Below are 334,201 nucleotides of genomic sequence, written 5' to 3'. Positions count from 1 at the left end.
CCGAACTCAGCAGTGAAACGATGCATCGCCGATGGTAGTGTGGGGTTTCCCCATGTGAGAGTAGGTCATCGTCAAGATTAAATTCCGAAACCCCTATCTGCGTATGCAGGTAGGGGTTTTGTTTTGTCTGGCGAAAGTTTTTGCCGCTGATCATCCCAGATTTGTAGCCCTCTGATAGTTCCAAATTCTGTTTTTGATGACCCTAGCCGACCTAATTCGCATTCATCTCAGCATATTTTGACGACTTGTATTCACCGACAGATTTAGCGATTAGGAGCACATTAAGTCTTTGCGACGGACTTTTCGGTCATACCGTGCAACTGCACCCATTCAAAGAAGGCTCGCCTTGGAGCTGCCGCACCCCGGCGAAGGCAGAGCTCAAAATGGGGCAGCGGCTGCTCAAGCTGCCCCCCAGGCGGAGCATTTCATAAAATCATGAAGTTTATGAGCCCGTTCCAACGTATCTCTTTGCGATATTCGTAACCCCAAAGGCCTTGTGACAATCATTATTGTTTCGTCTCAGTTGATGGTTTAAAAGCATTTCGAGACCACCAGCTCAATGACTCGGGGGCGGTTGGCGTTGCCTCCTAAGTTATCTTGTTGCTGTGTGTGGAGGAGAAGCTTTGTGACAAGCGCGCTAGCGACTGTTGAAATCCTTTGACTTTGGAAACATCTCCTCGGGTTCTGTGGGTTATGACGCCAAAGGCGTAAGGAAATAAGCCATCCAGCCACTCACGTGGGTGGATCTCTACACTGTTCTCTAGTGTCGATACGACCCAATTTGGTAGCCAAGATACATCTCGGTCCGAGAAGTTGACTTCGCCTGCGATCAGCAACGCCAAGGTGGTGCGCAGTGGCGACCTTTCCGTGAACAATCGCTCTTGCAGTGCCTGGCAAGCATCCGGGTTATCCAGTAACACGAGAAGATCGTTGGGCTTGTTTAGCTTCAGCGATGGTGGAAGCAATGCTGACAAGGTTGGTAAAGACTCTCCCCATCGTTTTCTTACTTCCAAATCAATCCCGGCGAAGTCCAGTGCCGGCGGCACGAGCGGTGCCTGACGGATAATCGCGGGTATTAGATAGCGCAGGCGAAGGTTCATGATGTCCATAAAGAGCTGGTCACTGGCGCATAAAAACTCCCTGGTAGGGGTTGTGCCCAGTGTGATTGTTGGCGGTGGGCCGATAATGAATGTCGCATTGCGTCGGTGGGGGAGGTAATGAATGTCGCCCCAGCTTTCGTTCAGGCAATGAGAGAGCCAAGCCTGAGGCGTTGGGCCGTTGAACGGGTCCAAATTCATAGGGACGCCAAAACCGTTGAACACTACATGACCGAGGGGGGTAAGTCGGCTCTTCAATAGTTGGTGGAACCCATTATCGAACACGATCGGGGCATAACCGTTCTGGGTATAAAGGTCGACAATAATGACGTCATATGTGTCAGGTGTTACAACTAGGAAGTGCGCGGCATCTGCTACCACACTGTCGAAGTCTATACTTGCTGGAAGTCGTTTCCGGTTGTGGAGGCTGCGCAGGAGTGCTGTCTCGTCCAGATCAACGGCCAGCAGACTGGCCACTCTAGTGCTGGCTCCGATCGGCGCCAGCGCCACACCATCGGAAAGGCCCAGCATCAAAACCGAAATACGATCCTTTGACGGATCCCCCAAGAAACCTGTACAGCCCATGTCGTCATAATATTGTCCGCAAAAAATCTGTTCATGTCGGACAGATTCAGGTCGATCCTTGAGGTCGGACATCATAAAAGGCAACTCCGTTTGTAAAAGGTGGGGCGCGGCCGCGTATTTCATTGCGCAAACGCTTCAGGGTATTTGTTGAGGTATGCATCATTGAGTTGCGTATCCTGGGAACGCATGAAAATTTTGAAATCGGGAACTAGAAAGACCAAGAGAGACAACATCACGACCATGGCGCCCAGAAGCGTGATTGTCATTGCGACTCCCAGACAGGCGATCAAGGTGTTCATCGCAAAACTACCCAAGGGACTAGCCGCGGCAGATAGAAATGAAACCGTGGCAAATATCCGGTTGCGGTGGAGCTTTGGTGTCGCCAGCAACCTTACTGCTGAGGTGGGGATGTTGATCAACATCAAGCCGACACCACCACAGAAGAAGGCAATAGGTATGAAGAGTGAGGATGAAATTGTGCCAACCGCCAGGAGGTTGCATCCCAATAATGCAAAGCCGGCAGACACACACATGTCACGGGGTACCCGGTTGGTGGATAACCAGTCGATGATTTTGTAACTCCCCACCAAAATGCCCAGCCCGAAGCAAGAATCCAATAGTCCGATGTAAGTGACGGGGTACTGGATGACATCCTTTACGTAAAGCGGAATTAAGATGGTGAAGAACGGAAACAGGGCAAAGTTGATTAGCATTGCGATGATGGCTAGATAAAATTCAACCTTCACTCCATAAACCACTTTGAAGCCGGAATAGATCATGGTGAAGCCGCCGGCACCTGATGCCTTTTCGCCTTGGTCATGGGCACCGATGCTGGTCGGAATGGTCGCAATCAGCACCCCTGCAATCAGAATCGCGAAAAAATCGGCGGCAAAGGCGAACGTAATACCAAACCCGTAAATCAAACTGCTGGCTAGCGCTGGTCCCAGCAGAATTGAAAAGGACGACATCACGCTTTTGGTCCGAAAGGCCGTCGATACCTTATCGTCAGCTGCAAACAAAGGAATGATTGACGCTTGGAGAGGATCGCGCACGCCAACAATTGCACTGCTGATCATCATTAGTGCGCCCACTGTCCAGGGATTGAACAATCCCGTAGATGACAGCACTACCATTAAAAACGCAGTCATCAAGCTGATCCACGACGCCAGCTTGATGATTAGGATTTTGTTGTATTTGTCTCCCAGCCATCCCAGTAGGGGTTTGGCTAACACCTCTGTCGCGATGGAACAGGCAATCATGTTGGCAAAATAGATCGCAGAGCCTGTTTCCTGTAAGGCCCACCAGGCCACCGCGAGTTGATTGCACCGTCCCCCCAGAACCATCAGCAAAAAGCTGAATTGTACTTTCAGCAAACGCCGGTCGGTGCCGGGAAAGCCCCACGTATTACCTGAAAAAAGTGCACTCATTGACGTTCCTTTAATACGGATAAGATGACTGCGTAATCAGGGGCGTTCAAGAAACGAAGGGATAATGTTCATCAGGGTAAATCGCTCGATATCGCTCGATACCGCCCTCAAGGCTATAGAGTTCTGCATCTTGGTCGAGGCTGCGAAGTGTCAGCAGGGCCGCTTTGCTCCTGACGCCGGATTTGCAATAAAAAACGATACGGCGGGTGGTATCGAGTTCTTCCTGGCGCTTGATGATGTCTTTGAGCGGAATTAGTTTGCCGCCCAGAGAATCTTGCTGGTGTTCACTGATGTCGCGTACATCAACCAATTGAAATGGCGCTTTCGTAGCTATCCACTCATGCAGTGTTTTGGGCGACAGCCAATCAGTTTCGTGCCATGTAGACGTCGTCGTAGCACCAAGCGTTCTAGCAATGAGGGGGGCGCGTTTTTTTTTGTTGATGCTCAACAGGCGGAAAGTATTGTCGAGGCAATCGATAGACAACAATTGTCCGCTCAAAGGCTCCCCGGCACGGAGAATGAGCTTTAGTACTTCATTAGCCTGAAAGCAACCGAGCAATCCAGGTATGACGCCGAGAACGCCGGCTTCCGAGCAGTTTTGTGTCAAGTGCGGTGGCGGCGGTGTTTCAAATAGATCCCGGAAACACGGTCCTCTTTGATTGGTGTGCCGGTCGTAATAATTAAACACCGACACCTGCCCCTCGAACTGACTAATAGAGGCATAGACCATCGGTTTTTCGCAATCAATACAGGCATCACTGATGAGGTATTTGGCCTCGAAGTTATCAGTGGCGTCGACGATGATGTCGTACTCCGCCAGCAACGATAGGACATTATCCGGGTTTAGCATGGTGGCAACGGCATTGACCACCATATCCGGATTTAACAGGTTGATGCGGCGCTTAGCTGCCAGAACTTTTAGGTCGCCTATATCGGTATTCGCATAGAGAATTTGTCGGTGCAGATTGCTCACGTCGACGGTGTCGTTATCAATGATACCGATCGTCCCGACACCGGCACCTGCTAGGTATAGGAGTACTGGGCAGCCAAGCCCACCTGCGCCAACCACTAGCACCTTACTGTCTTTGAGGCGTTGCTGCCCTTGGGCTCCGACTTCGTTGAGGATAATTTGGCGTGTGTAACGAGAGGTATCCGTCTTCATGTGGCATTGCATGTCAGCCACCTGCCACTGCGTTGATCAGAATCAATTGCGCGTTACTCTCCAGAGGACGACTGCGGTCGTGCTCACTGGTCACAGGCTTGCCGTCGATGAATAGCCCCACGAACGGCAACGGGTGCAGGTCCTCAGTAAAGACTGGCCCAACCAGGCCTGGGAAACGTGCGATCAGATTATTTAGTACATCGCTGACACACGAGCCCTCTGTAGTGTATGTTTTATGTTGCTTGGTGTAGCACATGAATTGCCGGGGAAAGTGTACGACTGCCATGGGTTACCTTCGAACAGTGTTAGTTGTAAGGTTGCAAGAGAACTCATCCAGCCTAGAGGTAATCAGTTTTCCGATTTCCGACAGTTCGGCTGAAGCCTTGAGAGTGACCAGACTTCTGAGGAAATACTGGTTTAAGTAGTCGAGTCGTTCGGGACGAGCTCTCACGGAACCGGTGGCTAGCAAGCGTTGATGGTAGTTCAGTGCGCTGACCGCGAACAGGCAAGCCAGCAAGACACCTCTAGGGTTTTTACCCCCGGTCCCCGATGGCAGTATGTAGTTATTCGAACTGTCTTTGAGTTGGAAATCGTAAATCTCGGCGATCAAACTGGACCAAATATGGGATAGTTCATGCACGAGCAACTCTTCAAGGTCCGTAATGCTGGTAAATGCGGCTTCCCCTAAAAATATTTGCTGTGGCAGCACGGGATTAGTCAGACTAACTTGTTGATTCAACATTTTATGTATGTTGACCGGTATATCCAATAAAGCTTCCCATTCCGGCAGCAAGGCTTTTAGATTTGCTTTAGCTTCAGCCAACATGAATCTCTCAGCGTTACTAAGCGTTTGGTTAGGCGGAAATTCGGGGGCGCCTGCGACGTGCCGGTTATACAACGCAGTGGCAAAGTCTGGCTGTAGATAAGTGGTTAAATGTAAATTTTCTCTATAAATATTTTTACGTACGACAGCGACGAAAGTTAAAAGTTTTTTACTATTGAAGTCGGAATGCACAAAAGGAAGACCGTTTATTTCATTTAATATCTCTGATGGCGTCATTTACTTTTACGTCCTCGTCCATGGCTGCATTATCAGAAAATTTGTCACGTCCAGAGTTTTTACTCTATATGTAGAGAAGTGAGCTATAGCGTTGTCTATTTGTTTTTCGTCAATAAGGAGTGCCAATAACATTTTTTTCAAGCAATTTAGTGTTCTATATCCGTACCACATATTTTTTAGAAGGTTAAGTATGTGTTGCTCTTGTGCTCGCGTAATTACTTGTTCTGACGTCCACTGTCTTAAAAACTGCCTGATATGAATAAGTGGTTCGCTTAGTGACAAATAAGGCTCTTGGGCTTGATGTATCAGCGTCACTTCGTCGTCGGACAGTTCCGGGTCACTCGCGAATTGCCGATATACTTCACCAAAGCCTTTCATTCCCAGCGTATCCATTTCACATGCACGAATGGCGCCCATGGACGACAATCCCCAAATATGCCAACCCGCATTCAAGGCGCCTAGAATTTCGGAATGACCGACGGCAGGATGTGTATGGAACACGCCATCGATAATGGCGAGGTTCGATGGTGGCGAATGCGCCACTAGGTGTTCTATATCGCCCCGTTTGATGGGTGGACATAACACCAGTCCGCTAGCGCGAAGTAATTTTTTGTCGACTCCTTGTAGGGAGGGACCCGCATACAGTGTGCATATTTCAAGCGCTTTGTTTGACATAAGCAAGCAACCTCGGGCCGACCCTTTTTAAGCCGGGTTCAAAGGTTTCAAGACCCGGAATAATGATTCTGACCACAGTGATGTCGTCAGTCGTTTTGCTAAGCAAGACCCTCAACACAGTACAAAGGCCTATATGTTGCAAACGCTCAATGAGCAATTCCCAGACCGACTCGATCGTGGAGATCGCCACTTCCTCGCAGTTGATGGAGGAATAATTGATCATCTCGTTCCGGGAGGTGGCTTCGGCACGCAAGCGTGATACAGCCTGTAACTCGATTGAACGGCCTTTTTTTTCGAAGTATTTAACGCGCTCGATGATGTCGTCTCGGCCTCCGTGGATGTGGCTTAAGCGGCTTTGAGCCGCCTCGCAGATAGCTCGGATCAAGGCAATTTCTTTTATAGGGTGCAAACCTGACCCAGTGGCCACAGAAATAGGTGCGTGGGAGGACTCTTCCATAATAAAGGCCTGGAAATAGGCTAGGCCGAAACAGTTCTCTGTATAACGAACCGACAAGCTTAAGCCCGCATTGTTTATTTTATTGATCAGTGCGTCGGTTTCCGCGCTAAAATGATCAAGATTCACTAGGCAGGAACGATCATTCAAAAAGTCAAAGGATTGAACGTCTCGCTCCATAAGTTCGCAAACAGCATGTACGGATGCTTCTACCAAGTCATTGCCTGATGCTAAACCACTGGAGCTTTCCCCGAAGAGTCGTTGCCCGGGGTTTTCGGGATAGGGAATGAACACTAACTCAGCGGGTGCAAGCACTTTTCGCTTTCGCAGTACATCATCAACTTCAACGGCCATGATGAGTGAGTCCGCGTCGGCGGAAAAACCATACAACATGCAAAATTGAGTGAAGTCTATTCGCCCATCATAGCTTTCAATAAGTTTCGCCGGTGTGGTCTTTAATAGCTTCAATTGCGCGGTATTAAATTGCGCAAGGCTAAACTCGATAGCCTCCATGTATGCGCCTATCTTGGCCTCTGCCGAACGTATCCCTTTGCCAGCATTTACGCACAGCGAGCCCTTTAATGCATCTGGCCTAATACTAGCAAAGACAGGAATTCCTATACGGTCCAGCCAAGTCGTGTCAGTCACTCGAGTAATACCTAACTGTGGGGCTATATTATCGACGACAATTTTTAATGTTTCTTCAGCACTGCGGCGACGAAGGCTCGAACTAAGCCTCTGCATAAAGCACCTCACTTTGAGTGATGAGATTTAACAGGCATCATGATTGGCGCAATAGAAAAATGGGAGGGAATAGTTTCCCTCCCATTTTTATTAGGCTGCGACTTTCATTTCTTCAGGTAGCGCCAGTGTGTTGTTGTTCGACTGATGCGCCACAAAACCTGCATGCATCAGACTTTCCTCATTAAGAATGACGGAAAATTTCTCCGCGGTTTCTACATCTAATTGGAGTTCGAAGGTTACATCATTAGCTTTGGAATCCATTTTTCGTAGTCCTTTTTTATTGGGATAAGAGAGTCTGTTGCGCAACGCCTATAATTTCTTGCAGAGGGTGAAGTGAATGTCAAACATAAATTTTATACATCGATTGCGCGCTTCTTGGTGGTGCTGTTTTCTTACAGGAGGAGCCTACGTTTGTTTCGGAAATTTCCTATAACTAATCGACGGGTGAGAGATCTATAGTTGCTTTTAGTTGTCGGTAAAAAATTCGGTTTTTGTATAAGTTATTGATTAAATACAGATGGATTGTGTGTAGTTTCCAAGTGATGCCACAGTTAATTGCGTTTAGTTTGTTTGTAGTTCTGATCCGTTCACGAGACACCCGATGTGACCAAGTCGACTCCAAATTCGTTGTAATCACCAAAAAATAATTTTCCCCTCTCGACATACTCGACTTCCAATTTCACTGAATTTTCCGAATCTGAGGGACATAATTGTTGATGTCGGACCTGATTTTTTCTGAGGACCGCTCGGCTTTGCCAAGAAAATCTCGTGATGTGAAATTCGATCGTCGACTCTTTGATACGTTTTTACTGGGTAACGAGACCGCGGGCATCTCTTCATCCAAGGTTAGGAGCAATCCGACTTTTGTAATGATTGGTTTCCCGCTATACATTTACCTACTGAGGTGCAACTTCTTGGGTATCAAGGTCAACTTGCAAAGATCAACTGACGTTGCGATGTTCTGGATTTAAAACGGAGGAGTACCCATGGACCGCTTCCAGGAAATGCAGGTCTTCGCTGCCGTTGCCCAGGAGCAGGGATTTTCCGCGGCGGCGCGGCGTCTGGGTATGTCCGCCGCCAGCGCCACACGGGCGGTGGCGGCGCTCGAGAGGCGCATAGGCACTCCGTTGCTGACTCGCACCACACGCAGTGTGCATTTGAGTGAGGCGGGTCAGCGCTATCTCGAAGACTGTCGGAGAATTCTCGCCGAAGTGCAGGAAGCCGAAGATTCAGCGGCAGGCAGCCATGCCCAACCCCGTGGACAGCTGACAATTACGGCGCCGGTGTTGTTTGGTGAGTTGTTCGTTACACCGGTGATGGTGAGTTTTCTGACGCAATTCCCGGACGTCACCATCAATGCGCTGCTGGTTGATCGAATCGTCAGCGTGGTCGAGGAGGGGGTTGATGTGGCCGTGCGCATCGGTGAGCTGCCAGACAGCAATCAGCATGCGATTCGGGTGGGGCATGTGCGCAGGGTGATTGTTGCGTCGCCGAAGTTTCTGGCGATCCATGGTCGACCAACTCATCCGCAAGATCTGGCTCAGGCGCCGATCATTGCGACGTCCTCGATTGGTCAACAGCGAAGTTGGCCATTTCTTGACGGTGGCGAGCCACTGGGTGTCCGTGCTGAACCGCGCCTGGTGGTGACGGCTAACCAGGCCGCCATCACCGCAGCAGCGCTCGGTCTGGGGTTCACCCGGGTCCTGTCTTATCAGGTGGCGAGCAAGATCGCGGCCGGCGAGTTGGAAATCATTCTGAGCGAATTCGAATTGCCGCCACTACCGATCCATGTGGTGTATCAGGGCGGGAGAAAGGCTGCGGCGCGGGTTCGCAGTTTTGTCGACATCATGGTGAAGGCGCTCAGGGAACATCCGGCCTTGCAGGGCTGACCGGTTATTTCACTGGTTGAAATAATGGATTGCGTTTGCTGGTTATTCAGTTGTTTTCGAGACTGGTAGAAGATGGTCGCCATCGGTGCTGATCGCTCCCGAACAGCGCCACTCACCCGCGGAGTCGACCATGCAGGCCATTAAACTCTACAACTTCCCACGTTCCGGCCACGCTCATCGTGTGGAACTTATGCTCTCACTGCTGCAACTGCCAACCGAGCTGATCTTCGTCGACCTGGCCAAGGGCGAGCATAAAAAACCGGAGTTCCTGGCACTGAATGCTTTTGGTCAGGTGCCGGTGTTGGATGATCAAGGCGTGGTGCTGGCAGATTCCAATGCGATCCTGGTGTATCTGGCACAAAAATATGGCAACGGTCGCTGGCTGCCGGCCGATCCGGTTGGCGCGGCGCAAGTGCAACGCTGGTTGTCCGTCGCTGCAGGTCCCATTGCTTTCGGCCCCGCCCGGGCAAGGCTGATCACGGTGTTTGGTGCGCCTTACAACGCCGAAGAAGTGATCCCTTACGCCCATACCGTGCTCAAGGTGATCGACAAGGAGTTGGCCAAGACGCCTTACCTCGTTGGCAACGAACCGACCATCGCCGACGTGGCCGCTTACAGCTACATCGCTCATGCGCCTGAAGGCAATGTGTCACTGGACGATTACGCCAACATTCGCGCCTGGCTGGCCCGAGTCGAGGCCTTGCCCGGTTTTGTCGGCATGCCGCGTACCGTAGCGGGCCTGCAGAAAACTGCCTGATGCTTGTGGCCCGGCTTTTCCGGGCCTTTCACGCTGCGCCATCGGTGCAGGGGAGAGCCGTAATGGATCGTTCACCGTGGCATGCCGGCGAGAAACAGTTGCAGACTCATGTAGGCGTTCACGAGCGAATGGAGGTGCTGGGTCGTAGGGTCATTCGCAGCGAGATGCCGGACCAGCATCGCACTTTCTATCAGCAACTGCCGTTCATGTTGTTTGGGGCGGTCGATGCGAACGGTCATCCTTGGGCCAGTGTGCTGGAAGGTGAGCCGGGCTTCGCGCACTCGCCCGAACCGGGACTCCTGCAATTAAGCAGCCTGCCAGCAGCCGATGACCCGGCACAATTGAGCGATGGCGCGGCAATCGGTCTGCTGGGGATCGAACTGCACACCCGGCGTCGCAACCGCATCAATGGGCGGATCGGTGGCCTGTCGGCCAGCGGGTTCGCTGTGACGGTGGATCAGTCCTACGGTAATTGCCCTCAGTACATTCAATTGCGCCAGTTTCGCACGGTGCCACTGGCGGACCCGGCGACGCGCATCGCCCAACATCTCACCGAGTTGGATGACGCCGCCAAAGCCGTGATTGCCGAGGCAGACACCTTCTTTGTCGCCAGCTATGTGGATGTCGAAGGCGAACGGTCGGTGGATGTTTCCCATCGTGGTGGACAGGCCGGTTTTGTCCAGGTGGAAGGGAATCGGCTGACCATTCCGGATTTTTCCGGCAACCTTTTTTTCAACACGCTGGGCAACCTGCTGGTTAATCCAAGGGCGGGTTTGTTGTTCATCGATTTTAGTTCGGGTGACCTGCTGCAACTGAGCGGCCACACCGAAATCATCCTTGAAGGACCGCAGGTCGAGGCATTTCAGGGTGCTGAACGCCTTTGGATGTTCCACGTGGAACACGTAGTGCGTCGTCCTGCTGCCCTTGCGCTGCGTTGGCGATTCGATGGTATGTCGCCCACCAGTTTGCTGACCGGCACCTGGCCGCAAGCCAAGGCCCGTTTGCAGGCAAAGGCATTGGGTGATCAGTGGCGCCCGCTGCGAGTGGCGCGGATCGAAGCGGAAAGCCGCAACATTCGCTCGATTTACCTGGAGCCCGCCGACGGCGCCGGTTTGCCCTTGTTTCAGGCCGGACAGCATTTGCCGCTGCGCTTCAACATTGACGGCGAGGTACACATTCGCACGTACAGCTTGTCGAGCGCGCCGTCCGACGATTTTTTCCGCATCAGTGTGAAGCGTGACGGACGAGTGTCATTGCACCTGCATGAGCAGATTCATGTAGGGGATCTGTTGGAAGCGCGCGCACCCCAAGGGCATTTCACCGTGGCGCCCAATGAGCGTCGGCCACTGGTGCTGTTGGCCGCCGGAGTCGGCATCACGCCACTGCTGTCGATGTTGCGTGAGGTGGTTTATCAAGGATTGCGTACACGCCGCATCCGGCCGACCTTGTTTTTGCAGAGTTCGCGCACGTTAGCTGATCAAGTCTTTCGTCCCGAGTTAAATCGTTTACTCGACGATGTCGGGGACGCGGTCAGGGTGGTACGCCTGCTCAGCCAACCGGAGCCGGAGGCGCGGGAGGGGGAGGACTTTGATTTGACCGGGCGTATCGATGTGGAACTGCTCAAAAACCTGATTGAGGCTGAGGACTACGATCAGCTGGATTTTGTCCTCTGCGGTCCGGGCAGTTTTACTCAAGCGCTGTACGACAGCCTGCGAGAGCTGGATATTCGTGATGCACGGATTCACGCCGAAACCTTCGGCCCATCGACATTGCGTCGCAGTCCCGACCCGGATGCGGTGGTCATGGAGCAACCACCGGCCGCGATTACCTCGGTGCCGGTCGTGTTCGAGCGTTCGGCCAAAGAGGCGCGCTGGCAACCCGATGGAGGCACTCTGCTGGAGCTGGCGGAAAGCCGTGGCCTGCACCCCGAATTCAGTTGCCGCGGCGGTTCCTGCGGGACCTGCAAAACGCGTCTTATCAGTGGCCAGGTGAATTATCCTCAGCCACCCGCGGAGATACCGGACGAAGGACATATACTGATTTGCTGTGCGATTCCGGCTCAGGGAGCACAGCCTTTGGTGCTGGATTTGTAGCAACCTTGTGCGGCTGCTGGGCGGAACCGGTTTTACCTCAAGGAGCTTTATGTATTTGTTCGTGCGTCTGTCGGCGTTGTGTATTGCTTTGGCGTTCCTTAATGGCTGCGGACGACAGGACGCGCCGCCACTCGATCAGCAACTCTACGTCTGGCAACGGCAATGGACGCCGGCCCATGAAGCGGCCCTGAAAGACAGTCGCGCCGACTTTTCCACCTTGCGCGTGTTGGCGTTGCAGGCCTTTCCCCAGGCAGGCTGGAGTCGTGCGCGGATTGATCCGGCGCTGCTCAAGGCGGACGGTCGGCCACTGATTGCGGTCATTCGCCTCGATGGCCAGCTCAAGGCGCTGAATCAAGACGACGTCACAACTCAGATTACGCAGGTGATCAGCGAGTGGCAGGCACAAGGGCTGACGCTTGCCGGCGTTGAAATCGACCACGACGCCGGTAGCGCTCGGCTACCGGCCTATCGCGAATTTCTGGTGCACTTGCGCGCGGCCCTGCCGGCTTCTGTTGCGCTGAGCATCACCGCATTGCCGGCCTGGCTCGACAGTTCCGAATTACCAGCGTTGTTATCCACAGTCGACAGCAGCGTGTTGCAGGTTCATGCGGTGAGCGATCCCCATCGTGGCCTGTTTGATCCGGATATAGCGCGGCAGTGGGCGAAGTCCTGGAGTCGCGTCACCCCTAAACCCTTCTATCTGGCACTGCCTGCTTATGGTGTGGCGCTGTTGCCGAGCACCAGCGGTGCGCCAATCGTCGAGAGCGAAGTACGCATCGAACGGGGTGGCGAACGCCGCGAATTGCTGGCCGATCCGCAGCAATTGAGTCAGCTCGGCGCCCAATTGCATGCCGATCCGCCGCCGCATCTGGCCGGCCTGATCTGGTTTCGCCTGCCGCTGGCCAATGACCGTCGGGCGTGGAGCCTGACCACCCTGCGCGCCGTCGCGCGTGGTGATGCCCTTGACAGTCGGCTGGTGCTGAACCTCTCGGCGCAACAAGGCCTCTATGACATCGGCATCCGTAACGAGGGTAACCTCGACAGCGCCTGGCCCGAGCGTTTGACGCTGGCGGTGCAAGGCTGCGAGGGTGCCGATGCGCTGGCCGGGTATGCATTGCAACAAACCCCGGATCTGCTTACCTTCACCCGCCTGCGTGATGGTCGGATAGCGGCCGGTGAGCAGCGTGCTATCGGTTGGGCACGCTGCGCAAAAATTGATCAAGGAGAGTCGCATGTTCACCCGTAACTGGCCGCGCCATCTGCTGTGCCTCAGCCTCAGTCTGCCGCTGGGTTCAGCACTGGCATGCGGGCCTGACTTTCCCGCGCGCCTGCTGGACAACCGCGGCCAGTCGCTGGCGGAGTTGCCGGAAGGCAGCTTCCGGTTTGAGATCAATCGGCTTGGGCACACAATTGCGGGCCTGAAGAACATCACTGAAGTCGCCTATGGTCTGGACGCCACCGACTATGCAGAACAACGCAGTCAGGCGGAGCAATCCGGTTTGACCGCCGAGCAGCAAGCGATGGTGAAACAACTTCGTGGCCTGACCGACGCCCATCAGGTGGAAGCACAAGGCGCGAGTCTGCCTCCCGAACTCAGGCTGTATGTGGCCGGAGCCGTGGCCTTTGCTGCCGATGACCATGGTCTGGCGGCAGAATACTTCCAGAAGGTTCTCGCGTTGCCCGCTGATCAACGAGCACTGCGCAGTACCTGGGCGGCGTATTCGTTGGGCCGGGCGTTGTTCGCCATGAGCTCGGAAGTGGGCGCGGGTCCTGACCTGTTGGCAAGGTCCGCAAAGGCGTTCGAGCAAACCCGGCAACTGAGCATCGACGGCTTCAGTGACCCGCTGGAACTAGGCGTTGCCAGTCTCGGTGAAGAGGCCAGGGTGGCGCGCACCGCTGGCGACTGGGACAGCGCCATTGAACTCTACGCCACGCAAAACCGTCACGGTTCGACGGTGGGCTACAGCTCATTGAAGTTGTTGATGACTGAGCTGGCGTCGATGCCCGAGGCGCAACTGGCTGAAAGGCTCAAGAGTCAGCCGGTACAGCAACTGGTCACTGCGTCATTGATCAGCCGACTGGGCTGGTCATTCGGTGATCAACCATCGAACGAAGGAAAATTGATCAAGCTTCTGCAAAGCAGCACCCGGGGCAGTCTCGACAATGCCGATCGCCTGGCTGCGGTGAATTATCAACAGGGCGATTACGACAACGCCAAGGCCTTCCTCGAACACGCCGGTGAGGGCGGTCTGGCCTGGTGGTTGCGTGCCAAGCTGGCGGTGCGCGAGGGCGATAAAAATGCAGCGGCCGCCGCGTATGCGAAAGCAGCCCAGGCCTTCCCGCAGGACGAATCCTGGGGGGAGCGACGGACGCAGGACTGGGCTTTCGAATCCTTGCAACCCAAGTGTCGGGTCGAAGGCGAAAGCGCGATTCTGGCCCTGCAACGAGGGGACTACCTGCAAGCGTTCGATCAGCTTTATCGCAGCAATGACATTTACTGGCTCGACGCCGCGACGATCGCCGAGCGTGTGCTGACCGTCGATGAACTCAAGCATTACGTCGACACTCAGGTGCCGGCACCGCCACCGTTGACCCAGCAGGATCGCGAAAGCTACGTACCGCTGCCGGTGGCGGCGAAACTGCGCAATTTGCTTGGGCGGCGTTTGTTGCGCGAAGGGCACTATGAAGAGGCGTCGGCGTATTTCGATAACGACGGCTTGCGCAACAAAGCCAGGTTGTATGGCCAGCAACGTGTGACGGCCGATTCGGCATGGTGGCCGACACGTCGCGCTGCCGCATTGTTCAATGCCGCCTGGACGGCGCGCGAGTGGGGGATGGATATTCTCGGCTACGAAATGGCCCCGGATTACGCCACCTTCGGCGGCAACTTCAGCCTTGAGGAGAGTGAACTGAAGGTCGGGCCGCTGGTGGCCGAGGACGAGGTGAAACGTCAGCAGGCCAGCGCCGCCCAACCCGATCAGCGTTACCACTACCGGTTTGTCGCCACGGCATTGGCCAGTCGCGCCGCCGACAATTTGCCCCACACCAGCCAGGCGTTTGCCGCCGTGCTGTGCGAAGCGGCCGGGTGGAACAGCAGTCTTGAAGAGCAGAGTGCGCTCTATCAGCGTTATGTCAAAGAAGGCCCGTATGTGGAGTGGGCGGCGGATTTCGGTCATCAATGCCCGTATCCTGACTTCCAGAACGCCGACAAACGCTACGTCACTCAGGTCACTGACGCGGCTCGCTCAGCGCTGCGGCCATACAGGACAGCGTTGCAGTGGGTCAGTGTGCTGGCCGTAACCGCAGCGGCGCTGATGCTGATCATTCGTCGCCGCCGCAAGGTTCAGTGAGGCTCAAGCCTGCTGAACAAAGGTCAGCCGCACGGCGAAACCGATCAACAGGCTGCCGAACAACCATTGCTGCAGACGTTGGGCCGATGGGCTGCGTTGCAACCATCGGCCCAATGCGGCACCGGCCAGGGCGTAAGCACTGTCGAACAGCAGACCGACGGCCACCAGCACCACACCCAGAGTGGCGAATTGCGCGAGCACCGGGCCTGCGTGCGGGTCAATGAACTGCGGCAGCAGTACCGAGCAGAACAGCAGGGCTTTGGGGTTGAGCAGGTTAGTCAGCAAACCGCGCTGGATCGCTTGCTGATAGCGGGGCTTCTCGCCGGTTGCATTCGAACCGTTCAGGCTTGGCAGCAGGGTGGTGCGCAAGCACTGAATGCCGATCCATAACAGATACGCGGCGCCGACCAGACGCACCACTTCGAAGGTCCAGGGCGCAGCCTTGAACAGTGCCGCCAACCCCAACGCCGCCAACGCCACATGGCAACCCCGGGCAATGGCCAATCCCACAGCAGTGGCCAGCGCCGCGCCTTTGCCCTGGCGGGCGCCGGTCTGCAATAGCAGGATCATGTCGGGACCTGGCAACAGGTAAACCACTGCCAGCGCCATGAAAAACAGCCAGAGTCCTGCCATGTTGCACCCCATTCGTTGTCGATTCGGTACGGCCAGTCTAGGGCGAAGGGGCAGGGCAGGTGCTTGCGTAGTTTGCTTCTAAAACGGGCTGTCTTGGCATAACCTGCCATTAAACTACCGTTGAACTCTCTGGATCTGCCAAATCATGAAACTCGATGCCTACGACCGCAAGATTCTCGCCGCGCTTCAACGGGACGGTCGCCTGAGCAACGTGCAACTGGCTGACGAGATCGGCCTGTCTGCGTCGCCTTGCTTACGGCGAGTGCGGATGCTCGAAGAGGCTGGGGTCATTCGTGGCTATCAAGCCAATCTTGATCGCGATGAAGTAGGGCTTGGGTTGACTGTGTTCGTCGGGGTCAAGGTCGAGCGCCATAACGATGCACAAGCCGAAGCTTTTCGCCGGGCCGTAACGGCGTTGCCCGAAGTGATTTCGGCGTTTCTGGTGTCAGGGGAATCGGACTTTCTGTTGCAGGTGGTGGTGCCGGACCTGCGTGGCTATGACCGGTTTCTCACGGGGAGTTTGCTCAAGTTGCCGGGCGTGAGTGATATTCGCAGCAACTTTGCGATTCATACGGTGAAGGCGCCAGGAGCGTTGCCGCTAGAGCATTTGCCGCTTTAGATCGAGTCGACTGCATCGCGGGCACGCTCTCTCCCACAGGAAATCATTGAGCCACTGTGGGAGCGAGCCTGCTCGCGATGCAGTCACTGCAAATCTTCAGCCTTACATCTGAGTGGCCATCCCCTCCACATTCATTGCCGCCTGGCGCAAAGCCTCGGAGCGGGTCGGGTGCGGATGACAGGTCAGGGCGATGTCTTCGGCCGAGGCGCTGAACTCCATCGCCACGCAATACTCGCCAATCATTTCACTGACACTCGGCCCGACAAGGTGAACACCGAGGATTTCATCCGTTCGCTCATCGGCCAGAACCTTGGCGAAGCCTTCGGTTTCGTGATTGATTTTCGCCCGACTGTTGGCGGTAAAGGGGAATTTACCGACCTTGTATGCCCGGCCTTCGGCCTTCAGTTGCTCTTCGGTCCTGCCGACGCTGGCCAGTTCGGGTTTGGTGTAGATCACGTTGGGAATCAACTCATAGTTGACCTCGCCGGCCTTGCCGACGATCTGCTCGACGCAGGCCATGGCTTCGTCTTCGGCTTTGTGCGCGAGCATCGGCCCGGACGTCACGTCGCCAATGACCCAAATCCCGGCGGCTTCGGTGCGGTGGCCCTTGTTGGCGAGCATGCCGCGTTTGTCCGTGGCAAGGCCGACGTTCTCCAGCCCCAGCCCTTGCGTGTAAGGTCGGCGTCCGATAGCTACCAGTACGTAATCGGCTTCGAGCGTTTCGGCTGTGCCGCCCGCGGCAGGTTCAACACTCAGTTGTACGCCACTATCGGACGTTGTCGCGCGGGTCACTTTCGAGCTCAACCTGAAGCTGATGCCTTGCTTGCTCAACGAGCGCTGCAGGGTTTTTCCCGCTTCGCCGTCCACACCGGGACAGATTCGGTCGAGGAACTCGACCACGGTCACCTGAGCGCCCAAACGCCGCCACACCGATCCCAGCTCCAGGCCGATCACGCCGGCGCCGATCACCACCAGGTGCTTGGGCACTTCTGCCAGTGACAGCGCGCCGGTGGAGTCGAGGATGCGCTTGTTATCGATGTCCACGCCGGGCAGGGGAGTGGGCTCGGAACCGGTGGCGATGATGATGTCCTTGGCGCTCAATTCGGTCTTGCCACCTGCGTTGTCCGTCACCGTGACTTTGCCCGGCCCGTCGATGTGGCCCCAACCCTTGATCCAGTCGACCTTGTTTTTGCGAAAGAGAAACTCGATGCCCTTGGTCAACCCGGTGACGCTTTCATCCTTCTGTTTCATCATCTGGGCGAGATTGAGCGTGGGTTTGACCTCGATGCCCAGGTTGGCGAATTCCGCTCCCATGGCCGCGTCGTAAAGTTCGGAGGCGTGCAGCAATGCCTTGGACGGCATGCAGCCGACGTTCAGGCAGGTACCGCCGAGGGTGGCGCGTCCTTCTACGCAAGCGGCTTTCAAACCCAGTTGCCCTGCGCGGATGGCTGCGTTGTAGCCGCCGGGGCCACCGCCGAGTATCACGACGTCATAAGTGCTCATGGAATGACTCCTGGATCGAAAGAGGTCGGGAGGGGTAAAGGTAGTTGTATAAAAAATTACGCACATAATATGTGCGTTTTGACGAGTTTCGGTCAAGGCTTCAGCCAAGGGACAGGTTGAGCGTTTTTAGATAGCGCAATTAAGTACGAATATTTCACCATTTTCGTTATATCGTAACGAATTGCGATAAAACAGAGCTGAACACTGGGGTGGTATGCAAGTCGATCTCGATGTGGAGGAGGCGCAGATAGCCGGGCTGCCGCGCTTTCAACAGGCGGTTTTTCAAGGGCGGCGATTGCGTCAGTTCGCTATTGGCTTCGGCGCGTTGGCGGCGATGGGGCTGGTGCTGGGTTTCTTTGTGGGGCTGTTTGCGTCGCAATCTCTTTGGCCGGCGTTGCTGTTCAATCAAAGCGCTGCGTTGCTCGTATTGGTTGCTGGTTTGCAATCGGCCTGGTGGGTGACGCAATGGCGAGCGCGGGCGCTGAATCCGGTCATGCCGGCGGTTGTAGTTGAAGAAATCGAATCTCCGGTTGGCTGGTACGAACGGCTGCTGGAGCGCATAGGCAAGCGCTGGTTCACCACCCTCAAGCAGATCGGTGCACCGACACTGTGGCTCGGCGGTTGGGCATTGTTGGCGCTGCTTTGCATCGAACAGGTCTGGAACCTTGGCCTGCCACCCGCCGCGTTGGGCTTGTCGGCCACGGTCGGCGCGGCGCTGGCGTTGTTGCTGGCTTTCGGTTTGCTGGTGCTGGAGCGTCAACTGGCCCAGGAAAATCCTGCGCAGTGGCCAGAAGCCGGGGCATTGTCGCAACTGGCACGCGTCACAATCATCAGCCTGGTGCTCGGTGCGTTGTGCCTGTTGTTCGGCAATGAAACCTCGATCTGGCCAGTGCGTCTGGCGGTACTGATCGGCCTCCTGCCGGGGCTGGTCGCGGTGGAGTTGTTGTTGCGCGCCGTGCTGTCATTGTTCAGTCCCCGTCGCGAACAACTTGAACCGGTACTGCTGGCGCGCAGTTTTGTCGCCGACATGCTGCGCTGGCCACCACAGCCGTTGCTGGCGTTGCAGCACGAATTGCACAACCGCTTCGGCATCGACCTGCGGCAGATCTGGGCTTTTACTTACATGCGTCGGGCATTTTTGCCGGTGCTGGCCGTTGTTGTACTCGTGGGTTGGTTACTCACCGGCATCCATGAAATACCGCTGCAAGGGCGGGGCATTTACGAGCGTTTCGGCAAACCGGTGACGGTGTTCGGTCCCGGTTTGCACGCCGGTTTACCCTGGCCGCTGGGTCGGGTGTTGAGTGTCGAGAACGGCGTGGTTCACGAGTTGGCCACCAGCGTTGGCGAAACCTCGGCCCCCGTGCAGGTCGACCCTGCCGAAGGTCCGGCGCCGATCACGGCCAATCGGTTGTGGGACGCGAGCCATGTGAACGACAAATCCCAGGTGATCGCCAGCAGCCGTGCCGACAAGCAAAGCTTTCAGATCGTCAACATGGACGTGCGCTTCGTCTATCGCATCGGCCTGACCGATCAGGCGGCACTGGCGGCAACCTACAACAGCGCGGATGTGCCGACACTGATTCGCAACACCGCCAGCAGGATTCTGGTCCACGACTTCGCCTCGCGAACCCTCGACGGTTTGCTCGGCGAAGACCGGGTAGGGCTTGCCGAAGAAATCGGCCGCGCAGTGCAGGGGGATCTGCAGAAACTCGACAGCGGTGTGGAAATTCTCGCCACGGTGGTCGAAGCGATTCACCCACCGGCCGGGGCCGCCAATGCCTATCACGGTGTGCAAGCGGCGCAGATTGGTGTGCAGGCGTTGATCGCCCGCGAACGCGGAGCGGCCGCCGAGGCGACCAACCAGGCGCAGTTGCAGGCCAGCATCGCCCGCGATCAAGCAACGGCCAGCGCCCGAGAAATCAATGCGGTTGCGCAAGCAGCCGACCTCAAATTCACCGCCGAGAGAAAAGCTTACACCAGTGCCGGTCAGGCCTTTGTGTTGGAGCAATACCTCAGTCAACTTTCCCAGGGCCTGGCCAATGCCAGGTTGCTGGTGCTCGATCATCGTCTGGGTGGCAGCAACAATGCGCCGACCATCGACCTGCGTACATTCACGTTGCCGGCTGATCCTGCGCCGTCGCGTCAAACCGCTCAGCCAGGAGCTGCCAATTGAGCCAGTCTCACACTCACGATCACGATGATCACGCCGGCCACGATCACGGCCATGGCGGGCATCATCACCACGGTCACCATCATCATCACCATCATGGCGATCCTCAGGAAGCCGGCCCGTTTCCCTGGCGGCGCATGGGGTGGGCGGTTTTGCTGGTGGCGTTCGCGGTGGCAGCGGCGAGCCTGGTACAGGTGCGTTCGGGGGAAGCCACGGTCATTACTCGTTTCGGCAATCCGTCGCGGGTCTTGCTGGAGCCAGGGCTTGGCTGGCGTTGGCCTTCGCCGTTCGAAGCGGCGATCCCGGTCGATCTGCGGCTACGCACCACATCCAGCGGTTTGCAGGACGTGGGTACGCGGGACGGTTTGCGCATCATCGTTCAAGCGTATGTGGCCTGGCAGGTGCAGGGTGACCCGGACAATGTGCAGCGCTTCATGCGCGCTGTGCAAAATCAGCCGGATGAAGCGGCGCGGCAGATTCGCACTTTTGTCGGCTCTGCGCTGGAAACCACAGCCAGCAGTTTCGATCTGGCCAACCTGGTAAACACCGATGCCAGTCAGGTGCACATCGCCGATTTCGAAGCGCAGTTGCGCCAGCAAATCGATCAGCAGTTGCTCGCCACTTATGGCGTGCGCGTATTGCAAGTCGGCATCGAGCGTCTGACCTTGCCATCGGTCACCCTCACCGCGACGGTCGATCGCATGCGTGCCGAGCGTGAAACCATTGCCACCGAACGTACCGCCATCGGCAAGCGTGAAGCCGCGCAAATTCGTTCCGCCGCCGAGCGTGATGCGCGAATCGTGCAGGCCGATGCCACGGTGAAAGCTGCGGGTATCGAAGCGCAATCGCGCGTCGAAGCCGCGGAAATTTATGGACGCGCCTACGCCGGTTCGCCGCAGCTGTACAGCTTGCTTCGTTCACTCGACACCCTGGGCACTGTGGTCACGCCGGGAACCAAGCTGATTCTGCGCACCGATGCAGCGCCATTTCGGGTATTGGTTGACGGTCCGCCAAACCTCGATAACAAATCCGGATCGCAACCATGAGTTGGGTTCCACGTGGAACAAATGAGTTGAGTAGTCCCTGGATTCAGGCCGGGCGCTTGGCATTTCTCGCGTTATACGCAGTGACGGTATTGGCCGCCTTGGCGTGGGCATTCTCCAATGTACGGCAGATTGATCCGCAGGACCGTGCGGTGGTTTTGCATTTCGGTGCACTGAATCGCATTCAGAATGCCGGGTTGTTGTTGGCTTGGCCGCGACCGTTTGAACAGGTCATTTTGTTGCCGGCGGCGGATCGAGTGATTGAGCGTCGGGTGGAAAATCTGCTGCGCGGTGGTGCCGCCATACAAGCCGATCGAGTCGCCAGTTTTGCCACGCCGATCAGTGATGCGCTGGCGGGTTCCGGCTATTTGCTGACCGGCGATGCCGGGGTGGTGCAACTCGATGTTCGTGTTTTCTACAAAGTCACTGACCCTTATGCTTTCGTGGTGCAAGGCGAACACGTGCTGCCGGCACTGGATCGGCTCGTCACCCGTAGCGCTGTGGCTCTGACGGCGGCACGAGATCTGGACACCATTCTGGTTGCACGACCGGAGTTGATTGGCGCTGATAGTCAGGCCGCCGAAAGACGTGAGCGCTTGCGTGGCGACCTGGTGCAAGGCATCAATCAACGCTTGGCCGAATTGACCACAACCGGGCAGGGCCTGGGGATTGAAGTGGCGCGGGTCGATGTGCAATCGAGTTTGCCCGGCCCGGCGGTGAACGCCTTTAATGCCGTGCTGACGGCTAGCCAGCAAGCCGACAAAGCCGTGGCCAACGCGCGCACCGACGCCGAGAAACTGACCCAGGGCGCCAACGAACAAGCCGACCGTGCGCTGCAAGTTGCCCATGCCCAGGCCAGCGAACGGTTGGCCAAAGCCTCGGCTGATACCGCCACGGTGTTGAGCCTGGCCAAGGCACAACAACAGGGCACCGACCCACAAATGTTGCTGCGGATCTACCGCGAGCGGATGCCGAAAATTCTCGGCCAGGCTGGCTCGGTGACCACGGTTGATCCCAAAGACGATTCCCGCCTGATCATTCAGGGAGCTGCCCAATGACTGCGCAAACTGCCGCTGCACCGAGCATGTTGTCCTCGGCCGAACAACGCAGCGCCGCCCGCCAATTGACCCTGGCCATGCTCGCACTCGGCTTGCTCGCGCTGGGTCTTGTCTGGCGCTGGTTATCGCCCGAGCAGACCGGTGTCAGCCAATTGTTGCTCGGTTTTGCTTCCGTGCTGGTGGCCGTGCCGGTTATGCGTTCGGCCTGGTACAGCCTGCGTTACCCGAGTCTTCACGGCATTACCGATCAGTTGATCGCCCTGGCCATGCTCGGTGCCTGGGCGACCGGCGATCTGCTGACGGCCGCCTTGCTGCCGATCATCATGATCTTTGGCCACGTACTGGAAGAGCGCAGTGTGATCGGTTCGCAAGAAGCCATTCACGCCCTCGGCAAGCTGACGCGCAGCCATGCACGAAAGATTCAGGCCGACGGGTCCATCGTCGAAGTCGACAACGGCACGCTCAAGGCAGGTGATCGGGTGGAGGTGCGCGCTGGCGATCGAGTACCGGCGGATGGGCGGGTGCTGTCCGGCCAGGCGAGTCTCGACACCGCGTCCATCACCGGCGAGTCGGTGCCGATAGAGGCGGGCGTCGGTATGCCGGTGTTCGGTGGCGCAATCAACCTCGACGGCCTGCTGCGCATTGAAGTAACCCGTACCGGCCACGAGTCGACCCTCGGCAAAGTCATCGCTCTGATGCAAAACGCCGAACGTTCCAAGCCACCGATCACACGGCTGCTGGAGCGTTACGCCGGCAGCTACATGGTGCTGGTGTTGTTGCTGGCGTCAGTGACCTGGTTCATCACCAACAATGCCCAGGCGATGCTCGCCGTACTGGTGGCAGCCTGTCCGTGTGCGCTGGTGTTGTCGGCACCGGCGACAGCGATCGCGGGGGTGGCGGTGGCGGCGCGACACGGCATTCTGATTCGCAGCTCGGCGTTTCTTGAGGAGCTGGCAGACCTGACTTCGCTGGTGGTCGACAAGACCGGGACCCTGACCTTTGGCACCTTGCGCCTGCAATCCATCGACAGCCCGCTGGAGGATCGAAGCCATGTCCTGAAACTCGCCGCCAGCCTCGGTTCGGCCAGCAGCCACCCGGTGAGCCGGGCGCTGGCGGGGCTGGTGACGCAGGAGCATTTTCTGTTGCTCACGGATATTCATGAACGTCAGGGGTTAGGGGTGGTGGCCATGACGGAGCAGGGTGAAGCGGCGCTCGGAAGACCGGAATTGTTCGCCCAGTTGGATATTCCCGTTTCAGCCGTGCCCGACCACGACGGGCCGATTGCCGGGCTGGCACTCAATGGTGAATTCCTCGCCTGGCTGCTGCTGGCCGACAGTGTGAAACCCGAAGCGCGGTTTGCCCTGAACGAGTTGCGCGACCTTGGATTGGGCCGGCAACTGTTGCTCACCGGTGACCGACAAAGTGTCGCGCATACGTTGGCGCGGGACGTGGGTATCAGCGATGTCGAAGCGCAGGCGTTGCCCGAGGACAAACTCAACCGTGTGTTGAAAGAAATCGGTAATGGTTTTCGGCCTATGGTGGTGGGGGACGGCATCAACGATTCGTTGGCCCTAAAGGCCGGTGTGGTCGGCGTGGCCATGGGCGCGGGTGGCGCGGATATCGCCCTGGCTTCGGCCGACATCGTGTTGATCGGCAGCGACTTGCGCCGCCTGGGGACCTGTGTGCGCTTGAGTCGCCAGTGCCGGCAAACCTTGCAGGTCAATGTGATCATTGGTCTGGGCTGGACCCTGGCCATCGTGGCCTTCGCCGCGTTCGGCTGGCTTGGCGCGGCCGGGGCAATGATTGCAGCGTTGCTGCACAACCTCAGCACGTTATTGGTATTGGGTAATGCCGGGCGGTTGCTGCGGTTTCAGGAGCCACTACTGAAACTCAAGGACGATCCTTTGTAGGAGCGAGCTCTGCTCGCGATGGTCGTTAATGATTACGCGTGTTTTCTGGCTATACGCGGCGCTCTGGAGTTCTTCGCGAGCAAGCTCGCTCCTACAAAGGGATGGGTAGAAGGTTTACAGAACTGTGCGTCGAATCTGTAGTCATTTAGGGTAAGAGCGATCATTTCTGTGAATTCACGGCGATTTTCCGGTGCGATAACTTCATGGAAATCCGCTATTAAATCGGTAGGAAGCTATTTTTCAAGGATGGTCTAACCTCTCAGCAGACGTCTGAAACAAGGGGGATTATCCATGCTCGCGCAACTTCCACCGGCCTTACAGAATCTGCAGTTACCGCTACGCCTGCGACTCTGGGACGGCCATGAATTCAATCTGGGGCCGACGCCCAGCGTCACGATTGTGGTCAAGGACCCGAAAATGGTTACCCAGCTCACCAAACCCAGCCTCAATGCGCTCGGGGCGGCGTTTGTCGAAGGAAAACTTGAGCTGGAAGGTTCCATCAGCGACGTGATCCGCGTCTGCGATGAATGGAGCCAGGCACTGGTGGACGAAGACGACGGTGGTGAGACGATCCGCACCGCGCATGACAAGGAAACAGACGCCAAAGCGATCTCGTATCACTACGACCTTTCCAACGCCTTCTATCAGCTATGGCTCGACAGCGACATGGCTTATTCCTGCGCTTATTTCGAGACCGGCAGCGAAACCCTGGAGCAGGCCCAGCAAGCCAAGTTCCGTCATCTATGCCGCAAGTTGCGCCTGCAACCTGGCGAGTATTTGCTGGATGTTGGCTGCGGTTGGGGCGGGTTGGCGCGGTATGCGGCCCGTGAGTTCGGCGCGAAGGTATTTGGCATTACCCTCAGTAAAGAGCAGCTTGCCCTGGCGAGGGAACGGGTGAAGGAAGAAGGTCTGGAAGACATGATCGAGCTGCAGTTGCTCGACTACCGTGACCTGCCTCAGGATGGTCGTTTCGATAAGGTTGTGAGTGTCGGCATGTTCGAACACGTCGGTCATGCAAACTTGGCCGAGTACTGCAAAACCCTGTTCGGTGCGGTGAAAGAGGGCGGCCTGGTGATGAACCACGGGATCACCGCCAAGTACACCGATGGCCGTCCGGTGGGGCGCGGTGCGGGTGAATTCATCGAGACGTATGTGTTCCCCAACGGCGAGTTGCCGCACCTGTCCATGATCTCTGCCGAGATCAGCGAAGCAGGGCTTGAAATCGTCGATGTCGAGAGCCTGCGCCTGCACTATGCTCGCACTCTGGATCACTGGAGCGAGCGCCTGGAAGACAACCTCGAGACCGCCGCGAAACTGGTGCCGGAACAAGCGTTGCGGATCTGGCGCCTGTACCTGGCGGGCTGCGCCTATGCGTTCGCCAGGGGCTGGATCAACCTGCACCAGATCCTGGCGGTCAAGGCGCACCCCGATGGCAGCCATGAACTGCCGTGGACACGGGACGACATTTACAACCCTTAAAGTATCGGCGAAATGAGCCGGGCGATCCGCATGCCAAGCTGTCGCAGGCGTGCGGTTTCCCGGCCTTCTTCTTTAGCGATTTCGTGAGCCTGGGCGAAGTCATCGTTGAGCATCTGCTCCACCTTGCCGGCAAACACGCTGTCGACGGTCAGCAACATCACTTCGAAATTCAACCGGAACGAACGGTTGTCCATGTTGGCACTGCCAATAGCGCTGATTTCGGTGTCGATCAATACCACCTTCTGATGCAGGAAACCGGGCTCGTAGCGGAACACCCGCACGCCCGCGCGCACCGCTTCAAAGGCATACAGGCTCGAGGCCGCGTAGACGATACGATGATCGGGCCGTGATGGCAGGAGAATCCGTACATCGACACCCCGCAACACCGCCAGGCGCAAGGCGGCGAAAACCGCCTCATCAGGAATGAAGTACGGGCTGGTGATCCAGACCCGCTCGGTCGCCGCGTGGATGGCTTCGACAAAGAACAGCGAGCAGGTCTCGTAGGAGTCCGCCGGTCCGCTGGCGAGCATTTGGCACAGTACGCCGTCGTCCGGATACACCTGCGGCAGAATCATGGGGGGCAACTTACGGGCCGCCCAGAACCAGTCTTCGGCGAAGGATTCCTGCATGCAGGCCACCACTGGCCCGCGTACTTGCACATGGGTATCGCGCCAGGGCGCCAGGGGCGGTTTCTCGCCCATGTATTCGTCGCCTACATTGTGCCCACCGACAAAGCCGAGAATGCCATCGACCACCACGATCTTGCGATGGTTGCGGAAATTGACCTGAAAGCGGTTGAGCCAACCGCTACGGGTTGCGAAAGCCTTGACCTCGACGCCGCCATCGCGCAACGCCTGCACGTACTGGTGGGGCAGAGAGTGGCTGCCGATCCGGTCATACAGCAGATAGACCGCCACGCCTTCGGCGGCTTTCTCCAGCAGCAGGTTATGCAGGCGCTGGCCCAGACGGTCGTCATGAATGATGAAAAACTGGATCAGCACCGCTTCTTTGGCCTGGCGGATGGCGTTGAAGATCGCATCGAAGGTGGCGCGGCCATTGATCAGCAATTTCACTTCGTTGTTTGCCAGGCAGGGCATGCGACCCAGTTTCGGCATTGCCCGCAGCGATGCATAGGCACTGGAAGCGCGGGCGGTGAGCGCTTCTTCGACCCAGGGCCGCCAGTTCAGCTCGGAGATGGCCTTGCGCATTTCTTCGTTCGCCTGGCGTCGCGCCTTGATGTAACCGTCGAAGGTGCTCCGACCGAATACCAGATAGGGGATGAGTGTCAGGTAGGGCATGAAGACCAGTGACAAGGCCCAGGCGATCGAGCCTTGGGCGGTTCGAACGGTCAATACGGCATGGATCGCTGCGATCGTACCCAAGGAGTGCAGCAATGCGACGGTGTAGCCAAAGATATGGGGGCCAAAATAATCCATGGGGGGCAGCCTTGCTCCTGAAGATTCAATGCCTAACAGACCATGTTCCGGGCAGAATGTCGCTATTTAATTGGCCCATGAACCGAAGCCGGTGGCTGACGTCTAACGGCCACTACTGATCAGGAGTTACACGATGAATGTTCGTCTGCTGGGTTTGGCCATTACGTTGGGTTTGGCACTTCCTGTGGCCGCTCAGGCGCAGATGCTGCAACCAGGTTTGTGGGAATTGACCACCAGCAACATGAAGGTCGATGACCAGAATATGCCGGATCTGCAACTGATCCTCGGGCAGCTACAAAGCCAGATGACCCCTGAACAGCGTGCGCAGCTGGAAAAACAGGGCATCACCATGGGTGGCAAAGGGATTCGCGCGTGCCTGACGCCGGAGCAGGTCAAGACCGACGACATCCCGCTGACTGACCCGCAATCCGGCTGCAAGCAGCAAATTACCGACCGAACCGGCAACCAGTGGAAATTCCGCTTCAGTTGCCCGAAAGCGCAGGGTGCGGGGGTGGCCACCTTCCTCAGTGACCGTGAGTTCACCACCAAGGTCAACGGCACGTTCAATGCCACTGGCATTCAGCAAAAGGGTAGCCTCGAGAGTCGCGCCGTGTGGCTGGGGCAGGATTGCGGTACCGTTAAGCCAAGAGCTTAAAAGCTTCGCGGGCAAGCCTCGCTCCTATGGATTGCTATAGTCCTGCAGGAGCGGAGCCGGCCCGCGAAGGCTTCTGTTCAGACACCCGCCATCCAGGACTGACCCAACCACTCACACATCGCCTCAACCCCCATCCTGCCGAAATCTTCCCCGCTGCGACCGCGAACACTGACAAAGTCGCCAGCCTGTTCCTTCTCTCCGACTACCACCAGGTACGGCACTGTCTGGCTGTGATGGCGAATCTTGCAGTGGACTTTCTCGTTTCGCAGATCAGCAAGGGCTCGCACGCCACTGCGGCGCAGGCGCTCAGTGACCGCGTGTGCATAGCTTGTCTGACGATCATCCATGCTCACGACCACTACGAGGGGCGGCAGGCGCCACTGCTGCAGCTCCTGGTGGCTGGACCAGCATGTGCCGTAGATGCGTTGCTGCAAGGTCCCGCTGACGTGATCGAGGGCAAATGCCTGCAATACCCTGGTGGTGGGAACATGCGGACCCGTCGTCAAATATTCGGTGTCACCGAGGCGGTACAGTGACAGAGACTCGGATGGTGCCGATGGAGAGGGCGTCGAGCTGCGACGGATCGAATGGTTGGTGGCCGCCAGCGATTGCATCCGTGCTTCGATCAGTGGCAGGTCTGTCGTCGTCAGAGGGCGCTCGACAGCAAACTCGCAATAGAACCCGTCACCCAATGCCGAGCCCGTTCGCAATTGGGCATGGGCATGGAGTTGCTTGACCGCCATCGCCAGCATCAGCGAGCAGGAGCGACGGAGGATCTCCAGCCCGTCGGGTTCCTGCGGCGTCACGATGCTGATCCGGGCATTGGTCCTGATCATGAATTCACAGTCCACCAGTTCGCCATCCACCCGACCCGCTACCGCTGCGTTGGCCAGCCCGGGGCCAATACTCGCGGCAACTTCATGTACGGACAGCGGCTGGTCGTACTCACGCAATGAACCATCGGGCAGGGTGATCTGGATCATGGTTATTGTTCTCGGGTGCTTCGATCACACACGCTAGCGCATCAACATTAGAGGCAAACCCAGGTCGTTGTCATGTAGACCTTTGTCGTGCCGCATCCGGGGGATCGGCACGGCGACGTCGGTGGCCGTAACGCCCGACAACGGATCATGCGGCCTCCCAGTTCCAGCGACTTTCGGCGACGGCGTCATGGGCGTGGAGGCTTTCGGCATGAACGACACGTATGTGAAAACCGTTGATGCCGTGGGAGCGTTTCAGGGCCAGGTTCAAGCGTCGTGCGGCGTCTTCGCAGAACATCAGGTTCTGGCCATTGGCCAATGCGAAGGCTTGTTCGTCAGCGCGTTTCACCGCCGTTTGCACCGCAGTACCGAGGGCGGCTTCGGCGTCATTGATCAGAGCGATCAGCGGCAGGGCATCCAGATAGTCATCCAGGCTCAGGCGTAACTGCGCGGTGCTGCGCTGACTGTGCGGTGTCGCAACGATGCCTCTGGAGGAGCCGAGCCAGGCCAACACGTCGGCGTGCTGGAGAGTTCTGTTGGCGAAATCATCGACAAATTGCTGTTGGATCAGTTGTCGTGAAAGCGCCGCTGAACAGGGGCACGTAGAGGAATAAGACATCTCTGTTTTTAGTTCCACGTGGAACATCGCGTTTTTCAAACTGGCCTCGATGCTGACGGGATAGGTTTTCCAGCCGGCCAAGGGACTGATCATTGCGGGTCTTTTCAGCAGAAAATCCGTGTGAATGTTCAGGTACGCGTTGTTTGACAGCCCCTCATGGCTGCTCAGGAAACTCAACAGAACTCGCCGGAGCAGATCGGGCGAAAGGGGCTGCTGCTCGAGTAATTCCAACGCCAGATAGAGTCGCGACATATGAATACCGCGTGCCTCGCCGTTATCGAGACTTACCCCGGCGTCGACTGTTGCAGTCAGTCGTGTGCTGTCAAACAAAACAGGAAGAGCAATGCCGCACATGCCAACCCACTCCAGTGGCAAGGCTTGGCTTGAGGCCTGCGAGGCAACATCCGGCAGAGTCAGCGCATTCATGAGCAGGTCCATCGAGGGAGTTGATTTAAGATGTTATACTATAACAATAAAATCAACGACGCTTTTTTCTTGAGCAGGCTTTAATCAGCCAGGGTGCGGTCCTTCTTTAGTTGATCTGGCCAGCGGGGTTAACAGCCGGCAATCCGGTTACAGGTAAATTTGCCGCTACTGCCACCGGAGCTGGAAAACCGATTGATCGTGGTCCAGCCAACGCGCCGGTTGTAACCGACCCACGCTTCACCGTCAGAGGCGATTCCGGTGAAAAACGTCAGTTGGCCATAGCGGCTGTTGGTCTGTGCCCAGAAACGCTTTCCAGCTGCTTCGAAGCCTCGCAAATACATCGTGCTGCCCGCGGTATTGACGCTGTAGGCATTGCCTTCGCCATCCACGCAGGCCAGCAGGTTGGCGCTGCGGGTGCAATTGGCCAGAGTCGGGATCTGCGCGCTGGCATCCACTGCAACCAGCAGTGAAACGCCCAGTAGCACGAATTTCAGGGGATAACGCATAGCATTTCTCACCAACAGGAGACGGCTTCCAGCATCGTTCCCTTTGTCGTTGTGGGCAACAGGGAGTGGCGTGGTTGTATTGTTATACTATAACATCTAATCAAGCCCGACGATTTGACCGGGCACCCTGTGAGGAATATCTGATGCCCAATCGTCTCCCCGTTACCGTTCTGTCGGGCTTTTTAGGGGCTGGAAAGAGTACACTTTTGAATTACGTACTACGTAATAGAAGTAATCTGCGGGTCGCTGTCATCGTCAACGATATGAGTGAAATCAACATCGACGGCAGCGAAGTCCAACGCGATGTCAGCCTCAATCGTGCAGAAGAAAAACTCGTGGAAATGAGCAACGGCTGCATTTGCTGCACCCTGCGCGAAGATCTGCTGGAGGAGGTGAGTCAGCTCGCCCGGGACGGTCGTTTTGATTATCTATTGATCGAATCCACGGGTATTTCCGAGCCACTGCCCGTGGCGGAAACCTTCACTTTCCGCGATGAAAACGGCCAGAGCCTCAGCGACATCGCCAGGCTCGACACCCTGGTGACGGTGGTCGATGGCGTGAATTTCCTGCTCGATTATCAGGCCGCCGAAAGCCTTGCTTCCCGAGGCGAAACCCTGGGCGAAGAGGATGAGCGCTCAATTACCGATCTGTTGATCGAGCAGATCGAATTCGCCGACGTGATCCTGATCAGCAAAATCGATTTGATCAGCAGCCGTGAACGCCAGGAGCTGATGGCAATCCTCGAACGACTCAATGCACAGGCTGAAATCATCCCGATGGTCATGGGTGAGGTGCCACTGGAGAAAATTCTCAATACCGGCCGCTTCAACTTCGAGAAAGCTGCGCAGGCGCCGGGATGGTTGCAGGAGCTGCGCGGCGAACACATACCGGAAACCGAGGAGTACGGCATTGCTTCCGGCGCCTATCGCGCGCGTCGTCCCTTTCATCCTCAGCGCTTCTTCAGCTTCATCGACCGCCCTTGGCTCAATGGCAAGTTGCTGCGTTCCAAAGGCTTTTTCTGGCTGGCGAGCAAACACATGGACGCCGGTAGCTGGTCCCAGGCCGGTGGGTTGATGCGGCATGGGTATGCCGGGCGCTGGTGGCGTTTTGTGCCGAAGAATCAGTGGCCGCAAGACGAAGAAAGCACCGCCTTCATCATGAAAAACTGGGCCGCCGTCACCGGTGACTGCCGTCAAGAACTGGTGTTCATCGGCCAGAACATCGATTTTGCGCAACTCACTGCCGAGCTCGACGATTGCTTGCTGACCGATGATGAAATGGCGATGGGTGAAGAGGGCTGGCAATGGCTGCCGGATCCGTTCGGCCCGTGGTTTGATGAGGCCGCCTGACACATCACTGGCTGACTTTGCGGTTCAAGGCTTGAGCCAGGTTCCCTGGCTCTGGGCTTCGCAAAACGGCTTCAGATACGCCGTATCCGTGGCTACGCCATAATAGTGAATATCTTGCCGGTAAGGCATATTGGCAACCTGGGCGTTGCTGCACACGCCGAATGCCCCGCCGGGGCATTGATCGACGTATTGCACCTCGACTTTCTGCCCGGCCAGGTTTGGCTGGCAGAAACCATCGGCGAACAATTTTTCCGGGATGTTGCGATTCTGCTGACAGACTTTCACGTCAAGCCGCTCCGCCTGGCTATGGACGACGCAGGCTTGGGCCAGCGCCTCGCCGCAAACAAGCGCTAGCAGTAACGACAATCCCATCCACCGCATCTTTATCTCCTCAGAAATCCTCGATCATGTTGCAGAACATTCCCACCCATGTCATTGCCGGTCCGTTGGGGGCGGGCAAGACCAGCCTGATCAAGCACCTGCTGGCGCAACGCCCGGACGGTGAGCGCTGGGCGGTATTGATCAACGAGTTCGGCCAAATCGGCCTGGACGCTGCGCTGCTCACCCGCGATGCCGATGGTATCGCACTGGGGGAAGTGGCCGGGGGGTGTTTGTGTTGCGTCAACGGCGCGCCGTTTCAGATCGGGCTTGGCCGATTGCTGCGCAAGGCGCGGCCGGACCGCCTGTTCATCGAGCCGTCCGGGCTGGGGCATCCGGTGCAGTTGCTCAGGCAATTGAGTGAAGCGCCCTGGCAAGGTGTACTAAGCGTACTGCCTTGTGTACTGGTGCTGGACGCTCAGGCGCTCGCGGCCGGCAAGACGCTGCCGCAGGCACAACAGGAAGCATTGAATGGTGCCGGACTGCTGTTGCTGAACAAATCGGAAAACCTCAAGGAGGCCGATCGCCAGCGCCTCGCCATGCAGCTACCGGAGCGTCCGTTGTATTGGACGCAACAAGCGACGCTACCATTGAGCGAATTACCCGGTTTGGCCGCGCGGGGCGTGGCGGGTGTGGATAACCTGGTCGTGCCCAAGGGACTGGCACAGGTCCCGGCAATCTGGACTGATCCGACACAGCCGATCTGCTTGAGTCAGGAACAGCAGGGCGGCTGGAGCATTGGCTGGCGCTGGCATCCGAGCCAGGTATTCGATGCGACGCTTGTTGCCCGATGGCTTGGAAGTCTTGCCTGGCTGCGGGCGAAACTGGTTATCCACAGTGTCGATGGGTGGATATCGGCGAATGCAGTGGATAACTCGAGGGTTGAATGGCAGCCGAGTGAGTGGCGGCAGGATTCGCGGCTTGAACTGATTTTCAGTGAGCCGCAGGAGGTTGATTCACTGCGTAACGGTTTGGCGGGATGCAGGGTTCAGTCGAGTTAGCGGGTTTGCGTGTTGATGCTGAAGGCCTCTTCGCAAGCAAGCCCGCTCCCACAGTGGATCCCCTGTGAACACAAAATGTGTGCCCGACAGGGGTTAAGTGCGGGAGCGGGCTTACCCACGAATGGATTTAACGGATGACCTCCATTGTCATGGCCGCCACTTGTTATGTTCCTGCCGCCAATGGCTCAGCTCGATCACATTGGCGCTTGGCTTGACCACATCGGCGACGGGAGGTGTTTCGTCGAACGGCATCGGGTAGGGCGCCAGCTCGATCTGCGCACTGTGGGGGCCGAACTGGGTGATGGTGCCGTTATGCCGGGTTTCGCCGGTCACGGTGAATTCGAAGTCATACACACGGGCCAGGCGCCGCCGACCGCTGGCATCCTTGATGAATGCGATTTTTTTCAGCGCCACGTTACCATCCAGCAGCTCGATTCCGAGGTTGCTGCAATGCTGCTTGACCCGCTCCAGCGCACGTTCACGCAATCCGTGGTTGTGCCACAGCCAGGCGCCAGCAGTGGCCAGCAGCATCAGCACGAATATATTTCCAAGGGTCAGCATCGACAGGGCGCTCCAACTAGAGAGTGTCAGCTTAACTGCGTCGCCGGTCTGTCGTACAGGCTGTGTTTAGTCGCATACTGCGCTGCTTGAATTTCAATCGTTTTACGGAAACTCACCGCATGAAACGTACGCCCCATTTGCTCGCTATCCAGTCCCACGTGGTGTTTGGTCACGCTGGCAACAGTGCCGCAGTTTTCCCGATGCAGCGGGTCGGTGTGAATGTCTGGCCGCTCAACACCGTGCAGTTCTCCAACCATACCCAATACGGCCAATGGGCCGGCGACGTGCTGGCCCCGCACCAGATTCCTGACCTGGTGGAAGGCATCGCGGCCATTGGCGAGCTGGGCAATTGCGATGCGGTGTTGTCGGGCTACCTCGGTAGCGCGGCCCAGGGTCGTGCCATCCTCACGGGTGTGGCGCGGATCAAGTCGATGAACCCCAAGGCGTTGTACCTGTGTGACCCGGTAATGGGCCATCCGGAAAAGGGCTGCAGCGTACCGGCGGAAGTCAGCGATTTCCTGCTGGAGGAGGCCGCCGCGGTGGCCGACTTCATGTGCCCGAATCAATTGGAGCTCGACAGTTTCTCCGGGCGCAAGCCACAGTCACTGTTCGATTGCCTGGCAATGGCGCGGGCGCTCTTGGCGCGCGGGCCAAAAGCGGTGCTAGTCAAACATCTGGACTACCCGGGTAAAACACCGGACGTCTTCGAAATGCTGCTGGTGACAGCCGAAGGCAGCTGGCATCTGCAACGTCCACTGCTGGCGTTTCCGCGTCAGCCGGTGGGCGTTGGTGACCTGACTTCTGGATTGTTTCTCGCGCGCGTGCTGCTGGGGGACAGCCTGGTGGCCGCTTTTGAATTCGCGGCGTCGGCGGTGCATGAGGTGTTGCTGGAAACCCAGGCCTGCGCCAGCTACGAGCTGGAACTGGTGCGGGCGCAGGACCGGATTGCCCATCCGCGGGTGCGGTTCGAAGCGACCTCGATCAGCCTCTAAAAGCTTCGCGGGCAAGCCTCGCTCCTGCAATGTTGAGTCGTTCGCATGTCTGGTGTGCGACCCGCTAATGCAGGAGCGAGGCTTGCCCGCGAAAGCGATCTAACGATCGAACGCGTCAGGCATCGCCCTTGATTTCCTGATACCGCTTTTCCAGCTCCTGGCGAATCTGACGACGCTGCTGGGCCTGGATGTAGCGGCGTTTGCTTTCGCTGTTGTCCGGTTGCAGAGGTGGCACCGGGGCGGGTTTACGCTGGTCATCCACCGCGACCATGGTGAAGAAGCAACTATTGGTGTGGCGCACCGAGCGCTCACGGATGTTCTCGGTCACCACCTTGATGCCCACCTCCATCGAGGTATTCCCGGTGTAGTTGACCGAAGCCAGAAAGGTCACCAGTTCGCCGACATGGATCGGCTCACGGAAAATCACCTGGTCTACCGACAGGGTCACCACGTAGCGGCCGGCATAGCGGCTGGCGCAGGCGTAGGCGACTTCGTCGAGGTACTTGAGCAGGGTACCGCCGTGAACATTGCCAGAGAAGTTGGCCATGTCGGGGGTCATCAATACCGTCATCGACAGCTGGGCGTTTCCGGGTTCCATAGCATTCTCACGGATCAAGGCAAGGTTTGAGGGACGCACCTCTGCGGGTGCCCGCGTGGTTTTTTCAAACCAACAGTTATCGGGACGCCAGGCGGGGAGCCGCCGTCACGCCGGATCGATCTGTTTCCATATATTGCACCGCCTTTCTGCTGGAAGTCGCGGTGTTACCCTGCAAAAGCCCATCCCAAAGGGAAAACTCCTGCGCGGAAAGCGGATTTTTTACTCTGTTCGAACGGACGTTTTCCGCGTCTGCGATTGTGCGAAGCCACCCAAGGAGCGACATACCATGCATGCCATCAGTTTTATTCAGGATCTGGCAGTGATCATGTTGGTCGCAGGTGTGGTGACCGTGCTTTTCCACCGCTTCAAACAGCCGGTGGTGCTGGGCTACATCGTCGCCGGCTTTATCATCGGCCCGCACACCCCGCCGTTCGGCCTGATTCACGACGAAGAGACCATCAAGACCCTGGCGGAGCTCGGGGTGATTTTCCTGATGTTCTGCCTGGGCCTGGAGTTCAGCCTGCGCAAACTGTTCAAGGTCGGCGCCACGGCGTTTATCGCGGCGTTCCTGGAAATCGTGCTGATGATCTGGATCGGCTACGAAATCGGCCGCTGGTTCGACTGGAACACCATGGACTCGCTGTTCCTCGGCGCGATCCTGGCGATTTCCTCGACCACCATCATCGTCAAGGCACTCAACGATCTGAAGATGAAGAACCAGCGCTTTGCCCAGCTGATTTTTGGTGTGTTGATCGTTGAAGACATCCTGGGCATCGGCATCATCGCCTTGCTGTCGAGCATTGCGGTCAGTGGCACGGTCAGCTCAGGCGAAGTGTTTTCCACCGTCGGCAAGCTCTCGCTGTTCATGATCGTCGCGCTGGTGATCGGCATTTTGCTGGTGCCGCGATTGCTGGCCTATGTGGCCAGGTTCGAAAGCAACGAAATGTTGCTGATTACGGTGCTGGGGCTCTGTTTTGGCTTCTGTCTGCTGGTGGTCAAGCTCGAATACAGTATGGTGCTCGGCGCATTCCTGATTGGCGCCATCATGGCCGAATCCCGGCAGTTGCTTAAGATCGAGCGCCTGATCGAGCCGGTTCGCGATTTGTTCAGCGCCATTTTCTTCGTGGCGATCGGCTTGATGCTCGACCCGATGATCCTGTTGCAATACGCCTGGCCAATCGCAGTGATCACGGTAGCGGTGGTGCTCGGCAAGATGTTGTCTTGCGGTCTCGGTGCCTTTATCGCCGGCAATGATGGACGCACCTCGCTGCGCGTCGGGATGGGGCTTTCGCAGATTGGCGAATTTTCCTTCATCATCGCCTCGCTGGGCATGACCCTGCAGGTTACCAGTAACTTCCTTTACCCGGTGGCCGTGGCGGTTTCGGTGCTCACCACGTTGCTGACACCCTATTTGATCCGCGCGGCGGACCCATTGTCGATCAAGTTGGCTGCGGTGATGCCGCAGCGACTGGGCCGGGTGTTGGGGATGTATGGCGAATGGCTGCGCAGCATCCAGCCGCAGGGCGAAGGCGCATTGCTGGCCTCGATGATTCGACGGATTTTGCTGCAAGTAGGGGTCAACCTGGCATTGGTGATCGCCATCTTCTTCGCGGGTGCTTACTTCGCCGAACGCTTGTCCGCTTACCTGCAAGGCTGGATCAGTGACCCGAGTTGGCAGAAAGCCTTGATCTGGGGCGCGGCGCTGTTGCTCTCGCTTCCGTTCTTGATTGCTGCGTATCGCAAGCTCAAGGCGCTGTCGATGCTGCTGGCGGAAATGGGGGTCAAGCCGCAGATGGCCGGGCGCCACACGCAACGAGTGCGCCGGGTGATCTCCGAAGTGATCCCGATCCTCTCGCTGCTGGTGATTTTCCTGCTATTGGCAGCCTTGTCGGCCAGTATTCTGCCGACCAACAAGTTGCTGGTGCTGATCGCCGTGGTGGCGGCCGCCGTGGCTGCGCTGTTGTGGCGCTGGTTTATCCGCGTCCACACGCGCATGCAGGTGGCGTTGCTGGATACCCTGGACAATCACAAGGATTCGCCAGGGCACTGACCCGGTGGGTCGTCAGTTGACTCAGCTTTCCAGCCAGACGTCCCGCGCCCAGTGCCACACCGACTCCCAGGTTTCTTCGGTGACCAGTTCTTCCTCGGCGGACCACAACACCACGGTGCCGTCTTCTTCGACGCAATAGTAGTTGTCACCGTCCTGGCAGATCGGGATCAGGCTGCGGTCGACACCGGCGTCCCAGGCGTTGGCGGCAACGTCCGGCAGGTAGGTGTGGGATTGCGGGTCGGTAACTGTCACCGGCTCCAGACTGCCGTAGACCACGTCGCTGACGGTCAGCAAAAACTCTCTGAAGACGAAGGGGATGTCGATGAACAGTTGCTCTTCGATTTCGACCAGCAGATCTTCGTCGGGCAACTCCAAGGGGACCGGTACCGGTTCGTTGGCTTCACGCAGTTGTTCGATGATTTCTTCCACGTCCGGGATCCTCTTGCTTGAATGGCGCGGTTTATATGGGGCGGTTTATACAGTAGCTTGCTATAGATGCAACCGCGAAATAGAAAACCCCGGCAAGCCGGGGTTTTTTATAACGAATCGTGCGTGGAGGGTGATTAGCCGTTCTGGCGGATACCTGCCACCAGCCAAGGCTGGTTTTCGCCCTGGGCACGTTCCATGTTCCAGCTTTCACTGAACACTTCGCCCTGGTCGAAACGCGAGGTTTTCGACACGCCGCTGAAGGTCAGGGTGGCGATGGTCTTGTCGGCGCGATCATCCACACCGTCCAGCTGCACATTGAGGTTATCAATGTAGGTGGACTGGAAGCCGTCGCCCAGATCGGCACGTTCGCGCTTGAGGAATTCCAGCATTTGCGGAGTGACGAACTCGGCAATCTTGTCCATTTCGTTGGCGTCCCAGTGTTGTTGCAGGGACTGGAAGTGATTGCGTGCCGCTTCGACGAAGTTACTTTCGTTGAACCAGGCTGGCGCATTGATCACCGGACGGGCGGCAACGGGTGCAGCCGAACCGCCGAAAATCGAACCGCCGGCAGGCTTTTGTTCGAACGCTTCACGCTGCATCGGTGCGTGGCCAGCCGGGGCATATTGCTCCTGATGCTTGCGACGACGGGCGGCGATGAAGCGGAAGATCAGGAACGCGATGACGGCCATGATCAGGATGTCGAAGATCTGCATGCCCTGGAAGCCGCCACCCATGAACATGGATGCCAGCAGGCCACCGGCGGCGATGCCGGCCAGAGGGCCGAGCCAGCGCGAAGCACCGCCGGCCTTGGCAGCGGCGCCAGCGGCACCGGCAGCACCAGCGGTCGCCGCAGCGCCGCCCATGCCTGGAGAAGATGGAGCCATCTGGCTGGTCTGGTGAGTCGGCGCAGCGCCTGCGCTTTTGCCACCACCGAAGCGCTTGGCGGCATTGACGTCGAGACTCATCGTCAGGCCGATGCACAACGCCATGGCGATGCTAAGAAAACGTTTCATAAAGGGAATTCCCATTTGTGGAAGGCACGCGCGCCATGTTGCACAGCTGAAGTGTTACTGGCTAGCGGCAGAGTGTTTCGGGCTTTTGCCTGACAGGTTCGGTTCAGCTTCGGTCAGCGCAATAAGGCTTGTTCACTTTGGTCTGTAGGATAAGTGGGTAAGTTCTGTAGGAGGGATACCTAGCGTCGCAGCGCCAGCATCACCACCCCGGCCGTGATCAGACCGATCCCGCCCCATTGGCGCAGGTCGAGTTTTTCACCCAGCAGGAACACGCCGAGCATAGCCACCAGTACCACGCTGAGTTTATCCACTGGAGCGACCAGGGACGCAGGGCCGACTTTAAGGGCGCGGAAGTAGCAAATCCACGATGCGCCGGTGGCCAGCCCAGATAACAGCAGGAACAGATAGCTTTTGGCAGAGATCGATCCTAATGCTTGATATTGGCCCGTGGCGTACAAAATCAAGGCCAGGCTGACCAGGACCACTACCGTTCGCAGCAGGGTGGCGAAATCCGAATTGACGTTTTCGACACCAATCTTCGCGAAAATAGCGGTCAACGCCGCGAATGCAGCTGACAACAGGGCCCAGAATGTCCAGGAAGAGAAAAAGCCCGAGCCCATGATTTTTCCTTAATTAAGACGAACCTGTGGGAGCGAGCTTGCTCGCGATAGCCACGCCACGGTTTCCAGATAGACCGGGGCGCTTTCATTCGCGAGCAGGCTCGCTCCCACAGAAGCACCCCTGTTAGATCGCTTCCAGCTTCGCATACCCCAGCATCAACCACTTGCTGCCTTCGCTGAAGTTCACCTGAACCCGCGCCTGTGCGCCGGCGCCTTCGAAGTTCAGGATCACACCCTCGCCAAACACCGAATGCCGTACCGCCTGACCGAGACTGAAACCGGTCTGCGGGATTTCGCTGCCGCTGAATAGGTTGCTGCCACTCATCGACTGGTTGCCACCGAACGGACGACTGACGCTGTTGGAAAGCCGCACTTCCTGGATCAGACCTTTCGGCACTTCGCGTACGAAGCGCGACACCTTGTTGTAGGTCTCGCTGCCGTACAGGCGTCGGGTTTCAGCATAGGTCATCACCAGGTTTTGCATGGCACGGGTGACGCCGACATAAGCCAGACGACGCTCTTCCTCAAGGCGTCCGGGTTCTTCCAGGCTCATCTTGTGCGGGAACAGGCCTTCTTCCATGCCCACCAGGAACACATAAGGGAATTCCAGGCCTTTGGCGCTGTGCAGGGTCATCAGCTGAATGCTGTCTTCGTGTTCGTCGGCCTGGGTATCCCCAGCCTCCAGCGACGCGTGACCGAGGAACGCCGCCAATGGCGTCAAGTCCTCGTCTTCTTCAGTGTTTTCGAAGTTGCGCGCGGCGCTGACCAGTTCCTCAAGGTTTTCTACCCGGGCCTGGCCTTTCTCGCCTTTTTCCGCTTGGTGGTAGGCAATAAGCCCTGACTGCTCGATGACCGTCTGGGTCATCAGGTGCAGCGGCATTTCCATGCACTTGGCCGCGAGGTTCTCGATCAGTTCGATGAATGCGCCGAGTGCACCGGCCGCGCGACCGGTCAGGCCCTTGTTGGCCACCAGTTGGCGCATCGCTTCCCACATCGACACATCGCTGTGGCGCGCATGGTCGCGAATCGCCTCAACGGTTTTTTCGCCGATGCCGCGGGCGGGTACGTTGATCACCCGTTCCAGCGCGGCATCGTTGCCACGGCCTTCAAGCAAACGCATATAAGCCATGGCGTTCTTGATTTCTGCCCGTTCGAAGAAGCGCTGACCGCCATAGATGCGGTACGGAATGCGCTCACGCAACAAGGCTTCTTCCAAAACGCGCGATTGGGCGTTGGAGCGATACAGAATCGCAATATCGCTACGAGCCAGGCCGGTTTTCAGCGCGCTTTCGATAGTTTCGACAACGTAGCGGGCTTCGTCGTGTTCGTTGAACGCAGCGTACAGGTTGATCGCTTCGCCTTCGCCGCCATCGGTCCACAGCTCCTTGCCCAAGCGCCCGGTGTTGTTGGCGATCAAGGCGTTGGCGGCCTTGAGGATGCCCGCGGTGGAGCGATAGTTCTGCTCCAGGCGAATGGTTTCGGCATCCGGGAAGTCTTCGGAATACTGGTAGATGTTCTCGATTTTTGCGCCACGCCAGCCGTAGATCGACTGATCGTCATCGCCCACCACCATCAGGCTGTCGCCACCCTTGGCCAGCAGGCGTAACCACGCGTACTGCACGGCGTTGGTGTCCTGGAACTCGTCCACCAGAATGTGCCGGAAACGTTTCTGATAATGCGCCAGTAGTCCTGGATGATCGCGCCACAGGTCGAGGGCGCGTAGCAGCAATTCGGAGAAATCGATGACGCCGGCGCGCAGGCAGGCGGCCTCGTAGGCTTCATAGATGCTGCGCATGGTCGCCAGAAACAGATCGCCGCTGGCTTGAATGTGTTGCGGGCGCAGACCTTCGTCTTTCTGCCCGTTGATGAACCACTGGGCCTGGCGGGCCGGCCAGCGTTGTTCGTCCAGGCCCAGCTCGCGGATCACCCGCTTGACCAGCCGTTGCTGGTCATCGCTGTCGAGAATCTGGAAGGTCTGGCTCAGCCCGGCTTCCTGCCAGTGCGCCCGCAACAAGCGGTGCGCCAGGCCGTGGAAGGTGCCGACCCACATGCCGGCCGGGTTGATACCCATCAGCTGCTCGATGCGATGGCGCATTTCGGCAGCCGCCTTGTTGGTGAACGTCACCGACAGGATGGAGTGGGGCGACGCGTTTTCGACCTGGATCAACCAGGCGATACGGTGCACCAGCACTCGGGTTTTACCGGAACCAGCTCCGGCCAGGACCAACTGACGACCCACGGAGGCTGCTACAGCCTGGCGTTGGGCATCGTTGAGGGAGTTCAGCAGAAGGGAGAGATCATCGCGCATCGGGGCATTCTAGGGGGCCGCGCCACACCGGGCAAACCCCCCTTTGCTTTAGCCGATGAAAGATGCGCGCGGGACGACCGGTCAGTCATCGTCTGCAAGCGTTGGCCGCTCTAGTCTGGCGGCTGTAAGGTCGAGTCGGGTGCCCCATGCTTTTGCCTGTTTTTTGATCTGAAGCAGTTTGGTCCGGGCACTGGCTTGTGTATGCTCCGTCGACGTTTCGGGCTCATGCTCACCATTATAAGAACAAGAACATCGCCTATGACCCTCAGCTCCGACCTGTCGGGCCCCACTGTGGAGCCCCGGGTTATCCGTAAGCAATACGCCATGGAAATGGCGGTCGAACGCACACGCCTGCTGTATCAGGGCTCATTGCTGCCCACACTGTTCATGCTGATCAACGGTCTGGTCTGCGCCGGCTTGCTATGGAGTCCGCAGCGCTACTTCCTGGTCACCGTCTGGCTGGTCTGGCTGCTGTCGCTGGTGGCGTTGCGAGTGATACAGGTTGCAGCCTTCGATTCGGCGATTCCCAACCGTCAGGCCCATCCGATCTGGCGGCGCATGTTTTTGCTGGGCTCTGGCCTCACCGGCCTGACGCTGGCCGGCGCCGGTATCGCCCTGGTTCCCGCCGACAATTTCATTCAGCAAGCCTGGGTTTTCGGTCTGATCGGCGCGGCGGCACTGTCGGCCAGCGTGGCCTACGCCGTCAGCCTGCCGGGGTTTCTGTCGTTCACTTTGCCCTGTCTGTTGCCGGCCATTGCCTACATGTTCTGGGGGGAGGAACAGGGGTGGGGCTGGTTTGGCCTGATCCTGCTGGGTGCATTGAGTGTGGTCGCCTGGCAGGTCAATCGGCTGATCGACAGTGGCTTGTTGCGACGTTTCCAGAATCAGGCGCTGATCGAGCATCTGCAGCAGGCGCAAAACCGCAGCGATCAGCTCAATAAAGAGCTGGCCAGGGAAATCGACCAGCGCCGGCGTGCCGAAGACGAGTTACGTGAAATCCAGGTCGATCTGGAAAGCCGCGTCGCCCAGCGCAGCCTGGAGCTGGACGCCGCCAACCACGCGCTGAGCAAGAGCGAGGCGCGTTTGGCGCTGGCCTTGAAGGCCAGTGAGCTGGGGCTGTGGGACTGGAACCTGCAAACCGACGAAGTCCATCACACACACATTCAGGAGCTATTCGGCCTGGAGCCGGAATACGTGACCGCGATGTTGCGCCACCTCAAGCCACGCCTGCATCCCGAGGATCTTCCTGCCCTTCGAAGGGCACTGGTCGAGCACTTGAAGGGCCGCACCGAGGATTACCAGATCGAGTACCGCGTGCGACACGCTGCCGGTCACTGGGTCTGGATCGAGGACCGCGGACGGGCGGTCGAGCGTGCCGAAAACGGCCGGGTGATACGCATGGTCGGCACTCGCCGCGACATCAGCGTGAGCAAGGCACTTGAAGAGCAGCAGCAATTGGCGGCGATGGTGTTCGAGGCGGCCAGTGAAGGCATTGTGATTCTTGATCCTAATTACGCCTTGATCGCAATCAATCAGGCCTTCAGCCGCGTGACCGGTTATGAGATCGAGGACATGCTCGGTCGCAACGTCGTTGAATTGCCATGCAGCCGCGACGCTCGCCGTCATTACGCCGCGATTCACCAAGCGCTGGAACAGCACGGCAGCTGGCAGGGCGAACTGGTGGAAACCCGCAAGAACGGCGAGATGTACCCGCAATGGCTGCAGCTGAATACCGTACGAGATACACGGGGGCATGTGAGCCATATTGTCGGTTTCTTCGCGGATCTTTCGGCTCGCCGTGAATCCGAAGAGCGCATGCGCTACTTGACCCATTACGACGAACTCACCGGCCTGGCCAACCGCTCCATGTTCCGCGAACGGCTCAGCGAGGCGCATCAACGGGTGCGCCAGGGTGGCTATCGCAGCCTGGCGTTGCTGCACATCAATCTGGATCGCTTCAAGCAGCTCAACGACAGCCTGGGTCATGAAGTCGCCGATCAGTTGCTGCAGAAGATGGCCCGGCGCCTGGTAAACGCGTTGCCGGAAGCAGACACCATCGCACGCTTGTCCGGCGACGAGTTTGCCGTGCTGTTCAATTCCTACGGCAACCTGTCGAGCCTGGCGCGAGTGGCGACACGCTTGGCGAACAAGTTGCGGTTGCCGGTGACCGTCGAGGGGCACGAATTGGTGGTCAGTGCGTCGATGGGCATCAGTCTGTTGCCGGACAGCGCCCGGGAAATTTCCGCGTTGGTCAGCCAGTCGAACATGGCCATGCAACACGCCAAGCACCTGGGTGGTAACAACTTTCAGTTCTACACCGACAGCCTGCAAGCCAGCACGCTGGAGCGCTTGCAGCTGGAAAACCAACTGCGTAAAGCCGTTGAGGAGAAGCAGTTGAAGGTGTTTTACCAGCCGAAACTGTGCCTGACCACGGGCAAGCTGAATGCCGCCGAGGCCTTGGTACGTTGGGATCACCCGACCATGGGCCGCGTGCCGCCGGGAGACTTTATCGGCCTGGCCGAAGAAACCGGGCTGATCGGCCCCATCGGCGAATTCGTGCTGCGCCAGGCTTGCTGGCAAGCCTGTGAGTGGCAACGGTTGGGACTTGAGCCGATTCGGGTATCCGTTAATTTGTCGGTGCATCAGTTGCGCCAGGGCAAGCTGGTCAGTCTGGTGCGGCAGGTGTTGGAAGAGACCGGTCTGGCACCGCATTACCTGGAGCTGGAACTCACCGAAAGCCAGTTGCTGGACAGCGTCGAGCACATCATTGCGACCTTCCAGCAACTGCGCGATCTGGGCGTGAAACTGGCCATCGACGATTTCGGCACCGGCTATTCATCCCTGAGCTATCTCAAGCGCATTCCGGTGGATTACGTGAAGATCGATCAGGCGTTCATTCGCGGCCTGGGAGAGGGCACAGAGGATGCGGCGATTACCCGAGCAATCATTGCCATGGCACACGGATTGTCGTTGAAGGTAGTGGCTGAAGGAGTGGAGCGGCGCGAGCAGCTTGAATTCCTCAAGAATGAGCACTGCGATGAAGTGCAAGGGTATCTCATCAGTCGGCCGATAGAGGCGGATGGGCTGGCGGCGCTGCTAAGCGAGCAATGCATAAATTGAAGTGTTGGCTTCCCGTCGGGTTTTTCATGGAAGCCTGACGGGAAGTCACAAGGCACATGGTTTTTAATATGTGATCAGAATTTTATTGATGTGGTGAATTAGATTTCCTTCATAGAATATGCTAACGCCTGTAATGTTATGGTTGCCCATGGCTTTATATTCAATTGGCAAGTCACTTACGATATGCAGCGTATCTTCGTTTAAAAGGTCAATTTCAAGATCAAGACGAAGATCATAATTGCTGACTTGCCTTAGGCTGCGCACCAATTTTACTCTTGGGCCGGATATCGCTCCAGTGACGCGTAAATACGCGTTAGGTTCCCGTGTAGCGATTTGTGCTGTCCAGTCTTTGGTTGTGATGCTCATGATGTACAAAACCTTTAATTAGTTATTGATGCTTCCTGCCGAATCAATCTATCTGCGCTTAAGTTGCGCGGAAAGGTTAAGAAACGTTTCCGTAACTTTAATGTGATGATCATATTATGCGCCAAGCGCTTGGGCTGGCAGGCCTGCTGTGAGAACAATGTATGGGGCAACAGCTCGTCTCGCCGACCGTATTGAAGGTCGGCGGGAAGTTTGAAAGCTGATGTTGTTCTTAATGTGTAATCAGAACTTTATCGATGCGGTGAAGAAGTTCGCCATTGTAGAAAATGCTGACGCTGGGAACATTGGCGTCCCCCATGACTTTGTATTCAACACACTTATCGGTTTCAACTTGCAATGAAGCCTCGCTGGAGGTTTCAAGTTTAAGCTCCAGGCGTACATTGAAGGACTTGTCCTGAAGTTTCATGTATTCAAGTTTTGGGGTGATGCCGGTATGGGCAACGGTAACGGTGCCATTCACGCAAAAGGAAGGATTGCCCGGCATGCGGTCGATTTGCGCGGTCCAGTTTTTTGTTTTGAGGGTCATAGCATGTAACTCCTGTAATTAGTGAGTGTTGCTTCGTGCTGGGTCAATATATCCATCTCATATAAGGTGCGGATAATATTTTGAGTGTTAGTTTGTAAGGCTGTATGTTCAAGTAGAAGTAAATAGAATAGTTATGCTTGGAGAGTTAGTGGATATCTGTGAGGCTCTGAGCGCTTTGAAACAGAGGAGTGATGGTGGGATGGTGCCTCGGCACGAGAGCTACATGAGGTGCGGGCACCTGAAATCGAGGGATCTGGTTACGCATTGAGCAGGCAAAAAGCCGATTCATGTAGTATAACTACAAGCGTGCTACATCCCCGGCACCTGCCAATAACAAAGAGTCCATCCCTTTGAATCTGCTGCAACACATCGCCCAGTCTCGTCACCTGTTACGCAAGTCGGAGCTCAAGGTCGCCGATCACGTGCTGCTTGACCCCGCGGCCGTGATGCACAGCTCCATGGCCGACCTGGCCCATAGCGTCGGTATCAGCGAACCGACCATCGTGCGTTTTTGCCGCGCCATCGGTTGTTCCGGGTTCCAGGACCTGAAGTTGAAGCTGGCCCAGAGTCTGGCGGCAGGCGCAAGTTTCGGGCAGTTCGCGATCCATGAAGATGATTCGGTCGCCGACTACAGCCTGAAAATTTTCGACACCACCTTGCACACCCTGATGGAGGTTCGCGAGAAGCTCGATCCGGTGGAGTTGCAGCGCGCGGTAACGTTGATGTCCCAGGCCCAGCGCGTGGAGTTCTACGGTTTCGGGGCCTCGGGCGCGGTAGCAGCGGATGCGCAGCATAAGTTCTTCCGTTTGCTGCTGACCGCGGCGGCGTATTCCGACCCGCACATGCAGGCGATGTCGGCGGTGACCCTGAAGCCGACCGATGTGGCGATCTGCATTTCCCAGTCCGGGCGCTCCAAGGATCTGTTGATTACCGCCAACCTGGTGCGTGAAAGCGGCGCTTCGTTGATTACCCTGTGCCCAAGCCAGACGCCGTTGGCCGAGTTGTCTACCGTCAACCTGGCGATCGACGTGCATGAGGACACCGAAATTTATACGCCGCTGACCTCGCGGATCGCCCACCTGGTGGTGATCGATGTACTGGCGATGGGCGTGGCCATGGCGCGTGGACCGAGCCTGGTCAATCACCTCAAGAGTGTGAAGCGCAGCCTTCGCAGCTTGCGGTTGTCGCCCAAGTCGGTGAAAGCGCTGGACGACTGACGTCGTCCTCAGGTCGTTCCGACCTGAATCGCGAGCAGGCTCGCTCCCACAGGAAATCACGACCAACTGTAGGAGCGAGCCTGCTCGCGAAGGCATCATTCAATTCATCGCAACATTCATCAGCCTGTAACCCCCGAGCCGCCAAACCGTCATCCCTCGCGCCTATCTTGAAGCTCCCGTACTCGCCTTGGGAGACTCGAAATGGCCCAGCCCTACGAAGAACGCAACAGCGCCGTCAGAACCCGTCGTCAGCAGGAAGACCAGCGCCGTATGGAATTTCGCCGCGCTATCGAAGATCGCTGCGAACGCCGTCAGCTTCTTGCCGAAATCGGCGATTTTCCAGAAGAGTTCGAACTCAATTACTGGCAGGCAGCCTCGATGACTTCCCGTCGAAACGCTCAACCAGCCCGCTGATCTGCACCCGCTCGCTGCGCACAAACGCAAGGAATGCGTGAGCCACCGGTGACAGCCGTTTAGCCTTGGCCTGCACCAGGCACCAGCTGCGGTACAGCGGCAGTTCTTCGACCGGCAACTCGATCAGCCCGCCGGTCGCCAGCTCCAGGTTCAGGGCGTGGCGCGTCAACAGCGCAACGCCCAGGCCCGCCAGCACACATTCGCGCTGGGCTTCGGCTGACGACACTTCCTGAGTCTGGTTGAAGTGCACCCGCTTCTCCTTGAAATACTCTTCGCAAGCCAGGCGCGTACCGGAGCCGGGTTCGCGCAGCAGTAGCGTGTAGGGTTCAAGGTCTTGCAGGCGCAGCGGTCCCATATGGCACAGCGGATGATCGGGTGGCGCGACGGCGACAATCGGGTTGTTGAGGAATGGCAGGAACTCCAGGCCCATGTCTTGCGGCACCATGGACATGATCACCAGGTCATCCCGGTTGTCGGAGAGGCGCCGAATCACCTGCCCGCGATTGACCACCGTCAGTTGCAGGTTCACTTCCGGATGCTGGCGCTTGAACGCGGCAAACAGGTGGGGGACGAAGTACTTGGCACTGGACTCCACCGCCAGTTTCAACTGGCCCTGAAGTGAGCCCTGCATGTCGGAAAGCTGCATGTCGAGGTTTTCCAGGCGTCCGAAAATATCCCGGCTGGCGCGTTGCAGTGCTTCGGCCGCTTCCGTCATGTAGAGTTTTTTGCCGACGTAGTCGAACAAGGGTTGGCCAATCAGCTCTTCCAGTTGACGAATCTGTAGGCTGACGGCCGGTTGTGTGAGCGACATTTCGTCGGCTGCACGGCTGTAGGACCTCAAATCACAGACTTCATTGAAGATCTGCAGTTGACGCAATGTCATACGCATCAATGACTTACGCATTTTATGAGCACTCTCGCCACAGGCTGATGCGACAACTATAAGTCTTTACTTATGCGTGACCCAATTATTATTCATTTTTGTTAATCCCTTGCGGGCGCTAGTGTGGCTCTGCGACCAAATTGAAACATTTGGTCACGCGTCGACCTGGTCTAGCAGGTCGTGGGTACCACCGGCTCAAGGGAATTTCCAAGTGATAACAAAGATCCTGATCGCCAACCGTGGTGAGATTGCCGTACGAATCGTACGTGCCTGCGCCGAAATGGGCATTCGCTCGGTCGCGATCTATTCCGACGCCGACCGTCATGCCCTGCACGTGAAGCGTGCGGACGAGGCCCACAGCATTGGTGCCGAACCACTGGCCGGTTACCTGAACCCGCGCAAGCTGGTGAACCTGGCGGTGGAAACCGGTTGTGATGCCTTGCACCCCGGTTATGGTTTCCTCTCGGAGAACGCGGAACTGGCGGACATCTGCGCCGAGCGCGGTATCAAATTCATCGGTCCATCGGCTGAAGTCATTCGCCGCATGGGCGACAAGACCGAAGCGCGCCGCAGCATGATCAAGGCGGGCGTACCGGTTACTCCAGGCACCGAAGGCAACGTCTCGGGCATCGAAGAAGCCCTGACCGAAGGCGATCGCATCGGTTACCCGGTGATGCTCAAAGCCACTTCCGGTGGCGGCGGTCGCGGCATTCGTCGCTGCAACAGCCGTGAAGAACTTGAACAGGCTTTCCCGCGGGTGATCTCCGAAGCCACCAAGGCCTTCGGTTCCGCGGAAGTGTTCCTGGAAAAATGCATCGTCAATCCCAAGCACATCGAAGCGCAGATTCTTGGCGACAGCTTTGGCAACGTGGTGCACCTGTTCGAGCGTGACTGCTCGATCCAGCGCCGTAACCAGAAGCTGATCGAGATTGCCCCGAGCCCGCAGCTGACCCCGGAACAGCGCGCCTACATCGGCGACCTGTCGGTGCGAGCGGCCAAAGCCGTGGGTTACGAGAACGCCGGCACCGTGGAGTTCCTGCTCGCCGAGGGCGAGGTGTACTTCATGGAGATGAACACCCGGGTGCAGGTGGAACACACCATCACCGAAGAAATCACCGGCATCGACATTGTCCGCGAGCAGATCCGCATCGCCTCCGGTTTGCCGCTCTCGGTGAAACAGGAAGACATCCAGCACCGCGGTTTCGCGCTGCAATTCCGGATCAACGCCGAAGACCCGAAAAACAACTTTCTGCCGAGCTTCGGCAAGATCACCCGTTACTACGCACCCGGTGGTCCCGGCGTACGTACCGACACGGCGATCTACACCGGTTACACCATTCCGCCGTTCTACGATTCCATGTGCCTGAAACTGGTGGTGTGGGCGCTGACCTGGGAAGAGGCGATGGACCGTGGTTTGCGAGCCCTGGATGACATGCGTCTGCAAGGGGTCAAGACCACCGCCGCCTACTATCAGGAAATCCTGCGCAACCCGGAATTCCGTAGCGGCCAGTTCAACACCAGCTTCGTTGAAAGCCACCCTGAACTGACCAACTACTCGATCAAGCGCAAACCCGAAGAGCTGGCCCTGGCCATCGCCGCCGCCATCGCCGCCCACGCAGGCCTGTGAGGAATAGAACAATGAGCAAGAAGATTCATGTAACCGACACCATCCTGCGCGACGCCCACCAATCGCTGCTCGCGACCCGCATGCGCACCGAAGACATGCTGCCGATCTGCGACAAGCTCGACAAAGTCGGCTACTGGTCGCTGGAGTGCTGGGGCGGCGCGACGTTCGACGCCTGCGTACGCTTCCTGAAAGAAGACCCGTGGGAGCGCCTGCGCCAACTGCGCGCTGCGCTGCCTAATACCCGTCTGCAAATGCTGCTGCGCGGCCAGAACCTGCTGGGCTACCGCCATTACAGCGACGACGTGGTCAAGGCTTTCGTCGCCAAGGCTGCCGTCAACGGTATCGACGTGTTCCGCATTTTCGACGCCATGAACGACGTGCGTAACCTGCGCGTGGCCATCGAAGCGGTGAAAGCGGCGGGCAAGCACGCTCAAGGCACCATCGCCTACACCACCAGCCCGGTGCACACCATTGATGCATTCGTGGCCCAGGCCAAGCAAATGGAAGCCATGGGTTGCGACTCGGTGGCGATCAAGGACATGGCCGGTCTGCTGACCCCGTACGCCACTGGCGAACTGGTCCGGGCATTGAAAGCCGAGCAGTCGCTGCCCGTGTTTATCCACTCCCACGACACCGCTGGTCTGGCCGCGATGTGCCAACTCAAGGCCATCGAAAACGGTGCCGACCACATCGACACCGCCATCTCCAGCTTCGCATCGGGCACCAGCCACCCAGGCACCGAGTCGATGGTCGCGGCCCTTAAAGGCACCGAGTTCGACACCGGCCTGAACCTGGAACTGCTGCAGGAAATCGGCCTGTACTTCTACGCCGTGCGCAAGAAGTACCACCAGTTCGAAAGCGAGTTCACCGCAGTCGACACCCGCGTACAGGTCAACCAGGTTCCGGGCGGCATGATTTCCAACCTGGCCAACCAGCTCAAGGAGCAGGGCGCTCTGAACCGCATGGGCGAAGTGCTGGCCGAAATCCCTCGCGTTCGCGAAGACCTTGGCTTCCCGCCGCTGGTGACCCCGACCTCGCAGATCGTCGGTACCCAGGCGTTCTTCAACGTGCTGGCCGGCGAGCGCTACAAGACCATCACTAACGAAGTGAAGTTGTACCTGCAAGGCGGCTACGGCAAGGCGCCGGGTACTGTGAACGAGCAGCTGCGTCGCCAGGCCATTGGCAGCGAAGAAGTGATCGACGTCCGTCCGGCCGACCTGCTCAAGCCGGAAATGGCCAAGCTGCGCGCCGACGTGGGTGCCTTGGCCAAATCTGAAGAGGATGTGCTGACCTACGCCATGTTCCCGGACATCGGTCGCAAATTCCTCGAAGAACGCGCTGCGGGCACTCTGACACCGGAAGTGTTGTTGCCGATTCCTGAAGCCGGCGGTGTCGCCTCGGCAGGCGGCGAAGGCGTGCCGACCGAGTTCGTCATCGACGTTCACGGCGAAACCTACCGCGTCGACATCACCGGTGTCGGCGTCAAGTCTGAAGGCAAGCGCCACTTCTACCTATCCATCGACGGCATGCCGGAAGAAGTGGTGTTCGAACCGCTCAATGAATTCGTCAGCGGTGGCAGCAGCAAGCGCAAGCAGGCGACTGCACCGGGCCACGTCAGCACCACCATGCCGGGCAACATCGTCGATGTGCTGGTCAAGGAAGGCGATTCCGTCAAGGCGGGCCAGGCCGTGCTGATCACCGAAGCGATGAAGATGGAAACCGAAGTCCAGGCCGCCATCGCCGGTAAGGTCACCGCCATCCACGTAGCCAAGGGCGACCGGGTGAATCCGGGCGAAATCCTGATCGAGATCGAAGGCTGAGATAACAGCCTCGATACAACGCTTTAAACCTCGGGGGGGCATGTGCTCCCCTTTTTTTTGCTCCGAAAAAACGCCGAACCCATGTGGGAGCGAGCCTGCTCGCGATGACGGAGTGTCAGCCGATGCAGTTGGTGAATGGAATACCGCTTCGCGAGCTGGCTCGCTCACAAGGTTTCGGGGGAAGCACAGATTGTGTGAACACCAAAAAACCTGTGGGAGCGAGGCTTGCCCGCGAAAGCGTACGTCCAGGCGCTGCTGATCAGCTACGGCACTCCGCCAGCGTTTTCACCTGCCCCGACCCCGTCTGGTTCTCATCACTCAACCACTTCTCAAACCCCGCACCAATCGCCGGCCATTCCGAATCCAGAATCGAATACCACGCCGTATCCCGGTTCTGGCCCTTGACCACCATGTGCTGGCGGAACACGCCTTCGAAACTGAAGCCCAGACGTTCAGCCGCGTATTTGGAACGGGCGTTGCCGTTGTTGCACTTCCATTCCAGGCGACGGTAGCCGAGGGCGAAGGATTCCTTGGCCAGCAGGTAAATCGCCTCGGTGCTTTTCGGTGAGCGCTGCATCGGGGCGCCGAAGGTGACGTGGCCGATTTCGATGCGGCCCTGGGCCGGGACGATGGACATCAGGCTGAGGATGCCTTGCACGTCGCCAGTGACGCGGTCGATCACGCTGAAGAAGTAGGGGTCGCTGTTGGCGGCGTGGTTGTTCAGCCAGTCATTGAAGGCACTGCGTTCCGGAAACGGGCCGTATGGCAAGTAATCCCAGAGCTTCGGGTCGGCACCGGGGCCTTGCAAGGCTTTGAACAAGCCGTCGCCATGGCGCGCCGGGTCGAGTTTTTCCAGGCGGATGAAACGCCCTTCGAGGGTTTGAACCGTTGGCGCCGGAACACCTTTCCAGTCCGCGAGTGAAGTCGACATGTTGTTCTCCTTGAACCTTAGATGGCCTTGCGAAACTGGATGAAACCGGGACGTTCGGCGATGCGCTCGTAGAGCTGGATCGCGGTGGCGTTGGTTTCGTGGGTCAGCCAGTGGACCTTGTTGCAACCGTCAGCCTTGGCGGTGCTGTAGACGAATTCGATCAGCTTGCGGCCGACGCCGTTGCCGCGGGTTTCGGGCGCCACCAGCAAGTCTTGCAGGTAGCAGGAATTTTCGATGGCCCAGTTCGAACGATGGTAGATGAAATGCACCATGCCCACTGCATTGCCGTCGGCCCAGGCCAGCGCGGCGTGAGTCGGCTCGTGCGGGTCGAGCATGCGCTGCCAGGTACTGTCCGTCACAGCCTCGGGCAGTTCGGTGTTGTAGAAGCGCAGGTAAGCCTGCCACAGCGGCAGCCAGGCGGCGTGGTCGTCGGCGCTGACCGGGCGAATATCGATCTGACTCATGTTCATTCCTTAACGCATCAATTGGGCGAGGGCCTGGTCTTGCGCATCGGTGCTGGCGGCCAGCCCCTCGCGCACGCCAGCAATGTCGGCGGTACTGCGGTTCTGGCTGAGCTTGCGCTTGCCCTCCAGGCGTTCGATTGGCACGGCAAAACCGACGATGGCCTTGAGCATGCCGTCGATGTAGTCGGCGGGGGCATCGGCGACCTTCCAGGGCTGGGCACGGCCGCTCTCATGGCGATCGGTCAGGGTGCTGACGATGTCGAGCAGCCGTCCGCCATCGCTGAATGTTTCGGCACGGCCATAGGCGTGTACCGCGACGTAGTTCCAGGTCGGGACGACTTTGCCGTGCTCGGCTTTGCTCGGGTAAAAGCCCGGGCTGACGTAGGCATCGGCCCCGGAAAAAATCAGCAAGGCTTCGGCGCCGTCGCGCAAGTCTTTCCACTGCGGATTGGCCTTGGCCAGATGCCCGTACAGCGTGCCGTTCGGACCTTGTTCGCGATGAAGCAGCACGGGCACATGGCTGGCTTGCAAACCGTGTTCGCCGTGGGTGACCAAGATGGCGAGACGGGTGGCGAGGATCAGTTCGTGCAACTGGGACAACTCATCGATGGCAAAAGCGCGGGGCGTGTACATGGCGAGATTTTCCTTGGCGAATGCCTCCATCGTAGGCAGGCTATTGGTCTGTTGTAAGAGCCATTGACGACCAATTTCATAGGTCCATTGTCATGTCGGATTCGCCCACTCTGTCGATGCCATTCAACCCGGCCGGTATCGAGCTCGACCGCCGCAAAGGCTTGAGCCGCCAGCTTTATCAAGCATTACGCATGCGCGTACTCGATGGGCGACTTGCCAGCGGCACACGTTTGCCAGCCAGCCGGGATCTGGCGGCGGCGCTGACGATCTCCCGCAATAGTGTGGTGCGAGCCTACGATCAGCTCTATGCCGAAGGCTTCATTGAAGGGCGGGTCGGCGATGGCACTTATGTAGCGCAGTTACCTCAGGCAAAAAAAATATCCACAAAAGTATCCACAGGCTTTTCAACAGGCTTACCCACAACCTTATCCACAAAATCGGCTGACTTACCTGGTGTTTCATCCAGTAAAGTTATCCACAGCGGTGCGCTGCAGCGGTTGGAAAACAACCATTTGCCCCGCCCGCCGAGTGGGCCGCCGAGGGCTTTTCGAGTAGGCGTTCCGGCTTTCGACCTGTTTCCCTTTGACGTCTGGGCCAAGCTGAATGCGGCTTTCTGGCGCAAACCGGATTTACAGCAACTGTGCTACGGCGACCCTGCCGGCGATGCGCGTTTACGCAGTCTGATTGCTGCTTATTTGCGCAGCTCACGGGGCATGCAGTGCTCGGCTGAACAAATTGTGATCACCAGTGGTGCGCAGCAGGGGATTAGCCTTTGTGCACAGTTACTGGTGGAGCCAGGCGATGGCGTAGGCGTCGAAAATCCCGGATATCGTGCTGCCGGGCACGCGTTTGCTGTTGCTGGCGGGCGTTTGCATGGGGTGCCGGTAGATGCAGAAGGCATGGACTGCGCGGCGCTGGCCGCTTGCGGTGATTGCCGCGTGGCCTACGTCACACCGTCTCATCAATATCCAACCGGGGTGGTCATGAGCCTGGCCCGACGCCTGGAACTGTTGGCCTGGGCCGGACGTACCCAGGGTTGGATCGTCGAGGACGACTACGACGGCGAGTATCGTTACACCGGCGCGCCCTTGGCACCGTTGGCGGCACTCGATCAACAGGGGCGGGTGCTGTATGTCGGCACTTTCGGCAAAGTCGCTTTTCCGGCATTGCGCCTGGGGTATCTGGTATTGCCGCCGGGGCTGGTGGACGCGTTTTCGCAACGTCGGGCGGTGGATGTCCGGCATTCAGAAGTGAGCACCCAGGCGGTCATGGCCGAGTTCATGGCCGCCGGGCACTTTCAGCGGCACATCCGGCGGATGCGCCGGGCCGCCCTCAGCCGTCGCAATACGCTGCTCAGTGGCTGGCCGCAGGGGGTGGTCGGCGTCGGCAGCTTGCCTGCGGTCTCGGCCGGATTGCACCTGACAGTTGCGGTGGACAGTCAGGCCCGCGAGCAACAATTGATCGAGCAAGCTGCCCAGGTGGACGTTGAAATCAACGGCCTGAGCAGTTACTGGCTGCCGGACTCGACAGTTCCAATCGATCAGCGTGCCGGGCTGGTGCTGGGTTTCGCCGCGGTGCCAGAGCCGGCGATCGAGCTGGCACTGGCACGCTTGCGGGAAGTCTGGCGGGTGTGAGCGCCCCGCGGTTTACGTAAAGAAAAGCGGCGCGGCCAGCGTACGGCTGATTTCACTGCGATAAATGGCAACGAGTTCCTGATTGCTCTTGTCGCGAAAATCGAATGATCCACCCAATCGTCGTTGTTCGACTGTCTTCAAATGTGCGGCTGTGAATGAGTCTGCCGGATCGGTGACATTAGCGTAGTGAAAATGGGCATACCACAGCACCTTGCGGGTTTTGTGGTCGAGCACTTCGTACTCGTCCAGATAGTCCTTGGTCGGCCCCTTGAGTCGGCGTCGTGCAGCGGTTTTCGAGATGACGACTTCACCTTTGCCCTTGAGCCATTCGATTCGGGCCGCTGTTGGCGGCTGCTGCTTGATCAACTGTATGCGGGTGCTGATGCCTTTCTTATAAAGCGCGGCTGCTGCTGTTTCCAGATCTTTGCTCAAGAGGCTGGCCGCACCCTCGTCGGTAAGGTTGCTCGCGGTCAACGCGCTATCAATTGCATCCATGGCTTCGCGCAGACGTGCGGCATGCTGGTGGTAGATCTCTTCAATCTCGATCGGAATACGGGGTGCACGGCTGACGTGGGCTTCAGTGCGCCTCTGGAAAGCTGCCACACCATCGAGCAGTCCCTGGCCGGTTTCAATGCTTTTGGTCAGATCAGGTTTTGCCTGGGTGGGAGGTTCTTGGCGGGTGACTCTTTCAAGCCAGACCCCTGGCGTTTTTTCGTGAAATGTTGCGATGACCTTGCCGGTCAGCGGCGATTTCACATCGACCAGATCGGTTTGTTGCCCCTTGGTGTCCTTTCTTGCTTCGCCAACGAGCGTGCCCTTGTACCGTGTCTTGATAATCTTTCTGGTCGGGGGCGCCGACGGTCTGGACGGGCCGGGCAGCGGTTCGACAAGTCGCTGCTCACGCAGCAAATTCGCCAACTGGTTAACTGTATCCTTGTAGAACCCGGCAATACGGACGCGTACCTGCTCAACACGCTCTGTCACGATGTGCTCGGGGTATTCGCTGACGAGATCAAGAAAACGCTGGTCAATGACCGTGAACTGTTCCGCCAGGTTGCTCATCGTCTCAATCCGCTCACCGAGATCATTCAGGCTTTCGTCAGTGCTCAGGTCCAGGGCGCTCTGGATATTCAAGGCGGCATCCTCGACCAGATTTACCAGGGCGAGTCGGGCATCCGCCAGGGTTTCTGCAGGGCCTGCCTTGAGACATAACTCCTGACCCAAAGTGATTTGCAGCAGTTTGAGGTCATCGAGCGCAAAGGGCGGGAGCTTTGCCTTGTAGACGCGACTGACTTCGACAGCCTCCCTGCCGAGCAAGCCGAGCTCCTCGAAGCGCGTACGGGCGAGTTCGACCTTGTCGATCATGCCCTGGGTCAGATCGGTCATCCTTTCAAAAGGCCCGGCACGCTCGGCGGGCTGCGCTGGCGATTCTTCATCGAGCAATGCCAGGGTCGTGGTCAGGCTGTTGCGAAATTCCGACGATTGTTCGTCTAGCCAGGATTGCATCAGGAACAGCTGCAACGACAACCGGTCGAGCATCGCGGTGCGGTAATTGGGCACAGGCTCCAGTGTGTTCAGCGCCTTGAGTTCCTGAATGTGGACGCCATAATCCTGAACCTGCTGATCCAGCGTATCGAGGAATGTCTGGCGTGCACTGGCGCGGTCTTCGGGGGAGGCTTCGAGCATGGCTTTGCGGGCATCTTTGAGCTGTGTCCGCTTGACCTGCAACGTGGTGTCGAAGGCAGCGAGCGCCGCTTTCTTCTGAGTCAGCTGTGCCCGGTTTTCCTGTTGCAGTTTTTTTCGCCGGTTGCGCAGGCCGCCACCCCGCAAACGCAATCGCAGGTCGATAAACCACTGGCCGCTGGCGTTGTGAGTCAGTAGCGGTCCGGTGCGCGGGGATTGCTGACGCGTGTCGATGATCTGTACCTGTTCTTCGTCATTGAGCATCACTTCGAACCAGCGCTCTCCCACCGTCGCGTACCATTTTTGCCCGTGAGCATAGAGGTGCCGGTGTGGGCCTGTACTTTGCGGATTACCAAGCCCTTCCGGTTTACGGATTTGAAGACTGTCGAGATGCGAACCAAGTCCTGGACGCGAACGGTTCAGGGCGCCGATGGCATTGAGTGAAGTTTCATGGGCCGCAGGAAGCAATGTGCCGCTGATATCCGGCAATTGCAGCACCTTGATCTCCTGAGGGACTGGCTTTGCGGGTAGCGGGCGTGGGCGTTCGGACGGCGTTTTCGATTCCCGTGGCGGTCTGTTGCCGGTGGCCGCCCGGTGGGCGAGCACCATGCCCAGGGCCAGCAGGATGTCAGCCAGTGCCGTCCAGTCGATGCTGGCAGGATCCTTGTTGGCGCTGTCACTCAACTCCTGCAAGTCTTCCATGATTTGCCAGATCCAGGCCGCAGTGCCCACGCTCCGTCCCAGAAACGGCAACGCCGCGTTGAAAATCATCCAGCCACCCTGTTTGAGAGACGCCCAGCGCGCCTCGGCATTGGACACCGATTGGCGATCTGCCTGGGTGATCATGGCTTGCACATTGGCCTTGAACAGCGTTGCCATCACGTCCTTATCGATCACCCGTGTCCCGAGCGAGACAGCCCCGGACAGGTCGATTGCGGCCGTTGGATCGACCAGCAATTGCGGCACCGTCCATACCGAAGGCAGTTTTGCAGGAAAGACGTACTGGGAGTAGTTGAAGCGGACTCCGTCTGGTAACCAGGCCAATACCGACTCCCTGATTGCCCGGGAATGTTTGATCGCATACAGCAAATTGGTTGGGCTGGGGAATTGAATCAATGGCGGGTCGAGTAACGGTCGATAGAGCAGGCAAGGGCCTTTGTCTGCCTGGCGTGGACCGATGACGAACATGTTGACGACCTCGTCGGGCGTGGTGTTCTTGCGGGTAAACGCCAGCGGGCGAATTTCGATGTCTTGCCCATCTACCTGTCGATCCGTTGCGTGAGCGGCGATCGCTGCGATGACATAGCGGTAGCCTTGCTCATCCAGTTGCGCTTCGCCGCGTATCTTGTGTTGCAGCGCCAGCAACGGCAGTTCCACGGAGAGTTGACGGGTGTAGAGCTGTTGCAGTTCGAGGGCCCGGGTTGCGTCGTCGACCAGTTTTTGTTTCAGCATCGCCGGATAGGTCGCACCGATATCGACGGTGTTCACCAGCTTTTCCATGTAACTCACACTCATCCAGTCGGGCACCGGGGTGCCGTCCTGATAGCACACCGTCTTGTTGCCCAACGGCAGTCCCGAGAGGTTCTGCAGCGCGAGCTCGGTGAGCGATAGCGTCAGGGTTTCAGTATTGCCCGGTAACACGAAGGTGCCCCAGACCACCAGGTTGGTGATGCTGATCTCGATGTTGTCGACCTTCACGTCGCCCGCTTGTGGGTGGTCTTTGAGTATCTGTTTAGCAAGTGCGTCCAGCGCGAATGCGTGGATATCGGGGACTTCGCCCTGAAATGTCTTCCCGGCGTTTTGATGCTGTATCACCACCAGATCCAGCAAGTGTCGGCTGTAGCAGGTCTGGTCGGCGGCGGTTGCCTTGTCCAGCCAGGGTGGCAGCAAGGGGCGCAAGCTATCGAATCGGGATTGCAGTCGAGGAGGGGGTTCTGAGGGATTGCCGACCGTTCCAACGTATGGGTAGAAGTCTGTTTCGGCCGAGGACGGGAAAAAACTGATCGAACCGATGACGTCCGCTTCCAACGCGATGAGCGTGCAGGCCTGTTGGTCGAAGAAGTTGCCTTCGGGTTCGTAAAGCCGCCAGTTCAACGTCCCCTGGCCAGCGTTTTTTGCATAGGCGTCCCCCAGTGCCAGGCCCAAGGCGTCAAGCGAGTCGAAACTCTGGAAACCCCTGCTCAGCGAATAGGTGACGATCAGAGTACGTTCTGCCAGGGATCCCATCAGCACGGCCATGTCGAGCACATTGAGGTGTTTACGGTCTGCACCATCGCCTTGATCGACATCGATCAGGCAGGCTCGGGTCTTGTATGGGTCGGTGGGATGTCGCTGCAATTTGTCGGGGGAGGTGAATACAGCGAGGGCCATGGCTCGTTGATCTGCGTCCAGGTCAACCGAATCGTTGAGGTTCCACAGGCTGCGCAAGGCGTCAGATAACTGATACCAGCGCGGCTGAGCGGGAGGGATGGACTCGTTCCAGTAGTCGATCTGTTGTTCCCGATAGGCCACGAACAGCAGTGGCGCGAGTTCATTGATCAGGGTTCCGAGCGTATCGACTTTCACCGGCAGTTGAACCGGCCTTTCGATTTCCGGGTGCAGGGTCAGGAAGTGTTCGCCATCCATCCAGGTCACGTGGGTGCCGGACAGACCGAGGCGCACCAATACATCGGTGAGTGATTCGTATTGGCTCGGGCCGGGGATGACACGTTCATTTTCGACTTGCCAGGTGGGGGTCACCAGGATGGACAGTTGTGGATCGAGGTCCAGGCTGGGGTACAGGGTTTTGAGCGCCGGGCGCAGTACCTTCGAAGCGACATCCTGCAATGAAGGGCCGGTCACCAATTGGGTCAGCACATCCACGGCGCTGGGCGAGGAAGTTTCAGGCATGGGCAAATCCTTGTCTGACAGTGGGCGCACGAAAGGCACGCCGGATCAGGGCAAGGTAGAAAGCGGGGCATCGCGCGAGGCGGTAGATAAATATTGCGGACAAAAAAAGACCCGCGAATGCGGGTCTTGAATTGTAGGAGCGAGCTCCTACAGGGGTGGCAGCTTCAAGTCCCGGACTTGATCTTGGTCCAGGCCCGGGTCCGCGCGCGTTCGGCATCCCGCGGCAGCGGTTGCAGGGTATAGAGCGTGCCCATCGCCGTTTCGGTCGGGTACAGGTTCGGGTTGTTGCGGATCGCCGGGTCGACCAGCTCTGTCGCATCCTTGTTCGGGTTCGGATAGCCAACGAAGTCACTGACCGGCGCAATCACTTGCGGTTGCAGCAAATAGTTGATGAAGGTGTAGGCGTCTTCCGGGTTCTTCGCGCCTTTTGGAATCGAGAGCATATCGAACCAGATCGGCGCGCCTTCCTTGGGCAGGCGCATGTCGACGACCACACCATTCTTGGCTTCCTTGGCGCGGTTGGCGGCCTGGGAGAAGCTGCCGGAATAGCCGACCGCAACGCAGATATCGCCGTTGGCGATGTCAGCCATGTACTTGGAGGAGTGGAAGTAGGTGACGTGCGGGCGGATCTTCATCAACAGCGCTTCTGCCTTGTCGTAGTCCGCAGGCTTCTTGCTGTTGGGGTCCAGGCCAAGGTGTTGCAAGGCCAGTGGCAGGATCTCCGACGGCGAGTCGAGCAGGGCGACGCCGCACTGCTTGAGCTTGCTGATGTTCTCTTCCTTGAAGATCAGATCCCAGCTATCCACCGGAGCATCGGCACCCAGCGCGGCTTTGACCTTGTCCGGGTTGAAGCCGATCAGGATGGTGCCGTACATGTAGGGCACGGCGAATTTGTTACCCGGGTCGTTGGCCTCGATCAGCTTCATCAGCTTGGGGTCGAGGTGATTCCAGTTTGGCAACTTGCTGCGGTCCAACGGCTGGAACACCCCGGCTTCGATCTGCTTGGCCAGGAACACGTTGGATGGCACTACCACGTCGTAGCCGGAGTTGCCGGTCAGCAGCTTGGCTTCGAGGGCTTCGTTGGTGTCGAAAATGTCGTAGACCAGTTTGGTCTGGGTGTTTTGTGCCTTGAAGTCTTCCAGGGCCTTGGGGGTGATGTAGTCGAACCAGTTGTAGACGCGCAAGGTTCGCTCTTCGGCATGGACGGCGCCACTAAGCACGGTCGCGCAAAGCGCTGGCGCGATAAAACGCTTGAGTCTGTTCATTGTTGTTATTTCCCCTGGGCGCTTTCAAAACCTTCGAGAACGTTCACGGCATTGATGCCGATTTCTTCAACCGCGTAACCGCCTTCCATCACGAACAGCGTCGGTTTGCCGAGGGCCGCAATGCGCTTGCCCATGGCCAGGTAATCCGGGCTGTCGAGTTTGAATTGCGAGATCGGATCGTCCTTGAAGGTGTCTACGCCCAGGGATACGACGATGATGTCGGCTCCGTAGCTTTCGATCTCTTTGCAGGCCTGTTCCAGCGCTGCACTCCAGATGTCCCAGCCTGAGCCTGCGGCCAACGGATAGTTGAAATTGAAGCCTTCGCCGGCGCCTTCGCCCAACTCGTCTTCATAGCCGAGGAAGAACGGGAACTCGGCTTCCGGGTGACCGTGGATCGAGGTGAACAGCACATCACTGCGCTCGTAGAAAATCGACTGCGTGCCGTTGCCGTGATGGTAGTCGACGTCGAGTATCGCGACCTTTTTGTGGCCTTGATCGAGGAACGCCTGGGCGGCGATGGCGGCGTTGTTGAGGTAGCAGTAACCCCCCATCAAATCGCCGGCGGCATGGTGTCCCGGTGGACGGCACAGGGCGAAGGCACTGCGGGCGCCACGCTGGATTTCCGCTTGCGCGGTCAACGCCACCTGCGCCGCGCTGTACGCCGCCTGCCAGGTGCCGGCGGTAATCGGCGCGCCGCCGTCGAAGCTGTAATAACCGAGTTCACCATGCAGGCTGGTGGGCTTGATGCGGCGCAAGGTGCGGGCTGGCCATGTGTAAGGCAGCAAGTCACCGTCGGTGTTGAACTCGGTCCAGCGGGCCCAGGCGCCCTTGAAGAACTCGAGGTAGTCGCGGCTGTGAATGCGCGCAATCGGGTCGAGGCCAAAGTCCTTCGGACCTTCTACCGGCCCGAGGTTCTGGTGTTGCACCCGTGCCAGTACGTGGTCGGCGCGGGACGGCATTTCGAAGCAAGGCTTGAGTTGCCCGTCGATCAATTCGCAACGGCCGTGGTGCAGGTGGTGATCATCTGAATAAATCGTCAGCATTTCTTGTTCTCCGCAGGCTGATTCGGTTTGAACACAGTCTTGCGGCGCAGACGGTTTTGGAGAACGGCAGGAAAGGCCAAAAGGGGATCGATATGGCCAAAACATTTGACCGAAATTCGCCCCCTGTGGGAGCAAAGCTTGCTCGCGATGGCATCGCCGCGTTTTAACAGAAACACCGCGATGCCCGCATCGCGAGCAAGCTTTGCTCCCACAAGGATGGGCGCGTGCTACGGGCGGAACTGGCTGGGCGCCACGCCGCTCCAGCGCACGAACGCATGGCGGAAACTCGCGGTTTCGCTGAAGCCCAGCGCTTCGGCAATTCGGTAGATCGGCAGTTGATCCTCACAAAGCATCTGCTTGGCCTGCTCAAAGCGCAGTTCGTCGAGTAACTCCTGATAGCTGCAACCCAGGTCCTTGAGGTGGCGGCGCAGGGTGCGCGCCGAGCAGTTCATCTGCTCGGCCAGGCCCTCCAGCCCTGGTGCGGCATTCAATTGCGCGCTGAGCAACTGACGAATCCGCCCCAGCCATGCCTGGCGTCCGGTGAATTCAGTGTTCTGCTTGCGACAGCGTTCGGCCGTGGCCTGATGGGTGATGACATCGGCCAGTGGCAGGAGTTGATCGAGCCAGCGCTTGTCGAAGGCGAATGCGTTGTCCTGCGCGCCGAAATGCAGCGGGCAGTCGAAGTGCTCGGCATAGGTCGCCTGATAATCAGGGGCGGCATGCTCGAAGCGTGCGGCCAGCAGCGGCAGCGGATGCCCCAGCAGGTCGTCGCAGATGACTTTCAGCGAGACCAGACAGAACTCGGCATTGAACACCGCCAGTGCCGGGCTCTCCCGGTAATCGGCGGCGACGAACCAGATGCGCTCGCCGTCGTCCTCCAGGCTCAGCTCGAAAAGTGTTCCCAGCAGCGCCGGATAACGCATTGCCAGGCGTAACGCGTCACCGAAGGTGGCACAGGTGAGCAACGCGTAACCGAGAATGCCGTAGCAGGAAACGTGCATGCGCCGCCCCAGCTCCAGGCCGATATCGCGCTTGAGGGCGACGGCGTTGGCGCACACCTGCATTTCCTGGTTGGTGGTGATGCGTGTGTCGGCCCGGTTGAGATCCGCCGTGCTGATGCCACTGCCGGCCAACAAGGCTTCACTGGACAGGCCTTTGTCCTTGAACGCGTTGAGCACCAGGGAAACGGCGTTGAGGGTGGTGAGGTGGGAGTGGAGCATGGGGACTTCCAGCCTTGGGATGGCTGGAACACAGCAAGTTACATGCCGACGCCCTTGTAGGAGCCGGCTTGCTGGCGAAGAACGATAACGCGGTGTACCTGATACACCGCGCCGCCCAAATCGCCAGCAAGCCGGCTCCTACAGGTTCAGATGAGTTCACCGCAGAGGTCGAGTTCGATCAATCGCCGAACCTCGGTGATTTCGAGTCCGGCCCCCAACAGCCCATGCAGCTTGCCGAACGCCGCCTCACGCGTCATGCCGCCACCGGACAACACGCCCACGCCGCGCAACCGGCTACCGGCCTCGTACACATCCAACTCCACACCACCTTCATGGCATTGGGTCACGGCAACCACCACTACGCCCTTGTCCCGCGCCCGTTCCAGGCTGGCAAGGAATTGCGGGTTATCACTCGGCCCGGTGCCGCTGCCATAGCACTCCAGCACCAGCCCCTGAATACCGCTGTCGAGCAGGCCATCCAGGATCTCGGCACGGATGCCGGGGAACAGCGGCAGCACCGCGACATTCGCCAGTTGTTTGCTCTGGTTGTAGTTCAGCGCAGCAGGCAAAGAGGCGGCCTTCACGCCACCGCCCTGACGCTCCAGGCGCTTGAACGGATGCCGTCCGAAACTGCGGACCTTCGCGCAGCGGGTCGGGTCCAGCCGTTCGCCGTGGAAGTACAAATGCACGCCCGGTGCCAGGCCCTGGCCCAAGGCAGCCAGCGCGCCGCCGAGGTTTTCCCAGGCATCGCTGTCGGTCACGCCTGCCGGCAGCATCGAGCCGGTGAAGCACACGCGGGCATGCAGCCCGAGCAGTTGAAAGCTCATGGCGGCGGCGCTGTAGGCCAGGGTGTCGGTGCCATGCAGGATCAGCACGCTGTCGCAGCCCTGAACGTCGACGGCGTCGACGACTGCTTCACGCAGTTGCTGCCAGTACATCGGGGTCATGTTGGCGCTGTCGATCAGCGGTGTCATTTCGCGGAAACGCCACTGCGGCACCACCAGATCAGGCTGGCTGTGCAGGTAGTCGCGCATACGCGCTTCGAAACCGGACGCCGGGGCCAGGCCATTGGCGCTGGCTTGCATGCCGATGGTGCCACCGGTGTAGAGCACCATGACGTGCTGGGCGGCGGGGTAGGTCGAGGAATTCATGGAGGTTCTCCGAGAACAATGACTTCCCTTGTGGGAGCGAGCCTGCTCGCGAATGCGGTTAATCATTCAACATTGATGTCGACTGATACACCGCTTTCGCGAGCAGGCTCGCTCCCACAGGGGATGGCGCACTTTAACCGATCAGCGTTGCGCTGCGGGTACGCCTTGCGGCTGAGCTTCAGCCTTGGCGGCGGCCGGCGGGTTGGCCGGCCAGGCTTTCAAGTCCAGATCCAGATCCGGGAACTTGCTCGAATCGAACACCGGGGTCGTGATGCCGGCGGCGCGCTGGTCATCGTAGTCACGCATCACGCGCAGGCCCACCTTGAACAGCATCGCCAGGGCCACCAGGTTGACGAAGGCCAGGCAGGTCATGGTGATGTCGGCGAAGGCGAACACGGTCGAAAGGTCCTGCATCGAACCCCATACCACCAGCGCCAGCACCAGGCCGCGGAAAACCATCAGCAGGGCGCGGTTGCGGCTGAGAAACTGCAAGCTATTCTCGCCCAGGTAGTAGTTGTAGAGGATACAGGTGAAGACGAACAGCGACAGAGCGACGCTGACGAACATGCGGCCCCAGTCACCGACCACGGCGGCTAGCGAGTTCTGGGTAAGGACGATGCCGTCACCCTCGAAGCCCGGGGTGTAGAAGCCCGACAGAAGGATCAGCAGCGCGGTGCAGGTGCAGATAACGAAGGTGTCGAGGAACACGCTGAAGGCCTGGACCACTCCTTGGGCGCCCGGGTGCTTCACGGCGGCCACTGCGGCCACGTTCGGCGCACTGCCCAGGCCCGCTTCGTTGGCGAACACTCCACGCTTCACGCCCATGACGATGGCGCTGCCGAGCAGGCCGCCGAAGGCCGGGTCGAGGCCGAAGGCGCTCTTGAAGATGGTTTCCAGCATGGCTGGCACATGTTCGATCTGGGTACCGATCACGTATAGGGTCACGCCGATATAGGCCAGGGTCTTGACCGGTACCAGCAGGTCGGACACCGAGGCGATGCGCTTGATGCCGCCGATGAAGGTGATGGCCAGGAGCACCGCCAGGACGATACCGGTGTGGCGTGGGTCGAAGGCAAAGGCGTTCTGCAGCGAGTGGGTCACGGTGTAGGACTGCAGGCCAATGAAGGCGAAGCCGTAGGTGACCAGCAGCAGGATGGAGAACACCACCGCCATGCCTTTCAGCTTCAGACCGTGCTGGATGTAGTAGGCCGGGCCACCTCGGTACAGGCCGTCGCCATCGGCGCGCTTGTAGACTTGGGCCAGGGAGCATTCGAAGAAGCTGCTGGACATGCCGACCAGCGCGGTGACCCACATCCAGAACACCGCTCCGGGCCCGCCGAGGGTCACGGCGATACCGACACCGGCGATGTTGCCCGCACCGACGCGGCCGGCGAGGCTGAGCATCAGGGCCTGGAATGAACTGAGTTGCCCGGCGCTGCTTTTGAGGCTGTCGCGGAACACCGCGAACATATGGAAGAAGTGACGCAATTGAACGAAACGCGAGCGGATCGTGAAGTAGCTACCGAGCCCGACAATGAGCACGATCAGTACTTTTCCTGAGAGGAAGTCGTTAATGACTTCGAGCATGGATTATTCCTCGCTGTTTTTTGTGTAGGCAAATGCTGCCGGGCAGTCACATCGAGTTACACCAGTGGGCGCATGGCACAACAGGCGGGTCGAAGTTCGTCCCGGTTTCATATCGCGGGTTTGTTATTAGTTCGGGTTTCGCATGGGTTGTGGCCTCGCTACCGACGACCGCTCACGCGAAGAGGGGCGGCACTATACCGATGACAGTACCGTCCGTCTGCACGATTGTGGTGCATTCAATGAAGCGAGTTGCTGCTCTTGTGGGAGCAATAAGGGTAAAAAAAAGGGCCTGGAGAGTGATCTCCAAGCCCTCAAAAGGTGAGAGGTGTCTAGTCCCTCGACCTGGTGAGCGGTGCTACGAGTAACGCGTCGGGTCAGGCTTTAAGCGGAACCAGGCGCGGGGCAATCATGTTTTCCGGGCGCAGGATGTCGGCGAGCATGGCGTCGTCGAGCAAGCCTTCTTCGCGCACCAGTTCCAGCACGCCGCGGCCGCTTTCAAGAGCAATGCGGGCGATACGGGTGGCGTTTTCATAGCCGATGTACGGGTTCAGCGCGGTCACCAGGCCGATCGAGTGCTCGACCAGTTCACGGCAGCGTTCTTCGTTGGCGGTGATGCCGGTGATGCAGTGCTCGCGCAGCATGTCCATGGCGCGTTGCAGCAGGCGGATCGAGTCGAAGATCTTGAAGGCGATCAGCGGCTCCATCACGTTCAGTTGCAGCTGGCCGCCTTCGGCCGCGATGGTCAGGGCCAAGTCGTTGCCGATGATCTGGAACGCCACCTGGTTCACGGCTTCCGGGATAACCGGGTTGACCTTGCCTGGCATGATCGAGCTGCCTGGCTGACGCGCCGGCAGGTTGATTTCGTTGATGCCGGTGCGTGGGCCGCTGGACAGCAGGCGCAGGTCGTTGCAGATCTTCGACAGCTTGACCGCGGTGCGCTTGAGCATGCCGGAGAACAGTACGAAGGCGCCCATGTCGGAAGTGGCTTCGATCAAGTCGGCTGCCGGTACCAGCGGATGACCGCTGATGGTGGCCAGGCGCTGAACGGCCAGGTGCTGGTAACGCGGGTCGGCGTTGATGCCGGTGCCGATGGCGGTGCCGCCCAGGTTCACTTCGGTCAGCAGCTCTGGCGCCAGTGTCTTGAGGCGCGCCAGGTCTTCGCCCAGGGTGGTGGCGAAGGCACGGAATTCCTGGCCCAGGGTCATTGGCACGGCGTCTTGCAGTTGGGTACGACCCATCTTCAGGACGTGGCTGAATTCTTCACCCTTGGCGGCGAACGACTGGATCAGGCTATCGAGGCTGGCCAGCAGCGCGTCGTGGCCCAACAGCAGACCCAGGCGGATGGCCGTCGGGTAGGCGTCGTTGGTCGACTGCGCCATGTTCACGTCGTTGTTCGGGTGCAGGTATTGGTATTCGCCTTTCTGGTGACCCATGGCCTCCAGCGCGATGTTGGCGATGACTTCGTTGGCATTCATGTTGGTCGAAGTGCCAGCGCCGCCTTGAATCATGTCCACCACGAACTCATCGTGGAAATCGCCGCGGATCAGACGGGCACAGGCTTCGCTGATGGCAGCGTGCTTGGCTTCGCTCAGGTGACCCAGCTCGCGGTTGGCGTCAGCGGCGGCTTGTTTGACCATCGCCAGGCCGACAACCAGCTTCGGGTAATGCGAAATCGGAACACCGGAGAGGCGGAAGTTGTTCACCGCTCGCAGGGTCTGGATGCCGTAATACGCTTGAGCCGGTACTTCGAGTACGCCAAGCAGGTCTTTTTCTGTGCGGAATGATGCAGCGGAGGACATGATAGAAATCATCTCGATATGGACCCGGTCTGTGCCGGAACACTGCAAATGCTAGGCTCGTGGAGAATTTTGGGCCAATGCTGTTAAACACTGGCCTATGCATATTCGGCATAATGCCCGTGTGACGCCGCGTTCGCGGCGAGCGTGTGACCTAAATTGGTGCGTGTCCGGGAGGACGTGATGAATCTGGAAAGTAAATGGCTGGAGGACTTCAGTGCCCTGGCCGCCACCCGCAGCTTCTCCCAGGCAGCGGAACGGCGCTTCGTGACCCAGCCGGCCTTCAGTCGGCGGATCCGCAGCCTGGAAGCCGCATTGGGCCTCACGCTGGTCAATCGCTCGCGCACCCCGATCGAGCTGACGGCGGCGGGGCAGTTGTTTCTGGTTACCGCGCGCACCGTGGTCGAACAGCTGGGTGAAGTGCTGCGTCATCTTCATCATCTGGAAGGCGGGCAGGGCGAAGTGATGCAGGTAGCCGCCGCACACTCGTTGGCACTGGGATTCTTCCCGCGCTGGATTGCGCAGTTGCGCAACGAAGGCCTGAACATCGCCACGCGACTGGTGGCGACCAACGTCGGTGACGCGGTGCATGCACTGCGTGAAGGGGGGTGCGACCTGATGCTGGCGTTTTACGATCCGGATGCAGCGATGCAGATGGACCCGGAAATTTTCCCGTCATTGCACCTTGGTCATACCGAGATGTTGCCGGTATGCGCCGCCGACGCCGACGGCAAGCCGCTGTTCGATCTGGAGGGCGAGGGCAGCGTGCCGTTGCTGGCCTATAGCGCCGGAGCCTTTCTCGGCCGTTCCGTGAACATGCTGCTGCGTCAACGTGCATTGCGCTTTACCACCATCTACGAAACCGCGATGGCCGACAGCCTCAAGAGCATGGCGCTGGAAGGGCTCGGCATTGCCTGGGTGCCTCAGCTCAGTGTCCGCGCTGAATTGGCTCGGGGTGAACTGGTAGTGTGCGGCGGTCCGCAATGGCATGTGCCGCTGGAGATTCGTCTGTACCGCTGCGCGTTGGTGCGCAAGGCGAATGTGCGGTTGTTGTGGCGTAAACTCGAAGGGGGCGCGGCGCAAGGTACTGTGGGTTCGAGTTCTTGAACAAAAAAGGGCGCCTGTGGGAGCTGGCTTGCCAGCGATGGCGTCGGCACTCCATACCTTTATGTCGAATATGCCGGCCCCTTCGCGGGCAAGCCCGCTCCCACAGGGATTTGTGGCGTAGCTGGCTGACCTTCAGGTCAATAAAACCGGTGCTTTGCGCCGTATGACAGATGGTCGCAATGGGGGCTGTTTATTGGCTTCATTGCGGTATACTGCGCGGCCTTCGGTCGGTTCATCCGGCCATAATTCGTACAATCAAGCCACGCACAATGCGTGGCTTGTTGTTTTTTGACGCGCCTGCGGGCGCCCAGAGAGAAGAGGCACGACGATGAGTGCACTGGTTGGCGTGATCATGGGCTCCAAGTCCGATTGGTCCACCCTTAGCCACACCGCCGATATGCTGGAAAAGCTCGGCATCCCCTACGAGGTGAAAGTGGTCTCTGCCCACCGCACCCCGGACCTGCTGTTCCAGTACGCTGAAGAAGCCGAGGCGCGTGGCATCGAGGTGATCATCGCCGGTGCCGGTGGCGCTGCCCACTTGCCTGGCATGTGTGCGGCCAAGACCCACTTGCCAGTACTGGGCGTGCCGGTGCAGTCGGCCATGCTCTCGGGCGTCGACTCGCTGCTCTCCATCGTGCAGATGCCGGCCGGCATTCCGGTCGCCACACTGGCCATCGGCAAGGCCGGCGCGATCAACGCAGCGCTGCTGTCGGCGAGTATCCTTGGCGCCAAGCACCCGCAGTTCCATGCAGTGCTGAAAACCTTCCGTGCTGAGCAGACAGACAGCGTCCTGGAAAATCCAGACCCACGCATCGCCTGAGGTTGTTGACGATGAAGATCGGTGTAATCGGTGGCGGCCAGTTGGGTCGCATGTTGGCGCTGGCGGGGACTCCGCTGGGCATGAACTTCGCTTTCCTGGACCCGGCGCCAGACGCTTGCGCCGCTGCATTGGGCGAACACTTGCGCGCCGATTACGGCGATCAGGATCACCTGCGTCAGCTGGCCGATGAAGTCGATCTGGTGACTTTCGAGTTCGAAAGCGTTCCGGCTGAAACCGTGGCGTTCCTCTCGCAATTCGTGCCGGTCTATCCGAGTGCCGAAGCGCTGCGTATCGCCCGCGATCGCTGGTACGAGAAGAGCATGTTCAAGGACCTGGGCATCCCGACCCCGGCGTTCGCCGACATTCAGTCCCAGGCTGACCTGGACGCCGCCGTGGCTTCCATCGGTCTGCCAGCCGTGCTCAAGACCCGTACCCTGGGTTACGACGGCAAGGGCCAGAAAGTGCTGCGCACCGCTGAAGACGTGGTCGGCACGTTCGCCGAGCTGGGCAGCGTGGCGTGCCTGCTGGAAGGCTTCGTGCCGTTCACCGGCGAAGTCTCGCTGATCGCCGTGCGTGCACGCGATGGTGAAACGAAGTTCTACCCACTGGTCCACAACACCCACGACAGCGGCATCCTCAAGCTGTCCGTGGCCAGCACCGACCATCCGCTGCAAGCCCTGGCCGAAGACTACTCCAGCCGTGTGCTCAAGCAGCTGGACTACGTCGGCGTGATGGCGTTCGAGTTCTTCGAAGTCGACGGTGGCCTCAAGGCCAACGAAATCGCCCCGCGTGTGCACAACTCCGGGCACTGGACCACCGAAGGTGCCGAGTGCAGCCAGTTCGAAAACCACCTGCGGGCGGTGGCCGGTCTGCCGTTGGGTTCGACCGCCAAGGTCGGCGAAAGCGCGATGGTCAACTTCATCGGTAAAGTGCCTGAGACCGAGAAAGTCCTGGCCATCGCCGATTGCCATCTGCATCACTATGGCAAGGCGTTCAAAGTCGGCCGCAAGGTCGGTCACGCCAACCTGCGTTGTGCAGACCGCGAGACGCTGGCCGCGCAGATCCTCAAGGTCGAAGCGCTCATTGCCGAGTAAATAGTTTCATGTGGCAGCGGCGGAACCAATGCGGGACCGCCGTTCTCTCATGGCAGGATGCGAAAGTCTGACTAGGCTTTCGCATAGCCACTTCATTCAGAGGGAAATGCCATGGGAATTATCGGAACCATCTTTATCGGCTTGATCGTCGGCCTGCTGGCGCGGTTCCTGAAACCGGGCGATGACAGCATGGGTTGGATCATGACCATCCTGCTCGGTATCGGCGGTTCGTTGGCGGCCACTTACGGCGGCCAGGCCCTGGGCATTTACCAGGCGGGCCAAGGGGCCGGCTTCATCGGTGCGCTGGTCGGCGCCGTGGTATTGCTGGTGATCTACGGCCTGATCAAAAAGAACTGACTCAAGCGACGAAGTCCTCTCGGCTGCGCAGTCCGGGAGGACTAGAATGCTCGGCGATCAATCGTCCTTCCTTTACCGAGCACTTCCATGCGCCGTTTTCTTTTACCGCTTCTTTTCCTGGGCGCGGGCCTTGCCCACGCTGGCGAACTGCCGGAAACCGACTGGCTCGAACTGATGCCAAAGTCGGACCAAAAGGCCCTCGAGGCCATGCCCGAGATCGACCACAACTCCCCCGAAGCCAATGGCACCTTTACCGATAAAGGCGGCATGAAGCAGAGCAAAGGCCTGCCGGCGGTGATGTATTCGACCAAGACCGTGCCATCGATGAACGACAAGAACATCCGCCTGGGCGGTTATCCGGTGCCATTGGAAACCGATGCAAAGGGCCACAGCACGTTGTTCTTCCTCGTGCCGTATCCAGGCGCCTGCATCCACGTGCCGCCACCGCCACCGAATCAACTGGTGCTGGTACGTTATCCCAAGGGCTTGAAGCTCAATGATATCTACACGCCGCTGTGGGTCACCGGCACGCTGAAGATCGAGAAGGTCAGCAACGACCTGGCGGACGCGGCGTATGCGCTGGATGCGGCGAAGGTGCGGGTGGTCAAGGAATCGGATTTGTAGGCATTCAAAACTGTGGGAGCGAGCCTGCTCGCGAAGAGGCCATAACATCCAACATCAATGTTGACTGTCAGGCCGCCTTCGCGAGCAGGCTCGCTCCCACTTTGGTTTTGTGGTGTTACAGAGGTTTGCTGGCGATGCTCACGCCCAGGGTGTGGCTGGCACCCGGCGCCAACACCACCACATCCTCCATCACATTCGCCGTTTCAATGCACAGCATGCGCTGCCAGCCATCGTCGGCCATGTCACTGAATGCCGCGGCGCGGTCGATCCAAGGGTTCCAGATCACCGCCGAGCGCGAACCACTGCTGGTCAGCTCGATCCGCCGTTCCCATGTCGGATCGACGATGCTCAGTTTCGCCGGAGGATCGAGGTAGATGCGGTCAGTCTCGCCGGTAAAGCGCAGGTCGCCGGACTGGGTCACGGTTTTCCAGTCGTCCAGCGTCTCGATGTAATTCAAGCCATCCACGCCTTCGACATGCACGTTGCGCACATCGCTGACGGCGAAGTAGCTGTGCAGCGCCTGGCTGATAGTGACTGAATCGGTGCCCTGGTTGTGGCTGGTCAGGCTGATGTGCAGTTGCTCATCCAGACGAATGCTCAACTTCAAGTCCACCTGATGCGGCCAGCCTGGCAGGCCACCTTCGGGGTAGGGCAGGAGGAATTCGACCTTCAGGCTTTCGCCCTCGGCTTCAATGCCGCCCAGTTCCCAGTCCATCGCCCGCACCAGCCCATGGGCGCTGGGCGGCTCGTTGCCGACGCGCATCGCCTGCACGCTCTGCGGGTTGCGCGCGAAGTTGCCGAACCACGGCCAGCACACCGGTACACCGGCACGGATGCTTTTGCCGGTCTTGAACACTGCCTCATCGTTGAGCCAGATCACTGGCGGTTCGCCGGCCAATTGATAACTGAGGATGTGCGCGCCTTGCTGGGCCACCAGCAATTCGGCCTGACCATGGCGGATGCGCCAGCAGTTCAGTTCATCCAGTTTCACGGCTTCAACGTTGGGCGTGTTCATGGGACAGCTCTCGATCAGTAACAGGACTGCAATGGACCGTAAAACGGTCGCCGGGTTTAACGAGGCTCTTTAACGGGCGCGAGGCGGCACCGAGCGAGTGCGGCCACTGCCATCGATGGCCACGAACACGAACACCGCTTCGGTGACCTTGCGCCATTCGCTCGACAGCGGATCATCGCTCCAGACCTCGACCATCATCTTGATCGAACTGCGGCCGATTTCCTGTGCCTGGGTATAGAAGGAGAGCTGAGCGCCCACCGCCACCGGCACCAGGAATGCCATGCGGTCGATCGCAACCGTGGCCACGCGCCCACCGGCTACCTTGCTGGCCATGGCGGTGCCCGCCAAATCCATCTGCGCCACCAGCCAGCCGCCGAAAATATCGCCAAAGCCGTTGGTTTCGCGGGGAAGTGCGGTGATTTGCAGGGCCAGGTCGCCTTGCGGGATCGGATCTTCTTGTTCGAGCTCTATCATGCCGGGGGTGCCTCTGACCCGTGACTCTTCGTATATATAGCGGGTGAATAGCCGTCTCGGAAAAACGATTCAGCCCCGAACATACTACGTTCGTCACGTTTTTCGTAAGGCGCCTAAAGGGAAACTCTGCGAAATCGCCTATGAACCTGACAGGCGTTTTCGCACAGCAACCCTTGCAAGCTATTGCACAATTGCGAGTATATCGGTCGGTAGACTCCGATACGACCGTCCGGTTCTCATTTTGACTGTCAAATACGCGCCTCTATGTGCTTTTTCGAACAATTTGCTATCGTGCCGGACCTGCCCGAGCCCTTGCCAGCGTTGTTGGGGCGGCAGACCTGACTATAAGAGAAGCCCTTGCCATGACCACAGCGCCCTCGAGTATCGCGCAGCCTTCCCAACCTGCACGTCCGCTGACCCGCCACGACTACAAGACGCTATCGCTGTCGGCCCTGGGCGGCGCCCTTGAGTTTTACGACTTCATCATTTTCGTGTTTTTCGCCACGGTGGTGGGCAAGTTGTTCTTCCCGGCGGACATGCCCGAATGGCTGCGCTTGATGCAGACCTTCGGCATCTTTGCCGCCGGATACCTGGCGCGGCCACTGGGCGGCATCGTGATGGCGCACTTCGGCGACCTGCTGGGGCGCAAGAAGATGTTCACCCTGAGCATTTTCATGATGGCGGTGCCGACCCTGATCATGGGCCTGCTCCCGACTTATGCGCAGATCGGCATGTGGGCGCCGATCCTGTTGCTGCTGATGCGGGTGATCCAGGGTGCCGCGATCGGCGGTGAAGTGCCGGGCGCCTGGGTCTTCGTCTCCGAACACGTGCCGCAACGGTATATCGGCTATGCCTGCGGCACCCTGACCAGCGGCCTGACGGCGGGTATCTTGCTGGGTTCTCTGGTCGCCACGGCGATCAACAGCCTCTACACCCCGGTGGAAGTGGCGGATTACGCCTGGCGGATCCCGTTCCTGCTGGGCGGTGTGTTCGGCCTGTTTTCGGTGTACCTGCGCCGCTGGCTGCACGAAACGCCGGTGTTCGCCGAACTGCAACTGCGCAAGGCCCTGGCCGAAGAGGTGCCGCTGCGTGCTGTGCTGCGTGACCATCGTGGCGCGATTGCCATTTCCATGCTGCTGACCTGGCTGCTGTCCGCCGCCATTGTGGTACTGATTCTGATGACCCCGACCGTGTTGCAGACGGTCTACCATTTCTCGCCCACCACTGCACTGCAGTCCAACAGCGTGGCCATTGTGCTGCTGAGCTTTGGCTGCATCATTTCCGGTGCCCTGGCGGATCGCTTTGGGGCGGGGCGTGTCTTCGTGTTTGGCTGTGCCGCGTTGCTGGCCAGTTCCTGGACCTTCTACCACAGCCTGGCCGAGCATCCGGACTGGCTGTTCCCGATGTACGCCCTGACCGGCCTGCTGGTGGGCACCATAGGCGCGGTGCCGTACGTGATGGTCAAGGCATTCCCGCCGGTGGTGCGTTTCAGCGGCCTGTCATTCTCCTACAACGTCGCCTACGCGATTTTCGGTGGCCTGACGCCGATGATCGTCAGCCTGCTGCTCAAGGAAAGCCCGATGGGGCCTGCTTATTATGTGGCGGTGCTGTGCGGGGTCGGGATTTTGGTGGGTGCTTATCTCTGGAAGAAGGGGCGCTAGTTCCGGCCTCTTCGCCAGCAAGCCGGCTCCTACAAGGGTTGTGTAACGATAACGATCATCTGTAGGAGCCGGCTTGCTGGCGATGAACGATAACGCGGTAATACGTTGAAACACGGAATACTGGCCTTTCATCCAATTGTCATATTTCAGCCATAGAGTGTTCACACGGCCTGCTGATACTTGGCCCCGAATAACACACCCTATCTGCTAGGAGTAAGGCATGAAACTGAAGCGTTTGATGGCGGCAATGACTTTTGTCGCTGCTGGCGTTGCGACTGCCAACGCGGTTGCCGCTGTTGACCCTGCTATCCCGAGCTACACCAAGACCACTGGTGTGTCGGGCAACCTGTCCAGCGTCGGTTCCGATACCCTGGCCAACCTCATGACCCTCTGGGCTGAGAACTACAAAAAAGAATACCCGAACGTAAACATCCAGATTCAGGCCGCTGGCTCCGCCACTGCGCCACCTGCGCTGACTGAAGGCACCTCCAACCTGGGCCCGATGAGCCGCAAGATGAAGGACACCGAACTGGCTGCCTTCGAGCAGAAGTACGGCTACAAGCCAACCGCAATCCCGGTTGCCGTGGACGCCCTGGCTGTCTTCGTACACAAGGACAACCCGATCCAGCACCTGACCATGGAACAAGTCGACGCGATCTTCTCGTCCACTCGTCTGTGCGGCGCTAAAACCGAAGTGAAAACCTGGGGCGACCTGGGTGTGACCGGCGACCTGGCCAGCAAGCCGGTTCAACTGTTCGGTCGTAACTCGGTATCCGGCACCTACGGCTACTTCAAAGAAGAAGCCCTGTGCAAAGGCGACTACAAGCCAAACGTCAACGAACAACCAGGTTCGGCTTCGGTCGTGCAGTCGATCAGCTCCTCGCTGAACGGCATCGGTTACTCGGGCATCGGCTACAAAACCGCTAGCGTGAAAACCGTTGCCCTGTCGAAGAAAGGCAGCACCGAGTTCATCGAAGACACCGAAGAAAACGCCCTGAACGGCAAGTACCCGCTGTCCCGTTTCCTGTACGTATACGTCAACAAAGCCCCGAACAAGCCTCTGGCCCCGCTGGAAGCCGAGTTCGTGAAACTGGTTCTGTCCAAACAGGGCCAGGAAGTTGTGGTGAAAGACGGCTACATCCCACTGCCAGCCAAGGTTGCTGCAAAAGCACTGGCTGACCTGGGTCTGGCGGAAGGCGGCGCTGAAGTCGCAAAAAAGTAACAAATTGAGTCCGGGGGGCAACCCCGGCGGACTCACCTTGGGGGCGGCAGGAGCTGCCCCCATCCACTTCTGATTCCTTTATCCACTGCTGGTTACGCCGGCGGCGGATTTGTTGCGTCACTGCACTGTCATCTTTCTGTCATACAGGATCGCTAGGGTGTGCGAATGAATGATCTGGCCAATTCCAACATGACTACTAATCCCCCCAAGCGAATTGATTTCAATACGCCTGAGCTGCAACGCAAGCGCCGCATTCGTGCGCTCAAAGATCGCCTGACCCGCTGGTACGTCCTCGTTGGCGGCCTTGCTGTGCTGGGTGCGATCACGCTGATCTTCTTCTTCCTTGCCTATGTCGTCGCGCCCCTGTTCCAGGGTGCCAGCCTGACCGCCAAGGACGCCATCACGCCAGCCTGGATGCAAGACGCCGGCAAGCCGCTGATGATCTCCCTAGAAGAGCAAAACCAGGTCGCCATGCGCGTTTCCGACAAGGGCCTGGCGTTGTTCTTCGACATCGACAGTGGCGCTGAACTCAAGCGCGTCGATCTGCCGCTACCGGCCGGCACCACCGTAACGTCCATCGGCGAGGACCAGCCAGGTCACCCATTGGTGGCGGTGGGCTTGTCCAACGGTCAGGCCCTGGTGTTCCGTCACACCTATAAAGTCAGCTATCCGGACGGCAAGAAAACCATCTCTCCCGCCATTGAATACCCTTACGGCGAGACCCCGATTGCGCTGAACGAAGCCGGTGGTGCGCTGGAACACGTCAGCCTCAACGCCAACGATTCGACCCTGATGCTGGTCGGTGCCACCGGTTCGCAACTCAATGTTTTGTCGCTGACCAGCGAAGAAAACATGATGACCGGCGAAGTCACCAACGAGCAGAAGCGTATCGACCTGCCGCAAATGAACGAGCCGGTGAAGAACATCTTCGTCGACCCGCGCCAGCAGTGGCTTTACGTGGTTAACGGTCGCGCCCAGGCCGATGTTTTCAGCCTGCGCGACAAGAGCCTTAACGGTCGCTACAAACTGCTGGAAGACGGTGAAGCCCAAGTCACCGCCAGTACCCAGCTTGTGGGTGGTATCTCGCTGATCATCGGCGACTCCAAAGGTGGCCTGGCCCAATGGTTCATGGCTCGCGATCACGATGGCGAGCAGCGCCTGAAGCAGATTCGCACCTTCCAGATGGGCACTACGCCGATCGTTGAAATCACCGCCGAAGAACGTCGCAAAGGCTTCGTTGCCCTCGATGCATCCGGCAAGCTCGGCGTGTTCCACAGCACCGCGCACCGCACCTTGCTGGTGGATCAGGTGGTCGAAGGCCAGGGCCTGTTCGGCCTGTCGCCACGGGCCAACCGCGTGATCGTGGAAGCCGGCGGCAAGCTGCAACCCTTGCTGCTGGACAACCCGCACCCGGAAGTGTCGTGGAGCGCGTTGTGGAGCAAGGTCTGGTACGAGAACTACGACGAGCCTAAATACGTCTGGCAATCGACCGCCGCCAACACCGACTTCGAACCGAAACTGAGCCTGTCTCCGCTGACCTTCGGCACCCTGAAAGCCGCGTTCTACGCCATGCTGCTGGCCGCGCCACTGGCCGTCGCCGCTGCGATCTACACCGCGTACTTCATGGCCCCTGGCATGCGCCGCAAGGTCAAGCCGGTGATCGAACTGATGGAAGCGATGCCGACGGTGATCCTCGGTTTCTTCGCCGGTCTGTTCCTGGCCCCGTATGTGGAAGGACATCTGCCGGGCATCTTCAGCCTGCTGATGCTGTTACCGATCGGCATTCTTGTCGCCGGTTTCACCTTCAGCCGCCTGCCTGAGTCCGTTCGCCTGAAAGTGCCCGATGGCTGGGAAAGCGCGATTCTGATCCCGGTGATCCTCTTCGTTGGCTGGCTGTCGCTGTACATGAGCCCGTACATGGAGAACTGGTTCTTCGGCGGCGACATGCGCATGTGGATCTCCCACGACCTGGGCATCACCTACGACCAGCGCAACGCACTGGTGGTCGGTCTGGCCATGGGCTTTGCGGTGATCCCGAACATCTATTCCATCGCCGAAGACGCCGTGTTCAGCGTGCCACGTGGCCTGACCCTCGGTTCCCTGGCCCTCGGCGCCACGCCATGGCAGACCATGACCCGTGTGGTGATCCTCACCGCCAGCCCGGGCATCTTCTCGGCGCTGATGATCGGCATGGGCCGTGCGGTCGGTGAAACCATGATCGTGCTGATGGCCACCGGCAACACCCCGGTCATGGAAATGAACCTGTTCGAAGGTCTGCGCACCCTGGCCGCCAACGTCGCGGTGGAAATGCCGGAGTCGGAAGTCGGCGGCAGCCACTACCGCGTGCTGTTCCTCTCGGCGCTGGTACTGCTGTTGTTCACCTTCATCATGAACACCCTCGCGGAACTGATTCGTCAGCGTCTGCGCAAGAAATACTCGTCGCTTTAAGAAAGGTAGAAGTCTGTGAAACAGAACTCCCTGAATGGATGGTTCAAGAGCGGCGCCCCAGGCGTCTGGATCAGCGGTGGCGCGGTGTCCATCGCGGTCATCATGACGATTGGCCTGCTGGCAGTGATTGCCGTGCGCGGCCTGGGTCACTTCTGGCCGGCGGATTTGATGCACGCCAGCTATGACGTGCCGGGCCAGGCCAATCAGCTGGTCATCGGCGAAGTGGTACAGAAGGAAGAAGTGCCGCGTGCGCGTCTGAAAAGCGCTGGCTTGCCGGTGCCGGACGAAGGTCCGGAGTTCATGACCCGCGAGCTGATCAAGGTCGGCAACCGTGACCTGAACGGCAACGACTTCACCTGGACCGTTGGCGAGTGGCTGACCAACCAGAAAACCCCGGTCGAACTGATGGCGCTGGAGCGTCGCGAGTGGGGCAATTTCTACGGCTACCTGGTCAACGTCAAACAGGACGGCAAGGTCATTGCCGAAGGCGAAGCGGCATGGCCTGAACTGCAAGCGCGGATCAACCGCGTGAACCAGCTGGCTACCCAACTCAAGACCCTGGAAAAGTCCGACATCGGTGCGATCAACGCCGGTCTTGAACGTATCCGTCTGCATGGTCGCAAGCTGGAACTGGAAGGCAAGCTCGACCCGGCCGCACAAGCGGACATGGAATCCGAGCGTGCCGAACTCAATGCCCGCTATCAGGACATCGAGGCACGTCTGGGTGATCTGCACGCGCAGTTCAACCGCGACAGCCTGACCGCCCGTGATGCCAACGGCAAAGAAATCGAAATCAGCCTCGGTAAAGTGGTTCACGCCTATCAGCCGAACGCCATGGGCACCTTCACCAAGCTCGGTTTCTACTTCAGCAAGGTCTGGGAATTCCTGAGTGACGACCCGCGTGAAGCGAACACCGAAGGCGGGATTTTCCCGGCGATCTTCGGCACCGTGATGATGACCCTGATCATGGCAATGATCGTGACCCCGTTCGGTGTGTTGGCGGCGGTGTACCTGCGTGAATACGCCAAGCAGAACACCCTGACCCGCGTGATCCGCATCGCGGTGAACAACCTGGCGGGCGTTCCGGCCATCGTGTACGGCGTGTTCGGTCTGGGCTTCTTCGTCTATGTGCTGGGTGGCTCGCTCGACCGTCTGTTCTTCCCTGAAGCCTTGCCGGCGCCGACCTTCGGTACGCCAGGCCTGCTGTGGGCTTCGTTGACTCTGGCGCTGCTGGCAGTGCCGGTGGTGATCGTGGCCACCGAAGAAGGCCTGGCGCGAATTCCTCGCACCGTGCGTGAAGGCTCGTTGGCCCTCGGCGCGACCAAGGCTGAAACCTTGTGGAAGATCGTGCTGCCGATGGCCAGCCCGGCGATGATGACCGGCATGATCCTCGCCGTGGCCCGCGCCGCCGGTGAAGTGGCGCCGCTGATGCTGGTGGGTGTCGTGAAGCTGGCGCCGTCGCTGCCGGTGGACGGCAACTACCCGTACCTGCACCTGGACCAGAAGATCATGCACCTGGGCTTCCACATTTATGACGTCGGCTTCCAGAGCCCGAACGTCGAAGCCGCGCGGCCGCTGGTGTACGCCACGGCGCTGCTGCTGGTGCTGGTGATCGCGACATTGAACCTGTCAGCCGTCTATATCCGTAACCACCTGCGCGAGAAGTACAAGGCGCTGGATAGCTAAGACAAACCCTGTGGGAGCTGGCTTGCCAGCGATGGCATCACCGCGGTGCTACTGGCAGACCGAGTCGCCTGCATCGCTGGCAAGCCAGCTCCCACAAGGGTCGGCGCAAGCCACAGATTTTGAGTAACCCATTGGCCAAGCCAGTGGTTAAACAAACCGAATTTGTTAGCACAGGGAGCCTCCCATGCAGCACGAAGCACATACCCACGGCATCAATATGTCGGCCCTGGGTCGCGACAAACAGAGCCTGAACCTCGAGCAGGAAACCGTGGCCATTGAAGTGCCGGGCCTGAGCCTGTTCTACGGCGAGAAACAAGCGCTCTACGACGTCAGCATGAATATCCCGAAACAGCGCGTGACCGCCTTCATCGGTCCGTCCGGCTGCGGCAAATCCACGCTGCTGCGGACCTTCAACCGCATGAACGACCTGGTGGATGGCTGCCGCGTCGAAGGCGCGATCAACCTGTATGGCAACAACATCTATCGCAAGGGCGAAGACGTGGCCGAGCTGCGTCGTCGCGTCGGCATGGTGTTCCAGAAGCCTAACCCGTTCCCGAAAACCATCTACGAAAACGTGGTCTACGGCCTGCGCATCCAGGGCATCAACAAAAAGCGCGTGCTCGACGAAGCCGTTGAGTGGGCGTTGAAAGGCGCGGCGTTGTGGGACGAAGTCAAAGACCGTCTGCACGAATCGGCACTGGGCCTGTCCGGTGGTCAGCAGCAACGTCTGGTGATTGCCCGTACCATCGCCGTGGAGCCGGAAGTGCTGCTGCTCGACGAGCCGTGCTCGGCACTCGATCCGATCTCGACGCTGAAAGTCGAAGAGCTGATCTACGAACTGAAATCCAAATTCACCATCGTGATCGTGACCCACAACATGCAGCAGGCCGCGCGGGTTTCCGACTACACGGCGTTCATGTACATGGGCAAACTGGTGGAGTTCGGCGACACCGACACCCTGTTCACCAATCCGGCGAAGAAGCAGACCGAAGACTACATCACGGGTCGTTACGGCTAGAAACAGCTGCAAGCCGCAAGCTTAAAGCGGCAAGTAAGAGCAGTTCGAGTACGACACAAAACAGCTTGCAGCTTGTAGCTTGCAGCTCACAGCTATCGCGGAGCAAAAGATGATTTCGAAGGAAGGCTTAACCCACCACATCTCCCAGCAGTTCAACGCTGAGCTTGAGGAAGTGCGCAGCCACCTCCTGGCCATGGGCGGGCTGGTCGAGAAGCAGGTCAACGACGCAGTGACCGCACTGATCGAGGCTGATTCCGGCCTGGCCCAGCAGGTGCGCGAGATCGACGACCAGATCAACCAGATGGAACGCAACATCGACGAAGAATGCCTGCGCATTCTGGCCCGTCGCCAGCCGGCGGCGTCCGACTTGCGCCTGATCATCAGCATCTCCAAATCGGTGATCGACCTGGAGCGCATCGGTGACGAAGCGACCAAGATCGCCCGTCGCGCCATCCAGTTGTGCGAAGAAGGCGAAGCGCCGCGTGGTTACGTGGAAGTGCGCCACATCGGCGACCAGGTGCGCAACATGGTGCGTGATGCCCTGGACGCGTTTGCCCGTTTCGACGCCGATCTGGCGCTGTCGGTGGCGCAGTACGACAAGATCATCGACCGCGAATACAAGACCGCCCTGCGTGAGCTGGCGACCTACATGATGGAAGACCCGCGCTCTATCTCGCGGGTCTTGAGCATCATCTGGGTGCTGCGTTCGCTGGAGCGCATCGGCGACCACGCGCGCAATATCTCGGAGCTGGTGATTTACCTGGTGCGCGGTACTGACGTGCGTCACCTGGGCCTCAAGCGCATGAAGGAAGAAGTTGAAGGAACAAGCGGTGAAACCGCTAATGTTCCGGGCAAAGTTGACGATAAGTAAGATTGCCCCAGAGAAGCGCCCGGCCCTTTGGCCGGGCGTTTTCGTTTGCGGCTTACGAATTCGAAAAGCAGCACCCGCGAACGAAAAGTCCCGGCGTGACTGAAGGTTTTTGGCAAAGTGCCATCAGTAAGACGGTATGCTAGCCGGGATTTTTTAAAGGGGTTATGGATGAGTAAGGTCAGTGTGTTGGTCGTGGACGATGCCTCGTTCATTCGTGACCTGGTGAAAAAATGCCTGCGTAACTATTTCCCGGGCATGCGGATCGAAGACGCAGTCAACGGCAGAAAGGCCCAGGCCCTGCTGGCACGGGAAGCGTTCGACCTGGTCCTGTGCGACTGGGAAATGCCGGAAATGTCCGGGCTGGAGCTGCTGACCTGGTGCCGCGAGCAAGACAGCCTCAAGGGCATGCCGTTCGTCATGGTGACCAGCCGCGGCGACAAAGAGAACGTCGTCCAGGCGATCCAGGCCGGGGTCTCCGGCTACGTCAGCAAGCCATTCACCAACGAGCAACTGATCACCAAGGTCAAGCAGGCGCTGCACAAGGTCGGCAAGCTCGACGCCTTGATAAACACGGCCAGCACCAAAACCGTTCCGGCGTTCGCCAACGATTCGTTGAATGCGTTGACCGGAGGCAAGGCGCCCGTGGTGGCGCCGACTGTCGCTGCGCCCGCTGCCCCAGCCCGTGGTGGCTTGCTCAACAGCCCACCGGTCAAGGCGCCGGTAGCTGCGGCGGCAGCCGGGGGAGGGCGTGGCCAGGGTCAGCTGCGCTTGCCGAACGGCATTCAGCAATGCGTGATCAAGGCCCTGAGCCTCAAGGAAGCGCTGCTGGTGGTGAAGCGTAACGACACCCTGCCGCAAGTGCTCGACAGCGCGGTACTCGACCTTGAACAGGGCGACAACGCCGAAACCGCCCGCCTCAACGGCTACCTGCATGCCATCGTCGCCCACGAGCCGAAGCCCGACAGCGAATGGCTGCAACTGACCTTCCGCTTCGTCGATCAGGATGCGCAGAAGCTTGATTACATTTCGCGATTGATTGCACGCGGGACAGCGCAGAAGCACTTCATTCCTGGCGCTTGATTACGTATCGCCTGTCAGTCCGCCTTCGCGAGCAGGCCCGCTCCCACATTGGAATGCGTTTCAACGGTAGGAGCGAGCCTGCTCGCGACGAGATCATCATCTACACCACACATCACCCTGACCCACCCATCTTGAAACATCTGTCGACTACGCAGGTCAATTCCCACTGCTAGGCTCCTTCCCAGGCCTTACTCGACAGAACCCTGCCCATGCTCCCGCGCCTGCTGTTCTCCTGTGGTCTTTTCATGGCCTCCACCTCGGCCGTGGCCATGACTATCTACACGTCCACCGATGCCAATGGCGTGGTCTCCTACAGTGATCGCCCCACCCAGGGCTCGCAGGTGTTCGTTTTTCGCGATCGCATGGTCGAACACCTGGAGCGCCAGGTGTACCTCGACATCAAGCAGCTCAAAGGCATGGACAGCGTGTTTGTACGCAACGACCTGTATGCGCCGGTAGAGATCGAATTGAGTTTCACCGGGCTGAACAATGTCAGCGGCGCGCCGAGTCGGCCGATCCGCCGGGTCATGCCGGCACGCAGCAGTATTCGCCTGGCGCTGCTCAAGGCCTCGAAGCCCGGAAAGCCGCTGGTGTATACCCCAAGGTTCGAATACTCCCTGGGCGACCCGTCAGGGACCGCCATGGCCTATCGCTACCCGCTGCCCTGGCGAGGCGGCCCGTTTCGTCTGAGTCAGGGGGCCAATGGCCAATACAGCCACTACGGGCCGAAAAACCGTTATGCGATGGACATCGCCATGCCGGAAGGCACGCCGATCATCGCGGCCCGTGGCGGGATCGTGGTGAAAACCGAAAACAGCCAGACCGGCCGCGGCACCGACCCGTCGGGCAACTTCGTGCGGGTGCTGCACGATGACGGGACCATGGGCGTTTACCTGCACCTGAAAAAAGGCTCGGTCTGCGTTCGTGAGGGACAGCGGGTGGGGGTGGGCAGTGCGCTGGCGCTGTCGGGCAATACCGGCAACAGCAGCGGGCCGCATCTGCACTTCGTGGTGCAGCGCAATACCGGGATGGGACTGGTATCGATTCCGTACCGGTTCAATCAACCGGTGGGGGCATTGCCCAACTTTGCGTTGGGCAAGCAATAGGCCGAAGCACTGCGATTCACTGTGGCGAGGGAGCTTGCTCCCGTTCGGCTGCGCAGCAGTCGTAAAACCAGACAACCAGTTCTTTCAGACAATCCACTATCGCAGTATTTGGGGCCGCTTCGCAGCCCAGCGGGAGCAAGCTCCCTCGCCACCAAAGCCTTCCGGCTCCTGATCAATTGAGCATCAACACCTTGGCCAGCACAATCTTCGGTCCTTTCATCTTCTTGATGATGATCCGCAGGCCTTCGACTTCCAGCACCTCTTCCTCTTCCGGCACGCGCTTCAAGCTTTCATAGACCAGCCCGGCGAGTGTTTCGGCTTCGACGTGATCCAGGTCGATACCCAGCAACCTCTCGACCTTGAACAGCGGAGTATCGCCGCGCACCAGCAGTTTGCCCGGCTGATACGCGAGAATCCCGCGCTCGGCCTTGTGGTGTTCGTCCTGGATATCACCAACCAGGGCCTCCAGCACGTCTTCCATGGTCAGGAAGCCGATCACCTTGCCGTCGGCCTCTTCGACCAGGGCAAAGTGCGCGCCGCCCTGACGGAACTGTTCCAGCAGGCTGGACAGCTGCATGTGCTTGGTCACCCGCTCCAGCGGGTGCAGAAGCTCGGTCAGATTGAACTTGGACGGCAGCATCTCCAGCAACGACAGCTGCAGCAGCAGGTCCTTGATGTGCAGCAGGCCGATAAAGCTGCCGGTTTCCTCGTCGTACACCGGGAAGCGGCTGTACTTGTGGCGGCGGAACAGGCTGAACACATCTTCCAGCTTGTCCGTGCTGTTGAGGTAGACCAGGTCTTCGCGTGAGTTGGCCCAGTCGACCACTTCCAGCTCGCCCATTTCCACCGCAGATGCCAGCACGCGCATATCCTGGTCGCTGGGGTCACTGGCGCGACTGGAGTGGAGGATCAGCTTGAGCTCGTCGCGGCTGTAATGGTGCTCGTGGTGCGGGCCGGGTTCACCCTGGCCTGCGATGCGCAGGATCTGGTTGGCGCTGGCGTTGAGCAGGTAGATGGCCGGGTACATGGCCCAGTAGAACAGGTACAAGGGCACCGCTGTCCACAGCGACAGCAGCTCGGGTTTGCGGATGGCCCAGGATTTGGGCGCCAGTTCGCCGACCACGATGTGCAGGTACGAAATGATGAAGAACGCGGTGAAGAACGAAATCGCCTTGACCACTTCGTTGGAATCTACGCCCACGGCACTCAGCACAGGGGCCAGAAGGTGCGCGAACGCCGGTTCGCCGACCCAGCCCAGGCCCAGGGAGGCGAGGGTGATACCCAATTGGCACGCCGACAGGTAAGCATCGAGCTGACTGTGTACGGTGCGCAGGATGTGCCCGCGCCAGCCGTGCTGTTCAGCGATGGCTTCGACCCGGGTCGAGCGCAGTTTGACCATGGCAAATTCCGCCGCAACGAAAAAGCCGTTGAGCAAAACCAGGATCAGAGCGAAAAGAATCATGCCGAAGTCGGCGAATATTGTTGCGAGGGTCAAGCCAGGGGAAGGGTCCATGATGGAGTTTTGCGGGTTCCGTGTATTCGAATGGAAAGAAAAAAGTGCACCTGAAAAAGCAGACGCAAGTCAGCCAATGTAGCGGCTGACTGTGCGATTGCCTAGTGGCGCGTGCTGGCCGGTATCAGTCAGCAGTGCTGATAACCCGGGATTTACTGACCTGGGCAGGGGCGAAGTGGCAGGTAAACGTACTGCCGTGGCCCGGTACGCTGCTGATCTCCATGCGCGCGCGATGGCGCAACAGCACGTGTTTGACGATCGCCAGGCCCAGCCCGGTGCCGCCGGTGTTGGAATTGCGGCTTGAGTCGACGCGATAGAAGCGTTCAGTCAGGCGCGGGAGGTGTTTGGCGTCGATGCCGATCCCGGAATCCTGCACGCTCAGGTGCGCGCCTTGCTCATCACCCCACCAGCGAATGCGGATGTTGCCTTCGGCCTGGGTGTATTTCACCGCGTTGAACACCAGATTGGAAAACGCACTGCGTAATTCCGCTTCGCTGCCCTTGAGCAAAATCGTCGGATCGGCTTCAAGGGTAATTTGCTGGTTTTTCTGCCCGGACAACTGCTGCGCATCGCTCTTGATCGATTGCAGCAAGCCATCGATGGCCACCGGCTGGTTGTCCGACGGGTAATCGGTGGCTTCCAGCTTGGCCAGCAACAGCAAGTCGTTGAGCAAGGTTTGCATGCGCCCGCCCTGTTGCTGCATTTGCTGCAGGGCGCGGCTCCAGCGCGGGTTCACGTCCTCGACGTTGTCGAGCAGGGTTTCCAGGTAGCCGCAAATCACCGTCAGCGGCGTGCGCAGTTCATGGGACACGTTGGCGATGAAGTCTTTGCGCATTTGCTCCAGCTGATGGATGCGCGTCACGTCACGCACCAGCATCAAATGCTCATTGTTGCCGTAGCGGGTGATGTACAGCTGAATGCGCATCCGGTCGTTGGTCGGCGAGGGAATTTCCAACGGTTCGGCGTAACTGTCTTGCTCGAAGTATTCCTTGAAGCGCGGATGACGCACCAAGTTGGTCACCGGTTGACCGCTGTCTTGTGGGGTCTTGAGGCCCAGCAGGGTTTCAGCGGCGCGGTTCCACCATTCCAGGTTGCCATCGCTGTCGAGCATGACCACGGCATCTTTCAATGCCGCGGTGGATTCCTGAACGCGGTCGATCACCGCTTGCAAGCGTCCGCGCACCCGTTGGTCACGACGTTGCAGGTGGTAGATGCTGTCGAACACCTCGCCCCACAGGCCGTAGCCATCGGGCGGCGCTTCATCGGGCGTATGCAGGCGCAGCCACTCATGCAGGCGCAGCAGTTGCTTGAGGGTCCAGGCCAGGTAAAGACCCAACCCCGCAGCGAGGCTCCAGCCGTAGTAGCCGGTGATCAAACCGATCACCAGGCAGGCGGTGACCAGCAGCAGCATGTGGCGAATCAGGGTGCCATGCCAGTTTTGGTTCACTTGAGCGCGCGTCCTTGTCTACTTCTAAAGCGGGGAAAAGTCCGGATCACGCCTTCGTAGAAAAGCGATAACCGGTGCCGCGCACGGTTTGTACCAGGTTTTCGTAGGCATCGCCGAGGGCTTTGCGCAGGCGCCGGATGTGCACGTCGACCGTGCGTTCCTCAACGTAGACGTTGCCGCCCCAGACCTGATCCAGCAGCTGGCCACGGGTGTAGGCGCGTTCCTGGTGGGTCATGAAAAATTGCAGCAGTCGGTATTCGGTCGGTCCCATTTCCGCGGGCTTGCCATCGATGGTCACGCGGTGGCCGATCGGGTCGAGCAGCAGGCCGCCGACTTCAATCGGCGCCTCGCCATCAGTCGGGCCGGCGCGGCGCAGCACGGCCTTCAGGCGAGCGACCAGTTCGCGGGGGGAAAAGGGTTTGGTGATGTAGTCGTCGGCACCCACTTCCAGGCCCTGGATCTTGTTGTCCTCTTCACCCTTGGCGGTGAGCATGATGATCGGGATATCCCCGGTCAGCTCATCGCGCTTGAGGCGGCGGGCCAGCTCGATGCCGGAAGTGCCGGGCAGCATCCAGTCGAGCAGGATCAGGTCCGGTTTGCGGTCGACGATAATGGCGTGGGCCTGCTGGGAGTTCTCCGCCTCCAGGCAGTCGTAGCCGGCCATTTCCAACGCAACGGCGATCATTTCGCGAATGGGCGCTTCGTCGTCGACGATCAGAATGCTCCTGCCAACCATGCCTTAATCCTCTTGTCATTTAACTGTCTTGCGCCGCATTAGATAACGGAATTATTGCAGTCGTGTGACAGTATTTTAGCCGCCCGGCGATTGTCACGAACCTGAACTAAGCTCTAATTCTCCGAATCCTGACAACCACAAAGGAAGGTTTCCATGAAACACATTGCTCAATCCTGGAAGGCTCTGCTCGTTACAGCTGCACTAACGCTGCCGGCAATGGCCTTCGCCGCCGAGCCGGCGATGATGAAAGACGGGATGATGGTCGATCACAAAGGCATGACGGTGTACACGTACGACAAGGACTCGGGCGGCAAGTCGACGTGCAACGGCGAGTGCGCTGAATACTGGCCGCCAATGATGGCGCCGGCGGGTGCCAAGCCCGAAGGCAAGTGGAGCACGATCAAGCGTGACGACGGTAAGATGCAGTGGGCCTATGACGGCAAGCCGCTTTACACCTTCATGAAGGACAAAAAACCCGGTGACATGGCAGGCGACAACATGAAGGACGTCTGGCACGTCGTGCACGAGCATAAATAAGCGATTCGCCTGCGCCGTAATCAGATCGCAGCCTGCGCTGGCTCCATCCCCTGTTGGAGCGAGCGCAGGCTGCGATCTTTTTCAACGGTCAACGCAGCGCGTAATCCAGCACAATCCCAACGAAAATCGCCAACCCGGCCCAGTGGTTGTGCAAGAACGCCTTGAAACAGCGCATGCGGTCCTTGCCTCGGGTGTACCAGAATTCCCAGGCGAAACAGCCCGCCGCCACCGCCAGGCCTAGATGGAACCAGCCACCGAGCTCGAATTTCGAGCCGGCCAGCCACAGGCAGCCCAACGCCAACCCTTGCAGGGCCAGGATGATCGCCCGGTCTGCTTCGCCAAACAGAATCGCCGTGGATTTCACGCCGATCTTCAAGTCGTCGTCACGGTCAGTCATGGCGTAATACGTGTCATAACCCACCGTCCACAGCAGGTTGGCGATCCACAGCAACCAGGCCGCAGCCGGCAGTTCGCCGGTTTCGGCGGTGAACGCCATCGGCATCCCCCAGGAGAACGCTGCACCCAGCACCACTTGCGGGTAATAGGTGTAGCGCTTCATGAACGGATAACTGAACGCCAGCGCCAGGCCACCGAACGACAGCCAGACCGTTGCTGCGTTGGTGCACAGCACCAGCAGGAAACTCACGCCCATCAGCAACGCAAAGAACACCAGCGCCTCTTTGGAGCTGATCTTGCCGCTCGGCAGCGGCCGCTGTTCGGTGCGCTTCACATGGCCGTCGACCTTGCGGTCCGCCCAATCGTTGATCACACAACCGCCCGCGCGGGTCAGCACCACGCCGAGGACGAAAATCACGATATTGGCCAGCGACGGCGAGCCCTTGCCGGCAATCCACAGCGCCCACAACGTCGGCCACAGCAGCAGATAAATGCCGATCGGCTTGTCCATACGCGTCAGTTGAATGAAATCCCAGGCCCGTGGGTTCAAGCGGTTCAAGGACTTGAGCAGGCTCTGGTACATCAGCAGTTCTCCGGGTGGGCGCGGGCAGCGCTCCACAGGGTCGGCAGGAAAATTTCGGCTACCAGCACGCTCAAGGTGCCACGGTCGAAGCGCGAGCGGCGGCCCCACAGCTCAGGGGCCTGAACTTCCGTCGGCAGCCACGCTTGAGGATAGTGGCAAACCTCGATGGCGCGGCGCTGGAACGCGTGGTCGCAAAACAGCAGTTCCCCCAGGGAGCGGCTGCCCAGTTCGTCCATGTGCAAGCCGTCGCCCTGCAATGCACTGCGCGATGCGACGCTGCGGGCAAACACCCACGCCTGGCCATGCCCGCGCAAATACACCTCGCGCACCCAGCCTTCACTGCCTTCGGCCAGGTCCAGCGCGGCGCATTCATCGGTGCGCAAGGTCTGCCAGCCTTCGAACAGCGGCGTGACGCTGAAGCCGTCATTCGACAGACGGGTCAGGCGTCGGGTCAGCGAGCCTTCGTCGAACAACCAATCGAGGGTAGACGGGTCGGGGAGGGGCGTCAGCAAGCTTTGAGAGCGCCAGAGAGGGGCCGAACGAGGGGGATTTGTGTGTTGCACAATGAGTCATTATTGGCAGCAAAGGAGGCGGCGAGCTTAACATGTCAGCTCATAAATTTGAGTGATCTGGCCGCCCGTTGCGCCGAACAGGCTTGCAACTGCCCGGCCCCATCAGTACAAAACGCACTGAGCCGGACGGCAGCGCTGTAACCATCGACCGTTCGCGCCAGTAGAAGCCTGAACCCTGAGGAAGTACCTAAATGAAAAAGTGGCAATGTGTGGTCTGCGGCCTGATCTACAACGAAGCCGAGGGCTGGCCGGATGACGGCATTGCACCGGGCACCCCGTGGCAAGACGTGCCGGAAGACTGGCTGTGCCCGGACTGCGGTGTGGGCAAGATGGATTTTGAAATGATCGAAATCGCTGCTTAAAAAACTGAGGAGTAAGGAATGAACGCACCTGTCGTAATCGTCGGCACCGGCCTGGCTGGCTACAACCTGGCCCGGGAGTTTCGCAAACTCGATACTGAAACCCCGCTGCTGTTGATTACCGCCGATGACGGGCGCTCCTACTCCAAGCCGATGCTCTCCACGGGTTTCGGTAAAAACAAAGACGCCGACGGCCTGAGCATGGCCGAACCGGGCGCGATGGCTGAGCAGTTGAAGGCCGAAGTGCGCACCCACACCCGCATCAGCGGTATCGACCCCGGCCACAAGCGCCTGTGGATCGGTGAAGAAGCGGTGTATTACCGCGACCTGATCCTGGCCTGGGGCGCAGAAACCGTGCGGGTGCCCATCGAAGGTGACGCGGCGGACTGCGTATTCCCCATCAACGACCTGGAAGACTACGCACGTTTTCGCGCCGCAGCGGCCGGCAAGCGTCGGGTTCTGTTGCTGGGTGCCGGCCTGATCGGCTGCGAATTCGCCAACGACCTGACGCTGGGCGGCTATGAAGTGCAACTGGTTGCACCGTGCGAGCAAGTCATGCCGACCCTGCTGCACCCGGCGGCGGCCGCTGCGGTTCAGGCCGGGCTGGAAAGCCTCGGCGCACGCTTCCACCTCGGGCCGGTGCTCAATCGCCTGCAACGCGTCGCCGATGGCCTGGAAGCGCACCTGTCCGACGGCCAGGTCATTCTTTGCGACGTGGTGGTCTCGGCCATTGGCCTGCGCCCGCGCATCGATCTGGCCGCTGCCGCCGGTTTGCAGATCAATCGTGGTGTGATGGTCGATCGTCACCTGAAAACGTCCCACGCCAACATCTACGCACTGGGCGACTGCGCCGAGGTCGATGGCCTGAACCTGCTGTACGTGATGCCCCTGATGAGCTGCGCGAGAGCGCTGGCCCAGACCCTGGCCGGCAACCCGACGGCGGTCACCTATGGCCCGATGCCCATCACCGTCAAAACACCGGTGTGCCCGCTGGTGGTCTCCCCGCCGCCACGGGGTTCCGAAGGCGTCTGGACGGTCGAAGGGCAGGGCGCCGACATCAAGGTCTTATGCCGCGATGCCAGCGGTAAACTGCTCGGTTATGCCCTTACAGGCACGGCCGTGATGGAAAAACTGGCCCTGAACAAAGAGCTTCCGGCACTGCTGGCGTAAATACCGGTCGTTCTGTCGGAATCACCCCCATGTTGACGTTATAAAGGCCGCGCCGATACTGGCGCGGCTCTTCGGTGCGTGCCATCCTCACTCCCGTCTGCCGCAGAGTAGAGCACCTGCGGCGCTTTGGGCGCTGCTCCATAGAGAGCAGCACGGACATAACAACAAAAAACCGTCAAAGGGGCTTCACTAACATGCGCAAACCAGATCTCGCCGCAGCAATTGCTGAAAAAGCAGACCTCACCAAAGAACAGGCCAACCGCGTCCTGAACGCCGTTCTCGAAGAAATCACCGGCGCCCTGCACCGCAAAGACAGCGTCACGCTGGTAGGCTTCGGCACCTTCCTGCAACGCCACCGCGGCGCCCGCACCGGCAAAAACCCGCAGACCGGTGAGCCTGTCAAAATCAAGGCCAGCAACACCGTTGCGTTCAAGCCAGGCAAATCGTTGAAAGACAGCGTTAATCCGTAATACTTATCCCCAACCCGCGTAGCGGGGGAGTGGGAAAAAGAATGGGCACGCCAACCAGGGTTGGGTGCCCATTTTTTGTGCCTGAAATACTGGTCGTTCATGTGCTCCCGCTGTGCGCCGGGTACCGGTAATGTTGGCACTCCTTACCAACTTCCAAAGGGGATGCCGAATTTATCTACATAGGCTTGGGATTCAGGTGAAAGAGGCAAGGCATATCGCCCCTCATTTTTACCCTGAGAGGGTCCTTGTTTGTTGATGGTGCCCACTACCCGGGTAATCTCAACAGCACTCAGGCAGGCACCACCAAGCCAAACCTTGGCAATGCCGCCCGGCGCCAGGCCAATGCCCATGTTGTCGCGGGACTCGGTAATCCACTTGCCGTCTGCTTCGCAAAAGGCCTTCTCCGGTTTGCGCATGATCTCCCGTGCCGATTCGGAGATGACGATATAGGCCTCATAGGTTTGTGGTTCGGCCAAGGATTGCCAGCGCACGTAGACCAGTCTAGGCAAATCGGCACCAGTGACATACCTGCCTTTACCGCTACCATTGCTGCTGACCCATCCTCGGGCAATACCTCGATTGTTTGAGGGATTCGGAACAGAGGCGATACCGCCTCCCGCCCCACGAAACACTCGCTCCCGGACATCCACAACGTCCGCGGTTTCGATCCAGACCTCCATGTAGGCCGGTGCGGAAAAAGCCAGGAACCAAGGCAAGTCATTGCTCGTATGAGCGAAGCTTTGTGTGCAGCCAGCCAACAGTAATCCTGAAAACAGGCCTGCGCATCTTTTGATAAGGCAGGCAACGTTATTCATTTGGATGCACCACTCGTTGATTTTTTTCGGCAGGCCGATTGATAAAAACGACGCTCATCTCACTGCTGTTCAAGTCTTTGGCCGCGTTCCAGTTAGCGGAAAGGTGGATATAGCGGGTGCGTAACAAAACCGTTTCTTCGCTCGTAAGTCCCTCGACGGATGATTCTCCCAATGCGTATGCCTGGAGTTTCTTGTGGATAGGCTCCAGCTCTTCGGGCAACCGTAGAGCCGGGACATTTGGGATAAGCTTGAACGGAACATCATGTCTGATCGCCAGCTCGCGCATGATGCGCAAATATACCAACGAGAGTTCGCCCTGTACGGAACGTTCAATGGCTGCAGCCGCAATAACCTTTTTTTGGGGAGCGGTGTTGGACTTTCGCTCTTCGATTGTTTGGGGTACGGGTTTTTCCCAGAGCGTCACTCTCAGCTCGGTGGTAGAGCCGTCGAATCCGATCACGCCTTTGTTGTACAAAGCGCGCACTTCCTTTTCGGCGGTAAAGTAAGCGGCGCTACGGGTCGCCTCCGTGCTTAGGCTGACTTGGCTAGTAACGGGTTTACCCAGCAGAAGCTTTTCCTTGGCTCGTGGCAGGTAGCCACCACCGAGGTCCGAGTGCGCGCCCGGTAAGACCAAATCCAGGCTACCCAGGCTGTTGAGGGCGAAGTTTTCACGGAATTCGTCACGGGCAACCAGATGCACCACCTTTTTGGCGCAGTCATCGGGCAGTTTGAGATTGATGAAAGGGTTTCTGCTGTTGGCACCCGTGAAATCGAACAGCCATGGGTTGGCGATTGAGGCGACGGTATCGAACAGGCCGATGAAGTTAATGCTGACTTCCGATTTGAGTCGCCAGTTGAAACTGCTGGACAGGACTGGAGAGCCGGCTGGCAGAGCTTTGGCCAGAATGCTGTGTCGGCCCTTGAGCACTTCATTCGCGAAGTGCCTCGCCGCAGCTGCTCCTCGGCTGAATCCGAAAATATCGAATTCAATTCGCTTGATGATCAGTTCCGGGTTACGGGCTCTTAGCTGACGTATTTGCTCTCCAATGAGCGTCGGGCTCTGCTCAACGCGAGCGGCCACACCTGTTTCACTGTCATGTCGGATCGCAAGGTCGAGGTCAATGCCAACGACTACCTGCATGTCGCTGGCGACCGCCATACAAGAACAGATGGAACGTCGGTCGTCGAAGCCGGTGAGCACGTGCACATCAAGGCAGGTACACACCTAGTGATCGATGGGGGTGAGAGCCTTTGTATCAAGGTCGGCGGTCAGCACATCGTGCTCAACGCCGAGGGTATTTTCAGCAGTACCAAGATTGATCTCGGCGGTGCTCCGATGCCGGGTACGGTTGCGCATACATTACTGAAGGGGACAGCGGCGGGCGTGTTGGTATCCGTCGCGCCTGCTCCTGCTCCTGCTCCTGCTCCTGCGGAAGAAGATCAAGCGTCGGATGAACTGGAGGAAGAGGAAGAAGAAATCGAGATAGAAGGTATCACGCTGCGAATCGGCGTTTTTTTCGATGGCACGGGGAACAACAAAGCCAATAGCGAAACTGTAGCAGCCTGCTACGCCCCGGATGCTGACCTGGCTGAAGCCGCCGAGGAAATACAGAAGCATTGCGCAGCCTATGGGTACGACGGCAATGGAAGTTCGCCGGATAATAGTTATGGGAATGATGTGAGCAATATTGTGAGGCTGCACAGTCTCTACGATGACCAAACAGACGCAACCATCTTGCCAGACGCAACAATGACTTCAATCGCCGTCTATGTGGAGGGCATCGGGACCACAAGCGGTGGTGAAGACTCGCTCTACTCGCAAGCAACTGGACTTGGCGAGGTGCTCTTCAGCCTCCAGCACCGTAATACTGTTGCCCTTGATGGTGACTCGACGCTCATTGCCCACTTCAAGCCGACTGTCGTGTCCGATCTTCTGCTCCATATCCCGTTGCGCCCGCAGGTGGATCAACTCCTGTCCGGCGCGGTCTTCGAGGGAGAGTTCGTTGTAGCCGCCGGTGTGCGGTGAGCTGTGGCTGCGCAGTACGGTTTTGGTTTTATTGGCGGGCAAAGGGTAGGGCACCGGCGTGCGCTTGTTCGGCAGGCATCCGGTGATCAACGGATAGTCTGGATTGCCTTCCAGGTAGGTGACGACCACTTCCATGCCGATGCGCGGAATGGTCACCGCGCCGAAATCCTGGCCCGCCCAGCCGGTGGAAACCCGTAGCCAGCAACTACTGTGTTCGTTGTTGAGTTCGGCGCGGTCCCAATGGAACTCGACTTTCACCCGACCATACTCATCGCAGTAGATCTCATCATCGGCAGGCCCGGTGACACGGGCGGTCTGGCAAACCAGCGGTGTTCGTTGCCTATGCAGCGGTGGTCGATAAAACACGTCCCAGGGGATGGCGCTGAAGCTGTTGCGGTAACCCTGGGTAAATCCGTCCTCAGGCTCGGTGGTACCTGTGAATGCCTCTTCCAAGGCCTGAGGCTGTTTACCCGTGTGGGTCACACTGAGCAGCAGCCATAGATCGTTCCAGGATTTACGTGGGTGTTGCGTCAGACCGAAAAGATGGCCGCTGCGCAGGTTCGGTTGGTCGCTTTTGCCTTCGGCTAATTGGTAGTCGGCGCGGTGCCGTTCCAATGCCTGCCGGGCGAGCTGTTTACCGTGTTTTTCGCTCTCGCTGAACAGCGGATAACGATAGTCCTCAAGCGAAGGATTGAGTGAGCTGCTGTAGCGACTCTCCAGCAAATGGCTCGGGCATTTCAGGTCGTATTCCCGGTGTGTGGTACTGCTGGTACGCGTGTTGAAACGCAGGGAGAAATGACTGACGACCGGATGCTCCGCCACCATGCCGGAGTCATCCAGAAACGGGGTTTCGCTCAATTTTTGGAAAAAAGATTGGTCGTCGGTAAACACCAGCAGATGACCTTCGCGGGAATGCTGGTGATGCCACGCGATGCCGTCCTCGGCGCATAGGCGCCGGACGAACTCAAAATCATTTTCCCCGTACTGGGTGCAATAGTCGCGTTTGGCGCTGGTTCGCACATGAAAGCGATAAGTGTCTGCCTGGATGCCATGCCGCTTGAGCACCTGAGCGATGATTTGCGGGACCGTCAGGTCCTGAAAAATCCGCTGATCTCGGCTGAACTGCAAGTAGTGGAGCGCCGGCACCAGATGAACGCGATAGCGGCTCAGGCGCTGGCCGACCTCATGGGCGCCCACCCCTTCGATATGGCCATGCAACCCTTCGCCATCAAGTCCGAACCGCAGAAAGGCCGGTTGGCCAAGCAGGCCTTCCAGATCGATATCGCGGTACTCGCTGACCAGCTCGACGACAATCGAGTACAACGAACTGATGGTCTCAGTGCCTTCAAAGGCCAGCACTTTGAAGTCGTTGTGAACGGAAGGGATTTCGAGCGTGAAATGGGCTGCATTGGCCGGAGCGAACATACGCTTATCCTTTTGCTTTTCCGTGGCTCGTCCTTGAGCCGAATGAGAAAACGAAATGTGAGGCGCTTGCTGAGTCGGGATTGAAACTGTGTTAAATGCTGAAACACGCTAACAAGGCGTTGGTGGTATTTATGTAGGAAAGCTCTCTTATCTTCGCCAGAAAGTTCTCATATTTCTTAATGTTGCATAAGGGCAAGTCGGGCATGGCTTAAGCCTAGTGCTTTAATTTCAAGTGTTGTTGCTAAACTAATTAATGATGTGTCGTGAGACATCGTTGGAAATATACGACGGTAAATATTCCTACAATAAATTGTCATTAGTACGACAGTTTTTAGCTGGAAGCTTTCATTCGCGTGAATTTTCGGAAGCGTCCTACATTTTTCTTTTTTTATTTTTGCCATGCTTTGTGTCGGCTTCGATTACAGGGGGCCGGAGTCATTGAAGCTCAGATTGCCGATGACCATAACTATTGAAAAGGCCATGGATGTCTTACTCAAGCAAACTTTCCGCTCATTACCTTGAACTCGCTAAAGTCTCTGTTTCCAATGAGAGTTTCGCGGGCGAGGATGTTCGCTTTTCGAATGAATATGAAGCGCTGGAATGCGAGCTGGGCAAAGCCCAATCCATACACGAATGCAGTCAGATCGACTGGCCTAAAGTTCGCGAGAGCTGCGAGAACTTGCTGCGGACCAAGTCCAAGGATTTACGGGTCAGTGCCTGGCTGACATGGGCCTTGTACCAGTGTGAATCCTTCCAGGGACTGTTGGCCGGTCTCGGAATGCTGCATCACTTGTGTGAATGTCGCTGGGCCGACATTTACCCGAACAAACCCCGTACCCGCGCTGCCGCTATCAACTGGCTGGTATCGCGTCTTGAGCAGGTGCTCACTGAAGACGTCGCGATCAAAGAGCAACTGCAACTGTTCCGTCGCCTGGTGGAGCATCTGGAAGGGCTCGACGCCATTTGCGCGGAACACCTCAGTGACGACGCGCCTTTGTTGCTACCGATTTCCCGTCGCCTGAAAAACCTCGTGCAGAGAGCCGTCGATCATCAACCGACGCCAGGTGTCGTGGAGTCTGCTGTAGCGACAACGCGGCATTCTTTTCTGCCAGTTCCGTTCAGAAACCGAAAAGTTTTGGCATCAGTGCCGAAGGCAAGGTTTTAGAGCTGAACTACAAGCTCGGCACTCAACTGCCTTACATGATGATCGTCAATCGGCTGGCCCACTATTTGAAAGTACTGCAGCGCGAACAACTGGGTTCATGGAAGGAACGTACGGACCTCGAGCAGGAACTCAACAAGTGGATTCGGTTATCAACCATTGTGTGCGCTGGTGCAGTTCACCCTGCGAGATCCACTCGATTACGACATTTGTCTGGTCCTGCGTCGGGAAGAAATCCGCGAGCTGTACATCGGTGAGAAGAACCATTGCCTTCTGGGTTGTTCGAGGGAGCCTTGTGTGGTCCCGCGCGGGATAACCTGACCGGTGTAGTGATCCGTCAATGAGTGAGCCTGTACCAGTGCCCGAAAAGCTGCCGAGCAGCGATGAGGACGCTGCCGATCTGACCTATTTCGCTTTCGCCAAGCCAGCTGACGCATTCCGTGATGTCATGTCGTTCCAGGCTCGCGTCATTGAGTTGCAGGATGTGTTAGTGGGGCGTTATCGGATCGAGCGGTTGCTCGGTGCTGGTGGAATGGGCGTGGTGTACCGCGCACGGGATCTGTTGCACGAACAGTTCGGTGACCGTGAAACTTATGTCGCGCTGAAAATGCTCGGTGAAGAACTCGCCAACTCCCAGGATGCCGGTGCCTTGCTCTACAGCGAGTTCGCCCTTACCCGGCGCTTACGTCATCCGAACGTGGTGCGCTTGCACACCTTTGAAGTGGATACGCGTTGCCGACAAGCCTTCATCACCATGGAGCTGATGAGTGGCCTGACCCTGGACAAGGTGCTCTGCGACCAGCCTCTGGGGTTACCGTGGCCAGCGCTGCGGGATGTTGCGCTTCCATTGCTTGACGCATTGGTCCATGCCCACAGCCGTGGTGTTCTGCACGGCGATTTGAAACCAAGCAACGTGATGTGCGGTGAAGAGGGCGTTCGACTGTTTGATTTCGGTCTTGGCCAAGCCGAGGAGTGCATCATGCCGGGACTGCCAAAGCTGAGTCGCCGCCGCTTCAATGCCTGGACCCCAGGCTATGCCGCCCCCGAATTGCTTGAAGGCCAACCGCTGACCGCCGCAGCGGACATCTATGCGGTGGGCTGTGTGTTGTATGAATTGGCGTGTGGCAAACACCCGTTCCGCCGTTGGCTCTCAACCCGTGCACGGGATGAGCAAATGGACCGTGAATTGCGCGCGCCACGGCATTTGCCGAAGCATTGTTGGCCCGCGTTAAGAGCGGCCCTGAGTTTTGACGAGGCGCAACGCACTATCACGGCTCAGGAGCTGTATGACGCAATCAACACGCAGCCGTCGTGGCTGCGGCGCTGGTTAGCCCTTAATCAAGCCAGATGAACAGTGGGGGCCGTGAAAATTATGACTTGGTAGTCATCATGCAGGTAATAGGGTTGATCTTCTTCTAACGCAACTCGTCGGTGGCGTTCCTGCTTTAAGTCGCTAAACTGCGCCAGCCGTTCATTTTTCTTTTGAGGCTTGCGCATGAAATTTCGTTTTCTGCTGTGGATGCTGGGCTTGTTGATGGGCAAGGCCAGTCGGACCAACCCTGCGTTTCAGCAGCAGTTGGGTGACAAGGAGTTGGTGTTTCAGCTGCAGACCCTGGACGGGAAAGTGGCTCGGCATTTCCGGGTGAAGGATCAGCGCATCACCAGCCAGGCCGGGGTGCATGCCGAGCCTGCGTTTGCGATTGCCTTTAAAGATGCCGCGTATGGCTTTGCCACGATGCAGGCGAAGAACAAGCAATTGGCGTTCATGACGGGGATTCAGGACAAGTCGATTCAGATCAAGGGCAACCCGGCGTTGGTGATCTGGTTTCAGGGGTTGACCAAATATTTGAAGCCAAAGAAAGCCAAACCCAAGGTTTAAGGACTGTCAGTAAGTCCGGGTTGAATTCTTCGCGAGCAGGCTCGCTCCCACAGGGAATACCTAACCTCTGTGGGAGCGAGCCTGCTCGCGAAGCTTTTTAGGGTTGGCTGAATTGCGAGGCCAGTTCGCGCAGCAGCACTTCGGCTTCGAGGACTTTGCTGACGACGTCTTCCGCTTTGGCGCGGGTCAGGCCGAGGCGGTCGAGCAGGGCGTCGGGGATGTCTTCGTCCGGGCCGGAGCCGATGCCGCGGCTGCGCAGCAGGCGCACGGACAGGCACACCAGGTTCGGGTATTCGGCGTAGTCGCCGTCGTAGGCCGGGTCGTGCTGGAAGCGCAGTGCGGTGGCCAGTTCATCGGGCATGTCCCAGAAGCGCATCAGCCAGGCGCCGATCTGCTCGCGGCTGATGCCCAGCAGGTGTTGCTCGATGTAGCTGTGGCACAGGTGCGGGTTGACCTCCAGGTGGCGGCAGATCAGCGAGAAGTGCGGCGGGAACACGTGGGCCAGCAGCAGGTAGCCGAAGTTGTGCAGCAGGCCGGCCAGGTAGGTCAGGCCGGCTTCCGGGCGCTGGGTGCGCGGCATGGCGCGGGTCAGGCCTTCGATGACGGCGGCGGTGTAGATCGATTGCTGCCAGTAAGGCGTGCTGTGTTGCGGGTGGTCCTTGGGCAGGCTCAGGGTTTTGCCCAGGGCCAGGCCCAGCGCCAGGTTGATCACCAGGTCGAAACCCAGCACCCGCACAATGGCGTCTTCCACTGAACGGATCTTGCCCGGCGAGGCGTAGTACGGCGACGCGGCCCAGCTCACCACTTGCGCGGCCAGCGCCGGGTCGGTTTCGACCACGCCGGTGATGTCGTCGATGGTGGCGTTGGGGTCCACGCGCAGCTTGATGATCTTTTGTGCGGTTTCGGCCAGCGGCGGTATTTCGATGGTCGCTTCCAGGCGTTGCTGGATGCGCCGCGCGGTGAACGCTTGAACGGCCTGGGTGATTTCCTCGCGGTCATCGTCGGGGCGGTCGAGGTTGGGGCGGATGCTGCTCAGGGCTTCGCCGAAGTTGGCGGCGCTGGCCTTGTTGAGCATGGACTTGAAGGCTTCGCTGGTGATTTCCAGCAGCACGCCCGGCTCGCCCGAATTGACCAGCACCGTCGGCTCGCGCAGCAGGCTTTCTTCATACAGGCACGGCGAGCTGGTGAGGGTGGGCAGACCCGGCAGCAAACTCAGGCTGTGCTTGCCGAGCATCTTGACCAGGCGCTCGGTCGGCACGGCGGTGAGGCGACGGCCAGTGAGTTCGGTGAGGCGGTTGAGGTCGAGCAACTGATTCTGCGGGAACAGCACCATCAGCGCGCCGACGGCATCATCGAGCAGCACGGCCTGGACCTTGCGCGCCGGGTTCAAGCCGTGATGGTCGAGGACTTCTTCAAAGGCAATGCCCAGTTTGCCCAGCAGCAGCCGAATAACCGACGGAGCGTGCGGGGAGGCGGGTGCGAGGGCAACTTCGGTCATGGTCTGTATCCGGACTAAAACAATTGCAGGAGTATACCCAGCTTGCTCAAACCCATCCTCCAGAAACTGCGACGGTGCTCACACTTGGCCGTATTGCTGCCCGTGACGCAGCCAGCGGTCGAGTAGCGGGCTGACGTGGTCCGGCCAGCGTTCCAGCAAGGCTTGTGCGGCGTCGCGAACCGCGGGCAGCAGGTCGGCATCGCGCATCAGGTCGGCGACCTTGAATTGAAGCAGGCCGGTCTGCCGCGTACCGAGCATTTCGCCGGGGCCGCGCAGTTCGAGGTCTTTTTCGGCAATGACGAAACCGTCGTTGGTCTCGCGCATGATTCCCAGCCGTTGCCGGCCGATCTGCGACAGCGGCGGGTGATAGAGCAGCACGCAATGGCTGACCGCGCTGCCCCGACCGACGCGGCCGCGCAACTGGTGCAGTTGCGCCAGCCCCAGGCGTTCCGGGTTCTCGATGATCATCAGGCTGGCGTTGGGCACGTCCACACCAACCTCGATCACCGTGGTCGCCACCAACAGTTGCAAGTTGCCGGCCTTGAACTCGGCCATCACCGCGGCTTTCTCGGCGGGCTTCATGCGTCCGTGAATCAGTCCCACTTTCAACTCGCCGAGGGCGGCGGTCAGGTCTTCATAGGTGGTTTCGGCGGCCTGGCACGTCAGCTCTTCCGACTCTTCAATCAGGGTGCACACCCAATAGGCCTGGCGCCCTTCGGCGCAGGCGCTGCGCACCCGCTCGATGACTTCGACGCGTCGGCTGTCGGTGATCAGCACGGTGTTGACCGGGGTTCGGCCGGGCGGCAATTCGTCGAGGATCGAGGTGTCGAGATCGGCGTAGGCGCTCATGGCCAGCGTGCGCGGGATCGGTGTGGCGGTCATGATCAGCTGATGCGGACACATCCGCCCGCCGACGCCTTTCTGCCGCAAGGCCAGCCGCTGTTGCACGCCGAAGCGGTGTTGTTCGTCGATGATCGCCAGCGCCAGGTTCTTGAACTGCACTTCGTCCTGGAACAGCGCATGGGTGCCGACCACCATCGGTGTGCCATTGGCGATCTGCTCCAGCGCGGCCACGCGGTTTTTGCCCTTGAGCTTGCCGGCCAGCCACGCGACCTCTATGCCCAGCGGTTCGAGCCAGCGCTTGAAGGTGATGAAGTGCTGCTCGGCGAGAATCTCGGTGGGCGCCATTAGCGCCACTTGATAACCCGCCTCCAGGGCCTGTAGCGCGGCGAGGGCGGCGACTACGGTTTTGCCCGCGCCGACGTCGCCCTGAATCAGCCGCAGCATGGGCTCGTGCTGACTGAGATCGTAGGCGATTTCGTTGCCGACCCGTTGCTGTGCACCCGTGGGGTTGAACCCGAGGTTGGCCAAATATCTGGCCGGCAGTTGCGTAGCTTTCGGCATGGCCGGCGCGCGCAGCGAACGCATGCTTTCGCGCAGGCGTTGCTGGGACAGTTGATGGGTCAGCAGTTCTTCGAACGCCAAACGGTGCTGTGCCCAGTGATGCCCGAGGGCCAGCTCATCGACGTCGGCATCGGCCGGCGGGTTGTGCAGGTAGCGGATCGCATCGGCCAGCGGCGCCAGTTGGTAGTCGCGGGCCAGTTCGTTCGGCAGCCAGTCGGGCAGGCTGGAGGGACCGAGCAAGGTCAGGGTTTGCATGCACAGCTGGCGCAGGCGCTGTTGTGTCAGGCCCTCGGTGAGCGGGTACACCGGAGTCAGGGTTTCATCCACGGGCGGCGGTTCGTCGCCGGTAATGGCGCGGTATTCCGGGTGGTAGATTTCCAGTCCTGACGCACCGGGCCGTGCTTCGCCGTAGCAGCGAATCCGCGTGCCGCGCTTGAGGCCTTCTTTCTGCGCATTGCTGAAATGGTAGAAGCGCAGGCTGAGCCCGCCGGTGCCGTCCTGCAGGCGCACCACCAGGCTGCGGCGCCGGCCCATGACCACGTCGGCACCGCTGACGGTGCCTTCGATCACGGCATCCTGGCCTGGGCGCAGGGCGCCGATCGGGACCACGCGGGTGCGGTCCTGATAGCGCAGCGGCAGGTGAAACAGCACGTCCTGGAGATTTTCCAGGCCGACCTTGGCCAGCTTCTCGGCCATGGCTTCGCCGACACCCTTGAGTGCCGTCACGGACACTTGCGACAACTCGGTCATGACGCTTGCTTAGCCCGCCACCACCTGCGCGGACGGCTTGGCCACCGAGCACAGGCGAATGGAGTCAGCGAGGATTTCGATTGCCTTGGGCCGCGGGAAACTCGCGCGCCAGGCGATGGCCACGGTGCGATAGGGCGTGGGTGCCGACAGCGGCCGGACTTCGATCACGCCGGGCGCATAGTGATGGCTGTCGACCGCCGACAGCGGCAGGATCGAAATGCCGAGGCCGGACGCGACCATGTGACGGATGGTTTCCAGTGAGCTGGATTCCACCGTGGTGTGCTTGGCGCCGTCGTTGCCTTTGGTCAGGGTCGGGCAGGCTTCCAGCACTTGATCGCGGAAGCAGTGGCCTTCGCCGAGCAGCAGCAGGCTCTTGTCGTTGAGCAGGTTGGCGTCGATGGATTCTTTTTGCGTCCACGGGTGCTGGGCCGGCATCAGGACGTAGAACGGCTCGTCGTAGAGTTGCAGGGTCAGCACATCGGCTTCGTTGAAGGGCAGGGCGATGATGATCGCGTCGAGTTCGCCGTTGCGCAGCTTGTCGCGCAGCACATGGGTAAAGTTTTCTTCGATGTACAACGGCATCTGCGGGGCGACCCGGTGCAGTTGCGGAATCAGGTGTGGAAACAGGTACGGGCCGACGGTGTAGATCGCGCCGACTTTCAGCGGCGCGGTCAGCTGGTTCTTACCGGCCTGGGCCAGTTCGCGAATGCCCTGGGCCTGCTCCAGGACTTTTTGCGCCTGGGCCACAATGCCTTCGCCGACCGGAGTCAGGCGCACGGCGCTTTTGCTGCGCTCGAAAATCAGCACACCGAGTTCGTCTTCAAGCTTTTTCACGCCCACCGACAGGGTTGGCTGGCTGACGTGGCAACGCTCGGCCGCGTGGCCGAAGTGCTGCTCTTGGGCGAGGGTAACGATGTAGCGTAATTCTGTGAGGGTCATAGCAAAGCGTCCATGAAGATGCGAGCCAAGCATACCGGCTGCAATCGATAGACGCACGTTATCAGAAGGTATGTGTCGGGTGACACCGGGCAATGTGGGTTTGCCGCTGGCAGATATGCGAAAGGCACCTTTCGGTGCCTTTTGGGTGGTGCGAGAACCTATGTGGGAGCGAGCCTGCTCGCGATTTGGCCATAACATTCAACATCTTCGTCGGCTGTCATACCGCTATCGCGAGCAGGCTCGCTCCCACAGGGTCCTGTGTTCTGCTTAACGCCGGTGTTTGTCTATCGAGTAGACAAAGGGTGCAACGATTTCGATGGAGCCGTTGGTGAGCATGTGCGCCGGTGGTTTTGGCAGCGGCTGGGCGCGGCGGATCATATCGAGGGTGGCCCGGTCCAGATCGGCAGTGCCTGAGGCACCCACCAGCTCGAATGACAAGACGTTACCATCGGCATCCACCACGAAACGCAGGCGGTTCATGCCTTCCTTGCCCCGTGCCTGTGCACTGGCCGGGTACTTTTTGTACTTCTGCAAGTGCGCGAGCAGGGTGCCTTCCCAGCTGGCCTTGGCGGCTACTTGAGCAGCAGAGGGGCCAGGCGCAGGCGCGGCGGATTTCTCGGTCGGCGCGGGCGTCGGCGGCGCTTCGCTCGGCTTGGCCTCGGACGGTTTCTCCTTCGGCGGCTCCGGCTTTTTCTCCACAGGCTTGGGCGGTTGAGGCTTTGGCTTGGGCTTGACCGGTTTCGGAACGGCGATCTCGGCCTTCGGCGCTTCGGCGAGTTTCGGTATCGGCAGTTCTTCAACCGGAGTCGGCGGCTGCGGTGGGGTGACGACCTTCGGCGGTGCCGGGGGTGGCGGGGCTGGAACCGGTGCCAGCTCGACCATCATTGCCTGGGGCGGCAATTGGATGGGCGGACGGGCCGTCCAGTTCACGGCCAGCGCGATGGCCAGTGCGTGAACGCCCAGCACCACGGCCAGGCTACCGCTGTAACGCGTCAGCTTATGGCGCGTCGTGATCATTTCTTGGCTGCCGACTCGAGACCGACCAGACCCACCTTCAGGTAACCGGCCGAGCGCAGGTTGTCCATCACGCTCATCAGGTCGCCGTAATCCACGCCTTTATCGGCCTGGAAGAAGATCGTCGTGTCTTTCTTGCCCTGGGTCTTGGCGTCGAGCGTGGCGCCGAGTGCTTCGGCCTTCACTTCGTCTTCGCCCAGGAACAGGCGTTGGTCAGCCTTGACGCTGAGGAACACCGGCTTCTCTGGCCGCGGCGCCGGTTTGGCGGTGGACGCAGGCAGGTCGACCTTGATGTCCACGGTGGCCAGCGGAGCCGCCACCATGAAGATGATCAACAGCACCAGCATCACGTCGATGAACGGCGTGACGTTGATTTCATGGTTTTCGGACAGATCGTCGTCTGCCCCTTCTTTCAAATGCAGGCCCATGGCCGATTACCCCACTTTCACCATGTGCGGTTGCGAGCTGCGCTCAGGCTGGTGATCGAGGTCGCGGCTGACCAGCAGCAGGACTTGGGCCGACGCGTCGGACACCTGCGCCTTGTAACCGGCGATGGAGCGGGCAAACACGTTGTAGATCACCACCGCAGGAATCGCCGCGACCAGACCCAGTGCGGTCGCCAGCAAGGCTTCAGCGATGCCGGGGGCCACGACAGCGAGGTTGGTGGTCTGGGTTTTGGCGATGCCGATGAAGCTGTTCATGATGCCCCACACGGTACCGAACAGGCCGACGAACGGCGCGGTGGAACCGATGGTGGCAAGCACGCCAGTGCCGCTGCTCATGTTGCGACCGCAGGCGGCCACCAGGCGCTCAAGGCGGAAGCTGACGCGTTCCTTGATGCCTTCTTTCTCGCGGCTGTTGACCGAGAGGCGCATCTCTTCGAGAGCGTCGTGCACGAGCAAGTTGGCGAGAGTGCCTTCCTTCGCCGCGGTGACGCTGGCTTCTTTAAGGGAGGCCGACTTTTTCAGGTTGGCGATTTCACCGCGCAGGCGACGCTTGGCGCCCATCAGCTCGAAGCCTTTGGCAATCCAGATGGTCCAGGTGATGATCGATGCGATCGCCAGGCCGATCATCACGATTTTCACGATAATGTCGGCATTCTTGTACATGCCCCACGGCGAAAGGTCGTGAGCCATGCCCAGGCTGTTATCGGCTTCGAGGACTTCAGGAACGTCTTCGCCGAGGCCTTCCTGAGCAGATGCTGCCTGGGCCGGTGCAGTCGCTGCCGGAACGGCATGGTCAGCTGCGACCGGTGCGGTGGCGGCCGGGGTGGCGGGTGCTTGGGCGTCAGCGAACGCCGCGGTGGGTGCCAGCATCAAGCTGAGCAACACGGCGGCTACCGCGCTCCAGGCGCGAGGTCGTTTGGTTGGCGAAGCGGAGAGTTGATTACGTGTCATGCTGGGCCGGACCTGAGAGAAAAAAACGATTGCTGTTCTTCCAGGCCTCGAAGCCCGAGAACAAAAGTGGGGCGCATTATTGCAAGTAATTCTTGTTAACAAAAGTAATAGAGTCTCTTTTTTTCCTGTATTGCTAGCCGCTCGTCCATTGCCAGCGCTAGTCTGTCCGTTTCCAAGAGGAGTTTTCTGATGTCCGCGCCTTCTGTTTTGATCGCCGGTTGTGGTGATGTCGGCAGTCGCCTGGCCACGCAATTGTTGGCTGCGGGGTGGGAGGTTCATGGCCTGCGGCGCGATGTTTCGCGCCTGCCCGAAGGCGTGATTGGCGTGGCTGGCGACTTGTTCAGCAAAGACTGTCCAGAGACCTGGCCAATCGGTGCCGTGGATTACCTGGTGTATTGCGCGGCCGCCTCCGATCATGACGAAGCCGGTTACCGCGCCGCCTACATCCAGGGCCTGCAGCATGTGCTGGAGTGGCTGGACGACTATGGGCAGGTGCCTGACCGCCTGCTGTTCGTTTCCAGCAGCAGTGTTTACGGTCAGCAGGAGGGGGAGTGGGTCGACGAGACTTCGCCGGCCGTGGCGGCGGGTTATTCAGGGCGTGTGATGCTCGAAGCCGAACAGATTGCCCTGAAGAGCGGCATCCCGGCGAGCGTCGTGCGGTTGACCGGTATCTACGGGCCCGGTCGAGAGTGGCTGTTGACTCAGGTGCGCCAGGGTTACCGCGTGGTGGTCGATCCACCGTTGTACGCCAACCGGATTCATGCCGACGACGCTGCCGGCTTGATGGCGTGCCTGCTTGAGGCGGATCGGCGTGGCGTGGCGCTGGACGACATCTATATTGGTGTCGATGACGCGCCGGCAGCACTGGCGGATGTGGTTGGCTGGTTGCGCGAATATCTGGGTGTGACCGAATGGGCGGACGATGCCAGCGTGCGCCGCACGGGGAGTAAGCGTTGCAGCAATGCGCGGGCAAAGGCGTTAGGTTGGGTGCCCAAGTACCCGAGCTTCCGCGAAGGCTATGCGGCGATCCTTGAAGGACGCTGCTGACTCCCAATCACCCATAACAACTGTGGGAGCGAGCCTGCTCGCGAAGAGGCCGTAACATTCAACAAATTTGTCGTGTGTTACACCGCTTTCGCGAGCAGGCTCGCTCCCACATGGGATCTTCTTTGCAGTTAGATCCGGATTACTGCTTTTCCAGCAACCACTTGCGATCACCCGGTGTGAACTGAGGCTGTTCGTCCGCCAGCGCCGTATTCACGGTCTGGAAAATTTCCAGCGCCTTACCTTTGCGGGTAAAGATCCAGGCGTTGCCTTGCCCATTGAGTTGCAGCCACATGTTGTCATTGCCACCGCTCATCGAGGCGCAGTCACCCGCCAGACACAGGGCATAACGGTCGGTGCCTGGCAAACCGCTCACCTGGCCATCGGCCTGGAACTGCACGGTATTGCCCTCGCCGGGGCCGCTGATGACTTTCCAGCTACCGCCCATGTAGGCCGAGTACAGCGCACGTTCGAAACTGGCGCCGATCGGCGCGCCATCCGGTACCGGGATCAATGCGCGATCGAAGACCTGGGCGGGCTCGTTTTCACTCGCGGCCTGGTTCAATTGTTTGCCAGCGCGTTTGAGCTCACTGCCGGAACTGCCGTAAAAGTCGATTTTCCAGGCGCCGGACTCTTCGCCCAGCAACTTGCCGTCGACATTTTCAAAACCATTGGTGTAACGGGCCTGACCGGCCTTGGTGTTGACGTCCCATTCCAGGTTCGGACCATAGGCCTGGAGTGCTTCACGCAGGGGGACGCCCTTGGAGGCAGCATCGATCGCCACCTGATTGATCCAGGTGCCGCTGATATCTCGGTCGGCAGGGTTGCTGGCACAACCGCCCAAAAGCAGGGCGAGCAGCGAGAGAGCAAGCGCTTTGCGCATGGTGGAATCCTTTCAAGCTTTCTTTACAGCAGAGCAGTCGGCGCAGCCCTAGGCTGCGCCGGACACATTACTCGATGACCAGGATGGCATCCATTTCAACCTGCGAACCCTTTGGCAGGGCCGCTACGCCGATGGCGGCGCGGGCTGGGTAAGGCTGGTCGAAGTACTTGCCCATGATCTCGTTGACCTTGGCGAAGTGGCTCAGGTCGGTGAGGAAGATGTTCAGCTTGACGATGTCCTTGAACGAACCGCCGGCGGCTTCAGCCACGGCTTTGAGGTTCTCGAAGACCTGGACGGTCTGGGCTTCGAAGCCTTCGACCAGTTCCATGGTTTTTGGGTCCAGAGGAATTTGACCCGACATGTAAACGGTGTTGCCAGCCTTGATCGCCTGGGAGTAGGTGCCGATGGCGGCCGGGGCCTTGTCGCTGGTGATAACAGTCTTGGTCATGGATGACTCCTTGTAATTGATGGGGGCTACGCGCGCATGCGGGTGATACGGATCACCCCGGTCAGGGCGCGCAGTTTCTTGATCACGCGGGCCAGGTGCACGCGGTCGTGCACGCTGACCACCAGTTGGACCACGCTGATGCGACCATCGCGTTCGTCCATGCTGATTTTTTCGATATTGCCGTCGGCCGCATTGACGCTGCTGGCCAGCAGGGCAATCAGGCCGCGCTGGTGTTCCAGCTCGACGCGCAGTTCGACATTGAATTCGCCGGTGACATCCTTGGCCCATGAGAGCTGGATGCATTTTTCCGGGTTGTGGCGGATTTCGCTGATGTTGCGGCAGTTGTCCAGGTGCACGACCATGCCTTTGCCCGCGGACAGGTGGCCGACAATCGGGTCGCCCGGGATCGGCGTGCAGCACTTGGCGTAGCTGAGTACCAAGCCTTCGGTGCCGCGAATCGCCAGCGGTCCTTCCGGGCTCGGCAGCTGTTCGCCTTCGCCCAGCAACCGGCGCGCCACCACATAGGCCATGCGATTGCCCAGGCCGATGTCTTCCAGCAAGTCTTCGATCAGTTCCAGGCGGTACTCGGTGAGCATGGCCTTGACGCGCTCGAGTGGAATTTTTTCCAGCGAGCTGTCGAAACCGTTGAGGACTTTGTTCAGCAGGCGTTCGCCCAGGCTGATGGACTCGGAGCGGCGTTGCAGTTTCAACGCGTGGCGAATGTGCGTCCGGGCCTTGCCGGTGACCACGAAGTTGAGCCAGGCGGGGTTCGGCCGTGCGCCAGGGGCGCTGACGATCTCGACCGTGGAACCGCTTTGCAGTGGCTCGGACAGCGGCGCGAGACGACGATTGATCCGGCAGGCAATGCAGCTGTTGCCCACGTCGGTGTGCACCGCGTAAGCGAAGTCAACCGCCGTGGAGCCTTTGGGCAGCTCCATGATCCGGCCCTTGGGCGTGAACACATAGACCTCGTCCGGGAACAGGTCGATCTTCACGCTTTCGATGAATTCCAGCGAGTTGCCGGCGCGTTGCTGCATCTCCAGCACGCCTTTGACCCATTGGCGGGCGCGGGCGTGGGTGCCTTTTGGCTGCTCGTCGCCGCTGGATTTGTACAGCCAGTGGGCGGCGATGCCGTTGTTGGCCATCTCTTCCATTTCACGGGTTCGGATCTGGATCTCGATCGGAACACCGTGCATGCCGAACAGCGTGGTGTGCAGCGACTGATAGCCGTTGGCCTTGGGGATCGCGATGTAATCCTTGAAGCGACCCGGCAACGGTTTGTACAAATTGTGAACAGCACCCAGCACGCGGTAGCAGGTATCGACCTTGTCGACGATGATCCGGAACGCGTAGACGTCCATGATCTCGTTGAAGGCCCGACGCTTGCCGCGCATTTTCTTGTAGATGCCGTAGAGGTGTTTCTGACGACCGCTGACCTCGCCCTGGATGCCATCGATGGCCAGGCAGTGGCTGAGGGATTCTTCGATCTTGTTGACGATTTCCTTGCGATTACCCCGGGCGCGTTTGACGGCCTGGTAGATTCGCGCGGAACGCATCGGGTGCATGGCCTTGAAGCCGAGGTCTTCGAATTCTATGCGAATGGCGTGCATGCCCAGCCGGTTGGCAATGGGTGCATAGATTTCCAGGGTTTCCTTGGCGATGCGTCGGCGTTTTTCGCCGGACAGCACTTCCAGCGTGCGCATGTTGTGCAGGCGGTCAGCCAGCTTGACCAGGATCACGCGAATGTCGCGGGCCATGGCCATGGCCATTTTCTGGAAGTTTTCAGCCTGGGCTTCGGCCTTGGTCTCGAAGTTCATCTGGGTCAGTTTGCTGACCCCGTCGACCAGTTCGGCCACGGTTTCGCCGAACTGCGCTTGCAGCGCTTCCTTGGCAATACCGGTGTCTTCGATCACGTCATGCAGCATGGCTGCCATCAGGCTCTGATGGTCCATATGCATGTCGGCAAGAATATTCGCCACGGCGAGTGGGTGCGTGACGTACGCCTCACCGCTACGGCGGCGTTGACCGTCGTGGGCTTGTTCGGCGTAGAAATACGCTCGGCGGACCAGGTTGACCTGGTCTTTGCCGAGGTAGGTCGATAAGCGATCGGCGAGGGCGTCTATGCTCGGCATGATGTCTCCTGCCACAAGCTTTGTTCCCGCGCCGTGCCACGTCGACCAGGCATAGGCTTAGACGGCCTCGTTGGACTCGTCCTCGAATGCAGCAAAAAGCGGTTCATCTTCAACGATTTCAGCTTCGGCGATAGCTGCGTAGTCGATCAGGCCTTCAGCGATTTCGCGCAGGGCGACGACGGTAGGCTTGTCGTTTTCCCATGCTACTTTCGGCTCTTTGCCGCCGGTGGCCAGTTGACGGGCACGCTTGGTAGAGAGCATGACCAGCTCAAAGCGGTTATCCACGTGTTCTAGGCAGTCTTCAACGGTTACGCGGGCCATGGTCTTCCTCGTAGCAAATGCAATATGCGCGCTGCCCGGATGGGCGAGCGGACTCAACAGTTTAAAAAATCACCAGCGATTAGGGAAGCGCTGATTTTTTGACCAAGCCCTTCAACGCGCTGCAAGTGCCAATGTAAAGCCCTTGCAACGGTTTTGGGAAGAGCTGATTAACCGAGCAATTCAGCCAGCAATTTGCCGAAACGCACCTGTTGGCGTTTCTGTTGCAGCTGATTGGCGCGGAAAATCGCCTTCAGGTCGTGCAGGGCGTGGGCGAAGTCATCGTTGATGATCAGGTAGTCGTAGTCGACGTAGTGGCTCATTTCGCTGACGGCTTCACGCATGCGGCCGTCGATGATCTCGTCACTGTCCTGGCCGCGGTTGGTCAGGCGTTGGTGCAAAGCCTGGAGCGACGGCGGCAGAATGAAGATCGAGCGTGCCTGCGGCATCAGCTTGCGCACTTGCTCGGCGCCTTGCCAGTCGATTTCAAGGATCAGGTCGTGACCTTCGTCCAGTGTCTGCTGCAGGCGGCTTTGCGAGGTGCCGTAAAAGTTGCCAAAGACTTCGGCGCGTTCGAGGAAGTCGCCGTGCTCGCCCATCTTCACGAACTCTTCGCGGGTCACGAAGTGATAGTTCACGCCGTCCACTTCACCGGGGCGCATGGCGCGGGTGGTGTGGGAGACTGAAACGCGGATTTCCGGATCGGCGTCGGTCAGGGCCTTGACCAGGCTGCTCTTGCCCGCGCCCGATGGCGCGGAAATGATGTACAGGGTGCCGGTGCTGTGGGTCATGTCGGGTATGCCTTACTCAATATTCTGCACTTGTTCGCGCATTTGCTCGATCAACACCTTGAGGTTGACCGCCGCTTGTGTGCTGCGCGGGTCGAAGGCTTTGGAGCCCAGTGTGTTGGCTTCGCGATTGAGTTCCTGCATCAGGAAGTCCAGGCGCCGACCGGCAGCGCCGCCGGACTTGAGCACCCGGCGTACTTCGATGATGTGAGTGCTCAGGCGATCCAGTTCTTCGGCGACGTCGCTTTTTTGCGCGAGCATGACCATTTCCTGCTCCAGGCGCTGCGGATCCATCTCGGCCTTCATGTCGGCAAAGCGATCGAGCACTTTCTGGCGCTGGGTGGCGAGCATCTGCGGAACCAGTTCGCGCAGGGTCACCACGTCTTCTTCAATCGACGTCAGACGATCGTCGATCAACCGCGCCAGCTCCGCGCCTTCGCGCTCGCGACCGGCCTTGAGCTCCTTCAGGCCCTGGTTGAACAGCGCCAGCGCTTCGGCGTTCAAGGCTTGCGGATCAGTCGCGTCGCCCACCAGTACGCCGGGCCAGGCCAGGACTTCGAGCGGGTTCAGCGCTGCCGGATTTTTGATCAGGCTGGCGACAGTCTCGGCGGCGGCGACCAGTTGCGCGGCGCGTGCCTGGTCCACTTGCAGCGGTTTGCCGGTGTTTTCTTCGGTGAAACGCAGGGTGCATTCAAGCTTGCCCCGGGACACGCCCTGGCGCAGCGCCTCGCGCACAGCGCCTTCGAGGTCGCGAAAGGACTCCGGCAAACGCAGGTGGGGTTCCAGGTAGCGGCTGTTGACCGAGCGCAGTTCCCAGCTCAGGGTGCCCTGGACGCCGGCTTTTTCGACGCGGGCGAAGGCGGTCATGCTGTGCACCATGGAGGTACCTCGCAATGCAGATCGGCCCGGAAGGACATTCCGGCAACCCGATATCAATGAATTTAAGCCGACTGGCAGCAAAGGCGCAGGATTGTAGCGCAGTGGCGTGGATGCGCCCAAACACACGGTGTGACAAAGGGCTGCAGACCGTCGGCGACGGGCTGTTCAGAGCCCTCGGTCGTCGGAGGATTTTTTTAGAAGTGCCCAGGCGCGGCTGGCAGCTCTATAATGCTCCGCAGTTTTCCGTCCCCGTACAGGTATCCCTTATGAAACGTCCAAGTGGTCGCGCTGCCGATCAGCTCCGCTCGATCCGCATTACCCGCAACTACACCAAACACGCCGAGGGATCTGTACTGGTCGAGTTCGGTGATACCAAGGTCATCTGCACCGTCAGCGTCGAAAACGGCGTGCCGCGCTTCCTCAAGGGGCAGGGGCAGGGTTGGTTGACCGCTGAGTACGGCATGCTCCCGCGTGCCACCGGCGAGCGTAACCAGCGCGAAGCGAGCCGCGGCAAGCAGGGCGGTCGTACCCTGGAAATCCAGCGCCTGATCGGCCGTTCCCTGCGCGCTGCGCTGGACATGTCCAAGCTGGGCGACGTCACCCTGTACGTCGATTGCGACGTGATCCAGGCCGACGGCGGCACTCGTACCGCGTCCATCACCGGTGCCATGGTTGCCCTGGTCGATGCCCTGAAAGTGATCAAGAAGCGCGGCGGCCTGAAAGGTGGCGACCCGCTGAAACAAATGATCGGTGCCGTTTCGGTCGGCATGTACCAGGGGGAGCCGGTACTCGACCTTGACTACCTGGAAGACTCGGCTGCCGAGACTGACCTGAACGTGGTAATGACCAGCACTGGCGGCTTCATCGAAGTCCAGGGTACTGCAGAAGGCGCACCGTTCCAGCCTGAAGAGCTGAACGCCATGCTGGAACTGGCGAAGAAAGGCATGAACGAAATCTTCGATCTGCAAAAGGCTGCACTGGCTGACTGATCGGATCGCCACGGACAAGGAGGACGCCATGAGTGACGAGCAACAGCTGCTTCCCGCCCCAAGCAAAGAGGTTCGGCAGTGGGCGATGTTTTGTCACTTGTCCGCCTTGCTGGGGATCTGGATTCCGTTCGGCACGCTGATCGGCCCGTTGATTCTGTGGCAGATGAAGCGCGAGATGGACCCGTTCATCGATGCCCAGGGCAAGGAAGCGCTGAACTTCCAGATCACCGTCGCGATCGCCTCGGCTATCTGCTTCCTGCTGATGGTGGTGATTATCGGGTTCTTCCTGTTTGGCTTGATTGCCATCGGTGCGCTGGTGCTGACCATCATTGCTGGCGTAAAGGCCAATGAAGGTTTCCCTTACCGGTATCCATTCACCTGGCGACTGATCAAATAGTGACCACGGTCCTGTAGGAGCAAAGCTTGCTCGCGATCCAGGCGCCGCGGTTCATCAGATACACCGCGTCATCGTTCATCGCGAGCAAGCTTTGCTCCTACAGAAAACAGGCGCGCACAAAAAAGCCGACATCGCTGTCGGCTTTTTTGTATCTGACGCTTAGATGGTCAGCGTCCAGTCGTAGTCCACGATCAGTGGCGCGTGTTGCGAGAACCGCGGCTGACGTGGCAAGCGTGCGCTGCGTACGAAGCGGCGCAGGCCCGGAGTCAGCAGCTGATAGTCGAAGCGCCAGCCCAGGTTGAGCATTTCGGCCTGTTCGTTGTCCGGCCACCAGCTGTACTGATCGCCTTCGCGGCTGACTTCACGCAGGGCATCGACGTAACCCATGTTGCCGACAATCTCGTCCATCCAGGCGCGTTCAGGCGCCAGGAAGCCCGGGGATTGCTGGCTGTCGCGCCAGTTCTTGATATCCAGCTTCTGTTGCGCCACGTACAGCGAGCCACAATAAATGTACTCGCGGCGTTTGCGCCGTTGCTTGTCCAGGTACTTGGCGAAGTCGTCCATGAGCTTGAACTTCTGGTTCAAGTCTTCATCGCCGTTCATACCCGATGGAAGCAACAGGGTTGCAATACTGACTTTGTCGAAATCGGCTTGCAGGTAGCGCCCGTAGCGGTCGGCCGTCTCGAAACCGAGACCGCTGATGACAGCCTTCGGTTGCAACCGCGAATACAAAGCCACGCCGCCTTGGGCAGGGACTTCAGCATCGCAGGCATAAAGGAAGTAGCCATCCAGTTGGAAGGCTGGGTCATCCAGTTCAAAGGCGGAGGCACGGGTGTCCTGCAGGCAGATGACGTCGGCATTCTGTGCTTGCAGCCAACTGAGCAAACCTCGCTCGACTGCAGCCTGAATACCATTGACGTTCACACTGATGATCCGCATAAATGGCCCCAAAAATCGCGTGCGTGTATGATACACGGCGTCAAGCTAATTAGCTAAATCCGTGGTATTTGGGGTTTTTTTCATGCAAGCGTATCAGCGCGATTTCATTCGTTTTGCCATCGATCGCGGCGTTTTGCGCTTCGGTGAGTTCACCCTGAAGTCCGGGCGCACCAGTCCTTACTTCTTCAATGCGGGCCTGTTCAACTCGGGTTCGGCCCTGGCGCAGCTGGGGCGTTTCTACGCCGCAGCCATTGCCGAGAGCGGCATTCCCTTCGATGTTCTGTTCGGTCCGGCCTACAAGGGCATTCCCTTGGCGGCGACCACTGCGGTGGCACTGGCCGAACATCACAACCGTGACCTGCCATGGTGCTTCAACCGCAAGGAAGCCAAGGCCCACGGCGAAGGCGGAAGTCTGGTTGGCGCCCCGCTGACTGGCGACGTTTTGATCATCGACGACGTGATCACCGCCGGCACCGCCATCCGTGAAGTGATGCAGATCATCGCTTCCCAGGACGGCGCCAAGGCTGCCGGCGTGTTGATTGCGCTGAACCGTCAGGAGCGCGGCAACGGTGAGTTGTCGGCGATCCAGGAAGTGGAGCGCGACTTCGGTATTCCGGTGATCAGCATTGTTTCGTTGAACCAGGTGCTGGAATTCCTGGCTGACGATCCGCAGCTCAAGCAGCATTTGCCTGCCGTGGAAGCCTACCGCGCCCAATTCGGCGTTTAGCCGCGGACCTGTGGGAGCAAGGCTTGCCCGCGATTGATGCGCCCGCGGTGTGTCAGTGGCACCGCGTTATCGTTCATCGCGGGCAAGCCTTGCTCCCACAAGGAACAGCGAACACAAAAAGACCCCGCTCAGCCAGGCTGAGCGGGGTCTTTTTATTTGCGCTATCGCTTACGGACGCTTGCGATTGCTGATCAGGGTGCCCACGCCGGTATCGGTGAAGATTTCCAGCAGGATCGCATTCGGCACGCGGCCGTCGATGATCAGCGAGCTGCCCACGCCGCCCTGGACCGCTTCCAGCGCGCAACGGATCTTCGGCAGCATGCCGCCGTAGATGGTGCCGTCGGCGATCAGATCGTCGACCTGTTGCGTGCTCAGGCCGGTCAGGACCTTGCCCGACTTGTCCATCAGGCCGGCGATGTTGGTGAGTAACATCAGCTTCTCGGCTTTCAGCGCCTCGGCCACTTTGCCGGCTACCAGGTCAGCGTTGATGTTGTACGACTCGCCGTTTTCGCCAACGCCGATTGGAGCGATCACCGGAATGAAATCGCCTTTGACCAGCAGGTTCAGCAGGTCGGTGTTGATCCCGACCACTTCGCCGACGTGACCGATGTCGATGATTTCCGGCTGGGTCATCTCCGGGGTCTGGCGGGTGACGGTGAGTTTCTTGGCGCGAATCAGCTCGGCGTCTTTACCGGTCAGGCCGATGGCGCTGCCGCCATGACGGTTGATCAGGTTGACGATGTCCTTGTTGACCTGACCGCCGAGGACCATTTCCACCACGTCCATGGTCGCGGCGTCGGTGACGCGCATGCCGTCGACAAAGTGGCTCTCGATCGACAGGCGCTTGAGCAAGTCACCGATTTGCGGGCCGCCGCCATGAACCACGACCGGGTTGATGCCGACGGCTTTCATCAGCACGATGTCGCGGGCGAAGCCGGTTTTCAGCTCCTCGCTTTCCATCGCGTTGCCGCCGTATTTGATCACCAGCGTCTTGCCGACATAGCGGCGAATGTAAGGCAGCGCTTCGGACAGGACCTTGGCGGTGTTGGCGGCGGCTTCGCGTTCGAGGGTCATTCAGGGCTCCGGGTGAATCAGAACGGTAGTTGGAGATCAGGTGCAACACGCTTCAACTGGACACGGAAGACGTCCTTGATGCGTTGCAATTCAGCCTCGTCATCGGCCTCGAAGCGCAGCACCAGCACCGGTGTGGTGTTGGAGGCGCGAACCAGGCCCCAGCCTTTGGCATAGTCGACTCGCACGCCGTCAATGGTGGTCAGGTCGGCGCCTGTGCCCCACTGTGCGTCGTGCAGTGCATCAATGATGCTGAATTTGCTCTCTTCGGTCACATGGATATTGATTTCCGGCGTAGAAATATCGTTCGGGAAGGTGGCGAACAGCTCTTCCGCGGTGGATTTTTCCTTGCTGAGGATCTCGAGCAACCGCGCGGCGCTGTAAATGCCGTCGTCGAAACCGAACCAGCGCTCCTTGAAAAAGATGTGCCCGCTCATTTCGCCGGCCAACAGGGCGCCGGATTGTTTCATTTTCTTTTTGATCAACGAGTGACCGGTCTTCCACATTAGCGAGCGGCCGCCGTACTCCTTGATGAGCGGGATCAGGCGGCGGGTGCATTTGACGTCGAAGATGATCTCGGCGCCAGGGTTGCGCGCCACGACGTCGCGGGCGAACAGCATCAGCAGGCGGTCCGGGTAGACGATGCTGCCGGTATTGGTCACCACGCCGACGCGGTCACCGTCGCCGTCGAAGGCCAGGCCGATGTCAGCCTTGGTTTCCTTGACCTTGTTGATCAGGTCCACGAGGTTTTCGGGCTTGCCCGGGTCCGGGTGGTGGTTCGGGAAGTTGCCATCGACTTCGCAGAACAGCGGGATGACTTCGCAGTTCAGCGCTTCGATCAGTTGCGGGGCGATCACGCCGGCCGCGCCGTTGCCGCAGTCGACGACGACTTTCAGGCGGCGGGCCAGTTTGATGTCCTGGACGATTTCGGTGTTATAGCGGTCGAGGATCTCGACCTTGGTGATGCTGCCCTTGCCGCTGCTCAGGTCGTTGTTCTTGAGTCGGTCGTGCAGGGCCTGGATCTGCTCGTTGGCCAGGGTGTCGCCGGCAATGACGATTTTGAAGCCGTTGTAGTTCGACGGGTTGTGGCTGCCGGTGAGCATCACGCCGGATTTGCCGGCGAGCACGTTGGCGGCGTAGTAGAGCGCCGGAGTCGGGACCAGGCCGACGTCACTGACGTGGCAGCCGCTGTCGGCGATGCCTTTGATCAGTTGGGCGACCAGTTCCGGGCCGGACAAGCGGCCATCGCGACCAACAGACACGTTCGGTTCGCCTTGGGCCAGGCTTTGCGAGCCGACGGCGCGGCCGATCCAGTAAGCGGTTTCAGCGTTCAGGAATTCCGGCACGGTGCCGCGAATGTCATAGGCGCGGAAGATGCTGTCGGGGAACTTGGGTGCGATTTTGGCCGGGGTGTTCATCTGTGGAAATGCTCCATCTCGAAAGTGGCTGGACAGGACGCCGAGTCATTCGACGGCAGGTTCAAACTGAAAGGTATGACGGCGTTTTCCACAGAGAGTTCGTGGTGTGAAAGGGCCATGACGCCCCAGAGGGCAAGGGTTTGGCCGCTTAGCGCCTTGATTTTCGGTGCTGAGCCTTGCAGATGACAATTTGAATTTTGTGGCGAGGGCGCAGGCTCCCCCGCCACGAAAGAGCGTGATCGGTTCAACGGGTACCGGTATGGCCGAAACCGCCAGTGCCGCGCTCGGTTTCAACAAACTCTTCAACCATTTCGAAATGAGCCTGTACCACCGGCACCAGCACCAGTTGCGCCAGGCGTTCGCCGACCGGCATGGTGAATTCGGTCTGGCCACGGTTCCAGCACGAAACCATCAGCGGGCCCTGGTAATCCGAGTCGATCAGACCGACCAGGTTACCCAGCACGATACCGTGCTTATGGCCCATTCCCGAACGCGGCAGAATCAGCGCCGCCAGGTTCGGATCACCGATGTAGACCGACAGGCCGGTAGGGATCAGCACGGTTTCACCCGGCTTGATCACGGTGTCCTGCTCCAGCATGGCGCGCAGGTCGAGGCCGGCGGAGCCCGGTGTGGCGTATTGCGGCAGCGGGAATTCGGTACCGATGCGGGGGTCGAGGATCTTGGCTTGCAAAGCGTGCATGTAAATTAAACCTGGTTCAGACGTTCGGCGATAAAAGTGATCAGCTGGCGAGCAATCTTGCTCTTGCTGGTCTGGGCGAAAAGTGTGGCGTGTAGCTGGCGGTCGATCACGCTGCAGGCGTTTTCTTCGCTGTTGAAGCCAATGCTCGGGTTGGCAACGTCGTTGGCGACGATCAAATCGAGATTCTTGTCTTTCAACTTGCGGGCGGCGTAGTCGAGCAGGTGTTCGGTTTCGGCGGCGAAACCAACACTGAACGGGCGGTCAGGGCGCGTGGCGATGCTGGCCAGGATGTCCGGGTTGCGCACCATTTGTAGCAACAAGCCGTCGCCGTTCGTAGGATCTTTCTTGAGTTTCTGTGGCGCGACGACTTCCGGGCGGTAATCGGCGACCGCAGCGGAGGCGATGAACAGGTCGCAAGGGATCGCAGCTTCGCAGGCGGCCAGCATGTCGCGGGCACTGACCACATCGATACGGGTGACGCGATCCGGGGTCGGCAGGTGCACCGGGCCGGTGATCAGGGTCACGCGGGCGCCGGCTTCAACCGCCGCTTCGGCCAGGGCAAAGCCCATTTTTCCGGAGCTGTGGTTGGTGATGTAGCGCACCGGATCGATGTTTTCCTGGGTCGGGCCGGCGGTGATCAGCACGTGTTTGCCGGTCAGCGCCTGGCGCTGGAAGCAGTCCGCGGCGAGTTGGGCCAGATCGGTGGCTTCGAGCATGCGGCCCAGGCCGACATCGCCGCAGGCCTGGCTGCCTGAGGCCGGTCCGAAGACTTTCAGGTCGCGGCTTTCAAGGGTTTGCAGGTTGGCTTGGGTCGCCGGGTCGCGCCACATGGCCTGGTTCATCGCCGGGGCAACGGCGACCACCGCGTCGGTGGCCAGCACCAGCGTGGTCAGCAGATCGTCGGCAATGCCTTGGGCCAGCCGGGCAATCAGGTCGGCGGTGGCGGGGGCGATCAGCACCAGGTCAGCCCATTTGGCCAGCTCGATATGGCCCATGGCTGCCTCGGCCGCCGGGTCCAGCAAATCCAGATGCACAGGGTGCCCGGACAGGGCCTGCATGGTCAGCGGGGTGATGAACTCGGCGCCGCCACGGGTCATGACCACGCGCACTTCGGCGCCCTGGTCCATCAGGCGGCGAACCAGATCGGCGCTCTTGTAGGCAGCAATGCCGCCGCCGACGCCCAGAACAATGCGTTTCCGATACAGCCGCTGCATAGGCCTGCCTTTCAATTCGTGAGTGACATACGTAGCGAAACCCCCTCCCCAGGGTGAATTCGCCCGCAAAAAAGATGGGCTACGATATCACAGCGACCGCTACGGAACAGCGGCGCCCACAGACAGGGAGGTGCTATGAGTATTCGCGATTGGCCGGCGGCGGAGCGGCCGCGGGAAAAGCTTCTTGAGCAGGGACCGGCAAGCCTTTCGGATGCCGAGTTGCTGGCAATTTTTTTACGAACCGGTGTATCCGGCAAAAGCGCGGTGGACCTGGCGCGGCATCTGCTGGGCCGGTTTGGCAGCCTGCGGTCGCTGTTGGAGGCAGATCTCACGGCGTTCAGCACGCAGTTGGGGCTGGGGCCGGCAAAATTCGCACAGTTGCAGGCGGTGCTGGAAATGAGTCGGCGACATCTGGCCGAGCGATTGCGCCATAAACCAGCGCTCGAGAACCCACATGCGGTACGTGAATACCTCAAGGCGATGTTGCGTCATGAGCCACATGAGGTGTTCGGTTGTCTGTTTCTGGATTCGAAACACCAGGTGTTGACCTTTGAGGCGCTATTTCGTGGCTCCATCGACAACACCAGCGTTCATCCACGAGAAGTGGTCAAGCGCGCACTGGCTCACAATGCCGCCGCCCTGATTCTGTGCCACAACCACCCGTCGGGTAACTCCACCCCTAGTCAGGCCGATCGCTCGCTGACCAAGCGCTTGCAAAAGGCTTTGGAACTGATCGATGTGCGGGTGCTTGACCATTTCATCATCGGCGACGGCGATCCGCTTTCAATGGCGGAGTATGGGTGGATGTAGCTCTGGCGGGGAATGCAAAACCCTGTGGGAACGGGCAAGCCCGCTCCCACAGGGACGTGTGTCGTTGCGGACTACTTGATGTTGACCTTCGAGTAATCCTGACGCCCGAACGGGCTGACCGAGTAACCCTCGACATCCTTGCGCGTCAGGGCAAAGGCAGTCGGGTGGGCCAGGGGCAGCCACAGCGCCTGTTGCTGGATTTGCGTCTGGGCCTGTTCGTAGAGCTTGGTGCGCACACCTTGCTCGCCGGTGGTCTTGCCGGCGCTGATGAGTTTGTCCAGGTCCGGGTTGCAGTAGCGCGCGAAGTTGGTGCCGGACTTGACCGCGGCGCAGGAAAACTGTGGCGTGAGGAAGTTGTCCGGGTCGCCGTTGTCACCAGCCCAGCCCATGAACAGCAGGTCATGTTCACCGGCCTTGGCGCGGCGAATCAGTTCGCCCCATTCGATCACGCGGATCTCGGCTTGAATGCCGATCTCCGCGAGGTCGGACTGCAGCAGTTGGGCGCCAAGGCTCGGGTTGGGGTTCAGCAGGCTGCCCGAGGGGCGAGTCCAGATCGTGGTCTGAAAACCGTCCTTGAGCCCGGCCTTGGCCATCAATGCCTTGGCTTTCTCCACGTCATGGGGGTAGCCCGGCAGGTTTTTGGCGTAGCTCCAGGTATTGGGCGGGTAGGGGCCGTTGGCAGGCTCGGCGGTGTCTTCGAACACGGCTTTGACATAATTGGCCTTGTCGAAGGCGAGGTTGATTGCCTGGCGCACTTCAGGCTTGTCCAGCGGTGGATGCTGACTGTTGATGCCGACGAATGCGGTCATGAACGCGTCAGTCTTTTCCACTTTCAGGGTCGGTTCCTTGAGTGCTGCCTGTACGTCCAGCGGCTTGGGCGACAGGGCAATCTGGCATTCATTGCGACGCAATTTCTGCAAGCGCACGTTGGCGTCCGGGGTGATGGCGAAGATCAGCGGGTCTACCGAAGGCTTGCCACGGAAGTAATCCGGGTTGGCCTTGTAGCGAATGGAGGCGTCTTTCTGGAAACGCGTGAAAACGAACGGGCCGCTGCCAATTGGCTGGCTGTTGAGCTTCTCCGGGGTGCCTGCCTTGAGCAATGTATCGGCGTACTCGGCCGAGTAGATCGAGGCGAATCCCATGCTCAGGGTCGCGAGGAAGGTCGAATCCGGATGATCCAGAGTGAAGCGCACGGTCAGCGGGTCGAGGGCGTCGATTTTGTTGATCAGCGCTGGCAATTGCATTGATTGCGCATGGGGGAAGCCACTTTGGGCGACCTTGTGCCATGGATTGGCCGGGTCGAGCATGCGGTCGAAGCTGAATTTCACGTCTTCGGCTGTCAACTCACGCGTCGGGCTGAAGTACTCGGTGCGGTGGAATTTGACCTGCGGGTGCAGCTTGAACACATAGGTCAAGCCGTCGGGGCTGACTTCCCAGCTGTCGGCGAGGCTGGCGACCACTTTGCCGCTGGCCGTATCGAAGTCCACCAGGCGGTTCATCAGCACATCGGCCGAGGCGTTGGTGGTGGTCAGCGAGTTGTATTGCACCACGTCGAAACCTTCGGGGCTGGCCTCGGTGCAGACGCTCAAAGCGGCCGCCATAGCCTGTGGGCTCAGCAGAATTGGGGCGAGCAACAGCGGTAAGGCAGCGAGGCGCATGGTCGGATTCCTTTACAGATCGAAGGCCCATCTGCAAGTGCAGTCTGGAAAAAGCCTACCCTAGTGGGCTCTTTTGCAAATGACTATCCCCTTTTTCATTTTGAGCGGACTATAGGCGATTGATTTTGCTGTGCCCGGGTGGGAAACGCCGGGTTGGCGTGTCGAGCGGATTCTCTGCGACGAGCGGTCGAAATCGGCAATAGCCTTTATCCAAAGCGCTCGGAGCCTGAAAAATTGGGTTTTTATCAACTCAAGGCACAGCGAATGTTGTTGCTCTCTAGTCTTTCTGGTATAAAGCAGCGCTCTTTTCTAGGGGCCCGGTTCCTTCACTGTAGGTGTAGCCGGTAAGACCCTTAAAGAAACGCGGCGCCTGGCGCCAAATGACTGAGAGATTAAGCGGCCAACCCATGCCGGGTTGGGCATGTGGTTTTAGAGGGCTGAGGCATGTCTAGAGTCTGTCAAGTTACCGGTAAGGGTCCGGTGACTGGGAATAACATTTCCCACGCAAACAACAAAACCCGTCGTCGTTTCCTGCCGAACCTGCAGCATCACCGCTTCTGGGTTGAAGAAGAGAAACGTTTTGTGCGTCTGCGCGTATCTGCCAAAGGCATGCGCATCATCGACAAGCGTGGCATCAGTGTCGTGCTGGCCGAACTTCGTCGCGATGGCAAGGTTTAAGGGAGCTAATCATGCGTGAATTGATTCGTTTGATTTCGAGCGCCGGTACTGGTCACTTCTACACTACCGACAAGAACAAGCGTACTACTCCGGACAAAATCGAGATCAAGAAATATGATCCGGTTGTTCGCAAGCACGTGATCTACAAGGAAGGCAAAATCAAGTAATTGATTTTTCCCGACTTACGAAAAAGGCCCGTATCGCGAGATACGGGCCTTTTTTGTTGCCTGTGGGTTACGCAGCGCCTGTCAGGGCCCCTTCGCGAGCAGGCTCGCTCCCACAATGTCCGTGTTCACACCAATCAACTGTGGGAGCGGGCTTGCTTGCGAAGGGGTCGGCTCTAACAACACAAATCTTCAGGCTTTCTGCTCAAACGCCACATAGATCTTGCGGCAAGGCTCCAGCACCTCCCAGGTGCCACGGAAACCAGCCGGTATGACAAAACGATCGCCGGCGCGCACAGTCTTGGCGTTACCATCGAGGTCGCGCAATACGGAAACACCCTGCACGATTTCGCAGTATTCGTGCTCGGTGAAATTCACCGTCCAGTGGCCAACGGCCCCTTCCCATACGCCGGCGTTCAATTGGCCACACGGGCTGTTGTAGTGGTTGTAAACCACTTGCTCAGGATCGCCCTTGAGTACTCTGGCCGGGTCCGGGCGATAGCGCTCGGCTGCGGTGGTGGCCTGGCTGAAGTCGACGATCTTCTGGATGCTCATTGTTGTATTCCCCCGTGAATGCGACGCGAGTGGTTGGTTTGGGCAAAGTCTATGTTTATTAAAATGAACATCGCAAGGCCGTTTGCCGGCGTTATGTCAAATATATTGAAACTTCACCTGTCGCTGGTTTAGGGTGGGGGTTGCCTTAGGCCGAAAAGCAGGCTGGCCGGGCAGAATTCCTGACAGCGCCCGCGAAGAACGCGGGTGTCGTATTCAATAAGAGGAGGACACTCGAATGACCACCCTGACTCGTGCCGATTGGGAACAAAAGGCTCGCGATCTGAAGATCGAAGGCCGCGCCTACATCAATGGTGAATACACCGATGCCGTCTCGGGCGAGACCTTCGAGTGCATCAGCCCGGTCGATGGCCGTCTGCTGGGCAAGATTGCCAGCTGTGACGCCGCCGATGCCCAGCGCGCCGTGGAAAACGCTCGCGCCACCTTCAATTCCGGCGTCTGGTCGCGCTTGGCGCCGACCAAACGCAAATCCACCATGATCCGCTTCGCTGGCCTGCTCAAACAGCACGCCGAAGAGCTGGCCCTGCTTGAAACCCTGGACATGGGCAAGCCGATCAGCGATTCCCTGTACATCGACGTTCCCGGCGCGGCGCAAGCCCTGAGCTGGAGCGGCGAAGCCATCGACAAGATCTACGACGAAGTCGCTGCTACCCCGCACGATCAACTGGGTCTGGTGACCCGTGAGCCGGTCGGCGTGGTTGGCGCCATCGTCCCATGGAACTTCCCGTTGATGATGGCTTGCTGGAAACTTGGCCCGGCGCTGTCGACCGGTAACTCGGTGATCCTCAAGCCATCCGAAAAATCCCCGCTGACCGCCATCCGTATCGCTGAACTGGCTGTCCAGGCCGGCATCCCGAAAGGTGTGCTGAACGTGTTACCAGGCTACGGTCACACCGTCGGCAAGGCCCTGGCCCTGCACAACGACGTCGACACCCTGGTGTTCACCGGTTCAACCAAGATCGCCAAGCAACTGCTGATCTACTCCGGTGAGTCGAACATGAAACGCGTCTGGCTGGAAGCCGGCGGCAAGAGCCCGAACATCGTGTTCGCCGATGCGCCGGACCTTCAAGCGGCTGCCGAAGCAGCGGCCGGCGCCATCGCGTTCAACCAGGGCGAAGTCTGCACCGCCGGTTCGCGCCTGCTGGTGGAACGCTCTATCAAGGACAAATTCCTGCCGCTGGTAGTCGAGGCTCTGAAAGCCTGGAAGCCAGGCAATCCGCTGGACCCAGCGACCAATGTCGGCGCGCTGGTGGATACCCAGCAGATGAATACCGTGCTGTCCTACATCGAGTCCGGTCACGCCGATGGCGCCAAACTGGTGGCCGGTGGCAAGCGTACCCTCCAGGAAACCGGTGGCACCTACGTTGAGCCGACGATTTTCGATGGCGTGAGCAACGCGATGAAAATCGCCCAGGAAGAAATTTTTGGCCCGGTTCTGTCGGTCATCGAATTCGATACCGCCGAAGAAGCCATCGCCATCGCCAACGACACGCCTTACGGTTTGGCCGCGGCAGTGTGGACCACTGACATCTCCAAGGCTCACCTGACCGCCAGGGCGCTGCGTGCCGGTAGCGTCTGGGTCAACCAGTACGATGGCGGCGACATGACGGCACCGTTCGGTGGCTTCAAGCAGTCCGGCAACGGTCGTGACAAGTCGCTGCACGCGTTCGACAAATACACCGAGCTGAAGGCGACCTGGATCAAGTTGTAATGTGAAGCGAGCCCCGGCGATGCCGGGGCTCAGCGCAAATCCCCTGTGGGAGCGAGCCTGCTCGCGATTGCGGTATGACAGTCGACGTCAATGTTGAATGTTGCTCCGTCATCGCGGGCAGGCTCGCTCCCACAGTGTTTTGTGTGTGTAGAAAATAAATATCCACAGGAGCGTGGAACATGCGTTGGGCGACGTATTTCGCCGTGTTGGCGTCTGTCTTGAGTGTCGGCCTGGCCCTGGGGGTCAGCATGCCGCTGGTGTCGTTTCGCCTGGAAAGCTGGGGTTACGGTTCGTTTGCCATCGGCGTGATGGCGGCGATGCCGGCCATTGGCGTTCTGCTGGGGGCGAAGATCTCCAGTCATCTGGCGGCGCGTCTCGGCACCGCCAATCTGATGCGTCTGTGTCTGTGGGGCGGGGCCGTGTCGATCGGTTTGCTGGCACTGCTGCCGAGCTACCCGATCTGGCTGGTGTTGCGCTTGATGATCGGGGTGGTTCTGACCCTTGTCTTCATCCTCGGTGAAAGCTGGATCAATCAACTGGTGGTCGAAGAATGGCGCGGACGGTTGGTGGCGTTATACGGCAGCAGCTACGCGTTGAGTCAGTTGGCCGGGCCGATTTTATTGGGGGTGCTGGGCACTGATCACGATTACGGCTTCTGGGTCGGCGTCGGATTGTTGGTGGCGGCACCGCTCCTGCTGCTGGGGCGCAGTGGTGCGCCCAGCAGTGAAGCCTGCAGCGTGACCTTTGGCGACCTGCTGACCTTTTGCCGTGGCCTGCCGGCGATCGCCTGGGCGGTGTCGCTGTTTGCGGCGTTCGAGGCGATGATCCTGACGTTGTTGCCGGTGTATTGCCTGCGTCAGGGTTTTACGACGGAAATCGCCCTGGCGATGGTCAGCACCGTGGTGGTGGGCGATGCCTTGCTGCAATTGCCGATCGGTGCGCTGGCGGATCGCATGTCGCGTCGTGCCTTGTTCACTGGTTGCGCAATGGTCCTGCTGGTGTCGAGCCTGGCGATCCCGTTGCTGATCGACACGCTGCTGATCTGGCCGCTGTGGGTGCTGTTCGGTGCCAGTGCCGGCGGATTGTTTACCTTGTCCCTGATCCTGATCGGCGAGCGCTATCGCGACGATGCACTGGTACGTGCCAATGCGCACATTGCGCAGCTGTGGGGGATCGGTTGCCTGCTCGGGCCGTTGATTGCCGGTGCCGGCAGCCAATGGATCAGCGGGCATGCGTTGCCGTTACTGATGGCGGCGGGGGCGCTTGGCCTGGTGATTCTGCTGTCGCGCCAGGGGGCGTTCGGTAGGGTTGTCGAACCGGCCTAGAGCATCCGCTCAAGCCCGACGGTATTACTGAGCCAGGCATTGAAGCGCCGCCACCAACTGCCCGGTTCCCTGGTCAGGGTGTGCATTTTGCCGTCATCTTCGGTGACCCAGACGATGTGGTCATTTTCCAGTCGTACCTGATAACTCAGGGGCGGCGCCATGCCCTCCAGCGCCAGCTCGCGGACACGTTTCGCAAGTTCCGGGTTGTCCACCAGCACACCGACTTCGGTGTTCCACAGTGCCGAGCGCGGATCGAAGTTGAACGAGCCGATGAAGGCTTTCTGCTGGTCGAAAATGATCGCCTTGCTATGCAGGCTGGAATCGGAATCGCCATAGGTGCTGCTGGAAAACAGGCGAGGTGCGCTTCCGCTTGCATCGCCGGGTTGGCGACGCAATTCGAAGAGTTCCACCCCGTGCTCCAGTAATGCCTTGCGATACGGTGCATAACCGCCATGTACGGCCGGTACGTCAGTGGCTTCCAGTGAATTGGTCAGCAGCCGTACCGAGACCCCTGCGTCGGCGCGGCCGGTCAGGTACACCAACCCCGGTTGTCCGGGTACGAAGTAGGCCGAAACCATGATCAGCTCTTTGTTGACGCCCTTGAGTTCGGGCGCCAATTGGGTGGTCAACAGCAACTGCGGGTCGGGGTCGCCCTTGGCCAGTATCTTGCTCGGTGCATCCCAAAGCGCCTGGTTCCACGCCCAGACCAGTTCCTTGCGCCAGATGTCCAGGCGCGGTTCGGTTTTGAAGGTCATCAGTTGCTGATAGAGCGCGTGATTCTGCTGGCGATATTGCGCCAGGGACTCTTCCAGCCGGGTCCGGGAGTTTTGCAGGTCTTTAACGGTCGGTTGGCTGGATACGAACGCATCGATCGGTTTGCTCAGGGCGCTGTTCCAGTATTGGTCGAAACTGTGTCCCAGCTGTTCGGCGACCGGGCCGACGCCGAGTATGTCGATGTCAGTGAAGTTCAGTTTGGGCTCGGCATCGAAGTACTCGTCCCCCAGATTGCGTCCGCCGACAATGGCCATGCTGTTGTCGGCCAGCCACAACTTGTTGTGCATGCGCCGGTGTTGCCGCGACAGGTTGAACAGGCGACCCATGGTGCGTGTGACGCCGGTGCTGCGACCCAGATGCAGGGGGTTGAACACACGAATCTGAATTTGTGGGTGCGCTGCCAGGGTGGCGATGGTGACGTCCAGGCCATCGCTGGTGGTGTCGTCGAGCAATATGCGCACGCGCACGCCACGGTCGGCAGCCTTGAGCAGTTCCTCCAGCAGCATGCGCGTGCTGATGCCGTCATGGACGATGTAGTACTGCAAGTCGAGGCTGCTTTGGGCGTTGCGAATCAGCTCGGCGCGGGCGGTGAAGGCTTCGGTGCTGTCGGATAGCAGGCGAAAACCCGATTTTCCTTCGTGGGGCGCCGCCTGGGCCTGGACCGAACGGCCGAATGCCGAGGTGCTTGCCGGCAACGCCTGACTCGGCTCGCGTTGCACATCGAGGCTGGTGCAGCCGCCGAGAAACGAAGCGAGTAACACAAGAGCTAGCAGCGGCTGTCTGACTCTCACGTGGGATCGTTCCGATTGGCGGCAGATGTTGGCATATGGACGTTGATCTCCGCAGAAAGGTCAGTCGGTCAGCCCATCGGTTTGCGCCAGCAGTTTGATGGCGGCGGTGCCGACCTTGCGCACGGCGTCTTCAATCTGTGCCGTTGGTTTGGCAGCGTAGTTCATGCGCAGGCAATTGCGGTACTTGCCAGAGGCAGAAAAGATGCTGCCGACGGCAATCTGTACGCCTTGATCATGCAAGTCACGATTCAGTTTCAAGGTGTCAAAGCCTTCCGGCAGTTCAACCCACAGCATGAAGCTGCCTTGTGGACGGCTGGCGCGGGTACCGGCGGGGAAGTAGCGGGTGACCCAATCGATCATGACATCGCGATTACGCTGGTATTGAGTGCGCATCCGCCGCAAATGCGGTTCGAAGTGACCGCTCTTGAGGAATTCGGCGATGGCAATCTGGGGCTGCGGCGCGGTGGAGCCGGTGCTGATGTATTTCATGTGCAGCACCCGTTCCAGATAACGTCCGGGCGCAACCCAGCCGATACGCAGGCCGGGGGCGAGGGTCTTGGAAAATGAACTGCACAGCAGGACGCGGCCGTCCTCGTCGAAGGATTTGATCGTGCGTGGGCGCGGATAGGTGTAGGCAAGTTCGCCATACACATCGTCTTCGATGATCGCCACGTCGAAACGCTGTGCGAGCGTCAACAACGCGCGTTTTCGCGACTCCGGCATGATGTAGCCCAGTGGGTTGTTGCAATTGGGGGTCAACTGTATGGCTTTGATCGGCCATTGCTCCAGGGCCAGTTCCAGTGCGTCCAGACTGATCCCGGTGAGCGGGTCGGTGGGGATTTCCAGGGCTTTCATGCCCAGGCCCTTGAGGGTTTGCATGGCGCCATGAAAGCTCGGCGAATCCACGGCCACGATATCGCCTGGCTCGCAGATCGAACGAATGCTGGTGGACAACGCCTCGTGGCAGCCGGTCGTCACCACCAGGTCGCCGGGGCTCAGCTGGCAGCCGGAATCGAGCATCAGCCGAGCGATCTGTTCGCGCAGTTCAAGGTTGCCGTGAATGTTGTCGTAATACAGACCGGGCATGTCCTGCCGGCGACTGAGCTTCGCCAGGCCACGCAGCAGAGGTTTCAAGGTCGGGGTGGTGATGTCCGGCATGCCGCGACCCAGTTGCACCACATCCTTGCGCGGCACCGCGCGGATCAGTTCCAGCACCTGATCCCATTGGGAAATGTCCACGGGCCGCTGAGCGGGGCGGCCCACCGCCGGCAATTCCGGCAACTCGCGACTGACCGGCACGAAATACCCGGATTTAGGCCTTGGCGTAGCCAGGCCGCTGTCTTCCAGCATGCGGTAAGCCTGCTGCACGGTGCTCAGGCTGACGCCATGTTCGACGCTCAGCGCCCGCACCGACGGCAACCGGTCACCCGGGCGATAGAAGCCCTGCTCGATACGCGTGCCGAGCAGTTCGGCGAGGTTGACGTAAAGGGTCATGGTGCAGTCTCGATGTGGGTGATTCGGTTGACCAGTACAGATGGGGCAAAAATTCAAGATTCAGAGCTTGGATTGTCAAATCTGTATGGAAATAATACAGCTGTGTTGAATCTGTAATGGTTTTCGTCGTCCACGCATCATGAAAGCTCTGGCTACCCAAGTAAACAGGAGCAATCAAAATGAACGGCTTGAGCGATGTGCGGCTGACGTTACACAGTCAGGAACTGGCGAAAGGGCAAGACAACGGTGCGCGCGGGGCGACGATGCGCAATGCACCGCGTGGCTTGAGTCGCTGGGATCTGTTCTGGCATCGTCTGCACACGCGCAGGGCATTGCTAAGCCTCACGCCAGAGCAGCTCAAGGATGTCGGCTTGAGCCGTGAGCAGGCGCGGGAGGAGGGGCTGAAGCCTTTCTGGCGGATCTGATTTTTGCGGTGTGATTTAGATCCATTCGCTGGCAAGCCAGCTCCTACGGGGTTCGCGCGGTCCTTGTAGGAGCTGGCTTGCCAGCGAAAGCGCCCTTAAAAAGCGACACAACGACATCAGGCCCACTCTTTGAACCGATGCCACAACATCCCCAGCGCCAACAACGGCGAGCGCAAATGCCTGCCACCCGGGAAGGTAATGTGTGGCACCTTCGCAAACAGGTCAAAGCCTCCACTCTGTTGTCCGCTGATCGCCTCAGCCAACAGCTTGCCCGCCAGGTGCGTGGCGTTTACGCCATGCCCGGAATAAGCCTGGGCGTAATACACATTCGGCTGGTCTTTGAGCCGACCGATCTGCGGCAGGCGATTGGCGCCGATGCCGATCATGCCGCCCCATTGATAATCGATCTTCACGTCGCCTAATTGCGGAAAAACATCCAGCATCTTCGGCCGCATATAGGCCGCGATGTCTTTAGGGTCCCGTCCCGAATAATGGCAGGCGCCGCCGAACAGCAAGCGGCGGTCGGCCGAGAGCCGATAATAGTCCAGCGCCACCCGTTGATCGCAGACCGCCATGTTTTGCGGCAATAGTGAATGCGCCAGTTCTTCGCTCAAGGGCTCGGTGGCGATGATGTAGCTGCCGGCGGGCAGGACCTTGCCGCTGAGTTCGGGGTTGAGTTCATTGAGGTAGGCATTGCAGCCCAGCACCAACGTCTTGGCGCGGACCGTGCCTTGGGCGGTATGCACCTTGATTTCGGGTCCGTAATCGATGCGGATGACAGCCGACTGCTCGAACAATTTCACGCCCAGTTGTTGCGCGGCGGCAGCTTCGCCCAGCGCCAGGTTCAGCGGGTGCAAATGCCCGGAGCCCATGTCGATCAGGCCGCCCACATAGCGGTCGGAGCCCACCACGGTGTGCATTTCGTGAGCTTGCAGCAGGCGGGTTTCGTAGCGATAACCGAGGCTGCGCAGTTCTTCGGCGTCTTCGGCAAAACCTTCCAGGTCGCGGGGCTTGTTGGCCAGGTCGCAGTAACCCCAGGTCAGGTCGCAGGGGATCTGAAAACGGTCGACCCGCTGTCGGACGATTTCCACGGCTTCCAAACCCATGAGTTTCATCTGACGCACGCCGTCGGCACCGATGATGTTTGCGAACTGATCTAGGCCGTGGCCGACCCCGCGAATCAGCTGCCCGCCGTTGCGCCCGCTGGCGCCCCAGCCGATCTTGCGGGCTTCGAGCAACACCACGCTGAGGCCGCGTTCAGCCAATTCCAGCGCCGTGTTCAATCCCGAGAAACCACCACCGACCACGCACACGTCGGCCAGTACTTCGCCTGTGAGCGCCGGATAATCCGGCTGCGGCAGGCTGCTGGCGGCGTAGTAGGAGGCAGCGTGCTGGGCACCGGCATTCATGGGCGTCATCCTGATACGTGTGTTTAGAAAACTTGACGGAGGATAAGCCGGACCTTCGCAAGCGGGCAACATTGGTCGGTTGCCGCTGTCTGGATCGCGGCTTTTGCCTCAGAATCACGCCCTATCCCGTTATCGGTCAGCGCCACGATGAGCTGCAACAGCCAGAAAATCCGCACACTGCGCCAGCAGATTCCCTCCTTCGAATGCGTGCCCGGCTGCCATGACTGCTGTGGCCCGGTGACCACTTCGCCGGAAGAAATGTCGCGCCTGCCGCGCAAGACCCGGGCCGAGCAGGAGGCGGCGATGGACGAACTCAATTGCGTGCACCTGGGGCCGAATGGCTGCACGGTGTATGACGAGCGGCCGTTGATCTGCAGACTGTTTGGCACCACCCAGACCTTGCCATGCCCCAATGGGCGGCGGCCCGTGGAGTTGATTCATCCGCGGGTGGAGAAGCAGGTGTTCGAGTACATGGCTTCGAACAGGCAGGTTCTTGTTTAAAAATCAGACCGAGTTGCCTGCCTTCGCGAGCAGGCTCGCTCCCACAATGGAATCGTGTCGTGCACAGAGTTTGTTGCCACTGAAGATCAACTGTGGGAGCGAGCCTGCTCGCGAAGACGGCCGAACAGGCACCACAAATCTTCAATCCGGAATCGGCAAACTCAAACTCTCCTTCACCTCTTCCATCACGATATAGCTCTTGGATTCGCGCACATGGGGCAGCTTGAGCAGGATGTCGCCCAGCAATTTGCGGTACGAGGCCATCTCGGAAATCCGCGCCTTCACCAGATAGTCGAAATCCCCTGACACCAGATGGCATTCCAGCACATGAGGCAGTTTCAGCACTGCACGTCGGAACTCCTCGAAAGTATCGCCGGATTTGTAGTCCAGGCTGATCTCGACGAACACCAGCAGACTACCCTTGAGGTGCTGCGGATTGAGCCGCGCGTTGTAGCCCATGATGATCCCTTCGCGCTCCAGGCGTCGCACCCGCTCCGTGCAGGGTGTAGTCGAGAGCCCGACCTTTTCCCCAAGCTCCGTAAAAGAGATGCGCCCGTCCGCTTGCAGGATCCGCAGGATGCTGCGGTCGATCTTGTCCAGCTCACGTTTGGTTTGAGTGTTGGTACGCATAGGGGATGCGCCTCCGTGAAAAGGGTTTTTGCCGAGAATTGTCGCCAAATATAGGCGCTTATATAGTGAAAATCACTGCCTAATCTTTTTTACACTGCGCACATCTAAAGCTCTGTACTACACACGTCAGCGGTCAGCCGCGATGAGGGATATGAAAATGCGCGTTATGGTCTTGGGTAGCGGCGTCATCGGTACCACCAGTGCTTATTATCTGGCCCGTGCCGGGTTTGAAGTGGTGGTGGTCGACCGGCAGCCTGCTGCTGCCATGGAGACCAGTTTCGCCAACGCCGGCCAGGTGTCGCCGGGTTATGCCTCGCCGTGGGCCGCGCCAGGTGTGCCGCTCAAAGCCATCAAGTGGCTGTTGCAGCGTCACGCGCCACTGGCGATCAAGGCCACCGCCGATATCGACCAGTACCTGTGGATGGCACAGATGCTGCGCAACTGCACCGCCAGCCGTTACGCGGTGAACAAGGAGCGCATGGTCCGTCTGTCCGAGTACAGCCGTGACTGCCTCGACGAATTGCGCGCCGAAACCGGCATCGCCTACGAAGGCCGCAGCCTCGGGACTACCCAATTGTTCCGCACCCAGGCTCAGCTCGACGGTGCCGCGAAAGACATCGCCGTGTTGAAAGAGTCCGGCGTGCCGTTCGAACTGCTCGACCGCGAAGGTATCGCCCGCGTTGAACCGGCCCTGGCCAGCGTCACTGACATCCTCGCCGGTGCCCTGCGCCTGCCGAACGACCAGACCGGCGACTGCCAGATGTTCACCACCAAGCTTGCCGAGATGGCAGCGAACCTGGGTGTGCAATTCCGTTTCGGCCAGGACATCCAGCGCCTCGACTTCGCCGGCGACCGCATCAACGGTGTGTGGATCGATGGCAAGCTGGAAACCGCTGACCGCTACGTGCTTGCACTCGGCAGTTATTCGCCACAATTGCTCAAACCGCTGGGCATCAAGGCACCGGTGTATCCGCTCAAGGGTTACTCCCTGACCGTGCCGATCACCAACCCGGCGATGGCCCCGACCTCGACCATTCTCGACGAGACCTACAAGGTCGCGATCACCCGTTTCGACAACCGCATCCGCGTCGGTGGCATGGCGGAGATCGCCGGTTTTGACCTGTCGCTGAACCCGCGTCGGCGCGAAACCCTGGAGATGATCGTCAACGACCTTTATCCTCAGGGCGGCGATCTGGCCCAGGCCAGTTTCTGGACCGGTCTGCGTCCGACCACGCCGGACGGTACGCCGATTGTCGGCGCTACCCCGTTCAAGAACCTGTTCTTGAACACCGGCCACGGTACGCTCGGCTGGACCATGGCTTGCGGCTCGGGTCGCTTGCTGGCAGATCTGATGGCGAAGAAAAAGCCGCAGATCAGCGCCGAAGGCCTCGATATTTCCCGCTATGGCAGCAAACTGCCGGAGCCTGCAAAACATGGCAGCCCAGCGCCGGCTCATCAGTGAGTTCACGGTAGTCGCGCTGCGGTAATCAACAACGCAAAATCCCTCTCCCGGTGCTACTGGCGGTTATCGCCGCCCGCAGCGCCGGTTTTTCTTCCCAACGACCGACCAGAAGTCTGCCGCCATGCGTCCTGCCCGTGCCCTGATCGACCTTCAAGCCCTGCGCCACAACTACCAGATTGCCCGTGAAGTCACGGGTGCCAAAGCCCTCGCGGTGATCAAGGCCGATGCCTATGGTCATGGCGCGGTGCGTTGCGCCCAGGCGCTCGAAGCCGAAGCGGACGGGTTTGCCGTGGCCTGCATCGAGGAAGCCCTGGAGCTGCGTGCCGCCGGCATTCGCGCGCCGGTGTTGCTGCTGGAAGGTTTTTTCGAAGCCGATGAACTGCCGCTGATCGTCGAGCATGACTTCTGGTGCGTGGTGCATTCGTTGTGGCAGCTCGAAGCCATCGAGAAAGCGGCACTGAGCAAACCGATCACGGTCTGGCTCAAGCTCGATTCGGGCATGCACCGGGTGGGTCTGCATCCGAAGGATTATCAGCCGGCCTATCAACGGCTGCTGGCCAGCGGCAAGGTGGCGAGGATTGTGCTGATGAGCCACTTCGCCCGTGCCGACGAATTGAACTGCCAGGCCAGTGCCGAGCAGGTCGCGGTGTTTGAAGCGGCGCGTCAGGGGTTGTCAGCCGAAGTCAGCCTGCGTAATTCGCCGGCGGTGCTCGGTTGGCCGCAAATTCCGAGTGACTGGGTGCGTCCGGGCATCATGCTCTACGGCGCCACGCCGTTCGAGGAAGCCAATGCCGTGGCCTCGCGCTTGCAACCGGTGATGACCCTCGAATCAAAAGTGATCAGCGTGCGTGAACTGCCGGCCGGCGAGCCGATCGGCTACGGTGCCAGATTCATCACCCAAAAGCCGATGCGCGTTGGCGTGGTGGCCATGGGTTACGCCGACGGTTATCCACGGCTGGCGCCAACCGGTACGCCGGTGCTGGTGGCCGGGCAACGCAGCCAGTTGATCGGCCGGGTGTCGATGGACATGCTGTGCGTCGACCTGACTGATATTCCGCAAGCCGGCCTGGGCTCGACCGTGGAGTTGTGGGGCAAAAACATCCTGGCCAGCGACGTGGCCATCGCGGGGGGCACTATTCCTTACCAGATTTTCTGCAACCTGCGCCGGGTGCCAATGCTCTATTCCGGTAGCTGACGCCGGGCGCTACGAACCGGAAGTCGCCTCACTGAACAGGATTCAGGTCGAGGTGTTGTAAATACTGAACGCTGTCGCCATGATAACGATCAATATTTCAACAACCCTGATTCCTGGAGGCGCAAGCTTTGGACGTCGGTGAACGACTGCAATCGATCCGTAAGCTCAAAGGGCTTTCCCAGCGTGAACTCGCCAAGCGCGCGGGCGTGACCAACAGCACCATTTCGATGATCGAAAAGAACAGCGTCAGCCCCTCGATCAGTTCGCTGCGCAAAGTGCTGGGCGGAATTCCCATGTCCATGGTCGAGTTCTTTTCCGAAGAGATCCTGCAGGAAAAGCCGACTCAGATCGTCTACAAGGCCAACGAGCTGATCGACATTTCCGATGGTGCCGTGACCATGAAACTGGTCGGTCGGGCGCACCCGAGCCGGGCTATCGCGTTCCTCAATGAAATCTACCCGCCAGGCGCCGATACCGGTGACGAGATGCTCACCCACGAAGGCGAGGAAACCGGAATTCTGGTGGAAGGTCGGCTGGAATTGGTGGTCGGGCTTGAAACATTTGTGCTCGAAGCCGGCGATAGCTACTACTTTGAAAGTACCAAGCCACACCGTTTCCGTAATCCGTTCGATGCGCCGGCGCGACTAATCAGCGCAGCTACACCCGCGAACTTTTAAGAGAAGAGGCGCCCTGCCAGCATGGCGGAGGCACCCAAGCTGTTTTTCCGTTGCGCAACAAGACCCCTTCGACTTTGGGGTTGTTTCAGTGTCGCGGGCTTACCGCTATACTTGCGCCCGCCTGCGAACCGTGGCCGTAGGCGTGACTAGCCACCATTGAGGGTGAACGCGTGAACCTAATTATGAAAATGCTGGCCGTACCAGCAACCGTACTGGCCCTCTGGGCTGTCAGCGCTCAAGCTGCGACCAACGACGCAATCGCTAAACGCCTTGAGCCAGTCGGCCAGGTCTGCGTTCAGGGTCAAGAGTGCAAGGGCATGGAAGTGGCCTCTGCTGCCGGCGGCGGTGGTGGTGCCAAGACGCCTGACGAAGTCATTGCAAAACATTGCAACGCTTGCCATGGCACCGGCCTGTTGGGCGCGCCGAAGATAGGTGATGCTGCCGCCTGGGGCGAGCGCGCCAAGAAAGAAGGCGGTGTTGACGGTCTGCTCGCGAAGGCGATCACCGGCCTCAATTCGATGCCGCCAAAAGGCACCTGCGCCGATTGCGCAGACGCCGAGCTCAAAGGTGCGATCCAGAAGATGTCGGGTCTGAAATAGCCTTCATCTGCAGCAAAAAAGCCGCTTGCGAGCGGCTTTTTTGTGCCTGCGATTCCGATAAAGGTCGCTGATCCCTGTAGGAGCGAGCCCGCTCGCGATGGTCGTCAACGATGACACGGCAAGCCTGGCACCTCGCGGAGCATTCAGGTGCTTCGCGAGCACGCTCGCTCCTACAAGGTTTTTTGTGGCGGCCGAAGCAAAGACCCGGCAAGCTCGGTCCAACCTGCTTCATGGAATGCATGGGAGGATCGGATGGTGCAGCTGTGTTCTATCGAGCAAGCGGTCGATGAAGTGCTGGCACGTTTGCCGGCGCATATTCACATGGGCCTGCCCCTGGGCCTGGGCAAGCCCAACCCTTTCGTCAATGCGCTGTACCGGCGCATCGCGCAGCTGACACAGCGGCAGCTGACGATCTATACCGCGCTGTGCCTGGGTCGCCCTCCGTTGGGTGACGGATTGCAAAAACGCTTCCTCGAACCCTTTATCGCAAGGGTCTTCGGTGATTATCCGGAGCTGGATTTCCTCGCCGACCTGCATCGCGACAACCTGCCGGGCAATATTCATGTTCAGCAATTCTTCATGCAGCCCGGCAGTCTGCTCAATAGCGCTGCGGCGCAGCAGGACTATGTCAGTAGCAATTACAGCCATGCCGCCCGGGACATCAACGCTGCGGGCTTGAATCTGGTGGCGCAAAGGGTGGCCAGTCATGGCGAGCATCCCGACCGCTTGAGCCTGAGCTGCAACCCGGACATCACCCTTGACCTGTTGCCGATGATTGCCAAGCGTCGGGCCGCGGGGGAGACGATCCTGATGGTTGGCCAGGTGCACGCCGATTTGCCCTACATGCCCGGTGACGCCGAAGTCGGCATCGATACCTTTGACCTGCTGATCGACGAGAAAGACAGCACCACGCTGTTCTCCACGCCGAACATGCCGGTGGGTTTCCAGGACCATTTCATCGGTCTGCACGCCAGTACATTGGTGCGCGATGGCGGTACTTTGCAGATCGGTATCGGCGCCATGGGCGATGCGCTGACGGCGGCGTTGCTGGCGCGCCAGGCGGATAACGAGGGGTACAAGGCGTTGCTCGCGGACATAAACCTCAGCCAATGGGCGCAACTGATCGAACGTGAAGGCGGCCTCGAACCCTTTGCCAGGGGCCTGTACGGTTGCAGCGAAATGTTCGTCAACGGCCTGCTGGTATTGGCCGATGCCGGGATTGTGCGGCGCAAGGTCTACCCGGACGTACAGACTCAACAACAGGCCAATGCCGGCACTCTCGATGAAGCGGCGCAGAATGACGGCATCTGCGTTCACGGCGGCTTCTTCCTCGGGCCACGCAGTTTCTACGAGCGCTTACGCGGCCTGCCGCAGGATAAGCGGCTCGAATTCAACATGACCCGCATCAGCTACATCAACGAACTCTATGGCCAGGAAGAGCTCAAGCGCTTGCAGCGTCTCGATGCGCGATTTATCAACACCGCGTTCACCATGACCCTGCTTGGCGCCGGTGTGGCGGATCAGCTCGAAGATGGGCGGGTGCTCAGCGGTGTCGGCGGGCAGTACAACTTTGTTGCCCAGGGCCATGCGCTGGAGGGCGCGCGTTCTATCCTGCTTCTGCGCAGCTGGCGTGAATCGGGTGGCGAGGTCAGTTCCAACATCGTCTGGGAGTATGGCCACTGCACGATCCCGCGGCATCTGCGGGACATCGTGGTCACCGAATATGGCATTGCCGATCTGCGCGGCAAGACGGATGCGGCGGTGATTGAAGCGCTGCTGAATATCAGCGATTCACGCTTTCAGCAGGGTTTGATCGAGCAGGCGCAAAAGGTTGGCAAGTTGCCCGGGGATTTTCGTCTCGATCCGCGTTTCATCGACAATCATCCGCAAAGGTTGCAGGCGATTCAGGCGCGGCATGCGCAGTTGCTTGCGGAGTATCCGCTGGGTTGTGATTTCACCGGGGTGGAGTGCGATCTGCTGCGGGCGCTTAACTGGCTGAAGAGCAAATTCAAACTGAGCGAGGTACTGGAGTTGGGCAAGGCTGCGCTGGATGCGCCGCAGGCTTCGGAATTTCCCGAGCATCTGGAGCGGATGCAGCTGACCAGCCCCGATGGCCTGAAAGAAGACCTGTTCCAGCGGTTGCTGCTCACCGGCCTCAAGGCCACCGCCCCATAACCACGAACGACGATCCCTTGTAGGAGCTGGCTTGCCAGCGAAGGGGCCATAACATTCAACATCTCTGCTGGCAGTCAGGCCGCTTTCGCTGGCAAGCCAGCTCCTACAAGGATTTGCGGCGTTATTCGATGAAGGTCACGACGCCACCGGCCAGGGACTGAACCCGAGCCAACGACTCAACGCGATACCCTTGAGCATCCAGTTCCGCACGACCACCCTGGAACGACTTCTCGATCACGATACCCAAACCAGCCACGGTGGCGCCGGCCTGCTTGATGATCGAGATCAGCGCCTGGGACGCCTTACCGTTGGCCAGGAAGTCATCGATGATCAACACGCGGTCGCTGCTGGTCAAATGGCGCGGGGAGATCGCCACGGTGCTTTCGGTCTGCTTGGTGAACGAGTAAACGGTGGCCGACAGCAGGTTTTCGGTCAGGGTCAGGGACTGGTGCTTGCGGGCGAAAATCACCGGCACGCCGAGGTTCAGACCGGTCATGATCGCCGGGGCAATGCCCGAAGCTTCGATGGTGACAATCTTGGTAATGCCCGAGTCCTTGAACAGCGTGGCGAATTCGTCGCCGATCAGCTTCATCAGGGCCGGGTCGATCTGGTGGTTCAGAAAGGCGTCGACTTTCAGGACCTGATCGGAAAGCACGATGCCTTCTTCGCGGATTTTCTTGTGCAGTGCTTCCATGAAGCTGTCCTCTAATGGCGCTTGTGGCGCCGAAGGTCTAAGTAAAAGTGGTCAATTCTAACGCTTTAACATCGCGCGTATATCCGCCAATGCGTTGTTGCCGCGAACGGCTTTGACTTCGGTCGGGGTGTCGTCGTTGCCTTCCCAGGCCAGGTCGTCCGGCGGCAGTTCATCGAGGAAGCGGCTCGGTGCGCAGTCGATGATCTCGCCGTATTGCTTGCGTTTGGCGGCGAAGGTAAAGGCCAGGGTCTGACGCGCGCGGGTAATCCCGACGTAGGCCAGGCGGCGTTCCTCTTCGATGGTGTCGGCTTCGATACTGGAACGGTGCGGAAGGATTTCCTCTTCCATGCCCATGATGAACACGTAGGGAAACTCCAGGCCCTTGGAGGCGTGCAAGGTCATCATCTGCACGCCTTCGGCACCGTCTTCCTCTTCCTGCTGACGCTCCAGCATGTCGCGCAGCACCAGTTTGCCAATGGCGTCCTCGACGGTCATTTCGCCTTCTTCGTCCTTCTCGAGCGTGTTTTTCAACGCCTCGATCAGGAACCAGACGTTACCCATGCGGTAGTCGGCGGCCTTGTCGCTGGAGCTGTTGGTGCGCAGCCAGTTCTCGTAGTCGATGTCCATGACCATGCTGCGCAGGGCGGAGATCGGGTCTTCGCCGGCGCATTGCTCGCGGACCCTGTCCATGAAGCGCTTGAAGCGCGACAGGCGATCGGTGAAACGTGAGTCCAGATGTTCGCCCAGGCCGATTTCATCGGTGGCGGCGTACATCGAGATCTTGCGCTCAGTGGCGTAGTTGCCCAGCTTCTCCAGCGTGGTCGAACCGATTTCCCGGCGTGGAACATTGATCACCCGCAGGAAGGCATTGTCGTCGTCCGGGTTCACGATGAGGCGGAAGTAGGCCATCAGGTCTTTTACTTCCTGGCGTCCGAAAAAGCTGTTGCCGCCGGACAGGCGATAAGGCACCTGGTGGTGCTGCAATTTCAGCTCGATCAGCTTGGCCTGGTAGTTACCGCGGTAGAGGATCGCGAAATCACTGTACGGGCGGTCGGTGCGCAGGTGCAGGCTGAGGATCTCCATGGCCACGCGCTCGGCTTCGGCGTCTTCGTTGCGGCAGCGGATGACACGGATCTCGTCGCCGTGGCCCATTTCACTCCACAGCTGCTTTTCGAATTCGTGCGGGTTGTTCGAGATCAGCACGTTGGCGCAACGCAGGATGCGGCTGGTGGAGCGGTAGTTCTGCTCCAGCATCACCACTTTCAAGGACGGGTAGTCTTCCTTGAGCAGCATCAGGTTTTCCGGACGCGCGCCGCGCCAGGCATAGATCGACTGGTCGTCGTCTCCTACCACGGTGAACTGGTTGCGTTTGCCGATGAGCATTTTCACCAGCAGGTATTGGCTGGCGTTGGTGTCCTGATATTCGTCCACCAGCAGGTAACGCACTTTGTTCTGCCACTTTTCCAGAATATCGGCGTGCTCTTCGAACAGCTTCACCGGCAGCAGGATCAGGTCGTCGAAGTCCACCGCGTTGAACGCCTTGAGCGTGCGCTGATAGTGGGTGTAGACGATCGCGGCGGTCTGTTCCTTGGGGTTGCGTGCGTTTTCCAGGGCCTGGGCCGGCAGGATCAGGTCGTTTTTCCAGGCGCCGATCATGTTCTTGATCTCGTCGACGCCGTCGTCGCCCGAGTATTCCTTCTGCATGATGTCGGTCATCAGGGCCTTGACGTCGGTCTCGTCGAAGATCGAAAAGCCCGGTTTGTAGCCCAGCCGCACGTGTTCCTTGCGGATGATGTTCAGGCCCAGGTTGTGGAAGGTACAGACCGTCAAGCCGCGACCTTCACCGGCGCGCAGCAGGGTGCCAACCCGTTCCTTCATCTCGCGCGCGGCCTTGTTGGTGAAGGTCATGGCGACGATGTACTGGGCGCGGATGCCGCAGTTCTGGATCAGGTGGGCAATCTTGCGCGTGATCACGCTGGTCTTGCCGGAGCCTGCACCGGCGAGCACCAAAAGAGGGCCGCCGACGTAGCTCACGGCTTCTTGCTGCCGGGGATTGAGTCGGGACATAGGTAAATTCAGGAGTCAGTCACGAAATGGGCCGGCATTTTAACAGGCTCAGCAATTTGTGCTGCTCTCTCCGACTTGTGACGTACAACGCGATCTCTAATTGCCGGTTTTGTTACTTTCACGCAGGATGCGCAACGGAATTGCGGCTAATGTTCGTATTTCCGGATACAGAGGCCTCGTTTGATAACTGATGTCATTGGTCATTGGTTATCGGCACGGCATAATGCCCGTCGCCTACATCTTTGCAGAGTCTAGGGAGCTAGCTTGTCTACGCCTGTCGAACCCTTGCGTTTGCTGCTATTGGCCGAAGAGCCAGCGTGGGCAGCGTTGTTGCGCGAGTGTCTGGCTCCGATGGGGAGCTCGGCCGTGCTCATCAGCGCGCCGAGTTGGGAGTCGGTCAGCAGTCTGTTCGATGACAACCGCAGCGCGGTGTTGTTGACGATCCCGGCTCTCCAGCCGGCGCCAGGCCGTTGCTGTCTGCCGACGGTGTTGCTGCTCGAACATGAGCCGCTGACCCCGCCTGACGGTGTAAGCGACTGGCTGGTGCGCGATCATCTCGATCCCGGCATGTTGCGTCGTTGCTTGCGTCATGTGCGTGAGCGCGGCGTGCTGGAAACCACGCTGCAGCGCCTGGCCGAGCAAGACCCGCTGACCGGCATCGCCAACCGCCAGGGTTTCCAGACCTTGCTGACGGCGCGCCTGGCTGAAAACGAAGGCCGTGGCCTGGCGTTGGGGCACCTTGATCTCGACAACTTCCGCCACGCCAACGATGCCCTTGGCCATCAGGCCGGCGATCGTTTGATCCTGCAAGTGGTGGCGCGTCTCAAGAGCCAGCTGGAGGTCGGCGATCAACTGGCGCGGCTGGGCAGCGATGAATTCGCCCTGCTGATCGACACCCGTCGCGCCCCCCAGCGCGCCGAATGGATGGCCGAACGCATCACCGAAGCCCTGGCCGAGCCCTATTGGGTCGATGGCGAAAGCCTGTTGATCGGCTCCAGCCTGGGCATTGCCCACGCCCGCGCCCAGGCCGGCGCCGACCCGTTGATGTGGCATGCACACATCGCCATGCAGCAAGCCAAGAGTACCCAGGGCTGCACCTTTCACATCTTCAATGAACGCATCAACCGTAATGCCCGCAGTATCGCCGACCTCGAAACCGAGCTGCGCCGGGCGTTGCGCCGTGATGAGCTGGAACTGCATTACCAGCCACGGCTGAATCTCGAGGACGGGCAGATCGTCGGCCTCGAAGCCCTGGTGCGCTGGCGCCATGCCGAGCGTGGTTTGCTGCCACCGAGCGAATTCGTGCCGCTGGCCGAGCAAAGCGGTTTGATCGTGCCGCTGGGTTACTGGGTGATTTCCCGGGCCTTGCGCGACATGCAAGCCTTGCGTGAACGCGGTTTGCCGCCGCTGCACATGGCGATCAATCTGTCGTTCCGCCAGTTCCAGGACAGTCAGTTGCTCTCGACCCTGAGCCGGCTGATTGCCGAGCGTGGCGTCGAGGCGCAATGGCTGGAATTCGAACTGACGGAAACTGCGGTCATGCGCCGCAGTGATCTGGTCAAGCAAACCATGGACGCCCTCGGGCGCCTGGGCGTGCGTTTCTCCCTCGACGACTTCGGCACCGGGTTCTCATCGTTCGTACACCTCAACAGCTTGCCGATCACCTTGCTGAAGATCGACAAGAGCTTTGTCGGCGGTATGGAGCAGCGCGAAGAGAACCGCAAACTGGTTCACGCGATGATCAACCTCGCGCACAACCTCAATCTCGAAGTCGTTGCCGAAGGCGTGGAAACGGCGGAGCAGCTGGATCTGTTGCGCGGGTTTGCCTGTGATCAGGTGCAGGGATATTTGATCAGCAAACCGTTGGCATTGCCTGATTTGGTGGAATACCTGACCTTTGGCAGTAGCCAGCAGCCGCCGCTGGAAGGGGTAATTTGACACGAGCCCCCTGTAGGAGCTGGCTTGCCAGCGAAAGCGGTTTGTCATTCAACACATCTGTCGTCTGACCCATCGCCATCGCTGGCAAGCCAGCTCCCACGGGTTTTCATTTGGCCTGGATGGCGTCGAAATGCTGCGGGGATGGCTCCCGCCGAATCATCCGCTTCATCTTCCACTCAAACGCCAGTGTCAGGCTCACCGCCGAGCACGCCAGTCCCAGTGCCAGCCCCCACCAGACACCGGTTGGGCCCCAGTGCAAGTGGAACGCCATCCACCACGCGGCGGGCGCGCCAATCAACCAATAGCAACCCAGGCCGACCAGGAACGTAGTCTTGGCATCCTTGAGCCCACGAATGCAGCCCATGGCGATGGTTTGCGTGCCATCGAACAGCTCGAACCACGCCGCCACCGCCAGCAGGCTCACGGCGAGGTTGATGACCTCGCGGAACGCCGGGTCGTTGTGGTCCAGGAACAGACCGATCAACTGATTCGGCAGCAGCCAGAACACCATCGCAAAGCACAGCATCGCGGCCGCGCCGAACGCGATACCGACCCGTCCGGCCAGTCGCGCGTCCAGCAGTTGCCCGGCGCCGTAGTGTTGGCCGATGCGCATGGTGATCGCGTAGGAAATCCCCGCCGGGACCATGAACGCCACCGAAACGATTTGCAGGGCGATCTGGTGCGCCGCCAGCTGCGTACTGCCCATGGTGCCCATGCACAGTGCCGCGAATGCAAACAGCCCGACTTCCACTGCGTAGGTGCCGCCAATCGGCAAGCCCAGGCGCCATAGCTCCTTCAGGTATTGCCGGTTGAGCCGCAGCAGGCCCTGACGCAGCGGGTAGGCGTCATAAGCCGGATGCCGGCGGATGTGCCACGCCAGGGCCAGCGCCATGAGGTTGGCCACAATCGCCGTGACCAGGCCGATGCCCATCAAGCCCAGTTTCGGCAGGCCAAACATGCCGGTGATCAACGCGTAGTTGAGCAGGAAGTTGGCCACCGTGCCGCCCAGGCTGATGACCATCACCGGTGTCGCGCGGCCAATGGCGCTGGTGAAGCCACGCAGGGCCATGAAGCTCAGGTAGCCGGGCAGGGCGAAGGGCAAGAACACCAGGAACTGCCCAGCCGCCTGGACGTTGCTTTCGGTCTGGCCGAACAGCAGCAAGACCGGTTTGAGGTTCCACAGCAGCAGCCCGCCGCCCAGCGCCATCAGCCACGCCAGCCACACCCCGGCTTGGGTCAGTCGGGTCGCACCGAGGATATCGCCTGCACCCTGACGGATCGCCACCAGGGTGCCGACTGCCGCAATCACGCCGATGCAGAAAATCGACACGAATGAATAACTCGCCGCGCCGAGCCCGCCACCGGCCAGCGCCTCGGGACTCAGGCGCGCCATCATCAAGGTGTCGGTGAGGACCATCAGCATGTGCGCCAACTGCGAGGCGATCAACGGCCCCGACAGCCGCAGGATGGCCCAGAGTTCAGTACGTGCTGGATGCTGCATGGTCATCACGCTCGATTGTCAGAGTGAACAGGAAAGCATCGATTCTCGGCGCTCCGCGGGGTTTGCACAAAGGGATAAAAAGGATGGATGGCATGATTCAAACTCATGCTGGGCAGTTTCTGCTAGGGTGGCCGAATCCCGGTGTAGGAGCTTTCCCAATGTCGCGTCGTCTTCCTCCCTTGTATGCCCTGCGCGCATTCGAAGCGGCGGCGCGACACAGTTCGTTCACCCGTGCCGCCGAAGAGTTGTCGATCACACAAAGTGCGGTCAGTCGGCATATTCGTACGCTCGAAGATCATTTTGCTTGCCGCTTGTTTCACCGCAGTGGCCGCCACCTGCAGCTGACCGAGTCGGCCCGGCTGTTGTTGCCGGGCATCCGCGAGGGTTTCACTGCCCTGGAGCGCGCCTGCAATACCTTGCGCGCCGAAGACGACATTCTGCGCATGAAAGCTCCGTCGACCCTGACCATGCGATGGTTGCTGGCGCGGCTGAGTCGTTTCCGCCATTTGCAGCCGGGCAATGAGGTGCAACTGACCAGCGCCTGGATGGATGTCGATTCGGTGGACTTCAACGATGAGCCATTCGATTGTGCGGTGTTGCTGAGCAACGGGCATTTCCCGCCGGACTGGGAGGCGAGTTACCTGTTTCCCGAGGAGTTGATCCCGGTGGGCGCGCCAAATCTGCCGAACGATCCACCCTGGGATGCCACGCGCCTGGCCAACACCGAACTGCTGCACCCGACGCCGGACCGGCGCGACTGGCGCAATTGGCTGGAGCGCATGGGCCTGGCCGATCAGGTGTCGCTCAAGGGCGGGCAGGTGTTCGACACGCTGGAGCTGGGCATGATCGCTGCGGCCAGGGGTTACGGCGTGTCCATGGGGGATTTGCTGATGGTGGCGGAAGATGTTGCCCAGGGACGTTTGAGCCTGCCGTGGCCGACGGCGGTGGCCAGCGGTGAGAAATACTACCTTGTGTGGCCGAAAACACGTCCGGGCGGTGAACGCATGCGCCGGCTCAGCGACTTTTTGCAAGGTGAAGTACGGGCCATGGAATTGCCGGATGTCGTGCATTTGAGTTGATGCGATGATGGCGCCGCAGAGGCTGGCGGCGGTCTTGCGTTCCGAGGTAGAACGCTTTCATCCAGGCGCGGCTGAAATCGCTTTCGCGAGCAGGCTCGCTCCTACAGGATTGGCGTCGATATGATATTGCATGAGCGACGCGGAACCTGTGGGAGCGAGCCTGCTCGCGATTGGGGGCAACACGGTCCCGGCACTATTGCGTCGCCGGCCGGTACTGCAACGCTTCCGCCAGATGCTCCCGGCTGATCGCATCAACCTTCTCAAGGTCCGCCAGCGTACGCGCCACCTTGAGCAATCGATGAGCTGATCTGAGCGACAACGTCAGACGCTCACAGGCTGTTTCCAGCCAGGTTTCATCGACTGTGGATAAGTTGCAGTGACGGCGCAGCCCTGGCAGATCAAGAAACGCGTTCGCGCATCCCTGGCGCTTGTGCTGTCGCTCGCGGGCCTCGGCAACCTGCGCCGCAGCCGATGCCGTGTCTTCTCCAGGTTTTGCCGCCGGATTCAGCGCCGTGGCTTCCCGGGCGACGGTCAGGTGCAGGTCGATGCGATCGAGCAACGGACCTGACAGCTTGTTGCGGTAGCGCTGCACCATATCCGGCGTGCAGGAGCAGCGTCCGCTCGGCTCGCCAAGATATCCACAGGGGCAGGGGTTCATGGCCGCGACCAATTGAAAGCGCGCCGGAAATCGCACGCGATCCTTGGCCCGTGAGATCACGATATGCCCGGACTCCAGCGGCTCGCGCAGCACCTCCAATACCTTGCGATCAAATTCCGGGAGTTCGTCCAGAAACAGCACACCGTGGTGGGCGAGAGTAATTTCGCCAGGCTGGGGTTTGGAGCCTCCACCCACCAGCGCGGGCCCGGATGCCGAGTGATGCGGCTGGCGAAACGGCCGCTGCGGCCAATGGCTCAGCGGCACGCAACTGGTGACCGATTGAATCGCCGCCACTTCCAGTGCTTCATTTTCGGCCAGCGGCGGCAGCAATCCCGGCAGGCGGCTGGCCAACAGCGTTTTCCCCGTTCCGGGTGGCCCGCTAAACAGCAGGTTGTGAGCGCCTGCGGCAGCAATCAGCAAGGCACGCTTGGCCGAGAGTTGACCCTGTACCTCATTCAAGTCGGGATAAGGTTTGCTGGCGTACAGCAAGCCATTGGAAACATAAGGCTCGATCGGTGTATGCCCATTGAAATGCGCGACGGCCTCAAGCAAATGGTCCACCGCAATCACCTTCAACCCCGACGCCAGGCACGCTTCCTCGGCGTTCGCTCGTGGCACCATCAACCAGCGCCCGGCCTTGCGCGCCGCCAGCGCCGCCGGCAACACCCCTCGAACCGCTCGCACCGCGCCCGATAACGCCAACTCCCCAAGACACTCCACATCATCGAGCGTCAATGTCGGCACCTGCACACTGGCCGAGAGAATGCCCAGGGCAATCGCCAGATCGAACCGCCCGCCATCCTTGGGCAAATCCGCCGGCGCCAGATTCAACGTGATCCGCCGCGCCGGAAATTGCAGCCCCGAATTGATGATCGCACTGCGCACCCGATCCTTGCTTTCCTTAACCGCCGCCTCAGGCAGGCCGACCATGGTCAGCGACGGCAAACCATTGGCGAGATGGACTTCGACGGTGACAGCGGGGGCATCCACGCCAATCTGGGCGCGGCTGTGGACGATGGAGAGGGACATGGTCGTTCCTTGCGTTGTAGAGGGCCGCTTCCTGCGGTTTTTGAAGGGTAGTTGGGGGAGGAGATTTCGGAGGTGTGGGTGAAGAGGCAAATTTTCACTGGATGTTGCTTGTATGAAGCAGGCTGATGGCGAGACACAAAAAAACCGCCATTCAGACGGTTTCTTTCACGACAAAATAGTCAATTTCTTCCACCTGCCAACCACCCCCGGGCTCAAGTTCTTTACCACGCGCGATGCCGACTTCAATAAGGCGCAGTTGATTGGCCGATAGGTTTCCAGCCAGGTGACGTGCTTCGGCGTGGAATTCAACAATTTGTAGCAGCTTCGCCTTTCGCTTTTTTGGGCTCATAAACACCTCGTCTATCGAATACCAAGAAGAAAAGCTTAAAGGAGCGGGTGTGAGCTGATAAGCCGGGACAAAGAACTGCTTTTTGTAGGACCGTGCCGAGATAGTTGAAGGACGCCAGTGAAAGGATTCGGATGGTCTTGCCTGATTATGGTTGCTGCTTATGATCGCAGCTCTATGCAGCCTTAGGAGGTGAAAATGAACCGGAATGGAATGCGGCCGATTCATCCTGGTGAAGTTCTCAGCGAAGAGTTTCTGAAGCTATTGGGGATTACAGTCGCGGATTTGGCTCGCTCGCTGAACGAGCCTGAGGCTCAAGTAAGCGAAGTTGTGAGCAAGCAGAGGGGTGTCAGTGCGGGCCTGGCGAAGAAGCTATCCATCCACCTGAACACCACGCCCGAGTTCTGGCTGAATCTGCAATCGAGCTACGATTTGCGCTCAGCCCAAATTGAGCGTGGTTGAATGTCACGGGCTTAAAGCGATTGCAGCATCCGTGAAGCTCGCTTCCACCACGGCGCGTTCATGCCACGTTGGGGTGGTTCGTGATCAATCAGCATCTGCGGAACATCCTGCAACCGGATCCATGGCTGGTTATTCCAATGCAGCAGACTCAACGACATTTGCGGCCAATTGAGCAGGCTTAATTGTGGGCGTTCGGTTGTGGTGAGGTGTTGGGTGTCTCGCAGGGTTGGGACGACTTCGTGAGTGAGCCATTCGCGTAGAGCCCGGTATTCGGGGCAGTAGTGGTAGACGAGGAGGGCGTAGACGCCGGATTCGCTGATTAGCAGGGTGTTTTCGATTTGACCGTGTGTTGCCATCGGAGCGGTTTGGTATTGATCGGGGTCGAGTTTTCGGAGTTGGCGGTCGTTGAGGTAGAGGCGTAGTAGTCGCCCGAGGTCGCGGGCGCTGAACCAGGGTTGGTTTTCTATTAGCAGGGCGTGGAGGTGGAATTTGTGGCGGGTGAAGACGTGCGGAATCAGGTAAGCATCATCTCGATTCATTGATACAGCTCCTTTTGCCTAAGGGCTGCCGGTAATTGTCGCCAAACAATTGGGTGGCAGCTGTACGCGGGTTGGCGAACCGGAGCAAAAGGAACCCGGCAGACCCGGAGGTCTCCCACGCACAACCGCCATGACTTGCGTCGATGGTCGTCATGCTCCTTAAGCTTCCAGGTCGCCAAACCCGGCGCTGAACATTCAGCTGAGGGTGAGCTTAGGAAGCGGAGCATTGCGGCGCAATCGGACGGCGGATGAGAACCTTGTAGGACGTTGCCGGGATCTTTGCGGGCTGTGAGATAAAAAGATCGCAGCCTGCGGCAGCTCCTACAGGTGAAGCTGAAGGTCGTTCCGACCTTCAATCGCGAGCAGGCTCGCTCCCACAGTGGATTGGGTTTCTACAGTGGGCTTTGCGTGTTACTCGGTTGGTGGGCTCAGCTTCGCTTCCATCTCCGCGACTTTTGCTTCGAGGCTTTCGAGGCGGGCGCGGGTGCGTGCCAGTACGACCATCTGGCTGTCGAATTCTTCGCGGCTCACCAGGTCCAGTTTGCTGAAGGCGCTTTGCAGCAGGGCCTTGAACTGGCTTTCGATTTCGGCTTTCGGCAGCGGGGTGTCGCCGCTGAAGAGTCGGGAGGCGGTGCCGGTCAGGGCGTCGAGGAAGTCTTTGGGCGCGAGCATGGGGAAAGGTCCTGGTGACAATGGCGGGCAGTGTATCACGCAGTGTCTACAGTCAATTCCGTGGGTAAGGGGTGCACGCTTTTCGCGCATGCGGATGGACGGCGCTGCACCGTTGTTGTGCGTAACGTGCCGGGTGTTGTGGCGAAGTGGCAGGCATCAACCGGCAACGGCTTGAAAACTATGAATTTTGTGGAGATGGCAAGCTTTCTGCTTAGACCCTGGTGACCCATGCACTGATGCAGTCACCGTGACGAATGCAGTGCGCCAGGCGAAACGCGGGGAGCGTTTGGCAAGGAGCGGTTAGCGGCGTCGGGCGGGCGGGTAAGGCCGACGATGCGTTACAAAGCCAGGCACTGCGCTTAGACTTGAGACGGGTTTGTTTTCCTGGGGCAAGTCCACCAATTCGGGAGAGAGTTTTCATGAAGCTAGTCACTGCCATCATCAAGCCGTTCAAGTTGGACGATGTGCGCGAGTCGTTGTCCGAGATCGGCGTGCAGGGCATTACCGTCACTGAAGTCAAAGGCTTCGGTCGGCAGAAGGGTCATACCGAGCTGTATCGCGGCGCGGAGTACGTGGTCGATTTCCTGCCAAAGGTGAAGATTGATGTCGCCATTGACGACAAGGATCTTGACCGGGTTATCGAGGCGATAACCAAGGCCGCCAACACCGGCAAGATCGGTGACGGCAAGATCTTCGTGGTCAATCTGGAACAGGCGATTCGCATCCGTACCGGCGAAACCGATACCGACGCGATCTAAGCCGCCACAAACCCAACGCCCCAGGAGAAAACAAAATGACTCTGCGTAAATTCGCAGGGCTAGGAGCCCTGTTGTCCCTCGTAATGCCCGGCCTGGCTTTGGCGGCAGATCCGGTGGCGCCTCCAGTCCTCAATTCCGGCGATACCGCCTGGATGCTGACCTCAACTGCCCTTGTACTGTTCATGACTATTCCTGGCCTCGCGCTGTTCTACGGCGGCATGGTTCGGTCCAAAAACATTCTTTCCGTGATGATGCAGTGCTTCGCCATTACCGGTCTGATCACCATCCTGTGGTTCATTTATGGCTACAGCATGGCGTTCGATACCACGGGGATGGAAGCCAACGTCGTCAACCTCAACTCCTTCGTCGGCAGCTTTGCCAAAGCCTTCCTTGCGGGTATCACGCCTGCCAGCATTACTGGCCCGGCGGCGCTGTTCCCTGAAGCGGTGTTCGTTACCTATCAGATGACCTTTGCGATCATCACCCCGGCGTTGATCGTCGGTGCGTTCGCCGAGCGGATGAAGTTCTCCGCGATGCTGATCTTCATGGGCGTCTGGTTCACCCTGGTTTACGCGCCAATCGCGCACATGGTCTGGAGCGGCCCGGGTTCGCTGTTGGGCGACTGGGGCGTGCTCGACTTCGCGGGCGGCACCGTGGTTCACATCAACGCCGGTGTGGCCGGCCTGGTTGCCTGCCTGGTACTGGGCAAGCGCAAAGGCTTCCCGACCACCCCGATGGCACCGCATAACCTCGGTTACACCCTGATGGGCGCAGCGATGTTGTGGGTCGGCTGGTTCGGCTTCAACGCCGGTTCCGCTGCCGCGGCCAACGGTACGGCCGGTATGGCGATGCTGGTGACCCAGATCGCAACCGCTGCCGCTGCACTGGGCTGGATGTTTGCCGAGTGGATCACCCACGGCAAACCAAGTGCATTGGGTATCGCTTCGGGTGTGGTCGCCGGTCTGGTGGCAATCACTCCAGCCGCTGGCACCGTGGGCCCGATGGGTTCGCTGATCATCGGCCTGGCAGCAGGCGTGGTGTGCTTCTTCTGTGCCACCACCCTGAAACGCAAGCTCGGCTATGACGACTCCCTGGATGCATTCGGCGTACACGGTATCGGCGGTATCCTCGGCGCGATCCTGACCGGTGTATTCGCGGCACCGTCCCTAGGTGGCTTCGGCACCGTGACCGACATTGCCGCGCAGGTCTGGATTCAGTGCAAGGGCGTCGGCGTCACGGTGATCTACACCGCGATCGCCACCTTCATCATCCTCAAGGTGCTGGATGCTGTCATGGGCTTGCGCATCACCGATGAAGAAGAATCGGTCGGTATCGATCTGGCACTTCATAACGAACGCGGCTACAACTTGTAAGCACGCGCATGTAAAAACTTGCCCGGCTTGCCGGGCATTTTTTTGTCCGCGATTTATCATTAGTGGTGCGGCTGAAAGGTTTTTTCTTCCAGCTTTGTGAACGTTTACGACGCGTGTGTTTGTGCCGCCGAAGGCTTACATGATGGAAGGATTATTAGGGCCTTTGTTTTTTCCCAGAGCGCGCTAGAATGCGCCCCGAACGTGCGGAGAACTGTATGTGGCAACAGACTCTGATTACCTTGCGGGCTAGGCCCCGGGGCTTTCATCTGGTAACGGACGAGTTACTCGCCGGCCTGCCTGAACTCAAGGCGTGTCGGGTCGGTCTGTTGCATTTGTGTCTACAGCATACCTCGGCGTCGTTGAGCATCAACGAGAACGCCGATCCGGCGGTACGTCGCGACTTCGAACGATTTTTCAATCGTCTGATCCCACAAGGAACAGATGGCTATGAGCATAACGACGAAGGCCTGGACGACCTCCCGGCGCACTTCAAGGCCAGCGTACTTGGCTGTCAGCTCAGTTTGCCGATTTCGGCGGGCCGACTGGCGTTAGGGACCTGGCAAGGCGTTTACCTGGGCGAGCACCGTGATCATGGCGGTGCTCGTAAAGTCCTCGCCACCGTGCACGGTGAAGGGGCATAACCGCTGGTCACCAGCGGCTGTTGATTTTTTCCGGCAGCCTTCGACAGAGGGCAAAGCTGGGCTATAACTAATCTGCTTTTCGCAAGTCATGAGGTAGAACATGAGCGACGATGATCTGGAAAACGACGACCTCGAAGTAGGCGACGACGACGAAACCGAAGAAGGTCTGGAAGCAGCGGCGGAAGACGTCGCTGAAGACGATGGTGGTGATGCGCCCGTTCCGACCGCCAAAGGCAAAGCCAAGGCAGCGGTATCGGTCGATGAGCTGCCGAGTGTCGAAGCCAAGAACAAGGAACGTGACGCCCTGGCCAAGGCCATGGAAGAGTTCCTGGCTCGTGGCGGCAAAGTGCAGGAAGTGGAGGCCAACGTGGTCGCCGATCCGCCCAAGAAGCCTGACAACAAGTACGGCAGCCGGCCTATCTGAGCCTGTTACCCGCTTGCTGAAAAAGCCCGCCGTCGCTGCGGGCTTTTTCATGCCTGAAACAAAACCCTCAGGCTTGACACAACACCTGTAGGAGCAAAGCTTGCTCGCGTTGACGGTGTGTCAGTCGACATGTATTTTGAATGTTCCGCCATCGCGAGCAAGCTTTGCTCCTACAGGGGGCAGCGTTATTGCTGGGAGTTCCACATCGCCAACAACGCCGGCAATTCGGTCAGGCTGCGAATCTCGGCATCCGGCAGGTGATCGGCCTCCCAGGCTTTGCCCGACGGGTTGAACCAGACCGCCCGCAGCCCCGCCTGTTGAGCGCCGGCAATGTCGTCGCCCGGATGATCACCGATATGCACCGCCGTCTCAGGGGTTGCACCTCCGCGTTGCAATGCCTCATGGAACAGTCGTGCATCGGGTTTGGCGATGCCGATGTCTTCGGCGCACAGCGCAAACTTGAAGTAGTCCGCCAGCCCCAACCGCCGCACATCGGCATTGCCGTTGGTGACGACCCCGAGGGCGTAGTGGTTGGCCAGCACTTCCAGAGTCGGTTGCACCTCCGGGAAAATTTCCAGCTGATGCCTGGCATGCAGGAACACTTCGAAGCTCTGATCAGCCAGGTCCGACGCTTGTTCGTGGGTATAACCGGCTTCTTCCAGGGCATGGAACAACACGCGCCGACGCAAGGCGCTGATGCGGTACTTGAGGCCTGGCTCGCTGCCCAGGATGCGTTCTCGGATGGCCCACAAGTGGTCCACAGGAACGGCGCCCAGGTTGGGCGCATGCTCGGTCAGCCACTCACGCAATACGGCTTCGGCACTGGCGATCACCGGGGCGGTGTCCCACAGGGTGTCGTCGAGGTCGAAGGTGATCAATTGGATCGTCATGAATCATCGCCTTTAATGCGTTTGGCCCGTGGATGGGCGCTGTCGTAGACGGTGGCCAGGTGCTGGAAGTCCAGGTGGGTATAGATCTGGGTGGTCTTGATGTCGGAGTGCCCGAGCAGTTCCTGCACCGCGCGCAGGTCCTGGGAAGACTCCAGCAAATGGCTGGCGAAGGAATGTCGCAACATGTGTGGATGCAGGTTTTGCCCGAGTTCGCGTTCGCCAGCCGCTTTGACCCGTAACTGGATCGCCCGAGGCCCCAGACGCCGCCCCTGCTGGCTGACAAACACCGCATCGTCCGCCGGGTTGGCGAGTGCTCGCAGGGGCAGCCACAGTTCCAGTGCTTCGCGAGCCTTTTTGCCCACCGGCAACAGGCGAGTTTTGCTGCCCTTGCCGTGTACCTGGACCATGCCGTCCGCCAAATCAAGCTGATCGAGATTCAACCCGGTCAGCTCCGATAACCGCAACCCGGAGGAGTAGAACAACTCAAGAATCGCCTGATCCCGGCGCGCGAGAAAGTCGTCTTCGACCCCGCCTTCAAGCAATTGCAGCGCGCGGTCGGTGTCGAGGGTTTTCGGCAGGCGGCGTTCACCTTTGGGCGGCGCGAGGCCGTTGGCCGGATCGTGGTCGCAGAGACCCTCGCGGTTCAGATAGTGATAGAGCCCGCGCACCGCCGACAGCAGCCGCGCCAGGCTGCGGGAGGATTGGCCCTGGGCATGCAGGCGGGCGATCAGGCTGCGCAGGCGCTGGATGTCCAGCGCTGCCCAGCTGCCGATGTTCTGTTTGACGCACCAGGCCAGCACTTTGTCGAGGTCACGGCGGTAGGCGGACAGCGTGTGCGGCGACACCTGTCGCTCACTGCGCAAGTGTTCGCAGTAAGCGTCCAGTTGCCGTTCCATGATCAGCGTACCGAACGCAGGGAACTGTTGAGCCGTGGCAGCACGCGGCCCATGACTTCGGCGATGTAGCTCAGGAACAATGTGCCCACCGAACTTTTGTAGTGCTGCGGATCACGGCTGGCGATGGCCAGGATGCCGTGGATCCCCTGATGAGTGATGGCGACCACGGCGGTGGAGCCAATCTGCTTGCGCTGTTCCTCACCGAACAGGAAGTCCAGTTCGTGCTCGCGCAGGCTGCCGCTGATGCTTTTGTTTTCCTGCAGCAAGCCGCCAATGGCCACTTGCGCTTCGGCATGGGTGACCCAGCGGCCGACCGGCATGGCGTTGTCGCCGAGCAGGATGAGGCTGACGAAGGGCACCTGGAAGTCCTGGCGCAGGCTGTCTTCGACGCACATCACCACGTCTTCCAGGGTGTTGGCATCCATCAGCGCGAGGATCAGGCGGCGGGTCTTGTCGAAAAGACGATCGTTGTCGCGAGCCACGTCCATCAGGTGCGAGAGACGGTGGCGCAACTCGATATTGCGGTCGCGCAGGATGGTCATCTGCCGTTCGACCAGCGACACGGTGTCGCCGCGTCGGTGGGGAATACGCAAGGCCGGCAGCAGTTCCTGGTGCTCGACGAAGAAATCCGGATGAGCCTCCAGGTACGCGGCAATCGCCGCCGCCTCCAGGCTTTCGGACGCTGATTCGTCGGGCTGTCGGGCGGGTACCTGAGGCTTATCGGTCATGGCTTCGGCTCACTCAAAGACGCACTTGTCCTTCGTATACGCGTACTGCCGGGCCGGTCATCATGACCGGTTGGCCTGGGCCTGCCCATTCAATGGACAGACGCCCGCCAGGCAGGTCGATCAATAGCGGCGAATCCATCCACCCCTGGCTGATCGCGGCCACTGCGGCGGCACAGGCGCCGGTACCGCAGGCCTGGGTTTCCCCGGCTCCGCGCTCCCAGACGCGCAACTGCGCGCGACCCCGGTCGATGACCTGGAGAAAACCGACGTTGACCCGCGCCGGGAAGCGCGAGTGATGTTCGATTTTCGGCCCCAGTTCATGCACCGGTGCATTGTTGATGTCGCTGACTCGTAGTACGGCGTGGGGGTTGCCCATGGACACGGCGGCCAACTCGACCGAAGTACCGTCGACGTCGACCTGATAACTCAGGGCCTGCTCCGCTGCCTGGAACGGAATATCGGCCGGTACCAGGCGCGGTGCGCCCATGTTCACGCCGATCTGCCCGTCGTTGCGCACATCCAGTTCGATGATGCCGCTTTTGGTTTCGACGCGGATCTGCCGTTTTGCGGTCAGGCGTTTATCGAGCACGAAACGGGCGAAACAACGTGCTCCGTTACCGCACTGTTCCACTTCGGAACCGTCGGAATTGAAGATCCGATAACGGAAATCCACGTCCGGATTGCTCGGTGCTTCGACGATCAGCAACTGATCGAAACCGATGCCGGTATGCCGATCACCCCACAATTTGGCGTGCTTTGGCAGAATGTGCGCGTGCTGGCTGACCAGGTCGAGGACCATGAAGTCATTGCCCAGGCCGTGCATCTTGGTAAAACGCAGCAGCATGGTTTTACTCCGGCAGCAGGCTTTCGCCAGCATACAACTCGGCTACCGTTTCACGGCGACGCACTTCAAATGCCTGATCACCGTCCACCAACACTTCGGCGGCGCGGCCGCGGGTGTTGTAGTTGGAGCTCATGACAAACCCGTAGGCACCGGCCGAATGCACGGCCAGCAGGTCGCCTTCTTCCAGGGCCAGTTCACGCTCCTTGGCCAGGAAGTCGCCGGTCTCGCAGATCGGGCCGACGATGTCGTAGGCACGGGCAGCGGTGCTGCGCGGGCGCACGGCGGTGACGTCCATCCAGGCTTGATACAGCGCCGGGCGGATCAGGTCGTTCATGGCCGCGTCGACGATGGCGAAATCTTTGTGCTCGGTGTGCTTGAGGTACTCGACCTGGGTCAGCAGCACGCCGGCGTTGGCCACGATGAAGCGTCCAGGTTCGAATACCAGTGCCAGGTCACGACCGTCGAGACGCTCGCGCACGGCCTTGATGTAGTCGCCGGCCAATGGCGGTTCTTCATCGCGATAACGCACACCCAAACCGCCACCGAGGTCGATGTGACGCAGGTAGATGCCGCAATCGCCGAGGCGATCGACCAGGCCCAGCAGTCGGTCGAGTGCATCGATGAAGGGTGGCAGGGTGGTCAGTTGCGAACCGATATGGCAATCGACGCCGACCACTTCCAGATTCGGCAGCTGCGCGGCGCGCACATACACGTCTTCGGCGTCGGCGATGGCGATGCCGAACTTGTTCTCTTTGAGACCGGTGGAAATGTATGGGTGAGTGCCGGCATCGACGTCCGGGTTCACGCGCAGCGAGATCGGCGCGCGAACACCCAGCTCGGCGGCCACCACTTGCAGGCGTTCCAGCTCGTCGGTGGACTCGACGTTGAAGCAGTGCACGCCGACTTCCAGGGCGCGACGCATGTCGTCACGGGTTTTGCCGACGCCGGAGAACACGATCTTGTCGGCGCTGCCGCCAGCGGCCAATACGCGTTCCAGCTCGCCACGGGACACGATGTCGAAACCGGCGCCCAGGCGCGCCAGGACATTCAGCACACCCAGGTTGGAGTTGGCCTTGACCGCGAAACAGACCAGGTGCGGCATGCCGGCCAGCGCATCGGCGTAAGCCAGATATTGGGCTTCGATGTGGGCACGGGAGTAAACGTAGGTCGGTGTACCAAAGCGATCGGCGATGGCAGACAGGGCAACACCTTCCGCGAACAGTTCACCGTCACGGTAGTTAAAAGCGTCCATGAGGTTCCCTTATTATTGGTAGACGTCGTGCTTGTGTGCCTTGGAAGCAGGCTGCTTTTGCGAGGATTGCGCCTGTTCTGCAGGATCCTGGTCTTCGTCGGGCAGGTACAACGGGCCTTTTTGACCGCAGGCCGACACAAGACAGGCAACCGCGAGGAGCGCGGCAAGGGAAGAGATCAGGCGCTTCATGGCGAAATCCTTGAAAATGCATTAATTGCGCCGGAGTATACCGGCCACCCGGCAGCTTGCCTATGCAACGGACCGCCCGTCCGGCGGGCCTTGCGAGATAGTCGTCGTTGTCAGGCAATCCCTGTTGGAGTGAGCCTGCTCGCGATAGTGGTGTGTCAGTCGACCATAATGTTGAATGTGACGACCTCATCGCGAGCAGGCTCGCTCCCACAGATTGGGGTAGCCGGGCGTTATTCTTTGCAATCACCGGAGCTCGCCCGTATCTTGCGGCGCTTGAGCCTGATCAGACACTTTTTGAGGTTGCCGTAATGAGTTTGTCCGAAGCCCGTTTCCACGATCTGGTCGATGCCACCCAGCAAACCCTGGAGGACATCTTTGACGAAAGCGACCTGGATATCGATCTGGAAAGCTCGGCCGGTGTGCTGACCGTCAAGTTCGAAAACGGCACTCAGTTGATCTTCAGTCGTCAGGAGCCGTTGCGGCAGTTGTGGCTGGCCGCGGTGTCCGGTGGTTTCCACTTCGATTACGACGAAGAGAGCGAGCGCTGGATGTGCGACAAGAGCGAAGAGCAGCTGGGCGAAATGCTTGAGCGCATCGTCAAGCAGCAGGCCGGTGCCGAATTCGATTTCGAAGGCCTGTGAGATCGTGACCCAGCCTGCGCCCGTTCGTCCGCCCAAGCCGCTGTACAGCAATGTCAGTCCGGCGGTGCCTTCTCCCTGCAGCGGCGTTTGCCGGCTGGATGAGCAGAAGGTCTGTCTCGGATGTTTCCGCCATGTTGAAGACATTCGCGAGTGGCGCTCGGCTGACGATGAGCGCCGGCGGGTGATTTGTGCGCAGGCTTTGCAGCGCCAGCACCTGTAGGAGCTGGCTTGCCAGCGAAGGCGGCCTGAAGTTCACTGCGCCTTTAAAGCCCTATCGCCAGCAAGCCGGCTCCTACAGGCGTTGCGCGCCGCCCGGTGGCGGCTTGTATATTTTTTGAGCTGTGATAGTGTCCAGATACGCCTCAACCCATCGAGGCTTGTGAAAACCCCGCCTTTTTCTGGCGGGGTTTTGCTTTTTTCGTGCAGAAGAAAGGAGTCTGCCCTGATCATGACCGCACCTTCCATCACCCTTACACGTCTGGACGTTCAACGTCTGGAGCGTCTGATCGACAGCCTGGATGAAACCCTGCCAGGTGTTATCGCGCTGCAAACCGAGCTGGATCGCGCCGATACGGTGGTCGGCCACGATGAAGTGCCCGCCGATGTCGTGACCATGAATTCCCGCGTTCACTGCCGTGAAGAGATCAGCGGCAAGGACTATCACCTGACCCTGGTTTACCCGAAGGATGCCAATGCCGACGAAGGCAAGATTTCCATCCTGGCGCCGGTGGGCAGTGCATTGCTCGGCTTGAAGGTTGGCCAGCACATCGACTGGCCGGCACCGGGCGGCAAGACCCTGAAACTGACATTGCTGGAAGTCGAGTCGCAGCCGGCCAACGGTGGCGATTTCAACGTTTGACCCCGCCTCACACCTGCCCGAGCGCCTTGTTCAATGCGTGCTCCAGGTCGGCCTTGTAACGCAGGTACAGATTGCTTGAACCCTGACCATCACCGAGCAGGCCCGACAGGTCCAGATCGGTGATGTAGCAGCGGTAGCGTTTGGTCTCGCGGCGTTGCTCGACGATTTCCCGGGCGACCACGCTGAACAGTTGGTCGCCATGCTCGAGTTCTGAAAATTCCCGCTGATTGCAGTACAACGTGACCTGCACCTTGCCCGGTGCAGCTTTGCCGACGATCGCCTGTACATCATAGAAGGGCTTGTTGACCGGGGTTTGCGGTGCCGGACGGGCTTCGACCCGGCGTGCCCGGCCTGAACCTGAAGGCAAGAGTTGGTAATAAAAAGTGTCCAGGCTCCGGGGTTGAGCCGGGTCCATCGGCTGCAAGGCGTCGCGCCGGTACTGGATCGATTGCAGGAATCGTTGCAGCGGCACCAATAGGCTTTGCTCGTCATGCCACGGCAAACGTTGTTGCCACAAGGCATTGAATTCATCCAGTGCGTACACGTCGGCCTGGTCTTCGTTGATTCGGTAGAACACCTGAATGCAACCTGGCTGGCCCATTGGCAGTAGCAGCGCGAGGTCGTTGTCCTCCAGTGCCATCGGGTCCAGGTGCAGTGGGCTGTACCGGGTCAGTTCTTCGCCCAGGTAGTCGTAAAGCGCTGGCAGTGTGGAGAGGGCGATGTGCCTGACCTGGCCGGGCACCAGCTCCAGCACGTGATAATGCTGCTGGACCTGGATCAGGTAGCGGTGGTTGAGTTTGCTCAGCAGCAGGGTCTGTGCGATCTCGAGGATGTCTTCAACACGCTGGGCGATGAACTGGGCGCGGTTGTGGCAGAAGCAACGCACACGCAATCGGGGTTGCCACGTGCCGTCCGGCAGGTTGTTGAGGTAATCGCGCAGGCAGTCGAGCAAGGCATGGGGGCCGTCGAAGCGATTGACCAGCACTTCGTTCCAGCTATTGAGCGTGACCTGATCCAGGGTCAGCACCAGATTTTCCCGTACGCCTGCGTAACTCAGGGAGTCGGTGCGCTCGGTGGTCATCAGGATGTTCAGGTCGCGGTGGTGCTTGAGCGGGTCGACGCCGACGTTCACCAGAATCAGCACTTCGCTGGGCACGCTGGCCCGCAGCAAGCGCTCTTCGGCGACCGTGGGCAGAGGCAGGGGGATGCTCTGTTGCAGGCTGCCGAGCAGGTTGAACAGTTCGAATTCGCTCAGGTCACTGCTGCCAGGATGCAAGGCCAGTCGGGTGCTGCTGTCGATCACGCCGTTGCGGTGGCACCAGGTGAGCAATTCGAGCAGTTGGCGGCTGCGTTTGATCGGGGCGAAATGCTCCCACTCAAGGGCGGTCAGGCTGCCGTTGTACAGACCCCATTGAGATTGCCCCGCTTCCTTTCTGTTCTCCATGTGCACCAGCGTCAGGGTGTCTTCGGCCAAGTCCGGGGCGATGCCCGGGTTGATGAACTCGACCTTGTCCGCCTTACGCTCGAAGGCCGCATACAGGCGTCGGCCCAGCACGCTGAGGTCGCGTTTGTTGATCAGGCTGACGGTCTGTTCGTGCTGGGCAAACTGGGTCAGAAAGCGGTAACTGTAATTGAGCTCGTTGACCAGGGCGCGGCGCTCGGAGCCGACCTGGCGGACCTTCCACTGGCTGCGGCTGTCGAGCAGGGCCAACTGGCGCTGGTCCCAATGCCATTCGTGGGCCAGGCGCTCGAGCAGCGAGCGTTGCCAGCTTTGGGTGCGCCCGGTGTTGCCGGTGAGCTTGCGATTGACCTTCAGGTACAGCGCGCGCCGCACCAGTTCCAGTCGATCCGGCTCATTACGGGCGATGAGGTATTCCTCGATGCGCCGGTAAACCACGACGTAGGGGTCCAGTTCATCGAGGTCGAGCCGATTGGCGAACACCGCCTGTTTGAAGCGCAGGCTCAGGCACTGGACCCTGGGATGTTCGCTGGCGTAAACCTCGGTCAGCAGCAACTTGAGCACCGATTTGTACGGTGATTCGATGCCCTTGAACAATTGCCACAGCCCGGCGCCGATGAATTCGCCGGGGGGAATGAACGCCAGATGCCCCAGGTCGAGTGTTTCGTCGGCGCGGATGAACCGCTTTGACAGCAGTGTGTGGATGTAGCGGTCGTAACTCGCTTCTTCATAGACCGGCACCAGCCACCAGATCGGCGTGCGTCCGGCCAGCCAGATCGCCGTGCGATAGAACTCGTCCAGCAACAGAAAGTGCTGGGTGGTGCCGCAATTTTCGGAGCTGAGTTGATTGTCGCGTTCACCCCGCGCAAAACGGGCCGGGTCGATCAGGAAGAAGTGCGCCTCGGCGCCCTGGCTGGCAGCCCAGGCTTCAAGCAACTGACATTTCTTGCGCAGTTCGGCGAGTTCGTTCTCGCCCAGGTCCGAACTGTGGCAAACCCACACGTCCATGTCGCTCTGCTCGGCCTGGGCCAGGGTGCCGAGGCTGCCCATCAGGAACAGGCCGTGAATCGGTCGTGGCGGATTGCTGCCGTGGCGTGGCTTATAGGAGAACGAGCGGGTCAGGCGCTGGGCTTCGGCAAGAACATTGGCGTCGGGTTCGAAATTCGACAGCCCGGCCGGTGTACTGCCGGAAACGTAGCCGGGCAACAGCGGATGATTGACGTGGAAAAACAGCGGCAGGAGGTTGAGCACCCCTTGCTGGCGGGTCGACAAACCTTCCATGGCCCGCCTCATGCGGCCCTCATTGAGCTTCAGGAAGCGTGCGCGCAGTTGGCTCAGAACCTTTCGGTCGATTCCCTCGTCCAGGTCGGGGCGGATTTCATGGGTGCGGATCATGTCAGCTCAAACCGGCTCGCAGGGCTCGGACGTGGGGCTCTCGGGTGAGGGAAGTTTAGCGCCTCGATCCCGGGACATTTAAGCCGATTTTGTTTTTTTGACGTCAGATTTGTATCGCATGGCGACGTCAGGCGGCACTGAGTGCCCGCGGAAATCCCGTGGCAGGGGTTTCCGTGGGCGATACGGTGGAATTCAGGCTGTTTCTTCAGCTTTCAGAATAGTGAGCACGGTCTGCACACTTTGCGCGGCGTCGCGTCCCAGGCTGGTCAGATAACCACCATCGGGCTGGTCAATCAGTTCTTTTTCATACAGGCGTTGGGCAGCGGCAATGGCTTTTGGGGCAGCGGTCTGATGAATTTTCAAACCTTCCTGGGAACTGTCCAGGTTGAAGAGTGCGAGGATTTCCAGTTCGGCAACCAACTCAGGGGTAAGCGACATAAGGACTCCAGACTTTCTAGGAATTGGACGACAGCGCCCCTAAGGTGAACCCGCCGGTGCGGCATGTCCAGTGCTCGCAGCAGCCTTTTTTCTCTCTGTAGGAGCGAGCCTGCTCGCGATGGTCGTCAACGATGACGCTGGAGGCCTGACAGCCCGCGGTGCTCTCAGGTTCTTCGCGAGCAGGCTCGCTCCTACAGGGGGAAGGGAGGGGTTATTTCTTTTCGGGTGGCAACTCTGGCAGTGCACGCAGCGCCGCTTCGTACCATTCGGTATTGAACGCGCGGTCTTCTTCGAGGATAGCGTCGATTTCTACCGCTAAAACGTGGGCCATCAGGTTGAGGATTTCCTCCCGCTCGTAACCCACCAGTGTCAGCTTGTTGAACGTCGCCTTGGCCGCCGGCGGATTATCACTTTCAATCTGGTTTTCGATGGCTTCGATCAGCGTGTTCTCGGCGAACTCTTCTTCGTCGATGTCGTCTTGGCGGGTATCGGGGGTTGGCTCGCTCATGGCAGGCTCCTCTAGGAAAGGTGGCCAGTTTACCCGCATTCAGGGCTGTGATGCTGCTGGCGAGAATGGCCGCGGCGTTCTATAACAGGCACTGCCAACCCCTGCACGGCCTGGAGGCTATGTGATGCTCAAGCTTTATGGATTTTCCGTCAGCAACTACTACAACATGGTCAAGCTGGCGCTGCTGGAAAAAGGACTGCCGTTTGAAGAGGTGCCGTTTTATGCCGGCCAGACGCCTGAAGCGCTGGCCATCAGCCCGCGTGGCAAGGTGCCGGTGTTGGGTGTCGAGCAGGGTTTCATCAATGAAACCAGCGTGATCCTCGAATACATCGAGCAAAGCCAGAAAGGCAAGCCGCTGCTGCCGAGCGATTCCTTTGAGCGTGCTCAGGTGTTGGCACTGGCCAAGGAGATCGAGCTGTATATCGAACTGCCTGCGCGCGCCTGCTATCCCGAAGCGTTTTTCGGCATGACGTTGCCGGATGCGATCAAGGAAAAGACCAAGGCCGAATTGCTGCTGGGCGTTGCATCCTTGGGCAGGCACGGAAAATTCAGCCCTTACGTGGCGGGCGACAGTCTGAGCGTGGCGGATGTGTACTTCTTGTACAGCGTGCCGCTGGCCTGTGGGGTGGCGAAAAAGCTGTTTGATATTGATTTGCTGGCTGAACTGCCAGAAGCCAAGGCGCTGCTGGAGCGTCTGGGGGACAATCCGAACGTGCAACGGATTGCGGCGGACAAGGAAGCGGCGATGCCTGCGTTCATGGCGATGATCGCGTCCAAGAAATAGTTTTTGTAGCGTTCTTGCGAATGCCATCGCGGGCAAGCCTTGCTCCCACAGGTCAGCATTGATTTCGAAATCGACGCGACCTGTGGGAGCAAGGCTTGCCCGCGATGCTTTTAGCGGCTGGCGAGCAGCGCCTGGCCGCGAGCCACGGCTGCCTTCACCTGTGCCGGCGCCGTTCCGCCGATGTGGTTACGGGCATTGACCGAACCTTCCAGTGTCAGCACGGCGAACACGTCCTGATCAATCTGGTCGCTGAACTTGCGCAGTTCTTCCAGGCTCATTTCCGCCAGGTCCTTGCCGCTTTCCACGCCGTACTTCACGGCATGACCCACGATTTCGTGGCAATCCCGGAACGGCAGGCCACGACGCACCAGGTAGTCGGCCAGGTCAGTGGCAGTGGAGAAACCGCGCAGGGCCGCTTCGCGCATCATGGCGTGCTTGGGCTTGATCGCCGGGATCATGTCGGCAAAGGCACGCAACGAGTCGCGCAGGGTATCGGCGGCGTCGAACAGCGGTTCCTTGTCTTCCTGGTTGTCCTTGTTGTAGGCCAGAGGCTGGCCTTTCATCAGGGTCAGCAGGCCCATCAGCGCGCCGAATACACGGCCGGTCTTGCCACGCACCAGCTCCGGCACGTCCGGGTTTTTCTTTTGCGGCATGATCGAGCTGCCGGTGCAGAAACGGTCCGGCAGATCGATGAACTGGAACTGCGCGCTGGTCCACAGCACCAGCTCTTCGGAGAAGCGCGACAGGTGCATCATCGCGATACTGGCAGCCGAGCAGAATTCGATGGCGAAGTCGCGATCAGACACGTTGTCCAGGGAGTTGCCCCCGACCGCGTCGAAGCCCAGCAGTTGCGCGGTGTATTCACGGTCGATCGGGTAGGTGGTGCCGGCCAGTGCGGCGCTGCCCAGTGGCATGCGGTTGGTGCGTTTGCGGCAGTCGACCAGGCGCTCGTAGTCGCGGCTGAGCATTTCGAACCAGGCCAGCATGTGGTGCCCGAAGGTCACCGGCTGCGCGGTTTGCAGGTGGGTGAAGCCGGGCATGATGCTGCCCGCTTCGCGCTCGGCCTGTTCCAGCAAGCCTTTTTGCAGACGGGTGATTTCGCCCAGGATCAGGTCGATCTCGTCACGCAGCCACAGACGGATATCGGTGGCGACCTGATCGTTACGGCTGCGGCCGGTGTGCAGCTTTTTACCGGTCACGCCGATGCGGTCGGTCAGGCGCGCCTCGATGTTCATGTGCACGTCTTCGAGGTCGATGCGCCAGTCGAACTGGCCGGCCTCGATTTCACCCTGGATGGTCTTCAGGCCATCGATGATGCTGTCGCGCTCGGCATCCGTCAGCACGCCGACCTTGGCCAGCATGGTGGCGTGGGCGATCGAGCCCATGATGTCGTGGCGATACAGGCGCTGGTCGAAGGTGACGGAGGCGGTGAAGCGGGCGACGAAGGCGTCGACGGGTTCACTGAAGCGGCCGCCCCAGGACTGATTGGTCTTGTCAGTGCTCATGAATTCGCTCGTATCGGCTGAAGAAAGATGGCGTTGAAAGCTGCCGCGGATAATAACAGGGTTGCCAATGCTGTCGCTGACACTGGTCGACTGGTTTTCATTGGAGCTGCAGGGGCGAGCCTGCTCGCGATGAACCTGAGGGCGGCGCGTGTATCCAGGAAGCCCTCGTTTTCGTTAGCGTCCATCGCGAGCAGGCTCGCTCCTGCAGTTTTCACTGTTTGCGCAACGATATTTCTCATTTGAGCAATATCGGCCCGGCAACCGTCTACAGTTGGACAGTAGGACTAGCGCACTTCTCGGTGCAGATGCTGACTATAAGAAGAGGGGTGTTCATATTGCGTATCAGCAAACCCTGTGGCGATGTGTCGCCAATGCGGGCCTGGGCCGCCAATTGCCCGTCGGATAAAATTTTTACCGCCGGACGAGCGGCACTTTTTGACGCTCGGGCTAGTCTTAGCGTGGATCGCGGTGACGGACGTCACTTCACCTGTCTACGCTATCCTTGTGCGAGACTCACGCAGGAATCCAGCGCAATATGAATGTCCTGATCGTTGATGACGACCCCCTTGCCCGCGAGCGCCTGAGCCGAATGGTTGGCGAACTCGAGGGATACAGTGTCCTGGAGCCCAGCGCCACGAACGGCGAAGAGGCGCTGGCACTGATCGACAGCCACAAACCGGATATCGTTCTGCTCGATATCCGCATGCCAGGCCTCGATGGCCTGCAAGTGGCCGCGCGATTGTGCGAGCGCGAAACCCCGCCCGCCGTGGTGTTTTGCACGGGGCCCGATGAATTTGCCGTGGAAGCCTTACAGGCCAGCGCCGTAGGCTATCTGGTGAAACCGGTGAGAACTGAACATTTACATGACGCGTTAAAAAAAGCCGAACGTCCCAATCGTGTCCAACTCTCGGCCCTGACCCGTCCGGCCGCCGAAAGTGGCAGTGGCCCCCGCAGCCATATCAGCGCACGCACCCGTAAGGGGATCGAGCTGATTCCGCTGGATCAGGTGGTTTACTTCATCGCCGATCACAAATACGTGACCTTGCGCCACGAAACCGGCGAGGTGCTGCTCGACGAACCGCTCAAAGCCCTTGAAGACGAATTCGGTGACCGTTTCGTGCGCATCCACCGCAACGCACTGGTTGCTCGTGAGCGCATCGAACGCTTGCAGCGAACGCCTCTGGGACATTTTCAGCTGTTCCTCAAAGGCCTGAACGGCGATGCGTTGATCGTCAGTCGGCGCCATGTGGCCGGCGTGCGGAAAATGATGCAACAGCTTTGATTCGCCGGTCGCAGGCGAATTTCACACCCGATTGCCGGACACCCGGGGCCAGGGAGGCACAGTAGTTTCTGATACAAGTCAAAGTGGATTTGGCTGAGCTGTTATTATCCGCCGTATCTATTCAGTACGGATTGATCCATGTCCTCTCGCCAGATCCGCATCGCCACCCGCAAAAGTGCTCTCGCCCTGTGGCAGGCCGAATACGTCAAAGCCCGTCTGGAAGAGGCCCATCCGGGCCTTCTCGTGACGCTGGTTCCGATGGTCAGTCGCGGCGACAAGCTGCTCGACTCACCGCTGTCGAAAATCGGCGGCAAGGGCCTGTTCGTCAAGGAGCTGGAAACCGCGCTGCTGGAAAACGAAGCAGACATCGCCGTGCACTCCATGAAAGACGTGCCGATGGATTTCCCTGAAGGCCTCGGCCTGTTCTGTATCTGCGAGCGCGAAGACCCGCGCGATGCATTTGTCTCCAATACCTACGCCAGCCTTGAAGAATTGCCGCCAGGCAGCATCGTCGGCACGTCGAGCCTGCGCCGTCAGGCCCAGTTGCTGACCCGTCGTCCGGACCTGGAAATCCGCTTCTTGCGCGGAAACGTCAACACTCGCCTGGCCAAGCTCGATGCTGGCGAATACGATGCCATTATCCTTGCCTCCGCCGGTTTGATTCGCCTGGGTTTTGAAGATCGCATAACCTCGGCCATCAGTGTCGACGACAGTCTGCCGGCGGGTGGTCAAGGCGCAGTGGGCATCGAGTGCCGCAGTGCCGACAGCGAAATTCACGCGCTGCTGGCACCGCTGCATCACCAGGACACCGCCACCCGCGTGACCGCCGAACGTGCCCTCAACAAACATCTGAATGGCGGTTGCCAGGTGCCGATCGCCTGCTACGCCGTGCTTGAAGGCGAACAGATCTGGTTGCGCGGCTTGGTGGGTGATCCCAATGGCGGTCTGCTGCTCAGCGCGCAGGCGCGTGCACCGCGTGGTGATGCCGAAGCCCTGGGTGTGCGAGTGGCCGAAGACTTGTTGAGCCAGGGCGCCGCCGACATTCTCAAAGCGGTCTATGGCGAGGCAGGTCACGAGTGACGGGCTGGCGCCTGCTGCTGACGCGTCCGGCGGATGAGTCGGCGGCGCTGAGCGGCTTCCTGGCCGGGCAGGGGATTTTCAGCAGCAGCTTGCCGCTTTTGGACATCGTGCCAATCCCTGCCTCTGACACAATGCGCGACGTGATCCGCGACCTGGATCATTACTGCGCAGTGATCGTAGTCAGCAAGCCCGCCGCGCGGATCGGCGTCGAACTGCTCGACCGGTTTTGCGCGCAAACACCGCGTGTGAAGTGGTTCAGCGTTGGCGCGGCGACAGCGCAGATTCTTGAGGATCACCACCTGGACGTGAGCTTTCCGGAGGACGGCGATGACAGCGAAGCCTTGCTTGAGCTGGCGAATTTGCGCGAGGCTATCGCCCGACCCGAGCCGCGTGTGCTGATCCTGCGTGGGGAGGGTGGTCGCGAGTTGCTGGCTGAGCGCTTGCGTGAGCGAGGTGCTAGTGTCGAGTACCTGGAGTTGTACCGCCGCGAGCTGCCGCAATACCCGCCGGCAGCACTGCCCGGACGTATCGAATCGGAACGCCTGAATGCACTGGTGGTCAGCAGTGGACAGGGTTTTGAGCACCTGCATCAATTGGCTGGCGATGCCTGGCCGCAATTGGCGCGGTTGCCGTTGTTTGTACCTAGCCCCAGGGTCGCCGAGCTGGCACGTGCTGCCGGTGCCCTGACTGTTGTGGATTGTCGTGGCGCCAGTGCCGCGGCCTTGCTGACGGCGTTGCGGGAGCATCCCGAACCCGTTCTCTAATGCAAAGGATGGATACGTGAGCGAAACAGCCTTGCCTAAAGATAACGCGCGACCTGTGCTCGATGCACCGCTCGATGCACCTGTTGATCAAATGCCGCCGCCTGTTGCAGTGCAGCGCCGAGGCAATGGGCTGGCGATCGTCGCGCTGCTGGTGGGCGCTGTCGGTGTGGCGGTGGGCGGTTGGGGCGTCTGGCAGGTGCGCCACCTGCAAGCGACCAACCAGCAGCACTTGAGTCAGGTGCAGGCGTTGAGCGACGAGGCGCAAAGCCTGAAGCTCAATGAGCAGCGCCTGAGCGCGCGACTTGAGCAATTGCCCGGCGCCGATGTGCTGGAAGAGCGCAGTCGTCTGGTGATTCAGTTGCAAGGCGATCAGCAGCGGCTGAATCAGCGACTGGAAACCGTCCTCGGCGCCAGCCGCAAGGACTGGCGCCTGGCCGAGGCCGAGCACTTGCTGCGTCTGGCCAGTCTGCGCCTGTCTGCCTTGCAGGACATCAGCAGCGCCCAGGCCCTGGTGCAGGGTGCCGACGAAATTCTGCGCGAACAAAATGATCCGGGTGCCTTCGCCGCGCGGGAACAGGTGGCCAAGACCCTTGTGGCGTTGCGCAGCACCGAGCAGCCGGATCGCACCGGGCTGTTCCTGCGCCTGGGGGCGCTGCGCGAACAGGTCACTGGCCTCACCGAGCTGGCACCCGAATACAAAGAGCGTGGCGAATCGCTGCTCGGCCTGACCGCCGACGGCGACGGCGCCAGTCGCTGGGCGCAATGGTGGGATCAGATCTCGCGTTACATCCGCATCGATTTCAATGCCGATAAAAATGTCCGCCCATTGCTTGCCGGGCAGAGCCTGAGCCAGGTGCGTCTGGCCCTGAGCCTGGCGCTGGAGCAGGCACAATGGGCTGCACTCAATGGCCAGGCTGTGGTTTACAGTCAGGCACTGGACGAGGCGCGTGACGTACTCAAAGGTAATTTCAACCCGGACAACCCGCAGAGCAAAGTGATGCTTGATCAGGTGGCCGAACTGAGCACGCAGCCAGTGACCGTGGTGACCCCGGACCTGACCGGGACGCTCAGTGCGGTCCAGGGTTATCTGGAGCGGCGCAATGTCAACGCCGAAGATTCGATCAAGCCGCTGGCCAAGCCTGCCGCAAGCGCCGCGCAGGAGGCCACGCCATGAAGCGCCTGTATGTGATCGTGTTCCTGGCCATAGCCGCTGCGGCTGCGTTGGGGTTGGCGATTGCCGAGCATTCCGGTTACGTGCTGATCGCTTATAAAAGTTTCCGCTTCGAGTCGAGTCTGTGGGCGACGCTGGCGCTGGTTGCCGTGCTCTGGCTGGTGTTCTGGGGCATCAAGGCGTTGATCGAACTGGTGACGACTTCCGGCGGCGTGGTCAATCCCTGGTCGCGGCGCAATCGCAGTCGCCGGATACAAGTGGCGATCGAGCACGGTCAGCTGGATCTGGCCGAGGGGCGCTGGGCCAGTGCGCAGCGCCACTTGCATCGGGCTGCGGAAGCCGAGCGCCAGCCGCTGCTCTACTACCTCGGCGCTGCCCGCGCCGCGAACGAGCAAGGGCATTACGAAGAGAGCGACAGTCTGCTGGAGCGGGCGTTGGAGCGTCAGCCTCAGGCCGAGCTGGCGATTGCCCTGAACCACGCACAATTGCAGACCGATCGTGGCGATACCGAAGGCGCCCTGACGACCCTGCAAGCGATGCACGAACGCCACCCTCATAACGCACAGACTCTGCGCCAATTGCAGCGCCTGCATCAGCAACGGGGCGACTGGTCGGCGCTGATTCGCCTGTTGCCAGAGTTACGCAAGGACAAGGTTCTCCCGCCGGCTGAACTGGTCGAGCTGGAGCGCCGTGCCTGGGGCGAGAACCTGTCGCTGGCGGCGCATCAGGAAGAGGGCGGGACCGTTGGTTTGCAATCGCTCAATCGTGCCTGGCAGCAACTGTCTGCGGCTCAGCGTCAAGAACCGCAACTGGTGCTTGCCTACGCCGAGCAACTGCGGCAGCTGGGTGCGCAGGTCGAGGCCGAGGAAGTCTTGCGCACAGCGCTCAAGCGCAACTATGACAGTCACCTGGCGCGTCTCTACGGGCTGGTTCGTGGCAGTGATCCGGCTCGTCAATTGCAACACGCCGAAGGCTGGCTCAAGGACCATCCCGCCGACCCAGGTCTGTTGCTGACGTTGGGGCGCCTGTGCCTGCAAAGCAGCTTGTGGGGCAAGGCCCGGGATTATCTGGAAAGCAGCCTGCGCGTTCAGCGCAATCCCGAAGCCTGTGCCGAGCTGGCGCGGCTGTTGGCGCAAATGGGGGACACCGGGCGCAGCAATCAACTGTTCCAGGAAGGTCTGGGGTTGCTCGATGAGCGCTTGCTGGCAGCGCCATTGCCGGTGCCCATTCGCGCTTGATTGAGCCGGGACTCAATGGCTCAAAGATGACCTTGTGGCGAGGGAGCTCTTCCCGCTGGGGCTGCGAAGCGGCCCCCATGCCACCACACACGCATTTTGATGTCGGTTTTTTTACGTCTGATTGCGTCTTCGGCAGCGTCCTACAAACGATTACACCTAATCCTCTTACCGCTGTCGGGAATTCCCTACACTCCTGTTGAAGTGTCCCTGTAGCCCTGCCTTGAAACGCCGGCGCGCTTTCCTCTACCGTAGCTGTCGGTCCTTACTGTTACGGAAAATCCATGTATTCGGCCTGCACACGCTCCTTGTTTTTCACGGTTTTCGTTGCGGGCGCCCTGGTCCTGGGTGTGTCCTACTATCTTGAGTATGCCGTTGGCCTCAAGCCATGTGGTTTGTGCCTGTTGCAACGGGCTTGCCTGGCGTTGCTGACGGGTGTCTGCCTGACGGCCGCAGTGCAGGGCCCTGGTCGCCTGGGTTCTTTCGTGTATTGGTTGCTGGGTCTGTTCTGCAGTCTGGCGGGAGCGGTCATGGCGTGGCGGCAGGTGCTGCTGCAAAGTGATCCTGCGCATCAGCTATCGACCTGCGCCCCCAATCTGCCCGACCTGGTTGCCAGCACGTCCTGGATCGGTACTGTGCAGCAGATGTTTAAAGGCACCCTCGACTGTGGTCAGATCGCCTGGACACTGTTCGACCTGAGCATTCCGGAATGGAGTTTGTTGTTCTTCATCGCGATGACGATGCTGGGGATTTATCAGCTGTTGCGCCTTGTCTGGACCGCCATGCGGCGACCGCTCAGCGGCGAGTCGTCGCGCCGGGCGCTGGCGGGTGATTAAACACTTGTATGAACTTTATCGTCTGCGTACCTTGAAGCCACAGTCGCGCGGGCATAATCTGCCCGCACGTGTCATTGGAATTATGTTGCTCGATGACGCTCTGCCTGGCCGATTCCTGATTTTCAGGGCGACGGGTGTAGGGCAGCATGACCCACAAGGGAAGAGAGACCGCCATGCTCGAAAGTTGTCAGAATGCTCAGGAACGTTGGGGTGGAGTACATCTGCTGATCGATCGCTGGTTGCAGGAGCGTCGAGAACTGATCGGGGCCTACGACGCACTCGGCGCCAAGCCCGAGGCGCTGGGTGAAAACCGCAAACCTTTGCAGGAATTCTGCGGTGTGCTGGTCGACTACGTGTCTGCCGGACACTTCGAGATCTATGAGCAGCTGACGGGGGAGGCCAAGGCCTTCAACGACAAGCGTGGCCTGGAACTCGCCGAGACCATCTACCCGCGCATCGACGTCATCACCGAAAAACTGCTCGCGTTCAATGACCTGTGCGATGCCGGCAAATGCGTCGCAGAGAAGTTCAAGGAACTCGGTGGCCTGTTGCACGAACGCTTCGAGCTGGAAGATTGCCTGATCGAAGTGCTGCACACCGCTCACAAGGAAGAAGACTCGGTCCAGGCCTGAACCCGCTTCTCGCAAGACCCCGAAACGGTGCGCCAAGGCGCACCGTTTTTCATTTCCGCTGTCAGCTGGTGGCGCCGCGCAATTCGACTTCGAATACCAGCGGCGTGAACGGTGCGATCAGGTCGCCGGCACCGTCGGCACCGTAGGCCTGTGCCGATGGAATCACCAGGCGCCATTTGGCACCGACCGGCATGTTCTGCAGCGCACTGCGCCAGCCGTTGATCACGCTGTCGAGGCTGAACCATTGTGGCTGGTCGTTCTGGTCGAACACCGTACCGTCGGGAAGGCGTCCGACGTAAAGCACCTGCACTTTTCCGTTCGGTCCGGCCTTGGCGCCATTACCCGGTACCAACTCCGTCAGCAGAATTCCATCGGCCAGTTCGCGAACGCCGGGTTTGGCTTTTTCCCCGGCGAGAAAACGCTGCTCGTTTTCCAGCGCCAGTTCGCTTTGCGGTGCAGGTGTTTGCATGGCAACCCGGGCTTCGTGCTCGGTCAGAATCTGTTCGATCTGCTCGTCTTTCAGCGCCAGCGGTTTGCCTTGATAGGCTTGCTGCAAGCCTTCAACCAACGCTTTTAGCTGCAGGTCGGGAACCTCCTGGCGCAAGCGTTCACCGAGGCTCGCACCCAGGCTGTAAGCGAGATCGTGGGCATCATTTTCCTGGGTTTTTTCAGCAGCATGAGCCGCGGAAAAAATCACGCAGAGCGATAAAAAAAAGTAGCGCGACATGTGCACTCTCCAACCTGAGATGCGGGCGATTATGCCAGTGAGAATGCGTTCAACGGTGAACTGCTTTTGTTCAAGCGCAGAACATTTTCGATCCGTTGCAACGCAACGCTTTGGATACTGTCAAGATGCCCTAGCGGCGGTAGCAGCAGAGGTCTAGTATGAGCCGCACCCACGTCAGCCAGGAGGTAAACCATGTCGGCCACCAAGAAGCCTGTAAATACCCCGTTGCACTTACTCCAACAACTCTCGGGCAGCTTGCTCGAGCATCTGGAAACCGCTTGTTCCGAAGCCTTGGCTGATGCTGAAAAACTGCTCGCCAAACTGGAAAAGCAGCGCGGAAAAGCGCAGGAAAAATTGCACAAAACCCGCACCAAATTGCAGGACGCTGCGGCGGCCGGCAAGGCTAAGGCACAAGCCAAAGCCAAGGACGGAGTGAAGGAACTCGAGGACCTGCTTGATGCCCTCAAGGCGCGTCAATCGGACACTCGCGGCTACATTCTGCAACTCAAGCGCGACGCTCAAGAAAGCCTGAAACTGGCCCAGGGCGTTGGTCGAGTACAAGAGGCTGTCGGCAAGGCATTGTCCCTGCGTGCGGCCAAGCCTGCTGCGGCCCCTGCGAAGAAAGCCGCTGCCAAACCGGTTGCTGCAAAAGCACCGGCCAAGCCTGCCGCCAAACCGGTTGCCAAAGCACCGGTGAAAGCCGCAGCAAAACCAGCGGCGAAAAAACCGGTTGCTGCCAGCGCTGCCAAACCGGCTGCCAGAACGGCCGCTGCCAAGCCAGCTGCTGCTAAAACAGCTGCCGCAAAACCAGCCGCAAGAACCGCTGCTGCGAAACCCGCCGTAGCGAAAACCGCAGCAGCAAAACCGGCAGCCAAACCTGCCGCCAAGCCAGCCGCAAAACCTGTCGCGGCTAAAACCGCTGCCAAGCCAGCTGCAAAACCAGCGGCCAGACCGGCTGCGAAAACGGCTGCTGCAAAACCTGCCGCCGCCAAGCCAGCCACTGCCGCAAAAACTGCCGCAGCGAAACCGGCAGCCAAACCTGCTGCTGCCAAACCGGCTGTAAAACCAGCAGCCAAACCAGTCGCTGCAAAACCGGCTGCCAAGCCTGCAGCGAAACCCGCCGTGAAAAAACCGGCCGTTGCTGCCAAGCCGACCCCGGCACCTGCTGCCAAGCCAGCGACGCCAGCGCCAGCGCCATCTGTTTCGGCTGCTCCTGCGCCAACGGCAACCACCTCGACAGCCACCACTGCGCCAACGCCAGTAGCACCGTCGAGCACCACCACCCCAACCAGCGCTTCCTAAGTGCCGGTTGCCGCGACGCGCAGCTGAAGCAGCGCGTCGCGGTTCAGGTGGGCGGCGTCCGCTGCTACACCTTCGAGCCAGGCCGATAGATCGGCCGCCTCATCTTCTGGCCAACCCTGCGCCACTCGCTCCAATTGCAATAACAGAAGTCGTTCGGCTTCCATTTCCAGTGTCTTCACTTCCTCGCGCAAATTGTTCAGGCCAGCATCCTCGCTCGCGGCGACTTTCCATCGTTCTCGCAGGGCGCGCACCGGTCGCACGACCTCAGCGTCCCAAGGTCCGGCTACATCAAGAAGCCGCTTCAACCGTTGTTCGTCGAAGGACACGCCACGTTCTCCCAGCCACAGCCCGCACAGCAGCAGGCACACGTTCGCACCCTGCGACTGCAAGTGCAGGCACAGGGGTTCAACGCCGCGACGGGAATAGGTCTCTACGGAAAAGCTCCACAGGTCAGAGGACATAGTGCTACTCGCGCCAGTTGCGAGCGAAGCTGGTAGACTCCGCCGCCATTATGATTCGACTTCAGAACCTGACTTTACAGCGTGGCCCGCAACGTCTGCTAGAAGACGCCGAGCTGACGCTGCACGCCGGCCAGAAAGCCGGCCTCATCGGTGCCAACGGCGCCGGCAAATCGAGCATGTTCGCCTTGCTTCGGGGTGAATTGCACCCGGACTCGGGCGATTGCTTCCTGCCGGCCGACTGGCGTATCGCCCACATGCGCCAGGAGGTCGACACGCTCGATCGCCTGGCGGTCGACTACGTGCTCGATGGCGACTTGCGCCTGCGCCAGGTGCAACGCGACCTGGCGGCCGCCGAAGCGGCCCATGACGGTGCCGCACAGGCCCGCCTGCACGCAGAGCTCGACAGCGCCGACGGTTACACCGCCGACGCGCGGGCGCGCAAGTTGCTGGCGGGCCTCGGGTTCACCAACGATCAGATGGATCGTCAGGTCGGAGATTTCTCCGGTGGCTGGCGGATGCGCCTGAACCTGGCCCAGGCTCTGATGTGCCCTTCGGACCTGTTGCTGCTCGACGAACCGACCAACCACCTGGACCTCGACGCCATCATCTGGCTCGAAGAGTGGCTCAAGAATTATCCCGGCACCCTGATGCTGATCTCCCACGACCGCGACTTCCTCGATGCCGTGGTCGATCACGTGGCCCACGTCGATCAGCGCAAGATCACCCTGTACCGTGGTGGCTACAGCGCTTTCGAGCGTGCCCGTGCCGAACGCCTGGCCCAGCAACAGCAGGCCTACGAGAAGCAGCAGGCACAGCGCGCGCACATGGAAAGCTACATCGCCCGCTTCAAGGCCCAGGCCACCAAGGCCCGTCAGGCCCAGAGCCGGATCAAGGCGCTGGAGCGGATGGAAGAGCTGACAGCTGCCCACGTCGATTCGCCGTTCGATTTCGTCTTCCGCGAATCGCAGAAAATTTCCAGCCCGTTGATCGACCTGTCCGATGCCCGCCTGGGCTACGGCGAGAAGACCGTGCTGGAGAAGGTCAAGCTGCAACTGACCCCCGGCGCGCGGATCGGATTGCTCGGCCCTAACGGCGCGGGCAAGTCGACCCTGATCAAGAACCTCGCGGGTGAACTCGAACCGCTGGCCGGCCGGTTGACCCGTGGCGAGAACACCGTCGTCGGCTACTTCGCCCAGCATCAGCTCGACTCCCTGGATTCCAAGGCCAGCCCATTGCTGCATTTGCAGCGTCTGGCCCCGACCGAGCGCGAACAGACCCTGCGGGACTTCCTCGGCGGTTTCGACTTCCGTGGTGCGCGGATCGATGAGCCGGTGCTGAATTTCTCCGGTGGCGAGAAGGCACGCCTGGCCCTGGCGTTGATCGCCTGGGACCGGCCGAACCTGTTGCTGCTCGACGAACCGACCAACCACCTGGACCTGGAAATGCGCCTGGCGCTGACCATGGCCCTACAGGAATTCAGTGGTGCGGTACTGGTGGTCTCCCACGACCGTCACCTGCTCAAAAGCACTACCGATAACTTCTTCCTGGTGGCGGACGGCAAGGTCGAAGAGTTCGACGGCGACCTGGAAGACTACACCCGTTGGCTGGTGGACTACCGTCAGCGCAATGCTCCAGTCAGCACAACCCCGGTCAACCCGGACAAGACCGACAAGAAGGCCCAGCGTCAGGCTGCAGCCGCCTTGCGTCAGCAACTGGCACCGCACAAGCGCGAGGCCGACAAGCTCGAATCCGAGTTGGGCAAGCTCCACGAGAAACTGGCGAAGATCGACGCCAGCCTCGGCGACAGCGATATCTACGAGCCAATGCGCAAGAACGAGTTGCGTGATCTGCTGGCCGAGCAGGCCAAGTTGAAGGTGCGTGAAGCGGAGCTGGAAGAAGCCTGGATGGAAGCCCTGGAACTGCTGGAGAGCATGCAGGCGGAGCTGGAGTCGCTGTCCTGATGGACGCCTTGAGGCTCCCGCTGCCGGCGATGTGGGTCGAGCCGATCTGGCTCGGCGTGCAAATCCTGCTGATCCTGCTGGCCGGTTACATCGCCCAGCGCTTTGTCGCCAAAGGTCTGACCCGACTGGGCGAGCGCTACCCGTTTCCGCCGCAATTGCTGATGCCGCTGCGCGGCGGCCTGCGCTGGCTGATCATGGGTAGCGCGCTGATTTTCGTGCTGGAGCGCCTCGGGGTGTCGGCCACGGTGCTCTGGACGGCGTTGTCCGGTTTTGTCGCGGTCGCTGCGGTGGCGTTTTTCGCCATGTGGAGCGTGCTCTCCAATCTGCTCTGCGCGATCCTGATCTTTACCGTTGGCCCGTTCCGTCTTGGCGATGTGGTCGAATTGGTGGACACCACCGACAAGCCTGGCGTCAAAGGCCGGGTCGTGGCGATCAATCTGCTGTACACCACGTTGATCGAGGCTGAAGAACTGGGTACTGGCAGTGCGATGGTGCAAGTGCCCAATAGCCTGTTCTTCCAGCGTTCGGTGCGGCGTTGGCGTGGGACTGATGTGTTTCCTTCGAGTGGGTTTGAGAAGTAAGCCCTCTGTTTGCTGACAGACCGCTTTCGCGAGCAGGCCGCTCCCACAGTGGATCTGAGGTGTTCACAAATTTTGTGCTCACTGAGATCAAATTGTGGGAGCGAGCCTGCTCGCGAAGGGGCCCTCAAGGTGCAAACGCCGGTCGGCTACCGCAATATCCCGCAAAAAATCGATAGTCATCCGCCCAAAGCCGCATTAGCTTAGACGTCTGTCACGAGTCTGAGTCGAGGTGTGCAATGGAGCTTCAAACATGGCTGGCGTTTTTTGCCGCCTGCTGGGTGATCAGTCTGTCTCCCGGTGCCGGCGCCATTGCGTCGATGTCCAGCGGTCTGCAATACGGTTTCTGGCGTGGCTATTGGAACGCCTTGGGCCTGCAATTGGGCCTGGCGGTGCAGATCGCCATTGTCGGCGCCGGTGTGGGGGCGATTCTCACGGCGTCGGCCACAGCCTTCTATGCGATCAAATGGTTCGGCGTGGCGTACCTGGTCTACCTCGCGATCAAGCAATGGCGTGCGCTGCCCAGCGACATGGCGGATGACGCGGCCATCCGCCCGATCGGCAAACCGATGGTCCTGGTGTTCCGTGGTTTCCTGGTGAACATCAGCAACCCGAAGGCGCTGGTGTTCATGCTCGCGGTGTTGCCTCAGTTCATCGACCCGCACGCGCCACTGGTGATCCAGTACCTGATCATCGGTGTGACCATGATTTGCGTCGACCTGATCGTCATGGCCGGGTATACCGGGCTGGCGTCCAAGGTGCTGCGTCTGTTGCGCACGCCCAAACAGCAAAAACGCATGAACCGCACGTTTGCCGGACTGTTCATCGGCGCGGCGGCGTTCATGGCGACGCTGCGAAAAGCGGCGGCGTAAAACCGGCAGGCACAAAAAAGGCGACCTTCTCAGGTCGCCTTTTTTATTGGCCGGGTGGTGGCTAGCCCTTGGACAGTGCATACAAAGCTTGAGTGAAAGTTATTGGGAGGGAACAATATGTTACTTCCTGTTTTCAATTGAGATTCATTCATGATTGCCCCGTCCCGATTCCTGGCCTGGCTGATAGCGCCGGTGTTCGCCTTATGCAGTTTTAATCTGCTGGCCGACACGGTGGAGGGCGCACCGCAAGCCCTGCATTTACTCGATTACATTGGTGCGGACTACCCGGAAGCGGTGCAGGCAGGCAAGGTTGTCAACGAGGCTGAATACCGCGAGCAATTGGAGTTCGTCCAGGCGTTACAAGGCCTGGTGACTGGCATGCCGGCCAAGCAGGAAAAGGCCGGATTGGAGCAGGGCATCAGCACACTGCGTCATGCGATCACTGCGCGTCAGGATGGCGCGGATGTCGCCCGTCAGGCACGGCAACTCGGCGCGCAGCTGGCCGTGGCCTATGAAGTCAGCCAGGCCCCGATCATCACCCCGGACCCGACCCGTGGTGCGCCGCTGTACGCGCAGCACTGTTCGGTATGCCACGGCGATGCCGGGGCGGGTGATGGCCCGGCGGGCGTCGGCCTGACGCCGCCTCCGACCAACCTGCGTGATAACGCGCGTCTGGATCACCTGAGTCTCTATGCGATCTACAGCACCCTGGGTCTAGGGGTTGAAGGCACCGACATGCCAGCCTTCGCCGATCAGTTGGATGATCGTCAGCGTTGGGACCTGGCCACCTATATCGCCAGCTTCAGTTCGGACCCGGCGACGTCCAGCGGCGACAAGGTCTACAACATTGCCGATCTGGCCCGCCAGACACCGGCCGAAGTGCAGGCTGCCGATGGTCCGCAAGCGGCGGCAACCTTCCGTGCGCAACGGGCGCAACCACCGCAGGTCAAGCGTGGCCCGGCGCAGTTGCTCGACTACACCGCCGCCACCCTGGACAAGAGCCTCGCAGCTTACCGTGCGGGCGACCGCGAACAGGCCTATGACTTGTCGGTGGCGGCGTACCTGGAAGGCTTCGAGCTGGTCGAAAGCTCTCTCGATAACGTCGATGCCAATGTGCGCAAAGACACCGAAAAGTCGCTGATGGCCTACCGTCAGTCGTTGCAGGATGGCTTGCCGATGGAGCAGGTCGAGCAGCGTCTGGAGGCGGCCAAGGCCAAGTTGAGGGCCTCTGCCGGCTTGCTGGGCAACGACGGCTTGAGCTGGTCGCTGAGCTACATTTCCGGCCTGTTGATTCTGCTGCGTGAAGGGCTGGAGGCGATTTTGGTGCTGGCGGCGATCCTCGCCTTCTTGCGTAACACCGGCCAGCAGTCGGCGGTGCGCAGTGTCAACGTCGGTTGGGGGCTGGCACTGTTGGCCGGGCTCGGGACCTGGGCGCTGGCGGCGTATGTGATCGATGTCAGCGGTTCGCAGCGTGAGTTGCTGGAAGGGGCGACGGCGTTGTTCGCCAGCGTCATGGTGCTGTGGCTTGGCGTGTGGATGCACGACCGTCGTCATGCCGCGGCCTGGCAGGATTACATCAAGAGCAGCCTGGTGGGCGGTGGCGGGCGTTTCGGTTTTGCGATCCTGGCGTTCTTCTCGGTGTATCGTGAACTGTTCGAAGTGATCCTGTTCTACGAGACCCTGTGGTTGCAGGCTGGCGCTGCGGGCCACGATGCGGTGCTGGCTGGCGGCGCGACGGCGCTGGTGCTGTTGGTGGGCCTTGCCTGGGTGATCCTGCGCGGATCGGCGAAATTGCCGTTGGCGTTGTTCTTCAGCATCAACGCCGGTCTGTTGTGCGCATTGTCGGTGGTGTTCGCCGGACATGGCGTGAAGGCATTGCAGGAGGCCGGAATCTTCGGTACGCGGCCGGTGCCGTTCTTCGACTTCGAGTGGCTGGGGATTCATGCGGATGCGTATTCGCTGAGTGCGCAGGCGGTGGCGATCATTGCGATCGTCGTGCTGTATGGCCGCAGTCGTGTGGCCGAGAAGCAGCGGGTTACGGCTTAACGGCATTCGCTTCGCTCATATTCGCGAGCAGGCTCGCTCCCACAGGATTTGCGTATAACCTGTGGGAGCGAGCCTGCTCGCGAAGCTTTTAGAGAGGAAAACCTTATGCGTGTCTGGATCGATGCCGACGCCTGCCCCCGAGCGGCCAAGGATCTGGTGGTGAAGTTCGCCCTCAAGCGCCGGTTCGAAGTGGTGCTGGTGGCCGGGCAGCCGCAGATCAAGCCGGGCCTGGCCCTGGTGAAGCTGATCGTGGTGCCGAGTGGCCCGGACGCGGCCGACGATTACCTGGTGGAACACGCAGTGCCCGGTGAACTGGTGATCTGCAGCGATGTGCCCCTGGCGGACCGCCTGGTGAAAAAAGGCGTAGCGGCGCTGGACCCGCGGGGCAAGGAGTTCGACGCGCAGAACATGGGCGATCGGCTGGCGGTGCGCAACCTGTTCACCGATTTGCGTGAGCAGGGGCAGATGAGCGGCGGCCCCGCACCGTTTGGCGAGCGCGAGAAGCAGGCGTTTGCCAATGCGCTGGATCGGATATTAACCCGGCTGACCCGCAAACCCTGAGGCTGGCATAAAACCTTGTGGGAGCGAGCCTGCTCGCGAATGCGATGTATCAGTCAACATCAATGCTGAATGACACTCCGCTTTCGCGAGCAGGCTCGCTTCCGCATTCAGATCACATCAGGCGTCGTTTTCGTGGGTCAGTTCGAGTACGCGGTCGACCAGTTTGTTGATGCCCGAAGCGGCTTCGCTGATGCTTTGCGCCAGCATGTACGCCGGGGTGCTCACCAGTTTGCGCGCCTTGTCTTCGACAATGTCGCTCACCGCACAATCCTTGTGGGTGGCGCCCATCTTGTTCAGGGCGGCTGCGGTGTCGGCATCGTTGCCGATGGTGCAGGTCACGCCGGGGCCATAGATCTTCGCCGCCAGGGCAGGGGAGATGCAGATCAGGCCGACCGGTTTTCCGGCCTCGGCAAACGCTTCGGTCAAGGCCAGGACTTCCGGTTGCACGGTGCAGCCGGTGCCTTCGATGGCGAAGTTGGAGAGGTTCTTGGCCGATCCGAATCCGCCGGGAATGATCAGGGCATCGAAATCTTCGGCGTCTGCTTCGCGGATATCCTTGATCTCGCCGCGGGCAATCCGCGCCGATTCCACCAGCACATTGCGCGATTCGGGCATTTCTTCGCCGGTCAGGTGGTTGATCACATGCAGCTGCGCAATATTTGGTGCGAAACACTGCACCTGCGCGCCACGCTGGTCCAGGCGCAGCAGGGTAATCACGCTTTCATAGATCTCGGCGCCGTCGTACACACCACAACCGGAAAGGATCACTGCAACTTTTTTGCTCATGGGCTTTTCTCCAGATTCATGGCGTTAAATGTCCACTAATTTGTCACTCGTTGCCATAGGGTTAATTCGCGGCTAAACATAGGATCTGTGCTACAGATTCCGACCAGGGCGCGTCATGGACTTCATTTTGTATGCGGTGCCGTTTTTCTTTGTGCTGATTGCCGTCGAGCTGCTGGCCGACCGTTGGCGCGGGGTCAACAATTATCGGGTGGCGGACGCGATCAACAGCATCAGCACCGGCGTGCTGTCGACCACCACCGGCCTGCTGACCAAGGGTGTGGGGTTTGTCACCTATGCATTGGCCCTCAAGCATCTGGCGTGGTTCGAGCTCTCGGCCGATAGCGTGTGGGTCTGGGTGTTCGCCTTCGTCTTTTACGACTTCTGCTACTACTGGCTGCATCGCATGGGCCACGAGCGCAACATTCTCTGGGCCGCGCATTCGGTGCATCACCAGAGCGAGGACTACAACCTCTCCACCGCCCTGCGCCAGACCAGCACCGGATTCCTGTTGAGCTGGATCTTCTATCTGCCCATGGCCTTGGCCGGCGTGCCGCTGCTGGTCTTTATCAGTGTCGCCTCGCTGAACCTGCTGTACCAGTTCTGGGTCCACACCCGGCACATTCCCAAGCTCGGATGGTTCGAGTGGTTCTTTGTCACGCCATCCAATCATCGGGCCCACCATGCGCAGAACGCTCTCTACATGGATCGCAACTACGGTGGGGTGTTCATTATTTGGGACCGTCTATTCGGTTCCTTCCAGGAGGAGGACGACAACGAACCCGTGATTTTCGGTGTGACCACGCCGCTGGCGAGCTGGAATCCGATATGGGCGAACGTGCAGTTTTACGCGCAGCTATGGGCCGATGCGCGGCGTGCCGAAAGCACCTGGGACAAGTGTCGGATCTGGTTCATGCGCACGGGGTGGCGGCCGGCGGATGTGGCGGCGAAGTATCCGATGAGCAAACCGGACCTGAGTCAGTTTCGCAAATTCGAAGTGCCACTGGATGGGCGTCAGGTGTGGTACGTGGTGTTGCAGTTCTGCGTCTACATCGCGTTGGGCAGCTACTTGATGAATCTGGAGCCGAGTCTGTCAACCCCCGCTCTGGTGCTGGGCTGGGGGGCAGTGGCACTGGGACTGTTCGTGCTGGGCGTGGCCCTGGAGAATCGCCCGTGGGCGTTGAAGCTGGAGCTGCTGCGGCTGGCGTCGAACGTGCCACTGGTGTGGCTGGCGCCGGTGGTGGGGCTCTGGCCGGCCAGCGCGGTGGGCTGGGTCGGCCTGCTCAGTTACAGCCTGCTCAGCGGCATCGGTCTCTACTGCTGTAGAAACCGTTTCACTCGACTGGCGTCTTAGGTTCGCCGGTATTGGCCTGTTCGGCCTTCAAGGCTTGCTCGTCGGCGTAGACCTGCTTGGCCAGGCGCGCATTCTTGAAGCGGCGGCGCAGCCACAAACCCAGGCCCAGGACGAGCAGGGCACCGAGGACCCACAGCTCGTATTTCTTGATGCTGCCGAGCATGCCTTCCAGCACCGCGCCGAAGTGATAGGCCGCTGCCGCCAGCGCGGCGGCCCATATTGCCGCGCCAATCCCGTTGAGCAGCAAATAACGGCCCGGTGGATAGCCCGACAGGCCAATCGCCACCGGCATCACCGTACGCAGGCCGTAGACGAAGCGGAAGCTCAGGACCCAGATGTCCGGGTGCTTGCGGATATGTTCCAGCGCCCGGTCACCCATCAGTTGCCAGCGGGGCTTGCGTGCCAGCAGCTTGCGACCGTGCTTGCGTCCCAGGAAGTACCACAGCTGATCGCCGGCATAGCTGCCGAAGAAGGCCACGACCACCACCATGTTGATGTCCATGTATCCACGGAACGCGAGGAAGCCTGCGAGTACCAGAATGGTTTCGCCTTCGAAGAATGTGCCGAGAAACAGGGCAAAGTAGCCGAAGTCATGCAGAAATTGTTGGAGCATTGTCTGGGTGCTGGCGAAATGAACGCGCAGCCTAACCCTTCGTACACATTCAGGAAAGTGTCCAAATGTGTCTCGACGTGAACATTTCCTACAACGACAATGGAATGCGGCTACGTGTCACAGGTTGCACACAACTGTCATCTGTTCGTCATAATGGCCGCTTATAACTGTCACGCTCGCCCGTCTGCGCGGGCTCAGGAGTCTGTCGTGAGCTTTACCCCCGCCAACCGTTTGTTTCCTGCAACCCGCCTGCGCCGCAACCGTCGTGACGATTTTTCTCGCCGACTGGTCCGTGAAAACGTCCTGACCGTCGATGACCTGATCCTGCCGGTGTTCGTGCTTGACGGTGAAAACCGTCGCGAAGCGGTTGCCTCGATGCCTGGCGTCGAACGCCTGACCATCGATCTGTTGCTGGAAGAAGCGGCTAAATGGGTCGAGTTGGGCATTCCGGCGCTGGCGCTGTTCCCGGTGACGCCGCCGGACCTCAAGTCGCTGGACGCCGCCGAAGCCTGGAACCCCGAGGGTATCGCCCAGCGTGCCACCCGTGCCCTGCGCGCGCAGTTCCCGGAACTGGGTGTGATCACCGACGTCGCGCTGGACCCGTTCACCACCCACGGCCAGGACGGCATTCTCGACGAAGAAGGCTATGTGCAGAACGACATCACCGTCGACGCACTGGTCAAGCAAGCCCTGTCCCATGCCGAAGCCGGTGCTCAGGTCGTGGCGCCGTCGGACATGATGGACGGGCGCATCCAGGCGATCCGCGAAGCCCTCGAAGTGGCCGGTCACGTCAACGTGCGGATCATGGCCTACTCGGCGAAGTACGCCAGTGCCTACTACGGGCCGTTCCGCGATGCGGTCGGTTCGGCGCTGAACCTGGGCAAGGCCAACAAGGCCTCCTATCAGATGGACCCGGCCAACAGCAACGAAGCCCTGCACGAAGTGGCGGCTGACTTGTCAGAAGGCGCAGACATGGTCATGGTCAAGCCAGGCATGCCCTATCTGGACATCCTCTGCCGGGTCAAAGAAGAATTCAAAGTGCCGACGTTTGTCTATCAAGTCAGCGGCGAATACGCCATGCACATGGCAGCGATCCAGAATGGCTGGTTGAGCGAAGGGGTTATCCTCGAGTCCCTGACCGCTTTTAAACGTGCAGGCGCAGATGGCATCCTGACGTACTTTGCCGTTCGCGCAGCTCAATTGTTACGAGAGCAGAAATAGCCCTCCCAGGAACATTCGATGAATACCGAAGTACTCACTGAAGTTGCCGTAAAAGATGCTCAACCTGTGGTGGAGCAAATTGCCGAAACCCCACCGGAGCTGGAGCCCGCTCCACCCGCGACGGTGACCGAGCCCGCGCTGGCGGCTCCGGCGATTGCCATACCCGGCCTGGATGACAGCAGCCTGTACATCCATCGCGAGCTTTCGCAACTGCAGTTCAACATCCGCGTGCTGGAACAGGCGCTGGACGAGTCCTATCCCTTGCTGGAGCGGCTGAAGTTTCTGCTGATCTTCTCCAGCAACCTGGACGAGTTCTTCGAGATTCGCGTCGCCGGTCTCAAGAAACAAATCACTTTTGCCCGTGAACAGGCTGGCGCCGATGGCTTGCAACCGCACCAGGCACTGGCCCGCATCAGCGAACTGGTGCACGGGCACGTCGACCGCCAGTACGCGATCCTCAACGATATCCTGTTGCCGGAACTGGAAAAGCATCAGGTCCGCTTTATCCGCCGTCGCCACTGGACGGCCAAGCTCAAGACCTGGGTACGCCGTTATTTCCGCGACGAAATCGCCCCGATCATCACCCCGATCGGCCTCGACCCGACGCACCCGTTCCCGCTGCTGGTGAACAAGAGCCTGAACTTCATCGTCGAACTCGAGGGCATCGACGCCTTCGGTCGCGATTCCGGTCTGGCGATCATCCCGGCACCGCGCCTGCTGCCGCGGATCATCAAGGTGCCGGAAGAGGTTGGCGGCGCTGGCGACAACTATGTGTTCCTGTCGTCGATGATCCACGCCCACGCCGATGACCTGTTCCAGGGCATGAAGGTCAAGGGTTGCTATCAGTTCCGTCTGACCCGAAACGCCGACCTGGCACTGGACTCCGAAGACGTCGAAGACCTGGCCCGTGCCCTGCGTGGCGAGTTGTTCTCCCGTCGCTACGGTGACGCGGTGCGCCTGGAAGTGGCCGACACTTGCCCGAAACACCTGTCCGATTACCTGCTCAAGCAATTCAACCTGAGCGAGACCGAGCTGTATCAGGTCAATGGCCCGGTGAACCTGACGCGTCTGTTCAGCATCACTGGCCTCGACAGCCAGCGCGAGCTGCAATACACGCCATTCACCCCGCAGATCCCGAAACTGCTGCAGAACAGCGAGAACATCTTCAGCGTGATCAGCAAGCAGGACATTCTGCTGCTGCACCCGTTCGAGTCGTTCACCCCGGTGGTCGACCTGCTGCGTCAGGCGGCCAAGGACCCACACGTTCTGGCGGTGCGCCAGACCTTGTATCGCTCCGGGGCCAACTCGGAAATCGTCGATGCGCTGGTGGATGCGGCGCGTAACGGCAAGGAGGTCACTGCGGTGATCGAATTGCGTGCGCGGTTCGACGAGGAGTCCAACCTGCAACTGGCCAGCCGTCTGCAAGCGGCCGGCGCAGTAGTGATCTACGGCGTGGTCGGTTTCAAGACCCACGCCAAGATGATGCTGATCCTGCGTCGCGAGGCCGGCGAGATCGTGCGTTACGCGCACCTGGGCACGGGCAACTACCACGCCGGCAACGCCCGCCTGTACACCGACTACAGCCTGCTGACGTCCGACGACGCTTTGTGCGAAGACGTCGGCAAACTCTTCAGCCAGTTGATCGGCATGGGCAAGACGCTGCGCATGAAGAAGCTGCTGCATGCGCCGTTCACCCTGAAGAAGGGCATGCTCGACATGATTGCCCGCGAAACCCAGTTCGCCCTCGATGGCAAGCCGGCGCACATCATCGCCAAGTTCAACTCGCTGACCGATCCGAAGATCATCCGCGCGTTGTACAAGGCCAGCCAGTCAGGTGTGCGCATCGACCTCGTGGTACGTGGCATGTGCTGCCTGCGGCCGGGGATTGCCGGGGTTTCCCACAACATTCACGTGCGCTCGATCATCGGTCGCTTCCTGGAACACACCCGGGTCTTCTACTTCCTCAATGGTGGTGAAGAACAGATGTTCCTCTCCAGTGCCGACTGGATGGAGCGCAACCTCGACAAGCGCGTCGAGACTTGCTTCCCGGTGGAAGGCAAGAAGCTGATCATGCGGGTCAAGAAAGAGCTGGAGTTGTATCTCACCGATAACACCCACAGCTGGAGCCTGCAGTCGGACGGTCGTTACATCCGCAACACGCCGACCGGCAACCAGAACCCGCGTAGTGCCCAGGCGACATTGCTGGAGCGGTTGGGCAGTCCGATCCTGGCGGTTCGCTAAAAGCGCCGGGCAATAAAAAATGGCGATCCTTGGGGATCGCCATTTTTGTTTCCGTCCAACACGCTGTAGCAGCAAGACTTGCCCGCGATGGCGGTCTCACGGACGCTATCGCGGGCAAGCCTTGCTCCCACGGGGTTTAGCGCACGGTCAGTACGGTGTCGACCCGGGTGAGCCATTCCGCCTCGATGGCGAAGTCGGCCTGGGTCAGCTGGTTTTCATCGAGCCAGTTTTCCGGGAACACCACTTCCAGGTGATTGTCATGGGCGTTCAGTTCCACCTGGGGCATTTGCTGGGTGCCACGGATGTGGTGGAACAGAATTGCAAAGCGCAGCAACACGCACAGGCGAATCAGCTTGATGCCGTCGTCGCCGAACTCGGCGAACTTGTCCTTGGGGATATTACGGCGGTGGCCACGCACCAGCAGCGCGAGCATCAGTTGATCCTCGCGGGAGAAGCCGGCCAGGTCCGAGTGTTCGATCAGGTAGGCGCCATGCTTGTGGTATTGATAGTGGGCGATGTCCAGGCCCACTTCATGGACCTTGGCGGCCCAGCCGAGCAATTCGCGCCAGACGCCGTCTTCCAGATCCCAGTCCTTGGCCACCTGGTCGAAGGCATGCAGGGCCTTGCGCTCGACCCGCGCCGCCTGTTCCAGGTCAACGTGATAGCGCTCCATCAACGAGGTGAGGGTGCGTTCGCGGACGTCTTCGTGGTGATGGCGGCCCAGCAGGTCATAAAGCACGCCTTCACGCAGGGCACCTTCACAGTGGTCCATCCGTTGCAGTTCGAGGGAATCGAAGATGGCTTCGAGAATGGCCAGGCCGGCCGGGAAAATCGCCCGGCGGTCAGGCTTGATACCTTCGAAGTCGATTTTCTCGACATCGCCGAGCTTGATCAGCTTGCGCTTGAGCCAGGCCAGGCCTTCGGCATTTACCTCTCCCGTGCCGTGACCCCCAGCCTTCAGCGCCAGGCCGATGGCGCGGATAGTGCCCGAGGAGCCGATGGCTTCATCCCAGGTCAGGCGGTGCAGGGCGTGTTCGATGCTCATGATCTCCAGTCGGGCCGCCGTATACGCCTGGGCGTAGCGGGCCGGAGTGATCTTGCCATCTTTGAAATAGCGCTGGGTGAAGCTCACGCAACCCATTTGCAGGCTTTCGCGCAGCAACGGTTCGAAACGCTGGCCGATGATGAATTCGGTACTGCCGCCGCCGATGTCGGCCACCAGGCGCTTGCCTGGGGTGTCGGCGAGGGTGTGGGACACGCCGAGGTAGATCAGGCGCGCTTCTTCACGACCGGAGATGACCTCCACTGGATGGCCGAGGATTTCTTCGGCGCGACGGATGAATTCGGCACGGTTGCGGGCTTCACGCAGGGCGTTGGTGCCAACGATCCGCACGGCGCCCGGGGGCATACCGTTGATCAGTTGGGCGAAGCGCTTCAGGCAATCGAGCCCGCGCTGCATGGATTCTTCGCTGAGGTGGCGTTCTTCGTCGATGCCGGCAGCCAGCTGAACCTTTTCCCCGAGACGTTCGAGAATACGGATTTCGCCGTTCTGGGCCTTGGCCACGACCATGTGAAAGCTGTTGGAGCCCAGGTCGATTGCGGCGATCAGGGACAGATTCTTGGCTTGGGATTGCGGCATGGTCAGGGGGTCTCGGTCGATAACCCTGACATCGTGCCACGATCAAGGGCTGGCGCCAACGCGCAGGAGCTGCCGGAGGCTGCGATCTTTTACCGCGGGGCGGATTTGCGGTGCTGGTGCTGGCCCTATCGCGGGCAAGCCTTGCTCCCACGGATTTGTGTCGTACGCGCATAGTGCGTACCCCATGACCTGTGGGAGCAAGGCTTGCCCGCGATGACGGCTTCACAGGTGCTGAGGAATACGACATGAGCTATACCCAAACTCATGGAACACCATAGCGAGACTCAATCATCTGCACCTTCCTGAACGAAGGAAGGGCCGTTATGATGGGCCACGTTTTTTTTGCTTACAACCCTGGAGAATTCCATGAGCAGCGATCTTATCAAACACGTTAGCGACGCTAGCTTCGAGGCCGACGTACTCAAGGCTGAAGGCGCTGTACTGGTCGATTACTGGGCTGAGTGGTGCGGCCCTTGCAAAATGATCGCTCCTGTTCTGGACGAAATTGCCGAGACCTACAAAGGCAAGCTGACCGTTGCCAAACTGAACATCGACGAGAACCAGGAAACCCCGGCCAAGCATGGCGTGCGTGGTATCCCGACCCTGATGCTGTTCAAGAACGGCAACGTTGAAGCGACCAAGGTCGGCGCACTGTCGAAGTCGCAACTGGCGGCTTTCCTCGACGCCAACATCTAAGCGTCGTTGTAGCCTGTCAAAAAAGGCCCCGCAATTTGCGGGGCCTTTTTCGTTATTGAGGGCTAGACGCTCCGAAACTCAGGTGTTACATTCGGCCCCGCGCTGGTTTCTCCAGTGCCCCCTGCTAGCCGTCGCCGACGCTCTCCTTTTCGAATAAAAGTACGCGATCCTGTCGCCTTCTCCGCGGCGCGGCCTCATTAAGCCAAAAGCTTAATTTCCCCCCTCCATAAATGATTACGTCATTCCTATATGAATCTGACTGAACTCAAGCAAAAGCCGATTACCGAACTGCTCGAATTGGCCGAACAGATGGGCATAGAAAATATGGCCCGTTCGCGCAAGCAGGACGTGATTTTCTCCCTGCTCAAGAAGCACGCGAAAAGCGGCGAGGAAATCTCCGGTGATGGCGTGCTGGAGATTCTCCAGGACGGCTTCGGCTTCCTGCGCTCCGCTGACGCTTCCTATCTCGCCGGCCCGGACGATATCTACGTCTCGCCGAGCCAGATCCGTCGCTTCAACTTGCGCACCGGTGACACCATCGTTGGCAAGATCCGCCCTCCAAAGGAAGGCGAGCGTTATTTCGCGCTGCTCAAGGTCGACACGATCAACTTCGACCGTCCGGAAAACGCGAAGAACAAGATTCTCTTCGAGAACCTGACCCCGCTGTTCCCGACCGTGCGCATGAAGATGGAAGCCGGCAACGGTTCCACCGAAGACTTGACCGGTCGTGTGATCGACCTGTGCGCCCCGATCGGCAAAGGCCAGCGCGGTCTGATCGTTGCACCGCCGAAAGCGGGCAAGACGATCATGCTGCAGAACATCGCCGCGAACATCGCGCGTAACAACCCTGAAGTTCACCTGATCGTGTTGCTGATCGATGAACGTCCGGAAGAAGTAACCGAAATGCAGCGCACCGTGCGCGGCGAAGTGGTTGCCTCGACGTTCGACGAGCCGCCAACCCGCCACGTGCAGGTTGCCGAAATGGTGATCGAGAAGGCCAAGCGCCTGGTCGAGCACAAGAAGGACGTAGTGATCCTGCTCGACTCCATCACCCGTCTGGCCCGTGCCTACAACACCGTGATCCCGAGCTCCGGCAAAGTGCTGACCGGTGGTGTCGATGCCCACGCCCTGGAGAAACCGAAGCGTTTCTTCGGCGCCGCACGGAACATCGAAGAAGGCGGCTCGCTGACCATCATCGCCACCGCGCTGGTTGAAACCGGCTCGAAGATGGACGAAGTGATCTACGAGGAATTCAAAGGCACCGGCAACATGGAACTGCCTCTGGATCGCCGCATCGCCGAGAAGCGTGTGTTCCCGGCCATCAACATCAACCGTTCCGGTACCCGCCGCGAAGAGTTGCTGACCGCCGACGACGAGTTGCAGCGCATGTGGATTCTGCGCAAGCTGCTGCACCCGATGGACGAAGTGGCTGCCATTGAGTTCCTGGTCGACAAGCTGAAAACGACCAAGACCAACGATGAGTTCTTCCTGTCGATGAAGCGCAAGTAAGTCGATAGACCAGCAAAAGCCGGGGAAACCCGGCTTTTTGCTATCTGAATTTTGATGAACCGGCAGTTCGTGGTTCTGAATAGAGGGGTTCGGCGCTAAACTGCCTGCCCCCGAACGCCACGGCCAACACGAGGCTCACGCATGCAGTATCGCGACTTGCGCGACTTTATCAGCGGGCTGGAAAAGCGCGGTGAACTCAAGCGCATCCAGGTTCCGGTGTCCCCAGTGCTCGAAATGACCGAGGTCTGCGACCGCACCTTGCGCGCCAAGGGCCCGGCCCTGCTTTTCGAAAAGCCCACCGGTTATGACATTCCCGTGCTGGGCAACCTGTTCGGCACCCCCGAGCGCGTCGCGTTGGGCATGGGCGCCGAAGCGGTGAGCGAGCTGCGCGAGATCGGCAAGTTGCTGGCGTTCCTCAAGGAGCCCGAGCCGCCGAAGGGCCTGAAAGATGCGTGGTCCAAGCTGCCGATTTTCCGCAAGATCATCTCGATGGCGCCCAAGGTCGTCAAAGACGCGATCTGCCAGGAAGTGGTCATCGAAGGCGATGACGTCGACCTCGCAACGTTGCCGGTGCAGACCTGCTGGCCGGGCGATGTCGCGCCGTTGATCACCTGGGGCCTGACCGTCACAAAGGGGCCGAACAAGGACCGGCAGAACCTCGGGATCTACCGTCAGCAAGTGATTGGCCGCAACAAGGTCATCATGCGCTGGCTGAGTCATCGTGGCGGCGCGCTGGATTACCGCGAGTGGTGCGAGAAGCATCCCGGCCGGCCGTTCCCGGTCTCTGTTGCGCTGGGCGCCGACCCTGCGACCATTCTTGGCGCCGTGACCCCAGTGCCGGATAGCCTCTCCGAGTACGCTTTCGCCGGCCTGCTGCGTGGCAACCGTACCGAACTGGTGAAATGCCGCGGCAACGACCTGCAAGTGCCGGCCACCGCCGAGATCATCCTCGAAGGCGTGATCCACCCCGGCGAGATGGCCGATGAGGGGCCGTACGGCGACCACACCGGCTACTACAACGAAGTCGACAGCTTCCCGGTGTTCACGGTGGAGCGTATTACCCATCGCATCAAGCCGATTTACCACAGTACCTACACCGGCCGTCCGCCGGATGAGCCGGCGATTCTCGGCGTGGCGCTGAACGAAGTGTTCGTGCCGATCCTGCAAAAGCAGTTCCCGGAGATCACCGATTTCTACCTGCCGCCCGAAGGCTGTTCGTACCGCATGGCCGTCGTGACCATGAAGAAGTCGTATCCGGGGCATGCCAAGCGGGTAATGCTGGGTGTCTGGTCGTTTTTGCGACAGTTCATGTACACCAAGTTCGTTATCGTCACCGACGACGATATCAACGCGCGGGACTGGAACGACGTGATCTGGGCCATCACCACGCGCATGGACCCCAAGCGCGACACGGTGATGATCGAGAACACACCGATCGACTACCTGGACTTCGCCTCGCCGGTGTCTGGCCTGGGTTCGAAGATGGGCCTGGATGCCACGCATAAGTGGCCAGGCGAAACCACGCGGGAATGGGGTCGGGTGATCGTCAAGGACGATGCCGTGACCCAGCGGATCGATGCCATCTGGAATCAGTTAGGAATAGATTGATGCGTGTAACCTTGCAGCCCTCCGGAGCAGTGCTGGAGATTCAGCCCGGCGAGCGGATTCTCGACGGCGCACGGCGTCTGGGCTATGAATGCCCGCAAAGCTGCCGCAACGGTAACTGCCATGTGTGCGCTGCACTGTTGGTGGAAGGCCGGGTCGAGCAGGAAGGCGGTGTGCGTGACCATGGCGAGTTCTACACTTGCATAGCAGAGCCGCTGGAAGACTGCATCGTGCTGTGGGATGGCGTGCTCGCGCTGGGAGAATTGCCGGTGCGCAGTCTGTCGTGTCAGGTCACCAGTTGCACCGAGGTCGGTGGTGATACCTGGCGGGTCCGGCTGCGGGCGCCGGCCGGCAAGCCACCGCGTTACCACGCTGGCCAGTACTTGATGATCCATCGGGATAACGGCGAAAAGTCGTCCTTTTCCCTGGCGTCCGCTCCTTCTGGCGGGCGAGATCTGGAAATCCACGTACTGGCGCGCGAGGCCAGTGCACAAAATCTGATCAAGCAACTGCAGCGTGACACGATGGTGCGGATCGACATGCCATTCGGCGATGCGCACCTGGCCGAGTTGCCGGACGGTCCGTTGGTGCTGATTGCCGCGGGCACCGGCATGGGCCAGATTCACGGCCTGATCGAGCATTGCCGTGCCGAAGGTTTCAAGCATCCGGTGCATCTGTACTGGGGCGTGCGTCGACCTGAAGATTTTTATGAAGTCGAACATTGGGATGAGTGGCTGAAACTGCCCAATCTGTTCCTGCATAAAGTCGTCAGCGATCAATGTGGCTGGCAGGGCCGTTTCGGCATGCTGCATGAAGCGGTGTGCGAAGACTTTCCCGATCTCAAGGCTCTGCACGTCTATGCCAGTGGCTCGCCGGCGATGGTCTACGGCACGCTGGATGCGCTGGTCGAGGCGGGGATGGATGCCCACCAGATGCGCGCCGATGTGTTCGCCTACGCGCCGCGATCGTAGGCGAACAAGCGCTAGAAACGAACACCGGTAGTGATCATGGCGGCGTTGAAACCGAGCAGCACCAGCTCAGCCGCCAAGGGTCCGTAATGTGCGCCGAGTGAAGGGATGATCACCGGTGCGACCCCAAAGCGATTCAATGGGATCTTGTCCTGATACTTGCCGCTGTAACCTTCCAGCAGACCGCCGGTAAGTTTGATATACACGGGATAGTTCGCGTTTTCGTAGCGTTGACCGGCATAGGCATAATATGAACGCTGGCTGAACGAGTTGCGAAAAGTGGCGGCGCCAAACAACCAGCCGGACGCTTCGTCGCGCTCAAGGCCAATAAGATCCTGATTGTTGTTGTGGTCAGGGTCGGGCGAATAGTGTTTTGTATAGACACTGGTCTGTAGATACCACGATCCCGTGTCCTTGGTGGTTGTGTCCTGCGCTAGCGCAATCGGCGTCAAGAGCATGAGCAGCAGCCCGTACATCCCTGGGTTTTTCATCGTGCAGCCCCTGTAAAGGCAGTTTGGCTTGCGCCTGTGGGTGGCTGTTATACGCGACGTCCGATGCAGTGGGCAGGCGGAAAATCCGTAGGTGGTGTAGGAAGTTTCTGATAGGTGGCTTTTATCCTAGACGGGCATAATGCTTATACATATTTCATTCTGGTATTTAAAATAGTTACAGAATGATATTAAGGTATATGGGCGTCGCTTCCAGCATTCAGGTTTGAAGTGCCTGTCGGAAGGTCACACGGTCTTAATTTCTTTTCGTTTTGCCTTTACTGCTATATGTTCTATTACGTAAATGTTACTTACATTTTGTAATGCTTGCAGGGTCGAACCCCTATCGCCATGAGCGCCATTGAATCTTCGTTTTTGAACCTGACTTACCCTCCGCGGCTCGATCTGGGGCCACAGCTCACACATGAACAATTGCTCAGCTCGATGCAATCGACCATGGCTCGCCACAAGGGTGGGCCGGTGTGGCTGTTCGCGTACGGCTCGTTGATCTGGCGCCCTGAGTGCACAGCGGTTGAGCGGGTTCGCGGGCGGGTGCATGGTTACCATCGCGGTCTGTACCTGTGGTCCCACGAACATCGCGGCACGCCGGAAATGCCAGGGCTGGTATTCGGTCTGGATCGGGGCGGCTCATGCAGCGGCTTTGCCTATCGCTTGCCGGAAGAACAACTGGAGGCTTCGTTGTATGCGCTATGGAAGCGCGAGATGCCGTTCCCGTCGTACCGCCCGCACTGGCTCAACTGCCGGCTGGAAGACGGCAATCAGGTTCAGGCGTTGGGTTTTGTTCTGGAGCGGCACTTGCCCAGCTACGCCGGCAACTTGCCGGATCATGTGCTGAGCCACGTTTTCGAAAACGCTTGCGGGCGTTACGGCACCACTCGCGATTATGTCGAGCAGACCGCCCACGCCCTGCGCAGCCACGCCATGCCAGACCGGAATCTGGAGGCGCGGCTCAAGCGCTGCAAATCAAAGTCTGATCAGGCGAGCGCTTCGCGGCTCTGACTGGCGACTTGCTTGTGCCACAGCGTTGGCGCAAGGAACGCCATCGCCAGCAGGCATGCACCAATCAGCAAGACGAAGCCACCGTCCCAGCCAAAATGGTCCACGGTGTAGCCCATCGCTGCACTGGCCGCGACCGATCCTCCCAAATACCCGAACAGACCGGTAAAGCCCGCAGCCGTGCCGGCGGCTTTCTTCGGTGCCAGTTCCAGCGCTTGCAGGCCGATCAACATCACCGGGCCATAGATCAGGAAGCCGATGGAAATCAGTGCGATCATGTCGACGGTCGGGTTGCCCGCGGGGTTAAGCCAGTACACCAGCGTCGCCACAGTCACCAGTGCCATGAACACCATACCGGTCAGGCCACGGTTACCCCGGAAGATTTTGTCCGACATCCAGCCGCACAACAGCGTACCCGGAATGCCGGCCCACTCATAAAAGAAGTAAGCCCAGGACGTCTTGTCCACGGTGAAGCCCTTGGCTTCCTTGAGATAGGTCGGCGCCCAGTCCAGCACACCATAGCGCAGCAGGTAGACAAAGACGTTGGCCATGGCGATGTACCAGAGCATCTTGTTGCGCAACACGTACTTGACGAAGATTTCCTTGGCGCTGAATTCTTCTTCGTGGCTGGCGTCGTAACCTTCCGGGTAGTCATTCTTGTACTTCTCGATCGGCGGCAGGCCGACCGATTGCGGAGTATCGCGCATCACGACGAAAGCAAACACCGCCACCGCCAGGGCCACCGCCGCCGGCACGTAGAACGCCGCGTGCCAGTCATTGAACAGACCCATGCCGATCAGGAACAGCGGGCCGATCAAGCCGCCGCCGACGTTGTGCGCCACGTTCCACAGCGATACCACGCCGCCGCGTTCCTTTTGCGACCACCAGTGCACCATGGTCCGCCCACTCGGCGGCCAGCCCATGCCCTGCGCCCAGCCATTGATGAACAGCAGCACGAACATGATGGTCACGCTGGACGTCGCCCAATGCGCAAAACCGAAAATGAACATCACCGCAGCCGAGACCAGCAGGCCGAACGGCAGGAAGAAGCGCGGGTTGGAGCGGTCGGACACAATGCCCATCAAGAACTTGGACAGACCGTAGGCGATGGCAATCGCCGACAGCGCCACGCCCAGCTCACCGCGGGTGTAACCCTGTTCGATCAGGTAGGGCATGGCCAGGGAGAAGTTTTTGCGCAGCAGGTAATAACCCGCGTAACCGATAAAGATACCGGCGAAGATCTGCCAGCGCAGGCGTCGGTAGGTGCTGTCTATTTTTCCTTCAGGCAAGGGAGCCTGATGTGCGGCAGGACGAAAGAAAGCAAACATTCAAGAGCTCCAAATTTCTTGTTTTGACTGCGGATGCGAATATTACAGTTTCGTTACCGAAAATAGCATCGGTTCTCATCGGCAAAACAGTGGAAATGTTGGAAATCGAGTGTTGCTTTATGAACATGTCGTTCAAACATAAATGAAGGGCGGTGTAGGAAGGATTACCTGCTGCCGCTTTGATGCGGCAGTTCCGTTCGGAATAGGGCAGGTTTTTGGGAAAGGTCCTGCACTTTTACCGGAAGCCATGGCCTTCAGGCCAAAGCCTTCGATCTTTACCCTTTGTCCTGCTGCCAGATCTGGCAGTTCAAGCGTGAAAGGGAGGGGTTATGCGGTGGGTGGTGTGTGTGGTGCTGCTGTTGGTGTTGTCTGTTGAAAGCAGAGCGGACGTGTTCCTGGTACCGGAACACAACCCCAGGCCGGTTTACCCGCTGGTGTTGCAACGGGCCGGGATCATCGGCGATGTCCGGGCCGGGTTTACGGTGCATGCCGATGGTTCGGTGAGTAAGGTGAGTATTTTGCAAAGCGACCATTCTGATCTGGCCGAGGCGACCCGGGTTGCGATCTCTCCGTGGCGGTTCAAACCCTGCACGGTCGAAGGTGACAAGCCTTGCCTGAGCAGCCCGGGCTCCAGGTATGCGAGGTTTTTGCCGAAGGATATTCGCGAGTTGCTTTAGTTTTGATCAGGTCTGGACAACGTTGATCGAAGTCCAGGCCCTCTGCTGGACTCAGCGAACCTGCACCACCACCTTGCCGACCGCCTTGCGCTGGCCAAGATCATTGATCGCTTGCGCGGCATTGCCCAGCGGATACACCTGCGACACCAGCGGCTTCAACTTGCCTTCGGCAAACCAGCCGAACAATTGCTGGAAGTTCGCCGCGTTGTCCTGCGGCTGGCGCTGGGCAAACGAACCCCAGAACACACCGATCACGGCGGCGCCTTTGAGCAGGGCGAGGTTGACCGGGAGTTCGGGGATGCGGCCGCTGGCGAAGCCGACCACCAGCAGGCGACCGTTCCAGGCGATGGACCGGATAGCCTGGTCGAACAGGTCGCCGCCTACCGGGTCGTAAATCACGTCGGCACCCTGGCCATCGGTCAGGCGCTTGATTTCGTCCTTGAGGCTGTTTTCGCTGTAGTTGATCAGTTCATCGGCACCGGCGGCCTTGGCCACGGCCAGCTTTTCCGCGCTGCTGGCGGCAGCGATCACCCGGGCGCCCATGGCTTTGCCGATTTCAACTGCGGCCAGGCCGACGCCGCCCGAGGCACCGAGTACCAGCAGGGTTTCACCGGGTTGCAGGTTGCCGCGCTGCTTGAGCGCGTGCATCGAGGTGCCGTAGGTCATGCTGAAGGCGGCGGCGGTGTTGAAATCCATGGAGGACGGGATCGGCAGCACGTTGTAGCCCGGCACCGCGACCTGTTCGGCGAAGCTGCCCCAGCCGGTCAGGGCCATGACCCGGTCGCCGACTTTCAGATGGCTGACCTTTTCACCCACTGCGCTGACCACGCCAGCCGCTTCGCCGCCCGGGGAAAACGGGAAGGGCGGTTTGAACTGGTACTTGCCCTCGATGATCAGCGTGTCCGGGAAATTCACCCCGGCGGCGTGCACGTCCAGCAGGATTTCGTTCTTCTTCGCGACAGGACTGGCGACGTCTTCCAGCACCAGCGATTCGGCAGGGCCGAAGGCTTTGCACAGCACGGCTTTCATCAGGGCTATTCCTTTGGGAGTGATGGCCGATAAGTGTAGGTGTGTGAGTCGACGGGTCAACGAGCATGCCCGGCCCTGATAGTCAGCCATAAGCTTGTGCTTGAACGACGGGTCGATATGCTAGGCCGCAAACCGGATAAGGAGTGAATTGTGAAAGCGTGGATCATGTTGATGCTGGCCCTGTCCCTGCCTGTTGCAGCGGTGGCCGAAGAAGCCAAGGAAAGTACGGCGCCCAAGGTCAATTACATCACCTTGAGCCCGCCGTTCGTGGGTAACTATGGGCTGGATGGCACGGCCAAGCTCAAGGTCTATAAGGCTGACGTGGCCTTGCGGGTCACTGGCGACGAGGCGTTCAAGGCAGTCAAGGCCAACGAACCCTTGATCCGTAATCAGCTGGTGGCGCTGTTTGCCCAACAGACCACCGAGACGATGAACAACGTCGAGGCCAAGGAGAAGCTGCGTCAGGAAGCGCTCAAGCAAACCCAGCAGGTTTTAAACGACGAAACCGGCAAGCCGGTGGTTGAGGATCTTTTGTTCAACAACCTCATCATCCAGTAATGCTGGATCCTGTGGGAGCAAAGCTTTGCTCCCACAAGAGCGATATCCCTGGTAAACCGCGCTCCTACAAGAGCGCAATCACCGCCGCCCATTGCTCCGCCGTCACCGGCATCACAGACAGCCTCGACCCCTTCTGCACCAATGGCATCTCCGCCAGCGCCGTCTGCTGTTTCAGATAGTCCAGCTTCAGCACCCTGGAAAACGTCTCCACATGCGCGACATCGATCGCGCTCCAGGCGTTTTTTTCTACCGTAGCCTTCGGATCGTAGTAATGGCTTTCAGGCTCCAGCGCAGTCGGGTCCGGATACGCGGCTTCTACAATCTTGCCGATGCCGGCAATGCCCGGCTCGGGACAGCTGGAGTGGTAGAAGAAAAATTCGTCCCCCACCGCCATCGCCCTTAGAAAGTTCCGCGCCTGATAGTTGCGAACCCCGTCCCAGCGCGCTCTACCGAGCGTTTCCAGACCTTTGATCGAGAGTTCGTCGGGCTCGGATTTCATCAGCCAATAGGCCATGGTTTGGCTCCTTGCGGGGGTGTGTGGACAGGTTGTCCGGCAATTTTATGACAAACCGACAGTCGGTTGACGCCACCATTTGCGCGCCGGTTCACGTTGTCGCAAAATGCCGGCCTTTCAAGCTTGACGCTGCTGCACGGCCTACAAACGGAAACCGCTGCTGTCATCGTGTTGATATGCCTTTGGGGGGCAATCGATGAAACGCAAACCGGATTTACTATGGATTTTGGTTATTCTGTTCGGCCTTGGCGTCGTGACCACCGGCTATGCCCAAAGCCTGTGGACCAACAAGATCGACGCGCCGGTTGAAGTCTCGCCGTTGCAGCAACAGTCGACAGCCTTCAAGCGCTGAATCTGTTTTCTCGACGCCGCTGATTGCAGTGGCGTCTAATCTGCGAAGTACCACGCCTTGTCCGTCACCGTTCCTTGCAACGGCACATCCCAGCTCGCTTGAGCCAGTCGCTCCACTTTCTGACATTCATGGGCCAGCCCCAGTAACGTCGGCTTACGCCAGTCATTACGGCGCGCCAGGTAGGCGAGGCTTCGATCATAAAAGCCACCGCCCATGCCCAGGCGTCCACCGACATCGTCAAACCCCACTAACGGCAGCAGCACCAGATCCAGCGCCCAGACTTTACGTTGCCGGGCGAGGTTGTGCCTTGGTTCGAGAATACGAAATCGGTTGGGCTTGAGTTTTTCGCCGGGGCGGATGCGTTGGAACACCATTTTGGTTCGTGGCCATGCACTGAGCACCGGCAGATAGGTGGCCTTGCCCCGACGCTGGGCGGCACGCAGCAGCAGTCGCGGATCGATTTCGCCGTCGGTGGGCAGATAAAGAGAGATGTGTTTGGCGCGACGGAACAGCGGTTGCTGGGCCAATTGCTTGTACAGCCCGCGAGCCGCCTGGCGCTGCTGGCTGGGTGTCAGTGCGCGGCGGGCTTTGCGCAGCATGCGTCGAAGTTGCGGGCGGGGAAGCAGCGCAGGTTCGTTCATGAATTCGGGCTTCAACAATACGGGTAGGTGAAGCGTACCCGTAAAAAAGCCGATGCCGGTATAAAAACCGGCATCGGCTGGAATCAGGCTCCCCGAATGTGCCGCTGTCGACTTAGCCCTTGAACCCGAAAGTTCAAGGTGGAAGATGCAGTAGGCTTTAAGGCTTTCCGTCTAGCGGACATGCACACCAGCCCAACGTGCAACCTCCAGGGTATAGCAAATCGGCTCAGGGACATCGCCAACTGGCAAGCACCCCAGGGAGTGAGCAGAGTATACCGCAAGCGGTGGCGCGAATCAGCCTTTGGTGACATCCGGATCGGTGGCGAGCACCAGATCGACGCGATCGAGCAGGTCGCGCACCTGCTCGCGGGTCGACCCGCTGGCCTGGATACTCGGGCGTTCTTCCTTGTGCAGCAGGTCGTGAGTGATGTTCAGGGCGGCCATGACGGCGATGCGGTCGGCGCCGATGACTTTGCCGCTGCTGCGGATTTCGCGCATCTTGCCGTCCAGGTAACGGGCGGCGCTCACCAGGTTGCTGCGTTCTTCCTGGGGGCAAATGATCGAATATTCTTTGTCGAGGATCTGCACGGTGACGCTATTGCTTGAACTCATGAGTCTTGCTCCAGGGCCTTGAGGCGCGAAATCATCGATTCGACCTTACGCCGGGCGATTTCGTTTTTTTCAATGAGGTGAGCGCGTTCCTCGCGCCAGGTCTTTTCCTGTGCTAGTAAGAGTCCGTTTTGGCTCTTAAGTTGCTCGACTCGGGTAATCAGCAGTTCGAGTCTGGCCATCAGCGCTTGCAGGTCGGTGTCTTCCATTGTGTCCACGGTTCGTCTGATGGGTGGTAGCTGGCAGACCATTGCAGGAGCGAGCTTGCTCGCGATGGTCGCCAACGATAACGCTGGGTCCCTGACACCCCGCAGTGTTTTCGGGTTCATCGCGAGCAAGCTCGCTCCTACAGGGGTAGTCGATGTAGGATACAAGGCCTTCATTCTAGACATAGCGCCGTCTGGCGCCTAGCTGCCCATGCCCATTCAGAATTCTCCGTACCAAGCCTTCGCCACCCTGCTGACTTCCAGCGGTCACCCTGTCTCGCCTGCCGAACTGCACGGCCTGTTGCTCGGACGCAGCTGCGCCGGCGCCGGTTTCGATGCCGAGGGCTGGCTGATCGATGCCGCCGAACTGCTTGAAAGCGAGCCGCAGGACAACGTCCGCGCTGCCTTGCTCGGCCTGCAAGAGATGGTCAAGGGCGAACTCACCGGCGAGGACGTGACCGTCGTCCTGTTGCTGCCGACCGACGATGCCCCGCTGGCAGACCGCGCCGTGGCACTGGGCCAGTGGTGCCAGGGTTTCCTCAGCGGTTTCGGCTTGAACTGCCGTGACAGCAGCATGCTGAGCACCGAGGCCACCGAAGTGTTGCAGGACCTGGCCGCCATTTCCCAGGTCCAGGACGCCCTGGAAGAATCCGAAGACGGTGAAACCGACTACATGGAAGTCATGGAGTACCTGCGCGTCGCGCCGCTGTTGCTGTTCTCCGAAACCCGGAAAGCGGAAGAAGCGCCGGCTGCCAAACCGTCGTTGCACTAATAGAAGACAGGGAACGCCATCTGCCCATGATTCATATCCCGAAATCGGAATACAGCCGTCGCCGCAAGGCGTTGATGGCGCAGATGGAGCCCAACAGCATCGCTATCCTGCCCGCCGCCGCGGTGGCCATTCGCAACCGCGACGTCGAGCACGTCTACCGTCAGGACAGCGACTTCCAGTACCTCAGCGGTTTCCCCGAGCCACAGGCCGTCCTGGTCTTGATGCCGGGGCGTTTGCATGGCGAATACATCCTGTTCTGCCGCGAACGCAACGCCGAACGGGAGTTGTGGGATGGCTTGCGCGCGGGCCAGGAAGGTGCGGTTCGCGACTTCGGCGCCGACGATGCGTTCCCGATCACTGACATCGACGACATCCTGCCGGGCCTGATCGAAGGCCGTGACCGGGTGTATTCGGCCATGGGCAGCAACCCGGAATTCGACCGCCACCTGATGGAATGGATCAACGTGATCCGCTCCAAGGCCAGCCTCGGCGCCCAGCCGCCGAACGAATTCGTTGCGCTGGATCACTTGCTTCACGACATGCGCCTGTATAAATCGGCGGCAGAAGTGAAAGTGATGCGCGAGGCCGCGCGGATTTCCGCCCAGGCCCATGTCCGCGCGATGCAGGCCAGCCGTGCCGGATTGCATGAGTTCAGCCTGGAAGCCGAACTCGACTACGAGTTCCGCAAGGGCGGGGCGAAGATGCCGGCCTACGGCTCGATTGTCGCGGCAGGGCGCAACAGCTGCATCCTGCACTATCAGCAGAATGACGCGGTGCTCAAGGACGGTGACCTGGTGCTGATCGACGCCGGTTGCGAGATCGATTGTTACGCCAGCGACATCACCCGCACCTGGCCGGTCAACGGCAAGTATTCAGCGGAGCAGAAAGCGATCTACGAGTTGGTGCTTGCAGCGCAGGAAGCCGCGTTTGCCGAGATTGCCCCGAACAAGCACTGGAATCAGGCCCATGAGGCCACAGTCCGGGTGATTACCGCTGGCCTGGTGGAGTTGGGGTTGTTGCAGGGCGAGGTCGACGAATTGATCGCCAGCGAAGCCTACAAAGCGTTTTACATGCACCGTGCCGGTCACTGGCTGGGCATGGACGTGCATGACGTCGGCGAATACAAGGTCGGCGGCGAATGGCGCGTGCTGGAGGTCGGCATGGCGCTGACCGTGGAGCCGGGGATCTACATTGCACCGGACAACAAGCACGTTGCGAAGAAGTGGCGCGGCATAGGCGTGCGCATCGAGGATGATGTTGTGGTCACCAAAAGCGGCTGTGAAATCCTGACCAAAGGCGTGCCGAAAACGGTCGCGGAGATCGAGGCCTTGATGGCGCAAGCACGGACACAAGCGGCATGAGTCGAGTCAATCTGGCAATCATCGGCGGTGGCCTGGTTGGCGCCAGCCTGGCCATGGCCTTGCAGGCCGGGGCTCGTGCCCGGGGCTGGAAGATCGTACTGATCGAACCCTTTGCCCCCGGCGAGACCTATCAACCCAGCTATGACGCGCGCTCCACGGCATTGTCCTTTGGCGCCCGGCAGATTTATCAACGGCTGGGCGTCTGGCAGGAGATTTCCCGCCGCGCCGAGCCGATCAAACAGATTCACGTCTCCGACCGTGGGCGATTTTCCACGGCGCGATTGTCGGCGATGGAAGAGGGCGTTCCCGCGCTGGGCTATGTCGTGGAAAACGCCTGGCTCGGCCAATGCCTGTGGCAAGGCCTGGACAAGGACGTGATCAGTTGGCGTTGCCCGGCGGAAGTCACGCGCATGGAGCCGCTCACCGACGGCTACCGCCTGACCCTCAATGACGAAACCACCCTGGATTGCGACCTCGCGGTACTCGCCGATGGCGGCCGTTCCGGCCTGCGCGAGCAACTGGGTATTGGTGTCAGAACGCGCCCCTACAACCAGAGCGCGCTGATCGCCAACATCACCCCGAGCGAAGCCCACAACGGCATGGCCTTCGAGCGCTTCACCGACGATGGCCCGATGGCCTTGCTGCCGTTGCCGGACAATCGTTGCGCATTGGTCTGGACCCGTCTGGGCATGGACGCGCAACGCCTGGCCGCCCTCGATGAGCGCAGTTTCCTCAGCGAATTGCAGGGCGTGTTTGGCTATCGCCTCGGTTCGTTGAAGCAGGTCGGCGCACGGCACCTGTATCCGCTGTCGCTGGTGGAGGCCGAGGAACAGGTGCGACCGCATCTGGCGATTCTCGGCAACGCCGCCCACAGCTTGCACCCGATTGCCGGCCAGGGGTTCAACCTGTCCTTGCGCGATGCCCAGGCCCTGGCCGATGCGTTGCTCGCCAGTGAGCAGGTGCTTGGGGATTTTGCGACCTTGCAGGCCTATCGCGAGCACCAGCGTCTGGATCAGAACCTCACCGTCGGTTTCTCCGATCAGGTCACGCGTCTGTTCGGCAGCACGCAGCCACTGGTTTCGCTGGGGCGCAATCTCGGCCTGCTCGGCCTCGATCTGTTACCGCCGGCCAAGCGCTGGTTCGCCCGGCAGGCCATGGGCCTGGGTACTCGCCCTGATGTTTAAGTGGCTGAGCAGAACGTTTGGCAAGGCCAGGCTGATGCGCTGGTTCATGAGCTTCTACCCGCCATACCTCGGCGCCGGGGTTCGGGTGCGGCACATCAGCGATGATTTTCGTGACATTCAGGTGTCCATGGGCCTGGGCTGGTACAACCGCAATTACGTCGGCACCCAGTTCGGTGGCAGCCTGTACTCGATGGTCGATCCGTTCTTCATGCTGATGCTGATGGAAAATCTCGGGCGCAACTACATTGTCTGGGACAAGGCGGCCGACATCGATTTCATCGCACCGGGCAAAGGCCCGGTGTTTGCCCGCTTCAACATCGATGACACCTTGCTCGACGAAATCCGTCGGCAAACGGCAGACGGGCAAAAATACCTGCCGCAGTTGCAGGTCGATATTCACGACGGCGCCGGCCACCTGGTGGCGCGTGTCGGAAAAACCCTTTACGTGCGGCTCAAGCCGCAAGCGAGACAGGCTTAAAGCATGGAAATGCGCGCAGATCTGCTGATTGTCGGGGCCGGAATGGTCGGCAGCGCCCTGGCGCTGGCGTTGCAGGATAGCGGGCTGGAAGTCCTGCTGCTGGACGGCAGCCCTTTGAGCGTCAAACCGTTTGACGCCCAGGCGCCGTTTGAGCCACGGGTGAGTGCCTTGTCCATCGCCAGCCAACGGATTCTCGATCGCCTGGGCGTCTGGGGCGGCATCGCCGGCCGACGCAGCAGCCCGTACAGCGACATGCAGGTCTGGGATGGCAGCGGCACCGGGCAGATTCACTTTGCCGCGGCCAGCGTGCATGCCGATGTGCTGGGCCATATCGTCGAGAACCGGGTGGTGCAGGATGCCTTGCTCGACCGCTTGCACGACTGCGATCTTGGCCTGCTGGCCAATGCGCGCCTGGAACAAATGCGCCGCTCCGGCGACGACTGGCTGCTGACCCTGGCCGATGGCCGTACCTTGCGCGCACCGCTGGTGATCGCGGCGGATGGCGCCAACTCGGCAGTTCGACGCTTGACCGGCATGGCGACGCGGGAGTGGGATTACCTGCACCATGCCATCGTCACCAGTGTGCGCTGCTCGAAACCTCATCAAATGACTGCCTGGCAACGCTTTACCGATCACGGCCCGTTGGCGTTTCTACCGCTGGAACGTGATGGCCAGCAGGATTGGTGTTCGATCGTCTGGTCGACCACGCCGAGCGAAGCCGAACGCCTGATGGCACTGGATGACGAAGGCTTCTGTCGCGAGCTGGAACGGGCCTTCGAAGGTCGGCTGGGCAGCGTGCTCAGTGCTGATCCGCGCCTGTGCGTGCCGCTGCGTCAGCGTCATGCCAAGCGTTACGTGGCCGAAGGCCTGGCGTTGATTGGCGACGCGGCCCATACCATTCACCCCTTGGCCGGGCAGGGCGTGAACCTCGGGTTCCTCGATGCGGCGGTACTGGCCGAAGTGCTGCTGCAGGCGGCCGCCCGGGGAGAGCGACTGGCGGATGTGAAGGTGCTCAGCCGTTACGAGCGTCGACGCATGCCCCACAACCTGGCACTGATGGCGGCGATGGAGGGTTTCGAGCGGTTGTTCCAGGCCGATCCATTGTCGGTTCGTTGGTTGCGCAATACCGGGTTGAAGATGGTTGACCGGATGCCCGAAGCCAAGGCGCTGTTTGTACGTGAGGCGCTAGGGCTGACCGGGGATTTGCCGGCACTGGCCAAGGCCTGAGATCTTCGCCGCGGCTGATGGCCTCTTCGCGAGCAGGCTCGCTCCCACAGTTGTAATGCATTCCATTGTGGGAGCGAGCCTGCTCGCGAAGGCGTCGGTACATTCGATACCCATTTCTGGTTGTGCAACATCTGGTAATTACTCCGCGAACTGTTCGATTGAGAAGCTAAATGTGAGTCCTTATCATTTGCCCTCATTTTTTCAATCGAGAGACCGCTCCCATGTTGGCACCGAAGCGTCTACTGACCGCACTGGCCCTGACTCTAATCGGTAGCACCGCTGCCCAGGCTGCCGACGAGGTGGTGGTCTACTCCTCGCGTATCGACGAGCTGATCAAGCCGGTCTTCGATGCCTACACCGCGAAAACCGGCGTGAAGGTGAAGTTCATCACCGACAAGGAAGCGCCATTGATGCAGCGGATCAAGGCCGAGGGCGAGAATGCCACCGCCGACCTGCTGCTGACCGTCGATGCCGGTAACCTCTGGCAAGCCGAGCAAATGGGCATCCTCCAGCCGTTCACCTCGAAAACCATCGACGCCAACATCCCGCTGCAATATCGAGCGTCCTCCCATGCCTGGACCGGCCTGAGCCTGCGGGCGCGGACCATTGCCTATTCCACCGACCGGGTGAAGCCGGGTGAGTTGACCACCTACGAAGCGCTGGCCGACAAGAACTGGGAAGGCCGACTGTGCCTGCGCACGGCGAAGAAGGTCTACAACCAGTCCCTGACCGCCACCATGATCGAAATCCACGGCGCCGAGAAAACCGAGAAGATCCTCAAGGGCTGGGTCAGCAACCTCTCCACCGATGTGTTCTCCGACGACGTCGCGGTACTGGAGGCCATCAATGCCGGCCAGTGCGATGTCGGTATCGTCAACACCTACTACTACGGTCGCCTGCACAAGCAGAAGCCCGACCTGCCGGTGAAGCTGTTCTGGCCGAACCAGGCGGATCGTGGCGTGCACGTCAATCTCTCGGGTATCGGCCTGACCAAACACGCCCCGCACCCGGAAGCGGCCAAGGCCCTGGTGGAGTGGATGACTACGCCTGAAGCGCAGAAAATCTTTGCTGACGTGAACCAGGAATTCCCGGCCAACCCTACCGTGCAGCCCTCTGCCGAAGTCGCCGCCTGGGGCAAGTTCGTGGCCGATACCTTGCCTGTCGAAGTCGCCGGCAAGCGCCAGGCCGAAGCGATTCGCATGATGGATCGGGCTGGCTGGAACTGACCCGCCCGATTTACCACGCCCCGCCTATGCGGGGCGTTTTGTTTATCCGCAGGCGCCGCTGACCCTGTAGGAGCGAGCCCGCTCGCGAAAAACGTCAACGATAACGCGGGGTACCTGACGGCTCGCGGTGCCCCGACGATCATCGCGAGCAAGCTCGCTCCTACAGGGGCTTCTCCCATCCGCAAGAGAGTTTGTCCTTGGCCCACCCCGCCCAACGCCGCTGGTATCCCCTGGTCTTCGCCATCGCTGCGCTGGTCCTGCTACCCCTGAGCGTTTTACTGCTTTCCTGGCAAACCGTCGATCAACAGATCTGGTCCCACCTGTGGGACACGCAGATGCCGCGTCTGCTGGGTAACACCCTGACCCTGGTGTTTGGCGTCGGTGTCGGTGTGACAATCCTCGGTGTCAGCCTGGCCTGGCTCACCAGCCTCTGCGATTTCCCCGGCCGACGCTGGCTGGATTGGGCGTTGATGCTGCCCTTTGCAATTCCGGCCTATGTGCTGGCATTCGTTTTCGTTGGCTTGCTGGATTTTGCCGGTCCCGTGCAAACCCTGCTGCGCGAGTGGTTCGGCACGGGCCTGCGCTTGCCGCGTGTGCGCTCCACGGGCGGGGTGATTCTGGTGCTGGTGCTAGTGTTCTATCCCTACGTTTACCTGTTGGCACGCACCGCGTTCCTGGCCCAGGGCAAAGGCCTGATGGAAGCCGCACGGGTGCTTGGGCAATCGCCATGGCAAGCGTTCTGGCGGGTGGCAATGCCCATGGCACGACCGGCTATCGGTGCGGGCGTGGCATTGGCGCTGATGGAAACCCTGGCGGATTTCGGTGCGGTGTCAGTGTTCAATTTCGACACCTTCACTACTGCGATCTACAAGACCTGGTATGGATTTTTCAGCCTCTCCACCGCCGCGCAACTGGCCAGCCTATTGTTATTGGTGGTGATGGTGGTGCTGTACGGCGAACGTCGTGCGCGCGGGGCCAACCGGGCGAGCAACGAACGGCCACGGGTCAAGGCGCTGTATCACCTGCATGGCGTCAAAGCGTTGCTGGCCACGGGATGGTGCAGCCTGGTGTTCGCCTGCGCCTTCGTCATACCAATGCTGCAATTACTGGCGTGGTTCTGGCAACGCGGGCGCCTGGATCTGGATGAGCGTTACACCGGCCTGATCGTCCACACCTTGTACCTGGGCGCGATGGCGGCGTTGATCACTGTCAGTGTCGCCCTGGTCTTGGCGTTTGCCCGGCGGTTGGCGCCGACCCAGGGTATCCGTGCCGGGGTCAGCCTGGCCAATCTGGGCTATGCCTTGCCCGGTTCAGTGCTGGCGGTATCGATCATGCTGGCGTTCAGTTATCTGGACCGCGAATGGGTCATTCCGCTTTCCGGATGGTTCGGTGGGGCCGGTAAACCGTTGCTGTTGGGGAGTCTGTCGGCGTTGCTGCTGGCGTATCTGGTGCGCTTCATCGCCGTGGCTTACGGGCCGCTGGAAAGCAGCCTGGCGCGTATACGGCCATCTTTGCCCGAAGCGGCACGTAGCCTGGGTGTCAGTGGACCGCGACTGTTTTTCAAAGTGTATCTGCCGTTGCTGCTGCCCGGCTCGTTGAGCGCCGCGTTGCTGGTGTTCGTCGATGTGCTCAAGGAAATGCCCGCTTCCCTGCTGATGCGCCCGTTTGGCTGGGACACGCTGGCCGTCCGAATCTTCGAAATGACCAGCGAGGGCGAGTGGGCGAGAGCGTCTTTGCCGGCGCTGACCCTGGTTTTGGTCGGGTTGCTACCGGTCATCGGATTGATCCGACGTTCGGCACATCAAAACAGCTAGGTGTCAGTCCTACACCTTGCGGCTACAATGCGCGGCATTCGGTGCGGTCCGTCTGACAGAAAAAGTAGTAGAAATCGACTGCAAGCCTTTTGTATCAAGGCTTTTACTCGATAGATTTCTCGCCCGCACCTTCGCCACGCCCGGAAGGAGAAACCCATGGGACAGCGTACGCCTCTGTATGACCTTCATCTCGCCCTCGGCGCGAAGATGGTCGATTTTGGCGGTTGGGATATGCCCCTGCATTATGGATCGCAGGTCGAGGAGCACCATGAGGTGCGCCGCGATTGCGGTGTTTTCGATGTATCCCACATGACCGTGATCGATGTCGACGGCCCCCAGGCCAAGACTTGGCTACAGCACTTGTTGGCCAATGACGTCGATCGCCTGCACAGTTCTGGTCGCGCCTTGTACAGCACCATGCTCAACGAGCGCGGTGGCATCGTCGACGACATGATCGTCTACCGCCTGGACGACGGTTATCGTCTGGTGGTCAACGCTTCCACCCGTGATCAGGATCTCGCATGGATGCAGGCTCATCTCGACGGTTTCGATGTGCAGCTCAGCGAGCGTTCCGAACTGGCCATGTTGGCCATCCAGGGCCCCCACGCCCGGCAGAAAGTGGCCGAGCTGGTCAATCAGTCCCGGGGCAATCTGATCCAACTGCTCAAACCCTTCGAAGGCCAGCCCGACGGCGACTGGTTCATCGCGCGCACCGGCTATACCGGTGAAGACGGCCTGGAAATCATCCTGCCGGCCGATCAGGCGCCTGGGTTCTTCAACGATCTGGTGGGTGCGGGTATTTCTCCCATTGGTCTCGGCGCACGGGACACTTTGCGGGTCGAAGCCGGCATGAACCTCTACGGCCGGGACATCAATCAAGACGTTTCACCGCTGGCCTCCAACATGGCCTGGAGCATTGCCTGGCAACCGGCCACTCGCCAGTTCATCGGGCGCACGGCGCTGGAGGCCGAGCGCAGCGGGGGCGTACAGCAAAAACTGGTCGGTCTGGTCCTTGAGGAACGCGGGGTTTTGCGTGCTCATCAAGTGGTCCGTATCGCCGATGTTGGCGAAGGGGAGATCACCAGTGGTAGTTTCTCTCCTACGCTTAGCAAGTCGATTGCACTGGCGCGCGTGCCGATGGCAACGGCCGACCGCGCGGAAGTGGAAATCCGTGGCAAGTGGTACCCGGTCCGAGTGGTCAAACCGACCTTCGTACGCCATGGCAAAACCTTGATCTAACCTTTTCTGGCGGCAATGACCGCTGACAATTTTCCTGAGGACACAGAACATGAGCGATATCCCTGCCGACCTGCGTTTTGCCGAAAGTCACGAATGGGCTCGCCTGGAAGCCGATGGCACCGTCACCGTGGGCATCAGCGATCACGCGCAGGAAGCGCTGGGTGACGTGGTGTTCGTCGAACTGACGGAAGTCGGAAACGTCTTCGCTGCCGGTGATCAATCCGGTGTGGTGGAGTCGGTCAAGGCCGCTTCCGACATCTATTCCCCGGTGGCCGGTGAAGTGGTCGCAATCAACGAAGAGCTGAGCGCAACCCCGGAACTGCTGAACTCCGACCCGTACGGTGCGTGGATTTTCAAACTCAAGCCAAGCAATACGGCTGACCTGGACAAGCTGCTTGATGCAGCGGGTTACAAGGCCGCCATCGGCGAGTAATGCTCGCCTTGTGAAAATCCATGTGGGAGCGAGCCGCCCGGAGCCGGCTCGCTCCCACAGGTTTTATGGCTTTAGAACGGCTTTGACGGCTGCCACCGAACGCTCGACATCCGCTTTGCTCATCGCCGTGAACATCGGCAACGAGACAATCAGCCGACCGACCCGCTCGGCGACCGGGAACATGCCCTCCTTGAAACCGCGCTCGCGGTAAAGACTCAGCAGGTGAATCGGCGGGTAGTGATAGCCAATGCCCACACCCAATGCCTGCATCTGCTCCATGAAGGTCGCACGCGCCGGTTTGCCATCATGGCGCTCTGGCAATACAAGCTGGAACAAATGCCAGTTGCTGTTCTCGAAATCCGCCGGGGGCAGTTGCGCCCCGTACTGTGTTTCGAAATCCTCGCCAAAGCAGCTGAAGTAGTGCTTGGCCAATTCACGCCGATGAGCGGTGATCGCTTCGATATGGGCAAATTGCCCCAGGCCAATGGCCGCTGCGACATCGGTCATGTTGAACTTGCCGCCCAGCACATCGACGTCCAGGCCATCGAAGCCGCTGCGGGTGACGCCTTGCAGTCGGTATTTTTCCGCCAACCTGACTTCTTCGGCATTGTTCAATACCAGGCAGCCGCCCTCCGATGAGGTGACGTTCTTGTTTGCCTGGAAACTGAAGGACACGAAATCGCCGGTCGAGCCAATGCGCTGACCGTTCCAGCTTGAACCCAGCGCCTGGGCCGCATCTTCCACAATCCGCAGACCGTGCTTCTGTGCCAGGGCATACAGGCGTGTCATGTCCACGGGCAGCCCGGCCAGAAACACCGGGATGATGGCTTTGGTACGCGGGGTGATGGCCGCTTCGAGTTGCGCCAGGTCGATATTGCGGGTCACTGGGTCGATGTCGGCAAACACCGGTGTGGCGCCGACTTCCAGAATGACGTTGGCAGTGGCCACCCAGGAAATCGGTGTGGTGATCACTTCGTCACCCGGCCCGATGCCGGCGATGCGCAAGGCGATTTCCATGGTGCAGGTGCCGGAATTGAACGTGCGCACCGGGCGACCGCCAAAAAACTCCGAGAGTTGTGCTTCGAAGGCCTGAACCTTGGGGCCGCTGGTGATCCAGCCGGAGCGCAGCACATCGCCGACAGCGGCAATGGTGGATTCATCGATGGTGGGTTTGGAAAAAGGCAGGAAAGGCAGTTGGCTCATAAATACAGGCACCCGATCAGCGGACATTAGGTAGACGACGAGCATGATGATCCGGATTGCCCGGCGGCGCCACGTCATCCGTATCGGCACCGGCTGCTATGCTGGTTTGACCGTGTTACATCGACGTTGAGCGCCAGCCAAGAGAGAGCCCGTCATGTCCCAGTTGCCGTCCCTGAGCCAGTTACGCGACCCCAATGCCTTTCTTCGCCGCCACCTCGGGCCCGATGCCGCCGAGCAGCAGGCAATGCTCGACAGCCTCGGCCTCGGTAGCCGGGTCGAGCTGATCGAACAGACGGTACCGCCGGGCATTCGCCTGAACCGGGCGCTGGATCTGCCGCCGGCCCTCGACGAAGAGGCCGCATTGGCCAAGTTGCGCGGCTACGCCGAACAGAACCAGGTCTGGACCAGCCTGATCGGCATGGGCTATCACGGCACCCTCACGCCGGCTGTCATCCTGCGCAATGTGTTGGAAAACCCGGGCTGGTACACCGCCTACACGCCCTATCAACCGGAAATCGCCCAGGGGCGGCTCGAAGCGCTGTTGAATTTCCAGCAACTGACCATCGATCTGACCGGATTGGAACTGGCCAATGCCTCTTTGCTGGACGAAGCCACCGCGGCGGCGGAAGCCATGGCCCTGGCCAAACGGGTGGCCAAGTCGAAAAGTAATCTGTTTTTTGTCGATCAGAGCTGTCATCCCCAGACCATTTCCGTGGTGCAGACCCGTGCCGAAGGCTTCGGTTTCGAGTTGATCATCGACGCTGTGGATAACTTGAAGCAGCACCAGGTGTTCGGCGCGCTGCTGCAGTATCCCGACACCCACGGCGAAATCCGCGACTTGCGTCCGTTGATCGATCACCTGCATGCCCAGCAAGCGCTGGCGTGTGTCGCCGCCGACCTGCTGAGCCTGCTGCTGTTGACGCCGCCGGGGGAGTTGGGCGCCGATGTGGTGTTCGGCTCTTCCCAGCGCTTCGGCGTGCCCATGGGGTACGGCGGGCCGCACGCGGCGTTTTTTGCCAGCCGCGATGAATACAAACGGGCGATTCCCGGAAGGATCATCGGAGTGTCGAAAGATGCCCGTGGCAACGTCGCGCTGCGCATGGCCCTGCAAACCCGCGAGCAACATATTCGCCGTGAAAAGGCCAACTCGAACATCTGTACCGCGCAAGTGCTGCTGGCCAACATCGCCAGTTTCTATGCGGTCTACCACGGCCCGGAAGGGCTCAAGCGCATTGCCCAGCGCGTGCACAGGCTGACGTGCATCCTCGCCGCGGGCCTTGAGCGCAAGGGCATCACGCGGCTCAACCAGCATTTTTTCGACACCCTGACCCTGGACGTCGGTGGCACCCAGACGGCGATCATCGAAAGCGCCCAGGCGGCGCAGATCAACTTGCGCATTCTGGGGCGCGGACGAGTGGGCCTGAGCCTTGACGAGACCTGTGACGAATCGACGGTGGCCAAACTGTTCGATGTGTTCCTCGGCGCCGATCATGGGCTCAATGTCGATGAGCTGGATGCCGAGGCGCTGGTTTCCAGCATCCCGAGTCAGTTGCAGAGAACCTCCCCCTACCTGCGCCATCCGGTATTCAGCGCCCACCACAGCGAAACCGAGATGCTGCGTTACCTCAAGCAGTTGGAAAACAAGGATCTGGCGCTCAATCAGTCGATGATCCCGTTGGGTTCGTGCACCATGAAACTCAACGCTACCAGCGAAATGATCCCGATCACCTGGCCGCAGTTCGCCAACCTGCATCCGTTCGCACCGAAGGAGCAGGCAGTCGGTTATGCGCTGATGATCGAAGAACTGGAGCGCTGGCTCTGCGCGATCACCGGTTTCGATGCGATCTGCATGCAGGCAAACTCCGGTGCCCAGGGCGAGTACGCGGGGCTGCTGGCGATCCGCAAATACCACGAGAGCCGCCAGCAGGGTGGGCGGGATATCTGCCTGATTCCGTCGTCGGCCCACGGCACCAACCCGGCGTCGGCACAGATGGCCGGGATGCGCGTGGTGATTGTCGAGTGCGACGAAGCCGGTAACGTCGATCTGGAGGATCTGAAAGAGAAAGCCGCCCAGGCCGGCGACAAACTCGCTTGCCTGATGGCGACCTATCCCTCGACCCACGGTGTGTACGAGGAAGGCATCAGTGAAATCTGCGAAGTGATCCACAGCCATGGCGGCCAGGTGTACATGGACGGCGCCAACCTCAATGCCCAAGTCGGGTTGGCGCGGCCGGCGGACATCGGCGCCGACGTGTCCCATATGAACCTGCACAAAACCTTCTGCATTCCCCATGGCGGTGGCGGGCCGGGCATGGGGCCGATTGGCGTGCGCGCACACCTGGCACCATTCGTGGCCAATCATCCGGTGGTGCCGATCGACGGGCCGCTGGCGCAGAACGGTGCCGTCAGCGCAGCACCGTGGGGCAGCGCGAGCATCCTGCCGATCAGCTGGATGTACATTGCCATGATGGGCCCACAACTGGCCGACGCCAGTGAAGTGGCGATCCTGGCGGCGAATTACCTGGCGCGGCACCTGTCCGGGGCGTTCCCGGTGCTGTACACCGGGCGCAACGAGCGGGTGGCCCATGAATGCATTCTCGATTTGCGACCGCTCAAGACATTGACCGGCATCAGCGAGGAAGACGTGGCCAAGCGCCTGATGGACTATGGCTTCCATGCGCCGACCATGTCGTTTCCCGTGCCGGGAACGCTGATGGTCGAACCCACTGAAAGTGAATCCAAGGCGGAGCTGGACCGCTTCATCGGCGCGATGCTGAGTATTCGCGCGGAGATTACCGAGGTGCAGAACGGCAACTGGCCGGCCGAGGACAACCCGTTGAAACGGGCGCCGCATACCTTGGCCGATATCACCGGGATTTGGGAACGGCCCTATAGCATCGAACAGGGCGTGACCCCGGATGCTCACACCAAGGCCCATAAATACTGGCCGGCGGTGAACCGGGTGGACAATGTGTATGGGGACCGCAATCTGTTTTGCGCGTGTGTGCCGCTGGATGAGTACCGCTGATCTCCCGGACGACACTGGACCCCTGTGGGAGCGAGCCTGCTCGCGAAAGCGGTATGTCAGTCGACAAATCCGTTGAATGTTAAACCGCATTCGCGAGCAGGCTCGCTCCCACAGGGGGATATAGGTGAGGCAATAAAAAATGCCACTCAGTTGAGTGGCATTTTTTGTTTGGACGGGAGGATTATTCCGAAGCCACGGCGTTCTTCGCCAGAATCGCGTTCGCCAACTCCATGTCCGTGGCTTGCAGGCCCGGGTTGTCGGCGCGGACTTTCTGCATCGCGGCTTCCAGGTACGGGCCGCGGATGCCGCCGTCACTGGCGACGAAGCTGCCGGCATCGTCCTGGGCAGCGACGATCAGCTTGTTATCCTTGAACGTCAGGTAAGTCGAACCGGTGGTGGCACCGGAGGAAATGACGTTACGCCAAAAGCTATCGGCCATCGCCGAACCGACCGGCAGGGACAACAGGGCGATGGTAGCGACAGCAACTTTGAAACGCATGATGGGTGACTCCACTGTTTTAACTACGCCGTTGGATTGTCTGCCCCTGACCGAGTTCCATCCGGCCGCATCTACTTCTGCTCGCTCTGCGGTGTCACGCGCAACACCTCCTCGACCGTGGTCAAACCGGCCGCCACTTTCTGCGCCCCTGACAATCGAAGGCTGCGCATGCCCTCCTTGAACGCCTGACGCCGCACCGCCGGCAAGTCGGTGTCGGGATTGATCAGTGCTTTCACGCCTTCGGTCAGTTGCATGATTTCGTACACCCCGGCGCGACCGTGATAGCCGGTGTCGCGGCACTCCAGGCAGCCGATGGCGCGTTGGGCGTTGGTGGGCAGCGGTGCCTGCCAGGGCCGGGTCAGGGTTTGCCAGTCTTCTTCACCGAGGGTTTGCGGGGCCTTGCAGTGCGGGCACAAGGTCCGCACCAGTCGCTGGGCCATGACCCCGAGCACGGTGGCCTTGATCAGGTAATGCGGCACGCCGAGCTCCAGCAGGCGACTGATGGCGCTCGGCGCGTCATTGGTGTGCAGCGTCGACAGCACCAGGTGGCCGGTGAGGGCCGCCTGGATCGCCATTTCGGCGGTTTCCAGGTCGCGGATCTCGCCGATCATGATGATGTCCGGGTCCTGCCGCATCAGCGCGCGCACCCCGGAAGCGAAGGTCAGGTCGATATTGTGCTGGACCTGCATCTGGTTGAACGCCGGCTCGACCATTTCGATCGGGTCTTCGATGGTGCAGAGGTTGACCTCGGGCGTCGCCAGTTTCTTGAGGGTGGTGTACAGCGTGGTGGTTTTGCCGGAGCCGGTCGGCCCGGTGACCAGGATGATGCCATTGGGCTGACGGGTCATGTCCTGCCAGCGCCGCAGGTCGTCGGCGGAAAACCCGAGCTGATCGAAGTCCTTGAGCAGCACCTCCGGATCGAAGATCCGCATGACCATTTTTTCGCCGAAGGCAGTCGGCAGGGTCGATAGCCGCAACTCGACTTCGCCGCCGTCCGGGGTTTTGGTTTTCACCCGGCCGTCCTGGGGTTTGCGTTTCTCCGCGATGTTCATCCGCCCCAGGCTTTTCAGGCGACTGACGATGGCCATGGTCACCTGTGGCGGGAATTGGTAGACGTTGTGCAACACGCCGTCGATGCGAAAGCGCACCGTGCCCTGTTCGCGCCGGGGTTCGATGTGGATATCGCTGGCACGCTGCTGGAAGGCGTACTGGAACAGCCAGTCGACGATGTTGACGATATGCGCGTCGTTGGCATCCGGCTCCTGATCGCTGGCGCCGAGATTGAGCAACTGTTCGAAGTTGCCCAGGGTATTGATCTGCTGATCAGCGTTGTTCGCCCCGGTGACCGATTTGGCCAGGCGGAAAAACTCCACGCTGAAGCGCTGGATGTCCACCGGGTTGGCCACCACGCGCTTGATCGGCAGCTTCAGCACGTGGGTCAGGTCGGCTTCCCAGCCGTTGACGTAGGGCTGGGCGCTCGCGACTGTCACCGCGTCACGGTCGATGGATACCGCGAGAATCTTGTGGCGCTGGGCAAAGGCGTAGGACATCAGCGGTGTCACGGCCGCGACGTTGATTTTCAGCGGATCGATACGCAGGTAAGGCTGGCCCGCCTGCTGGGACAGCCACAGGGTCAGGTTTTCCAGGTCGAGGTGTTTGCCGGGGCGACTGAGGTCATCCAGCTGTTGGCTGGCGATGAACTCCAGGGGGTGCATCTGGCCATGGGCGGCGTGACGGCGACGGGCATTGAGCGCGTGTTCAGCCGAGTCCTGGCTGATGAAGCCTTGGGTGACCAGCTCACGCAAGACATCATTGAGATCCAGCCAGCGGTCCTGAATGGCGAGTTGAACGGACATGCGGGCTCCTTTTGAACAACAGTGCGCAAAAGGATAGTCGTGGCGCCATAGACCGTTGGGCCACTACCCGACGAAGCCGTATCGGATTTTTTCAGCCAGCCGCCTGGGCGGCTTCCACCCAGGCCGGGTCAGCGCCTTGCAGATCAACCGAGCAGACGCTGATCAGGTTACGAAGTTTTTCCGCAATCACCTGGGCGCGATGCCAGCTCAATCCGTCGATGACAATCTCGATGGCCAGCAAATCGTCCTGGCGCTGTACGTGCACCTGCTCCGGCGTCAGGAATTGCAAGGCGAACAAGTTCAGCGCGCGGCACAGCAAATCGGGCTCGGCTTCGGCCAGTAGCTGGTACTGGACGCGGCAATGGCTGTTGTTGACGTTCCAGACATCGGCGCGGGTGTTCACGGCTTGAAGGTGCGGCATGGTCGTTCTCCAAAATCACTGGAGAAAGTTTTACATTCGGTGCCCGGCATTTCTTATCTATGATGGGCTGAATGGCTGTACTTTCGAATCATTCAATTCATCGAGTTATCTGTTACGGGTTTTTTTATGCAAAGCGAACTGGATGGCTATGACCGCAAGATCCTGGCGTTGCTGCAGGAGGACGCTTCGCTCTCCAGTGCGCAGATCGCCGAACAGGTGGGGCTGTCGCAATCGCCCTGCTGGCGACGGATTCAGCGGATGAAGGAGGAGGGGATCATTCGTGCCCAGGTGACCCTGCTCGATCGCAAGAAAATCGGCCTGAACACGCAGATTTTTGCGCAGGTCAAACTCAACGCCCACGGGCGTTCGAACTTCACGGAATTCACCGAGGCCATTCGCGGTTTCCCCGAAGTACTGGAGTGTTACGTGCTGATGGGCGCGGTGGATTTCATGCTGCGGATCGTCGCGGCGGACATCGAGGCCTATGAACGCTTCTTCTTCGAGAAGCTGTCGATGGTGCCGGGGATTCAGGAGGTCAATTCGGTGGTGGCGTTGTCGGAGATCAAGTCCACGACCAGTTTGCCGGTTTGAAGCATTGCGGTGAATTGGCTGGCCCCATCGCGAGCAAGCTTTGCTCCCACAGTACCGGTGTCGACCGCCAGATTTGGGCTCGACACCGGTACTGTGGGAGCAAAGCTTGCTCGCGAAGGCGGTATTACAGGCGCAGCAATGTCTTCCAGGCGCGATTCTGATACACCGCGATCGCCTGCTGCTTGCGCGCATCCAGGGCTTCGTCGGTGATCGGCTCGTTAGCCAGTTGCGCCAGTTTGTTCAGTTCGCCGTACAGGCGATCCATTTCCGGGATTTCCAGCACGTTGCGCGCGTGGTGCAGCCAGGACTGGATGCGTTCGATACGCGGCAGTTGCTCGGCCAGGTCTTCCGGTTGTTGCTGATAGCGCTGCAATTGCAGCGAGTTGGCTTCTTCGCCCAACAGCCGCGGCAACCAGCTACCCAGTTGTGCAGCGCCCTGGCGATTGCCGCGGGTATTGCGGTCGGCGGTCCAGGTGCGGGCCAGCAACCAGCGCGAAGTGTTCAGCGAGAACAGGCCCCAACGCGGGTCCTCGAGTTCTTCAAGGAACTGTTCCGGCGCGGCTTTGCGCACGTCCTCATCGTCCATGCCGGCCTGGACCAGTGGACGCCAGTCTTCGAGCAAGGCATCCAGCGCGGCACGCAGGTCGTGGGTCGATTGACGCGGCGCGGCCTGGCCGAGGCTGCTGACCAGTGCACGCAGTTCGGCCAGGTTTTCCACCCAGTCTTGCAGCAGGCGCCAGTGGCCGTTGAAGCGATACTGCTCGGCCAGACGCTGGCTGCTGCCCAGCAGGTGCCAGCACAGCGCGGCGAAGGCGTCGTCCAGCGGGGTTTCGGCGGTGAGTTGCGGTGCCGGCAGGCTCAACGAGTAGCTGTGGGCGTCGTACAGGCGATAGCCGCGCTCGGCCTTGCTGATGTCGCACGGCATCAGGGCCAGGGTCGCGGCAAGTTCGGCGGCCAGTTCCAGCAGTGCGGCCGGTTCGCCTTCGCGCAGCTCCAGTTCCAGCTCGCAGATTTCTTCTTTTTGCTTGCCGACGACCACGTGGCCAAGATCCAGCGCGGCTTCGATGACCACTTTGGTCTTGCCGCGACCCCAGGCGATTTCCGCGCGCTCGCGCACAAAGTCGGTGGTGAAGATCGGCTTCAGGGTTTTCTTGTCCAGTTCGGCCAGTTCCTCGGGCCAGCATTCGCCGTCGAGTTTCTTCAGGTCGAGCTTGGCTTTGGGCAGGTTCCAGTCGTATTCGTTGCGCTCGGACAAGCCGGCGACGCTGTGGCCACGGGTCTTGAGGGTCTGAATCACGTCTTCACCATCCTTGCGCAGGCGCAGGGCCACCTTGGCGCGGGCCAAGTCGCGCTCGGGGGTGTCGAAGTATTGGTTCATCAACTCACGGCGTTCCCAGCCACTTTTGTTGCGTTTTTTCAGTAATGGGTGCTCGCGCAGGGCAGCGAGGGTTTCGCGGCTGACGCGGAGTTTGATTTCGGTTTCTTTCTGCATGGCCGGAAAATCCAGGATCGGGAGCGCAGCCGGGGGAATATGTGGCTGCCAAGGTCGTGCAGTGTACAGCAGTGAACCAAGCAGCGCGCCGCAACGGTTTATTCCTGTCATTGGATGGCTCTATGATGGACTTCAATTCGGGAGTTGGAGTCAGCGATGCCTTTGCCGTCCATGAAAGATCAGTTCGCTGCACTGATCGCTGCACCGTCCGTCAGTTGCACCCAGGCGAGCCTCGATCAATCCAATCGTCCGGTGATCGACCTGCTGGCCGCGTGGCTCGGCGACCTGGGGTTTGTCTGCGACATCCAGCAGGTCAGCCCCGGCAAATTCAATTTGCTGGCCAGTTATGGCTCCGGCCCCGGCGGTTTGGTGCTGGCCGGGCATAGCGACACCGTGCCGTTCGATGGCGCGCTGTGGCAGACCGATCCGCTGAAGCTCACCGAGATTGACGGCCGCTGGATCGGCCTGGGCGTTTGCGACATGAAGAGTTTCTTCGCCCTCGCCATCGAAGCGGTCATACCGCTGCTCGATCAGCCGTTCAAACAGCCGCTGCTGATCCTCGCCACGTGCGATGAAGAAAGTTCGATGTCCGGTGCCCGGGCGCTGGCTGAAGCGGGCCGGCCGTTGGGACGGGCAGCGGTGATCGGCGAGCCGACCGGCCTCAAGCCGATTCGCATGCACAAGGGCATCATGATGGAGCGCATCGATATCCTTGGGCAGAGCGGTCACTCATCGGACCCGCGCCTGGGTCACAGTGCCCTGGAAGCCATGCACGATGCCATCGGCGAACTGCGCGGCCTGCGCTTGCTGTGGCAGCGTGAGTTTCGCAATCCGCAATTCAGCGTACCGACCCCGACCCTGAATTTGGGCTGCATCCATGGTGGCGACAACCCGAATCGCATCTGTGGCCAATGTTCGCTGGAATTCGACCTGCGGCCCCTGCCGGGCATGGACCCCAAGGTCCTGCGTGCCGAGATTTTGCAAAGGCTCAAGCCGGTTGCCGAGCGGCATCAGGTCAAGATCGATTACGCGCCGCTATTCCCCGCAGTGCCGCCGTTCGAAGAGGCGGAGGATGCGGAACTGGTGCGAATCGCTGAAAAGCTCACCGGCCATCGCGCCGAAGCAGTGGCGTTCGGCACCGAAGCGCCTTATCTTCAGCGCCTTGGCTGCGAAACGCTGGTGCTCGGCCCTGGCGATATCGCCTGCGCTCACCAACCGGGGGAGTTCCTCGAAATGTCACGTTTGCAGCCTACGGTGCATCTATTACGTCAGTTGATTGAACATTACTGCCTGACACCGGCCCAAACATCGGTGCCCGGTTGAACGCAATCCATGTGGGAGCGAGCCTGCTCGCGATGAGGCCGTTACAGTCAACATCAATGTTGCCTGTCCCATCGCCTTCGCGAGCAGGCTCGCTCCCACAGGAGTTTGTGTTTTGGCCGACAGAACTTATAAATTGCCAGTGTCCCAACCCGTATTCATGAGGAGAGCGCGCGTGTCGCCAAGCCTGTTCCGACGATAACCACCAGCCCGCTGTGCGTTTTCTGTTTCGCCCTTTTTTCGGCTGCTATTTATTACAGGCCCAGGTTCATGCCCGAATACGTCAATTGGCTTCGTCACGCTTCGCCTTACATCAACGCCCACCGCGATTGCACCTTTGTCGTCATGCTCCCCGGCGACGGCGTCGAGCACCCCAACTTCGGCAATATCGTCCACGACCTGGTGCTGTTGCACAGCCTGGGCGTGCGACTGGTGCTGGTTCATGGCTCCCGCCCGCAAATCGAAGCGCGCCTCGCCGCCCGCGGCCTGACCCCGCATTACCACCACGGCATGCGCATCACCGATGCGGCGACCCTGGAGTGCGTGATCGATGCCGTCGGCCAGCTGCGCATCGCCATCGAAGCGCGGCTGTCGATGGATATGGCCTCATCGCCCATGCAGGGCTCGCGCCTGCGGGTGGCCAGCGGCAATCTGGTGACCGCACGGCCGATCGGCGTGCTTGAAGGTGTCGACTATCACCACACCGGCGAAGTGCGCCGGGTCGACCGCAAGGGCATCAATCGCCTGCTGGACGAGCGCTCCATCGTGCTGCTGTCGCCGTTGGGCTACTCGCCGACCGGTGAAATCTTCAACCTTGCCTGTGAAGACGTCGCCACTCGCGCGGCCATCGACCTGGGGGCGGACAAGCTGCTGCTGTTCGGTGCTGACCTTGGCTTGATCGATGAGCACGGACGCCTGGTTCGCGAACTGCGTCCGCAACAGGTGCCGGCGCATTTGCAGCGTCTGGGCAGCAATTACCAGGCCGAGCTGCTGGATGCCGCGGCCGAAGCCTGCCGTGGCGGCGTGGCCCGCAGCCACATCGTCAGCTACGCCGAGGATGGCGCACTGCTGACCGAGCTCTTCACCCGCGACGGTGGCGGTACCCTGGTGGCCCAGGAGCAATTCGAAGTGGTGCGCGAAGCGGCCATCGAAGACGTCGGTGGACTGCTGGACTTGATCAGCCCACTGGAGGAGCAGGGGATTCTGGTGCGGCGTTCCCGCGAGGTGCTGGAGCGTGAGATCGAGCAGTTCAGCGTGGTCGAGCGCGAAGGCATGATCATCGCCTGCGCGGCGCTGTATCAGATTGCCGATTCGGATGCCGGGGAGCTGGCGTGCCTGGCGGTGAACCCGGAGTACCGTCATGGCGGTCGCGGCGATGAACTGTTGGAACGCATCGAAACCCGCGCCCGGGCTCAGGGGTTGAAAACCCTCTTCGTCCTCACGACCCGCACGGCTCATTGGTTCCGCGAGCGTGGATTTGCTCCGAGCAGCGTCGAGCGCCTGCCATCGGCGCGGGCGTCGCTGTACAACTATCAGCGTAATTCGAAGATCTTCGAAAAAGCCCTCTGATCCTTGTAGGAGCCGGCTTGCCGGCTCCTACAGGTCGGTGGGGTTACTCGGTGACGAATTTCGCACTGACATACGGCGAGTAATCCGGCAGTACCGTTTCAACCTTCCCTTGCTCCTTCAAGAACTTCGCCGTCTCGCCTATTGCCTTGGCCGTACCGCCGTCCAGCAGCGCGCGGGTCTGTTGCGCCTTTGCGTCGGGAAACGCGGAGCCGGCCAGCAACTCCGGCACATCAGCGGCATTGGCACCGGTCAATTTGGCGATTTTCTGTACCGGTACGGAATCCGCGGTCCAGCTGTCTTTATGCGCTGCATAGTCGGCGAACGAGTCCAGGGTGACCTTGGCGAATTTCGCCACCACGTCCGGGTGCTTCTCGGCGTAATCCTTGCGCGCCACCCAGACCTCGAACGTCGGCGCGCCCCACTGGCCGACCTGTGCCGCATCGGTCAAGGTCTTGCCAGTCTTGCGAATTTCCCCCAGTGCGGGCGACCAGACGAACGCGCCATCAATGTCCCCACGCTTCCAGGCGGCGGCGATTTCCGCAGGCTGAAGGTTCACCACTTTGACTTTCGAGGCGTCCAGTCCCCAGTGCTTGAGCGCCCCGAGCAGGCTGTAGTGAGAGGTGGATACGAACGGCGTGGCGATGGTCTTGCCGATCAGATCTTGCGGTTTCTCGATACCGCTGCCATTGCGCACCACCAACGCCTCGGCCGCGTTGATCTGCGCAGACACGATGAACGCAACAATCGGCAGGTTGCGCGAAGCGGCCGCCGCCAACGGGCTGGAGCCGAGGTTGCCGATTTGCACATCACCCGACGCAATGGCCGTTACCACTTCCGGGCCGCTATTGAAGCGTCGCCAGTCGATTTTTTCGCCGATGGTTTTTTCGTAGAGGCCATCCGCCTGGGGCACTTTGCTGGGGTCGATACCCGTCTGGTAGCCGACAGTGAGGTTCGCCGCGTGAGCGGAAAAAGATATTGCGAGCGATACACAAACTGTAACAAATGGGCTGGATAGTGCGCGTTTGGTCGGCATGGCGTTGGCCTCTTCGATTGGAATTGTTACGGAATTGCTTCCAAACCTAATCGATCTAAAAAACGCCTAATAAATACCTTTTAGGAATTAGCTTATGAGCCGGGTGCTCTACTCTGAGGGGGTGAGCTAAATTCCTAAAGGGTATGAGAAAAGGATTCATGCATTCTTTTCAGGTTTATGACGAACTCATGACCCTGCAGGGACCAAAAAACCGGGGATTAGACTATGGTCGTAGACACACATGGTTACGATTGACTTGTGGGTCACGCTCTGGCGCTAATCGCGCATCTTAGGATCTGGGACATCGATTCCGGACCAGGAACACAAGAATTAGAGACGAGAGGAGCTTAAAACAATGAACAAGTCCACGTTGGCACTGGCCGTGGCTGTAGGGGTTATGGCGCAGCAGGCAGGCGCCGCGGGTTTCATCGAAGACAGCAAGGCTTCCGTTAGTTCGCGCACCATGTATTACGACGCCGATGTGCGTGAAGCTCCTAGTAGTACCGCTCCTAGTAATGCTAGAAACAGGCAGCGCGAAACCGCTGAAGGTCTCAAGTTCGACTACCTGTCCGGTTTCACCCAGGGTACCGTTGGTTTTGGTATCGACGCCCAGGCACTGGTCGGCATCCACTTGGACGGCGGCAAGGGCCATCACCCAACTGGTAACGCCAACTCATTCTTCCCTAGCGATGGCAATGCGTCTGCCGACGAGTGGAGCCGTGCAGCAGCCAACGTGAAGGCACGCTTCTCGAAGACCGAGGCCCACCTGGGTGGCGCCCTGCAACCCAACATGCCGATCCTGATCGCGAACGACAGCCGTTTGCTGCCACAAACCTTTGACGGTGGCACCATCACCTCGAAGGAAATCGACAACGTGACCTTCAACCTGGGTCAGCTGGAGCACGCGCAGGGTCGCGCCTCGTCGAACTCCACTGGCCTGTCTGTGAATGGCGCTACTCAGGACAGCAACCAGTTCCGTTACGCCGGTGCTGACTGGAAGGTCACCAAAGACCTGTTGCTGCAGTACTACTACGCGAACCTGGAAGACTTCTACAAACAGAACTTCCTCGGTCTGGTGCACGTCTACCCGATCGCGCCGAATCAGTCGTTCAAGACCGATATTCGTTATTTCGACAGCAGCTCCGACGGCAAGAACGGCAACGGCACGGCTGGCTACCAATTCAACAACAACGGTGGTTTCGCCAAGACCCCGGGCGAGGTTGATAACAAGACCTGGAGCGCCACGTTCACCTACACCCTGGGCGGTAGTGCGTTCTTGCTCGGCCATCAGCGTGTCAACGACGACGGCGGCTTCGTGTTCCTGAACCAGGGCAGCCTTATCGATAGCCAGGGTCGTCAAGAAGGTGCCGGCGGTTCCAGCTTCTACTCCTTCACCGATGCCACGGTTGGTAGCTTTATCCGTGCCGGTGAAAACACCACTTACGGTCAGTATTCCTATGACTTCGCCTCACTGGGCGTGCCAGGTCTGAAAGCTTCGATTGCTTACCTGGATGGCCGAGACATCAAGGCTACCAGCGGTAATGGTCCAGACCTGAATGAACACGAGACCGATGCACGTGTGGATTACGTGATTCAAACAGGCCCACTCAAAGGCTTTGGTACCACACTGCGTCACGGTACTTATGGTGGCAACACCAGCACTGCTGACCAGGACCAGACCCGTCTGATCTTCAACTACACCTACAGCTTCATGTAAGCAGTAGCGGAAAGAGCCTCGTCTGCGGACGAGGCTTTTTTTCGGCTTGCTTTTTATATTCCATAAAAGTTGCACGTGATTATTTTTTATTCTTTTTAGATTTGTCCGCAAACACCTACAGTAGCCCCACCTGACGCCATCAGGCCCCCGCACGACCCGCTTCACGTTTAGCTTCCGATGATGAACAACTTCAGGCATGGGCTTTCAGCCGGTACCTCTGTCCCGGCTGGGTGACTGCCGCAGATCCATATTCCATTACGATATAAATAAGAATTAACTGATTCTTTTTAGCTTTATGAACAGGTATTCTGCGCGGCCCAAAAAAAGGGGGGCAGGCAGCGCTGACACGGCATCTCAGGATCGACCGTGGGCACGACCTGGCGCTGATCCCGAAACTCAAGGATCCGGGCATTCGACCCAGGACCGGCAACATCAGAATTAGAAACGATAGGAGTGAAACACATGAACAAGTCCACCCTGGCCCTGGCTGTGGCCGTAGGGGTTTTGGCGCAGCAGGCGAGCGCCGCCGGTTTCATTGAAGACAGCAAGGCTACTTTGGGGCTGCGTAACTTCTACATCAACACCGACTACCGTGACGGCGCCGGTCCGAACAAAAACGAAGAATGGGGCCAAGGCTTCGATCTGCGTTTCATCTCCGGTTACACCCAGGGCACAGTCGGCTTCGGGGTTGATGCCATTGGCCTGTTGGGCGTGAAGCTGGACTCGGGTGGCGGCACCAACGGTGCAACAAGCAACTCTTATGGCGGCACTGTTTTCCCAAGCAAATCCAACGGCGAAGCGGTTGATAACTTTTCCAGCCTGGGCCTGACTGCCAAAGCCAAGGTTTCCCAGACCGAACTGAAGCTGGGCACCCTGCAGCCGAAACTGCCGGTGATCGTGACCAACGACGGTCGTCTGCTGCCGCAAACCTGGCAGGGTGGCCAGATCAGCTCGAACGACATCAAGGACCTGACCCTGATCGGTGGTCAGATCGAACAGGTAAAAGGTCGCAACTCGAGCAACAACCAACAGTTGTCGATCTCGGGTGCCAACGGCCGTACCGCTTCGGCGCGCGACAGCAACAAGTTCATCTACGCCGGTGGTGACTACAAAATCACCAAAGACCTGACCGCCCAGTACTACTACGGCAACCTGGAAGAGTTCTACAAGCAGCACTTCCTGGGTCTGGTTCACAACTGGGCAATCGGCCCTGGTGTACTGAAGTCTGACTTCCGTTACTTCAACAGCCGCAGCGACGGCGCCAATGGTAACGACAAGAACTTCTTCACGACCGGTTATTACGGCGGCGGCGTGACCAAGGGCAAGGTCGACAACAACCTGTACAGCGGCCTGTTCCTGTATTCCGTTGCCGGTCACACCTTTGGTGGTGGTTATCAGGCCAGCACTGGCGACAGCGATTTCCCTTGGCTGAATCAGGGCGACGGTTCGTCGAACTACACCATTACCGACTCGCAGATCCAGAAGTTCGGTCGTGCCGGCGAACGCACCTGGCAGGGTCGCTACTCCTTTGATTTCGCCAGGCTTGGCGTACCCGGCCTGACCGCCGGTGCGGTTTACCTGCACGGCGACAACATCAATAACGTTGCCGGTGACAAGTCCGAGTGGGAACGCGACCTGACCGTGGGTTACGTCGTCCAGTCGGGCGCCCTGAAAAACCTCGGCGTGACGTGGAAAAACGCCATGTGGCGTACCGACCTGCCGAACACTCGTTCCCAGGACGAAAACCGCCTGATCGTCAGCTACTCGATCCCGCTGTTGTAATCATCGAAGCAAAAAAAAGCCCCGCCCGGCATCACGCCGGGCGGGGCTTTTTCGTTTTTCAAGCCGGGCTCACCCCCGTAATCCCGTCTTGAAATTCCCCTCTTTGCAGCAACTCAAGGCCTTCTCGAACCTTGTCGGCGATGTTCGGCGGGATGCGTGATCGCGTCCAGTGAACAGATCTTTAATATTTCTTTATGATCTAAATAAATTGATATTTATTCTTTTTAATAGATAAGAAACCCAGGCACAGTTGAGCTCAACAGCACTCACCAGGAGCGACACCATGAGCATCAGACTGGGCGACATTGCCCCCGACTTCGAACAGGATTCCAGTGCCGGCACCATCCGTTTCCACCAATGGCTGGGCGATAGCTGGGGCGTGCTGTTTTCCCATCCGGCGGACTTCACGCCGGTGTGCACCACTGAGCTCGGCTTCACGGCCAGGTTGAATGATGAATTCGCCAAGCGTGGGGTCAAGGCCATCGCGCTGTCGGTCGATCCAGTGGATTCGCACCACCGGTGGATCGAAGACATCAACGAAACCCAAAACACCGTCGTCAACTTTCCGATCCTCGACGACGCCGACCGCAAGGTCTCTGACCTCTACGACCTGATCCATCCCAATGCCAACGACACCCTCACGGTGCGCTCGCTGTTCGTGATCGACCCGAACAAAAAGGTCCGGCTGACCATCACTTACCCGGCAAGCACGGGCCGCAACTTCAATGAAATCCTGCGGGTGATCGACTCGCTGCAACTCACCGACAACTACAAGGTGGCCACTCCGGCCAACTGGCAGGACGGTGATGAGGTGGTGATCGTGCCGTCACTCAAGGATGAAGACGAAATCAAACAGCGCTTTCCCAAGGGGTATCGCGCCGTTAAGCCGTATCTGCGCCTGACCCCGCAACCGAATCGGTAGCCCGTTCATTTGTGGTGTGGCGGATGCCGCTTTCGCGAGCAGGCTCGCTCCCACAGTGGTACGCGGTCAACTGTGGGAGCGAGTCTGCTCGCGAAAGCGGTGGATTGGGCACCGCAGAAACCAGATTGAACGAATCCATAAAGCAGGGGATTTCAGGCCGTTTCGACGGCCTGTTTTTTTGCCTGGAATAAATGCAATTACATATCTCAAAAACGAATAACCAAATGAATAAATATGATTTATGGATATATAAATCACCTGTTAAGGTCACTCCATCGAAGCGAGATCGCAAACCGCGAATCGCTAACACCGTTCAAGGAATCGTCTGAATGCTGGTTGTCTCACTCGGTGGCAGTCCCAGCCAACGCTCCCGTTCCGGGGTGCTGCTGGAGCGCTCTCGGCGTTGGTTGCAAGGGCAGGGTGTGGAAGTGGTGAGTTATCAGGTACGGGACTTCCCGGCCGAAGACTTGCTGCATGCACACTTCGACAGCCCAAAGGTGATCGACCTGTTGCAACAGATTGAAAACGCCGATGGCTTGTTGATTGCCACCCCGGTTTACAAGGCTTCGTTCTCCGGTGCGCTGAAAACCGTACTGGACCTGCTGCCCGAGCGCGCTCTGGCTCACAAAGTGGTTCTGCCGATGGCCACCGGGGGCAGTATCGCCCACATGCTGGCGGTGGATTACGCGCTCAAACCGGTGTTGTCGGCCCTGAAAGCCCAGGAACTGCTCCAGGGAATTTTCGCGGTCGACAGCCAGATCGCTTACGGCGAAGGCAGCGCCCAGGCGCAGTTGGCGCCGGAGCTCGAAGAAAGACTGAATGAATCGCTGGAGTTGTTTTTCAGCGCCATGGCGCGACGGCCCAAGCCGCTCGATCCGAACCTGTTGAATGACCGTTTGTTGAGTGCTCGATGGAGCATTTAGGTCTCATCCGAAACTGAAGTACTGGCCTTACTCGCCCGCCAACGGGCAAGCAGGTGCAGCCAAAACCCAACTGCAAAAAGGAGAGCGCCATGCGCCCTGTCATTTTGCGTCGTGGTCTGGTCGCTCTGTTTGCTGCGGCTGTCACCTTCGGCGCCATTACACAAGCCCAAGCTGAAACCTTAAGAATCGGCTATCAGAAATACGGCACCCTGGTGCTGCTCAAAGCCAAAGGCACCCTGGAAAAACGCCTCGCCGCCCAAGGCGTGGACGTGCAATGGACTGAATTCCCCGGTGGCCCGCAACTGCTCGAAGGCTTGAACGTCGGCTCCATCGACTTCGGCGTGACCGGCGAAACACCGCCCGTGTTCGCTCAAGCGGCGGGCGCTGATTTGCTCTACGTCGCCTACGAACCGCCAGCCCCTCACAGCGAGGCGATCCTGGTGCCGAAGGACTCGCCGATCAAATCGGTGGCCGAGCTCAAAGGCAAGAAAGTCGTCCTCAACAAAGGCTCCAACGTGCACTACCTGCTGGTTCGCGCACTGGAAGACGCCGGCCTCAAATACACCGATATCCAGACCGTATTCCTGCCACCGGCAGACGCCCGCGCCGCGTTCGAGCGTGGCAGCGTCGATGCCTGGGTCATCTGGGACCCGTACCAGGCGGCTGCCGAGCAACAACTGCAAGCGCGCACTCTGCGCGATGGCCAGGGCATCGTCGACAACCACCAGTTCTACCTGGCGACCAAGCCATATGCACAAAAGAATCCCGAGGTGATCAAGACCCTGGTGGAAGAAGTGCGCGCCGTCGGCGAGTGGTCCAAGGCCAACCCGCAGGACGTGACGCAACAGGTTTCGCCACTGCTCGGCCTGTCGGCAGACATCACCCTGACTTCGGTGAAACGCCAAGGGTACGGCGCGCTGTTCCTGACCCCGGAAGTGGTCGCCGCCCAGCAGAAAATCGCCGACAGCTTCTACCAGCTCAAGCTGATTCCCAAGCCGCTGAGCATCAAAGACGTGATCTGGACGCCACCGGCGGCCGTAGCAAAAGCCCAGTAAACCGATTCCCCAAGGAGACCACTCCATGAGCCTCAATATCTTCTGGTTCCTGCCTACCCACGGCGACGGCCATTACCTTGGCACCGCCGAAGGCGCTCGCGCCGTCGACCACGGTTACCTGCAACAAGTCGCGCAAGCGGCGGATCGCCTGGGTTTCGGCGGGGTGTTGATCCCGACCGGCCGTTCCTGCGAAGACTCGTGGCTGGTGGCGGCGTCGCTGATTCCGGTGACCCAGCGCCTGAAATTCCTCGTCGCCCTGCGCCCCGGGATCATTTCCCCGACGGTGGCGGCGCGTCAGGCGGCGACGCTGGATCGTTTGTCCGGTGGGCGTGCATTGTTCAACCTGGTCACGGGCGGCGACCCGGAAGAGTTGGCCGGCGATGGCCTGTTCCTCAGCCACGAAGAGCGCTATCAGGCTTCGGTGGAATTCACCCGCATCTGGCGCCGGGTACTGGAAGGCGAAACCGTCGATTACGACGGTCAGCACATCAGTGTGAAAGGCGCCAAGCTGCTCTATCCACCGATCCAGCAACCGCGTCCGCCGCTGTATTTCGGTGGCTCGTCGGAAGCAGCGCAGGACCTGGCGGCAGAGCAGGTGGAAATGGTCCTGACCTGGGGCGAGCCGCCTGCAGCCGTTGCCGAAAAGATCGAACAGGTGCGCGCCAAAGCCGCCAAACTCGGTCGCACCGTGCGCTTCGGTATTCGTCTGCATGTGATCGTACGTGAAACCAACGCCGAGGCCTGGCAAGCGGCGGATCGCCTGATCTCGCACCTGGACGACGACACCATCGCTCGTGCCCAGGCTTCACTGGCGCGCTTCGATTCGGTCGGCCAGCAACGTATGGCGGCGCTGCACGGCGGCAGTCGCGACAACCTGGAAGTCAGCCCCAACCTGTGGGCCGGTGTCGGTCTGGTGCGTGGCGGTGCCGGTACGGCGCTGGTGGGCGATGGCCCGACCGTGGCCGCCCGCGTGAAGGAATACGCGGACTTGGGCATCGACACCTTCATCTTCTCCGGTTATCCGCATCTGGAAGAGTCATACCATGTTGCCGAGTTGTTGTTTCCGCACCTGGATATCGAACGTCCCGAATTGCCGAAAAGCGCCGGTTACGTCAGTCCGTTCGGTGAGATGGTGGCCAACGATATTCTTCCCAAAGCCGCGTCCCAGAGCTGAGGCGCGCCATGAAGAAAATCATCCACAGTCTCGCGCCCTGGGCATTGCCGGTACTGCTGCTGGCGGTGTGGCAGTTGTCGGTGTCGGCGGGTTGGTTGTCGACGCGGATTCTGCCTGCGCCCATCGCCGTGATCGAAGCCGGTGTAAGCCTGGTGCGCAGCGGCGAAATCTGGACGCACCTGGCGATCAGCGGCTGGCGTGCCGCGCTGGGCTTTGCCATTGGCGGCAGCATTGGCCTGACCCTGGGCTTTATTACCGGTCTGTCGAAATGGGGCGAACGCCTGCTCGACAGTTCGGTGCAGATGATCCGTAACGTGCCGCACCTGGCGCTGATTCCCCTGGTGATCCTGTGGTTCGGCATCGACGAGTCGGCGAAGATTTTCCTGGTGGCGCTGGGCACCTTGTTCCCGATCTACCTCAACACCTATCACGGCATCCGCAACGTCGACCCGGCATTGGTGGAGATGTCCCGCAGCTACGGCTTGTCCGGTTTCAGTCTGTTCCGCCAGGTGATTCTGCCGGGCGCGCTGCCTTCGATTCTGGTCGGCGTGCGCTTCGCCCTGGGCTTTATGTGGCTGACGCTGATCGTCGCCGAAACCATTTCCGCCAGTTCCGGCATCGGTTATCTGGCAATGAACGCCCGTGAGTTTTTGCAGACCGACGTGGTGGTGCTGGCGATTCTGCTGTACGCGGTGCTCGGCAAACTCGCTGACCTCGCGGCCCGCGGGCTTGAACGTGTATGGCTGCGCTGGCATCCGGCCTATCAGGTCGTCAAGGGAGGTGCCGCATGACCGCTCAACAACCTCCACGCCTGCTGCGCGGGATTCCGCTGGCAGTGCGCAAGTTGCAAAAAACCTTCGGCTCGCGGCAGGTGCTGCGCGAGATCGACCTGCACATTCCGGCCGGTCAGTTCGTCGCGGTGGTCGGTCGCAGTGGCTGCGGTAAAAGCACGCTGCTGCGCTTGCTGGCGGGTCTCGATCAGCCGACGGGCGGTGAGCTGCTGGCTGGTTCCGCACCGTTGAGTGAAGCCCGGGAAGACACCCGGTTGATGTTCCAGGAAGCACGCCTGCTGCCGTGGAAAAAGATCATCGACAACGTCGGCCTCGGACTCAAGGGCAACTGGCGTCCACAAGCGCTGGAAGCACTTGAAGCGGTCGGTCTGGCGGATCGCGCCAACGAGTGGCCGGCGGCGTTGTCGGGCGGGCAGAAGCAGCGTGTGGCCCTGGCTCGCGCATTGATTCATCAACCGCGCCTGCTGTTGCTCGACGAACCGTTGGGCGCACTGGATGCGCTGACCCGGATCGAAATGCAGCAACTGATCGAGCGGCTCTGGCAACAGCATGGCTTCACGGTGTTGCTGGTCACCCATGACGTCAGTGAAGCGGTGGCGATTGCCGATCGGGTGATCCTGATCGAAGACGGCGAAGTCGGCCTCGACCTGCACGTGGAACTGCCGCGCCCTCGGGTGCGTGGTTCCCATCGGCTGGCGGCGCTGGAAACCGAAGTGCTCAATCGCGTGCTGTCACTGCCCGGCCAACCGCCGGAGCCGGAACCTGTTTCACCCTTGCCTACGCAGTTGCGGTGGGCGCAATAACTCAAGCTTTATCCAACGACAGGAATCAACATCATGACTATCAAGGCCATCAACGTACGCAACCAGTTCAAAGGCTCCATCAAGGAAATCGTCCTCGGTGACGTGCTGTCGGAAATCGACGTGCAAACCGCTTCCGGTATTGTCACCTCGGTGATCACCACCCGTTCGGTGAAAGAGCTGGAACTGGCAGTGGGCAGCGAGGTGATCGCGTTCGTGAAATCCACCGAGGTGTCGATCGCCAAGTTGTAAGCCTGTGCGTAAACGACAACCCCGAAGGGTTTGAGCCCTTCGGGGTTTTTTATGTGTGTGATTCAGTAAGGTTGGCGGTGCGGCCTTCGCGAGCAGGCTCGCTCCCACAGGGGAATGCATATCAAATGTGGGAGCGAGCCTGCTCGCGAAGAGGCCAGCCAAGCCAATAGAGAGTCAGGCAGGAACAGCACGCTTTGGCAGGTAAGGCGGCAGATACAGCCCCAGATACGCATCAAACACCCGCATCCCTTCCTCGGCCATGCGCGGTGTAATCTGCCCGTGCTGCTGCACCGAACGCGCATATACCCGGTCGCCCAGTTCCATGGCCAGGGCAAATACATCGACATCGTTCGGCAACTTCGGCAATTCGAAATGATGATCGAACAGCTTGTGCATCAGGTCGCCCAGTTCGATGTCGTGCTGGCGGTCGGCCTGGGTGACTTCGGTCAGGCCATGCTGGGCGAGGATCAACTGGCGGGCGGCGGCGTCTTCGCTGTAGATCGCCAGCATGCGCTGTTCCACCAATCGCGACAGATCGCGCCAGCCGCCGAGGGCTTGATGGTCGATAGGCGCTTGCAAGCAGGCGCGGAACGCAGCGTGGACGTCGGCGGTCAGCGCTTCGAGCAGGGCCGGGACGCTGGCGAAAAAGTGGTAGACGGAAGAGGGCGGGATCTCCGCGCGCTCGGCGACGCTGTAGATCGACAGACTGGCCACGCCCTCGGCGGCCAGCAGTGTGCGGGCGGCATCGAGAATCGAGTCGATCCGGGCCTGGCTGGCTGCGCGGGGTTTGCGGGGGGTGGCGGTGCGCGTCATTGGAGTCTCCTGCGGGGCAGGGGGCATTGTAAGTGCAGGCATCTGTGTTGTCTGCCTGGACGCCTTCGCTGGCAAGCCAGCTCCCACAGGTTACTCACTGTCCCTGTGGGAGCTGGCTTGCCAGCGATCCGCCGAAGGCGGCCATAAAAAAACGCCGCCGGCCTTATCAGCCGGCGGCGTTCCTTTTTTACTGCAACCGCTTACACGGTATGCAGGTACCAGTTGTACTCAAGGTCGGAGATGGAGTGTTCGAACTCCTCCAGCTCGCTCTCTTTGCACGCGACGAAGATATCGATGTATTTCGGATCGATGTACCTGGCCATGACTTCGCTGTCGTCCAGTTCACGCAACGCATCGCGCAAGTTGTTCGGCAGGCTTTGCTCGTTCTGCTCGTAGCTGTTGCCTTCCACCGGAGCACTCGGTTCGATCTTGTTGACCAGACCATGGTGCACGCCCGCCAGGACCGAAGCCATCAGCAGGTACGGGTTGGCATCGGCGCCGGCCACTCGGTGCTCCAGACGCACCGCGTCGGCGGAGCCGGTCGGAACGCGCAGGGCCACGGTGCGGTTGTCCAGGCCCCAGCTCGGCGAGTTCGGCACGTAGAACTGCGCGCCGAAACGACGGTACGAGTTGACGTTCGGGCAGAGGAACGCCATTTGTGCGGGTAGGGTCTCGAGCACACCGCCGATCGCGTGACGCAGTGCGGCGTTCTGCTCGGGATCCTCACTGGCAAAAATATTCTTGCCGTCTTTGTCGAGAATCGAGATGTGGACATGCAGGCCATTACCCGCCTGGCCTGGGTAAGGCTTGGCCATGAAGGTGGTGTCCATCTCATGGTCGTAGGCGATGTTCTTGATCAGGCGCTTGAGCAGCACGGCATAGTCGCAGGCCTTGATCGGGTCGGCCACGTGGTGCAGGTTCACTTCGAACTGCGCCGGGGCACTTTCCTTGACGATGGCGTCGGCCGGGATGCCTTGCTCTTTCGCACCTTCCAGAATGTCCTGGAGGCAGTCGACGTATTCGTCGAGGTCGTCGATCAGGTAGACCTGTGTCGAGTGCGGACGCTTGCCGGAAACCGGTGAGCGAGGGGGTTGCGGACGACCGTTCACGTTCTCCTGGTCGATCAGGTAGAACTCCAGTTCGAACGCGGCGCAGATGGTCAGGCCCATTTCGTCGAACTTGCGCACGACATTGGCCAGCACTTCACGCGGGTCGGCGAAGAATGGCTCGCCTTCGAGTTCGTGCATGGTCATCAACAGTTGCGCGGTCGGGCGCTTCTGCCAAGGCTCATTGCACAGGGTGTCGGGGATTGGATAGCAGATTCGGTCAGCATCACCGATGTCCAGGCCCAGGCCGGTGCTTTCCACCGTCGAGCCATTGATATCCAGAGCAAATAGAGAGGCCGGCAGGTTGATGCCTTTCTCGTAAACCTTGTGGAGGCTGGTGCGTTCGATGCGCTTGCCGCGCACCACACCATTCATATCCGCAATCAGAAGGTCAACGTACAGAACCTCAGGATGTTCCTTAAGGAACGCGTTCGCTTCGTTAAGCTGAACGGCACGCGGGGGTACCGACATGATGCAACACCTTTGTTGTTAAAAATATCAATCATTGATCTTTTCTGGTTTCAGTCAACCCGAACGGCCTGCCGAAGTCAAGCGAGGCCTTATGTGCCCTGAAAAAGCGCCATGAGGGCATTTATGGGGCACTTTGGGGCATTTTTTTGTTCTCGAGAGACATGGCTCCAGCACGTTTGAGCGGACCGTGTTGTATTTTTTACGGGGGTGTTGTGTAAAAAAATGAACAAGGCTAAGCTCGAATCAAACCCATAACAGCAATAATACCGGGGTGCTTCATGTCTCGCCTGCCGTTAATCGGCGTCACCGCCTGCTCTACGCAGAACGGTCGGCATGCTTATCACATCAGTGGCGACATTTACGCCAACACTGTAGCCGCTGCGGCTTCGAGCCTGTCGGTGATCCGTGTTTCCCAGGCGGTCAGACCCTCCCTGTCCGATATTCTGGACGGCCCTGATGGCACACCCATTACGGTTACTCCATTCAATATAGAACCGATTCACAATAGCGGCTCAGCCATCGTGCAGGGTACCGTTCGCGGTTGCGCACGCCCGACGTTTACCGGGCTGTCCGGAAAACCACGTTAGCCTGTGCCAGACGCGCATTTCAACGCGACGCCGATGCGTCAAACATCGCCTGACACGCAACGTCAGGAAACTCAAAGCCTAGAGGCATTTATGAGTAACAACCTCGACCAGCTCACCGATTGGTTGAAAAACCACAAGATCACAGAAGTCGAATGCATGATCGCTGACTTGACCGGGATTACCCGGGGCAAGATTTCGCCGACCAACAAATTCATCGCCGAAAAAGGCATGCGTCTGCCAGAAAGCGTGCTGTTGCAGACCGTGACCGGCGATTACGTCGAAGACGACATCTATTACGAACTGCTCGACCCGGCCGACATCGACATGATCTGCCGTCCCGACCAGAGCGCGGTGTACCTGGTGCCATGGGCCATCGAGCCGACCGCCATCGTCATCCACGATACCTACGACAAACAGGGCAAGCCGATTGAGCTGTCGCCACGCAACGTGCTCAAGAAAGTCCTGAAGCTCTATGCCGACAAAGGCTGGCAGCCAATCGTGGCGCCGGAAATGGAGTTCTACCTGACCAAGCGCAGCGACGACCCGGACTATCCGCTGCAACCGCCGATCGGCCGTTCGGGTCGCCCGGAAATCGGTCGCCAGTCGTTCTCCATCGAAGCGGCGAACGAATTCGATCCGCTGTTCGAAGACGTTTACGACTGGTGCGAACTGCAGGACCTGGACCTCGACACGCTGATCCACGAGGACGGCACGGCGCAGATGGAAATCAACTTCCGTCACGGCGATGCCCTGTCCCTGGCCGACCAGATCCTGGTGTTCAAGCGCACCATGCGCGAAGCCGCGCTCAAGCACGACGTGGCCGCGACCTTCATGGCCAAGCCGATGACCGGCGAGCCGGGCAGTGCCATGCACTTGCACCAGAGCATCATCGACATGGAGACCGGCAAGAACATCTTCTCCAATGACGACGGGACCATGAGCCAGCTGTTCCTGCACCACATCGGTGGCTTGCAGAAACTCATCCCCGAGCTGTTGCCGCTGTTCGCACCCAACGTGAACTCGTTCCGCCGCTTCCTGCCGGACACCTCGGCACCGGTGAACGTGGAGTGGGGCGAAGAGAACCGCACCGTGGGCCTGCGGGTTCCGGATGCCGGGCCGCAAAACCGTCGGGTGGAAAACCGCCTGCCGGGCGCCGATGCCAACCCGTACCTGGCGATTGCCGCGAGCCTGCTCTGCGGTTACATCGGCATGGTCGAAGGCCTGAACCCGAGTGCGCCGGTGGTGGGGCGCGGCTATGAACGCCGCAACCTGCGCCTGCCGCTGACCATCGAGGACGCGCTGGAACGCATGGAAAACAGCGCGACCATCGAGAAATACCTGGGCAAAAATTTCATCACTGGCTACGTCGCGGTCAAGCGGGCCGAGCATGAAAACTTCAAGCGCGTCATCAGTTCGTGGGAAAGGGAATTCCTGCTCTTTGCCGTCTGATACGCCGGGCGCCGTCGCTGCCTGGCGGCGCTTTCAACTGATTTTTTTAGGAGATTCGTATGACCAGCAACAATCCGCAAACCCGTGAATGGCAAACCTTGAGCAATGATCACCACCTGGCTCCGTTCAGCGACTTCAAACAGCTGAAAGAGAAAGGCCCGCGGATCATCACCAACGCCAAGGGCGTTTACCTCTGGGACAGCGAAGGCAACAAGATCCTCGACGGTATGGCCGGCCTGTGGTGTGTCGCGATTGGTTATGGTCGCGATGAACTGGCCGATGCCGCCAGCAAACAGATGCGCGAGCTGCCTTACTACAACCTGTTCTTCCAGACGGCGCACCCGCCGGTACTGGAACTGGCCAAGGCCATCGCCGACATCGCGCCAGAAGGCATGAACCATGTGTTCTTCACCGGTTCCGGCTCTGAAGGCAACGACACCATGCTGCGTATGGTCCGCCACTACTGGGCGATCAAGGGCCAGCCGAAGAAGAAAGTCATCATCAGCCGCAAGAACGGCTATCACGGTTCCACCGTGGCCGGCGCGAGCCTGGGCGGCATGACCTACATGCACGAACAGGGCGACTTGCCGATTCCGGGCATCGTCCACATTGCCCAGCCGTACTGGTTCGCTGAAGGCGGCGACATGACGCCGGAAGAGTTCGGCATCTGGGCTGCCAATCAGCTGGAAGAGAAGATTCTGGAAGTCGGCGTCGACAACGTCGGTGCCTTTATTGCCGAGCCGATCCAGGGCGCCGGTGGCGTGATCATTCCGCCAGACAGCTACTGGCCGCGCATCAAGGAAATCCTCGCCAAGTACGACATCCTGTTCGTCGCCGACGAAGTGATCTGTGGTTTTGGCCGCACCGGTGAGTGGTTCGGCAGCGATTTCTACGGCCTCAAGCCCGACATGATGACCATCGCCAAAGGCCTGACCTCCGGCTACATCCCGATGGGTGGCCTGATCGTGCGTGATGAAGTGGTCGACGTACTCAACGAAGGCGGTGACTTCAACCACGGCTTCACCTACTCCGGTCACCCGGTCGCAGCCGCTGTGGGCCTGGAAAACATCCGCATCCTGCGCGACGAAAAAATTGTCGAACGCGTGAAATCGGAAACGGCACCGTATTTGCAGAAACGTCTGCGGGAACTGAACGATCATCCGTTGGTGGGCGAAGTTCGTGGGGTGGGCCTGCTGGGGGCCATTGAACTGGTCCAGGACAAGGCCACGCGCAAGCGCTACGAAGGCAAGGGCGTCGGCATGATCTGCCGGCAGTTCTGCTTCGATAACGGGCTGATCATGCGTGCCGTGGGGGACACCATGATCATCGCGCCGCCGCTGGTGATCAGCAAAGAGGAAATCGATGAGCTGGTGGCCAAGGCGCGCAAGTGCCTGGACCTGACCCTGAGTGCATTGAAGGGCTAAGTGCTAGGCTCTGAGCGGGAGTATGAAACTTTCGCTCAGCGTCGCCATAAAGGGCGGCCTTTCCTTGAAAGACCGCCTCGGATCTTGCCAGACTAGCCGCGGTTCCAGTTGTCCGGGTTCGGCCGCTGAACAAAGTGGTTCAAAAAAAGAAAAATTTGGAGCATGACGCATGAAGGCATTAGGTAAAAAGCTTGCTGGCAAGACTCTGCTCGCCCTGTCCATTGCGGGCATGATGGCGGGTGCAGTGCACGCGGACGACAAGGTGTTGCACGTTTACAACTGGTCCGACTACATCGCTCCGGACACCATCGCGAACTTCGAGAAAGAGTCCGGGATCAAGGTGGTCTACGACGTATTCGACAGCAACGAAACCCTGGAAGCCAAGCTGCTGGCGGGCAAGTCCGGCTACGACGTGGTCGTACCGTCGAACAACTTCCTGGCCAAGCAGATCAAGGCCGGCGTCTATCAGGAGCTGGACCAGTCCAAGCTGCCTAACTGGAAAAACCTGAACCAGGATCTGCTCAAGGCCGTTTCGGTCAGCGACCCTGGCAACAAGCACGCCTTCCCGTACATGTGGGGCTCGATCGGCATCGGCTACAACCCGGAGAAGGTCAAGGCTGCGCTGGGCGTGGACACCATCGACTCCTGGGACGTCCTGCTCAAGCCGGAAAACATCGCCAAGCTCAAGGGTTGCGGTGTGAGCTTCCTCGATTCGCCGACCGAAATGCTCCCGGTCGCGCTGCACTACCTGGGCCTGCCAACCGACAGCCAGAAGAAAGAAGACATCAAGAAAGCCGAGGACCTGTTCCTCAAGATTCGTCCATCGATCACCTATTTCCACTCGTCCAAGTACATCTCCGACCTGGCCAACGGCAACATCTGCGTAGCGGTTGGCTACTCGGGTGACGTGCAGCAGGCCAAGTCCCGTGCCGCCGAAGCCGGTGACAAGGTGAAAGTCAGCTACGCCATTCCGAAAGAAGGTGCGGGCAGCTTCTTCGACATGGTTGCCATTCCCAAGGATGCCGAGAACGTCGAAGGCGCCTACAAGTTCATGACCTTCCTGCAGAAGCCTGAAGTCATGGCCGGTATCACCAACGCCGTACGCTTCCCGAACGGTAACGCCGCGGCAACACCTCTGGTGGAAAAAGACATCACCAGCGATCCAGGCATCTACCCGCCGGCCGATGTGCAGGCCAAGTTGTATGCCATCGCCGACCTGCCAGCGGCGACCCAGCGTGAAATGACCCGCAGCTGGACCAAAATCAAATCCGGTAAATAAGCCGGTTTGATGCAATAGCCTGTTGTCGTCATCCAGGCGATGGCGACAACAGGTTGAATTAAATGACAAAAGTTTTGCTGGAACGGTTTTTCGAGGGTAAGTTGCGCGCCGGTTTTGTTGCTGGGCAATCACGGTTGTCATGTAACGCGGGGCAACTTGGGCCCAACTAATTTTAGAGGACCTCCACTTGCCTATTTCTTCTTTGTTGCGCAATGCCGTGTTGCTCGGTGCCGGACTGACGCTTGCCGTCAGTGTCCAGGCCGCCGGCACCGTGCATATTTATAACTGGTCCGACTACATCGGCGAGTCCACCCTGGCCGACTTCCAGAAAGAGACCGGGATCAAGCCGGTCTATGACGTGTTCGACTCCAACGAAACCCTGGAAGGCAAGTTGTTGGCCGGGCATACCGGGTACGACGTGGTCGTGCCGTCCAACCACTTCCTTGGCAAACAGATCAAGGCCGGGGCTTTCCAGAAACTCGACAAGTCGAAGTTGCCGAATTATTCGAACCTCGACCCGGTATTGCTCAAGCGCCTGGAACAGAACGATCCTGGCAACCTTTACGCCGTACCGTACCTGTGGGGTACCAACGGCATTGGTTACAACGTTGACAAGATCAAGGCTGTGCTGGGCGTCGACAAGATTGATTCCTGGAGCGTGCTGTTCGAACCTGAGAACATCAAGAAGCTGCACAAATGCGGCGTGGCGTTCCTCGATTCCGCTGATGAAATGATGCCGACGGTCCTTAACTACATGGGTCTGAACGCCAACAGCACCAACGAGGAAGACTACAAGAAGGCGACCGCCAAGTTGCTGGCCGTGCGGCCCTACGTCACCTACTTCAACTCGTCCAAGTACATCACCGACCTGGCTAACGGCGATATCTGCGTGGCGGTCGGGTTCTCCGGCGACATCTTCCAGGCCCGCAACCGTGCCCAGGAAGCCAAGAAAGGCATCAACATCGCCTACGCCATTCCGAAAGAAGGCGGTGCACTCTGGTTCGACATGCTGGCGATTCCGAAGGACTCGGCCAACCCCAAGGAGGCCCACGCGTTCATCAATTATTTGCTGAAACCTGAGGTGATTGCCCAGGTCAGCGATTACGTCGGCTATGCCAACCCTAACCCGGGGTCGGACAAACTGATGGAACAGTCCATTCGCACCGACGAAGCGGTTTACCCACCGCAAGAGGTGCTCGACAAGACCTACGTGTCCGTCGAGTTACCACCGAAGATTCAACGCTTGATGACCCGCAACTGGACCACGGTCAAGTCGGGTAAATAGCTTCAAGGCTCAAACTATCCAAGGTTGGCTCACCTTGAGCGAACTGCACTCTTTTTTTTTGGGAGTTTCGTAAATGGCAGTTGCCTCCGGCGCCTATAAGAAAGCCCTCGAGGGCGACCAGTCACCTAAGCAGGTGCTGGTCAAAATCGACCGGGTCACGAAGAAGTTCGACGAGACGATTGCCGTGGACGATGTGTCCCTGGAAATCAAGAAAGGCGAAATTTTCGCCCTGCTCGGCGGTTCGGGATCGGGCAAATCGACCTTGCTGCGCATGCTCGCAGGTTTCGAACGGCCCACGGAGGGGCGCATCTTCCTCGATGGCGTAGACATCACCGACATGCCGCCTTACGAGCGGCCGATCAACATGATGTTCCAGTCCTACGCCCTGTTCCCGCACATGACCGTGGCGCAGAACATCGCCTTCGGCCTCAAGCAGGACAAGCTGCCCGCCGCTGAAATCGATGCGCGAGTGGCCGATATGCTCAAGCTGGTGCAAATGAGCCAGTACGCCAAGCGCAAGCCGCATCAGTTGTCCGGTGGCCAGCGTCAGCGTGTGGCCCTGGCCCGTTCGCTGGCCAAACGGCCGAAACTGCTGTTGCTCGATGAGCCGATGGGCGCACTGGACAAGAAGCTGCGTTCGCAGATGCAACTGGAGCTGGTGGAGATCATCGAGCGCGTCGGCGTAACCTGCGTCATGGTGACCCACGACCAGGAAGAGGCCATGACCATGGCCGAGCGCATCGCGATCATGCACCTGGGCTGGATCGCCCAGATCGGCAGCCCGATCGACATCTACGAAACCCCGACCAGTCGCCTGGTCTGCGAATTCATCGGTAACGTCAACATCTTCGACGGCGAAGTGATTGACGACGCCGAAGGCCACGCGACCATCACCTGCAAGGACCTGGACCGCCAGATCTATGTCGGCCACGGCATCAGCACCTCGGTGCAGGACAAGTCCGTGACCTACGCGATCCGTCCGGAAAAACTGATCGTCACCCCGACCCAGCCGACCTGTGAATACAACTGGTCCAGCGGCAAGGTGCACGACATCGCTTATCTGGGCGGGCACTCGGTGTTCTACGTCGAACTGCCGAGCGGCAAGATCGTCCAGTCCTTCGTCGCCAACGCCGAACGCCGCGGCACACGTCCGACCTGGGGTGACCAGGTCTACGTGTACTGGGAAGACGACAGCGGCGTGGTACTTCGCTCATGAACATGCGCAAACTCAAACGCCGCTTCAATCGAATAATTCCCGGTGGCCGCCAGCTGGTCATCGGGGTTCCCTTCATCTGGCTGTTCATGTTCTTCATGTTGCCGTTCTTCATCGTCCTGAAGATCAGCTTCGCCGAAGCCGACGTGGCCATTCCGCCGTACACCGAGATCTACAACTACGCCGAGCAGAAGCTGCAGATTCTGTTGAACCTGGGCAACTACTCGATGCTGGCCGGCGACGAGTTGTACATCGCCGCGTACTTTGGCTCGTTGAAGATGGCGTTTTTCAGCACCATCCTCTGTCTGCTGATCGGCTACCCGATGGCCTACGCCATCGCCAGCGCCCGCAAAGAGCTGCAAACGGTGCTGGTGCTGCTGATCATGATGCCGACCTGGACCGCGATCCTGATCCGCGTCTACGCGTGGATGGGCATCCTCAGCAACAACGGCCTGCTCAACGGGTTCCTGATGAGCATGGGCTGGATCAACGAGCCGCTGCAGATCCTCAACACCAACCTGGCGGTTTATATCGGTGTGGTTTACTCCTACCTGCCGTTCATGATCCTGCCGCTGTACGCCAACCTGGTGAAGCACGACCACAGCTTGCTGGAAGCCGCGTCGGACCTGGGTTCGAGCACGTTCAACAGCTTCTGGAAAATCACCATTCCGTTGTCCAAGAACGGCATCGTCGCCGGCTGCATGCTGGTGTTCATCCCGGTGGTGGGTGAGTTTGTGATCCCTGAACTGCTTGGCGGACCGGAAACCCTGATGATCGGTAAAGTGCTCTGGCAAGAGTTCTTCAACAACCGTGACTGGCCGGTGGCGTCTGCACTGGCGGTGGTGATGCTGGCGATCCTGATTGTGCCGATCATCCTGTTCAACCGCAGTCAGGCCAAGGAAATGGAGGGTAAAGAATGAAGCGCTTCCGTTTCTCCAGCCTGATGCTGGTACTGGGTCTGCTGTTCATCTACGCGCCGATGCTGATTTTGGTGATCTACTCGTTCAACGCCTCGAAACTGGTGACGGTATGGGGCGGCTGGTCGATCAAGTGGTACGTCGGCCTGATGGACAATACGCAACTGATGGGGTCGGTGGTGCGCTCGCTGGAAATCGCCTGCTACACGGCGGTTGCGGCTGTCGCGCTGGGAACGCTGGCCGCGTTCGTCCTGACCCGCATCACCCGCTTCAAGGGCCGCACGCTGTTCGGTGGCCTGGTCACTGCCCCACTGGTGATGCCGGAAGTGATTACCGGCCTGTCGCTGTTGCTGCTGTTCGTGGCCATGGCGCAGATGATCGGTTGGCCACAGGAACGCGGCATCGTGACCATCTGGATCGCCCACACCACGTTCTGTGCGGCGTATGTGGCGGTGGTGGTGTCGGCGCGCTTGCGTGAGCTGGACCTGTCCATCGAAGAGGCGGCCATGGACCTCGGTGCGAAGCCGTGGAAAGTGTTCTTCCTGATCACCATCCCGATGATTGCACCCTCTCTGGGGGCTGGTGGCATGATGTCTTTCGCCCTGTCCCTGGATGACCTGGTACTGGCGAGCTTCGTGTCGGGTCCGGGGTCCACGACCCTGCCGATGGAAGTGTTCTCCGCGGTGCGCCTGGGCGTGAAGCCGGAAATCAACGCCGTGGCCAGCCTGATTCTGTTGGCGGTATCGCTGATGACCTTCCTGGTGTGGTTCTTCAGCCGCCGTGCCGAAGAAAGCCGCAAGCGTGCGATTCAGCAGGCTATCGAAGAAGGCGCTGCCGATTCCTGGAAACAACCGGACGTGCGCCGCGCGCAGGCGCCGGAAGCAGCTTGAGCCTGAACGGGGTTGACCACATTTCTGTGGCCAACCCAATCCAAACTGTGTGAGCGAGCCTGCTCGCGAAGAGGGAGTATCAGTCGACATCATTGTTGTCTGACGCACCGCTTTCGCGAGCAGGCTCGCTCCCACATTGGCTCTATACAGTCCAAGGGGATTTGCGGATGACCTCGACAAAGTTCATCGGCTTGAACCCTGGCTCCTGATCCATCAGCACATCGGTCTTCACGTTGCCGAACGTAGTCTGCGGACGATGCCGCAAGCCGTCGGCGAAGGCGCAGATGATGCACTCCTTGAACCCTTCACCCCGTGGATGCGCATGCACCACCGCTTCGCGCTGCGCGGTGGAAAACGCTGCGTAGTCCATGCCCAGCACATCCATCTCAACGCCGGCGGTCACCAGCGCCACGGTCGGCCGCAGGTGTTGCGGCACACCCGGCGTGGTGTGCAGGGCAATCGACAGCCAGACCTGCTCGATATCGTCATCGCTGAATCCGTAAGGCTTGAGGAACGCCGCCGCGGCGTTTGCGCCATCGACTTCGAAACGCTCGTTGTCGCTGCGGTAACCTTCTACCAGACCCAGGTCATGGAACATCGCGCCGATGTACAGCAGCTCCGGATTGTAGGCCAGTCGCTTGCGGTCGCCGCTCAGCGCACCGAATAGAAATACCCGGCGCGAGTGGTGATAGAGCAAGTCGGATTCGATGTCGCGGATGTATTCGGTGGCGGCCTTGGCCAATGCGCTATCGGGGATTTTGATACCGGCAATGATGGTGGTCATGGGCGTTTCCTCGTGGTGAACGCCTTGGCGGCGCTGAGGTGTCCAGTCTGTTCGGGCACCCCAAACCGGACAATCGATCCATGGCTGCGATCCCGGCCAATGAGCATGCATATCGCGCCAGCCTCGCTTGTTGGTCGGGGATTGGCTAAGTTTGCTGCCCGTAAACTGCTTTTGTGGCGAGGGAGCTTGCTCCCGCTCGGCTGCGCAGCAGTCGTAAACCCTCTATCGCGATGCTCCTGAAAGAACTTGGTTGCGGTTTATGGGGCCGCTTCGCAGCCCGACGGGAGCAAGCTCCCTCGCCACACAGCGTGATTCTTAGAAGGCAATTCGAACCATGAGTAAAACCATCGCCATCGTGGTGTTCGCCGGCGTCCAGTCACTGGACGTTACCGGACCCATGGATGTGTTTTCCGAGGCCAATCGTTTCCTCGCTCCAGAGGATCACTATCGGCTGGAGGTGATTGGCGTGGAGCGCGGGGTGATGGCGTGTTCCAACGGTCTGGCACTGAGTGCTCATCGACATTTCAGCGATGCGTTGCAGGCCTGGGACCTGCTGTTGGTTGCCGGCGGACCGCAGTTGCCTTTCATGGATTTCGGTGCCGCGTTCGATGCCTGGCTGCGTGATGCCTGCGCGCGGGCTCAGCGCTTTGGTTCGATCTGCAACGGCGCGTTCATGCTTGCCCGGGCGGGATTGCTGGAGGGGCGGACGGTGACCACCCATTGGAGCGATGCCGCGACGCTGGCCGCGCTGTGCCCGACGACTCGGGTCGAAGCCGACCGTTTGTACGTGCAGGATGCCGAGCTCTACACCTCGGCCGGTGTCACGGCGGGGATTGATTTGTCGTTGTACCTGCTGGGCCGCGATCACGGGCCGGACGTGGCGCTGAGCGTGGCCAAGCGGCTGGTGGTGTTCACGCAACGCTCGGGTGGCCAGTCACAGTTCAGCCCGTTCCTCACACCCCACGCCGAGCCGACCTCGGCCGTGGCGATGGTCCAGCACTACGTATTGGCCAACTTGACCGGCGACCTGACCATCGCCGACCTGGCCAAGGCTGCCAACATGAGTGCGCGCAATTTTTCCCGGGTGTTTGCCAGGGAAGCGAAAATCACCCCGGCCGAATTCGTCGAGCGGGCGAGGGTGGATGCGGCGCGAGTGATGCTGGAAAGCACAGGCGCTCCGCTCAAGACCGTGGCGTACCAGTGCGGATTTCGTGATGCCCAGCATATGCGCAGCGTGTTCAACCGCAGGCTGGGGGTGACGCCGCAGCAGTTCAGGTTGAATTTCGCGGCGATGGTCTGAGCTGAAATCAGCGGTGTGAGTCAGGGCTTCTTCGCGAGCAGGCTCGCTCCCACATGAGATAGCCAGCGAACACAAAATTTGTGTGCAGCACCGGTCCACTGTGGGAGCGAGCCTGCTCGCGAAAGCGTCAGCCCAGGCAACAAAAATCTATTGCCCCGACCGCGCCGGCAACAGCTTCAATGTACTGCGCGTATTCGCCGTCACCTCTTCATCATTGAGATGCGCCTGGTAGTACACCCCTTCGATATACGCCTCGGCCTGATCTTCATAGTGACGGTCGAACAGCACGCCACTCTGGCCTACCGGGTTGACGGTCAGGCTATGGGCCGGATCGGCGAAGTCGATCAGGCGCCGGGTGGAGGGGCCGTAAGTCACCGGCCAGGGTGCCGGGCCGATCCTGGCCGACAGGTTGTTTGGCACTTCATGACTGCCGGGGGCGGCGAATGGGCCGACGTTGAACAGACGGTCCAGCGGCTTTTGCTGGCCCAGCGGGTGACCATGGGTCAGGGTGTGCGCGTTGCCCCATTGCCATTGCGCGGAATCGGCGCCGAGGGTGCCCTTGAGGTGGGCGATGCTGGCCTGCCACGCTATCTTGACCGTATCGGCGCGGGTTTCCTTGCCGAGGGTACTGCGGTTGTCCCACCACGGTGAGTCGGGGTTCGCCGCCAGGCGTGGCAGCGCGGCATCGATTACCCGGGTCGAGAGCAGTGTTTCGAAGAAATCGTTGCCCAATTCATCGCGCATCGCCGCGTCAGCCAGGTTGAACAGGAACTGGTTGAACACGGTGGCGCTAGTGGAATCGAGTGGGTAATCGCCTTTCCATTGGGCCAGTTGCTCCACCAGTTTCAACTCGGCAGGGTCGCTCACCACCGTACGCAACACCGGCAGCAGGGGTGCCAACAGACGCGGGCCGTAAGCGGTGGTGGTGCCCAGTTGCAGTCTCTGGCTGGACTCCAGATCCCACTTGATGCTCTTGTCGCCGAGCTGATAGTTGAGCTGCTGGCCACGATCGGCCAGGTTGTAGTAACCGGGAATTTCCATGCCCGTCGGTGACACGGGCTGGAAGTTGGCGGAGACGATGTAGCCCCGCGCCGGGTTCTCTTCCTGCGGGTTGGCGCTGAACGGGTAGAAACCGTCCTTGTCCGCTTCGGTACTGCTGCCGTCGAGGATGAACCATGGGCGTACCCCGGCAGGACGCTTGGGCAATTGCGCCGCCGCCCACCAGCCGATGTCACCCTTGGCGTTGGCCCAGACGATATTCAGGCCGGGAGCCTGGACCTTGGCCGCAGCGCTGCGCGCCTTGGCCAGGGTGTCGGCACGGTTGAGCTGGTAGAAGCCTTCCAGTATCGGGTTCTGGCTTTCGAGAAACCCCCACCACATGGCAATCGGCGTTTTACCGACACTGTTGCCCAGCGCATCGTTGACGATCGGGCCGTGGGGCGACTGGCGCAACGTCAGGGTTACCGGTGCCTGGCCCTTGACCGCGATCTGCTGTTCGCTGGTCACCATGTCTACCCACTTGCCGCGGTACCAGACTTGGTTGGGATTGTCCGGGTTGACCTTTTCGGCAATCAGGTCGAGGTCGTCGTTCTGGAACATGGTGATGCTCCAGCCGAAATCACGGTTCATGCCCAGCGAGGCGAACGGCATCAAGGCCTGGTAATGGCCGTAGAGTTCGAACCCCGGCGCCGAGAGCTGCGCTTCGTACCACACCGACGGCGCGGAAAAGCGGATGTGCGGGTCACCTGCGAGCAACGGCTTGCCGCTTTTGGTTCGACTGCCGGCCACGACCCAGGCGTTGCTGCCTTCGAATTGAGGCAGGCCGTTGTCAGCCAGTGCCTGTTCGCTCAGGCGGGCGAGGACGTTGAGGTCTTTCCAGTCGGCGCTGGCCAGGGACGGCTTGGCGCCGCTGTGCCGGTTCGCCAGCACACCGTTGGGCTGCCAGTCGAGATCGAAAACGTTGAGGTAGTCGGCACCCAGTTGATCGCGCACGAACGTCAGCAACGGTTCGGTACGGAATGCCGCGGCAAAGCTGTAGGCCATGTAGCCGGCGATGCTGATGGTGTCCTGGGCGGTGAACGGGCGTTTTTGAATGCCCAGCACATCGAACTCCACGGGTTTTGCGTGGCTGTCCTGATACTGGTTGATGCCATCCAGATAGGCTTGCATGGCGATGAAGGCGGGCGATTGCTTGTCCAGATTCGCCAGGTAGGTTTCGGCGCGTTCACGAATGCGCAGGCTGCGCATCAGCTTGTCGGTGTCGAGCAGTTTCGGGCCGAGCACCTCGGCCAGCTCACCCCGGGCCAGGCGACGCAGGACTTCCATCTGGAACAGTCGATCCTGGGCATGGACATAACCCAGGGCACGGTACAGGTCGGGTTCGTTTTCGGCGCGGATATGCGGGATCCCGCGTTCATCGTAGCGCACGGTGACCGAGCCTTGCAGGTGTTGCAGTTCCACCATGCCCTGGCGTGTCGGCTGCTTGCTGTAGACGTACCAGCCGCCAACCGCGACTAGCGTGACGATCAGCGAGCCGAGAGCGGTCAGGCTACGTTTCATGGTGACTCCTTGTTGTTATGAGCGACTGCAGTTCCCTGGTGCCACTGTTTAACACGGCTCACCGAATTGGCCCATCGCCCGTAGGAGGGATTCGTATTGCCGCGTTTTTCCCTACCTGGCTGTATCGGCCGGCCAAGGGCAGTAACACCCTACCGCCAGTGTGTGCGTGGCACTCACGGCGCGACCTTCGTTTAACGCCTGCAGGATCGGCTCGATAAAACTGTTACTGGAATTGCAGGTCAGGCCTTCGCTGTAGGGGCCGAAGTACGCCAGCTTGCCGTTGCGATCCCAGATGGCCACGGCGGGGCTGGCGGGGACCTGCTCGGAGCCGGGCAGGACGCTGAGGGTTTTCAGGCGGCTCAAGTTGCCCGGCAACTGGCCATGGCTGCCGGGTTTTTGCACCGAGTAGAACTCAACACCCTGCGGGGCGTATTGCTCGACCAGTTCACTGAGATGTTGTTGATTGCCGACATTGCACGGGCACGCCGGGTCCCAGAAATGGACGAGGCGGATGGCGCCAGGGCCGGCGAGTGTGTCCGGCAGGCGCAGCGGGTCGCCGGAGAACAGCGCGGTGTGCTCGCTGAATGCGCGCAGGTAGCGCCCCTGGAACCAGTCGTAGGCCGCCCACAACGCACCGGCGCACACCACGGCGAGCAGGCTGGCAAACAGGGTGGCGCGCAAGGGCGATCGCATGGGTTCATTCCTCGAAGGTCGGCTAGCTTGCCATGCTTGCCGCGACAGATGAATATCGCAGGTCCATAAAGTCCGTTTAGTGCTCTGGAATCGCCCATGCCTGTCACCTTCGACCCTGATCACCTGCGCGCCAGCCTGCGGCCATTGGCCGAGGGGCAGCCGTTGTCAGCGGAGGCCCAGGCTTATCAGCGGTTTTACGGGCTGGATTTTGCTGCGCGAAACGTACGCAGTGGCCTGGGGCGTTTTCAGGTCGATGGTTATGACCTGGTCAGCCAGGTCTGGTGGCCGGAGCGGGTGAAGGCGACGCTGTTTGTCTTCCATGGCTTTTATGATCACACCGGCCTCTACCGGCATGTGATCGAGTGGGCGCTGGAGCAGGGCTTCGCGGTGATCGCCTGCGACTTGCCGGGGCATGGACTGTCCAGTGGCGAGCGGGCGAGCATCAAGGACTTCGCCGAGTACCAGGACGCACTGCTAGGCCTGTTTGCCGAGGCGCGCTCACTTGATCTGCCGCAACCGTGGCACCTGTGCGGACAGAGCACCGGTGGCGCGATCGTGATCGACCATGTGTTGAATGCGGGGGCGAGCAGTCCGGCCCAGGGCCAGGTGATTCTGTTGGCACCGCTGGTGCGGCCGCGGGCGTGGGGCTGGTCGCAACTGAGTTATTACCTGCTCAGGCCATTCGTCAAAGCCATCGCCCGGCGTTTCAGTGAAAATTCGAATGACCCGGATTTCCTGCCGTTCCTGCAGGCCGACCCCTTGCAGCCACTACGACTGCCGACGGCGTGGGTCGGGGCGTTGGCGCGCTGGATCAAACGCGTCGAAGCCGCACCCGCCAGCCCCCGGCGACCGTTGATTGTGCAGGGGCAGGCGGACATGACCGTGGATTGGGAACACAACCTTGAGGTGCTGCGGGCGAAGTTCGATCGGCCTCAGGTATTGATGCTGCCTGAGGCGCGGCATCACCTGGCGAATGAGGCGGCGGTATTGAGGGGGGAGTATTTCGGGTTTTTGACCAAGCGGATCAAGGGCAGGAATCTTTAGCGACAATAAGGGCCTCATCGCGGGCAAGCCTTGCTCCCACAGTGGCCGGTGTGAATCCACAATATTGTGATCAACACATAAACCTGTGGGAGCAAGGCTTGCCCGCGATGAGGCCCTTACTGTCACTGAAGACTATTGGGGATTGGCCTGCCCCACCGCCAACCCCGCCTTGATCGCCGCCAGTGCCGCCTGATAATAAGCCTTGCCCTCGGCCGACTCGGCAAAGGTGGCGAACTCTTCCAGCTCTTCATCCGACAGGTCGCGATAGACATACAGCAACGTGTTGTTCAGGTCGCTGCCGATCTGGTCCATCAAGCGCTGGCGCTGCCCGTTCAACATGCCTTGGGCCTGGCCCGCGCCGAGCAGGCCGGGAATCATCGAGCTCAGGCTGTCGGCGGCGACACCGGCAATCGCCAGGCTGACTTCGGCGCCCGCCTCGCGTGCAGGCAACGCCTGCGCCAGGTGGCCAATGATCAGCAGGCGACTGTCGCTGGCCTGCATCTTGGGCAAACCCTTGGCGTTTTTCGCCAGTTGATCGCGGCGGGTCGCGAGCAACTCGGCGGCGACGATTTTCTTGCCCAGCGGGGATTGAAAGAACGCCAGTGCGGGCTTGGGATCAGCGAGGTTCTTGCGCAACTGTGCTTCGGCGCGCCGGTCCACAGCCTTGGGATCAAAGCGCTGATTGCTGTTGTTGACCAACGCCTGGAACACCGCCGGTGGCAGGCTGCTTTGGTAGCGTTGTTGCGCGGCCGAGAGGGCGTCGTTGAAATGCGCGCGTTGTTCCGGCCAGCCGGCGACCTTGTACAACTGGTCGTGGCCGTCTGCCCAGGCGGGCAAAACGCAGAACATCAGCAGGGAGAGAAGCAAACGGCGCATAGGGACTCCTGTCAGCAGGCGACTATTCTCCGTGTGGCATACAGTCTTGTCGAGAATTCGTATCAACCCGCTGCGTGGCTCTGTCGGATTTCCAGGCGCAGGAATACTATGCGCGCCATGCAAATACCTTCTGATCACCCGCTGCTGTTACGAATCGTCGATGACCTGGCTGCCAACGGCTGGTCACAGCAGAATATTTTCCTGCCTCTGGATCTGACCCGGGCGCTGGCGGCCGAGTGCCGTAAACGTGCAGCCGAGGGCGAACTGGCTCCGGCAGCGGTGGGGCGCGGACCTTCCTCGGAGATCCGCGAGGGGATTCGCGGCGATCATATCCAGTGGATCGAACCCGGCCAGGCCGAGGCATGCGACAGTTATTTGCAATTGATGGACAGCTTGCGCGAGGCGATGAATCGCGACCTGTTCCTGGGCCTGGAAGATTTCGAAAGCCATTTCGCGATGTACCCGCCCGGTGCGTTCTACCTCAAACACGTCGACCGGTTCCGCGACGACGACCGGCGCATGGTGTCGGCGGTGGTCTATCTCAACGACGCCTGGCTGCCAGAGCACGGCGGTCAGTTGCGCATGTACCTGGATGCAGACGTGCCATACGATGTGGTGCCGACAGGTGGATGCCTGGTGGTATTCCTGTCGGGAGAGGTTCCCCATGAAGTCCTGCCCGCGACCCGTGAACGCCTGTCGTTGACCGGCTGGTTCCGGCGTCGGGGCAACGAGCCGTTCTGATCATGCAGAAGATTCTTGTAAGCCGCTGCCTGCTGGGTCACCGCGTACGCTATGACGGCGGCGCCAGCGGGCCGTTCGATCAGCTTCAGCAGTGGCTCGACGAAGGGCGGGTCGTGCCACTGTGCCCGGAAGTCGCCGGCGGTTTGCCGACGCCACGGGCAGCCGCGGAGATTCCGGGCGGGCAGGGTGCCGACGTGCTGGAAGGGCAGGCATTGGTGATCACCACCGAGGGCGAAGACGTCAGTGCGCAGTTTCTGTCCGGGGCTTATCAGGCGCTGGCACTGGTGCAAAAGCACGGCATCCGCATTGCCATCCTCAAGGCCAATAGCCCGTCCTGCGGCAATCGGCTGACCTACGACGGGACGTTCAGTGGCGTGAAGGTCAGTGGCGAAGGGGTGACGGCGGCGCTTCTGAAGCGAAATGGCGTTCACGTCTTCAGCGAACTCGAACTGGCTGAGGCGACGCAGGCACTGGCAGCACTCAATTAACGACCCACACAAGACTACTGTGGGAGCGAGCCTGCTCGCGAATGCGTAGTGTCAGTCGACATTAATGTTGTCTGGCACACCGCTTTCGCGAGCAGGCTCGCTCCCACAGGGTTATCCCGCGGCTCAGGGGTTCGGTGCCACACCCGAATCCGCCCCAAACCATTTCTGTTCCAGCGCCTCGAGCCGGCCATCGGCCTTGATCCGCTGCAACGCGTTTTCCAGGCTGGCATGAAACGCCGGGTTCCCCTTCTGAAACGGAATCGCCAGGCTCACAGGCGCGCTGGCTTTCGGCTTGTCTTCGGTCAGCGACTGCACCAGCAGCATTGACTTCGGCTCGTCCTTTTGTGCAATCAATTGCGCATCGGCATGAATGTAAGGTTCGCTGAAGTCGAAACGATCCTTGAGTGCCGGGGTCTCTGCAATGTGATTGATGGCGATGTCGTACTTGCCGCTTTCAACACCGGTCAACAAATCGCCGGAGTCGGTGACGACAAAGTCGGCGCGCACATCCAGTTCGTTAGCCAGCAATTGACCCAATTCGACTTCAAAGCCTGCAAGACTGCCGTCTTCCTTGAAATTGAAGGGGGGTGTATTAGCCTCAAGGGCAATGCGCAATTCACCGCGGTCGTTTACGTCGTCAATCAGTTCGGCGTGAGCCAAAGGGCTCAAAAGGGGTAGCAGGCAGATCAGGCCAGGCAGAAAGCGCATGGTCACTCCTTTGAATTTTTTATCGCGACCCTTTGATTCAGGCTCGCTTTGCTATGGTTGTCGAGTGCCTTCGACAACGATTGACCATGAAGTTGTGATGGTCACGCGAATTTTACGGAAAAACTGGAGAAGAGAATGAAAACCTTTATGTCACGTGCTGCGTTGGCTGGCCTGCTGATGGGTGTTTCGGTGCTGGCCAGTGCGGCCACGCCGGCTCCTGTTGGCGCTTCGGTGAGCATCGTCGAGCCGGCCAGCGGTGCCGTTGTCGATGGCAAGTTCAAGGTCAAGTTTGAAGTCAAGGGCATTGCGCTGGCGCCTGCGGGTGATGCCACCCCGAACACCGGCCATCACCATCTGTTGGTGGATGCCAAGAGCATTGTTCCGGCGGGCGCTGCCATCCCTGTAGATGACAACCACAAGCACTTCGGCAAGGCCCAGACCGAAACCGAACTGGAGCTCAAGCCAGGCACGCACACCTTGCAACTGGAACTGGGTGACAAGAACCACATGGCGTTCGACCCGCCGATCGTCTCGGAAAAAATCACCATCACGGTGAAATGACTTTCCGGCCGGCATGAAAAAGGGAGCTCCTGAGAGCTCCCTTTTTATTGCGCAGCGCGCTCGGTCAGAACAACACGCGGCTACGGATAGTGCCGTTGACGTGTTGCAGCTTCTCTTGCGCCAGTTCCGAGTATTCGGCGTCTACGTCGATCACCACGTAACCGACTTTCTCGTTGGTCTGCAGGAACTGACCGGAGATGTTGATACCGTTTTCGGCGAAGACCTTGTTGATCTCGCTCATCACACCCGGGATGTTCTCGTGGATGTGCAGCAGGCGGTGCTTGCCAGGGTGAGCCGGCAGGGCCACTTCCGGGAAGTTCACGGACGATACCGAAGTACCGTTGTCGCTGTACTTGACCAGTTTTTCGGCCACTTCCAGACCGATGTTGGCCTGCGCCTCGGCGGTGGAACCACCGATGTGCGGGGTCAGGATCACGTTGTCCAGGCCACGCAGCGGGCTTTCGAACTCTTCGTCGTTGGAGCGAGGCTCCACCGGGAACACGTCGATGGCGGCGCCGATCAGGTGCTTGTCCTTGATGGCGGCGGCCAGGTGGTCCAGCTCGACCACGGTGCCGCGTGCGGCGTTGATCAGGATGCCGCCTTTCTTGATGGCGCGGATTTCCTTCTCGCCGATCATCCACTGGGTGGCAGCGGTTTCCGGAACGTGCAGGGTCACGATGTCGGACATGCCCAGCAGCTCGTGCAGGTTGCCGACCTGGGTGGCGTTACCCAGTGGCAGCTTGGTCACGGTGTCGTAGAAGTACACCTGCATGCCCAGGCCTTCTGCCAGGACCGACAATTGAGTACCGATCGAGCCGTAACCGACGATGCCCAGCTTCTTGCCGCGGATCTCGAAGGAGTTGGCCGCGCTCTTGATCCAGCCGCCACGGTGGCAGGAAGCGTTCTTCTCAGGGATGCCGCGCAGCAACAGGATCGCTTCGGCCAGTACCAGCTCGGCAACGGAGCGGGTGTTGGAGTACGGTGCGTTGAACACGGCGATACCGCGCTCGCGTGCCGCGTCCAGGTCGACCTGGTTGGTGCCGATGCAGAAACAACCGACCGCAACCAGCTTCTTCGCGTGATCGAAGATCTCTTCGGTCAGTTGAGTGCGGGAGCGAATGCCGATGAAGTGAGCATCAGCGATCTTTTCCTTGAGCTGGGCTTCCGGCAGAGAACCTGTGAGGTACTCGATGCTGGTGTAGCCCGCCGCCTTGAGGACGTCGACAGCCGATTGGTGGACGCCTTCGAGAAGAAGGAACTTGATCTTGCTCTTATCGAGAGAAGTCTTGCTCATCTGCGTAAACCTGTATCCCGGAGAAAAATGGCAGGAAATGGTCAACAGATGCTGACCCGGACGGCAACAAAACCGTCGCCGCAGAACAGCCGTTGGGCACTATGCTGCGGGGTCGGTATGCTAGCATATGCGCCCCGCTAAACACTCATTCCTGCGACGTGAAGCGTTCTCAGGATGACCATGAATTGTTCGAGAGTTCTGTCGATGACCAATCCTGCCCTGATTGATGAGCTGAAGACCCTGGTTGAGCCTGGCAAGGTGCTGACCGATGCCGACTCCCTGAATGCTTACGGTAAGGATTGGACCAAGCATTTCGCTCCGGCCCCGACCGCCATCGTGTTCCCCAAGACCACCGAGCAGGTCCAGGCGATTGTCCTGTGGGCCAATAAACACAAGGTGGCGCTGGTGCCGTCCGGTGGCCGTACCGGTCTTTCCGCCGCTGCCGTGGCAGCCAATGGCGAAGTGGTCGTGTCCTTCGACTACATGAACCAGATCCTCGACGTGAACCTGACTGACCGCACTGCCGTTTGTCAGCCGGGCGTGGTCACGGAGCATCTGCAGAACGTGGCCGAGGAAAAGGGCCTGTACTACCCGGTGGACTTCGCATCGGCTGGTTCGAGCCAGATTGGCGGCAATATCGGTACCAATGCCGGCGGGATCAAGGTGATTCGCTACGGCATGACCCGAAACTGGGTCGCCGGCATGAAAGTGGTCACCGGCAAGGGTGATGTACTTGAACTCAACCGCGACCTGATCAAGAACGCCACCGGCTACGACATGCGTCAGCTGTTCATCGGCGCTGAAGGTACTCTGGGTTTCGTGGTCGAAGCGACCATGCGTCTGGATCGCGCCCCGAAAAACCTCACCGCGATGGTCCTCGGCACTGCCGATTTCGACGCGATCATGCCGGTATTGCACGCCTTTCAGAGCAAACTCGACCTGACGGCCTTCGAATTCTTCTCCGACAAAGCCCTGGCCAAAGTCATGGGCCGTGGTGACGTGCCGGCGCCGTTCGAAACCGATTGCCCGTTCTACGCCTTGCTGGAATTCGAAGCGACCACCGAAGAAGTGGCCAACCACGCCCTGGAGACCTTCGAACATTGCGTGGAGCAGGGCTGGGTGCTGGACGGCGTCATGAGCCAGAGCGAGACCCAGCTGCAGAACCTGTGGAAACTGCGCGAATACATCTCCGAAACCATTTCCCACTGGACGCCGTACAAGAACGACATTTCGGTAACCGTCTCGAAAGTGCCGGCATTCCTCAAGGAAATCGACGCGATCGTCGGTGAACACTATCCGGATTTCGAAATCGTCTGGTTCGGCCACATTGGCGACGGCAACCTGCACTTGAACATCCTCAAGCCGGAAAACCTGAGCAAGGACGAGTTCTTCGCCAAATGCGCAACCGTCAACAAGTGGGTGTTCGAAACCGTCGAGAAGTACAACGGTTCGATCTCCGCCGAGCACGGCGTGGGCATGACCAAGCGTGATTACTTGACCTACAGCCGTTCCCCGGTTGAGATCGAGTACATGAAAGCCCTCAAGGCGGTGTTCGACCCGAACGGCATCATGAACCCGGGCAAGATTTTCGCTGTTTGATTTTCGAATTTAAGCGCTACGAACCAGGAGTCGGTCCATGAGCTATCAGCACCAGTATGTCGACGGTACGCGTATTCACTTCCCCTTGGGGAAAGTGGTGTGCATCGGCCGTAACTACGCCGAACACGCCAAGGAATTGGACAACCCGGTACCTACCGAGCCGCTGCTGTTCATCAAGCCGGGCAGTTGCGTCGTGCCGCTGGAGGGTGGTTTCAGCATTCCGACCGAACGTGGCTCGGTGCATTACGAAGCGGAAATCGCAGTGCTGATCGGCAAGCCATTGTCGACCAAGCCGAGCCGTGAAGAAGTACTCGACGCCATCTCCGGTTTCGCCCCGGCCCTGGACCTGACCCTGCGTGACAAGCAGGCCGAGCTGAAATCCAAGGGCCTGCCCTGGGAAATCGCCAAGTCCTTCGACGGTGCGGCGGTGATTGCCCCGTTCGTATCCCCTGGCACCTTTACCGACCTGACTGACATTGGCATCCGCCTGACCATCAACGGCGAAGTCCGCCAGGATGGCAACAGCAGCGCCATGCTCAACCCGATCGTGCCGATGATCCAGCACATGGCCGGCTGCTTCTCGCTGCAGGCCGGTGACGTGATTCTGACCGGCACGCCAGTGGGTGTCGGCCCGTTGAATGTTGGCGATGAAATTGTTCTGGAACTGCCGGGCGCGAGCCGTTTCAACAGCAGCGTTCGCTAGTCTGGGCACTGCCTAACCCTGTGGGAGCGAGCCTGCTCGCGAAAGCGGTGTGTCATTCAGCGTTAATGTTGGATGTGCCGGCCTCTTCGCGAGCAGGCTCGCTCCCACATTGGGGTTTGTGATTGCTGCCATTTCCCGATTTTTTCACGGGGGGGCTGGATAATTCCCGGACCTCTGGCGCATGAGCCTGCCCCGTTTGTGCTATTACCCCTAGCCTGACTTTCTGGAACCCATTCCCTGATGGCCACTCAATCGCTCTCCACGTTCAAATCTGCCCGTCGCTCGCGCTTTGCCTTGCGGTGGTATGTCTGGCTTTTCCTGGTGGCGGTTGTCGCCTATGGCGTTGCGTTTGCCATGCATTGGGACAATCGTGGCGTGCTTTGGGTGAAGGAGCGCTTTGCAAGTCCTGCCGAGCGCCAGGCGAGTATCTGGTTGCCGGATTATCACGCGGTGATCGACGCCAAGCCGCTGCCGGGCATGGAAAAGGATGAGGCTTCTGACCTGGCCTACGATCCTCAGACCAAAACCCTGTTTTCGGTCATGGGTAAGAATCCGTTTCTGGTCGAGTTGTCCTTGCGGGGCGATGTGCTGCGCAAGATGCCGCTGGTGGGCTGGAGCAACCCTGAAGGGGTGACCGTGTTGGGTAACGGTTTGCTGGCGATTGTCGATGAGCGCGATCACCTGATCACTGTCGTCAAGGTCGATGCCGATACCCGTGAGCTGAACATCGCCAATTTCCCCAAATACGATCTCGGACCTTCGAAAGACCAGAACAAGGCGTTCGAAGCCATCGTCTGGGATTCGCCTAATCAACAGCTGCTGCTGGGTGAAGAGCGCCCACCGGCGTTGTTTGCCTGGAAGAGTGACGGCAAGGCGCTTAGCGGTGACAAGCTCAAACTGGCCAGTCATGCACTGGATGTTCGCAATCTGTCGGCCCTTGCCATCGACCCACGGACCGGGCACATGCTGGTGCTGTCCGCCGATTCCCACCTGTTGCTGGAGCTGGACAAGAAGGGCGAGCAAGTCAGTTTCATCGCCTTGCTGGGCGGCTTCCATGGTTTGAAAAAGACCATTCCCCGCGCCGAAGGCGTGGCCATGGACGAAGCCGGTACGCTGTACATGGTGAGTGAGCCGAACCTGTTCTATCGCTACGAAAAACAGAAGTAATCACTGTGATTCCTGTAGGCGCTGCCAGCCATTAAGCTTCAGTTCAGACAGGCGTGATATTTCATCCGCCTGTTTCGATTCCGAGCCTTGCCCAATGCGTCGATTTGCCCGCCCCAAGCCGCTGATGTTCATCGTGACGATGATTGCGCTGATCGTGTTGCTCGCGGTCGGCCAGTACGGGCGTCTGTTCGAGCGTGGCTGGTTTAACCTGCACAGGCTCTGGCAGCCGGTGAATGACCAATCCATTGGCCTGGACCGGTATCAGGTGGTGTTGGAGGGGCAAGTCATCGAAGGTCTGACCGACGATGTTTCAGCATTGACCTATGACCCGGTGCGCAAAAGCCTGTTCACCGTCACCAACAAGCACTCCGAGCTGATCGAGCTTTCCCTCGACGGCAAGATCCTGCGTCGTATTGCACTGGTCGGATTCGGCGATCCGGAAGCGGTTGAATACATCAGTGCCGACACCTACGTCATCGCTGACGAGTACCAGCAGCGGCTGATCAAGGTTCATCTGGAGCGGGACACCACCTTCCTGGATGCTGCCGAAGCAGAACAGATCACCCTCGGCGTGCACTCGAGCGGCAACAAGGGGTTTGAAGGGTTGGCGTACGACTCGGTGGGCAAGCGCCTGTTTGTCGCCAAGGAACGCGACCCGATGCTGATCTATGAAGTGCACGGCTTTCCGCATTTCAATCCGGAAAAATCCTATGCGGTGCACGTCATCAATAACCCCAAGCGTGATGCCGGGATGTTCGTGCGCGATCTGTCGAGCCTGCAATATGACGAGCGCAGCGGTCACTTGATGGCACTGTCCGACGAGTCACGGCTGATTCTGGAGCTGGATGTGGACGGACGACCGCTGAGCACCCTGTCGTTGAGCAAGGGAAGTCAGGGGCTGCAAAAGGCCGTGCCGCAGGCGGAGGGGATTGCCATGGACGACGACGGTACGATGTACCTGGTGAGCGAGCCGAACCTGTTTTACGTCTTCAAAAAACCCGCACAAAACTAACTCGCCCCACCGATCCCTGTGGGAGCAAAGCTTGCTCGCGATGAACGATCACGCGGTGTGCCAGACATACCGCTATCGCGAGCAAGCTTTGCTCCTACAGGGCAGGTGTCAGGCCTTGAGGGTCTTCACACCTTCACTGGTACCCAGCAACAGCAGGTCCGCCGGACGCGCCGCGAACAAACCGTTGGTGACCACGCCCACGATCGCATTGATCTGCGTTTCCAGTTCCACCGGGTTGGTGATTTCCATGTTGAATACATCAAGGATGATATTGCCGTTGTCGGTCAGCACGCCTTCACGGTAGACCGGATCACCACCCAGCTTGACCAGTTGACGGGCCACGTGACTGCGGGCCATCGGAATGACCTCCACCGGCAGCGGGAAGTTGCCGAGGACCGGTACCAGTTTGCTGGCGTCGGCGATGCAGATGAAGGTCTTGGCCACCGCCGCGACAATCTTCTCGCGGGTCAGTGCGGCGCCGCCGCCCTTGATCAGGTTCAGGTGCTCATCGCTTTCATCGGCGCCGTCGACGTAGAACTCCAGGTCGCTGACAGTGTTCAGTTCGTACACCGGGATGCCATGGCCCTTGAGGCGGGCGGCGGTGGCTTCGGAACTGGCGACAGCGCCATCGAATGCACCCTTGTGTTGTGCCAGGGCATCGATGAAGCAGTTGGCGGTGGAGCCGGTGCCGACCCCGACGATGCTTTTGTCGTCGAGTTTCGGGAGGATGAAGTCGACGGCGGCCTGAGCCACTGCCTGTTTGAGTTGATCCTGGGTCATGCGGGCTCCGAGGTGCCGAAGAGGGGAACGAAAGGCCGGCATTATAGGCTTCGGGGCGGGGAAGGTCATTGCCCGATTGGCAGATGTGGCAGAGCGACGCGGTCCCTGTGGGAGTAAAGCTTGCTCGCGAAAGCAATCGAGCAGCCAACATTATTGTTGAATGTGATGGCCTCATCGCGAGCAAGCTTTGCTCCCACAGGTGAGGATTGCCTCCGGAGGCTTAAAACCACCGGTTTAGTGTGGTCGTACGGACAAAAGCCGGGTTAGACTCCATGGTCCTGCCCAACCCGCTCAGTGATGCTTTCCGATGCTTGAACAGTACGTCAAAAAGATCCTCACCTCGCGCGTTTATGACGTTGCCGTAGAAACCCCATTGCAGACTGCCCGCCAGCTCTCCGAGCGGCTGGGCAACGAGATCTGGCTCAAGCGCGAAGACTTGCAGCCGGTGTTCTCGTTCAAGATTCGCGGCGCGTACAACAAGTTGACCCAGTTGAGCGATGAAGAGCGCGCCCGTGGCGTGGTCACGGCTTCCGCGGGTAACCATGCACAAGGCCTGGCCCTGGCGGCGAAAGTATTGGGGGTGAAGGCGACCATCGTCATGCCCAAGACTACCCCGGAGATCAAGGTCGAAGGCGTGCGTTCGCGCGGTGGCAAAGTGGTGCTGCACGGCGATTCGTTCCCGGAAGCCCTGGCCTATTCGCTGAAACTGGTCGACGAAAAAGGCTACGTCTACATTCACCCCTATGACGATCCCCACACCATTGCCGGGCAGGGCACGGTGGCCATGGAGATCCTGCGTCAGCATCCGGGGCGTCTGGACGCGATTTTCGTCCCGGTGGGCGGCGGCGGGCTGATTGCCGGCATCGCGGCGTACGTCAAATACCTGCGCCCGGACATCAAGATCATCGGCGTCGAGCCGGACGATTCGAATTGCCTGCAAGCGGCCATGGCCGCGGGTGAGCGCGTCGTGCTGCCGACCGTGGGCATCTTTGCCGACGGCGTCGCGGTGGCGCAGATCGGCCAGCACACCTTCGATATCTGCAAAGACCATGTCGATGAAGTCATCACCGTCAGCACTGACGAAATCTGCGCGGCGATCAAGGACATCTACGACGATACCCGCTCGATCACCGAGCCTGCCGGTGCGCTGGGCGTGGCCGGGATCAAGAAGTACGTCGAACAGCGCGGCGTCACCGGGCACACGTTCGTGGCCATCGACTCCGGTGCCAACGTCAACTTCGATCGCCTGCGCCACGTGGCCGAGCGCGCCGAGCTGGGCGAGGGCCGCGAAGCCATTATCGCCGTGACCATTCCCGAGAAGCCGGGCAGCTTCAAGGCGTTCTGTGAAGCTATCGGCAAGCGTCAGATCACCGAGTTCAACTACCGATACAACACCGGCAGCGAAGCGCACATCTTCGTTGGCGTGCAGACGCATCCGGACACCGACCCACGCAGTGCGTTGATCGCCAGCCTCGGCGAGCAGGGTTTCCCGGTGGTCGACCTGACGGATAACGAACTGGCCAAACTGCACATCCGCCACATGGTTGGCGGTCGCGCGGCGCATGTGGTGGATGAAGTGATCCTGCGCTTCGAGTTCCCGGAGCGTCCGGGAGCGCTGTTCAACTTCCTCAACAAGCTCGGCGGGCGCTGGAACATCTCGATGTTCCACTACCGCAACCATGGTGCGGCGGATGGCCGTGTGGTTGCCGGCTTGCAAGTGCCTCATGACGAGCGTCATCTGGTGCCGGCGGCGCTGGAAGAAATCGGCTATCCGTACTGGGATGAGAGCGACAACCCGGCCTATCAGCTGTTTCTTGGCTGAACGGCTACGCTGATGGGCAAGGCATAAGGAAATCGAACCATGGAAACGTTAACGGCCCTGAAAGCGGCGCACATGGTGGCGACGGTGGTGTTGCTGGTGTGTGCGCTGGGCTTGGGGATCTGGGTCTGGCGTACCCGGCGTCAAGGCGACGCAACGGCGGCGAGCCGTACCCTGCAACGGCCGCGAGTGTTCATCTGGCTGTTGATGGGGCTGGCGCTGCTGAGCATGCCGTTTACCGGTTGGTGGATGGTGCACCTGGTAGGCTGGCCGTTGGGACAGACCTGGCTGCTGGCGTCCAGTGTGCTTTACACCGTGGCGGCGCTCGCGTGGTTCTGGTTGTTGGTGCGGCTGAACAAAGTGCGCAAGACGCCGGGTGGCGTGGGCAAATTTACCTTTGCGTTGGCGTTGTTCAGTTTTGTCTGTTTTATCGCCATTGCCGGGTTGATGGGCGCGAAACCGGTTTAAACCTTGAGACCGAGTTGCCCCATTCGCGAGCAGGCTCGCTCCCACAAGGGATTTGCGTCATTCACAAATCCACTGTGGGAGCGAGCCTGCTCGCGAAGGCGATATCAGTCGCGCAGACTGATGACTGGCCAGCCACGCTTCTCAGCCTCGGCGCGCAGATTCGCATCAGGATCGACCGCCACCGGGTTCGCCACCTGTTCCAGCAACGGCAAGTCATTCATCGAATCACTGTAGAAGTAGCTGCCTTCCAGGTTGTGCCCGGTCTCTTCCAGCCAGCGATTCAAGCGCGTTACTTTACCTTCACGGAAACACGGCACGTCGGTGCTGCGCCCGGTGTAGCGGCCGCCCGCCATTTCGCATTCGGTGGCGATCAGGGTTTCGACACCCAGGCGCCTGGCAATGGGGCCAGTGACGAAACGGTTGGTGGCGGTGATGATCACCAGTTGGTCGCCGGCGTCGCGGTGTTTGGCCAGCAGTTCGATTGCCTTGGGCAACACGATCGGTTCGATGCAATCGCGCATGTAGTCGCTGTGCCATAGATCCAGCGTGGCCATTTCGGTGCGGCCGAGGACTTCCAGGCAAAAGTTCAGGTAGGCATCGTTATCCAGCTTGCCGGCGAGGTAATCCTGATAGAACTCATCGTTGCGTGCCTTATAGGCCACGGCATCGAGAAAGCCGCGCTCACAAAGGTAATCGCCCCAGGCGTGGTCGCTGTCGCCGCCAAGAAGCGTGTTGTCCAAGTCGAATAAAGCCAGCCGCATTGCAGTTACTCGCTGAAAAGTCGGAAGAAAGGTGTCCAGAATACGGACTTTTCACAAGAGTGCACATAACGTAGGTCGGCGCGTTGCTGCCTTCACAACCTTTGTGGAACAATGCGGCGACATGCGTTTGCGAGGTTGTTGCCGTGATCGACCCCGATGGTTTCCGTCCTAATGTCGGGATCATTCTTACGAATGATGCTGGCCAGGTGCTATGGGCTCGCCGTATCAATCAAGATGCCTGGCAGTTTCCTCAAGGCGGAATCAATCCCCAGGAGACGCCGGAAGACGCCTTGTACCGCGAGTTGAACGAAGAAGTGGGCCTGGAGCGCGAAGATGTTGAAATACTCGCCTGCACCCGGGGCTGGTTGCGCTATCGTTTGCCGCAACGTCTGGTCAGGACCCACAGCCAACCGCTGTGCATCGGCCAGAAGCAGAAATGGTTTCTCCTGCGCCTGATTTCGAATGAGCAGCGGGTGCGGATGGATTTGACCGGTAAACCGGAATTCGATGGCTGGCGCTGGGTCAGCTATTGGTATCCGTTGGGCCAGGTGGTGACATTCAAGCGCGAGGTGTATCGACGCGCTCTCAAAGAGCTTGCCCCGCGCCTTTTAGCGCGCGACTGACGACGGAGTTCGACCCCGAGCCATGCTCAATACGCTGCGCAAGATCGTCCAGGAAGTTAACTCCGCCAAGGATCTCAAGGCGGCGTTGGGGATTATTGTGTTGCGCGTCAAAGAGGCCATGGGCAGCCAGGTCTGCTCGGTCTACCTGCTCGATCCCGAGACCAACCGTTTCGTGCTGATGGCCACCGAGGGCTTGAACAAGCGCTCGATCGGCAAGGTCAGCATGGCTCCCAATGAAGGTCTGGTCGGCCTGGTCGGCACGCGTGAAGAACCCCTGAACCTCGAAAACGCCGCGGATCACCCGCGCTATCGCTATTTCGCCGAAACCGGTGAAGAGCGCTTTGCTTCATTCCTCGGGGCACCGATCATCCACCACCGCCGGGTTGTCGGTGTGTTGGTCATTCAGCAAAAAGAACGCCGCCAGTTCGATGAAGGTGAAGAAGCCTTCCTCGTGACCATGAGCGCCCAGCTCGCCGGGGTTATCGCCCACGCTGAAGCCACAGGTTCGATCCGTGGCCTGGGTCGTCAGGGCAAGGGTATTCAGGAAGCCAAGTTCATCGGCGTGCCGGGTTCGCCGGGTGCGGCGGTTGGTACCGCGGTGGTCATGCTGCCACCGGCCGACCTGGACGTGGTACCCGACAAGACCATTGACGACATCGACGCCGAACTGGGGCTGTTCAAGACCGCCATTGAAGGCGTGCGCGCCGACATGCGCACGTTGTCCGCCAAGCTTGCTACGCAGTTGCGTCCTGAAGAGCGTGCGCTGTTCGACGTCTACCTGATGATGCTCGACGATGCGGCGCTGGGCAGTGAAGTCACCACTGTGATCAAGACCGGCCAGTGGGCCCAGGGCGCCTTGCGCCAGGTCGTTACCGATCACGTCAACCGTTTTGAATTGATGGACGATGCCTACCTGCGTGAGCGCGCCTCCGACGTCAAGGATCTTGGTCGTCGCCTGCTCGCTTATTTGCAGGAAGAGCGCCAGCAAACCCTGGTCTATCCCGACAACACCATTCTGGTCAGCGAAGAACTGACGCCGGCCATGCTCGGCGAGGTGCCGGAAGGCAAGCTGGCCGGTCTGGTATCGGTGCTGGGTTCCGGCAACTCCCACGTGGCGATCCTGGCACGCGCCATGGGCATCCCGACCGTGATGGGCCTGGTCGACTTGCCGTATTCCAAGGTCGACGGCATCCAGATGATCGTCGACGGCTATCACGGTGAGGTCTACACCAACCCGAGCGACGTGCTGCGCAAGCAGTTCGCCGAAGTGGTCGAGGAAGAAAAACAACTGGCCCTGGGGCTGGATGCACTCCGCGATCTGCCGTGCATCACGGTCGATGGCCACCGCATGCCGCTGTGGGTCAACACCGGTTTGCTGGCAGACGTGGCGCGGGCGCAGAAGCGTGGTGCCGAAGGTGTCGGTCTGTACCGCACCGAAGTACCGTTCATGATCAACCAGCGCTTCCCGAGCGAAAAGGAACAGCTGGCGATCTACCGCGAGCAGCTTGCCGCGTTCCATCCACAACCGGTGACCATGCGCACCCTGGACATCGGCGGCGACAAGTCGTTGTCGTATTTTCCGATCAAGGAAGACAACCCGTTCCTTGGCTGGCGCGGCATCCGCGTCACCCTCGACCACCCGGAAATCTTCCTGGTGCAGACCCGTGCCATGCTCAAGGCCAGTGAAGGCTTGAACAACCTGCGGATTCTGCTGCCGATGATCTCCGGTACCCATGAACTGGAGGAAGCCCTGCACCTGATCCATCGGGCCTGGGGTGAAGTGCGCGATGAAGGCTGCGACGTGCCGATGCCACCGGTTGGCGTGATGATCGAGATTCCGGCGGCGGTGTACCAGACCAAGGAACTGGCGCGGCAGGTGGACTTCCTGTCGGTCGGTTCCAACGACCTGACCCAATACCTGCTGGCCGTGGACCGTAACAATCCACGGGTGGCCGACCTCTACGACTACCTGCACCCGGCGGTGCTGCAAGCCCTGCAAAACGTGGTGCGCGACGCCCATGCAGAAGGCAAGCCGGTGAGTATCTGCGGCGAAATGGCCGGTGATCCGGCGGCGGCGGTGTTGTTGATGGCGATGGGCTTCGACAGCTTGTCGATGAACGCGACCAACTTGCCGAAAGTGAAGTGGATGTTGCGCCAGATCAACCTGAGCAAAGCCAGGGAACTGCTGGCCGAGCTGATGACCATCGACAACCCGCAAGTCATCCACAGCTCGCTGCAACTGGCGCTGAAAAACCTTGGGTTGGCGCGGATGATCAATCCGGCTTCGGTCAAGACCCTCTGAGTTAGCGGCGTTTGCTTCGCTGGCAAGCCAGCTCCTACAGAACCGAGTCGTTCACAAATTTAGTGAACGCCGCAAACCCTGTAGGAGCCGGCTTGCCGGCGAATGCGTCCTCAGACACACAGCAAATCTAAAGCCTGATCTCCACTTCCCCAAGATGCCCGCCATACGGCCCGAAACTCCGTTCGACCAAATGCCGCGTCCCATCCGCCTGCACAATCAGCGCCGTACTCGCTCGCGTCCCGTAACTCTGGCTAGCGATGAATACACTCGACAACAGCGTCTCAGTGGCCAACCCCACCCCGGTGTCCGGCAACTCGGCAAACGGCGCCTGCTGCGCATCGCCCAGCAAGGCCAGCAGCGCCTGCGGTTGCGGATCGTCCAGCACTTCGCTCAGGGCGGCTCTGGCCTTGAGCAGTTTCGGCCATGGCGTATCCAGGCCGGCATTCGATAGCCCGTAGACCCCGGGCGGCAGCATGACCGCTTCCGACTCCCGGGCATTGAAGTGCCAGAGTTCATGGTTATTACCGACCAATAGATTAAATCCGCCATACTCCGGCGAACGTGCGACAACGTCGGTCAAATAGTCATCAATTGGCTTTTCGCCGGTAAGGTACTGCGCCACCAGCTCACCCCGGGACTTGCGACCTGGCGGTCGATGGGGATCGCGAATATTGGTCAGGGCGGCAAAGCGCCCGTTGGCGCCGACACCGAGCCAGGTGCCACCGGCCTCCAGGTCGCGACCGGCGACCACCTGAGGTGCTTCGGGCCATGGCGCCAGCGGCAGGCTGGGGCGGGCGTAGAACTCGTCGCGGTTGGCCGCCACGATCAGCGGCTGGGCATGACCCGGTCGCCAGGCAAAAACAATCAGGCACATAAGGTGATCCCAGTGTGTTTTTTGCCCACTTTACGCAGTCAACGTGCGGGTATCCATCGCCATCCAGTGGAGCCCAAGGCCATGCATCCGTTACCATGCCGCTCCGGTTTTGGGGTTGGGTGGGGACAAGCATGGAATTTCTGCTCTATCTGGCGCTCGGCGCCTGTGCCGGGGTGCTGGCCGGGCTGTTCGGCGTGGGCGGCGGGATCATCATCGTTCCAGTGCTGGTATTCAGTTTCAAGGCGCAAGGATTCGATCCTTCGATCCTGACCCATCTCGCCGTCGGTACGTCGCTGGCGACGATCATTTTCACCTCGGTCAACGCCGTACGAGAGCATCACCGTCGCGGCGCCGTGCGTTGGCCGATCTTTGTGTGGATGACCGTCGGCATCCTGATCGGTGCCGGTTTCGGTGCCCTGACCGCCGAAGCGATCTCCGGACCCAACCTGCAAAAAATCATCGGTGTGTTCGCCCTGGTGATCGCCGCGCAGCTGGCGTTGGACTTCAAGCCCAAGGCCAGCCGAACGGTGCCGGGTAAAGTCGGTCTGACCGTGGCAGGCAGTGTGATTGGTTGGGCCTCGGCGATTTTCGGGATTGGCGGCGGTTCGTTGACCGTGCCGTTCCTGACTTGGCGCAGCGTGCCGATGCAGCAGGCGGTGGCCACCTCGTCGGCTTGCGGCCTGCCGATCGCATTGGCAAGTGCATTAAGTTTCATGATTCTGGGCTGGCATGATCCGTTGCTGCCGGCCCATAGTCTCGGTTTCGTTTATTTGCCGGCACTGCTGGGCATTGCCCTGACCAGCATGGTTTTTGCCCGCTTCGGTGCGCGGCTGGCTCACAATCTGTCGCCAAAGTTGCTGAAAAGACTGTTTGCCGCTTTGCTGTTCTGCGTTGGCCTGAACTTTCTAGTCTGAAGCATCTGCTCTGACGTGCAGCGCAATCCTGGCTTAATCCTGAGGTGGCAGCGTCGCCCGGGAATTTTTAAGATTTGAACGCTTATAAGGAGTCGCAATGCTGCCTTACCCGCAGATCGATCCGGTGGCCCTGGCCATCGGTCCGCTGAAAATCCACTGGTACGGCTTGATGTACCTGGTCGGTATTGGCGGTGCCTGGCTGCTGGCGTCTCGCCGGTTGAACCGCTTCGACCCGACCTGGACCAAGGAAAAACTCTCCGACATGGTGTTCTGGATGTCGATGGGTGTGATTGTCGGCGGTCGCCTGGGTTACGTGCTGTTTTACGATCTGCATGCCTATCTGGCCAATCCGACGCTGATTTTCGAAGTGTGGAAGGGTGGCATGTCGTTCCACGGCGGCTTTATCGGCGTGATGCTGGCGGCGTTGTGGTTCGGTAAAAAGAACAACAAGTCGTTCTTCCAACTGATGGATTTCGTCGCACCCATGGTGCCGATCGGCCTGGGGGCCGGGCGCATCGGCAACTTCATCAATGCCGAGTTGTGGGGCAAGCCGACCGATGTGCCGTGGGCAATGATCTTCCCGCCGTTCAGTGACCCGGCGCAGTTGCCGCGTCATCCGTCGCAGCTGTACCAGTTTGCGCTGGAAGGCGTGGCCCTGTTCCTGATCCTGTGGCTGTTCTCGCGCAAGCCGCGGCCAACCATGGCGGTGTCCGGGATGTTCGCGCTGTTCTATGGCATTTTCCGTTTCATCGTCGAATTCGTCCGCGTACCGGACGCGCAACTGGGCTATCTGGCCTGGAACTGGCTGACCATGGGCCAGGTGCTGTGCGTACCGATGATCGTCGGCGGGTTGTTCCTGATCTGGCTGGCGTATCACCGCGCCCCGGCAACGCCAGCGGCAGCCGTATAAAATTCGAATCCCGCAGCGACGGCTGCGGGTTCAAGGACACAGGTAACTCATGAAGCAATATCTCGAACTGGTCGCCCACGTCATCAAGAACGGCACCAAGCAGGCCAACCGCACCGGTGTGAACACCATCAGCTTTCCCGGCGCGATGCTGCGATATGACCTGCAGGAAGGTTTCCCGGCGATCACCACCCGCAAAATGGCGTTCAAATCAGCCATTGGCGAGATGTGTGGTTTTCTGCGTGGCGTGAACAACGCCGCCGAATTCCGCGCGTTGGGTTGCAAGGTCTGGGACCAGAACGCCAATGAAAACGCCCAGTGGCTGGCCAACCCGTTCCGTCAGGGCGAGGACGACCTCGGCGAAATCTACGGCGTGCAATGGCGCAAATGGCCGGCTTACAAGCAGATTCCGGTCAGCAATCAGGCCGCCATCGAGCAGACCCTGAAGCAAGGCTACCGTCAGATCGCCGAAGGTGAAGAAGATGGCCAGGCCTACGTGGTGCTGTACAAAGCCATCGATCAGGTGCGCCAGTGCGTCGACACCATCATCAAGGACCCGGGTAGCCGCCGCATCCTGTTCCATGGCTGGAACGTTGCCCAACTCGATGAAATGGCCCTGCCGCCGTGCCACTTGCTGTACCAGTTCCACCCGAATGTCGAGACCAAAGAGATCTCCCTGACCCTCTACATCCGCTCCAACGATCTGGGCCTGGGTACCCCGTTCAACCTCACCGAAGGCGCGGCGCTGCTGAGCCTGATCGGTCGCCTGACCGGCTACACGCCACGCTGGTTCACCTATTTCATCGGTGACGCGCACGTCTACGAAAACCATCTGGACATGCTCAACGAACAGCTCAAGCGCGAGCCGTTCCCGATGCCAAAACTGAAGATCTCCGACCGCGTGCCGGAATTTGCCAAGACCGGCGTGTATCAGCCGGAGTGGCTGGAGCTGGTCGAGCCGGGCGATTTCTCGCTGGAAGGCTACGAGCACCATGCGCCGATGACCGCGCCGATGGCGGTTTAACAGCCGACCATTAACCCTGTGGGAGCGAGCCTGCTCGCGAAAGCGGTAGATCAGTCGACTTCAATGTTGAATGAGAAACCGTATTCGCGAGCAGGCTCGCTCCCACAGTGGTTTTGTGGGGGGCTTAATGGCCGTGGCTTCGGCCCACATGGGAATGCTCAACCTCCGTCGCCACCACCCCGCCGCTCACCTCCAATCGCTGCAAAATCCTGCATTGATCGACCCCAGGCCCTTCGCTGCAGCGTTGGCGCAGGTCGAGCAGTTGCGTCTGCAAGGCCAGCAAACCGTCAATTCGTGCCTTCACATGGAGGATGTGCTCGTCGATCAGTGCGTTGACGCTTTCGCACTGGTCCTGCGGGCTATCGCGAAAAGCCAGCAGGCTGCGGATTTCCTCGAGGGTCATGTCGAGGGTGCGACAGTTACGGATGAAGGTCAGGCGTTCGGCGTGGGCGTGGGTGTAGACGCGGTAGTTGCCGTCGCTGCGTGCCGGTTCCGGCAGCAGGTTTTCGCGCTCGTAGTAGCGAATCGTTTCAACCGCGCAATCGGTGAGTTTCGCCAATTCTCCGATCTTCATGATGACGATCTCCAAAAAGGGTGCTTGACCCTATAGTGGCTACAGGGTCTTTACTTGGCAACAGGTACTCTTATGGACGCAATCAATGAGCGATTCCCTGCACACTCACAAAGCCGACGATGCTCCCGGTAATAAACTCAAGCCCGTGACTGCACATTCACATGGCAGCCATGGTGACGCCTGCTGTTCGTCGATCGCCGCGGCGCCCGCGCTGATCAAGTTGAGCGAAGCGTCAAGTGCCGATGCACGGCTGAGCAGTTTCCGCATCGAGGCCATGGACTGCCCGACCGAGCAAACGCTGATCCAGAACACGTTAGGAAAACTGACCGGCGTTCAGCAGCTGGAGTTCAATTTGATTAATCGGGTGCTGGGTGTCACCCATAACCTGACGAGTACCGCGCCGATCATCGACGCCATCAAGTCCCTTGGAATGCACGCCGAGCCCTTGGAGCAGGGCGTCGAAACACCGCTGCCGACACCGGTGAAAAAGCCCTGGTGGCCGTTGGCGCTGTCCGGCGTCGCCGCTTTGGTGGCCGAGGTGATCCACTTCACCGCGGTCGCGCCGAACTGGGTTGTGGCAGTCATCGCACTGGTCTCGATTCTCAGCGGCGGCCTCGGCACCTATAAAAAGGGCTGGATCGCCCTGAAGAATCTCAATCTGAACATCAACGCGCTGATGAGCATCGCGGTGACGGGCGCGATCCTCATCGGCCAGTGGCCGGAAGCGGCGATGGTGATGTTTCTGTTCACCGTGGCCGAGTTGATCGAAGCCAAGTCCCTGGACCGCGCGCGTCATGCGATCAGCGGCCTGATGCAGATGACCCCGGAACAGGCAACGGTGTTGCAGGCCGACGGCAGTTGGGTCGCGCAAGATGTGAAAACCATCGACCTCGGTGCACGGGTGCGGGTGCGGCCCGGCGAGCGCATCGGCCTGGACGGCGAGGTGCTGGCGGGCAATTCGACCATCGATCAGGCGCCGATCACCGGTGAAAGCCTGCCGGTGGAAAAAACTGTCGGCGACAAGGTGTTCGCCGGCACGATCAATCAGGCGGGCTCCCTGGAATATACCGTCACCGCCGCCGCGAACAATTCGACGCTCGCGCGAATCATCCACGCGGTCGAACAGGCCCAAGGTGCGCGGGCACCGACCCAGCGATTCGTCGACAGCTTCTCCAGAATCTACACCCCGGCGGTATTTATCCTGGCCTTGGCGGTGGCGGTGTTGCCGCCGCTGTTCATGAATGTGCTGTGGTTTGACTGGATCTACCGTGCTTTGGTGCTGTTGGTCGTCGCCTGCCCCTGTGCACTGGTGATCTCCACTCCGGTGACCATCGTCAGCGGCCTGGCCGCTGCGGCGCGCAAGGGCATTCTGGTGAAGGGCGGCGTTTATCTGGAGGGCGGTCACAAGCTCGATTATCTGGCTCTGGACAAGACCGGCACCCTCACCCATGGCAAACCGGTGCAAACCGATTACCTGTCACTCGATCCCACCGCCGATGCATCGGCGCCGGCGATTGCGGCGGCGCTGGCCGGTCGTTCGGATCACCCGGTGTCGCGGGCCATCGCCAGCGCGGCTGTGGATAAACAGCCTGCGTCGTTGACTGTGGATAACTTCGAGGCCCTCGGTGGGCGCGGAGTGCGCGGGGTTATCAACGGCCAGCTCTACCATTTGGGCAACCATCGATTGGTCGAAGATCTGGGGCTGTGCTCGCCCGCGCTGGAGGAGAAACTGTTCGCCCTGGAGAAACAGGGCAAGTCGGTGGTGCTGTTGCTCGACCGGTCGGGTCCGCTGGCGCTGTTCGCCGTGGCTGATACGGTAAAAGACTCCAGCCGCGAAGCCATCCGGCAACTGCACGAACTGGGCATCAAAACCCTGATGCTTACCGGCGACAACGTCCACACCGCCGAAGCGATTGCCGCGCAAGTCGGTATCGATCAGGCCAAAGGTGACCTGCTGCCGACCGACAAGCTGCAAGCCATTGAAGCCCTTTATGCACAGGGCCACCGCGTCGGCATGGTCGGCGACGGTATCAACGATGCCCCGGCGCTGGCGCGATCCGAAATTGGTTTCGCCATGGCCGCCGCGGGCACCGACACCGCCATCGAGACCGCCGATGTCGCCCTGATGGACGATGATCTGCGCAAAATCCCGGCGTTCATCCGCCTGTCGAGGCAGACCTCAAGCGTACTCAAACAGAACATTGCCCTGGCATTGGTCATCAAGGCGATCTTTCTTGGGGTAACCTTCGCCGGGCTCGCTACCATGTGGATGGCAGTGTTTGCCGACATGGGCGTGAGCCTGTTGGTGGTGTTCAACGGTTTGCGCCTGCTGCGCAAATAGACGAAGAGGGATGGTTGTGCTGAGTGCCGAGCTGAAGGCGTTTTACATGGTTGCCCGCCTGGGCAGCATTACCCTGGCAGCGAAGAAGCTCGGCCTGAGCCAGCCCACGGTGACGACCCAGATTCGCAATCTCGAAAGCCAATACTCGGTGGAGTTGTTTTACCGTGGCGGGCGTCGCCTGAGTGTCAGTGAAGAGGGCGCGCGCCTGCTGCCGATGGTCAAGGCGCTGATGCAGCAGGAAGCCGACATCGAGTTTTTCCTGCGCAACAGCGGGCAGGTTCAGGGTACGTTGCGCATCGCCGCCACCGCGCCGTATTACATCCTCGATTTGGTGAAAACCTTTCGCGAGCGTCTGCCGCAGGTGGAAGTGTCGGTGGAAATCGGCAACTCGCAGCAGGTGCTGGAAGCGTTGGAGGATTACCGGGTCGATGTCGCGGCGTCCTCGCAGCTGCTGGAAGACGCACGGTTGATTCGCCGGGTGCTCGGCAGCGATCCGCTGGTGCTGGCGGTGCATCGCAGTCATCCATTGGCTGTCCACGATCATGTGCCTCTCAGTGCATTGGCAGGGCATACGTTGTTGATGCGCGAACCAGGTTCCACTACCCGGCGCATGACTGAAGAGTTATTGGCCGGCGCCGGCGTGAATGTCGGGCCATTGCTGGAGATCGGCAGTCGCGAGTCGATCCGCGAAGCGGTGCTGCGCAACATCGGCATCAGCCTCATCGCCCGCCAGGAAGTGCCCCACGATCCCCAGCTGCGGGTGCTGACTATCGAGAATGCGCCCTTGCTGCCGGAGTATCTGTACTGCCTCAAGGAGCGAAAAAATGCGCGGTTGCCGGCGGCGTTTCTCGGGGTGGCGCAGGAAATGTCACCGGTCTGAGGATTTGCTTCTTCTGTGAGGGCCTAATCGCTGGCAAGCCAGCTCCCACAGTTGTTTCTAGTGTTCACAAGATCTGTGTTCACTGGAGAACCCTGTGGGAGCTGGCTTGCCAGCGATGAGGTCAGCACAGACAACACATGACTTAACCAAAATCCGCGAATACCACTATCGGCCGATTTTGCCTCACTGCCATATGACGGACGCATTACAACTCTAGGATGGCCTTCATCTGCTAGATGAGGTCCGTCCATGAACAACTCGATCGCAACTGCCCTGACCAACCCCGGCGCGCCAATGAAAGTGCGTGGCGTGCACAAGCGTTTCGGTGCCTTCACCGCGCTCGATAATGTGTCCATCGACGTGGCGGCCGGTGAGCTGGTGTGCCTGCTCGGACCTTCCGGTTGTGGCAAAACCACTCTGCTGCGCTGCATCGCCGGTCTGGAGAAACAGGACAGCGGCGAGTTGTACCTGGGCGGTCGCGACGTTTCCCACCTGGCGCCTCAGGCTCGGGATTACGGCATTCTGTTCCAGTCCTACGCACTGTTTCCCAATCTCACCGTCGAAGCGAACATTGCCTACGGCCTGGCCGGCAGCGGTCGCGATGAAGTGCGCCAGCGTGTCGGGCAGATGCTCGAACTGGTTGGCCTGAGCGGCAGTGAGAAAAAGTACCCCGGCCAATTGTCCGGTGGTCAGCAGCAACGGGTCGCGCTGGCTCGGGCGCTGGCCCCGGCGCCGTCGTTGTTGCTGCTGGATGAGCCGATGTCGGCCCTCGACGCCCGCGTTCGTGAGCACCTGTGCACCGAATTGCGTCAACTGCAGCGGGAGCTCGGTATCACCACCCTGATGGTCACCCACAATCAGGACGAGGCCATGTTGATGGCCGACCGCATCGCCGTGATGAACAACGGCCAGGTCGAGCAGTACGCCACGCCACAGGAAATCTACAACCGCCCGGCCACGCCGTTCGTGGCGGAGTTCGTCGGCCAGGGTAACTGGCTGCCGTTCCACAGCACCAGCGACAGCCATGCCCAGGTCGGCGGGATGAACCTGCGTCTGGTCGACGGCAGCGCCAGGGCTGCATCAGGTCGTTTGTTCTGTCGCCCGGAAGCGATCAACGTCAACCCTGTGGTGCACGAAGAAAACCTGTTCCCGGCCAAGGTTCGCGAAATCACTTTCCTCGGCAACCGCTGCCGCATGAGCTTCGAACTCGATCATTTGCCCGGCCACGCCTTGCTGGCCGAACTGGCGCCGGAAGCCATGCCGCGTCTTGGCGCGCAGCAGATCATGGTCGCCTTGCCACCGCGCAGCCTGCAGGTGTTTGCCTGATGAGCGCGAACATCGCGCTGCCGCTACCGCGCAAGCAGGTACGGCCAGTCTCTCGTGCCGAGATCGGTGACCGGATTTTCGTGGTCGGCGGCAAAGTCCTGCTGCTGATCATGCTTGGCGTCGCCGTGTTGATGCCGTTGCTGGCGATCTTCTGGCGCGGCTTCAGTTCTGAAGCCGGGCAGGGTGGAGGCTGGCTGGCCGCGCGGGAGTTGGTGACCAGTGCCAACTTCCACTGGCTGTTGGGTAATAGCCTGAAGGTTTCCCTCAGCGTGGCGGCCATCGTCGTACCATTGGCCTACCTGTTTGCCTACGCCCTGCAACGCACGTTGATACCTGGCAAAGGCATCTGGCGCGGCATTTCGTTGCTGCCACTGATGGCGCCGTCCATGCTGCCCGGTATCGCGCTGGTTTATCTGTTCGGCAACCAGGGCATGCTGCGCGGTCTGCTCTCGGACAACATTTACGGTTTCTGGGGCATTGTTCTGGGAGAGGTCATCTACACCTTCCCACACGCCTTGATGATTTTGCTGTCAGCCTTGTCGCTGGCGGATGCGCGATTGTTTGATGCCGCGTCCAGCATGGGCGCCAGTCCCGCTAAAGCCTTTCGCAGCATCACCTGGCCGGCGACGCGTCAGGCAGTGTTCGCCGCGTTTTGCCTGGTGTTCACCTTGACCATCACCGATTTCGGCGTGCCCGTGGTGGTCGGTGGTGACTATCAAGTGCTGGCGCTGGAGGCCTACAAAGCCGTGGTCGGCCAGCAGCAGTTCGGTCGCGGCGCCTTGATCGGCATGGTGTTGCTGCTGCCGGCGCTGTTCAGCTTCGGTGTCGACGCCTGGTTGCGTCGGCGTCATGGCGATTCCATGAGCGGTCGGGCGCAAGTCTTCAAGCCGGCGCCGTCGACACTGCGCGACGGTTGCTACCTGGCCATCGTGCTGCTGATCTGCGCTGCGTTGCTGCTGGTGTTCGGCATGGCGGTGTTCTCTTCGCTGGTGAAGTTCTGGCCGTACAACCTGTCGTTGTCGCTCAACCACTACCAGTTCAACGACACCGCGGGCGGTGGCTGGCTGGCCTACGGCAACAGCGTGAAGATGGCGTTGTGCACGGCGCTGATCGGCAGCGTGCTGATCTTCACCGGTGCCTACCTGATGGAGAAAACCAAGGGCCAGCGCGGCCTGAATCTGACCCTGCGCATGCTCAGTTTCGTACCGATGGCGGTGCCGGGCCTGGTGCTCGGCCTGGGTTACGTCTTCTTCTTCAACCTCACCGGCAATCCGCTGCACGTGCTCTACGGGACCATGACCCTGTTGGTGGTCTGCACCATTGCGCACTATCTGACCACCGCGCAGATGACCGCCACCACCGCATTGCGCCAGCTCGACGCCGAGTTCGAAGCGGCCGCGCTGTCGCTCAAGGCGCCGCTGTACCGGCACTACCTGCGGGTCACCGTGCCGATTTGCCTGCCGGCGCTGCTGGACATCGTGCGCTACCTGTTCGTCTCGGCCATGACCACCGTCTCGGCGGCGATCTTCCTCTACAGCCCCGACACCATCCTTGCGGCGGTGGCGGTGCTGAACATGGACGACGCCGGCAATGTCGGCGGCGCGGCGGCGATGTCGACCCTGATTCTGTTCACCTCGGCGGGCGTGTCCCTGCTGCTGGCCTGGGCCTCGCGCGGTTTGCTGCGCCGCTCACAAGCCTGGCGACAGACCGCGCCCGGTCATTGATTCGCTGCTCCAAAAAGAAGCCAAAGTCCCTCAACTCAAATACAGGAAAAGATCATGTTCAAGCCCCTGGCCCTGGCCGCTGCTGTCCTCACCGCTTTCAGCCTGAACGCATACGCTGCGAAAACCGAGTTGACGGTGTACACCGCCCTCGAAGCCGAACAACTGAAGACCTACAAGGACGCCTTCGAAAAGGCCAACCCGGACGTCGAGATCAAGTGGGTGCGCGATTCCACCGGCATCATCACCGCCAAACTGCTGGCCGAAAAAGCTCGCCCGCAGGCTGACGCCGTGTGGGGTCTGGCGGCTTCGAGCCTGGCGATTCTCGATCAGCAAGGCATGCTGCAAAGCTACGCGCCAAAAGACCTGGGCAAAATCGGCAGTAACTACCGCGACGTCGCCAACCCGCCCGCCTGGGTCGGCATGGACGTCTGGGCCGCGACGATTTGCTTCAACACCGTCGAAGCCGAGAAGCAGGGCCTGACCAAGCCAGTCAGCTGGCAAGACCTGACCAAGCCTGAATACAAAGGCAAGATCGTCATGCCGAACCCGGCGTCGTCCGGCACCGGTTTCCTCGACGTCAGCGCCTGGTTGCAGACCTTCGGCGAGAAGCAGGGCTGGCAGTACATGGACGACCTGCACCAGAACATCGGCCAGTATGTTCACTCCGGTTCCAAACCCTGCAAGCTGGCGGCGGCGGGTGAGTTCCCGATCGGAATTTCCTTTGAGTACCCGGCAGTACAACTGAAGCGCCAGGGCGCGCCGCTGGACATCATCCTGCCGAAAGAAGGCCTGGGCTGGGAGATCGAAGCGACTGCCGTGATCAAAGGCACCGCGCATGAAGACGCCGCGAAGAAACTCGCGGACTTCTCGGCCAGTCCTGAGGCGATGGAGCTTTATAAAGAGAACTTCGCTGTGCTGGCACAACCGGGTATCGCCAAGCCGCAGACCGAATTGCCGGCCGATTATGAGCAGCGTTTGATCAAGAACGACTTTGCCTGGGCGTCGAAGAATCGCGACGAGATTCTGACCGAATGGCGCAAGCGTTATGACGGCAAGTCCGAGAAAGTGGCGGCCAAGTAAGCCATTTTTCGCCTGATAGGGCCCCGTCGCGGGCAAGCCTTGCTCCCACAGGGAAACGCATTCCATTGTGGGAGCGAGCCTGCTCGCGAAAGCGGTCTACAGTTCAAGACAAAATTCATGTCATCGAGAGACCTCTGATGAACCACAACGAACAAGCAGTCGCCAAGGTCTTCGCCCTGTACGAGCGCTTCGGCGATGCCGATTACATCGGCGAGCCGGTATCGCAGATCGAGCACATGTCCCAGGCCGCGCAGTGCGCAATGGCCGAAGGCTTCGACGACGAAGTGGTGCTCGCCGCGTTTTTCCACGATATCGGACATATCTGCACCGAGGGTGCCGAGAACATGGGCGGCTTTGGCGTGGTCAGTCATGAGCGGCTGGGCGCCGACTACCTGCGCAGCGCAGGATTCAGTGAACGCATGGCACGGTTGGTGGAGTACCACGTGCAGGCCAAGCGGTATCTGACGCTCAGGGAACCGGGGTATTACGAACGCTTGAGCGAGGCCAGTCGCCGCACGCTGGAGTATCAGGGCGGGGTGATGACCGAAGCCGAAGCGGATGCCTTCGAGCAGGACCCGTTGTGCGAAGTGAGTTTGCGCATGCGGCAGTGGGATGAGCTGGCCAAGGAGATGCATGTGCCGGTGATTGATCTTGGGGTGTTGAAGCGCAAGGCTGTGGGGTTGTTGTCCCGCGAAAGTTGCTGAACGGTCCTACGGTAACTGACGAAGCGTTGTATGGATCGCCTTGTTGGCAGGGCTCAAGCTGAGCTTTTCACAAGGAAGCAAATGGATGCGCTATTTAAAGGTGATTGCTCAGGATCGAAGCGGTGGCGGGGTGGCAGATACGCTTCAGTTTCAGTTTTTTGAGGGAGAACAACTGCTGCGTGAGGCGACGGACGATGAGATTCGGCGGCTGAGAACCTTTGGCTCTACCTATTTGAAATGCAGATGGTTCAATGCCGGCGAAGGCGAGGAGCGGCATCTGCGAATGTTTTCACTGAATCCTTCGGGCGACGGCACACCAGAGTCGGTGCGGCTGCATTTCCATGAGGGCCCGATCATTGCCTACAAGGCAGCGGTTCATGACCTGGACAACGACGGTACCTTCGAGATCGTGCTGGTTTCCGACATAGACAACGATGGCCACGCCAATCGCACCGATCGAACACGGCTTAACACGTTGGTGCGGGAATTTCTGAAGCTCGAGTGGTGACACTCGGCTCTTGATTTGTGGCGCGGCCTTCGCGAGCAGGCTCGCTCCCACATTGGAATGCGTTTCCCTGTAGGCGCGAGCCTGCTCGCGAAGGGGCCCGTCAACACGCCACAACATTTACAGTTGTTGTGCCAGCTCTTCGATTTGTTCCTGCCGCTCCGCCTGATTCAATTTTGCATGCGCATTGAGCGACGACCACTGTGGATGCGCACGCGCCTTGTTCAGGGCTTCCGGTAATTTTCCTTCGCGCCAAGTCTTGTCCTGAGGTGTAGCGACTTGAATACTGTCCATCGCCGCATGCCCACGGGCATCCAGTGCTTGCAGCAGTTGCCGTTGCCTTAGTGCCAAAAGCCGCAGCACATTGTCGTCCACCGTCAGCTCACGCTGGCCCTTGATCTTGCCCAGCAACCGGCTGCCATAACTGCGCGCGGTTTGCAGGGCGCCGCCAGCGATGGCCCCGGCCAGTGCGGCGGCGCCGAGGGTAATACCGCCCACCAGCAAGTCGACCCCGGCCCCGGCAGCCGCACCGGCCGCGATCCCGCCGCCGACCCGCACGCCCAGTTGCTTGAGCGTTTCCGGGTTGAACAAGTCATCGCCCCAACGGCCGTCGAGCAGCGGCAGGTCGCTCGCGGCTGCGTCCTGCGGGCGAAAGCCGTAGAGCTTGAGCAGGGCTTCGACGCAGCGCTGCTCCCGTTGGCGCACGTTTTTTCGCAGTTCGCCAATGGCCTGTTGTTCCTGTTCCGCATCGCTGACCACGCTGCGCCGGCAGGCGGCGCAGTCGATCAATAATTCGGCAATCAGTCGCGCCGCGCTTTGCTGGCGCGCAAGGCGTTGAGCCTGTTGGTCGGCGATCAAGCGCTCCAGCTGCGGGCGAGCATGTTCCAGCAGGAGTGCGAGGCTTTCATAGAGTCGGCGCTCGCCATCTTCCGGTGGCGCGACGCTATCGAATCGCACCAATGCGTGCAGGCCGAGACGCGCCAGCGCTTCACGCCAGGCCGGCTCGCGGTGGTGATCGCTGCTGACGAAATTCAGCACCGGCAGCAGTGGTTTGCCACAACCGGCCAGTACTTCCAGTTCGTCGCGGTACTTGGCCAGTACCGGTTCACGGGCGTCGATCACGTAGAGGCCGGCATCGCAGGTCAGCAGTTGCCGCAGCACTTTGGCTTCCTGTTCGAAACGCTGCCGCGCTTCACTGCCTTCCAGAAAACGGGTCAGTCGTGCCGGGCCATCGAGGCGTTCGCCGGGGCGTTCCAGGCGTTCGAGGTAATCGAGCAGGGCGATGGCGTCTTCCAGGCCAGGGGTGTCGAAGAGGTCGAGCAAAGGCTCGCCGTCCACGGATAAACGAGCACCCTCTACATGCCGCGTGGTGCTGGGGCGATGGGAGACTTCGCCGAAGCCGACATCACGGGTCAGGGTTCGCAGCAAAGAAGTCTTGCCGACGTTGGTATGGCCGACCACGGCGAGCTTCAAAGGCTTAGTCATGACCCGTCTCCAGCCAATTCAACGGGGCGCTATCGGCGAACGGCAGTTCCAGCTGTTGCAGGGCCACGTGCCAATCACCGAGGCGATCGGCATCCAGCGCATCACCGGGCGGCGCTTGCAGCAGCCAGACGCGGGTGGCGCTGGCGCTGCGGGCCAGTTCGGCGATCAATGCCAGGCTGCCGCGATCCGGCGAGCGCCGTGGATCACACGCGATGGCCAGACGAGCCGGGGGGAAACGGCTCAGTTGTTCGAGGAGTTTGTGCCGTGATTCGCGGCTGTCGAGAATGCCCGCGTTGCTGACGTTTTTCGGTAGTTGTGGCGGCCATGGGTGTTGATCGTCCAGCTCGATGGCCACCAGCAGTGCGCCGTCGCTTTGCTGGTCACTGACGCCACTTTCGACGCGATGCAATTGCGCAGGCGCTTCATCACTGATGCCCAGGCGTTCGCTGGTGGGCATCAGGCGTTCGCGCAATTGAGCGTAGCCGGGCAGGTTCAAATCCAGATGCAAGGACGACCGACCGGTTTTCCAGCGCCACAGGCAAAACAGCGCCAGCAGCAGTCGCGGCAATACGCCATAGACCAGCAACACCCCAACCAGCCACGCCGCCCAAGCCTGGCGGGCGCTTTCAATATTCAGCGCGGCATCGCCACTGGCGCGAATCATTTCCACGGTCGGCACACTGAAGCCGAGCAGCGCGGGCAGGGCGCCGAGGCCCTGGGTCATTGTGATAAAGGTGTCCGCGCCGAGGATGGTGGTTTCCCAGACGAAACCGTAGCGCCGGGTGGCCATGATCGTCAGCAGCATCACCAGCGCACTCAACATCGCCAGCAACCACAAGCCGTTGACCAGCACGCCGATTGCCCAGCGATTGAGCTTTTGTCGTTGCAGCAACAAGAGCAAGGCAGGCGCCAGTTGTGCGGCTTTGGCATCGCGGGCGAGTTTTTCGCTGAGCCACAACCACAGACGCCCGAGACTGGCGCCGTGTTCGCCGGCAAACACCAGGCCCAAGGCCCAGCTCAACAGCAGAATCAGATTGAGCCCGAGCAGACTGCCCAAGGCCCAGAACACATTGACCGGCGTCTGCCCGTCACCCAGCGCGGCGAACGCCAGACCGGCGCCGCTGATTACGGCCAGCACCGCCAATACGATCAGCGCCAGCCGCGCACCTTGCAGCCAATGTACGAGCGCGCTACTCAGGCCATCCCGTTCGGCCAGCCACAGGGCACGGCGTTGAATGCGTGTCGGTAAATCGCCGCCGGCGCTGCGGGCCAGACGATTGGCTTCCAGATCCTCCAGGGGGCCTGCGTGTTCTTCGCGCAGGCGGATGGTTTCTGTCAGCCAGAGATTATTCAGTTCAGTCACGCGGCATCCCGTCGCTTAATTGAGCTGTGAGCATAACCGCTGTGGCGCTTGTCGGGGGGCTACGTTGCGAGAAGCCGGGCCTCTGGTATCCTCGCCGGCATGACTAAATCACTCCCCCTCAGCCTGATCGCAGCCCTCGGTGAAAACCGTGTGATCGGCGTCGACAACAGCATGCCCTGGCACTTGCCGGGGGACTTCAAATATTTCAAGGCCACGACCCTGGGCAAGCCGATCATCATGGGTCGCAAGACCTGGGATTCCCTCGGTCGTCCGTTGCCGGGCCGCTTGAACATCGTGGTCAGCCGTCAGGCGGATCTGGTGCTGGAAGGCGCGGAGGTTTACCCGTCGCTTGAAGCCGCTGTGGTTCGCGCCGAAGAATGGGCGAAAGAGCAGGGCGTCGATGAGTTGATGCTGATTGGCGGGGCACAGTTGTATGCGCAGGGGATGGCGCAGGCCGATCGCTTGTATTTGACGCGTGTGGCGCTGAGCCCGAAGGGAGATGCGTGGTTTCCGGAGTTTGATTTGAGCCAGTGGAAACTGGTGTCCAATGTTCCGAATCCGGCAGAAGGTGACAAGCCGGCGTACAACTTCGAAGTTTGGGAAAAAGCCTGAGAGCATCGCTGGCAAGCCAGCTCCCACAGTGTCCGTGTTGAAACACACATTGTGTGAACACCAACAATCCCTGTGGGAGCGGGCTTGCCCGCGATGAGGCCAGATCAGGAGCTGAAGAGTTTAAGCGTGAGCCAACGCCGAATGCTCATCCGCCTCCAGCAGCGCCTTATCCGTCTGCTGCATCACCTGGCTGGTAATCGCCCCGGCGGTGATCGAGCCACTCACGTTCAACGCCGTACGCCCCATGTCGATCAACGGCTCCACCGAAATCAGCAACGCCACCAGTGACACCGGCAAGCCCATTGCCGGCAATACGATCAACGCAGCAAAGGTCGCACCGCCACCCACCCCGGCCACACCCGCCGAACTCAAGGTCACAATCGCCACCAGCGTCGCGATCCACAACGGGTCCAGCGGGTTGATGCCCACGGTCGGCGCCACCATCACCGCCAACATCGCCGGGTACAGACCGGCACAGCCGTTCTGGCCGATGGTTGCGCCAAACGAAGCGGCGAAACTGGCGATGGCCTGTGGAATGCCCAGACGGCTGGTCTGCGCTTCGATGCTCAACGGAATCGTCGCGGCGCTCGAGCGGCTGGTAAACGCAAAGGTCAGTACCGGCCAGATCTTGCGGAAGAAGCGCAGCGGATTGATCCCCGCCGCCGACACCAACAGGCCATGGACGACAAACATCAGCCCCAGGCCGATGTAGGACACCACGACAAAACTGCCGAGCTTGATGATGTCCTGCAGGTTGGAGCCAGCGACCACTTTGGTCATTAGCGCCAGCACACCGTACGGGGTCAGCTTCATCACCAGGCGCACCAGACGGGTCACCCAGGCTTGCAGGGTGTCGATGGCGTTGATCACTTTCTGACCTTTTTCCACGTCATCCTTGAGCAGTTGCAGCGCTGCGACACCGAGGAAGGCGGCAAAGATCACCACGCTGATGATCGACGTCGGCTTGGCCCGCGCCAGGTCGGCGAACGGGTTTTGCGGGATGAACGACAGCAACAATTGCGGCACATTCAGGTCGGCGACCTTGCCCGCGTAATCGGACTGGATGATTTGCAGGCGGGCCAGTTCCTGGGTGCCGGCCACGAGGCCTTCGGCGGTCAGGCCGAACAGGTTGGTCAGGCCGATGCCGATCAGCGCCGCAATGGCCGTGGTGAACAGCAGCGTGCCGATGGTCAGGAAGCTGATCTTGCCCAGCGACGAAGCGTTATGCAGACGAGCCACAGCGCTTAGGATCGAGGCGAAGACCAGCGGGATCACGATCATTTGCAGCAATTGCACGTAACCGTTGCCCACCAGATCGAACCAGCCGATCGAGGCTTTCAGCACGGGATGACCGGTGCCGTACACCGTGTGCAATGCCACACCGAACACCACGCCGAGTACCAGCGCGAGCAGGACTTTTTTCGCCAGGCTCCAGGTTGAGTGGCGGGTTTGTGCCAGGCCCAGGAGCAGGGCGAGGAACACCAGCAGATTGAGAATCAGCGGCAGACTCATTGGAACTCCCATTAGACATGTGCCAACTGCCTTCCGGGGCAGCTGCGAACCGGCAAGCCTAACAGCTTGAAATCTAATGAATTAATATCAAAAACGTCTTGGAACTGTCGTTTTTGGAATAAGCGGATGTCGCTTTCGGGGATGCAGCTGGCGCGATAGGCACGATGGCGGTCGCTGGCAGACGAGGACTGTCACACTTATTTGTTAGCGTCGATGTCTTTCACTCAGGGAGAAACATCGATGAAGTTCGCACCGAAATTACTGGCTGCAGCTCTTTGCCTTGGCCTCGCCGGCCAGGTATTCGCCACGGATTTGAAACACTGGCCGGCCGATCAGGCCAAGGCGTTGGACGCGATGATCGCCGCCAACGCCAATAAGGGTAACTACGCGGTGTTCGACATGGACAACACCAGTTACCGCTACGACCTCGAAGAGTCGCTGCTGCCGTTCATGGAGAACAAGGGCCTGATCACCCGCGACAAACTCGACCCCTCCCTGAAGCTGATGCCTTTCAAGGACACCGCCGACCACAAGGAAAGCCTGTTCAGCTACTACTACCGTCTCTGTGAAGTCGACGACATGGTTTGCTATCCATGGGTCGCCCAGGTGTTTTCCGGCTTTACGCTGCAAGAGCTCAAGGGCTATGTGGATGAGATGATGGCGGCCGGCAAACCGGTGCCGGCCACGTATTACGACGGCGACGTGGTCAAGAACCTGGACGTCAACCCGCCGAAAATCTTCACCGGCCAGCAAGAGCTGTACAACAAGCTCATGGAAAACGGCATCGAAGTCTACGTGATGACCGCCGCTTCCGAAGAGCTGGTGCGCATGGTCGCGGCGGATCCGAAGTACGGCTACAACGTCAAACCGCAGAACGTGATCGGCGTGTCTCTGCTGCTCAAGGACCCCAAGACCGGCGAGCTGACCACTGCGCGCAAGCAGATCACCGCCGGCAAATATGACGAGAAGGCCAACCTCGGCCTGGAGCTGACGCCTTACCTGTGGACCCCGGCGACCTGGATGGCCGGCAAGCAGGCGGCGATCCTGACCTACATCGATGAATGGAAAAAACCGGTGCTGGTCGGCGGCGATACCCCGAGCAGTGACGGTTACATGTTGTTCCACAGTGTCGACGTGGCCAAGGGCGGCATCCACCTGTGGGTCAATCGCAAGGACAAGTACATGACCCAGATCAACGGCATGATGGCCAAGCATGCTGCGGCCCAGGCCAAGGAAGGGCTGGTGGTGACTGCGGACAAGAATTGGGTGATCGTCACGCCGCAAGAGATCCAATAAGGCCGGATTCTGCCCGTGCAAACCTTGTGCACGACGCAAACCCCGTAGGAGCTGGCTTGCCAGCGAATAGGCCAGCACATTCAACATCAATGTTGCCTGACACACCGCTTTCGCCGGCAAGCCGGCTCCTACAAGTCTTGTGCACGACGCAAACCCTGTGGGAGCTGGCTTGCCAGCGAATAGGCCAGCACCTTCAACATTAATGTTGCCTGACGTACCGCCTTCGCCGGCAAGCCGGCTCCGACAAGTCTTGTGCACGACGCAAACCCTGTGGGAGCTGGCTTGCCAGCGAATAGGCCAGCACCTTCAACATCAATGTTGCCTGACGTACCGCCTTCGCCGGCAAGCCGGCTCCTACAAGTCTTGTGCACGACGCAAACCCTGTGGGAGCTGGCTTGCCAGCGAATAGGCCAGCACCTTCAACATCAATGTTGCCTGACACACCGCTTTCGCCGGCAATCCGGCTCCTACAAAGAGGCCTGGTTTCGGCCAGGCAAAAAAATGCCCCGCACTTGGCGGGGCATTTTTATGGGGGTGGCTGACGCTTACAGCCCGTCGAGCATCGCCTTGTTACGCACAGCACCCTTGTCGGCGCTGGTGGCCAACAGGGCGTAGGCCTTCAGGGCGGTGGTCACTTTACGTGGACGCACTTCCACCGGTTTCCAGCCTTTTTTGTCCTGCTCGACACGGCGCGCGGCCAGTTCTTCGTCGCTGATCAACAGGTTGATCGAGCGGTTCGGAATGTCGATCAGCACTTTGTCGCCGTCCTGCACCAGGCCAATTGCGCCACCGGCAGCGGCTTCAGGCGAAGCGTGGCCGATGGACAGACCGGAAGTACCACCGGAGAAGCGGCCGTCGGTAAGCAGGGCGCAGGCTTTGCCCAGGCCTTTGGATTTCAGGTAGGACGTCGGGTACAGCATTTCCTGCATGCCCGGGCCGCCTTTCGGGCCTTCGTAGCGAATGATGACGATATCGCCTTCCTTCACTTCGTCGGCGAGGATGCCGCGCACGGCGCTGTCCTGGCTTTCGAAGATCTTGGCGTTGCCTTCGAACACGTGGATCGACTCGTCGACGCCGGCGGTTTTCACCACGCAACCGTCGAGGGCGATGTTGCCGTACAGCACAGCCAGGCCGCCTTCTTGCGAGTAGGCGTGCTCGACACTGCGGATGCAGCCGTTTTCACGGTCGTCGTCCAGCGTTTCCCAACGGGTCGACTGGCTGAACGCGGTTTGCGTCGGGATGCCCGCGGGACCTGCCTTGAAGAAGTGATGCACGGCTTCGTCGTTGGTCTGGGTGATGTCCCACTTGGCGATGGCTTCTTCCATGCTGCTGCTGTGCACGGTCGGCAGCTGGGTGTGCAGCAGGCCGCCACGGGCCAGCGAGCCGAGGATGCTGAAGATCCCGCCGGCACGGTGCACGTCTTCCATGTGGTACTTCTGGATGTTCGGCGCGACTTTGCACAGTTGCGGCACGTTGCGCGAAAGACGGTCGATGTCGCGCAGGTCGAAATCGATCTCGGCTTCCTGGGCGGCGGCCAGCAAGTGCAGGATGGTGTTGGTGGAACCGCCCATGGCGATGTCCAGGGTCATGGCGTTCTCGAACGCCTGGAAGTTGGCGATGTTGCGCGGCAATACCGACTGATCGTTCTCGCCGTAGTAGCGCTTGCACAACTCGACGATGGTGCGGCCGGCCTGCAGGAACAGCTGCTCGCGGTCGCTGTGGGTGGCCAGGGTCGAACCGTTGCCCGGCAAGGCCAGGCCCAGGGCTTCAACCAGGCAGTTCATCGAGTTGGCGGTGAACATGCCGGAGCACGAACCGCAGGTCGGGCAGGCGCTGCGCTCGTATTCAGCGACTTTCTCGTCAGAAGCGCTGGAGTCGGCGGCGATTACCATGGCGTCGACCAGGTCGAGACCGTGGCTGGCCAGTTTGGTCTTGCCGGCTTCCATCGGGCCGCCGGACACGAAGATCACCGGGATGTTCAGGCGCAGGGAGGCCATCAGCATGCCGGGGGTGATCTTGTCGCAGTTGGAGATGCAGACGATGGCGTCGGCGCAGTGGGCGTTGACCATGTACTCGACGGAGTCGGCGATGATCTCGCGGCTCGGCAGCGAATACAGCATGCCGTCGTGGCCCATGGCGATGCCGTCATCGACAGCGATGGTGTTGAATTCTTTTGCCACACCGCCTGCGCGTTCGATTTCGCGGGCGACCAGTTGGCCCAGGTCCTTGAGGTGGACGTGGCCCGGTACGAACTGGGTGAAGGAGTTGGCAATGGCGATGATCGGCTTTTTGAAGTCGTCATCTTTCATCCCCGTGGCGCGCCACAGAGCGCGGGCGCCGGCCATGTTGCGGCCATGGGTGGATGTTTTCGAGCGGTAATCAGGCATGAAGCACTCCGGGCGGCTAATCAGGTATCAAAAGGGAAGTGAGCTTCTAGTGACGTCTGGAGTACCCGGAAATGGCCGTGTGTCCATAGGTTGCCGATAACTTTGCGGGATCGCCGCGCGCTTCAGCTTGAGCTCATAAACCCGCCGGGGATGACTGGCGATGAATGTTCGCGATTCTACACGGCTGGTGGCTGGAGGGAATGGCTCTGCGCATTCACAAGACGTTCGGCGACCGCCCCTGTAGGAGCGAGCTTGCTCGCGATAAACCGGAGAACGCCGCGGGGCAGCAGGTTCCCCGCGTTATCGTTGACGACCATCGCGAGCGAGCTCGCTCCTACAGTATTAAAGCCACATGGCATCCCACAGCGGGTAGTCTCCAATCCGAGTCACAAGCCCGGCCCGCAAAGGGTTGGCGATGATGTATCGGGCTGCTGCTTTAAGGTCTTCCTCGCGGCGCAGGGCTCGGTCGAAGTAACCCTTTTGCCATAGCGTTTCGTGGCGACCTCGTTGCTGGTTGATGGCGCGAGCACTTCTGGATTTGGCCGTTTGCATCAGTTTCGGTAAATCACCGTTTTGCAGCTCAATGAGCCAATGAAAGTGATCCGGCATGACAACCCAGGCTATTGAGGTGGCGCTGCCGGCTTCATGAGCTCTTCTGAATTCGTTCACTACCAAGCGTCCAACGTACAAATCATTGAAGATCGGTTGCCGTTCATGGGTGACTGCGGTCAGGAGATAGATGCGACCGGATGCCGAGTGGCGGCCGGTGCGTAAGCGGTGGGCTTTTGGCTTGCTGGACATTCCGTTGTCCTCTTCGGTGATTGGAAGGGAAACGGTAGGCGTGGAGTGGGAGGTTGTCGTTATGACAGTGGGTCGGGATGTGTCGCGAACCCTGTAGGAGCGAGCTCGCTCGCGATGAATTCGAAGACGCCGCGGGGGTCAGGTTCCCCGCGTTATCGTTGACGACCATCGCGAGCAGAGCTCGCTCCTACAAGGGTTTGGGTTGTTAGCTGTTTGGCAACAACCGGCAAGTAATGCTCTTGATGTAACGCGTTTCAGCAATCGCCGGATGCACCGGATGATCCGGACCCTGGCCGCCACGTTCCAGCATCTGGATATTACGGTCCAGGTGGCGGGCGCTGGTCAGCAGGATGTTCTGCAGGTCGTCTTCCGGCAGGTGCATCGAGCAGGAGGCGCTCACGAGGATGCCGTCCTTGGTCAGCAGGCGCATGGCTTGTTCGTTCAGGCGACGGTAGGCGCCTTCACCGTTTTTCATGTCTTTCTTGCGTTTGATGAACGCCGGCGGGTCGGCCACGATCACGTCGAAACGTTCTTCGCTGGCTTTCAGCTCTTTGAGGGCTTCGAACACGTCGCCTTCGATGCAGGTCATCTTCTCGGCAAAACCGTTCAGCGCGGCGTTGCGCTCGACGCCGTCGAGGGCGAAGGCCGAGGCATCGACGCAGAACACTTCGCTGGCACCGAACGCCGCCGCTTGCACGCCCCAGCCGCCGATGTAGCTGTACAGGTCCAGAACGCGTTTGCCCTTGGCATAGGGTGCCAGGCGAGCACGGTTCATGCGGTGGTCGTAGAACCAGCCGGTTTTCTGGCCCTGGATGACCGGTGCTTCGAATTTCACGCCGTTCTCTTCCAGCGCCACCCACTCCGGCACCAGGCCGAACACGGTTTCGACGTAGCGGTTGAGGCCTTCGGCATCACGGGCCGCGGAGTCGTTCTTGAACAGAATGCCGCTTGGCTTGAGCACTTGGGTCAGCGCCGCGATCACGTCGTCCTTATGGGCTTCCATGGTCGCCGAGGCAATCTGCACCACCAGGATGTCGCCGAAACGGTCGACCACCAGGCCTGGCAGCAGGTCGGAATCGCCGTAGACCAGGCGGTAGAACGGTTTGTCGAACAAACGATCTCGCAGCGACAGGGCCACGTTCAGGCGATGCACCAGCAGCGACTTGTCCAGCGGCAACTTGATGTCGCGCGACAGCACACGGGCGCAGATCAGGTTGTTCGGGCTCATGGCAACGATGCCCAGTGGCTTGCCGCCGGCGGCTTCGAGGATCGCCTGATCGCCGGCCTTGAAACCGTGCAAAGGGGTCGCCGCTACATCGATTTCGTTGCTATAGACCCACAAGTGACCGTTGCGCAGACGGCGGTCGGCGTTGGCTTTGAGGCGCAGGCTAGGCAGGGACATGACGTCGCTCCGGAAAAAAGAGCGGGAGTATAGCGTGTTGAGGATCGAGACAGGGTCGATGGGCGATGAAACGCTGATGGCCCTTTCGCGAGCAGGCTCGCTCCCACATTTGATCTGCAGCGTACACAAATCCCCGAGCCTGCTCGCGAAAGCGGTTTCAAATGGATGAAAGTTCCCGCGATGTGTTCACTGGTATGTCGGATCCAACTTTAAGAAGCTAGAATCTGCGCCTGACCCTGAGTGTGTACCTATGTCCCAAGAGTTGACGCCCGAACAGATCCAGCAATCCCTGCAAGGCATCAGTGTGCCTGCCCAACCGCAGATCATGGTGGATCTGCAGATGGAGCAGTACATGCCCGACCCGGATCTGGATGTGATCGCGAAGCTGATTTCCCAGGACCCTGGCCTCTCCGGTTCCTTGCTGAAAATCGTCAATTCGCCGTATTACGGCTTGACCACCAAGATCGCCTCGATCCAGCGCGCGGTGAATCTGCTGGGTAGCCGTTCGATCATCAACCTGATCAACGCGCAGTCGATCAAGGGTGAGATGAACGACGAAACCATCGTCACCCTGAATCGCTTCTGGGACACCGCACAGGACGTTGCAATGACCTGCCTGACCGTGGCGCAGCGCATCGGGGCCCAGGCCGGCGACGAGGCTTACGCCCTGGGGCTGTTCCACGATTGTGGCGTGCCACTGATGCTCCAGCGATTCCCCGACTACATGACAGTGCTGGAGCAGGCCTATGCCAACGCCGGCCCCGACTGCCGGGTGGTAGACACCGAGAATCAGGCGTTCAACACCAATCACGCCGTGGTCGGCTATTACACGGCCAAGTCCTGGCGCCTGCCGGACCACGTCACGGCGGCGATTGCCAATCACCACAATGCCCTGGCGATCTTCAGCGATGAGTCGTCGCGCAACAGCTCGCTGAAGAACCTGTTGGCGATCCTGAAGATGGCCGAGCACATTTGTGCGTCTTACCGGGTGCTGGGCAACCAGGCCGAAGACCATGAATGGAACAGCATCGGGCATCTGGTGCTCGATTACGTCGGCCTCTCGGATTACGATTTCGAAACCCTCAAGCAAACGATTCGCGACCTCCATGCCTGAACTGCCAGAAGTCGAAACCACCCGCCGCGGCATTGCCCCGCACCTGGAAGGCCAGCGCGTCAGCCGGGTGATCGTGCGTGATCGTCGCCTGCGCTGGCCGATTCCCGAGGATCTCGATGTGCGCCTGTCCGGCCAGCGCATCGTGCTGGTGGAGCGGCGTGCCAAGTACCTGCTGATCAATGCTGAAGTCGGCACCTTGATCAGCCACTTGGGCATGTCGGGGAATTTGCGTCTGGTGGAAGCCGGCCTGCCGGCCGCCAAGCATGAACATGTGGATATCGAACTGGAGTCGGGCCTGGCCTTGCGCTACACCGACCCTCGCCGGTTTGGCGCGATGCTCTGGAGCCTCGATCCGCTCAACCACGAATTGTTGATTCGCCTGGGGCCGGAACCGTTGACCGACCTGTTTGACGGCGACCGCCTGTTCCAGCTGTCCCGCGGGCGTTCGATGGCGGTCAAGCCGTTCATCATGGACAACGCGGTGGTGGTGGGTGTCGGTAACATCTACGCGACCGAAGCATTGTTCGCTGCCGGGATCGACCCGCGCCGCGAGGCCAAAAGCATTTCCCGTGCGCGGTACCTGAAGCTGGCGATCGAGATCAAACGCATTCTGGCTGCCGCCATCGAGCGCGGCGGTACTACGCTGCGTGATTTTATTGGTGGTGACGGCCAGCCGGGCTACTTCCAGCAGGAGCTGTTCGTGTACGGCCGAGGCGCCGAGCACTGCAAGGTCTGCGGCACGCAATTGCGGGAAGTGAAACTCGGGCAGCGCGCCAGCGTCTTTTGCCCGCGTTGCCAGCGCTGAAACGCCCGACTTGCAGGAGCCAGCTTGCTGGCGAAGGCGGCGTGTCAGGCGACATCGACGCTGTATTTGCCGACCTCTTCGCTGGCAAGCCAGCTCCTACAGGGTTTTGCCGTGCAGGCGGTCTATAGTCAGTGCGTGACTGTCTAGCCGAAGGACCGTGCCATGAATCCGTTTCGAACCCTTGTCGCTGCCTTGTTGCTGAGCGTCGGCACTTCAGCCGTCGCCAGCAGTGGCAGCGGTGATCCGCTTTACACCATTCAAAATCCACCTGCCTACGCGATGATGGGCGATCTGCTGATTGCTCGGCCTTTGCTGGTGGTGGCGACGGTGATCGGTGCAGGGGTGTTCGTGGTGTCGTTGCCCTTTACCGCGCTGGGCGGTGGGGTGGGCGATGCGGGGCAAGCCTTGGTGGTCGACCCGGCGAAAGCGGCGTTCGTGCGGTGTCTGGGGTGTATCGGGGAGGGGTTTGAGCAGCGCGAGTGAGTCTGTTGCATCTTCGGTGTGGCTGATGACGCTTTCGCGAGCAGGCTCGCTCCCACATTTCGATTTGTCATGTTAATCAAAATGTGGGCACACCCTGGATCTACTGTGGGAGCGAGCCTGCTCGCGAAGGCGTAGGTACAGGCAACACCAGCCTCAAGCCTTACCGGTAATCTTCCGGTACTTCTCCATCAACTGCTCTTCAGTCTCCGGATGGGCCTCGTCCAATGGAATGCAATCCACCGGGCAGACCTGTTGGCACTGCGGTTCGTCGTAGTGGCCCACGCACTGCGTGCACAGGTTCGGGTCGATCACGTAGATCTCTTCGCCCTGGGAAATGGCGGCGTTCGGGCACTCGGGTTCGCAGACGTCGCAGTTGATGCAATCGTCGGTGATGATCAGGGACATGCTAACTCCAGCCGGGGCGGCGGGCCCGGGCGCAATATATCAATGCGCTTAATTGTGCCGCATTGGCGCCTGTACTGCACGCACGTGCGACGTACTGTAGGAGCCAGCCTGCTGGCGATGAACCCGAAAACGCGGCGGGGTGTCAGGTTTCCCGCGTTATCGTTGACGTCCATCGCGAGCAGGCTCGCTCCTACAGTTTGCGGGGATTATTTCTTGAAGCGTTCGGTCAGTGCATCCGCTACCACAGGGTGTACGAACTTGGTGATATCACCGCCCAAGGCTGCAATTTCACGGACCAGCGTCGAGGAAATGAACGAATAGCGCTCGGACGGGGTCAGGAACAGACTTTCCACGTCCGGGGCCAGTTGCCGGTTCATGTTGGCCAGCTGGAATTCGTATTCGAAGTCCGACACCGCGCGCAAACCACGCAGGAACACGTTGGCGTTCTGCTCTTTGGCGAAGTGCGCCAGCAGAGTCGAGAAGCCGACGACTTCAACGTTCGGCAAATGTTTGGTGACCTCACGGGCCAGTGCCACACGCTGTTCCAGAGGAAACAACGGGTTTTTCTTCGGGCTGGCGGCCACGGCAATGATCACGTGATCGAACAGGCGCGAGGCGCGTTCGACCAGATCGCCATGGCCCTTGGTAATAGGGTCGAAGGTACCTGGGTACAACACTCGGTTCATCGCGTCGTCCTGGCGGGAGTGCGTTGGGGAATCGGATGGTATCGCAGCCTTACCGGTCGGCCAAGTCGCCTGTTGGGTAAGAAAGCACTATAGACGATAGGAATATTCGTCATTTTCACGGGTTTTTCAAACGTTCGGCCAAGGAAGTGGCCAGTTGCGCTGTCAGGCCATAGACCGACAATTGCGGGTTTGCGCCAATGCTGGTGGGGAACAGCGAGCCGTCATGTATCGACAGATTGCCCAGTTGATGATGCCGGCCGAGGCTGTCGGTCACGGCATTTTTCGGGTCTTCGCCCATGGCACAACCACCCATCACATGGGCGCTGCCCAACCGCGTGCGGTACAACTTCAGGCTGAGGCTGTCGATCAGCGTGCGCGCTTCGCCCAGGGTTTTTACATACCGTGCATCGGCGTGCATCGGCATGACCGCATTGGCGCCGCCGGCGAACTGGATCTCGGCCATGCTGTGGAACGCCCGGCGCAGCCCTTCCCAGACATAGGCCGAGACCGGGTAATCGAGCACTGGCGTGCCGTCGCCGCGCAACTCGACGCTGCCTCCGGGGCTGTCCGGGTGGAATCCGTCACGCATCAACGCCAGCATCGCGTGGGTGTGGGGCAGGTTGGCCATGTGCTGCGCATTTTCCTGGCCGAAACCGCCGAGCAGCGTCGCCGCCAGTGCCGGGTGCAGCGGAGGAACCTCCAGCTTGTAGCCGATTTTGCCGGTGGTGCCGTCCTGCCATTGGAAATGATCGGAATAAATCGACTGCGGCGCCCCATAGAACGGGTTGATCACCTCGTCGAACAGCCCGGCGGACATGTTCACCACATGCAGAAAGGTCCGTTTACCCAGGCGTTGGTGCGGATCCGGCGCGTCGGAACGCAATAGCAGCGCCGGGCTGTTGATCCCGCCGCCGGCCAATACGTAATGCCGTGCCTTGACCGTAATGCTGCGACCCGTGGGCTGGACGCATCGTTCATCCATCGCCACGCATTGCAGCCCGGTGACCTTGTCACCGCTGATAAGGAGCTTTTCCGCGCGGGCCAGGTAGAGCAACTCACCGCCCTTTTCCAGGGTGGCGGGAATGGTGGTGACCATCATCGATTGCTTGGCATTGGTCGGGCAGCCCATGCCGCAATAGCCGAGGTTCCAGCAGCCGCGCACGTTGCGCGGGATCACGTGCCAGCTGTAGTCGAGCTTTTCGCAGCCTTTGCGGATAACGTCGTTGTTGGCGTTGGGCGGTACCCTCCACGGCGCGACGCCCAGGCGCTGCTCCATTTTTTCGAACCACGGTGTCATGTTCGCCGGGCTGTGGCCTTTCACGTTGTGCTCTTTGGCCCAGTGTTCCAGGGTGGGTTCAGGGGTGCGGAAACTGGAGGTCCAGTTGATCAGCGTGGTGCCGCCCACGGCCCGCCCCTGGAGGATGGTGATCGCACCGTCCTTGCTCATGCGCCCGATGCCTTCCTGATAGAGGCTGGCGTAGGCCTGGTCTTCAAGCAGCTTGAAGTCGCTGCTGGTCTTGAGCGGGCCTTCTTCGATCAGCAGCACTTTGTAGCCCGCCGCGCTGAGTATTTCAGCGGTGGTCCCGCCGCCGGCGCCACTGCCGATGATCGCTACATCCGCTTCCAGGACCAGATCCTGGGTCAGTCGTGAGCCATCATGGGTTTTCCAGCCACGGGCCATGCCTTCGCGGAACGGGTCGGGTACGGGCATATTCAGGTTCTCTTATTATTTTGAATTGGGTGGTGATGCGGCTGACGCCATCGCGGGCAGCCTCGCTCCCACAGGGTTTGAGTCGTTTACAAAAGGGTGGACTACCTCAATCCTGTGGGAGCAAGGCTTGCCCGCGATGGGCGCGACGCGGTCTCAAACGGCTGGCGGCCCGGGATACCCGCAATGCGCCCACGACTCCTTGCGCCCGTACCAGGCCATCATCACCAGTTGCACCAACGAGCTGTGGCCCATGCGCAGCAGGCTCAGCGAGCTGTTCTGCCAACGAGCGAGAAAGTGCCGGATCTCGTCGCCGCTGGCGTTTTCCCAGCTGCCCCAGATACCGGTGAGCGGTCCACGGGTCACGGCCATGCCCAGCACATCGAATAATTGGCGGGTCAGCTTGAGCATTTCCGGCGACAAGTGGTCGAGGCTGTAATCCAGGCTTTTCAAGGCGCCTTCGACAGCGTCGGACTTGTGCTCAACGGCCACGGCACCGTCGAGCATCACCGGAATCAATGCTCGCAGAAACATCAGGTCGCCACTGCGCAGCGCCGCGAAACCGCTGGCCGGAACGCTCGATGAGCAGCCGCTGAGGCTGGCTCCCAACCCGGCGGTGGCAAGAAAGGCGCTGGCGCCCAGGCTGAACTTGAGCAGGCCGCGCCGTGACAGCGCGGGAGAATCACAAAAGCTTGGGCTCATTATTGTTATTACCCGATGGTATTGAGCGTTAGCGGATGAACAGCTTCTGGATCAGTTTCTGGATGGATTTGCCGTACGGGGGGTAGATCAGTTTCGCCGCGTTGAAGCGTTGTTTGATCAGCACCCCCTTGGCCTTGCTGAACGTCAGGAAGCCTTCGTGGCCGTGGTAATGGCCCATGCCCGAGGCACCGATGCCGCCGAATGGCATGTCATCCTGGGCGACATGCAGCAACGTGTCGTTGAGGCATACGCCACCGGAATGGGTTTCATGCAGCACGCGGTTCTGCTCGCGCTTGTCATAGCCGAAGTAATACAGCGCCAGTGGGCGAGGGCGCTGGTTGATGTAGGTAAATGCTTGATCCAGCTCCTTGTAGGGCACGATCGGCAGCAGCGGGCCGAAGATTTCGTCCTGCATCACCGTCATGTCGTCGTTGACGTTGAGCAGCAAGCTATGCCCCATGCGACGGCCCTGACCCTGTTCGAACAGCGGGACCAGCAATGCGCCTTTACTGGTGGCGTCGCTGATATAGCCGTTGAGTCGGGCCAGTTGTCGGTCATTGATGATGGCGGTGTAGTCCGGGTTGTCAGCCAGTGTCGGATAAAAGCCGCGCACCGCCTGGCGATAAGCCTCGACGAACGAACCGACACGGTCTTCCGGCACCAGCACATAGTCCGGGGCCACGCAGGTTTGCCCGGCGTTGAGGGTCTTGCCGAAGGCGATGCGTTCGGCGGCATCCTTGAGCGGCACATCACGGGAAACGATAGCCGGGGACTTGCCGCCCAGTTCCAGGGTGACCGGTGTCAGGTTCTCCGCCGCCGCGCGCATCACGTGTTTGCCAATGCTGGTGGCACCTGTGAACAGCAAATGATCGAAACGCAGCCGGGAAAACGCCACGCCGATATCGGCCTCGCCCAGCACCACGCAAACCAGGTCTTCGGGGAAAATTCGTCCCAGCAATTGCTTGAGCAGCAGGCCGGTGGCGGGGGTCGATTCGCTGAGCTTGAGCATCACCCGATTGCCCGCCGACAACGCACCGACCAGTGGCCCCATGGCCAAATACAACGGGTAGTTCCACGGCACGATCACCCCGACCACGCCCAGTGGCTGGTAAACCACTTTTGCCGAGGCCGGCTGGAAGGCCACGCCGACCTTGCGCCGCGATGGGCGCATCCAGTTTTTGAGGTGCCGACTGGCGTAATGGATGCCGTGCAGGCTGGGCATCAGCTCGGCGAGCAGGGTTTCATCGGCGCTGCGGTGGCTGAAATCCTGGCTGATCGCGTCGATCAGGGCTTGACGTTCGCTATTCAATAAATCACGCAACGCCTTGAGCCATTGTTGGCGCTGTGCGGCAGGCGGCATGGGGTTGGCGGCGTAGGCGGCGCGCTGCGCGTCAAACAGGGCCTGGAGTTCTTCCAGAGGAAGCTGCAGATCTTTGAGGTAGGAAATTTCGGCAGTCATGGTCGGCTCCGGATTTATTGTAATGAGGCACTTTCTAGAGTCTATACTCTAGAAAGTCAAATGACATCCAGGCGCAGCTTTGTTTTATCCCTGTCCGGATAGGTCGTAAGATGCCCGTCAACGCACTCTGAATTTAAGCTCAAGCCATGGCCCCAAGGATAAAAACCAGCGAGCGCATCGTGCAGAACAGCCTTGAGCTGTTCAATCAGCAGGGCGAGCGCAGCATCAGCACCAACCACATTGCTGCCCACATGGAGATTTCCCCGGGCAACCTGTACTACCACTTCCCCAACAAGCAGGCGATCATCGCCGTGCTGTTCAGCGAGTACGAAAGCCTGGTGGACAGCTTCCTGCGCCCGCCCCAGGGCCGGGCGGCGACGGTGGAAGACAAGCGCTTCTACCTCAAGGAGTTACTCTCGGCGATGTGGCGTTACCGGTTTTTGCATCGCGACCTCGAGCACTTGCTCGACAGCGATCCGGACCTGGCCGGGCGTTATCGACGTTTTTCCCAGCGATGCCTGATCCAGGGCACGCACATCTACGAAGGCTTCGTCGACGCCGGCATCCTGAAGATGAATCGGGTGCAGATCGAATCCCTGACCCTCAATGCCTGGATCATCCTCACGTCCTGGGTGCGTTTTTTGTGCACCACGCGGGAAAACTCCAGCCACCTCAGCGAGCAGGCGATCAAACGCGGTGTTTATCAGGTGCTGGTGCTGGAAGCCGGGTTTGTCACCGATCAGGCGCGTGAGGCAGTCGACGCGTTGTTCGAGGAGTTTTACGTGCCGCTGGCCCAGGCGCTTGAAGAGTCGGTGAACTAGCCAGCTTGAACTAGCCGCCGTGAATACGCTGCTGTGAAATAGAAAGTGCAGCAGCATCGAAATCCGCCCATCACAGGAGCCCGTTATGCCCATAGCGCAACTGATCAGCCCGCAAGCGTTGGACTTGAAAAAGGAGCAACCGGGGCTGGTGATTCTGGATTGTCGTTTTGCCCTGGAGGATCCGGATTACGGACATCGCAGCTATGCCGAAGGCCACATCGCCGGGTCAAGTTTTGCCGATCTTGAGCGTGATCTCAGCGGGAAAGTGGTCAAGGGGGTGACCGGGCGTCATCCGTTGCCCGAGCCGGCCGACCTGATCGAGCGCCTGCAGGCCTGGGGCATCGACAATGACAGTGAAGTGGTTTTGTACGATGACGGCCCGGGTGCCTACGCGGCGCGGGCCTGGTGGCTGCTGGCGTGGCTGGGCAAGCGTGACGGCGTGTTTATCCTCGATGGCGGGCTCAAGGCCTGGCATGCGGCGGGTTTGCCCCTGAGTCTTGACGCACCAGCGATCAATCGTGGCAGTTTTACCGGAACGCCTGACGCCTCACTGTTGCTCAGTGCCGAAGAATTGCACAAACGCCTCGACAAGCCCGAGTTGACCTTGCTCGACGCCCGCGCCTTGCCGCGCTTCAAGGGTGAAATGGAGCCGATCGACCCGATTGCCGGACACATTCCCGGCGCGCAATGCGCTGCGTTCACCGACAACCTGGGCGCCGATGGGCGTTTCCTGCCGGGCGATCAACTCAAGCAGCGATTCGCCGCGAAACTGGGTGGCCGTTCGCCGAATGATCTGGTGGCGTATTGCGGGTCCGGTGTGACAGCGTGCCATAACCTGTTTGCCCTGTGCCTGGCCGGTTATCCACTGGGTGCGTTGTATGCCGGGTCGTGGAGCGAGTGGATCAATGATCCTGGGCGCGGGATCGCTACCGGCGAGTGAACACTGATCCCCCCTGTGGGAGCGAGCCTGCTCGCGAAGACGGAGTACCAGCCGACTTAAATGTTGACGGACACACCGCTTTCGCGAGCAGGCTCGCTCCCACATTAGATAGGTGTCGTGATCAATTGCCGCGCACTGCGGTACGCCCCCGGCCCCACCCCATATACCTGCTTGAACTGCCGGCTCAGATGGCTCTGGTCGGCAAACCCCAGCTGCGTGGCAACTTCCAGCGGCAAGCATCCTCCCTGCAACAACGCCCGCGCCCGGGCGATGCGCTGTTGCATCAGCCAGGTGTGCGGCGGCATGCCGGTGGCGCGGCGAAATACCCGGGCGAAGTGAAAGGGTGACAGATTCACCGCTGCCGCCAGTTCTTCCAGCGAAGGCGGTTCCGCCAGCTGCGCGTACAGCAGCTCTTTGGCCAGCGTCACCGCCCGGTGTTCCTTGCCCGGTTTGCCGGCATCCGCAACGGCCGCGTGACGCTGCAACAGCGATAGCATCAGCTCGCGCCAGGCCGTCTGCTGTTGCAGGGCCGTGGATGAGCTTTCCAGCAAACGATGCAATTGGCAGAAACCGTTTACCAGGTCCGGGTCGCGGTACAGCGTGGCGCCGAACGCCGGGAGGTTGTGGGTCGGCAGTTCGAGTTCGGCCAGCAACGACAGAATCTGACGACTGTCCGGATAAAACGCCCGATACAACCAACCGTCCTCCGTACCCTTGTGACCGGTGTGCAGTTCGTCCGGATTGATCAGCACCAGCGTGCCGCTGCCCGCCAGATGCTCGGCGCCGCGATAGCGGTAACGCTGGGCACCGGCCATGATCATGCCGATCACGTAGCCGTCATGCACGTGGGGCGCGAAGCGGTGTTCGATGTAGCGCGCCGACAATAACTCGACCCCAGCCAATGGCGCCGTTTGCCAGAAATGGATCGATTCGCCCTGATCAGCCCCCATGACTTACTCGCGGCCCATCGTGGCCAGCCACTGGGGTATGCGCCGTTCCAGGTAGTAACCCGGCTGCCGGACTGAACCGTCGACAAACCCGACATGCCCACCCCTGGCCTGTAATTCGAATTGCGTGCAGGCAGACAACTCATCGGTTTGCGGCAGGCTGTGGGGAAAGACAAAGGGATCGTCGGCTGCCTGAATAATCAGGGTCGGCGTACGAATTTCCCCGAGGAAATAGCGGCTCGACGCGCGACGATAGTAATCCTCTGCATCGACGAAGCCGTTCAGTGGCGCGGTCACCCGGCCATCGAAATCCCAGAACGTGCGCAGGTTTTCCAGCGAGCCCAGCGCTGCCAGTGCTGCCAGGCCATCCTCGCGCCCGTCATGCTGGAATTGGCGTTGCTTGTTCTTGATGTAGGCCAGCATCTCGCGCATGAAGTGGGCCTGATAGACCTTCGAGAAACCCTGGCCGATCCGGTCGGCGCACTGATCCAGGCGAAACGGTACCGATACCGCCACCGCGCCTAGCACGCCGCTGTCGTGACCGCTCTCGCCCAAGTGCTTGAGCAGGACATTGCCCCCCAGGGAATAACCGACCGCGTACAGCGGTGCGAGAGGCCGTTTGGTCCGCAGGTGCTGGATGGTTTCGGCCAGGTCTTCGCTGGCGCCGGAATGGTAGCTGCGCGGCAATAGATTGGGTTCGCCGGAGCAGCCGCGCCAGTTCAACGCAACGCTGGCCCAGCCCCGGTCACCCAATGCTTTCTGCATCCCGGCCACGTAAGGCGAATTCGACGAACCGGTCAGCCCGTGCAGCACCAGCACCAAGGGCGCGTCTGCGCTGTGCGGGCCATGCCAGTCGAGGTCGAGGAAGTCGCCATCCTCGAGCCACAAGCGCTCTCGCTCACGCTGGATATGGATGGTTTTGCGCCACAGCGGTCCCCACAAGGTTTGCAAGTGCGGGTTGCCGAGGCCCAAGGCGGGGATGAAGCGTTCTGACGGATGGGACACGATTGTTCTCGAAGCCGCGGCGCACGCCTGGTTTGAGGCGTGCGCTTTGTTCAGGCCGGTCGATCAGCCGGCGATCTCTGCCATGCGTTGCCACAACGAATAATAGACCCGCCCGGACTTTTGCTCCCGGTGCAGGCGCCAGTTGCCCGGCAGGCCGAGTGTCGACGGCGCGGATTCGCTCTCGGTGTACACCCAGGCATCCTCGGCCAGCCACTGGCGTTCTTCGAGCAGTTTGCAAACGGCGGGCAGCAGGTTCTGGTTGAACGGCGGGTCGAGGAACACCAGGTCGTAAGCCGTTGCTGTCTGGGTTTCCAGATAGCGCAGGGCATCGGCGGTCTGGACTTGGCCGGTGGTGCAGCGCAGCGTACCCAGGTGTTCCTTGAGGTTGGACACTGCGAGGCTGCTGGCATCCAGCGCCTGGCCCATGGCTGCGCCACGGGACAAGGCTTCAAGAAACAGCGCGCCGCTGCCGGTGAACGGGTCGAGCACCTTGGCGCCTGGAACGTACGGCGCGAGCCAGTTGAACAGGGTTTCACGCACCCGGTCCGGCGTCGGGCGCAGGCCCGGGGCATCGGGGAAGCTCAGCTTGCGGCTGCGCCATTCGCCACCGATGATGCGCAGCTGGTTGACGCCGTTGTGCACGGGTTTTTTGGATTTCGATTGAGTGGCCATTAATGCTCCGGAACCCCGAGCGGTTGCTCGGCAGGTTTATCAGTAGGGGCCGGTAACGGCTTTTGCGGCACGGTCGGGCCAGCGCTGACGATGACCATTTTATCCGTGCTCAGGTGTTTGTTCAGTGCGGCCCTGACTTGCTCCACGGTCAGGTCCTGGGACTGTTGCATGAAGTCTTCCAGATGACTCAACGGCAGGTTGTAGAAGCCGATTGCACCCAACTGGCCGACGATGTCGGCATTGCTGGCGGTGGACAGCGGAAAGCTGCCGGCCAGTTCGCGCTTGGCGTCGTCGAGTTCTTTTTCGGTCGGCCCGGTCTTGAGGTAGTCGGCTAGGACGTCCTGCACCAGCTTCAGGGTGCCTTCGCTCATTTCGGCGCGGGTCTGCAGGTTGATCATGAACGGACCGCGCGCCTGCATCGGCGTGAAGCCCGAATACACACCATAAGCCAGGCCGCGCTTTTCGCGCACTTCGCTCATCAGTCGCGTGCCGAAACCGCCACCGCCGAGGATCTGGTTGCCCATGGACAGCGCCGCGTAATCCGGATCATCCCGATCGATACCCAGTTGCGCGAGCATCAGGTTGGTCTGTTTAGACGGGAACTCGATGTGGCCGATGCTGGCCTTGGGCTCGGCCGGTTGCGGGATTTTCGGCAGCGCCGGGCCTTTCGGCAGGGCAATGGATACCTGGGCGGCAATGGCTTCGGCCTCGGCGCGAGACAAATCGCCGACCAGCGCAATGATCACATTACCCGCCGCATAGGCTTTTTCGTGGAACGCGCGCAGCTGCGCCAGGGTGACGGCCGGAACGGTTTTCGCCGTGCCGTCGCTGGCATGGGCGTACGGATGATCGCCATACAAGCGGTTCATCAACTCAAGGCTGGCCAGTTTGCCGGGGTTCTGTTTCTGGTATTCGAAGCCGGCGAGCATCTGGTTTTTGATGCGGGTAAAGGAGTCGGCGGGGAAGGTTGGTTTACCGACGACTTCGGCGAACAGCTTCAAGGCCGGTTCACGCTTGTCCACGGCGCTGAGGCTGCGCAGCGACGCGACGGCCATGTCCTTGTAGGCACCGTTACCGAAATCGGCGCCCAGGCCTTCGAAGCCCTGGGCAATGGCGCTGACATCCTTGCCGGCCACGCCTTCGTTCAGCATGGCGTTGGTCAGCAATGCCAGGCCAGGGGCGTCGCCATCCTGGCTGCTGCCGGCGGCAAAGATCAGGCGCATGTCGAACATGGGCAGTTCGCGGGCTTCGACGAACAGCACCTTGGCGCCTTCGGCGGTGTTCCAGGTTTGCACGTCGAGTTTGCGGTGACTCGGTGACTTGCCGTTGAGTTCTGTCAACGATTGCAGCTTCTGGCTGGCCTTGGCCTTGTCCAGTGCTTCGCTGGCACTGGACTCGCCGGTCCTGGAAAAATAGAAGGCGGCAGACCCGATCAGGGCCACAGCGAGCAGGCTGACCAGGGCCAGCCGAGGTTTCTTGGACTCACTCATGAGTCGTCTCCTCCGGCAGTACATGGGCGACGCTGAGACGTTCGCGGGTGAAATACAGCTTGGCGGCTTTCTGGATATCTTCCGGTGTCACGCTTTCCAGTTCGGCGAGCTCGGTGTCCATCAGCTTCCAGGACAGGCCGACCGTTTCCAGTTGGCCGATCGCGGTGGCCTGGCTGGTGATCGAGTCGCGCTCGTAAACCAGCCCGGCGATGACCTGCGCGCGCACGCGTTCCAGTTCTTCAGCGGACGGCGCGGTGGTTTTCAGTTGTTCGAGCAGTTTCCACAAACCGGCTTCGGCCTGGGCGATGGTCTTTTTCTTCTGGCTGTTGGGCGTTGCCGACAGGGAGAACAGGCTGTCGCCCCGGGTGTAGGCGTCGTAACTCGACGAACCGCCGGACACCAGTTCTTCGCCACGCTCCAGTTGAGTCGGGATGCGCGCGCTGTAGCCACCGTCGAGCAGGGCGGAAATCAGGCGCAAGGCATTCACCGAGCGTTTGTCTTCGGTCGTGGCGATGCTCGGCACGTTGAACGCCAGCATCAGGCTGGGCAATTGGGTCTTCACGTGCAGGGTGATCTGCCGCTCGCCGGGCTCGGCCAGTTCCAGCGGAATCTTCGCCGGCGGAACGTCGCGCCTGGCGATCGGCCCGAAGTAACGCTGGGCCAGGGTTTTGACTTCTTCCGGGGTCACGTCACCGACCACCACCAGCGTGGCGTTGTTCGGCACGTACCAGGACTGATACCAGTGGCGCAGCTCTTCGACCTTCATGCGGTCCAGATCCGCCATCCAGCCGATGGTGGGCGTGTGGTAGCCGCTGGCCGGGTAAGCCATGGCCTTGAAACGCTCGTAAGCCTTGGACATCGGCTTGTCGTCGGTACGCAGCCGACGTTCTTCCTTGATGACTTCGATCTCGCGGGCGAACTCGTCGGCCGGCAGGCGCAGGCTGGCCATGCGGTCGGCTTCAAGCTCGAAGGCCACGCCCAGGCGGTCGCGGGCCAGTACCTGGTAATAGGCGGTGAAATCGTCGCTGGTGAAAGCGTTTTCTTCGGCGCCAAGGTCGCGCAGGATCAGCGAGGCTTCGCCAGGGCCGACTTTCTCGCTGCCCTTGAACATCATGTGTTCCAGGGCGTGGGACAAACCGGTCTGCCCAGGGGTTTCGTAGCTGGAGCCGACCTTGTACCAGACCTGGGAAACCACCACCGGAGCGCGATGATCTTCGCGCACGACGACCTTCAAACCATTGTCGAGGGTGAATTCGTGGGTGGGTTGTGGATCGGCAGCCAAAGCTGAGAGGGGCAGACAAACTGTGCTGAGCAGCAGGCCTGCGGCGCGGCGGGCTAGAGCATTCATTCGTTTTTAAACCTGTTGGGCTGCCCGCTTGGTCTTAGCCTAGGCGGGCGAGGAGGTGCTAGGATACTGATCCGTTTTACTGGCGGCCACGCCTATCAGGCCTTTGTGTTTGATCAGGTTGTATGGGTTTTCGGCAGAAGACTGGGTTTTGTCAACTAAACTCTGCTTTTTCACCGATTTTGCCGCTTTAGTCCTTCGTGAAATCGTTTCCGTGAGGTGCCGTTCGCACCTCGACAAAATGTTGCGCGTGAACAAGCTGGGTCAATCGCAGTCTGTTCTGCATCGAATATTTATTTGCCGGGGCGCCCGTTGGCGCGTCGCTACCGTGAGATAGCCGTCCCCCATGTTTGGTTCCAACGACGACAAGAAGACCCCAGCTGCGGCTGGCGAGAAAAAAAGCCTGTTCGGATGGCTGCGCAAAAAACCGCAGGAACCCGCCGTCGAACAGCCACAACCACTTCCTGAGCCTACACCTGCGCCGGTAATAGACGCCGAGCCCGCGCCGGCAGTATTGCCGATCGCCGACCCGGTGCTGCAACCGGTGGTGGAAGTCGAACCTGAAATCGTGGCCGAACAGCCTCTGCCTCCAGTCGCCAAGCCGTGGCTGACCTTGCCTGTGGCGGAAGAGCCGGTGGCACTGGTCGTGGACGACTTGGCGCCGCACGTTACACCGTCGATTCCAGCAGCCTCCACGTTTACACCTGAGCCGGTTCAGGCTCCGGTGGTTGAGCCGGTTGTGGCGCCCGTGGTTGTCGCCGAGCCTGCGCCCGTTGCGCCCGTTGCGCCCGTTGCGCCCGTTGCGCCAGAGCCTGTGATTCCTGCATTCGTTGCTCCGGCCGCACCGGTTGTTCAGGCACCGGCACCGGCACCGATTGTCGCTGCGCCCATTGTTGTCCCCGCAGAAACCCCGGTCGAGCCACCACGCACCGAAGAAACCAAAGCCGGGTTCTTCGCCCGTCTCAAGCAAGGCCTGTCCAAGACCAGCGCGAGCATCGGCGAAGGCATGGCCAGCCTGTTCCTGGGCAAGAAAGCCATCGATGACGAGTTGCTCGACGATCTCGAAACCCGTCTGCTGACCGCTGACGTCGGTGTGGAAGCCACCTCGGTGATCATCCAGCGCCTGACCCAGAAGGTCGCGCGTAAAGAGCTGGCCGATTCCGATGCGCTGTACAAATCCTTGCAGGGCGAGCTGTCGGCAATGCTCAAGCCCGTCGAGCAACCGCTGAAAATCACCTCGCAGAACAAGCCGTTCGTGATTCTCGTCGTCGGTGTCAACGGTGCCGGCAAGACCACCACCATCGGCAAGCTGGCGAAGAAGCTGCAGCTGGAAGGCAAGAAAGTCATGCTTGCTGCTGGCGATACTTTCCGTGCCGCGGCGGTCGAGCAATTGCAGGTCTGGGGCGAGCGCAACAAGATTCCGGTCATCGCCCAGCACACCGGCGCCGACTCCGCTTCGGTGATTTTCGACGCCGTGCAGGCCGCCAAGGCCCGTGGCATTGATGTGTTGATCGCCGACACCGCCGGTCGCCTGCACACCAAAGACAACCTGATGGAAGAACTGAAGAAGGTTCGCCGGGTGATCGGCAAGCTCGACGCAGACGCGCCTCACGAAGTGCTGCTGGTGCTCGACGCCGGTACCGGCCAGAACGCCATCAACCAGGCCAAGCAGTTCAACCAGACCGTCGCATTGACCGGCCTGGCGCTGACCAAGCTCGATGGCACCGCCAAGGGCGGGGTGATTTTTGCCCTGGCCAAGCAGTTTGGCCTGCCGATTCGTTATATCGGCGTCGGTGAAGGCATCGACGATTTGCGCACCTTTGAAGCTGAACCCTTTGTCCAGGCACTGTTTGCCGAGCGGGAGCGTTCATGATTCGTTTCGAACAGGTCGGTAAACGCTACCCGAACGGTCACGTCGGCTTGCATGAGCTGAGCTTTCGAGTCCGTCGTGGCGAGTTTCTGTTTGTCACCGGCCATTCCGGCGCCGGTAAAAGCACCTTGTTGCGGTTGTTGCTGGCCATGGAGCGTCCGACCAGCGGCAAGCTGCTGCTGGCCGGGCAGGACCTGAGCACCATCAGCAACGCGCAAATACCGTTTCTGCGCCGACAGATCGGCGTGGTGTTCCAGAACCACCAACTGCTGTTCGATCGCACCGTATTCAACAACGTCGCGTTGCCGTTGCAGATTCTTGGGCTGTCCAAGGCCGAGGTCGCCAAGCGTGTGGATTCGGCCCTGGAACGCGTGGCGCTGTCGGACAAGACCGATTTGTATCCCGGCGACTTGTCCACCGGTCAGCAACAGCGCGTCGGCATCGCCCGTGCCATCGTTCACCGCCCGGCCTTGCTGCTCGCGGACGAACCGACCGGTAACCTCGACCCGCGCCTGGCGGCGGAAATCATGGGTGTGTTCGAAGACATCAACCGCCTGGGCACCAGCGTGCTGATCGCCAGTCACGACCTGGCCCTGATCGCGCGCATGCGTCACCGCATGCTGACCTTGCAGCGCGGTCGATTGATCGGCGACGGGGAGGCCGGCGTATGAGTGCAACACGTAGTCCCAAGGTTTCCGAGCGTGTGGCGCCGAAAGCCGCCGACCCGCAGCCGCAGAAGAAAAAACACGACGATGACGATGGGCCGGACTTTGCCACGTTGTTTCGTGCATGGATCGAAAGTCATCGCGCCAGTCTGCTGGACAGTCTGCGTCGACTGGGCAAGCAACCCATCGGCAGCTTTTTCACCTGCCTGGTGATGGCGGTGGCCCTGAGTTTGCCTATGGGGCTGTCACTTTTGCTAAGTAACGTGGAACGTCTGGGTGGCTCGTGGCAGCGCGCGGCACAGATTTCCCTGTACCTGCAACTCGAAGCCAGCCCGGCTGATGGCGAGACGCTGCGCGAGCAGATCAAGGGCATGCCCGGCGTGGCCGATGCCGAGTACGTCGGTCGGGACCAGGCGCTGGAAGAGTTCCAGCAACAATCCGGCCTGGGTGAAGCGCTCAAGGAACTGCCGGAGAACCCGCTGCCGGGCGTGGTGCTGGTGACCCCAAATGAAGTCGACAAGCCCGCGCTTGAAGCATTAAGACAAAAACTTTCCGAGCTGCCGAAGGTACAACAGGCGCAGCTTGATCTAGTCTGGGTCGAGCGTCTGGCAGCGATCCTCAAGCTGGGTGACCGTTTTGTCTTCGGTCTGACCGTGCTTCTGGTTTCTGCATTACTTTTGGTGATAGGCAATACCATTCGTCTTCATATTGAAAACCGCCGCACAGAGATAGAAGTGATTAAACTCGTCGGTGGCACTGACAGTTATGTGCGCAGGCCCTTCCTTTATATGGGCGCGCTTTATGGCTTTGGTGCGGGGATTTTTTCCTGGGGTGTGCTGGCGTTCGGCCTGAACTGGCTGAACGACGCGGTAGTCGGGCTGGCCGGTTTGTATGGCAGCGATTTTGCGCTGGCCGGTGTCCCGGTAGCCGACGGTCTGTCTCTCTTGCTTGGCGCGGTGCTGTTGGGGTATATCGGTGCTTGGATTGCAGTCGCTCGCCATCTGAGGGAGCTTGCGCCAAAGTAATATCATTTTGCTCGTATTGACCTTTCAGCTTTTTTGGGAACTTGTTTTTCGGTTTCCGGTCAATTTCGGCAGTGCTTAACTGCACGAGTTATGTAAGTCGGAGGTTTTTTCGTATGACCAATTCTTTGCAGCCTGCATATGCTCTGGTCCCGGGTGCGAACCTGGAGGCCTATGTGCACACGGTGAACAGCATTCCTTTGCTGACGCCGGAGCAGGAGCGTGAACTGGCCGAGAGTCTCTATTATGAGCAGGATCTTGAGGCGGCTCGGCAGATGGTGCTCGCCCACCTGCGTTTTGTCGTACATATCGCTCGTAGCTATTCCGGCTACGGGCTGGCTCAGGCTGACCTGATCCAGGAAGGTAACGTTGGCCTGATGAAGGCTGTGAAACGCTTCAACCCGGAAATGGGCGTGCGTCTGGTTTCGTTCGCCGTGCACTGGATCAAGGCTGAAATCCACGAATTCATCCTGCGTAACTGGCGGATCGTGAAAGTCGCGACCACCAAGGCCCAGCGCAAGTTGTTCTTCAACCTGCGCAGCCAGAAGAAGCGTCTGGCCTGGTTGAACAACGAGGAAGTCCACCGCGTGGCGGAAAGCCTTGGCGTAGAGCCGCGGGAAGTCCGCGAGATGGAAAGTCGCCTGACCGGCCACGACATGGCTTTCGATCCTGCTGCAGAAGCTGACGACGACAGTGCTTTCCAGTCGCCGGCCAACTACCTGGAAGACCACCGGTACGACCCGGCCCGTCAACTGGAAGATGCCGACTGGAGCGACAACTCCAACCACAACCTGCATGAAGCGCTGGAAGTGCTGGACGACCGCAGCCGTGACATCCTCTACCAGCGCTGGCTGGCGGAAGAAAAAGCCACGCTGCACGACCTGGCGCAGAAGTACAACGTGTCGGCCGAGCGTATTCGCCAGCTTGAAAAAAGCGCGATGAACAAGCTCAAGTTGTCGATCGCCGCATAAACAGCGAGCAGGCAATAAAAAACGCCCCGATCATTGATCGGGGCGTTTTTGTTTGTGCGCATTTCTGTGTCGGCTGAGAACCTGTGGGAGCGGGCTTGCCCGCGATGACGTCGTGTCAGTCACCACATTAGTCGCGGATATACCCCTATCGCGGGCAAGCCCGCTCCCACAGGGATATTCGTTTTCCGAAACATTCGTGATCGTCTATTGAGACCACGGCGCCCGGCGCGAATCGTTGAGATCCACCAGATAACTGTCACCACCGAGCTGACTCATCTGCCGCCGTATCCAGCCTGCACGCCGCGCCACGTAAGAGGTTGGATGGCTGGCACTCCACACGCGAGGGTTCGGCAGTACCGCCGCCAGCAAGCTTGCCTGCTGCCGGGACAGGGCGCGGGCGCCTACACCGAAGTGATGCCTGGCCGCCGCTTCCGCGCCAAACACCCCGTCATCCCATTCGGCGCTGTTGAGGTACACCTCAAGAATCCGCTGCTTGGGCCAGAGCACTTCGATCAACCCGGTAAACCAGGCTTCCAGGCCTTTGCGCAGCCAGCTTCGACCCGACCACAGGAACAGGTTTTTCGAAACTTGCTGGCTCAGGGTGCTGGCGCCGCGAATCGTACCGCCGAGTTCGTTGTGGGCCAGGGCGGCCTGAATGGCGCCGAAGTCAAAACCCCAGTGCTCCGGGAATTTTTGATCTTCGCCCGCAATCACCGCGACTTTCAGGTCGTCGGAGATGTCCTCCCACGGCGTCCAGGTGCGTTGCAGGTCGATGGGCTCGCCGTCGAACCAGGATTCGATCTTGCGCTCGACCATCAGCGCCGTCCCCGGCGGTGGCACCACGCGGAAAATCAGCACCAGCAATACGCTGCCGCCCATGAACCAGAGCACGGCCTTCGTGAAACGACGGAAATATAAACGCAGCATAGAGATGGCTTGGCCGAACCCGTTGAGCGAGCCATTATACAGACCCTGTTGATCGCGTCTGACTGGAGTTCTTCATGCTGCGTGGCTTTTTGATGCTGGCCGCTTTTTTCGGCTTCACCGGTGTCGGCCTTGGGGCCTTTGCCGCCCACGGCCTGAAAAACCGTCTGAGTGCCGAGTACCTGGCGATCTTCCACACCGGCGTCACCTATCAACTGGTGCATACCCTCGCACTGCTGGGCGTGGCGCTGCTGGCCACACAGATTCCGGGTCGACTCGTCACCTGGGCCGGCGCCTCCTTTGCCATCGGCATCCTGCTGTTCTCCGGCAGCCTGTATGTGCTTACGCTGACCGGTGTCAGCAAGCTTGGCATCGTCACCCCGTTCGGCGGCCTGGCCTTTCTCGCGGGCTGGCTCTGCCTGGGCCTCGCCGCCTGGCGTTTGCCATTGACCGCTTGACGCTTATTGCTGACCTTTAGGTCACGATCGGGCTAGAATGCCAGCCCCAAAAAATGATGGCGGCATCCGGCATGCGCATTCAGTTGAACGGCGAATCCTTTGAACTGCCCGACGGTGAAACCGTTGCGGCCCTGTTGACCCGTCTGGACCTGACCGGACGCCGTGTGGCAGTCGAACTCAATCTGGATATCGTCCCGCGCAGTCAGCATGCCGATACCACACTCAATGACGGCGATAACGTCGAAGTGGTGCACGCCATCGGCGGCGGCTAGTCGCCTCGGCCGAGTGGCCACAGAATTCTGCAAGAACCTCACCCCTACAGAGGATTTCCCATGAGCATCGTTCGTAGCGACAAGCCCTTCGTCCTGGCCGGTCGTACTTACCAGTCGCGTTTGCTGGTCGGTACCGGCAAATACCGCGACATGGAAGAAACCCGCCTGGCCATCGAAGCCTCGGGTGCCGAAATTGTCACGTTTGCCGTGCGCCGCACCAACCTCGGCCAGAACCAGGGCGAACCGAACCTGCTGGATTTCCTCTCGCCGGATCGCTACACCTTCCTGCCGAACACCGCCGGTTGCTACGACGCCGTTGAAGCCGTGCGCACCTGCCGCCTGGCCCGTGAGCTGCTCGACGGCCACAATCTGGTGAAGCTGGAAGTGCTGGCGGATCAGAAAACCCTGTTCCCCAACGTGATCGAAACCCTCAAGGCTGCCGAATCGCTGGTCAAGGAAGGTTTCGACGTGATGGTCTACACCAGTGATGACCCGATCATCGCCCGGCAACTGGCGGAAATCGGCTGCATCGCGGTGATGCCGCTGGCCGGACTGATTGGCTCGGGCCTGGGGATCTGCAACCCGTACAACCTGCAGATCATCCTCGAAGAAGCGAAAATCCCGGTGCTGGTGGATGCCGGTGTCGGTACTGCTTCCGATGCCACCATTTCCATGGAGCTGGGCTGTGACGCGGTGCTGATGAACTCGGCCATCGCCCACGCCCAGCGGCCGATCATGATGGCCGAAGCCATGAAGCACGCCATCGTTGCCGGTCGCCTGGCCTACCTCGCCGGCCGCATGCCGAAAAAACTCTATGCCAGCGCCTCTTCGCCGCTGGATGGTCTGATCAAGTAAGAGCCATTGATGACTGAATCGAAAGACACGCCAATCCAGACGGAAGAAGGCGACGAGCGCCAACACCGCCGCATCAAGAGTTTCGTGATGCGTGCCGGGCGCATGACCGAAGGCCAACAACGTGGCCTGGAGCAGGGCGCACCGCTGTTCGTGCTGCCCCTGGCCGATGCGCCGGTGGACTTCGACCAAGTGTTCGGCCGCTCGGCACCGCGCTCGCTGGAGATCGGTTTCGGCATGGGCCATTCGTTGCTGGAAATGGCCGCAGCCTCGCCGGAGCAGGATTTCATCGGCGTGGAAGTGCACCGTCCGGGTGTCGGTGCGTTGCTCAATGGCGTGCTGACCCAGGGCCTGACCAACCTGCGGGTCTACGATTGCGATGCGATCGAAGTGCTCAACCGCTGCGTGGCCGATAACAGCCTCGACCGCCTGATGCTGTTTTTCCCGGACCCGTGGCACAAGAGCCGTCACCACAAGCGCCGGATCGTTCAGGCGTCCTTCGCTGAACTGGTGCGCAGCAAGTTGAAAGTCGGCGGCGTTCTGCACATGGCCACCGACTGGGAACCGTACGCCGAATACATGCTGGAAGTGATGAACGTCGCACCGGGTTACCGCAACCTGGCCGAAGACGGCAAGTGCGTGCCACGCCCGGCCGAGCGTCCGATCACCAAGTTCGAACGCCGTGGCGAACGGCTTGGGCATGGGGTTTGGGATTTGAAGTTCGAGAAGCAGTCCTAAGCTCTACGCTACAAACCTGTGGGAGCAAAGCTTGCTCGCGATAGGGGCCTGACATTCAACATTTATGCTGACTGTCGGGCCCCTATCGCGAGCAAGCTTTGCTCCCACAGTGTTTTGTGTGGCTTGAGGTCAGCGACGGTCGGCGACTACGCCGATGAGCACCAGAACTACCAACAACACCGGCGCCAGGCTGTAGTTGTTGAACTGGCTCAGGCCGCGCACGATCCATGGCGTGGCATAGATCAGCGCAGCGCCGCTGCCAATCAGGCACAGCAGGGCCATCAGCGGGACGCGCAAGGCGCCGGCGATGCTGCCCAGGCGTTGCTCGACCCAGCCTTTGAAATCCGCACCGAACAGCACCAGCAGGCAACCCACCAAAGCCAGGGCGATTTCCGAGAGGTTGCTACGGCTCCAGCGAGACACGGTGGCGAGCAGGTCGAGTATCAAATCCATTCGTTTTCCCTTAGGGCTGAATTCAGCTCAGAAATTTCTGCAGCAAGTCGTTGAGGAACAGTTGTCCGCGCTCGGTGGCCGCCAGACGTGACGGTTCGACCTGTAGCAGGCCACTTTGTTCGGCTTCGCGGCGGCTTTCGGCCAGGCTTTCCAGGGGTAATCCAGTGCGCTCGGTATACAGTCGCGACTCGACACCCGCGGTCAGGCGCAGGGCGTTCATCAGGAACTCGAACGGCATTTCTTCATTGGTCAGCGTTTTCTCGCCGGCCTGAAAGCGTTTTGCCGGGTTCAGGTAGTCCTTCGGCAGACGGGTTTTCCAAGTGCGGATGATGCGTCCGTCCGGATGGCTGAGCTTACCGTGGGCGCCGGCACCGATGCCGATGAAGTCACCGAAACTCCAGTAGTTGAGGTTATGCCGTGCCGGACGACCGGGCTGGGCGTAGGCCGAAACTTCATACTGGGCGTAACCGTGTTCAGCCAGCAGCGCCTGGCCAGCCTCCTGAATGTCCCATAGCGTGTCGTCCTCGGGCAGCGTCGGCGGCTGGTTCCAGAACACCGTATTCGGCTCCAGGGTCAGCTGATACCAAGACAGATGGGTCGGCTTCAAGGCGATGGCCTGGCGCAGGTCACTCAAGGCGTCGTCCAGCGACTGATCGGGCAAACCGTGCATCAAGTCCAGGTTGAAGTTATCGAACCCGGCCTGGCGCGCCATGCCAGCCGCTCGCACCGCTTCGTCGCCGTTGTGGATTCGCCCCAGCGCCTGGAGCTTTTCCTGCTGGAAGCTCTGGATACCGATCGACAGGCGATTGATGCCCAGCGCGCGGTACGCCACGAATTTCTCTTGCTCGAACGTTCCCGGATTGGCTTCCAGGGTGATTTCGATGTCGCTGGCAAACGGGATGCGTTGTTCGACACCCTTGAGCAAGCGGCCCAATGCCTGGGCGCTGAACAGGCTCGGCGTTCCGCCACCGAAGAAGATCGAACTCAGCTCGCGGCCATAGACGGCGTGCAAGTCCTGATCAAGGTCTGCCAGCAGCGCATCCACATACTCTTCTTCCGGCAGCACCGGGCTGGCGGTGTGGGAGTTGAAGTCGCAATAAGGGCATTTGCGCACACACCACGGAATGTGGATGTACAGCGCCAGGGGCGGCAGCACAGGCAAGGCCGCCCGAGGCGTTTGCGCGCCGCCGAAGATCAGTGGCGCGGATGATTCAATGGTCATTTCAAGCCCAGACGCTGGCGCAGCAGATCCATTGCACGGGCGCGGTGACTGATCTGGTTCTTGTCGCCGGGGCTTAGCTCGGCGCTGGAGCAATCGCGCTCAGGCACCCAGAACAACGGGTCGTAGCCAAAACCGTGTTCGCCGCTGGCCTGGGTCAGGATGCGCCCGTGCCACAGGCCTTCGCAGAGAATCGGCAGCGGATCGTCGGCATGCCGCACCAGCGCCAGTACGCAAACGAACTGCGCGCCACGCTCGGCTTGCGGCACGTCCTTCAACACGTCGAGCAGTTTGGCGTTGTTCGCCGCATCGCCCTTGCCGTCGGCATAGCGCGCCGAGTAGATGCCTGGCGCACCGCCGAGGAAATCCACCGCCAGCCCGGAATCGTCAGCCAGTGCCGGCAAACCGGAAATGCGCGCGGCATTGCGGGCTTTGAGGATGGCGTTCTCGACGAACGACAGACCGGTTTCTTCAGGCTCCACGCTGCTGAACTCGCCGATCGAGCGCAGTTGCACCGACTCGCCGAGCATGGCCTGGAGTTCCTTGAGTTTGCCGGCGTTGTGGCTGGCCAGTACGAGTTGCGTGAAGTTGATCATTCGCCGGGAAAGAGCTCTTGGTTGAAGTTGATGGTGTTGATTTTGTCACCGGTCTGCACCTTGATGTCGAAGGTGCGGGTTTCCTGCTGATCCACCGGGTATTGGGCGATGTAGTAGATCGCGCCTTGTTCGGTAATCTGTTTGAAGTTCAGATTCACGCTTTGGCTGGTCAGGTCTTTGACCGTGCCGCTGACCTGGGCCATCTGCGGTTTGCCGTCCTTGAGCACCGAAATATTGATCACGCCCTGATTCTTGCTGCGGGTAAGCTCTGCTGCCTTGGCGATGTCCGGTGTCAGGAACGTGGAGTTGAACGTGTTGTAGTGCACCGTCGTGTCACCAAAGACTTCCTTGCGTTCACCTTTGATCGCATCAGCGGCCACGGCCGTGACGCTCAGGCAGGCGGTGAGTAGAACTAGCGCTAGACGACCCATGATCATTCTCCTCGAAATTAGGTGTTCAGACCGCGACCTTGTGGTCTGCAAGCCCCGGGCTGCTGACACGGTAAATGCCGATCTCACCTAACAGATTAGGCCATAGCTTACTGGCCCACCCGTGCCGATGCTGTTGATCCACGGCCAGCCGATCAATGACCTTGGCTTCACGTTCGCGGCACAAGGCTTCAAAGTCGGCGAAGGTGCAGAAGTGGATGTTCGGCGTGTTGTACCAGGTGTACGGCAAAAACTCGGAAACCGGCATCCGGCCCTTGCTCGCCAGGTACCAGCGGCAGCGCCAGTGTCCGAAATTCGGGAAGGTAATGATGCACTGGCGGCCGACCCGCAGCATTTCGTCGAGGATCTTGTCCGGATAGTGCACCGCTTGCAGCGCCTGGGTCATGACCACGATGTCGAAGCTGTTGCTGGCGAAGTTGCCCAGGCCCTTGTCCAGGTCCTGTTCGATGACGTTGATGCCCTTGGCCACGCACTGGGCGATGTTGTCCGCGTCGTTTTCCAGGCCATAGCCGGTGACTTGCTTGTTGTCGCGCAGCCAGGTCAGCAGTTCGCCGTCGCCGCAACCGAGGTCGAGCACGCGGCTGCCGGCGGGGATCCATTCCTGGATGATTTCCAGATCAGCTCTCATGGCTATCTCACAACGTAATGCGGTTCATGTAATTGCCGAACGCCTGCAAGTAGCGCGGGATCGGAATCAGGAAGGCGTCGTGGCCTTGCGGTGCGTCGATTTCCAGGTAACAGACATCCTTGCGCGCGGCCATCAGCGCATCCACCAGTTCCCGCGAGCGGGCCGGGGAGAAGCGCCAGTCGGTGGTGAACGACATCACGCAGAACTTGGCGGTGGCACCCGCGAAGGTTTTCGCCAGGTCATCGTCGAAGTTGGCCGCCGGGTCGAAATAGTCCAGGGCCTTGGTCATCAGCAGGTAGGTGTTGGCGTCGAAACGTCCGGAGAACTCTTCACCCTGATAGCGCAGGTAGCTTTCGACCTGGAACTCGACACTGTGGAAGTCGTAGTTGAGCTTCTCGCTTTTCAGGCCGCGACCGAATTTTTCGCCCATGGAGTCGTCGGACAGGTAGGTGATGTGCCCGACCATCCGCGCCAGCATCAGCCCGCGCTTGGGGATCACGCCTTGTTCCTGGAACGAACCGCCGTGGAACTCAGGATCGGTGAGGATCGCCTGGCGCGCCACTTCGTTGAAGGCGATGTTCTGCGCCGACAGCTTGGGTGCCGAGGCGATGGCCAGGCAATGCCGCACACGGTCCGGATAGGAGATGGTCCATTGCAATGCCTGCATGCCGCCCAGGCTACCGCCGATGACGGCGGCCCATTGGCCGATGCCCAACAGATCCGCCAGGCGTGCCTGGCTGTGCACCCAGTCTTCCACGGTCAGTACCGGGAAATCGGCACCAAACGGCTTGCCGGTCTCCGGATTGATGCTGCTCGGGCCGGTGGAGCCGTTGCAGCCGCCGAGGTTGTTCAGGCTGACCACGAAGAACTTGTGGGTGTCGATCGGCTTGCCTGGGCCGATGCAGCTGTCCCACCAACCGGGCTTGCGGTCGTCGGGGCTATGGAAGCCGGCCGCGTGATGATGGCCGGACAGGGCGTGGCAGATCAGCACGGCGTTGCTCGCCGTGGCGTTCAGCGTGCCGTAGGTCTCGAAAATCAGGTCATAGGCCGGGAGCGAACGACCGCAGGCCAACGCCAGGGGTTCGCTGAAGTGCGCCACTTGCGGCGTCACCAGACCAACAGAATCGGGGGGGAAGGCAACTGGCATCGACCCTGCTCTCGTTGAAATGAGGCGTAAGTCTAAAGACCGCTGGGGTTAGCGGCAAGCAAAGGCCGGGCCTGATTTTTCCCAGGTAGACCGAGGCGCGGCATTCGCGAGCAGGCTCGCTCCCACAATGGAATGCGTATCCCCTGTGGGAGCGAGCCTGCTCGCGAAGAACGATGACGCGGTGCAGCAGAATCAGATCAGGCCAAACAGCTCCCGCGGCATCAGCGCGTAGTACGCCAGGCGCGGGATCAGCCAGCTTTGCAGCAGTTGCAGGGCGATAAAGGCGAAGATCGGTGAAATATCGAGGCCGCCCAGGTTCGGAATGATCCGGCGAAACGGTGCCAGTACCGGTTCGGTGATCTGCTGCACCAGTTCTGCGCCAGGATTGTGGCTGCCCGGAGCGACCCAGGACAGGATCACACTGATGATCATCGCCCAGAACAGGATCTTCAAAAACAGCGCGAAGATGCCGATCAGCGCCCATGGCGCCAGAAACAGTACATCGACCTGATAGCCACTGAGCAACAGGATGACCGCGAACAACGCCATCTGCACCAGCAGCGCCAGTACCAGCGAGGACATGTCCAGGCCGAACATGCTCGGGATGACCCGACGCAGTGGCTTGAGCAGTGGTTGAGTGGCCTTAACGGCGAACTGGCAGAGCGGGTTGTAGAAGTTCGCCCGCACCAGTTGCAGGATGAAGCGCAACAGCACAATCAGCAGATACAGGCTGCCCAGGGTTTGAATCACAAAAATGGCAGCGTCATTGAGTCCGAGCATTATTGATTCCTTTTTAAGTGCTGATTAGCGGCCAAGTTGCTCAGCCATCTCGGCCGAGCGGTGCGCGGCGGCGCCGAGTGCTTTTTCGACCAGTGCTTCGAAGCCATCGGCCTGGAACGACTTGATGGCCGCTTCCGTCGTGCCTGCGGGCGAAGTGACGCGGCGACGCAACTCGGCGGCGTCGACGTCACTGGCCACGGCCATGTGCGCGGCGCCCAGGGCGGTTTGCAGCGTCAGTTGAGCGGCGATGTCTGCCGGCAGGCCGAGCTTCACGCCAGCGGCGGTCATGGCTTCGATCAGCAGGAAGAAATATGCGGGGCCCGAGCCGGAAACCGCAGTGACCGCGTCCAGTTGTTGTTCCTCGTCCAGCCACAGGGCGGTGCCGACCGCCGACAGTAGTTCCTGGGCTTGCTGGCGCTGTTCGGCGCTGACCTGGGCGGTGGCGAACAAGCCACTCACGCCCTGGCGCAGCAATGCCGGTGTGTTGGGCATGCAGCGCACGATTGGCTGGGCACCGAGCCAGTTGTTCATGCTGGCGCAGGTGATGCCGGCGGCAATCGAAACCACCAGTTGCCCGGGTTTCAGGCTTGGGCGAATGGCTTCGCAAACGGCTTTCATCGCCTGGGGTTTGACTGCCAGTACGACGACGTCCGCGCCTTGAATGGCTTCGGCGTTGTCGGCAAACACTTCGATGCCGTGTTCGGCGCTCACGCGAGCACGGGTTTCATCGCCCGGATCGCTGGCGCGGATCTGTGCGGCCTCGAGACCTTTGGCCCGCAGGCCGCCGATCAGGCTGGCGGCCATGTTGCCGGCACCGATAAAGGCAATACGCGTCTTGCTCATGTCAGGTCCTTATAAAGAGTTGGGTCAGCCACGGTCATGGCTGGCCGTAGTCGCGGGCGCCGAACAGGGCCGTACCGATACGCACCCAGGTGGCACCCTGGGCGATGGCCGACTCCAGGTCGTGGCTCATGCCCATGGAAAGTGTGTCAAGCGGCAGGTTCAGGCTGGCTTGCAGGCTTTGCACGGTGGCGAAAGCCGCATCCTGTTCGGCGCGATCTTCCGTCGGCTCGGGAATGGCCATCAGCCCGCGCAAGTTCAGGCGCGGAAGGGCGCTGATGGCGTTGGCCAGGGCCGGAAGGTCGGCCGGGGTGCAGCCAGATTTGCTGGCTTCACCGCTGACGTTGACCTGGATGCAGATGTTCAGGGGCGGCAGATCGGCAGGACGTTGTTCGGACAGGCGTTGTGCGATTTTCAGGCGATCCACGGAATGCACCCAGTCGAAATGCTCGGCGATAGCGCGAGTCTTGTTCGATTGAATGGGGCCGATGAAGTGCCAGATCAAGGGCAGGTCGGCCAATTCGAGCTGCTTGCCCAGGGCTTCCTGCAAGTAGTTTTCGCCAAAGTCACGCAGGCCGGCGGCATAGGCTTCGCGCAGGTCCTGTGCGGGTTTGGTCTTGCTCACGGCCAGCAGCTGGACGCTGTGTTCGTCACGATGGGCGGCGAGTGTTGCGGCGTGTATGCGCGAACTTACCCGTTCAATGTTGTCTGCTATGGTGGACATTCAAGAGGCGCCAGCAGGTCTGAGGTTGGCGGCATTCTACTGGAATTGAGAGGTGCTATGGATATCACTGAGTTGTTGGCGTTCAGTGCCAGACAAGGAGCTTCGGACCTGCACCTGTCCGCCGGCCTGCCGCCGATGATCCGCGTTGACGGTGATGTGCGGCGTATCAACTTGCCGCCCTTGGATCACAAGGAAGTACAGGCGCTGATCTACGACATCATGAACGACACCCAGCGGGTGGATTTCGAAAAGCATCTGGAAACCGACTTTTCCTTCGATGTGCCCGGGGTGGCGCGTTTCCGGGGCAACGCGTTCAACCAGAGCCGCGGAGCCGGCGCGGTGTTCCGCACGATCCCGTCCAGGGTCCAGAGCATGGACGAGCTGGGCATGGGCGACGTGTTCCGCAAGATGACCGATGCGCCCCGGGGGCTGGTGCTGGTGACCGGGCCGACCGGTTCCGGCAAGTCCACCACGCTGGCGGCGATGATCGATTACCTGAACAATCATCGCCATCACCATATCCTCACCATCGAAGATCCGATCGAGTTCGTCCACGAGTCGCGTAAATGCCTGATCAATCAGCGCGAAGTCCACCGCGATACCCGCAGCTTCGCCACGGCCCTGCGCTCGGCGCTGCGCGAGGACCCGGATGTGATTCTGGTGGGGGAGATGCGCGATCTGGAAACGATTCGCCTGGCGCTGACCGCTGCCGAAACCGGTCACCTGGTGTTCGGCACGCTGCACACCACGTCGGCGGCGAAGACCATCGACCGGATTGTCGATGTGTTTCCGGGGGACGAGAAATCCATGGTGCGTTCGATGCTCTCCGAATCGCTGCTGGCGGTGGTGTCCCAGACGCTGGTCAAGAAAATCGGCGGCGGGCGTGTAGCCGCCCACGAAATCATGCTGGGTACGTCGGCGATCCGTAACCTGATCCGCGAGGACAAGGTGGCGCAGATGTATTCATCGATTCAAGCGGGCGGGTCGCTGGGGATGCAGACGCTGGATATGGGCTTGAGGGATCTGGTGGCCCGGGGATTGGTCAGCCGTGATCATGCGCGGGAGAAGGCGCGGTCGTCGGATAATTTTTGAGAGTGTTGTCGTGGTTTTCCAGGACGCCTTCGCGAGCAGGCTCGCTCCCACAGGGGAATGCAATCCAATGTGGGAGCGAGCCTGCTCGCGAAGGGGGCGGTATGTTCGATGCAGATTTCAGGTGCTGGAATCAGCGCTGAACAACCTGCAACGCTTTCTGGTCTTTCGGCAGAACCCGCTTGGCCACCACGTAGTGGTTTTCCCAATACGGTTTCTTCAAGGTGTCGATGGTCACCGACTTGCCGCGGCGAGGCGCGTGGATGAAGCGGTCGTTGCCCAGGTAGATGGCAACGTGATTGACTCGACGGCTCTTGATGTTGAAGAAAATCAGATCACCCGGTTTCAGGTCGGCGCGATCGACTTTGTCGCCATGACCGCTGGCCATGGCATTGGAAGTACGCGGCAGGTCAAACGTGGCGTCATTGAAGGCGTATTTCACCAGGCCGCTGCAATCGAAACCTTTGCTCGGGCTGCTGCCGCCCCAACGGTACGGCGTGCCGAGGACGTTGACGGCGCGGCTCAGCACATTGCTGCTTTCCTTGGTCGCCATGGGCGGAACCAGCCCGCTTTTGTTGCTGACCAACTGTGGAGCGTGTTTGCTCGATTTTTTGCTTTTGCTCGAAGGAGCAGAGGCATGGGATTTTGGGGTGTAACCATTAACGTTCGGAAGACGTTGCTCACGATTGGTGGCGTGGGCGGCCAGTGGCAATAATAGGCAAATGGTTAGCCATGTCTTGAAAAATGGACGCATTAGGCAAGGCTCGTATGGGTTAGCGCGCAACTTTATAACAGCTTTTTTTGGCATTCCGAGGCCGTTGGTCGATTCCATCGGGGTCTAACGGAACCAAACAAGCGGTAAATTGACGCAATTGTCCGACAGAAGTCAGGTGCTACAAGGGTTTGACGGAGGGGAACTTAACATTTGCCATACGTCGGCTGCTCGTAAAAAAGTCACAAAGATTTAAAGAATATTTATCTATCGTGTGAATCGAGGTCATCCATGAACACCTATCAACCCCCCGTCCCGCATCAGGACACCCACAGTAAAGTGATCGGATATTTGCTTTGGGTTTTCGGTTTTACCGGTGCTCATCGCTTCTATTACGGCAAACCGGTAACCGGGACGATCTGGTTCTTCACGTTCGGTTTGCTGGGGATTGGCTGGTTGATCGACGTTTTCCTGATCCCGGCAATGGACCGCGAAGCAGACCTGCGGTTCACTGCCGGTCCGATCGAATACAACGTGGCGTGGATTCTGCTGACGTTTCTCGGGGTGTTCGGCGTACACCGGATGTATCAGGGGAAATGGATCAGCGGTTTGCTGTACCTGCTGACGGGTGGATTGTTCTTCGTGGGGGTGTTGTATGACTTCTGGACGTTGAACGACCAGGTTTCGCTGCGTAATGCCCAGAATAGAGGTGCTTTCCAGTAAGTCTTCGCGAGCAGGCTCGCTCCCACAGTGGATGTAAGTTAACTGCAAGTTTTGCGGCCAACGGATATCCCTGTGGGAGCGAGCCTGCTCGCGAATGCAGGCAACTCGGTCTTATGCCTGGTGACTGATCCGTCCATCCACCAGGGTATAACGCACCACGCCCGGCAGGCTGTGGCCAATGAACGGGCAGTTCTCACCCTTGGACAGCCAGGTCTCACCGGCCACGGTCGAAGCAGCAGGATCGAACAGCACGATATCCGCCGCACCACCGACCGCCAGTTTCCCCGCCGGCAGGCGCAGCGCCTCGGCAGGGCCGTTGCCTAGACGTGCCAGCAACGTCGGCAAGTCCAGCAAGCCGTCTTCCACCAAAGTCATCGCCAATGGCAGCAACAGCTCAACACTGCTGATTCCAGGCTCTGTGGCCCCGAACGGCGCCAGTTTGGCGTCCCGCTCATGGGGTTGGTGATGGCTGGAAATGGCCGAGACAACACCGGATTTCACTGCCGCACGCAGGCCATCGCGGTCGGCGCGGGTGCGCAGCGGCGGCTGGACGTGATAGAGGCTGCTGAAGTCGATCAGCGCTTCATCGGTCAGGATCAACTGGTAGAGCGCCACATCCGCCGTAACTTTCAAGCCACGAGCCTGGGCCTGAGCGATCAGGGCCACGCCCCGGGCGCTGGTGAGTTGGCTGAAGTGCGCGCGTACGCCGGTTTGCTCAACCAGCAGCAGATCCCGGGCCAGGGCCACGGTTTCTGCGGTCTCCGGAATACCCGGCAAGCCGAGGAAGCTTGCGGTCGGGCCTTCATGGGCCAGTCCGCCTTCGGCGAGGTCGTGATCCTGGGAGTTGAAAATCACCGTCAGGTCGAAGGTTGCCGCGTAGTCCAGCGCCCGGCACAGGGTGCGGGTGTTGCGGAAGCTCTCCAGGCCGTTGCCGAAGGCCACGCACCCGGCATCGCGCAGGGCGACCAGTTCGGCCAGCTGTTCGCCGTCCAGGCCTTTGCTCAGCGCGCCGATCGGGAACACTTTGGTGTTGCCGGCTTCGCGGGCGCGGTCGAGGATCAGTTCGGCCACCGCCGAAGTGTCCAGCACGGGTTTGGTTTTTGGCGGGCAGCACAGGCTGGTGATGCCACCGGCCGCGGCGGCACGGGTTTCGCTGGCGATCGAGCCTTTGCGGCTGTAGCCCGGTTCGCGCAGGGCGACGTTGAGATCGACCAGGCCAGGGGCGGCCACCAGGCCTTTGGCGTCGATGGTGTCGACCGCGACGAAGTCGGCCGGCGCGGCGCCAATGGCGACGATCTTGCAGGCTTCTACATGGATATCGGTAACTTGATCCAGGCCGCTGGCCGGATCGATGACGCGGGCGCCGAGAATGCTGAGCTTCACTGAACGTTCTCCTGCTCGAATTGGCGCTGCGCAGTTTGTCCGCTCATGGCCATGGATAGCACCGCCATACGAATCGCGATGCCGTAGGTCACCTGGTTAAGGATCACCGAGTGCGGGCCGTCGGCCACCGCCGATTCGATCTCCACGCCACGGTTGATCGGGCCCGGGTGCATGACGATGGCATCGGGCTTGGCGCCGGCCAGGCGCGCGGTGGTCAGGCCGAACAGGCGGTAGAACTCGCCTTCGCTGGGCAGCAGGCCGCCGGTCATGCGCTCACGCTGCAGGCGCAGCATGATCACCACGTCGACATCTTTCAGGCCTTCGGTCATGTCGGTGTAGACCTTCACCCCGTATTGCTCGATGCCGATCGGCAGCAGGGTCTTCGGCGCGATCACGCGGATGTCCGGGCAGCCCAGGGTTTTCAGCGCCAGCATGTTCGAGCGCGCGACCCGCGAGTGCAGGATGTCGCCGACGATGGCCACCGACAGGTTTTCGAAACCGCCCTTGTGTCGGCGAATGGTCAACATGTCGAGCATGCCCTGGGTCGGGTGGGCGTGACGGCCGTCGCCGCCGTTGATGATCGCCACTTGCGGGCACACGTGCTCGGCGATGAAGTGTGCGGCGCCGGAATCACCGTGGCGCACGACGAACATGTCGGCGGCCATGGCTTCCAGGTTGCGCAGGGTATCGAGCAAGGTTTCCCCCTTGCTCGCCGACGATGTCGACACGTTCAGGGTGATCACGTCCGCCGACAGGCGCTGGGCCGCCAGTTCGAAGGTGGTGCGGGTGCGGGTGGAGTTCTCGAAGAACACGTTGCACACGGTCTTGCCGCGCAACAACGGGACCTTCTTCACCGCCCGGGCGCCGACTTCAAGGAAGGAGTCGGCGGTGTCGAGGATTTCCGTCAGCAACTCGCGGCGCAAACCGTCGAGCGAGAGGAAGTGGCGTAGCTGGCCCTGGTCATTGAGCTGCAGCGGGCGCTTGGTTTCTGGAGGCGTCATCGCAAGGGGGACTCTCGATAGGGCGAATTAAAGGGCGAGGTCTTGCAGTTCGAGCGTAAGCTCCGGGCCGGACAGCTTCACTCGTTCGTGGGCCGCCAGGGACAGGGTCGCACCCAACACGTTCGGGCGGATCGGCAGCTCGCCGGCGTCCAGGTCCAGCAGGCACACGAGGGTCACGCTGGCCGGGCGGCCATAGTCGAAGAGTTCGTTCATGGCGGCGCGGATGGTGCGGCCGCTCATGAGCACATCATCGATCAGCACCAGGTGCTGGCCTTCGATTTCGAACGGCAGGGCCGAGGGGCGCACTTGCGGGTGCAGGCCGTTCTGGCTGAAGTCGTCGCGATAAAAGGAAACGTCGAGCGTGCCGAGGGGCTCCTGGCTCCCCAGCTCTTTGAGCAGGGCCTGGGCTACCCAGACACCGCCGGTGCGGATGCCGATGTAACGCGGTTCGCTGATGCCACGGTGTTCCAGGTGTGCCTTGAGACGGATCGCCATCTGGCTGATCAGTTCGGCGGGATTGGGCAGGCTCATGGTTGCTCCTTCTTGGGCCCGAGCGAGCGTGTGCTTGAGGTGGCTCGGGTTGTAGCTAAAAAAGACGCGTGGCGGCTCTTCAGGATCAGGTGCATCAGGACTCGAACAGTGCGCTGTTTTCGTCGAGCCAGCCTTGCAGCAGCAGGGCAGCGGCGATGGCATCGACCGGGTTGTCACGGTAGCTGCCCTTCTGGCCGCCACGGGCCAGGCGTTCACCCTTGGCTTCGAAGGTGGTCAGGCGTTCATCGTGGGTATAGAAGGGCAGGTTGAAACGGCCGTTGAGGCGGCGGGCGAATTTTTCCGCACGGGCGCACATTTCGCTGGGCGTGCCGTCCATGTTCAATGGCAAGCCGACCACCACGGCGTCGGGTTTCCATTCCTTTATCAACGCATCGACCTTATCCCAGTCGGGAATGCCGTTCTGCGCTTTCAGGGTGCACAACTCACGAGCCTGACCGGTAATCACCTGGCCGACCGCAACGCCGATCGATTTGGTGCCGTAGTCAAAACCCAGAATCAGCCGCAGGGCCATCAGGCGTGCCCCGCCTGGCTGGTGAGCAGGCTGAGGTTGATGCCCAGGTGTTTGGCTGCCGCTTCGAGGCGCAGCTCACTGCTGGTGTTGAACAGGATGTCGGCGTTGAACGGGCAGGTCAGCCAGGCGTTCTGCGCCAGTTCAGCTTCCAATTGCCCGGCCTCCCAGCCGGCGTAACCGAGGACGATCAGGCTTTTGGCCGGGCCGACCCCATCGGCGATGGCGAACAGCACGTCCTGAGACGTCGACAAGGACAAATCGTCTTCCAGATCAACGGTCGCCTGGAAGGACTTGCCAGACGGGTGCAGGACAAAACCGCGATCGGTCTGGACCGGCCCGCCGATGAAGATCGGCACATGCTGGCAAAGGACTGGCGGCTCGATCTCAGGGCGCAATTGCTCGAGGATATCGGCCAGGTTCAGGTCCTGCGGGCGGTTGACCACCAGCCCCATGGCACCATTGGCCGTGTGCTCGACGATGTAGGTCAAGGTGTGCGCAAAGTTCGGGTCGACCATGTGAGGCATGGCGATCAGGAAGTGATGCTTGAGGTAGCTGGGGTTGACGTTTTTCATGAGCGCTAGTGTGGCGTTGGAGGGGCGAACTGACAAGCTGGGGATGCGCAGGAAATGGCGTAAATCCCTGATAACGACTCCGACCACTGTGGGAGCGAGCCTGCTCGCGAAGAGGGAGTGTCAGTGACATTAATGTTGCCTGACACACTGCTTTCGCGAGCAGGCTCGCTCCCACAGGGTGGATATGGGGAGTCAATTGCTGGAGAGGCGATCCCCGCGCGCAAATTTCCAGGTGCGGATGATCTCCAGGCGGTCGATGTCCGACAAATCGCCGGTAAACGGTGCAAAGGGTGCCGCCAGGCGCACGATGCGCTGGGCCGCCTGATCCAGCAGCGGTTGCCCGGAGGACTCCAGCACCAGCACCTCATACAGCGAGCCGTCGCGGTTGATCGATACCATCAGGCGCAAATTCCCGTAAATCTGTTGGCGACGGGCTTCGTCCGGATAATTGAGGTTGCCGATGCGCTCGACCTTCTTGCGCCATTCGTCCTTATACCAGGCGCCCTTGTCACGCATGGTCGAGGCGGCGCTCAGGCGGTGGATGCGTGGGCGTTTGGCGTATTGCTGTTGCTCGTTGGCCAGTTCCGCTTCCAGGCTGGCGATGTCGCTGGACAGCTGTTCAGTGTCGAACGTCGGCGCAGCGATCGCAGGTTTGGTGACAGGCTTGGGCTCTTCGGTCTTGGTCGCTGCTTTTTTCGGCTTCGGCGCGACGGTGGTCACGGCAGCCTTGGGCGCCGTTTCCTGAACTTCAGGCTTGGCCGCGGGTGGAGGTGTCACTTTCTGCACCTTGTTGTCCTGGAACGGCGCGACCTCGGTGGTCTTGGGAATGGCCTTTTTATCCAGGGTGCCGCTGCCTTGCTGATTCTCCTGAGCGAGAAAATCGGCTTTTTCCGGCTTCTTTTCGCTTTTGAAGGTGGCGAGGGTGATTTCCAGGGTTCTGCTGATCTGTTTGGGTTCGACCACCGTAAAGCCGACGCCCAGCAGCAGCGCCAGGTGCACCAGCGCCGCCAGAAACAGGGTAAAACCGAGGCGATCGGCCGGGCGCACGCCGCTATGGGCGAGTTCGGGGGGCAGATCGGACGGGAGGGTCATGACAAGGAAACCAACATCGCGTTTTCACAGGCCGCGCATGATAACGCAATGTTGGTTTGGCTTATCAACGGGCCTTGAGCTTCTGATCGATGGCATCCATCAACAGGCCGCCGATGTCAGTGCCGAAGGCATTGTCGATCTCGCGGATGCAGGTCGGGCTGGTAACGTTGATTTCAGTCAGATGCTCGCCAATCACGTCCAGACCCACAAACAGCAGGCCTTTCTCGCGCAGGGTCGGGCCGACTTGGGCGGCGATCCAGCGATCTTTCTCGGTCAGCGGACGCGCTTCGCCACGGCCACCGGCAGCAAGGTTGCCACGGGTTTCGCCTGCGGCGGGGATACGTGCCAGGCAGTAATCCACCGGCTCGCCGTCGATCATCAGGATGCGCTTGTCGCCATCGACGATGGCCGGCAGGTAACCCTGGATCATGATCTGTTGCTGACCGTGCAGGGTCAGGGTTTCAAGGATCACCGACAGGTTCGGGTGGCCGGCGGTGTGACGGAAGATTGAAGAACCGCCCATGCCGTCCAGCGGCTTGAGGATCACGTCGCCGTGGTGATCGGCGAATTCGCGCAACACGTCCGGGCGGCGGCTGACGATGGTGGGCGGCGTGCATTGCGGGAACAGCGTGGCGAACAGCTTTTCGTTGCAGTCGCGCAGGCTCTGCGGCTTGTTGACCACCAGCACGCCGGCGCTTTCGGCTTGTTCCAGCAGATAGGTGGAATACACGAACTCCATGTCGAACGGCGGATCCTTGCGCATCAGGATCACATCCAGGTCACTGAGCAGGGCATCTTGCTCGGCTTCCAGTTCGAACCATTTTTCCGGGTTGGCGAATACCTTGAGCGGACGCATGCGCGCCCGAGCCTGGCCTTCGGCCTGGTAGAGGTCGCGCTGTTCCATATAGAACAGTTCCCAGCCGCGCTTCTGCGCGGCCAGCAGCATGGCCAGCGAGCTATCCTTTTTATAGGAGATGCTGGCGATAGGGTCCATGACAATCCCGACGCGAACGCTCATGGGTCTTTCCTCGAAAGTTGGGGGCGCAATGTCGATCTACTGTAGGAGCGAGCCTGCTCGCGATGGTGGATCAGTTGCATTGGTGTCGACTGACACTCCATCGCGAGCAGGCTCGCTCCTACAGAAGAGCAGGCCAAAGGACCGTGTAAAAGTGGCGTCAGAGTGGCGCCGAGTGTGTTCCCGGTCAAGGAAAAACCACTGCCATGGCCGGTCGATAGATTGGATTTGGAGACTGTGCTAAAAAGGCTGCCATGTTGGGCTGGCCCTTGAACATCAAGGGTTTCGAGCCACCTGTTACCGCAAATGGACAATTTGATTCGCAAAGGCGACGGCAGAGCATTTATGGAACAGCATTCCAGCGCCTTGAAGGTGATGGTGATCGACGATTCGAAGACGATTCGCCGCACCGCCGAAACACTGCTCAAGAACGTGGGTTGTGAGGTCATCACGGCCATCGACGGTTTCGATGCCCTGGCCAAGATTGCCGACAATCACCCCGGCATCATCTTCGTCGACATCATGATGCCGCGTCTGGATGGCTATCAGACCTGCGCTTTAATCAAGAACAACAGTGCGTTCAAGTCCACGCCAGTGATTATGCTGTCGTCCAGGGACGGGTTGTTCGACAAGGCCAAGGGGCGCATCGTCGGCTCCGACCAGTTTTTGACCAAGCCTTTCAGCAAGGAAGAACTGCTGAACGCGATCCAGGCCCATGTTCCGGGCTTCGCCGCCGTTCTGCCGCAGTAAGACACCTGAAGTGACGCTCGGCCAGCGGGCCGTGTGCCGACAAGAATGGGGAAGACCATGGCACGTATTCTGATCGTCGATGATTCGCCGACTGAAATGTACAAACTGACCGGCATGCTGGAAAAGCACGGTCATGAAGTCTTGAAAGCCGAAAACGGCGCCGACGGCGTGGCCCTGGCCCGCCTGGAAAAACCCGATGCGGTGCTGATGGACATCGTCATGCCCGGCCTCAACGGGTTCCAGGCAACCCGTCAGTTGACCAAAGACCCGGAAACCGGGCACATCCCGGTGATCATCATCACCACCAAGGATCAGGAGACCGATAAGGTCTGGGGCACGCGCCAGGGTGCCAAGGACTACCTGACGAAACCGGTCGACGAAGAAACGCTGCTCAAGACCCTGAACAACGTGCTCAACGGTTGAACGTGCGGCCATGACCGAGTCGCTGACGGCCTTTGAGCTGCTGCTGCAGATCGACCAGCGCTGTCGTCTGTTGGCCGCGGACCTGCCGTCCCAGCCGACCCGGCAGGACAGCTGGAGCGGCATCGGTTTTCGCCTGGGCGAGCACAGGTACGTCGCGCCCATGGGCGAGGTCAGTGAAGTGCTGCACGAGCCGCGCTTTACCCAGGTGCCGGGCGTCAAGTCCTGGGTCAAGGGCGTGGCCAATCTGCGCGGGCGCTTGCTGCCGATCATGGATTTGGGCGCTTTCTTTTCTGCTAAAGAGCCTGGTCATGAGCTGTCGACGCCGCGCAGGCAGCGTCGGGTGTTGGTGGTGGAACATCAAGAGGTGTTCGCCGGGTTGATGGTCGATGAGGTTTTCGGTCTACAGCATTTTGCCCGGGACAGCCTGGAGCCTGTGCCGGCCGACGAAGCGCCGGGACCGATGTCGGCGTTTGTCGAAGGTTGTTTTCAAGGCGAGCAGAACTGGCGGGTGTTCAGTCCGTTTGCATTTGTGCGGTCGCAAGGATTCATGAACATCGCGGTGTAGCTCTGGCTCTTTGTGGGAGCGAGCCTGCTCGCGATGGAGTGTCAGTCGACATCAATGCTGCTGATACACCATCGCGAGCAGGCTCACTCCCACAGGGATTTTCGGCAGAGTTTGAAAGGGTGTGGTTAACAGGCGAAGACCGATGATAAAAGCAAAAACAGGCAAGCCAATGGAAGGGTCGCGCAGTCGTTCGCAGATCATCGCGCTGTTCATTGCGCTGATCATTTTCATCATGCTGTTGTTCGCCAACTTCGCGCACCTCAATACCCAGGCCACGTACGACAAACAGTACATCGGTCACGCCGGCGAGCTGCGCGTGCTGTCCCAGCGCATTGCCAAGAACGCCACCGAAGCCGCCGCCGGCAAGGCCGCAGCGTTCAAGTTGCTTAGCGATGCGCGCAATGATTTTGCCCAGCGCTGGAGTTATTTGAAGAAGGGCGACCCTTCCACCGGCCTGCCGCCGGCCCCGGCAGCCGTACGCCCGGAAATGCGCGCCGTGCAGGTGGACTGGGAACGCCTGCTGAAAAACACCGACGCCATCCTCTCCAGCGAGCAGACGGTGTTGTCACTGCATCAGGTCGCCGCGACACTGGCTGAAACCGTGCCGCAATTGCAGGTCGAGTACGAGAAAGTGGTGGAGATCCTCCTGCAGCGCGGTGCACCGGCCGCCCAGGTAGCCATGGCTCAGCGTCAATCGCTGCTGGCCGAGCGCATTCTGGGGGCGGTGAATACGGTGTTGTCCGGGGACGAAAACTCGCAACAGGCGGCCGATGCCTTCGGTCGTGACGCGGCACGTTTCGGCCAGGTGCTCAATGGCATGCTTCAGGGCAATGTGGCGCTGCGGGTCAGCCAGGTCGAAGATCGCGATGCGCGGGCGCGATTGATGGAGATTTCGGAGCTGTTCGAATTCGTTTCCGGCTCGGTGGATGAAATCCTCGAAACCTCGCCCGAACTGTTCAAGGTGCGCGAATCGGCCACCAATATCTTCAGCCTATCGCAAACCCTGCTCGACGAAGCCTCGCACCTGGCCAGCGGTTTCGAAAACCTTGCCGGCGGACGTGACACCGATACCATCGGCGGCTACGTGTTGGGCCTGGCAGCGCTGATGTCGATCATTCTCATCGGTCTGGTGATGGTGCGCGAAACCAATCGCCAGTTGCGGGAAACCGCCGAGAAAAATGAGCGCAACCAGAATGCGATCATGCGTCTGCTGGACGAGATCGAGGACCTGGCCGATGGTGACCTGACCGTGACCGCTTCGGTGACCGAAGACTTCACCGGCACCATCGCCGACTCGATCAACTATTCCGTGGACCAACTGCGCGACCTCGTCGCAACCATCAACCTGACCGCCGGGCAGGTCGCCGCCGCCGTGCAGGAAACCCAGGCCACCGCCATGCACCTGGCGCAGGCCTCGGAGCATCAGGCGCAACAGATTTCCGAAGCCTCCACCGCGATCAATGACATGGCCGAGTCCATCGACCAGGTGTCGGCCAACGCCGCCGAGTCCTCGGCGGTGGCGGAACGCTCGGTGGAAATCGCCAACAAGGGCAATGAGGTGGTGCACAACACCATCCACGGCATGGACAATATTCGCGAACAAATTCAGGACACCGCCAAACGGATCAAGCGCCTGGGTGAGTCTTCCCAGGAAATCGGCGATATTGTCAGCCTGATCGATGACATTGCCGATCAGACCAACATCCTGGCGCTCAACGCGGCGATTCAGGCGTCCATGGCCGGTGATGCCGGGCGCGGTTTCGCGGTGGTCGCCGACGAAGTGCAACGGCTGGCGGAACGCTCTTCGGCTGCCACGCGACAGATCGAGACCCTGGTACGGGCGATCCAGACCGACACCAATGAAGCGGTAATTTCCATGGAGCAGACCACCACCGAAGTGGTGCGCGGCGCCCGTCTGGCGCAGGATGCAGGAGTGGCCCTGGAAGAAATCGAAGGGGTTTCCAAAACCCTCGCGGCGCTGATCCAGAGTATTTCCAATGCCGCCCAACAGCAGACGTCGTCCGCCGGTCAGATTTCCCTGACGATGAATGTGATCCAGCAGATCACCTCGCAGACCTCGTCCGGTTCCACCGCCACCGCCGAGAGCATCGGCAACCTGGCGAAAATGGCCAGCCAACTGCGGCGGTCGGTGTCCGGTTTCACCTTGCCGGCGACCAAGGCGCAGGTGACGGACAACGCTTGAATCGCCTGCGGGCGTTTGCAACTTGACTGAAGTGGGAAGTGGAGTGGTTATGGGTGATCGGCACGACTATGTGGCCCTTGAATGGGTCAAGGGCGAGATTGCCGAAACGCTGAAGCAGGCTCATCACGCGATCGAAACCCAGCTTGATGACCCGCAGGCGACGCAGGCCCTGAGCGATTGCCTGGCGTGCATTCATCAGGTTCACGGCAGTTTGCAGATGGTCGAGTTCTACGGCGCGGCCCTGCTCGCCGAAGAGATGGAGCAACTGGTCGCCGCGTTGCAGCACAATCGCGTCAGCCATCGCGATGAAGCGCTGCATCTGATGCTGCAAGCCCTGGGACAACTGCCGATCTACCTCGACCGGGTGCAGGGCGCCCGTCGCGATTTGCCGCTGGTGGTACTGCCGTTGATCAACGACCTGCGCAGCGCCCGTGGTGAAAGCCTGTTGTCGGAAACCAGCCTGTTCAGTCCGCAATTGCCGGACCTGCCACCCCTGAACGCCGAGTCCCTGGCATTGCTGGAACCGGCAGATTTGCCGAATGTATTGCGCAAGCTGCGGCAGATGCTGCAAATGGCCCTGGTTGGCCTGCTCCGTGAGCAGGATGACGACACAAACCTCGGCTACCTGGTCAAGGTGTTTTCCCGTCTCGAAAGCCTGTGCGGCAACGCCCCCCTGAGCCCGTTGTGGCAGGTTGCTTCGGCGCTGGTCGAAGGCATGCGCGGCGGCGCGATCGCTAACAGCCCGGCCTTGCGCAGCCTGTTCAAGGACGCCGACAAGGAACTCAAGCGCCTGCTCGAACAGGGCATGAGCGCCATTAATCAGCCGGCGCCGCCGGAGCTGCTCAAGAGTTTGTTGTTCTATATCGCCAAGGCCGAACACCCCACCGGGCAGATGCTGACCATGAAAGATCGCTACGGACTGGACGACGCGCTGCCGGACAGCGCGATGGTCGATGAAGAACGTGCACGGCTGGCCGGTCCCGACCGTGATGCCATGCGTTCGGTATTGGCGGCACTGTGTGAAGAGTTGGTCCGGGTCAAGGAGCGCCTGGACCTGTTCGTACGCAGCGACCGGCAACACGCCTCGGACCTGGACAGCCTGCTGGCGCCGTTGCGG

General features: G+C 59.9%; 316 protein-coding genes, 1 other RNA gene and 4 pseudogenes (1 of these 321 only partly in view). 171 read left to right on the top strand and 150 right to left on the bottom strand.

Annotation, left to right across the window (positions count from 1 at the left end; all coding sequences use genetic code 11):
• Positions 1–587: 587 nt before the first annotated feature.
• The 8 genes from BJ917_RS21055 to BJ917_RS31915 all read right to left on the bottom strand — a co-directional run bounded on the left by BJ917_RS21055 (position 588) and on the right by BJ917_RS31915 (position 7,465).
• A complete protein-coding gene (locus BJ917_RS21055; protein WP_147432582.1) occupies positions 588–1,757 on the bottom strand; it encodes a spermidine synthase in 1,170 nt (389 codons plus the stop codon).
• A gap of 44 nt (positions 1,758–1,801) precedes the next feature.
• A complete protein-coding gene (locus BJ917_RS21050; protein ID WP_121104384.1) occupies positions 1,802–3,109 on the bottom strand; it encodes an MFS transporter in 1,308 nt (435 codons plus the stop codon).
• A 46-nt stretch (positions 3,110–3,155) separates the two neighbouring features.
• Entirely contained in the window at positions 3,156–4,283 is a 1,128-nt protein-coding gene (moeB, locus tag BJ917_RS21045; RefSeq protein ID WP_121104382.1) for a HesA/MoeB/ThiF family protein, read from the bottom strand.
• 1 nt (position 4,284) lies between these two features.
• Entirely contained in the window at positions 4,285–4,557 is a 273-nt protein-coding gene (locus BJ917_RS32790; RefSeq protein ID WP_121104380.1) for a MoaD/ThiS family protein, read from the bottom strand.
• Positions 4,558–4,560: 3 nt separating this feature from the next.
• A complete protein-coding gene (locus tag BJ917_RS21035) occupies positions 4,561–5,331 on the bottom strand; it encodes a hypothetical protein (protein ID WP_147432581.1) in 771 nt (256 codons plus the stop codon).
• Positions 5,332–5,337: 6 nt separating this feature from the next.
• Complete coding sequence (locus BJ917_RS21030) at positions 5,338–6,006, bottom strand: TfuA-like protein (protein ID WP_121104376.1); 669 nt, start codon at positions 6,004–6,006, stop codon at positions 5,338–5,340.
• Positions 5,987–7,204, bottom strand: a complete 1,218-nt coding sequence (locus BJ917_RS21025) for a YcaO-like family protein (RefSeq protein WP_121104374.1) — start codon at positions 7,202–7,204, stop codon at positions 5,987–5,989. The genes BJ917_RS21030 and BJ917_RS21025 overlap by 20 nt, the downstream gene beginning before the upstream one ends.
• 90 nt (positions 7,205–7,294) lie before the next feature.
• Positions 7,295–7,465, bottom strand: coding sequence for a hypothetical protein (locus BJ917_RS31915; RefSeq protein WP_158602488.1), 171 nt, complete (start codon positions 7,463–7,465; stop codon positions 7,295–7,297).
• Positions 7,466–8,190: 725 nt separating this feature from the next.
• Here BJ917_RS31915 and BJ917_RS21015 point away from each other — a divergent pair.
• From BJ917_RS21015 to BJ917_RS20995, 5 genes are all read left to right on the top strand, one after another.
• Positions 8,191–9,093 carry a LysR family transcriptional regulator gene (locus tag BJ917_RS21015; protein ID WP_121104370.1) on the top strand — a complete coding sequence of 301 codons (903 nt, stop codon included), beginning with the start codon at positions 8,191–8,193 and terminating at the stop codon, positions 9,091–9,093.
• A gap of 130 nt (positions 9,094–9,223) precedes the next feature.
• Positions 9,224–9,850, top strand: coding sequence for a glutathione S-transferase family protein (locus BJ917_RS21010; RefSeq protein WP_096514136.1), 627 nt, complete (start codon positions 9,224–9,226; stop codon positions 9,848–9,850).
• Between the two features lie 62 nt (positions 9,851–9,912).
• Complete coding sequence (locus BJ917_RS21005; RefSeq protein ID WP_121104368.1) at positions 9,913–11,943, top strand: pyridoxamine 5'-phosphate oxidase family protein; 2,031 nt, start codon at positions 9,913–9,915, stop codon at positions 11,941–11,943.
• 49 nt (positions 11,944–11,992) lie between these two features.
• Positions 11,993–13,189: a DUF3142 domain-containing protein gene (locus tag BJ917_RS21000; protein ID WP_121104366.1), complete on the top strand. Its 1,197-nt coding sequence runs from the start codon at positions 11,993–11,995 to the stop codon at positions 13,187–13,189.
• Complete coding sequence (locus BJ917_RS20995) at positions 13,176–15,293, top strand: hypothetical protein (protein WP_121104364.1); 2,118 nt, start codon at positions 13,176–13,178, stop codon at positions 15,291–15,293. The genes BJ917_RS21000 and BJ917_RS20995 overlap by 14 nt, the downstream gene beginning before the upstream one ends.
• A gap of 3 nt (positions 15,294–15,296) precedes the next feature.
• On the opposite strand, the gene BJ917_RS20990 is transcribed toward BJ917_RS20995, so the two are convergent.
• Positions 15,297–15,926 (bottom strand): LysE family translocator, encoded by a 630-nt coding sequence (locus BJ917_RS20990; RefSeq protein WP_121104362.1) that lies wholly within the window; start codon positions 15,924–15,926, stop codon positions 15,297–15,299.
• A gap of 145 nt (positions 15,927–16,071) precedes the next feature.
• Here BJ917_RS20990 and BJ917_RS20985 point away from each other — a divergent pair, with 145 nt between their 5' ends.
• Positions 16,072–16,545, top strand: coding sequence for an Lrp/AsnC family transcriptional regulator (locus tag BJ917_RS20985; RefSeq protein WP_121104360.1), 474 nt, complete (start codon positions 16,072–16,074; stop codon positions 16,543–16,545).
• A 102-nt stretch (positions 16,546–16,647) separates the two neighbouring features.
• Here BJ917_RS20985 and lpdA read toward each other — a convergent pair whose 3' ends face one another.
• Positions 16,648–18,048 (bottom strand): dihydrolipoyl dehydrogenase, encoded by a 1,401-nt coding sequence (lpdA, locus tag BJ917_RS20980; protein ID WP_121104358.1) that lies wholly within the window; start codon positions 18,046–18,048, stop codon positions 16,648–16,650.
• Between the two features lie 214 nt (positions 18,049–18,262).
• Here lpdA and hflK (BJ917_RS20975) point away from each other — a divergent pair, with 214 nt between their 5' ends.
• The 5 genes from hflK (BJ917_RS20975) (at position 18,263) to cfaB (ending at position 25,708) form a co-directional block, all read left to right on the top strand.
• Positions 18,263–20,221 carry a protease modulator HflK gene (gene hflK, locus BJ917_RS20975; protein ID WP_121104356.1) on the top strand — a complete coding sequence of 653 codons (1,959 nt, stop codon included), beginning with the start codon at positions 18,263–18,265 and terminating at the stop codon, positions 20,219–20,221.
• Positions 20,218–21,264, top strand: a complete 1,047-nt coding sequence (hflC, locus tag BJ917_RS20970) for a protease modulator HflC (RefSeq protein WP_121104354.1) — start codon at positions 20,218–20,220, stop codon at positions 21,262–21,264. The genes hflK (BJ917_RS20975) and hflC overlap by 4 nt, the downstream gene beginning before the upstream one ends.
• Complete coding sequence (hflK, locus tag BJ917_RS20965; RefSeq protein ID WP_121104352.1) at positions 21,261–22,319, top strand: protease modulator HflK; 1,059 nt, start codon at positions 21,261–21,263, stop codon at positions 22,317–22,319. The genes hflC and hflK (BJ917_RS20965) overlap by 4 nt, the downstream gene beginning before the upstream one ends.
• On the top strand, positions 22,316–24,229 hold the full coding sequence (locus tag BJ917_RS20960) for a cation-translocating P-type ATPase (protein WP_121104350.1): 1,914 nt from the start codon (positions 22,316–22,318) through the stop codon (positions 24,227–24,229). The genes hflK (BJ917_RS20965) and BJ917_RS20960 overlap by 4 nt, the downstream gene beginning before the upstream one ends.
• A gap of 291 nt (positions 24,230–24,520) precedes the next feature.
• A complete protein-coding gene (cfaB, locus tag BJ917_RS20955) occupies positions 24,521–25,708 on the top strand; it encodes a C17 cyclopropane fatty acid synthase CfaB (protein WP_121104348.1) in 1,188 nt (395 codons plus the stop codon).
• On the opposite strand, the gene cls is transcribed toward cfaB, so the two are convergent.
• Positions 25,705–27,144: a cardiolipin synthase gene (gene cls / locus BJ917_RS20950; RefSeq protein WP_096514148.1), complete on the bottom strand. Its 1,440-nt coding sequence runs from the start codon at positions 27,142–27,144 to the stop codon at positions 25,705–25,707. The two genes, cfaB and cls, sit on opposite strands and share 4 nt — an antisense overlap.
• A 133-nt stretch (positions 27,145–27,277) precedes the next feature.
• On the opposite strand from cls, the gene BJ917_RS20945 reads away from it, so the two are divergent.
• The gene (locus BJ917_RS20945; RefSeq protein WP_096514149.1) at positions 27,278–27,799 is read left to right on the top strand and encodes a DUF3617 domain-containing protein; all 522 of its coding nucleotides are present in this window, start codon (positions 27,278–27,280) and stop codon (positions 27,797–27,799) included.
• 77 nt (positions 27,800–27,876) lie between these two features.
• Here BJ917_RS20945 and BJ917_RS20940 read toward each other — a convergent pair whose 3' ends face one another.
• From BJ917_RS20940 to BJ917_RS20930, 3 genes are all read right to left on the bottom strand, one after another.
• Positions 27,877–28,782, bottom strand: coding sequence for a His/Gly/Thr/Pro-type tRNA ligase C-terminal domain-containing protein (locus BJ917_RS20940; protein WP_121104346.1), 906 nt, complete (start codon positions 28,780–28,782; stop codon positions 27,877–27,879).
• A gap of 145 nt (positions 28,783–28,927) precedes the next feature.
• On the bottom strand, positions 28,928–29,824 hold the full coding sequence (folE2, locus tag BJ917_RS20935; protein WP_121104344.1) for a GTP cyclohydrolase FolE2: 897 nt from the start codon (positions 29,822–29,824) through the stop codon (positions 28,928–28,930).
• 128 nt (positions 29,825–29,952) lie between these two features.
• Entirely contained in the window at positions 29,953–30,330 is a 378-nt protein-coding gene (locus BJ917_RS20930; protein WP_096514152.1) for a glutamine synthetase, read from the bottom strand.
• A gap of 143 nt (positions 30,331–30,473) precedes the next feature.
• Between BJ917_RS20930 and zigA the strand changes: the two genes are divergently transcribed.
• On the top strand, positions 30,474–31,679 hold the full coding sequence (zigA, locus tag BJ917_RS20925; RefSeq protein WP_121104342.1) for a zinc metallochaperone GTPase ZigA: 1,206 nt from the start codon (positions 30,474–30,476) through the stop codon (positions 31,677–31,679).
• A gap of 24 nt (positions 31,680–31,703) precedes the next feature.
• Here zigA and BJ917_RS20920 read toward each other — a convergent pair whose 3' ends face one another.
• On the bottom strand, positions 31,704–32,060 hold the full coding sequence (locus tag BJ917_RS20920; RefSeq protein ID WP_121104340.1) for an NADH:ubiquinone oxidoreductase: 357 nt from the start codon (positions 32,058–32,060) through the stop codon (positions 31,704–31,706).
• Positions 32,061–32,086: 26 nt separating this feature from the next.
• Here BJ917_RS20920 and BJ917_RS20915 point away from each other — a divergent pair, with 26 nt between their 5' ends.
• The gene (locus BJ917_RS20915) at positions 32,087–33,058 is read left to right on the top strand and encodes a GTP-binding protein (protein ID WP_121104339.1); all 972 of its coding nucleotides are present in this window, start codon (positions 32,087–32,089) and stop codon (positions 33,056–33,058) included.
• 147 nt (positions 33,059–33,205) lie between these two features.
• On the opposite strand, the gene BJ917_RS20910 is transcribed toward BJ917_RS20915, so the two are convergent.
• The gene (locus tag BJ917_RS20910; protein ID WP_096514156.1) at positions 33,206–33,619 is read right to left on the bottom strand and encodes a DUF3301 domain-containing protein; all 414 of its coding nucleotides are present in this window, start codon (positions 33,617–33,619) and stop codon (positions 33,206–33,208) included.
• 119 nt (positions 33,620–33,738) lie between these two features.
• Here BJ917_RS20910 and pdxY point away from each other — a divergent pair, with 119 nt between their 5' ends.
• Positions 33,739–34,611 (top strand): pyridoxal kinase PdxY, encoded by an 873-nt coding sequence (pdxY, locus tag BJ917_RS20905; protein WP_096514157.1) that lies wholly within the window; start codon positions 33,739–33,741, stop codon positions 34,609–34,611.
• A 115-nt stretch (positions 34,612–34,726) separates the two neighbouring features.
• On the opposite strand, the gene BJ917_RS20900 is transcribed toward pdxY, so the two are convergent.
• Positions 34,727–35,209 carry an acyl-CoA thioesterase gene (locus BJ917_RS20900; protein ID WP_096514158.1) on the bottom strand — a complete coding sequence of 161 codons (483 nt, stop codon included), beginning with the start codon at positions 35,207–35,209 and terminating at the stop codon, positions 34,727–34,729.
• Positions 35,210–35,495: 286 nt separating this feature from the next.
• Between BJ917_RS20900 and BJ917_RS20895 the strand changes: the two genes are divergently transcribed.
• A complete protein-coding gene (locus BJ917_RS20895) occupies positions 35,496–37,259 on the top strand; it encodes a cation:proton antiporter (protein WP_121104337.1) in 1,764 nt (587 codons plus the stop codon).
• A gap of 21 nt (positions 37,260–37,280) precedes the next feature.
• Here BJ917_RS20895 and BJ917_RS20890 read toward each other — a convergent pair whose 3' ends face one another.
• The 4 genes from BJ917_RS20890 to uvrD form a co-directional block, all read right to left on the bottom strand.
• Positions 37,281–37,688: an SMI1/KNR4 family protein gene (locus BJ917_RS20890; protein WP_096514160.1), complete on the bottom strand. Its 408-nt coding sequence runs from the start codon at positions 37,686–37,688 to the stop codon at positions 37,281–37,283.
• A gap of 134 nt (positions 37,689–37,822) precedes the next feature.
• Positions 37,823–38,701, bottom strand: a complete 879-nt coding sequence (locus BJ917_RS20885) for a Tim44 domain-containing protein (protein ID WP_096514161.1) — start codon at positions 38,699–38,701, stop codon at positions 37,823–37,825.
• 179 nt (positions 38,702–38,880) lie between these two features.
• Positions 38,881–39,321 (bottom strand): EamA family transporter, encoded by a 441-nt coding sequence (locus BJ917_RS20880; protein WP_096514162.1) that lies wholly within the window; start codon positions 39,319–39,321, stop codon positions 38,881–38,883.
• A 124-nt stretch (positions 39,322–39,445) separates the two neighbouring features.
• On the bottom strand, positions 39,446–41,629 hold the full coding sequence (gene uvrD, locus BJ917_RS20875; RefSeq protein WP_096514163.1) for a DNA helicase II: 2,184 nt from the start codon (positions 41,627–41,629) through the stop codon (positions 39,446–39,448).
• Positions 41,630–41,887: 258 nt separating this feature from the next.
• Here uvrD and BJ917_RS20870 point away from each other — a divergent pair, with 258 nt between their 5' ends.
• Entirely contained in the window at positions 41,888–44,749 is a 2,862-nt protein-coding gene (locus tag BJ917_RS20870; protein WP_121104335.1) for an EAL domain-containing protein, read from the top strand.
• A gap of 63 nt (positions 44,750–44,812) precedes the next feature.
• On the opposite strand, the gene BJ917_RS20865 is transcribed toward BJ917_RS20870, so the two are convergent.
• Positions 44,813–45,115, bottom strand: coding sequence for a hypothetical protein (locus BJ917_RS20865; RefSeq protein ID WP_121104333.1), 303 nt, complete (start codon positions 45,113–45,115; stop codon positions 44,813–44,815).
• A gap of 229 nt (positions 45,116–45,344) precedes the next feature.
• Positions 45,345–45,659 carry a hypothetical protein gene (locus BJ917_RS20860; RefSeq protein WP_121104331.1) on the bottom strand — a complete coding sequence of 105 codons (315 nt, stop codon included), beginning with the start codon at positions 45,657–45,659 and terminating at the stop codon, positions 45,345–45,347.
• 350 nt (positions 45,660–46,009) lie between these two features.
• Between BJ917_RS20860 and hexR the strand changes: the two genes are divergently transcribed.
• Positions 46,010–46,876 carry a transcriptional regulator HexR gene (gene hexR / locus BJ917_RS20855; RefSeq protein ID WP_007927594.1) on the top strand — a complete coding sequence of 289 codons (867 nt, stop codon included), beginning with the start codon at positions 46,010–46,012 and terminating at the stop codon, positions 46,874–46,876.
• Between the two features lie 201 nt (positions 46,877–47,077).
• Positions 47,078–47,290, top strand: coding sequence for a PA3496 family putative envelope integrity protein (locus BJ917_RS20850; protein ID WP_121104329.1), 213 nt, complete (start codon positions 47,078–47,080; stop codon positions 47,288–47,290).
• Here BJ917_RS20850 and BJ917_RS20845 read toward each other — a convergent pair.
• On the bottom strand, positions 47,232–48,194 hold the full coding sequence (locus tag BJ917_RS20845; protein WP_096514168.1) for a LysR family transcriptional regulator: 963 nt from the start codon (positions 48,192–48,194) through the stop codon (positions 47,232–47,234). The two genes, BJ917_RS20850 and BJ917_RS20845, sit on opposite strands and share 59 nt — an antisense overlap.
• A gap of 190 nt (positions 48,195–48,384) precedes the next feature.
• On the opposite strand from BJ917_RS20845, the gene BJ917_RS20840 reads away from it, so the two are divergent.
• Together BJ917_RS20840 and oadA are read left to right on the top strand one after the other, a co-directional pair.
• Positions 48,385–49,800 carry an acetyl-CoA carboxylase biotin carboxylase subunit gene (locus BJ917_RS20840; RefSeq protein WP_096514169.1) on the top strand — a complete coding sequence of 472 codons (1,416 nt, stop codon included), beginning with the start codon at positions 48,385–48,387 and terminating at the stop codon, positions 49,798–49,800.
• Positions 49,801–49,811: 11 nt separating this feature from the next.
• Positions 49,812–51,620 (top strand): sodium-extruding oxaloacetate decarboxylase subunit alpha, encoded by a 1,809-nt coding sequence (gene oadA / locus BJ917_RS20835; protein WP_121104327.1) that lies wholly within the window; start codon positions 49,812–49,814, stop codon positions 51,618–51,620.
• 259 nt (positions 51,621–51,879) lie between these two features.
• Here the strand turns inward: oadA and BJ917_RS20830 are convergent, their stop codons facing one another.
• From BJ917_RS20830 to BJ917_RS20820, 3 genes are read right to left on the bottom strand one after another with little or no spacing between them, the layout of a single operon-like run.
• Positions 51,880–52,551 (bottom strand): GNAT family N-acetyltransferase, encoded by a 672-nt coding sequence (locus BJ917_RS20830; RefSeq protein ID WP_096514171.1) that lies wholly within the window; start codon positions 52,549–52,551, stop codon positions 51,880–51,882.
• A gap of 17 nt (positions 52,552–52,568) precedes the next feature.
• Positions 52,569–53,015, bottom strand: a complete 447-nt coding sequence (locus BJ917_RS20825; RefSeq protein ID WP_121104325.1) for a GNAT family N-acetyltransferase — start codon at positions 53,013–53,015, stop codon at positions 52,569–52,571.
• 9 nt (positions 53,016–53,024) lie between these two features.
• A complete protein-coding gene (locus tag BJ917_RS20820; protein WP_096514173.1) occupies positions 53,025–53,648 on the bottom strand; it encodes an FMN-binding negative transcriptional regulator in 624 nt (207 codons plus the stop codon).
• Between the two features lie 92 nt (positions 53,649–53,740).
• On the opposite strand from BJ917_RS20820, the gene BJ917_RS20815 reads away from it, so the two are divergent.
• The gene (locus BJ917_RS20815) at positions 53,741–55,282 is read left to right on the top strand and encodes a PLP-dependent aminotransferase family protein (RefSeq protein WP_121104323.1); all 1,542 of its coding nucleotides are present in this window, start codon (positions 53,741–53,743) and stop codon (positions 55,280–55,282) included.
• 12 nt (positions 55,283–55,294) lie between these two features.
• On the opposite strand, the gene BJ917_RS20810 is transcribed toward BJ917_RS20815, so the two are convergent.
• A complete protein-coding gene (locus tag BJ917_RS20810) occupies positions 55,295–59,854 on the bottom strand; it encodes a dermonecrotic toxin domain-containing protein (RefSeq protein ID WP_121104321.1) in 4,560 nt (1,519 codons plus the stop codon).
• Between BJ917_RS20810 and BJ917_RS32365 the strand changes: the two genes are divergently transcribed.
• A complete protein-coding gene (locus BJ917_RS32365) occupies positions 59,853–59,984 on the top strand; it encodes a hypothetical protein (protein ID WP_256658561.1) in 132 nt (43 codons plus the stop codon). The genes BJ917_RS20810 and BJ917_RS32365 overlap by 2 nt on opposite strands.
• Positions 59,985–60,018: 34 nt before the next feature.
• Here BJ917_RS32365 and BJ917_RS20805 read toward each other — a convergent pair whose 3' ends face one another.
• The 6 genes from BJ917_RS20805 to aspA all read right to left on the bottom strand — a co-directional run bounded on the left by BJ917_RS20805 (position 60,019) and on the right by aspA (position 67,919).
• Positions 60,019–61,119: a polyamine ABC transporter substrate-binding protein gene (locus tag BJ917_RS20805; protein WP_096514176.1), complete on the bottom strand. Its 1,101-nt coding sequence runs from the start codon at positions 61,117–61,119 to the stop codon at positions 60,019–60,021.
• 5 nt (positions 61,120–61,124) lie between these two features.
• Positions 61,125–62,162: a histone deacetylase family protein gene (locus BJ917_RS20800; RefSeq protein ID WP_121104319.1), complete on the bottom strand. Its 1,038-nt coding sequence runs from the start codon at positions 62,160–62,162 to the stop codon at positions 61,125–61,127.
• A 227-nt stretch (positions 62,163–62,389) separates the two neighbouring features.
• The gene (locus tag BJ917_RS20795; RefSeq protein WP_121104317.1) at positions 62,390–63,382 is read right to left on the bottom strand and encodes an AraC family transcriptional regulator; all 993 of its coding nucleotides are present in this window, start codon (positions 63,380–63,382) and stop codon (positions 62,390–62,392) included.
• 146 nt (positions 63,383–63,528) lie between these two features.
• Positions 63,529–64,533 (bottom strand): asparaginase, encoded by a 1,005-nt coding sequence (locus BJ917_RS20790; protein WP_096514179.1) that lies wholly within the window; start codon positions 64,531–64,533, stop codon positions 63,529–63,531.
• Positions 64,534–64,674: 141 nt separating this feature from the next.
• Positions 64,675–66,120: a sodium:alanine symporter family protein gene (locus tag BJ917_RS20785; protein ID WP_096514180.1), complete on the bottom strand. Its 1,446-nt coding sequence runs from the start codon at positions 66,118–66,120 to the stop codon at positions 64,675–64,677.
• Between the two features lie 374 nt (positions 66,121–66,494).
• Complete coding sequence (gene aspA, locus BJ917_RS20780) at positions 66,495–67,919, bottom strand: aspartate ammonia-lyase (RefSeq protein ID WP_096514181.1); 1,425 nt, start codon at positions 67,917–67,919, stop codon at positions 66,495–66,497.
• 180 nt (positions 67,920–68,099) lie between these two features.
• Between aspA and BJ917_RS20775 the strand changes: the two genes are divergently transcribed.
• The 5 genes from BJ917_RS20775 to BJ917_RS20755 all read left to right on the top strand — a co-directional run bounded on the left by BJ917_RS20775 (position 68,100) and on the right by BJ917_RS20755 (position 71,918).
• Positions 68,100–69,023: a LysR substrate-binding domain-containing protein gene (locus BJ917_RS20775; protein WP_096514182.1), complete on the top strand. Its 924-nt coding sequence runs from the start codon at positions 68,100–68,102 to the stop codon at positions 69,021–69,023.
• A 328-nt stretch (positions 69,024–69,351) separates the two neighbouring features.
• Entirely contained in the window at positions 69,352–69,843 is a 492-nt protein-coding gene (gene purE, locus BJ917_RS20770; RefSeq protein ID WP_007971731.1) for a 5-(carboxyamino)imidazole ribonucleotide mutase, read from the top strand.
• A gap of 11 nt (positions 69,844–69,854) precedes the next feature.
• Positions 69,855–70,937, top strand: a complete 1,083-nt coding sequence (locus tag BJ917_RS20765) for a 5-(carboxyamino)imidazole ribonucleotide synthase (protein WP_121104315.1) — start codon at positions 69,855–69,857, stop codon at positions 70,935–70,937.
• Positions 70,938–71,048: 111 nt separating this feature from the next.
• Positions 71,049–71,294 (top strand): GlsB/YeaQ/YmgE family stress response membrane protein, encoded by a 246-nt coding sequence (locus BJ917_RS20760; RefSeq protein ID WP_008030708.1) that lies wholly within the window; start codon positions 71,049–71,051, stop codon positions 71,292–71,294.
• An 87-nt stretch (positions 71,295–71,381) separates the two neighbouring features.
• The gene (locus BJ917_RS20755; protein ID WP_096514184.1) at positions 71,382–71,918 is read left to right on the top strand and encodes a DUF3299 domain-containing protein; all 537 of its coding nucleotides are present in this window, start codon (positions 71,382–71,384) and stop codon (positions 71,916–71,918) included.
• Positions 71,919–72,033: 115 nt separating this feature from the next.
• Here the strand turns inward: BJ917_RS20755 and BJ917_RS20750 are convergent, their stop codons facing one another.
• The gene (locus BJ917_RS20750) at positions 72,034–72,933 is read right to left on the bottom strand and encodes a D-hexose-6-phosphate mutarotase (protein WP_096514185.1); all 900 of its coding nucleotides are present in this window, start codon (positions 72,931–72,933) and stop codon (positions 72,034–72,036) included.
• 69 nt (positions 72,934–73,002) lie between these two features.
• Positions 73,003–73,407 carry an acyl-CoA thioesterase gene (locus BJ917_RS20745; RefSeq protein WP_096514186.1) on the bottom strand — a complete coding sequence of 135 codons (405 nt, stop codon included), beginning with the start codon at positions 73,405–73,407 and terminating at the stop codon, positions 73,003–73,005.
• 362 nt (positions 73,408–73,769) lie between these two features.
• On the opposite strand from BJ917_RS20745, the gene BJ917_RS20740 reads away from it, so the two are divergent.
• The 8 genes from BJ917_RS20740 (at position 73,770) to BJ917_RS20705 (ending at position 84,499) form a co-directional block, all read left to right on the top strand.
• Positions 73,770–75,068: an MFS transporter gene (locus BJ917_RS20740; RefSeq protein WP_121104313.1), complete on the top strand. Its 1,299-nt coding sequence runs from the start codon at positions 73,770–73,772 to the stop codon at positions 75,066–75,068.
• Between the two features lie 220 nt (positions 75,069–75,288).
• The gene (locus tag BJ917_RS20735) at positions 75,289–76,290 is read left to right on the top strand and encodes a phosphate ABC transporter substrate-binding protein PstS family protein (protein WP_096514188.1); all 1,002 of its coding nucleotides are present in this window, start codon (positions 75,289–75,291) and stop codon (positions 76,288–76,290) included.
• 165 nt (positions 76,291–76,455) lie between these two features.
• Positions 76,456–78,738 (top strand): ABC transporter permease subunit, encoded by a 2,283-nt coding sequence (locus tag BJ917_RS20730; RefSeq protein ID WP_096514189.1) that lies wholly within the window; start codon positions 76,456–76,458, stop codon positions 78,736–78,738.
• A gap of 15 nt (positions 78,739–78,753) precedes the next feature.
• Positions 78,754–80,424: a phosphate ABC transporter permease PstA gene (gene pstA, locus BJ917_RS20725; protein WP_096514190.1), complete on the top strand. Its 1,671-nt coding sequence runs from the start codon at positions 78,754–78,756 to the stop codon at positions 80,422–80,424.
• Between the two features lie 184 nt (positions 80,425–80,608).
• Positions 80,609–81,442 carry a phosphate ABC transporter ATP-binding protein PstB gene (pstB, locus tag BJ917_RS20720; protein WP_096514191.1) on the top strand — a complete coding sequence of 278 codons (834 nt, stop codon included), beginning with the start codon at positions 80,609–80,611 and terminating at the stop codon, positions 81,440–81,442.
• Between the two features lie 109 nt (positions 81,443–81,551).
• Positions 81,552–82,313, top strand: coding sequence for a phosphate signaling complex protein PhoU (gene phoU / locus BJ917_RS20715; protein WP_008030696.1), 762 nt, complete (start codon positions 81,552–81,554; stop codon positions 82,311–82,313).
• Positions 82,314–82,481: 168 nt separating this feature from the next.
• Positions 82,482–83,393 (top strand): response regulator, encoded by a 912-nt coding sequence (locus BJ917_RS20710; RefSeq protein ID WP_096514192.1) that lies wholly within the window; start codon positions 82,482–82,484, stop codon positions 83,391–83,393.
• 209 nt (positions 83,394–83,602) lie between these two features.
• Positions 83,603–84,499 (top strand): peptidoglycan DD-metalloendopeptidase family protein, encoded by an 897-nt coding sequence (locus BJ917_RS20705; protein WP_096514193.1) that lies wholly within the window; start codon positions 83,603–83,605, stop codon positions 84,497–84,499.
• A gap of 172 nt (positions 84,500–84,671) precedes the next feature.
• On the opposite strand, the gene BJ917_RS20695 is transcribed toward BJ917_RS20705, so the two are convergent.
• From BJ917_RS20695 to phoB, 3 genes are all read right to left on the bottom strand, one after another.
• Positions 84,672–86,012: a hemolysin family protein gene (locus BJ917_RS20695; protein WP_096514194.1), complete on the bottom strand. Its 1,341-nt coding sequence runs from the start codon at positions 86,010–86,012 to the stop codon at positions 84,672–84,674.
• A 124-nt stretch (positions 86,013–86,136) separates the two neighbouring features.
• Entirely contained in the window at positions 86,137–87,423 is a 1,287-nt protein-coding gene (gene phoR, locus BJ917_RS20690) for a phosphate regulon sensor histidine kinase PhoR (protein WP_256658563.1), read from the bottom strand.
• 82 nt (positions 87,424–87,505) lie between these two features.
• Complete coding sequence (phoB, locus tag BJ917_RS20685) at positions 87,506–88,195, bottom strand: phosphate regulon transcriptional regulator PhoB (protein WP_034149326.1); 690 nt, start codon at positions 88,193–88,195, stop codon at positions 87,506–87,508.
• 153 nt (positions 88,196–88,348) lie between these two features.
• Between phoB and BJ917_RS20680 the strand changes: the two genes are divergently transcribed.
• Positions 88,349–88,732 carry a hypothetical protein gene (locus tag BJ917_RS20680; protein ID WP_096514196.1) on the top strand — a complete coding sequence of 128 codons (384 nt, stop codon included), beginning with the start codon at positions 88,349–88,351 and terminating at the stop codon, positions 88,730–88,732.
• 88 nt (positions 88,733–88,820) lie between these two features.
• Here BJ917_RS20680 and ubiA read toward each other — a convergent pair whose 3' ends face one another.
• Together ubiA and BJ917_RS20670 are read right to left on the bottom strand one after the other, a co-directional pair.
• Positions 88,821–89,711 (bottom strand): 4-hydroxybenzoate octaprenyltransferase, encoded by an 891-nt coding sequence (gene ubiA / locus BJ917_RS20675; RefSeq protein ID WP_096514197.1) that lies wholly within the window; start codon positions 89,709–89,711, stop codon positions 88,821–88,823.
• On the bottom strand, positions 89,711–90,274 hold the full coding sequence (locus tag BJ917_RS20670; RefSeq protein ID WP_096514198.1) for a chorismate lyase: 564 nt from the start codon (positions 90,272–90,274) through the stop codon (positions 89,711–89,713). The genes ubiA and BJ917_RS20670 overlap by 1 nt, the downstream gene beginning before the upstream one ends.
• A gap of 200 nt (positions 90,275–90,474) precedes the next feature.
• Between BJ917_RS20670 and BJ917_RS20665 the strand changes: the two genes are divergently transcribed.
• The 3 genes from BJ917_RS20665 (at position 90,475) to BJ917_RS20655 (ending at position 92,282) form a co-directional block, all read left to right on the top strand.
• Positions 90,475–90,645, top strand: coding sequence for a rubredoxin (locus BJ917_RS20665; RefSeq protein WP_096514199.1), 171 nt, complete (start codon positions 90,475–90,477; stop codon positions 90,643–90,645).
• Between the two features lie 18 nt (positions 90,646–90,663).
• Positions 90,664–91,812, top strand: coding sequence for an NAD(P)/FAD-dependent oxidoreductase (locus BJ917_RS20660; RefSeq protein WP_121104308.1), 1,149 nt, complete (start codon positions 90,664–90,666; stop codon positions 91,810–91,812).
• A 194-nt stretch (positions 91,813–92,006) separates the two neighbouring features.
• The gene (locus tag BJ917_RS20655) at positions 92,007–92,282 is read left to right on the top strand and encodes an HU family DNA-binding protein (RefSeq protein ID WP_003195589.1); all 276 of its coding nucleotides are present in this window, start codon (positions 92,007–92,009) and stop codon (positions 92,280–92,282) included.
• Between the two features lie 143 nt (positions 92,283–92,425).
• Here BJ917_RS20655 and BJ917_RS20650 read toward each other — a convergent pair whose 3' ends face one another.
• From BJ917_RS20650 to BJ917_RS20635, 3 genes are all read right to left on the bottom strand, one after another.
• The gene (locus BJ917_RS20650; protein ID WP_096514201.1) at positions 92,426–93,097 is read right to left on the bottom strand and encodes a DUF2931 family protein; all 672 of its coding nucleotides are present in this window, start codon (positions 93,095–93,097) and stop codon (positions 92,426–92,428) included.
• Positions 93,090–94,298 carry a DUF2235 domain-containing protein gene (locus BJ917_RS20645; RefSeq protein WP_256658560.1) on the bottom strand — a complete coding sequence of 403 codons (1,209 nt, stop codon included), beginning with the start codon at positions 94,296–94,298 and terminating at the stop codon, positions 93,090–93,092. The genes BJ917_RS20650 and BJ917_RS20645 overlap by 8 nt, the downstream gene beginning before the upstream one ends.
• A gap of 555 nt (positions 94,299–94,853) precedes the next feature.
• The gene (locus tag BJ917_RS20635; protein WP_121104306.1) at positions 94,854–96,548 is read right to left on the bottom strand and encodes a type VI secretion system tip protein VgrG; all 1,695 of its coding nucleotides are present in this window, start codon (positions 96,546–96,548) and stop codon (positions 94,854–94,856) included.
• A gap of 484 nt (positions 96,549–97,032) precedes the next feature.
• Between BJ917_RS20635 and BJ917_RS20630 the strand changes: the two are divergent.
• The 4 genes and pseudogenes from BJ917_RS20630 to BJ917_RS20615 all read left to right on the top strand — a co-directional run.
• A pseudogene (locus BJ917_RS20630) lies at positions 97,033–97,650 on the top strand (ImpA family type VI secretion system protein); the annotation flags it as partial.
• Positions 97,632–97,859, top strand: a pseudogene (locus tag BJ917_RS20625) (type VI secretion system contractile sheath large subunit); the annotation flags it as partial. The pseudogenes BJ917_RS20630 and BJ917_RS20625, both read left to right, overlap by 19 nt.
• Positions 97,852–97,989: pseudogene (locus BJ917_RS20620) on the top strand (type VI secretion system baseplate subunit TssG); the annotation flags it as partial. The pseudogenes BJ917_RS20625 and BJ917_RS20620, both read left to right, overlap by 8 nt.
• A gap of 61 nt (positions 97,990–98,050) precedes the next feature.
• Positions 98,051–99,061 carry a serine/threonine-protein kinase gene (locus BJ917_RS20615; RefSeq protein ID WP_121104304.1) on the top strand — a complete coding sequence of 337 codons (1,011 nt, stop codon included), beginning with the start codon at positions 98,051–98,053 and terminating at the stop codon, positions 99,059–99,061.
• Here the strand turns inward: BJ917_RS20615 and BJ917_RS31910 are convergent.
• Positions 99,049–99,207: a hypothetical protein gene (locus BJ917_RS31910; RefSeq protein WP_158602487.1), complete on the bottom strand. Its 159-nt coding sequence runs from the start codon at positions 99,205–99,207 to the stop codon at positions 99,049–99,051. The two genes, BJ917_RS20615 and BJ917_RS31910, sit on opposite strands and share 13 nt — an antisense overlap.
• Between BJ917_RS31910 and BJ917_RS20610 the strand changes: the two genes are divergently transcribed.
• Entirely contained in the window at positions 99,206–99,589 is a 384-nt protein-coding gene (locus BJ917_RS20610) for a helicase (RefSeq protein ID WP_121104302.1), read from the top strand. The genes BJ917_RS31910 and BJ917_RS20610 overlap by 2 nt on opposite strands.
• Positions 99,590–99,686: 97 nt before the next feature.
• On the opposite strand, the gene BJ917_RS20605 is transcribed toward BJ917_RS20610, so the two are convergent.
• From BJ917_RS20605 to exbB, 6 genes are all read right to left on the bottom strand, one after another.
• Positions 99,687–101,087 (bottom strand): aminoacyl-tRNA deacylase and HDOD domain-containing protein, encoded by a 1,401-nt coding sequence (locus tag BJ917_RS20605; protein ID WP_121104300.1) that lies wholly within the window; start codon positions 101,085–101,087, stop codon positions 99,687–99,689.
• 78 nt (positions 101,088–101,165) lie between these two features.
• Positions 101,166–103,241 (bottom strand): ATP-dependent DNA helicase RecG, encoded by a 2,076-nt coding sequence (recG, locus tag BJ917_RS20600; protein ID WP_121104298.1) that lies wholly within the window; start codon positions 103,239–103,241, stop codon positions 101,166–101,168.
• Positions 103,242–103,250: 9 nt separating this feature from the next.
• Positions 103,251–104,180, bottom strand: coding sequence for a hydrogen peroxide-inducible genes activator (locus BJ917_RS20595; protein WP_096514223.1), 930 nt, complete (start codon positions 104,178–104,180; stop codon positions 103,251–103,253).
• 267 nt (positions 104,181–104,447) lie between these two features.
• The gene (locus BJ917_RS20590) at positions 104,448–105,197 is read right to left on the bottom strand and encodes an energy transducer TonB (RefSeq protein ID WP_096514224.1); all 750 of its coding nucleotides are present in this window, start codon (positions 105,195–105,197) and stop codon (positions 104,448–104,450) included.
• Complete coding sequence (exbD, locus tag BJ917_RS20585; protein ID WP_108217242.1) at positions 105,194–105,622, bottom strand: TonB system transport protein ExbD; 429 nt, start codon at positions 105,620–105,622, stop codon at positions 105,194–105,196. Before exbD ends, BJ917_RS20590 begins: the two co-directional genes overlap by 4 nt.
• 6 nt (positions 105,623–105,628) lie before the next feature.
• Positions 105,629–106,591, bottom strand: coding sequence for a tonB-system energizer ExbB (exbB, locus tag BJ917_RS20580; RefSeq protein WP_121104296.1), 963 nt, complete (start codon positions 106,589–106,591; stop codon positions 105,629–105,631).
• 189 nt (positions 106,592–106,780) lie between these two features.
• Here exbB and BJ917_RS20575 point away from each other — a divergent pair, with 189 nt between their 5' ends.
• Positions 106,781–107,638, top strand: a complete 858-nt coding sequence (locus BJ917_RS20575; RefSeq protein ID WP_096514226.1) for an SDR family oxidoreductase — start codon at positions 106,781–106,783, stop codon at positions 107,636–107,638.
• 139 nt (positions 107,639–107,777) lie between these two features.
• On the opposite strand, the gene BJ917_RS20570 is transcribed toward BJ917_RS20575, so the two are convergent.
• From BJ917_RS20570 to BJ917_RS20545, 6 genes are all read right to left on the bottom strand, one after another.
• The gene (locus BJ917_RS20570; RefSeq protein WP_096514227.1) at positions 107,778–108,518 is read right to left on the bottom strand and encodes a hypothetical protein; all 741 of its coding nucleotides are present in this window, start codon (positions 108,516–108,518) and stop codon (positions 107,778–107,780) included.
• A gap of 67 nt (positions 108,519–108,585) precedes the next feature.
• Positions 108,586–108,966 carry a RidA family protein gene (locus BJ917_RS20565; RefSeq protein ID WP_003229509.1) on the bottom strand — a complete coding sequence of 127 codons (381 nt, stop codon included), beginning with the start codon at positions 108,964–108,966 and terminating at the stop codon, positions 108,586–108,588.
• 26 nt (positions 108,967–108,992) lie between these two features.
• The gene (gene spoT / locus BJ917_RS20560; protein ID WP_096514228.1) at positions 108,993–111,098 is read right to left on the bottom strand and encodes a bifunctional GTP diphosphokinase/guanosine-3',5'-bis pyrophosphate 3'-pyrophosphohydrolase; all 2,106 of its coding nucleotides are present in this window, start codon (positions 111,096–111,098) and stop codon (positions 108,993–108,995) included.
• A gap of 57 nt (positions 111,099–111,155) precedes the next feature.
• The gene (gene rpoZ / locus BJ917_RS20555; RefSeq protein WP_007921129.1) at positions 111,156–111,419 is read right to left on the bottom strand and encodes a DNA-directed RNA polymerase subunit omega; all 264 of its coding nucleotides are present in this window, start codon (positions 111,417–111,419) and stop codon (positions 111,156–111,158) included.
• Positions 111,420–111,586: 167 nt separating this feature from the next.
• Positions 111,587–112,207 (bottom strand): guanylate kinase, encoded by a 621-nt coding sequence (gmk, locus tag BJ917_RS20550; RefSeq protein ID WP_121104294.1) that lies wholly within the window; start codon positions 112,205–112,207, stop codon positions 111,587–111,589.
• Between the two features lie 12 nt (positions 112,208–112,219).
• The gene (locus BJ917_RS20545; RefSeq protein WP_096514229.1) at positions 112,220–113,083 is read right to left on the bottom strand and encodes a YicC/YloC family endoribonuclease; all 864 of its coding nucleotides are present in this window, start codon (positions 113,081–113,083) and stop codon (positions 112,220–112,222) included.
• 266 nt (positions 113,084–113,349) lie between these two features.
• Between BJ917_RS20545 and rph the strand changes: the two genes are divergently transcribed.
• Together rph and BJ917_RS20535 are read left to right on the top strand one after the other, a co-directional pair.
• A complete protein-coding gene (rph, locus tag BJ917_RS20540; protein WP_047535109.1) occupies positions 113,350–114,072 on the top strand; it encodes a ribonuclease PH in 723 nt (240 codons plus the stop codon).
• 28 nt (positions 114,073–114,100) lie between these two features.
• Positions 114,101–114,469 carry a DUF4870 domain-containing protein gene (locus BJ917_RS20535; RefSeq protein ID WP_096514230.1) on the top strand — a complete coding sequence of 123 codons (369 nt, stop codon included), beginning with the start codon at positions 114,101–114,103 and terminating at the stop codon, positions 114,467–114,469.
• Positions 114,470–114,628: 159 nt separating this feature from the next.
• On the opposite strand, the gene BJ917_RS20530 is transcribed toward BJ917_RS20535, so the two are convergent.
• Positions 114,629–115,408 (bottom strand): exodeoxyribonuclease III, encoded by a 780-nt coding sequence (locus tag BJ917_RS20530; protein ID WP_053163881.1) that lies wholly within the window; start codon positions 115,406–115,408, stop codon positions 114,629–114,631.
• Between the two features lie 82 nt (positions 115,409–115,490).
• On the opposite strand from BJ917_RS20530, the gene pyrE reads away from it, so the two are divergent.
• Positions 115,491–116,135, top strand: a complete 645-nt coding sequence (gene pyrE, locus BJ917_RS20525) for an orotate phosphoribosyltransferase (RefSeq protein ID WP_011336558.1) — start codon at positions 115,491–115,493, stop codon at positions 116,133–116,135.
• Between the two features lie 168 nt (positions 116,136–116,303).
• Here pyrE and argB read toward each other — a convergent pair whose 3' ends face one another.
• From argB to coaBC, 4 genes and pseudogenes are all read right to left on the bottom strand, one after another.
• A complete protein-coding gene (gene argB, locus BJ917_RS20520; protein WP_096514231.1) occupies positions 116,304–117,209 on the bottom strand; it encodes an acetylglutamate kinase in 906 nt (301 codons plus the stop codon).
• A 17-nt stretch (positions 117,210–117,226) separates the two neighbouring features.
• Positions 117,227–118,603, bottom strand: a pseudogene (locus BJ917_RS20515) (phosphomannomutase/phosphoglucomutase); the annotation flags it as partial.
• Between the two features lie 265 nt (positions 118,604–118,868).
• Positions 118,869–119,324, bottom strand: a complete 456-nt coding sequence (gene dut / locus BJ917_RS20510) for a dUTP diphosphatase (RefSeq protein ID WP_007975171.1) — start codon at positions 119,322–119,324, stop codon at positions 118,869–118,871.
• 5 nt (positions 119,325–119,329) lie between these two features.
• The gene (gene coaBC / locus BJ917_RS20505) at positions 119,330–120,538 is read right to left on the bottom strand and encodes a bifunctional phosphopantothenoylcysteine decarboxylase/phosphopantothenate--cysteine ligase CoaBC (RefSeq protein ID WP_121104290.1); all 1,209 of its coding nucleotides are present in this window, start codon (positions 120,536–120,538) and stop codon (positions 119,330–119,332) included.
• Positions 120,539–120,673: 135 nt separating this feature from the next.
• Between coaBC and radC the strand changes: the two genes are divergently transcribed.
• Entirely contained in the window at positions 120,674–121,348 is a 675-nt protein-coding gene (gene radC, locus BJ917_RS20500; protein ID WP_096514234.1) for a DNA repair protein RadC, read from the top strand.
• Positions 121,349–121,419: 71 nt separating this feature from the next.
• Here radC and BJ917_RS20495 read toward each other — a convergent pair whose 3' ends face one another.
• Entirely contained in the window at positions 121,420–123,006 is a 1,587-nt protein-coding gene (locus BJ917_RS20495; protein WP_096514235.1) for an ABC transporter substrate-binding protein, read from the bottom strand.
• A 444-nt stretch (positions 123,007–123,450) separates the two neighbouring features.
• Here BJ917_RS20495 and rpmB point away from each other — a divergent pair, with 444 nt between their 5' ends.
• Both rpmB and rpmG read left to right on the top strand, forming a co-directional pair.
• Entirely contained in the window at positions 123,451–123,684 is a 234-nt protein-coding gene (gene rpmB / locus BJ917_RS20490) for a 50S ribosomal protein L28 (protein WP_003177273.1), read from the top strand.
• Between the two features lie 11 nt (positions 123,685–123,695).
• Positions 123,696–123,851: a 50S ribosomal protein L33 gene (rpmG, locus tag BJ917_RS20485; protein WP_003177274.1), complete on the top strand. Its 156-nt coding sequence runs from the start codon at positions 123,696–123,698 to the stop codon at positions 123,849–123,851.
• Between the two features lie 189 nt (positions 123,852–124,040).
• Here the strand turns inward: rpmG and BJ917_RS20480 are convergent, their stop codons facing one another.
• A complete protein-coding gene (locus BJ917_RS20480) occupies positions 124,041–124,403 on the bottom strand; it encodes a cupin domain-containing protein (protein WP_096514236.1) in 363 nt (120 codons plus the stop codon).
• A gap of 235 nt (positions 124,404–124,638) precedes the next feature.
• On the opposite strand from BJ917_RS20480, the gene BJ917_RS20475 reads away from it, so the two are divergent.
• Together BJ917_RS20475 and BJ917_RS20470 are read left to right on the top strand one after the other, a co-directional pair.
• On the top strand, positions 124,639–126,132 hold the full coding sequence (locus BJ917_RS20475; RefSeq protein WP_121104288.1) for an aldehyde dehydrogenase: 1,494 nt from the start codon (positions 124,639–124,641) through the stop codon (positions 126,130–126,132).
• Positions 126,133–126,311: 179 nt separating this feature from the next.
• Positions 126,312–127,457, top strand: coding sequence for an MFS transporter (locus BJ917_RS20470; protein WP_121104286.1), 1,146 nt, complete (start codon positions 126,312–126,314; stop codon positions 127,455–127,457).
• Here the strand turns inward: BJ917_RS20470 and BJ917_RS20465 are convergent.
• Positions 127,454–129,022, bottom strand: coding sequence for a phospholipase D family protein (locus tag BJ917_RS20465; RefSeq protein ID WP_121104284.1), 1,569 nt, complete (start codon positions 129,020–129,022; stop codon positions 127,454–127,456). The genes BJ917_RS20470 and BJ917_RS20465 overlap by 4 nt on opposite strands.
• A 60-nt stretch (positions 129,023–129,082) precedes the next feature.
• Positions 129,083–130,516, bottom strand: coding sequence for a PLP-dependent aminotransferase family protein (locus BJ917_RS20460; protein ID WP_096514240.1), 1,434 nt, complete (start codon positions 130,514–130,516; stop codon positions 129,083–129,085).
• A 179-nt stretch (positions 130,517–130,695) separates the two neighbouring features.
• Here BJ917_RS20460 and BJ917_RS20455 point away from each other — a divergent pair, with 179 nt between their 5' ends.
• Positions 130,696–130,941 (top strand): DUF1127 domain-containing protein, encoded by a 246-nt coding sequence (locus tag BJ917_RS20455; RefSeq protein WP_096514241.1) that lies wholly within the window; start codon positions 130,696–130,698, stop codon positions 130,939–130,941.
• A gap of 116 nt (positions 130,942–131,057) precedes the next feature.
• Here the strand turns inward: BJ917_RS20455 and BJ917_RS20450 are convergent, their stop codons facing one another.
• The gene (locus BJ917_RS20450) at positions 131,058–132,350 is read right to left on the bottom strand and encodes an FAD-binding oxidoreductase (RefSeq protein ID WP_096514242.1); all 1,293 of its coding nucleotides are present in this window, start codon (positions 132,348–132,350) and stop codon (positions 131,058–131,060) included.
• A gap of 147 nt (positions 132,351–132,497) precedes the next feature.
• On the opposite strand from BJ917_RS20450, the gene BJ917_RS20445 reads away from it, so the two are divergent.
• Positions 132,498–132,851 (top strand): YkgJ family cysteine cluster protein, encoded by a 354-nt coding sequence (locus BJ917_RS20445; RefSeq protein ID WP_095194411.1) that lies wholly within the window; start codon positions 132,498–132,500, stop codon positions 132,849–132,851.
• Between the two features lie 141 nt (positions 132,852–132,992).
• Here the strand turns inward: BJ917_RS20445 and BJ917_RS20440 are convergent, their stop codons facing one another.
• Complete coding sequence (locus tag BJ917_RS20440; RefSeq protein WP_095194410.1) at positions 132,993–133,481, bottom strand: Lrp/AsnC ligand binding domain-containing protein; 489 nt, start codon at positions 133,479–133,481, stop codon at positions 132,993–132,995.
• 157 nt (positions 133,482–133,638) lie between these two features.
• Here BJ917_RS20440 and dadA point away from each other — a divergent pair, with 157 nt between their 5' ends.
• The 5 genes from dadA to BJ917_RS20410 all read left to right on the top strand — a co-directional run bounded on the left by dadA (position 133,639) and on the right by BJ917_RS20410 (position 139,589).
• Positions 133,639–134,943, top strand: a complete 1,305-nt coding sequence (dadA, locus tag BJ917_RS20435) for a D-amino acid dehydrogenase (RefSeq protein WP_096515620.1) — start codon at positions 133,639–133,641, stop codon at positions 134,941–134,943.
• 121 nt (positions 134,944–135,064) lie between these two features.
• Positions 135,065–136,138, top strand: a complete 1,074-nt coding sequence (gene alr / locus BJ917_RS20430) for an alanine racemase (RefSeq protein ID WP_121104282.1) — start codon at positions 135,065–135,067, stop codon at positions 136,136–136,138.
• A 128-nt stretch (positions 136,139–136,266) separates the two neighbouring features.
• Complete coding sequence (locus tag BJ917_RS20425; protein ID WP_007947433.1) at positions 136,267–136,815, top strand: cupin domain-containing protein; 549 nt, start codon at positions 136,267–136,269, stop codon at positions 136,813–136,815.
• A gap of 182 nt (positions 136,816–136,997) precedes the next feature.
• Positions 136,998–137,414 carry a cytochrome c5 family protein gene (locus tag BJ917_RS20420; RefSeq protein ID WP_096514245.1) on the top strand — a complete coding sequence of 139 codons (417 nt, stop codon included), beginning with the start codon at positions 136,998–137,000 and terminating at the stop codon, positions 137,412–137,414.
• Positions 137,415–137,666: 252 nt separating this feature from the next.
• Entirely contained in the window at positions 137,667–139,589 is a 1,923-nt protein-coding gene (locus BJ917_RS20410) for an acetyl-CoA hydrolase/transferase C-terminal domain-containing protein (protein ID WP_121104280.1), read from the top strand.
• Positions 139,590–139,710: 121 nt separating this feature from the next.
• Here BJ917_RS20410 and BJ917_RS20405 read toward each other — a convergent pair whose 3' ends face one another.
• Positions 139,711–140,283, bottom strand: a complete 573-nt coding sequence (locus BJ917_RS20405; protein WP_020799401.1) for a xanthine phosphoribosyltransferase — start codon at positions 140,281–140,283, stop codon at positions 139,711–139,713.
• A gap of 57 nt (positions 140,284–140,340) precedes the next feature.
• Positions 140,341–142,350 carry a DNA helicase Rep gene (gene rep, locus BJ917_RS20400; protein WP_007975144.1) on the bottom strand — a complete coding sequence of 670 codons (2,010 nt, stop codon included), beginning with the start codon at positions 142,348–142,350 and terminating at the stop codon, positions 140,341–140,343.
• Positions 142,351–142,614: 264 nt separating this feature from the next.
• Between rep and BJ917_RS20395 the strand changes: the two genes are divergently transcribed.
• The gene (locus BJ917_RS20395; protein WP_096514247.1) at positions 142,615–144,288 is read left to right on the top strand and encodes a bifunctional diguanylate cyclase/phosphodiesterase; all 1,674 of its coding nucleotides are present in this window, start codon (positions 142,615–142,617) and stop codon (positions 144,286–144,288) included.
• Positions 144,289–144,394: 106 nt separating this feature from the next.
• On the opposite strand, the gene BJ917_RS20390 is transcribed toward BJ917_RS20395, so the two are convergent.
• Complete coding sequence (locus BJ917_RS20390) at positions 144,395–145,789, bottom strand: NorM family multidrug efflux MATE transporter (RefSeq protein ID WP_096515622.1); 1,395 nt, start codon at positions 145,787–145,789, stop codon at positions 144,395–144,397.
• A 158-nt stretch (positions 145,790–145,947) separates the two neighbouring features.
• On the opposite strand from BJ917_RS20390, the gene BJ917_RS20385 reads away from it, so the two are divergent.
• Complete coding sequence (locus BJ917_RS20385; protein ID WP_096514248.1) at positions 145,948–146,868, top strand: LysR substrate-binding domain-containing protein; 921 nt, start codon at positions 145,948–145,950, stop codon at positions 146,866–146,868.
• A gap of 193 nt (positions 146,869–147,061) precedes the next feature.
• Here BJ917_RS20385 and BJ917_RS20380 read toward each other — a convergent pair whose 3' ends face one another.
• Together BJ917_RS20380 and BJ917_RS20375 are read right to left on the bottom strand one after the other, a co-directional pair.
• The gene (locus BJ917_RS20380; RefSeq protein ID WP_121104278.1) at positions 147,062–148,555 is read right to left on the bottom strand and encodes a YifB family Mg chelatase-like AAA ATPase; all 1,494 of its coding nucleotides are present in this window, start codon (positions 148,553–148,555) and stop codon (positions 147,062–147,064) included.
• A 151-nt stretch (positions 148,556–148,706) separates the two neighbouring features.
• On the bottom strand, positions 148,707–148,904 hold the full coding sequence (locus BJ917_RS20375) for a hypothetical protein (protein ID WP_096514250.1): 198 nt from the start codon (positions 148,902–148,904) through the stop codon (positions 148,707–148,709).
• 195 nt (positions 148,905–149,099) lie between these two features.
• Here BJ917_RS20375 and BJ917_RS20370 point away from each other — a divergent pair, with 195 nt between their 5' ends.
• Positions 149,100–149,363 carry a HigA family addiction module antitoxin gene (locus BJ917_RS20370; RefSeq protein WP_121104276.1) on the top strand — a complete coding sequence of 88 codons (264 nt, stop codon included), beginning with the start codon at positions 149,100–149,102 and terminating at the stop codon, positions 149,361–149,363.
• An 11-nt stretch (positions 149,364–149,374) separates the two neighbouring features.
• Here BJ917_RS20370 and BJ917_RS20365 read toward each other — a convergent pair whose 3' ends face one another.
• Both BJ917_RS20365 and BJ917_RS20360 read right to left on the bottom strand, forming a co-directional pair.
• Entirely contained in the window at positions 149,375–149,902 is a 528-nt protein-coding gene (locus BJ917_RS20365) for a Bro-N domain-containing protein (protein WP_121104274.1), read from the bottom strand.
• 411 nt (positions 149,903–150,313) lie between these two features.
• Complete coding sequence (locus BJ917_RS20360) at positions 150,314–150,574, bottom strand: accessory factor UbiK family protein (protein ID WP_121104272.1); 261 nt, start codon at positions 150,572–150,574, stop codon at positions 150,314–150,316.
• 419 nt (positions 150,575–150,993) lie between these two features.
• Here BJ917_RS20360 and glnK point away from each other — a divergent pair, with 419 nt between their 5' ends.
• From glnK to sutA, 4 genes are all read left to right on the top strand, one after another.
• Positions 150,994–151,332, top strand: coding sequence for a P-II family nitrogen regulator (glnK, locus tag BJ917_RS20355; RefSeq protein ID WP_002555808.1), 339 nt, complete (start codon positions 150,994–150,996; stop codon positions 151,330–151,332).
• A gap of 35 nt (positions 151,333–151,367) precedes the next feature.
• Complete coding sequence (locus BJ917_RS20350) at positions 151,368–152,705, top strand: ammonium transporter (protein WP_096514254.1); 1,338 nt, start codon at positions 151,368–151,370, stop codon at positions 152,703–152,705.
• A gap of 215 nt (positions 152,706–152,920) precedes the next feature.
• Positions 152,921–153,346 (top strand): secondary thiamine-phosphate synthase enzyme YjbQ, encoded by a 426-nt coding sequence (locus BJ917_RS20345; RefSeq protein WP_096514255.1) that lies wholly within the window; start codon positions 152,921–152,923, stop codon positions 153,344–153,346.
• Between the two features lie 100 nt (positions 153,347–153,446).
• Complete coding sequence (gene sutA, locus BJ917_RS20340) at positions 153,447–153,770, top strand: transcriptional regulator SutA (protein ID WP_007980816.1); 324 nt, start codon at positions 153,447–153,449, stop codon at positions 153,768–153,770.
• A gap of 185 nt (positions 153,771–153,955) precedes the next feature.
• Here the strand turns inward: sutA and BJ917_RS20335 are convergent, their stop codons facing one another.
• From BJ917_RS20335 to BJ917_RS20310, 6 genes are read right to left on the bottom strand one after another with little or no spacing between them, the layout of a single operon-like run.
• A complete protein-coding gene (locus BJ917_RS20335; RefSeq protein WP_121104270.1) occupies positions 153,956–154,660 on the bottom strand; it encodes an HAD family hydrolase in 705 nt (234 codons plus the stop codon).
• Entirely contained in the window at positions 154,657–155,556 is a 900-nt protein-coding gene (xerC, locus tag BJ917_RS20330) for a tyrosine recombinase XerC (protein WP_096514257.1), read from the bottom strand. The genes BJ917_RS20335 and xerC overlap by 4 nt, the downstream gene beginning before the upstream one ends.
• 2 nt (positions 155,557–155,558) lie before the next feature.
• Positions 155,559–156,284, bottom strand: coding sequence for a DUF484 family protein (locus BJ917_RS20325; RefSeq protein ID WP_096514258.1), 726 nt, complete (start codon positions 156,282–156,284; stop codon positions 155,559–155,561).
• A 13-nt stretch (positions 156,285–156,297) separates the two neighbouring features.
• The gene (gene dapF / locus BJ917_RS20320) at positions 156,298–157,128 is read right to left on the bottom strand and encodes a diaminopimelate epimerase (RefSeq protein ID WP_121104268.1); all 831 of its coding nucleotides are present in this window, start codon (positions 157,126–157,128) and stop codon (positions 156,298–156,300) included.
• Positions 157,129–157,132: 4 nt separating this feature from the next.
• On the bottom strand, positions 157,133–158,380 hold the full coding sequence (gene lysA, locus BJ917_RS20315) for a diaminopimelate decarboxylase (protein WP_096514260.1): 1,248 nt from the start codon (positions 158,378–158,380) through the stop codon (positions 157,133–157,135).
• Positions 158,381–158,392: 12 nt separating this feature from the next.
• Entirely contained in the window at positions 158,393–158,569 is a 177-nt protein-coding gene (locus tag BJ917_RS20310) for a lipoprotein (protein WP_096514261.1), read from the bottom strand.
• 308 nt (positions 158,570–158,877) lie between these two features.
• On the opposite strand from BJ917_RS20310, the gene cyaY reads away from it, so the two are divergent.
• The 3 genes from cyaY (at position 158,878) to rnk (ending at position 160,069) form a co-directional block, all read left to right on the top strand.
• A complete protein-coding gene (cyaY, locus tag BJ917_RS20305; RefSeq protein ID WP_121104266.1) occupies positions 158,878–159,210 on the top strand; it encodes an iron donor protein CyaY in 333 nt (110 codons plus the stop codon).
• A gap of 4 nt (positions 159,211–159,214) precedes the next feature.
• Entirely contained in the window at positions 159,215–159,430 is a 216-nt protein-coding gene (locus BJ917_RS20300) for a DUF1289 domain-containing protein (protein WP_096515624.1), read from the top strand.
• Between the two features lie 228 nt (positions 159,431–159,658).
• Positions 159,659–160,069, top strand: coding sequence for a nucleoside diphosphate kinase regulator (gene rnk, locus BJ917_RS20290; RefSeq protein ID WP_096514263.1), 411 nt, complete (start codon positions 159,659–159,661; stop codon positions 160,067–160,069).
• Positions 160,070–160,076: 7 nt separating this feature from the next.
• Here rnk and BJ917_RS20285 read toward each other — a convergent pair whose 3' ends face one another.
• The 3 genes from BJ917_RS20285 to BJ917_RS20270 all read right to left on the bottom strand — a co-directional run bounded on the left by BJ917_RS20285 (position 160,077) and on the right by BJ917_RS20270 (position 163,869).
• Positions 160,077–162,923: a class I adenylate cyclase gene (locus BJ917_RS20285; RefSeq protein WP_121104262.1), complete on the bottom strand. Its 2,847-nt coding sequence runs from the start codon at positions 162,921–162,923 to the stop codon at positions 160,077–160,079.
• Between the two features lie 192 nt (positions 162,924–163,115).
• A complete protein-coding gene (locus tag BJ917_RS20280; protein WP_095196231.1) occupies positions 163,116–163,361 on the bottom strand; it encodes a TIGR02647 family protein in 246 nt (81 codons plus the stop codon).
• A 211-nt stretch (positions 163,362–163,572) separates the two neighbouring features.
• Positions 163,573–163,869 carry a hypothetical protein gene (locus tag BJ917_RS20270; protein WP_096514265.1) on the bottom strand — a complete coding sequence of 99 codons (297 nt, stop codon included), beginning with the start codon at positions 163,867–163,869 and terminating at the stop codon, positions 163,573–163,575.
• 124 nt (positions 163,870–163,993) lie between these two features.
• Between BJ917_RS20270 and BJ917_RS20265 the strand changes: the two genes are divergently transcribed.
• Positions 163,994–164,653 carry a glutathione S-transferase family protein gene (locus BJ917_RS20265; protein WP_121104260.1) on the top strand — a complete coding sequence of 220 codons (660 nt, stop codon included), beginning with the start codon at positions 163,994–163,996 and terminating at the stop codon, positions 164,651–164,653.
• Positions 164,654–164,763: 110 nt separating this feature from the next.
• Here BJ917_RS20265 and argH read toward each other — a convergent pair whose 3' ends face one another.
• The gene (gene argH / locus BJ917_RS20260; protein ID WP_096514267.1) at positions 164,764–166,158 is read right to left on the bottom strand and encodes an argininosuccinate lyase; all 1,395 of its coding nucleotides are present in this window, start codon (positions 166,156–166,158) and stop codon (positions 164,764–164,766) included.
• A 535-nt stretch (positions 166,159–166,693) separates the two neighbouring features.
• On the opposite strand from argH, the gene BJ917_RS20250 reads away from it, so the two are divergent.
• From BJ917_RS20250 to rsd, 7 genes are all read left to right on the top strand, one after another.
• Positions 166,694–167,440 (top strand): LytTR family DNA-binding domain-containing protein, encoded by a 747-nt coding sequence (locus tag BJ917_RS20250; protein WP_096514269.1) that lies wholly within the window; start codon positions 166,694–166,696, stop codon positions 167,438–167,440.
• Positions 167,441–167,578: 138 nt separating this feature from the next.
• A complete protein-coding gene (gene hemC / locus BJ917_RS20245) occupies positions 167,579–168,520 on the top strand; it encodes a hydroxymethylbilane synthase (RefSeq protein WP_096514270.1) in 942 nt (313 codons plus the stop codon).
• Positions 168,517–169,284: a uroporphyrinogen-III synthase gene (locus tag BJ917_RS20240; protein WP_096514271.1), complete on the top strand. Its 768-nt coding sequence runs from the start codon at positions 168,517–168,519 to the stop codon at positions 169,282–169,284. Before hemC ends, BJ917_RS20240 begins: the two co-directional genes overlap by 4 nt.
• Positions 169,285–169,300: 16 nt before the next feature.
• On the top strand, positions 169,301–170,458 hold the full coding sequence (locus BJ917_RS20235) for a uroporphyrinogen-III C-methyltransferase (RefSeq protein WP_096514272.1): 1,158 nt from the start codon (positions 169,301–169,303) through the stop codon (positions 170,456–170,458).
• The gene (locus BJ917_RS20230) at positions 170,455–171,693 is read left to right on the top strand and encodes a heme biosynthesis protein HemY (protein ID WP_096514273.1); all 1,239 of its coding nucleotides are present in this window, start codon (positions 170,455–170,457) and stop codon (positions 171,691–171,693) included. Before BJ917_RS20235 ends, BJ917_RS20230 begins: the two co-directional genes overlap by 4 nt.
• A gap of 281 nt (positions 171,694–171,974) precedes the next feature.
• Positions 171,975–172,526 carry a disulfide bond formation protein B gene (locus BJ917_RS20225; protein ID WP_121104256.1) on the top strand — a complete coding sequence of 184 codons (552 nt, stop codon included), beginning with the start codon at positions 171,975–171,977 and terminating at the stop codon, positions 172,524–172,526.
• Between the two features lie 173 nt (positions 172,527–172,699).
• Positions 172,700–173,158 carry a sigma D regulator gene (rsd, locus tag BJ917_RS20220; RefSeq protein WP_096514275.1) on the top strand — a complete coding sequence of 153 codons (459 nt, stop codon included), beginning with the start codon at positions 172,700–172,702 and terminating at the stop codon, positions 173,156–173,158.
• Positions 173,159–173,219: 61 nt separating this feature from the next.
• Here the strand turns inward: rsd and BJ917_RS20215 are convergent, their stop codons facing one another.
• Positions 173,220–173,885, bottom strand: a complete 666-nt coding sequence (locus tag BJ917_RS20215) for an FKBP-type peptidyl-prolyl cis-trans isomerase (protein WP_121104255.1) — start codon at positions 173,883–173,885, stop codon at positions 173,220–173,222.
• A 192-nt stretch (positions 173,886–174,077) separates the two neighbouring features.
• Here BJ917_RS20215 and BJ917_RS20210 point away from each other — a divergent pair, with 192 nt between their 5' ends.
• Positions 174,078–175,187, top strand: coding sequence for an AlgP family protein (locus BJ917_RS20210; protein ID WP_121104253.1), 1,110 nt, complete (start codon positions 174,078–174,080; stop codon positions 175,185–175,187).
• On the opposite strand, the gene BJ917_RS20205 is transcribed toward BJ917_RS20210, so the two are convergent.
• A complete protein-coding gene (locus BJ917_RS20205; RefSeq protein WP_096514278.1) occupies positions 175,184–175,648 on the bottom strand; it encodes a TIGR02444 family protein in 465 nt (154 codons plus the stop codon). The two genes, BJ917_RS20210 and BJ917_RS20205, sit on opposite strands and share 4 nt — an antisense overlap.
• 50 nt (positions 175,649–175,698) lie before the next feature.
• Between BJ917_RS20205 and BJ917_RS20200 the strand changes: the two genes are divergently transcribed.
• The 5 genes from BJ917_RS20200 to BJ917_RS20180 all read left to right on the top strand — a co-directional run bounded on the left by BJ917_RS20200 (position 175,699) and on the right by BJ917_RS20180 (position 181,666).
• Positions 175,699–177,609: an ATP-binding cassette domain-containing protein gene (locus tag BJ917_RS20200; RefSeq protein WP_121104251.1), complete on the top strand. Its 1,911-nt coding sequence runs from the start codon at positions 175,699–175,701 to the stop codon at positions 177,607–177,609.
• Complete coding sequence (locus BJ917_RS20195) at positions 177,609–178,190, top strand: mechanosensitive ion channel family protein (RefSeq protein WP_096514280.1); 582 nt, start codon at positions 177,609–177,611, stop codon at positions 178,188–178,190. The genes BJ917_RS20200 and BJ917_RS20195 overlap by 1 nt, the downstream gene beginning before the upstream one ends.
• Before the next feature lie 236 nt (positions 178,191–178,426).
• A complete protein-coding gene (locus BJ917_RS20190; RefSeq protein WP_096514281.1) occupies positions 178,427–179,059 on the top strand; it encodes a LysE family transporter in 633 nt (210 codons plus the stop codon).
• Positions 179,060–179,209: 150 nt separating this feature from the next.
• On the top strand, positions 179,210–181,105 hold the full coding sequence (locus BJ917_RS20185; RefSeq protein ID WP_121104249.1) for a cytochrome c/FTR1 family iron permease: 1,896 nt from the start codon (positions 179,210–179,212) through the stop codon (positions 181,103–181,105).
• 105 nt (positions 181,106–181,210) lie between these two features.
• Positions 181,211–181,666, top strand: coding sequence for a YaiI/YqxD family protein (locus BJ917_RS20180; protein ID WP_096514283.1), 456 nt, complete (start codon positions 181,211–181,213; stop codon positions 181,664–181,666).
• A 117-nt stretch (positions 181,667–181,783) separates the two neighbouring features.
• Here BJ917_RS20180 and elbB read toward each other — a convergent pair whose 3' ends face one another.
• Positions 181,784–182,452: an isoprenoid biosynthesis glyoxalase ElbB gene (elbB, locus tag BJ917_RS20175; RefSeq protein ID WP_096514284.1), complete on the bottom strand. Its 669-nt coding sequence runs from the start codon at positions 182,450–182,452 to the stop codon at positions 181,784–181,786.
• Between the two features lie 115 nt (positions 182,453–182,567).
• Between elbB and BJ917_RS20170 the strand changes: the two genes are divergently transcribed.
• Entirely contained in the window at positions 182,568–183,803 is a 1,236-nt protein-coding gene (locus tag BJ917_RS20170; RefSeq protein WP_096514285.1) for a sterol desaturase family protein, read from the top strand.
• Here BJ917_RS20170 and BJ917_RS20165 read toward each other — a convergent pair.
• Positions 183,784–184,416, bottom strand: a complete 633-nt coding sequence (locus BJ917_RS20165) for a DedA family protein (RefSeq protein WP_096514286.1) — start codon at positions 184,414–184,416, stop codon at positions 183,784–183,786. The two genes, BJ917_RS20170 and BJ917_RS20165, sit on opposite strands and share 20 nt — an antisense overlap.
• Before the next feature lie 207 nt (positions 184,417–184,623).
• Here BJ917_RS20165 and hemB point away from each other — a divergent pair, with 207 nt between their 5' ends.
• Entirely contained in the window at positions 184,624–185,637 is a 1,014-nt protein-coding gene (gene hemB, locus BJ917_RS20160; RefSeq protein WP_096514287.1) for a porphobilinogen synthase, read from the top strand.
• A gap of 18 nt (positions 185,638–185,655) precedes the next feature.
• On the top strand, positions 185,656–187,878 hold the full coding sequence (gene ppk1, locus BJ917_RS20155; RefSeq protein ID WP_096514288.1) for a polyphosphate kinase 1: 2,223 nt from the start codon (positions 185,656–185,658) through the stop codon (positions 187,876–187,878).
• 136 nt (positions 187,879–188,014) lie between these two features.
• Here the strand turns inward: ppk1 and ppx are convergent, their stop codons facing one another.
• Entirely contained in the window at positions 188,015–189,517 is a 1,503-nt protein-coding gene (gene ppx / locus BJ917_RS20150) for an exopolyphosphatase (protein ID WP_096514289.1), read from the bottom strand.
• A gap of 366 nt (positions 189,518–189,883) precedes the next feature.
• Here ppx and trxA point away from each other — a divergent pair, with 366 nt between their 5' ends.
• From trxA to BJ917_RS20130, 4 genes are all read left to right on the top strand, one after another.
• Positions 189,884–190,213: a thioredoxin TrxA gene (gene trxA / locus BJ917_RS20145; protein ID WP_003206727.1), complete on the top strand. Its 330-nt coding sequence runs from the start codon at positions 189,884–189,886 to the stop codon at positions 190,211–190,213.
• Between the two features lie 249 nt (positions 190,214–190,462).
• Positions 190,463–191,722, top strand: coding sequence for a transcription termination factor Rho (gene rho, locus BJ917_RS20140; RefSeq protein WP_003206716.1), 1,260 nt, complete (start codon positions 190,463–190,465; stop codon positions 191,720–191,722).
• A gap of 141 nt (positions 191,723–191,863) precedes the next feature.
• The gene (gene ubiD / locus BJ917_RS20135) at positions 191,864–193,330 is read left to right on the top strand and encodes a 4-hydroxy-3-polyprenylbenzoate decarboxylase (protein ID WP_096514290.1); all 1,467 of its coding nucleotides are present in this window, start codon (positions 191,864–191,866) and stop codon (positions 193,328–193,330) included.
• Positions 193,330–194,298, top strand: coding sequence for a CDP-6-deoxy-delta-3,4-glucoseen reductase (locus BJ917_RS20130; protein ID WP_096514291.1), 969 nt, complete (start codon positions 193,330–193,332; stop codon positions 194,296–194,298). Before ubiD ends, BJ917_RS20130 begins: the two co-directional genes overlap by 1 nt.
• An 11-nt stretch (positions 194,299–194,309) precedes the next feature.
• On the opposite strand, the gene BJ917_RS20125 is transcribed toward BJ917_RS20130, so the two are convergent.
• On the bottom strand, positions 194,310–194,786 hold the full coding sequence (locus tag BJ917_RS20125) for a sn-glycerol-3-phosphate transporter (protein WP_121104247.1): 477 nt from the start codon (positions 194,784–194,786) through the stop codon (positions 194,310–194,312).
• 348 nt (positions 194,787–195,134) lie between these two features.
• On the opposite strand from BJ917_RS20125, the gene BJ917_RS20120 reads away from it, so the two are divergent.
• Positions 195,135–195,803 (top strand): gamma-glutamylcyclotransferase, encoded by a 669-nt coding sequence (locus BJ917_RS20120; RefSeq protein ID WP_096514293.1) that lies wholly within the window; start codon positions 195,135–195,137, stop codon positions 195,801–195,803.
• On the opposite strand, the gene glpT is transcribed toward BJ917_RS20120, so the two are convergent.
• Entirely contained in the window at positions 195,779–197,128 is a 1,350-nt protein-coding gene (glpT, locus tag BJ917_RS20115; RefSeq protein WP_121104245.1) for a glycerol-3-phosphate transporter, read from the bottom strand. The genes BJ917_RS20120 and glpT overlap by 25 nt on opposite strands.
• 329 nt (positions 197,129–197,457) lie before the next feature.
• Between glpT and BJ917_RS20110 the strand changes: the two genes are divergently transcribed.
• On the top strand, positions 197,458–197,805 hold the full coding sequence (locus BJ917_RS20110) for an energy transducer TonB (protein ID WP_121104244.1): 348 nt from the start codon (positions 197,458–197,460) through the stop codon (positions 197,803–197,805).
• Positions 197,806–197,856: 51 nt separating this feature from the next.
• Here BJ917_RS20110 and BJ917_RS20105 read toward each other — a convergent pair whose 3' ends face one another.
• Positions 197,857–198,834, bottom strand: a complete 978-nt coding sequence (locus tag BJ917_RS20105; protein WP_121104242.1) for an NADPH:quinone oxidoreductase family protein — start codon at positions 198,832–198,834, stop codon at positions 197,857–197,859.
• Positions 198,835–198,984: 150 nt separating this feature from the next.
• On the opposite strand from BJ917_RS20105, the gene BJ917_RS20100 reads away from it, so the two are divergent.
• Positions 198,985–199,392, top strand: a complete 408-nt coding sequence (locus BJ917_RS20100; protein ID WP_096514297.1) for a flagellar basal body-associated protein FliL — start codon at positions 198,985–198,987, stop codon at positions 199,390–199,392.
• Between the two features lie 64 nt (positions 199,393–199,456).
• Here the strand turns inward: BJ917_RS20100 and BJ917_RS20095 are convergent, their stop codons facing one another.
• The gene (locus BJ917_RS20095; protein WP_121104240.1) at positions 199,457–199,906 is read right to left on the bottom strand and encodes an EVE domain-containing protein; all 450 of its coding nucleotides are present in this window, start codon (positions 199,904–199,906) and stop codon (positions 199,457–199,459) included.
• Between the two features lie 196 nt (positions 199,907–200,102).
• On the opposite strand from BJ917_RS20095, the gene BJ917_RS32040 reads away from it, so the two are divergent.
• Positions 200,103–200,258, top strand: a complete 156-nt coding sequence (locus BJ917_RS32040; RefSeq protein ID WP_096514299.1) for a hypothetical protein — start codon at positions 200,103–200,105, stop codon at positions 200,256–200,258.
• Between the two features lie 35 nt (positions 200,259–200,293).
• Here BJ917_RS32040 and BJ917_RS20090 read toward each other — a convergent pair whose 3' ends face one another.
• The 4 genes from BJ917_RS20090 to BJ917_RS20075 form a co-directional block, all read right to left on the bottom strand.
• Positions 200,294–200,899 carry a 5-formyltetrahydrofolate cyclo-ligase gene (locus tag BJ917_RS20090; protein WP_096514300.1) on the bottom strand — a complete coding sequence of 202 codons (606 nt, stop codon included), beginning with the start codon at positions 200,897–200,899 and terminating at the stop codon, positions 200,294–200,296.
• Positions 200,900–200,984: 85 nt separating this feature from the next.
• A non-coding RNA gene (gene ssrS / locus BJ917_RS20085) (6S RNA) lies at positions 200,985–201,163 on the bottom strand.
• A gap of 30 nt (positions 201,164–201,193) precedes the next feature.
• Entirely contained in the window at positions 201,194–201,511 is a 318-nt protein-coding gene (locus tag BJ917_RS20080; protein WP_096514301.1) for a cell division protein ZapA, read from the bottom strand.
• Positions 201,508–201,717, bottom strand: coding sequence for a TIGR02449 family protein (locus tag BJ917_RS20075; protein ID WP_007982902.1), 210 nt, complete (start codon positions 201,715–201,717; stop codon positions 201,508–201,510). The genes BJ917_RS20080 and BJ917_RS20075 overlap by 4 nt, the downstream gene beginning before the upstream one ends.
• Positions 201,718–201,925: 208 nt before the next feature.
• Between BJ917_RS20075 and BJ917_RS20065 the strand changes: the two genes are divergently transcribed.
• The 9 genes from BJ917_RS20065 to gcvH all read left to right on the top strand — a co-directional run bounded on the left by BJ917_RS20065 (position 201,926) and on the right by gcvH (position 211,448).
• Positions 201,926–202,486 carry a YecA family protein gene (locus tag BJ917_RS20065; protein ID WP_096514303.1) on the top strand — a complete coding sequence of 187 codons (561 nt, stop codon included), beginning with the start codon at positions 201,926–201,928 and terminating at the stop codon, positions 202,484–202,486.
• 26 nt (positions 202,487–202,512) lie between these two features.
• Positions 202,513–203,847 (top strand): Xaa-Pro aminopeptidase, encoded by a 1,335-nt coding sequence (gene pepP, locus BJ917_RS20060; protein WP_121104238.1) that lies wholly within the window; start codon positions 202,513–202,515, stop codon positions 203,845–203,847.
• Positions 203,844–205,031: a 2-octaprenyl-6-methoxyphenyl hydroxylase gene (ubiH, locus tag BJ917_RS20055; RefSeq protein ID WP_121104236.1), complete on the top strand. Its 1,188-nt coding sequence runs from the start codon at positions 203,844–203,846 to the stop codon at positions 205,029–205,031. The genes pepP and ubiH overlap by 4 nt, the downstream gene beginning before the upstream one ends.
• Positions 205,024–205,509 (top strand): DUF4442 domain-containing protein, encoded by a 486-nt coding sequence (locus BJ917_RS20050; RefSeq protein WP_096514306.1) that lies wholly within the window; start codon positions 205,024–205,026, stop codon positions 205,507–205,509. The genes ubiH and BJ917_RS20050 overlap by 8 nt, the downstream gene beginning before the upstream one ends.
• Before the next feature lie 9 nt (positions 205,510–205,518).
• A complete protein-coding gene (locus tag BJ917_RS20045; RefSeq protein ID WP_177435604.1) occupies positions 205,519–206,736 on the top strand; it encodes a 2-octaprenyl-3-methyl-6-methoxy-1,4-benzoquinol hydroxylase in 1,218 nt (405 codons plus the stop codon).
• A gap of 221 nt (positions 206,737–206,957) precedes the next feature.
• Positions 206,958–207,962 carry an extracellular solute-binding protein gene (locus BJ917_RS20040; RefSeq protein WP_096514308.1) on the top strand — a complete coding sequence of 335 codons (1,005 nt, stop codon included), beginning with the start codon at positions 206,958–206,960 and terminating at the stop codon, positions 207,960–207,962.
• Between the two features lie 197 nt (positions 207,963–208,159).
• Positions 208,160–209,776 (top strand): iron ABC transporter permease, encoded by a 1,617-nt coding sequence (locus BJ917_RS20030; RefSeq protein WP_121104232.1) that lies wholly within the window; start codon positions 208,160–208,162, stop codon positions 209,774–209,776.
• Between the two features lie 156 nt (positions 209,777–209,932).
• A complete protein-coding gene (gene gcvT, locus BJ917_RS20025) occupies positions 209,933–211,015 on the top strand; it encodes a glycine cleavage system aminomethyltransferase GcvT (RefSeq protein WP_121104230.1) in 1,083 nt (360 codons plus the stop codon).
• Positions 211,016–211,064: 49 nt separating this feature from the next.
• Positions 211,065–211,448, top strand: a complete 384-nt coding sequence (gene gcvH, locus BJ917_RS20020) for a glycine cleavage system protein GcvH (RefSeq protein WP_096514311.1) — start codon at positions 211,065–211,067, stop codon at positions 211,446–211,448.
• 63 nt (positions 211,449–211,511) lie between these two features.
• On the opposite strand, the gene BJ917_RS20015 is transcribed toward gcvH, so the two are convergent.
• Positions 211,512–212,651: a DegT/DnrJ/EryC1/StrS aminotransferase family protein gene (locus tag BJ917_RS20015; RefSeq protein WP_096514312.1), complete on the bottom strand. Its 1,140-nt coding sequence runs from the start codon at positions 212,649–212,651 to the stop codon at positions 211,512–211,514.
• 154 nt (positions 212,652–212,805) lie between these two features.
• Between BJ917_RS20015 and gcvP the strand changes: the two genes are divergently transcribed.
• On the top strand, positions 212,806–215,679 hold the full coding sequence (gene gcvP / locus BJ917_RS20010; RefSeq protein WP_121104228.1) for an aminomethyl-transferring glycine dehydrogenase: 2,874 nt from the start codon (positions 212,806–212,808) through the stop codon (positions 215,677–215,679).
• Between the two features lie 181 nt (positions 215,680–215,860).
• On the opposite strand, the gene BJ917_RS20005 is transcribed toward gcvP, so the two are convergent.
• The 3 genes from BJ917_RS20005 to BJ917_RS19995 form a co-directional block, all read right to left on the bottom strand.
• Positions 215,861–216,178: a DUF2388 domain-containing protein gene (locus BJ917_RS20005; RefSeq protein WP_096514314.1), complete on the bottom strand. Its 318-nt coding sequence runs from the start codon at positions 216,176–216,178 to the stop codon at positions 215,861–215,863.
• A 71-nt stretch (positions 216,179–216,249) separates the two neighbouring features.
• Positions 216,250–218,034 (bottom strand): GspE/PulE family protein, encoded by a 1,785-nt coding sequence (locus tag BJ917_RS20000; RefSeq protein ID WP_121104226.1) that lies wholly within the window; start codon positions 218,032–218,034, stop codon positions 216,250–216,252.
• A gap of 91 nt (positions 218,035–218,125) precedes the next feature.
• Positions 218,126–218,455 carry a hypothetical protein gene (locus tag BJ917_RS19995; RefSeq protein WP_121104224.1) on the bottom strand — a complete coding sequence of 110 codons (330 nt, stop codon included), beginning with the start codon at positions 218,453–218,455 and terminating at the stop codon, positions 218,126–218,128.
• 126 nt (positions 218,456–218,581) lie between these two features.
• On the opposite strand from BJ917_RS19995, the gene BJ917_RS19990 reads away from it, so the two are divergent.
• Positions 218,582–219,046, top strand: a complete 465-nt coding sequence (locus BJ917_RS19990; protein ID WP_096514317.1) for an Lrp/AsnC family transcriptional regulator — start codon at positions 218,582–218,584, stop codon at positions 219,044–219,046.
• A 124-nt stretch (positions 219,047–219,170) separates the two neighbouring features.
• Here BJ917_RS19990 and BJ917_RS19985 read toward each other — a convergent pair whose 3' ends face one another.
• Positions 219,171–220,538: an inorganic triphosphatase gene (locus tag BJ917_RS19985; RefSeq protein WP_096514318.1), complete on the bottom strand. Its 1,368-nt coding sequence runs from the start codon at positions 220,536–220,538 to the stop codon at positions 219,171–219,173.
• A 156-nt stretch (positions 220,539–220,694) separates the two neighbouring features.
• Between BJ917_RS19985 and argE the strand changes: the two genes are divergently transcribed.
• Positions 220,695–221,861, top strand: coding sequence for an acetylornithine deacetylase (gene argE / locus BJ917_RS19980; RefSeq protein ID WP_096514319.1), 1,167 nt, complete (start codon positions 220,695–220,697; stop codon positions 221,859–221,861).
• Between the two features lie 267 nt (positions 221,862–222,128).
• The gene (gene argA, locus BJ917_RS19975) at positions 222,129–223,427 is read left to right on the top strand and encodes an amino-acid N-acetyltransferase (RefSeq protein WP_096514320.1); all 1,299 of its coding nucleotides are present in this window, start codon (positions 222,129–222,131) and stop codon (positions 223,425–223,427) included.
• A 43-nt stretch (positions 223,428–223,470) separates the two neighbouring features.
• On the opposite strand, the gene tauA is transcribed toward argA, so the two are convergent.
• Complete coding sequence (gene tauA / locus BJ917_RS19970; RefSeq protein WP_096514321.1) at positions 223,471–224,460, bottom strand: taurine ABC transporter substrate-binding protein; 990 nt, start codon at positions 224,458–224,460, stop codon at positions 223,471–223,473.
• Positions 224,461–224,815: 355 nt separating this feature from the next.
• On the opposite strand from tauA, the gene BJ917_RS19960 reads away from it, so the two are divergent.
• The 9 genes from BJ917_RS19960 to BJ917_RS19920 all read left to right on the top strand — a co-directional run bounded on the left by BJ917_RS19960 (position 224,816) and on the right by BJ917_RS19920 (position 233,876).
• Entirely contained in the window at positions 224,816–226,177 is a 1,362-nt protein-coding gene (locus BJ917_RS19960; RefSeq protein WP_121104222.1) for an OprD family outer membrane porin, read from the top strand.
• Between the two features lie 462 nt (positions 226,178–226,639).
• Positions 226,640–227,959: an OprD family porin gene (locus BJ917_RS19955; RefSeq protein WP_096514323.1), complete on the top strand. Its 1,320-nt coding sequence runs from the start codon at positions 226,640–226,642 to the stop codon at positions 227,957–227,959.
• 283 nt (positions 227,960–228,242) lie between these two features.
• Positions 228,243–228,881 (top strand): peroxiredoxin, encoded by a 639-nt coding sequence (locus BJ917_RS19950; RefSeq protein ID WP_121104220.1) that lies wholly within the window; start codon positions 228,243–228,245, stop codon positions 228,879–228,881.
• Positions 228,882–229,210: 329 nt separating this feature from the next.
• Entirely contained in the window at positions 229,211–229,804 is a 594-nt protein-coding gene (ssuE, locus tag BJ917_RS19945; RefSeq protein ID WP_096514325.1) for an NADPH-dependent FMN reductase, read from the top strand.
• An 89-nt stretch (positions 229,805–229,893) separates the two neighbouring features.
• Entirely contained in the window at positions 229,894–230,859 is a 966-nt protein-coding gene (locus BJ917_RS19940; protein ID WP_121104218.1) for a sulfonate ABC transporter substrate-binding protein, read from the top strand.
• A 25-nt stretch (positions 230,860–230,884) separates the two neighbouring features.
• A complete protein-coding gene (gene ssuD, locus BJ917_RS19935) occupies positions 230,885–232,033 on the top strand; it encodes an FMNH2-dependent alkanesulfonate monooxygenase (protein ID WP_121104216.1) in 1,149 nt (382 codons plus the stop codon).
• A gap of 8 nt (positions 232,034–232,041) precedes the next feature.
• The gene (ssuC, locus tag BJ917_RS19930) at positions 232,042–232,824 is read left to right on the top strand and encodes an aliphatic sulfonate ABC transporter permease SsuC (protein ID WP_046045148.1); all 783 of its coding nucleotides are present in this window, start codon (positions 232,042–232,044) and stop codon (positions 232,822–232,824) included.
• Positions 232,821–233,627, top strand: a complete 807-nt coding sequence (ssuB, locus tag BJ917_RS19925; protein WP_096514328.1) for an aliphatic sulfonates ABC transporter ATP-binding protein — start codon at positions 232,821–232,823, stop codon at positions 233,625–233,627. The genes ssuC and ssuB overlap by 4 nt, the downstream gene beginning before the upstream one ends.
• Positions 233,628–233,660: 33 nt before the next feature.
• Entirely contained in the window at positions 233,661–233,876 is a 216-nt protein-coding gene (locus BJ917_RS19920) for a molybdopterin-binding protein (RefSeq protein ID WP_007967989.1), read from the top strand.
• Between the two features lie 174 nt (positions 233,877–234,050).
• Here the strand turns inward: BJ917_RS19920 and BJ917_RS19915 are convergent, their stop codons facing one another.
• Both BJ917_RS19915 and BJ917_RS19910 read right to left on the bottom strand, forming a co-directional pair.
• Positions 234,051–234,689 carry a TetR/AcrR family transcriptional regulator gene (locus BJ917_RS19915; protein WP_096514329.1) on the bottom strand — a complete coding sequence of 213 codons (639 nt, stop codon included), beginning with the start codon at positions 234,687–234,689 and terminating at the stop codon, positions 234,051–234,053.
• Between the two features lie 200 nt (positions 234,690–234,889).
• Positions 234,890–236,266, bottom strand: coding sequence for a glutamine synthetase family protein (locus BJ917_RS19910; protein ID WP_096514330.1), 1,377 nt, complete (start codon positions 236,264–236,266; stop codon positions 234,890–234,892).
• Positions 236,267–236,544: 278 nt separating this feature from the next.
• On the opposite strand from BJ917_RS19910, the gene BJ917_RS19905 reads away from it, so the two are divergent.
• From BJ917_RS19905 to BJ917_RS19870, 8 genes are all read left to right on the top strand, one after another.
• Complete coding sequence (locus BJ917_RS19905; RefSeq protein WP_172901640.1) at positions 236,545–236,853, top strand: hypothetical protein; 309 nt, start codon at positions 236,545–236,547, stop codon at positions 236,851–236,853.
• A 90-nt stretch (positions 236,854–236,943) separates the two neighbouring features.
• Positions 236,944–238,302, top strand: coding sequence for a glutamine synthetase family protein (locus tag BJ917_RS19900; RefSeq protein ID WP_121104214.1), 1,359 nt, complete (start codon positions 236,944–236,946; stop codon positions 238,300–238,302).
• A 59-nt stretch (positions 238,303–238,361) separates the two neighbouring features.
• Positions 238,362–239,726 (top strand): aspartate aminotransferase family protein, encoded by a 1,365-nt coding sequence (locus BJ917_RS19895; protein ID WP_096514332.1) that lies wholly within the window; start codon positions 238,362–238,364, stop codon positions 239,724–239,726.
• A gap of 169 nt (positions 239,727–239,895) precedes the next feature.
• Positions 239,896–241,005, top strand: coding sequence for a polyamine ABC transporter substrate-binding protein (locus BJ917_RS19890; protein ID WP_096514333.1), 1,110 nt, complete (start codon positions 239,896–239,898; stop codon positions 241,003–241,005).
• 187 nt (positions 241,006–241,192) lie between these two features.
• Positions 241,193–242,290: a polyamine ABC transporter substrate-binding protein gene (locus tag BJ917_RS19885; RefSeq protein ID WP_096514334.1), complete on the top strand. Its 1,098-nt coding sequence runs from the start codon at positions 241,193–241,195 to the stop codon at positions 242,288–242,290.
• Positions 242,291–242,363: 73 nt separating this feature from the next.
• The gene (locus BJ917_RS19880) at positions 242,364–243,506 is read left to right on the top strand and encodes an ABC transporter ATP-binding protein (RefSeq protein WP_096514335.1); all 1,143 of its coding nucleotides are present in this window, start codon (positions 242,364–242,366) and stop codon (positions 243,504–243,506) included.
• A gap of 35 nt (positions 243,507–243,541) precedes the next feature.
• Positions 243,542–244,423: an ABC transporter permease subunit gene (locus tag BJ917_RS19875; protein WP_177435603.1), complete on the top strand. Its 882-nt coding sequence runs from the start codon at positions 243,542–243,544 to the stop codon at positions 244,421–244,423.
• Positions 244,420–245,310, top strand: a complete 891-nt coding sequence (locus tag BJ917_RS19870; protein WP_096514337.1) for an ABC transporter permease subunit — start codon at positions 244,420–244,422, stop codon at positions 245,308–245,310. The genes BJ917_RS19875 and BJ917_RS19870 overlap by 4 nt, the downstream gene beginning before the upstream one ends.
• Before the next feature lie 142 nt (positions 245,311–245,452).
• On the opposite strand, the gene BJ917_RS19860 is transcribed toward BJ917_RS19870, so the two are convergent.
• Positions 245,453–246,094: an HD domain-containing protein gene (locus BJ917_RS19860; protein ID WP_121104210.1), complete on the bottom strand. Its 642-nt coding sequence runs from the start codon at positions 246,092–246,094 to the stop codon at positions 245,453–245,455.
• Between the two features lie 334 nt (positions 246,095–246,428).
• On the opposite strand from BJ917_RS19860, the gene BJ917_RS19855 reads away from it, so the two are divergent.
• Positions 246,429–247,394 (top strand): GlxA family transcriptional regulator, encoded by a 966-nt coding sequence (locus tag BJ917_RS19855; RefSeq protein ID WP_121104208.1) that lies wholly within the window; start codon positions 246,429–246,431, stop codon positions 247,392–247,394.
• A gap of 147 nt (positions 247,395–247,541) precedes the next feature.
• Here BJ917_RS19855 and BJ917_RS19850 read toward each other — a convergent pair whose 3' ends face one another.
• On the bottom strand, positions 247,542–249,953 hold the full coding sequence (locus BJ917_RS19850; RefSeq protein ID WP_121104206.1) for a penicillin acylase family protein: 2,412 nt from the start codon (positions 249,951–249,953) through the stop codon (positions 247,542–247,544).
• Positions 249,954–250,064: 111 nt separating this feature from the next.
• Entirely contained in the window at positions 250,065–250,646 is a 582-nt protein-coding gene (locus BJ917_RS19845) for a DUF6436 domain-containing protein (protein ID WP_096514341.1), read from the bottom strand.
• A gap of 96 nt (positions 250,647–250,742) precedes the next feature.
• Between BJ917_RS19845 and BJ917_RS19840 the strand changes: the two genes are divergently transcribed.
• Positions 250,743–251,690 (top strand): alpha/beta hydrolase, encoded by a 948-nt coding sequence (locus BJ917_RS19840; protein WP_096514342.1) that lies wholly within the window; start codon positions 250,743–250,745, stop codon positions 251,688–251,690.
• A gap of 132 nt (positions 251,691–251,822) precedes the next feature.
• On the opposite strand, the gene BJ917_RS19835 is transcribed toward BJ917_RS19840, so the two are convergent.
• A complete protein-coding gene (locus tag BJ917_RS19835; RefSeq protein WP_096514343.1) occupies positions 251,823–252,566 on the bottom strand; it encodes a DUF2059 domain-containing protein in 744 nt (247 codons plus the stop codon).
• Between the two features lie 108 nt (positions 252,567–252,674).
• Here BJ917_RS19835 and BJ917_RS19830 point away from each other — a divergent pair, with 108 nt between their 5' ends.
• Positions 252,675–253,307 carry a 2OG-Fe(II) oxygenase gene (locus BJ917_RS19830; RefSeq protein WP_096514344.1) on the top strand — a complete coding sequence of 211 codons (633 nt, stop codon included), beginning with the start codon at positions 252,675–252,677 and terminating at the stop codon, positions 253,305–253,307.
• 2 nt (positions 253,308–253,309) lie between these two features.
• On the top strand, positions 253,310–253,795 hold the full coding sequence (locus BJ917_RS19825) for a DUF523 domain-containing protein (RefSeq protein ID WP_121104204.1): 486 nt from the start codon (positions 253,310–253,312) through the stop codon (positions 253,793–253,795).
• Between the two features lie 123 nt (positions 253,796–253,918).
• Here BJ917_RS19825 and BJ917_RS19820 read toward each other — a convergent pair whose 3' ends face one another.
• Complete coding sequence (locus BJ917_RS19820) at positions 253,919–254,503, bottom strand: transporter substrate-binding domain-containing protein (protein ID WP_121104202.1); 585 nt, start codon at positions 254,501–254,503, stop codon at positions 253,919–253,921.
• A 135-nt stretch (positions 254,504–254,638) separates the two neighbouring features.
• Here BJ917_RS19820 and BJ917_RS19815 point away from each other — a divergent pair, with 135 nt between their 5' ends.
• Positions 254,639–255,064, top strand: coding sequence for a DUF4399 domain-containing protein (locus BJ917_RS19815; protein WP_096514347.1), 426 nt, complete (start codon positions 254,639–254,641; stop codon positions 255,062–255,064).
• Positions 255,065–255,128: 64 nt separating this feature from the next.
• Here the strand turns inward: BJ917_RS19815 and serA are convergent, their stop codons facing one another.
• Positions 255,129–256,358, bottom strand: coding sequence for a phosphoglycerate dehydrogenase (serA, locus tag BJ917_RS19810; protein ID WP_077048552.1), 1,230 nt, complete (start codon positions 256,356–256,358; stop codon positions 255,129–255,131).
• Positions 256,359–256,562: 204 nt separating this feature from the next.
• On the opposite strand from serA, the gene BJ917_RS19800 reads away from it, so the two are divergent.
• The 4 genes from BJ917_RS19800 (at position 256,563) to BJ917_RS19785 (ending at position 260,839) form a co-directional block, all read left to right on the top strand.
• A complete protein-coding gene (locus BJ917_RS19800) occupies positions 256,563–257,957 on the top strand; it encodes an FAD-binding oxidoreductase (RefSeq protein ID WP_096514349.1) in 1,395 nt (464 codons plus the stop codon).
• Positions 257,958–257,994: 37 nt separating this feature from the next.
• Complete coding sequence (locus tag BJ917_RS19795) at positions 257,995–258,660, top strand: fumarylacetoacetate hydrolase family protein (protein ID WP_096514350.1); 666 nt, start codon at positions 257,995–257,997, stop codon at positions 258,658–258,660.
• A gap of 240 nt (positions 258,661–258,900) precedes the next feature.
• Positions 258,901–259,827, top strand: a complete 927-nt coding sequence (locus BJ917_RS19790; protein ID WP_121104200.1) for an SdiA-regulated domain-containing protein — start codon at positions 258,901–258,903, stop codon at positions 259,825–259,827.
• Between the two features lie 94 nt (positions 259,828–259,921).
• The gene (locus tag BJ917_RS19785; RefSeq protein WP_121104198.1) at positions 259,922–260,839 is read left to right on the top strand and encodes an SdiA-regulated domain-containing protein; all 918 of its coding nucleotides are present in this window, start codon (positions 259,922–259,924) and stop codon (positions 260,837–260,839) included.
• Between the two features lie 108 nt (positions 260,840–260,947).
• On the opposite strand, the gene rpiA is transcribed toward BJ917_RS19785, so the two are convergent.
• Positions 260,948–261,619 (bottom strand): ribose-5-phosphate isomerase RpiA, encoded by a 672-nt coding sequence (gene rpiA, locus BJ917_RS19780; protein ID WP_096514353.1) that lies wholly within the window; start codon positions 261,617–261,619, stop codon positions 260,948–260,950.
• 307 nt (positions 261,620–261,926) lie between these two features.
• Between rpiA and ilvA the strand changes: the two genes are divergently transcribed.
• The gene (gene ilvA / locus BJ917_RS19775) at positions 261,927–263,441 is read left to right on the top strand and encodes a threonine ammonia-lyase, biosynthetic (RefSeq protein WP_121104196.1); all 1,515 of its coding nucleotides are present in this window, start codon (positions 261,927–261,929) and stop codon (positions 263,439–263,441) included.
• 39 nt (positions 263,442–263,480) lie between these two features.
• Entirely contained in the window at positions 263,481–263,906 is a 426-nt protein-coding gene (locus BJ917_RS19770; protein WP_121104194.1) for a DUF2269 domain-containing protein, read from the top strand.
• Between the two features lie 104 nt (positions 263,907–264,010).
• On the opposite strand, the gene BJ917_RS19765 is transcribed toward BJ917_RS19770, so the two are convergent.
• Positions 264,011–264,667 (bottom strand): HAD family phosphatase, encoded by a 657-nt coding sequence (locus BJ917_RS19765; RefSeq protein ID WP_096514356.1) that lies wholly within the window; start codon positions 264,665–264,667, stop codon positions 264,011–264,013.
• A 143-nt stretch (positions 264,668–264,810) separates the two neighbouring features.
• Between BJ917_RS19765 and BJ917_RS19760 the strand changes: the two genes are divergently transcribed.
• Positions 264,811–265,290 carry an RNA pyrophosphohydrolase gene (locus tag BJ917_RS19760; RefSeq protein ID WP_007897732.1) on the top strand — a complete coding sequence of 160 codons (480 nt, stop codon included), beginning with the start codon at positions 264,811–264,813 and terminating at the stop codon, positions 265,288–265,290.
• Between the two features lie 22 nt (positions 265,291–265,312).
• Positions 265,313–267,592, top strand: a complete 2,280-nt coding sequence (gene ptsP / locus BJ917_RS19755; protein ID WP_096514357.1) for a phosphoenolpyruvate--protein phosphotransferase — start codon at positions 265,313–265,315, stop codon at positions 267,590–267,592.
• Positions 267,593–267,719: 127 nt separating this feature from the next.
• Here ptsP and BJ917_RS19750 read toward each other — a convergent pair whose 3' ends face one another.
• Complete coding sequence (locus tag BJ917_RS19750; RefSeq protein ID WP_096514358.1) at positions 267,720–268,466, bottom strand: NRDE family protein; 747 nt, start codon at positions 268,464–268,466, stop codon at positions 267,720–267,722.
• 131 nt (positions 268,467–268,597) lie between these two features.
• Between BJ917_RS19750 and BJ917_RS19745 the strand changes: the two genes are divergently transcribed.
• The 3 genes from BJ917_RS19745 to BJ917_RS19735 all read left to right on the top strand — a co-directional run bounded on the left by BJ917_RS19745 (position 268,598) and on the right by BJ917_RS19735 (position 271,311).
• Complete coding sequence (locus tag BJ917_RS19745; RefSeq protein WP_096514359.1) at positions 268,598–269,380, top strand: sulfite exporter TauE/SafE family protein; 783 nt, start codon at positions 268,598–268,600, stop codon at positions 269,378–269,380.
• A 97-nt stretch (positions 269,381–269,477) separates the two neighbouring features.
• Positions 269,478–270,290, top strand: coding sequence for a prolipoprotein diacylglyceryl transferase (gene lgt, locus BJ917_RS19740; protein ID WP_096514360.1), 813 nt, complete (start codon positions 269,478–269,480; stop codon positions 270,288–270,290).
• 49 nt (positions 270,291–270,339) lie between these two features.
• Positions 270,340–271,311, top strand: coding sequence for a thymidylate synthase (locus BJ917_RS19735; RefSeq protein ID WP_096514361.1), 972 nt, complete (start codon positions 270,340–270,342; stop codon positions 271,309–271,311).
• Positions 271,312–271,435: 124 nt separating this feature from the next.
• Here BJ917_RS19735 and cadR read toward each other — a convergent pair whose 3' ends face one another.
• Positions 271,436–271,885 carry a Cd(II)/Pb(II)-responsive transcriptional regulator gene (cadR, locus tag BJ917_RS19730; RefSeq protein ID WP_096514362.1) on the bottom strand — a complete coding sequence of 150 codons (450 nt, stop codon included), beginning with the start codon at positions 271,883–271,885 and terminating at the stop codon, positions 271,436–271,438.
• An 85-nt stretch (positions 271,886–271,970) separates the two neighbouring features.
• Here cadR and BJ917_RS19725 point away from each other — a divergent pair, with 85 nt between their 5' ends.
• The 7 genes from BJ917_RS19725 to BJ917_RS19695 all read left to right on the top strand — a co-directional run bounded on the left by BJ917_RS19725 (position 271,971) and on the right by BJ917_RS19695 (position 280,448).
• The gene (locus BJ917_RS19725) at positions 271,971–274,226 is read left to right on the top strand and encodes a heavy metal translocating P-type ATPase (RefSeq protein WP_121104192.1); all 2,256 of its coding nucleotides are present in this window, start codon (positions 271,971–271,973) and stop codon (positions 274,224–274,226) included.
• Positions 274,227–274,242: 16 nt separating this feature from the next.
• A complete protein-coding gene (locus BJ917_RS19720) occupies positions 274,243–275,106 on the top strand; it encodes a LysR family transcriptional regulator (protein WP_121104388.1) in 864 nt (287 codons plus the stop codon).
• Positions 275,107–275,355: 249 nt separating this feature from the next.
• Positions 275,356–276,432 (top strand): putative 2-aminoethylphosphonate ABC transporter ATP-binding protein, encoded by a 1,077-nt coding sequence (locus BJ917_RS19715; protein WP_121104190.1) that lies wholly within the window; start codon positions 275,356–275,358, stop codon positions 276,430–276,432.
• Positions 276,432–278,156: a putative 2-aminoethylphosphonate ABC transporter permease subunit gene (locus tag BJ917_RS19710; protein ID WP_121104188.1), complete on the top strand. Its 1,725-nt coding sequence runs from the start codon at positions 276,432–276,434 to the stop codon at positions 278,154–278,156. Before BJ917_RS19715 ends, BJ917_RS19710 begins: the two co-directional genes overlap by 1 nt.
• A 54-nt stretch (positions 278,157–278,210) precedes the next feature.
• Positions 278,211–279,236 (top strand): putative 2-aminoethylphosphonate ABC transporter substrate-binding protein, encoded by a 1,026-nt coding sequence (locus tag BJ917_RS19705; protein ID WP_121104186.1) that lies wholly within the window; start codon positions 278,211–278,213, stop codon positions 279,234–279,236.
• A gap of 137 nt (positions 279,237–279,373) precedes the next feature.
• Complete coding sequence (locus BJ917_RS19700; protein WP_096514367.1) at positions 279,374–279,940, top strand: phosphonate degradation HD-domain oxygenase; 567 nt, start codon at positions 279,374–279,376, stop codon at positions 279,938–279,940.
• Between the two features lie 85 nt (positions 279,941–280,025).
• A complete protein-coding gene (locus tag BJ917_RS19695; protein WP_096514368.1) occupies positions 280,026–280,448 on the top strand; it encodes a hypothetical protein in 423 nt (140 codons plus the stop codon).
• A 117-nt stretch (positions 280,449–280,565) separates the two neighbouring features.
• Here BJ917_RS19695 and BJ917_RS19690 read toward each other — a convergent pair whose 3' ends face one another.
• Together BJ917_RS19690 and BJ917_RS19685 are read right to left on the bottom strand one after the other, a co-directional pair.
• Positions 280,566–281,930: a GTPase/DUF3482 domain-containing protein gene (locus BJ917_RS19690; protein WP_096514369.1), complete on the bottom strand. Its 1,365-nt coding sequence runs from the start codon at positions 281,928–281,930 to the stop codon at positions 280,566–280,568.
• Positions 281,923–283,293, bottom strand: coding sequence for a DUF2868 domain-containing protein (locus tag BJ917_RS19685; RefSeq protein WP_096514370.1), 1,371 nt, complete (start codon positions 283,291–283,293; stop codon positions 281,923–281,925). The genes BJ917_RS19690 and BJ917_RS19685 overlap by 8 nt, the downstream gene beginning before the upstream one ends.
• Positions 283,294–283,392: 99 nt before the next feature.
• Here BJ917_RS19685 and BJ917_RS19680 point away from each other — a divergent pair, with 99 nt between their 5' ends.
• Positions 283,393–283,905: a dihydrofolate reductase gene (locus tag BJ917_RS19680; RefSeq protein WP_121104184.1), complete on the top strand. Its 513-nt coding sequence runs from the start codon at positions 283,393–283,395 to the stop codon at positions 283,903–283,905.
• Positions 283,906–284,025: 120 nt separating this feature from the next.
• Here BJ917_RS19680 and BJ917_RS19675 read toward each other — a convergent pair whose 3' ends face one another.
• Positions 284,026–285,417 carry an L-cystine transporter gene (locus BJ917_RS19675; protein ID WP_121104182.1) on the bottom strand — a complete coding sequence of 464 codons (1,392 nt, stop codon included), beginning with the start codon at positions 285,415–285,417 and terminating at the stop codon, positions 284,026–284,028.
• A 240-nt stretch (positions 285,418–285,657) separates the two neighbouring features.
• On the opposite strand from BJ917_RS19675, the gene BJ917_RS19670 reads away from it, so the two are divergent.
• Positions 285,658–286,713 carry a phosphorylcholine phosphatase gene (locus BJ917_RS19670; RefSeq protein WP_096514373.1) on the top strand — a complete coding sequence of 352 codons (1,056 nt, stop codon included), beginning with the start codon at positions 285,658–285,660 and terminating at the stop codon, positions 286,711–286,713.
• Positions 286,714–287,258: 545 nt separating this feature from the next.
• On the opposite strand, the gene ilvD is transcribed toward BJ917_RS19670, so the two are convergent.
• The 3 genes from ilvD to BJ917_RS19650 all read right to left on the bottom strand — a co-directional run bounded on the left by ilvD (position 287,259) and on the right by BJ917_RS19650 (position 291,303).
• Positions 287,259–289,100 carry a dihydroxy-acid dehydratase gene (gene ilvD / locus BJ917_RS19660; RefSeq protein ID WP_121104178.1) on the bottom strand — a complete coding sequence of 614 codons (1,842 nt, stop codon included), beginning with the start codon at positions 289,098–289,100 and terminating at the stop codon, positions 287,259–287,261.
• Between the two features lie 342 nt (positions 289,101–289,442).
• Positions 289,443–289,901, bottom strand: a complete 459-nt coding sequence (locus BJ917_RS19655) for a transposase (RefSeq protein WP_096514376.1) — start codon at positions 289,899–289,901, stop codon at positions 289,443–289,445.
• Between the two features lie 205 nt (positions 289,902–290,106).
• Positions 290,107–291,303 carry a class I SAM-dependent rRNA methyltransferase gene (locus BJ917_RS19650; protein WP_007995488.1) on the bottom strand — a complete coding sequence of 399 codons (1,197 nt, stop codon included), beginning with the start codon at positions 291,301–291,303 and terminating at the stop codon, positions 290,107–290,109.
• Positions 291,304–291,607: 304 nt separating this feature from the next.
• Between BJ917_RS19650 and BJ917_RS19645 the strand changes: the two genes are divergently transcribed.
• The 3 genes from BJ917_RS19645 to BJ917_RS19635 all read left to right on the top strand — a co-directional run bounded on the left by BJ917_RS19645 (position 291,608) and on the right by BJ917_RS19635 (position 293,705).
• Complete coding sequence (locus BJ917_RS19645) at positions 291,608–292,417, top strand: HDOD domain-containing protein (protein ID WP_172901698.1); 810 nt, start codon at positions 291,608–291,610, stop codon at positions 292,415–292,417.
• Complete coding sequence (gene mutM, locus BJ917_RS19640; RefSeq protein WP_096514380.1) at positions 292,410–293,222, top strand: bifunctional DNA-formamidopyrimidine glycosylase/DNA-(apurinic or apyrimidinic site) lyase; 813 nt, start codon at positions 292,410–292,412, stop codon at positions 293,220–293,222. Before BJ917_RS19645 ends, mutM begins: the two co-directional genes overlap by 8 nt.
• 162 nt (positions 293,223–293,384) lie before the next feature.
• Positions 293,385–293,705 (top strand): multidrug transporter, encoded by a 321-nt coding sequence (locus BJ917_RS19635; RefSeq protein WP_096514381.1) that lies wholly within the window; start codon positions 293,385–293,387, stop codon positions 293,703–293,705.
• Between the two features lie 153 nt (positions 293,706–293,858).
• Here BJ917_RS19635 and BJ917_RS19630 read toward each other — a convergent pair whose 3' ends face one another.
• The 5 genes from BJ917_RS19630 to BJ917_RS19605 all read right to left on the bottom strand — a co-directional run bounded on the left by BJ917_RS19630 (position 293,859) and on the right by BJ917_RS19605 (position 298,665).
• Entirely contained in the window at positions 293,859–294,110 is a 252-nt protein-coding gene (locus BJ917_RS19630; protein WP_003195146.1) for a YfhL family 4Fe-4S dicluster ferredoxin, read from the bottom strand.
• 206 nt (positions 294,111–294,316) lie between these two features.
• Entirely contained in the window at positions 294,317–294,796 is a 480-nt protein-coding gene (gene coaD / locus BJ917_RS19620; RefSeq protein WP_096514383.1) for a pantetheine-phosphate adenylyltransferase, read from the bottom strand.
• 115 nt (positions 294,797–294,911) lie between these two features.
• On the bottom strand, positions 294,912–296,507 hold the full coding sequence (locus BJ917_RS19615) for a GMC family oxidoreductase (protein ID WP_121104174.1): 1,596 nt from the start codon (positions 296,505–296,507) through the stop codon (positions 294,912–294,914).
• Between the two features lie 153 nt (positions 296,508–296,660).
• Positions 296,661–297,206, bottom strand: a complete 546-nt coding sequence (locus BJ917_RS19610) for a twin-arginine translocation pathway signal protein (RefSeq protein ID WP_121104172.1) — start codon at positions 297,204–297,206, stop codon at positions 296,661–296,663.
• A 28-nt stretch (positions 297,207–297,234) separates the two neighbouring features.
• The gene (locus tag BJ917_RS19605) at positions 297,235–298,665 is read right to left on the bottom strand and encodes a coniferyl aldehyde dehydrogenase (RefSeq protein ID WP_096514386.1); all 1,431 of its coding nucleotides are present in this window, start codon (positions 298,663–298,665) and stop codon (positions 297,235–297,237) included.
• Positions 298,666–298,811: 146 nt separating this feature from the next.
• Between BJ917_RS19605 and BJ917_RS19600 the strand changes: the two genes are divergently transcribed.
• Together BJ917_RS19600 and BJ917_RS19595 are read left to right on the top strand one after the other, a co-directional pair.
• The gene (locus BJ917_RS19600) at positions 298,812–299,486 is read left to right on the top strand and encodes a TetR/AcrR family transcriptional regulator (protein WP_096514387.1); all 675 of its coding nucleotides are present in this window, start codon (positions 298,812–298,814) and stop codon (positions 299,484–299,486) included.
• Between the two features lie 85 nt (positions 299,487–299,571).
• Positions 299,572–300,426, top strand: coding sequence for a sulfurtransferase (locus BJ917_RS19595; protein ID WP_121104170.1), 855 nt, complete (start codon positions 299,572–299,574; stop codon positions 300,424–300,426).
• Positions 300,427–300,530: 104 nt separating this feature from the next.
• Here the strand turns inward: BJ917_RS19595 and BJ917_RS19590 are convergent, their stop codons facing one another.
• The 5 genes from BJ917_RS19590 to BJ917_RS19570 all read right to left on the bottom strand — a co-directional run bounded on the left by BJ917_RS19590 (position 300,531) and on the right by BJ917_RS19570 (position 305,888).
• Complete coding sequence (locus BJ917_RS19590; RefSeq protein WP_096514389.1) at positions 300,531–301,376, bottom strand: AraC family transcriptional regulator; 846 nt, start codon at positions 301,374–301,376, stop codon at positions 300,531–300,533.
• A 3-nt stretch (positions 301,377–301,379) separates the two neighbouring features.
• Positions 301,380–302,378, bottom strand: coding sequence for a hydrolase (locus BJ917_RS19585; RefSeq protein WP_096514390.1), 999 nt, complete (start codon positions 302,376–302,378; stop codon positions 301,380–301,382).
• A 63-nt stretch (positions 302,379–302,441) separates the two neighbouring features.
• Complete coding sequence (rsmD, locus tag BJ917_RS19580; RefSeq protein WP_096514391.1) at positions 302,442–303,050, bottom strand: 16S rRNA (guanine(966)-N(2))-methyltransferase RsmD; 609 nt, start codon at positions 303,048–303,050, stop codon at positions 302,442–302,444.
• Positions 303,050–304,540 (bottom strand): pitrilysin family protein, encoded by a 1,491-nt coding sequence (locus BJ917_RS19575; protein ID WP_121104168.1) that lies wholly within the window; start codon positions 304,538–304,540, stop codon positions 303,050–303,052. The genes rsmD and BJ917_RS19575 overlap by 1 nt, the downstream gene beginning before the upstream one ends.
• Complete coding sequence (locus tag BJ917_RS19570; protein WP_121104166.1) at positions 304,533–305,888, bottom strand: pitrilysin family protein; 1,356 nt, start codon at positions 305,886–305,888, stop codon at positions 304,533–304,535. Before BJ917_RS19570 ends, BJ917_RS19575 begins: the two co-directional genes overlap by 8 nt.
• Positions 305,889–306,231: 343 nt before the next feature.
• Between BJ917_RS19570 and ftsY the strand changes: the two genes are divergently transcribed.
• The 4 genes from ftsY (at position 306,232) to rpoH (ending at position 310,413) form a co-directional block, all read left to right on the top strand.
• Complete coding sequence (gene ftsY / locus BJ917_RS19565) at positions 306,232–307,758, top strand: signal recognition particle-docking protein FtsY (RefSeq protein ID WP_121104164.1); 1,527 nt, start codon at positions 306,232–306,234, stop codon at positions 307,756–307,758.
• Entirely contained in the window at positions 307,755–308,426 is a 672-nt protein-coding gene (gene ftsE, locus BJ917_RS19560) for a cell division ATP-binding protein FtsE (protein WP_077046069.1), read from the top strand. Before ftsY ends, ftsE begins: the two co-directional genes overlap by 4 nt.
• A complete protein-coding gene (ftsX, locus tag BJ917_RS19555; protein WP_121104162.1) occupies positions 308,423–309,445 on the top strand; it encodes a permease-like cell division protein FtsX in 1,023 nt (340 codons plus the stop codon). Before ftsE ends, ftsX begins: the two co-directional genes overlap by 4 nt.
• 113 nt (positions 309,446–309,558) lie before the next feature.
• Complete coding sequence (rpoH, locus tag BJ917_RS19550) at positions 309,559–310,413, top strand: RNA polymerase sigma factor RpoH (RefSeq protein ID WP_047534555.1); 855 nt, start codon at positions 309,559–309,561, stop codon at positions 310,411–310,413.
• A gap of 204 nt (positions 310,414–310,617) precedes the next feature.
• On the opposite strand, the gene mtgA is transcribed toward rpoH, so the two are convergent.
• The gene (gene mtgA, locus BJ917_RS19545; protein ID WP_121104160.1) at positions 310,618–311,340 is read right to left on the bottom strand and encodes a monofunctional biosynthetic peptidoglycan transglycosylase; all 723 of its coding nucleotides are present in this window, start codon (positions 311,338–311,340) and stop codon (positions 310,618–310,620) included.
• A 74-nt stretch (positions 311,341–311,414) separates the two neighbouring features.
• On the opposite strand from mtgA, the gene BJ917_RS19540 reads away from it, so the two are divergent.
• From BJ917_RS19540 to trmB, 4 genes are all read left to right on the top strand, one after another.
• On the top strand, positions 311,415–311,795 hold the full coding sequence (locus tag BJ917_RS19540) for a DUF423 domain-containing protein (protein ID WP_096514397.1): 381 nt from the start codon (positions 311,415–311,417) through the stop codon (positions 311,793–311,795).
• A 71-nt stretch (positions 311,796–311,866) separates the two neighbouring features.
• Positions 311,867–312,067, top strand: coding sequence for a sulfur carrier protein ThiS (thiS, locus tag BJ917_RS19535; protein ID WP_007953386.1), 201 nt, complete (start codon positions 311,867–311,869; stop codon positions 312,065–312,067).
• A gap of 60 nt (positions 312,068–312,127) precedes the next feature.
• Positions 312,128–312,922 carry a thiazole synthase gene (locus BJ917_RS19530; RefSeq protein WP_121104158.1) on the top strand — a complete coding sequence of 265 codons (795 nt, stop codon included), beginning with the start codon at positions 312,128–312,130 and terminating at the stop codon, positions 312,920–312,922.
• A 9-nt stretch (positions 312,923–312,931) separates the two neighbouring features.
• A complete protein-coding gene (gene trmB / locus BJ917_RS19525; protein ID WP_096514399.1) occupies positions 312,932–313,657 on the top strand; it encodes a tRNA (guanosine(46)-N7)-methyltransferase TrmB in 726 nt (241 codons plus the stop codon).
• A 129-nt stretch (positions 313,658–313,786) separates the two neighbouring features.
• Here trmB and BJ917_RS19520 read toward each other — a convergent pair whose 3' ends face one another.
• From BJ917_RS19520 to BJ917_RS19480, 9 genes are all read right to left on the bottom strand, one after another.
• On the bottom strand, positions 313,787–314,110 hold the full coding sequence (locus BJ917_RS19520; RefSeq protein WP_096514400.1) for a DUF3392 domain-containing protein: 324 nt from the start codon (positions 314,108–314,110) through the stop codon (positions 313,787–313,789).
• 22 nt (positions 314,111–314,132) lie between these two features.
• Positions 314,133–315,332: a radical SAM family heme chaperone HemW gene (gene hemW / locus BJ917_RS19515; RefSeq protein WP_121104156.1), complete on the bottom strand. Its 1,200-nt coding sequence runs from the start codon at positions 315,330–315,332 to the stop codon at positions 314,133–314,135.
• A complete protein-coding gene (rdgB, locus tag BJ917_RS19510) occupies positions 315,329–315,925 on the bottom strand; it encodes an RdgB/HAM1 family non-canonical purine NTP pyrophosphatase (RefSeq protein WP_121104154.1) in 597 nt (198 codons plus the stop codon). The genes hemW and rdgB overlap by 4 nt, the downstream gene beginning before the upstream one ends.
• Complete coding sequence (locus BJ917_RS19505) at positions 315,922–316,356, bottom strand: DUF4426 domain-containing protein (RefSeq protein ID WP_096514403.1); 435 nt, start codon at positions 316,354–316,356, stop codon at positions 315,922–315,924. The genes rdgB and BJ917_RS19505 overlap by 4 nt, the downstream gene beginning before the upstream one ends.
• 25 nt (positions 316,357–316,381) lie before the next feature.
• Positions 316,382–317,002 carry a methionine biosynthesis protein MetW gene (gene metW / locus BJ917_RS19500; RefSeq protein WP_121104152.1) on the bottom strand — a complete coding sequence of 207 codons (621 nt, stop codon included), beginning with the start codon at positions 317,000–317,002 and terminating at the stop codon, positions 316,382–316,384.
• A gap of 7 nt (positions 317,003–317,009) precedes the next feature.
• Positions 317,010–318,149 (bottom strand): homoserine O-acetyltransferase, encoded by a 1,140-nt coding sequence (locus BJ917_RS19495; protein WP_121104150.1) that lies wholly within the window; start codon positions 318,147–318,149, stop codon positions 317,010–317,012.
• Between the two features lie 192 nt (positions 318,150–318,341).
• Positions 318,342–318,929, bottom strand: a complete 588-nt coding sequence (locus BJ917_RS19490) for a YggT family protein (protein ID WP_096514405.1) — start codon at positions 318,927–318,929, stop codon at positions 318,342–318,344.
• A gap of 24 nt (positions 318,930–318,953) precedes the next feature.
• On the bottom strand, positions 318,954–319,772 hold the full coding sequence (gene proC / locus BJ917_RS19485; protein WP_096514406.1) for a pyrroline-5-carboxylate reductase: 819 nt from the start codon (positions 319,770–319,772) through the stop codon (positions 318,954–318,956).
• Between the two features lie 34 nt (positions 319,773–319,806).
• Positions 319,807–320,493, bottom strand: coding sequence for a YggS family pyridoxal phosphate-dependent enzyme (locus tag BJ917_RS19480; RefSeq protein ID WP_096514407.1), 687 nt, complete (start codon positions 320,491–320,493; stop codon positions 319,807–319,809).
• Positions 320,494–320,550: 57 nt separating this feature from the next.
• On the opposite strand from BJ917_RS19480, the gene BJ917_RS19475 reads away from it, so the two are divergent.
• A complete protein-coding gene (locus BJ917_RS19475) occupies positions 320,551–321,585 on the top strand; it encodes a type IV pilus twitching motility protein PilT (protein ID WP_096514408.1) in 1,035 nt (344 codons plus the stop codon).
• 130 nt (positions 321,586–321,715) lie between these two features.
• On the opposite strand, the gene BJ917_RS19470 is transcribed toward BJ917_RS19475, so the two are convergent.
• Positions 321,716–322,336, bottom strand: a complete 621-nt coding sequence (locus BJ917_RS19470) for a C40 family peptidase (protein WP_096514409.1) — start codon at positions 322,334–322,336, stop codon at positions 321,716–321,718.
• A gap of 249 nt (positions 322,337–322,585) precedes the next feature.
• On the opposite strand from BJ917_RS19470, the gene BJ917_RS19465 reads away from it, so the two are divergent.
• Positions 322,586–323,017, top strand: a complete 432-nt coding sequence (locus BJ917_RS19465; protein ID WP_096514410.1) for an NINE protein — start codon at positions 322,586–322,588, stop codon at positions 323,015–323,017.
• 111 nt (positions 323,018–323,128) lie between these two features.
• Here BJ917_RS19465 and BJ917_RS19460 read toward each other — a convergent pair whose 3' ends face one another.
• From BJ917_RS19460 to gshB, 7 genes are all read right to left on the bottom strand, one after another.
• Positions 323,129–324,400 (bottom strand): dihydroorotase, encoded by a 1,272-nt coding sequence (locus tag BJ917_RS19460; protein WP_121104148.1) that lies wholly within the window; start codon positions 324,398–324,400, stop codon positions 323,129–323,131.
• Positions 324,397–325,401: an aspartate carbamoyltransferase catalytic subunit gene (locus BJ917_RS19455; RefSeq protein WP_096514412.1), complete on the bottom strand. Its 1,005-nt coding sequence runs from the start codon at positions 325,399–325,401 to the stop codon at positions 324,397–324,399. The genes BJ917_RS19460 and BJ917_RS19455 overlap by 4 nt, the downstream gene beginning before the upstream one ends.
• Positions 325,402–325,428: 27 nt before the next feature.
• Positions 325,429–325,932, bottom strand: coding sequence for a bifunctional pyr operon transcriptional regulator/uracil phosphoribosyltransferase PyrR (gene pyrR / locus BJ917_RS19450; protein WP_096514413.1), 504 nt, complete (start codon positions 325,930–325,932; stop codon positions 325,429–325,431).
• 94 nt (positions 325,933–326,026) lie between these two features.
• A complete protein-coding gene (gene ruvX / locus BJ917_RS19445; protein WP_096514414.1) occupies positions 326,027–326,464 on the bottom strand; it encodes a Holliday junction resolvase RuvX in 438 nt (145 codons plus the stop codon).
• The gene (locus tag BJ917_RS19440) at positions 326,464–327,036 is read right to left on the bottom strand and encodes a YqgE/AlgH family protein (protein WP_096514415.1); all 573 of its coding nucleotides are present in this window, start codon (positions 327,034–327,036) and stop codon (positions 326,464–326,466) included. Before BJ917_RS19440 ends, ruvX begins: the two co-directional genes overlap by 1 nt.
• Before the next feature lie 192 nt (positions 327,037–327,228).
• Positions 327,229–328,128: an energy transducer TonB gene (locus BJ917_RS19430; RefSeq protein ID WP_121104144.1), complete on the bottom strand. Its 900-nt coding sequence runs from the start codon at positions 328,126–328,128 to the stop codon at positions 327,229–327,231.
• A gap of 64 nt (positions 328,129–328,192) precedes the next feature.
• Positions 328,193–329,146: a glutathione synthase gene (gshB, locus tag BJ917_RS19425; RefSeq protein ID WP_096514417.1), complete on the bottom strand. Its 954-nt coding sequence runs from the start codon at positions 329,144–329,146 to the stop codon at positions 328,193–328,195.
• Between the two features lie 342 nt (positions 329,147–329,488).
• Between gshB and pilG the strand changes: the two genes are divergently transcribed.
• The 5 genes from pilG to BJ917_RS19400 all read left to right on the top strand — a co-directional run.
• Entirely contained in the window at positions 329,489–329,893 is a 405-nt protein-coding gene (pilG, locus tag BJ917_RS19420) for a twitching motility response regulator PilG (protein ID WP_096515628.1), read from the top strand.
• 57 nt (positions 329,894–329,950) lie between these two features.
• Complete coding sequence (gene pilH, locus BJ917_RS19415) at positions 329,951–330,316, top strand: twitching motility response regulator PilH (protein WP_096514418.1); 366 nt, start codon at positions 329,951–329,953, stop codon at positions 330,314–330,316.
• 10 nt (positions 330,317–330,326) lie between these two features.
• Positions 330,327–330,881 (top strand): chemotaxis protein CheW, encoded by a 555-nt coding sequence (locus BJ917_RS19410; protein WP_121104142.1) that lies wholly within the window; start codon positions 330,327–330,329, stop codon positions 330,879–330,881.
• A gap of 142 nt (positions 330,882–331,023) precedes the next feature.
• The gene (locus BJ917_RS19405; protein WP_121104140.1) at positions 331,024–333,084 is read left to right on the top strand and encodes a methyl-accepting chemotaxis protein; all 2,061 of its coding nucleotides are present in this window, start codon (positions 331,024–331,026) and stop codon (positions 333,082–333,084) included.
• Positions 333,085–333,133: 49 nt separating this feature from the next.
• A protein-coding gene (locus tag BJ917_RS19400; protein WP_121104139.1) for an Hpt domain-containing protein crosses the window boundary here: on the top strand, positions 333,134–334,201 show its 5' portion. Its footprint extends 4,941 nt past the window's final position; the window shows 1,068 of its 6,009 coding nt (coding positions 1–1,068); its start codon is at positions 333,134–333,136; its stop codon lies off the right edge, out of view.

The organism is Pseudomonas sp. WPR_5_2, assembly GCF_003634475.1.
GTDB lineage: Bacteria > Pseudomonadota > Gammaproteobacteria > Pseudomonadales > Pseudomonadaceae > Aquipseudomonas > Aquipseudomonas izuensis.
Note: the sequence above shows the minus strand (reverse complement) of the source record. Positions and strands in the feature narration are given on the sequence as shown.

Coding starts and splice junctions, on each gene's coding strand:
- trmB (WP_096514399.1), top strand. CDS start 312,932: ATGACTGAATCGAAAGACACGCCAATCCAGACGGAAGAAGGCGACGAG.
- BJ917_RS19765 (WP_096514356.1), bottom strand. CDS start 264,667: ATGCGGCTGGCTTTATTCGACTTGGACAACACGCTTCTTGGCGGCGAC.
- BJ917_RS20695 (WP_096514194.1), bottom strand. CDS start 86,012: ATGGACCCTTCCCCTGGCTTGACCCTCGCAACAATATTCGCCGACTTC.
- BJ917_RS19890 (WP_096514333.1), top strand. CDS start 239,896: ATGAAGGCATTAGGTAAAAAGCTTGCTGGCAAGACTCTGCTCGCCCTG.
- mutM (WP_096514380.1), top strand. CDS start 292,410: ATGCCTGAACTGCCAGAAGTCGAAACCACCCGCCGCGGCATTGCCCCG.
- BJ917_RS32040 (WP_096514299.1), top strand. CDS start 200,103: ATGAAACGCAAACCGGATTTACTATGGATTTTGGTTATTCTGTTCGGC.
- BJ917_RS20565 (WP_003229509.1), bottom strand. CDS start 108,966: ATGACCAAGACTGTTATCACCAGCGACAAGGCCCCGGCCGCCATCGGC.
- BJ917_RS19595 (WP_121104170.1), top strand. CDS start 299,572: ATGCCCATAGCGCAACTGATCAGCCCGCAAGCGTTGGACTTGAAAAAG.
- BJ917_RS20105 (WP_121104242.1), bottom strand. CDS start 198,834: ATGAAAGCCGTGCTGTGCAAAGCCTTCGGCCCTGCCGAATCGCTGGTG.
- BJ917_RS19455 (WP_096514412.1), bottom strand. CDS start 325,401: ATGACGCCTCCAGAAACCAAGCGCCCGCTGCAGCTCAATGACCAGGGC.
- BJ917_RS20535 (WP_096514230.1), top strand. CDS start 114,101: ATGAGTGACGAGCAACAGCTGCTTCCCGCCCCAAGCAAAGAGGTTCGG.
- pyrE (WP_011336558.1), top strand. CDS start 115,491: ATGCAAGCGTATCAGCGCGATTTCATTCGTTTTGCCATCGATCGCGGC.
- BJ917_RS19575 (WP_121104168.1), bottom strand. CDS start 304,540: ATGAGTGAGTCCAAGAAACCTCGGCTGGCCCTGGTCAGCCTGCTCGCT.
- BJ917_RS19670 (WP_096514373.1), top strand. CDS start 285,658: ATGAAGTTCGCACCGAAATTACTGGCTGCAGCTCTTTGCCTTGGCCTC.
- BJ917_RS20815 (WP_121104323.1), top strand. CDS start 53,741: ATGTCGGATTCGCCCACTCTGTCGATGCCATTCAACCCGGCCGGTATC.
- lysA (WP_096514260.1), bottom strand. CDS start 158,380: ATGGACGCTTTTAACTACCGTGACGGTGAACTGTTCGCGGAAGGTGTT.
- pepP (WP_121104238.1), top strand. CDS start 202,513: ATGATTCATATCCCGAAATCGGAATACAGCCGTCGCCGCAAGGCGTTG.
- BJ917_RS20810 (WP_121104321.1), bottom strand. CDS start 59,854: ATGCCTGAAACTTCCTCGCCCAGCGCCGTGGATGTGCTGACCCAATTG.
- elbB (WP_096514284.1), bottom strand. CDS start 182,452: ATGAGCAAAAAAGTTGCAGTGATCCTTTCCGGTTGTGGTGTGTACGAC.
- BJ917_RS19675 (WP_121104182.1), bottom strand. CDS start 285,417: ATGAGTCTGCCGCTGATTCTCAATCTGCTGGTGTTCCTCGCCCTGCTC.
- BJ917_RS20705 (WP_096514193.1), top strand. CDS start 83,603: ATGCTCCCGCGCCTGCTGTTCTCCTGTGGTCTTTTCATGGCCTCCACC.
- trxA (WP_003206727.1), top strand. CDS start 189,884: ATGAGCAGCGATCTTATCAAACACGTTAGCGACGCTAGCTTCGAGGCC.
- BJ917_RS19845 (WP_096514341.1), bottom strand. CDS start 250,646: ATGCGATCGCCCTTGCGCGCCACCCTGTTTGCCAGCCTGCTCGCCGTG.
- BJ917_RS20460 (WP_096514240.1), bottom strand. CDS start 130,516: ATGACCCTTTACGTCAACCTCGCCGAACTGCTCGGCACGCGTATCGAG.
- proC (WP_096514406.1), bottom strand. CDS start 319,772: ATGAGCAAGACGCGTATTGCCTTTATCGGTGCCGGCAACATGGCCGCC.
- BJ917_RS19895 (WP_096514332.1), top strand. CDS start 238,362: ATGACCAGCAACAATCCGCAAACCCGTGAATGGCAAACCTTGAGCAAT.
- BJ917_RS19715 (WP_121104190.1), top strand. CDS start 275,356: ATGAACAACTCGATCGCAACTGCCCTGACCAACCCCGGCGCGCCAATG.
- BJ917_RS19815 (WP_096514347.1), top strand. CDS start 254,639: ATGAAAACCTTTATGTCACGTGCTGCGTTGGCTGGCCTGCTGATGGGT.
- BJ917_RS21010 (WP_096514136.1), top strand. CDS start 9,224: ATGCAGGCCATTAAACTCTACAACTTCCCACGTTCCGGCCACGCTCAT.
- BJ917_RS20380 (WP_121104278.1), bottom strand. CDS start 148,555: ATGTCCCTCTCCATCGTCCACAGCCGCGCCCAGATTGGCGTGGATGCC.
- BJ917_RS19950 (WP_121104220.1), top strand. CDS start 228,243: ATGAGCATCAGACTGGGCGACATTGCCCCCGACTTCGAACAGGATTCC.
- BJ917_RS20990 (WP_121104362.1), bottom strand. CDS start 15,926: ATGGCAGGACTCTGGCTGTTTTTCATGGCGCTGGCAGTGGTTTACCTG.
- BJ917_RS20420 (WP_096514245.1), top strand. CDS start 136,998: ATGAAAATGCTGGCCGTACCAGCAACCGTACTGGCCCTCTGGGCTGTC.
- hflK (WP_121104356.1), top strand. CDS start 18,263: ATGCAAGTCGATCTCGATGTGGAGGAGGCGCAGATAGCCGGGCTGCCG.
- ftsY (WP_121104164.1), top strand. CDS start 306,232: ATGTTTGGTTCCAACGACGACAAGAAGACCCCAGCTGCGGCTGGCGAG.
- BJ917_RS19770 (WP_121104194.1), top strand. CDS start 263,481: ATGGAAACGTTAACGGCCCTGAAAGCGGCGCACATGGTGGCGACGGTG.
- BJ917_RS19790 (WP_121104200.1), top strand. CDS start 258,901: ATGGCCACTCAATCGCTCTCCACGTTCAAATCTGCCCGTCGCTCGCGC.
- BJ917_RS19880 (WP_096514335.1), top strand. CDS start 242,364: ATGGCAGTTGCCTCCGGCGCCTATAAGAAAGCCCTCGAGGGCGACCAG.
- BJ917_RS20345 (WP_096514255.1), top strand. CDS start 152,921: ATGTGGCAACAGACTCTGATTACCTTGCGGGCTAGGCCCCGGGGCTTT.
- BJ917_RS20830 (WP_096514171.1), bottom strand. CDS start 52,551: ATGTCGACTTCACTCGCGGACTGGAAAGGTGTTCCGGCGCCAACGGTT.
- rho (WP_003206716.1), top strand. CDS start 190,463: ATGAATCTGACTGAACTCAAGCAAAAGCCGATTACCGAACTGCTCGAA.
- BJ917_RS19990 (WP_096514317.1), top strand. CDS start 218,582: ATGCAAAGCGAACTGGATGGCTATGACCGCAAGATCCTGGCGTTGCTG.
- BJ917_RS20730 (WP_096514189.1), top strand. CDS start 76,456: ATGAATGATCTGGCCAATTCCAACATGACTACTAATCCCCCCAAGCGA.
- BJ917_RS20170 (WP_096514285.1), top strand. CDS start 182,568: ATGGACTTCATTTTGTATGCGGTGCCGTTTTTCTTTGTGCTGATTGCC.
- serA (WP_077048552.1), bottom strand. CDS start 256,358: ATGAGCAAGACTTCTCTCGATAAGAGCAAGATCAAGTTCCTTCTTCTC.
- BJ917_RS20040 (WP_096514308.1), top strand. CDS start 206,958: ATGTTGGCACCGAAGCGTCTACTGACCGCACTGGCCCTGACTCTAATC.
- cls (WP_096514148.1), bottom strand. CDS start 27,144: ATGGATTATTTTGGCCCCCATATCTTTGGCTACACCGTCGCATTGCTG.
- BJ917_RS19985 (WP_096514318.1), bottom strand. CDS start 220,538: ATGCAGAAAGAAACCGAAATCAAACTCCGCGTCAGCCGCGAAACCCTC.
- thiS (WP_007953386.1), top strand. CDS start 311,867: ATGCGCATTCAGTTGAACGGCGAATCCTTTGAACTGCCCGACGGTGAA.
- BJ917_RS20405 (WP_020799401.1), bottom strand. CDS start 140,283: ATGGAAGCACTGCACAAGAAAATCCGCGAAGAAGGCATCGTGCTTTCC.
- BJ917_RS20350 (WP_096514254.1), top strand. CDS start 151,368: ATGACTCTGCGTAAATTCGCAGGGCTAGGAGCCCTGTTGTCCCTCGTA.
- ppk1 (WP_096514288.1), top strand. CDS start 185,656: ATGAATACCGAAGTACTCACTGAAGTTGCCGTAAAAGATGCTCAACCT.
- tauA (WP_096514321.1), bottom strand. CDS start 224,460: ATGCCGACCAAACGCGCACTATCCAGCCCATTTGTTACAGTTTGTGTA.
- BJ917_RS19465 (WP_096514410.1), top strand. CDS start 322,586: ATGAACACCTATCAACCCCCCGTCCCGCATCAGGACACCCACAGTAAA.
- BJ917_RS20195 (WP_096514280.1), top strand. CDS start 177,609: ATGGACGCCTTGAGGCTCCCGCTGCCGGCGATGTGGGTCGAGCCGATC.
- pilH (WP_096514418.1), top strand. CDS start 329,951: ATGGCACGTATTCTGATCGTCGATGATTCGCCGACTGAAATGTACAAA.
- BJ917_RS20385 (WP_096514248.1), top strand. CDS start 145,948: ATGTCGCGTCGTCTTCCTCCCTTGTATGCCCTGCGCGCATTCGAAGCG.
- BJ917_RS20120 (WP_096514293.1), top strand. CDS start 195,135: ATGAGCGCCATTGAATCTTCGTTTTTGAACCTGACTTACCCTCCGCGG.
- BJ917_RS20495 (WP_096514235.1), bottom strand. CDS start 123,006: ATGCGCCTCGCTGCCTTACCGCTGTTGCTCGCCCCAATTCTGCTGAGC.
- gcvP (WP_121104228.1), top strand. CDS start 212,806: ATGTCCCAGTTGCCGTCCCTGAGCCAGTTACGCGACCCCAATGCCTTT.
- BJ917_RS20185 (WP_121104249.1), top strand. CDS start 179,210: ATGATTGCCCCGTCCCGATTCCTGGCCTGGCTGATAGCGCCGGTGTTC.
- BJ917_RS21030 (WP_121104376.1), bottom strand. CDS start 6,006: ATGTCAAACAAAGCGCTTGAAATATGCACACTGTATGCGGGTCCCTCC.
- phoB (WP_034149326.1), bottom strand. CDS start 88,195: ATGGTTGGCAGGAGCATTCTGATCGTCGACGACGAAGCGCCCATTCGC.
- rpiA (WP_096514353.1), bottom strand. CDS start 261,619: ATGACCCAGGATCAACTCAAACAGGCAGTGGCTCAGGCCGCCGTCGAC.
- BJ917_RS21035 (WP_147432581.1), bottom strand. CDS start 5,331: ATGACGCCATCAGAGATATTAAATGAAATAAACGGTCTTCCTTTTGTG.
- BJ917_RS20930 (WP_096514152.1), bottom strand. CDS start 30,330: ATGCGTTATCCCCTGAAATTCGTGCTACTGGGCGTTTCACTGCTGGTT.
- BJ917_RS20110 (WP_121104244.1), top strand. CDS start 197,458: ATGCGGTGGGTGGTGTGTGTGGTGCTGCTGTTGGTGTTGTCTGTTGAA.
- sutA (WP_007980816.1), top strand. CDS start 153,447: ATGAGCGACGATGATCTGGAAAACGACGACCTCGAAGTAGGCGACGAC.
- BJ917_RS19480 (WP_096514407.1), bottom strand. CDS start 320,493: ATGTCCACCATAGCAGACAACATTGAACGGGTAAGTTCGCGCATACAC.
- BJ917_RS20050 (WP_096514306.1), top strand. CDS start 205,024: ATGTTTAAGTGGCTGAGCAGAACGTTTGGCAAGGCCAGGCTGATGCGC.
- radC (WP_096514234.1), top strand. CDS start 120,674: ATGAGTATTCGCGATTGGCCGGCGGCGGAGCGGCCGCGGGAAAAGCTT.
- BJ917_RS19820 (WP_121104202.1), bottom strand. CDS start 254,503: ATGCGCTTTCTGCCTGGCCTGATCTGCCTGCTACCCCTTTTGAGCCCT.
- BJ917_RS20825 (WP_121104325.1), bottom strand. CDS start 53,015: ATGAGTCAGATCGATATTCGCCCGGTCAGCGCCGACGACCACGCCGCC.
- BJ917_RS19470 (WP_096514409.1), bottom strand. CDS start 322,336: ATGCGTCCATTTTTCAAGACATGGCTAACCATTTGCCTATTATTGCCA.
- BJ917_RS19920 (WP_007967989.1), top strand. CDS start 233,661: ATGACTATCAAGGCCATCAACGTACGCAACCAGTTCAAAGGCTCCATC.
- rsmD (WP_096514391.1), bottom strand. CDS start 303,050: ATGGCCACTCAATCGAAATCCAAAAAACCCGTGCACAACGGCGTCAAC.
- BJ917_RS19705 (WP_121104186.1), top strand. CDS start 278,211: ATGTTCAAGCCCCTGGCCCTGGCCGCTGCTGTCCTCACCGCTTTCAGC.
- BJ917_RS19680 (WP_121104184.1), top strand. CDS start 283,393: ATGACTAAATCACTCCCCCTCAGCCTGATCGCAGCCCTCGGTGAAAAC.
- cadR (WP_096514362.1), bottom strand. CDS start 271,885: ATGAAGATCGGAGAATTGGCGAAACTCACCGATTGCGCGGTTGAAACG.
- BJ917_RS19800 (WP_096514349.1), top strand. CDS start 256,563: ATGACCAATCCTGCCCTGATTGATGAGCTGAAGACCCTGGTTGAGCCT.
- BJ917_RS19710 (WP_121104188.1), top strand. CDS start 276,432: ATGAGCGCGAACATCGCGCTGCCGCTACCGCGCAAGCAGGTACGGCCA.
- BJ917_RS19900 (WP_121104214.1), top strand. CDS start 236,944: ATGAGTAACAACCTCGACCAGCTCACCGATTGGTTGAAAAACCACAAG.
- ssuC (WP_046045148.1), top strand. CDS start 232,042: ATGAAGAAAATCATCCACAGTCTCGCGCCCTGGGCATTGCCGGTACTG.
- BJ917_RS20740 (WP_121104313.1), top strand. CDS start 73,770: ATGACCACAGCGCCCTCGAGTATCGCGCAGCCTTCCCAACCTGCACGT.
- moeB (WP_121104382.1), bottom strand. CDS start 4,283: ATGCAATGCCACATGAAGACGGATACCTCTCGTTACACACGCCAAATT.
- BJ917_RS20775 (WP_096514182.1), top strand. CDS start 68,100: ATGAATCTGGAAAGTAAATGGCTGGAGGACTTCAGTGCCCTGGCCGCC.
- BJ917_RS20230 (WP_096514273.1), top strand. CDS start 170,455: ATGAAGCGCCTGTATGTGATCGTGTTCCTGGCCATAGCCGCTGCGGCT.
- BJ917_RS19570 (WP_121104166.1), bottom strand. CDS start 305,888: ATGAATGCTCTAGCCCGCCGCGCCGCAGGCCTGCTGCTCAGCACAGTT.
- BJ917_RS20885 (WP_096514161.1), bottom strand. CDS start 38,701: ATGAAACGTTTTCTTAGCATCGCCATGGCGTTGTGCATCGGCCTGACG.
- BJ917_RS20370 (WP_121104276.1), top strand. CDS start 149,100: ATGAACCGGAATGGAATGCGGCCGATTCATCCTGGTGAAGTTCTCAGC.
- BJ917_RS20605 (WP_121104300.1), bottom strand. CDS start 101,087: ATGACCGAAGTTGCCCTCGCACCCGCCTCCCCGCACGCTCCGTCGGTT.
- BJ917_RS20760 (WP_008030708.1), top strand. CDS start 71,049: ATGGGAATTATCGGAACCATCTTTATCGGCTTGATCGTCGGCCTGCTG.
- BJ917_RS19475 (WP_096514408.1), top strand. CDS start 320,551: ATGGATATCACTGAGTTGTTGGCGTTCAGTGCCAGACAAGGAGCTTCG.
- argA (WP_096514320.1), top strand. CDS start 222,129: ATGCCCGAATACGTCAATTGGCTTCGTCACGCTTCGCCTTACATCAAC.
- pyrR (WP_096514413.1), bottom strand. CDS start 325,932: ATGAGCCTGCCCAATCCCGCCGAACTGATCAGCCAGATGGCGATCCGT.
- BJ917_RS20610 (WP_121104302.1), top strand. CDS start 99,206: ATGAAATTTCGTTTTCTGCTGTGGATGCTGGGCTTGTTGATGGGCAAG.
- BJ917_RS19690 (WP_096514369.1), bottom strand. CDS start 281,930: ATGACTAAGCCTTTGAAGCTCGCCGTGGTCGGCCATACCAACGTCGGC.
- argB (WP_096514231.1), bottom strand. CDS start 117,209: ATGACCCTCGAACGCGAAGCCGCCGCCAACACCGCCAAGGTCCTGTCC.
- rsd (WP_096514275.1), top strand. CDS start 172,700: ATGCTCGAAAGTTGTCAGAATGCTCAGGAACGTTGGGGTGGAGTACAT.
- BJ917_RS20900 (WP_096514158.1), bottom strand. CDS start 35,209: ATGGAACCCGGAAACGCCCAGCTGTCGATGACGGTATTGATGACCCCC.
- BJ917_RS20045 (WP_177435604.1), top strand. CDS start 205,519: ATGCGCGCAGATCTGCTGATTGTCGGGGCCGGAATGGTCGGCAGCGCC.
- BJ917_RS20480 (WP_096514236.1), bottom strand. CDS start 124,403: ATGAGCATCCAGAAGATCGTCGACTTCAGCCAGGCCACCACCGCAGCC.
- BJ917_RS20000 (WP_121104226.1), bottom strand. CDS start 218,034: ATGTCCGTTCAACTCGCCATTCAGGACCGCTGGCTGGATCTCAATGAT.
- BJ917_RS20765 (WP_121104315.1), top strand. CDS start 69,855: ATGAAGATCGGTGTAATCGGTGGCGGCCAGTTGGGTCGCATGTTGGCG.
- rdgB (WP_121104154.1), bottom strand. CDS start 315,925: ATGATCAACTTCACGCAACTCGTACTGGCCAGCCACAACGCCGGCAAA.
- BJ917_RS19410 (WP_121104142.1), top strand. CDS start 330,327: ATGACCGAGTCGCTGACGGCCTTTGAGCTGCTGCTGCAGATCGACCAG.
- BJ917_RS20075 (WP_007982902.1), bottom strand. CDS start 201,717: ATGGAAGACACCGACCTGCAAGCGCTGATGGCCAGACTCGAACTGCTG.
- BJ917_RS19860 (WP_121104210.1), bottom strand. CDS start 246,094: ATGACCACCATCATTGCCGGTATCAAAATCCCCGATAGCGCATTGGCC.
- BJ917_RS19960 (WP_121104222.1), top strand. CDS start 224,816: ATGAACAAGTCCACGTTGGCACTGGCCGTGGCTGTAGGGGTTATGGCG.
- rpoH (WP_047534555.1), top strand. CDS start 309,559: ATGACCAATTCTTTGCAGCCTGCATATGCTCTGGTCCCGGGTGCGAAC.
- BJ917_RS20470 (WP_121104286.1), top strand. CDS start 126,312: ATGCGTTGGGCGACGTATTTCGCCGTGTTGGCGTCTGTCTTGAGTGTC.
- BJ917_RS20895 (WP_121104337.1), top strand. CDS start 35,496: ATGCATGCCATCAGTTTTATTCAGGATCTGGCAGTGATCATGTTGGTC.
- BJ917_RS20090 (WP_096514300.1), bottom strand. CDS start 200,899: ATGAACGAACCTGCGCTGCTTCCCCGCCCGCAACTTCGACGCATGCTG.
- BJ917_RS19490 (WP_096514405.1), bottom strand. CDS start 318,929: ATGCTCGGACTCAATGACGCTGCCATTTTTGTGATTCAAACCCTGGGC.
- BJ917_RS20225 (WP_121104256.1), top strand. CDS start 171,975: ATGTATTCGGCCTGCACACGCTCCTTGTTTTTCACGGTTTTCGTTGCG.
- recG (WP_121104298.1), bottom strand. CDS start 103,241: ATGACCGAGTTGTCGCAAGTGTCCGTGACGGCACTCAAGGGTGTCGGC.
- BJ917_RS21000 (WP_121104366.1), top strand. CDS start 11,993: ATGTATTTGTTCGTGCGTCTGTCGGCGTTGTGTATTGCTTTGGCGTTC.
- BJ917_RS20450 (WP_096514242.1), bottom strand. CDS start 132,350: ATGAATGCCGGTGCCCAGCACGCTGCCTCCTACTACGCCGCCAGCAGC.
- pstB (WP_096514191.1), top strand. CDS start 80,609: ATGCAGCACGAAGCACATACCCACGGCATCAATATGTCGGCCCTGGGT.
- BJ917_RS19695 (WP_096514368.1), top strand. CDS start 280,026: ATGCGCTATTTAAAGGTGATTGCTCAGGATCGAAGCGGTGGCGGGGTG.
- gcvT (WP_121104230.1), top strand. CDS start 209,933: ATGGGACAGCGTACGCCTCTGTATGACCTTCATCTCGCCCTCGGCGCG.
- BJ917_RS20850 (WP_121104329.1), top strand. CDS start 47,078: ATGGCCCAGCCCTACGAAGAACGCAACAGCGCCGTCAGAACCCGTCGT.
- BJ917_RS19635 (WP_096514381.1), top strand. CDS start 293,385: ATGAATCCGTTTCGAACCCTTGTCGCTGCCTTGTTGCTGAGCGTCGGC.
- rpmB (WP_003177273.1), top strand. CDS start 123,451: ATGTCTAGAGTCTGTCAAGTTACCGGTAAGGGTCCGGTGACTGGGAAT.
- ruvX (WP_096514414.1), bottom strand. CDS start 326,464: ATGGCCCTGCGGCTGATTCTGGGTTTTGACTACGGCACCAAATCGATC.
- BJ917_RS19910 (WP_096514330.1), bottom strand. CDS start 236,266: ATGTCGGTACCCCCGCGTGCCGTTCAGCTTAACGAAGCGAACGCGTTC.
- oadA (WP_121104327.1), top strand. CDS start 49,812: ATGAGCAAGAAGATTCATGTAACCGACACCATCCTGCGCGACGCCCAC.
- BJ917_RS32365 (WP_256658561.1), top strand. CDS start 59,853: ATGGGCAAATCCTTGTCTGACAGTGGGCGCACGAAAGGCACGCCGGAT.
- BJ917_RS20080 (WP_096514301.1), bottom strand. CDS start 201,511: ATGAGTTCAAGCAATAGCGTCACCGTGCAGATCCTCGACAAAGAATAT.
- BJ917_RS20595 (WP_096514223.1), bottom strand. CDS start 104,180: ATGACCCTCACAGAATTACGCTACATCGTTACCCTCGCCCAAGAGCAG.
- BJ917_RS20940 (WP_121104346.1), bottom strand. CDS start 28,782: ATGATCCAGATCACCCTGCCCGATGGTTCATTGCGTGAGTACGACCAG.
- BJ917_RS19855 (WP_121104208.1), top strand. CDS start 246,429: ATGAGTAAAACCATCGCCATCGTGGTGTTCGCCGGCGTCCAGTCACTG.
- BJ917_RS20530 (WP_053163881.1), bottom strand. CDS start 115,408: ATGCGGATCATCAGTGTGAACGTCAATGGTATTCAGGCTGCAGTCGAG.
- BJ917_RS20265 (WP_121104260.1), top strand. CDS start 163,994: ATGCTCAAGCTTTATGGATTTTCCGTCAGCAACTACTACAACATGGTC.
- BJ917_RS19850 (WP_121104206.1), bottom strand. CDS start 249,953: ATGAAACGTAGCCTGACCGCTCTCGGCTCGCTGATCGTCACGCTAGTC.
- rph (WP_047535109.1), top strand. CDS start 113,350: ATGAAACGTCCAAGTGGTCGCGCTGCCGATCAGCTCCGCTCGATCCGC.
- BJ917_RS19750 (WP_096514358.1), bottom strand. CDS start 268,466: ATGTGCCTGATTGTTTTTGCCTGGCGACCGGGTCATGCCCAGCCGCTG.
- BJ917_RS21025 (WP_121104374.1), bottom strand. CDS start 7,204: ATGCAGAGGCTTAGTTCGAGCCTTCGTCGCCGCAGTGCTGAAGAAACA.
- BJ917_RS20635 (WP_121104306.1), bottom strand. CDS start 96,548: ATGTTCGCTCCGGCCAATGCAGCCCATTTCACGCTCGAAATCCCTTCC.
- spoT (WP_096514228.1), bottom strand. CDS start 111,098: ATGCCGAGCATAGACGCCCTCGCCGATCGCTTATCGACCTACCTCGGC.
- BJ917_RS20735 (WP_096514188.1), top strand. CDS start 75,289: ATGAAACTGAAGCGTTTGATGGCGGCAATGACTTTTGTCGCTGCTGGC.
- BJ917_RS20650 (WP_096514201.1), bottom strand. CDS start 93,097: ATGAATAACGTTGCCTGCCTTATCAAAAGATGCGCAGGCCTGTTTTCA.
- ssuE (WP_096514325.1), top strand. CDS start 229,211: ATGCTGGTTGTCTCACTCGGTGGCAGTCCCAGCCAACGCTCCCGTTCC.
- BJ917_RS20335 (WP_121104270.1), bottom strand. CDS start 154,660: ATGACGATCCAATTGATCACCTTCGACCTCGACGACACCCTGTGGGAC.
- ftsX (WP_121104162.1), top strand. CDS start 308,423: ATGAGTGCAACACGTAGTCCCAAGGTTTCCGAGCGTGTGGCGCCGAAA.
- lpdA (WP_121104358.1), bottom strand. CDS start 18,048: ATGAGCACTTATGACGTCGTGATACTCGGCGGTGGCCCCGGCGGCTAC.
- BJ917_RS19995 (WP_121104224.1), bottom strand. CDS start 218,455: ATGCCGCACCTTCAAGCCGTGAACACCCGCGCCGATGTCTGGAACGTC.
- rpmG (WP_003177274.1), top strand. CDS start 123,696: ATGCGTGAATTGATTCGTTTGATTTCGAGCGCCGGTACTGGTCACTTC.
- BJ917_RS19830 (WP_096514344.1), top strand. CDS start 252,675: ATGCGCGCCATGCAAATACCTTCTGATCACCCGCTGCTGTTACGAATC.
- xerC (WP_096514257.1), bottom strand. CDS start 155,556: ATGGAACGGCAACTGGACGCTTACTGCGAACACTTGCGCAGTGAGCGA.
- BJ917_RS21015 (WP_121104370.1), top strand. CDS start 8,191: ATGGACCGCTTCCAGGAAATGCAGGTCTTCGCTGCCGTTGCCCAGGAG.
- BJ917_RS19540 (WP_096514397.1), top strand. CDS start 311,415: ATGCTGCGTGGCTTTTTGATGCTGGCCGCTTTTTTCGGCTTCACCGGT.
- BJ917_RS20360 (WP_121104272.1), bottom strand. CDS start 150,574: ATGCTCGCGCCCAAAGACTTCCTCGACGCCCTGACCGGCACCGCCTCC.
- BJ917_RS19590 (WP_096514389.1), bottom strand. CDS start 301,376: ATGGGGGCTGATCAGGGCGAATCGATCCATTTCTGGCAAACGGCGCCA.
- BJ917_RS19520 (WP_096514400.1), bottom strand. CDS start 314,110: ATGGATTTGATACTCGACCTGCTCGCCACCGTGTCTCGCTGGAGCCGT.
- BJ917_RS20945 (WP_096514149.1), top strand. CDS start 27,278: ATGAATGTTCGTCTGCTGGGTTTGGCCATTACGTTGGGTTTGGCACTT.
- ubiA (WP_096514197.1), bottom strand. CDS start 89,711: ATGTACCAGAGCCTGCTCAAGTCCTTGAACCGCTTGAACCCACGGGCC.
- BJ917_RS20680 (WP_096514196.1), top strand. CDS start 88,349: ATGAAACACATTGCTCAATCCTGGAAGGCTCTGCTCGTTACAGCTGCA.
- hemW (WP_121104156.1), bottom strand. CDS start 315,332: ATGACCATTGAATCATCCGCGCCACTGATCTTCGGCGGCGCGCAAACG.
- BJ917_RS20910 (WP_096514156.1), bottom strand. CDS start 33,619: ATGCTGACCCTTGGAAATATATTCGTGCTGATGCTGCTGGCCACTGCT.
- rpoZ (WP_007921129.1), bottom strand. CDS start 111,419: ATGGCCCGCGTAACCGTTGAAGACTGCCTAGAACACGTGGATAACCGC.
- dut (WP_007975171.1), bottom strand. CDS start 119,324: ATGCACGCTTTGCAAGCCAAGATCCTCGACCCCCGCATCGGTACCGAA.
- BJ917_RS20545 (WP_096514229.1), bottom strand. CDS start 113,083: ATGGTGCACAGCATGACCGCCTTCGCCCGCGTCGAAAAAGCCGGCGTC.
- BJ917_RS19615 (WP_121104174.1), bottom strand. CDS start 296,507: ATGCCCGTACCCGACCCGTTCCGCGAAGGCATGGCCCGTGGCTGGAAA.
- BJ917_RS20845 (WP_096514168.1), bottom strand. CDS start 48,194: ATGCGTAAGTCATTGATGCGTATGACATTGCGTCAACTGCAGATCTTC.
- BJ917_RS19655 (WP_096514376.1), bottom strand. CDS start 289,901: ATGTCCAGCAAGCCAAAAGCCCACCGCTTACGCACCGGCCGCCACTCG.
- gcvH (WP_096514311.1), top strand. CDS start 211,065: ATGAGCGATATCCCTGCCGACCTGCGTTTTGCCGAAAGTCACGAATGG.
- BJ917_RS20325 (WP_096514258.1), bottom strand. CDS start 156,284: ATGACCGATAAGCCTCAGGTACCCGCCCGACAGCCCGACGAATCAGCG.
- hflK (WP_121104352.1), top strand. CDS start 21,261: ATGAGTTGGGTTCCACGTGGAACAAATGAGTTGAGTAGTCCCTGGATT.
- BJ917_RS20570 (WP_096514227.1), bottom strand. CDS start 108,518: ATGCGCAAAGCGCTTGCTCTCTCGCTGCTCGCCCTGCTTTTGGGCGGT.
- BJ917_RS19795 (WP_096514350.1), top strand. CDS start 257,995: ATGAGCTATCAGCACCAGTATGTCGACGGTACGCGTATTCACTTCCCC.
- BJ917_RS20205 (WP_096514278.1), bottom strand. CDS start 175,648: ATGTCCTCTGACCTGTGGAGCTTTTCCGTAGAGACCTATTCCCGTCGC.
- BJ917_RS20180 (WP_096514283.1), top strand. CDS start 181,211: ATGCGTGTCTGGATCGATGCCGACGCCTGCCCCCGAGCGGCCAAGGAT.
- BJ917_RS19955 (WP_096514323.1), top strand. CDS start 226,640: ATGAACAAGTCCACCCTGGCCCTGGCTGTGGCCGTAGGGGTTTTGGCG.
- BJ917_RS20985 (WP_121104360.1), top strand. CDS start 16,072: ATGAAACTCGATGCCTACGACCGCAAGATTCTCGCCGCGCTTCAACGG.
- hemC (WP_096514270.1), top strand. CDS start 167,579: ATGTCCTCTCGCCAGATCCGCATCGCCACCCGCAAAAGTGCTCTCGCC.
- dadA (WP_096515620.1), top strand. CDS start 133,639: ATGCGCGTTATGGTCTTGGGTAGCGGCGTCATCGGTACCACCAGTGCT.
- BJ917_RS20440 (WP_095194410.1), bottom strand. CDS start 133,481: ATGCGTACCAACACTCAAACCAAACGTGAGCTGGACAAGATCGACCGC.
- BJ917_RS20755 (WP_096514184.1), top strand. CDS start 71,382: ATGCGCCGTTTTCTTTTACCGCTTCTTTTCCTGGGCGCGGGCCTTGCC.
- BJ917_RS20750 (WP_096514185.1), bottom strand. CDS start 72,933: ATGAACACGCCCAACGTTGAAGCCGTGAAACTGGATGAACTGAACTGC.
- BJ917_RS19405 (WP_121104140.1), top strand. CDS start 331,024: ATGATAAAAGCAAAAACAGGCAAGCCAATGGAAGGGTCGCGCAGTCGT.
- BJ917_RS21005 (WP_121104368.1), top strand. CDS start 9,913: ATGGATCGTTCACCGTGGCATGCCGGCGAGAAACAGTTGCAGACTCAT.
- argE (WP_096514319.1), top strand. CDS start 220,695: ATGCCTTTGCCGTCCATGAAAGATCAGTTCGCTGCACTGATCGCTGCA.
- BJ917_RS20805 (WP_096514176.1), bottom strand. CDS start 61,119: ATGAACAGACTCAAGCGTTTTATCGCGCCAGCGCTTTGCGCGACCGTG.
- cfaB (WP_121104348.1), top strand. CDS start 24,521: ATGCTCGCGCAACTTCCACCGGCCTTACAGAATCTGCAGTTACCGCTA.
- BJ917_RS20015 (WP_096514312.1), bottom strand. CDS start 212,651: ATGAGCCAACTGCCTTTCCTGCCTTTTTCCAAACCCACCATCGATGAA.
- BJ917_RS20590 (WP_096514224.1), bottom strand. CDS start 105,197: ATGATCACGACGCGCCATAAGCTGACGCGTTACAGCGGTAGCCTGGCC.
- BJ917_RS19905 (WP_172901640.1), top strand. CDS start 236,545: ATGTCTCGCCTGCCGTTAATCGGCGTCACCGCCTGCTCTACGCAGAAC.
- coaBC (WP_121104290.1), bottom strand. CDS start 120,538: ATGCAGCGGCTGTATCGGAAACGCATTGTTCTGGGCGTCGGCGGCGGC.
- ftsE (WP_077046069.1), top strand. CDS start 307,755: ATGATTCGTTTCGAACAGGTCGGTAAACGCTACCCGAACGGTCACGTC.
- BJ917_RS20800 (WP_121104319.1), bottom strand. CDS start 62,162: ATGCTGACGATTTATTCAGATGATCACCACCTGCACCACGGCCGTTGC.
- BJ917_RS20210 (WP_121104253.1), top strand. CDS start 174,078: ATGTCGGCCACCAAGAAGCCTGTAAATACCCCGTTGCACTTACTCCAA.
- BJ917_RS20785 (WP_096514180.1), bottom strand. CDS start 66,120: ATGCTCGAAGTCATTAACGACTTCCTCTCAGGAAAAGTACTGATCGTG.
- ubiD (WP_096514290.1), top strand. CDS start 191,864: ATGCAGTATCGCGACTTGCGCGACTTTATCAGCGGGCTGGAAAAGCGC.
- mtgA (WP_121104160.1), bottom strand. CDS start 311,340: ATGCTGCGTTTATATTTCCGTCGTTTCACGAAGGCCGTGCTCTGGTTC.
- BJ917_RS20880 (WP_096514162.1), bottom strand. CDS start 39,321: ATGGGCTCGGGCTTTTTCTCTTCCTGGACATTCTGGGCCCTGTTGTCA.
- BJ917_RS20860 (WP_121104331.1), bottom strand. CDS start 45,659: ATGACCCTCAAAACAAAAAACTGGACCGCGCAAATCGACCGCATGCCG.
- BJ917_RS20615 (WP_121104304.1), top strand. CDS start 98,051: ATGAGTGAGCCTGTACCAGTGCCCGAAAAGCTGCCGAGCAGCGATGAG.
- exbB (WP_121104296.1), bottom strand. CDS start 106,591: ATGACACGTAATCAACTCTCCGCTTCGCCAACCAAACGACCTCGCGCC.
- BJ917_RS20250 (WP_096514269.1), top strand. CDS start 166,694: ATGAATGTCCTGATCGTTGATGACGACCCCCTTGCCCGCGAGCGCCTG.
- BJ917_RS19605 (WP_096514386.1), bottom strand. CDS start 298,665: ATGACTGCCGAAATTTCCTACCTCAAAGATCTGCAGCTTCCTCTGGAA.
- BJ917_RS20795 (WP_121104317.1), bottom strand. CDS start 63,382: ATGCTCCACTCCCACCTCACCACCCTCAACGCCGTTTCCCTGGTGCTC.
- gmk (WP_121104294.1), bottom strand. CDS start 112,207: ATGACCCACAGCACCGGCACCCTGTACATCATTTCCGCGCCATCGGGC.
- BJ917_RS20575 (WP_096514226.1), top strand. CDS start 106,781: ATGTCCGCGCCTTCTGTTTTGATCGCCGGTTGTGGTGATGTCGGCAGT.
- coaD (WP_096514383.1), bottom strand. CDS start 294,796: ATGAACCGAGTGTTGTACCCAGGTACCTTCGACCCTATTACCAAGGGC.
- cyaY (WP_121104266.1), top strand. CDS start 158,878: ATGAGTTTGTCCGAAGCCCGTTTCCACGATCTGGTCGATGCCACCCAG.
- BJ917_RS20130 (WP_096514291.1), top strand. CDS start 193,330: ATGCGTGTAACCTTGCAGCCCTCCGGAGCAGTGCTGGAGATTCAGCCC.
- BJ917_RS32790 (WP_121104380.1), bottom strand. CDS start 4,557: ATGGCAGTCGTACACTTTCCCCGGCAATTCATGTGCTACACCAAGCAA.
- BJ917_RS20375 (WP_096514250.1), bottom strand. CDS start 148,904: ATGAGCCCAAAAAAGCGAAAGGCGAAGCTGCTACAAATTGTTGAATTC.
- lgt (WP_096514360.1), top strand. CDS start 269,478: ATGCTGCCTTACCCGCAGATCGATCCGGTGGCCCTGGCCATCGGTCCG.
- BJ917_RS20455 (WP_096514241.1), top strand. CDS start 130,696: ATGAACGGCTTGAGCGATGTGCGGCTGACGTTACACAGTCAGGAACTG.
- BJ917_RS20270 (WP_096514265.1), bottom strand. CDS start 163,869: ATGAGCGAGCCAACCCCCGATACCCGCCAAGACGACATCGACGAAGAA.
- BJ917_RS19630 (WP_003195146.1), bottom strand. CDS start 294,110: ATGTCCCTGATCATCACCGACGATTGCATCAACTGCGACGTCTGCGAA.
- BJ917_RS20745 (WP_096514186.1), bottom strand. CDS start 73,407: ATGATAGAGCTCGAACAAGAAGATCCGATCCCGCAAGGCGACCTGGCC.
- BJ917_RS20655 (WP_003195589.1), top strand. CDS start 92,007: ATGCGCAAACCAGATCTCGCCGCAGCAATTGCTGAAAAAGCAGACCTC.
- glnK (WP_002555808.1), top strand. CDS start 150,994: ATGAAGCTAGTCACTGCCATCATCAAGCCGTTCAAGTTGGACGATGTG.
- ssuB (WP_096514328.1), top strand. CDS start 232,821: ATGACCGCTCAACAACCTCCACGCCTGCTGCGCGGGATTCCGCTGGCA.
- BJ917_RS20475 (WP_121104288.1), top strand. CDS start 124,639: ATGACCACCCTGACTCGTGCCGATTGGGAACAAAAGGCTCGCGATCTG.
- BJ917_RS20165 (WP_096514286.1), bottom strand. CDS start 184,416: ATGCTCCAACAATTTCTGCATGACTTCGGCTACTTTGCCCTGTTTCTC.
- BJ917_RS20790 (WP_096514179.1), bottom strand. CDS start 64,533: ATGAATTCCTCGACCTACCCCGCCGCCCAGCACGTCATGGTGCTCTAC.
- gshB (WP_096514417.1), bottom strand. CDS start 329,146: ATGAGCGTTCGCGTCGGGATTGTCATGGACCCTATCGCCAGCATCTCC.
- BJ917_RS20820 (WP_096514173.1), bottom strand. CDS start 53,648: ATGTACACGCCCCGCGCTTTTGCCATCGATGAGTTGTCCCAGTTGCAC.
- BJ917_RS20710 (WP_096514192.1), top strand. CDS start 82,482: ATGAGTAAGGTCAGTGTGTTGGTCGTGGACGATGCCTCGTTCATTCGT.
- BJ917_RS20190 (WP_096514281.1), top strand. CDS start 178,427: ATGGAGCTTCAAACATGGCTGGCGTTTTTTGCCGCCTGCTGGGTGATC.
- BJ917_RS20005 (WP_096514314.1), bottom strand. CDS start 216,178: ATGCGTTTCAAAGTTGCTGTCGCTACCATCGCCCTGTTGTCCCTGCCG.
- BJ917_RS20125 (WP_121104247.1), bottom strand. CDS start 194,786: ATGAAAAACCCAGGGATGTACGGGCTGCTGCTCATGCTCTTGACGCCG.
- alr (WP_121104282.1), top strand. CDS start 135,065: ATGCGTCCTGCCCGTGCCCTGATCGACCTTCAAGCCCTGCGCCACAAC.
- BJ917_RS20200 (WP_121104251.1), top strand. CDS start 175,699: ATGATTCGACTTCAGAACCTGACTTTACAGCGTGGCCCGCAACGTCTG.
- BJ917_RS19725 (WP_121104192.1), top strand. CDS start 271,971: ATGAGCGATTCCCTGCACACTCACAAAGCCGACGATGCTCCCGGTAAT.
- folE2 (WP_121104344.1), bottom strand. CDS start 29,824: ATGAATGCGCTGACTCTGCCGGATGTTGCCTCGCAGGCCTCAAGCCAA.
- BJ917_RS20995 (WP_121104364.1), top strand. CDS start 13,176: ATGTTCACCCGTAACTGGCCGCGCCATCTGCTGTGCCTCAGCCTCAGT.
- purE (WP_007971731.1), top strand. CDS start 69,352: ATGAGTGCACTGGTTGGCGTGATCATGGGCTCCAAGTCCGATTGGTCC.
- BJ917_RS19735 (WP_096514361.1), top strand. CDS start 270,340: ATGAAGCAATATCTCGAACTGGTCGCCCACGTCATCAAGAACGGCACC.
- rep (WP_007975144.1), bottom strand. CDS start 142,350: ATGTCCCGACTCAATCCCCGGCAGCAAGAAGCCGTGAGCTACGTCGGC.
- ilvD (WP_121104178.1), bottom strand. CDS start 289,100: ATGCCTGATTACCGCTCGAAAACATCCACCCATGGCCGCAACATGGCC.
- exbD (WP_108217242.1), bottom strand. CDS start 105,622: ATGGGCCTGCATTTGAAAGAAGGGGCAGACGACGATCTGTCCGAAAAC.
- BJ917_RS19440 (WP_096514415.1), bottom strand. CDS start 327,036: ATGAAAAACGTCAACCCCAGCTACCTCAAGCATCACTTCCTGATCGCC.
- BJ917_RS19495 (WP_121104150.1), bottom strand. CDS start 318,149: ATGCCAGTTGCCTTCCCCCCCGATTCTGTTGGTCTGGTGACGCCGCAA.
- BJ917_RS19825 (WP_121104204.1), top strand. CDS start 253,310: ATGCAGAAGATTCTTGTAAGCCGCTGCCTGCTGGGTCACCGCGTACGC.
- BJ917_RS19840 (WP_096514342.1), top strand. CDS start 250,743: ATGCCTGTCACCTTCGACCCTGATCACCTGCGCGCCAGCCTGCGGCCA.
- BJ917_RS20915 (WP_121104339.1), top strand. CDS start 32,087: ATGTTGCAGAACATTCCCACCCATGTCATTGCCGGTCCGTTGGGGGCG.
- BJ917_RS20665 (WP_096514199.1), top strand. CDS start 90,475: ATGAAAAAGTGGCAATGTGTGGTCTGCGGCCTGATCTACAACGAAGCC.
- BJ917_RS20410 (WP_121104280.1), top strand. CDS start 137,667: ATGGTGCAGCTGTGTTCTATCGAGCAAGCGGTCGATGAAGTGCTGGCA.
- BJ917_RS20280 (WP_095196231.1), bottom strand. CDS start 163,361: ATGTCGCTTACCCCTGAGTTGGTTGCCGAACTGGAAATCCTCGCACTC.
- ppx (WP_096514289.1), bottom strand. CDS start 189,517: ATGCCGCAATCCCAAGCCAAGAATCTGTCCCTGATCGCCGCAATCGAC.
- BJ917_RS19915 (WP_096514329.1), bottom strand. CDS start 234,689: ATGACGCGCACCGCCACCCCCCGCAAACCCCGCGCAGCCAGCCAGGCC.
- rnk (WP_096514263.1), top strand. CDS start 159,659: ATGACCGCACCTTCCATCACCCTTACACGTCTGGACGTTCAACGTCTG.
- BJ917_RS20920 (WP_121104340.1), bottom strand. CDS start 32,060: ATGCGGTGGATGGGATTGTCGTTACTGCTAGCGCTTGTTTGCGGCGAG.
- ilvA (WP_121104196.1), top strand. CDS start 261,927: ATGCTTGAACAGTACGTCAAAAAGATCCTCACCTCGCGCGTTTATGAC.
- ptsP (WP_096514357.1), top strand. CDS start 265,313: ATGCTCAATACGCTGCGCAAGATCGTCCAGGAAGTTAACTCCGCCAAG.
- phoR (WP_256658563.1), bottom strand. CDS start 87,423: ATGCTGCTGCTGGTCACCGCCTGCCTGGTGATCGGTTTGATCACCGGC.
- metW (WP_121104152.1), bottom strand. CDS start 317,002: ATGAGAGCTGATCTGGAAATCATCCAGGAATGGATCCCCGCCGGCAGC.
- BJ917_RS21055 (WP_147432582.1), bottom strand. CDS start 1,757: ATGATGTCCGACCTCAAGGATCGACCTGAATCTGTCCGACATGAACAG.
- BJ917_RS19870 (WP_096514337.1), top strand. CDS start 244,420: ATGAAGCGCTTCCGTTTCTCCAGCCTGATGCTGGTACTGGGTCTGCTG.
- BJ917_RS20065 (WP_096514303.1), top strand. CDS start 201,926: ATGCCCATTCAGAATTCTCCGTACCAAGCCTTCGCCACCCTGCTGACT.
- zigA (WP_121104342.1), top strand. CDS start 30,474: ATGCCCAATCGTCTCCCCGTTACCGTTCTGTCGGGCTTTTTAGGGGCT.
- BJ917_RS20870 (WP_121104335.1), top strand. CDS start 41,888: ATGACCCTCAGCTCCGACCTGTCGGGCCCCACTGTGGAGCCCCGGGTT.
- BJ917_RS20365 (WP_121104274.1), bottom strand. CDS start 149,902: ATGAATCGAGATGATGCTTACCTGATTCCGCACGTCTTCACCCGCCAC.
- ssuD (WP_121104216.1), top strand. CDS start 230,885: ATGAGCCTCAATATCTTCTGGTTCCTGCCTACCCACGGCGACGGCCAT.
- BJ917_RS19530 (WP_121104158.1), top strand. CDS start 312,128: ATGAGCATCGTTCGTAGCGACAAGCCCTTCGTCCTGGCCGGTCGTACT.
- BJ917_RS20215 (WP_121104255.1), bottom strand. CDS start 173,885: ATGTCGCGCTACTTTTTTTTATCGCTCTGCGTGATTTTTTCCGCGGCT.
- BJ917_RS20285 (WP_121104262.1), bottom strand. CDS start 162,923: ATGATCCGCACCCATGAAATCCGCCCCGACCTGGACGAGGGAATCGAC.
- BJ917_RS21050 (WP_121104384.1), bottom strand. CDS start 3,109: ATGAGTGCACTTTTTTCAGGTAATACGTGGGGCTTTCCCGGCACCGAC.
- BJ917_RS19505 (WP_096514403.1), bottom strand. CDS start 316,356: ATGGGTCGTCTAGCGCTAGTTCTACTCACCGCCTGCCTGAGCGTCACG.
- BJ917_RS19650 (WP_007995488.1), bottom strand. CDS start 291,303: ATGTCCCTGCCTAGCCTGCGCCTCAAAGCCAACGCCGACCGCCGTCTG.
- pdxY (WP_096514157.1), top strand. CDS start 33,739: ATGAAACGTACGCCCCATTTGCTCGCTATCCAGTCCCACGTGGTGTTT.
- BJ917_RS19430 (WP_121104144.1), bottom strand. CDS start 328,128: ATGACCCTCCCGTCCGATCTGCCCCCCGAACTCGCCCATAGCGGCGTG.
- pilG (WP_096515628.1), top strand. CDS start 329,489: ATGGAACAGCATTCCAGCGCCTTGAAGGTGATGGTGATCGACGATTCG.
- BJ917_RS20960 (WP_121104350.1), top strand. CDS start 22,316: ATGACTGCGCAAACTGCCGCTGCACCGAGCATGTTGTCCTCGGCCGAA.
- uvrD (WP_096514163.1), bottom strand. CDS start 41,629: ATGCGCGATGATCTCTCCCTTCTGCTGAACTCCCTCAACGATGCCCAA.
- BJ917_RS20390 (WP_096515622.1), bottom strand. CDS start 145,789: ATGCAGCATCCAGCACGTACTGAACTCTGGGCCATCCTGCGGCTGTCG.
- BJ917_RS31915 (WP_158602488.1), bottom strand. CDS start 7,465: ATGGATTCCAAAGCTAATGATGTAACCTTCGAACTCCAATTAGATGTA.
- BJ917_RS20310 (WP_096514261.1), bottom strand. CDS start 158,569: ATGAAGCGCCTGATCTCTTCCCTTGCCGCGCTCCTCGCGGTTGCCTGT.
- BJ917_RS19610 (WP_121104172.1), bottom strand. CDS start 297,206: ATGAGCCCAAGCTTTTGTGATTCTCCCGCGCTGTCACGGCGCGGCCTG.
- BJ917_RS20445 (WP_095194411.1), top strand. CDS start 132,498: ATGAGCTGCAACAGCCAGAAAATCCGCACACTGCGCCAGCAGATTCCC.
- BJ917_RS31910 (WP_158602487.1), bottom strand. CDS start 99,207: ATGCGCAAGCCTCAAAAGAAAAATGAACGGCTGGCGCAGTTTAGCGAC.
- BJ917_RS20660 (WP_121104308.1), top strand. CDS start 90,664: ATGAACGCACCTGTCGTAATCGTCGGCACCGGCCTGGCTGGCTACAAC.
- aspA (WP_096514181.1), bottom strand. CDS start 67,919: ATGTCCTCCGCTGCATCATTCCGCACAGAAAAAGACCTGCTTGGCGTA.
- BJ917_RS19745 (WP_096514359.1), top strand. CDS start 268,598: ATGGAATTTCTGCTCTATCTGGCGCTCGGCGCCTGTGCCGGGGTGCTG.
- BJ917_RS20095 (WP_121104240.1), bottom strand. CDS start 199,906: ATGGCCTATTGGCTGATGAAATCCGAGCCCGACGAACTCTCGATCAAA.
- BJ917_RS20865 (WP_121104333.1), bottom strand. CDS start 45,115: ATGAGCATCACAACCAAAGACTGGACAGCACAAATCGCTACACGGGAA.
- glpT (WP_121104245.1), bottom strand. CDS start 197,128: ATGTTTGCTTTCTTTCGTCCTGCCGCACATCAGGCTCCCTTGCCTGAA.
- BJ917_RS19835 (WP_096514343.1), bottom strand. CDS start 252,566: ATGCGCCGTTTGCTTCTCTCCCTGCTGATGTTCTGCGTTTTGCCCGCC.
- BJ917_RS19700 (WP_096514367.1), top strand. CDS start 279,374: ATGAACCACAACGAACAAGCAGTCGCCAAGGTCTTCGCCCTGTACGAG.
- phoU (WP_008030696.1), top strand. CDS start 81,552: ATGATTTCGAAGGAAGGCTTAACCCACCACATCTCCCAGCAGTTCAAC.
- BJ917_RS19785 (WP_121104198.1), top strand. CDS start 259,922: ATGCGTCGATTTGCCCGCCCCAAGCCGCTGATGTTCATCGTGACGATG.
- ubiH (WP_121104236.1), top strand. CDS start 203,844: ATGAGTCGAGTCAATCTGGCAATCATCGGCGGTGGCCTGGTTGGCGCC.
- BJ917_RS19940 (WP_121104218.1), top strand. CDS start 229,894: ATGCGCCCTGTCATTTTGCGTCGTGGTCTGGTCGCTCTGTTTGCTGCG.
- dapF (WP_121104268.1), bottom strand. CDS start 157,128: ATGCTGCTGCGTTTTACCAAGATGCACGGCCTGGGCAATGACTTCATG.
- BJ917_RS19600 (WP_096514387.1), top strand. CDS start 298,812: ATGGCCCCAAGGATAAAAACCAGCGAGCGCATCGTGCAGAACAGCCTT.
- argH (WP_096514267.1), bottom strand. CDS start 166,158: ATGAGCACTGACAAGACCAATCAGTCCTGGGGCGGCCGCTTCAGTGAA.